Origin of the sequence: Pseudodesulfovibrio alkaliphilus (assembly GCF_009729555.1) — a bacterium.
GTDB lineage: Bacteria > Desulfobacterota > Desulfovibrionia > Desulfovibrionales > Desulfovibrionaceae > Pseudodesulfovibrio > Pseudodesulfovibrio alkaliphilus.
Genome location: NZ_WODC01000002.1, coordinates 1 through 360,961, shown reverse-complemented (window position 1 = coordinate 360,961; position 360,961 = coordinate 1). Strand labels below are relative to the sequence as shown.

Annotated in this window: 346 protein-coding genes, 10 tRNA genes, 1 other RNA gene and 1 riboswitch; of the genes, 179 read left to right on the top strand and 178 right to left on the bottom strand. The window is 60.8% G+C overall.

The window, feature by feature from the left end; genetic code table 11:
- The first annotated feature begins 244 nt into the window (after positions 1 to 244).
- From GKC30_RS05520 to GKC30_RS05510, 3 genes are all read left to right on the top strand, one after another.
- Positions 245 to 1,900: a Na/Pi cotransporter family protein gene (locus GKC30_RS05520; RefSeq protein ID WP_155932844.1), complete on the top strand. Its 1,656-nt coding sequence runs from the start codon at positions 245 to 247 to the stop codon at positions 1,898 to 1,900.
- 53 nt (positions 1,901 to 1,953) lie between these two features.
- A complete protein-coding gene (locus tag GKC30_RS05515) occupies positions 1,954 to 2,988 on the top strand; it encodes a hypothetical protein (RefSeq protein ID WP_155932842.1) in 1,035 nt (344 codons plus the stop codon).
- A 105-nt stretch (positions 2,989 to 3,093) separates the two neighbouring features.
- Positions 3,094 to 4,476 carry an MBL fold metallo-hydrolase gene (locus GKC30_RS05510; protein WP_155932840.1) on the top strand — a complete coding sequence of 461 codons (1,383 nt, stop codon included), beginning with the start codon at positions 3,094 to 3,096 and terminating at the stop codon, positions 4,474 to 4,476.
- Between the two features lie 74 nt (positions 4,477 to 4,550).
- Here the strand turns inward: GKC30_RS05510 and GKC30_RS05505 are convergent, their stop codons facing one another.
- The gene (locus GKC30_RS05505; RefSeq protein ID WP_155932838.1) at positions 4,551 to 6,731 is read right to left on the bottom strand and encodes an MFS transporter; all 2,181 of its coding nucleotides are present in this window, start codon (positions 6,729 to 6,731) and stop codon (positions 4,551 to 4,553) included.
- Between the two features lie 273 nt (positions 6,732 to 7,004).
- On the opposite strand from GKC30_RS05505, the gene nifJ reads away from it, so the two are divergent.
- Together nifJ and GKC30_RS05495 are read left to right on the top strand one after the other, a co-directional pair.
- Positions 7,005 to 10,511 carry a pyruvate:ferredoxin (flavodoxin) oxidoreductase gene (nifJ, locus tag GKC30_RS05500; protein ID WP_155932836.1) on the top strand — a complete coding sequence of 1,169 codons (3,507 nt, stop codon included), beginning with the start codon at positions 7,005 to 7,007 and terminating at the stop codon, positions 10,509 to 10,511.
- 189 nt (positions 10,512 to 10,700) lie between these two features.
- Positions 10,701 to 11,063, top strand: coding sequence for a hypothetical protein (locus GKC30_RS05495; RefSeq protein WP_155932834.1), 363 nt, complete (start codon positions 10,701 to 10,703; stop codon positions 11,061 to 11,063).
- Positions 11,064 to 11,295: 232 nt separating this feature from the next.
- Here the strand turns inward: GKC30_RS05495 and GKC30_RS05490 are convergent.
- Positions 11,296 to 11,371, bottom strand: a tRNA-Lys gene (locus tag GKC30_RS05490).
- A 100-nt stretch (positions 11,372 to 11,471) separates the two neighbouring features.
- On the opposite strand from GKC30_RS05490, the gene GKC30_RS05485 reads away from it, so the two are divergent.
- Together GKC30_RS05485 and GKC30_RS05480 are read left to right on the top strand one after the other, a co-directional pair.
- A complete protein-coding gene (locus tag GKC30_RS05485; protein ID WP_155932832.1) occupies positions 11,472 to 13,319 on the top strand; it encodes a protein-disulfide reductase DsbD family protein in 1,848 nt (615 codons plus the stop codon).
- 26 nt (positions 13,320 to 13,345) lie between these two features.
- The gene (locus GKC30_RS05480) at positions 13,346 to 14,542 is read left to right on the top strand and encodes an iron-containing alcohol dehydrogenase (RefSeq protein ID WP_155932830.1); all 1,197 of its coding nucleotides are present in this window, start codon (positions 13,346 to 13,348) and stop codon (positions 14,540 to 14,542) included.
- Between the two features lie 100 nt (positions 14,543 to 14,642).
- Here the strand turns inward: GKC30_RS05480 and GKC30_RS05475 are convergent, their stop codons facing one another.
- Positions 14,643 to 15,866 carry a M24 family metallopeptidase gene (locus GKC30_RS05475; protein ID WP_155932828.1) on the bottom strand — a complete coding sequence of 408 codons (1,224 nt, stop codon included), beginning with the start codon at positions 15,864 to 15,866 and terminating at the stop codon, positions 14,643 to 14,645.
- Positions 15,867 to 15,943: 77 nt separating this feature from the next.
- Between GKC30_RS05475 and GKC30_RS05470 the strand changes: the two genes are divergently transcribed.
- The 5 genes from GKC30_RS05470 (at position 15,944) to hisF (GKC30_RS05450) (ending at position 19,253) form a co-directional block, all read left to right on the top strand.
- A complete protein-coding gene (locus GKC30_RS05470) occupies positions 15,944 to 16,363 on the top strand; it encodes a CoA-binding protein (protein WP_155932826.1) in 420 nt (139 codons plus the stop codon).
- Positions 16,360 to 16,797 (top strand): YkgJ family cysteine cluster protein, encoded by a 438-nt coding sequence (locus GKC30_RS05465; protein WP_367613992.1) that lies wholly within the window; start codon positions 16,360 to 16,362, stop codon positions 16,795 to 16,797. The genes GKC30_RS05470 and GKC30_RS05465 overlap by 4 nt, the downstream gene beginning before the upstream one ends.
- Before the next feature lie 16 nt (positions 16,798 to 16,813).
- Entirely contained in the window at positions 16,814 to 17,596 is a 783-nt protein-coding gene (locus GKC30_RS05460) for a DnaJ domain-containing protein (RefSeq protein WP_155932824.1), read from the top strand.
- Positions 17,597 to 17,842: 246 nt separating this feature from the next.
- On the top strand, positions 17,843 to 18,484 hold the full coding sequence (gene hisH, locus GKC30_RS05455) for an imidazole glycerol phosphate synthase subunit HisH (protein ID WP_155932822.1): 642 nt from the start codon (positions 17,843 to 17,845) through the stop codon (positions 18,482 to 18,484).
- Positions 18,474 to 19,253, top strand: a complete 780-nt coding sequence (gene hisF / locus GKC30_RS05450; RefSeq protein ID WP_155932820.1) for an imidazole glycerol phosphate synthase subunit HisF — start codon at positions 18,474 to 18,476, stop codon at positions 19,251 to 19,253. The genes hisH (GKC30_RS05455) and hisF (GKC30_RS05450) overlap by 11 nt, the downstream gene beginning before the upstream one ends.
- A 79-nt stretch (positions 19,254 to 19,332) precedes the next feature.
- Here hisF (GKC30_RS05450) and moaC read toward each other — a convergent pair whose 3' ends face one another.
- The 4 genes from moaC to GKC30_RS05430 are packed head-to-tail and all read right to left on the bottom strand — an operon-like array spanning position 19,333 to position 22,546.
- A complete protein-coding gene (gene moaC, locus GKC30_RS05445; protein ID WP_155932897.1) occupies positions 19,333 to 19,812 on the bottom strand; it encodes a cyclic pyranopterin monophosphate synthase MoaC in 480 nt (159 codons plus the stop codon).
- 1 nt (position 19,813) lies between these two features.
- Complete coding sequence (dnaJ, locus tag GKC30_RS05440; protein ID WP_155932818.1) at positions 19,814 to 20,932, bottom strand: molecular chaperone DnaJ; 1,119 nt, start codon at positions 20,930 to 20,932, stop codon at positions 19,814 to 19,816.
- Between the two features lie 2 nt (positions 20,933 to 20,934).
- Entirely contained in the window at positions 20,935 to 21,171 is a 237-nt protein-coding gene (gene rpoZ / locus GKC30_RS05435; RefSeq protein ID WP_155932816.1) for a DNA-directed RNA polymerase subunit omega, read from the bottom strand.
- A 34-nt stretch (positions 21,172 to 21,205) separates the two neighbouring features.
- Positions 21,206 to 22,546, bottom strand: coding sequence for a DUF4340 domain-containing protein (locus GKC30_RS05430; protein WP_155932814.1), 1,341 nt, complete (start codon positions 22,544 to 22,546; stop codon positions 21,206 to 21,208).
- Positions 22,547 to 22,723: 177 nt separating this feature from the next.
- On the opposite strand from GKC30_RS05430, the gene GKC30_RS05425 reads away from it, so the two are divergent.
- The 13 genes from GKC30_RS05425 to GKC30_RS05365 all read left to right on the top strand — a co-directional run bounded on the left by GKC30_RS05425 (position 22,724) and on the right by GKC30_RS05365 (position 34,191).
- On the top strand, positions 22,724 to 23,473 hold the full coding sequence (locus tag GKC30_RS05425) for a tRNA lysidine(34) synthetase (RefSeq protein ID WP_155932812.1): 750 nt from the start codon (positions 22,724 to 22,726) through the stop codon (positions 23,471 to 23,473).
- 63 nt (positions 23,474 to 23,536) lie between these two features.
- Positions 23,537 to 24,442 carry a M23 family metallopeptidase gene (locus tag GKC30_RS05420; protein ID WP_155932810.1) on the top strand — a complete coding sequence of 302 codons (906 nt, stop codon included), beginning with the start codon at positions 23,537 to 23,539 and terminating at the stop codon, positions 24,440 to 24,442.
- A 145-nt stretch (positions 24,443 to 24,587) separates the two neighbouring features.
- Positions 24,588 to 25,373 carry a flagellar biosynthetic protein FliR gene (gene fliR / locus GKC30_RS05415; RefSeq protein WP_155932808.1) on the top strand — a complete coding sequence of 262 codons (786 nt, stop codon included), beginning with the start codon at positions 24,588 to 24,590 and terminating at the stop codon, positions 25,371 to 25,373.
- Between the two features lie 12 nt (positions 25,374 to 25,385).
- Positions 25,386 to 26,447, top strand: coding sequence for a flagellar biosynthesis protein FlhB (gene flhB / locus GKC30_RS05410; protein ID WP_155932806.1), 1,062 nt, complete (start codon positions 25,386 to 25,388; stop codon positions 26,445 to 26,447).
- Positions 26,448 to 26,511: 64 nt separating this feature from the next.
- On the top strand, positions 26,512 to 28,614 hold the full coding sequence (flhA, locus tag GKC30_RS05405; RefSeq protein WP_155932804.1) for a flagellar biosynthesis protein FlhA: 2,103 nt from the start codon (positions 26,512 to 26,514) through the stop codon (positions 28,612 to 28,614).
- Between the two features lie 9 nt (positions 28,615 to 28,623).
- Positions 28,624 to 29,727, top strand: a complete 1,104-nt coding sequence (locus GKC30_RS05400; RefSeq protein WP_155932802.1) for a flagellar biosynthesis protein FlhF — start codon at positions 28,624 to 28,626, stop codon at positions 29,725 to 29,727.
- A gap of 17 nt (positions 29,728 to 29,744) precedes the next feature.
- Complete coding sequence (locus GKC30_RS05395) at positions 29,745 to 30,572, top strand: MinD/ParA family protein (RefSeq protein ID WP_155932801.1); 828 nt, start codon at positions 29,745 to 29,747, stop codon at positions 30,570 to 30,572.
- Entirely contained in the window at positions 30,514 to 31,299 is a 786-nt protein-coding gene (locus tag GKC30_RS05390; protein ID WP_155932800.1) for a FliA/WhiG family RNA polymerase sigma factor, read from the top strand. Before GKC30_RS05395 ends, GKC30_RS05390 begins: the two co-directional genes overlap by 59 nt.
- Positions 31,300 to 31,320: 21 nt before the next feature.
- Positions 31,321 to 31,701, top strand: a complete 381-nt coding sequence (locus GKC30_RS05385) for a chemotaxis response regulator CheY (RefSeq protein ID WP_155932799.1) — start codon at positions 31,321 to 31,323, stop codon at positions 31,699 to 31,701.
- Positions 31,702 to 31,732: 31 nt separating this feature from the next.
- Positions 31,733 to 32,425 (top strand): flagellar basal body-associated FliL family protein, encoded by a 693-nt coding sequence (locus GKC30_RS05380; RefSeq protein WP_155932798.1) that lies wholly within the window; start codon positions 31,733 to 31,735, stop codon positions 32,423 to 32,425.
- A 3-nt stretch (positions 32,426 to 32,428) separates the two neighbouring features.
- On the top strand, positions 32,429 to 32,755 hold the full coding sequence (locus tag GKC30_RS05375) for a hypothetical protein (protein WP_155932797.1): 327 nt from the start codon (positions 32,429 to 32,431) through the stop codon (positions 32,753 to 32,755).
- 60 nt (positions 32,756 to 32,815) lie between these two features.
- The gene (locus GKC30_RS05370; RefSeq protein ID WP_155932796.1) at positions 32,816 to 33,223 is read left to right on the top strand and encodes a hypothetical protein; all 408 of its coding nucleotides are present in this window, start codon (positions 32,816 to 32,818) and stop codon (positions 33,221 to 33,223) included.
- A 26-nt stretch (positions 33,224 to 33,249) separates the two neighbouring features.
- The gene (locus GKC30_RS05365; protein WP_196772818.1) at positions 33,250 to 34,191 is read left to right on the top strand and encodes a hypothetical protein; all 942 of its coding nucleotides are present in this window, start codon (positions 33,250 to 33,252) and stop codon (positions 34,189 to 34,191) included.
- Between the two features lie 69 nt (positions 34,192 to 34,260).
- On the opposite strand, the gene lpxC is transcribed toward GKC30_RS05365, so the two are convergent.
- From lpxC to GKC30_RS05315, 10 genes are all read right to left on the bottom strand, one after another.
- A complete protein-coding gene (gene lpxC, locus GKC30_RS05360; protein ID WP_155932794.1) occupies positions 34,261 to 35,184 on the bottom strand; it encodes a UDP-3-O-acyl-N-acetylglucosamine deacetylase in 924 nt (307 codons plus the stop codon).
- Between the two features lie 177 nt (positions 35,185 to 35,361).
- The gene (prmC, locus tag GKC30_RS05355; RefSeq protein ID WP_155932793.1) at positions 35,362 to 36,213 is read right to left on the bottom strand and encodes a peptide chain release factor N(5)-glutamine methyltransferase; all 852 of its coding nucleotides are present in this window, start codon (positions 36,211 to 36,213) and stop codon (positions 35,362 to 35,364) included.
- A 10-nt stretch (positions 36,214 to 36,223) separates the two neighbouring features.
- On the bottom strand, positions 36,224 to 37,291 hold the full coding sequence (gene prfA / locus GKC30_RS05350) for a peptide chain release factor 1 (protein WP_155932792.1): 1,068 nt from the start codon (positions 37,289 to 37,291) through the stop codon (positions 36,224 to 36,226).
- A 2-nt stretch (positions 37,292 to 37,293) separates the two neighbouring features.
- Complete coding sequence (locus tag GKC30_RS05345; protein WP_155932791.1) at positions 37,294 to 38,235, bottom strand: DUF1385 domain-containing protein; 942 nt, start codon at positions 38,233 to 38,235, stop codon at positions 37,294 to 37,296.
- Between the two features lie 177 nt (positions 38,236 to 38,412).
- Entirely contained in the window at positions 38,413 to 38,631 is a 219-nt protein-coding gene (gene rpmE / locus GKC30_RS05340) for a 50S ribosomal protein L31 (RefSeq protein WP_155932790.1), read from the bottom strand.
- A 181-nt stretch (positions 38,632 to 38,812) separates the two neighbouring features.
- Positions 38,813 to 39,130, bottom strand: coding sequence for a TusE/DsrC/DsvC family sulfur relay protein (locus tag GKC30_RS05335; RefSeq protein WP_155932789.1), 318 nt, complete (start codon positions 39,128 to 39,130; stop codon positions 38,813 to 38,815).
- A 207-nt stretch (positions 39,131 to 39,337) separates the two neighbouring features.
- A complete protein-coding gene (locus tag GKC30_RS05330) occupies positions 39,338 to 41,065 on the bottom strand; it encodes a YcaO-like family protein (RefSeq protein WP_367613989.1) in 1,728 nt (575 codons plus the stop codon).
- Positions 41,062 to 41,781 carry a class I SAM-dependent methyltransferase gene (locus tag GKC30_RS05325; RefSeq protein WP_155932788.1) on the bottom strand — a complete coding sequence of 240 codons (720 nt, stop codon included), beginning with the start codon at positions 41,779 to 41,781 and terminating at the stop codon, positions 41,062 to 41,064. Before GKC30_RS05325 ends, GKC30_RS05330 begins: the two co-directional genes overlap by 4 nt.
- Positions 41,782 to 41,820: 39 nt before the next feature.
- Positions 41,821 to 42,294: a TIM44-like domain-containing protein gene (locus GKC30_RS14880; protein WP_196772817.1), complete on the bottom strand. Its 474-nt coding sequence runs from the start codon at positions 42,292 to 42,294 to the stop codon at positions 41,821 to 41,823.
- 321 nt (positions 42,295 to 42,615) lie between these two features.
- Entirely contained in the window at positions 42,616 to 43,014 is a 399-nt protein-coding gene (locus GKC30_RS05315; RefSeq protein WP_155932785.1) for a response regulator, read from the bottom strand.
- Between the two features lie 218 nt (positions 43,015 to 43,232).
- Here GKC30_RS05315 and GKC30_RS05310 point away from each other — a divergent pair, with 218 nt between their 5' ends.
- The 3 genes from GKC30_RS05310 to GKC30_RS05300 all read left to right on the top strand — a co-directional run bounded on the left by GKC30_RS05310 (position 43,233) and on the right by GKC30_RS05300 (position 45,373).
- A complete protein-coding gene (locus GKC30_RS05310) occupies positions 43,233 to 43,562 on the top strand; it encodes an SHOCT domain-containing protein (protein ID WP_155932783.1) in 330 nt (109 codons plus the stop codon).
- 2 nt (positions 43,563 to 43,564) lie between these two features.
- Entirely contained in the window at positions 43,565 to 44,332 is a 768-nt protein-coding gene (locus GKC30_RS05305) for an HD domain-containing protein (protein ID WP_155932781.1), read from the top strand.
- A gap of 129 nt (positions 44,333 to 44,461) precedes the next feature.
- Positions 44,462 to 45,373 (top strand): NAD(P)/FAD-dependent oxidoreductase, encoded by a 912-nt coding sequence (locus tag GKC30_RS05300; protein ID WP_155932779.1) that lies wholly within the window; start codon positions 44,462 to 44,464, stop codon positions 45,371 to 45,373.
- A 72-nt stretch (positions 45,374 to 45,445) separates the two neighbouring features.
- Here the strand turns inward: GKC30_RS05300 and GKC30_RS05295 are convergent, their stop codons facing one another.
- Entirely contained in the window at positions 45,446 to 46,078 is a 633-nt protein-coding gene (locus tag GKC30_RS05295; protein ID WP_155932777.1) for a PilZ domain-containing protein, read from the bottom strand.
- Positions 46,079 to 46,152: 74 nt separating this feature from the next.
- On the opposite strand from GKC30_RS05295, the gene GKC30_RS05290 reads away from it, so the two are divergent.
- The 9 genes from GKC30_RS05290 (at position 46,153) to GKC30_RS05250 (ending at position 53,740) form a co-directional block, all read left to right on the top strand.
- Positions 46,153 to 46,461 (top strand): potassium:proton antiporter, encoded by a 309-nt coding sequence (locus GKC30_RS05290; RefSeq protein ID WP_367613988.1) that lies wholly within the window; start codon positions 46,153 to 46,155, stop codon positions 46,459 to 46,461.
- A gap of 156 nt (positions 46,462 to 46,617) precedes the next feature.
- The gene (locus GKC30_RS05285) at positions 46,618 to 47,379 is read left to right on the top strand and encodes a cytochrome c3 family protein (RefSeq protein ID WP_155932775.1); all 762 of its coding nucleotides are present in this window, start codon (positions 46,618 to 46,620) and stop codon (positions 47,377 to 47,379) included.
- Between the two features lie 13 nt (positions 47,380 to 47,392).
- Entirely contained in the window at positions 47,393 to 48,601 is a 1,209-nt protein-coding gene (locus GKC30_RS05280; RefSeq protein ID WP_196772816.1) for an electron transporter RnfC, read from the top strand.
- Positions 48,594 to 49,598, top strand: a complete 1,005-nt coding sequence (locus GKC30_RS05275; protein WP_155932773.1) for an RnfABCDGE type electron transport complex subunit D — start codon at positions 48,594 to 48,596, stop codon at positions 49,596 to 49,598. The genes GKC30_RS05280 and GKC30_RS05275 overlap by 8 nt, the downstream gene beginning before the upstream one ends.
- A complete protein-coding gene (gene rnfG, locus GKC30_RS05270) occupies positions 49,577 to 50,167 on the top strand; it encodes an RnfABCDGE type electron transport complex subunit G (RefSeq protein ID WP_155932771.1) in 591 nt (196 codons plus the stop codon). Before GKC30_RS05275 ends, rnfG begins: the two co-directional genes overlap by 22 nt.
- Positions 50,164 to 50,841 (top strand): electron transport complex subunit RsxE, encoded by a 678-nt coding sequence (gene rsxE / locus GKC30_RS05265; protein WP_155932769.1) that lies wholly within the window; start codon positions 50,164 to 50,166, stop codon positions 50,839 to 50,841. The genes rnfG and rsxE overlap by 4 nt, the downstream gene beginning before the upstream one ends.
- Positions 50,842 to 50,850: 9 nt before the next feature.
- Complete coding sequence (locus GKC30_RS05260; protein ID WP_155932767.1) at positions 50,851 to 51,426, top strand: electron transport complex protein RnfA; 576 nt, start codon at positions 50,851 to 50,853, stop codon at positions 51,424 to 51,426.
- 13 nt (positions 51,427 to 51,439) lie between these two features.
- Complete coding sequence (locus tag GKC30_RS05255; protein WP_155932765.1) at positions 51,440 to 53,542, top strand: FAD-dependent oxidoreductase; 2,103 nt, start codon at positions 51,440 to 51,442, stop codon at positions 53,540 to 53,542.
- A gap of 121 nt (positions 53,543 to 53,663) precedes the next feature.
- Positions 53,664 to 53,740, top strand: a tRNA-Val gene (locus GKC30_RS05250).
- A gap of 111 nt (positions 53,741 to 53,851) precedes the next feature.
- Here the strand turns inward: GKC30_RS05250 and GKC30_RS05245 are convergent.
- Positions 53,852 to 54,043, bottom strand: coding sequence for a hypothetical protein (locus GKC30_RS05245; RefSeq protein WP_155932763.1), 192 nt, complete (start codon positions 54,041 to 54,043; stop codon positions 53,852 to 53,854).
- On the opposite strand from GKC30_RS05245, the gene GKC30_RS05240 reads away from it, so the two are divergent.
- Positions 54,042 to 54,383, top strand: a complete 342-nt coding sequence (locus GKC30_RS05240; RefSeq protein WP_155932761.1) for a hypothetical protein — start codon at positions 54,042 to 54,044, stop codon at positions 54,381 to 54,383. The genes GKC30_RS05245 and GKC30_RS05240 overlap by 2 nt on opposite strands.
- Here GKC30_RS05240 and GKC30_RS05235 read toward each other — a convergent pair.
- Positions 54,380 to 54,964, bottom strand: coding sequence for a hypothetical protein (locus tag GKC30_RS05235; protein ID WP_155932759.1), 585 nt, complete (start codon positions 54,962 to 54,964; stop codon positions 54,380 to 54,382). The genes GKC30_RS05240 and GKC30_RS05235 overlap by 4 nt on opposite strands.
- Before the next feature lie 177 nt (positions 54,965 to 55,141).
- On the opposite strand from GKC30_RS05235, the gene GKC30_RS05230 reads away from it, so the two are divergent.
- From GKC30_RS05230 to rfbD, 11 genes are all read left to right on the top strand, one after another.
- On the top strand, positions 55,142 to 56,869 hold the full coding sequence (locus GKC30_RS05230) for an aldehyde ferredoxin oxidoreductase family protein (RefSeq protein WP_155932757.1): 1,728 nt from the start codon (positions 55,142 to 55,144) through the stop codon (positions 56,867 to 56,869).
- A 97-nt stretch (positions 56,870 to 56,966) separates the two neighbouring features.
- Positions 56,967 to 57,194, top strand: a complete 228-nt coding sequence (locus tag GKC30_RS05225) for a MoaD/ThiS family protein (protein ID WP_155932755.1) — start codon at positions 56,967 to 56,969, stop codon at positions 57,192 to 57,194.
- A gap of 3 nt (positions 57,195 to 57,197) precedes the next feature.
- Positions 57,198 to 58,037 carry a HesA/MoeB/ThiF family protein gene (locus GKC30_RS05220; protein ID WP_155932753.1) on the top strand — a complete coding sequence of 280 codons (840 nt, stop codon included), beginning with the start codon at positions 57,198 to 57,200 and terminating at the stop codon, positions 58,035 to 58,037.
- 131 nt (positions 58,038 to 58,168) lie between these two features.
- Entirely contained in the window at positions 58,169 to 58,555 is a 387-nt protein-coding gene (locus GKC30_RS05215; RefSeq protein ID WP_155932751.1) for a winged helix-turn-helix domain-containing protein, read from the top strand.
- Positions 58,556 to 58,592: 37 nt separating this feature from the next.
- Positions 58,593 to 59,417, top strand: coding sequence for an ABC transporter substrate-binding protein (locus GKC30_RS05210; RefSeq protein WP_367613987.1), 825 nt, complete (start codon positions 58,593 to 58,595; stop codon positions 59,415 to 59,417).
- Positions 59,418 to 59,477: 60 nt separating this feature from the next.
- Positions 59,478 to 60,173 (top strand): ABC transporter permease, encoded by a 696-nt coding sequence (locus tag GKC30_RS05205; protein ID WP_155932747.1) that lies wholly within the window; start codon positions 59,478 to 59,480, stop codon positions 60,171 to 60,173.
- The gene (locus GKC30_RS05200; protein WP_155932745.1) at positions 60,170 to 60,847 is read left to right on the top strand and encodes an ABC transporter ATP-binding protein; all 678 of its coding nucleotides are present in this window, start codon (positions 60,170 to 60,172) and stop codon (positions 60,845 to 60,847) included. Before GKC30_RS05205 ends, GKC30_RS05200 begins: the two co-directional genes overlap by 4 nt.
- Position 60,848: 1 nt before the next feature.
- Complete coding sequence (locus GKC30_RS05195) at positions 60,849 to 61,556, top strand: molybdopterin-guanine dinucleotide biosynthesis protein MobB (protein ID WP_367613986.1); 708 nt, start codon at positions 60,849 to 60,851, stop codon at positions 61,554 to 61,556.
- Positions 61,557 to 61,580: 24 nt separating this feature from the next.
- Positions 61,581 to 62,033, top strand: coding sequence for a tRNA (cytidine(34)-2'-O)-methyltransferase (locus GKC30_RS05190; protein ID WP_155932741.1), 453 nt, complete (start codon positions 61,581 to 61,583; stop codon positions 62,031 to 62,033).
- Positions 62,034 to 62,128: 95 nt separating this feature from the next.
- Positions 62,129 to 63,145 (top strand): dTDP-glucose 4,6-dehydratase, encoded by a 1,017-nt coding sequence (gene rfbB, locus GKC30_RS05185; protein ID WP_155932739.1) that lies wholly within the window; start codon positions 62,129 to 62,131, stop codon positions 63,143 to 63,145.
- The gene (gene rfbD, locus GKC30_RS05180) at positions 63,145 to 64,026 is read left to right on the top strand and encodes a dTDP-4-dehydrorhamnose reductase (RefSeq protein WP_155932737.1); all 882 of its coding nucleotides are present in this window, start codon (positions 63,145 to 63,147) and stop codon (positions 64,024 to 64,026) included. The genes rfbB and rfbD overlap by 1 nt, the downstream gene beginning before the upstream one ends.
- A gap of 84 nt (positions 64,027 to 64,110) precedes the next feature.
- On the opposite strand, the gene GKC30_RS05175 is transcribed toward rfbD, so the two are convergent.
- The gene (locus GKC30_RS05175; protein WP_367613984.1) at positions 64,111 to 66,684 is read right to left on the bottom strand and encodes a SulP family inorganic anion transporter; all 2,574 of its coding nucleotides are present in this window, start codon (positions 66,682 to 66,684) and stop codon (positions 64,111 to 64,113) included.
- Positions 66,685 to 67,050: 366 nt separating this feature from the next.
- Here GKC30_RS05175 and GKC30_RS05170 point away from each other — a divergent pair, with 366 nt between their 5' ends.
- Entirely contained in the window at positions 67,051 to 67,974 is a 924-nt protein-coding gene (locus GKC30_RS05170) for a glycosyltransferase family protein (protein ID WP_231117046.1), read from the top strand.
- Positions 67,975 to 68,039: 65 nt separating this feature from the next.
- On the opposite strand, the gene GKC30_RS05165 is transcribed toward GKC30_RS05170, so the two are convergent.
- From GKC30_RS05165 to GKC30_RS05145, 5 genes are all read right to left on the bottom strand, one after another.
- A complete protein-coding gene (locus GKC30_RS05165) occupies positions 68,040 to 68,981 on the bottom strand; it encodes an aminotransferase class IV (protein ID WP_155932735.1) in 942 nt (313 codons plus the stop codon).
- Between the two features lie 11 nt (positions 68,982 to 68,992).
- A complete protein-coding gene (locus GKC30_RS05160) occupies positions 68,993 to 70,021 on the bottom strand; it encodes an aspartate-semialdehyde dehydrogenase (protein ID WP_155932733.1) in 1,029 nt (342 codons plus the stop codon).
- A gap of 16 nt (positions 70,022 to 70,037) precedes the next feature.
- Positions 70,038 to 70,910: a methylenetetrahydrofolate reductase gene (locus GKC30_RS05155; RefSeq protein ID WP_155932731.1), complete on the bottom strand. Its 873-nt coding sequence runs from the start codon at positions 70,908 to 70,910 to the stop codon at positions 70,038 to 70,040.
- Between the two features lie 65 nt (positions 70,911 to 70,975).
- The gene (locus GKC30_RS05150; protein ID WP_367613983.1) at positions 70,976 to 71,425 is read right to left on the bottom strand and encodes a (deoxy)nucleoside triphosphate pyrophosphohydrolase; all 450 of its coding nucleotides are present in this window, start codon (positions 71,423 to 71,425) and stop codon (positions 70,976 to 70,978) included.
- Positions 71,422 to 73,401 (bottom strand): ABC-F family ATP-binding cassette domain-containing protein, encoded by a 1,980-nt coding sequence (locus GKC30_RS05145; protein WP_155932729.1) that lies wholly within the window; start codon positions 73,399 to 73,401, stop codon positions 71,422 to 71,424. Before GKC30_RS05145 ends, GKC30_RS05150 begins: the two co-directional genes overlap by 4 nt.
- A 103-nt stretch (positions 73,402 to 73,504) precedes the next feature.
- Between GKC30_RS05145 and GKC30_RS05140 the strand changes: the two genes are divergently transcribed.
- Complete coding sequence (locus GKC30_RS05140) at positions 73,505 to 73,774, top strand: GIY-YIG nuclease family protein (RefSeq protein ID WP_155932727.1); 270 nt, start codon at positions 73,505 to 73,507, stop codon at positions 73,772 to 73,774.
- A gap of 419 nt (positions 73,775 to 74,193) precedes the next feature.
- Here the strand turns inward: GKC30_RS05140 and leuB are convergent, their stop codons facing one another.
- The 6 genes from leuB to GKC30_RS05110 all read right to left on the bottom strand — a co-directional run bounded on the left by leuB (position 74,194) and on the right by GKC30_RS05110 (position 80,188).
- Entirely contained in the window at positions 74,194 to 75,264 is a 1,071-nt protein-coding gene (gene leuB, locus GKC30_RS05135; protein WP_155932725.1) for a 3-isopropylmalate dehydrogenase, read from the bottom strand.
- A gap of 42 nt (positions 75,265 to 75,306) precedes the next feature.
- On the bottom strand, positions 75,307 to 75,798 hold the full coding sequence (locus GKC30_RS05130) for a 3-isopropylmalate dehydratase small subunit (RefSeq protein ID WP_155932723.1): 492 nt from the start codon (positions 75,796 to 75,798) through the stop codon (positions 75,307 to 75,309).
- 10 nt (positions 75,799 to 75,808) lie between these two features.
- A complete protein-coding gene (gene leuC, locus GKC30_RS05125) occupies positions 75,809 to 77,068 on the bottom strand; it encodes a 3-isopropylmalate dehydratase large subunit (protein ID WP_155932721.1) in 1,260 nt (419 codons plus the stop codon).
- Between the two features lie 3 nt (positions 77,069 to 77,071).
- Positions 77,072 to 78,607, bottom strand: coding sequence for a 2-isopropylmalate synthase (locus tag GKC30_RS05120; RefSeq protein ID WP_155932719.1), 1,536 nt, complete (start codon positions 78,605 to 78,607; stop codon positions 77,072 to 77,074).
- 128 nt (positions 78,608 to 78,735) lie between these two features.
- Positions 78,736 to 79,506 carry a CDP-diacylglycerol--serine O-phosphatidyltransferase gene (pssA, locus tag GKC30_RS05115; protein ID WP_155932717.1) on the bottom strand — a complete coding sequence of 257 codons (771 nt, stop codon included), beginning with the start codon at positions 79,504 to 79,506 and terminating at the stop codon, positions 78,736 to 78,738.
- Between the two features lie 34 nt (positions 79,507 to 79,540).
- The gene (locus GKC30_RS05110) at positions 79,541 to 80,188 is read right to left on the bottom strand and encodes a phosphatidylserine decarboxylase family protein (protein ID WP_155932715.1); all 648 of its coding nucleotides are present in this window, start codon (positions 80,186 to 80,188) and stop codon (positions 79,541 to 79,543) included.
- A 99-nt stretch (positions 80,189 to 80,287) separates the two neighbouring features.
- On the opposite strand from GKC30_RS05110, the gene GKC30_RS05105 reads away from it, so the two are divergent.
- On the top strand, positions 80,288 to 81,295 hold the full coding sequence (locus GKC30_RS05105; RefSeq protein ID WP_155932713.1) for a metal-dependent hydrolase: 1,008 nt from the start codon (positions 80,288 to 80,290) through the stop codon (positions 81,293 to 81,295).
- 9 nt (positions 81,296 to 81,304) lie between these two features.
- Here GKC30_RS05105 and GKC30_RS05100 read toward each other — a convergent pair whose 3' ends face one another.
- From GKC30_RS05100 to GKC30_RS05080, 5 genes are all read right to left on the bottom strand, one after another.
- Positions 81,305 to 82,246, bottom strand: a complete 942-nt coding sequence (locus GKC30_RS05100) for a hypothetical protein (protein ID WP_231117045.1) — start codon at positions 82,244 to 82,246, stop codon at positions 81,305 to 81,307.
- 315 nt (positions 82,247 to 82,561) lie between these two features.
- Positions 82,562 to 82,636: transfer RNA gene (locus GKC30_RS05095), tRNA-Gly, on the bottom strand.
- 50 nt (positions 82,637 to 82,686) lie between these two features.
- A tRNA-Gly gene (locus GKC30_RS05090) sits at positions 82,687 to 82,761 on the bottom strand.
- 4 nt (positions 82,762 to 82,765) lie between these two features.
- Positions 82,766 to 82,840, bottom strand: a tRNA-Cys gene (locus GKC30_RS05085).
- 5 nt (positions 82,841 to 82,845) lie between these two features.
- Positions 82,846 to 82,920: transfer RNA gene (locus GKC30_RS05080), tRNA-Gly, on the bottom strand.
- A 219-nt stretch (positions 82,921 to 83,139) separates the two neighbouring features.
- On the opposite strand from GKC30_RS05080, the gene dksA reads away from it, so the two are divergent.
- Positions 83,140 to 83,502: an RNA polymerase-binding protein DksA gene (gene dksA / locus GKC30_RS05075; RefSeq protein ID WP_196772815.1), complete on the top strand. Its 363-nt coding sequence runs from the start codon at positions 83,140 to 83,142 to the stop codon at positions 83,500 to 83,502.
- A gap of 60 nt (positions 83,503 to 83,562) precedes the next feature.
- A complete protein-coding gene (locus GKC30_RS05070) occupies positions 83,563 to 85,077 on the top strand; it encodes an NFACT RNA binding domain-containing protein (RefSeq protein WP_155932707.1) in 1,515 nt (504 codons plus the stop codon).
- 66 nt (positions 85,078 to 85,143) lie between these two features.
- Here the strand turns inward: GKC30_RS05070 and GKC30_RS05065 are convergent, their stop codons facing one another.
- The 5 genes from GKC30_RS05065 to GKC30_RS05045 form a co-directional block, all read right to left on the bottom strand.
- Positions 85,144 to 86,160: a VgrG-related protein gene (locus GKC30_RS05065; protein ID WP_231117044.1), complete on the bottom strand. Its 1,017-nt coding sequence runs from the start codon at positions 86,158 to 86,160 to the stop codon at positions 85,144 to 85,146.
- 111 nt (positions 86,161 to 86,271) lie between these two features.
- A complete protein-coding gene (gene mutY, locus GKC30_RS05060; RefSeq protein WP_155932703.1) occupies positions 86,272 to 87,381 on the bottom strand; it encodes an A/G-specific adenine glycosylase in 1,110 nt (369 codons plus the stop codon).
- Positions 87,382 to 87,393: 12 nt separating this feature from the next.
- On the bottom strand, positions 87,394 to 88,140 hold the full coding sequence (gpmA, locus tag GKC30_RS05055) for a 2,3-diphosphoglycerate-dependent phosphoglycerate mutase (RefSeq protein WP_155932701.1): 747 nt from the start codon (positions 88,138 to 88,140) through the stop codon (positions 87,394 to 87,396).
- Between the two features lie 83 nt (positions 88,141 to 88,223).
- Positions 88,224 to 90,875 carry a tetratricopeptide repeat protein gene (locus tag GKC30_RS05050; protein ID WP_367613982.1) on the bottom strand — a complete coding sequence of 884 codons (2,652 nt, stop codon included), beginning with the start codon at positions 90,873 to 90,875 and terminating at the stop codon, positions 88,224 to 88,226.
- 52 nt (positions 90,876 to 90,927) lie between these two features.
- Complete coding sequence (locus tag GKC30_RS05045; RefSeq protein WP_155932699.1) at positions 90,928 to 91,782, bottom strand: glycosyltransferase family 2 protein; 855 nt, start codon at positions 91,780 to 91,782, stop codon at positions 90,928 to 90,930.
- Between the two features lie 72 nt (positions 91,783 to 91,854).
- Here GKC30_RS05045 and GKC30_RS05040 point away from each other — a divergent pair, with 72 nt between their 5' ends.
- Positions 91,855 to 92,964 (top strand): glycosyltransferase family 4 protein, encoded by a 1,110-nt coding sequence (locus tag GKC30_RS05040; protein WP_155932697.1) that lies wholly within the window; start codon positions 91,855 to 91,857, stop codon positions 92,962 to 92,964.
- Here GKC30_RS05040 and GKC30_RS05035 read toward each other — a convergent pair.
- The 5 genes from GKC30_RS05035 to GKC30_RS05015 all read right to left on the bottom strand — a co-directional run bounded on the left by GKC30_RS05035 (position 92,961) and on the right by GKC30_RS05015 (position 97,112).
- Positions 92,961 to 93,875 (bottom strand): lytic murein transglycosylase, encoded by a 915-nt coding sequence (locus tag GKC30_RS05035; RefSeq protein ID WP_231117043.1) that lies wholly within the window; start codon positions 93,873 to 93,875, stop codon positions 92,961 to 92,963. The two genes, GKC30_RS05040 and GKC30_RS05035, sit on opposite strands and share 4 nt — an antisense overlap.
- 19 nt (positions 93,876 to 93,894) lie before the next feature.
- Positions 93,895 to 94,101: a dual CXXC motif small (seleno)protein gene (locus tag GKC30_RS05030; RefSeq protein WP_155932884.1), complete on the bottom strand. Its 207-nt coding sequence runs from the start codon at positions 94,099 to 94,101 to the stop codon at positions 93,895 to 93,897.
- A 5-nt stretch (positions 94,102 to 94,106) separates the two neighbouring features.
- The gene (locus GKC30_RS05025) at positions 94,107 to 95,408 is read right to left on the bottom strand and encodes a TolC family protein (RefSeq protein WP_231117042.1); all 1,302 of its coding nucleotides are present in this window, start codon (positions 95,406 to 95,408) and stop codon (positions 94,107 to 94,109) included.
- Positions 95,409 to 95,573: 165 nt separating this feature from the next.
- A complete protein-coding gene (locus tag GKC30_RS05020) occupies positions 95,574 to 96,362 on the bottom strand; it encodes a MogA/MoaB family molybdenum cofactor biosynthesis protein (RefSeq protein WP_155932691.1) in 789 nt (262 codons plus the stop codon).
- 18 nt (positions 96,363 to 96,380) lie between these two features.
- Positions 96,381 to 97,112, bottom strand: a complete 732-nt coding sequence (locus GKC30_RS05015) for a DUF1614 domain-containing protein (RefSeq protein ID WP_155932689.1) — start codon at positions 97,110 to 97,112, stop codon at positions 96,381 to 96,383.
- 130 nt (positions 97,113 to 97,242) lie between these two features.
- On the opposite strand from GKC30_RS05015, the gene rfbA reads away from it, so the two are divergent.
- Positions 97,243 to 98,142, top strand: a complete 900-nt coding sequence (rfbA, locus tag GKC30_RS05010; RefSeq protein WP_155932687.1) for a glucose-1-phosphate thymidylyltransferase RfbA — start codon at positions 97,243 to 97,245, stop codon at positions 98,140 to 98,142.
- Positions 98,143 to 98,260: 118 nt separating this feature from the next.
- Here the strand turns inward: rfbA and GKC30_RS14875 are convergent, their stop codons facing one another.
- Complete coding sequence (locus GKC30_RS14875; protein WP_196772814.1) at positions 98,261 to 98,404, bottom strand: hypothetical protein; 144 nt, start codon at positions 98,402 to 98,404, stop codon at positions 98,261 to 98,263.
- 198 nt (positions 98,405 to 98,602) lie between these two features.
- Here GKC30_RS14875 and GKC30_RS05005 point away from each other — a divergent pair, with 198 nt between their 5' ends.
- Positions 98,603 to 99,232: a PilZ domain-containing protein gene (locus GKC30_RS05005; RefSeq protein ID WP_155932685.1), complete on the top strand. Its 630-nt coding sequence runs from the start codon at positions 98,603 to 98,605 to the stop codon at positions 99,230 to 99,232.
- A 9-nt stretch (positions 99,233 to 99,241) separates the two neighbouring features.
- On the opposite strand, the gene GKC30_RS05000 is transcribed toward GKC30_RS05005, so the two are convergent.
- The gene (locus GKC30_RS05000; RefSeq protein ID WP_155932683.1) at positions 99,242 to 99,619 is read right to left on the bottom strand and encodes a hypothetical protein; all 378 of its coding nucleotides are present in this window, start codon (positions 99,617 to 99,619) and stop codon (positions 99,242 to 99,244) included.
- Between the two features lie 158 nt (positions 99,620 to 99,777).
- Between GKC30_RS05000 and rdgC the strand changes: the two genes are divergently transcribed.
- The 14 genes from rdgC (at position 99,778) to GKC30_RS04930 (ending at position 109,329) form a co-directional block, all read left to right on the top strand.
- Positions 99,778 to 100,392 (top strand): recombination-associated protein RdgC, encoded by a 615-nt coding sequence (rdgC, locus tag GKC30_RS04995; protein ID WP_155932682.1) that lies wholly within the window; start codon positions 99,778 to 99,780, stop codon positions 100,390 to 100,392.
- A gap of 12 nt (positions 100,393 to 100,404) precedes the next feature.
- Positions 100,405 to 100,926: a hypothetical protein gene (locus tag GKC30_RS04990; protein ID WP_155932680.1), complete on the top strand. Its 522-nt coding sequence runs from the start codon at positions 100,405 to 100,407 to the stop codon at positions 100,924 to 100,926.
- A gap of 9 nt (positions 100,927 to 100,935) precedes the next feature.
- A complete protein-coding gene (locus GKC30_RS04985) occupies positions 100,936 to 101,499 on the top strand; it encodes an arylesterase (RefSeq protein ID WP_155932678.1) in 564 nt (187 codons plus the stop codon).
- Positions 101,500 to 101,758: 259 nt separating this feature from the next.
- Positions 101,759 to 103,444: a YcaO-like family protein gene (locus tag GKC30_RS04980; protein ID WP_155932676.1), complete on the top strand. Its 1,686-nt coding sequence runs from the start codon at positions 101,759 to 101,761 to the stop codon at positions 103,442 to 103,444.
- Between the two features lie 394 nt (positions 103,445 to 103,838).
- A tRNA-Leu gene (locus tag GKC30_RS04975) sits at positions 103,839 to 103,925 on the top strand.
- 214 nt (positions 103,926 to 104,139) lie between these two features.
- Positions 104,140 to 104,583 (top strand): DUF134 domain-containing protein, encoded by a 444-nt coding sequence (locus tag GKC30_RS04970; RefSeq protein WP_367613981.1) that lies wholly within the window; start codon positions 104,140 to 104,142, stop codon positions 104,581 to 104,583.
- A gap of 2 nt (positions 104,584 to 104,585) precedes the next feature.
- The gene (locus GKC30_RS04965; RefSeq protein WP_231117040.1) at positions 104,586 to 105,155 is read left to right on the top strand and encodes a NifB/NifX family molybdenum-iron cluster-binding protein; all 570 of its coding nucleotides are present in this window, start codon (positions 104,586 to 104,588) and stop codon (positions 105,153 to 105,155) included.
- Entirely contained in the window at positions 105,152 to 106,030 is an 879-nt protein-coding gene (locus GKC30_RS04960) for a nucleotide-binding protein (RefSeq protein ID WP_367613979.1), read from the top strand. The genes GKC30_RS04965 and GKC30_RS04960 overlap by 4 nt, the downstream gene beginning before the upstream one ends.
- The gene (locus GKC30_RS04955; RefSeq protein ID WP_155932672.1) at positions 106,018 to 106,908 is read left to right on the top strand and encodes an ATP-binding protein; all 891 of its coding nucleotides are present in this window, start codon (positions 106,018 to 106,020) and stop codon (positions 106,906 to 106,908) included. Before GKC30_RS04960 ends, GKC30_RS04955 begins: the two co-directional genes overlap by 13 nt.
- A gap of 87 nt (positions 106,909 to 106,995) precedes the next feature.
- Entirely contained in the window at positions 106,996 to 107,370 is a 375-nt protein-coding gene (locus GKC30_RS04950; protein WP_155932670.1) for a NifB/NifX family molybdenum-iron cluster-binding protein, read from the top strand.
- 67 nt (positions 107,371 to 107,437) lie between these two features.
- Complete coding sequence (locus GKC30_RS04945) at positions 107,438 to 107,692, top strand: FmdB family zinc ribbon protein (protein ID WP_155932669.1); 255 nt, start codon at positions 107,438 to 107,440, stop codon at positions 107,690 to 107,692.
- Positions 107,693 to 107,747: 55 nt separating this feature from the next.
- Positions 107,748 to 108,110: a DNA-binding transcriptional response regulator gene (locus GKC30_RS04940; RefSeq protein WP_155932667.1), complete on the top strand. Its 363-nt coding sequence runs from the start codon at positions 107,748 to 107,750 to the stop codon at positions 108,108 to 108,110.
- A 57-nt stretch (positions 108,111 to 108,167) separates the two neighbouring features.
- Complete coding sequence (locus GKC30_RS04935) at positions 108,168 to 108,533, top strand: CGGC domain-containing protein (RefSeq protein ID WP_155932880.1); 366 nt, start codon at positions 108,168 to 108,170, stop codon at positions 108,531 to 108,533.
- 196 nt (positions 108,534 to 108,729) lie between these two features.
- A complete protein-coding gene (locus tag GKC30_RS04930; RefSeq protein ID WP_155932665.1) occupies positions 108,730 to 109,329 on the top strand; it encodes a DUF922 domain-containing protein in 600 nt (199 codons plus the stop codon).
- Here the strand turns inward: GKC30_RS04930 and GKC30_RS04925 are convergent.
- Positions 109,326 to 109,727, bottom strand: coding sequence for a type II toxin-antitoxin system HicB family antitoxin (locus GKC30_RS04925; RefSeq protein ID WP_155932663.1), 402 nt, complete (start codon positions 109,725 to 109,727; stop codon positions 109,326 to 109,328). The two genes, GKC30_RS04930 and GKC30_RS04925, sit on opposite strands and share 4 nt — an antisense overlap.
- A gap of 163 nt (positions 109,728 to 109,890) precedes the next feature.
- Here GKC30_RS04925 and GKC30_RS04920 point away from each other — a divergent pair, with 163 nt between their 5' ends.
- Both GKC30_RS04920 and GKC30_RS04915 read left to right on the top strand, forming a co-directional pair.
- The gene (locus tag GKC30_RS04920; protein WP_155932661.1) at positions 109,891 to 110,313 is read left to right on the top strand and encodes an RrF2 family transcriptional regulator; all 423 of its coding nucleotides are present in this window, start codon (positions 109,891 to 109,893) and stop codon (positions 110,311 to 110,313) included.
- Positions 110,314 to 110,497: 184 nt separating this feature from the next.
- On the top strand, positions 110,498 to 110,677 hold the full coding sequence (locus GKC30_RS04915; RefSeq protein ID WP_155932659.1) for a hypothetical protein: 180 nt from the start codon (positions 110,498 to 110,500) through the stop codon (positions 110,675 to 110,677).
- Here GKC30_RS04915 and mltA read toward each other — a convergent pair.
- Positions 110,656 to 111,921, bottom strand: a complete 1,266-nt coding sequence (mltA, locus tag GKC30_RS04910; RefSeq protein ID WP_155932657.1) for a murein transglycosylase A — start codon at positions 111,919 to 111,921, stop codon at positions 110,656 to 110,658. The genes GKC30_RS04915 and mltA overlap by 22 nt on opposite strands.
- Positions 111,918 to 113,018, bottom strand: a complete 1,101-nt coding sequence (locus GKC30_RS04905; RefSeq protein WP_155932655.1) for an AI-2E family transporter — start codon at positions 113,016 to 113,018, stop codon at positions 111,918 to 111,920. The genes mltA and GKC30_RS04905 overlap by 4 nt, the downstream gene beginning before the upstream one ends.
- A gap of 464 nt (positions 113,019 to 113,482) precedes the next feature.
- Between GKC30_RS04905 and GKC30_RS04900 the strand changes: the two genes are divergently transcribed.
- The 18 genes from GKC30_RS04900 to GKC30_RS04815 all read left to right on the top strand — a co-directional run bounded on the left by GKC30_RS04900 (position 113,483) and on the right by GKC30_RS04815 (position 131,502).
- Positions 113,483 to 114,349, top strand: coding sequence for a transporter substrate-binding domain-containing protein (locus GKC30_RS04900; protein WP_155932653.1), 867 nt, complete (start codon positions 113,483 to 113,485; stop codon positions 114,347 to 114,349).
- Between the two features lie 82 nt (positions 114,350 to 114,431).
- Entirely contained in the window at positions 114,432 to 115,439 is a 1,008-nt protein-coding gene (locus GKC30_RS04895; protein WP_155932651.1) for an amino acid ABC transporter permease, read from the top strand.
- A gap of 1 nt (position 115,440) precedes the next feature.
- Complete coding sequence (locus GKC30_RS04890; protein ID WP_155932649.1) at positions 115,441 to 116,172, top strand: amino acid ABC transporter ATP-binding protein; 732 nt, start codon at positions 115,441 to 115,443, stop codon at positions 116,170 to 116,172.
- Between the two features lie 374 nt (positions 116,173 to 116,546).
- Positions 116,547 to 118,010, top strand: coding sequence for an ArnT family glycosyltransferase (locus GKC30_RS04885; protein WP_155932647.1), 1,464 nt, complete (start codon positions 116,547 to 116,549; stop codon positions 118,008 to 118,010).
- A 17-nt stretch (positions 118,011 to 118,027) separates the two neighbouring features.
- Positions 118,028 to 118,723: a GNAT family N-acetyltransferase gene (locus GKC30_RS04880; protein WP_155932645.1), complete on the top strand. Its 696-nt coding sequence runs from the start codon at positions 118,028 to 118,030 to the stop codon at positions 118,721 to 118,723.
- Positions 118,713 to 119,795 carry an NAD-dependent epimerase/dehydratase family protein gene (locus GKC30_RS04875; protein ID WP_196772813.1) on the top strand — a complete coding sequence of 361 codons (1,083 nt, stop codon included), beginning with the start codon at positions 118,713 to 118,715 and terminating at the stop codon, positions 119,793 to 119,795. Before GKC30_RS04880 ends, GKC30_RS04875 begins: the two co-directional genes overlap by 11 nt.
- Complete coding sequence (locus tag GKC30_RS04870; RefSeq protein ID WP_155932643.1) at positions 119,792 to 120,925, top strand: DegT/DnrJ/EryC1/StrS family aminotransferase; 1,134 nt, start codon at positions 119,792 to 119,794, stop codon at positions 120,923 to 120,925. Before GKC30_RS04875 ends, GKC30_RS04870 begins: the two co-directional genes overlap by 4 nt.
- Positions 120,926 to 120,966: 41 nt before the next feature.
- A complete protein-coding gene (locus GKC30_RS04865) occupies positions 120,967 to 122,154 on the top strand; it encodes a glycosyltransferase family 4 protein (protein WP_155932642.1) in 1,188 nt (395 codons plus the stop codon).
- 8 nt (positions 122,155 to 122,162) lie between these two features.
- A complete protein-coding gene (locus GKC30_RS04860; protein ID WP_155932641.1) occupies positions 122,163 to 123,122 on the top strand; it encodes a lysylphosphatidylglycerol synthase transmembrane domain-containing protein in 960 nt (319 codons plus the stop codon).
- A 172-nt stretch (positions 123,123 to 123,294) separates the two neighbouring features.
- Positions 123,295 to 124,281: a UDP-N-acetylglucosamine 4,6-dehydratase (inverting) gene (gene pseB, locus GKC30_RS04855; RefSeq protein WP_155932640.1), complete on the top strand. Its 987-nt coding sequence runs from the start codon at positions 123,295 to 123,297 to the stop codon at positions 124,279 to 124,281.
- A 9-nt stretch (positions 124,282 to 124,290) separates the two neighbouring features.
- Positions 124,291 to 125,406, top strand: a complete 1,116-nt coding sequence (gene pseC / locus GKC30_RS04850; protein WP_155932639.1) for a UDP-4-amino-4,6-dideoxy-N-acetyl-beta-L-altrosamine transaminase — start codon at positions 124,291 to 124,293, stop codon at positions 125,404 to 125,406.
- Positions 125,403 to 126,095, top strand: a complete 693-nt coding sequence (pseF, locus tag GKC30_RS04845) for a pseudaminic acid cytidylyltransferase (RefSeq protein WP_155932638.1) — start codon at positions 125,403 to 125,405, stop codon at positions 126,093 to 126,095. Before pseC ends, pseF begins: the two co-directional genes overlap by 4 nt.
- Positions 126,092 to 127,561, top strand: a complete 1,470-nt coding sequence (gene pseG, locus GKC30_RS04840; protein WP_155932637.1) for a UDP-2,4-diacetamido-2,4,6-trideoxy-beta-L-altropyranose hydrolase — start codon at positions 126,092 to 126,094, stop codon at positions 127,559 to 127,561. The genes pseF and pseG overlap by 4 nt, the downstream gene beginning before the upstream one ends.
- A 17-nt stretch (positions 127,562 to 127,578) precedes the next feature.
- A complete protein-coding gene (gene pseI, locus GKC30_RS04835; RefSeq protein WP_155932635.1) occupies positions 127,579 to 128,604 on the top strand; it encodes a pseudaminic acid synthase in 1,026 nt (341 codons plus the stop codon).
- A 19-nt stretch (positions 128,605 to 128,623) separates the two neighbouring features.
- The gene (locus GKC30_RS04830) at positions 128,624 to 129,796 is read left to right on the top strand and encodes an N-acetyl sugar amidotransferase (RefSeq protein ID WP_367613977.1); all 1,173 of its coding nucleotides are present in this window, start codon (positions 128,624 to 128,626) and stop codon (positions 129,794 to 129,796) included.
- Positions 129,797 to 129,827: 31 nt separating this feature from the next.
- Complete coding sequence (hisH, locus tag GKC30_RS04825; protein ID WP_196772811.1) at positions 129,828 to 130,436, top strand: imidazole glycerol phosphate synthase subunit HisH; 609 nt, start codon at positions 129,828 to 129,830, stop codon at positions 130,434 to 130,436.
- Positions 130,437 to 131,195, top strand: a complete 759-nt coding sequence (hisF, locus tag GKC30_RS04820; protein ID WP_155932629.1) for an imidazole glycerol phosphate synthase subunit HisF — start codon at positions 130,437 to 130,439, stop codon at positions 131,193 to 131,195.
- 4 nt (positions 131,196 to 131,199) lie between these two features.
- Positions 131,200 to 131,502: a TIGR04076 family protein gene (locus tag GKC30_RS04815; protein WP_155932627.1), complete on the top strand. Its 303-nt coding sequence runs from the start codon at positions 131,200 to 131,202 to the stop codon at positions 131,500 to 131,502.
- Here the strand turns inward: GKC30_RS04815 and GKC30_RS04810 are convergent.
- Complete coding sequence (locus GKC30_RS04810; RefSeq protein ID WP_196772810.1) at positions 131,499 to 132,854, bottom strand: surface carbohydrate biosynthesis protein; 1,356 nt, start codon at positions 132,852 to 132,854, stop codon at positions 131,499 to 131,501. The two genes, GKC30_RS04815 and GKC30_RS04810, sit on opposite strands and share 4 nt — an antisense overlap.
- 215 nt (positions 132,855 to 133,069) lie before the next feature.
- On the opposite strand from GKC30_RS04810, the gene GKC30_RS04805 reads away from it, so the two are divergent.
- Positions 133,070 to 134,122, top strand: a complete 1,053-nt coding sequence (locus tag GKC30_RS04805) for a glycosyltransferase family 9 protein (RefSeq protein ID WP_155932623.1) — start codon at positions 133,070 to 133,072, stop codon at positions 134,120 to 134,122.
- On the opposite strand, the gene GKC30_RS04800 is transcribed toward GKC30_RS04805, so the two are convergent.
- Together GKC30_RS04800 and GKC30_RS04795 are read right to left on the bottom strand one after the other, a co-directional pair.
- Complete coding sequence (locus GKC30_RS04800) at positions 134,119 to 134,409, bottom strand: hypothetical protein (RefSeq protein ID WP_231117039.1); 291 nt, start codon at positions 134,407 to 134,409, stop codon at positions 134,119 to 134,121. The two genes, GKC30_RS04805 and GKC30_RS04800, sit on opposite strands and share 4 nt — an antisense overlap.
- Positions 134,410 to 134,435: 26 nt before the next feature.
- A complete protein-coding gene (locus GKC30_RS04795; protein WP_155932621.1) occupies positions 134,436 to 135,107 on the bottom strand; it encodes a PilZ domain-containing protein in 672 nt (223 codons plus the stop codon).
- 249 nt (positions 135,108 to 135,356) lie between these two features.
- Here GKC30_RS04795 and GKC30_RS15130 point away from each other — a divergent pair, with 249 nt between their 5' ends.
- The 6 genes from GKC30_RS15130 (at position 135,357) to GKC30_RS04765 (ending at position 140,528) form a co-directional block, all read left to right on the top strand.
- On the top strand, positions 135,357 to 135,536 hold the full coding sequence (locus GKC30_RS15130; RefSeq protein ID WP_155932619.1) for a FeoB-associated Cys-rich membrane protein: 180 nt from the start codon (positions 135,357 to 135,359) through the stop codon (positions 135,534 to 135,536).
- 53 nt (positions 135,537 to 135,589) lie between these two features.
- Positions 135,590 to 135,832 carry a FeoA family protein gene (locus GKC30_RS04785; protein WP_155932617.1) on the top strand — a complete coding sequence of 81 codons (243 nt, stop codon included), beginning with the start codon at positions 135,590 to 135,592 and terminating at the stop codon, positions 135,830 to 135,832.
- Positions 135,833 to 135,836: 4 nt separating this feature from the next.
- Positions 135,837 to 138,023 (top strand): ferrous iron transport protein B, encoded by a 2,187-nt coding sequence (gene feoB, locus GKC30_RS04780; protein ID WP_155932615.1) that lies wholly within the window; start codon positions 135,837 to 135,839, stop codon positions 138,021 to 138,023.
- 101 nt (positions 138,024 to 138,124) lie between these two features.
- On the top strand, positions 138,125 to 139,093 hold the full coding sequence (locus GKC30_RS04775) for a hypothetical protein (RefSeq protein ID WP_196772809.1): 969 nt from the start codon (positions 138,125 to 138,127) through the stop codon (positions 139,091 to 139,093).
- Between the two features lie 26 nt (positions 139,094 to 139,119).
- Complete coding sequence (locus tag GKC30_RS04770; protein WP_155932611.1) at positions 139,120 to 139,500, top strand: Rid family detoxifying hydrolase; 381 nt, start codon at positions 139,120 to 139,122, stop codon at positions 139,498 to 139,500.
- Between the two features lie 236 nt (positions 139,501 to 139,736).
- The gene (locus GKC30_RS04765; protein WP_155932609.1) at positions 139,737 to 140,528 is read left to right on the top strand and encodes a 2-amino-3,7-dideoxy-D-threo-hept-6-ulosonate synthase; all 792 of its coding nucleotides are present in this window, start codon (positions 139,737 to 139,739) and stop codon (positions 140,526 to 140,528) included.
- A 7-nt stretch (positions 140,529 to 140,535) separates the two neighbouring features.
- Here GKC30_RS04765 and GKC30_RS04760 read toward each other — a convergent pair whose 3' ends face one another.
- The gene (locus tag GKC30_RS04760; protein ID WP_155932607.1) at positions 140,536 to 140,844 is read right to left on the bottom strand and encodes an Hpt domain-containing protein; all 309 of its coding nucleotides are present in this window, start codon (positions 140,842 to 140,844) and stop codon (positions 140,536 to 140,538) included.
- 143 nt (positions 140,845 to 140,987) lie between these two features.
- Between GKC30_RS04760 and mltC the strand changes: the two genes are divergently transcribed.
- Both mltC and GKC30_RS04750 read left to right on the top strand, forming a co-directional pair.
- Positions 140,988 to 142,157 carry a membrane-bound lytic murein transglycosylase MltC gene (gene mltC, locus GKC30_RS04755; RefSeq protein WP_155932605.1) on the top strand — a complete coding sequence of 390 codons (1,170 nt, stop codon included), beginning with the start codon at positions 140,988 to 140,990 and terminating at the stop codon, positions 142,155 to 142,157.
- 13 nt (positions 142,158 to 142,170) lie between these two features.
- Positions 142,171 to 143,085 carry a hypothetical protein gene (locus GKC30_RS04750; protein ID WP_155932603.1) on the top strand — a complete coding sequence of 305 codons (915 nt, stop codon included), beginning with the start codon at positions 142,171 to 142,173 and terminating at the stop codon, positions 143,083 to 143,085.
- 63 nt (positions 143,086 to 143,148) lie between these two features.
- Here the strand turns inward: GKC30_RS04750 and GKC30_RS04745 are convergent, their stop codons facing one another.
- The 4 genes from GKC30_RS04745 to GKC30_RS04730 all read right to left on the bottom strand — a co-directional run bounded on the left by GKC30_RS04745 (position 143,149) and on the right by GKC30_RS04730 (position 146,901).
- Positions 143,149 to 143,505, bottom strand: coding sequence for a hypothetical protein (locus tag GKC30_RS04745; RefSeq protein WP_155932601.1), 357 nt, complete (start codon positions 143,503 to 143,505; stop codon positions 143,149 to 143,151).
- 2 nt (positions 143,506 to 143,507) lie between these two features.
- Positions 143,508 to 144,110 carry a DUF8043 domain-containing protein gene (locus tag GKC30_RS04740; protein ID WP_155932599.1) on the bottom strand — a complete coding sequence of 201 codons (603 nt, stop codon included), beginning with the start codon at positions 144,108 to 144,110 and terminating at the stop codon, positions 143,508 to 143,510.
- A gap of 79 nt (positions 144,111 to 144,189) precedes the next feature.
- The gene (locus GKC30_RS04735; protein ID WP_367613976.1) at positions 144,190 to 145,746 is read right to left on the bottom strand and encodes a glycosyltransferase family 9 protein; all 1,557 of its coding nucleotides are present in this window, start codon (positions 145,744 to 145,746) and stop codon (positions 144,190 to 144,192) included.
- Positions 145,747 to 145,824: 78 nt separating this feature from the next.
- Positions 145,825 to 146,901, bottom strand: coding sequence for a DUF294 nucleotidyltransferase-like domain-containing protein (locus GKC30_RS04730; protein ID WP_367613975.1), 1,077 nt, complete (start codon positions 146,899 to 146,901; stop codon positions 145,825 to 145,827).
- 186 nt (positions 146,902 to 147,087) lie between these two features.
- On the opposite strand from GKC30_RS04730, the gene GKC30_RS04725 reads away from it, so the two are divergent.
- The 4 genes from GKC30_RS04725 to GKC30_RS04710 all read left to right on the top strand — a co-directional run bounded on the left by GKC30_RS04725 (position 147,088) and on the right by GKC30_RS04710 (position 152,069).
- Positions 147,088 to 147,354, top strand: coding sequence for a sodium/substrate symporter small subunit (locus tag GKC30_RS04725; protein WP_155932593.1), 267 nt, complete (start codon positions 147,088 to 147,090; stop codon positions 147,352 to 147,354).
- 2 nt (positions 147,355 to 147,356) lie between these two features.
- Entirely contained in the window at positions 147,357 to 148,931 is a 1,575-nt protein-coding gene (locus GKC30_RS04720; protein WP_155932592.1) for a sodium/solute symporter, read from the top strand.
- Positions 148,932 to 149,127: 196 nt separating this feature from the next.
- Positions 149,128 to 149,451, top strand: coding sequence for a hypothetical protein (locus tag GKC30_RS04715; protein ID WP_155932590.1), 324 nt, complete (start codon positions 149,128 to 149,130; stop codon positions 149,449 to 149,451).
- A 98-nt stretch (positions 149,452 to 149,549) separates the two neighbouring features.
- Complete coding sequence (locus tag GKC30_RS04710; protein WP_155932588.1) at positions 149,550 to 152,069, top strand: TIGR03960 family B12-binding radical SAM protein; 2,520 nt, start codon at positions 149,550 to 149,552, stop codon at positions 152,067 to 152,069.
- A gap of 6 nt (positions 152,070 to 152,075) precedes the next feature.
- On the opposite strand, the gene GKC30_RS04705 is transcribed toward GKC30_RS04710, so the two are convergent.
- Complete coding sequence (locus GKC30_RS04705) at positions 152,076 to 152,324, bottom strand: hypothetical protein (RefSeq protein ID WP_155932586.1); 249 nt, start codon at positions 152,322 to 152,324, stop codon at positions 152,076 to 152,078.
- A gap of 375 nt (positions 152,325 to 152,699) precedes the next feature.
- On the opposite strand from GKC30_RS04705, the gene GKC30_RS04700 reads away from it, so the two are divergent.
- The 5 genes from GKC30_RS04700 (at position 152,700) to GKC30_RS04680 (ending at position 158,354) form a co-directional block, all read left to right on the top strand.
- Positions 152,700 to 154,334: an ABC transporter substrate-binding protein gene (locus GKC30_RS04700; protein WP_155932584.1), complete on the top strand. Its 1,635-nt coding sequence runs from the start codon at positions 152,700 to 152,702 to the stop codon at positions 154,332 to 154,334.
- A gap of 140 nt (positions 154,335 to 154,474) precedes the next feature.
- Positions 154,475 to 155,452 carry an ABC transporter permease gene (locus tag GKC30_RS04695; RefSeq protein ID WP_155932582.1) on the top strand — a complete coding sequence of 326 codons (978 nt, stop codon included), beginning with the start codon at positions 154,475 to 154,477 and terminating at the stop codon, positions 155,450 to 155,452.
- Entirely contained in the window at positions 155,452 to 156,369 is a 918-nt protein-coding gene (locus GKC30_RS04690) for an ABC transporter permease (protein WP_155932580.1), read from the top strand. Before GKC30_RS04695 ends, GKC30_RS04690 begins: the two co-directional genes overlap by 1 nt.
- Positions 156,370 to 156,372: 3 nt before the next feature.
- Positions 156,373 to 157,344, top strand: a complete 972-nt coding sequence (locus GKC30_RS04685) for an ABC transporter ATP-binding protein (protein ID WP_155932578.1) — start codon at positions 156,373 to 156,375, stop codon at positions 157,342 to 157,344.
- 2 nt (positions 157,345 to 157,346) lie between these two features.
- The gene (locus GKC30_RS04680; protein ID WP_155932576.1) at positions 157,347 to 158,354 is read left to right on the top strand and encodes an ABC transporter ATP-binding protein; all 1,008 of its coding nucleotides are present in this window, start codon (positions 157,347 to 157,349) and stop codon (positions 158,352 to 158,354) included.
- 105 nt (positions 158,355 to 158,459) lie between these two features.
- On the opposite strand, the gene GKC30_RS04675 is transcribed toward GKC30_RS04680, so the two are convergent.
- From GKC30_RS04675 to GKC30_RS04640, 9 genes are all read right to left on the bottom strand, one after another.
- Entirely contained in the window at positions 158,460 to 158,855 is a 396-nt protein-coding gene (locus GKC30_RS04675) for a response regulator (protein ID WP_155932574.1), read from the bottom strand.
- 12 nt (positions 158,856 to 158,867) lie between these two features.
- On the bottom strand, positions 158,868 to 160,577 hold the full coding sequence (locus tag GKC30_RS04670) for an FAD-dependent oxidoreductase (RefSeq protein ID WP_155932572.1): 1,710 nt from the start codon (positions 160,575 to 160,577) through the stop codon (positions 158,868 to 158,870).
- 53 nt (positions 160,578 to 160,630) lie between these two features.
- Positions 160,631 to 161,809, bottom strand: a complete 1,179-nt coding sequence (locus tag GKC30_RS04665; RefSeq protein WP_155932570.1) for an aminotransferase-like domain-containing protein — start codon at positions 161,807 to 161,809, stop codon at positions 160,631 to 160,633.
- Between the two features lie 160 nt (positions 161,810 to 161,969).
- Complete coding sequence (locus GKC30_RS14870) at positions 161,970 to 162,140, bottom strand: hypothetical protein (RefSeq protein WP_196772808.1); 171 nt, start codon at positions 162,138 to 162,140, stop codon at positions 161,970 to 161,972.
- 90 nt (positions 162,141 to 162,230) lie between these two features.
- Complete coding sequence (locus GKC30_RS04660; protein ID WP_155932568.1) at positions 162,231 to 162,782, bottom strand: Fe-S-containing hydro-lyase; 552 nt, start codon at positions 162,780 to 162,782, stop codon at positions 162,231 to 162,233.
- The gene (locus tag GKC30_RS04655; RefSeq protein WP_155932566.1) at positions 162,782 to 163,621 is read right to left on the bottom strand and encodes a fumarate hydratase; all 840 of its coding nucleotides are present in this window, start codon (positions 163,619 to 163,621) and stop codon (positions 162,782 to 162,784) included. The genes GKC30_RS04660 and GKC30_RS04655 overlap by 1 nt, the downstream gene beginning before the upstream one ends.
- 302 nt (positions 163,622 to 163,923) lie before the next feature.
- Positions 163,924 to 164,661, bottom strand: coding sequence for a fumarate reductase iron-sulfur subunit (locus tag GKC30_RS04650; RefSeq protein WP_155932564.1), 738 nt, complete (start codon positions 164,659 to 164,661; stop codon positions 163,924 to 163,926).
- Between the two features lie 3 nt (positions 164,662 to 164,664).
- Entirely contained in the window at positions 164,665 to 166,500 is a 1,836-nt protein-coding gene (locus GKC30_RS04645; protein ID WP_155932563.1) for a fumarate reductase flavoprotein subunit, read from the bottom strand.
- A gap of 13 nt (positions 166,501 to 166,513) precedes the next feature.
- On the bottom strand, positions 166,514 to 167,164 hold the full coding sequence (locus GKC30_RS04640; RefSeq protein ID WP_155932561.1) for a succinate dehydrogenase/fumarate reductase transmembrane subunit: 651 nt from the start codon (positions 167,162 to 167,164) through the stop codon (positions 166,514 to 166,516).
- A 424-nt stretch (positions 167,165 to 167,588) separates the two neighbouring features.
- Between GKC30_RS04640 and GKC30_RS04635 the strand changes: the two genes are divergently transcribed.
- Both GKC30_RS04635 and GKC30_RS04630 read left to right on the top strand, forming a co-directional pair.
- Positions 167,589 to 170,273: a M16 family metallopeptidase gene (locus tag GKC30_RS04635; RefSeq protein ID WP_196772807.1), complete on the top strand. Its 2,685-nt coding sequence runs from the start codon at positions 167,589 to 167,591 to the stop codon at positions 170,271 to 170,273.
- 164 nt (positions 170,274 to 170,437) lie between these two features.
- Entirely contained in the window at positions 170,438 to 170,776 is a 339-nt protein-coding gene (locus GKC30_RS04630) for a hypothetical protein (RefSeq protein WP_155932559.1), read from the top strand.
- 80 nt (positions 170,777 to 170,856) lie between these two features.
- Here the strand turns inward: GKC30_RS04630 and aroC are convergent, their stop codons facing one another.
- Both aroC and aroL read right to left on the bottom strand, forming a co-directional pair.
- Complete coding sequence (gene aroC / locus GKC30_RS04625; RefSeq protein ID WP_155932558.1) at positions 170,857 to 171,921, bottom strand: chorismate synthase; 1,065 nt, start codon at positions 171,919 to 171,921, stop codon at positions 170,857 to 170,859.
- A gap of 90 nt (positions 171,922 to 172,011) precedes the next feature.
- On the bottom strand, positions 172,012 to 172,530 hold the full coding sequence (gene aroL, locus GKC30_RS04620; RefSeq protein WP_155932557.1) for a shikimate kinase AroL: 519 nt from the start codon (positions 172,528 to 172,530) through the stop codon (positions 172,012 to 172,014).
- A 122-nt stretch (positions 172,531 to 172,652) separates the two neighbouring features.
- On the opposite strand from aroL, the gene GKC30_RS04615 reads away from it, so the two are divergent.
- Positions 172,653 to 173,666: a DUF933 domain-containing protein gene (locus GKC30_RS04615; protein WP_155932556.1), complete on the top strand. Its 1,014-nt coding sequence runs from the start codon at positions 172,653 to 172,655 to the stop codon at positions 173,664 to 173,666.
- A 24-nt stretch (positions 173,667 to 173,690) separates the two neighbouring features.
- Here the strand turns inward: GKC30_RS04615 and GKC30_RS04610 are convergent, their stop codons facing one another.
- A complete protein-coding gene (locus GKC30_RS04610; RefSeq protein WP_155932555.1) occupies positions 173,691 to 174,563 on the bottom strand; it encodes a phosphotransferase in 873 nt (290 codons plus the stop codon).
- A gap of 77 nt (positions 174,564 to 174,640) precedes the next feature.
- Between GKC30_RS04610 and GKC30_RS04605 the strand changes: the two genes are divergently transcribed.
- Positions 174,641 to 174,865 (top strand): 4Fe-4S domain-containing protein, encoded by a 225-nt coding sequence (locus tag GKC30_RS04605; RefSeq protein WP_231117038.1) that lies wholly within the window; start codon positions 174,641 to 174,643, stop codon positions 174,863 to 174,865.
- 32 nt (positions 174,866 to 174,897) lie between these two features.
- Here GKC30_RS04605 and GKC30_RS04600 read toward each other — a convergent pair whose 3' ends face one another.
- From GKC30_RS04600 to GKC30_RS04520, 17 genes are all read right to left on the bottom strand, one after another.
- Positions 174,898 to 175,473, bottom strand: coding sequence for a type I restriction enzyme HsdR N-terminal domain-containing protein (locus GKC30_RS04600; RefSeq protein WP_155932554.1), 576 nt, complete (start codon positions 175,471 to 175,473; stop codon positions 174,898 to 174,900).
- A gap of 170 nt (positions 175,474 to 175,643) precedes the next feature.
- The gene (locus GKC30_RS04595; RefSeq protein WP_367613974.1) at positions 175,644 to 177,071 is read right to left on the bottom strand and encodes an NADH-quinone oxidoreductase subunit N; all 1,428 of its coding nucleotides are present in this window, start codon (positions 177,069 to 177,071) and stop codon (positions 175,644 to 175,646) included.
- Positions 177,072 to 177,083: 12 nt separating this feature from the next.
- Complete coding sequence (locus GKC30_RS04590; RefSeq protein WP_155932553.1) at positions 177,084 to 178,616, bottom strand: complex I subunit 4 family protein; 1,533 nt, start codon at positions 178,614 to 178,616, stop codon at positions 177,084 to 177,086.
- A 26-nt stretch (positions 178,617 to 178,642) separates the two neighbouring features.
- Positions 178,643 to 180,436 carry a Na(+)/H(+) antiporter subunit D gene (locus GKC30_RS04585; RefSeq protein ID WP_155932552.1) on the bottom strand — a complete coding sequence of 598 codons (1,794 nt, stop codon included), beginning with the start codon at positions 180,434 to 180,436 and terminating at the stop codon, positions 178,643 to 178,645.
- A complete protein-coding gene (locus GKC30_RS04580) occupies positions 180,426 to 180,686 on the bottom strand; it encodes a hypothetical protein (protein WP_155932551.1) in 261 nt (86 codons plus the stop codon). The genes GKC30_RS04585 and GKC30_RS04580 overlap by 11 nt, the downstream gene beginning before the upstream one ends.
- Before the next feature lie 9 nt (positions 180,687 to 180,695).
- Positions 180,696 to 182,246, bottom strand: coding sequence for a monovalent cation/H+ antiporter subunit D family protein (locus tag GKC30_RS04575; RefSeq protein ID WP_155932550.1), 1,551 nt, complete (start codon positions 182,244 to 182,246; stop codon positions 180,696 to 180,698).
- A gap of 2 nt (positions 182,247 to 182,248) precedes the next feature.
- A complete protein-coding gene (nuoK, locus tag GKC30_RS04570; RefSeq protein ID WP_155932549.1) occupies positions 182,249 to 182,557 on the bottom strand; it encodes an NADH-quinone oxidoreductase subunit NuoK in 309 nt (102 codons plus the stop codon).
- Positions 182,558 to 183,067: an NADH-quinone oxidoreductase subunit J family protein gene (locus tag GKC30_RS04565; protein ID WP_155932548.1), complete on the bottom strand. Its 510-nt coding sequence runs from the start codon at positions 183,065 to 183,067 to the stop codon at positions 182,558 to 182,560.
- A 1-nt stretch (position 183,068) separates the two neighbouring features.
- The gene (locus GKC30_RS04560) at positions 183,069 to 183,656 is read right to left on the bottom strand and encodes a 4Fe-4S binding protein (RefSeq protein ID WP_155932547.1); all 588 of its coding nucleotides are present in this window, start codon (positions 183,654 to 183,656) and stop codon (positions 183,069 to 183,071) included.
- A gap of 10 nt (positions 183,657 to 183,666) precedes the next feature.
- Positions 183,667 to 184,641 (bottom strand): NADH-quinone oxidoreductase subunit NuoH, encoded by a 975-nt coding sequence (gene nuoH / locus GKC30_RS04555; protein ID WP_155932546.1) that lies wholly within the window; start codon positions 184,639 to 184,641, stop codon positions 183,667 to 183,669.
- Positions 184,642 to 184,650: 9 nt separating this feature from the next.
- Positions 184,651 to 185,823, bottom strand: a complete 1,173-nt coding sequence (locus tag GKC30_RS04550) for an NADH-quinone oxidoreductase subunit D (RefSeq protein ID WP_155932545.1) — start codon at positions 185,821 to 185,823, stop codon at positions 184,651 to 184,653.
- A gap of 41 nt (positions 185,824 to 185,864) precedes the next feature.
- Positions 185,865 to 186,392, bottom strand: a complete 528-nt coding sequence (locus GKC30_RS04545) for an NADH-quinone oxidoreductase subunit C (protein WP_155932544.1) — start codon at positions 186,390 to 186,392, stop codon at positions 185,865 to 185,867.
- Positions 186,393 to 186,394: 2 nt separating this feature from the next.
- A complete protein-coding gene (locus tag GKC30_RS04540; RefSeq protein ID WP_155932543.1) occupies positions 186,395 to 186,940 on the bottom strand; it encodes an NADH-quinone oxidoreductase subunit B in 546 nt (181 codons plus the stop codon).
- Entirely contained in the window at positions 186,919 to 187,296 is a 378-nt protein-coding gene (locus GKC30_RS04535; RefSeq protein WP_155932870.1) for an NADH-quinone oxidoreductase subunit A, read from the bottom strand. The genes GKC30_RS04540 and GKC30_RS04535 overlap by 22 nt, the downstream gene beginning before the upstream one ends.
- Before the next feature lie 405 nt (positions 187,297 to 187,701).
- Entirely contained in the window at positions 187,702 to 188,406 is a 705-nt protein-coding gene (locus GKC30_RS04530) for a substrate-binding periplasmic protein (RefSeq protein WP_231117037.1), read from the bottom strand.
- A gap of 172 nt (positions 188,407 to 188,578) precedes the next feature.
- A complete protein-coding gene (locus GKC30_RS04525; protein ID WP_231117036.1) occupies positions 188,579 to 189,907 on the bottom strand; it encodes a GGDEF domain-containing response regulator in 1,329 nt (442 codons plus the stop codon).
- Between the two features lie 5 nt (positions 189,908 to 189,912).
- Entirely contained in the window at positions 189,913 to 190,647 is a 735-nt protein-coding gene (locus GKC30_RS04520; RefSeq protein WP_155932542.1) for a 2-phosphosulfolactate phosphatase, read from the bottom strand.
- A 189-nt stretch (positions 190,648 to 190,836) separates the two neighbouring features.
- Here GKC30_RS04520 and GKC30_RS04515 point away from each other — a divergent pair, with 189 nt between their 5' ends.
- Complete coding sequence (locus tag GKC30_RS04515) at positions 190,837 to 191,796, top strand: UDP-glucuronic acid decarboxylase family protein (RefSeq protein ID WP_437179100.1); 960 nt, start codon at positions 190,837 to 190,839, stop codon at positions 191,794 to 191,796.
- 184 nt (positions 191,797 to 191,980) lie between these two features.
- Here the strand turns inward: GKC30_RS04515 and GKC30_RS04510 are convergent, their stop codons facing one another.
- The 3 genes from GKC30_RS04510 to GKC30_RS04500 form a co-directional block, all read right to left on the bottom strand.
- Positions 191,981 to 192,226, bottom strand: coding sequence for a hypothetical protein (locus GKC30_RS04510; protein ID WP_155932540.1), 246 nt, complete (start codon positions 192,224 to 192,226; stop codon positions 191,981 to 191,983).
- Between the two features lie 226 nt (positions 192,227 to 192,452).
- Entirely contained in the window at positions 192,453 to 193,460 is a 1,008-nt protein-coding gene (locus GKC30_RS04505; RefSeq protein WP_155932539.1) for a glycosyltransferase family 4 protein, read from the bottom strand.
- Positions 193,461 to 193,464: 4 nt separating this feature from the next.
- Positions 193,465 to 194,595 (bottom strand): glycosyltransferase family 4 protein, encoded by a 1,131-nt coding sequence (locus GKC30_RS04500; RefSeq protein WP_155932538.1) that lies wholly within the window; start codon positions 194,593 to 194,595, stop codon positions 193,465 to 193,467.
- 105 nt (positions 194,596 to 194,700) lie between these two features.
- On the opposite strand from GKC30_RS04500, the gene GKC30_RS04495 reads away from it, so the two are divergent.
- The gene (locus GKC30_RS04495) at positions 194,701 to 195,291 is read left to right on the top strand and encodes a phosphatase PAP2 family protein (RefSeq protein ID WP_155932537.1); all 591 of its coding nucleotides are present in this window, start codon (positions 194,701 to 194,703) and stop codon (positions 195,289 to 195,291) included.
- 20 nt (positions 195,292 to 195,311) lie between these two features.
- On the opposite strand, the gene GKC30_RS04490 is transcribed toward GKC30_RS04495, so the two are convergent.
- From GKC30_RS04490 to GKC30_RS04480, 3 genes are read right to left on the bottom strand one after another with little or no spacing between them, the layout of a single operon-like run.
- The gene (locus tag GKC30_RS04490; RefSeq protein ID WP_155932536.1) at positions 195,312 to 196,022 is read right to left on the bottom strand and encodes a TVP38/TMEM64 family protein; all 711 of its coding nucleotides are present in this window, start codon (positions 196,020 to 196,022) and stop codon (positions 195,312 to 195,314) included.
- On the bottom strand, positions 196,019 to 196,312 hold the full coding sequence (locus tag GKC30_RS04485) for a lipid A biosynthesis domain-containing protein (RefSeq protein WP_155932535.1): 294 nt from the start codon (positions 196,310 to 196,312) through the stop codon (positions 196,019 to 196,021). Before GKC30_RS04485 ends, GKC30_RS04490 begins: the two co-directional genes overlap by 4 nt.
- 4 nt (positions 196,313 to 196,316) lie before the next feature.
- Positions 196,317 to 197,039 (bottom strand): glycosyltransferase family 2 protein, encoded by a 723-nt coding sequence (locus GKC30_RS04480; RefSeq protein ID WP_155932534.1) that lies wholly within the window; start codon positions 197,037 to 197,039, stop codon positions 196,317 to 196,319.
- Positions 197,040 to 197,247: 208 nt separating this feature from the next.
- Between GKC30_RS04480 and GKC30_RS04475 the strand changes: the two genes are divergently transcribed.
- The 6 genes from GKC30_RS04475 to GKC30_RS04450 all read left to right on the top strand — a co-directional run bounded on the left by GKC30_RS04475 (position 197,248) and on the right by GKC30_RS04450 (position 199,525).
- Positions 197,248 to 197,323: transfer RNA gene (locus GKC30_RS04475), tRNA-Met, on the top strand.
- 129 nt (positions 197,324 to 197,452) lie between these two features.
- The gene (locus GKC30_RS04470) at positions 197,453 to 197,758 is read left to right on the top strand and encodes an IS1/IS1595 family N-terminal zinc-binding domain-containing protein (protein WP_155932533.1); all 306 of its coding nucleotides are present in this window, start codon (positions 197,453 to 197,455) and stop codon (positions 197,756 to 197,758) included.
- Positions 197,759 to 198,229, top strand: coding sequence for an IS1595 family transposase (locus GKC30_RS04465; protein WP_155932532.1), 471 nt, complete (start codon positions 197,759 to 197,761; stop codon positions 198,227 to 198,229).
- A 69-nt stretch (positions 198,230 to 198,298) separates the two neighbouring features.
- Positions 198,299 to 198,478: a hypothetical protein gene (locus GKC30_RS04460; RefSeq protein ID WP_155932531.1), complete on the top strand. Its 180-nt coding sequence runs from the start codon at positions 198,299 to 198,301 to the stop codon at positions 198,476 to 198,478.
- Positions 198,479 to 198,494: 16 nt separating this feature from the next.
- The gene (locus GKC30_RS04455; protein ID WP_155932530.1) at positions 198,495 to 199,103 is read left to right on the top strand and encodes a hypothetical protein; all 609 of its coding nucleotides are present in this window, start codon (positions 198,495 to 198,497) and stop codon (positions 199,101 to 199,103) included.
- Positions 199,104 to 199,216: 113 nt separating this feature from the next.
- Positions 199,217 to 199,525 (top strand): hypothetical protein, encoded by a 309-nt coding sequence (locus GKC30_RS04450; protein ID WP_155932529.1) that lies wholly within the window; start codon positions 199,217 to 199,219, stop codon positions 199,523 to 199,525.
- Positions 199,526 to 199,838: 313 nt separating this feature from the next.
- Here the strand turns inward: GKC30_RS04450 and GKC30_RS04445 are convergent, their stop codons facing one another.
- From GKC30_RS04445 to thiS, 7 genes are all read right to left on the bottom strand, one after another.
- Positions 199,839 to 200,948, bottom strand: a complete 1,110-nt coding sequence (locus GKC30_RS04445; protein ID WP_155932528.1) for an ABC transporter substrate-binding protein — start codon at positions 200,946 to 200,948, stop codon at positions 199,839 to 199,841.
- Positions 200,949 to 201,094: 146 nt separating this feature from the next.
- Positions 201,095 to 202,399, bottom strand: coding sequence for a phosphomethylpyrimidine synthase ThiC (gene thiC, locus GKC30_RS04440; protein WP_155932527.1), 1,305 nt, complete (start codon positions 202,397 to 202,399; stop codon positions 201,095 to 201,097).
- The gene (thiE, locus tag GKC30_RS04435) at positions 202,399 to 203,061 is read right to left on the bottom strand and encodes a thiamine phosphate synthase (RefSeq protein WP_155932864.1); all 663 of its coding nucleotides are present in this window, start codon (positions 203,059 to 203,061) and stop codon (positions 202,399 to 202,401) included. Before thiE ends, thiC begins: the two co-directional genes overlap by 1 nt.
- Positions 203,061 to 203,690, bottom strand: a complete 630-nt coding sequence (thiF, locus tag GKC30_RS04430; RefSeq protein WP_367613973.1) for a sulfur carrier protein ThiS adenylyltransferase ThiF — start codon at positions 203,688 to 203,690, stop codon at positions 203,061 to 203,063. The genes thiE and thiF overlap by 1 nt, the downstream gene beginning before the upstream one ends.
- Positions 203,687 to 204,847: a 2-iminoacetate synthase ThiH gene (gene thiH, locus GKC30_RS04425; protein ID WP_367613972.1), complete on the bottom strand. Its 1,161-nt coding sequence runs from the start codon at positions 204,845 to 204,847 to the stop codon at positions 203,687 to 203,689. Before thiH ends, thiF begins: the two co-directional genes overlap by 4 nt.
- Positions 204,844 to 205,626 carry a thiazole synthase gene (locus GKC30_RS04420; RefSeq protein ID WP_155932525.1) on the bottom strand — a complete coding sequence of 261 codons (783 nt, stop codon included), beginning with the start codon at positions 205,624 to 205,626 and terminating at the stop codon, positions 204,844 to 204,846. Before GKC30_RS04420 ends, thiH begins: the two co-directional genes overlap by 4 nt.
- Positions 205,627 to 205,639: 13 nt before the next feature.
- Positions 205,640 to 205,840 carry a sulfur carrier protein ThiS gene (gene thiS, locus GKC30_RS04415; RefSeq protein ID WP_155932524.1) on the bottom strand — a complete coding sequence of 67 codons (201 nt, stop codon included), beginning with the start codon at positions 205,838 to 205,840 and terminating at the stop codon, positions 205,640 to 205,642.
- 94 nt (positions 205,841 to 205,934) lie between these two features.
- Positions 205,935 to 206,038: riboswitch (TPP riboswitch) on the bottom strand.
- A gap of 241 nt (positions 206,039 to 206,279) precedes the next feature.
- On the opposite strand from thiS, the gene GKC30_RS04410 reads away from it, so the two are divergent.
- Positions 206,280 to 206,717, top strand: coding sequence for a hypothetical protein (locus GKC30_RS04410; RefSeq protein WP_155932523.1), 438 nt, complete (start codon positions 206,280 to 206,282; stop codon positions 206,715 to 206,717).
- 70 nt (positions 206,718 to 206,787) lie between these two features.
- On the opposite strand, the gene GKC30_RS04405 is transcribed toward GKC30_RS04410, so the two are convergent.
- The 22 genes from GKC30_RS04405 to tpx all read right to left on the bottom strand — a co-directional run bounded on the left by GKC30_RS04405 (position 206,788) and on the right by tpx (position 230,763).
- Positions 206,788 to 208,149, bottom strand: a complete 1,362-nt coding sequence (locus tag GKC30_RS04405; RefSeq protein WP_155932522.1) for an SH3 domain-containing protein — start codon at positions 208,147 to 208,149, stop codon at positions 206,788 to 206,790.
- 10 nt (positions 208,150 to 208,159) lie between these two features.
- Complete coding sequence (locus GKC30_RS04400) at positions 208,160 to 208,663, bottom strand: OmpH/Skp family outer membrane protein (RefSeq protein ID WP_155932521.1); 504 nt, start codon at positions 208,661 to 208,663, stop codon at positions 208,160 to 208,162.
- Between the two features lie 104 nt (positions 208,664 to 208,767).
- Entirely contained in the window at positions 208,768 to 211,143 is a 2,376-nt protein-coding gene (gene priA / locus GKC30_RS04395; protein ID WP_155932520.1) for a replication restart helicase PriA, read from the bottom strand.
- A gap of 9 nt (positions 211,144 to 211,152) precedes the next feature.
- The gene (locus GKC30_RS04390; protein ID WP_155932519.1) at positions 211,153 to 211,941 is read right to left on the bottom strand and encodes a hypothetical protein; all 789 of its coding nucleotides are present in this window, start codon (positions 211,939 to 211,941) and stop codon (positions 211,153 to 211,155) included.
- Entirely contained in the window at positions 211,929 to 212,801 is an 873-nt protein-coding gene (galU, locus tag GKC30_RS04385) for a UTP--glucose-1-phosphate uridylyltransferase GalU (RefSeq protein ID WP_155932518.1), read from the bottom strand. Before galU ends, GKC30_RS04390 begins: the two co-directional genes overlap by 13 nt.
- 26 nt (positions 212,802 to 212,827) lie before the next feature.
- Positions 212,828 to 214,180 carry a phosphoglucosamine mutase gene (glmM, locus tag GKC30_RS04380; protein WP_155932517.1) on the bottom strand — a complete coding sequence of 451 codons (1,353 nt, stop codon included), beginning with the start codon at positions 214,178 to 214,180 and terminating at the stop codon, positions 212,828 to 212,830.
- A gap of 28 nt (positions 214,181 to 214,208) precedes the next feature.
- Positions 214,209 to 215,114 (bottom strand): CdaR family protein, encoded by a 906-nt coding sequence (locus tag GKC30_RS04375; RefSeq protein WP_155932516.1) that lies wholly within the window; start codon positions 215,112 to 215,114, stop codon positions 214,209 to 214,211.
- Positions 215,115 to 215,117: 3 nt separating this feature from the next.
- A complete protein-coding gene (gene cdaA / locus GKC30_RS04370) occupies positions 215,118 to 215,867 on the bottom strand; it encodes a diadenylate cyclase CdaA (protein ID WP_155932515.1) in 750 nt (249 codons plus the stop codon).
- Positions 215,868 to 215,875: 8 nt separating this feature from the next.
- Complete coding sequence (gene folP, locus GKC30_RS04365) at positions 215,876 to 216,733, bottom strand: dihydropteroate synthase (protein ID WP_437179102.1); 858 nt, start codon at positions 216,731 to 216,733, stop codon at positions 215,876 to 215,878.
- A gap of 10 nt (positions 216,734 to 216,743) precedes the next feature.
- Positions 216,744 to 218,786: an ATP-dependent zinc metalloprotease FtsH gene (gene ftsH / locus GKC30_RS04360; RefSeq protein WP_155932513.1), complete on the bottom strand. Its 2,043-nt coding sequence runs from the start codon at positions 218,784 to 218,786 to the stop codon at positions 216,744 to 216,746.
- Between the two features lie 193 nt (positions 218,787 to 218,979).
- On the bottom strand, positions 218,980 to 220,368 hold the full coding sequence (gene argH / locus GKC30_RS04355; RefSeq protein WP_155932512.1) for an argininosuccinate lyase: 1,389 nt from the start codon (positions 220,366 to 220,368) through the stop codon (positions 218,980 to 218,982).
- Positions 220,369 to 220,371: 3 nt separating this feature from the next.
- Complete coding sequence (locus GKC30_RS04350; RefSeq protein WP_155932511.1) at positions 220,372 to 221,604, bottom strand: argininosuccinate synthase; 1,233 nt, start codon at positions 221,602 to 221,604, stop codon at positions 220,372 to 220,374.
- Between the two features lie 30 nt (positions 221,605 to 221,634).
- Complete coding sequence (gene argF / locus GKC30_RS04345) at positions 221,635 to 222,537, bottom strand: ornithine carbamoyltransferase (RefSeq protein ID WP_155932510.1); 903 nt, start codon at positions 222,535 to 222,537, stop codon at positions 221,635 to 221,637.
- Positions 222,538 to 222,653: 116 nt separating this feature from the next.
- Entirely contained in the window at positions 222,654 to 224,216 is a 1,563-nt protein-coding gene (locus GKC30_RS04340; protein WP_155932509.1) for an AlbA family DNA-binding domain-containing protein, read from the bottom strand.
- Between the two features lie 16 nt (positions 224,217 to 224,232).
- Positions 224,233 to 224,697 (bottom strand): rRNA maturation RNase YbeY, encoded by a 465-nt coding sequence (gene ybeY, locus GKC30_RS04335; RefSeq protein WP_155932508.1) that lies wholly within the window; start codon positions 224,695 to 224,697, stop codon positions 224,233 to 224,235.
- Complete coding sequence (locus tag GKC30_RS04330; RefSeq protein WP_155932507.1) at positions 224,697 to 225,659, bottom strand: PhoH family protein; 963 nt, start codon at positions 225,657 to 225,659, stop codon at positions 224,697 to 224,699. The genes ybeY and GKC30_RS04330 overlap by 1 nt, the downstream gene beginning before the upstream one ends.
- A 99-nt stretch (positions 225,660 to 225,758) precedes the next feature.
- On the bottom strand, positions 225,759 to 226,481 hold the full coding sequence (locus GKC30_RS04325) for an ABC transporter permease (protein WP_155932860.1): 723 nt from the start codon (positions 226,479 to 226,481) through the stop codon (positions 225,759 to 225,761).
- A gap of 35 nt (positions 226,482 to 226,516) precedes the next feature.
- Positions 226,517 to 227,251: an ABC transporter ATP-binding protein gene (locus GKC30_RS04320; protein ID WP_155932506.1), complete on the bottom strand. Its 735-nt coding sequence runs from the start codon at positions 227,249 to 227,251 to the stop codon at positions 226,517 to 226,519.
- A 31-nt stretch (positions 227,252 to 227,282) separates the two neighbouring features.
- On the bottom strand, positions 227,283 to 228,224 hold the full coding sequence (locus GKC30_RS04315; RefSeq protein ID WP_155932505.1) for an ABC transporter substrate-binding protein: 942 nt from the start codon (positions 228,222 to 228,224) through the stop codon (positions 227,283 to 227,285).
- Between the two features lie 105 nt (positions 228,225 to 228,329).
- Positions 228,330 to 229,517: an SO_0444 family Cu/Zn efflux transporter gene (locus GKC30_RS04310; RefSeq protein ID WP_196772805.1), complete on the bottom strand. Its 1,188-nt coding sequence runs from the start codon at positions 229,515 to 229,517 to the stop codon at positions 228,330 to 228,332.
- 214 nt (positions 229,518 to 229,731) lie between these two features.
- On the bottom strand, positions 229,732 to 230,088 hold the full coding sequence (locus GKC30_RS04305; protein WP_155932504.1) for an ArsR/SmtB family transcription factor: 357 nt from the start codon (positions 230,086 to 230,088) through the stop codon (positions 229,732 to 229,734).
- 156 nt (positions 230,089 to 230,244) lie between these two features.
- A complete protein-coding gene (tpx, locus tag GKC30_RS04300) occupies positions 230,245 to 230,763 on the bottom strand; it encodes a thiol peroxidase (protein WP_155932503.1) in 519 nt (172 codons plus the stop codon).
- 311 nt (positions 230,764 to 231,074) lie between these two features.
- Here tpx and GKC30_RS04295 point away from each other — a divergent pair, with 311 nt between their 5' ends.
- Together GKC30_RS04295 and GKC30_RS04290 are read left to right on the top strand one after the other, a co-directional pair.
- Positions 231,075 to 232,019, top strand: a complete 945-nt coding sequence (locus tag GKC30_RS04295; protein WP_155932502.1) for a chemotaxis protein — start codon at positions 231,075 to 231,077, stop codon at positions 232,017 to 232,019.
- Complete coding sequence (locus GKC30_RS04290; protein ID WP_155932501.1) at positions 232,016 to 232,411, top strand: Hpt domain-containing protein; 396 nt, start codon at positions 232,016 to 232,018, stop codon at positions 232,409 to 232,411. The genes GKC30_RS04295 and GKC30_RS04290 overlap by 4 nt, the downstream gene beginning before the upstream one ends.
- A gap of 69 nt (positions 232,412 to 232,480) precedes the next feature.
- Here GKC30_RS04290 and GKC30_RS04285 read toward each other — a convergent pair whose 3' ends face one another.
- The 3 genes from GKC30_RS04285 to GKC30_RS04275 all read right to left on the bottom strand — a co-directional run bounded on the left by GKC30_RS04285 (position 232,481) and on the right by GKC30_RS04275 (position 235,331).
- Complete coding sequence (locus GKC30_RS04285) at positions 232,481 to 232,990, bottom strand: hypothetical protein (protein WP_155932500.1); 510 nt, start codon at positions 232,988 to 232,990, stop codon at positions 232,481 to 232,483.
- 106 nt (positions 232,991 to 233,096) lie between these two features.
- A complete protein-coding gene (locus GKC30_RS04280; protein ID WP_155932499.1) occupies positions 233,097 to 234,941 on the bottom strand; it encodes a UbiD family decarboxylase in 1,845 nt (614 codons plus the stop codon).
- Between the two features lie 99 nt (positions 234,942 to 235,040).
- On the bottom strand, positions 235,041 to 235,331 hold the full coding sequence (locus tag GKC30_RS04275; protein ID WP_155932498.1) for a hypothetical protein: 291 nt from the start codon (positions 235,329 to 235,331) through the stop codon (positions 235,041 to 235,043).
- A gap of 163 nt (positions 235,332 to 235,494) precedes the next feature.
- Between GKC30_RS04275 and GKC30_RS04270 the strand changes: the two genes are divergently transcribed.
- The gene (locus GKC30_RS04270) at positions 235,495 to 235,884 is read left to right on the top strand and encodes a bacteriohemerythrin (protein ID WP_155932497.1); all 390 of its coding nucleotides are present in this window, start codon (positions 235,495 to 235,497) and stop codon (positions 235,882 to 235,884) included.
- A 34-nt stretch (positions 235,885 to 235,918) separates the two neighbouring features.
- On the opposite strand, the gene GKC30_RS04265 is transcribed toward GKC30_RS04270, so the two are convergent.
- Together GKC30_RS04265 and GKC30_RS04260 are read right to left on the bottom strand one after the other, a co-directional pair.
- A complete protein-coding gene (locus GKC30_RS04265; protein WP_155932496.1) occupies positions 235,919 to 236,410 on the bottom strand; it encodes a hypothetical protein in 492 nt (163 codons plus the stop codon).
- Positions 236,411 to 236,537: 127 nt separating this feature from the next.
- Positions 236,538 to 236,614: transfer RNA gene (locus tag GKC30_RS04260), tRNA-Arg, on the bottom strand.
- A 261-nt stretch (positions 236,615 to 236,875) separates the two neighbouring features.
- Here GKC30_RS04260 and GKC30_RS04255 point away from each other — a divergent pair.
- Positions 236,876 to 237,442: a UbiX family flavin prenyltransferase gene (locus GKC30_RS04255; protein ID WP_155932495.1), complete on the top strand. Its 567-nt coding sequence runs from the start codon at positions 236,876 to 236,878 to the stop codon at positions 237,440 to 237,442.
- A gap of 104 nt (positions 237,443 to 237,546) precedes the next feature.
- Positions 237,547 to 238,224 carry a metal-dependent hydrolase gene (locus GKC30_RS04250; RefSeq protein WP_155932494.1) on the top strand — a complete coding sequence of 226 codons (678 nt, stop codon included), beginning with the start codon at positions 237,547 to 237,549 and terminating at the stop codon, positions 238,222 to 238,224.
- A 29-nt stretch (positions 238,225 to 238,253) separates the two neighbouring features.
- Here the strand turns inward: GKC30_RS04250 and uvrC are convergent, their stop codons facing one another.
- Positions 238,254 to 240,071 carry an excinuclease ABC subunit UvrC gene (gene uvrC, locus GKC30_RS04245; protein WP_155932493.1) on the bottom strand — a complete coding sequence of 606 codons (1,818 nt, stop codon included), beginning with the start codon at positions 240,069 to 240,071 and terminating at the stop codon, positions 238,254 to 238,256.
- A 275-nt stretch (positions 240,072 to 240,346) separates the two neighbouring features.
- Here uvrC and GKC30_RS04240 point away from each other — a divergent pair, with 275 nt between their 5' ends.
- The 9 genes from GKC30_RS04240 to GKC30_RS04200 all read left to right on the top strand — a co-directional run bounded on the left by GKC30_RS04240 (position 240,347) and on the right by GKC30_RS04200 (position 248,846).
- The gene (locus GKC30_RS04240; protein WP_155932492.1) at positions 240,347 to 241,771 is read left to right on the top strand and encodes an outer membrane homotrimeric porin; all 1,425 of its coding nucleotides are present in this window, start codon (positions 240,347 to 240,349) and stop codon (positions 241,769 to 241,771) included.
- 226 nt (positions 241,772 to 241,997) lie between these two features.
- Positions 241,998 to 243,302: a histidinol dehydrogenase gene (hisD, locus tag GKC30_RS04235; protein ID WP_155932491.1), complete on the top strand. Its 1,305-nt coding sequence runs from the start codon at positions 241,998 to 242,000 to the stop codon at positions 243,300 to 243,302.
- A gap of 27 nt (positions 243,303 to 243,329) precedes the next feature.
- Positions 243,330 to 244,226, top strand: a complete 897-nt coding sequence (locus GKC30_RS04230) for a phosphoribosylaminoimidazolesuccinocarboxamide synthase (protein WP_155932490.1) — start codon at positions 243,330 to 243,332, stop codon at positions 244,224 to 244,226.
- Positions 244,227 to 244,510: 284 nt separating this feature from the next.
- On the top strand, positions 244,511 to 244,801 hold the full coding sequence (gene rpsF / locus GKC30_RS04225; RefSeq protein WP_155932489.1) for a 30S ribosomal protein S6: 291 nt from the start codon (positions 244,511 to 244,513) through the stop codon (positions 244,799 to 244,801).
- A gap of 11 nt (positions 244,802 to 244,812) precedes the next feature.
- Positions 244,813 to 245,076 (top strand): 30S ribosomal protein S18, encoded by a 264-nt coding sequence (gene rpsR, locus GKC30_RS04220; RefSeq protein ID WP_155932488.1) that lies wholly within the window; start codon positions 244,813 to 244,815, stop codon positions 245,074 to 245,076.
- Between the two features lie 11 nt (positions 245,077 to 245,087).
- Positions 245,088 to 245,627 carry a 50S ribosomal protein L9 gene (gene rplI / locus GKC30_RS04215; protein WP_155932487.1) on the top strand — a complete coding sequence of 180 codons (540 nt, stop codon included), beginning with the start codon at positions 245,088 to 245,090 and terminating at the stop codon, positions 245,625 to 245,627.
- Positions 245,590 to 247,035, top strand: a complete 1,446-nt coding sequence (dnaB, locus tag GKC30_RS04210; protein ID WP_155932486.1) for a replicative DNA helicase — start codon at positions 245,590 to 245,592, stop codon at positions 247,033 to 247,035. The genes rplI and dnaB overlap by 38 nt, the downstream gene beginning before the upstream one ends.
- Positions 247,036 to 247,056: 21 nt before the next feature.
- Positions 247,057 to 248,346 (top strand): phenylacetate--CoA ligase family protein, encoded by a 1,290-nt coding sequence (locus GKC30_RS04205; RefSeq protein WP_155932485.1) that lies wholly within the window; start codon positions 247,057 to 247,059, stop codon positions 248,344 to 248,346.
- Positions 248,347 to 248,348: 2 nt separating this feature from the next.
- On the top strand, positions 248,349 to 248,846 hold the full coding sequence (locus GKC30_RS04200) for a DUF456 domain-containing protein (RefSeq protein ID WP_155932484.1): 498 nt from the start codon (positions 248,349 to 248,351) through the stop codon (positions 248,844 to 248,846).
- A 22-nt stretch (positions 248,847 to 248,868) separates the two neighbouring features.
- Here GKC30_RS04200 and GKC30_RS04195 read toward each other — a convergent pair whose 3' ends face one another.
- Positions 248,869 to 249,744 (bottom strand): patatin-like phospholipase family protein, encoded by an 876-nt coding sequence (locus tag GKC30_RS04195; protein WP_155932483.1) that lies wholly within the window; start codon positions 249,742 to 249,744, stop codon positions 248,869 to 248,871.
- A gap of 176 nt (positions 249,745 to 249,920) precedes the next feature.
- Here GKC30_RS04195 and thrC point away from each other — a divergent pair, with 176 nt between their 5' ends.
- From thrC to GKC30_RS04180, 3 genes are read left to right on the top strand one after another with little or no spacing between them, the layout of a single operon-like run.
- A complete protein-coding gene (gene thrC / locus GKC30_RS04190; RefSeq protein ID WP_155932482.1) occupies positions 249,921 to 251,369 on the top strand; it encodes a threonine synthase in 1,449 nt (482 codons plus the stop codon).
- A gap of 8 nt (positions 251,370 to 251,377) precedes the next feature.
- On the top strand, positions 251,378 to 252,127 hold the full coding sequence (locus tag GKC30_RS04185; protein ID WP_155932481.1) for a TlyA family RNA methyltransferase: 750 nt from the start codon (positions 251,378 to 251,380) through the stop codon (positions 252,125 to 252,127).
- A gap of 59 nt (positions 252,128 to 252,186) precedes the next feature.
- Positions 252,187 to 253,083, top strand: a complete 897-nt coding sequence (locus GKC30_RS04180) for a DMT family transporter (protein ID WP_155932480.1) — start codon at positions 252,187 to 252,189, stop codon at positions 253,081 to 253,083.
- On the opposite strand, the gene GKC30_RS04175 is transcribed toward GKC30_RS04180, so the two are convergent.
- The 4 genes from GKC30_RS04175 to GKC30_RS04160 form a co-directional block, all read right to left on the bottom strand.
- The gene (locus GKC30_RS04175) at positions 253,080 to 253,916 is read right to left on the bottom strand and encodes a rhodanese-like domain-containing protein (protein ID WP_155932479.1); all 837 of its coding nucleotides are present in this window, start codon (positions 253,914 to 253,916) and stop codon (positions 253,080 to 253,082) included. The genes GKC30_RS04180 and GKC30_RS04175 overlap by 4 nt on opposite strands.
- A gap of 103 nt (positions 253,917 to 254,019) precedes the next feature.
- A complete protein-coding gene (locus GKC30_RS04170; RefSeq protein ID WP_367613971.1) occupies positions 254,020 to 254,745 on the bottom strand; it encodes a cobalt transporter in 726 nt (241 codons plus the stop codon).
- Entirely contained in the window at positions 254,742 to 255,482 is a 741-nt protein-coding gene (locus tag GKC30_RS04165) for an energy-coupling factor ABC transporter ATP-binding protein (protein ID WP_155932478.1), read from the bottom strand. The genes GKC30_RS04170 and GKC30_RS04165 overlap by 4 nt, the downstream gene beginning before the upstream one ends.
- 176 nt (positions 255,483 to 255,658) lie before the next feature.
- A complete protein-coding gene (locus GKC30_RS04160; protein WP_155932477.1) occupies positions 255,659 to 256,852 on the bottom strand; it encodes an OmpP1/FadL family transporter in 1,194 nt (397 codons plus the stop codon).
- Positions 256,853 to 257,163: 311 nt separating this feature from the next.
- On the opposite strand from GKC30_RS04160, the gene GKC30_RS04155 reads away from it, so the two are divergent.
- Positions 257,164 to 257,607, top strand: a complete 444-nt coding sequence (locus GKC30_RS04155; protein WP_155932476.1) for a hypothetical protein — start codon at positions 257,164 to 257,166, stop codon at positions 257,605 to 257,607.
- Between the two features lie 74 nt (positions 257,608 to 257,681).
- Here the strand turns inward: GKC30_RS04155 and GKC30_RS04150 are convergent, their stop codons facing one another.
- Together GKC30_RS04150 and GKC30_RS04145 are read right to left on the bottom strand one after the other, a co-directional pair.
- Entirely contained in the window at positions 257,682 to 258,428 is a 747-nt protein-coding gene (locus tag GKC30_RS04150; protein ID WP_155932475.1) for a DUF4198 domain-containing protein, read from the bottom strand.
- 121 nt (positions 258,429 to 258,549) lie between these two features.
- Positions 258,550 to 259,476 (bottom strand): bile acid:sodium symporter family protein, encoded by a 927-nt coding sequence (locus GKC30_RS04145; RefSeq protein WP_155932474.1) that lies wholly within the window; start codon positions 259,474 to 259,476, stop codon positions 258,550 to 258,552.
- 9 nt (positions 259,477 to 259,485) lie between these two features.
- Between GKC30_RS04145 and GKC30_RS04140 the strand changes: the two genes are divergently transcribed.
- The 4 genes from GKC30_RS04140 (at position 259,486) to GKC30_RS04125 (ending at position 262,384) form a co-directional block, all read left to right on the top strand.
- Positions 259,486 to 259,749 carry a hypothetical protein gene (locus GKC30_RS04140; RefSeq protein WP_155932473.1) on the top strand — a complete coding sequence of 88 codons (264 nt, stop codon included), beginning with the start codon at positions 259,486 to 259,488 and terminating at the stop codon, positions 259,747 to 259,749.
- A gap of 542 nt (positions 259,750 to 260,291) precedes the next feature.
- An RNA gene (gene ffs, locus GKC30_RS04135) (signal recognition particle sRNA small type) lies at positions 260,292 to 260,385 on the top strand.
- A gap of 825 nt (positions 260,386 to 261,210) precedes the next feature.
- Entirely contained in the window at positions 261,211 to 261,522 is a 312-nt protein-coding gene (locus GKC30_RS04130; RefSeq protein WP_155932472.1) for a helix-turn-helix domain-containing protein, read from the top strand.
- Positions 261,509 to 262,384, top strand: a complete 876-nt coding sequence (locus tag GKC30_RS04125; protein WP_196772804.1) for a reverse transcriptase family protein — start codon at positions 261,509 to 261,511, stop codon at positions 262,382 to 262,384. The genes GKC30_RS04130 and GKC30_RS04125 overlap by 14 nt, the downstream gene beginning before the upstream one ends.
- 113 nt (positions 262,385 to 262,497) lie before the next feature.
- Here the strand turns inward: GKC30_RS04125 and GKC30_RS04120 are convergent.
- From GKC30_RS04120 to GKC30_RS04110, 3 genes are all read right to left on the bottom strand, one after another.
- Positions 262,498 to 262,589, bottom strand: a tRNA-Ser gene (locus GKC30_RS04120).
- A 98-nt stretch (positions 262,590 to 262,687) separates the two neighbouring features.
- Complete coding sequence (locus tag GKC30_RS04115) at positions 262,688 to 263,605, bottom strand: dihydroorotate dehydrogenase (RefSeq protein ID WP_155932470.1); 918 nt, start codon at positions 263,603 to 263,605, stop codon at positions 262,688 to 262,690.
- 22 nt (positions 263,606 to 263,627) lie between these two features.
- The gene (locus tag GKC30_RS04110) at positions 263,628 to 264,413 is read right to left on the bottom strand and encodes an iron-sulfur cluster-binding protein (RefSeq protein WP_155932469.1); all 786 of its coding nucleotides are present in this window, start codon (positions 264,411 to 264,413) and stop codon (positions 263,628 to 263,630) included.
- Positions 264,414 to 264,451: 38 nt separating this feature from the next.
- On the opposite strand from GKC30_RS04110, the gene GKC30_RS04105 reads away from it, so the two are divergent.
- A complete protein-coding gene (locus GKC30_RS04105; RefSeq protein WP_231117035.1) occupies positions 264,452 to 266,407 on the top strand; it encodes a U32 family peptidase in 1,956 nt (651 codons plus the stop codon).
- Between the two features lie 75 nt (positions 266,408 to 266,482).
- On the opposite strand, the gene GKC30_RS04100 is transcribed toward GKC30_RS04105, so the two are convergent.
- The 6 genes from GKC30_RS04100 to carB all read right to left on the bottom strand — a co-directional run bounded on the left by GKC30_RS04100 (position 266,483) and on the right by carB (position 275,905).
- Positions 266,483 to 267,265 (bottom strand): PhzF family phenazine biosynthesis protein, encoded by a 783-nt coding sequence (locus GKC30_RS04100; RefSeq protein WP_155932467.1) that lies wholly within the window; start codon positions 267,263 to 267,265, stop codon positions 266,483 to 266,485.
- A gap of 13 nt (positions 267,266 to 267,278) precedes the next feature.
- Positions 267,279 to 269,624, bottom strand: a complete 2,346-nt coding sequence (locus GKC30_RS04095; RefSeq protein WP_155932466.1) for a penicillin-binding protein 1A — start codon at positions 269,622 to 269,624, stop codon at positions 267,279 to 267,281.
- Between the two features lie 5 nt (positions 269,625 to 269,629).
- A complete protein-coding gene (locus GKC30_RS04090; protein WP_367613969.1) occupies positions 269,630 to 270,079 on the bottom strand; it encodes a YkgJ family cysteine cluster protein in 450 nt (149 codons plus the stop codon).
- Between the two features lie 110 nt (positions 270,080 to 270,189).
- A complete protein-coding gene (locus GKC30_RS04085; protein ID WP_155932464.1) occupies positions 270,190 to 271,218 on the bottom strand; it encodes a KpsF/GutQ family sugar-phosphate isomerase in 1,029 nt (342 codons plus the stop codon).
- A gap of 14 nt (positions 271,219 to 271,232) precedes the next feature.
- A complete protein-coding gene (gene purF / locus GKC30_RS04080) occupies positions 271,233 to 272,648 on the bottom strand; it encodes an amidophosphoribosyltransferase (RefSeq protein ID WP_155932463.1) in 1,416 nt (471 codons plus the stop codon).
- A gap of 20 nt (positions 272,649 to 272,668) precedes the next feature.
- The gene (carB, locus tag GKC30_RS04075; RefSeq protein ID WP_155932462.1) at positions 272,669 to 275,905 is read right to left on the bottom strand and encodes a carbamoyl-phosphate synthase large subunit; all 3,237 of its coding nucleotides are present in this window, start codon (positions 275,903 to 275,905) and stop codon (positions 272,669 to 272,671) included.
- Positions 275,906 to 276,207: 302 nt separating this feature from the next.
- Here carB and GKC30_RS04070 point away from each other — a divergent pair, with 302 nt between their 5' ends.
- Together GKC30_RS04070 and GKC30_RS04065 are read left to right on the top strand one after the other, a co-directional pair.
- Positions 276,208 to 276,489 (top strand): FeoA family protein, encoded by a 282-nt coding sequence (locus GKC30_RS04070; protein WP_155932461.1) that lies wholly within the window; start codon positions 276,208 to 276,210, stop codon positions 276,487 to 276,489.
- Positions 276,490 to 276,617: 128 nt separating this feature from the next.
- The gene (locus GKC30_RS04065; protein WP_155932460.1) at positions 276,618 to 277,568 is read left to right on the top strand and encodes a YbgA family protein; all 951 of its coding nucleotides are present in this window, start codon (positions 276,618 to 276,620) and stop codon (positions 277,566 to 277,568) included.
- Positions 277,569 to 277,639: 71 nt separating this feature from the next.
- Here GKC30_RS04065 and GKC30_RS04060 read toward each other — a convergent pair whose 3' ends face one another.
- From GKC30_RS04060 to GKC30_RS04005, 12 genes are all read right to left on the bottom strand, one after another.
- The gene (locus GKC30_RS04060) at positions 277,640 to 278,413 is read right to left on the bottom strand and encodes a hypothetical protein (protein WP_155932459.1); all 774 of its coding nucleotides are present in this window, start codon (positions 278,411 to 278,413) and stop codon (positions 277,640 to 277,642) included.
- A gap of 141 nt (positions 278,414 to 278,554) precedes the next feature.
- Positions 278,555 to 280,498, bottom strand: coding sequence for a methionine--tRNA ligase (gene metG / locus GKC30_RS04055; RefSeq protein WP_155932458.1), 1,944 nt, complete (start codon positions 280,496 to 280,498; stop codon positions 278,555 to 278,557).
- Between the two features lie 43 nt (positions 280,499 to 280,541).
- Positions 280,542 to 281,717 carry a PSP1 domain-containing protein gene (locus GKC30_RS04050; protein WP_155932457.1) on the bottom strand — a complete coding sequence of 392 codons (1,176 nt, stop codon included), beginning with the start codon at positions 281,715 to 281,717 and terminating at the stop codon, positions 280,542 to 280,544.
- 181 nt (positions 281,718 to 281,898) lie between these two features.
- On the bottom strand, positions 281,899 to 282,294 hold the full coding sequence (locus GKC30_RS04045) for a response regulator (protein WP_155932456.1): 396 nt from the start codon (positions 282,292 to 282,294) through the stop codon (positions 281,899 to 281,901).
- A 110-nt stretch (positions 282,295 to 282,404) separates the two neighbouring features.
- A complete protein-coding gene (locus GKC30_RS04040; protein WP_155932455.1) occupies positions 282,405 to 283,286 on the bottom strand; it encodes an MBL fold metallo-hydrolase in 882 nt (293 codons plus the stop codon).
- Positions 283,286 to 284,146 carry an HDOD domain-containing protein gene (locus GKC30_RS04035; RefSeq protein ID WP_155932454.1) on the bottom strand — a complete coding sequence of 287 codons (861 nt, stop codon included), beginning with the start codon at positions 284,144 to 284,146 and terminating at the stop codon, positions 283,286 to 283,288. The genes GKC30_RS04040 and GKC30_RS04035 overlap by 1 nt, the downstream gene beginning before the upstream one ends.
- Before the next feature lie 166 nt (positions 284,147 to 284,312).
- Positions 284,313 to 286,718, bottom strand: coding sequence for a DNA internalization-related competence protein ComEC/Rec2 (locus GKC30_RS04030; protein ID WP_231117034.1), 2,406 nt, complete (start codon positions 286,716 to 286,718; stop codon positions 284,313 to 284,315).
- A gap of 115 nt (positions 286,719 to 286,833) precedes the next feature.
- Positions 286,834 to 287,913, bottom strand: a complete 1,080-nt coding sequence (locus GKC30_RS04025; RefSeq protein ID WP_155932453.1) for a protein-tyrosine phosphatase family protein — start codon at positions 287,911 to 287,913, stop codon at positions 286,834 to 286,836.
- Positions 287,894 to 290,353 (bottom strand): PEP/pyruvate-binding domain-containing protein, encoded by a 2,460-nt coding sequence (locus GKC30_RS04020; protein ID WP_155932452.1) that lies wholly within the window; start codon positions 290,351 to 290,353, stop codon positions 287,894 to 287,896. The genes GKC30_RS04025 and GKC30_RS04020 overlap by 20 nt, the downstream gene beginning before the upstream one ends.
- Before the next feature lie 7 nt (positions 290,354 to 290,360).
- The gene (locus GKC30_RS04015; protein ID WP_155932451.1) at positions 290,361 to 290,720 is read right to left on the bottom strand and encodes a response regulator; all 360 of its coding nucleotides are present in this window, start codon (positions 290,718 to 290,720) and stop codon (positions 290,361 to 290,363) included.
- Positions 290,721 to 290,740: 20 nt separating this feature from the next.
- The gene (locus tag GKC30_RS04010; protein ID WP_155932450.1) at positions 290,741 to 292,828 is read right to left on the bottom strand and encodes an ATP-binding protein; all 2,088 of its coding nucleotides are present in this window, start codon (positions 292,826 to 292,828) and stop codon (positions 290,741 to 290,743) included.
- An 8-nt stretch (positions 292,829 to 292,836) separates the two neighbouring features.
- Positions 292,837 to 293,751 carry a phosphate/phosphite/phosphonate ABC transporter substrate-binding protein gene (locus GKC30_RS04005; RefSeq protein WP_437179101.1) on the bottom strand — a complete coding sequence of 305 codons (915 nt, stop codon included), beginning with the start codon at positions 293,749 to 293,751 and terminating at the stop codon, positions 292,837 to 292,839.
- A gap of 167 nt (positions 293,752 to 293,918) precedes the next feature.
- On the opposite strand from GKC30_RS04005, the gene GKC30_RS04000 reads away from it, so the two are divergent.
- The gene (locus GKC30_RS04000) at positions 293,919 to 294,428 is read left to right on the top strand and encodes a PH domain-containing protein (RefSeq protein WP_155932448.1); all 510 of its coding nucleotides are present in this window, start codon (positions 293,919 to 293,921) and stop codon (positions 294,426 to 294,428) included.
- Positions 294,429 to 294,489: 61 nt separating this feature from the next.
- Here GKC30_RS04000 and GKC30_RS03995 read toward each other — a convergent pair whose 3' ends face one another.
- From GKC30_RS03995 to GKC30_RS03985, 3 genes are all read right to left on the bottom strand, one after another.
- Positions 294,490 to 295,101, bottom strand: a complete 612-nt coding sequence (locus GKC30_RS03995) for a hypothetical protein (protein ID WP_155932447.1) — start codon at positions 295,099 to 295,101, stop codon at positions 294,490 to 294,492.
- A gap of 68 nt (positions 295,102 to 295,169) precedes the next feature.
- Entirely contained in the window at positions 295,170 to 296,294 is a 1,125-nt protein-coding gene (locus tag GKC30_RS03990) for a sulfite exporter TauE/SafE family protein (protein ID WP_367613968.1), read from the bottom strand.
- 74 nt (positions 296,295 to 296,368) lie between these two features.
- On the bottom strand, positions 296,369 to 296,818 hold the full coding sequence (locus tag GKC30_RS03985; RefSeq protein WP_155932446.1) for a 4Fe-4S dicluster domain-containing protein: 450 nt from the start codon (positions 296,816 to 296,818) through the stop codon (positions 296,369 to 296,371).
- Between the two features lie 279 nt (positions 296,819 to 297,097).
- On the opposite strand from GKC30_RS03985, the gene GKC30_RS03980 reads away from it, so the two are divergent.
- The 7 genes from GKC30_RS03980 to GKC30_RS03950 all read left to right on the top strand — a co-directional run bounded on the left by GKC30_RS03980 (position 297,098) and on the right by GKC30_RS03950 (position 306,207).
- Positions 297,098 to 299,191 (top strand): molybdopterin-dependent oxidoreductase, encoded by a 2,094-nt coding sequence (locus GKC30_RS03980; RefSeq protein ID WP_155932445.1) that lies wholly within the window; start codon positions 297,098 to 297,100, stop codon positions 299,189 to 299,191.
- Positions 299,192 to 299,553: 362 nt separating this feature from the next.
- Complete coding sequence (locus tag GKC30_RS03975) at positions 299,554 to 300,543, top strand: helix-turn-helix transcriptional regulator (protein WP_155932444.1); 990 nt, start codon at positions 299,554 to 299,556, stop codon at positions 300,541 to 300,543.
- A 123-nt stretch (positions 300,544 to 300,666) separates the two neighbouring features.
- Positions 300,667 to 302,748 (top strand): TonB-dependent receptor, encoded by a 2,082-nt coding sequence (locus GKC30_RS03970; RefSeq protein ID WP_155932443.1) that lies wholly within the window; start codon positions 300,667 to 300,669, stop codon positions 302,746 to 302,748.
- A 4-nt stretch (positions 302,749 to 302,752) separates the two neighbouring features.
- Positions 302,753 to 303,790, top strand: a complete 1,038-nt coding sequence (locus GKC30_RS03965; protein WP_155932442.1) for a class I SAM-dependent methyltransferase — start codon at positions 302,753 to 302,755, stop codon at positions 303,788 to 303,790.
- Position 303,791: 1 nt separating this feature from the next.
- Positions 303,792 to 304,754: an ABC transporter substrate-binding protein gene (locus tag GKC30_RS03960; protein ID WP_155932441.1), complete on the top strand. Its 963-nt coding sequence runs from the start codon at positions 303,792 to 303,794 to the stop codon at positions 304,752 to 304,754.
- Positions 304,751 to 305,518 (top strand): ABC transporter permease, encoded by a 768-nt coding sequence (locus GKC30_RS03955; RefSeq protein WP_155932440.1) that lies wholly within the window; start codon positions 304,751 to 304,753, stop codon positions 305,516 to 305,518. The genes GKC30_RS03960 and GKC30_RS03955 overlap by 4 nt, the downstream gene beginning before the upstream one ends.
- The gene (locus tag GKC30_RS03950) at positions 305,515 to 306,207 is read left to right on the top strand and encodes an ABC transporter ATP-binding protein (RefSeq protein WP_155932439.1); all 693 of its coding nucleotides are present in this window, start codon (positions 305,515 to 305,517) and stop codon (positions 306,205 to 306,207) included. Before GKC30_RS03955 ends, GKC30_RS03950 begins: the two co-directional genes overlap by 4 nt.
- A 38-nt stretch (positions 306,208 to 306,245) precedes the next feature.
- On the opposite strand, the gene GKC30_RS03945 is transcribed toward GKC30_RS03950, so the two are convergent.
- From GKC30_RS03945 to GKC30_RS03935, 3 genes are read right to left on the bottom strand one after another with little or no spacing between them, the layout of a single operon-like run.
- Positions 306,246 to 309,431, bottom strand: a complete 3,186-nt coding sequence (locus tag GKC30_RS03945; protein ID WP_155932438.1) for an efflux RND transporter permease subunit — start codon at positions 309,429 to 309,431, stop codon at positions 306,246 to 306,248.
- The gene (locus tag GKC30_RS03940; RefSeq protein ID WP_155932437.1) at positions 309,424 to 310,677 is read right to left on the bottom strand and encodes an efflux RND transporter periplasmic adaptor subunit; all 1,254 of its coding nucleotides are present in this window, start codon (positions 310,675 to 310,677) and stop codon (positions 309,424 to 309,426) included. The genes GKC30_RS03945 and GKC30_RS03940 overlap by 8 nt, the downstream gene beginning before the upstream one ends.
- A 4-nt stretch (positions 310,678 to 310,681) precedes the next feature.
- Positions 310,682 to 312,175 (bottom strand): efflux transporter outer membrane subunit, encoded by a 1,494-nt coding sequence (locus tag GKC30_RS03935; protein WP_155932436.1) that lies wholly within the window; start codon positions 312,173 to 312,175, stop codon positions 310,682 to 310,684.
- A 149-nt stretch (positions 312,176 to 312,324) separates the two neighbouring features.
- Here GKC30_RS03935 and GKC30_RS03930 point away from each other — a divergent pair, with 149 nt between their 5' ends.
- Both GKC30_RS03930 and GKC30_RS03925 read left to right on the top strand, forming a co-directional pair.
- The gene (locus GKC30_RS03930; protein WP_155932435.1) at positions 312,325 to 313,041 is read left to right on the top strand and encodes a response regulator; all 717 of its coding nucleotides are present in this window, start codon (positions 312,325 to 312,327) and stop codon (positions 313,039 to 313,041) included.
- Entirely contained in the window at positions 313,038 to 314,456 is a 1,419-nt protein-coding gene (locus GKC30_RS03925; protein WP_155932434.1) for an ATP-binding protein, read from the top strand. Before GKC30_RS03930 ends, GKC30_RS03925 begins: the two co-directional genes overlap by 4 nt.
- On the opposite strand, the gene fliD is transcribed toward GKC30_RS03925, so the two are convergent.
- The 7 genes from fliD to GKC30_RS03890 form a co-directional block, all read right to left on the bottom strand.
- The gene (fliD, locus tag GKC30_RS03920) at positions 314,446 to 316,161 is read right to left on the bottom strand and encodes a flagellar filament capping protein FliD (RefSeq protein WP_155932433.1); all 1,716 of its coding nucleotides are present in this window, start codon (positions 316,159 to 316,161) and stop codon (positions 314,446 to 314,448) included. The genes GKC30_RS03925 and fliD overlap by 11 nt on opposite strands.
- Positions 316,162 to 316,176: 15 nt before the next feature.
- Positions 316,177 to 317,370: a flagellin N-terminal helical domain-containing protein gene (locus GKC30_RS03915; RefSeq protein ID WP_155932432.1), complete on the bottom strand. Its 1,194-nt coding sequence runs from the start codon at positions 317,368 to 317,370 to the stop codon at positions 316,177 to 316,179.
- Positions 317,371 to 317,400: 30 nt separating this feature from the next.
- Complete coding sequence (flgK, locus tag GKC30_RS15210; protein ID WP_367613967.1) at positions 317,401 to 319,413, bottom strand: flagellar hook-associated protein FlgK; 2,013 nt, start codon at positions 319,411 to 319,413, stop codon at positions 317,401 to 317,403.
- Between the two features lie 24 nt (positions 319,414 to 319,437).
- Positions 319,438 to 320,982 (bottom strand): flagellar hook protein FlgE, encoded by a 1,545-nt coding sequence (locus GKC30_RS03905; RefSeq protein WP_155932431.1) that lies wholly within the window; start codon positions 320,980 to 320,982, stop codon positions 319,438 to 319,440.
- A 25-nt stretch (positions 320,983 to 321,007) separates the two neighbouring features.
- Positions 321,008 to 321,685, bottom strand: a complete 678-nt coding sequence (locus tag GKC30_RS03900; protein WP_155932430.1) for a flagellar hook assembly protein FlgD — start codon at positions 321,683 to 321,685, stop codon at positions 321,008 to 321,010.
- Positions 321,682 to 322,275, bottom strand: a complete 594-nt coding sequence (locus GKC30_RS03895) for an RNA polymerase sigma factor (RefSeq protein ID WP_155932429.1) — start codon at positions 322,273 to 322,275, stop codon at positions 321,682 to 321,684. Before GKC30_RS03895 ends, GKC30_RS03900 begins: the two co-directional genes overlap by 4 nt.
- Positions 322,276 to 322,591: 316 nt before the next feature.
- Complete coding sequence (locus tag GKC30_RS03890) at positions 322,592 to 323,446, bottom strand: flagellin N-terminal helical domain-containing protein (protein ID WP_155932428.1); 855 nt, start codon at positions 323,444 to 323,446, stop codon at positions 322,592 to 322,594.
- Between the two features lie 254 nt (positions 323,447 to 323,700).
- Here GKC30_RS03890 and GKC30_RS03885 point away from each other — a divergent pair, with 254 nt between their 5' ends.
- The 22 genes from GKC30_RS03885 to GKC30_RS03785 all read left to right on the top strand — a co-directional run bounded on the left by GKC30_RS03885 (position 323,701) and on the right by GKC30_RS03785 (position 351,544).
- The gene (locus GKC30_RS03885; protein WP_155932427.1) at positions 323,701 to 324,408 is read left to right on the top strand and encodes a response regulator transcription factor; all 708 of its coding nucleotides are present in this window, start codon (positions 323,701 to 323,703) and stop codon (positions 324,406 to 324,408) included.
- A gap of 43 nt (positions 324,409 to 324,451) precedes the next feature.
- Positions 324,452 to 326,314: a TonB-dependent receptor plug domain-containing protein gene (locus tag GKC30_RS03880; protein WP_231117032.1), complete on the top strand. Its 1,863-nt coding sequence runs from the start codon at positions 324,452 to 324,454 to the stop codon at positions 326,312 to 326,314.
- Positions 326,302 to 326,865 (top strand): YfiR family protein, encoded by a 564-nt coding sequence (locus GKC30_RS03875; RefSeq protein ID WP_155932425.1) that lies wholly within the window; start codon positions 326,302 to 326,304, stop codon positions 326,863 to 326,865. Before GKC30_RS03880 ends, GKC30_RS03875 begins: the two co-directional genes overlap by 13 nt.
- Positions 326,855 to 328,354: a sensor histidine kinase gene (locus GKC30_RS03870; RefSeq protein WP_155932424.1), complete on the top strand. Its 1,500-nt coding sequence runs from the start codon at positions 326,855 to 326,857 to the stop codon at positions 328,352 to 328,354. Before GKC30_RS03875 ends, GKC30_RS03870 begins: the two co-directional genes overlap by 11 nt.
- Before the next feature lie 35 nt (positions 328,355 to 328,389).
- Entirely contained in the window at positions 328,390 to 328,512 is a 123-nt protein-coding gene (locus GKC30_RS15115; protein ID WP_269203805.1) for a hypothetical protein, read from the top strand.
- A gap of 692 nt (positions 328,513 to 329,204) precedes the next feature.
- Positions 329,205 to 330,827: an NADP-dependent glyceraldehyde-3-phosphate dehydrogenase gene (locus tag GKC30_RS03865; RefSeq protein WP_155932423.1), complete on the top strand. Its 1,623-nt coding sequence runs from the start codon at positions 329,205 to 329,207 to the stop codon at positions 330,825 to 330,827.
- Positions 330,828 to 331,173: 346 nt separating this feature from the next.
- On the top strand, positions 331,174 to 332,832 hold the full coding sequence (locus GKC30_RS03860) for an FmdE family protein (protein WP_155932422.1): 1,659 nt from the start codon (positions 331,174 to 331,176) through the stop codon (positions 332,830 to 332,832).
- Positions 332,833 to 332,835: 3 nt separating this feature from the next.
- On the top strand, positions 332,836 to 333,222 hold the full coding sequence (locus GKC30_RS03855; RefSeq protein WP_155932421.1) for a winged helix-turn-helix domain-containing protein: 387 nt from the start codon (positions 332,836 to 332,838) through the stop codon (positions 333,220 to 333,222).
- A 149-nt stretch (positions 333,223 to 333,371) separates the two neighbouring features.
- Positions 333,372 to 336,413, top strand: coding sequence for a formate dehydrogenase-N subunit alpha (gene fdnG, locus GKC30_RS03850; RefSeq protein ID WP_155932420.1), 3,042 nt, complete (start codon positions 333,372 to 333,374; stop codon positions 336,411 to 336,413).
- Positions 336,414 to 336,462: 49 nt separating this feature from the next.
- Positions 336,463 to 337,194 carry a 4Fe-4S dicluster domain-containing protein gene (locus GKC30_RS03845; RefSeq protein ID WP_155932419.1) on the top strand — a complete coding sequence of 244 codons (732 nt, stop codon included), beginning with the start codon at positions 336,463 to 336,465 and terminating at the stop codon, positions 337,192 to 337,194.
- 68 nt (positions 337,195 to 337,262) lie between these two features.
- The gene (locus GKC30_RS03840; RefSeq protein ID WP_155932418.1) at positions 337,263 to 338,180 is read left to right on the top strand and encodes a formate dehydrogenase accessory protein FdhE; all 918 of its coding nucleotides are present in this window, start codon (positions 337,263 to 337,265) and stop codon (positions 338,178 to 338,180) included.
- A 12-nt stretch (positions 338,181 to 338,192) separates the two neighbouring features.
- Positions 338,193 to 338,993, top strand: a complete 801-nt coding sequence (locus GKC30_RS03835; protein ID WP_231117031.1) for a formate dehydrogenase accessory sulfurtransferase FdhD — start codon at positions 338,193 to 338,195, stop codon at positions 338,991 to 338,993.
- Positions 338,994 to 339,316: 323 nt separating this feature from the next.
- Positions 339,317 to 340,333 (top strand): molybdopterin-binding protein, encoded by a 1,017-nt coding sequence (locus GKC30_RS03830; protein WP_155932417.1) that lies wholly within the window; start codon positions 339,317 to 339,319, stop codon positions 340,331 to 340,333.
- Positions 340,334 to 340,399: 66 nt separating this feature from the next.
- A complete protein-coding gene (locus GKC30_RS03825) occupies positions 340,400 to 343,117 on the top strand; it encodes a molybdopterin-dependent aldehyde oxidoreductase (protein WP_155932416.1) in 2,718 nt (905 codons plus the stop codon).
- Positions 343,118 to 343,189: 72 nt separating this feature from the next.
- Positions 343,190 to 345,451: a pyridine nucleotide-disulfide oxidoreductase/dicluster-binding protein gene (locus GKC30_RS03820; RefSeq protein ID WP_155932415.1), complete on the top strand. Its 2,262-nt coding sequence runs from the start codon at positions 343,190 to 343,192 to the stop codon at positions 345,449 to 345,451.
- Positions 345,448 to 345,663: a DVU_1557 family redox protein gene (locus tag GKC30_RS03815; protein ID WP_155932414.1), complete on the top strand. Its 216-nt coding sequence runs from the start codon at positions 345,448 to 345,450 to the stop codon at positions 345,661 to 345,663. Before GKC30_RS03820 ends, GKC30_RS03815 begins: the two co-directional genes overlap by 4 nt.
- A complete protein-coding gene (gene trsM / locus GKC30_RS03810) occupies positions 345,663 to 346,322 on the top strand; it encodes a DVU_1556 family methyltransferase (RefSeq protein WP_367613966.1) in 660 nt (219 codons plus the stop codon). The genes GKC30_RS03815 and trsM overlap by 1 nt, the downstream gene beginning before the upstream one ends.
- The gene (locus tag GKC30_RS03805; RefSeq protein ID WP_155932413.1) at positions 346,312 to 346,767 is read left to right on the top strand and encodes a DVU_1555 family C-GCAxxG-C-C protein; all 456 of its coding nucleotides are present in this window, start codon (positions 346,312 to 346,314) and stop codon (positions 346,765 to 346,767) included. The genes trsM and GKC30_RS03805 overlap by 11 nt, the downstream gene beginning before the upstream one ends.
- Positions 346,764 to 348,155 carry a radical SAM (seleno)protein TrsS gene (gene trsS / locus GKC30_RS03800; RefSeq protein ID WP_155932412.1) on the top strand — a complete coding sequence of 464 codons (1,392 nt, stop codon included), beginning with the start codon at positions 346,764 to 346,766 and terminating at the stop codon, positions 348,153 to 348,155. Before GKC30_RS03805 ends, trsS begins: the two co-directional genes overlap by 4 nt.
- Entirely contained in the window at positions 348,136 to 349,440 is a 1,305-nt protein-coding gene (locus tag GKC30_RS03795) for a DVU_1553 family AMP-dependent CoA ligase (RefSeq protein WP_367613965.1), read from the top strand. The genes trsS and GKC30_RS03795 overlap by 20 nt, the downstream gene beginning before the upstream one ends.
- On the top strand, positions 349,437 to 350,423 hold the full coding sequence (locus GKC30_RS03790) for an XdhC family aldehyde oxidoreductase maturation factor (RefSeq protein ID WP_155932411.1): 987 nt from the start codon (positions 349,437 to 349,439) through the stop codon (positions 350,421 to 350,423). Before GKC30_RS03795 ends, GKC30_RS03790 begins: the two co-directional genes overlap by 4 nt.
- On the top strand, positions 350,420 to 351,544 hold the full coding sequence (locus GKC30_RS03785) for a DVU_1551 family NTP transferase (RefSeq protein WP_155932410.1): 1,125 nt from the start codon (positions 350,420 to 350,422) through the stop codon (positions 351,542 to 351,544). Before GKC30_RS03790 ends, GKC30_RS03785 begins: the two co-directional genes overlap by 4 nt.
- A 393-nt stretch (positions 351,545 to 351,937) precedes the next feature.
- Here GKC30_RS03785 and GKC30_RS15195 read toward each other — a convergent pair whose 3' ends face one another.
- The 6 genes from GKC30_RS15195 to GKC30_RS03760 all read right to left on the bottom strand — a co-directional run bounded on the left by GKC30_RS15195 (position 351,938) and on the right by GKC30_RS03760 (position 360,245).
- Positions 351,938 to 352,159, bottom strand: a complete 222-nt coding sequence (locus GKC30_RS15195; protein WP_367613964.1) for a DUF6538 domain-containing protein — start codon at positions 352,157 to 352,159, stop codon at positions 351,938 to 351,940.
- A gap of 440 nt (positions 352,160 to 352,599) precedes the next feature.
- Positions 352,600 to 355,779: a type I restriction endonuclease subunit R gene (locus GKC30_RS03780; RefSeq protein WP_155932409.1), complete on the bottom strand. Its 3,180-nt coding sequence runs from the start codon at positions 355,777 to 355,779 to the stop codon at positions 352,600 to 352,602.
- Between the two features lie 3 nt (positions 355,780 to 355,782).
- A complete protein-coding gene (locus GKC30_RS03775; protein WP_155932408.1) occupies positions 355,783 to 355,974 on the bottom strand; it encodes a hypothetical protein in 192 nt (63 codons plus the stop codon).
- Between the two features lies 1 nt (position 355,975).
- Complete coding sequence (locus GKC30_RS03770; protein WP_155932407.1) at positions 355,976 to 357,298, bottom strand: restriction endonuclease subunit S; 1,323 nt, start codon at positions 357,296 to 357,298, stop codon at positions 355,976 to 355,978.
- Positions 357,298 to 358,290, bottom strand: a complete 993-nt coding sequence (locus GKC30_RS03765; protein WP_155932406.1) for a virulence RhuM family protein/type II toxin-antitoxin system death-on-curing family toxin — start codon at positions 358,288 to 358,290, stop codon at positions 357,298 to 357,300. Before GKC30_RS03765 ends, GKC30_RS03770 begins: the two co-directional genes overlap by 1 nt.
- On the bottom strand, positions 358,290 to 360,245 hold the full coding sequence (locus tag GKC30_RS03760; protein WP_155932405.1) for a type I restriction-modification system subunit M: 1,956 nt from the start codon (positions 360,243 to 360,245) through the stop codon (positions 358,290 to 358,292). The genes GKC30_RS03765 and GKC30_RS03760 overlap by 1 nt, the downstream gene beginning before the upstream one ends.
- Positions 360,246 to 360,961: the final 716 nt, after the last annotated feature.

Sequence of the window (360,961 nt, the reverse complement as noted above, 5' to 3'; positions counted from 1 at the left end):
GATACTTGCAGTCCCACCGAGTGTGACATAGGCTTGAATTGCACTTCATTTAAAGCCTCTCCTGTGCTCACTCTGAGCAGCTCACCAGGGGAGGCTTTAAACTATTCCCGCAAAAGTCAAACTTTACACCCCCAGCAAAGCTGGGGGGTTTCTCATCGGACTAACTTTTGAATTTTGTTTACATTATCATTTCAAACTGTTAACATAACCAGATGCAGCAATTTCCAAGAGAGAATTCAACCCCATGACATTCCCCCTCCTGGCCAGCCTCGTGGGAGGGGTGGGCCTCTTCCTCCTCGGCATGGGGCTGATGACCCGTGGGCTGCGCAGTGCAGCCGGACCGGCCCTGCGCACCATCCTCGGCAAGTGGACGCGCACCCCCCTTCACGGCCTTGTTTCCGGGTTCATGATCACGGCCCTGGTCCAGTCCTCAAGCGCCGTGACCGTGGCCGTCATCGGTTTTGTCAACGCAGGGCTCATGACCCTGGGCCAATCGGTGGGCGTCATTTTCGGCACCAACATCGGTACCACCGTCACCGGCTGGATCGTGGCCGCCGTGGGCGTCAGCGTAGAGGTCAAGGCCATGGCCCTGCCCATGATCGGCATTGGCGTGTTCATGGGCCTTGGCAATGGCCAGACCCGTCGAAAGCACTTGGGCGAAGCGCTGACAGGCTTTGGCCTGTTCTTCCTTGGCATCCAGGTACTGCAATCCGCCTTCCTTGACGTTGGCAAGGGGCTGGATCTGACTTCCCTGCATCTGGGCTCGGGCATGGACATGCTCGTGTTCACAGCCGTGGGCTTTGGCCTGACCCTGTTGATGCAAAGTTCAAGTGCGGCCATGGCCCTGGTCCTGACAGCGGCCATGACCGGAGTGATCTCCCTTGAAAGCGCGGCTGCGGGCGTGGTGGGCACGAACATCGGCACCACCTCCACGGCCATGCTTTCTGTCATCGGCGCCACGGACAACGCCAAGAAGGTCGCGGCGGCTCACATCATCTTCAACCTCGTCACCGGGCTTGTGGCCTTGCTCCTCATCCCGCTGCTGACAAGCGCCGTGCGGGCAATCGGCGCTGCCGAGGCAATTTGGATGGGCACCATCCTCGCCCTCTTCCACACCGGCTTCAACCTGCTTGGCGTCCTCATCTTTCTCCCGCTGACCCCCCGGCTGGTGGCCCTGCTCGACACGCGCATCGGCCGGGATGACGACGAGATGTCCCGCCCCAAATACCTTGACGACAACGTGCTCAAAACCCCGACCATGGCCATGGAGGCCCTCTTCATGGAACTTGGCAGGCTGGGAGAAATGACGCGACTGATGGGACAAAAAGCGCTGGCAGCCAAATTCCGATACAAGGACTTCAACAGGGACAAGACCGCTCAGGAATCCCTGGTGGAGGCCATTCGCACCTTCTGCGCCAGACTCGGCAACGTGGACCTGCCTGCGACAGTCAACGACAAGCTACCCTGGGCATTGCGCTCGGCCCAATATTTCTCCAAGTCAGCCAATATCATGGAGACAATGTCTCACGAGCACGCCCTGCTCGACCACCAATTGCCCGGTGGCGCGTCCACGGCCGCCCGCGAAATGCGCCGCGAGGTGCGCGACATCCTCAATGCGGCTCATACCCCCTGCGCGGAAGAGTATTCGGAACTCAAACACATGCTGGGACACCTCAAGTCCACCTATGACGCCCTCAAGGAGGAACTGCTCCGCCTGGGCACTCAGGGGCGGCTGGAACTGCCCAGGATGGTGCAGCTGCTCGACTACCATTCGAGCCTGCGCTCCATGTGCGAGCAGGCGGTCAAAGGGACGCTGGCATGGTCGGGCCTGCGCGAACCCAATGTCATCTGTCAGACGGCGGACGAGTCCAACGAATACAGCTGGAAAACCCCGGCATGAACTGGTAGCCTTCGGCAACAGCCACTTTTAATGGCCAGCCAAGGAGGCCCGCCTTGCTTCAACGACACAAAGCCGTCATCCTCGTCGGCTGCGCACTGGCTTTGGCAGCAGGCGCATTCCTGCTGCTCTCTCCCGGATCGGACGGTCCCCAGGTTCGGCAGACCATAACACCCCCGGACGAGGGGCCCACCAGCGCACCCGCCTGGGTCAACACCGGCCAGACGCCCAAACCCGACTATTCGCCAAGCACTGCCGACGCCCACAACGCCACCGTAGCGGAAAGTCCCTCCCCGCCCCCCCCGGCTCCCATCAGGATTCGCGAGGACACGACGGTAACCCTCTCCTTTGTCCACGCACTGACCGATTCCCTGCTCTCCGGCTTTCATCCGCTGGGCAGGCAGGGCACTCCGGCCAGCACGGCCTCGGTCAAGGCCCTCAACATCTTCTTCGGCCGCGAGATGCGCGGGCTGTCGACAATCGGTGACGATATCGGCGAGTCGCGCAAGGCGGTGCTGGACTACGTCTTTTCGCCGGGCATGATCCGAACCCTCCACGACCTCTACGCCCCGGTCCTGGTGGCCGACCTGACCGACACCGCCCTTCATGAAGAACGGACCTACACCGTGGGCGAAGCCACGCAGGAGCGCACCCTGTCTCCCCAAGAAACAGCGACAATGCTGCGCCTCGTGGCTTCGGACGCGGAGCGGACCGCGGCAGCGCTCAGGGGGGTGGGCAACGACCCTGTCATCGTCGAGATGGCCGGAAAATACCTCGGCGCGGCGCGGGCCGTCGAACGGGCCAACCTCCGCCTCCAGGCCGCTGTGGACGGTCAAGACGACCCCGCCGAGGCAGGCCAGCGCCTCAAGCAGTCCATCCTTCAACGGGAGCAGATCAAGGCGTCCATCGTCACCCGGATGCGCGAGCACTGCCCCGGTTGCTCCGAACAGGAACTCTTCTATCTCGCCCAATGGGCATATCGCCGCGTTCTGGACGAGCCGGAAAAACATTTGCCCGCCTTTGTGGCGGCTGCCGATGCACTGGACGACCTTGCATCGCGTCTGCGCACCCGTTCAACCGAACTGGAATGACCATACTTCCGACTTGATGGCATAATACCGCCCAAAGGTTGCGCACACTGGTCCCCGTGGTTATTCTCAAAGCGGAATCGATCACCCCTGCCTCAAGGAGCCGCCATGTATTTCAAGCAGATACTCACGTCCGGCCTGGGTTGTTTCTCCTATGTAATCGGCTGTCCCGCTGCCCGCGAGATGATCGTGGTGGACCCCAAGCGCGATGTGCAGGACTACCTCGACATCTCCCGCGAAGAAGGGATGCGTATCAGCCGGGTTATCGACACCCACGTCCACGCCGATCATGTTTCGGGAGCCCATGAACTGCGCTCTCTCACAGGCTGCGAAATCCTGATGTACGATACTTCGCCCGTCACCTTCGACTTCACCCCGCTTGGCGAAGGCCAGAAGCTCAAGGTCGGCAACGCGGGCCTTGAGGTGGTCCATACCCCGGGCCACACGCCGGACGCCCTCTCTTTGCTGGTGACAGACTTCAGCCGAGGCAACGAGCCCTGGCTCATCCTGACCGGCGATGTGCTCTTCGTGGGCGATGCAGGCAGACCGGATCTCGTGGGCGGCGCCAAACTCGACGAACAGGTTGCCAACCTCTACAACTCCCTCTACGTCAAGCTGGCTGAATACCCCGATCACCTTGAGGTCTTCCCTGCCCACGGTTCGGGCTCCCTCTGCGGCCGGGGCATGAGTTCCAAACCCAGCTCCACCTTAGGATTCGAGCGGCGTCACAATCCGGTTCTCGCCTTCAAGGATTTCGAGTCCTTCCATTTTGCCATGAGCCGCGACTTTCCCTCCCGGCCCAAGAGCTTCAGCCACATCATCTCCACCAATGCAGCAGGAGCGACGCTGCTGGAGCGCTGCCCTGTGGACCTGGCCATGGAACCCGATCGCTTCGAGGGCAAGATGCTGGCTGGCGCAGTGGTCATCGACGTGCGCAACACCGCCTCTTTTGCCGGGTATCACATCCCTGGATCGGTCAACATCGGCTTTGAGCCAAGCCTGGCAAATTGGGTGGGCATGGTGGTGGAACCCCGTGCAGATCTGCTCCTGGTGGTGGACACCGTGGAAGACTATGAACGCATGCGCACCGAGCTGCATCGCATCGGCTACGACACCATCCACGGGTATCTCAAGGGGGGCATTTCGTCCTGGGTCTACAGCGGCCGCCCGGTTGATCGTCTTTCCATCGACTCGGCACAGGAGGTACAATCCCTGCTTGAGCAGCGCCAGCCCCTCAGTCTGGTGGATGTCCGTACTCCGGATGAATTCGCCCAGGGCCGGATACCGGGTGCCAAACACATTCCCCTCATTGAGATTCTTGATGGCCGGTACTCTCTGGAAGAGGACGAGCACCACATCATCTATTGCGCCTCTGGCTACCGCTCCAACATCGCGGCCTCCTACCTCCAGCGCCACGGTTTCTGGGATGTGCGCGCCCTGGCCGGAGGCTTCACCGCCTGGAGCCGCGCCGGGTATGCGGTGGAGGGCTAGCTGGGCCTCCGATGGAGAGAGTGGAAGCACCGGGCGGGGACAGACGGTAGGATTGACAGAAATTGCGTCGGCCCCTACCGGGGGAATCCGGGTGTCTCGACCACGGAAAGGTCCGGGCCGAACCACAAAGCCGCCGTACCGGGGTAGCGTTCAAGGAGCGCGGCGCCCTCCTCGTGCCCCATGACAAAGAGGGCGGTGGCCAGGGCATCGGCCGTTTCGGCGTTGTCTGCCACCACTGTCACGCCGATGGACGCCCCGGCAGGCTCCATGGTCGCCGGGTCGATAATATGGTGACGCAAAACCGCACCGGCATCGTCCTCGCGCACCAAAAACTGCTCGTAATCGCCTGACCCGCAGACGGCCTGATCGCGCACCGTAAAAGTCCGGTGGATGGCCTCGGCCCGCGGATGGCGGATGCCCACGGTCCAGTCGCGGTCGCCAAAGGCACGGAAGTCGCCGCCCGCCGCCACCATGCCCGCGCTGACACCCTGAGCCTGAAGCAATCGGACCGCAGCATCAATGATGGCACCCTTGGCAATGCCGCCCAGATCAAGGGCCATGCCTTGGCGCTCCAGCCGAACTCTCCCGTTCCCCTCCTCCAGACGCACTTGGCGGAAATCCACCAGCCCCTGGCGTGATCGGGCTATGACTCCGTCCATCATATAATAGAACGGCGTCGTGGTCAGTGCGCCGATGGTCGGATCAAACGCCCCCCCGCTGGCATGGGCAAAGCCCATGGAGCGACGGATGAGGGCAAAGGCGCGAGGAGTCGGCTGAATCCAGCCCCTGCCCGCCGCGCCATTGATGCGGCCCACAGAGCCCTCGGGGTTGCGGTGGTCGTAATCCGCCTGCAGCTCCCGCATCAGAGCGATGCAGCGTCGCGCCGCAAGATCCGCATTTCTCCTGCTGTCGCTGACCAGGGTCAGGTTGACCACCGTTCCCATGGCCACGTCCGTATAGCGATGGAACCCGGCCGGATAAGATTCTGCGCCCTGGACCCGCCCCTGGATCATGGCTCCGCCCACCCCGGCCAGACCCAGGCCGCATATTCCGGCCAGACACAGGGCCGCAACACGGCTGTAGTGAAACCTGTCCATGAGCACACGCACCAGAAGCGGCAGACAGCAGATAAGACTCGCCAGGGCTGCGGCCTGAAATACCGGCCCCACCTGATGAGTGGTCTGGACGACCACCCCGCCGAGCAGAGGTCCGAGGACAAAACCGAGGCCCGAGGCCACATGAGCCGCTCCGAAAACCCGCCCCTGCCTGGGCGACAGGTCCGATGCCAGGGCCATGGACGACGGCACGGACAAGGCCGACCCCAGCCCCATGCCAATGCCGAACAAAGCCAGCCGCAACGGCTCGTCGCTCTCCCCAAGGGCGAAAAGACATAAAGCACTCACGCTCATGCCCGCCAGGGTGAGGGAAGCCCGGCACCCGCCGCCGAAGAACCTTGCGACCAAGGGAAGACCGAAGCACACGGCAAGGCTGGGCAAAACAAAGAGCCCACCCAGCACAAGCCCCTTGTGTCCGAGGGCCATCGCAAGGTGGATGGGATAAAACGTCGCGACCAGTCCCAGCCCCAAAGTTCTTCCAGCCACGGCAAGGAGCACGGCGAACCAGCTCCATGCCCCGGTGGGCGCGTCGTGCTTCGGCACGCTCTGTGCGCAGCTCGCCATCCTACCACCGGGCATGCACAGCGCCACCGCAAGCAAGGCGGCGACCATGCACACACCCAAGCCAATAAGGACAGGCTCGACACGTCTGTTCTGATAGAGCGCACTCCCGGCTAACGGGCCGATGACCATGGCTAGATTGAAAAGCAGCGCATGCACGGCGAACCAGTAAGACAACCGTTCGCGTTGGACCATACCGCCCAGAGCGGCCATGCCCACAGGACGGAACACGCCCGACACCATGCCGAGCAGAAACTGGGTCGCGTATAGCGCCGCCATGGAGGGATGCACCAGATAAATCAGCGGTGCGGACACGCCCAGAGCGGAGGCCGCGAGCAATGGCCGCCGCGCCCCCTGCCTGTCGGCCCAAAGACCGGCCAGAGGGGCGACCAGCAAACGCATGAAATAGAATCCGGCGAACCCGGTACCCAGCCAGGCGCCGCCGATGCGGGCATCCAGGCTGGCCAGCGGCAGGGCAAAGGAAAACACCCCCACCCCAAGGGTGGCGAAAAAACCGCTCAACAGCACCGAAATAAGAAGGCGTTTGCGCCGGATTCGATCATCAAAGGCCATGTTCATGTGGTCCCCGGGAATGTGCGAGTGTGATCCCAAACACGGGGTATTGGCAAGAACTCATACCGCTTGACCATGCGAACCTTCGAGGGTTTTCACACTGCCAATTGGTGAACGGTCTTGTTTGGTCGGGCAACGGCATGGAAAGGGCTTGACCCAAAAGACGGAAAGCGCGAAAAAATATACTTCGGGGCCTCGTCCCGAAGGCGCTTCCCCGGCATGCCTCGGAGTACGGCATGACCCCGATTCCGGTCCAATACAAACCCGCGGAGAATGAACATGCCCAAGAAAATGAAGACCATGGACGGCAACACCGCCGCCGCGCATGTGGCCTATGCCATGAGCGAGACGGCAGCCATCTATCCCATCACGCCCTCCACGCCCATGGGCGAGATCGCCGACGAATGGGCGGCGCAGGGGCGCAAGAACATCTTCGGCCAGACGGTCCAAATCCGTCAGATGCAGTCCGAGGCAGGCGCGGCAGGCGCAGTGCACGGGGCCCTGGCGGGAGGTGCGCTGACATGCACATTCACCGCATCCCAGGGCCTTTTGCTCATGATCCCTAACATGTACAAAATATCCGGCGAACTGCTGCCGGGCGTTTTCCATGTCTCGGCCAGGGCGGTGGCCGGACACGCCCTGTCCATCTTCGGCGACCATCAGGATGTCATGGCCACACGCCAGACCGGATTTGCCATGCTTTTCTCCAATTCGGTCCAGGAGGTCATGGATCTTTCCCTGGTGGCCCATGTGGCCTCGATGGAGGCATCGCTCCCCTTCATGAGCGTGTTCGACGGATTCCGCACCTCCCATGAAATCCAGAAGATCGCGGTCATCGACTACGAGGACATGAAGCCACTGCTGAACATGGACAAGCTGGCCGCCTTCCGCGCCCGGTCCATGAACCCCGAACACCCGGACATCCGGGGCACGGCTCAGAACCCGGACATATATTTCCAGGGTCGCGAAGCAGCCAATGCCTATTTCGACGCCATCCCCGCCATTGTCGAGACGACCATGAAAAAAGTCGGCAAACTGACCGGCCGCAAGTACAAGCTCTTCGACTATGTCGGACATCCCCAGGCGGACCGCATCATCGTGGCCACGGGTTCGGGCTGCGAGGCCATTGAGGAAGTGGTCAACCACCTCAACGCAAGCGGGAAGAAAGTCGGTCTGGTCAAGGTCCGGCTGTTCCGTCCCTTCTCGGTCAAGCACATGCTGGCGGTCATTCCCAAGACAGTCAAGAAGATCGCGGTTCTTGACCGGACCAAGGAACCGGGAGCCCTGGGCGACCCGCTCTACCTTGATGTCTGCGCCGCCTACGCTGGCAGGAAGGATGCGCCCAAGATCGTGGGAGGCCGCTATGGTCTGGGCTCCAAGGAGTTCACCCCGGCCATGGTCAAGGCGGTTTTCGACAGCCTGGCCAAGCCGAGGCACGGCTTCACCGTGGGTATCAACGACGATGTGACCGGCACCTCGCTGCCCGTCTCCGAAGTCATCGACACCACCCCCGAGGGCACGGTGCAGTGCAAGTTCTGGGGCCTGGGCGCAGACGGCACTGTAGGCGCCAACAAGCAGGCCATCAAGATCATCGGCGACAACACCAGGCTCTATGCCCAGGGCTACTTCGCCTACGACTCCAAGAAGTCGGGCGGCATCACCATCTCGCACCTGCGGTTTGGCAAAAAACCCATCCAGTCCACCTACCTGATAACCGACGCGGACTATATCGCCTGCCACAATCCGAGCTATGTCAATGTCTATGACATTCTCGAAGGCATAAGGGAGGGCGGCACGTTCGTGCTCAACTGTCCCTGGACGGCCAAGGAGATGGACGACCACCTCCCCGCCGCCATGCGCCGGACCATCGCCCAGAAAAAACTGAGATTCCACACTATCGACGCGGTCAGAATCGCGCAGGAAGTGGGCCTTGGCGGCCGCATCAACATGATCATGCAAACCGCCTTCTTCAAACTGGCCGATGTCATTCCCTTCACCAAGGCCGTGGCTCTGCTCAAGGACGGCATCAAAAAGGAATACGGCAAAAAAGGCGACAAGATCGTCAACATGAACAACGCCGCCGTGGACAACGCGGTGGACGCCATCGTCGAAATCAATGTACCCGCGTCCTGGAAGAAGCTCAAGGACGAGGCCCCTGTCAAGCGCAACGAACCGGAATACGTGACCAGGGTCATGCGTCCCGTACTCGGCCAGAAAGGCGACACCGTACCCGTTTCGGCCTTCTCCCGCGACGGCACCATGCCCGCCGCCACCAGCCGCTTCGAAAAACGCGGCGTTGCCATCAGCGTACCCGAGTGGCTCAAGGACAACTGCATCCAATGCAACCAATGCGCCTTTGTCTGCCCCCATTCTGCCATACGCGCCGTGCTCGCCGAGCCTTCGGAACTGAAGAAGGCCCCAAAGTCCTTCGAGACATTGGATGCCACGGGCAAGGAACTCAAAGGTATGCAGTTCCGCATTCAGATCAGCACCCTTGACTGCATGGGCTGCGGCAATTGCGCCGACATCTGCCCTGCCAAGGAAAAGGCCCTGGTCATGCGTCCCATCACCACCCAGACCCCTATCCAGGTGCCCAACTTCGACTTCTCCGAAACCATTCCCTTTAAAGACGCACTGGGTCGCGAAACGCTCAAGGGCAGCCAGTTCCGCCAGTCGCTGATGGAATTCTCGGGTGCCTGTGCGGGATGCGGCGAAACGCCCTATGTCAAGGTTATCACCCAGCTCTTCGGCGAGCGGATGGTCATTGCCAATGCCACGGGCTGCTCATCCATTTGGGGTGCCAGCGCACCCACCACCCCATACTGCGTCAACAAGGACGGCCACGGCCCGGCCTGGGGCAACTCCCTTTTTGAAGACGCGGCAGAATTCGGCTTCGGTATCGAAATGGCCTTTGATCAGCGCCGCAAGCACCTGACCGGATTGGTCAGCCAGGCGGCCCAGACCGAGACCGGCCCACTCAAGGCCGCCCTTACCGCATGGCTCGACGGACGCGATGATCCCGAAAAGTCCCGCGAAGCAGGCGATACCCTGAAAAATGCCCTCAAAGGCGCCCGAAAGCAGCTCTTGAAGGAAATCGCCTCCATGGCCGACCTGTTCACCAAGAAATCGGTCTGGGTCTTCGGCGGCGACGGATGGGCCTACGACATCGGCTACGGAGGGCTCGACCACGTTATCGCCTCGGGCAAGGACATCAATCTCCTGGTCATGGACACGGAGGTCTATTCCAATACCGGCGGCCAATCCTCCAAGGCCACCCCGCTGGGCTCCATCGCCAAGTTCGCGGCCGGAGGCAAGGGCACCGGCAAAAAAGACCTGGGCCGCATGGCCATGACCTACGGCTATGTCTATGTGGCCTCAGTAGCCATGGGCGCCAACAAACAGCAGTTCCTCAAGGCCATAAAAGAAGCCGAAGCCTACCCCGGCCCGTCGCTGATCATCGCCTATGCCCCGTGCATCAACCAGGGCATCAAAAAGGGTATGGGCAAGACGCAGTATGAACAGAAACTGGCCGTGGACTCCGGCTACTGGCCCCTGTATCGCTACAATCCGCTCCTGGCCGACGAGGGTAAAAATCCCTTCATCCTCGAATCCAAGGCCCCGGATGGTACGCTTCAGGAATTCCTCTCCGGTGAAAACCGCTACGCCATGCTGGAACGGTTTCATCCTGAGGTCTCCAGGCAATTCAGGGAAAAGATCGAAAAGGACTACCTCAAACGCTACGATGCCCTGAAGACCATGGCCGAGGGCGGTTGCGCGGAAAAGTAGGGCACATCAAACCCGTTATCACGAAGCGCCCGGAGATTTCTCCGGGCGCTTCCTTTGTCCTGAGTGGGCGTTTTTTGCGTCCTGGAGTATAATCCCGCCACCCGGACCTTCCTGAAGTGAGATTATACTGCTCGGAAAATGAAAATCGGATACGATCAAGGCAATGACAACCCAAACCAGGAGGAGACTATGCCCAACATGGATTACCCAGGCCCGTGCCCAAGTTGCATGGGAATAGACGGCTGCGCCGACGAGGCAGGAAAGAAAGCGGCCGTGGCCAACTACTGCAAGGGGCTCGAAATGGAACTGAACAGCTGGAAAGCCAGGCTCTACGATGTCCTCGTGGCAGAGCCGTCCGGTGATCTGACCGACACCATCAACCTCCTCAAATCCACGGTACGCGAGATCGAGGCAGTGGCCGAACAAATGCAGCAGACCTGCCCGACAAACCTTGGCGAACAGGAAAAGATGATCGGCAGCAAGCTCGAAAATATGCGGACCCACTACACAAAGGCCCTTCAGGTCATCAGCCCCGGCTGGTTCGGAGGATAGACGAACGGCCACCAAAGACGACGCCCCCGGCCAGGGGATGCGTCCACAAGGGCCGGAGCGTTCGTTCCGGCCCTTTCCCATGGCAACCAGTGAAAACAGCATCACTTCCTTGCCACGCCGCGTCGTCACGGGTACATGTGGGAAATGAAGCAAGAGAGTCACCCCGTATCGGTGCGCCGCATTGCTGCGGGCACGAAAAAGCCCGGCCTGGGCCGGGCTTTTGATTTCGAAGTGGTGGGTCACCAAGGAATCGAACCTTGAACCTCCGGATTAAGAGTCCGCTGCTCTGCCAGTTGAGCTAGTGACCCACTTCGGGCTGCGCTGTTCCCGCGCAACGGAGAGAATAACTATAAGCCGGGCCAGCATTTGTCAACAATTAAATCCCATCTTTTTTTCCATAGGAAACCGATGCAGCTAACCAAACGATTCTCAATCCTTTTTTCCCTCATTTTGCTGATTCTCGCCGCCGGGAGCCGACCCTCACTGGCTGCGCCGAGAACACTGCCCATTGAGCCGGGAATCCAGGTTTTCACCCTCTCCGATGACTCCCGCAGACAACTGGGACTCGACTTGTCCCATGTGCTGACCGTCAGCCTGGACATGGAGCCCGAATGGTACACCTACGCCAACGTACCCGGCGGCATGGGCAAGCCCACCATCCTGTCCGGGACCACGGGGGACACTCTGCCCCTGGTCTCCCTGTATCCGATCGGCAAGGCCAAGCCCGACGCCTTCGACCCTTCGGTCATTATCAACGCCTACGAAAGCGGCACCCTGCTCTTTTCGGGCGTCCCGGCCGCCAGCACAGAGCCCTTTCCAGTCGTCATGCAGCTTGAGCTGCTGCTTTGCCACCCGACCAAATGCGTGCCTTACCGGCGCAACCTCTCCCACGACGGCCCTGAAACCGGGCCCTTCCCCGCAGCCGAGGACCAGCCCTGGTGGCCGACCTTCAGGACACTGGCCGAATCCGGCAGTGCTGCCAACAGCGCCCTGCCCGCGACGCCCGAGAACGATGATGCAGAAACACTGGTGCAGTGGAGTTTCTCGCCAACCTATCTGCAACCGGCTCTTGAAGTATCAAGCCTGCTTTCTGCCATTCTCATGGGGCTTCTGGCCGGCCTGATCCTCAACATCATGCCCTGCGTCCTGCCCGTGGTCAGTCTCAAGCTCTCGGCCCTGCTCAATTCCTCAAGCATCGACACGGAAGCAGAGCGCATCCGCGCCTTTCGCGAGCACAACGCCTTCTTCGCCCTGGGAGTGATAACTTTCTTCATGGTCCTGGCCGCCGCGCTCGGGGTCACGGGACAGGCCTGGGGAGCGCTCTTCCAGAACCGATGGCTGGTGCTGACCGCAGCAGGACTGATCCTGGCCCTGTCCTTAAGCCTCTTCGGCCTCTACCATCTGCCAGTCATCGACCTGAAATTCGGCATCAAGAGCAGGAGCCCGCGCATCCAGGCTTTCTTCACCGGCAACCTGGCCACTCTCTTGGCCACCCCTTGCAGCGGCCCCTTTCTGGGTGGCGTACTCGGCTGGTCGCTGATTCAGGGGGGAGGCGTCATTTTCGCGGTCTTCGCCTCCATCGGTCTTGGCATGGCCTTTCCCTACCTCTTGCTGGTCGCCAATCCTCGCCTTTCCCGCTTCCTGCCCCGCTCCGGCCCCTGGATCGAATATGTCGAAAAGGGCATCGCCTTCTTCCTGGTGGGCACGGCCGTCTATCTGACGGGGATCGCCCTGGGCGACACTGTCCTGCGTGTGCTCGCACCGCTTTGGGCCATGGCGCTCGGAGGCTGGCTGTGGGTTCGCACACGCTTTGCCCGGCCTTCGGCCAGATGGGCCTTGCGCACGGCCAGCCTCGCCCTGGTGGCGGCCATGATCATCTGGACCGGACCGGACCGGGTCAGTGAATCCGCATGGGAACCCTTTGATCCGGTTTCGCTGCACAAACGCATCGGCCAGGAGCGCATATTCATCTCCTTCACGGCCGACTGGTGCCCCACCTGCAAGGTGCTCGAAGCCACGGTTCTCACCCCGCAAAACGTGACCAGATGGAAGCGCGGGCACGACATCGCCTTCATCAAGGTGGATCTGACCGGGCGCAACGTGGAGGGCGAGGCCCTGCTCCGCGCCCTGGGCAGCATGAGCATCCCGGCAGCCGCCCTTTTCCCGCCCGGCGAAGCCGGAATGACGCCCCTGGTGCTGCGCGATCTCTACACCCGATCCCAACTTGAAAACATAATGGGATCGTGGGAGAAGTAGCCCTTCGCAACCAACAGGAGACAATCATGCTCAACTTCCAGTATTACATGCCGACCCGACTGGTCTTCGGCCCTGACACGCTGAACACCCTGGCCGAAACCCCGCACCTCCCAAAAGGAAACAAGGCCATGGTGGTCATCGGCGAGTCCGGAGCCATGATCCGGCACGGCTATCTTTCCAGGGTCCAGTCGATGCTCTCGGCCCAGGACGTGCAAACCATCGTCTACGACAGAATCAGACCCAACCCGGAATCCGACAGCGTGGACGAGGCCGCGGCCATCTGCCGCGAACAGGGCGTGGACTTCCTGGTTGGCCTTGGCGGCGGCTCCACCATCGACGCGGCCAAGGCCATCGCGCTGATGGCCGGCAATCCTGGCAAGTTATGGGACTACATGCGCTCCGGCACCGGAGGCGGACAGACGCCCGAGCGCCCCGCTCTGCCCATCGTCGCCATACCTACCACGGCCGGTACCGGCACCGAAGCCGATCCCTGGCTCGTGGTCAGCAAATCAGGCTCGAAAACCGGAGAAAAAATCGGCTGGGGCGACGACTCCACCTTTCCGCATCTGTCCATTGTGGATCCGAAGCTGATGCTCTCCGTGCCTCCCAAACAGACTGCCTACACGGGCATGGACGCATTCTTCCACGCCTGTGAGGCGTATCTGGCCACGTGCCGTCAGCCTGCCAGCGACATGCTCGCCCTTGAGGCCGTCCATCTTATCGCCCACACCCTGCCCGAGGCCGTGGTCAACGGCGACGACCTTGAGGTGCGCACGGTCATGGCCTGGGCCAGCACGGCAGCCGGACTATGCGAATCCTATTCCAGCTGTATTTCCCAGCACTCCCTTGAACACGCCCTGTCCGCCCATCACCCGAACATGCCCCACGGAGCCGGACTGGTCATGATCTCCAAGGCGTACTTCGGCTTCCTGGCCGCCAGGGGCGTGGACAGGTTGGGCGACCTCGCCCTAGCCATGGGCGACACCCTGGCCGAAGACCTGGACGAGGACGTGCCCGGCGTGGCTTTCCTCGACGCCCTTGACGCCCTCATAGAGGCCGTGGGGCTCGGCGACGAGAAGCTCTCGGCCTACGGCGTCACCCGCGCCGAAATTCCGGCCCTGGCCGAAACGGCCCTGACCACCATGGGCGCACTCTTCGACATTACCCCGGTCTCCATGTCCATGGATGATGTGATAGCCATCTTCGAGGCGGCCTACGAATAAAGGCGTTTCGGGCACAGACCTGAATAAACGGCATAACAGAAAGCCGGGACGCGAAAACATCGCGCCCCGGCTTTTTCCTGGTCTCACTTCAAGTGCGGCATCATTCCACGCAGAGCATGCGATAGCTGTCGCCGGAGATGCAACGCGCCCCGTTTTCCGTGATTTCAAAGGTGTTCTCCACCCCGACCATGGCCACGTCGCGAATCCCCTGCTTTGGTTCCACGGCCAGGGTCATGCCGGGCTCAAGGGGCAGGTCAAAGCCCGCGGCTATGGCCGGGAACTCATCGATGGTCAGGCCGATGCCGTGGCCGATGAAGGGCACTTGGTTGTCGTCAAGCCCCATGAACCCTTCGGCGAATCCTCGCCGCCTGGCCATCTCAAGGCTGCCCGCATAGAGTTCGGCCGGGGTCGTGCCGGGTTTGGCGTTGTCGCACACCCACTCCTGGACCTCGATGCAGAAATCGTGAGACCGGCGGATGTCATCGGACATGGCCGACTCAGGTCCGGCGAAATAGGCCTGGGTCTTGTCCGTATGGTAGCCCTCAATCTGAAAACCGATGTCGAGCATCAGCGGCTGGCCCGGCCGCCAGACCTTGGCCGCGTTGCCCATGACCATTGCCGCAGGGTGCTCGCCGCGCAGCCCCAGCGGGCCGTTGAAGGCGCTGGGATAATTGCCGGAATCCCCGGCAGAGACATGACCGAGGAAGCACTCCTCGCCATGGGCCTGCATGCGCAGGATGCCCATGTGCCCTTCCTCGAAAAAGACTTCCCAGGCCTTGTGGGCGATCTCCCGCTCGGTCATGCCCGGACAGATTCTGCCGGGAAGGATGTCATACAGGCAGCGATGGTGTTTCTCGCCGCAACGGCGCATGATGTCCAACTCAAAGCCGGACTTGACCATCCTGGTCAGAGCTACGGCGTGATCGCCGGCCACCAGAGCGTGGTCCTTGAGTTTGGCCGCAAGCATGGTGCCCAACTGCCAGGTCAACCCGGCCATGACCGCGGCCACTGTCCTGGTCATGGGGCTACCCGCCTCGGCGCACAGACCGGGCAGCTCGGAGTAGGACTTGAAGGAAGCTATGCACCCGATCCCTGCCTCAATACGGGCGCGGCTCGCGCCCTTGCGCAGCATGAGGACGGGCTCGCCCTCCAGGGGGAGCCATAATACGCCCTGACCGCATGTGCCCGTGAGGTAATAGATGTTGAGACGTGAAAAAACGAGGATTCCGCCGGCAGCAGGGGCCACGCTCTGAAGATGACGCCTCAGGGAGGCATGGCGGCGGGCGAGTTCCTCGGCCGGAATGCGGGCAATGGGTTCGAACATGGAGCTCCTTGCGCGATAACGACTAGGCAATGAGGGTGGATTGCTGTAAAAGGACGTTCCCAAGCGAGGAACGCGACATGCTGATCAACGAAAAAGAACTAGCCGCCCAACTGCGAGAGGTCAAGACCATCGCAGTGATCGGCGCCGTGGACAAGCCGGGCCGCCCCGTGGACGGCGTGGGCCGCGAGATGATCGAAATGGGCTTTACCGTCATTCCCGTGCACCCGGTCCGCGACAACATCTGGGGCCTTGAAACCTACAGAAGCGTCACGGACATTCCCGTGCCCGTGGACGTGGTCGACCTCTTCCGCAATGCCCAGTTCTGTCCGGGCCATGCCCGCGAGGTGCTTGAGATGAAGACCCTGCCCCGGTTCTTCTGGATGCAGGCCGGGGTATTCAGCCCCGAGGCGCGCCAACTGCTGGCGGGATATCCCATCCAGGTGATTGAGGACCGCTGCCTCAAGGTGGAACTCTCCCGTCTCGGGGTACGGCCGTGAGCGAGACGGCTTTCGAATGCCGCATGTGCGGCCATTGCTGCCAGGGAGAGGGCGGCATCGTGCTCACCGACACTGACCGGGAGCGGCTGGCCGACCATCTGGGCATCGACCAGGACGAACTGGTACGTCGCTACACACGGGAGCGCTGCGGCAAGATCCACCTGATTTGCGGTGACGACGGCTATTGCGTCTTCTTTGACCAAGGGTGCGGGGTGCACCCCGGCAGGCCGGACATCTGCCGGGCCTGGCCCTATTTCCGCGGCAACCTCGTGGACGAAACGAGTTGGAAAATGATCCAGGAGTATTGCCCGGGGATCAACGCGGATGCGGGCCACGCCGAATTTGTGCGCCAAGGCAGACGCTATTTGCACGACAAGGGTCTTTTGCGGTATGATCCCGACACATCGCCCAACGCCTTGATCTGCGACGACTGATTCAACCGAGGCCGCCATGACCCTTCAGGAATGCTACCGGATACTCCGACTCGATACGGGCGCGGACCTTGACGCGGTCAAATCCTCCTTTCGCCGCCTTGCCTTCCAGTATCATCCGGACATCAGTTCCGAACCCGGCGCGAACGAACGCTTTCGCGAGGTCAACGAAGCGTATGTGACTGCCCGGAAGCTGCTTGAGGAGACCAACGGAAACGCTACGGCCCATAGCACCAACCAACGGGCCGAGAAACCGACTACAAGCCGCTCCCAGGGAGCTCGCGCCTATTCCAGGCAGCAGCGCCAAAAACCCAAGCCGCCGCCAGAGGCCAACTCGACCCGCTCCAGGCACCAGCAGTTTTATTACAAGGAAGAGGAAGTTCTTCGGACCATCCTGGGCGACCCCTTTGCCCGCAAGGTTTTCGAGGACATCTACAGCCAGATAAGAAAGGAGCGCCCCGGCTACAAGGGGCCGTTGGAACTGAAAAAACGCAAATTGCAACTGCACTTCGGCAACCGTACCCTGAGCCTCGACCTCGCCCGTGGATTCGGTGAAACGGTCAAATCCTGGTTCAAGGGACAGATGGATCACGAGCAGACCGTTTTTTTTCCGGCATCCACCCTCATTCCTGGCCGCAAGGTACGCATTTCCGTGGAACAGACTTTTTCGGACGGTCCCAAAACCATTGAAGTCACACTGCCCCGCGACTTCATGGTCGGCCGCCCTATCAGGCTCAAGGGCCTTGGGCGCAAGCTCGGCCCCCTCAAGGGCGACCTGTTGCTGAAAATACTCGCCCGATAGTCCAGCTCCCGGCCAGACGACGACGCCAGGCGCGTCTTCACCCCGATGATCCCCTGCATCGCTTTTGTACGGGAACCATCGCCCTGCATCGACCGCCATGGCCCGCACACCCGGCACCAGGATAACACCCTCTTTTCCCCTCTCTTTTCTGCGGCTCGATAATAATGGTCAACAAGAAAAAACCCCTTGTTATCCGATGCGTTTTTTACTAGTCGCAGTAGTGAACGAAACCCAGCGGAGGGACGAATGCTCGCCATATTTGACTACAAGGCGGGAAACCAGACCAGCGTTCACCGGGCGCTTGAACACCTGGACATTCCCAACCGGATCACCAATGACCCGGAGTTATTGAACGCTGCACAGGGAATCATCTTTCCCGGTGTAGGAGCTGCCGGTCAGGCCATGGATGAACTGCATTCGGCAGGTCTTGACGAGGTCATCAAAAGCCTCATCTGGCAAAACAAGCCCGTACTCGGCATCTGCGTCGGCTGCCAGATCCTTCTTGACTACAGTGAAGAAAACGACACTCGCGCCCTCAAGATCATTCCGGGAGAATGCCGCCTTTTCAACCCCTCCTGGACCGATTATGAAAACGTGCCCATCCGCGTTCCCCACATGGGGTGGAACCAGGTGGAGCTTAGGCAGGAGTGTGAGCTGTTCGCCGGCATTGACCCGGACGCGGACTTCTACTTCGTCCACAGCTACTACCCGGCCCCAAGGGAGGAATACGTCATCGGCACCACCCGCTACGGCATCGACTTCTGCTCTGTGCATGGCCGCCGTGGACTCTGGGCGGTGCAATTCCATCCTGAAAAAAGCGGACGCCCAGGCCTTAAGTTGCTCAGGAATTTCAACACCTTCTGCCAGGAGGCCGCCGATGCTCAGTAAACGGGTCATCCCCTGTCTGGACGTGCGCAACGGACGCCTGACCAAAGGCGTCAGGTTCGAAGGCAACGTGGATATCGGCGATCCCGTGGAGACGGCGCGGAAATACTACGAGGAAGGCGCGGACGAGATCGTCTTCTACGACATCACTGCCTCCCACGAAGCGCGTGGGATATTCCTTGATGTGGTCGAACAGGTGGCCTCGCAGATATTCATCCCCTTCTCCGTTGGCGGCGGCATCAACACCGTAGGCGACATGCGCGACGTACTCGTGGCCGGTGCCGAAAAGGTCTCGGTCAACTCCGGGGCGGTCAAAAACCCGGACATCATCAGCGAAGGCGCGGCCCGCTTCGGCTCCCAGTGCATCGTCCTTGGCATGGATGTGAAGCGGGTCGAGAAGTCCGAAACCATCCCTTCGGGTTTCGAGGTGGTCATTCACGGCGGCCGCAAGTACATGGGCATGGATGCCCTTGAATGGGCCAGGACCGGCGAGGCCCTGGGCGCAGGCGAAATCTGCCTCAACTCCATTGACGCTGACGGCACGAAGAACGGCTATGACATCGAATTGACCCGGATGGTGGCCGAAGCCGTGACCATTCCGGTCATCGCCTCGGGCGGTGCGGGCTCGCCACAGCACATGGTGGAAGCCGTGACCAGGGGCAGGGCCACGGCCGCCCTCATCGCATCCATCGTCCACTATGGCGAATACACCATCGCGGACCTCAAAAAACACATGGCTGAAGCAGGCGTACAGACCCGCTCTGTCTGGTAGGGTCAATGTTCCTGACGCGAGAAGGCCGCTGCCCCGTTCGGGACAGCGGCCTTAATTTTGCCTGATGGCTAAAACCGGATCACTCGGCGGAGAAGGTGCCGCTCTTGCCACCGCTCTTGAAGACCAGTCGGCAATTGCCGATGACGATGTCTTTCTGAACAGCCTTGCACATGTCGTAGATGGTGGCGGCGGCCATCTGGGCGCCCACCAGGGCCTCCATCTCCACGCCGGTCTTGTAGGTGGTCCGCACCTCGGACTCGACAACAATCCTCGCTCCGGCCTCGTCCACCACGAATCGAATATCCACAAGACTGATGGGCAGCGGATGACACATGGGAATCAGATCCGCAGTACGCTTGGCGGCCTGGATTCCGGCTATCTTGGCCGTGGTCAGCACGTCCCCCTTGGGCAGGGCGTTTTGCACCAGCAGGGCCATGGTCCGGGGCGCGAGCCTGACTTCGCAACGGACGATGGCCCTGCGCAGGGTATCGTTCTTGCCGGACACATCCACCATACGGGCGTTGCCGTCGCCGTCCATATGCGAGAAGCCAGGAGACATCTTACTCACCCATGACCTTGTCTTTGGTTTTCTTGAAGAAACCCTTGACCTTGGTACTCAATTTCTTGGACTCTATCTCAGAGAACTCGCGCAGCAGTTCCTCCTGGCGCTTGTTCATGTTGGTGGGGGTCTTGACCCGCACCTCCACCAGCAAATCGCCCTGGTGAGAGCTGCCCGGGTGGGGCAGTCCCAAGCCGCGCAGCCTGAAGACCTCGCCGCTCTGGGCACCCTTGGGGATTTCGAGATTGACCGGATCGTCCAGGGTCGGCACTTCCAGCCGATGTCCCAACGCCGCCTCGACAAAGGATATTTCCCGACGAATAAGCAGATTCTGCCCCTGGCGCTCGAACACCGCATCAGGCTCCACGCGAAGGACCACATAGAGATCGCCGGGAGGCCCGCCGAACATGCCTGCCTCGCCCTCGCCACGCAGACGCAGACGCGAATTGTTGTCCACGCCCGCCGGGATTCGCACCTTGAGATCCTTGTCGCGAATCACGCTGCCGCGCCCCATGCACTCGTCGCAAGGCTCAGTAATAATGGAACCGGCTCCACGGCACTGCGGGCAGGTCACGGAAATCCTGAAAAACCCCTGTGATTGTTGCATGGTGCCAGAGCCGCCGCATTGCGAGCAGGTCTGGGGACGCGACCCGGGAGCCGCACCGGAACCATCGCACCGTCCACAGACCTGTTCGACAGGAATGCGGATGTCCACCTCGGCCCCCTTGGCGGCTTGGCGGAAGGTGATGTCGAGGTTGTAGCGCAAGTCCGCACCTGGCCTGGGTCGGTTGCCTCCGCCGCGACCGGCGGCCGAGAATCCAAAAACCTCGCCGAAGATGTCGCTGAAGGCGCCGAAGATATCCTCGCTGCTGGAGAACCCCGAGAACCCATTGCCGTTCACCCCATCGTGGCCAAAACGGTCATAGGTCTGCCGCTTTTCGGCGTTTCCCAAGACTTCATAAGCCTCGGCCGCCTCCTTGAAGCGGTTTTCCGCCTCCGGGTCATCGGGATTGCGGTCGGGGTGAAACTTGAAGGCCAGCTTGCGGTAGGCGGATTTTATCTCATCCTGGGAGGCGTCGCGGGAAACCTCCAGAATCTCGTAGTAATCACGCTTGGCCATGGTTATCTGGAGGTTTCCCCGTAGGCGTCGATATCGATTTCAACGTCGGGAATTTCCTGATCGGGCAGAATTTTTCCCGCGGCGATCTCGCGCAGGGAATTGACGATTTCCTTGTTCTTGGATTCCACCAGGGGCGGATACCCTTCGCGATATTGCTTGACCCTCTTGATGCCCATCTGGGTAATGAGAAAGCGGTTGCTGACCTTCTCCAGACAATCCTCTACAGTAATGCGTGCCATGTCGTTCTCCTTGAATCGTGTTGCTGCCCTGGGCCTACCCGCTTGTTGCGGTACCGACGGGAAAAAGTCCCTGGAGGTCCTTGAGCAGCCTGCTTGAAACCGGGTAATACATGCCGCCGCCGTTCTTAAGCCAGCACTGCCCCTGAGGCAGCCTGGGATCGGCATAGAACGTCAGGGCGGTCAGTTTGTCACCTTTGCCGTCGAAAAGTCGGCAGTGCATCACTTCCGTGGCACTCTCCGGCAGAAGATTCAGAGGCAATGCCTCGAACTGCAAATCAGTAAATCGCCAAAGCGACATGTCAATGCCGCTGAGTTCGGTTTGATCGCCGGGGCGGTGCCAACCGCTCTCGCCGCGCTCCACAACATACTCCGTGCCGCCGTGATTGACCACAAGGCGGGCCACGATGCCGATGTCAAGTTTGACCACCGTACGCCCCTGCACATCAAAGGCGCTCCTGACCAGTTGGCCAACGCTCTGGGCATCAAGGGTAAAGGGAATGGTCAGCCAGGAGGAGCGCCCCATGAAAACTTCGGGCCTGTCGTTGACGGTATAAAAGTCCACGGAAGAAGGCGTTTCACTCTTGGCGTTCCATATACGGATGGTCAAAGCGGGCAACCGCTTGTCAACATCCAGCGGTTCAAGCACCAGGGTTCCGACCCTCAAGAGAGAAAGCGAGTGCAGATAGAGCTTGAGGGCCGAGTCCGAAGCAGGCTTGTCCTTAAGATAGCCGGGCAGACTAAAGAAATACCCTTCCTTTCGTTTCTCCACCAGCCAATTGGACCCGAAGGGCTGGGTCAGCTGGACCCTGGACACGGTCTCCTGGTCGAAATTGAAGACGCGTGTGTCAAAAAAGGCCGTAGCGGGCAGACCCAGCTGCTCCACAACCGAAGCATCGAACTCGTAGACCAGCCCGGGGCTGTCAGAGTTCCACCCGTAGACCGCGCCGGACTCGCCAGTTGTCAGTCTGACCGTCAGCGGGTTGCCATCCTTTTCGCCCAAGGAGACGAGAATTTTAAATTCCGGCTCATCCAACCCGTACTGCTCAAGCCCGCCCTGATCGAATCCGCCCACCGAACGGTGGGGAGCCAGTCCGCCTAATCGGGCGAGATAGTCAGCCACCTTTTCAGGCATGACCCGGGCAACGAAATTCCACGAAGCGCCGGGAACGTGCGCCTCCCAGCCTGTATCCGCGACAGTGAGCATATAGGTTCCCTTAGCGCTTTGAATATGCAGCGAGCGCACGGCATCAAAGGGACGGGAAAGCCAACGCGTCCTGTCCACTTCCTGCCTGGGTTCGGCCATGCGCCAGTGATACACGCCCAAAGCCGTTGCGGCCAGCAGTGCCAAGATCAGGCCAAGGAATAATCGCTTCAAGGGGCAAGTCCTCCAGGACGGGATGCCGGAACGGATTGCAGCGGAAGATAGCACCAAAGACCATGCCCGGCGCACAAGCCAATAAAAATGCACCAGCCGCGCTTGCAAGTCAAGCAGGAATCGTCTAACTCCCCCACCGGGTCCAGCATCATTACCAGAAACCCCGAGGGAAGAACAATGGCTTCATGGGGCAAACTCACATTCGCACAGAAAAAATGCGTCAGCGCCACAGGCAGACTGATGCAGGGAACCGGCATGGTTGAAAGCGGGGCGCGCATTGGCGTCGCCGCATCCGGCGGGGTGGACAGCTTTCTGATGCTCAAGGTATTGACCATCCGACAGGCGATAATGCCCTTTCCTGTCGAACTGATGGTCCTGCATATCAACGCAGGCTTTGACACCGCCTCCCACGCGCCGCTCACCCACTGGTGCGCCAGCCATGGCCTCTCGCTCCACGCCGAGCTTACAGACTACGGCCCCCGCGCCCATACCGAGGAAAATCGCAAGAATTCCCCTTGCTTTTATTGCAGCATGCTGCGTCGCAAGCGGCTCTTTGAATTATGCCGCGACTACGGACTGACCCATCTCGCATTTGGTCACAACGCCGACGACAACGTAGTCACTTTTTTCATGAATGTCCTGCAAAACGGGCGCACCGACGGGCTTTCGGCTCACGAGCCTTTCTTCGACGGCAGACTCCAGGTCATCCGCCCAACCATGATGCTGGACAAAGGCACCGTGATCAAGGCCGCCAGACAGTGGGAACTGCCGGTATGGGAAAACACCTGCCCTTCCAACGGCAGCACCAAGCGCGACGAGGTGCATGACTGGCTGCGCCAAGCGTGGAAAAATGATAAACGCATAAAAAACAACATCTTCAATGCCATCCTTCGTCACCAAGTCCACTTGACATGCCAAAAACTCTAGACTAATAGAATGGCAATTGATCCACCCGCGCCCTTGAACTCATAACATCCGACTGGAAAGGCAATGCTTTTCAGAAAATATCACATCGTCGTCTTCAAGGACAAACAGGGTTCCTGCAAGAAATTCCAGCTACGGGGCTGGTTCATCGCCACCCTTTTCATACTTATGGTCGGGATGGCCGCCGGAAATGTCGTTCTCTGGAATAAATACACCCACCATTCCCGCGTCGAACAGGGACTGAGCATCGCCGAAAAAACCGTTCAGGAACAGAAAACCCAACTTCTCAGCCTCTCCCAGAAAATTTCCGCTCTCCAGAAGAACCTCGACCGCATCAGCGATTTCGATTCCAAGCTCCGGGTCATGATCAATCTCGACCAGGACGGAAGCCAGGCAACTGCCCCCAAGGGCGGCCCGTCCAACGAAAATTTCGCCAAGGGCTATCTGCCTCTCTACAGGCAGGAACTGCTGGCCCGCAAGATGCACGAGTTTCTGCGCCAGCTTAACGTCGAAGCCCGGCTTGAAGAAGTCAGACAGCAGGAGATTCTGCATACCCTGCGCAACAACCAGAACATCCTTGAAGCCACCCCCTCCATCTGGCCCACATCGGGTTGGGTGACATCTGGATTTGCCTGGCGCACCTCGCCCTTCACCGGCAAGCGCGAATTTCACAAGGGTATTGATATATCCGCACCCCGCGGCACACCTGTCTATGCTCCTGCCAGGGGCACCATCACCTTCACCGGCCGCGACGGTTCCTACGGTCTGACCATCCGCCTCAAACACAACGCCAGCCTGTCTACCCGCTACGCCCATCTGCATCGCATCGCCGTCAAGAACGGCCAGGAGGTGACCCGAGGCGAGTTGATCGGCTATGTCGGCACCACGGGACGAAGCACCGGGCCGCACCTGCACTACGAAGTGCGCCTCAATGGAGTACCGGTAGACCCCAAGCGCTACATCCTGAACTGACCAGCCACGCGATGACCAAGGCAGGCCCTCTTGGAACAAGACTTTCCTGGAGGGCTTTCTTCATACGACACGCGGCCGGAACCTCCGGACACAGACGACAGCCTCAAGGGGCATCGAATGGTTCGGGTCTTGCATTGAGAGCCTGATGGATATTTTCGGTTTCAACCCAGCAGACATGTTGAGCTTTTATCTGACGCTGTTTCGAATCAGCATCGTGCTCTTCCTGCTGCCCTTTTTCGGAGGCAACTCCATCCCGGCCCCCATAAAGGCAGCCTTGCTCCTGGTGCTGACAATGGCGGTCTGGCCTCAGCTCGCTTTTCCCGGCAGCATGATGCCAGCAAGCGGCATAGACATCGTCATCATGCTCATGGGCGAGGCGCTCATGGGACTCATCCTCGGGTTGATCGTTAACTTCCTGTTTGCCGCAGTCCGCTTTGGTGGACAGATTGTCGGTTTTCAGATGGGATTCGCCATGGTCAACGTGGTCGACCCCATCTCCGGCACCAGCAATGCCGTGACAGCTCATTTCCTCTACATGTGCACCATGCTCACCTTCCTCGTTCTCAACGGCCACCTGCAACTGATCAACGCCCTGGGCATGAGCTTTCAGTACATTCCTCCGGGCGGCCTGCTTCTCACACCAGGGCTGGTCTCCCAATTCCTTGAATTTTCGGGCATCATATTCACCCTTGCCATCCGTATCGCAGCCCCGGTCATGGCCGCATTGTTCCTGGTCGATCTCTCGCTGGCGCTCATCTCGCGAGCCGCGCCCCAGATGCATGTGCTTGTCCTGGGTTTTCCGATCAAAATCACAGTGGGCTTCTTCTTCCTGGGCTTCCTGTTCATGATCATGGCCAACTACGTGCAAGACTTTCTGGACAACCTCGGCCCCATATTCCGGGGAATCCTCAAAGCCGGCTCCCCACTCTAGAAGGCTTGCGCCATGGCCCAGGATCCGAGCAAAACAGAAAAAGCCACAGAGAAACGGCGAAAAAAAACCAGAAACGAGGGAAATGTTCCCAAGAGTCAGGAGTTGACCAAGGTGATCGTCCTGCTCATGGGCGTCCTTACCTTGCGCGTCCTCATCGGCTTCTACCAGGGCCAGATGATGGAGATTTTCGACTGGACCTTTCGTGAAGGAATCAAAATCAAGATCGACCAGTCCACTGCCTACGCCCTGTTCGTCTGGGGCATGAAAAAACTGACGATTCTCGTCCTGCCCGTCCTTTTGGTACTCGCCTTCACGGCCTGGCTCATCCTGCGTCTTCAGGTTGGCTCACTGTGGACAACCAAGCCCATGCGGCCGAAATTCGGCAAGCTGTTCAATGTCATGGCTGGCCTCAAACGACTGTTCATCAGCCCGCAGGCATTAGTCCGTCTCGGCAAGAGCCTGCTCCAGGCCGTTGCCGTGGGCATTGCCCCATATATCGTTATCCAGCAGGAATACATGAATCTTCTGCCTCTCTTCTATTCCGATGTCCACGGCATCATCGCCTTTCTCCTCTCCATCGGCTACAAAATGGTCTGCTACGCTCTAATACCGATGCTGATCATCGCCTTGGCCGACCTCTGGTATACGCGTTGGCAGTACGAGGAAAAAATCAAGATGACCAAGGACGAAGTCAAGGATGAACGCAAACAGGCCGAGGGCGACCCTCGGGTCAAACAAAAACAGAAACAGAAAATGCTCCAGATGATGGCCAGCCGGATGTTCCAGGACATCCCCAAGGCAGACGTGGTCATCACCAACCCGACACACTACGCCGTTGCCCTGCAATACGATGCCCTGGTCGCACCAGCCCCCCTGGTCCTGGCCAAGGGAGTGAACCGCGTTGCCGAACGAATCAAGGAGGTTGCCCGGGAAAACAACATCCCACTGGAGGCCAACCCACCCTTGGCACGGGCTTTGTATAAGCAGGTGGAAATCGGGGAAACCATCCCGGAGGAGTTGTTCCAGGCCGTTGCGGCGATCCTCGCCAAGCTTGAGAAGTTCAAGCGACGCTAGGAGTTGAGGAACATGAAGGCACCTCCGGCAACCAGCCCAAGACCATCCGCGAGGTGTCAAAAACATGGCTCAGCCTTCCAGCAAATCCCTCGTTCCCAATATAGACTACGAAAGATTCGCCAAACAGGGCGACGTTCTTCTGGCAGGCGGTGTGGTGGTCATCCTCTTCGTCATGCTCATTCCCCTGCCGACGCCGTTTTTGGACTTCATGCTGACGGTAAGCATCTCGCTTGCCCTTGTGGTGCTCATCACCACCATGTTCATGACCTCTCCCCTCGAATTTTCCATCTTTCCATCGCTGTTGCTGGTCACCACCCTGCTGCGCCTCGCCCTCAACGTGGCCACCACGCGGGCCATCCTGCTCCACGGCGACGAGGGCACCGATGCCGCCGGTTCGGTCATTCAAAGTTTCGGTGAATTCGTTGTCGGCGGCAACTACGTCATCGGCATCGTGGTCTTTATGATCCTGTTCATTCTCAACAAGGTTGTCATCGTCACCGGCACCACCCGTATCGCCGAAGTGGCGGCCCGCTTCACCCTGGATGCCATGCCAGGCAAACAAATGGCAGTGGAGGCCGATCTTAACGCGGGCCTCATCGACGAGGAGGAAGCCACGAGGCGACGCGACAACATGCGCCGGGAGGCCGATTTCTACGGCGCCATGGACGGCGCGGGCAAATTCGTGTCCGGAGACGTGAAGGCCGGTCTGATGATCACTGCCATCAACATCATCGGCGGCTTTCTCATTGGCGTCCTCCAAAAGGACATGGCTTGGATGGACGCCGCACAGACGTATACGCTCCTGACCATCGGCGACGGCCTTGTGGCCACTATCCCCTCGCTTATCATCTCCACCTCCGCAGGCATCATCGTTTCCCGAGCTGCCGCCGAGGCCAAGATGGGCGAGGAATTCATCGGACAGCTTTCCTTCCATCATCGCGCCCTCAAGCTGGTGTCGGCAATACTGCTGGTCTTCGCCATTGTCCCGGGTATGCCAACCATCCCCTTCCTGACGCTGGCCAGCATCATCTACGCCGTGGCGCACCTCTCGGCCAAGCAGCAGCAGGCCCTGAACCCGGAGAAGGACGACTCCAAAAGCACCCGCGACAGCGCAACCCTGGATACGCCGGAAGAAGTGCAGATGCTCCTGCCTTTGGACCAACTCGAACTGGAGGTGGGCTACGGCCTCATCCCGCTGGTGGACGAGGAGCAAAGCGGCAATCTGCTTTCACGCATCCGGTCCATCCGCCGCCAGTTCGCCCTGGACATGGGTGTGGTCATCCCCTCGCTCCACCTGCGCGACAATCTCCAGCTCAAGCCCGGCGAATACAGGGTTGTCATCAAAGGCAACCCCGTCGCCCAGGCGGAGCTGCTCATCGACCACTACCTGGCCATGGATCCGGGCGACGCCAGGCAGCGCATCGAAGGCGTGGAGACCGTGGAGCCCGCCTTCAATCTGCCAGCGGTCTGGATACCCGAGGCCCAGAAGGAAGAGGCCATGCTGGCGGGCTACACCGTGGTCGATCCGTCCACGGTCATCGCCACCCACCTCACCGAAGTGTTCCGCCGCAACCTGCACGAATTTCTGGGACGGCAGGAAACCCAGGAACTGCTCGACAACCTGGCCAAACGGGCACCCAAGGCCGTGGAAAGCCTGGTGCCTTCCGTACTCAGCGTGGGCGGCGTCCAAAAGGTACTCCAAAGGATGGTGCAGGAGAACGTCTCCATACGCGACCTGCTGACCATCGTGGAAACCCTGGCCGACTACGGCGTCGCCACCCAGGAGCCAAGCCAATTGACAGAGTTCGTCCGGGCCAAGATGGGACGCACCATCGTCAACCCCTATCTCGGCGAGTCGGGCGTACTGCCCATCATCACCCTGAGCCCCAAGGTGGACGAGATTCTCGTCAACGCCATGCGCCCCGTCGAACAAGGCGGCTACCTCGCACTGGAACCCGGAATGGCCCAGCAGATCATCCAGGCCATCAACAGATCCACCGAGGAGGCAATGGTGGCCGACGGCCAGCCCGTGCTGCTGGTGGTCCCGCAAATTCGCAGCCATCTCGCCCAACTGTTGAATCGGTTCATTCCGACCCTGCCCATCCTGTCCCAGGCCGAGATTCCCGCCGACATCAAGATTCAATCCGCAGCAACCGTTGACCTGTAGGAACAGCACATGAGAATGAAGACCTTCCGCGCCGCCACCGCCACAGCGGCCTTCGCCATGGTCAAGGCCGAACTCGGGGCCGATGCCGTCATCCTCTCCAACAAGACCGTGACCGACAACGGCAGCAAATGCTGCGAAATCGTGGCCGCAGTGGATGCCATGCCAGCAGGGACGCCGGGCGCACCAGGCCCGGTCAAACACACTGGGCCATCCAGGACCAAGGAAGACACGGTGGAGGACGCGCTCCGCAGCGCCATCGGCTGGCAGCGCGAATGGAGCCAGATCAAGGGTCAGATCTTGGCCCTGATGAAACCCCAGATGGACCCCGCCACCCTGGCTCCCAAGCAGCGGCTGGCCATGGAATACCTCGAACGGGAAGAGGTGGATGCCAAGGTGCTTGCCAGCGTGTATTGCGAGTTGCGGGACGACCCGAAGCGCTCCATCATCACCGCCCTGGAATCCCTGGTGGAAGTCAAGCCGTTTCGCTCCCGGGACTGGCCCGGAGCCATCCACGCCTTTGCCGGACCAGGAGGGGCGGGCAAGACCTCAAGCCTCATCCGGCTGGCACTGCGCGAGAAGAGGTCCAACCCCAAAACGCGCATCTGCCTGGCCACGGCTGACGGAGGACGCGGCAAGGGACGGCTGGTGCTCAAACACTACGCAGAGCTTTCAGGCCTCGCCTTTCGCGAAATCGTGACCCGTGATGACTTCCTGCTCCTGCGCAAGGAAGCCGAACAGTTTGACATGATTCTCATTGACCTGCCGGGACTGACGGGCAATACAACCCTTGAGGACTTCACCGGACTCTACGGCCTCTCGACCTGCGGGGAATTGTCCATCCACCTGGTTCTCAACCCCTATTACAGCGCAGCCCAGTTCGAACGGTTCATGGAGAAATACAAAAGTGAACAACTCGCAAGCGTTATCTGGACGAAACTCGACGAAACCTGTACATTCGGGGCATTAGTGAACATGGCGTTCGCCAGTGGGCTGCCGATTTCAGCGCTCTCGTACGGTGCCGGCCTCAAGAACAGCATCGCTCCCGCCACCCTCGACATGATCTGGCGGATGGTGTTTATGCGCAAGCTGCCCGGCGGCGACATTCAACCCTAAGGAGAAAGATTGACGCCATGAGCACCCGTTTACCCCTGGTCCTTTCGGTCACGTCCGGCAAGGGCGGCGTTGGCAAGACCAACATGTCCGTCAATCTGGCCCACACCTTGAGCATGGCTGGCAAGAACGTCGTTCTGCTGGATGCCGACCTGGGTTTGGCCAATGTCGATGTCATTCTCGGCCTGACCCCGGAGCGCAACCTGTTCCATCTTTTTCACGAGGACATGACCCTCGACAAGATTCTGTTCGAGACGCCCTACGGATTCAGGATTCTCCCCGCCTCCTCTGGCGTGAGCGATATGGTCAACCTCGACAGGGGCCAGAAACTCGACCTGCTCGACGCCATGGACGTTCTGGAAGATGCCGTGGACTATCTCATCGTGGACACCGGCGCGGGCATCAACGACAACGTGCTGTATTTCAACCTCGCGGTGCAGGAGCGGCTGCTGGTCATCACGCCGGAGCCCACATCCCTCACCGATGCCTACGCACTGATCAAGGTACTCAAGCTCCAGCACGGAGTGGAACGCTTCCGTGTACTCGTGAACATGGTGGAGGACAAAAAAACGGCCAAGGAGGTTTACGTTAAGCTGCTCAAGGCCTGCGACCACTTTCTGGACGGCATCTCTCTGGATCTTGTGGGAATCGTGCCCTATGATCCCAACGTCCGCAATGCCGTCATCGCGCAGGTTCCCTTTTGTCACAAATTTCCCAAGAGCCCGGCCAGCGTGGCGATCCGGCAGGCCGCACAGACAATCAACGGTTGGCATGTGGAACCGAACACAGATGGCAATATCAAATTCTTCTGGAAAAAGCTGCTCTTCCAGGAACGATCCGTGGCGTGATCTGGAGCTGGGAGCCAGGGGCTGGGACGACTTCTCGCCAAGAGATCGGGAGGATATCGTCCGCCACTATGCGCCGAAGATTCGGATTCTCGCACTGCGCCTCAAGGCGAAGCTTCCGCAAAGCGTGGAGCTTTGTGAGCTGATCAGCGCCGGCAGCCTGGGGCTGCTTGACGCACTGGGCAAGTTCAACGCCAGCCGGGGCATCAAGTTCGACACCTATTCCGAAAACCGGATCAAGGGTGCCATGCTTGACGAGCTGCGCCGGATGGATTGGTTTTCCAGAGGACTGCGGCAAAAAGTCAAAGCGCTTGAGGACGCCCAACGCCAAGTGGAGCATGAGACAGGGGCTACCGCAACCATGGAGCAGCTGCAACGCATCACCGGCATGTCGGAAAAGGAAGTTCGCCACGGACTTGAGGCGCTGCACAACCAGATGTGTCTCAGCCTTGACAGCTTCCACGAAAACGTCATCGGCCGCAAGGCCATGACCGAGGACGAGCCCTTCCAGTCCACCGCATTTCAAGAAATTGTTGACAAAGTAGCCAGTCTCATTGAGGAATTGACGCCACGGGAAAAATTGGTCATATCTTTGTACTACGGTGAGGAACTGAATATGAAGGAAACCGCCGAAGTCATGGACATAACCGAGGGCCGGGTTTCCCAGCTTCACTCTCAGGCCCTCACAAAACTGAGAAAAACATTCAGATCTCGCTACGAAACTGAGTAACAGAGACGAAAGGAGCAACCCATGGCCTATGACACCAATATGCGCATCCTCGTTGTTGACGACTTCTCCACCATGCGCAAAATCATAAAGAACATCCTCCGCCAACTCGGCTTCACCAACATCGTCGAGGCCGACGACGGCTCCACCGCCTGGGAAGTGCTGAACAAGGACAACATCGACTTTATCGTCTCGGACTGGAACATGCCCACCATGTCGGGCATCGAGCTTTTGCGCAAAGTGCGCGCCAGCGAGGAATACTCTGACCTGCCCTTCCTGATGGTCACGGCCGAAGCGCAGCAGGAAAACATCATCGAGGCGGTGCAGGCCAAGGTTTCCAACTATATCGTCAAGCCGTTCACCCCCGAAACCCTGGGCCAGAAGATCGACAAAATCTTCAGTTAGCCTCTGGCTTTCGGCCTGATAGGCGAACATCATGGTCTTGCTTGTCCCGGATGACGCGGAAGACATAACTCAAGAGACGCAGCCAAAGGCGCAGCTCGACAACAGCGAGGCCAGCAAGGCGACGCAAAAGGTCGATCTTGATCTCGACGACGCACCCTTCCTTGAAGACGAGGAGGAAGAGGAAGAGGCACCTGTCGTCCATGATGAGACACCGCTCTTCGAACAATCGGAACCCAAGCGGCAGTTCGATTTCGGAGCGCTTCTCAAAAATCGGCTGTTCCTGCTCGCCCTTGGCGTCATTGCGCTTCTGGTGGCGGTCATCCTCTATTTGCTTTTGCGCGAGCCAGCCGCTCCGCCGCTGCCGCCACCGCCACCAAGAACGGCTCCCACGGCGGCCCCGGCCGAGACGGTCCAAGCCCAGGAGATACTGATCCGCCTTGATCCGTTCCTCATCGAGCAGCGGGACAGGGACAATGTCATCCGGTTCCTCGAAGTCCGCGTCATTGTCAGCACAGAGGACGAGGGGCTTGCAAAACAGTTCAAACAAGACACCTACACCGTACGAAACGCGCTTTTCTACTACCTCAAGAACAAGGACCTGCAATTTCTCTCAGACAAGAAGAACAGCGACAAACTCAAGCAGGAGCTGCTGGCGATCATTAACCAATACATGGGGTTTGGTCAGTTCGATACGATCTTCTTCGAACAATACCTTGTGAGGTGAGCCATGAGTTCGACTCCGCTGGACCTTCCGGTCCTCATATCGCAGATGCACCATGTTGCGAAAATCGCCCATGCGGAAAAAGCCGGACCGGAAATCAGAAAACAGCTCTTTGGCCCGCTCATCCACGAACACATTCGCAAAAACGAGAGCAAAGTCCAGCAGGTGGAAAAAAAGGAAGCCACTGCGCCCCTTGACCGCGATGGACACCAACAACATAAGGGCCAACAGCAGCTCGCCGAACGGGAGAACAAGGAGAAAGAGGATAAGGACGAAACCAAGCCCTCCAACACCTCCCCCTGGACCGGAAACATCATCAACGTCAAGATTTGAGCCCTGCGACACACTCGACCTTCCGACTCACCGCAACACACGAAACAGCGAGAAAGCCCGATGTCCGACCTGCTCATCATCCTGCTCACCATCAGCGAAGTCGTGCTGCTCGGCGTGGTCATCATGTTCTTTCTGCGCCTGAAGAAATCCGAGGCACTGCTCTCTGGCATTCAACTGAAGCAGGAGGAGTTCATCAAACGGCTTCAATTTAATACCCAACTTGAAAACGAGCTGGTGGCCACCTTCGAGCGACGGCAGCTGGAACTGGTCAACCTGAACAACGAGATAGAGGGCCGTGTGGCGGAGTTAAAAAAGCTGGTCAATCAGGCGGACACCTACTGCAAGTCCCCCCAATTCATGCGCGAGATCATTCTCAAGGGACATCGGGCTGGCAAAACGCCGGCACAACTCGCCAATGCCACCGGCTTGGGCCTTGAAGATGTGGAGCTGATCATCGATCAAGCTTGACCCCGACGGCATCCATCCTGCACGGAGTGGCCTTTTTCCGAGGCATAGCCTACACCCAAGCGACCTTCCGGCTCATATACAGACCCCGCTGGCAACAGCTCGCCGCCAGCCCTGGAGAAATGATGCGCGTAAGCGGCAACGGATCTGGTCCATTCGATTTTGGCGGCGGCAACGAACGCCGTTCGGACCAGTTTCGCCGGGGAAGGCGTCCGGGCCAGAAGGTTCGCGGCACCCTGGTCAAATGGGTTTCCGAGAGCATGGCCTGGGTACTCATCGACGGCCACCACCTCCTGGCCCATCTCCAGACGAGGCCGCCCGAAGGAGCGCAACTCCTTTTCCTCATCGTTCGCCTTGATCCCGACATTGTCCTCCGCGAGTTGTCGGGGGTTCCGGGCACGGGTAACCCGGTCGGCGACGGCATTGCCGCAGCCAAGTCCTTTGAGTCCGCACGAACCCTGTTCGAAAACAGACTTCGCCGACACGCAACCGACCTTGCAGACACGGCCATCCTGCACCGCCCGGCGCGATTCATCTCCCTGCTTACCGGCGACGACGCCTTGTTCGCCGCCTACACAGACGCCCTTGCCTGCGCCAACCAAATCAACAGGCTGCTGGCTCAAGAACAGGGCATGATCTCCTACCAGCCTTGGCTGACTCCCAGGTCCAGGCGGCAATTGACCCACCTTCGACGCAGCGGTCGCTCTTCAAACGGCCTGAGGGAAGTTGTAATGGAATGCGAAACCCTTGCGCTCGGCCTAGTCAGATTTGAGTTCCTCCAGAAAGGAACGAACATTGGGTATCGAGTCAAGCTCCAGCGTCCGGCAGTTGCAGCCCCCCTCAAAAACCTGCTGCGAAACATGGTGCCCGCAAGCTCAGGAGTGCGATCGCAATGCCTTGGCGTGACCAGACTTCCCGCCAACGAACACGGAGGACTGCTCGCCGCCCTGCTCTTCACCAACAGGACATGAAAAAACCCGCCCTTTTGGAGCGGGTTCAAGTGGTCGCAAAAGACTTCTGAGCGAGATCCGTGGACTGGATCAGACAGTGACGGAGACAGGCTCCAGACGACCGCTGCCGCGCACGGTCTCGCGCACCCCTTCGGGCACGGGAAGGGTCACCGGCTCAAGGTAGATGTCCCGGTTCTCGTCAAGATGACGCAGGAAAGCGTTGTTCATGGAATGTCCCGAGGCAAACACCTCGAAATGTCCGTGCAATGGGGCTCCGAGCACGGCCATGTCGCCGATGAAGTCGAGCAGCTTGTGCCGCACAAATTCGTCTTTGAAGCGCAGCCCTTCGGCATTGAGGACACCATACTCATCAAGCACGATGGCATTGTCGAGGGAACCGCCCAGGGCCAACCCGTTGGCGTGGAGATAATCCACTTCCTTGAGAAAACCAAAGGTGCGCGCCTTGGCGATCTCGGTGACAAAATTCTTCGGGTTGATTTCAAGCTCCAGCCGCTGGGAGCCAATGAGGGGATGGACAAACTCTATGGTGTAATCGACATGGAACCCTTTGTGGGGGCGAGCTTTGATATACTTGCCATTTTTCTCGAACTCTACCGTCTTCTTGACGGACAGAACGGTCCTTGGCTTGCCCAGCCTGCGCAACCCGGCCTGCTTGAGCAGATAAACAAATGAGGCGGCGCTGCCGTCCATGATGGGCAACTCCCTGCCAGTGACTTCGACAAGAATGTTGTCGATGCCCATTCCGCTGATGGCGGCGAGCAGATGCTCGACAGTGGCCACGGACTGATGTCCATCGCCCAGCACGGTGGCCAGTCCGGTTTCGACAACCAGGGACGGGGCGGGAGTCAGGAAGGTGGTGCCGGTCTCGTTGCGCAAGGAGAAGAGGACGCCGGTGTCCTCGGTAGCCGGGCGAAGGACCATCTCCACCTGCTTGCCGCTGTGAAGACCTATACCAGTACAGCGCACCGACTTGTGTATTGTGGTTTGAAGCATTGTCCCTCCGGTTGAATCAATGCCAATTAAGCAAGAACAATGCCACAGGCCTTTTTGTTATCAACATACTAAAAACAAAACCTTTTTTACTTGAGACACTTTCTAGAAAAGTGTGTCTTTCTCGCAACTATTTGTTTTTTTACCACAGGGGTTCGCGACCATGTTGTTTTTTTGCGATTATGCGCGACGCATGAAAACCACCCGATCATGGCCTGCGAGGTCTTTGGTCACAACGAAATCCTTGAATCCCGGACACTCGGACGACATTATAAATTTCACTCCCTCAGCCTGACTACAGCCGATCTCAAGGATCAGCACCCCGCCCTGCCGAAGGGCATTGCGGGCCTTGGGTAGCAGCCCCCGAACATGATCAAGCCCGTCAGGCCCGCTGATCAGCGCCTCTCTTGGCTCGTAGGCAGCGACTTCCCGACTCGCCTTGGCGTACTCCGCTTCGGTCACATACGGAGGGTTGGCGACGATGAGGTCGCAGCCATGACAAGGGACGGACTCGGTAAAGTCCCCCTGAACAAAGGCGATTCGCTGGTCCACCCCATGAGCACGGGCATTGCGACGGGCCACATCCAGGGCCGGGCCGCTCCGGTCCAGTGCAAATCCCACAGCAAGTGGATACAGCCGGGCCAAGGTCACGGCCAGGATGCCGGAGCCGGTACCCAGATCCGCAAAACGCAGGGATGCCTCGACGGGAAAATGAGCGAGAGCGGCCTCAACGAGATGCTCGGTTTCCGGCCGCGGTATGAGAACATCAGGCGTGACCGCGAAGTCGACTCCGTAAAACTCGCGGCGACCAAGTAAATAGGCCACGGGTTCGCCGGCCGCGCGTCGTTCCGTCAGATCGTGGATTTTCCCGGCCTGAACCGTGTCCAGGACCATGTCTCGCTCAAGGCTCAAGGCAAGGGGGCTCAAACCAAGCACCTCGCCCACCAGAAGCTGCGCACTGAGCAACGGCGAATCAACGTCCGCAAGCCGGGTCGCGCATTCCCGGACAATGGCCTGCACGGTAAGCCCCATGAAGTCTGGTCTAGTCGCCCTGCCGTTTCAGGGCTTCGGCCTGATAATGACTGATGAGGGCATCGGTCAGATCGTCGATCTCGCCTTCCATGATCTGCGGCAGTTTGTGAAGGGTCAGGTTGATGCGGTGATCGGACACCCTTCCCTGGGGAAAATTGTAGGTACGGATACGTTCAGACCTGTCTCCAGAGCCCACTTGGCTGCGACGGGTTGCGTCCTCTTCGGCCTTGGCCTTTTCCTGCTCCATCTGGAGCAGCCGGGAACGCAGAACCTTCAGCGCCTTGGCCTTGTTCTTGTGCTGTGACTTCTCGTCCTGACAGATGACCACCATGCCTGTGGGCACATGGGTAACGCGGATGGCCGAATCCGTAGTGTTGACCGACTGCCCTCCAGGACCGGACGAGCGGAACACATCCACACGGACATCCTCGGGACGCAACTCGACATCGACCTCCTCTGCCTCGGGCATGATGGCCACCGTGACCACCGAGGTGTGGATGCGCCCCTGGGATTCCGTAGCCGGAACCCGCTGCACCCGGTGGGTGCCGGATTCATATTTGAGCTTGCTGTAGACCTTGTCGCCCGCAATGCTGGCGATGACCTCCTTGAGCCCCCCGGATCCGGTGAAATGAGAACTCATCTCTTCCACTTTCCAGCGGTTCGCCTCGGCAAACCGGGTGTACATGCGATACAGGTCGGCCACGAACAGGGCCGCCTCATCGCCTCCGGTACCTGCCCGAATTTCAAGAATGATGTTCTTCTCGTCCATGGGGTCGCTCGGCAGCAACAGGATCTTGATCTTTTCCTCAAGGGACTCAATACGGTCCTCAAGCTCGCCGACTTCGGCCCTGGCCATCTCGCGGATTTCGGGATCGCTGTCATGCGCCATCTCCCGATTGTCGGCCAGGTCGCGACTGCACACCTTGTATTCGCGATACAGGGTAACCACCTCGGCCAGATCGGCGTGGGCCTTGGAAACCTTTCTGTATCGCTCCTGATTATTGAAAATGTCGGGCTGGGCCAGTTCCTGCTCCAGCTTCTCGTATTTTTCTTCGATCTCTTCAAGTTTGCCGAACATAATCAGCACTCCTCGGCGTTGACAGCGCAGCGCAGGGCGGCGATGGCCACCTCCAGCTGACTGTCATCCGGTTCCTTGGTCGTCAGCAATTGCAACATCATTCCGGGCCAGCACATCATCCTGCACAGGATATTTCCACTGTATTTCCCGGCAAATTTTATCATCTCATAAGCCACACAACTCACAGGAATCATGAGAAAAAGCTTCATTCCCACAATATACAAATGCTTGGCGAAAAAATGCTCCGGCGAGTAGAAAAGCAGAAGATAGGGCACCAGCACTGCATAAAGAAGAATGGAGACAACAAGCACGAACAACAAAAACGCCGTGCCGCACCTTGGATGCAACCGGCTGTGAAAGCGGGAGGAATCAGGAGAAAGGTCGCCCCCCTGCTCCCATGTCCAGATAACCTTGTGCTCTGCCCCGTGATACTGAAAAACGCGGCGAATATCCGGGATATAGGAAATAGCCAGAATGTAGCCAACGAAAATCAGCATCTTGATGACGCCGTCCCAGAGGTGGAAGCTCAAGGAATCGACATCGCCCGCAAGGCCAAGGAACTCCATGCCCACAGACAAAAAGTGCGGCAGGACCACAAAGAGGCCAAGGGCTGCCCCCAAGGCCAGAACCATGGTCAAAACCAGGTGCCAGGTGGTCAGCTCCCCCTCCTCGTCGTCATCGTCCGCGGCCTGTACTGCTGAATAGTTCAACGCCTTGATGCCATTGACCATTGTTTCCATGAGGACGGGGAATCCGCGCAAAAAAGGCTTCTTGAGCCAGGGATGCCGGATGAGCGTAAACCAGGGTCTCACCTCGGTGGTGATGGTTCCGTCAGATTTGCGGATGGCGATGGCTAGCGTGTTCTTGGCGCGCATCATCACCCCCTCAATCACAGCCTGACCGCCCACGGCCTGTGGCGCGGCCAAGGCCAGAAGTCCCAGCATATTCAATTGGCTACCCTCCGGTATTCGCTGCGAGAATGTTGAGTCGCCCCCGCATTCAGCCGGAATAGAATTAAGAATTCCCGGACGTTTGTAAAGCGAACTCGGCAAAGCAATATGCCTTCGCGGGATAGGCTCCCAACGAAGGCATATGGTCGCGGCTTTCGCCGGAAAAAGCAGCTAGTTGCCGGACGGGGCGAACTGGGCGTACTTCTTGCGGAAGCGATCAATGCGCCCGGCGGTGTCAACAAAGCGCTGCTTGCCGGTGTAGAAGGGATGGCAGTTGGAGCAGATTTCCACCTCGACTTCCTGTCCCTTGGTGGTCAGCAGCTCGGCCTCGTAGCCGCAGTGGCAGCGAAACTTTGCCTTGTGCGTAGTGGGATGAATATCTTTTTTCATGACGATCTCCTGTCATATTTGGTGCGGGAAACTCGGTCTTATACTCGGCACCGCCAGAATTGGCAAGTAAAAAAACTGTCCTGAAGGCGCTATACCCCCGACAGACGCCCCCCCGCATGCAGGACACAAAAAGGGGCGGGAGCTTGCGCTCCCGCCCAATGCGTTCAAGCTCGGCTTGTGGTTAGACGCAGCCAGTGGGCTTGGGCAGACCAGCCATCTTACAGGCACCCTTGCCGGGGCCGGACGGGAAAAGCTCGTAGATCTGCTTCAGCTTGAAGCCGGTCACTTTGGAGAGGATGCGAACCATCGGGGCAATGCCGTTCTTCTTGTAGTAGTCCTGAAGGAAGTCAATGACCTTCTGGTGATCCTCGGTGATCTCCTTGATGCCCTCGGACTCTTTCACGAAATCGACCCAAGCAGGGGTCCAGTCCTCGAACTTCTGCAGGAAACCGTCCTCATCAACCTCGAAAGTAGCGCCCTGAAATTCAACAACAGCCATTGTATCCTCCTAGTGGGATGTTTGTCATGCTGTAGCCCTGGGACTTCCCCGGGCAACCTTATCCGATTAAACAGCGATCCGCTGCTTGATACCTTGGCAATCCTCACAAAACCGTGACGGGACATTACGTCCAGAAACCACTGCTTGTCAAGCTCTCGAAGAATTTCCCTCAGGGGCTTTTCGGCTCCCTTGGAACCGCCTCCTCCGTCAGGGCTGGCGAAGTTCCTCGTAATGACAACGTGCATATTCCAGTCCGGGGTCCATCTTAAGCGCAGCTCCGAGATAGTCAAGCGCTTCCTCTGCGTTACCCATGAATTTATGACACAAGCCGAGATTGGCCAGATCGTGGGGGGATCCGCTGTCTATGGCCAGGGCCGCCTCGAAGTCCTTGGCAGCTACTTCGTAGCGTCCTCCCTTGAAATGGGCCACGCCACGCAGATTGAAGTACTCCCGGCATTCATCGTCCATGGCCAGTGCCCGGTCCAGCGAAACAAGGGCCTCATCCCAACGCTCCTGACGCGACAGCGCATAGGCCTCATAGAAAGCGCACAAAGCACGCTCCTCATTGGCAGGCTGAAGCGGGCCCGCCAAGGCGAACTGCTCGGCGGCAAAACCGGGATCGTCCATGCGCAGGGCCAGGAGCGCCTTGAAGAACGGGATGAAATAGGCCTCGGGATAGATACGTTCCATCACCTCAAGTCCCTCAAAGGCATCGTCGAAATCCGCCTCCTCGGCCAGGATGCGGCCTACGAAAAGGCCAATGCTGCCATTGGGCGTACGCTCCCGAAAATCAAAACCCGGAACAAAATTGTAGTTGGTGGTCACCTGGATGGCTTGATGCATGGTGCTGACGCTGTAAAGCGGAGTCTTCCGTTCCATCAGCCCCCTGGCCAGGACCATGAGCTCGGTGAGGATATTATCGTCCTCGACATCGGGAAGCGCATCGAACCCGACCCTCGGCCCTTGGGCAAGCCACTGCGTCTGGTCAATCCGGGTGAACTTTGGCAGCCCGGAAGCCTCGTAGACGCGGCTGGTCTCGAAATCTCCGGCCAGCTGGGCCACCTCGGTGATGGCCCGTATGGCGGCCTTGACCGGCGAGGCCGCCGTGCCCGCCGTGAAGACGATTTCGCTCAGGGCGGGAAACGTCCTGGCGTCCCAGGCCACGGCCCCCACCGTGGGAACCGGATAATCCATGCTGAAATCCTTGAGAATCAAAGTGACCCCGTTGTGTTCGAAACACTCCACAAGCCGAGTCAGTACCGGATCGTCCGAGGATTTCGGGTCGATGGTCGGCAGGACGGGCCGACGACGATCAATCAGGGCGCAGACATGCCGCTCCACCAACTCGCACACTCCCTGGAAAATGGACTCCTCATAGGTGTTTCCGGCGGAAGAGCCATTGAACTCGTTAAGCTTCTTGAACCAATCAAGAGGAACATAGCGAAACTCTCCACTGGCCACGTCAAGGGCGGCGTGAAACCGCCAGCGGTTGAGATCCATGAGCCGCCGCGCATCGACCTCGGAGATGCTCTCGTTCACCGAAGCGGCCACCAGGGAGATGTCCATGACCTGACCGGGCCATTTTTCCTCGGCCTCGGTCCATGTCAGGCGAGTGAAATTGGACTCGTCGGCCCAGAAATGAAAATAGGAATACCGCTCCACCAATTCCATGAGGGCCGAAGCCTCTGCCTGCTCGGCCGAGGCACCTTTGCCCATCTGCTTGCGGGTGGGCATCAGGCGTCTGGCCTCCGGGCCACACACGCCCACAAAAACCGGAATGCCGAGCCTTCCGGTATCCACCCGTTCGGTCCGGTCAAGCACCCCCTGACAGGCCTCGGCCAGACGTGCGGTCACGCGCCTGACAGTTTCCTCAGGAGAACATGCCTTGTCCTGGTCCGAGGTATATGCCTTGGGGCAATCCTCAAGCCGCATCACGACGTTTTCCTCTTGAGTCTGTATAGATTGACGGTCCGTTCCGTGCCGGTGTCCTTCTCCGTGTACTTGGAGTCAGTGCGGGCCATGGCGTAGACCTCGGCAGCACTGGTAAAGAACTTCCGCGCTTGCCGCTTTTCGTCCATGGCCAGAAAAATCTCGGCCTGACCGCCAAAGTCCAGATGACCATCAAGAAAGGCAAGCAGGGGCTCGAAGACAGCCTCGTCGTAAAGCACCTCGCAGCACACGATACAGTCATACCGCTCGCCGTGGTCAGGAACGGTGAAATCCAACCGGGAAGTGGTGGCATGCTTTTCAAGCTTGTTCTTGAGAACATTGATGCGGCTGAAAAGCAGCGCATCGGGATCATTGTCGCTGATGGTCACCGACAAACCTCGACTGGCCAGGGCCAGGCTGTTTACCGCACTTCCCGCGCCAATCTCCAGAATCCGACAGCCTTGGGTGAACGGATACCGCGAAAGCATGTAGCCAAGCACCAGACTCGACGGCCAGACCTTGGCCCACAATGGCAGGGATACCCCCTTGCCCCCCCTGGCCTTGTTGGCAAGGGTTTCAATGTACCGCTGCATGTCCTTGACCTGCAACACTTCCAGGGCAATGTCGCCCAGGGTCACCTTGCGAAACTCCACCTGCCCGAATTTGCGCACCGCCAGTTCGATGAGCCGGTCCATGGGCTGATCGAGATCATATTCCGTCATGCCAACGTCATCCTTGCCGACCAAACGGCCAAAATTTTCTTAATGTTCTATTTTATTAATTTTTTCAAGTGTCCAAAGGCCGTTCCCCGCGTCTTCGACCCGAGAGAACTCCCAAGCGGTGCGCACCGTATAGGGTTGCTCTCCCGAGATTCCCTTGCGCAACTGGGCGTCATAAAAAACGGTGACCCAGGTTCTCCCTCCTTCACTCCTACGCTCCACCAGCCGGGCGTCCACCAACATGACCTCGGTGCGGGCCAGAGCCGCGTCAGCAGGGAGCGCGGCCAAAGCCTGCTCATACACATCGTCGGAGAGAAACCCGCGCAGTTCATCAAGTTCACGACTGCTTGAGACCTGTTGGAACCGGGAGAAAAACAGCTTGGCTCCCTCCAGGAATTCAGCGGGATCGAATCCAACCGCCACCTGGCTGTCGCCGCCCGCGGCGGGGCCGGGCTGGGCAGCATCGCCCGAACCGAGCATGCTCCACATCTGCCGCGCAGCTTCATGCCGATCCATGGGCCTGCCCGAAGGTCTCTGAGAGTCGTCGCGTGAGGCTGGATCATCATAGCCGGAGCCACGATCAGGCCCGGAGCCGCCTCCGCCCTTTCGCCGAAAGGCGCGAACGAGAAAATAGGCAATCAGCCCAAGAAAAAGAATGTTGAGGACGCTTGCGCCGCCGCCTTGGGGCGGCTCAGCGGCCAGAGCCGGGGATGCCCACAACAGTAGCGCCAGAACGGAAAGGCAGGCCCCTCCGACCCTGAGAGCGCCGGAACCAGGCAATGATTGGTTTTGATTTATTGCTGTCATTTGATAAGTCGATGCTGACCGCGCACCCGTCTACTCGATGAGTCCCAGGTCGCGCAGGATTGCGTGGAGAGATTCCACCTCGATGGGCTTTGGCAGGTATGCCGCAGCGCCGCCCTTGTAGTACGCCCTGACCACTGTTTTGGGATCGTTGAGGGCCGTCACCATGATCACCTTGGTTTCTCCGGGGGGCAGGATTCCCTTCCGTTGCTCAATGGAACGGATTTCCTTGAGGGCCTGATGCCCGTCCATGTTGGGCATCATGATATCCATGCAGACGAGATCGTAAGGCTCGCCGCGATCAAGAGCACGACGAAACATGTCCACACACTCAAGCCCGTCCCGGGCCGTGTCGCACTCGCCGAAATCGGCCAGCAGGGCCCACAGGAGCTTGCGGCTGGTGAACTCGTCCTCGACAATCAAAACTCGCATCATCCCTCCGGCTGCGTCCGACCTCAAGCATTGGTCCGGGAACGCAGAATGTTCTTATAGACACTAACCTGGGCAAGCACAAGCAACGAGTGAAAATGCCGGACCACGGCCCAAATCCCTTGCCACGAAACCGTTTGCCAAGTACTAAAAAGCCCTGCGGCGGCCAATGGCGTAATCCATGCCCCCCGCAGACAGACGCCAACCCCGGAGCCCTCTTCATGCGCATCCCAGATTTTTTGATCTCCCAGTCGGGCTTTTTCGACTTCCTCGACCACCCCATGTGGCTGGCATGGCCATTCAATGCGGGCTACGGTGAGCATATCCTGCCCGCCATCGCGCGTATGGGCTTCATCGTCCTTATTTTCGCGGTCATCATCATCTTTCTTCGCGTCCTCTTCGGCCCCAAGGGCCGCTTCAGGGACCACGAGATGGACCGCGAGGCCAGGGAGCAGACCGCCGCCGAACGCGCCGCTCTGGAAGAACGCCTTGCCCGTGGCGAGATCACCGAATTCGAATACAAGATCCTTATGAAAGGGCTCAAAGACTGACCATGCTGTTCGGGCCTCATGTGGCGGTCCTACGCAGCTTCGCCGAATCCCACCTGACGGGCGGGCCGGATGACGCCCTCATCCTTCTCAAGCTTGAGCACTCCCTGCGCGTCTTTGACAACGCCGGACATATCCTTGATGCCGAAGGCGTGAAGGGACGCATGGCTGATCTGGCCCGTCTGGCCGCCCTGTACCACGACATGGGGCGCTTTCCCCAGTACGCCCGGTATCGGACCTTCAATGACCGCGATTCCGCCAACCATGCCCGCCTGGGCGTACTGGCCCTGCGAGGGATGGAGATGCCGCCCGGCCTCTCCGGGCATGACTGGCGCATAGTCCGCTTTGCCGTGGCCCAGCACAACGCCAAGAGCCTTAACCCCGCCCTTCCTGCCAGGCTTGAGCTTCCGGTCACTGTGGTGCGTGATGCAGACAAGCTCGACATCATCCGCATTCTTCTCGACCACTTCGAGGGTAACGGCGAGCCCAGCCAAGCGGTCATCCACCGCCTTGACGACGCCCCGGATCTCTACTCCGAGGAGATATACGACGCCATCATTAATGGCCGAACCGGCGACTACCGCCACATGCGATACGCCAACGATTTCAAGCTGCTCCTGATGGGCTGGCTGGACGGTCTGCGTTATCGCTCCTCTCTGGACATGGCACTGGAGCGCAACTACCCCGCCCGGCTCCTGGCCCAGCTCCCGAACGATGCACGAATCCGACGGCTGGGCGATGCCGCCCTCTCCAGAATCAGCTCCTGCGCCTGAGCCCGGCGCATCGGTGAGCAACCTGCCGTCACATTGCAATGGTCGTTTTTCTCATCGTCGGACTGTACATCCAGCAAGGAATGATTATCATCAGAGCCAGTCACCTTTACGACCGCCACGGAGGCTCTCATGACAGATAGAAAAACTTACGACGTGGTCATCCTGGGCTCTGGCCCGGCCGGCTTGCAGGCAGGGATCCACGCCTCCCGTAAAAACGCCAGCACCCTGATGCTCGGCCGCATGGACAATAGCAGCCTGTATTGGGCGCATATTGAAAATTTCTGCTGCCAGCTCGCGGTTTCGGGCGAAGACGTGCTGAACACCGGCCGGGAACAGGTGGAATCCTTTGGCGGGATCTTCCGCGATGAGGATGTGCTGGCCATTGAACCCGAGGGCACGCTGTTTTCCGTCCACCTTGAATCGGGCGAGACCATCCTGGCCAAATCAGTGGTTCTGGCCACCGGCTCCAGCCGCAACAAGCTGGGGGTGCCTGGAGAAAAGGAACTGCTGGGCAAGGGAGTAAGCTACTGCGTGGACTGCGACGCTGGTTTTTTCCGCGACCAGATAGTGGCCGTAGCCGGTAATCGCAGCGCTGCCGCGGGCGGAGCCGTGGCCCTGACACGCTTTGCCAGCGAAGTCCACCTCTACTGCGACACCCTGGATGTGGCAGACGGTCTGCGCAAACAGCTGGTCGAAACAGGCGTGACCGTCCACCAGGGTGTGAAAATCAAGGAGATCAGGGGCAAGACGGGCGTGGAGTCCGTGGTCCTTGACGACGACACCGTCAGGGAAGTCTCCGGGGTATTCATCGAGCTGGGCGCCAAAGGCGTCCTGGAGCTGACGGCCACCCTCGGAGTGGCCCTCGACGAATCCATGAAATACATTGAAACGGACAAGAAACAACACACCAATATTCATGGAATTTTCGCAGCAGGCGATATCTGCGGCCCGCCTCTTCAGATGGCCAAGGCCGTGGGCGAAGGCTGCGTGGCGGGCATCGAGGCGGCCAACCACGCTCGCAAGCTCAAGAACGAAGGCTGAGGTTGCCGCGCCGGAAGGTTGACGGGAATCATCCCGGTCGCCGTCCCGCGCACCTGCCCCGAGCCGCTCCGCTCACAGCCGCGGCTCGCCGCAGTTCAATTGCGCCTCCACAAATCTGGCTATACGCTGACGAGCGACCGTTTCGCCGGAGCGGTATTCGAGAACAAGATAAGCCACCGAATTTTTGAGGAAGGACTTCTTGACTGTGCAGGCCACCATTAGTCCTTCATCGGGGTCAAAGGGATGAAAGGTCAACCGAACCTCAGCACCCACCCCGCCCACAGAGGCCACCCCGCCCTCGCCCATCAGGCGGACGCGGGTGCAACTGGCACTCATGTCCTCAACAACTCCGCGTACCAGAACACGCCCAGCCCCGTCGGCCACCACTGCCGGAAAGCGACAACGGCACCGAGGTTCCGCACGGTCTTCTGCGTGGTACACCTTGCCTGGCCCGGCCAATTCCAGGATGACACCCGGCGGATTATCCCGATTCAGGATACGGGTTTCAAAGCCACGCAGGACACCTTCTTGAGCGAAACGGACCCTCGCACTCCGGTCGACTGCCATCCGCTCCACCACGGCCGGCGGCACCGGCGCATAGGCGGACAAACGGCCATGCTCCCCCACTTCCGTGATCACGCACAAGAATCGGTCGCCGAATGTGGAAAACTCCATGAGCACCTTGTCGCCAGCTACCAGCGGCATGCACTGCCCCTCCATTTCACCCCGCCACTACACTATGGTCAACCGTCCGGCAATGATATATACTCCATAATTCAGTGAAACGCTCAACGCCCTATACCCTCTTCAAGACCCTTGGCCTTCTCGCCTGGACCGGCTGCATCCTGCTCCTTGGATATCAGGCTGCCGCCTGGGGCCTTACCGCCCAATGGCCTTCGCTCACCCTCATGGATGTCGGCAGCCGCCTGGGGCTCGACCTCCTCACCCTGATAAGGTCGCTCCCTCTCGAGTTCGCCATCAAGGGAGCCTATGTCCTGATAACCACCCAGCTCTCCGTTGCCCTGTGGTGGGCCGGGGCGGCCTTCTTCGTGCTGGCATTTCTTTGCGCGGTCATTGTCGACAGATGACTCGGACCTGGACTCGGACGGCATCGAGCCGATTACGCCACCCCGCAAGAACTCTCGACGAAGCTTTGAGCAGTCGATCAATCGACATTGGGTGTGGACTTGGGCCGAGCAATTCCTCTATAAGAGAAAACTACGCACCAATCCGAGGTTGATTCATTGAACAGACGCTTTCTGCCCATAACCCTGCTGACGGGGACTCTCTTCGCCCTGGCCCTGGTCGGCTACCTCATTCCGGCCCGGTCTGCTGCCCAGCCCGTGCGCATCCTCCTTGAGAACAAGGGCGGCAAGGTCATCTTCGACCACAAGGTCCACACCGAGATGCAGGGCCGCGCCTGCGTCGACTGCCACCATACCTCGGGCCAGGACCCCGCTCCGCCCGCCTGCTCCGTCTGCCACGTACCCAAATTCGACCAATCCTTCGTCGTCGGGCACCTGAACACCATCGACCCGAAGCACTGTTCCGCCTGCCACCACGCAGAGGCGACCATTGACAATTTCGACCACGACGGCCACGCAGAAGACTACGCCGCCAACAACTGTCAGGCCTGCCATCACGATGCGAGCATTGAGCCCACCCCGCAGACCTGCGCCAACTGCCACGGCCAACGCCTCGACATCCCCACCCGCAAGGACGCGGCCCACGCCCGCTGCGCCAACTGCCACGATGACCTGTTCGACGCAGGCGTTTCCGGCTGCTCTGCCTGTCATGTGCGCAAGCCTGTCGTCTCGCCGCAGCCGGGGAATGAAAAGGGGGCGGCAATCTCCCCGCGTCCTTGCTCGGACTGCCACGCAGAACAGACAGACCAACTGATTCCCACCACGGCCACAGCGTTTCACGCTCAGTGCATGGGCTGCCACGAAGAGAAGACGAGCGGCCCCTACGGCGATGACGCCTGCTTCAGATGCCACATGAGATAAAGGTGTTCAAAATATGACCGATTTCAGTTTCAGCCTGCTGACCGGCGATACCGGCCCCCTGGCCAAGGGAGCGCGGCCGGACAGCCTCCGCGTTCCCCTTGAGGGGCACAGGCCGGTACTCGCCGAGGGCGATCAGGTTCTCGCGGGCACACTGCTCGCCAAGGCCAGGGACGACCGGGGAGATATGCACGCCCCCCTGGCCGGAATCATACGAGAGGTGAGCCGCTTCGCAATGCTCATTGAAGTCATGGAGGAACGCAGGGTCGATCCGCAAACCGCGCCTATGGAAGGAGGCGACATCCTGCGGCGTTGGTTGCGCTCCATGGGCATTGATGTCCGTCCCCTGCGCCGCGCACCCGTCCTCATCGTCAACGCGGTGCCGCCCGAACCGGGCATCTCCATTCACGACCCCCTGCTGCGGGACTATCGCAAGACCGTGGAACTTGGCCTTGAAACAGCCCGACGGGTGGTCGAATACGCAAGGTTGTATCTGATGGCGGCCAGGGGAAACCGGGCCAATGCCTTTGCCGACTGCACGGTCGTGCATGTGCCGCCCGTCTATCCAAACGGCCTGCCCCCCCTCGTTGCCAAAGCTGTCACCGGACGGGAGCATCTGCCGGGTCAACACCCGGAGAACGCGGCCATCCTGTCCGTAAGTGACCTGTACTTCATCGGTCGCGTCATGGAGACCGGCCGCCCTCTCACCCAGACCGTCATGACCATTGCCGGACAGAACCATCTGGTGCATGTTGGCACCCCTGTGGATTTTCTTGTGGCCGAGGCCAGAGGAACCGTGGAGGACGGCGACCATGTAATCCTGGGCGGTCTGATGCGCGGCATTCCGGCCCTGAATACCGACCAGGGAGTGGCCAAGGACACCACCGGACTGCACATCCTGCGCAAGTCCGCGGCCTTTGTGCCGGTGGACGCCCCCTGCCTTGGCTGCGGCGAATGCGAGCGCCGCTGCCCGGCCCGGATCATGCCCGGTATGATCAGCCGTTGCTCGGAATTCAAGCAGTTCGCACGGGCCGAACTGTTTCACATCCACTCCTGCATGGAGTGCGGCATCTGCGGCTACTGGTGCAAAGCCAAACGGCCGCTGCTCCAATACATCCGGCTGGCCAAGTACGAGTTGGCCCTGCTGCGCTCGGCCATCACCCCGGCCGAACGGCCTCCCCTGGACCCCACAAAGGAAGCCCTCCGGGAGAACAGCGATGCTTAGACCGCAACATCCTATCCTGACCGTTTCCATGGCCCCGCATGTCCATTGCGGCAAAAGCATCAGGGGACACATGGGCGAAACAATCATCGCACTTATGCCGGCAGTAATAATGGCCGCCATGGCGTTCGGCATGGATGCTGTGCGCGTCATGGCCCTTTCCTGCGCCGTGGCCGTGACCACCGAGGCCCTGTGCAACAGGCTCGCGGGACGCGACCCGGCCGTGGACGACCTCAGCGCCCTCCTTATCGGCCTGCTCTTCGCCTGCCTGCTCCCGGCATCGGCTCCCTGGTGGCTGGTCACGGTCGGCTCGGCATCCGCAGTCGGACTGGGCAAGGCCGTCTTTGGTGGCCTGGGAGCCAGCCCCCTGTGCCCGCCCCTGGTGGGCTGGTCCATCTGCACTCTCTCCTGGCCAAAGGCCATGGACACCAACGCCACCATGCTCGGCACTACCCTGCCCGATCCGCTGCAGCTCCTGAAATATTTCGGCGCAGACGCCGTGGCCTCACTTACCCCCATGTCCCTGTTCACAGGGCACCAGCTGGGCGGGCTCGGCGCTGTCCATGTGGCGGCACTGCTGGCAGGGGGCATCTTCCTGCTGATCCGGCGGCACATCTTCTGGGAGATTCCCGCCGCCTTCATCATCGGCCTGCTGACCACGGCCTGGATTTACCAGGTCCTCGACCCCGCGACCCATGCCGCGCCTCTGTTCCACCTGCTGACGGGAAGCACGGTCCTTGGCGCATTCTTCCTGGCCACGGACCCGGCGTCCTCGCCCATCGGGCGCATTCCAAGCCTGATATACGGCCTCTTGGCCGGGATCATGGTCATCATCATCCGGGTCTACGGCATCTACCCGGACGGCGTCCCCTTTGCCATCCTGCTGGCCAATCTCTTCACTCCGCTGCTCGACCGGATTCGGCCCAGGCCCTTTGGCGGCCCCTACATACTTGCCCAGGAAAAGGAGGACAACGCCACATGCGCGAAGCATTGCGGATGATCCTCGTCCTTTCGCTTATCTGCGGCCTCTCGGGGCTGACACTGGCCGCCGTGCGTCAGGCCACTGGTCCGCGAATCGAAGAACAGGTGCTGACCTTCGTGCAGGGTCCGGCCCTGCAACAGATATTCACGGCAGCAGACAACCATCCGGTTCAGGACCGCGTGGCCGTCGACCTTGAGGGCGAAACGGTCACGGTCTTTCCGGCCATGGTTGACGGCAGACTCACAGGGGTGGCCTTCGAGACCTTTGGCCGGGGATACGGCGGCGACATCGGCGTCATGGTCGGCTTCCTCGTTGCCGACGATTCCCTGGCAGGCATCGGCATCACCACCCACAAGGAAACGCCCGGTCTGGGCTCGCGAGTGGTTGAACCCGAGTTTCGAGAGCAGTTCGCTCGCCGTCCGGGGCATGATCTGGCCCTGCACAGCCAGGGCGGCGACATTGCAGCTGTTGCCGGGGCCACCTTCTCGTCCACCGCCACCGTGGCCGCCATCAACGAAGCTATCCGCAAATACTCAAGAATCAAGGACAGACTCCCCGAGCACTGGGGCCTCCAGGACACGCCATGAACAGATTGTCGAAGGAATTTTCCAAAGGATTGTGGAAGGACCTGCCTCCTTTCAAGATCGTACTCGGCCTGTGCCCGGTGCTGGCAGTGACCAAAACCGCATATAACGGCCTGGGAATGGGGCTGGCCGTGATCTTTGTTCTCACCCTCTCCAATCTGCTCGTCTCGCTGCTGCGCAAGATCATCCCGGCCAAGGTCCGCATCGCCTGCTTCATCGTGGTGGCCGCCTCGCTGGTGGTCTGTGTGGAGCTTCTCATGCAGGCATACGCGTATCCGCTCTATCTCCAGCTCGGCATATTCGTGCCCCTGATCGTGGTCAACTGCATCATCCTGGGCCGGGCCGAGGCTTTTGCCTCCAAAAACCCTACCCATCTGGCCGTGGCAGACGGACTGGGCATGGGTATCGGCTTTACCCTATCCTTGACCTTCCTCGGCAGCATCCGGGAGATATTCGGCTATGGCACATGGTTTGACATGACACTGACCGGCGACTGGTTTGAGCCCTTCGCCTTCATGATCGAGGCACCGGGCGCCTTCGTCTGCCTCGGGCTGGTGCTGGCGGGAATGAACGCCCTGACCAACTGGCAACGCAAGACCAGGGGACTCGAAGCCATTGAAGGCCCGGTTCACGACTGCAAGACCTGCGGCCTGTGCGCCACCAAGCCAAGGATATAGGAAGGCCGTATGGACTATTTCACCCTCGTCATCGCAGCCATCTTCGTCAACAACATCGTCCTTGCCCAATACCTGGGCAACTGCCCGTTCATCGGCACGTCCAAGGAGTCGGGAGTGGCCATCGGCATGGGCTTGGCCGTGGTTTTCGTGGCCACCATGGCCGCCGCCATCACATGGTGCGTCCAGCGCTTCCTACTTGTGCCCCTCGACCTCGCCTACCTTCAGACCATCACCTTCATCCTGGTCATCGCCTCCCTGGTCCAATTCGTGGAGATGTTCCTGAAAAAGGTCGTGCCCCCGCTCTACAAGTCGCTTGGCATCTTCCTGCCGTTGATCACCACCAACTGCGCCGTTCTCGGCATCGCCATCATCTGCCAGCGTGAAGAATACACCCTGCTTGAGACAATCGTTTTTTCCATCGCTTCGGGTGCGGGATTCCTGCTCGCCTTGGTGGTGCTGGCGAGCATCCGCGAGCGGCTCGATCTGGCGCGTGTGCCCACCTGTCTGCGCGGCACTCCCCTGGCCCTGATCATGGCCGGGTTGATGTCGCTGGCATTCTTCGCCTTCAAGGGCATGGCCTCCTAGGAGTTTTTCGATCATGATCCTGACATCGGTTCTTGTCCTGCTGGGCATAGGGTTTTCGGCGGCAGCCATTCTGGCCATGGCCTCCAGGCTCCTCTACGTCTACGAAGACCCGCGCATCGCCGAGGTGGAGAGCGTCCTGGCCGGAGCCAACTGCGGTGGCTGCGGCTTCCCTGGCTGCGCCGCCGCGGCCCAGGGCGTTGTGAGCGGCCGGGCGGGGGCCACGGTCTGCGTCATCGGCGGCGACGAGGTGGCGGCAAATGTTGCAGCCATCATGGGCCTGAGCTTCTCGTCCATGGAAAAGCAGATCGCCTTTGTGGATTGCACCGGCGGCATCCGCGCCGAGGAAATCTACGACTACGCGGGAGTAAGCGACTGCCGCGCCCAGGACCTGCTCTACGGCGGCAACAAGATGTGCCCGGAAGGGTGTCTGGGGCACGGCACCTGCGTCACGGCCTGCCAGTTCGGAGCCATCGAAATGGGCCCTCACGGCTACCCCGTGGTGGACCCGGCCCTGTGTACCGCCTGCGGAGCCTGTGCCCAGGTCTGCCCGCGGGGAGTCATCACCATCTGGGGCATGACCGCCCGACTGGCACACCTCAACGAGATCACCGACTGCCTCGCCCCGTGCCGCCAGCGCTGCCCCGGACAAATCAACATCCCCCGCTACATCGAGCAGACATCGCGGGGCGACTTCGCCGGGGCGCTCGAGACCATCCGCGAACGTATCCCCATGCCGCTGACCATCGGCCGGGTCTGCCCCTATCCCTGCGAGAGCGCCTGCCGCCGAACCCATGTGGACGCTCCGGTGGGCATCAACATGGTCAAGCGTTATGTTGCCGACTGGGAAATGAACTCGGGCCAGCATCTGCCCATCCCCTGTGCGCCTGAAACCGGCCGCAGGGTGGCCGTGGTGGGAGGCGGTCCGGCCGGGCTCTCCTGCGCCTTCTTCCTGCGTCGCCTGGGCCACAGCCCGACCATTTTCGAGTCCATGCCCAAGCTGGGCGGCCAGTTGCGCTACGGAATCCCCGAGTACCGGCTGCCCAAGGCTGTCCTTGACTGGGAGATAGAAGGCATCCTCGGTCTGGGGATCGACGTTGTCCACGGAAAGACGTTTGGCACTGACTTCGATCTCGAAAGCCTCAAGGCAGAGGGGTTCGAGGCCGTGTTTCTGGGCATTGGCGCGTGGATGAACATGACCCTGCGCATCGAGGGCGAAGACGCCAAGGGCGTGGAAACCGGCACCGAGTTTCTGACCAAGGTGGGTTTGAACATGGACCCCGGCGTGGGGCGCAAGGTCGTGGTCATCGGCGGCGGCAACACAGCCATCGACACGGCCCGCACCAGCGTCCGTCTTGGCGCGGAGGTGACTCTCATGTACCGTCGAACAAAGGGCGAGATGCCTGCCAACATCGAGGAGATCATCGGGGCCGAGGAAGAAGGCGTCAAATACCTTTTTCTGGCCGCCCCCACCCGCATCGTCAGCGACGAATCCGGCCATGTCACCCATGTGGAGTACATCCGCATGGAGCTTGGCGAGCCGGACGAATCAGGACGCCGCAGCCCTGTTCCCGTTGAAGGATCCGCGGCCCTGATCGAGGCGGACACCGTGTACACGGCCATCGGCCAGAAGCCCGAGCTTTCCTGCCTCTACGACGAGGAGGGCAACTGCCAGCTGAAACAGACCAGATGGCGCACCCTGGACGCGCACCCTGTCACGCTCCAGACCGCCCTGCCCCATGTCTTCACAGGCGGCGACATGCACACCGGGCCGGGCATCGTCATCACCGCCCTGGGCGAGGGGCGCAAGGCCGCACGCTCCATCCACCAGTACCTGACCGACGGCGCACCTCATTACTCCGCCAAGGTTCAGCGCGATCTCATCCCTTACACCATGTTCACCCATGTGCCCGACGTGGGATACCGCAAGCGCTCCACCGTGCCGCACCTCATCGGCTGCGACGAACGCGTCTGCACCTTCAAGGAAATTGAGGGCGCCCTGAGCAGCGAGGAGGCCAAACACGAAGCCTGCCGCTGCCTGCGCTGCGGCCTGACCTGCTACAACCGCGATCTGCCCGCACGGGAGTGCAGCGAGGAGGGCTGCGTCAGCCGCTCATGACTCCGTCTTGCGCAATGAATCCGGGTCTTTTTTTCCCAACCCGGAAAAAATGCTTGCCAAGCGAAACCCATGCGGCTATATGAATTCTCCTTCGGGCGGCAAGCCCGCAGACGAACTAAGTGGGCGATTAACTCAGCTGGTCAGAGTGCCATCTTCACACGGTGGAAGTCACAGGTTCAAATCCCGTATCGCCCACCACCGACCATCCAGGCGGCTCCGTGAACTCGGGGCCGCCTTTGTTTTTGCATGGTCGAAGCGCGTTGTCTTTCACTCCTGCAACGCTTCGCGAACCACTTTAATTTGAAACACTTAATCTCTGCTGGTCATCGTCTGCCCGGTCAAACTGGTCTGCTGGCTGGCCAAGGCTGTGCTGATCTTTTTCAAAACAGCTTCCTGGTCAGAACGTAATTTTTTCACGCTTTCACCTATGGAGTAAACCTTTTTATCGAATAGGTACTGTGATAGGCAGAAGGCATCACCAATCACGGAGGTTCCTGCCATGTTCAAATTCTCTGGGACGGCCGCGCTGGCCCTGGCGGTTTTGCTGATGGCGGCAACAGCGCCCGCCCAAGACATTGATGACATCTACAGATTGCGTGAGATGGCGGACTCGGAATTCCGAATCGCGGAAAAAGCCTACCGGAGTGCCAAAGAAAAGTACGGCGACTCCTTTGATGCCATGCCCGCTAATGAACGGGAAGAAGCCTGCCACAAGATAGCATGGGCATTGAACGACAACGTCTCCCGCTACGAAACCGAAGATGTGATCAACCAAAGGCGCTACGCCGAGCAGGTGGATAAACTGAAGGTCTATGCCACGGGCCTGGGCTGCCCGGACTAGCCGACAAACTCCACGGACACGACCACGCGGCCTGTCATGGTCCGGGCTTCGGCCAGTTGGTATTCAACGGATTGACCGTCAAGAGGAAGCAGGTGCGCCTGCTGGCGGGAGAGAAATTCGGCCAGATCTGCGGCGTCCAGAATGATGCCCCGAGCCAGAACTGCCTCGCCGGTATCCACGGCCAGCGTACTGAAAATCTTGACGAACACGCCGATGGGTTCACTGTTGTCCGCCACTGTTTCATCAGCCCGGACCGAAATGTCGCTGCGGAATCCCTTGTAGGGATTGTCGCGGCCCATGCAGATGCCGATGAGGCCGGGCATGGCACCGCCCAGGGCCACCCTGTCGCCGTCCCGGACATGCGCCGAATCAATGTCATCCATGGGACTGCTGTTGAGAAAGATGGTCCGAACCTGCTCCTCGATGGTCCTGTCGTCATAGCCCAGGGCTGCGGCCAGGAACTCACGCACCGTCATACCCGCCTGGCCGACAAGATAAAATCCCTTTTGAAGCAAAAAATTCCAGGCCAGTCTGCCTTGGTGGCTCATGCGCACACGCAGGCGTTTTTCGTTCTTTTTCATGCCTTTTCACACCTTACCCGGGTATTCAACCCAGCATTACATTATGCCATCTCGAGCATAATATAATGTTTTCTTTGACTTTTTATTTCTACGGTGCATAGATAATCCATATTGTCAGCGCAAGTCAAACATGCGTTTGCCCACACGTCCATCATCTTAAAAATTGCGAGGACGCATATGCCAAAGATCCTGAGAATCAACACCCGTACAAAAGAGTACACCTTTGAGGACGCCGGCAACTACGCCAATCTTGGCGGCCGGGCACTGACCTCCCGCATCATCAATACCGAGGTTCCTGCCGACTGCCATCCGCTCTCGGCCGAGAACAAGCTCGTCATCGCCACCGGCCTACTCGGCGGCTCCACCGCAGCCAACTCCGGCCGCGTCTCGGTCGGGACCAAGTCGCCCCTGACCAAGGGGATCAAGGAGTCCAATTCCGGCGGCCTCTTCGCTCACAAAATGCCGAAGATGGACCTGCTGGCCATCATCCTTGAAGATAAACCCGAAGAAGGAGCCCCCTTCTCCACCTTGTTCATCAGCGATGGCAAGGTGACTTTCAAGGATGCAACACCCATTGTGGGCATGGACAACTACCCGGCCCACGACAAGCTGCTGGCCGAATACGGCGACAAACTGGTGGCGGCCATGATCGGCCCGGCCGGCGAGACCCTGCGCCTGACCGCCACCATCCAGTTCACCGACCCCTACAAGCGGCCCGCCCGCTCGGCTGGCAGGGGTGGCACCGGCGCAGTCATGGGCTCCAAGAAAATCAAGGCGATCATCCTTGATCCTGCTGTCAGCAACAAAGTCGGCGCAGTCGACGTTGAGGCATTCAAAACCGCTCGCAAGACCTGGGTCGAAATCCTTCAGGGCCACCCTGTCACCGGCCAGGGGCTGCCCGGTTTCGGCACCTCCATCCTGGTCAACGTGGTCAATGAGGCCGGTGCCCTGCCGGGCAAGAACTTCCGCCTGGGCCAAGTTGACCATGCCGCCGACATATCAGGCGAGAAGATTGCCGAAGTCATCAACGCCCGAGGCGGCAAAACCACCGAAGGCTGCCATGCGGGCTGCATCATCCAGTGCTCCCAACAGTACAACGATGCCAAAGGCGAGTACCTGACCTCCGGTTTCGAGTACGAAACGGTCTGGGCCCTGGGTGCCAACGCCATGATCAAGGACATTGACGACATCGCTGCCATCGACCGCATCTGTGATGAAAAGGGCATGGACACCATCGAGGTGGGCAACACTTTGGCAATCGCCATGGACGGCGGCATCATCCCCTGGGGCGATGGCAAGGCATCCATCGAACTGCTCTCCAAGGTGGGCACCAAAGATCCCATGGGTATGATCATGGGCAACGGCGTGGACTTCGCCGGAGGCGCCTTCGGCGTGGACCGTCTGCCCACGGTCAAGGGCCAGTCCATGCCCGCCTACGACCCCCGTGCGGTCAAGGGGGTGGGAGTCACCTACGCCACCTCGGCCATGGGAGCGGACCACACCGCCGGTTACGGCGTGGCTCAGAACATCCTCAAGGTGGGCGGAGACATCGACGGCCACAAGAAGGAAGGCAACGTAGAACTCTCCAAGAACCTCCAGGTGGCCACCGCAGCCATCGACTCCATGGGCTTCTGCCTGTTCGTTGCTTTCGCGGTCCTTGATGCGCCAAACGGGGTCCAGGCCATGGCCGACCTGGTCCAGGCTTACACTGGCAAGCCCTTCAGCGCCGACGACTTGGTCAACCTTGGCATCAACTGCCTCAAGGACGAGCAGGCGTTCAACGAGCGTGCAGGGTTCACCAAGATGGACGACAAGCTGCCCCGTTTCTTCGAAACCGATCCCCTGCCGCCTCATGGCGTGGTATGGGATCTGGATGTTGACGAACTGCAGGGCGCCAAGGTCTAGTCCGCTTTACCGATACAAATGGCGGCAGTCGGGAAATTCTTCCTGGCTGCCGCCTCTTTTGTTGACCATCGCCATCGGCCCGCGCTAGAATCAAGCCATGGGTATCGAAATCAAGTGCTTCGCCACACTGGCCCCCAGCCTGCCCGCCAATGCGGCCGACTACCCCGCCGCGCCAGGCGAGACGGTACGTTCGCTCGTCGCCAAACTGGGCATCCCAGAGGACGATATAGCCCTCATTTTCATCAACTCCGCCAGAGCCTACCTTGACAGCGAGATCAGGGACGGAGACCGAGTCGGACTGTTCCCGCCCGTAGGGGGCGGCTAAAGCATGTTCCCCTCCCTTGATGTGGCCATCCACAGCATGATGATTCCGAATCCCATGCCCCAGGGAGGTCACGCACTGACGCTTCCCCCCGGAGCCGTGGCAGTGATCGCTCCCGATCAGGGGCTTTCCGGGTGCGGCGTCGAGGCCCGGGCCCTTGAACTCGACATCATTCCTACGCGCTACCTGCGCAACATGCACAGCATCACCCCTAAGGCCCAGATACGTCTGCTGCGCGCCAAGGTTGCCCAGGTGGGGCTGGGCGGGCTGGGCGGCACCCTCCTTGAACAGATGCTGCGCCTGGGTGTGGGCACCCTGCGCGTGGCTGACGGCGACGACTTCGAGGAAAGCAATCTCAACCGTCAAGCACTGAGCGACACCTCCAATGTCTGGCGTTCCAAGGCCGAGGCTGCCCGGATCGCGGCTGCCCGCATCAATCCTTCGGTCACGATGGACGCTCGGCACGAATTCCTTTCCCAAGACTCCCTGCCCGGCTTCCTGACAGGGGCTGATCTGGCCATCGACGCCCTGGGGGGGATGACCCACCGGCTGACCCTCCAACAATGCGCTGCTGAGGCAGACATTCCGCTGGTCACTGGCGCACTTGCGGGCTGGACGGGCTACGTGGCAGTAGTCATGCCCGGTCAGCCCGGCCCGGCGCAATTCATGGGACTCGACAACGGGGCCGAGGAAAAACTCGGCTGCCCGATCCCCACGGTCAACCTCGTGGCCACCCTCATGGCCACGGAGGTCGTACGCCTGCTCTCGGGCGAACCCTCGCCCCTTACGGGCAAGATGCTCCTCATTGATCTCAAGCAACTCTCTTTCGAAACGGTTTCCCTGTGACATGAGTGCAAAACCCTACGTAATTATGCCGAACTTGACTTAATATTCCAACATCTGCCATGACGGACCAAGGTGATCGTTCCTGATCAATCAGGACCGTCCCCTGTCCATCAAACCGCAACCCTGATGCCATGCCAAGCAAGGACAACGCCACAATTCGCCTGCGAGTCTGGATCGAGCAGGACCGCGAAACCTACCTCGGGATAGGAAGTACGCTGCTTTTACAGCACATTGAACGCCTGGGCTCGCTACGCAAGGCGGCCGAGGAACTGAACATGTCCTACCGTCGCGCCTGGGGCAAACTTAAGAAAGCCGAAGAGCGCATCGGGCATCCCCTGGTGGAAAAGGTCCGCGGCCAGGGACAGCGGTTCACCCTCTCCCCTCATGGCAGGGAGCTGATGAACAAATTCCTCCGCTTCTATCTCGATGTCGAGGCATACGCCGCCCAGCGGGCGTCGGAAGTGCTGGAAATGCAGGTGGATAAGGCAGGCGAGTTCTATCGGGAAGACACCGAATGACGCCCCTCTCCCGAACCCGCAACCCGGAGGAATACCTGTGAAACGAATTACTTTGATCGCGCTTTGTCTGATTTTTGTCCTGACCCTGGCTCTGCCCGCCCTGGCGGACAAAACCCTGATGATGTCCACCACCACAAGCACGGCCAACACCGGCCTGCTCGACGAACTCATTGTGCCCATGTATCTGAAGGATACGGGCGTGGAGATCAAGTTCGTGGCTGTAGGTACGGGCAAGGCTCTCAAGATGGCCGAGGGTTGCGACGTTGACGTGGTCCTCGTCCATGCTCCTGATGCCGAGATGGAATATGTCAATTCCGGTGCGCTTCTGGACCGCCGGGAACTGATGTACAACGACTTCATCATCATTGGCCCCGCCTCAGACCCGGCAAATGTCAAGGACAAGAACGTCACCGACGCCCTCAAGGCAATCGAAGGCGCCAAGGCCGTCTTTGCCAGCCGGGGCGACAACTCGGGCACCCACAAGATGGAGCAGTCACTGTGGACCGCTGCCGGACTGGCCATTCCCGAGAAGGAAACCTGGTACGTCCAGACCGGCCAGGGTATGATCGCCACGATCAACGTGGCAGCCGAAAAGAACGGCTACACCCTCACCGACCGTGGTACCTACATCAAATACGCCGACACCAAGGGCGGCACCCCTCCCATGGTGGTCCTGGTGGAAGGCGACACGGTTCTCTTCAACCAATATAGTGCCCTGGCCGTGAACCCGGCCAAATGCCCCAACGCCAAATACGACATGGCCAAGCAGTTCATCGACTGGATGGCCTCCCCGGCCGTGCAGCAGGCCATCGGCAACTTCACACTCCTGGGTAAGCCCCTCTTCACTCCCAACGCCAAATAAACGCGTCACGACATCAACCGGGGGAGCGGCCACCGCTCCCCCGGCCATAACGGACATCACATGGATTTTCTGCTTCAGGGCTTTCTCCAGGGCTTTCTCCTTCTGCTTTCGGGCGACCCTGAAACCTATTCCGCCATATGGGCCACGGTGGCAGCCTCCACCATGGCCATGGCCGCCAGCCTGTCCGTCGGCATCCCCCTCGGATTCTTGCTCGGACACAAGACATTCCCCGGCAAAAAGATCGTGCGCACCCTGGTGGACACCCTGCTCTCGTTTCCCACGGTGGTCATCGGCCTGCTGGTCTATGCCTTTTTGACCCATCGCGGGCCCTTTGGCGGGGCCGGGCTGCTCTTCACCCTGCCAGCCATAGCCATCGGACAGACAATCCTCGGCCTGCCGGTGATCATCGCCATGACGGCCACGGCCGTGGAGGCGCTAGACAAACGGCTGCCCATGACTCTGACCACCCTCGGGGCCAACTCCCGCCAGATCCTCTGGGCCACGGTGGTCGAGGCGCGCTTTTCCATCATGCTGGCCGCAGTTTCCGCCTATGGCCGCATCGTCTCGGAAGTAGGCATCTCCATGATGGTGGGCGGTAATATCAAGTGGCACACGCGAACCATCACCACGGCCATCTCCCTTGAGACCGGCAAAGGCGAATTTGCCATGGGCATCGCCTTGGGAATGGTCCTGCTGACTGTGGCCCTGACCGTCAACATCCTGGCCTCGGGCCTCAAGCGTAAGGCCGTACGATGACCAAGCCCCTCATCAGTCTCTTCAACGTGCGCCAGCGCTATGCAGACCGAACCGTCCTCAGCGTGGACCGCCTCGATATAAGGCCCGGGAGCATCGTCGGACTGGCCGGGCCAAACGGCTCAGGCAAATCCACCCTGCTTCGACTGCTGGCTTTTCTCGAGTCCCCGGCCTCGGGCACCATGACCTTTGAGGGTTCCCCTGCGGCCGCCTCGCCCGGTCCGGTCCACCGGCAAGTCACCCTGCTCGTCCAGGAGCCCTATCTCCTTCGCCGCAGCGTCTTCGGCAACGTGGCCTACGGCCTCAAGGTGCGCGGCCGGGAAGACCCCACAAAGCGGGTTTTCAGCGCTTTGGAATCAGTTGGCCTGAACCCGGAGCGCTTCGCCCGGCGCCAGTGGTTCGAGCTCTCCGGCGGTGAGGCCCAACGGGTGGCCCTGGCTGCCCGGCTGGTCCTGCGTCCCCGGGCGCTGCTTATGGACGAACCCACTGCCAGCCTGGACGCAAGCAGCGCGGCCCTGGTCCGCAAAGCAGCCCTGGCCGCCCGCGACACATTCGGCACGGCCCTGGTCATCGCCAGCCACGACATGGCCTGGCTGCACGCGGTCAGCGACCATGTTCTTCGCATCGAAAACGGCCGCATCATCGACACCGAAACACTCAAGCCAAACGAGGAATGACGTGAAGGCTATCTCCATCATCGGCCCGAAGAAATCCGGCAAAACCACCCTTGGACTGACTCTGGCACGATGTCTCAAGGCGCGTGGACTGACCGTGGCCGCAACCAAATTCAGCCACCACGGCCTTCACTGGCGCGACACGGACACCGCCAGATACGCCAAGATCTGCGACACTGTGGCCGGACTCGGACCGGAGGAGGCCTTTGTCCACTGGACCCGCAGCCGATTTTTACCCGACCTTCTGCCACTGCTGACTACGGACGTGCTCCTTGTGGAAGGCGGCAAGTCCATGGGCTATCTGCCCCGGGTGCTCTGTCTCGACGGCGATCTCTCCGACGGAACCGACTGGTTGGGACCGGAGCTGGCCATCGGCTCCTGGGGCAACGGCCGCATCAAAGGGCTCCCGTCCTTCGCCGATATCGACGCTTTGGCCGACGCGGTGCTTGAACGAGGTTTCTTTCTGCCCGGCATGGATTGCGCCACCTGCGGCCGGCCGGACTGTCGCACGCTGGCGGCGGACATCGTTCGCGGAGCAGCCACTCCCCGCGCCTGCCTGGCCATGCACAACTCCATCGAAGTGGACATCAACGGCGCCCCCCTTGGCATGAAACCCTTTGTGGAAGAAATCATCTCGGCCTCTATTCGGGAAATGCTGCGCACACTCAAGGGTTATTCGCCGGGCAAGGCCACCATCAAGCTGGACGTGTAGCCGCGAAAGGGGTACCTCCCGGCCATGCACATCGTCCTCTACCAGCCCGAGATACCCCCCAACACCGGCAACATCGCCCGCCTCTGCGCGGCAACACGGACCCCGCTGCACCTCATTGAGCCGCTGGGATTCACCATTGACGACAAGCATCTGCGTCGCGCCGGGCTGGATTACTGGCCCCATGTGGACGTGACCGTCCACCCGAATCTTGAGGACTTCCTGGTCAAGGTGACTCCGCCCCGGCTGGTCCCGGCCAGCACCCGAGCGGCCACAGCACACCATCGGTTCGCCTTCCGACCCGACGATGCCATCCTTATGGGACCGGAAACACGGGGCCTGCCCGCCGAACTGCTCATGCGCCACCCGGACGCGGTGCGCATCCCCATCTGCGGGGAGGTGCGCAGCCTCAATCTTTCCACAGCCACGGGCATCCTGCTTTTCGAGGCACTGCGCCAGACCGGACTCATGCCCGACTGATCCGCGCCCTGCGCCTTGTCTTTTCCTCCCTCGCCCTGTATTGATTGGCGAAACGATATTTTGATCGGAACTCAAGCCCTGCGAGCACCACAGCAATGAAACTCCTTGTTACCGGCGGATGCGGCTTCATCGGCACCAACTTCATCCGACTCATGCTCGACAAACACCCCGACTGGTCCATCGTCAATCTCGACAAACTGACCTATGCGGGCAACCGTCTCAACCTGGCCGACCTGGAACGCGGCGAACCCCGCTACAGCTTCGTCCAGGGCGACATCGGAGACCGGGCGCTGGTCATGGATATGCTGACTGACGCCACTGTGGACGCCATCGTCAATTTTGCCGCCGAATCCCATGTGGACCGTTCCATTGATGATCCCTCGCCCTTCCTGACCACCAATGTTCTCGGGACGCAAAACCTCCTTGAATGTGCCCGCCAGCGCCGGGTAAGCCGGTTCGTCCACATCTCCACCGACGAAGTGTACGGCACGCTGGGAGCCAGCGGGAAGTTCTCGGAAACCACGCCGCTGGCCCCCAACAGCCCCTATTCGGCCAGCAAGGCCGGGGCCGACCTCCTGGCTCGCGCCTACTTCGAGACATACGCTTTCCCGGTAGTCACCACACGCTGCTCCAACAATTACGGGCCATACCAGTTTCCCGAAAAGCTCATTCCCCTCATGTATCTTGCGGCCAAAGACAACAGACCTCTCCCGGTCTACGGCGACGGCCTCAACGTACGCGACTGGATATACGTTGACGACCACTGCCATGGCGTGGAACTCGCTCTGCTCAAGGGCCGCGAGGGACAGGTGTACAACTTCGGCGGCGATGCCGAAGAGACCAACCTCGCAGTGGTCAAGACCATGCTTTCCCTTCTTGGCAAGCCGGAATCGCTGATCACCTTTGTCGGTGACCGCCCGGGCCACGACAGGCGCTACGCCATGGACTATTCTCTGGCCGCACTGGAACTGGGTTTTGCCCCGAGCCTTGATTTCGCCACCGGCCTGCGCCGGACCATCGACTGGTACGAAACCAATTCCCGTTGGCTCGAACAGGTGCAAAGCGGGGAATATCGGCGGTTCATGGACTCCTGGTACGGGGCGCGAAGCTGATGCAGCTCAAAGGCAAAGGCGTCGTCATCTTCGGAGGGAGGACTGGTCTGCTGGGCCAGGCGCTGACCCGGGCCTTCCGCCTGGCCGGAGCCAGACCCGTGCCGCTGTCCAGCCAGGACTGCGACATCCTCGACCCACGGAGCGTGGAACTGCTGCTGGACAGGCGTGACCCGGACCTGATCGTCAACGCCGCGGCCTACACCCAAGTCGATCTGGCCGAAGAGCAGGAAGAGATGGCCTTTGCCCTCAATGCAACGGCCCCGCCGCTGCTCGCTTCGCTGGCGGCCAAGCGTCTGGTGCCCTTTGTTCATTTCAGTACGGATTTTGTTTTCCGGGGGACAAAACGAACCCCCTACCAACCCTATGACGAACCAGACCCCTTCTCGGTCTACGGCATCAGTAAGGCAGATGGCGAACGGGGGCTGTTGCGCTTCGGCTACGAGCGCACACTGATCATTCGGACTTCCTGGCTCTTTGGTCCCGGAAAAATGAATTTCGTGGAAAATATCCTGACCCTGTGCGAAACGCGCAACACCCTCACCGTGGTCAACGACCAGATGGGCTCACCCGCCTATACTCCCGATGTGGCCGCTTACACCCTTGCCCTTCTGGCCCGCGACGAAACGGGCATCCACCATCTTGCCAACTCGGGCGAGGCCACCTGGCATGCGTTGGCAACCCAGGCCGTGACCCTGGCCGGGCTCGACTGCCACGTCGAGCCCGTCCCCACCAGCGCTTACCCCACAAAGGCCGTGCGCCCGGCCTATTCCGTTCTTGACCTCTCTCGCTTTATCCAGGCCACAGGCGTGACCCCCAGACACTGGCAACAGGCCCTGGCCGACTACGTGCTCGGCGACCTCAAACGCGGCTCGGTCATCTGACCCGGAGCACCCAAAACACCTGCTGCAAAGCACAGGGGCCGAGGCGCGTCAAGCGCCTCGGCCCCTGTCCTATCACGCCTGTCATCATACCATCAGGTCGCGCACCTTCTTGTTGGCATCTGCCAGCCGTTCCGAAAGCATGTTGATCAAAAAGCGATTGATGGCCGTGACCAGAACCGGAGCCCGCTTCTCCACCGCGTTCAGCTTGTCCATGGTCATCATGTAGAGTACGCATTTTTCGGCAGCCCGGACAGTGGCCGATCGCGGGGCCAGTGTATAGATGCCCATCTCGCCAAAGACCGCGCCCGGGCCAACCTTCTTGAGCCTGAGCAGCTTGCCGCCCTCAAGCTCCAGCTCCACATCAAGCCGCCCGGACTCGACAAAATACATGGACTCCGACCTGTCGCCCTGACGGAACACGGCCTGTCCCTTGTCCACCACCACCCGCTTGAGCACCTTCATCAGTGCCGGGATATACCGGGGCTCGGGAAAAACCGGAGTCAGCAACTCCGGCAGGGTCAGATTCTTGATGGTCAGCATGTTCTCCGCATCAAGCACACGGTTCTCACACCATTCCAGGGCGAAATCGAGATTGAAGAAGACCTTGAAAGGCGAGTCATCCTCGCCCACATACCCCATGCTGGAGAGATGTTCCTCAAGTTCAAGGGGCGCACTGGTGATGATCAGTTCCAGATCGTACTCCTCCACCACATTGCGCAGTTTGCGGAATCCTATGCCCGCTGCAGAAGCAAGCCCGGTGACCATGCGGAAATCAAGAACCAGATACTCCACAGGCAGCATGTCCCGGGCTTCGAGACGCTCGCGAATGGACTTGAGCAGGCTCTCCATGGAACCCAGGAAGATGAACCCCTGAAGCCGCAGGATGTGGATGTGATCGCCGTACTCCTTGAGTGCCCGCTGCTGGGCCGGGGCGCGGTCCACATTGCTGCGATGATTGACGCCCGAAAGGACGTTACGGATCGCCCCGCCCTTGCTGTAGCGGCTGACAGTTGCCATCAGGGCCAGGCCGACACCGATGCCTATGCCAGCCAGAAGACCAAGGAACAGGGTGAAGGCAAAGGTGGTCCAAAGCATGACCATATCGTCGCGCCGGGTGAAGGCGGTCCTGGTTCTGAAGAGCCAGTCGCGAATGAGGTCGAGCCCGGCATAGATGAGGATGCCCTCAGGCACGAAGCGGGGAATCATGGGAATGACAACGTCCGCGTAATACAGACCTGCCGCGCAAAGCACCCCGGCCATCACACCCGCCATCGGTCCCCGTGCTCCGGTAGCCCGATTGCCCGCGCTGCGTCCGTAGGAGATGGATGCGGGCATCCCGCCCATCAGTCCGCCTGCCATATTGGTCAACCCCAACGCATGGAACTCCTGATTGAGATCCGATTCGCGCCCGTGGAGCAGCTCGAGATTGGTCACACGACTCATGGAGGTGAGCACCACCAGAATGACCAGCCCGCCGATATAGAGGCCATTGGCCTTGATCACACCCCACTGAATGGCCTCAAACCCCTCACCTAATGATTGCGCAGCCAGGGGCGCAATCGGCGCGTCAGGCAGGGGAATGGTCGCCGCCAGGGAGCTTATTGAAGAATCAGCACCCCAGACGCCTGCTGCGTATCCCGCTGCAGTGGCCGCAAGGATCATGGCCAGCATGAACAGCGAATTCTTGAGCCGGGAAAGCCCGACAAGCAGTATCAGTCCGAAGACAACGCTGGGAAGTATGGCCGCGAGGCACTGATCGGGACGGATGAGTTCAACACAATCCCCCATGGCCACGAAAAAATTGGACCAATCAAGAGAGAGCCCTCCCATCCAGTCGAAGGCGCCCAGCAGGACATAGACACCCACTCCGCCCACCACGCCGCCGATGATCTGGATCGGGATGTAACGCACGTATTCGGCAACCTTGAGCCTGCCCAGCAGCCACAGGGCAAATCCTGTGCTCAATGCAGCCAGAACGACCCCCGCAAGGATGGTTGGGATCATGGAATCCGTGGGATACAGCCCGGCCATGTCCTTGTAGAGCGAACCGACGAAAAGGAACAGCACGGCGGCTGGAACGGTCTCGGGCCCGGCCAGGGAAAACGGTATGCGCGACAAGACAGAGAAGAGGATGCAGCCAGCCACAGAGGCCACCAGCGCCATGGAGATGAACGAGGGAAGAAAAGGCTGCATGCCCGGCTGGGAGCTAGTCAGAATGGCTAGGGCCAAAGCGAAATAAAAGGCGAGAAGCCCCGAGATCAGACCGGCAAAGACATTAAGCGCGAAATTGCCTTCAAACAGTCGCCCTCCCAGGGATGACGGCCTGGCGTCCACAAAGGCGCCTTTTCCCTGGGCGGAAGGATCGGAATAGTTTTCATCCCATATCTGGGCAGAACCCTCTTCAGCCAGATCGCTGACATCAATGCCCATCTCATCAGGGTCAGGCAACGACTCCGGCCGCTTCAGGGGCATCCCGCACCCCGGGCACCTGTCCTCTCCACTGGCCACCTGGCCGCAGGCAGCGCAAACAATGTCCTCAGGACCGTCATCAACCATGCCGTCAACCATATCGTCCACGGCGATGGCATCAAGATCAAGGCTCCCGGCACTGGCTCCGCTTCGCTCAGGCACTTGGGAGGCGACCGGATCATCCGCCACTGAAACATCGTCAGCGACACGGCCGCCATGGCCGCATTCAGGGCATTTCGCTTTCTTCCCAAGCAGAGAATCCGGGACATCGCGCCTGTAATCGCAGAATCCGCATCTAAAAATCGCCACGCCACACCACCAGGATCGAGGATGAACGCCAACGGTCCGCCCGTGCGACCGGGCCGAATTCTCCGTGACTTTTGCAACACATACGTGATCGCCGCCAACGAAGCAAGGGATGGCATGAAATCATGCCATCCCGTAAGTATCAAAAAAACGCACCGCGCTCTAAAGAAATCCGCTTAACAGCCGATAGAGAGCATACGAGAAAGCCAAACTGTGTACATGAAAAATTCTTGGCTCCTCGCATGGATCATGTTTATCCCAAGGAAGGGGTCGTCCATGGGCGTCCGAACCCACATTTCGATCATCGTTTCCGACCAGGAAGCCCATACCAGCCTGCCACGCATGCTGCAATCCGTGGCCCGTCAGTCCACAGGACTTGATGCGGTCGAAATACTTGTGATAGGCACCGGCTCCCATGCCTCTGACGCCCCGCAAGCATGGGCGGCCATAGCCGACACCGGGGCGGTCAGGCTCGTGGAGTCCTTACCGGACACTCCGGCGGGTGAGGCGCTGAACCGCGCCGTGGAGTGTTCATCGGGCCGGCTGCTGCTCTTCATGCGACCCGATTACCGGATGGATGCCAAGTTCCTGACCACGGCCCTGTCAGTGTTCTCGGAATTCCCCAAGGCTGACGTGATGTACGCCGACTACATACGGATAGCACGCGACAAGGGCCAGGGAATGCGCTCAGGCCTGGTCCAGCTGCCTGATTTCGACGACACGCTGCTCCAGACCACCAATTTTCTCGGCCCGGCCGTGATGCTGCGCCGAAGGACATGGGAACGCATCCACGGCTTCCGAGACAACACCACCTACCGTTTCTGGGATCTTTGGGTCCAGGCCGCCACCGCCGGGTGTTCCTTTTTCCACGTCAACTACCCGCTGGCATCGTGCGAGGTGTCCAATATCCCGTTTCGGGAGCGCGCCGAAGACGGTCGGCGCAAGGCGATGCTGGTCATCAACAATCAGGCATACTTCCACATGCACACCTTGCGTTGGGCCATAGCCTATCTTCGGGGAGACGCCTGGGCACAGGCATTCGGTTTCATGACCATTCCAGACTCCATCGAGGTGACGCGGATGATGCACGAGCATGTCATGCGCAGCATGGGCACCGACACGCTGCTGCGCAAGGCCATCCGCCAATTCGACAGAGCCACCCGGCAGGCTTGAACGAATAGATGCAACAAAAAAGCCGCTCCGAAGAGCGGCCCGTTCGATTCCTGTTCCCAATGAAATCACAGCGGAATACCGTTCTCTCGTAAATCCTTCCTGAGCATTTCGCGAAGACGCCGGGCCACGGGGCCGGGCTTGACATCGTGGATGGGCTTGCCATTGAAGCGAACCACAGGGATGGCATCGCCGGTAGTGCCCACGATGATCACTTCCCGCGCTTCGAGAAGCTCGTCCTCACTCACCCCCTTGAAAACAATGGGCATCTCGCCCTTGATCAGATCCACGGCCCGCATCAGGGTAGTCCCGGCCAAGGCATTGGTGAACTCGGGGATAACCAGCTTGCCCTCCTGGGACACGATGCACACGTTCTCAGTGGCTCCCTCGGCCAACAGGCCGTTGCCGTCGAAGCAGAACGGAAAGTCGTAGCCCTTTTCCTCGGCCTCGTGCTTCATGAGCACGTTGGGCAGGTAGTCGATGGACTTGATGGCCGCCAAATACGACTGCTTGGCCGGAATGGACGACCGGAAGGCGGTGACTCCCTTCTCGTAGACGCTCTCGGCCTTGGGGTGCAAATCGTAGGAGACAACATACAGGCTCGCTTCGGGGCACTCGGAAGGATAAATGCCGAAACCTCCAGGCCCGCGTCCGATGAGCACCCGCACCATGCCCGTGTCGCGGCCGCCCGCCCGGGCGACCTCGAGGACCAGGGTTCGGATCTCGTCCCAGGCACAAGGCGGGGTCATAAAAATGGCCTCGCAGGAACGCTGCATGCGCTCCATATGGGGCTCAAGCTGATAGAGTCGACGGTCCACGAACTTCATGGTCTCGAAGATGCCGTCGCCACGATGGACGAGGTGGTCGTCCCAGGGCATGAGCATCAGCGCGGAGTCGGTGCAGATATGCCCTACCCGGTGCTCGTAGAAGGCATGTACCTCCTCCATCCCCGGCCTGGGAGCCGCCAGCATCGCCTCAAGATAGGTTGCCCTGTCCACAACTTGCGCCATGACAATGCCCCTTAGGCGGGAACGCGCAGTAGGTCGCGCTCAATCAGGGTCTCGGCGATCTGAATGGTGTTCAGGGCCGCACCCTTGCGGACGTTGTCCGAAACCACCCACATGTTGATGCCGTTGGGAATGGTCTCGTCCTCGCGGATGCGACCGACATAGGTGTCGTCCTCGCCAGCGGCATGGATGGGCATGGGATATGCCTTTTTCTCGGGGAAATCGACAACCGTAACGCCCGGGGCCTTGGCCAGCAAGGCGCGTACGTCGTCGGCAGTGAGTTTTTCCTCGGTCTCGATGTTCACAGACTCGCTGTGGCCATAGAAAACCGGCACGCGCACACAGGTAGCCGTGACCCTGATGGACGGATCACCCATTATCTTGATGGTCTCGTTGACCATCTTCATCTCTTCCTTGGTGTAACCGTTGTCCATGAACACATCGATCTGCGGCAGGCAGTTGAAGGCGATCTGATGCGGATACACGTCAGCCACCACAGGCTGGCCGCTCATCAGACGACGGACCTGATTCTCCAGTTCCTCCACGGCCTTGTGCCCTGTACCGGAAACAGCCTGATAGGTGGAGACCACCACGCGCCGGATGCGGGCCTCGTCATGGATGGGCTTGAGCGCCAGCATCAGCTGAATGGTCGAACAGTTGGGATTGGCAATGATGCCCTTGTGCCAATCCAGGTCGTGGGGGTTGACCTCGGGCACCACCAGCGGACAATTATCGTCCATGCGCCATGCCGAGGAATTGTCCACAACCACACAGCCCGCCTTGGCAGCGAGGGGCGAGAACTTCTCCGAGGTGGAACCGCCGGCCGAAAACAGGGCCAGATCCACCCCGGCAAAAGCGTCTTCGGTCAGTTCGACCACCTTCAACTCGCGGCCCTTGAAGGCAACTTTCTTGCCCACACTGCGGGCCGACGCCATGGGAATGATCTCGCTGTGCGGAAAATCGCGCTGCTCCAGAATCTTCAACATCTCCTGGCCGACCGCGCCGGTTGCGCCGCAGACAGCCACCACTGGATTCCTGCTCATGACAAAAATTCCCCCGTCATATCTTCAGATTCTTGCCGATTTCTAGGCATGCCTCGGCACGGTTGAGCGTATAGAGATGGACGCCGGGCGCCCCGCCGTCGATGAGCTGCTGCGCCTGCCTGACGGCGTAGTCGATGCCCAGGGCGTAGACAGCCTCGTCGCCGCCTTCCTCATTGGCCTTTTCCAAAGCACTCAGGAACTTGCCCGGAATGGCCGCGCCGCAAAGCCCGAGAATGAACTTGGCCGAACGCAGACTCATTATGGGCAGTACCCCCGGAACCACGGGCACATTCGCGCCCATGGCCCGCAGCCGGGCCACATAGTCGAAATAAAGGCGGTTGTCGAAAAAAAGTTGGGTTACGAGAAACTTGGCGCCCTTGGCCACCTTCAGTTGGACCATGTCCAGGTCGGACTGAATGGACGGTGATTCGGGATGAGGCTCAGGATACGCAGCCCCGCCCACACAAATATTGGGATAGCGTTGGCGGATGAACTCAATGACATCAGTGGCATGACGAAACTCCTGGGACTCAAAATCAAAGTCTTCCTGCCCACGAGGCGGATCGCCGCGAAGGGCCAGGACATTTTCGATGCCCGCAGCGGTCAGGCTGGCCAGGAACGCATCCAGCTTTTCAGCCGACGCGCCCACGCTGGTCAGATGAACGATGGGCTCGATGCCGTGGTCGCGCTTCATGCGGGTGGCGATCTCCAGGGTATTGTCCTGGGTGCCGCCGCCCGCACCGTAGGTGACGGAAGCGAACAGAGGGCCGAGTTCCTTGAGCTTCTCGACCACTTCGAAAAAGCCGGGCCAAGCGTCCTTCTCCTTGGGCGGAAAAAACTCAAGGGAGAGAAAGGGCGAGTGTTTCTCGATCAGGTCACAGACGTGCAAAGGCTACTCCTTCCGAGGTGAGGGTGCATACTCCCGCCTGCCTTTCCGGCGGGAAAGCAAATAAGCTACGCCTTCTTCGAAAAATCATCAACAAGGAATCCCGCCTGCGTCCTGGCAGGGGCTTCCCCGTCGTGCAGCGCCGCCACCACAGGCTCGTCTGCGGGAAGAAAACCGAGCCCGTGCGGTCTGGCCGGATCAACCCAGGCCATACGCTGGTTCTCGAGAGGCACCGTCTCGCCTCGATAGTCATGGATGTGATAAAAGTGCAGATGAACGGAAAAATCATCGTAGTGATGGACAAGATCGCGCCAGAACTCGATCTGAAGCAGGGTGATGCCAAGCTCCTCCCGCAGCTCGCGCCTGAGAGCCTGCTCGCCGCTTTCGCCGGGCTCAATTTTGCCGCCGGGAAACTCCCACCATCCGGCCATCCGGCTCCCCTCGGGCCGCTCCACGGCCAGATACCTGCCGTTTCGCCAGATGATGCCGGCCACCACCTCAAGCACAGAACGGCTCACCTGTCCTCCACCCCGGCCTCGCCCCCAATGGCCTCCATGCGCTCCTCCAGCCCGGCCATGCGGGCCATGAGGTTCTCAGTCCATTCTACGGACTCCTTGTAGGCGGCATTGACCTTGAGCGCCTCCTCGGGCTTTTCATATGTAACAGGATCGTTCATCCGATCTTCCAGCGCGGCCTGTTCATCAAGAGCCTTTTCCAGGTCCGCCTCCAGCTTGTCATATTCCTTCCTGAGGGGCTTGAGGGCCCGGTACAGGGTATTGCGCTCCTCGGCCCGCCGCCGTTTTTCCTCTTTGGACATCCTCGTCTTCTCGCGCATGGGGTCGGGCTCGCAGACCTCAGGGTCGGCCTGACACGCCTCCTGCCGCCGCTTCTCCAGATACCCTTGGTAACCGCCCAGGTACTGGACAATACCGCCGTCCTGGTCCAGCGCCCAGATTTCCTCGGCCACCTCGCCCAGCAGATGTCTGTCGTGTGCCACGAAAAACAGCGTACCCTCGTAATCCTTCAACGCCTGAATAAGCCCTTCGCGAGTCTCAATGTCCAGGTGGTTGGTCGGCTCGTCGAGAATCAGAAAATTGGCCCGCGCAAGAAACAGACTGGCCAGCAGCAACCGGCTCTTCTCGCCCCCGGAGAGACCTTTGACCTTGCGGTCAAAGAAAGGCTCGCCCAGCAGGAACAGGCCGAGCACACCCATGACCTGCTCCTCGGTCAGCTTGGGGTCCGAAAGGCGGCGAATCTCGCCAATGACCGTGTTGTCGAGGTTCAGTATCTCATGCTGGTGCTGGCTGAAGTAACCGACCTGGGTATTGGGACCGACCTTGACGTGCCCTGCCGAAGGAACGAGATCACCCATGATCAGCTTGAGCAGCGTGGACTTGCCCGCGCCGTTTGGAGCGGCCAGGGCCACTTTCCTGCCTCGGAAGAGCTGGAAATTCAACCTGGGCCAGACGGATTGGCCCGAATCATAGTGAAACTCCAGATCAACGGCGGCCACAGGAACCTTGTCGCCACGCCGGGGCTCGGGCAGTCGGAAGCTCAGGCTGCGGCCGCGATGGGACTCGGCCTGAGACTGCCTGATCTGGCTCAATTCCTCTTCAAGCCGCTCAACCTTCTTCAGCTTGCTCTGTGCCTGGGCTGCCTTTCTGGCCTTGACGCGAAACTTATTGATATACTTATATTCATTGTCAATCTTTGCCGAGAGCTTGGCCGCTTCCTTGCGGCGTTGATCGGCGTTCTCCCGGTCCCACTCCAGAAACTCGTCAAAGGAGCCCTTGCGCAGCACCGGACGGCCACCCCCCAAGAAAAGAACGTGGGTTCCGACACGGTTGAGAAACACCCGATCATGAACCACGAAGGCCAACGCCCCGCGATAGTTGAGCAGGTATTCCTCAAGCCACTGCACAGCCTCAATGTCGAGATGGTTGGTAGGCTCGTCGAGGAGAAGCACGTCAGCTCCCTGAAGCAGCACGCGGACGAGCTTGGCCCGCTCGCGCCAGCCGCCGGAAAGCTCCGCCAGCCGCTTGTCCAGATCCGCTTCGGAAAAACCCAGCCCGGTCAGAATGGCCCGCGCCTTGTGATCCGGATTGTACCCATAAAGCTCCTCAAACTCGGCCTGCCGATGGGCCAAGGTCTCTATCCGCTGGGAATCGCCCTCGGCCACGGCCCGTTCCCACTGCCCCCAGAACTCGTTCCAGGAAGGCAGGGCCGAAAGCACCCAGGTCAGCAGGTGCTGGTCCAGCACGTCCCCGGCCATTTCCTGGGCCACATAGCCCACCCGCGCCCCACGCGGAACGCTGATCTGGCCCTGGTCCGGCTCGATCTCCCCGGCCAGCACCTTGAGCAGCGTACTCTTGCCGCAGCCGTTGGGGCCGGTCAGGGCCAGGCGCATACCCGCAGTGACCTCAAAGGCGACATCCGCGAAAACGGTTTCGCCCCCGTAGGCTTTGCTGAGACTCTGGACGGTGATTCGTGACATGAAGCGGGTTCCTTTGTATCTGGGAAAATGCAAATATAATGTGCGTGCCAAACATGCAAGCAGGCTTTTGACCCCGGCTCAGAAGGCGGCTACAGTGTGCGCCATGGAACCGTGGTTCGTCTATCTTTTGCGCTGCGCCGACGGCACCCTCTACTGCGGAGCGACCAACGATGTGGACCGCCGCGTGGCCCGACACAACGCGGGCACGGCATCGCGCTACACACGGGCCAGAACCCCGGTGGCCCTGCTCGCGGCCGTGCCCACCCTGTCCAAGGGCGACGCCCTCAGGCTCGAAATGGCGGTCAAGAAGCAACCCCGGGCCCGCAAGCTCGATTTTCTCAAGGCAAGCGCTCCCCGACCGCCCGAGGCATGACGCCCGCCACCACCAGCCATGCTGGACGCCAGCACCCTGCTGGCCATGACCGGGTTTATCCTCGCGACACTGCTGATGGTCCATCACCACCACCGCTCGGATTCGGTGACCGTCAGCGCGGCGAGAAGCCTACCGTCTTTGAGCGACAGGTCGACACCCTCTCGAAAATGAACATGGCAGCGAAGGAGCAGGGCCTCCCGGCACAACAACGGGGAAGGCATACAACAAGATGAACGCCCTGCAGATGCACCCGCTGACCACATGCCTCACCCTTGGGTTCATTGGCCAAACCACGGCCAAGGGGCCGCCAGGACGAAAGAACCACCCGCAGAACCGGCCTGGAGCTTCGACATATGCCCTTGCAAAAAGGCCGCACCGCCTACGCGATGCGGCCCGTCGCAAGCGGAGCCGGAAACCGTCTAAATGCTCGCCAGCACGGCCTCGGCCATCTCCACACACCCCACGAGCCGACACCCCGGCTGCATGATGTCGCCAGTGCGGTAGCCCTGCTCCAGGGCCTGTTGCACGGCGCTCTCGATACAATCCGCTTCCACAGCCATGTCAAAGGAGTGGCGCAGCATCATGGACACCGAAAGGATGGTGGCCAGGGGGTTGGCCTTGTCCTTGCCTGCAATGTCGGGCGCTGAACCGTGAATGGGTTCGTAGAGGCCGGGATTGGCCTCGCCCAAGGACGCGGACGGCAGCATGCCGATGGAGCCGGTGATGGCAGCGGCCTCATCCGAAAGGATGTCGCCGAACAGGTTGCCAGTGACCATGACATCAAACTGGGACGGATCGCGCACCAGTTGCATGGCCGCATTGTCCACATACATATGCGTCAGCTCGATGTCCTTGTAGTTTTTGGCATGTTCGTCAATGACCACCTCGCGCCAGACTCTGGAAACATCGAGAACATTGGCCTTGTCCACGGAGCAGACCCGGCCTGAACGCTTGCGGGCGGCCTCGAAGGCGACCCTGGCGATGCGCCGGATCTCGTGTTCATGGTAGCACATGGTGTTGGAGCCGAACCGCTCGCCATCCTTCATGCCCTCAAAGCGCGGCTCACCGAAGTAGATGCCTCCGGTCAGCTCGCGCACCACCATGACATCAAGCCCGCGGGCCACAATATCAGGCCGCAGATAACAGGCATCGGCCAGTTGCTTGAAAAGCGTGGCCGGACGCAGGTTGGCGAAAAGCTTCAGTTCCTTGCGGATGCCGAGCAGTCCCTTTTCGGGCCGGACGGCCGGATCAATGGTGTCCCATTTTGGGCCGCCCACCGCGCCCAGGAGCACGGCATCGGAATCCTTGCACAAGGCGACGGTATCGGCGGGAAGAGGCACACCAACGGCATCGATGGCGCAGCCCCCGATGAGTGCCTCGGCGGTCTCGAAGGAACGGCCGTGTTTCGCCGCCACCTTGTCCAGCACACGCAGGGCCTGTGCCACGATCTCGCGGCCGATGCCGTCACCGGGCAAAACGCAGATTTTCATTGTCTTCTCCAATAATTATTGTCGATATTTCCTGGCAGGCGGTCATGCCAGCCGGTGTTTGACGTAGTCAACAAGGCCGCCCGCGTCCAGAATCTCCTGCATAAAGGGCGGCACCGGAGAGCTGACAATCTCGTCCCCGGTGGTCAGATTGCGGATCATGCCGTTGGCGGTGTCCACCTCTATCTGGTCCGAGTTCCTGATCTTCTCAATGTCCTCGCCCACTTCGAGCAGGACCAGCCCCATATTGAAGCCGTTGCGATAGAAGATGCGGGCAAAGCTCCTGGCCACAACCACCGGGATTCCCGCCCCCAAAATGGATATGGGCGCATGCTCTCGCGAGGAGCCGCAACCGAAGTTGTCCCCGGCCACGAGAATATCGTTGGGCTTGACGCGTTTGATCCAGCCCGCTTCCAGGCCCTCCATGCAGTTGGCGCCCAGTTCGGCGGAATCGGTGGTCACCAGGAAACGGGCCGGTATGATGGCGTCTGTGTCAATGTGGTCGCCCACAACGTGGGCGGTTCCGGTCACTTTCATGTTCTCTCTCCTAAAGTTCGGCCGGGTTGATGATCTCGCCTGCCACTGCGCTGGCCGCGGCCACCCAGGGATTGGACAAGAACACCTCGCTGTCGAGGGAACCCATGCGGCCCTTGAAATTGCGGTTGGTTGTGGCCACGGTGCGCTCTCCCCCGGCCAGAATACCCATGTGTCCGCCCAGGCACGGCCCGCAGGTGGGCGGCCCCACAATGCAGCCCGCGTCCATGAATATCTCCATCAGCCCTTCCTTCATGCACTGCTTCCAGATGGTCGGCGTGGCGGGCAGGACGATACAGCGCACCTTGGAATCAACCTTGCGGCCCTTGAGAATGGCCGCGGCCTCGCGCATGTCCTCGATGCGGCCGTTGGTGCAGGAACCGATGACTGACTGGTGAATGCGCAGACCCGATGTCTCGTCAACAGGCTTGACATTGTCGGGCAGATGCGGACAGGCCACCTGCGGGGCCATGCCGGTCACATCGATCTCAATGACCCGCTCATAAACCGCGTCCGCGTCAGGGGTCATGGCCACATCGCCGGTACGGCCCGCTGCCGCCGCATAGGCCAGGGTCTTGGCGTCCACCGGGAAAAGTCCGGCCTTGCCGCCCGCCTCGATGGCCATGTTGGCCATGGTCATACGCCCCTCAACGGTCAGGTCGTCCACGGCCTCGCCGGAAAACTCCAGGGCCTTGTACAGCGCCCCGGCCACCCCGATACGGCCGATAAGGTTGAGGATATAATCCTTGCCGCCGACAAACCTGCCAGGCTTGCCGCTGATGTTCACCCGGATGGTGGGCGGCACCTTGAACCAGGTCTCGCCCAGGGCCATGGCCGCGCCGATGTCCGTGGACCCCATGCCCGTGGCAAAAGCTCCCAGCCCGCCGTAGGTACAGGTGTGCGAGTCCGCGCCCACCACCACATCGCCAGGGCCGACAATGCCCTTTTCAGGCAGCAGGGCATGCTCGACGCCCACTTCGCCGCACTCGTAGTAATGGGTGATGCCCATGGCCTCGGCGAATTCGCGCACCACCTTGACCTGTTCGGCGGAATCAATGTCCTTGTTGGGGGTGAAATGATCGCAGACCAGGGCCACCTTGTCCCTGTCAAAGACCTGTTTCGCGCCCATGGCCTTGAAGGACTTGATGGCCAGCGGCGCGGTAATGTCGTTGGCCAGCACAATGGACACACGGCACTGGACGATCTCCCCGGCTCCGGTGATCTCCTGATCCGTATGCCCCTGCAGGATTTTTTCGGCTAAGGTATGGCCCATCGTCTATTTCTCCTCTTTGGCTTTCTCAAGCCTGTTCAGTGCATTGATCATGGCCAAGGCGCTCGCCCTGATGACATCGCCGTCATTGGCACGCCCCACGGCCTTGACGCCGTCGTGCTCTATGCGCACCGCCACCCCGGCCAGAGCATCGGAGCCCTCGGTCACGGCGTTGACCGAATAGTATTCGAGCTTCGGAGCAATCCCCACAAGGGAGTAGATGGACTTGAACACCGCGTCAACAGAACCCTCGCCGAATTCGCTGGTGCGCCGGAGTTCCGCATCCTCGCCCTCGCGACCGAACTCCATGACCATGGCCGCGTGAGGCGGCACATTGCCCGTGCCCGAAAACACGCTCATGTCCGCCAGACGGAAGCGGTCCCGACGGCGGTAGACCTTTTCCAGTATCAGCGCCTCCACGTCTTCGTCGTAGACCTGCTCCTTCTTGTCGGCCAGTTCCTTGACCGCCTTGAAAAGCACATGCACCTGCTCTGTCTCCAGGGCGTACCCCAGCTCCTCGGCCTTCCTGCGCACCGCGTGGGAGCCGGAATGCTTGCCTATGACGATGTCGTTGCTGGTGCGGCCGATGGAGGCCGGGGTCATGATCTCGTAGGTCAGCCTGTTCTTGAACACTCCGTCCTGATGAACACCGGATTCATGAGCAAAGGCATTGGCCCCGACAATGGCCTTGTTTGGAGGTATGGGCATGCCAATAATCTGGGAAAGGCGGCGGCAGGAGGGGAATATCTGCTCGGTCACTATGCCTGTCTCGACATCATAAAGCTCCTTGCGGGTGTTCAGCGCCATAACCACATCCTCCAACGCGGCGTTGCCAGCCCGCTCACCAATGCCGAGCACCGTGCACTCCACCTGACGCGCCCCGGCCCGGATGGCTGCCAGACTATTGGCCACGGCCGAGCCCAGGTCGTTATGGCAATGAACGCTGATGATCGCCCTGTCCACCCCGCGCACGTTGTCCATCAGGTACTTGATCAGTTCATAGTATTCAAAGGGCTGGGTGTATCCCACAGTGTCCGGGATATTGACAACCCTGGCCCCGGCGTCGATGACCGTCTCGGCGACCTTGACCAGAAAATCCCAGTCCGAACGGGAGGCATCTTCAGCAGAGAACTCGACATTGTCAGTGTACGACGCCGCATGGCGCACGGCCTTTTCAGCCATGGCCAGCACCTCGTCGGCCGTCTTGCCCAGCTTGTATTTCATATGGATATCGCTGGTGGCGAGAAAGGTGTGAATGCGGGGATTGCGGGCCTTGCTGACGGCCTCCCAGCAGCGGTCGATATCGCCGGTCACGGCGCGGCACAGACCGGCCACCTGGACTTCAGAAACGGCTTGGGCGATGGCCTGCACGGCCTCGAAATCCCCCTGGCTGGCTATGGGAAATCCGGCCTCGATGATGTCCACGCCCAGGGTCTCAAGCTGACGGGCCATGCGTATCTTCTCGTCCAGGTTCATGGTTGCGCCGGGCGACTGCTCGCCATCACGCAGAGTGGTGTCAAAGACATATACTCTTTCGGCCATTTTTTCCTCCGTGGTGTCCTCTTGCTAAGGACTTTGACATGTTTCGTGAATATAAAAAAACCCGCCGACGCGCACTGAAGCGCGGCGTTTCGGGGGCAGTACGACGTACCGATATGGGACGGAGAGAACTAGCCTAGCTCTTCCTTGGAGCTGTCCCGCAGTAGTCGCTTGCCTCGACGGGATAGTAGGAAAAGTGTGTAGACCGGGCCGGAGATGATATAGCCCAGGAAAATGATGAAACCCAGCAGCCTCGGACGCGAGGCAACCAGGGAAAAGACCAGGATTGCCGAGACCATCCAGCTGAAGGGATGGGCGGTGAAGGCGCTCAGTTCCTTGAAGGAATAGAAACGGACCGTGCTGACCATGAAAAAGGAGAGAACATACACCAGCACCAAGGTGCCGATAGGCAGCAGCCTCTCCATGGCCGACTCGGGCAGGTACACGGTGAAAAGCACCAGGGTCGCCAGGGTGCAGGCCGCAGCCGGAATGGGCAGACCCACGAAATGCTTCTTGGAGCTGGTGGCGGCCTGGATGTTGAACCGGGCCAGCCTGAGTGCGCCGCAGGCCATGAACAGGAAGGCGGCCATCAGCCCCATCCTGCCGAAATCCTCAAGCGCCCAAAGATAGACCATGATTGCGGGCACGACGCCAAAGGCCACCAGATCGGCCAGGGAATCGAGCTGAACTCCGAACTCGCTGGTGGTATTGGTCAGCCGCGCCACCTTGCCGTCAAGCCCGTCAAAGACGCAGCTGGCCAGGATGCACAGGGCACAGGCGACGAAATCGCCCTGGATGGCCCAGGTGAGTCCCAAAAAGCCGATGAACAGGCTGGCCGTGGTCAGCAGGTTCGGCAGGAGGTAAACGCTCTTGTGCCGCGCCAAATCCTTGTCTCCGTTCATTGTATCCGCGTCATTTCGCCCTGTTCGGTGCGCCCTACGCCTTGCGCCTCTCGGCCAGGGGAGTCTCGCCCGCGACAACGGCGTCGCCGACGTTCACAAGGGATACATAGCCATCAGGCATGTAAAGGTCAACTCTCGAACCAAACTTGATCAGACCGAACCGCTCACCGCGCTTGAGCTTGTCGCCCGGCTCTGCCCAGCAGACGATACGCCGGGCGATGAGCCCGGCAATCTGGACCATGGTGAAACGCTGGTTGCCCTTGCCGGTGATGACCACCACGTTGCGCTCGTTGTCCTTGCTCGCCTTATCAAAGGAGGCGTTGAAGAATTTGCCGGGAATATAGCGGATCAGTTCGATCTTGCCGGACACGGGCATACGGTTCACATGCACATTGAGGACGTTCATGAAGATGCACACCACCTGGCGCATCTCGCCGGTCACCGGATCGGCGGCCTGGCCAACCTTGATCACCCTACCGTCGGCGGGCGAGGCCACGGCCTCGGCATCCTCGGGTCCGACCCGCTCGGGATCGCGGAAGAAATGGCCGATGAAACAGGTGGCGGCCAGCCCAAGCAGAGTCAATGGCCACCAGCCCATAACCGCGAAAACCAGCGTGGCAAACGCGGCGATGACTATATAAGGGATGCCCTCAAGGGCCAGTCCGACGGACGGTTTAAGCATTGCGTCTCGCTCCTTGTCTCTTTCCGGGGTATCTACCCCCCGAAGAGGCAAACCGCAAGTTCGTTTTACAATCCGCGCCCCTTGGCATAGGGTCTTTCAATGGATCCGGTCACACACATAGCATCGGGTGTCATGGGCGCACTGGCGGCCAGAAAATGGCTGCCCAACGCGAGATATCTTGTGCCCTTCGGCATGCTTTGCTCCTGGATTCCCGACGGGGACATTTTTTTTGGCCGGGGCGACCCGGAGTTCAATCTGCTGCACCACCGTGGCGTTTCCACCTCGTTCTTCGGCGGGCTGATCATGGCCCTGGCCCTGGCCGCCCTCTACCGCCGCATATCGCGAGGTACGCCGTTCACCTCGGCTGCCATCTTCGCCTACCTCATGATCCTCACCCACATCTGGCTGGACCTGATCACCACCTACGGCACCCAGATTCTGGCCCCGTTTTCCAACCACCGCTTCGCCCTGGACGGCGCCTTCATTATCGACCCGCTCTTCACCCTCACGGCCCTTGCTCTCATCGGTCTTGCCATTGTCTGGAAAAATTCGAGACACGTCATCGCCATGGCCGGAATGACCTGGTTTTTCGCCTACCCGCTGGCCAACATGGCCCTTGGCGCATACCTGGAAACCATCTACGCCGAGCGCCTCACCCGGCGCGGCATCGCCCATGACACAATTCACGTAACGCCCGATGCCCTCTCGCCACGCTACTGGAAGGTTGTCACCACCCAGGGGGATGATTACCTGCTCGACACCATGGACCTGCTCGGCGGCGAGGTGGAACCGATGCGCCGCTTCCGCCGGGCGGACACTGGTGAACTTACGTCCCTTGGCCGCAGGGAATCCATGTTCGCCACCTATGCGTGGTTCGCCAAATGGCCGTATGTGGTGCGCGATACCCTGGAGGGAAACCCTGTGGAGGGCGTGGCAGTGACCTTCGGCGACCTGCGGTTCGTCAGCACCAACCCCGTGCTGGCCCGCCATTTCGGCTCCCGGCGCGAACCCTTCGTCCTCAAGGCTTTCCTTGACGGCTCCGGGGAATTGACCGCCTGGAGCTTCACCATGGGGGCCAGCTCCTTTGACGAATCCCTTGAACGATGACTCCCGGCTTCAGGTAAGATATCGGGCGAACCCGGCCCCAAGTTTGTGCATCGGCAGCACACGGCCCTCAATAATCAGCCCTTGGGCGATAAATTCACACTCCATGTATTCGGGCGGAGCCTGGAATCCGTTCTCCTTGGCGAAAATCAGCGAGATGCCCGCCTGCCCGCTGTGGGCGATGAGCCCCTCGGGGAAAAAAGCCGCCTGGTCCGCGCTCCTTCCCACTGCGCCGAAAAACGCCTTGTATTTGTCGAAAAAATTTACCGCGCACAGGGTTTGCTGCATGCCCGCCACCATCTCGTTGGCCACGTAGCTTAAGGGACGGCCGCGCAGGAGATTGTATGCCCCCTCCCGTGTTGGATCGGCCAGCATGACGCTGCCTGCGCCCAAGGCGCGGACCAGATCGTGGGTGCGCTCGCCGGATACAGGGTCGGCCTGAAAGCCGAGGCTCTGCACCTCGTCAAAACCGTTGCGCCGGGCCTGAATCTGCTGTGCCAGGATCATGATGCCGGTCCCCGCTCCAATGTCCGCCCCCACATAAGGGCCCTGATGCCCGACACCGACCCTGGGCGCATCCCGCTGGCCGATGACCGCACGCATGACATGGGCCGCCCTGGCCACGTCTGCCAGCACACGCAGCACTGGCGACCACTGCCGAAGCCGATTCATGACCTCGATGTCGTCGCCGGGCTCGTTGAGACTGTGATGCCTGGAAAACCGCGCATACAAGTCGGCCACTTCGCCGTATTCAACCCGCTCATCCTGGGCGCCGTCGTAGACATAGGCGAAGAAATACTTCACCGCCACGTTGAGCAGCCCTTCGTCCGTCACCGGCTGACCCGGATCGCACAGCCGCTCAATATCCCGAGCCAGACTCTCGGCCCCATAAAAATCCGGCGCAATGCCGTGACCGGCCAGCTCCGCTGCGGAGGTGAAATTCCTGGCCTGCATGCCTGCAGTGGCCAGAGGAGAAGCGTGAAGGCGATATGCAGGGTTATCGCCCGCCGCCGCTATCGGCCTGTGTTTGTGATGTGTCGTGTTCATAATGATGTGCGACGGTGGTTTCGGTTGGGGAAATGTTTGCCGTCGCACGCCACTTTGCAGAGAGCATACCGCTTCAGGAGAAAACCGGGCACAAAAAACATACTCGCCCGATTTTTTAAAAAAAATCCTGTCAATCGAATAAGATAAAAACGCGACACAGACAGGCCTGCCCGCCAGGAGGGCAAGAAAAAACCGGCCCATGGGGGGCCGGCCGGATTGCGCTGGAGCGGGAAACGGGATTTGAACCCGCGACTTCAACCTTGGCAAGGTTGCACTCTACCACTGAGTTATTCCCGCGCATTGTGTCTCGGGAAAGGGGCCGACCCAAAGGTCGGCCCCATATGATCTGGAGCGGGAAACGGGATTTGAACCCGCGACTTCAACCTTGGCAAGGTTGCACTCTACCACTGAGTTATTCCCGCGATGTGGAGGCGACATCCGGATTTGAACCGGAGAATGGAGGTTTTGCAGACCTCTGCCTTACCACTTGGCTATGTCGCCTCTTCTGGAGCGGGAAACGGGATTTGAACCCGCGACTTCAACCTTGGCAAGGTTGCACTCTACCACTGAGTTATTCCCGCTCGCAAAAGCGAAACCCTGTTTACCCACGACCCCCTGAGGTGTCAAGCCCATTTTTCCATTTCTCCCGCAAATATGGAGTACATGAACACCCCGATTTTTTTCGACTAATGGAGGGGCTTTACTTTTGGGACGATTTTGGTATACCTACGCGCTTTAATTCGTTGATTTCGGATCAATGGAACCCCACAACCGACTCGTTGCCCAGTCAGGGGAGACGTATGGACGCGAAAGATCTCCAGTACTTCAAAGATGTTCTTAGCGGTATGCTTGATGACATCCTGCGCAAGAGCGAGGAAACCATCGAGGACATGACCGAATCGGGCGAAGTCTACGCCGATCCGGCCGACCGCGCCACCGCGGAGTCGGACAGGGCCTTCACCCTGCGTCTGCGCGACCGCGAGCGCAAGCTGATCAAGAAGATACAGAAAGCCATCAACCGCATTGACGATGGCGACTTCGGCGTCTGCGTCGAGTGCGGGGAGGATATTTCCATCCCGCGCCTCAAAGCCCGGCCCATGACCACGCTTTGCATCAATTGCAAAAGCAAACAGGAAGAGGACGAAGCCGTCCGGGGCGACTAGCCGACCCTTGGCGGCGCTCGCGAGATTTCGCCTGCGCCCGGTGAGTCCTCCGGTAATTCGATGGAAGCCAATTTCTTCCGCTTCCTTGCCGCCGACTTGGGCCAGTTGCTCCAAGGACGGCGCATCGACAAGGTCTTTGCCCCGGCTCCTGACGTCTGGACGCTGAAATTTCAAAACGCGGGCGAGCCGCTGCATCTGATTTTCAGACCGGCCAAAACGGCCGGTCTGCTTTTTCTCTCGCCGATCAAACCGCAAAACCCCCAGGATGCCCCCGCTCAGGCCATGTGGTTCCGCAAACGGCTGCGCAACCGCAAGGTCATCGGCTGGACGGCTGACTGGCCCGCACTGCGGCTGGCCCTCGCGCTGACACCGCGCCACGAACCTCCCGGCGGCAACTACCTAGTGTTTGATCTGCGCGAAGGCATGACCCTGACCGATCGCCTGGACAACGGCTTTGGTACCCTCCCGGAATGGCCCGCCATTGAGGATGCCCTTGACGATCCCGACATCTGGCGCCGTTCGCCGCAGATTTCGCCTGCCCTGCGCAAGGCGCTGGCGGCCATTCCTCCGGCAGAGGCCCACCGGCTATACCTCGCCGTGGCATCCGGCGAGGAGCCCAGCTTCCACCTTCCGCCCGGATCCGGCGGAATACCCCTTGTCTGGGCCTCCGGCAAAAACGACCAATGCTTCGCCTCGGCTCTGGAGGCAGCCAACGCTTTTGGTCAACGAACTCTCTTCCCCCAACTTGAGTTGGAAGCCGAGCGTCCCGAGCAGCTGCAATTGCGAAGGGAGCGCAAGAAGATCATGCGCAACCTGGGAAGGCTGGGCCAGGAGGAAACGCGGCTTCGAGCCCTGGCCAACGAAAAAACCATGGCTGAAGCGCTCCAGGCCGAACTTTACCGCCTCAAGGATGCCCCGACGACGGAGGAGGTCATCGTCAACCACCCGGAGCTTGGTCCGGTCACGGTGCCCCTCAATCCGCATCTCTCGCCAACGGACAACATGGTTCTCTATTTCAAGCGCGCAGCCAAGGCCGAGCGGGGATTTCCCCATATCCTCAGACGCCGCGCCGAACTGATGGATCAACTCGACCGCCTGGACCGCGGGGAGTTGCCCACAGCCCCCCGGCCCGACGAATCCGCCATTCCCCTGCCGACCTCCTCTGCTCCGCCACCCAAGCGCTACCGGGGGCTGGCTGTCTCAGTCTTCCGTTCCAGCGACGGCTTCACCCTGGTGCGCGGCAAGAACAAACGCGCCAACCACGAGATGCTCGGCCGAGCCGCCAGTCCTTTTGACTATTGGTTTCATCTGGCGGACGGCCCAAGCTCCCATGTCATCCTCAAGCGCGACCATCCAGCGCAGGAAGTGCCCGAGCAGACCCTGACAGAGGCTGCCCGACTCTGCGCCATCAAGAGCCACAGCCGCAGTAACGGCAAGGCCGAGGTCATGTACGCCCTGGTAAAAGACGTGCGCAAGGTCAAAGGCCTGGCTCACGGCCAGGTTCTGGTGGATAAACGGCTGGGCACCCTGCGCGTGGAGCTCGACCCGGACATTGATGCAACCCTTTCACAATGAATAAGGCGCGGTTTCCCGCGCCTGAAATCACCCTCGGCCTGTCGGGCCTCCTGCTGAGCCACCCGGCTATACCATGCGGCTAAGCGGTGTGTGGCCGAGCATACCCAGAGCCAGCTGTTTCTCCTCGTTGAGACGGCTGACCACGCTTCGGCGTACCCTGTCCGTGGACGAGCCGAACTGCCCCTTGCGGGTATCATAGACGCCTTCAATGAGTCTTTCATTGAACCCTTCCTCCGACGCAGAAGCCACGAACCGATCGATAACCTTGCCGAATATCCGGGCAGCCCCCGTGGGGCCGTGCTGCACGGCCGTGCTCCACAGTACCTCGCGCAAGGCCGAAGGGGCGTTATCGAAGTCAAGCCCGGTCTGGTCGAGGATCATGGCCCGGGCGGGCGTGTACGTTTGCTCGGTGATAAAGTCGTGCTGCAACCGGCCAAACCGCTCCGGGTCCTCTGCCGCAATGGCCTTCCAGACCTCGGGCATGGCCCCCTTGGTGGAGCCGGTATCCGCCTCGCCCGCCTCACGCAGCCGCCCGGCCCAGGACGGATCGCGCTCGGCAAGATAGGTCAAAAAACTGTCCATGGTCCCCGGCTTGGAGGCTATCTGATAGGTTCCATACGAAGTGCCTCCCACCCGGTCGTAGCCGATGGCCTCCACTCCGGCCCCACCGGACTCGAAACGGGCCGAGAGGGTTCCCACCTGGGCAGTGGCCGATGCCTGACGAGCCGGACCTTCTGGATCCACCCTGGCACCGCCCTCCTGCGCCGGCTCGCGCAGCACCGCGCCGTTCCGTGGAGAAAATCCGGCCTCGTCGCGCATGAGTCGGTTGATGGTGGACAACGCATCGAACATCAGGGCGTCATTAACTATGGAAGCATCCATCCCAATGCCGCCGGAGTCCTGTCCGTAGCCTCCCTGCTCCCCAAAAAGGGTCCGCGCCATACGCATCTGCGTTTCAAAGGCGGCCTGCATGGCTCCCTCGCGCCGACCGCTCGGTCCCGCGCCTTCGCCTACCGGCTGCCTGTCGGTCTGCCCATTGGTCAACAGACGAGCGAGGGTGTCATACTCCGCTGTGGGGCTCATGGTCATGACAATCTCCAGAAGTCAAATTTTTGGCAAGTATCCATGTCTCCGCCACCACCAAAGCAAGGAGTGTGCCTTGTTGGACAAGATACTGGAATGCAAGGACAAGGATCAGGAGAGAGAATCGGCGGAAAACGGTTTGATCAGGCGGCTGTCCTGCTCAAGGAACTCGATGAGCCGCCTATGTCCGGCCGGAAAGGCATAATCATGTAGCCGCTCCGGAGATACAAATCCGCCCGCCACCGCCTCGTTGAAGACCGGCTGCGGCTCACGGGGCCCGACATACCGGCACAGGTAGCAATGCATGGTCACCCGGTATCGTGTATAGGCGTAGGTTATCACAGTAAGTTTTTCGAGCGGTTCCACTGCAAGCTCCACCTCCTCGCGGAACTCGCGCACAAGAGCCTGCCTCGGGGTTTCCCCCTGCTCCACGCACCCGCCGGGAAATTCCCACAACCCCGGCCAGACATCATCAGGCCGCCGTTTCTGAATAAGCACCCTGCCCTGGTGGAGAAGAACCCCGGAGGCCATCTCGATGCGCAGGACATCCCTGCGGGGTCTGATCACAGGCCGCGATTCGGCCACTCCGGCGGCCCGAGCCAGGCAGTGAGAGGCCACAGGACACTGTGTACATCCCGGACGCCGGGAACAAACCAAGGCGCCAAGTTCCATGAGAGCCTGATTGAAATCGCCAGGATTCCCGGCAGGGATGAGGGAGCGCACGGCCTGCTCCACGGTCCGTCTGACCGGGGCCTCGCTCACTGGCGAGTCCAGGTCGAGCAGACGGGCGAAGACGCGCAGCACATTGGCGTCCACCGCCGGTTCGGGCAGACCAAAGGCGATGCTGGCAACCGCTCCGGCGGTGTAGGGACCAACCCCTGGCAACGCCCTGATGACTGCGGGATCGGAAGGAAAGACACCCCCGTGCTCGCGAACCAGGATGGCCGCGCTACGCTGGATATTGCGGGCTCGGGAGTAGTAGCCGAGCCCCTCCCAGGATTTCAGCACATCCTCCTCTTTGGCACGGGCCAGGGTGATGAGATCGGGAAAACGATCCATCCAGCGCGTGAAGTAACTCACAACACGGTCCATCTGGGTCTGCTGGGCCATGATCTCGGAAATCCAGATGGCATAGGGCGAAGGGTCGCGCCGCCAGGGCAGATCGCGACCGTTGACACGGTACCAGTCGAGCAGATGCGTGGTGAAAAGTTTCCCGTCCATGACGGGCAAGGTCTACCCGCCCCGGGCCTGATTGGCAACTGCCTCCGCAGCCCTGGCCGCAGCCTCCTGGTCACCAAGGTAGTACCGATTGATGGCCTTGAGGCCGTCATCCAGTTCGTAGACCAGGGGCAGGCCTGTGGGGATGTTCAGCTTGGTGATGGCCTCATCGTCCATGGCATCGAGATATTTGACCAGGCCGCGCAGGGAATTGCCGTGGGCCACGATGATCACCCGCTGCCCGGCGCGAATCTGCGGAGCCACGATGTCAAACCAGTAGGGCATGGTCCGGGCGATGGTCTGTTCAAGACTCTCACAGCGCGGCACTTGGGCCGAAGAAATCGATGCGTAGCGCCGATCCCGGCCAGGATGGCGTTCGTCGTCCAGATCAAGGGGGGGCGGGGGCATGTCATAACTGCGTCGCCAGACAAAGACCTGTTCATCCCCATACCGTGCGGCGGTCTCTGCCTTGTTCAGCCCCTGAAGCGCCCCGTAATGCCGCTCGTTCAACCGCCAAGTCTTGAACACCGGCAACCACATCAGGTCAAGCTCCTCCTGAAGCAGCCACAGGGTACGGATGGCCCGACGCAACAACGAGGTATGCGCAACATCAAAATCAAAACCACCCTCACGCAGCAGACGGGCGCCCTCAACAGCCTCTCGTACGCCCTGGGCCGTCAGGTCCACATCGGTCCAGCCGGTGAATCGGTTTTCCAGATTCCATTCGCTTTGCCCGTGCCGAACCAAAACGAGTTTGTGCATACCACCTCCGTTTGCTGAACATCATGGCATGCTTTCATTGTTACCCGCAAATCGCGGCGAATGGAAGGAGGGTGGACGAAGAATCAGTAGCGACGCGGAGCGCTCTGGCGCATCTCCTCGTCAAGCTGTTCGAATAGCTCCCGCTTGCGCTTCTCGAAAGTGAAGGCGCTCTTGATGGCTGCCAAAGCCAGGCATAGGATGCTTAAGATGATGATCAGCCCCTTGGTGAACTCCCAACGCTGGCTGCGGATGACATCGAGAATCCAGTTTCCCTGCACATCACGCGCAAAATAGAGCAGTCCGGGAATGGATACCAGCGCAAGCCCGAGCCCAACAAGCTCGAACCAGATGAAGTTGCGGCCGAGCATGAGCACAAAAAGGGTGCCGTCGCGAATGATGCGCAGCGTCACCAACCGCCCCTGCAAGGCGTCGATGCGTTCCTCAATCTCGTCGAGGAACCGGAGGGACTTGCGAAAATTGTCGGCGTCCTTGAGGGGCTGGGTCTTGATCCAGTTGATCTTGTCCACGCAGAAGTTGAAATCCCTGTTGAACTCCAGCAACAGCTTGGGAAAGGGGAACCAGGCCGCCTCCTTCTGAATGGTCCTGACCCGGTCAGCCTGGTATTCGATGTTGGCTGTGATCCTCTTGACCTCCCGTTTGACCTCATCGTCCAGCCCGGCAGTAAATTTTTCCGCCCCCCGGATCAAAAGCCGGTAAGCCACGAAGTTGGTGGTGGCACCGAGCTTGCGCAACCTGTCCAACTCCTCGCTGGCCGTCTCGAAAAAGGGATGACTCTCGTCGAACCGCTTGCCGATGTCCTCGGTCAGCCGGGTGACGACATCGCGGGTCTCCGCAGCCTGCTTCTCCGCCTCGCTCCACCATTCCCACAGAGAACTCATGAGCTGGACACGTCCGCGATCCAGTTCAGGGTCCACAAGAATGCGGTTGAAGACAAATGGATCACGGCCGATAAGATCCGAAAACATATCCATGGCCTGGCCGGTGAACCCCATCTTGACCATGCAAACGGCCTGCCGGTAGACTGGATCAATCCAGGTGGGAGAAAAGCTGCTGGCGTGCCGGTAGGCGTTGATGGCATCCTTGAGGTTCCCCTGCACCTCCAGCAACCGGGCCTGGAGATAGGCGAAATACCCCTGCTGCAGCGGGGTGTAGCTCATCCGCTCCGCTTCCTGCCAGTGGAAGAATGCCTGATCAAGATCGCCTCCCTCCATACTCCAGAACCCCAACAACGAATGAGGCTGATAACTGCGCGGAAATTTGAGCTGCGCCTGCTTGATCAATTCCTCGGTGCGCTCCCGTTCATTGTCCACCAGTCCTTGCAGGGCATCCCAGACAAACTCGCCTTCTTGCGGGGCCAACTGCTTGAGCCCCTCCCCCCAGTCCTTGCCGCGGGTACGCCAGACCAGCTTGAGGGTTCTGATCTGTGCCGGGCAGTTGATCTCGTACACGGCCCTGGCCATCAGACTCTCAAGGGTGTTTTTGGCATGAACCACATCTTGCATGGTCCGAGCAAACTCCTTGCCCTGGACCATGGAGTCGATGCCTGCAAATCCCTTTGTAAACTCTTTTACATCGGTCTTGGCGAGCAGATGCCAGACCTGTGGCTGGGGCGTGGCCAGATGCTTGGTCGGACACTGCGCCGCAGAATGGTTCTTCTGGCCGCAGTAGAAGCATTCCTCCCCGTCCGCCGCGGTAAAGGCGACAGGTAAGACCACCTGCATGGTACCGTGTCCGAACTTTTCTCCGCCTTCGCGCAGAGTGATGGTGCACCAGGAGTCAAGAGAGACGGCATCGGTACCGTATCGGGCCTCGTTCAAGCGAAACCACTCTGAGAGCAGGAGGCCATCCATGAAGCGAACATGGGGAAAATCTGGAGCCAGACGATTCCAGTCAAGCCCCACCCGCTTGGGCAGATCGCCGGAAAACTGCAGGTTGCCCTGGGCCACGGCTGCCATGACCACGGGCCAATACTGCTTGTCCGGGTCATCCTTGACGGACTTGATCAGGGTCAGAATCTCGCCGCAAAACGATCGCAGCAGGCGGAAGTTGTCAAGGGGGAAGAAGATGAACCCATCCTTGACATCCATGATGTAACGCAGCCCGAGCCGCTTGAGCAGCTCGACGATTTCGGCGGAGAAATCACGCCAGCCGAGGATGCTGTCCTTGTCCGACATCCGCCCAAGTGGCTTGATGACAAAGAACCATTTGCGCACTGTCTCATAGTCGAGCCCCTGGTCGGCATGCAGACCTAGCCACTCCACCGGAGCCAGCCCCTCGGCAAGACCGGCCAATGGAGTGGAAAGACCCGGTAGAGAGTTCACACGCTCCTTGAGCTTGGGATGAATGAGCACCTCAAAATCATCGGGCACACGGCATTCCTGCCTATCCAGCTCCACGGACAGCGACACGGAAAATTCCATGTCGTAGCCCATCAGCAGCGTCAGCGGCACTATCTGCAAGAAGACAGGAACCGGATTGACCTTGGCCCAGATCTGGAGCCGGGCCAGGGCGCGGAAAATCTCATTGGTATTGCAGAACCACAGAGCCTGATCGCTCTCCCGGGCCACGACAAGCGCACCATACTCGCGCAAGGTGTTCTCCACCGCATTGTGCAGGGTGCCCTTCCAGGCTACCCATACGCCCACACCCGAGGCCACCAGACGCGACTGACTGATCTCCGGCAGGTCATCTATGAGTTTTGCGATGGACGGCACTGTCTTCCTCTTTGTTCGCACTGCGTCGGACGTGACCGACGCGAACGGTCGATCACGGGTTCAAGGGAACTTCTTGCCCGTCGCGGGCCATGCAAAACAGAGTCCAAGCCTGCTTTGCATCCTCTTCTTTTCCTCTTTTTTCACACCCTTGCGCGTAGATGGCAACTTTTCTCCCCAACTCGGCCAGGGCAGCTTCCCGCTGTCGGGCGTCAAGTTTCCCGCTTTGCAGAATCTTGAGCAGCGCCCGGATGCGATACCAATCGGCACAAGTCACGCTGTTGGAAAGCTGGTCCGGCCTGCCGCCATGTTTGATGGTCAGTGGCTCGGCCACCAGTCCCACAGGATAACTCAGGCAAGCGCGCAGCCACATGTCGTAATCCTCGCAGGAAGGCATGGTCTCGTCAAAGGGGCCGATACCCTGCCAAACCTCCCGAGTGAACATGGTGCACGACGGACTGATCAGACACATGTACAGCGACTTTTCGAAAAACCATCCCTCCGGCTTGGCGTACTTGGCCTTCTGATTCACACGCCGCCCGTTGCGCACCCATATTTCATCTGTCTGGCAGATTTCGTAGCCGTGCCTTTCCATGTAGGCCAATTGCCGCTCAAGCTTGCGAGGCAACCATTGATCATCGGAATCGAGCAGCGCCACCACGGGGCCGGAGCTGGCCGCTATGCCCGCATTGCGAGCGGCCGAAACGCCCCGGTTTTCCTGGCGCAGCCGGATCAGGCGCGGATCATCGTAACGGTCCAGCACCCTCCCGGTCCGGTCAGTGGAGCCATCGTCAATGACGATCAGTTCCCAATGCCGCCAACTCTGGGCAAACACCGAGTCCAGGGCCGCGCCGATGAAGTCGGCCCTGTTGTAAGTGGGGAGAATGATGGAAACGAGCGCATCCTTCATGGGTATTGGCCCTTGCTTTCGTGGTCGCGAACTGACATGGTGGCAATCGACAACTCTCGATCGGTGGAATCAATGAAAATATTTCAAATCGTCAACGTGCGCTGGTTCAACGCCACGGCATGGTACGCCCTAACCTTAAGCCGTCTGTTGGCCGATGCCGGACACCAGGTAACAGTGTTGACCCAAGGCGGCACCAAGCCTGACGAAGTGGCCAGAGACATGGGACTGACCACCGTACCCGTTGATCTCAACACCAACAACCCCCTGCGCTTCGCCGACGCCACAAGACACATCACCCGCCTGCTCAAGGAGTACCGCCCGGACATCGTCAACTGTCACCGAGGCGAAGGATTCTTCCTCTGGGGAGCGCTCAAGCTGCTGGGTTTCCAATTCAAACTGGTGCGAACCCGGGGCGACCAGCGGCCACCCCGCAGCGATTTCCTCAATCGGTTCATTCATGCCAGCGTCGCCGACGCCGTAGTGGTCACCAATCGACGCATGGCAGATTTCTTCCTGCAGACAATGCGCACCCCAGCCCAAGGGCTCTGGCTCATCCACGGCGGGGTGGACACTGCCCGCTTCGCCTTCGACCCGACCGGACGCGACCGGGTCCGCACCGAATTCGGGTTTGAACCCCACCATACGGTGGTCGGACTGGTGGGCCGTTTCGACCGGGTCAAGGGCCACAAGGAGACCATCGAGGCCGTCTCCAGGCTGCGCGATGCAGGACACGCCGATGTCCGCCTGTTCCTCATCGGATTCGACACAGCCATGACCAGCGGCCAGATTCAAGCCACCATAGATGCTCACGGCCTTGGCGACATCGCCCGCATCAGCGGCAAGCGCCAGGACATTGCCGCCTGCATATCGGCCCTGGACATCGGTGTGGTCGCCTCGCTCTGGTCCGAGGCCATCGCTCGAGCCGGACTGGAAATAATGGCCGTTGAGCGGCCCTTGGTCTCCACCAACGTCGGCGTCATGCCGGACCTGACCGCCCCGCCCATGCTCGTGGAGCCCGGCGATCCGACGGGGCTGGCCGACACCCTGTCCAGCCTGATCAGGAACGCCTCCCTGCGCACCGAGGTGCTTGAGGCGCAAAAACGGACCATGTCACAGCTGACATTGGACGAATTTCTCAAACGCAGCCTCAACCTCTACAGCAGCCTCATCGACAACCACTAATTTCCGAAAAATTCTGCCGTCTTCCGAAGCTTGTCGGCCACGGCCATGATGGTCAGGGCGTAACTCTCGGAGTGGTTGTATCGGTAGATGACCTTAAGCTGCGCCTCTCGGTCGAGGCCATCACGCCACCCGTGCCGCTTGATGAAATAGGCCATGCTGTAAAGGGCGTCGGTCATATCAAAAAGATCAACCCTGCCGTCGCCATTGCCGTCGCGGCCGTAAGCCACGGCGCTGGAGGGAATGAACTGGCACAAGCCGATGGCCCCGTACATGGAGCTTGGCATGGTCAGCGGGTCCAGCCCGTTTGTATCGGCATAGGCGATGAGCGACTTCAGCTCAACATACGCCCAGTTGCCCTTCTGCTCCGTTCGTCCGGCCAACCACGCTTCGTTCTCGGGCGAAAGGTCCGTGCGGCCGAGATGGGAACGGATCAGGGCAAAGTCACGTGCCAGAGCCATATTGGCCAGGATGGTCACGGCCTTGTACTTGCCCGTCTGCGTTCCCAGCCGGGTTTCCACAAGCATCAGCGCGGTCAGCACCTCTCCCGGAACACCGTAGCGCTCTTCAATCTTTCGAAACAACTCGTCGTGCTCACGCTGAAAGGCATAGGCTCCGGCCAGCAGGATGGGGTTGAGATATCGGTCCATGACTTTGGGCCCGGGGGCTGGCCCGGGTTTGCGCACTGCAAGACGCGCTTCAAGCAGGGCACGCATTTTCCTGGCCATTATCTCCGGTGAAAAAGCCAGATCGTCGCCCGCAAAAAGCGCTTCGACCCTGGCGCGGTCCAGCCCGTCTGACACCAGACGCTCTTTGAGCGGCTCCCAGGAAGGATCGGCGGCCAATAACGGCCCAACCCAAAACGCGAAAAAGAAAACGGCGGCCAACGAAATACCATTGGCCGCCAGTTTCATGCGCCTTTTCAGGCCGAACTCAGATCCTGTCCATGGGAACAAACCCCATCTCCTCCTCAAAGTCGTCATCCATCTCGGGCGCGTATCGTTGAAGGGTATACGCCGCGCCGCAGAAGGGACAGCGAAGGATCACCTCAAGGCAACCCCTGTGGGCCTGAAGCTCCAGTCCGCACTTCTCGCAAACCATGCCCCGAGCCTGCCACATCCTGTTGGAGCGGCCGAACATCACGGCTACTGCTCCATGTTCAGGCCGGGATTTTTCTCACCCATGGCGACATACAGAGTGGAGATGGCGGTCCCGTAGTCGGCCAGGGCCTGGGAGAGCTGGGCCTCGCTGGTGGTCAGCCGGGCCTGGGCGTTGAGTACGTCGGTATTGGTACCGACCTGCGCCTGATACCGGGCCACTGCCATCCGATATGCCTCCTCGGCAGCTTCCACCGACTTCTGGGCCACGGAAATGCGATCGGCGGCCTCGTTGATGTTGAGGAGGGATTGCTTGACCTCGAAGCCCGCGTTGAGCCGGGTGTCCTCAAGCTGGGCCTGCACCTGCTTCACGGTCTCCTCGGACTGTTTGTAGTCGTAATAGTCTGCACCCCACTCGAACAGGGACATAGTGGCCCCAACGCCCACGGACCAGTACTCCTTGGAGGAATAGGAGTAGGAATTGCTCCGGCTCAGGCCCGCGTCAACTCCCTTGTTGTAATATTTCCAGTCGGCATCCACCTGGGGATAGAAACTGCTGGCCGCAATGGTGGAGTCCTTTTCGGCGATCTCCACGCTTTTCTGGCCGATGAGCAGATCGGGCCGAGACGCGTAGGCGCGGTTCAGGCATTCCTGCAGGGTCAGGTTGAAAGGGATGTGCTCAAGCTCGCCCACATAGTCCACATCCACCTCAAGGGGAATGTTCAGGAGCGTGTTGAGCTGTGCCTGCTGGGTGGAAACATTGTTGCGGGCGATCAGTAGCTCCTGCCTGGCAGTGGCCAGATCGACCTCGGCGTCGAGAACCTCGGACCGGGGCTTGAGCCCCACTTCGTAAAAGGCGTTGATGACCGTGAGCTGGGATTCGAGCCGGGCCACGGAATCCTCACCGCTCTTGACATCCATCCGCGCTTTGAGCAGCGAAAGGAAATTGGACTGCACATTGGAGATGAGGGAGAGCTCCACATTATCCAGGGACGCCGCGTTGGATTCTTCTGTCAGCTTGGACTTCTGCCAGGTGGCGAGCAGATTGAACCCTTTGAAGATGGGCTGGTTGACGTTGACACTGGCGACCCAGTCGTTGTGCTTGCCCGAGGCTGTCTGCTCGCGGCCGTAGTAGGTGTAGCCGTATCCGGCTCCAACCGAGGGCAGGAACTTGCCAAAGGATGAACGGGTTCCGAATTGCGAACCCTTGAGCTGCGCCCTGATGGCGGTCATGCTCGGGTTGAGAGCCAGGGCGCGTTTGACGGCGCGTTCAAGGTCAAAAGCCCCGGAAAAATTCTCCGCAGCAGCCTGGGAGTCCGCCCCTGGTGCAGGGTCGGCATCCACAGCCATCGCCGGAGAGCACAGAGCCGTCAGAACCAAGGCCATAATCAATGACCGGACAAGTTGCATAGTGACATTCCTGCTGTGATTTGGTGTTTCTGTTGAATCAGCAACAATCCATTCCGATATAGTTATCAAGTCTTCCTGAGCCCTGCAACCACAAAAACGATGGATTTACTTGTGCAAAGCCGCGCAATCCGAGGGATCGCCCTGGAGCTTTTCCAGGGTGTGACGCAGGGTCGGCAGAAGCGGCTCCAGGCACTCGGAAACGGCCTTGGGACTGCCGGGCATGTTGATGATGAGGGCTTGGCCCAACATTCCGGCCACCGCTCGAGAGATTGCCCCGTGGGGCGTCTTGGTCAGGCTTGCCGAGGTCATGACCCGCTCGAATCCGGGCAATCTTTTCTCAATCACGGCCAAAGTGGCCTCGGGCGTCACATCGCGGGGGCCGACACCAGTTCCCCCGGTGGTCAGGATCAGGTCAAACCCCTGGACAAGGGCCAGATCGACCATGAGTCCCTTGAGCAACCCGGCATCGTCAGGGATGACGAACCCCTGGGTCAGAGCCAAATCAAGCTGGTCGGCCACCAGGGTTCCCAGCAACGGCCCGGACTCGTCAACGCGTTTGCCCGCTGCCCCCTTGTCGCTCAGGGTAATCCAGGCCAGGGCATATCCTGCCCTTTCGACGGTCAGGGCCATCGTGCCCGCTGGAGCATCGCCCTCTGCCCGCAACAAATACAGCGGACTGGAGGCCAACTCGGCCCCGGCGGGCAACCAGCCGACCGAGATCACCCGCAGGGTCGCGCCATCGCCCCGGAGCCGGTCCCCGGTGCGCAGGCCGACCAACGGAGATGAGCTGGTGGCCCAGCCGTCCGGTGCGCCATCCCCGGCCAGGCAAAGGTGAATATATTGGCCCGAAGCCAGAGGGGCGGCAATACGCAGGGTGACGGATCGTTCGGACATGGTGGCTCCTTGTGGCAATCAGGCGAGCAGAACGGCGAGCACCCCTGCCACCAAAACCCCGCCAAAAGTCCCTGCCCCGCCGACGGAAACCAATGGCGTGGCGACACGGTTGCGGATGCGCGGGGTCAGGAGCGGCGCCACATTGCCGCCCAGGATGGTGCCCATGGTCCCGGCCACATAGGCGGCCAAGGGCCGGATGGGCTCAGGCACGAAGAAATACACTGAAAGAAAGGTCATCAGCGCTGGCATGAACAGGGGGATGCGCAGCCCGGTCAGGGGATGGGGCCGTGCGATGGCGTAGCAGCCGCCAGCCACCACAACCAGGGCGAATCCGATCCACGCCCAACCCTCAACGGCAGCGCCCTGGGCAGTGCCCAGCAAAAAGGTCATACTGAGAAGCAGCGGAAGGAGGCAACCGCCCACATTGACGGCGAAAACCTGCTTCTTCAACTCGTTGGCGGGCTCCTCGTCCAGGCAGGAGGCCCGGCCGGTTCTGTCCAGGGCACAGGTCACGACCCTGGGGCGACGCACCATGACAAGCCGCTGGCTGGTGAAGACCGGAATGTTAACGGTCCGGCCCACCACAATGGCCATGAACATGAGCACCCCCTGAAAGGTGGTCAGCCCCAGGCGGGAAAACGCCTCGGCCACTATGCTCGCGGGCAGGAAGACCAGGAGGAAGAACAGTGCGGCCAGGAAAAGCAGGGCTCCCAGGATGCCGCCGGAAAACTGAAAATATGGTGTATTCATGACGATCGATTCGGACGGGCCTGTCCCGGGTTGATTTTTGAACTCTCCCGGACCTATAGTGCATGCGTCCGTGCAAAGGGGCTTACCCCAACTCCCGTGCGAAGTAAATCAAAGGACCAGAGAGGCATTCATGAAAGGCATCATCCTGGCCGGAGGCTCCGGCACCCGGCTGCACCCGCTGACCCGCGTGGTCAGCAAGCAACTGCTCCCGGTCTATGACAAGCCCATGATCTATTACCCACTTTCCACCTTGATGCTGGCCGGAATCAGGGACATCCTCATCATTTCGACGCCCCACGACCTGCCCCGCTTCAGCGAACTGCTGGGCGACGGCTCCCAGCTCGGCCTCGCCCTGACGTACCGCGAACAGCCAAGCCCGGACGGACTGGCTCAGGCGTTTCTCATCGGCGAGGACTTCATCGGCGACGACAGCGTCTGTCTGGTACTTGGAGACAACATTTTCTACGGCCATGGCCTGGGCTCGATTCTCAAGCAGGCGGGCTCCCTGAACCGGGGGGGCATCGTTTTCGCGTATCTGGTCAAGGACCCCGAGCGCTACGGCGTGGTGGAATTCGACGCCGCCTACCGCGCCCTGTCCATTGAGGAGAAGCCGGCCAGGCCAAAGTCCAAGTATGCGGTCACGGGCCTTTATTTCTACGACAACGATGTCATATCCATTGCCAAAAACCTCAGCCCTTCGGCGCGGGGCGAACTGGAGATCACGGACATCAACAAGGCATACCTCGTACGAGGCGACCTGGAGGTCCAGACCCTGGGCCGGGGCTACGCATGGCTCGACATGGGCACCCATGAATCGCTCCACGGCGCGGCCAGCTTCGTGCGCGCTGTGCAGGAGCGGCAGGGCTACGTCATCTCGAGCCCGGAGGAGATCGCCTACCGCATGGGGTTCATAGACGCGGACCAGCTGCATCGGCTGGCTTGCGCCATGAGCAAGAACAGCTACGGCCAGTATCTGCTCGATGTGGTTCTCGAGGGCCGGAACGCCTCCTGCGACACGCAGGGAACCTGATCACTCCGTCCTTTGAAAAAACAGATGACGCAGACAGTCCAAACGCAGGGGCCGCGTCCCATCCGGACGCGGCCCCTGGCGAAAAATCCCTCACACGGCGCAATGCCGCCTGACATGCCTAGTGATGATCCTCGTCCATGGCTTCCTTGACGCGGATAATGCCGATAGTCAGGATCCATGCGAGATAAATGAAAATCAGGGACACACCGACAAAACCGGCACCCGTGCTGTGCGCCATCCCGGAAAGCAGCTCGCCAATCATGTTCTTCCTCCTCGGTCAACCCGTCTGTGGCTTGAAAAGCTCTCTTTTCTTTGTCTCTTCATGCGAGAAATGTCAACCCCTTCCGGGGAAAAACACGCCCTGACCCATCACCTGAATCCGGCACGGGCCTTGCCAACTCCCCCTCTTTTGCATACTGTCTGACGGCGATTGCGCTTTACGTCAACACAATGGTGAATCATGGGCTTTCTCGATTTTTTCACGTCCCTCTTCTCCCGCCGGGCCAAGCCCAAGGCCAAGGGCGGGAAAAAAAATGCGAGCAAGGCGAAAGCCACGGCCCGGCCTGCTCCCAGGACCACAAGGTCACAGAGTGCAAGCGATGAGTCTATTGATCTGCAAGTAACCAAGACCAAAGAGAAGAAGCGCAAAAAGGCGGCAAAAGTCTCGGCCGCTCCCATTGATGAAAAGGCTCTGGGTTTCAGCATCTCCCTGAAAACCGAAGATGCACAATCCAAAAAACGCGAAGCCCTGCGCATCCGGGTGGACAACCTCTATGTTCACGTCTCCCGACTCAACAAGCGATACCCTGTCACCGACATCAGCGCCACCGGCCTCGGCTTTGCCTTCGAAAAGCCGCGCATCAAGGCCGGAGTAGATCTGGTCGTGGCCATCATCCTTGACGGCAAGGTGATGGCCAAGGACGTTCAATGCAAGGTCAGGCGCCATGACCGGGGCTCGGTGGGCTGCGCCTTTGTGGACCTCGACCGCGCACAGGACGACGCGGTCCACGCCATCGTCCTGCGCGGCCAGAAGGAACAGGCGGCAAGAAAAGCCGCCCAGAGGGACCGCGATTTCAAGCCCCCTGCGTGATAACCGCCTTCACCCCTCCATCTTCCGCTTCAACTCCGCGATGAACGCTTCAAGATCGTTGGGCTCCCCCGGTTTGTGGTCTTCAGGATACAACAACGCAGTCATGAAAAAGACGCTGCCGATACGCAACGCCGTGCTGGCGCTGGTGGAGAATTGTTCGAGCCGACGGGCCACCTGAACACCCTCCTCGCCATCCAACTGCCGGGTATACTTGGCGGCGTCGGCGCTGAGACTGGCGAGCAGCTCGGCTTTTTCTTCGGCCTTGGCCTGAAAGGCCAGCTGCCCTTGGGCGGCCAGGACGGCCTCGCCTTGGCGCTCCAGCTCCCGCACCTGGGCGGCCCGTTCTTCAAGGAATGTTATAAACCTCTCAACATCTTGTTTTTGCATAATGTCTCCTGTTTGACTCCAGTGTAGCGACCAGACCATGAGATGACAAGGCGGGAATGCCCACGGTCTGGCACAAACCTGAAATTCCCTTTACATCGACCCCGATTGATCATACCTCAGTGGCTCTGAAAGAACGGCCACACAGGGAGGAAAACCCATTGAGCATCTTATCCGCCAGCCTCGGGCTGACACGCTACCGGGTCATGGAGGACGTGCCTTCGGAACTGCTCCGCCAGGTGCCGGAGAAACTGCGCCAGTTCTGCTTCGTGGACATCGACGCCACGGCGGAAGAGCGCTCCTTCGGCTGGACCAGCATCGACGACATGCTGGATGTCAACTGGACGCAATCACCGCCTGAAAAGGCGGACTACTTCGCCTTTGCCCTGCGGCTCGACACCCGCCGCATCCCACCGGCCGTGCTCAAGAAACACACCACCATTGCCCTCAACAAAGAGCTGGAACACAACAAGGAGCAGGGCAAGAACTTCGTCTCGCGTGACCGCAAGCGCGAGATCAAGGAGCAGGTCACCCTGCGGCTTCGCGCACGGACTTTCCCCATTCCGGCAGTTTTCGATATTATCTGGAACCTGACCGCCAACCGCCTCCTGCTGGCCACCACCAACGCCAAGGTCCGCGCCCTATTCGAGGACTATTTCGCCCTGACATTCGATCTGCACCTTGAGCCATTGACCCCGTTTTTCATGGCCATGGACATCCTCGGCGAGGACGCGGCCCCAAAGCTCGAACACCTCGAACCCACCATCTTCGCATAAGGATCAAGCGCCATGGATCTCTCCCTCGTCGAACGCGAAAACGTCCTGCTGGGACAGGATTTCCTGACCTGGCTGTGGTTCAAGACCGACAACGACACGGTTCTCTTCTCCCTGGCCGACAAGCGCACCTTCACCGTGCATATGGAGCAACGCGTCTCAGTCCAGGGCGGCGAAGGCGAAGGAGTCGAAACGGCCACCGTATCCAGCCCGCGGGGCGAATTGACCGAAGCCAAGACCGGGCTGCGGACTGGCAAGAAGGTGAACAAGGCGCAGTTGCTTTTCACCATGGACCAGGACCAGTGGCTGGTTCAGGTCAGCGCGGCCGACTTCGGCCTCTCGGGTCTCAAGACGCCTAAAATCTCCGCCAGGGACGACGAGGGCGACGACCCGGACGCAAAGTTCTTGGAAAAGATGTTCCTGCTTGAGCGGTGCCTGGAGATGTTCGACGTGGTCTTTTCCCAGTTCCTCGCCCTGCGCATGAGCCGCGACTGGGCTGAGGAGACGAACCGGGTCGGCCGCTGGATCAACGGCTGATTCCCCGCCATGCCCCTGGTCCGCATTGCCTGCTTCGGCGACAGCCTGACCGAAGGCTATGGCCTGCATCCAGAGCAGGCGCTCCCGGCCGTGCTGGAGCGTCTGCTCTGTGAACGGGGAGCGTCCGTCCGCTGCCTCAATTTCGGCGTGTCCGGCGACACGGCCAGCGACGGGCTGGCCCGCATCCGTCAAGTGCTCGACGCGAAACCCGACGTGGCCGTGCTGGCCTTCGGTGCCAATGACTGCTTCATGGGCGAGCCGGTTGAAACGGTGCGCTCTACCCTGGCCCGGATCATCGAGACTTTTCTCCGGCACTCCGTCACGGTCCTGTTGGTAGGCATCAGCGCCACCTTGGCCCCGGACGACGCCTACCGAAACGACTTTGATGCCATCTTCGCCTCCTTGGCCCACCAGTTCGGACTCGATCTGTTCCCTGACATCCTGGCCCCCTATTTCGGCGATCCCGAGTTGACGCTGCTCGACGGGCTGCACCCCTCGGCCAGCGGAGTGGAAGCCATGGCCCGAGCCTTGCTGCCCCAAGTGGAACGGCTTGCCCGAACTGCGGCGAGCTGATCCCGCCGCCAGGCATTGGGCGTCCGCTCAGGAATGCCATGCGTCAGCCGGGCGCGGGCGATCCGCCCCCCAACTCGCCCATATTGCGCACACCGTGCCCCCATCCGTCACGCGACACCTCAATTTTGGGCTTTTGCACCTTGAACTCGGTGCGTCAATATCATAGCCTGTCACTCGGGATTTCCCTGTCCGGCCGCCGTACCCCTCCCATGTCCGGCGAATCGCCGCAAACCGAAGGGGAATCAACCAAAGGACCGCCATGCGCTATAAGCTGCAAATGATGAATACCGACTACGGGGTCGGTACCTTCGCCGCCCTGCCCGAGTCGAACCTCAGCTTCAACGAGATGATCGCCCATCTGCGGAAATATCCCTACGACGATTTCATGCACGAGTTCGTCCTTCAGGGTTTCAAGGAATTCCGACCCAAAAAACTTGAAAAACTGATCAGGGAAACCATGCGCGACAAGGGTGCATCAGACCCGATCATGACGGCCATCATGTACGAAGCATGCCTGTGCCACGATCGACTGACTCACCTGCAACCCCTGTTTGAGGGACTGGACCCCGCCTGGCTGCTGGAGTACACCCCGGCCATCCACATCCGCTCCGCCCTGCTTGACGACCAGCCGCTGCACCGGCAATGGATCGCGCTCTTCAGCGACAACATCTTCGGGCTGTCCCCACTGCCAACCCCCGAGGCATCCGGGCTGGCACCGTTATTTTCAGGCACCGACCTCCAGCGCACCCCTCCGGTCCAGGCCGCCGAGATCCGTCGCTCCCTTGAGGATAGACTGCCGCCACCCAATCCTCGCCGCCCTTTGGCCGAGACCATTGCACTCGCTCTGACCGCCCTGGAAAAGGCCGACGCTTTCCTTGGTCCGGCCATGCGGCACAAGGCGTGCCTTTCTCCCTCGGCCCGCCTGCGCCACTGGATGCCGAAAACTCGCTGCATAAGTGGCCGCATGAACAACAGCCTTGAGGGCATCCAGACCTGCTATGGGCGAGGATTGACCTCTGAATGCGCCGAAGCCTCCTATGCCATGGAAATGGTCGAGCGTTTCTCCTCCTACGCCAGCTTCGGACCCAAGGGAGTCCTTGGCTACGTCACTGACTATCCCCTGATCCACGCCACCCTTGACGAGCTTGACGCCCCTGCACTGGACCTGCGATCCATGCGGCTTGAAGTGCCTTATGCGGGTCAGAAGCTCTACTGGCTCGCGGGCCACACCCCGGACGACCACGGCGGCACACTGCCCCTGCTGGTCCCCGCTCAATTGGTATTCCTCTTCTGCAATCTCGACGAACAGTCTCTTTTCTCGGCCCTGGGTTCCACCGGCCTGGCATCGGGCAACACCCTGGCCGAGGCCAAGGTGTCCGCCCTGACCGAGGCCATCGAACGCGACAGCGACGCCACCACGCCCTTTGCCCCGTCCAATTGCTTCCGCATCACCAGCGATAACCCTGAAATTGCACGGCTGTTGGCCGCCTATGAAAGCGACGGCGTTCACCTCTGGTTCATGGATGTGACCACCGAACTCGGCGTCCCCTGTTACAAGTCCGTGGTCCTGGGGGCCAGAGGCGATGTCAACAAAGGCTCGGGCTGCTCCTTGAACGGTCGCGCCGCCCTTGTCTCGGCCATGACCGAGACACCGTACCCGCACCCAGGCCCGCCGAGCGGACCGGCTCCCGAGGGATTGCCCGTACGACGGCTTGAGGATCTGCCAGACCTTTCCACGGGCAGCGCCAAAGGCGACCTGATGGTCCTTGAGGCCATCCTTGCAGCCAATGGCCACAGGCCCGCCTATGTGGACCTGACCCGCAAGGACTTCGGCATTCCTGTTGTCAGAGCCTTGATCCCCGGCCTGGAACTCATCTCGGACTTTGACCAGTACTCGCGGGTCAGCCCCCGCCTTTTCGCCAACTACCTTGCCCTGTTTGATTGATTGTCCGATTCCCGCATTTTTGCTGAATCGGACTAGCATTGCGGTATGTTGATAGTCGCCGCAGGAAACGTGGCGTATATTCTTTTCATGGCGGCACTGATGGGTGCATACAACAAAGCAAATACGCAACGACTATCGCAATCATAGTTCAATGAGCACTGCGACCTCCTCGGACCACCATTCTCCTTAAGGAGGTTTCCATCCCCTGTGCTCATTGTTCCGAGGGCATTCCCACCTCCCCGGGGATGCCCTCTCCTTTTCCCCCGTCACCCGGAACCACGCTCATCGAGCAACATTTGCCCGGCCTGGCAAAACCATTGACGCCGCGCCGCCATGCGGGATAATGGGAAACCCTCGCCGACAGGGTGCCGCAAGGCTACCCACCGAACGACCTGCCTGGGTGGTGGAACTGGTAGACACCCGAGACTTAAAATCTCGTAATCTTCGGATTGTGCGGGTTCGATTCCCGCCCCAGGTACCAGGGCATCACTCCTCCGGCCGCAGCGACAGGCCGGAGGAGTTTTTTGCCCCTTTGGCGTACCTGTCAACACCTCATCTTATCACTTCATTTCCCTTAAATCCAAGCCGCGTCAGCAGAGTCGGCAAAACAAATTCAACCCCGACGCGGGGTTGTTTTATTTTGAACATATGTTCATTTTTCTTCTTGACAATCAAAAGCATGGTCGTATCATCATATGAACATGCGCTCACCAAGGGGGGGGGAAGGTTTGGGAAGGCGGAAAAAAAAGCGGATGGTCGAGGCGGAGCCCTGCGCGGTATTTTACAAACCCCAGGGCATTCCCATGCGCGAGCTGGAAAGCCTGATGCTCACGGTGGAAGGCCTCGAGGCGCTTAGGTTGGTGGACGGCGAAAGGATGCAGCAGATCGAAGCGGCCGAGCGGATGGGCGTATCGCGCCCGACCTTGAGCCGTATCCTGACCGAGGCCCGGACCACTGTGGCCCTGGCCCTGTCGGGCGGCAAGGCCATCCGGGTGGACGGCGGAGAATACCTGCTCGCTTCCGAGACATGCTGCAAACGAAAGCACAGACGCCGCTGCCAAATGCCAACCGCCACCGGACAAGCGGCGGATAAAGTAACCACGCCTTCACCTGTTGAAGACGACAACACGGGAGAATGATCATGCCACAGGGTAAAGGACAAACGGGCACCCCGAGATGCGCTGGCGGACGTGGCCGCGGAATGGGCGGCGGCGGTCGTGGAATGGGCGGCGGCGGTCGCGGAATGGGTGGCGGCGGTCGCGGAATGGGCGGCCAGCCCGACGCAGTGGCAAGCTCGACCAGGGGTGTTCAGCAGCAACGCAGCGCGACCCAAACCGGCATCCGCAGGCTGGCCATCACCAGCGAAGGACCATCCATGAACGACCGGGTGGACCCCCGTTTCGGCCGTGCCGCCGGATTCGTTGTGGTGGACCTTGAAACCATGGAAACCACCTACGTTGACAACGGCGCATCCCAGGTTCTGGCCCAGGGGGCGGGTATCCAGGCTGCTGAAACCCTGGCCAATGCAGGCGTCCAGGCTGTTCTCACCGGCTATGTCGGCCCCAAGGCGTTTGCCGCCCTCTCGGCAGCAGGCATCCGCATCGGCCAGGACGTGGAGAACGTAAGCGTTGGTCAGGCGGTCGAACTCTACACCTCCGGGGCGGTCGCCTTCGCCGATACGCCCAACAGCCAGTCCGGGGTCAACAAGTGATCTACGCCATAGCCAGCGGCAAGGGAGGCACCGGCAAAACCACGGTGGCCTCGTCGCTGGTCTCCCTTTGGGGCGACCCGGTGACGGCCGTGGACCTTGATGTGGAGGAACCTAATCTGCATCTCTTTCTCAAGCCGGAGATCAGCAGAATCGACCCTGCCTACATCGAAATACCGGAAGCTGACGAATCCAAGTGCACCCTGTGCCGAGAATGCTCCACCCTGTGCCAGTTCAAGGCCATCACTGTCATGGGAGACACATTGCTCATCTTCCCGGAGATGTGCCACGGCTGCGGCGGCTGCCTCGCGATCTGCCCCGAGGGGGCGCTCTCTCCGGGCCGGCGGCAGCTCGGCGAGATCTGCCACGGCCGTGCTGGCGGCACCCGGTTTGTCATGGGCCGCCTACGTGTGGGCGAGGCCATGAGTCCGCCATTGATGCGACAGGTCAAGGCCCTCTTTGCGGATATTGCCGCCGCCGACAACGGCTCCGACATCATTGTGGATGCCCCCCCCGGAGTCAGCTGCCCGGCCGTAAGTGCGGTTATCGACGCGGACTGCGTGGTTCTTGTTACCGAGCCTACCCCCTTTGGACTGCACGACTTCAAGCTCGCCTGGGAGGCGTTTTCGCCCTTTGGCAAGCCCATGGGCGCAGTCATCAACCGGGCCGGCATCGGCGACGATTCCGTAAAGCGGTTCTGCGCTGACAAAGGCATCCCGGTATGGGCGGAAATTCCCTTTGACCGGGCCGTGGCCGAGGCATACTCGCGTGGCGAGGTGGTGGCCGAGGCTGTGGCTCCCCTCAGGGGAACCTTCCGCCAACTGCGCAACAACATGCGCGAAGCGGTTCGGGAAAAGGTGGCAGCATGCGCGAGATAGTGGTCATCAGCGGTAAGGGCGGCGCAGGCAAGACCTCCATTGCCGGGGCCTTCGCCCATCTGGCCGAGGACACGGTCCTCTGCGACCTGGATGTGGACGCCCCGGATCTGCACCTCCTCCTTGATCCGCGCCATAGGGTTGAACATGAATTCCGGTCCGGCAACGAGGCCGTCATTGATCCTGAAATGTGCATCGGTTGCGGCCAATGCGCAGAGCTTTGCCGGTTCGACGCCATCGCCGGGCCGGATGACGCAAACCCGGATTCGGCTTACAGCGTCCTGCCGTTTCGCTGCGAGGGGTGCAAGGTTTGCGTTGCCCTGTGCCCGGCACAGGCCATCGCCTTTCCCGAGCGGCACTGTGGAGAATGGTATGTCTCGGACACCCGTTTCGGCACCATGGTCCACGCCCAGCTCTTTCCCGGCGAGGAGAACTCCGGCCGACTCGTTACCCTGCTCAAGCGCGAGGCCCGGGCCATCGCCGAGGAGCGCGGACTCGGGCTGGTCCTCTCGGACGGAGCTCCCGGCATCGGGTGCCCGGTGATCAGTTCGCTGGCCGGCACGGACCTGGCCGTGCTCATCACCGAGCCAACCCCTTCGGGCATGCACGATCTCATGCGCGTAGCCGAACTGTGCGAAGGATTCCGCACTCGCGTTGCGGTGATCATCAATAAATGGGACATCAATCCAACCCAAGCGGACGCCATTGAGGCCTATTGCTCGGGCAAGGGGTATCCGGTTGTCTGCCGTCTGCCCCATGACCGCGCAGTAACAGACGCAATGGTCAACCGACAGGTGGTGACCGAATATGACCGCGGCCAGCTCTCGGACACGCTCAAGACAGCCTGGACAGCCATTCTGGCCCGTCTCGAAGCGGGATAACCCCACCCCGCCAAATCAGTTTTCCGCTCCCGGTCCAATGCCGGAAACAAACCGTAAACACCAAATATCCGACAAGGAGACAAGCTCATGAATACTCTCGTAGCCCTTCCCACCGTCGCCCCCGGCGGCATGGACGCCTCTATCGACGCCCACTTCGGCCACTGCGATATTTACACCGTGGTGGAAATCGAGGACGGCAAGATCAAGGATGTACGCACCCTGCCCAATGTACCGCACCAGCAGGGCGGCTGCATGGCCCCGGTCAACCATCTGGCCCAAAACGACATCAAGGTACTCATCTCCGGCGGCATGGGCATGCGCCCGCTCATGGGGTTCAACCAGGTAGGCATCGACGTTTATCACGGCAACGGAACGGCCACTGTCGCCGCAGCCATTCGGGCCTTTATCGAAGGCTCCCTGCCCCGCTTCACCCAGGAATTCACCTGCGGCGGCGGCCAATAGAGGTTTTATCGCCGGGGACGGGCCACCAAAGGACCGTCCCCGCGCCATAACCACACGGAGGAAAGCCATGCCTATCTACGACGTTCTCTGCACGGAGTGCGGTTATGACGGCGAGGTCATCGTCCTGCACAGCGACGCCCCGGTGCTGTGCCCCCAGTGCGGCAGCAAGAGCACCCGACGGGCAATGTCCGCCACCAGTTCCCTGACCGGAAAAAGCGCACAGTCTCTCCCCGGCCCAGGCGACACGGGTTGCTGCGGCTCCACGCCCGGCCACCCGGGTTGTGCCGGACCCGGCTCATGCTGCGGCAGGAACTCGGGATAACCACCGTGCCGCCATCTCCTTCATCACCCATCCGCCACACATCGGAGAAGCACACATGCTCATCGTCATAGCATCCCCGCGCAGCCAGCAACTGGGAACATTCCTGGCCCAACTCAAACGCCTCAAGGGATGCGAACTCGTCTTCGCCCCCACAGCCTCGGCCACCTTGGAAATAGTGCGTACCGGAGCCCCCGCCTTCGCCATCATCGACGAGGGATTGCCAGACGCCGACCCATTGAAACTGGTGACAGACATCATGATGGTCAACGCCATGGTCAATACGGCCGTGGTCAGCCCGCTTACCGACGAGGAATTCCACGAGGCGAGCGAAGGGCTCGGCATCCTGGCCGCCATCCCGCCAACCCCTGACGAAGAAGACGGAAAGCGGATAGCTGAAATCTTTTCGCGCTTTGTATAACCAGTGCCACACGGGAGGGGCCAAAGCCCTCCTGTCGAATCGCGCAAGGAGGAAATGATGGAGAAGATTCTGATCATCGGCTGCCGCAACACCATGGACGATGTCTGCATCGGCTGCTCCCGCTGCATGGTCGCCTTCAATCGCCGCGAAGGATACTTCAACCGCTACAAGGACATGGACGCCGAGATCATCGGCATCCTCAATTGCGGCGGCTGCCCGGGCACGAGCATCGTCCAGCGGCTGGTCCAGGTGAAACTGTGGAATATGCCCCTTAAGGAACAGCCCACGAAAATTCACGTCGGACCGTGTCTGGTGGATCACTGTCCATACTACGACGACCTCGTGACCAAGATCCACGCCAAGGCAGGCATTGAAGTCATTGAAGGCGCACATCCGTATATGCCGCCCACCGTCTTCGCCTGACCAATCAGACTCCGGCAAACAAGACAGCCCATTCCCGACGGCTGTTCACGAGTCCCGGCAACGCAGCCCTGCGCAGCCGACTCCGTGAACAGCCGGTTGGCATCAGCTCTACTGCGTCCCGTCTACGCCGATCTGTCTTGCCGAGACCGGCCCGATATGGTCAAATGGATGTTCAAGTCGACTACATAGAGGCTCCATGAAGACGCATATGAACATGGCAACACCGGGCGCATGCTCCCTGCTGCTGGCCCTCCTGACGCTCTTTGCAGTCCCGACCCATGCCGAAGTGGTGATTACCACGGCCACCGAACACTATCCGGTGGACGGACTGACTCCCATGGAGATTGCCGAAAACCTCACACTCCAATCGCCCATCGAGCAGGACGGACGTACCTTTCAGGCCCATACCCGCTCCGACATCCGCTACGAATTCACCTGGACCCGGCGCAACGACAGCTGCACCATGGACAAGGCCACGGTCTATCTGCACATCGTCTACAAGTATCCCCGGCTGGCGCAAACCCAGGACGCCAAGACGCTGCGCTGGTGGCAGGAGCATCTGGACCGGCTCACCGAGCACGAGCTGGTCCACGGCGAAATAGCCCTGAGGGCCGCCCAGGAACTGGATGAGGCATTCAACTCCCTGACAGATCTTCACTGCGCCACAGTCCGCGACGTTGTCAAAGCGCTGGGCGACGCCGCCCTGCAGACCTTGAAGGAGCGCCAACGCGCCTACGACGCCCTGACCGACCACGGTCGGAACCAGCAAGCCTACACCAGCCATAGGCCGGACTAGTCGTTCAGGATATCGGCCCGCAAGGCATGGCGAGCGGCCACGGCCAGGAAATCGGCCGGGGAGATGCCGTGATCGCGGCAATACCGCTCAAGACGGCCCAGCAGATGGACGTGCATACCCACCTCCAATTCCACAAAATCGCCGCCCTCGGCCAGCACGTTGATGTTGATGGCCCTTTTCCCCTCTGCTCCGGGGAGCGCGAGCACGACCTTTTTGGTCATGGGCTCGGGCAAAGCGCCGCCCTGCTCCAGAAAATACTCCACATACAGGGCCAGGGCCTCGTGCGCCTGATCAATGGCTTCGTCCATGTCCGCACCAAATGTCGTACACTCGGGAAAGTCAGGAAAGGTCACGGAATAGCCGCGTTTTTCCTGCTCAAGAAGCGCTACGTACTGCATGGATTCTCCGCTCTTGCCGGGCCGTGGCCCGGGCTGGTGTACGCTGCCCCGGCGACGATGCGCCTTGACGGGCATACCCGATTGATTTACTCATAATTACTCTGGTCGATGATTTCGTTCCTCTCAAAACGGAGGCGGTGCCCAAACGCCCTGAACACACGCCATGAAACTCTCAGCCCGATCGCGCTACGCCGCAAGACTCCTGCTCGAACTCGCCGCCCGCGAGGGCGAAACGCCCATATGCACGGCTGATCTGGCCAAGAGCACCGGCATTTCCGCACCCTTCATCGAACAGATCATCCGTCCGCTGAAACAGGCGGGCATGATAGCCTCGATGCGCGGCGCTTCCGGCGGCCACATGCTGGATGGCAACCCGGCGGACATTACCCTGGGCGAGATTGTTCGCACCATGGAAGGTTCGGCCAACATCGCCACCTGCCTCGACTGCGAGACGGTCTGTAATCGCTCGGAAGACTGTTTGACCCGCACCGTCTGGGAGCGAGCCTCACGGGCCATGGAGCGAGAACTGGACGCCATCACCCTGGCCGACCTGCTCTCTGGCGATCTGCCCTGCGGCACGGACTAGCTTCCGCGCTCCCCGACGAAAACCCACCGCTCACCGACGACATGAATGGGCTGCTCTTTACCCCGCCGCTCGCCGCCCCGCTCCTGCCGTCCGCCAAATGCCGTTTTCTTCGTACGCCGCCCCTATCGTATCAGAGGACATGGACCGACAAGACAGCAGACCCGTCCAACAAAGGGAGGTCGCCATGTATCTGTACTATTGCAAGGACGACAATTGCCAGGGGCACACCAAAAGCTGGGAGCGCTGCTGCGACCTGCGGGCCTTCGCCGCCCGCCCCCGAATCGAACCATGCCTTCCTGCGGCCGAACGCCGCCGGGCCGCGCCGAGCCGTAACGCCGCCCCTTACCGGACCTCCGGGGCCTGAGCCACCGCACCGAGGACCCGGCGGCTGACGAGCATATAGACCTCGGAACGCTCCTGAAGATGCCCGGCCAGCAACTCGGCCTGATCGCTTGAGCCGCAGAAAAGGTCCATGCGCGTTCCCTGGATGGCTCCGCCCGTATCCTGGGCAAGGACGATGCCCATGAACGGCTCGGCCACACCCCGCTCGTGGTCCATCAGGGTGGTCTTGAGCGCCAGCACGGAGCCAAGCGGGGTCATGCTTCTGTCCACGGCCACACTGACCCGGGGCATGAGAATGGAGTTCATGGCTCCGTATGGTCCCTCGTCCGAGAGGTGAAAGAAGACGTAGCTAGGATTCTCGAACATCAATGCCTGGGCCTTGTCCGGGTTGGTCGCAAGAAACTCCCGGATGCGCTGCATGCTCATCTCCTCTCTGGGCACATATCCCCGGTTGATGAGCACCCTGCCCAGCGCAACGTACTCATGCCCGTTGCGACCGCCGTAGAGCACATGCCTGACAGTGCCATCGGGCAGCACCAGTCGGCCCGACCCCTGAATCTGCAAAAAGAAGATGTCCACCGGGTCCTTGACCCAGGCGATCTCGTGACCCCGGCCGGCCAGCACCCCCTTGCCGTCGATGGCCTTGCGGTCATGGTAGGGTTTGATGCCGCCCCCGTCCAGGCGATAGACCAGCGACTGTCCCTGCCAGCGCGGATGGAAGGCACCGAGATCTATTGTTTTCAGATCGTCCGGCTTGCCGTAGATGGGATAACGGTAGTCTCCCTGCCGCGTCAGCGATGCCTCGATCCAGGGTTCGTAGTAGCCGGTAAGCAGGGTGCCGGGCATGACCTTGAGCCAGACGAAACGGTCGGCCGCCAGGGTGGGGTCGATGTCAAGGGCAGAGAGCATGCCGATGAACTCGGCCACGCTGTCGCCAAGCTGGGCCCAGGTCAGCGTCAGGCCAGGCCTGCTCACGGCCACAGCTCCCTGGGGCCTTCGCAGGATGTAGCGCAGGCTGTCCTCAAGGACGGGGCGCAGAGCGGTCCAAGATTCTATGTGCTGGCTGTCCCTGGAAAGCGACGACGCCAGCGATTTTGCCTCTTCCCGAGTCACCGCCGCATAGGCCGGTGTCGGGTCCGGTTCCGGCGTCGGCGGCGGTTCCGGAGCGGGAGCCGGAACAGGCTCGGGCAAGGGCGCATCCTTGGCGCATGCCCCGAGGCAGAACGCCAGCACAATGAGAACAAAGAGCGGACGAATCAGGTTCATTCGCAACCATCCTTCAAATCTTCGGCATATTCTTCGACATAAAGTTGCAGCATGACCATGACCAGACTCAGGATAAGTGGACCGTAAAAGATGCCGAGCATCCCGAAGGTGTAGACCCCGCCGAGAATGGCCAGGAGAATATAAAATGTGGACACACGCGACGCCTCGCGCATGAAGATTGGCCGCAAGATGGTGTCAATGCCGACCACGAAGATGCCGCACCACAGGGCGAGCATGATAGCCGCCTTCCACTGCGCGGCAAGGAGCAGATACCCCACGGCGGGCACCCAGACCAAGCCCGTACCGAGCACAGGGATGAGCGAGGCCAGGGCCATCATCGCTCCCCAGAAAAAGGCCGGTATCCCGACAAAGGCAAGCCCGATGCCGCCGGCAATGCCCTGAAGCACGGCCACCAGCAGACATCCCATGAGCACCCCGCGTGCCACGCGCCGCAGACTGTCTATGATAAAATCCTCCTGGCGGGGCCGAAGGGGCGAGAGCAGCTTGAGATACGCCACCATCTTGGCCCCGTCGCGCAGAAAATAGAAAAGGATGAAGACCATCAGCAGAAAATGCAATATTCCCTTGGCGGCGTCCCGGACCAGCATGGTGCCAAGACCGAGCATGAACTGCGCGAATTCCCGCGAATACTTGACGACACTTTCCTGAATATCCAGTTGATCGATGCGCAAATACGGCAACTCGCGCCTGAGCCACTCCAAGTAGCCTTCCAGACGTTCGCCGCTGGTCAAGGCGTCAAGTCCGCCGTGCGCCACCCAGGCGTTGAGGGACACCAGGGATTCCACGCCCTGGCTGATGAGCGCCATCACCAGAAAGGTCATGGGCAAAAGCAGGCAAAAGACGATGATGCACACCGTAAGCAGCGAGGCAAGGGCGCGGCGGCCATGCACCACCTTGAGAACCCAGGTGAACACCGGGGAAAAAAGCACGGCCAGCACAGTGGAAAAGATCAATGTGTGCAGGAAGGGCTCGACAATGGAAAAGCCCAGGTACAGGGCGAAAAGCAGCAGCAGGATAAGAAACACCTTGTAGATGCCTCCCTCCAGCAGGGGAACTGATCCGTTCCTGTCACTCATGATACGCTCCGGTATTTCACCGTTTTCATCATCCGGGTTTTGATCCTCACAGTGGATTGTATGATTGCCGCCCCGGTGTCAACAGCAACCCGTTCCCACTGACGACACAGTTTCCCGGGTTCATGGGCTGCGGGTGACTCCAGCGCCATGCCAGCAATCGGCTACGGGTCCCAGGAGAATTTTCGTCGGAATCAGAAAAGCTCCGCCCGCAAAGAGCGTATTTTGTTTGCGTCAAAAACCAACAGAGCGCACAAACGCCGCGATACGCCTTATTGCTGCCAACCATTACAAACGGGCATCTTGTTTTTTTTGACATTTGCAGCTAAGGTGAAATGTCGCCCTGTGGATCAACCCGCCCAGGGCGGCCAGCACGATGGAACCAAAGACCCCGCGCCGCCGTTTCAACCCGGACGACGGCCCTGGGCGAAGGGATACCACTCAACTTTAGTTTACTGGAGGAAAGGATGAAACGCGTACTCTGTCTCCTGGCGATGCTCGCCACCCTCGTTCTTCTCGTCGCCTGCGGCCAGCAGCCCGCCAACCAGGGCCAAGCGCCCGCCAAGCAGGACATCAATGTCCGCCTTGAACTGAGCAAAGGCTCGGCCCTTGAGCGCATCATGCAGCGCGGCACCCTGCGTGTCGGTCTCGAAGCGGGCTACATGCCTTTTGAAATGACCGACAAGAGGGGCAACATCGTCGGCTTCGACGTTGACATGGTCACCGAGATGGCCAAGGCCATGGGTGTGAAGCTGGAGTTGGTCAACACCGCCTGGGATGGCATCATCCCGGCCCTGCTCTCCGACAAGTTCGACATCATTGCCTCGGGAATGACCATCAACCAGGAGCGCAACCTGAAAATCAACTTCGCCGACCCGTACATCATTGTCGGCCAGACCGTGCTGGTCAACGCCGCCGATGCCGACCGCATCAACTCCTGGAAAGACCTTAACGCCGAAGGCGTCACCGTCACCTCCAAGCTCGGCACCACTGGCGAGCAGGCCGTTCGGCGCATGATGCCCAAGGCCACCTACAAGTCCTTCGAGACCGAGTCCGAGGCCATGCTCGAAGTCCTCAACGGCAAGGCCACCGCCTCGGTCTACGACCTGCCGATGCTCGCCATCTTCTACGCCGAGCGCGGCAAGGCTGGCGGCATGAAGTTCCTGGACGAACCCTTCACCTACGAGCCGCTGGGCTGGGCCATCAACAAGGGCGACCCGGACTTCCTGAACTGGCTCAACAACTTCCTGCGCCAGACCAAGAACGACGGCCGCTATGAGGCCATCTACAACAAGTGGTTCGGCAGCAACGACTGGCTCCAGGACGTTCAGTAACCAGATATGCTTCCCTGCCGGGGATCGTGCCAACGATCCCCGGCCTTTTTTTCTATGCACTCAACTCCATAGAGTTTTTTTCATGAACGACATCACGCAAACCCTCACCAGGGTACTTCCGAGCCGGAACACCCTTTGGATGCTCGTGTTCTTCGCCGGCCTTTTCGGCCTAGCCTATGGCTTTTACGTCGCCACGCAGCAAGCCAATTATATCTGGCACTGGAACCGGATTCCCCGATATTTCTATTACACCGATACCATCAAAGTCCGCGCCGAAATAGAAGGCAGGGTCGCCAACATAACCCACAAAAGCGGCGATGCGGTGGTCATCGTCGAAGGCGACGGAACTTCCGAATTCTACACTGTTCCGGGTTCCGACCTGCGAGTGGGCGAGAACGACACCCTCTACATGGGCGACGTTATCGGCACATACGAGAAAGGCAGTCTCGGACTCATGGCCCAGGGCATGCTCATCACGATAGAGATCAGCATCATCGCCATCGCATTCGGCATTGTGCTCGGCCTGTTCACAGGGCTTGCACGAATATCGACCAACCCTTGCTTCAAATGGACGGCCATCACCTATATCGAAATCATCAGGGGTTCACCGCTGCTCGTCCAGATCCTCATCTGGTACTACGTCATCGGCACTCTGGTGAACAACCTGCTCGCCTCATCCGGCCTGCCGCAGATTCCCGAAATGTGGTTCGGCATCGCCTCGCTCTCCATCTTTGCCGGAGCCTATGTGGCAGAGATCGTCCGGGCAGGCATCCAGTCCATCCACAGGGGGCAGACCGAGGCCGCCAGATCTCTTGGCATGACCAGGGCCATGGCCATGCGCAAGATCATCCTGCCCCAGGCATTTCGACGCATCCTGCCCCCCCTTGCGGGCCAGTTCATCAGCCTTATCAAGGACTCTTCGCTGCTGGGCGTCATCGCCATCCGCGAACTGACCAAGGCCACTCGCGAGGCAGTCACCACAAGCCTCATGCCCTACGAGCTCTACTTCGTCTGCGGCGTGATGTACCTTGCGGTCACCTTCGCCCTGTCCATGTTCGTTCAGTATCTCGAAAAAAGGTCGGTGGAGTAAGATGATAGACGTTAAAAACGTATACAAGACCTTCTTCGTCCCCCACGAGGTGCAGGCCCTGCACAATGTCTCCTACCATGTGAATGCGGGCGAGGTGGTCGTGGTCATCGGACCTTCGGGCTCTGGCAAGTCCACCTTCCTGCGCTGCCTGAACAGACTGGAACGCGCCGAGCGGGGCCACATCATGATCGACGGCACCGATGTGCTCAACCCCAAAACCGACATCAACAAGGTGCGCATGGAAGTGGGCATGGTCTTCCAGTCCTTCAACCTCTTCCCGCACCTGACCGTGCTGGAAAACGTCACCGTGGGCCAAACCTCGGTACGCAAACGCGGCAAGCACGAATCCGTCGAAAAAGCCATGACCCTACTCAACAAGGTGGGCATCCACGAAAAGGCGGGCAACTACCCCTCGCAACTCTCAGGCGGCCAGCAGCAGCGCGTGGCCATCGCCCGCGCCCTGGCCATGGACCCCAAGGTCATGCTCTTTGACGAACCAACCAGCGCCCTGGACCCCGAGATGGTCGGCGAGGTGCTTGAGGTCATGAAGACCCTGGCCCGGGAAGGCATGACCATGGTTGTCGTCACTCACGAGATGGGCTTTGCCCGCGAGGTGGCTGATCACGTCGTCTTCATGGACGAAGGCAAGATCGTCGAGGTCGGCCCCCCGGAGCATTTCTTCACCAATCCGACCCACGACAGGACCAAGCTCTTTTTGAGCCAGATTCTGTAAAAACTGAAGGGAGACGAGCCGCCTTTGGAAATGAATAAAAGGAACGCATCGCCCAAATCCTGGCAGGCAAAACCCAGGCAGACGCATTGGCAGACGTGGATTGCCACAACCAAAAGGCGCAAACAACCCGCCAGATCAATATCTGCCTGAATCCATGCTAAAAACCCAAAGCCATGCCCCCTGGCGACTTTGGGCATCAATACAACGAGCACCCAGACTCCGCCCTGGCCCCTGGGGCGGAGTCTGATCAAGAGGCGCACCCCTTCCTTTTTGCGACTTGTGGAACGAATCAACCCCCTTAGCGACCTTGACGAACTGGCTAAAATTGCTGCTCAACCGTTGACTTTTCATATGAATAAGCTCACATTCCGCCCATGTTGAAGCTGAAAGAGCACCCGGTATGGAGTGCTACTCTTTTTCTTTTCGTTGCCACCATAGCTATACGTTACATCACCGCTGAATATTTAGATATTGGCGGTGACAATGCGCAACGGTGGGCTTTTGCAGACGCCTATCTTCGGGAAGGTTCGCTTTCAGGCATGAACCACCATACCTCCCGATGGGCGATAATGATTCCGTTGACCCTCCTCACAGGGGTTTTCGGCTTCAAACCCGCTGTCTACTCGGTCCTGCCCATCCTGGCTTCAGCCATAGGCACGGTGTTTATCTACCTTACAGGTACCCGACTGGGCGGACACAGACTTGGAATGGTGTCGGCGGCACTACTCATTGTTTTTCCGGTGATGACCCAGACCGGGAGCCAGCTGTGGCCAAGCGTATTTCAATTCATGTTCCTGTCCATAGTCGTCTATCTGCTTGTGCTTTGGCATGAAAAGCAACACCTTTATTTGCTCGTGGGCGCGGCTCTGTTTTGTTTTTGCATTTGGGGGTCACGGATTACCGCAGTGTATCTTTTCCCCGGCCTAGCGCTGCTTATCTGGCTGCCCTCAAGAGAATTCAAACCTGTGTTCATTTTTTTCTCCATACTTGCAGCACTCTTCGTGATGGAATGGTGGGCTTTTTGGCATATTACAGGCAGCCCCACAGGCAGGGTCGGCCTCGTGAGCGGTTCTGCAATCGTCAATCATGAAGTTCTCTCGATTCAAAAATACTTGATTCGCATTATCGAGTACAAAAAGCTCAAAGGGTTGTTGCCTATTTTCGCGTTGAGCGTCGTCGCAGCCGTCGTATTAATCAGGAGCGATGACAAACGGTGGAGCGGTATCGCCGCCATATATCTCATCTATATCTTCCTGCTCGTCTACATGGTTGGAGGCTTTTCGCCCATTCGCGCAGCCACCTGGCCCTCGGCACGATACTGGGCCACCGCCGCTCCCTTCGGCTTGCTGCTGACGGCAAAATGGTTGCTTGACATCGGACAAAGCAGGCCCAAGGTGTCGTGGTCGATATTGAGCCTGATTTTCTTGGCTTTCGTAGGCTTTTCCGTAAAGAGTATTCCCCCGACAAATTCGTTGAGTCAGATGAATGCCGACTATGCAGTCCTCAGTCCTGCCCTTGCTGCCGGTGAGCCCATTGCCCTTCACTGGTCACCATGGCGACCCAATTTCATTGAACAACGTCTTTTCGACCTGGTCGGATACAAGAGAGCCAAAGGCATTGACAGAAAAGATGTCCAGATGTTCATGATTCGTGCACGAGATCGCATGCTTGCCATGAATCTTGTTGATAAACGACTTGTCCGCGAGTATCGTGACGCACCCCTGCTGCCCGTAGGAGATTTAGAGTATATCTACTATCCGCCCGGCACCGACATCGGCACACCGCCAGCTGTTGACTTATACTTTGACCGGAAAAACGCATACGCCATTGCCCGATAAGCTGTTCGAAGGCTGAAATGACCACATTATACACCAAGGACGATTGGCTGGCGGCGCAGATTCATAAGGATGCCTACCGCATACTTCCTTCCAGCGGACTGACAACGTCGCGCCTTTCAGCGCTGCCAAGCGATCTCTCATTTTGCTACGCCAAAGTCGCAGCAGATGAAACCCTGTCCGTTGCAGGCTTGGTAGGAAGCGGATTTCGCTTCATCAACGCGCAGGCATCGTTGACTAAGGATACCACTGAGTTTGCCGGACACTCCGCAGACAACGTCCGCCAAACCCGCTCCGAGGATAGGGACGCGGTGTGGAATATCGCTTACCAATCCTTCATTTTTGACCGTTTTCACCTGGATCAGGAACTCAACCAATTCGCCGACCGCCTCAACGCCTCATGGGCTGTCAATTACTATGCGGGCAATCGGGGGACGGACATGCTGGTCTGGGAAGAAAACGGCAAAGTTGCCGGTTTCATTCTTCTTATTATTCAAAACGACCTCTTTTCCATCGACCTGATAGCGGTAGACCGTCAATTTGCACGTCAAGGGATCGCTTATCATCTGGTTGCCGCCGCTGAGGCGAAGTATTCACATTGCACCCGTTATGAGGTGGTTACTCAGCTGGAAAACAACCCGGCATTACAGCTGTACAGTCGGCTGGGATACACTGTGAATAGTATTGACTTCATTCTCCACCGGCATGGACGATGACGTATTTCATGGGCAAATTCAAACAATCGAGTACAAAATCATGAGCACTTTTCTTATCACCGGAGCTGGCGGCTATATCGGCACCACTCTTTGCGACCTCTTGCTTAAGAACGGGCACAAGGTCATAGGTCTTGATCGTTTCTTTTTTGGGGAGAATCTTCTGAAAGAGACTCTCGACAACCCCAACTATACCCTGATTAAGCAAGATATTCGTTACGTCGAACCATCTCTCTTTCAGGGAGTGGACGGCGTCTGCGACCTCGCGGCTCTCTCCAACGATCCCTGCGGCGATCTTGATCCTGCACTGACCCGATCCATCAACTTTGATGGCCGCGCTCGCATATCCAGGCTCGCCAAGGAAGCCGGCGTTCCCCGGTATGTGCTTGCAAGCTCCTGCTCGGTCTATGGCGCGGGCACTGGAAAAGCCTCCTCCGAAGAGACCACGCCCAATCCGCTCACCGTGTATGCTGAGTGCAATGTGAAAGCCGAACAGGCGGCCTTTTCTCTTTGCGATGAAAACTATTGCGTCACGGCGCTCCGCTTGGCCACAGTCTACGGCTTGTCAAAGCGCATGCGTTTCGATCTTGCCGTAAACATAATGACATACCACGCATTCTCAAATAACGAAATCCAAATCACTGGCGGTGGCGAACAGTGGCGTCCCTTTGTGCATGTCAAGGACGCGGCTCGAGCATTTGCCTCTGTGCTTGAGTCTGACACTGACCTTGTGAGTGGAGAAGTGTTCAACGTCGGTGCCACCGACCACAATTTTCAAATCGCGACACTGGCTTACCTGATCCGTGAAGAACTCCCTTTTCCAGTACAGGTCAATCATGTGCTCAGCGATCCCGACCGCCGCGACTACAATGTGAATTTCCGAAAAATATCCGAAATCCTTGGATTCGAGCTCGAAAACAGCCCCATGGATGGCGCCAAGGAAATTTACGAGGCCCTCAAGGTGAACGCCGTCAAGTTTGAACCCAAGACGGTGACCGTGAAGTGGTACAAGTATCTCGTCGACGCTGATGAGATCATCAAGTCTGTAAAACTGAACGGCAGGCTCCTGGGATGAACAAGATCGAATTTTTCCGGCATAATGTCGGCAACGAGGAGATCGACTCTGTCGTCGAAACGCTCAGAGGGATATTCCTGACCACCGGACCAAAGACCCGGCTGTTTGAGGAAAAGTTCGCCCAATATCTGGGTGCAGAATATTGCTTGGGCACCACCAGTTGCACGATTTCATTGTTTCTTGCCCTCAAAGCGTTGGGAATAGGGGAAGGCGACGAAGTTCTTGTACCGTCCATGACCTTCATCTCGACAGCAAACGCCGTGGTTCAATGCGGCGCAACACCGATTTTTGTCGATTCAGAACCGAAAACGGGCAATATTGACGCAGCAAAGGTTGCAACGGCCATTACCGGACGGACCAAGGCAATCATCCCAGTGCATCTTTACGGCCAAATGGCGGACATGAAAGCGATCAACGAAATCGCTGCACGGCACAACCTCGCCATTGTCGAAGATTGCGCCCACACCATAGAGGGTAGCCGTGACGGCATCGTTCCAGGCCAGCTCTCAGATGCCGCATGCTTCTCCTTCTATGCCACCAAGAATATCACCTCTGGCGAGGGTGGAGCCATTGTCACCAATGACAAAGATCTTGCTGAGAAGATACAAATCCTTCGCTTGCACGGCATGAGCAAATCCGCCGCTGACCGCTATACGGCCAAGTACCAACATTGGGATATGGCCGAACTTGGCTGGAAGGCAAACATGTCTGACATCCAGGCTGCCCTGCTCCTGCACCAACTAGAACGTATCGATGAAAGGCTGGCACGAAAGGAAGCAATTTGCCAGCGATACCAAGCCGCTTTTTCCGAAGCGGGCATTGAATTCCCCATTGTTCTCGACAATACCAAACACTCACGCCACCTGTTCACAATATGGGCTCCGCGTGGAAAGCGCGATGACATGCTTGGCCTGCTACAGGACAATGGAATCGGTGTCGCAGTCAACTTCCGCGCCGTTCATGGCCTGACCTACTACGCCGCCCGCCCTGAATGTTCGCCCCATCCCCTGCCCGTTGCCGAGGAAATAGGTGATCGCACCATTACCATTCCCATGTACGTGCGGCTGACGGACCAGGAAGTCGAGCAGGTCATTACAGCGGTGATTTCCGCCTATAACAGACTAAACTAACCCGCGAGGGTGACTTGAAATCCCCACTAAAGTCCATAGCCATGCTCACCAACCTGTTCCCCCCCGTGGCGACAGGTTCTTCCATTCATTCCAGCAAGCTTGCCATGAATCTGGTCAAGCGGGGCGTAGACGTAACCGTCTTTACTGCACATCTGGATAAGACATCTCCCCGCCACGAGGTTATTGAGGGCGTGGATGTCTATCGCGTTCCCTGCATCCGTCTTCCAAAACTGCCTATTGCGGTCAACTTTCCCTGGCTTAGCCTGACCATGTTGCCCGGCAACCTCGCATACATGCGCGGGGTGCTGGAAAGCAGGAATTGCCAATTGCTCCATGTTCACAACCACATGTTCGACATGGCTTTTCATGGTGCTCTTCTTTCTCGCAAGCTCAAATTGCCTATGGTTTTGACTATCCACTCCATCATCCGGCATCCGGTTCCCCTCTACAATACCGTGCTCAAAGCAGCGGATTCGACCCTGCTCAAATTCGCTGTTGTACGCCGGGCGAACGCCGTGGTGGACTTGGACAACTCATGTACCCGATACCTCGCCAGTCGCTTTGGACGCAATGACGGCGAGCTGATCCCGCTGGCTGTCGATCTTCCGGCCAAGGCAGACCCCGTCGACGTGGAAATGATCCGCGACAAATACGGACTCAAAGACAAAAAAGTGCTTCTTTCGGTTGGCCATCTGCACCATTTGCGAAACCGCCTGTCTCTCATACGCGGGTTTAAAATGGTTTTGGAAGCAATGCCGGAATGCAAAATGCTCATAGTAGGTGCACGGAACTACCAACCCACCATAGAACTGGTGCGAGAACTAGGCCTTGAATCACACGTAATATTTACCGGGAAACAGCCTCACCATCTTATCCCGGCTTTCATGGAGGCGTGCGACGTTCACTCCATGTGGTTCGACCTTGACCCGGAAGGACGAAACTCCCTGGCCAACGCCAACATTGAGGCGATGTATTATGGCAAGCCCGTCATGGGGATGCTTGACATCAATGCCTACGGTGAAGGAGTTCTCAGGGATTGGGAGAACATCGTGATTACCCCTTTCCGCGATCCTGAGCCCCACATTGCCTCCTCCCTGCTCAAACTTTTTCGCGACCCGGAACTGGCACAGAGCATCGGAAACAACGCCCGAGAGATGGCCCTTGAGACATTCAACTGGGATCGCGTCACTGAAAAGCATCAAGAGTTATACCGATCCGTGATTGGATAGGAAGAGACGTGAAGAAATGGCTCGTCCCACTGGCTCTATTCATTGCAGGAGTCACGCTTTTTATTGGAGTTGCCAGGCTTTCTGAGTATTCCTGGGGTCCTGTCTTGACGACGCTCAAATCCGTCGACCCAACCTTGGCCATACTTACCCTGGCACTGCTCTCTGGAGTTTTTCTATGTGCTGCCATGAAGTGGCGCATTGTAACCGAAGCTCAATGCGGCCCAAGTGGTTCCCTGTTCTTCTATTTTCGGTATATTTCTCTGGCAGTGCTTGTGGGACAGGTCTTCCCGCTATCGCTGACCAACTCTTCAATTCGGATTTATGCGTTAAAACGTCAAGCAAACCATGGCATCATGACTACTGCAGGTCTGTTTCTATGGGACCAACTCTTCGACTTTATCGCACTCTCCATACTTATGTGCATCGGCGTGGTCTATGTATTTGGCAACCTGCCACTCGTAATGACGTTAGGTCTCGTTCTCGGAAGTGGGTTTTGCATCATTGCCGGAATGAACCTACTGACGGCAACCATTCAGATCACAATTAAACTGTTGTGTTCATGGGAACGAATTCCAGAAAAGAAACGCATTAGGCTCGGCCAACTAACCTCTGACCTCCTAAGCGTTCAAGTGGCTCGCAAGCTCTTCTCTTTGGCGATGATCAAATACATGCTTAGCGCAGCAGTATATACCTGCCTCTTCTCCCTCTGCGGCCTGCACACCATGTTATTTGATATTTACTGGGCCGCTCCCACGGCAGAAATGGCAGGCGTACTCAGTCAGATGCCAGGCGGGCTAGGCGCACTCGACTGGACTTGGGTGGGCGCACTCAAAACCAACGGATTGGATGCCAAAGGTGCGGCTATTGCGGTTTTATCCATGCGCTTCCTTCTTTCAAGCGCCTATGTCATTGTCACTGGCACAATCTGGGGCGTTCATTTCGTTCGCAGCAAAAAATTCATATCATAAAATGACAGCCATCCGGTATAGCAAAACAATTCAAGCAACAGTTTGCCCCTCAGATCGGCTTGACACTGCCATGACATCGACTACAATCGTCGCAATCGTTCCAACACGCCTTGCAGGCGGCTCAACGAACACCCCATCCACTCCATAACGCTTTTACATCACAGGAAGTCTAATGCTTGACGGAAAAACAATTCTGATCACCGGAGGCACCGGCTCCTTCGGAAAACGCTTCGTGCAGATCGTCTTGGAACGGTACAAGCCGAAAAAACTTATCGTCTTCAGCCGCGACGAACTCAAACAGTTTGAAATGGCCCAAGACTTTCCACCGGGTAAATTTGGGGCGCTTCGCTTCTTCATCGGCGATGTGCGCGACAAGGAAAGGCTCTACCGCGCCTGCCGTGACGTGGAGATCATAGTTCATGCCGCAGCCATGAAGCAGGTTCCGGCCTCGGAATACAACCCCACCGAAGCCATCAAGACCAACATCAACGGGGCGCAGAACCTCATCAACGTGGCCGCCGACGTCGGCGTGGAAAAGATTGTGGCCCTATCGACAGATAAGGCCGTGGCTCCGTGCAACCTCTACGGTGCCACCAAGCTCGCCTCGGACAAGCTTTTCGTGGCGGCCAACGGCTTTGCCGTTGGGCCAAAATACTCGGTGGTTCGCTACGGCAATGTCCTGGGCAGCCGGGGCAGCGTGGTCCCCTTCTTTTTGAAAAAACGCCAGGAAGGCGTCCTGCCCATCACCGACCCGCGCATGACCAGGTTCTGGATCACCCTGGACGAGGGCGTCCAGATGGTTCTCGACGCCATCGAGCATGCAGCGGGCGGCGAAATATTCGTCCCACGCATCCCGAGCATGAAGATCACCGACTTGGCCGAGGCCATCGCCCCTGGCTGCAAGACCGAGGTTGTGGGCATCCGTCCGGGAGAAAAACTTCACGAATGCATGATTCCGGCCGAGGACTCGCGCAATGTGGTCATGAACGACAGGGGCTACGTCATCCTGCCCGATACCGGGGTCTTCGATTACCAAGGAAACGCTTCCAACATGCGCCGCGTCCCCGAGGGCTTCGCCTACAGCTCCGACACCAACGACATGTGGATAAGCGTCGAGGAACTGAGAGCAATCCTTGTTCAGCAGGGCTTCTCGCTGTAAAGTAACCTCATGCGCAAGATTCCATACGGCAAACAGTCCATAACTGAAGACGACATCCAGGCCGTGACCGAGGCCTTGAAGTCCGACTTCCTCACCACGGGCCCCCGGGTGCCTGAATTCGAGTCCGCTGTGGCCGCTTACTGTGGCGCACGTTATGGCGTGGCCGTGGCCAACGGCACCGCCGCCCTGCACGCCGCCATGTTCGCCTTGGGCATCGGCCCCGGCGACGAGGTCGTCCTCCCGCCCATGACCTTTGCGGCCACGGCCAACTGCGTGCTGTACATGGGGGCCACCCCGGTATTCGCCGATGTCTGCCCGGATACCCTGCTCATCAATCCCGACAGGGTCAGGGAGCGGATCACCACCAGGACCAGAGCGATAATAGGCGTGGACTACGCCGGGCAGCCCGGCGATTGGGACGCCTTGCGCAAACTTGCGGATGAGCGCGGACTCTCCCTGGTGGCTGATGGCTGCCACGCCATCGGAGCGTCCATTGACAGCCGTAAAGTGGGCACCCTGGCCGACATGACCGTCTTTTCCTTCCACCCCGTCAAGCATGTGACCACGGGCGAAGGCGGCATGATAATGACCGACCGTGACGACTTCGACCAACGCCTGCGCCTCTTTCGCAACCACGGCATCACCACGGACGCCCGCTCCCGCGAGGAGACGGGCCAGTGGTTCTACGAAATGACCGACCTTGGCTACAACTACCGCCTGACCGACATCCAGGCGGCACTGGGCACCAGCCAGATGCGCAGACTACCGGAATTTCTGGCCCGGCGGCGCGAGATCGCGGCCTTTTACGACAATCAGTTTGCGGGAACTCCGGTCCGCCCCCTCGCTGTGCGCGAGGGTGTAGAACACGCCTACCATCTCTATGTGGTCCGCATATCTGATCGCGACCGTGTCTTCACCGAAATCCGGGCGGCGGGCATCGGTGCGCAGGTGCACTACATTCCTGTTCACCTGCACCCCTACTACCGCAGCACCCTGGGAACCGGCGAGGGGTTGTGCCCGGTGGCGGAAGAAGCGTACCGGCAAATTCTTTCGATCCCCATGTTCCCAACCATGACCGCTGGCGATAAGGAACACGTTGTCAAAACCATGCTGGAGCTTGCATGATCATTGCCGTGATCCCGGCTCGTGGCGGCTCCAAGCGCATTCCCCGCAAGAACATCCGGGACTTTTGCGGCAAGCCGATCATCGCGTATTCCATCAAGACAGCACTGGCGACCGGCCTGTTTGACTCAATCATCGTTTCCACTGATGACGAAACCATTGCCGAGATTGCTCGTACCTATGGCGCTGAGACTCCATTTACCCGCCCTTCCCATCTGGCTGACAATTTTACTGGTACTACACCTGTCCTTCGTCACGCGCTTGAATGGTGCCTGGACAACGGGCGAAAGGTCGAGGCTGTTTGCGGCTTGTACGCCACCGCCCCGTTCATCCTGCCTCGCGACCTCATCCAAGGCCATGCAGCGCTGACCATGGCCCCGGCCTCATTCGCCGTGACGACTTTCCCCTACCCCATCCAACGGGGCCTGAGCCGAAACGAGAACGGCCGCATGTCTCTGCTCTGGCCCGAACACAGCCAGACCCGCTCTCAGGATCTGCCCGAGGCATTTCACGACTGCGGCCAATTCTACTGGGCGAACGCCACCTTTCTGCTCTCGGGCAAAGAATTCATGGACGGAGAGGCCATAGGCGTCCACATCCCACGCCACCGGGTACAGGACATTGACACCGAAGAGGACTGGGTGCGCGCCGAAACCATGTATCGAGTCCTCAAGGAAATCGGTGAATTATGATCGGCACACTCACCATCCGCGCCGACAGCTCGCCGAGCATGGGCACTGGCCACGTCATGCGCATGATTGCCCTGGGGCAGGCGTGGCAGGACCGTGGCGGCAGAGTCCGCCTCATCGGCTCTGTCGGCGCACTGGAAGACCGCATCCGCGCCGAGGGATTCGACTTCATTGCTCCAAACGCCCCCCATCCGGCCCCCGACGACCTCGCCCTGGTCTCTGCCCACATGCGAAAGGGCGACTGGCTGGCCATCGACGGCTACCACTTCGACTCCGCCTACCAGCAGGCGCTGATCGGGGCCGGATTCCGCACCCTGGTCATGGACGACATCTGCGACCGCGCCCCCTATTTCGCCACCGCCCTGCTCAACCAGAACCACGGGGCCGATGCCTACCAATACGAGATCAACGCGGACGCTGCCCTGCTTCTGGGCACACGCTTCACGCTGCTGCGGCGGGAATTCCGCACCACGGGACCGGTCAAATCACCGGCCCCGCAAAAGGCCTGGAACATCCTCGTCACCCTGGGCGGAGCCGATCCGGGCAACCTCACCAGCGCCGTGCTCGCGGCCATGGCCTCCCTCAAGGACGATTCGCTCCGGGTGAAGGTGGTGGCCGGTGCCGCAAACCCGCACCTGGACCGGCTCCGAGGCGACATGACCACCCTCCCCTGCCCGACGGAACTGCTGACCGATGTCCGGGACATGCCCGGGTTGATGGCCTGGGCCGACTTGGCCGTGACCGCCGCCGGCTCCACCTGCTGGGAACTCTGCCGCATGGGCGTACCCATGCTCGCCCTGCAAGCGGCCAACAATCAGGAGAGCGTCTGCACCGGGCTGAACGGGATCGGGGCCGCCATTTGCCTTGACACGAACAGGGCGTTGGAAAACATTGTCTCCAGATTGACGATGCTCATGAACGCTCCGGACAGGCGGCAGGTCATGAGCGAGGCCGGAATGCGGGCCATCGACGGCTGCGGCGCGTTGCGGGTGGCGGACCACCTCTACTGCACCGGACTCCGGCTGCGTCCCGCCACGCAGGATGACTGTCAGCGCACCCTTGACTGGCGAAACCGCCCCGACATCAGGGCGCAGTCCTTCTCCAATGATCGGATCGCCCCCAAGGACCATGCTCGGTGGTTCGCAGGCAAGCTTAACGAGCCATCCTGCCACCTGTTCATCGCCGAGGACGACCAGGGAACGCCTGTCGGGCAATTCCGCTTCGATCTCGACGGGGACGAAGCCCTTGTCAGCTTGAGCACTGCCCCGGACAGGACCGGACGCGGCATCGGCACGGCCATGACCCGGCTCGCCTGCCAGTGGCTGGCCCGCAATGTCCCATCGGCCAGGGCCGTGGCCCGGGTCAAGCCGGACAATGCCGCATCTCTCTCCATGTTCGCCAAGGTGGGATTCAGGCTCGTGAAAACGATCTGGGACGAACGCGGCGAATACCATCGCCTGGAACTGTGATCAGGAAACGATACGCCATGCCACTCTTCACGCCGGACACCCCGGTCCTCGTCATCGCCGAGATGAGCGCCAACCACGGCCAGGATTACGACCAGGCAGTAAGGATCATCCACGCGGCCCATGCCGCCGGGGCCGACGCCGTCAAGATCCAGACCTACACGCCGGACACCATCACCCTGGACTGCGACAACGAATACTTCCGCATCCAGGGAACCATCTGGGAGGGGCGCACCCTGCACGAGCTGTACGGCGAGGCATACACCCCCTGGGAATGGCAGCCGAAACTCAAGGCCGTGGCCGATTCCTTGGGATTGATGCTCTTCTCTACCCCGTTCGACTTCACCGCCGTGGACTTTCTGGAAGCGATGGACGTGGCCTGCCACAAGATAGCCTCTTTCGAAATCGTGGACCTGCCTCTCATCAGGAAGGTGGCGGCCACGGGTAAGCCGGTAATCCTATCCACAGGCATGGCCAGCGAGGCCGAGATCGAGGAAGCTGTGGCGGCCTTCAGAACCGCTGGCGGCACCGAGCTGGTCCTTCTCAAGTGTACCTCGGCCTATCCCGCGCCGCCCGAGGAGATGAACCTGAGGACCATCCCCTATCTGGCCGAGCGCTTTGGCGTGGTGGCCGGGCTGTCCGATCACACCCTGGGCATCGACATGCCTATCGCCGCCGTGGCCCTGGGCGCCCGGGTGATCGAGAAGCACCTCTGCCTCTCTCGCGATCTCGGCGGGCCGGACGCCGCTTTTTCCCTTGATCCCGAAGAGTTCGCGGCCATGGTCCGTAGCGTGCGCAACGTGGAAAAGGGCCTTGGCACCGTCTGCTTCGAACTGACCGAAAAGCAGAAGGCGAGCGCCGTGTTCCGCCGTTCCCTCTTTGCGACTCGCGACATCGGGGCTGGTGAGCGGCTGACCCCGGACAACGTCCGGTCCGTTCGCCCAGGCCACGGCCTGCACCCAAGACACTACGAAGAACTCCTGGGCAAGACGGCCCGGGCGGCCATCAGGAAGGGTACGCCCCTATCCTGGGAACTCATCGCATAATAAATATAAAACAGCCAAGATGAGAAAGACCATGTCAAACACCATCCGCTATTGCACCAAATGTGTTATGCCTGAAACCAAACCGGATCTGTGGTTTGACGAGGACGGCGTCTGTGCAGCCTGCAAATACTTCGACGAACGGGACGAAATCGACTGGGAAGCCAGAAAGAAAGAGCTGGAGACCATAGTCGAACAATACCGCTCCAAAGACGGCAGCAACTACGACTGCGTAATCCCGTGCAGTGGCGGCAAGGACTCCACCTTCCAGACCCTGACCATGCTGGACATGGGGCTCAACCCCCTGTGTGTCACAGCCACCACTGACCGCCTCTCGGACATTGGCCGCCGCAATATCGAAAATATTAAGAACCTCGGGGTCGACTACATCGAGGTGACCACCAACCCAGTGATCCGTCGCAAAATCAACAAACTCTGCCTTGAGCAGGTGGGCGACATCTCCTGGCCCGAACACCTGACCATTTTCACCATCCCGGTAAGAATCGCCGTGCAGATGAACATCCCGCTCATTGTCTGGGGTGAGAACTCGCAAAACGAGAATGGAGGGCCAGCCACAGACGCCGAGAATCCCAACCTCACTCGGAGGTGGCTCGAAGAATTTGGCGGGCTGCTCGGCCTGCGCGTGACTGACCTGGTTGATCAGGAAGGCATCGAGAAAAAGCACCTCATCCCCTATACGTACCCGTCTGATGAAGAACTGGCACGCGTGGGCGTTACGGGCATCTTCCTCGGCTACTACAAGCCCTGGGACGGCTTGGCCAACGCGCTGGTTGCTGCTGCCCATGGGTTCGAGAGCAACCCGACCATTGTCGAAGGCTCCATCGTTAACTACGAGAACCTGGACAACCAGCAAATGCGCATCCACGACTACTTCAAGTTCCTGAAGTATGGCTACAGCCGCCCCACCGACTGGGCGTGCTGGCACATCCGCCGGGGCCGTCTCTCACGCGAGCAGGGACTCAAGCTCGTCAAGAAGCACGAGGGCAAATTCCCATGGAAATACCTCGGCTGCGACCTAGCTACCATCCTGGACGAGATCGGCATGACGTTGGATGAGTTCAAGGCTGTATGCGACCGCTTCACCAACAAAAAAATATTCAAGGTCGACCGGCGCGGCAATCTCGTCAGAGACGGTCAAGGCGATCTGATTCGACTCAACGACGATAACGTCTAGAACGGCCCCGACCATGATATCAGTGGCAGTCGTGAACTATGGCGTAGGCAACATCGATTCCCTCTCCCGCGCCCTGACCGTTTGCGGAGCCAAGCCGCTACTCACCGACCGCGAGAAAGACTTCAAGGTGGTCGACGCATGCGTCCTCCCCGGCGTGGGAGCCTTCGGCGACGCCATCAAACTACTGCGTGCCAGACATCTCGACACAATCCTCGAAGACCAGATCATCGCTTACGACATACCCATTCTTGGAGTCTGTCTCGGTATGCAACTGCTGGCATCGCGCAGCTTCGAGCTCGGCGAGCACGAAGGCTTGGGCTGGATCCCCGGCACGGTGAAACCATTGAAGCCCACGGCCAAGGAACGCATCCCTCATGTAGGTTGGAACAGTGTGGAGCACGATGGCTCAGACCCTCTGTTCGACGGCATTCCTTCGGGTGAGGATTTCTACTTCGTCCACGGCTATCATTTCGACGTGGATAGCCCTTCAAACATTCTCGGAAAAACCAGCTACTGCGGCAAGTTCACATCAGCAGTTCGCCATAAAAATATTTTCGGCACGCAATTTCATCCTGAAAAAAGCCAGGGGATCGGCTTGAGATTGCTTAGGAACTTCATCCATTACTGCGAGAAGTTCTAAATGCTCAAGACCAGAATCATCCCAACGCTCCTCTATCGGGACTACGGCTTGGTCAAAGGTGTCGGCTTCGACAGTTGGCGGCACGTGGGATCGCTCATGCAATCCATCAAGGTCTACAACATGCGCAACGTGGACGAACTACTAATCGTGGACATCAGGGCCACCGACGACGGCCGCCCCCCCGACTTCGCATGGGTGGACGACTTCGCGGACGAATGCTTCATGCCCCTCACGGTGGGCGGCGGGGTTTCAAAAGTAGATCATGTCGGCAAACTACTGGACGTAGGCGCAGACAAAATTGCTATGAATACCGCCGCATTTGAAAACCCCACCCTCATTAGACAGGTAGCCCAAAAGTATGGTTCCCAATGCGCCATCGTGTCCATCGACTTCACCAGAAAAAACGGGTTCCTTGAGGTGGTCACCCACTCCGGGCGACAACCACGCGGTACAGACCTCGTGGAATTCGCAAAAATCGCCGAGGGGAACGGGGCTGGAGAAATATTGCTCACTTCGGTCGAGCTGGACGGCACGATGCAAGGCTATGACATTGATGCCTTGACACGCGTCAGCAACGCAGTCTCCATTCCGGTCATCGCGTCTGGTGGTGTCGGCAATCCGCAGCACATGCTGGAAGCCATTCGGGATGGCGGTGCCACGGCCGTAGCAGCCGCATCAATTTTTCACTTCACGGAACAAACTCCCGCCGAATGCAGAGCAATCCTTCGACGGGCAGGCATCCCGGTACGAAAGGATTGACACCATGCTCCATGATGTTAAAATCACTGTTCTCAAACGACTGTTCCATGAGGATCTGGTAAAAAATTATACCGACAATCCGAACTCCTGGACACCATGCCAGTTGTTCAAGGAGGGGCAGACCTTTACCATTCCCGCCCAAGCCCCATGGAATAAACCCGAGGATTTCTGCGGATGGGCGTGGGCAGACATGCAAAAGATGATCTGGGGCATGTCCCGCGGAGGGCCCAAACAGTTCGTCACCTGCTGCACCGACGGCTACCGGCCCGTGGTATTCCTGCTGGAAAGGCTCGACCCTGAGAGCTAATCCATGGTGGTGCGCGGCCGCATCAGGAAGGTGTTCAGGGTCAGCGACGTTACATCCACCTCGGGCAACGACGGCTCAATGACCCGCAGTTTGTCAAGGCGCAGTTGCACCGCATCCAAAGACAGACGCGGGAACTTGCTTAGGGCATAGCGAACCTTGCGCCCGTTTCTTCCAGGCTGCCTAGCCCGCAGCTGCTTGCTCAGGTGCTTTCGCCAGCACTTGACATTGCCCCAGAAACCGAGCGGTTCGGGAATCCAAGTATTGACAACGCCTCGAGCCACATCTACGGCCTGATCGGCAATCATTTCCGCTGCAACAAAACCGATATTGGCAAGACTTGGCTCTAAATTCGCCAACTGGCGCTCCCGCAGACCCACGGGCATCTCACCGTCTCGAACAATTGCCTCCGCCTCCTCAACTTTCCCTGTAGCCAAGCCGATTCCTGCCAACAGAGGGTCATTAAATCTCTCGTCATAAACAGGACGGAACTGGATAACCGGCTTGCCCATAAGTAGAGCCTCCAGGCTCGTGGTGCAGTCGTGATGAACCACGACACGTGCGCTGGCGATCCATTCGCGAACTCGACCCTCGTTGGTCACAAACACATTGGGGTATCTCTTGAGCGGCTTTGTATAGAAGTCCATACCCTCGGTAGGGTGGGGACGAATGATGACATGCCGTTTGGGAAAAGCGCGGGCAAGATGGGCCACCAGCTCAAGCATGCCGTTGGCCACTTTCTCCTGATACTCCGATTGCGTCCTGATGAACTTCAGGTAGTCTTCATCCCTGTAAATTTGCCATTCATCCATCTTCTGGATCATTTTGAGATAGTTTTCCAGCCCCATTGCGTGATTGAATATGCCGCTGTTAGCGTTGACAAGAATATAATCTTCACCATGGCATTGCAGGATGGATTCGTTTCTGTAATAGGGCACGAAACGCTCTTGCGCCATATCGAAACTCGGGTGCCCCGAAACCACAAGTCTATCCTGCATCAAGTCGGGCAGTTGCCTGCTCACCACCTCACGCTGCCGTTTTCCCCAGAGAAATATCTTCGTGACATCATCTCTGATATGTTCAAATATACTAATGAACTTCTCATCGCAAAGAAATGCAAATCCTTCAGAATTCAGGTTGAAAACCGCGCCACCATCGGCAATGACCTTTCGGTTGATAGGAACATACTGCTCAATGTCGAAATACAGCACAGGTTCATTATTATTTTTGACGTATTGCGTCACCATACGCTCGCCGAACATCACGGGCAGTCCGCGTTGAACGAGCTTCAAAGCCAGATACAACACACCGTCGAGTTCACGATTGCTAATTTCAATAGGAATGGCGCACAACATAAAAAATCCTCGGGAAATGTAAAGTTCAGCCGCATGGCAACCGAGCCAAAGGAAGAGATATCTCTCATCCTTTTTTCCACAGTTGTCTGCAGGGAGGGATCCAAAGCATCGGCTTTGACTTCGGACAAGGAGTCGGATAAACGAAACCCACCTATAAGACAAGTCTCGACCGCAAACCACTCGGCGTGGGCTTAGCCACACCATACAAGCACCACATGACCGACATATTCACAATCAATCCGAAACGCATCCTCGTTTGCCAACTCAGGCAGATTGGCGACGTGCTGCTTGCCACGCCGTCCATCCGACTGCTCGGGGAGCGTTTCCCTGAGGCCGAGATTCATGTCCTCACCGAAAAGAAATGCGTCCCCGTGCTGGTGAACAATCCCCGGGTCCACAGAATCTGGCCCATAGACCGCAAGGCGCTGGCCAACCCGCTCAAGGCGCTGGCCTACTACGCCTCGGTGGGACGCCACGGCTTTGACTTGATCGTCGATTTCCAGCAACTACCACGCTGCAAGTGGGTATTACGCTTTTCCAAGGCTCCCGTCCGGCTCTCCTTCCCACCCAGGTGGTTCAACAGAAAGCTCTACACCCACTGGGCTCCGGTAGTGTGCGGCTATGCTGCCAAGTGCAAGGCCAGCGTGCTGGCCCCGCTGGGTATACAATGGAACGGTGAAAGGCCGGAAATATGGCTGACTGAGCAGGAGAGGCAATTTGCCGACGCGCTCCTGCGAGAGCACGATCTGGCGACCGGCCCTTTCATCACGGTTGATCCTAGCCATCGCCGGGAGACGCGCCGCTGGCCCGCCCGCCATTTCGCCAGCCTGATCCGCCTGCTCGGGGAGAGCCAGCCTGACCTCAAGGCCATGATTCTCTATGGTCCGGGGGAACGGGAGTTGGCCGAGGAGGTGGCCTCGCTGGCCGGGGACAGGGCGCTGGTCACTGGGAACATGCTATCGTTGCGAGAGATGGCTGCGGTGCAGGAGCGGGCAGTGCTTCACCTGGGCAACTGCTCGGCGCCCAGGCATTTCGCGGTGGCGGTGGACACGCCCTCCCTGACCATTCAGGGGGCCACGGGCACAGGCTGGGGATTCCCTTCGGACGAGCACGTCAGCGCCACCAAGCGCCTGCCCTGCTACCCGTGCAACAAGAACACCTGCAAGACGCGGGAATGCCTCGAAACCTTCCTGCCCGAAGACCTGTTGGCCGAGGCGCTTCGCCTCATCGCCATCGGGCGCGAAAGACGAAAGACGCAGACCGCCTAGCCTCTTCCCTTCTCGCCTTTCCTTCTGTTCTTCTTGGCACCCTTCACACCGGTGTCGGCATTGACGGATTTATCGGCGTTCTCCGCTTTCTTCCTCGCCCTCATATCATCGCGGGTATTCTTGAAGGTGATGGAGGCGAGACAGCCGGCCAGACCGCCGAGGACCACGGCCTTGGCCGCAGGAATGAGCCCCGTGAGGCTGAAGAGGTAGCCCAGGGCGCATCCGGCGATGATGCCCTTGGCCAGGGCGTCGACCCACCCCATGAATTCCCTGGAATCGTCGCTCATCCGATCATCCTCCTTGCCCTCGCATGCTAGAGATACGAGTGCAGTTGCGCATATTGATGCGCGGTCATGGATTCAAAGGTGGCCCCGATGCCGGGAAGAGTCATCACCTCGCCCCAGTTCCGCCGCCAACGCACGCGCAGTTCGATGGGCGTCTTGTCCTCAAACTCGCCGACAACGAGCCAGACCGGCGCATCAATCACCCAGCGCCCGGCCGTGAAGACGAAGCAACCATGCTCGGACACGTTGATGGTCACTGTACGCTCTGCCTCTGCAGCCATGCGCTCGGGAGCACCACCCAGCAACACATTGAAGATAAGGGCCTGCCGGGTGGCTACCCGGATGGAACGCGGCGCAAAGGGCACACACTCGCTCAAAACGAACTCGGCCAGATCGCGGTTGTCCCGCATGGTTCCGCCCCGGGCCAATCCGCGAATGCCGCCAAAGTCGGCATCAAACATCAACCGTAACGAGGGAAAGCGCTCCACAATGCGGTTGACACGGTTCTTGTCCGCGCACTCGCACCGGATCATGGTCGGCACGTCGATAAGCAACCCGCTATAAGGTATTTCGATGACCGCACCGCCAATGTCGTCCGGGGAGGCAACGCAATCGACCTCGACATCAAGACGACTCAAGGCGCCAAGGTACGCGGCACGGGCCGGGCCCGCCTCTGCGATCAACAACAGTCTGGTCTTCAAACGCGCAGGCCTCCTTGGTCTGCCCTCCGGGAACAGAAATGAGGGTATATGTCAATTGAGGGACATTGACAAGGGAGGTGCACTCAACGCCACCCCTCTCCCCAAAGCGCTTTTGCATCCAGCGCAGGGCGACTGCGGCTTTCGATCGCACACTTCCTTCGATCTGCACGACAACTCTTGACACCGATTCTCAATTTCACTATTTTCCCTCTGTCGGTCCAAATCGGTTTGAACACAGCGAGGGAAGCAATGCTCGACACCTTGGTCGTAGGCGCCATCGTCTTGGTGGCCGCTGTCTATGTCGGACGCCGGATTTTCAACCAATTTTTTACCAAGACACCGTCCTGCGGCTGCTCTGGATGCTCAGGCGCAGGTTCCTGCCCGAGCGCGGGCAAAGACAAGGACAGCATGCGCTGCGACACGAAGTGACACTGTCGCCTGCTGAAATTGAATTTCAATTTAATTCGAGAGGAACACTCATCATGAACACCAGTTTTTGTCTGCGCGAGGCCCAGGTCAACCAGAGGCTGAAGATCGTGACAGTCAAGGCAGACGGGGAACTCGGCCGACGCATCCGCGATCTTGGCCTGATTCCCGGCACCGAGTGCAAGGTCATCGGCAAGGCTCCCCTCAAGGATCCTGTGGCTCTCAGGCTCAAGGACTTCACCCTTACCCTGCGCAACAGCGAGGCGGACCACATCACCGTCTCGGCTCTGGAGGGATAAGGCCATGGCCAAATACACCCTCGGCATAGCGGGCAACCCCAACTGCGGCAAGACGACCATGTTCAACGCCCTGACAGGCGCAAGACAGCATGTGGCCAACTGGCCGGGCGTCACGGTCGAAAAAAAGATCGGCATCATCAAGACAGACTCGGACACCGTGGAACTGGTGGATCTGCCAGGCACCTACTCGCTGACGGCCTACACCCAGGAGGAATTGGTCGCCAGGAACTTTCTTGTGGAAGAACGCCCCCAGGTAGTCATCGACGTGATCAACGCCGATGCCCTGGAGCGCAATCTCTACCTGGCCGTTCAGCTCATGGAGCTTGGCGTGCCGTTGGTGCTGGGCCTGAACATGATGGACGAAGTCCGCCAGAGCGGCAAGCACATCGACAGCGCCAAACTGGCCGCCCTGAGCGGGTGCAAGGTTGTGGAGACCGTGGCCAGGGATGGCAAGGGGGCGGACGAGCTGCTGCGCACCTCCCTTGATCTGGCCCGCGAGCAAGACGGCCAGTGGAAGCCGCTGAACATCTCCTACGGCCCTGACCTGGACCCGGTGCTCGCTGAGATGCAAGCCCTCATCGAGTCGGAGTCCTTTCTTACGGACAAGGTACCGCCGCGCTGGACCGGCATCAAGTATCTGGAACGCGACGAGGATGTCATCACCAGGGGGCGCACCGCCAACCCAGACCTCTCTGCCAGGCTCGAGGCCATGGCCGACGCGGTGGAGACTCATACCGAAAAGACTCTCAAGGCCGCACCGGACGCCCTCATCGCCGACTATCGCTACGGTTTCATCGCCGGAATGATCAAGGATGTCGTCACCTATCCCGTTCTCGACGAAGACCGCATCAGCCGTTCGGACGCCATGGACAAGGTGCTCACCCACACCCTGCTCGGCCCGCTGATCATGCTCGGCATCGTCTATGTCATTTACGAAATCACCTTCACGGTGGGCGAAGTGCCCATGGGTTGGCTCGAATCGTTCTTCGGCTGGCTCGGAGACACGGTCAGCGACGCCATGCCCGAAGGCCACCTGCGCTCGCTCCTCGTCTCAGGCATCATCGACGGCGTGGGCGGCGTTCTGGGCTTTGTGCCGCTGATCATGTTCATGTTCCTGATGATCTCGGCCCTTGAGGATTCGGGCTATATCGCCCGCATGGCCTACATGCTCGACAGGATCTTCAAGATATTCGGCCTGCACGGCACCTCGGTGCTGCCCTTCATCGTCTCGGGCGGCATTGCCGGGGGCTGCGCCGTTCCCGGCGTCATGGCCACCCGCACCCTCAGAAGCCCCAAGGAGAAACTGGCCACCCTCTTCGTCGCCCCATACATGACCTGCGGGGCCAAGGTGCCTGTCTTTCTGATGCTCACCGCCGCCTTCTTCCCGAATAACGCGGCCACGGTCATGCTCATGATCACCCTGGGCGCGTGGGCCATGGCCCTGATCGTCGCCCGCATCCTGCGCTCCACCATCATCCGAGGCGCCTCAACGCCCTTTGTCATGGAACTGCCGCCCTACCGCATGCCCACCCTGCGCGGCGTGCTCATCCACACCTGGGAACGAACCTGGGAATACGCCAAGAAGGCGGGCACCATCATTCTCGGCATCTCCATCCTCATCTGGGCAATGATGACCTTCCCCCAGATGCCCGAGGAACAAGCCGAGGTCTTTGAGGCCAAGCGCACCCCCATCGTTGCCCTGATCGAAGCCTTGGGAGAGGACGCGGATGAAAGCATCCTGACACCCCTTGAAGAACAGCTGGCCGACATAGACAACGCCGAAGCCGAGGCAGCAATCCGCCACACCGTGGCAGGGCGCATCGGCACCGCCCTGGAACCGATCTCGCGCTACGCCGGATTCGACTGGCGCACCAACATAGCCCTTACCGGCGGATTCGCGGCCAAGGAGGTCATCGTCTCCACGCTGGGCACCGCCTATTCCCTGGGCGAGGTGGACCCCGAGGAAACCGAGTCCCTGGCCCAGAGGCTGGTAAACGACCCCATGTTCACCCCGGCCTCGGCTGTAGCCCTGATCCTCTTCACCATGCTCTACGCCCCCTGCTTCGTCACCGTGGTGGCCATGGCCCGCGAGTCGAGCTGGACCTGGGCCGCCTCCAGCGTCGTCGGCTCCACTGTACTGGCCTTCATCATGGCCGTGGCCGGATACAACATCGCCCGGCTCGTGCTCTGACGAGCCCGGAAACACACGCAAAAAAGGGGAGCCCATCGGGGCTCCCCTTTTCATTTGACGCCAAATCCTCTATGGTGCGCCCGCAAGCCACAAGGAGAATCATGCCCGCCGTCCTCGCCCACCTGAAATCCCTGTTCAAGGACGCCACCCTGGCCAGCCTTGAGATGTTCAAGGTCATGATCCCCGTGATCATCGTGGTCAAGATCCTCCAGGAGCTGGAGCTGATAGCCTACCTTGCCTGGCCGCTCAAGCCGCTCATGGGACTGGTGGGCCTACCCGCCGAGATGGGGCTGGTCTGGGCCACGGCCATCGTCAACACGACGTATGCGGGCCTCATCGTTTTCCTCTCGCTGGCCGCGGACCATCCCCTGACAACGGCCCAGGCCACGGTACTGGCCGTACTCATCCTGGTTGCCCACGCCCTCCCCATGGAGAGCGCCATTGCCCGACGTTCCGGCGCACGCTTCCTGTTCCAGTGCGCGGTTCGGCTTGTGGGGGCCTTCACCCTGGGCTGGCTGCTCAACACCCTCTACACCGCCACGGACACCCTGCAGGAACCGGCCACAGTACTCTTCCGCATGGATCATCAGGACACAGCCGACCCAACGCTGGCCTCCTGGGCAGTGGACCAGTCCATCAACCTCGCCTCCATATTCGCGGTCATCCTCGTGCTCCTGTTGCTGATGCGACTACTCACGGCGTTGCGTATCGTGGAGCTGATGAACAGACTCCTGCGCCCGCTGCTCAAGCTCATCGGCATCGGCCCCAAGGCATCGGCCATCACGGTCATCGGACTGACCATGGGCCTGTCCTACGGCGGCGGCCTGATCATCAATGAGGCCCGCCAGGGCAACGTGGGCAAGGAGGATGTCTTCTACTCCCTGACACTTATGGGCTTGTGCCATTCGCTGATCGAGGATACCCTGCTTCTGGCCCTGATCGGCGGCCACATCTCCGGCATCTTCTGGGGACGGCTGATCTTCGCTGTGGTGGCTGTGGCGGGCATCGTCCAGATCGTCCGCCGACTGCCTCCGCATGTTCAAAACACCTACCTCTGGGTTGGTAAATGACCACCCGGAACCAATCGGGAGACACCATGACAGCAATCTCCATCATCCACACAGACAAGGCGCCCGCCGCCGTCGGCCCCTACTCGCAGGCCACCCGCTCCGGGGACATGCTCTTCGTCTCCGGCCAACTCGGCATCGTCCCCGGCCAGGGCTTGGCCGAGGGATTCAAGGCCCAGACCCGTCAGGCCCTGGACAACCTCAAGGCGATCCTTGAAGCGGGCGGATCGTCTCTGAGCAAGGTGCTGACAGTGGACGTATTCATCCTGGACATGGGCCGCTTCGCAGACCTCAATGCCATCTATGCGGAATATTTCGGCGATCACAAGCCTGCCAGGGCGGCCATCCAGGTGGCCGGGCTGCCCCTTGGCGGGCTGGTGGAGTTTAAGTGCATGGCGGTTTCCGGATAGCCGCCCCCGAAACTCCGCTTGACACCTTTGCAAGAACTCCGATAAGCGAAAAAACATGACACGCAATACCGCCGCCCGTTTCTTTTTCTTTAGCTTTTTTTACAGGAACGCCTGCGGTCTTGGTGTGCGCTAACGTCTGAAGAGAAGTATCAGCAAACAAAGAGGCCGCGGGCAGAGTCCGCGGCCTCTTTCGTTTCAGGCCGCGCCAGCGACCCAAACCGAGAAAGGAGAACGTCATGCACCTTGGAAAGGCCATCCGCATGGAACGGATCATGAACCGCAACAACGGCCGCACCATCGTGGTGCCGCTGGACCACGGCGTGACCGTCGGCCCCATCTACGGCCTGGTGGACCTGCGCGAGACCGTCGACCTGGTGGCCGAGGGCGGAGCCAACGCCATGCTCATGCACAAAGGCATTCCCCGCTGCTCGCACAGGGCGGGCGGCAAGGACATCGGGCTGATCATCCACCTGTCGGCCTCCACCTCGCTCTCGCCCTTTCCCAACGCCAAAACCATCGTGGGATCTGTCACCGACGCCATCAAGCTCGGCGCGGACGCGGTGTCGGTCCATGTCAACCTGGGCGACGAGACCGAGCCTCAGATGCTGGCCGATCTTGGCAGGCTCTGCTCCGAAGCCAATGAATGGGGGATGCCGGTGCTGGCCATGATGTACGCTCGCGGCCCCAAGATCACCGACGAGTATGACCCGAAGGTGGTCGCCCACTGCGCCCGGGTGGGCGTTGAACTGGGGGCGGACATCGTCAAGGTCAACTATACCGGCGACATCGATTCCTTCTCGCGGGTGGTCGACGGCTGCTGCGTTCCGGTGGTCATCGCAGGCGGCCCCAAGCTCGAAAGCCAGCGCGACCTTGTCCAGATGGTCCACGACTCCATCCGTGCGGGCGGCGCCGGCATGTCGGTGGGCCGCAACATTTTCCAGAATGAAGACCCGGCCCGCATCGTGGCCGCTCTGCACAAGGTCGTTCATGAGGACTGGGACGTGGATTCGGCCATGACCCTGCTGTGATGAAGAATCAATCCACGAATTCCACGCGCACGGAGGCCAGATAGTGCGCCAAACGCTCGACCTGGCTGGCGGCCCCGGTGTGGTCGTCGGCCAGGGCGGCGCTCTCGAGAGCCAGGCCGATGTCGCCCATGCCCCGGAAGCCGTAGCCATAGCCCGTTCCCTTGGCGGTGTGGCCCAGACGGGCCAGGGTGACGAAATCCTGCGCGGCCAGCGCGGCCCGCATGGCCTCCACTTCGCGCCGGGAACTGGCGAAGAATCGCTCCATGAGTTCCTCAAGATCTGCGTCTATGCGTTCGATGATGGGCGGTTCGGTCATGGATTCCTGCCTGATACCGCGGGGCGACCCCGGTGTAGCGAAAGTTGCACCGACTTGAACTTGTTGGAAAATGCCCCTAAGGTTGTTCCTGACAATCACCTCTGGAACCAACCCTGTCAAGCCTTGAGGATATGGCCCACCGCATGAAAGACCGCGCTCTGGCCCTTGTCGTCCTGATCACGATGGCCGCCCTGCTTGGCTCCTGCTCGCGCCACGACGCGGTCAGGGTGGCCCGGGCGGCGGCCACGGGCAGTCCGGCCGCTGCGGCCGAATCCCTGGCCAGAAGCAAAGCGCAGGCCTATGCCGCCAATCCGGCAGCCCTGACCGCAGACCTCAAACAGATGGCCAGGATGATCGAGAGCTTCCTCAAGGCCGTGGAGTCGGTATGGGGCAAAAAGGACACCCGAGTCCCCACCCCCAAGGAATACGTCAAGTACACCCACAACTACCTCTCGCGAGCCAGCGTGGACTTTGACAAGGGCATCATCCTGGTCGAGACCCTTGACCAGGAAAATCCCATGGAGAGCCTGCGCACAGCCATTATCACCACCCTGCTCACCCCGGCCGATCCCCGCACCGTGGACCTGTATTCATCAAGCCCGGTCAAACTCGGTGAAACGCCTTTTCTCTATGGCGAGGTCAAGGACCACGAAGGACATGACATCCGCTGGGCATGGCGGGCCGAACGGTTCGCCGACCACCTGATGGCCTCGGGCGTGGGCGTACGGACCATTGACGGCAAGACAGTACGGGCCGTGACCTTCCACATGATTCCCGACCATCTTGACGTACGCGCCCGGAAGTATCGCGGGCTTGTGGAGACGGCGGCAGTCCGCTTTGCCGTCAGCCGCAGCCTGATCTACGCCATCATGAAGGTGGAGTCGGACTTCAACCCCTTTGCCGTCAGCCACGCCAACGCCATCGGCCTGATGCAGGTGGTGGCCGCCACTGCCGGAAGCGATGTCTACCGCCTGCTCAACGGCCGGGAAGGCCAGCCCGGACAGGATGACCTCTTCCACCCGCCCACCAACATCACTTACGGTACCGCCTACCTGCACCTGCTCGACACCCGCTACCTCTCGGGAGTGGCCGACCCTGTGTCCCGTGAATACTGCGTCATCGCGGGCTACAACGGCGGGGCGGGCGGGGTGCTCAGGACGTTTCACAGTGACCGCGCCAAGGCGGCGCGACGCATCAACGGCATGCATCCCGGCGCGGTTTACGACACCCTGCGCACTAGCCTGCCCCACGCCGAAACCCGACGCTATCTCGGTAAGGTCGTGGACGCCAGACGACACTTCGTCAACTTCTAACAAGCTGACACTCATGAACATCCACGACGCCACCACCCTCCTTGGAGAGTCACTGTCGGAACTGTTGACCGGGCAGCTGTCCGGGCTGACGCCCGAGATGATCCGCCTGGGCGCGGGCGCAATCCTTGGTCTGGCCGCCCTGACACTGTTGCTGATCGCCCTGCGCCTGTTGACAAGAAACAGAGGCGGCAAGGCCAAACGTGTCAACATCGCCCGAACCCTCCAGCATCAAGGCGCGTCCATTGACCTGATAAACGACGGCGCCGTGGCGGTACGCTTCGTCATCACTGCTGCCGCGTCAGGCAAACTCACCTGCGAGATCATCGAACGCTTCGACACCATCAAGGCCACGGAGGGCGAAGATGTCACCTGCGTTTTCGCCCCGGTCCGGGTCGAGAGTGGCAGGGTCAACGCTTTCACTGCCCGCCTCGTGGAGTCTGACAGATCGGGACGCAGAGCCGACCGCATCGTCCTCTCCGCTCCGCGCAGCTACGCCATGGTCGTGCGTCGCAAACACTCGCGCAAGCGCGTGGCCGACCAGCAATTCATCCGTGTCAAACTGTGGATGGAAAGCCCCTACGCCTCGGACACGTCCTTTGAGGACGCGATGCCCCATATCGGAATCAACTCTCTTTCGACCGAAGGGGCCGCGCAGGCGGCCAACGCCGTGCTCAATATCTCAAGCGGCGGCCTGGGGTTGAGCGTACAAAACCACGTCATCCCCGAAACCTGCGCCGTGGGCGCCGCCGTGACCGTCAACCTGTTCATGTTCAATTTCCGGGAAAAGACCTTCAAGCCCTACTGGTACAGCGGCACGGTGCGCACCATGGAATCGGGCCGCCCCGGCTTCACCCGCATGGGCATCGCCTTTGATGGCGCGGCCGCCCCCCTGGCCCGCGGGGGACTCCGCTGGACCCGCTTCGACTGATGCCCCCAAAACAAAAGCCCCGACCACATCCGGCCGGGGCTCTTTGCTTCGAGTGAGGAGGAATCAGCTCTTCTTGCTGACAAAACGGTCGCGGGCAAGGCGGGAGACATTGCCCGCGCCAAAGCTGTACCCCGCGATTCTGCGGTTTTGCTGCTTCATATCCGCCAGATCGCGCTTGAGAGACGAGTGCAGCCGTCTGGCCTCACCAGAAATCTCGTCCTGGAGCGATTTCATCTCCACCAGCTTGTCGGCGAGGATCTCCAGGTGCTTGCGGTCGAGGTCTTCAATGGCCTGGTCGAGAATGCGCTCGCGGTCTCGCGAGAGCTTCTCCGCCTCGAACACGTCGCCCGCCACAAGAAAACCCAGCTCGCGGCGGCCGATGGAAAGCGCCTCGTCGATCATCCGATGTCTGGCGGTCATATCTACCTCCGGGCAGCCCTGATGTCGTCGCGAATAAGCTTGATGACCTTTTTCCATTTCTCCACCGCAGGCAGAAACTCATAGTCGAGCAAATCGGCCAGGAGAATCCAGTCCTCGTTTTCGAGCACAGAGCTCATCTCGGTGAACAGCTCGTTGAGCTCCTCGGCCGCCTTGGTGTACTCAACATTGTCCTTGAGGGAGTATTCGTCGCGCAGGACGCCAATGGTACGCAGAAAGTTCCTGATCACTTCAAGGAGGTCCTGGTAGGTGTCCAGGGCCTCGGCGTCGTCGGCCTGACGGAAGAGCTGGGCCACCCGCTTGCCCCCCTCGGACATGAGGTTGACCACCTTGTAGAGCTCAAGGGTGACTTCCACGGCCATCTCGCCGGTAGACATGGTCACGATCTCGACAGACTGGACATCGGACATGTCGATGTCCTCGGACTGGTGGGGATAGATTTCCGTAAAGGGTTCATTGTTGATCATCACGTCGGTGACAACGCGGTCCTCAAGGCGGCCATCCTCAACCACCTTGTTGAAAACCTGCTCCAGATTCTGGAAATGTCCGATGCCGATGTCGTAGGGCTTGCCGTCAATGACTATCATGCTTGTCTCCTCCTTGAGTGGGATGATACTTTTTTCCGAAAAAGTCGGTTCCGAACGATCTATTCAATAACCATGCCGACTACGCGAGTTCCGTGGCCAGCGAAATGAACAGGGCGCGGTAGCGCTCAATGAGCGCCATAAGGGAACCAAGATCGTCCCCACACTGTTGCGACTCAAACATCCAAAGCAATCCCAGTATATTAAGACGAGAATCAGCAGACAGCACATTCTGCAGCCGCTGCCAGGAGGCGAGAAATTTTGCCTTGGCCTGTGGTCTGGGATTGGCAGCCAGGACCATGGCCTGCCTCGACAGCAGAAAAAGCAGATCCGCCCCGCTTGTCAAAATATTGGACATGTCAGCCCTCATTGCAGAGCCGAGCAACTTCCCCAGGCCGGTGGCTCCCTCAAGCGGATCGCCATCAAGAAAGGGAAGATAGCAGGCCCGTTGCAAGGCGATCCACAGACTACGATCCGTCTGGTCGTGGCCAGAAAGGGAAAGAAGATCAAGGAACCCGGCGTTTCCGGTGCGGGTGAGCCAGACCCTGGCACCTGGACAAGAATCGCTCTCCCGTCCGGTCATAAGACGGTCCAGAGCCGAGAACACGGCCTCGGGCGTCACCGTCCTGCGGCAGGCGTTGTCGTGGGGGCAAACGGTGCCGAATCCGCAGGGATGACACGGCAAGTCAGGCTCAAGGCAAATGTTTCCCTGCCGGTAGGGGCCAGTATCCCAGGGCTGGGCCGTGGCCAGGAACACAGCCACCAGCGGCACGCCCAGACCGGCGGCCAGGTGCATGGTGCCGGTGTCGTTGGTGACCAGGGCACGGCAACGCGACAGCACGCTGGCCAGCCCGGTCAGCGATGTACGGCCCATGAGGTCAATGCAAGGGGACTCGTAGGCGGTTCGAAACCGCTCGCCAAGAGGGATCTCGTCCGAACTGCCAAGCAGCACGGGAACCAGCCCGAGCCGCTCCCTGGCCAGCCGGGCCAGGGCCACGAAATAAGCCACAGGCCAACGGCGGCACTCCTCGCTGGCACCCGGCTGCAGGGCCAGGAATCCCCCACCCTGCCAGGCACCATGATCCCCGGCCAACAGGTCGTCGGCCCGTTCCAGCTCCGCCGGATCGGGCCGCGCCAGAACCAGGCTGTTGCCCTCATCGCGCAGCCCGGCCACGCGCCGGAATATATCGCAAATATTAAATGGGCTGGCTCCGCGATTGGCTCCGGCCATCTGCAGGAAAGCGGCCCAGGACGACGTGTCGGCGTTGAATCCGAACTGGTCAACACCAAACCCGGCCACTCGGGCGTCCGCCGGGGTCAGGGCGCGGGTGAGCAGCCGCGAGGACACTGACGGCGTCAGGTTGATGACCACATCTGCCGGAAACAAGGCCGGGATATCCGCGGCAAAGGCGGCCATGTCGCGGACGGCCAGCCGCCAATCCTGATCAATCCGGGCCAGCAGGCCGGCGCCCGGCAGTGGAAAGACCCGGTCCACGCCGTGGAGCAGACGGGCAGCCGAGGCAAAATTCTCCAGGCACACCAGCCCGACGCGATGCCCCAGGGCCACATGCCCCGAAATGACGGGCTGGGTCTGAATAAGATCGCCGAACCGGGTCAGATTGATTATCAGCACATTCACAAAAGGGTCCTCGGATGGATCGGGCGTCAGGGAATCATCACTTTATCAAGACGAATGCAAATTTGACGCCGTCCCGTCTCAGAGTCCGGCCCCGGCCTGAACCAGACGCACCAGCTTCTCGGTGGACTGGATGGCCGCCTTGAGCCGGGCGCGTTCTCCGGCATCCAGAGCGGCGGGGTTGACGAGGCTGTGCGGCCTCACGCCCTCGGCCTCGCACGCCAGGCCGATCTCGAGCCGCTTGCGCTGGAGATACTCCCAGGCCGCCAACAGCCGTTGGCCATGGTCCGCCGAGACGTGCCCGGCCTCGGCCATGGCCCGGACGCGATCACAGGTGTTGCTGGGACCGAGGTTGTATTTGAGGGTCAGGATGCGGGCACTGTTGGTCAGGTGGGCCAGCACACTGTTTTTTATATTGAGATGCCCCTGCCACGGCCCGGATCGCTCGGTGATGAAGGCGCCGAAAATGGTCAGTGGCAGCCGGTAATCCGTCAACTCGCCGATGAGCAGGGACAGGACGATGGGCTTGGTGCGGACGTATTCCCACAGCCGCTCACGCAGCTTATCCGCCTCTTCGGGAGAGCCGAAGAGGCCGCGAAAGTCGAGGATCAATCCCGACTGCCACGCCCCCTTTTCAGCCGGATTGGAAAGCCAGCCCGTGAGCCGCAACAACCAATCGTCATAGGAACCTCGCCACTGCCCGTTGGAGACCATGACCCCACCATCGCACAGGGGAATGCCCGCGCCGTCCAAAGCCACCACTATGGACTGGGCCACGTCCTCAAGATCGTCAGGATCGACCCCCTCGGCCACGATCATCCCATTGTCCTGATCCGAACCGATGACCTGCTCGTCGCGACCGCCCGAGCCGAATTCGAGAAAAGTGCATCGGCGCAGCCAAGGGGCGTCCTGGGCGTGGGCCTCCAAGACCGCCTGAATCACCGAACGGTTGTAGGCCGAGAGCCGCTTGCAGGTCTGTTCGGCGGAGAGCCCGGTGTCGAGCCAGTCCTGCACAAGGTCGCGCCGGGTGCTACGCAGCCCGGCGAGCTTACCGTCGCGAGCCATCCTGAGCAGTTCGCGGTCTAGCCCGGCGGGTGCGCCAAAAACAGCCTCGAATTTAGGACCAGGGAAGCGGGAATGCCCGGATTCGTCGCTCACATCGCGCTCCATGGCCGCCCAGGCGACCGTTTACCGGCAAAATGGACCCGTTAACCGCAGGGATGACCAGCTCAGGACCCGCGACCGGACGAGTTTGACCGTTTACCTGAAATGCCATGCCCCGGACTATATTACTACTTTAAAAAGACCCCAACGGCAAACCTGCTAACCAAAAGGGGGCACACCATGGACCGAATCGAAAGAATCAGAAAACGACAACTCAACTTCGCACTTGGCATCGGCATTCCGTACTTCGCCTTTGTCATAGGAATCTTCCTGCTGGTCTATCTGGCAAAGGAAACCGTCACCAGTGTGAACATCCTCAATTTCCCCCTGCACTATTGGCTGGTCGCGGTGGCCGTCTATCCCGTCACCTGGGCGCTGTTCATCTGGTACGTGGGCAAGGCCAACGCCATTGAGGACGAGATAGAAACCATCGCCCAGGGGGAATAATCATGGAAACCGGATACCAGATACCTGTCACCGCCCTGGTGCTCATCGGGCTGATGCTGGCCTTCACGGTGATAACCTCCGTGATGTTCCGTAAACAGAAAACTTCGGCCGACTATTACCTGGCCGGACGCAAGGTCAACTCGTTCATCAACGCCTCGGCCATCTCCTCGGACTACCTCTCCGCCGCCTCCTTCCTGGGTGTGGCAGGCGTGGCCTTCCTCTACGGCTTTGACGGCATCATCTACGCCCTCGGGTTCTTCGTGGGCTACATCGCGCTGCTCCTGTTCCTGGCCAGCCCGCTGCGCAAGTTCGGCCGCTACACCGTACCCGACTTCGTTTCCGAACGGTTCCACTCCAAGACGGCCCGTGTCCTCGGCGTCATCGGCGTGCTCTTCGTCTCCCTCTTCTATATGGCCCCGCAGATGCTCGGCGCGGGCAAGGTCATGGGATTGCTCCTGGGCATGGAGTATGACATGGCCATCATCCTCATCACCCTGATTATCACTGTCTACGTCACCGTGGGCGGGATGAAGGGGACCACGGTCAACCAACTGGTCCAGTTCTGGATTCTCTTTGGCGCCATGTTCCTGCTCGCCTTCATCCCCTTTGTGCTCAAGGGCTATACCTACACCGACGTGGTGCAGTTCCTCGCTTCCTTCAAAGGGCCGGAGCCCGAGACGGGCAAGATGTTCGACGGAGAGGCGTACACTGCCCCGGCCTTCTGGCTGACCAGCCTCAAGGACACTCTCTCCCTGCTCCTGGCGCTGATGTTCGGTACGGCCGGGCTGCCGCACATCCTGGTGCGCTTTTACACCGCTCCCGATGGCAAGGCCGCCCGTCGCACGGTCATCTATGTGCTCTTTCTCATCGGCATGTTCTACATCCTGAGCCCGTATGTGGGCCATGTGGTCCGCTACATCTACCTCCAGGGCGACGCCCTGGGCGTCACCCAGCACCAGATGGCGTGGCTGGCCGAAAACGGCCAGAACCTGGCCGTGCCCGTGGCCGGATCGTACTTCGGCGGCCAGATCCTGCTCGGCATCGTGGTGGCCGGGGCCTTCGCGGCCATCCTCTCCACCGTGGCCGGGCTGATCATCGCCTGTGCCGGAGCCATTGGCCACGACCTGGTGGTCAACGTCTTCAACCCCAACATGCCCGAAGTCACCCGCGTCAAGGTGGCCCGCGTGGCCTCGGTCTTCGTCGGTTTTCTGGGTATCCCGCTGGGCCTGTGGGCCGAAAACATGCAGATCGCCATCCTCGTGGGCCTGGCATTCGCCATCGCGGCTTCCACCTTCTTCCCGGTACTGGTCATGGGCGTATGGTGGCCGAGGATGACCAAAAACGGCGCATGTGCCGGGCTTGTGGTCGGCATCATCGGATCGTTCGCCATGATCCTTGGCAAGGGCATGCTCCCGACCTTCCTCCAATTCAACAACCCGGGCGGATTCGTCATGATCATCAGCTTCCTCGCCATCTACGCGGCCTCCAAGATGGAAATCGCCGCCAAGGGCGAGGCTGCCCTGCCCCACGACACCAAGGAGGTCATGGCCATCCTCCATGGCCCGGAACAGGCGTAGCTCTCCTCAACTCCATACCAACGGCCGCGTCCATGCCGGGATGGACACGGACGCGGCCGGGGCGGGGGCCGTCGCGACAGCGGCGAGCCCCCGCCCGATCATGGGGGACCAGACCGGCCCGAGGAATTGGCTCCTTGACACCGCGCCGCGCCGTACATACTTAAAAGGCCACCCACAACACCAAGGAGACGCATCCATGAGCTACGACATCAGGCTGGTCAAACTCGTCAGCGGCGATATGGTCATCGGCAAGTTCAACACCGAGGCCAAGACCATTGAAGAGCCCGCGACCATTCAGGCCATGCCCACCCAGCAGGGAACACAGATGGTGCTCCTGCCCTTCGGCTACCCCTTTGACCAGGAAATGCACGGCGAGATTTCCATGGATCACGTCCTCTTCGAGTACAAGTACTGCCCCGAGGAGTTGAAGACCAAATACATCGAGGCTGCCACCAACATCTCCCTGTCCAGCGGCGGGCTCGATCTCTCGGGTGCGGGCGGCGGGCTCAATCTGGGCTGATCGCCTTCCTTTTGACACCTGAGGGGAACGGGGCCGGTTCTTGAACGGACAGGCCCCGTTTCTTGTTCATACCCGCACCAAGGACACGGCGCATACATATGAAAGAACTGCTGCCCATTCTGCCCCGCCCCTCCCGCTACATCGGAAGCGAATGGGGCGTTGTCCGCAAGGACCCGGCCCGGGTGACGGTGCGCTGTGCCCTGGCCTTTCCCGACATGTACGAAGTGGGCATGTCCTATCTCGGACAACGCATTCTTTCCGAAGCGGTCAACGCCCATCCCCGATTCTGGGCCGAGCGCGTCTACGCCCCGTGCGTCGAGACTGCGGCCATCCTGCGTGATCGCGGCGTCTTTCTGGCCACCCTGGAGTCCGACACGCCTCTGGGCGAACTGGACGCCGTCGCCTTCAGCCTGACCCACGAGCTCTGCTATACCAACGTCCTTTACATGCTCGACCTTGGCGGCATCCCGCTCCGGTCGGCCCAACGCGACGAAACCCACCCGCTGGTCATTGCGGGCGGAGGCTCCACCTTCAACGCGGAACCCATGGCCCCTTTTTTCGACGCCATGGTCCTCGGAGACGGCGAGGAAACCCTGCCCGCCATCCTGGCCTGCATCGAGAAAAGTCGGCATGTCGGCGAATCCCGGGAGCAACTGCTGCGCGGACTCATCGACATTCCCGGCATCTATGTGCCCTCCTTTTTCGCAGACCAGGGACCGGGGATGCCCCTCAAGCCGCTGGTGGAGGGATACGAGAAGGTGGAAAAGGCCGTGGTGGCAGACCTGAACGCGGCCCCGTTCCCGCGCGGTACGGCCGTGCCTTACGGAGCGGTCCACGACCGGCTGACCATGGAGATCGCCCGCGGCTGCACACGGGGCTGCCGCTTCTGCCAGGCTGGCATGATCTACCGCCCGGTGCGAGAGCGCTCTCTGGAGACCCTGGACGACATCCTCACCCGAGGCCTGGCCGAAACCGGCTACGAGGAAACCTCGATCCTCTCCCTGTCCACGGGCGATTTCTCGGCGCTGGACACTTTCTTCACCCGCAGCTTCGACAAATGCGCGGCCGAGCAGGTCTCCATCTCGCTGCCCTCCCTGCGTGTGGGCTCCCTTTCGGCCCCCATCATGGAGCGCATCTCGTCCATCCGTCGCACTGGCGCGACCCTGGCACCCGAGGCGGGCAGCCAGCGCCTGCGCGATGTCATCAACAAGGGCGTGACCGAGGAGGAACTCATCGACCACGTCCGCCTGCTGTTCGACAACGGCTGGCAAGGCGTCAAACTCTACTTCATGATCGGCTTGCCCACAGAAACCGATGCCGACCTTGACGCCATCGTCGACCTCTGTCTCAAGGTGCGCGATGCGGCCGGTCGGCACGTCAAGCGACTCCAGGTCACGGCGGCCGTATCGCCTTTCGTGCCCAAGCCCCAGACCCCGTTCCAGTGGGAGCCCCAGCTTTCCTACGATGAAATATGCCGCCGCATCGGCCGTCTGCGCGACGGATTCCGCGTCCACAAGCGGATCAACCTGAAATTCCATGAACCGGAAATGACCACCCTTGAAGGGCTTTTCTCCCGAGGCGACAGACGGCTGGCCGAGGTGGTGGAACAGGCCTACCGCGACGGAGCACTCTTCTCAAGCTGGAAGGACCACCTCTCCCTTGGGCCTTACCGCAAGGCTGTCGAGGAGCTTGGCCTGAGTTGGGATGAATTCACTGGCCCACGCGACCCCGAGTCCCCCCTGCCCTGGGACCATCTCTCCTGCGGGCTGACCCGACGCTTTCTGCTGACCGAGCGCCAACGCGCCCTGGCCGAACGCGTGACCGAGGACTGTCGCTACGCTGCCTGCCGCAACTGCGGGGTGTGCGGACACGACGACCACATCTCGACCCTGACCGCCCAGGCCCACAAGAACATCCGGCCCCGACTGGTCTTTACCGAACGAGACCAGGAGGGTGAGCAGCCAGCCTATTCGCTGGACAAGCCGGACCTGACCATCCGCGCCGCCCACTTCCGCATCTGGTACCAAAAGACCGGCCCGGCCGCCTTTTTGAGCCAGCTTGAGCTTCAAGCCGTATTTGAACGCGCCCTGCGCCGGGCCGGACTACCGCTCAGCTTTTCGGCCGGATTTCATCCCATGCCCAGGCTCTCGTTCGGCATGGCCCTGCCGGTGGGCGTGGCCAGCCGCCTGGAGTGGATCAATATCTTCTTGCGCGAAGACTTTGATCCCGACGAAGTCACCGCCCGGCTTGACCGGGTCATGCCCGAAGGGCTGTCACCCCTGCGCACCGAGCGGCTGGACATGGGCAAACGTCAGCCCCAACCTGTGATAGAGGACTTTGAGCTGCTTCTGCTGCGCGATGCGCCGCAACATCTGGCCCAATGGGCCGCATTCATGGAATCCGACAAGTTTTTGATCACCAGGAAAACAAAGCGAGGGACCAAGGACGTTGACATCCGGGCCATGGTCGCAAGCGCCGTCACATCCGACGACACCGTAACCCTGACCTGCGACTGGCGCGAGGGCTACATCAGCCCGCTGGCTCTGATCCAGACCGTGCTCAATGGCGCCACGCTCCTGGACTTCAACCTGACCAAAACAGCCCAGCGATTCGCCTGAGCCACCTCAGAACAGACCGGAACGTCCGCCCACGGTGATGCTGACGCGTTTATAAACCACGACATCCCCGCCCTCCCGGGGCTGCATCTTGATCAATACGTCGGTCATGCCGTTCTCCATACCCGTAAAGAGATACCTGGCGCTCCCGCCGTCTCGCTCCAGGTAGCGCTCCAGCCGAAGCACGGTCGGGTCAAAGGACGCTCCCACCAGCGTGTGGCCGCTCCTCAGGGGCTTTGGCAGGTCCAGGGCCAGCACCTCACCCTTTTCGATGGTCGCGACAAAGTCGAACCCGCCGTACAGATCAAGACTTTTTGCCGGCGAAAGCCCGGTTGCAGCATCATAAGATGCGCCACACGCTGCGGCGAGAAGAAGAAAAATCGTAAAACAGGTGTTTAACACAACTTTACTGAACATTATTCGCAAAACACCCCTTGCGCAAACATTGCGCCCGCTATTGTTAAAATTCCGTGAAGCGTGTATTACTGTCCCGTTTTCGTCCGCCCTTATACCGCGTTGTCCGGTCCAGGCCAACCCGCCTCCCGGGAGCAGGGCCGACTCACGGCAAGGGCATGGAATGATCAGGTGTACGCCCACTGCCGAGGCGTATCATATCACAATGGAGGAATCCCCATGAAACTGCTGCCGAAGAAATCCGCCAGCACCTTCTCTCTGTTCATTGTCGCCACCGCCCTGTGCGCCATGCTGCTGGCCGGATGCGGAAACGACCAACCCAAGGAACAGGCCCAGCAGGCCGCTCCCGAGGCACCCGCCGCCCCGCAAAAAGTGACGCTGAAACTGGCCATTGACGCCGATCCGGTGTCCCTTGACCCGCATGTCCAGCTCTCAGGCGGCATGCTCCAACTCTCGCACATGGTCTTCGATCCGCTGGTCCGCTACGACAGCAAGGACATGCACTTCGTTCCCCGGCTGGCTGAACGCTGGGAGCGTATCGACGACCTGACCATGCGCTTTTTCCTGCGCAAGGGGGTCAAATTCCACTCCGGCAATGAATTCACGGCCGAGGACGTGGCCTTCACCCTGGAGCGCCTCAAGAAAAGCGAGGACTACAAGGGTCTCTTCGAGCCCTTCGTGAGCGCCAACATCGTGGACCCATACACCATTGATCTGATCACGGCCAAGCCCTACGGCCTGGTCCTGAACATGGCCACCTACATCTTCCCCATGGACAAACAGTTCTACACCGGCACCGACGACAAGGGGCTGGAAAAGGACCGCATCGTCAAGACCGATTACTCGTTTGCCAACGAGAACGAGTCCGGCACCGGCCCGTTTGCCGTCACCTCCCGAGAACAGGGCGTGCGAACCGTGTTCACCCGCTTTGCCGACTACTGGGACAAGAGCGGCAATGTGGACGAGATCATCCTCACCCCGATCAAGAACGATGCCACCCGCGTGGCCGCCCTGCTCTCCGGCGATGTGGACTTCATCTTGCCCGTGCCGCCCCAGGATCTGGACCGCATCGGCAATACCCAGGGCCTCAAGCTGATCACCATGTCCGGCACCCGCATCATCACCATGCAGCTCAACGGCGAACGCAACCCGGCCCTGAAGGACCCCAAAGTCCGTCTGGCAATGGACTACGCCTATGACAACCACGGCGTGGTCGAAAAGATCATGAACAACTTCGCCACCGCCGCAGGCCAGATGAGCCCTGACGGATACATGGGCCACAATCCCGAGCTGACCCCCCGTTTCGACATGGAAAAGGCCCAGGCCCTGATGGCCGAGTCAAGCTTCCCGAACGGCTTTGAAGCGACCATGATCGCCCCCAACAACCGCTACGTCAACGATGCCAAGATCGCCGAGGCCTTCGTTTCCATGATGTCCCGGCTTAACATCAAGATCAGCCTGAAGACCATGCCCAAGGCCCAGTACTGGGACGAGTTCGACGCCCAGGTGGCCGACATCCAGATGATCGGCTGGCATGCAGATACCGAGGACTCCGGCAACTTCTACGAGTTCCTGTCCATGTGCCGCAACGCTGAGACCGGCTACGGCCAGTACAACTCCGGCAACTACTGCAACCCACGTGTGGACGAGCTGACCCTGGCCGCACAGACCGAGACCGATCTGGACAAGCGCGCCGCCATGCTCCAGGAAGTGGAAAAGATCCAGTACGACGAGGCCGGGTACATTCCCCTGCACTGGCAGAACCTCTCCTGGGCCTCCAAGAGCAACATGAATACCGAAGAGATCGTGAATGTCATGGACTTCCCGTACTTCGGAGACCTGATCGTCGAGTAGCCTTCGGGCCGCACTTGCCAACGACGCAAAAGACACATAAGGGGAACCCTGGCCTGACCGGGGTTCCCCTTTGACGACGCCCGGACGCGGCCAAAACGGCATCCCCCGGACCAGAAAACGCCACCATCAAACGAGAAACCATGTTCGCATTCGCCATAAAACGAATCCTTCAGGCGGTGATCGTCATGCTGATCATCAGCTTCATCGGATTCGCCATCAAGCACAATTTCGGCGACCCGGTCCGCGACCTCGTGGGCCAGCGGGTCACACCGGCCGAACGGGCGGAAATCCGTCAGAAGCTGGGCCTCAACGATCCCTTCATGATCCAGTATGTCCGTTTTCTGGGCGCAGCGGTCCAGGGCGACCTGGGGCAGAGCTATTTCTTCAAGCGCCCCGCCTCGGAAGTGATCATCAAAAAGGCCCCGGCCACGCTGGAACTTGTTTTCTGCGCCTCCCTGATCATCGTGCTGCTCTCCGTGCCCCTTGGCATCTACGCAGCCATCAGGCCAAAGACCCTCTTCAGCCGGTTCATCATGAGCGGGTCCATTGTCGGCGTATCCATGCCGGTCTTTCTCACGGCCATTCTGCTCATCTACATTTTCTCGGTGGAATTGAAATGGCTGCCCTCGTTCGGCCGGGGCGAAACCGTGCTCCTCTTCGGCTGGTGGGACACCGGCCTGCTCACCGTGGACGGCCTGCTGCACCTGATCATGCCTTCCATCGCCCTCTCGTCCATCATGCTACCGCTTTTCATCCGCCTCATCCGCTCGGAGATGATGGAGGTTCTTGAGAGCGAATATGTCAAATACGCTTGGGCAAAAGGCCTTAAACCCCGCCGCGTCTGGTGGGTCCACGCCTTCAAGAACACGCTGTTGCCGGTCATCACCGTGGGCGGTGTGCAGCTTGGCATCATGGTCGCCTTCACCATTTTGACCGAGACGGTCTTTCAGTGGCAGGGCATGGGCTCCATGTTCATCGAGTCGGTGGAGCGCTCCGACACCTCGCTGATGGTCGCCTACCTCGTCTTTGTCGGCTTCGTCTTCGTGCTGGTCAACACGGCGGTGGACATCATCTACGGTCTTGTCAATCCCACGGTGCGCGTGGCGGGGAGGAAGTAATGCAGACCAGTTGGACCCGCTTCAAGGAATCCTACATGCTCCACAGCTTCCTGCGCGACCCTGTGGCGCTGTGCAGCTTCATCATCCTGACCACGCTGGTGTTTTCCGCCTTTGCCGCGCCCGTCATCGCCCCCCACAATCCCTACGACACCCGCACCATCAACGTCATGGACGCCCGGACCCCACCCTCGTGGTCCGACAAGGGCGATGCCAAGTTCCTCCTCGGCACAGACTCCCAGGGCCGCGACATTCTCTCCACCATGCTCTACGGTATGCGCGTCTCGTTGATCATCGGCGTCGGTGCGGTCTGTCTGCAGGCGGCCATCGGCATTGTGGTAGGGCTGCTTTCCGGCTATATCCGGCGCCTCGACACCATCCTGATGCGCATAGCCGACGTGCAGCTCTCGTTCTCCACCTACATGGTCGCCATCTTCATCGGAGCCATCGTCCAGACCGTTTTCGGCGTGGCCGGGTATAACAAGGTCGCCGTGCCGTTGCTCATCGTCATCATCGGCCTTGCCGAGTGGCCTCAGTATGCCCGCACTGTACGCGCCTCGGTGCTGGCCGAGCGGCGGAAGGAATACGTTGAGGCAGCGCGGGTCATCGGTCTGCCAAAAACACGCATCATGTGGCGCCACATCCTGCCCAACACCCTTTCGCCGGTACTGGTCATCTCCACCGTGCAGGTGGCCAACGCCATCATGAGCGAGGCGGCCCTCTCCTTTCTCGGTCTTGGCATGCCGGTGACGCAGCCCTCACTCGGCTCCCTGATCACAGCGGGATTCCAATACATCTTCTCGGGTTCATGGTGGATCACCACTTTCCCCGGCATCCTGCTCGTCACCCTGATCCTGGTCATCAACCTCCTTGGCGACTGGCTCCGGGACTTCCTCAACCCCAAACTGTACAAGGGGTAGACCATGGAACCGCTCATCGAAATAAAGAACCTGCGGGTCGATTTCGCTCTGCGCTCGGGCATGGTCCGAGCCTTGCGCGACGTGACCCTGACCATAAACAAGGGCGAGCGCCTCGGTATCGTCGGTGAATCGGGCGCGGGCAAATCCGTGCTCGGATTCTCCATCATCAATCTTATCTCCAAACCGGGCCGGATCACTGGTGGCCAGATCATCTTCAACAACCAGGACATCTCCAAATATTCCTGTGAACAAATGCGCAAAATCCGGGGCGACCGCATCTCCATGATCTTCCAGGACCCGATGATGACCCTCAATCCTGTCCTGACCATCGGCACCCAGATGAAGGAGACCATCCACGCCCACCGCAACGTCTCGGACAAGGAGGCGGAGGCCATCTGCCTCGACAAGCTGCGCAAGGTCTACATCCCCTCGCCGGAAAAACGCCTGAACCAGTATCCCCACGAGTTCTCCGGGGGCATGCGTCAGCGCATCGTCATCGCCATCTCGTTGTTGACCAATCCGAACCTGATCATCGCCGACGAACCGACCACGGCACTGGACGTGACCATTCAGGCGGAGATAATGGACCTGCTTCTTGAGCTGTGCGAAACGGAAAACATGGGGCTCATCCTGATCACCCACGATCTGGCTGTGGTTTCGGAAGTCACCCAGCGCATCGCGGTACTCTACGCGGGCAAGGTGGTGGAGATCGGCCCCACCCGACAGATCATCGACAACCCCCGGCATCCTTACACCCAGGGCCTGATCCAGGCCCTGCCGCAGATGGCTGGCGGCGCCAGACGACTCAACCAGATTCCGGGCATGATGCCCTCACTGCGCGACATGCCCTCAGGCTGTCCCTTCCAGCCGCGCTGCACGGTGCGCATCGACAAATGCCTTCACGAAATCCCCCTGCTCACTGCGCCGGAAGACGGCAGTCAGGTCGCCTGTTTCGTGCGCCAGGGAGGGATGTGACCATGCAGCCGATCCTTGAAATCAAAGACATCGACAAGCACTTCGACATCTCCGGCTCCCTGCTCGACCAGTTGAAATTCCGGGGAGGCAGGCTGACGCGCCAGCGCACCGTGGTCAAGGCGGTCAATGGCGTATCCTTGAACGTCCTCCCCGGCGAAACCTTGAGCGTGGTAGGCGAATCCGGCTGCGGCAAGTCCACCCTGGCCCGCACGGTCATGGGACTGTACCGGCCCAACCGAGGCGAGATACTCTACCGAGGCGAGCGCATCGATCACCTCGACTCCTCGTCCATGCTCCCCTACCGCACCCGGATGCAGATGGTCTTTCAGGACCCCTACGCCTCGCTGAATCCGCGCATGACCGTGCGCCAGATTCTGGAAGAGCCTGTGCGGTTCCACAATCCCTCCCTCAACCGGGACGAGGTTGCCGACCGGGTGGCCGAGGTCATGCGTCAGGTGGGCGTGGACCCGGTCTGGGCCACCAACTTTCCCCATGAGTTCTCGGGAGGGCAGCGCCAGCGCATCTCCATCGCCCGCGCCCTGGTGGTGGGGCCGGAGTTCATCGTGGCCGACGAACCCATTGCCGCCCTTGATGTCTCCATCCAGGCGCAGGTTCTCAACCTGCTCATGGACGCCCAGGAAAAACTCGGCCTGACCTACCTCTTCATCAGCCACGACTTAAGCGTGGTCCAGCACATCTCCACCCGGGTTGCGGTCATGTACCTCGGTTGCGTCTGCGAGTTGGCCACAGCCAAAGAGCTGTTCACCAACCCGCGCCATCCCTATACACAGGCCCTGCTCTCGGCCATCCCGCGCCTCGGCGGGCGGGCGGGCGGCCATGTCAAACTCTCCGGCGACGTGCCCACCCCCATCAACCTTCCTCCGGGCTGCGTCTTCCACGGCCGCTGCCCTCACGCCGACAATCGTTGCCGCCGCGAAATTCCGGCCACGCACACCCTGCCCAGCGGCACGGTGGTGGCCTGCCACGCCGTGGAGGAAGGCCGCATCTGATCCTGCCCTGAAGGGCCCATTCGGCCCGGACCCACCGCAACAAAACACCAAGGGGACGGCCGAATCGGCCGTCCCCTTGTCATTGATCCAATGGGATTCGAAAACTCAGAGCACGAGGTTTTGACGCAGTTCGTCGAGTACGCTCTCCTTGTCAAATGGCTTGACCAGATAGCAGGTGGCGTGGGCCTCGAAAAAGGCCCGAGTGACGTTAGCATCGTCCACCAATGAGGTGATCATGACCAGCTTGAAGGCATCGCGGGGGGCGATGCCTCTCTGCGCCTCCCGGCTGCGCATGGCCTCGGCCGCCTCGTGGCCGTTCATGCCCGGCATCAGGATGTCCATCATGACCACGTCGTAGGGGACACCCTCGTTCTGGGCCTGGCCGAAGAGAAGCAGCCCGTCCTCGCCGCTGGCCGCGCCGTCGCACCGGGCAAAGGGCGCCAGCGCGGTCTGCAGGTAGAGCACGATGCTCTCGTCGTCGTCCACGATGAGAATCCGCATGATGACAACAGCCTAAAGCTCTATCCCGTATTTCTTGATGGCAGCCATGCCGCCCTGGACGTTAATAACATCGTCGAACCCCTGTTCATCAAGAATGATCTGGGCCTCGTAGGAACGGGCTCCGGTGTTGCAGACCAGAACCACGGTCCTGTCACGCGGCACCTCATTGATGCGTTGACGCAACTCGCCCTGAGGGATGTTGTGCCACCGGCCGGGGTTACGCTGCACATAACCATCGGCGTCTGCCTCCTCGCGGCAGTCGATGAAGTGGCAGGTGCCCTCGCCGTTACTGTTCCACAATGTAGCGAACCCGTCAGGGCCGACACCTCGATTGATGCCGTCAAGCACGTTGTCCGCCACATTGGCCAGGGAGTTAAGCACGTCCATTGCCGAGGCAAACGGCGGCGCGTAGGCCATCTCAAGGTTGGAAATGTCCTCCACCTTCGGATTGCGGGGCAGAATGGCGGCAATGGCATTGATGCGGCCGACCATGGCATCGCCCGAACTGCCAAAGCCCTGCACTCCCAGTACACGACGGGTCTTTTTGTCGACCACCATTTCCAGGGTCATCAACTCCTTGGTAGGATAAAAATGCGCCCTGTCCAACTGGACCTGAAGTACGCTTACGGCATCGTACCCGGCGGCCAGGGCCGCTTCAAGGCTCAGACCCGTCCCAGCCAGGGAGGTCTCGAAAAGCTTGACCACAAAGGAGCCGACCACGCCCGGAAATCGGGCCTCGCCCCCGGCCAGGTTGGTACCGATGACCCGGCCCTGTCGATTGGCCATGGAGCCAAGCGGCAGAAAGGCGGGCTGGCCGGTAATCAAATGCTTGACGACGGCGCAGTCACCGCCGGAGTAGATATCCGGGTCGCTGGTACGCATGTATTCGTCCACCATGACCCCGCCGCGGTCATGCACGGCAAGCCCGGCGTCACGAGCCAGCTCCGAGACCGGCACAACGCCTGCCGCAATGATCACCGCATCGGCGTCCAAGGTCCGCTTGTCCGTGACCACGCGCTTGACGCGGCCGTTCTCGCCCTCAAGAGCCCGAACCGACTCGCCGAAGTAGAAACCGACGCCCTTCTCTTCCATATGCCGCTGGGCCATGGCGGCCAGAGTCGGGCTGACCAGCCTGGGCATGAGCTGGTCCGTGATCTCCACCACGCTGGTCTCGATGCCCCACATGTCTGCAAAGGCTTCGGCCATTTCAAGGCCGATGAAACCCGCGCCGATAACAACGGCACTTCCCACCTCGCCCTTGGCGATACCGTCGCGGATGCGCGTGGCGTCGTCCGGGTTGCAGACATAGCTGACTCCGGCCAGATCCTCGCCCGGCAGGCCCAGCCTCCGTGGCGTGGCCCCCGTGGCGATGACCAGCTTGTCGTAGTCGAGCACCGTGGTCTCTCCTGTAGTCACATTCTCTACATGGACCTGCTTCCGCTCCCGGTCGATACGCGTGGCCCGGGTCAGGGTGAGCACATCCACCCCTTTGACATCCTTGAAGAACGTCACATCACGCACCATGTGAAAACTGGTGGTGGAGAGTTCTCTCGCCTCGGACACGTCGCCCGAGACAAAATAGGGAATACCGCACCCCCCATAGGAGATGAGGCCGCTCTGGTCGATCATGGTCACGGTGGAGCCGGGCTTAAGTCGCTTGAAGCGGCAGGCGGCTTTGGGCCCCAGGGCAACGCCGCCGATCACTACGATGTGCTGAGCCATATTCTGTCCTTGCATGCTTCTCGCCCCGCCCGTCCCTCGGCGGCCGGATGCGGTTATTTCAAAATGGTCTGAATGCTCCTGCCAAGACGCCTGATGCCCTCCTCGATGCGGGGGGCGTCGGAGTTGGAGAAGTTGAGGCGCAAGGTGTTATCGCCCGTACCGTCCACATGGAACGGCTGGCCCGGCACAAAGGCGACCTTGTCCTTGATGGCCGCATCGAACAGGTCCATGGACGAAGCGCCCCGGGGCATGGTCGCCCACAGGAACATGCCGCCCTCGGGCTCGATGATGGACACTTCGGGCGGGAAATACCGGCGGATCATCTCGACCATGACCTCACGCTGGGAACCGTAGCGTTCGCGAATCAGGGCCACATGCCCCTCTATATCATTGGTTTCCAGATAGCGGCGCATGATGGCCTGGGCCACGGTGCTGGTGTGCAGGTCGGCCGCCTGCTTGGCGATGACCAGTTTGTCGAGAACGGCTCTGTCCGCCACCAGCCACCCCAGACGGAAGCCCGGAGCTGCGATCTTGGAAAACGAGCCGCAAAGAATGCCGGGATTTTTACGCAGGGAAAAGATGCTCGGCAGGTCGTCGCCCATGAAGCGAAGTTCGCCGTAGGGGTCGTCCTCCACAAAAAGCACACCGTACTCGTCCAGCAGCCGGGCGACGGCCTGGCGCTTGGCCAGCGAATAGCTGACGCCCGACGGGTTCTGGAAATTGGGCACGGAATAAAAACACTTGGCCCCGGCCCTGAAGGCCGCCTCAAGCTCGGCCAGATCCGGCCCGTCCGGCTCAAGGGACACGGAGACGAACTCCGGCTCAAACAGCGAAAAAGCCTGGATCGCCCCGAGATAGCCGGGCCGCTCGATGACCACCTTGTCTCCCCTGTCGATGAAGACCTTGGCCACCATGTCCAGTATCTGCTGGGAGCCCGTGGTAATGAGAATGGAGTCCGGGTCCACATCAAGCCCCCGGTTCTCCTTGTAGCGGCGGGCGATGATGGCCCTGAGCCCGGCGTCGCCCTCGGTGGTGGAATATTGCAGGGCCGAGGCCCCGATGGTGGAAAAGACCTCGTGAGCCGCCTTGTCCATGGCTGCAACGGGAAACAACTCCGGGTTGGGCAGTCCGCCCGCAAAGGAGATTATTTCGGGATCAGCGGTGACTTTGAGGATTTCACGAATGAAAGAGCGGTGAACGGTGCCCATGCGTCGGGCAAAAATGTCGGCCATTATCTGCTTCCTCCAAATGAGGAGGGATACTCCGAAACGGCATCACTGGCAAGCATCCTAAGCGGTCAGGATCGGACAGCCTGTGAAGCAACTACAAGGGATTCAAGCCACATAGAACCCGAAACAGAAAAAGAAAAAGGGGCCTTGAGCCCCTTGGATGCTATTCCTTGTCAGGAGACCAGCTGGGGTCGCGATATTTTTCGGGGTTGTAGAGACGCCAATCGGAGCCGTCGTCATACTTCTCGTCCGCACCTGGGTACGGCGTGTAGATCTTCTCTTCCTGGTGGTCCTGGTCCCGACAGTCGAGCTGTCCAACGTACGCCTTTTCCATGACAAAAAACCTCTACGGTCTCGGAATTGCGCCCGCAATGCAGGCAAAAAGGGCCGGGCGACAGCGCCGCCCAGCCCCTTGGTGAATCAATTACCCGGCCGTGTCAAGCCTCGGTTTGACGTACAATTCGCCGCCGGAACAGTCGTTGATCACAAGCAGCGGAAAGTCCTTGACCTTCATGGCCCGGATCGCTTCCGGCCCCAGTTCGTCAAAAGCGATGACCGTGGACTCGGTGATGGAGTTGGACAGCAGCGCCCCCGCACCACCTGTGGCCCCGAAGTAAACACCCGTATGCTCGCGCATGGCCGCCTTGACCTCGTCGCTGCGCTTGCCCTTGCCTATGGTGGCCTTCAGGCCCAGGCTGTGCAGCCTTGGAGCGTAGGTGTCCATGCGGTAGCTGGTGGTGGGTCCGGCCGCGCCTATGGGACGGCCCGGAGGAGCCGGACTGGGGCCGACATAATAGATGGCCGCTCCCTTGAGGTCAAAGGGCAGATCCTTGCCTGCGTCCAGCAGCTCCATGAGTTTCTTGTGGGCCGCATCGCGGGCTGAATAAATGGTTCCGTTCAGAAAGACCACGTCTCCAGCCTTGAGTTTCTTGACATCCGCATCGGTCAGCGGGGTGTTCAGGATGTATTGGGCCATTAGAGCTCCACCTCCTCGTGACGCTGGGAATGACACTGGACATTGACCGCCAGCGGCAGACTCGCCAGATGGCAGGGTTCCATGGTGATCTTGACGCCGAGCACCGTGGTGTTGCCGCCAAGTCCCATGGGGCCGATGCCCAGGGCGTTGAGGGCGTCCTCAAGCTCCTTCTCCCTGGCCGCGATGTCCGGGTCGGGATGGGTGTCGTCCAGGCGGCGCATCAGCGACTGCTTGGCTATCTTGGCAGCGTGGTCAAAGGTGCCGCCCACGCCGATGCCGATGACCGTGGGCGGGCACGGATTCGGTCCGGCCTCGGCCACGCGCTCGACCACGAACTTCTTGATGCCCTCCCAGCCCTGGGCCGGGGAGAGCATGGTCACTCGGCTCATGTTCTCGCTGCCGCCTCCCTTGGCCATGTAGACCAGCTTGAGCCTGTCGCCCGGAACCATGTCGAAATGGATGATGGCCGGGGTGCCGTCGCCGGTATTGGCCCGTGTCAGCGGATGGCAGGCCGACTTGCGCAAAAAACCATCGGCGTAGCCCTTGCGTACGCCTTCGTTGATGGCTTCGCGCAGGTTGCCGCCCACAACGCGCACATCATCGCCCACCTCGACAAAAAACACCGCCAGTCCGCAGTCCTGACATAGCGGCAGCTTGGTGTCCCGGGCCAAATCGGCGTTCTCCAGCAACTGACGCAGGACTTCCCTGGCCGAGTCACTCGTCTCCTCGGCCATGGCCTGCTCGAACTTGGCGCGAACATCATCAGGCAGTTCGGTATTGGCCTTGATACACATGGCCGCCACCGCGTCGATCACGTTCTGAACAGGAATCTCTCTCATTATCTGCCTCCCTTTGGCGAGATGCACCGGAGGGGAATGCCTCCGGCGGCCAGAGAGCCTTTTGAAAAAGGTTCTCTGGACTCTCCAAAACTTTTTGGCGAAAACGGCGAGGACGCCGTTTTGGGGTTGTTTCTGTCATGCGGAGGGCGACGAAAATTCCTCACGCGCCCCTCCACGCCGCCGTCCGGCTCGCCCGCCTCTCCTGCCCTTCCTGGCGGTGTGGCACCAAGAAGTTCTGGAAGGGGGTCCGGGGGAAACCTCTTTCAAGAGGTTTCCCCCGGCCGCCGGAGACATTCTCTATTCTACTTCCTGAAGATACGCTTGAGGGACGTGATGCCCATCTTGCGGCGCAGGAAGCCGAGCTGGTTCTGCAACGGCAGGTGCTTGGGACAGACATCCTCGCAGGCCAGCAGGCCCATGCAGCCGAAGATGCCCATGTCGTTGCCGATGATCTCGTAGTAGTCGGCATCGGTCCGCTGGTCGCGGGGATCGATAAGGAACCGGGCCACGCGGTTGAGGGCCGCCGCGCCCAGGAAGTCCTCGCGCAGGCGGGCCGTGCCGCAGGCGGAGATGCAACAGCCGCACTCCACACACCGCTCAAGCTCGTAGATGCCCACCGCGGTCTTGTTGTCCATCCGCTCCTCAAGGGCGGCGGGATCGAACTCCTTGTCGGTATGAATCCACGATTCGGTCCTGGTGTACATCTCGCGAAACCAGCTGCCGGTGTCCACAGACAGGTCGCCCACCAGCTTGAAGACCGGGAGGGGCAGCAGGGTGATCTCGCCGGGCAGATCCTTTGTCTTGGTATGACAGGCCAGCCCGGGGCGACCGTTGATGACCATGCCGCAGGAACCGCAGATGCCCGCACGGCAGCAGAAATCGAACTGCAACGACGGGTCCTGTTCTTCGCGAATACGGTTGAGGGCGATGAACAGGGTCATGGCGTCGGTCTCTTCGAGAACAAACTCCTCCATGTGAGGCGTGGACAAGGTGTCCTCGGGGTTATAGCGGAATATATTGAATTTGAGCAGTCTGGACATGGTCTATTCCTTCTTGTCGTCGGCGCTGATGATTTCGGATTTGCCGTAGCCCCTGTCGCCCGGGGGAATCTCCACCACGGTGGTGGCCGGTTCGTATTCCAAGGTGGGCAGGGTGTCGTCCGGGCTCTTCCAAATGGCCAGGGTGCGGGTCAGCCAATCGCGGTCATTGCGGGCCGGGAAGTCCTCGCGGTTGTGGGAGCCCCGCGACTCGGTACGCATGAGCGCGCCGTAGGCGACCATCAGCGCAAGCTTGACCTGTCCTTCTAGCTTGAGGGCGGCGGCCAGCTCGGGATTAACCCCCTTGCCATCGGAACGAAGGCCCACGTTCTTGGCCCGCACCAGCGCCTCCTGCAACGCGGCAACGCACGCATCAAGCCCCTCACGGGTCCTGAAGATGTTGGCTCCCTTGTTCAGCGCCTCGTGCATGGCCGCGCGGACCCTATAGACATTTTCCGAGCCGTTGCGGCATTTGACCAGGGCATCGATGCGCGTCTGCTGGCGCTTGACGGCGTCGCTGATAAGGGCTGTCTGGAAGATGGTCTCGCATCCCTTGAGATACTCGGCGATCTTGCGGCCCACGATGCCGCCCGCCACCACGGTCTCTGCCAGGGAGTTGCCGCCCAGCCGGTTGAAGCCGTGCATGTCCCAGCAGGCGGCCTCGCCTGCCGAGAAGAGGCCCTTGAGTCCATAGGCAGCGCCATCCTTGTTGGTACGCACACCGCCCATGGAATAATGCTGGGTGGGGCGCACCGGAATGAGCTGGTGGATGGGGTTCACGCCCAGGAAGGAAGTGCAGATTTCGTAGACCTCGCGCAGCTTGCCAGTGATGTGCTCCTCGCCCAGATGGCGGATGTCGAGCCACAAATGCTCGCCGTAGGGGCTCTTGACCCCGTGCCCCTCGCGCATGTGGTGGGTCATCCAGCGGGAGACCACATCTCGGGAAGCCAGCTCGGCCTTCTCGGGCTCATAAATGTCCATGAACCGCTTTTCGTTGACATCAAGCAACGTGCCGCCGTCGCCCCGGCACCCCTCGGTGACCAGGATGTCGGTGGGCACGATGCCCGTGGGATGGAACTGGACAGCCTCCATGTTGCCCATGGGCACCACGCCGGTATCCACGCACATGGCATGAGCCCCGCCGTCGCAGATGACGGCATTGGTGGTGTTGGGGTAGATGCGACCGAATCCGCCCGAGGCAATCATCACCGCCTTGGCCAGGTAGACGCGCAATTCGCCGCTGCGAAGACAACGGGCGACAACGCCGGAGCAGGTCTCGCCGTCGTGGATCAGTGCGATGGCCTCGGTCTTGTCATGGACCTCGACGCCCATCTGGGCGCAGCGGTTGTCCATGGTACACATGACCGCGTGGCCGGTGCCGTCCGAGGTGTAGCAGGTGCGCCATTTGGCCGTGCCGCCGAAGGAGCGGGCCATGATCAGCCCCTCTTTCTCCTCCTTTTCGACTTTTTCGAACTGCTTGCCCCCCTTGAAATAAATGGACTTTCCGGGCACCACACGGTTCCAGGGTACGCCCCAGTGGGCAAGACGGCGCATTTCTATGGGAGCCGCGTCGGCAAAGAGGCGGGCCACCTCTTGGTCGCAACCCCAGTCAGAGCCCTTGACCGTATCCTCGAAATGGACATCGGGACAGTCGCCCTCGCCCATGACGCTGTTGCCAAGGGAAGCCTGCATGCCGCCCTGAGCGGCCGATGAGTGGGAACGTCTGGCGGGCACCAGACTCAGACAGATGGCGGAGAAACCAGCGTCGGCGGCCTCCACGGCCGCGCGCTCGCCAGCAAGACCCGCGCCGACAACAAGCAAATCGGTGTAGACAGTCTGCATGACGATTTCTCCGTTAGTTGACGCTGAGGAAGAGGAACCGGACCAGGGTGATCAGGCCGATGCCGATGAAGACCAGAGTGAGGATGTTCTCGCCGCGTTTGAATCTGGCGCGATCCTTGTCCTTGACGAATCCCCACTTCACGGCGATGCGGTAAAGGCCGATGCCCACATGCAACTCCACCAGAGGAAGCAGAATGAGGTAGAACACGGCCCAGAAGCCGGACTGGATTCGCTCGGCCGACTTGATGGCGGTAATAGGCAGATCGGTCAGAACCACCCACATGTGGATGGACCCCATAAGCAATATGATCATGGCCGACACGGCCTGGACCACCCACAACCAGGTGTCGCCGTGACGCAGCATCCTGGCGTGCTGCCAGATGGTCTTCTGGCCGTCGAAGCGAAAGGGAATTTTCCGCGCCGCGAGCACGAAATGGGTCAGAAAAAGCAAAAAGACGAGGGGGCCGCCGACCTGGGCCATGCCGGTGGCTTCGAAGAATTCCGCAATGGCGTCCATGACGGCCGGGCTGATGACAACGCTGGACACCAGTATCATGTGACACCACATGAACAGGATCAGACCGGCCCCGGACAGCATCTGGACCCAATCCATGGCGCCGTCCCATTTTCCGGTTCTGCCAGCAGGTGCGTAACTGATGGACATTCACTTCCTCCGTTTTGTTGAACACACAAAAAACCCTTGACAAGCAATCCAGATTCCCTATGCCGGGCCAAGGATTCTTGTCAACATTCCCACAGGGAACACAGGGTGGAATGTCCAGCAATTACGAGCAAAAATAGCCCGTAACCCCCTTTGATTGCTCGGTCAAACACCAGGTTGTCCCCTAGTGCGTTTTTTGATCGAACCGACGCCGCCGCCAGCAATCGAACTTGGGAACATGCCGAAAATTCGCACCGGAACAGGATTGTGGTTTTCATCCCGCCCCACCTCGGGTAGTGTCGTCCCCTGCCACGCAGCTCAACCGCAACACCGCTTGCCTCAAACCCATCCCGGTATTAATTCACATGAATCGATCCACGAAAATCAATCAGATGTCCCAAAGGGGCGCAACCCCCGGAGAAACAACATGTTTAGAAAATTCCTGCTGTTGGGAGCACTCATTATGGTCCTGACCGGGTGCCAGACGCACACCAGCAAGACAAGCCCGGCTGGCTCGGCAGCCACCGCGCCGCCCCTGCTGACCCAACGTAATGCGGAAGACACGCGCATCGTCCGACTGGAAAACGGCCTGACCGTGCTGATCAAACAGGACGACCGTTTTCCGCTGGTCAACGCCCGCCTCTACGTCCACGCCGGCAGCGGCTACGAGACTCCTGAAATAGCGGGCATCAGCCATCTGCTTGAGCACATGGTATTCAAGGGGACCAAAAAGCGCGGCCCCGGCCAAAGCGCCCGCGATATAGAGGCCGTGGGCGGCAGCATGAACGCGGCCACCAGCTTCGACTACACCGTCTATTACGTAGAGGTGCCTGACGAAAAATGGAAAATCGGGCTCGACGTGATCACCGACATGGCCTTCAACGCAGTCATAGATCCCGGCGAATTGGCCAGCGAACGGCTGGTGGTGCTCGAAGAATTGGAACGCGGCGAGGATACCCCGGGCAGCAGGCTCTTCAAGACGCTTCAGGGCATGGTCTGGCATGGCACCACTTACGAATGGCCCATCATCGGTTATCGCGAGACCGTTTCCGCCCTGACGGACAAGGACATCCACGCCTATGTAGCCGAACACTACCAGCCCCAGTCCATGCTCCTGGCCGTGGTCGGCAAGGTGGACCCGGACGCGGTCCTGGCCGAAGCCAGACGGCTGCTCGGCGGACTGAAAAACACCCGCCCCTTCTCTCCGCCCGAGCCCATTGCCGTGCCCGCCGAGGGCAACGGACCCCGCGTTGTCACTTTGCCGGGCAAGTGGAACAAGGTCTACCTTGGCGCCACTTTCCCCATTCCCCATGCCGCCTCGGCCAAGATTCCCGGCATTGAGCTTCTTTGTCAGTTGCTGGGGGGTGGCGATTCCTCTCGCCTGTACCGGACCTTCAAATACGACAAGCAATTAGTGGACGACATCTCCCTTTCGCCCCTGTCCATCGAACGCGGCGGCATGCTCTACCTGAGTGCCACCCTTGATGCAGACAAGCTCGAAACCTTCTGGACCGAACTCATGGCCGAGCTGGCCTCCTTTGATCCGCAAGACTTCACGGACCGCGAGATCGAACGCGCCCGGCTCAACCTTGAGGACTCCTTGTTCCTGACCAAGGAAACCCTCTCCGGGCTGGCCAGCAAACTCGGCTATTTCCATTTCTTCGAGAACGGCGAACAGGCCGAACGCAACTATCTTTACGCCCTGAGTCACACCGGCCGGGACGAGCTGAAGGCCCTTTACGGGGAATACCTGCGTCCCGACCGGCTGTCCGCCTGCGTCCTGACCCCCGAGGACGCGACCACGACAGGCGACAGACTGACCGCTATCGCCGAGGAGGGCTGGCCCCTCAAATCCCTGACCGCCTCCCAGCTGACGGCGAGCATGCCGGATCAGGCGCGGGAAATTGCCCTTCCCGGCGGGAACACCCTGGTTGTGCTGCCGGACGACACGCTGCCCTACACGGCCATGAGCATCTACTGGACCGGCGGCGACGGCGAGCTGACCCCGGAGCAGCAGGGGCTGGCCGCCCTGACGGCCAAGGCCCTCACCCGAGGCACCATGACCATGTCGGCCACAGGGATTCAGGACTTCCTGGCCGATCACGCAGCCGGTGTCGGCGCAAGCTCCGGCCGAAACGTCTTTGCCCTGGAGACCAAGTTCCCGTCCCGATTCACGGGCGAGGTGCTGCCCCTGGTCCGCGACATTCTTACGGCCCCGGCCTTTGACACCGCCGAGATCGAACGCGCCCGCCAGGACCAGATTGCCGCCATCAGGCGGCGCGAGGACCAGCCCCTGGGCCTCGCCTTCCGCCATCTCTTCCCATTCCTCTACAAAACCGGGCCATACGCCCTGCTCCACCAGGGCACCGTTGAAGAAGTGCAGGCCATGACCCGGGACGACATCGTCCGCTTCTGGGGCAGGCAATCCATGCAGCCCTTTGTCCTGGCCGTGTGCGGGCAATTTGACGGCCAGGAGATCGAAGACTTCGCCGCCGGGCTCTCGCGGACCATGACCGCTCCGGGCACCGCCTACCAGTACACCAGCCCGGAGTGGAACGACACACGCGAGATAATGCTGCATCTGCCGGATCGCAGCCAGTCGCACCTGATCATGGCCTTCCCCGCGCCGGGCCGCACCGACCGTGAAGCCTCGGCCGGGCTGGAACTGCTCAAGGCTGCTCTGTCCGGGCAGTCCGGCCTCCTCTTTCGCGATCTGCGCGACGGGCAGGGACTGGCCTACGCTGTGACCTCGCTGCTCTGGCAGAGCCGCAACACCGGCTTCATCGCCCTGTACATCGGCACCAGCCCGGACAAGGTGGACCAATCCCTTCAAGGCTTCCACCGCATCCTGGCAGACCTCTCGGCCAAACCGCTTCCAGAGGCCGAGTTGGAGCGCGCCCGCAACATCCTGACAGGGGACTACTACCAGGAACACCAGTCGCTCATCTCGCGCAGTCGCGAGGCGGCATCCCTGCTCACCCAGGGGTTCGACCGGGAGTACGACCATGAAATCATAGAACTGGCTCGCACAATCACGCCCGAACGGATTCGCCAGCTCGTCCGGGAGTACCTGGACCCGGACAAGGCGTACTTGATGCAGGTCACGCCCTGACGGGCCAAACCGTGTCCAAACCCAGGGCCGGGCCGCTTTCGGGCGCTCCGGCCCTTTTCCAGGGCAGCGAGGGCCAAACCGCTTCAAATGCTTGCCCATGTCCGCCCGGTGGGCTACAACTCGTCAGCACCGCTTCAAACACCAGCATCCGGGGGGACTGACCCATGGCGCTCATTTTCGGCTCGCCCAAGAAGCAGGGCTCCTTCAGGGAAGATGTCAAGACAGACCACCGTCTGACCCTGGCCAAAGACATGTACATGGCCGGGAAGATCAAGATCGTGACCACCGAGACCATACCGGGCCGGGAAATCCAGTCCGCCTTCGGGCTCATCGTCTGCCGCAGCTACGTCTTTGACAACGCCTTCCACGGACTCATGGCCCAGGCTGTGGATGTCAACGCCGACGCCATCATCGGCTACCGCGAAAGCGTGGCCTTCCACCCCGAGGGAGACAAGTATTACTCCTGCTACGGCACTGCCGTACGGATGAAGAAACCCAAATAGCAGCTCCCGCCCCGACGCGAAAAGCCCGCCCCGGCAGATGCCGGAGGCGGGCTTTTTGTCGTTCATCAAACAGTCCGGGGCTACTCGCGCATTCCCAGCCGCCGGTCCATGAGCAACAGATCGGCCAGGGTCAGTGCGGCCATGGCCTTGAGCACCGGGTTGATGCGCGGGATGGCCGCGATGTCGTGGCGGCCGCCCACGGTAATGATGGCGGCCTCGCCCGAGCGGGTCACAGTGCGTTGCTCGCGGGAGATGGAGGGGATGGGCTTGACGTAGGCCCGGACCACGATGTCCTGCCCCGAGGAGATGCCGCCCAGTACACCGCCCGCATTGTTGGACGCGAACCCCTCAACGGTGATGGGGTCGTTGTTCTCGCTGCCCAGCATCCTCGCAGCCCGGCATCCGGCCCCGATCTCCACGGCCTTGACCGCGCCCACAGACATGAGAGCCCCGGCCAGCCGGGCATCGAGCTTGTCGAAAACCGGCTCCCCGAGCCCGGCGGGCACCCCGACAATACGCACCTCCACCACCCCACCCAGGGTGTCGCCCGAGGACTTGACCGCCTTGACCCGCTCGTCCCAGGCGGCCGGGGCGTCGGGGTCAGGACTGAAATAGGGACGCTCCTGCGCCCCCTCCCAGTCCACCAGCCGGGCCGGAATGCCACCCAGCTCCACGGTGCAGACATACACCGCTATGCCTTCGGCACGCAGAAGGGCCTGGGCCACAGCCCCGCCCGCCACGCGGCTGACGGTCTCGCGCCCGGACGAACGGCCCCCGCCGCGATAGTCGCGCAGGCCGAATTTGGCCTCAAAGGAAAAATCCGCATGGCCGGGCCGATAGATGTCCTTGACGGCCGAGTAGTCAGCCGAACGGTGGTCAGTATTTTCCACATGAAAGGCGATGGGGGTTCCCGTGGTCATTCCTTCAAAAACGCCCGAGAGAATGCGTACCTGATCCGCCTCCTTGCGCGCCGTGGCGGCCAATCCCCCCTGCCCCGGCCTGCGACGGTCCAGCTCGCGCTGAAGCACAGCCTCGTCCAGGGGAATCCCGGCCGGGCAACCATCCACGACCCCCCCCAGGCCCGGCCCGTGGGATTCGCCGTAGGTGGTCAGCCGAAACAGTGTGCCGTAGACATTGCCACTCATACCCGCTCCCTAATGGTTGGAAATTCTCTTCGGCGCTGGCTCCCCGCCATCCGGATTAGTATACCCGCCCGCCCCGACTGTCAAAACGGGTCAGCCAAGCCGCCCCAACTCCCTCACGGCCCGGTCCGCCACGGCGTCAAGCTCCCCCTCGTCCAGGACGATGTCCGCACAGGCCTCGTAGAGCGGGGCACGAGCGGCCAGCACCTCGCGCACTTCGTCGGCCACGGATTTGCCGGTCAGGGAGGGCCGCTGGGCCTCGTTGGGGTCGCTTGCCAGTCGCGCCGCGAGGGTCTCGACCGAAGTACGCAGATACAGGACCGCGCCGCCTCCGAGGATCTGCCGGTTGCCCTCGCGCAGGACGATGCCACCGCCGCAGCCGACCACCCCGGACAGGGCCGCGGCCCGCTCCAGGGCCTCGGTCTCGCGGTCGCGGAAGGCGTCCCAGCCACGGGCAGCCACGTAGTCGGCGATCTCGCAGCCCACGGCCTCCACCACCAGATGATCTGTATCCACGAACCCGCAGTTCAGGCGGCGGGCCAGGGCACGGCCCACAGTGGTCTTGCCGCAGGCCCGCGGCCCTATGAGAAATATGGTCTTTTGTGCGTCCATGGCCGGACAGTAGAGCAAAACACCGGCCTGTTCAATGGTGGGCTGGTGTTCCGTCTTTGCAATCGGGAGGAATGCTGCTAAATTCACCCGGCCATCGCAACATCGAGCACGGGGAGTCACCCATGAAGACCGCCATTTTCGGATTTTCCGGTTCAGGCAAGACCGATCTTTTCGCCGCCCTGGCAGGCCCTTCGGCCGCGTCAGCGGGCAACCGGGCCATGGTCAAGGTGCCCGACAGCCGCCTGGACCCGCTCATCGAGCTCTTTGATCCCAAGAAAGTCACCTACAGCGAGATCGAGTATCTCGACATCCCTGGCGGCGGGGGCAAGGGAACCGGCCTGGGCGAGCGGGTGCTCAACGAGGTGCGGCCCTACGACTGCTTCATCGGCGTGCTCGACGCCTTCTCCGGCATGAATGATCCCAAGGTCCAGTGGCAGGCCATCGAGGCGGACATGATGGTCACGGACATGGCCGTCATCGAAAAACGGCTCGAGAAACTCGCTCTGGACAAGAAGAAGAACAAGGCCCTGGTGGACCCCAAGGAAGAAGACGCCCTGGCGCGGGCCATGACCATGCTTGAGGAGGAACGGCCCCTGCGCACCGATCCGGCCGTGGCCGCGCTGCCGGAGCTCAAGGGCTACAAGTTTCTCTCGGCCCGGCCCATCCTCTATGTCTGGAACTGCCCGGAAGGCGAAGAGGCGTCCATCTCCCTGCCCGAGGAAACGCCGGGCATGGCCCATATGGCTGCCTCGGCCAAGCTGGAGCGCGAGCTGGCAGAGGTGGACGATCCCGACGAAAAACGCATGTTCCTCGACGATCTGGGTATCGCCTGCTCGGCGCTTGAAACAGTCATCGCCAAGACCTACCACCTGCTCGGACTCATCTCCTTCCTTACTGCCGGCGAGGATGAATGCCGCACATGGCCGCTGCGCCGTGGCTCCACCGCCCCTCAGGCGGCCGGAGTCATCCACTCCGACTTCGAAAAAGGCTTCATCCGGGCCGAGGTCATCGGCTACGAGGACTTCCTGCGGGCAGGCACCTTCAAAAAGGCCAAGGAACTGGGCCTGGCCCGGCTCGAAGGCAAGGAATACGTGGTTCGCGACGGCGACATCATCGAATTCCGCTTCAACGTCTGATCCATGCTGACGAGTAGCCTCGGGCTACACCCGTCTGGCGTCAAATCCGTATTGACCCTGCGCGGCTTGGTCACGCAACTCGCAAACGCGTTCAAACACTGCCGCCCGCTTGAGCATGTCGTCCATCGGCATGAACAACCCCGCGGTCAAAGCGTAGGTTTCCAGGAACTCCCGCCGCTCGTCGTCGGTCCGGCAGAATGGACCCGTCGCTGCGGCCGAGGCCATGAACAGCCCCACATCCACCCAGCGGCTGGAAACGCCCCCGTTCTCCCAGTCCACGAGCCACGCCCTGCCCCTGTCCTCGTCCACCACAAAATCCGACAGCTGGGTAGAACCGTGGGTCACCACCCTCTCCTCCCCAGCCAACAGCCGTGCGGCCTCATCCGTAAGGCGTTGCAGTTCCTTGCGATGTGATGGTGGAATCGTGACTGCGCTTCCGCCACACATACCGTACACGTCCATGACCGGGTCGTCGCGCTCCACAAGGGCCTCGACCTTGGGAAGGACATGAATCAGCCCCAGGGTATGAGCGGCCAAGCGCCAGTGGATTACGCTGACAAGCGGCTGCCCGGACAGAAATTCCATAAGCAAGGCACCCGTCGGCCGACCGTCCACCACAGCCGCCTCGTCGCAATAAAATGGCCGGGGCGTGACCCCGGAAGAACGAACCGCCATCAGTACGCCAAACTCGTAGGCGATTCGGGCCATGACCCCGAAACCGCCGCCCCGCGTCAACCGAAGTAGATACCGGGACTCCCCGTATAATTCCTGTATCTTGACCATGAAGTTGTCGTTGTTCCAACGCGACCCGAGAGGCACGATCTGCTCCTTGGGATTATCGGGAAACAACCACCTCTTTTCCTTCAGGAATGTGGCAACAGCCTGTATCGAATTCATATTTCCGCTCATTCATACCCTGCTGGCATCTACCAGCGCACCAAAAGACTTGCCAAAACAAGAACGGTAACTAATATATGACTATGAACACACATGACACGGATACCACAATGCGCGAAGTCGCCATCGAATTGGGCGATTGCCGCAACTGCCGGGGCTGCATCGACCTCAATCCCGACATTTTTGGCTGGGACGAGGTACTGGATATGCCTTTTGTCACCCGTTCCCAGGTAAGCGAGGACGAGGTGCAAGACATAATGAACTGCTGCCCCGAAGGGTGCATTGTTTTTGTAAACGAATAACGCCGTGTCAAAAGCCCGCTTGTGATCCGACCTCACTCGCCCTCCCCGCCACCATGCGGCAGGGAGCAGGACTCGCTGCAACAGGTGCCAAAGAGGAACCCGCAGTAGGTGTGGAACACACGGGTCTGCCGTTCGCGCTGCTCGTCGGTAAGCGGCGTGACCGTCGCCCGCGACACCATGTTCAGCAAGGAATCCCAGTCAGGCAACGCGGCCATGCCCGTGGCCTTCACCTCTCCTGTAGATACATCCAGAAGCGAAGCGGTCATGGTATCCGTAACCAGGGCGTAGGGCACGGGTCCACCCTCCATAAGCCGCCCGGCGCACACGGTCTCCCGCTCGAAACTGCCCACATTGCCGGCACAAAAGAGGATCAGGAAAATCGGTCTGCCCTGCTCGTCGTAAACCACGAAGTCAAGGGGGCGCTCGTACTCCTCGCCATCGACACGGTACGTCAATCCCACCTTGGCGCGAATACGTTGGCGCGGGTAGCCCTTCTCCTCCACCAACAACCGGGCCAATGCCTGCCGGAACTCTTCAAAGGTGGTCTCGTCGATCTCCTCGCCGCTCAGGTAGTCTCGCAGCGTGCCTCCAAGGCTGGTTTCATGCATGGCTCCTCCTCCCACTCCCACAGGTTGGTCCGCAGAGATATATCCCAGTCTACGGCACGGTTCAGGCCGCGTCCACCCTTCCAACCCAATGGATATGACCTTCGCCCATGCAAAGGGGGAGCCTTCAGTGGAAGACTCCCCCTTGGTTTTGTCGTGAAAGCAGGACTGGACTATGGCATCAGGCTTTTGCCCGCCTCAACCGCCAGATTAAAGAGCGGAGCCGGAACCATGCCAGCCAGCAACACCGCACCCGCCAACAGCCCGGCACCGGCCGAAGCAAACCAGCTGTTGTCCGGGGCCGGGGTCAGGTCCGGGGTCTTGTCCTCGGTGAAGGCGTGGCGGAACAGGCTCAAGTAGTAGTAGATGGCAATGGCCGAGTTGAGCACCAGGGTGATGACCAACCAATTGTAGCCATGGTCCCAGGCCGAGGTGATCAGGAAGAACTTGCCCATGAAGCCCATGGTGGGCGGCAGACCGACCAGGGCAAAGGCTCCGGCGGCCAACGAAAAGGCCAACACCGGGGCTTTCTTGTACAAGCCATTGAGATCACTCAGCTTGAGATTGCGGCCATCCACGGCCACCCGGCAGACAACCCAGAATACCAGCAGATTCATGACCAGATAGGCCAGGGCGTAGAAGGCGGCTGCAGCCAACCCCTCGGGGGTGCCGCTGACAAGGCCGACCATGATGTAGCCCGCGTGGGCCACGGACGAGAACCCGAGCAGCCGCTTGATGTCCGTCTGGGCCAGGGCCGCCAGGTTGCCATAGGTCATGGAGAGTGCGCCGAGAACCGCCAGCAGGGTGGTGATCTCAAGGCCCGGCTTGAGGAACACGGCCAACCGCGCCAGGATGACGATGGCACCCATCTTGGGCAGCGTGGCCACAAAGGCGGCGGTTTCGTTGCTGGCCCCCTGGTACACGTCCGGGCACCAGAAGTGGAACGGGAACAGGGCCAGCTTGAAGAACATGCCGCCCAGGAACAGGCACAGGCCAATCACGGCCATGGGCTGATCCGCAAAGGTCCACGACTTGCTCATCAGTTCGGCGATGTAGGTGGTATGCTGACTGGCCATGATGTAGGACAACCCATACAAGGCCAGGGCAGTGGCCACCGCCCCGAAGAGGATGTACTTGACTCCCGCCTCTGCCGCACCCTTGTTCCTGGCTCGCAGGGGGATGACTGCATAAAGGCTGTAGGAGGCCAGCTCCAGTGCCAGATAGATGGTGATCAGCTCCACCGCCGAGGAGAGTATCATCAGCCCAAGGGCCGAGAAGCCGAGCATCATGTAGTAGTCGCTGCGCTTCCCCTCGGCCAGCGTGGGTTGCCGCGCAGCGTTGATGACCGTGACGAAGAAACCGAAAGCGATGGCTATCTTGAAGAACTGGGACATCATGTCTACCCTGTAGACATCCCAGAGCATCAGGCCCTCATGGCCGTAGTTGACTATGGCCACAAAGAACCCGAGTCCCGCCCCAAAGGGCAGCCATTTTTCCACCACGGGTTTCCATTCCCTGTCGCCCAGGCTCTGAATGGTCAAAACCAGGACCAGACACAGGAAGTACAGTTCCGGAACAACCAGAGTGATATCGAAGTTCACGTCTGCCACTCCCTATTGCTTGTCCGCAACTGTGCCGAAGATGGCAGTTGCGGCGGTTTGCATTGGCTGCTCGGTCTCCAGATGGGCGACCTTGCGCCTGTCGAAGTCCTCAAGCAGCTTTTCGATGGACGGGTCGATAACCTTGAAGAACAGGGCGGGGTTAAGCCCGATCCAGAGCACGAACACCGCGGGAATGGTCAGATAGACCCACTCCCTGGCGTTGAGATCCTTCCACGATCTGGCGGTGGAAGGCTTGCCCCAGGCCATCTTAAGCGACACGCGGAACATGTAGGCCGCAGCCAGAAGCGCACCGGGCACGCAGAGCAGACCTATCCAGAGCGACTTCTGGAAGGCGCCCACAAAGACCAGTATCTCGCCCACGAATCCGTTGGTCCCAGGGAAGCCGAACGAGGCCAGCGCCATGAGACCCCAAAAGAACATGAAGGCGGGCATGTACTTCCCAAGCCCCAGGTTCTTCTCAATGTCGCGGCTGTGGCTGCGTTCGTAGACCGCGCCGATCATCATGAAGAGTGCGCCAGTGACGATGCCGTGGTTGAGCATCTGGAAGAGCGCCCCCTCCACCCCGCGCAGATTGAACAGGAAGATGCCCAAGGTGACAAAGCCCATGTGGCCCACCGAGGAGTAGGCCACCAGCTTCTTGATGTCCGACTGGCCCAGGGCAATGGCTCCGCCATAGATGATGGAGACAATGGAGATGGCAATCATCATCGGAGCGAAGTATTCGCTGGCCGCAGGTGTCAGCGGCAGGCAGAAGCGCAGGAACCCGTAGGTGCCCATCTTCAGCAGAACGGCCGCCAGAATGACTGAACCGGCCGAAGGCGCCTGCACATGGGCCGCCGGAAGCCAGGTGTGGAACGGGAACATGGGCACCTTGATGGCAAAGGCAAGGGCCATGGCCAGGAATGCCCAGAACTGGAAGCGGAAACTGAAGGCATGCTCCATCAGTTCGGGAATGGCAAAGGTGCCGCCCGTGATCCTGAAGGCCACGATGGCCGCCAGGAGCAGGGTCGAACCGGCCAGGGTGTACAGGAAGAACTTGAGGGATGCGTATTTCCTGTCGTCGCCACCCCAGACTGCAATGAGCAGGTACATGGGGATGAGCATCGCCTCCCAGAAGACATAGAACAGGACGAAGTCAAGCGCACAGAACACGCCCAGCACCGCCGAGGTCATGAACAGCAGGCAGAAGTGAAACTCCTTGACCCGCTTGCCGATGTAGGTCCAGGAGCACATGACGCAAAGCGGCAGCACCGCCAGCGTCAGCCAGACCATGAGTATGCTGATTCCATCCACGCCAAGGTAGTATTCCAGGCCCCATTGACGGACCCAGTCAAGGCGTTCGACGAACTGGAAGTCTGCGTTTGGTGTATAGCCGAGCAGCGGCACGGCCAGCAAAAGCTCGATGACGGACACCACGAAGGTGTACATCCGCACAACCTGGGGAGCCCGCAGGAAGAAGAGTCCGCAGGCCGCCACGAGCGGGAAAAGGATCAACAATGTGAGTACCGGATATCCGAAGTCCAAAGCTAGCTCTCCTTAGATTGTCCGGCTTAGCCGAAGTACCAAACAAGGGCGAAGATGCCCAGGCCAAGAACGGCGGCGTACGCCAGGTAGTCCTGCAGGCGGGCGTTCTGGACCTTGGCCCCCGCCCTGCCGATATTCCTGACGGTGTACGCGCTTCCGTCCACCACAGTGTCGATGCCCTTCTTGTCGAACCAGGAGGTGCCGTCACCCATACCGATGAGCGAACGCAGACCGATGGTGCGATAAACCTCGGTCCAGATGTCGTCGATCTTCGAGACCGGCCAGCACAAGGCCCGCATCACCACGCGGCCGAACAGCCGATAGAACCAGTCGAAATCGAGGTTCAACTTGGAATGCGGAGTAATGATCTCGCGGGTCAGGTAGAAGGCCAGGCCCGAGAAGCCAAGCAGCAGACCGGAGTTGATGACCTTGTCGATGGTCCAGGGATGGAAAGCGTGTTCAGAAACGAACGGCAGGTAGCGGTAGAGCATGTCGGGGTAAACGCCCTGAGCGATGCACAACAGGCCGGTCAGGGCCATGCCCACGTACATGTTCACCGGAATGGGCTTGATCTCGCCCGCGTAGTCGTGCTTGCCGCCCCAGAAGGCGAAGTACGGCAGCTTAATGCCCACCGAGATGAACGTGCCCACCGCCGCGATCTCCATGCCAAGGGCCAGCAGCGTATGATGGGCCTCGGCAGCCCCGGCGATGGTCATGGTCTTCGAGATGAAACCGTTGAAGAGGGGCATGCCCGAGATGGACAGGGCCGCCACCATGTACCAGACCATGACCCACGGCAGCCGGTAGGCCAGCCCGCCCAGCTTGTCGAGCTTTGCCGTACCCACGGCATAGAGCAGGCAGCCGGTGCCCATGAAGAGCAGTCCCTTGTAGAGGATATGGGCGTAGGCGTGGGCGATGGCGCCGTTGAGCGTCATGGCCGTGCCGATGCCGATGCCCGCCACCATGTACCCCACCTGGGAGACGATGTGGTAGGAGAGGATGCGCCGGGCGTTGTTCTCGATGCACGCGTACAGCACGCCGAAAACCGCCATGCAGGTACCGGCCACGGCCAGGACCTCCCAGCCCGCGAAGCCTCGGCAGAGCACATAGACCGCGGTCTTGGTGGTGAAGGCGCACATATACACTGCACCGCCGATGGAGGCGCGGGGATAGGCGTCGGGCAGCCAGGCGTGCAGGGGCACCACCGCGGCGTTGACGCAGAAGCCGATCAGAATCAGCCAGTCATAGAGCTGGGCCGCGCCGGGCTCGACGCCGATGAAAGCGAAGGAGCCGGTGGCCTTGAACTTGAGCAGCAGACCGGCCAGCAGGAACAGGCCGCCCACGGTGTGATACATGAAGTAGCGGAAGCCGGCGCCCACAGATTCCTTGGTCCGGGCCTGCCAGATGAGGAAGGTGGAACCGATGCTCATCAACTCCCAGAACAGAAAGACCGTAAGCAGGTCGCCCGCGAACACGCAGCCGAATCCGCCCGCCACATAGAGGGAGCCGCAGACGTAGTGCCCCCGGTCCTCCACATGCATGCCGTAGATGGCGCCAGCCACAGCGATGACGGCGAAGACCTGGCCAAAGACGATGGACAGCTTGTCCACCCGGCCAAGAACCAAGACCTGATCAAGATAGCCGATGGCGCCGTACATGCCCGGCTCGATGGTCATGATGCTGGCCAGGGCGATGAGCGGCGGCAGCAGGGCCAATGCGCCTCGGTAGGCCTTGTTCATCCATTGTTCTTTTGGGATGAACGGCACCAGAAGCGCCAGGGCCAGGAACGCCACGGAAGGATGGTAGAAACTAATCTCCATAATAGTCCTCCTTCCTGGCGATAAAGGGTTGAATGATCTTTTTCATGACAATGACCATCCCAAGGCCGACCACGAGACCGAATCCGGCGAAGAATCCTGGATACTTGTCAAGGCCGAAGTGCGGATGATGGGTGACAAAGGGGACGTTGAGCACCAGCAGCACGGCCAGCACCGCGAAGAAGATGATCTTCCACGTCTTCCTGTTGTCCCTGAATTTGGCGAGCAGCTCGCCCAGTCCGTTCTGACTCATTATTTCCCCCTAGAACTTGCCGAAGACGTTGACGAAGTTCAGGAACGTCTGCGGGTACAGACCCAGCAACACGGAGATGATCGCGGTGATGAACAGCGGCACGACCATGGTTTTCGACGCCTCGCTGTACTGCGCGATGTTCGCCTCGGGCGCGGCCGTCTTGAAGAAGGCGCGGTAGAGGATGGGCACGAAGTACCCCGCGTTGAGCGCGGTACTGGCCAGCAGCGCCAGCAAGAGCGGCATCTGCTCGGCCTGCAACGTGCCGTTGACCAGATACCATTTGGAGGCGAACCCGCAAACCGGCGGCATGCCGATCATTGAAAGCGAGGCCAGGCCGAAGGCGGCAAAGGTCCAGGGCATCCTGCGGCCAAGTCCGTCCATGAGGCTGATCTTCTTCAGATGCGTGGCCACGTAGATGGCCCCGGCAGCCATAAACAGCGTGATCTTGGAGAAGGCGTGGTGGGCGATGTGCATCACCCCGCCCTGCACCGCCGAGTCCGTCAGCATGGTCACGCCGATGACCACGTAGGAGAGCTGGGACACGGTGGAGTATGCCAGTCTCGCCTTGATGTCGTCCTTGGTCAGGGCGATGAGGGAGGCCGCCACGATGGTGAAGGCCGCGATGTAGGCTGTGGCTATGCCCAGGGTCGTGTCGCCGAGCATCGTGCCCGGCATGCCGACGAAAACGTCGCTTAAGGTCAGGGTGCCCGCCGTCTTGGTGCCAAAGCCCGAGAGGACGATGCGGCTGACGCAGAACACGCCCGCCTTGACCACCGCCACCGCATGCAGCAGGGCCGAAACAGGCGTGGGCGCGACCATGGCCGAGGGCAGCCAGTTATGGAAGGGCATGAGCGCCGCTTTGCCGATGCCGAAGATGAACAGCCAGTAGGTCAGCGCCACCAGCCTGGGATGCTCTGCCACCACTTCGGCGGAGAACATGCCGTTGACGATGTCGGTCAAATGGAAGTCCAGGTTGCCCACCAGCACATAGGTCAGAACCATGGCGGGCAGCAGGAAAAGCTTGGACGTTCCCATCAGGTAGACGATGTACTTGCGCGCACCCGACTTGGCCTCATCGTCCTCATGGTGGTAGACCAGAGGATACGTGAACACCGTAATGACCTCGTAGAAGAGGTAGAGGGTGAACACGTTGGCCGCGAAGGCCACGCCCACGGCGCCGAAGATGGCCACCGCAAAGCAGATGTAGTAGCGGGTCTGGGCGTGTTCCTTGAGTCCGCGCATGTAGCCGATGTTGTAGCTGGTGGCGAAAAACCACAGGAGCGACGCGATCAAGGCAAAGATCATGCCCAGGCCGTCTGCGGCAAAGGCTATGGTGATGCCCGGCATAATCGTCGTAACATGGAAGAACCACACCTCGCCGCTGAGTACGGCGGGAGCCATGGACAACACACACAGGAACGTGGCGGCGGCTGCGACAAAACTGACCGCCTCCCGTTTGTTTTCATCTTTCCGGTTCAGCCAGATAAAGAGCGGCGCGATCAGTGTGATCACCACCGGCAGGAGTATCCGGGAACTTTCTATGGTAACCCCGTCCATCATAGCTATTCCTTCAAGGTAGTGATGTCACTGGTTTGGGCGGAACCGAACCGCCGGGCAACGACCACGACTATGGCCAGCACGAGTGTGGCCTCGGCCGCTGCGAGTCCCATGACGAACAGGGTGCCGAGCTGGCCGAGGGTCGCGCTGAAGTCCGTGAGCTGGGCGGCTGCCACGATGGACAACCCCGCGCCATTGAGCATCAGCTCCACGCAGATCAGCATGCCGACAAGGCTTCTCCGCTGGGTCAGGCCATAAAGACCCGCACAAAGCAGGATCAGCGCAACGATTTGGTATAGGGTCAGGGCGCTCATCTATTTTCCCTCCCTCTTTTCCCAGGTCAGGAGCACGGCCCCGGCCATGGCCACCATGAGGACCACGGAGATCAGCTCAAAGGGCAGAAAGTATGAGCCGAGCAACCCTTCGCCCAACTGTTTGATGCTCACCTCAGCGGGCACCGCAATGGATTCCACCGGCCGGGTCATTATGAGCCAGCCAAGCACAGCGGCGGGTGCGATGGTGGCAGCCAGCCCGAGAACGCGGGTCTTCATGGGCACACGGCCGGATTCGTCGCCGCCGCTTTCCGCCCGGGTGAGCATCACCGCGAAGAAGATCAGCACACTCACCGCTCCGACGTATATGAGCAACTGCATGAAGGCCATGAAGGGGGATGCCAGCAACAGGTACATGCCCGCCACGCCGATCAGGGTGATGATCAGTCCGACCAGAGCGCGTACCAGACTGCTGCTCGAAACGGCGAGAATAGACCCGCCCAGAATGACAGCCGTGTAGACACAGAATGCCACTTTAGCCATTACTTCCATATTATGCCTCCTTTTGCGCCGCTGCCGGCCTGGCTTCGGGCTTGGGAGCCGGGGCAGACACCTCTGCCGCCTGCTCGCGCAGCCGGGCAAGAAGATCGATGTGCATCTCCTTGCGGGAGGTGGCCACCCAATAGATGTTGCTGGAAAACCGCAGCGTGTTGGCCGGGCAGTTGTCGATGCAGGTGCCGCAGAGGCTGCAAAGTGTATAGTCGTACATGAACTTGGCCGGGAACTTGGGGGCCTTGGGTTTGACGACCTTCTCCCCCCGCTCCTCGGCCTCCTTCCAGGCCTGTTCCTGCTCGGGAGTGGGCGTGGGCGCCTTGCTCTTGACGACCTTGAGGCAGTTAGACGGGCAGTTGGTCACGCACATCATGCAGGAGATGCACTTGGGCGTGGCCGGGTCCTTGGGCATGCCGATCAGCTCCACGTGCCCCCCGTAGGTGGACAGGTTTTCGCTGTCGATGACCTGGCGCGGATAGTGGACGGTAATCAGGGGCTTGCAGAAGTACTTGCCCGTGATCTTGAGCCCCACCAGCAGACTCCAGCAGTCGAGTATCGGCTGTATGACGTGTTTTCTCAGTGCGTTCATGATGACACCCCTACAGCTTCATGATCAGCGCCGTGGCCAGCAGATTGAACGTCGCCAGCGGCAGCAGCCATTTCCAGTTGATGTTCAGAAGCTGGTCGAACCGCACGCGAGGGAAGGTCCAGCGGGCCCATATCATGAGGAACAGCAGGGCATAGGTCTTGATAAGCATCCACCACCAACCCTCGATGCCCGGAATGGGGCCATGGAAGCCGCCCAGGAACAGCACCGAGCAGATGGAGCAGATGACGACCATGTACCCGTACTCGGCCATGAAGAAGAGACCGAAGCCCATGGACGAATACTCGGTGTGGAATCCGGCGGTCAGTTCCGACTCGGCCTCGGCCAGGTCGAAGGGGGCGCGGTTGGTCTCGCCGAACATGGCCACCAGGAAGACAAGGAAGGCCAGCGGCTGCTTCCAGATGAACCAGTTGCCGATGTGTCCGGCCTGCTGGGCCGTGATCTCGGTCAGGTTCAGAGTGCCGGTCATGAAGGCGATGGCCAGCACGGTCAGCAGCAGCGGAATCTCGTAGGCCACGGTCTGGGCCACGGCGCGGGCTGCGCCCAGAACGCCCCATTTGTTGTTGGAGCCCCAGCCGGCCAGGATCAGGGCCAGGCCGTTGAAACTGGAAAAGGCCAGGATCAGCAGCAGGCCGAGATCGACCTCCATGCCGGTAAGCACCGGGCCGTAGGGAATGGGCATGAAGAGCAGCAGGACCGGGATCATGGACAGGATCGGAGCCAGCCAATAAAGGAAGCGGTCCGCGTTGTCCGGGGTCAAAAGCTGCTTGCCCATGAGCTTGAGGCCGTCGATGAGGGTCTGCAATACGCCGTGGGGACCGACTTCAAAGGGGCCGGGCCTGCGCTGGATATGGCCCGCGAACTTGCGCTCGCAGTAAACCAGCACCAGGGCGTTGACGGCCAGCCAGGCCATGGAGCCGACCACGGCAATGACCAGCGGTATCAGGTTCTGTATGAATTCGTTCATTACTCCACCCTACCTGTCGAGTTCGGGAATAATCAGATCGAGGCTGCCGAGGATGGCCACGGCATCGGCCAGGATGGTGCCCGTGGCCGCCTCAGCAAAGGCGTTCATGTTGGAGAAGCCCGGAGCCCGCAGCTTGACGCGATACGGCGTCTTGGTGCCGTCGGATGCGACATAGACACAGATCTTTCCACGCGCTCCCTCCACCGCGAAGTAGGCCTCGCCTGCCGGGGGTTTCATGGCCGGTTTGGGGGCCTTGTCCACGATGTGTCCTCCCTCGGCGCCGGACAGCTGCTCGAGAGCCTGCTCGATGATCCGCAGACTCTGCTCCATCTCCGCAAGACGGACATGGTATCGCCCGGCCGAACAGGCGGATTCCTGGGTCGGGATATCGAAGTCGAACCGATCATAGACCGAGTACGGCTCGCTGCGGCGCACGTCGTAGGCCACGCCCGCTCCGCGCAACACCGGGCCGGTGCAGCCGTAACGACGGCACATGTCCTGGTCGATGATGCCGATGTCCTCGATGCGGCGGCGCAAGATGAGGTTTTCCGTGACCAGATCGTGATACATTGGCAGACGACCCCGGAAATGGGGAATGAACGCCTTGATTAGCTCAATGCACTTGTCGTCCAAGTCCATCTGCACACCACCGACGCGGAAGTTGCTGTAGGTCAGCCTGGAGGCCGAGGGGCGCTGCAGGATGTCCAGAAGCATTTCGCGATCATCAAAGGCGTACATGATGGGCGTGAAGGCGCCCAGGTCGAGAATGTAGGCCCCCCACCACAGCAGGTGCGAGGTGAGGCGGTTCAGCTCGGTCATGATGACCCGCAGATACTGCGCACGCTCGGGCACTTCGATACCCATGAGTTTTTCCACGGCGCCCACATAGGCCCAGTTCCAGGCCATGGCGTGGCCGTAGTCCACGCGCCCCATGTTGGGGATGAAACCTCCCCAGGTTTGGACTTCGCCCATTTTTTCGTGCATGCGGTGCAGGTAGCCCAGCACGGGCTCGGCGCGGACGATGTATTCGCCGTCAACCTCGATCACGATCCGAAGCACACCATGGGTGGAGGGATGCTGCGGACCCATATTGATGATCAGGGTTCCGTCCTGCTTTCCGGCCTCAAACTTACGGGTGTAGAAGTCACCCGTCATCTGATCCATGTTTTGGTAAGCCGACATAAACTCTCAGTCCGGTTTGTATACCGACCGGTTGCCCCGGCCTACGCGTCGGAGGCCTCCCCGGCCTCCGCTTCCGCAAACAACGCCTCGATCTCCCCGTTGGAGGAAACGATCTCTCCAAGGCTTAGGACCTCCTTGATGGAGAGCCTTGCCTTGTCGGACTTGACCAGCGGATGCACGTCCGCGTCCTCGGCCGGCATAAGCAGCGGCACGAAGTTGGGATTGCCCTCAAAGATGATGCCGTGGAAGTCGCGGGTCTCCCGCTCATGCCACTCCGCGCCGTGAAAAATCCCGGCGATGGACGGCACCACCGGGTTCTCTCGTGAAACGAGAACGCGAAGCGTCACCCTCTCGTCAATGTCCCAGCGATTGAAGTGATAGAGCACCAAAAATCCCTCGGCGAAATCCAGGGCAAGGATGTCTTCAAGGGAGTATTCGGCCCCCATGAGCTTACGGGCCGCCTTGAGAACCTGCCCGGGAGCCAGGAACACGGACCAGAAGTGCCCGGTCGCGCCCCTGTCCTGCCGGGCCACCAGTTGTGTGGGTATGCCTTCCAGTGCCTGGAGCATGTTCAGCCCTCCACCTTGGCGGCCACCGGCCACCAGCGTTTGCCAGTAATCATCCGCTGCAGCTGGAAAAAGCCCTCAAGCAGCCCTTCCGGCCGGGGCGGACAGCCCGGTACGTAGACATCCACGGGAATGAGCGTGTCCACGCCCTCGACGACGTTGTAATTGTCCTTGATCTTGAAAGGACCGCCGGAGATGGCGCAGTTGCCCATGGCGATGACCCACTTGGGGCCGGGCATCTGCTCGTAGAGTCTGACCACGGCAGGGGCCATTTTCTTCGTCACCGTTCCGGCCACGATCATGACATCCGACTGACGCGGCGATGGGCGGAATACCTCGGCCCCGAATCGGGCCATGTCGAACCGGGCCATGCCTGTAGCCATCATCTCGATGGCGCAGCATGCCAGACCAAAGGTCATGGGCCACAGCGACATGGAGCGGCAGACATCCAGAATATCCTGCGCCAGCTTCATGTTGACGATAGGCGGGTCCATGTGGTGACCGCCCGCCGTCAGGAACTCCTTGTGCCCTACCGAATCCTGCGCGGCCATGTGAACACCCCTTTCGCCCAGAAGTAGACGATGGAAAGTATGAGAAAGAACAGGAAGATGAACACCTTCACAAAGGAAACCCAGCCCTCGGCGTCCGCATACGCCGTGGCGACCGGGAAGAGGTAAAGGACATCCACGTCGAAGGCGAGGAAGATCAGGGCGTACACATAATACGACACCCCCCACCTCGACCACGAACTCCCGTAGGGGACCATGCCGCACTCGTACGGCATGCCGGTGTCCCCGCCTTTTGCCCTCGGGGCGAGCAGACCCGCAAGTATCAGCGGCCCGCAAGCGAACAACAACCCCGCAAGCAAGAACAACACGATGGAAAAATGCAGCCAGTCAAAAACCATACTCAGTCCTTTGGCGGTAAATAGTGCATGGAACCTCGGGCAAATGCTTATCTTCCGAGGATACGGTTTCCCATGCCTAGAAAAAAGAGTTTCGTCAAGTAGGCCGCTCATTTTTTAGCAAAGCTCAAATTGCGCAACATACTGATTTTATTAGCCGCGACTAAAGTCTCAAGATAGTCATGAAAATCCTGCATTCCTGACAATCTTGTCTCCGAAACATGCACACACATTGGTGATATTGAAAAATATGCGGCAGGTAGCATTAATTTAAAATTGGTAACACGAAACGCCCACTCCTGCAAGAGCCAACCTCGGCAACGGTCATTTCGCAAAGCCTTGCGGAAGATTTGGAAAAGATTGGTCGGAAGTGGCAGGTATGGCTAGCGTGCTGCGTCTGCGCTGCCGTCAATACTGGTCCAGGCGGAGCTGGTCGAGGTAGGTATCCAGAATGCTGTCAATGGTCCCGTCGTGACGCATTTCAAGAATGGTTTCGTTGAACCGGGGCAGGAGATCGACATGAGGCGAATCCCGACCCACGAGCAGATGAAAAGGCATGGACTCAAGCACCACCCCGGTCTGGACGATCTCCTGTGCCAGCCCCTGAGCCTTGATGTCCGGCCATGCTCCGCCCGGCCACTCAATGACGATATCGGCCCGGCCCTGGGCCAGCATGAGCCAGACGTTCTTCAGGTAAGGCACCTCGTATGTCCTGATGCCACGGCTGCGGATGTTGACCTCGTTCCACCCATTGCCAACATAGGTGACAACCGAGAAACCGGCCGCGAGAATGTCGTCGATGGATGCAAGGGCCTCCACCTCGAACCGGCTTGGGTGATCGGCTCGGGTGAAGACCACCAACTCCTTGAGATGAAAGGGGGCGTCGTGGGTCCGTGAATATTCCAGACGCTCCGCGGTGGGTACGGTGATCATGGCGTCTGCCTCGCCGGAGCGGACATTCTCCTGGCAGCGCCCCCAGGGGAAGGAGTGCCAGGTGGCCCGCATCCCCAGACGCGCCAGAGCCTCGGTGACCACGTCGTGAAAGAATCCGGTCATCTCCCCCGCCTCGTCGCGGGTGAAAAAAGGCCAGAAATCAGGATAATCAATGCGCAATGGAGCTTGAGCGACGGCCACAGAAGGCAGGGACAGTGCAAGGCAGAACGCGACGACAACTCGCGCCAAAGCCTGACGAAAAAAATTCGGCAACACCAAGTCCATCATGCCCTGTCATAGCACATGACGGGCAGGGGTCAACACGTTTCCCTGTCATAAATGGCTCGCCCGACTATCTGGGCACCCCGCATTCCCGGAAGGTGCCGTACTTGGGTCCGCTGCGCCGTTTGGCCCCATACATGGCCGAATCGGCCCGGCTGATGAGGGAGACGCCGTCCTTGCCGTCGTCCGGGAAGAAGCTGATGCCCACCGTGGCCCCCACACGGATGGGCTCGCCCGTAACTATATAAGGGGTGTCCATCATTTCGAGCAGACTGCGAGCCACGGTCAGCGCCCCCTCCTGATCCTCAATGCACTCCAGAAGCACCCCGAACTCGTCGCCGCCGAGGCGAGCCAGAGTGTCGGATTCGCGGATGCGGTTCCTGAGCCTCCCTGCCACCAAACGCAGCAGTTCGTCACCCGCCTGATGCCCGTAGGTGTCGTTGACACGTTTGAAGTCATCGAGATCGACAAACAGGACAGCCACCAGCGACTCGGTCCGCTTGGCCGTCACCAGCGCATGTTCAAGACGGTCAAAAAACAAGTGCCGGTTGAAAACCCCGGTCAGGCTGTCGATGGACGCCAGGTGCTTGAGTTCAAGCTCGGCCTGTTTGCGGCCTGTGATGTCTTCAAGCACCCCCTCCACCATCTCGCTGCCGTCATCGAACATCACCAGACGGGCGCTCTCTGAGCACCAGAAGGATTCTCCGCTCTGACGGCGGCCGCGAAACTCGAAATTGGCGACATAACCATCGCGCCGCAGCAGTCCCATGTAACGCGACAAATCACCCGGTTCGACCATGAGCTGCTGGCGAAGCCCGGCAACACCGACCATCCCGGCCGGATTCTCGTAGCCGAAAATCCTGGCCATGGCCGGATTGGCCTCGCAAAACTCCCCGTCCGGCGTGCACTGGAATATCCCCTCCACCGCCCGCTCGAAAATGGCGCGGTACTTGGCCTCGGCCTGGCGCAACGCAGCCTCGGCCTTGAGCCGGGTTTCGATCTCCCGTTCCAACCGGATCTTTTGGCGGTTCATTTCCAAAAACACCTGCACCTTGCTGGTCAGTGTCTGCACATTGACCGGCCGGAACAGGTAGTCCACGGCCCCTGTCTCGTAACCAAGGCGGACGTTGTCCTCGTCCTGGTAGATGGCGGTGATGAAGATGATGGGAACATGGCGCCCCCGCGGCAGTTCCTTGATGCGCATGGCCGCCTCGTAGCCGTTCATACCCGGCATCTGAATGTCGAGCAGGATCAAGGCGAAGTCGTCGTCGGCCACCAAAGCCACGGCCTCGATGCCGGTCGAGGCCTGGACGACCACACAGCCGGTTCGCCGCAGGACGTGGTCGAGCAGGGCCAGGTTGGTCGGCGAATCGTCTACGATGAGCACCTTCTGCAGCATGATGTTCATCCCTGCGAAACCGGCCCCAAGGCGGCTCCTGCCGCCGAGAATCCCGTCGGCACCCGATCCAACCTGACCACCCCATCCCGGACGGGAGCCGCCTTGAGTACAAAATCGAAACGGTCAAGGGCCATGCACAGCTCAAAATCCCGTTCCGGCGCATATTTTTTTTCGGGATCGAAGAATTTTTGCGCACTGTCCACCTGGGCAAGGAACGTCTTGATCGTCTCAAAACTGTTGGGATACCCCTCCAGGGCATTTTTAAGATAAATGGCGCACATCATGTCCTCCTGGGCGCGCATGGTGCCGCCCGTCCCCATGGCCACCAGAGTCACAAGCTCGGGATTTCTTGCGCGAAGGTACTCCTCCACCGCCCTCGCATTGACAAAGGCCCCGGTGATCACCTCGTCAGCCCCGGAGCAGGCCAGCAGCCCCTGAGTGCCCGCGCTGGTGGTATGCACCAGCGTTCTTCCGGCGAAGTCCACCGCCTCAATCTCGGTGGGCGAGTTTCCGTAGTCAAATCCCTTGACCATGATGCAGTCCCGCTCACCCATGAGGATACCGCCGCTCTCGGCGGCCAGCCGCCTGGCCATGTCCACATCGGCCGTGGCATAGTATTCCCCGGCCCCGTTCTCCACAGCATGACAGGCCACTGAAAAGGCCCGGAACACGTCAATGACCACGGCCACCCCCCGGGCACGCCGCGCACCGTCAACGCATTCAACAATGTTTACAATCATTTACATCCTTCCAAATCATAGAGCTTTATGTATTTGAATGTCACGCCGCCATGGGCGCGTCAACCTTTTACACAGTTTTCTTTTCAACACCGCCGACAAAAAAATGAAAATTCGCCAAATACAGCCGATATTCGCCTATATCGGCCACTTTTCGCCTGTTATATTGACAAATGTGGACTATTTTGAAAGATGTGCGCTATGAAGAAAAAACGTGTTCTCGTCACAGGCGGCTCGGGCTTCCTCGGATCACACCTCTGCGAACGGCTGCTGGAAGAGGGGCACGAGGTGCTCTGCGTGGACAATTTCTATACCGGACGCAAGGACAGCATCCTGCACCTGATGGACAATCCCCACTTCGAGATAATCCGGCACGATGTAACCTTCCCCCTCTATGTCGAGGCCGACGAGATATACAACCTCGCCTGCCCGGCCTCGCCCATCCACTACCAGTTCGACCCGGTGCAGACCACCAAGACCTCGGTGCACGGGGCCATCAACATGCTGGGGCTGGCCAAGCGCATCAAGGCCAAGATATTCCAGGCGTCCACCAGCGAGGTCTACGGCGATCCGGCCGTGCATCCCCAGACCGAGGACTACTGGGGCAACGTCAACCCCATCGGCATCCGCGCCTGCTACGACGAAGGCAAGCGGTGCGCCGAAACCCTGTTTTTCGACTACCACCGCCAGCATGGTCTGCGCATCAAGGTGGGCCGCATCTTCAACACCTACGGCCCGCGCATGGCCATGGAAGACGGCCGGGTGGTCTCAAACTTCGTGGTGCAGGCGCTCCGCGGCGAAGACATCACGGTCTACGGCAAGGGAGAGCAGACCCGCAGCTTCTGCTACGTGGACGACCTGGTGGAGGGCATTTTTCGCCTCATGGAACATACGCCAGACGAATTCACCGGCCCGGTGAACCTCGGCAATCCCTTGGAGTTTTCCATTCTTGAGCTGGCTCAGGAAGTCATCGACCTGACCGGCTCGGTCTCGCGCATCGTCTTCAAGCCCCTGCCCTCGGACGACCCGATGCAACGCAAGCCGGACATTTCCCTGGCCAAACGGGCTCTGGGATGGGAACCCCGCACCCCCCTGCGCGAGGGGCTGGTCAAGACGGTGGAGTATTTCCAACGGGTTCTCAAAACCGCATAAACAAAAAACCGGGCAAATCCCGAGCCGTTCAGCAAAGGTGTGGACTTTTGCTTTTCAAAATCGAAATCCCCCTACTGTACCAACAGCTAGGGGGATTTTTGTGTCCAGCAAGAAATCTTGCCCAGCACAGAGGTCGCTTATTCCAGCCCCTGTTGACGGAATGCGAGACAGCGCCTGCAAAAAGTCATCCAATCAGAGCGCTTATTCCCCAACCTACTCCAAAAAGAATAGCCAGAAAAACAGCTTGTAATGGCATAGATCCGAAGACGCCTTTCCAATAAAGACCACGTTCTCTTGCCGCCGCAGCTTTTCCGGGGGGGTAGTGCATACCAAGGAATCCGGCGACGACAGCACCAGGAATCAATATCCAAGGAGTGACATTAAGGAAGCCACAGACAAGCATTCCAATCAACAACAGCGTTCCCAACATATTTACACCGAATGTTTGATGTTCTCAGATATAGAGAGCAAAGCATATTTCGTTGGCTGTGTCTACAGGTCGGAGAAAATCAAAGCGCCCCGTATCGCATGATTCACAAATGCGCTCAAGCCAAATGCCCCCGATAATCGGGGGCATTATTTTCTAGGTCCACACCTATGCTGAACGCCTTGGGCAAATCCCGGCTTTTTCATTTACTCGCTCCGGGCCACGCAGCCTAACGCAGACTCTCCAGCGCGTCCCAGAGCTGGGCCGACACCGTTTCCAGACCGTACTTGCCAACGACCTTGTCCCGGGCCGCCCTGGCCATGTCGCGCCGCAAGGCCGCATCCTCGGCCAGACGGAGGACATGACGGGCCCAGTCCTCGGTGTCGCGAACCAGAAAACCGTCAATGCCGTGATCCACCAAGTCGACCGCCCCGCCTCTGTCCGAGGCGACCACCACCGCCCCGCAGGCCATGTAGCGCAGCGCGTCCAGCCCGCTGCCGGCCTGCGAATACTCGTCGTCTGGATACGGTGCCAGGCCGATCTCCATGTCCTGAAGCGCCGCCACCTCGCGCCCGGGCTCGGGGCGCGACCAAAAGACGAAGTCCTTTCCCGGCCCCTCATAGGGTTCGTCCGAAACAATGAAAAACTGAATGCAACCGCCCCGCCCGGAAAGTCCTCCCACGATCTCGGCCAGACATTGCCTGTCACCGCCCGAGACCATCCAGCCCACGCGCACCGGGCCGCAGCCGGGGACATCTCCGTCCAGCGCCGAGCCAGGGGTATACACATCGGTATCAAGCGGTGTCGGAAGGATGCTCACCCGCTCCTGAAACCGGGCCGCTGCCTTGGCCTGGGCCATATTCTCCACCAGGCACAGGTCAGCCTCGGCACAGACACGGGCAAAGCTGCGAGCCGACCGACCGACGCTCCGGCGGGCCATCATGCCGTCCAACCGACTCTGGGGGAGGGTCCAGGCGGCGTCCGCCACGTCGTAGACGATCCTCGACGCGAGTCGTCGCAGGATGCGCAGTTCTGATTCACTGGGCAGCTCGCGATGGATCACTATCACGTCCGCCCTGCCCAGCCGCCTGAAAAAGACGAAACGCGCCAGGGGCGCGGCGGGCACGGTCAACGCCGACACATCCCGGCCCAAAGCACGGCCCGCCGCCACATGGGCGTCAACCCGAAAGGCGGCATGGCCCCGTTCTCCCTGCGGGACGAGAAAGACTGTTTTCATATATTCATCGCGCAATGGCCTGTTCGATCATTTCAACATAGGGGTCCATCCCGCACGGCACTTCCGGGGGCCAGACAAAAGGCCCCGGACGCTCTTCCTTCGACACGCGCAAAAGCACGGCCGCCAGCTCCGGCACATCGGCGGGATCAGAGAAAACCCAACGCTTCGGCAGAAACCGGGCGCTGCCGTTCCGCGCACTCGAAACGGACCGGCAGCCGCAGGCCAGGGCCTCCAAGACCGCATTGGAGCAAGCGTCATAGAAGGTGGCCAGCACAAAAACATCCAGCCGACGGTAGAAGGACGCCATGTCCTCCACCCTGCCCAGGAATCGGACCCGGTCGGACACCCCGAGTCGGCGGGCAAGGCGCAGATACTTTCCGGGGCCACGCCCCCCGGCCACATGCAGCACGAAATGCTCCGGCAGCCGGGCCAGGGCCATAAGCAGCGAGCGCACACCCTTGAGGGTAAAATTAGTGGCCGCAGTTCCGATGACCATCTGCCCGTCCTCTATGTCCGCTTCGGCCCGCAGGGCGCGGCGCTGCGCCTCGTCCACTGGCGAAAACCGCCCAAGGTCGGGCTTGTTGTAGATCACCTCGATGGCCGAGGGGTCGAGATCGGGATATGCGGCCACGGTCCAGTCGCGCACCATATGCGAAACCGCAACCAAGTGCGGTGTGCGGCGGTAACGCAGGGAATCTATCCAGTGAATGGCCCAGCCTGATGGCGAAAGCCGCCGCCGAGCCATCTTGAACCAGCGGGGGAATCCGGCTGGCCAGGCGTGAGCGGAGAGCTTCCAGAAGGTGGAGATAGGCCCGCCGCCAATGCGCAGGATGTCCTGCCCGAGGGTCTTGCCCATACCAAAGACGAGATCATAGCCGCCCCGGCGTCGAGCCCGCCCGGCCATCAATGCGAACCAAAGCACCTTGACCGCCCGCACTCCGCCGAAACGCCCCACCACCACAGGAGTGACGCCCGGAGGCGGCTCGGTTTCACAACGGGCGCAGATGAAATCCACCTCATGCCCGCGCCGGGCCAGGACCTCGGCCAGTCTCCAGGCAAAGGACTCGGCCCCGCCGTACCGGCTTAAACGCGGCATGACCAGGGCAATGCGGCCTTTTCTCTCGGCATTCGGCATAGGGAACCCTTGTGAACGATATTTCGTGCTTTGACAAGACGGAGATTGTTGCCGGGCGCGGGAAATGACGGTATTGGACCGGGACATTCACACCCGAGGAGATTCATGTTCTTCCTGACACCCGGTCTTGACCTCAAGCTTTTCCTGCTTGTCAACCAGCAGTGGCGCAACCCGCTGTTCGATGCGATCATGCCTGTGCTTTCATCCATGACAGCCCTTTTCGTCTGCCTGGGACTGGCCATGCTCTATGCTGCATACCGTTTCGGACGGCAGCAGGTCATTCTTTTTCTGGTTCTCCTCGCGGCAATGGGCATTGCCAACTCGGCCACAGACTTGGTCAAGAATGAGTTCGGCCGGGTGCGCCCCCTCAATGCCGTGGCCGGCACATTCCATCAGGCCCACGGCTATTGGGACCAGCGGCCGCAGGATTTCAAGCAGACCAAGGAACGGGGCACTTCCTACCCTTCGGCCCACGCGGCCAACACCATGTGTCTGGCCGTGCTCGTCTGCCTGCTCTGGCCAGCAGTGGGCAAATGGCCCCTGCTGCTGCCGCTTTTGGTGGGATACTCGCGCCTCTACCTGGGCAAGCACTACCCGACGGATGTCATGGGCGGATGGCTGCTGGGGCTGACGGTGGCGCTGATGGTCTGGCTGGCCTGGCGTTACGGACTGAGGCGATACTCCCGCCGACCCTGATGAAGCGGGCCGATGGCTGGCTAATGGTCTCCGTTGGCCGCCAGCTCGTCCCGGTAGCTGCGGTACACTGCGGTCCCCATCCAGATGGAGCCCACGAAAAGAACCACTCCCATGCCGATGGACAAGGCCATTCCCGTGGCCGAATCCTTGTTCATGCCTGCCCCGAACAAGGCGAAAATGAAGCTCTGAGGAATGTAACCAAGGGTTGACCCGAGAATGAACGGCCCCAGAGGAATAGCGCTGACCCCGGCGGCCAAGTTGGTCAGCCCGTTGCTGCCGAAGGGAAAAAAACGGATGGCCAGGGCCGTGCGAAAAGGCCGGTGACGGAGGAACCCGTCCACCCGGCGGATACGCTCGCCCAATCTGCTGGTCACGAACTCGCGGCCGCCCCAACGGGCGTATCCGGCGGCCAGGGCGCACCCCAGGCCCGCCCCCAGCGTGGACAGCAGCGTACCCCCCACCGCGCCAAAGGCGAATCCGCCAAGGAACGCGATGACCTGACGCGGCAGCCCAACGGCGGTGAACACCCCGCCCACTGCCAGAAAGATGACCACCGACATGGGACCTGTGCCCAGCACATGATCATTGAACCACCGTGTGTTGCGAAGCATGTCGTCCAGCCCCAGACTACGGCCCAGGTACACGGCCAGCGCCAAGCCGGCCAGCATGACCAACCCCTTGACCACGGCCCCCAGGCTCCTTCTCTTCTCGCACCGCGGCGTATCGCTCATTCCTTGTCTTCCGTCCCCGGCTCGCCGGTCTTCCCGGCCCGCTCCCCGGGATTTCGCATCCTGTAAAACACCATCAGCAGACACCCCTGACCGACAACAAAGAGCGGGTCGCGCTGAACAACGCCATACGCCATCCCGGCCGCCACCGACGCATAAAGCGCCAGAGCCGTGCGCCCCGACAGGGGTTGTAACGCCTTGCCGCCAAGTCGCACAATGGCAAATCGCACGAAAAAGGCCCCCTGAATGACCACAGGAAGGGCCAGCAGCCACCAGTAGGCGGGCAGGGGCATGGTTTTATTTTTTTTCCTTCACCGCGTAGTCGATGTGGCGCTTGATGAGCCACTGCACGCCGATTAGATCGTATATCCCGGCCAGGGCGCGGTCCAGGGTGCCGTACTTGGACACCCCGCTGAACCGCTCGCGGTGGTTGACCTTGACCTCGCTGATTCGCGCACCCTGCATCTTCATGAGGATGGGAAAATAACGGTGCATGTTCCGAAAGCGCGGCAGACGCCGGAGCATGTCGGCACGCATGACCTTGAGGGAGCATCCGGTGTCGTGGACGCCGTCGTCGGTGAACCAGTCGCGGATGGTGTTGGCTATTCTGGACGAAATCCGCTTGACCAGCGTATCCTTGCGCCTGGCCCGCCAGCCAACGACCATCTCGCAGTCCTGGCCAAAGGCGGCGAGCATCCTCGGGATGTCGGCCGGGTCATTCTGCAGGTCCGAATCCATGGTCACGATGACCTGCGAGTCGGCAACGTCGAACCCTGCGCAGAATGCGGCGGACTGCCCGCGGTTCTCGGCAAAGGCCACATAGCGCACCTCGGGATGACTCCCGGCCAGCGCCCGGATAATCTCCAGACTGCGATCCGTGCTGCAATCGTCCACGAACACGGCCTCCCAGGGCCGCCCCGTGGAGTCCGCCGCCCGCCGGATCTCGGCGAACAGTGTCTCAAGGTTGTCCTGTTCATTGAAGACAGGCAGCACCACGGAAAACTTCTCTTGATTGCTCATAGGCGAATTGGATTACGGAATTTGCCGGACAATGTAAACACGCAACCCACCCCGCCCACGAACCACTGATAAGAACCTTTGCGCACAACGACACAGCATCATGCTGATATTATTTATTTTCACTCCGCAGACAAAACAAATTTACACTTTGCCGCCATAAGAGGTTGACAAAACCCGGCCCACCACCTAGAACCACTATCTCACGTGACGCGGGGTGGAGCAGTTGGTAGCTCGTCGGGCTCATAACCCGAAGGTCAGAGGTTCAAGTCCTCTCCCCGCTACCAGAGAAAGCAAAGCGGTTATGACACCATGTCATAACCGCTTTTCCTTTGGCGCATTTTCAGAATTCTGTTGCCATTCGAAAAATTCAGCTTAATATAGAAGGTTCCCACTTGTAGCTGGAGGGTGGAGCCATGCGGGAAAACAAGCTGGAATGGATGCTCAGGACGTTCAACGGCCTGGACGGCGAAGAGAAAAAGACTTTCTACAACCATGTCAGACGGATATTGGGTGAGCTGCTCCCCATTTCCGACCATCTCGACGACATCCGGGAAGCCCGGTTCGCTGACGGGCCGGTATGTCCCCGATGCGGCAGCGACAAGATCAAGCGCAACGGCACCTACGACGGGCGGCAACGCTACCTGTGTCATTCGTGCAAGCGGACGTTCAACGATTGGACCGCGACACCCATGGCCGGGACGCATTTCCCTGACAGGTAGATGGAATACATCCAGCTCATGCTTGAGGGGAAAACCCTGAAAAAGTGTGCCGAGGCCTTGGATATCAGCATCACCACCGCATTCTACTGGCGGCATAAGGTGCTACACGCCCTCTTCAAGCTGGGGGACGGGCAAAAACTGACCGGAGTCCTCGAAACGGACGAGACGTACTTCCTTGAATCCTACAAGGGCAAGCGCGACTTGACGTTCAGGAAAGCCCGCAAACGGGGCGGCAAGGCCGCGAAGCGCGGTATCTCCAAGGAACAGGTGGCGGTCATGGCGGTGATCTCCAGGGACGGCAGCATCGTCTGCAAGACATCCGGGCGCGGCGGCACCACGCCGAAAAAGATACACGACACCGTGGGCGACATCCTCGATCCGAAAGCGATCCTGGTGACGGACGCGGCGGCGGCTTTCCGCAAGTATGCGGAGCAAAACGGGATGCAGCACGTCTGGGTCAATCCCAACTAGGGCATACGCAAGCAGGGCATTTACCACATCCAGCGAGCCAACGGATACCATTCCCGTTTGAAGAAATGGATGCGCCGTTTCAACGGGGTCGCCACCAAGTATCTCAACCACTACCTGTACTGGTTCAGGCTGCTTGAACAGACCAAGGATCTTGGCGAGCGCAGTAGGCGCAAGAAGTTGTTGCTGACGGCATGCCGCAAGATGGATAGGCTGACCACGGAATCATTCCCCATGCCGGATGCGGCGTGACCAAGGAGGACGACCGATGGCAACTGCCTATGTATTGGCCATAGATGTCGGCAAGGCCGAAAATCTCGGATGGGCCGACAGCGAAGGCAACAGAGGCGGGTACACCACCCTTGAGGAGCAACTTGCTTATGCGGGTGCGAAGCTGGCCGATGGACAACCCGTCGCCTTGGGTTTCGAAGCTCCCATCTGGGTGCCGCTACGTGACGACCTGACCACCTTCAACAAAAGCCGTGGCGATCTCGAATCATCCTTGAACCGTCCTTGGTCGGCCAGCGCCGGTTGCACGGTGACGGCCCAGGCCCTCGCCCTGATGCCGCTGTGCCTGAACGTCTTGAAATCGGCCTTGAACGGCGACATTCCGGCCACGACGGTCCCGGCGACCTGGTTCCGCGATGGCGGCTTGCTGGTATGGGAAGCGTTCGTCTCCGGGAAGCACAAGGGGAACGATCATGCCGACGATGCGGACTTGGCCGTGAAAGCCTTTATGGACCGGGGAGATCGGTTGGATTCCGATATTCCTGACCAGCCTGCGTTCTCGATGGCCGCCGCAGCCCTGCTGGCAACAAAATGGGCCGTGCGCTCCGAAGAACTCACGGCCCCATCCATTGTCATTTCGCCCGAATAGTCGGCGCATTTTTCTCAATCGTTATGAGCGGTTGCCAGATTTAGCAACAATATTTTCAAAATGCGCCTTTCCTTTTGCCATGCCCTCCTCGGGCTCAGTCGCACCGATCAGTCGTGGCTGTGGTCATGGCCTCCGGCGTCCTTGTGGGCATGCTCGTTGTCGTGGCTGTGCGCCCCGTGCCAGTGTTCATGCTCCCCCTCGACACCAAGCCCGTGACCATGACTGTGGCTGTGGCTGTGTACATGAGAATGCTCATGGGCATGCGTGGTGCCGTCAGCATGGGTATGCTCATGCACATGGGCATGCTGATGCTCATGCTCGTGATCGTGAGCATTCTTGCCGCTGTGGGCGTGTTCATGCACTCTTCGAGAACTTCCAGGATTGCAACCGCATGTCTTGCACATAATAGAACTCCTTTCTGATGTATTGATATGGCTTGAAAATACATCACCAATTACACCAGAACAAGCCCGGCAAAAAAATAATTATCGTATATCGAAAGGAGACGACCAATACGCATCGTTCCGCCCAAAGAGGATCAAACATCTTTTTTCGAAGCCATTGTCCGCATCACAACATGGCTGACACACACATGACAGAACAGCCAATTGTTGAATCGTGAACCAGCATGACGCATGGCTTGGAGACACCTGCCAACGCGGCTTCGCCACTTCGGACTGGCAAGTGTCAAATGCGGATCAAACTGCCCCTGCGCCTCTCTGGCCGGGCGTGTCATCAACGAAAAATGGCCTGATTTCGGACCTCTTCCGTCAGAATCAGCCCGAAGCGATCCAGCTGCTTTTTATTGAAGTAAAACAATCCCTTCTGGTCCGCAGCCACTGACAGCTCCAACATGTCCACGCCTTCGAGGATTCCCTTGACCATCAATGCGGCCATGCGGCCATGCTCCTCGCCAAAAATGGTATAGGCCCCGACCACTCCATCATCGCCGACAGCATAATCCTGAGTCGCAAAAACGGGCACGGAACTGTTTTTGGAGGTCCAGCGGATAACTTCCTCATAAGGAACATGGGTTCCCCCGGCATCTTTCACCGAGTGAAAGACGGGAACGAGGATCAAATCGTGTCTTTCAGGGGCCAGAACAAGGCGTTGCCACTGATCCCAACTGTTTGTGGTTTCATAGCTCACGGTGCAGCCGTCAAACTCCACCTGCCTGCGGGCACCGAACGTGACCTCGACAAGCCCTGCCGAAGTCGGGCTTTCATCCATGAGCACAAGAACCCTGCGCGTATCCGGCACGATCCCACAAAGATAGCGAATCCATGGGAACAGGGGGATGCGCTCCAGGATGCCGATGACATTTCTGGGCATCGGATTCAGGTAGTTGCGCGGATTGCCGTTGATGCCGAAATAGACGACCGGCGTTCCGGTCTCACTGATTGCAGGCCCGAGCAGACGCAGGGCGTTGTCGTCGCCGAGCATGACAACGTCTGGATCGAGTCGGCGAAAAGTCTGCAATGCCTCTGCGGACCGGCGCTGAAACTCGGACTCTGGAATTCGCTTGGTATCGAGATAGACATGGTCCAGGAGGAACTTGTCGGCCAGAACGCTGGATATTCCCCGGTTGCACTGGTTGGTCCATTCAAGATCAAGATCATAACTGTGGATGACAAGAACCCTCTCCTGCCCTTGGCAGTCAGCACTTCCCAGCGACAATCCGAGCACCACCATCAAAAGGATCAGAAACTTCCTCATACGCCTCCCCGGAGCCGGGCATAATGCCGTTGTTTGGCGGAAAAACCCCATTCGCCGATCCGGCTCCACGCCACTTCCATATCCCACCCGCGGAATCCCAACAAGCGGCAGATGCCCTTTCTCCAGCAAACTGCCCCTCCGCTGCTTCAGGCGTCTCCTCCCCCGAGGAGAAAGAACACTTGGCCATGGTCCGGCGCATGTCCGATCATGCCCATGGCACAAAAAAAGGGGCGACTGCCGCCACCCCTTTTCTCAAAACAGCCGTTGCGATTCCATCAGTCGTCCAGCTGAATATCCTTGCCATCCAGGACGCGATTCATATTGCGCACGGCGCACATCTTGCCGCACATGGTGCAGGAGTCCTCGTGTTCGGGCTTGGAGGATTCCCGATACTGGCGGGGCCTGACCGGGTCCATGGCCAGATCGAACATGCCGGGCCAGTCCAGTGCGGCACGGGCCTTGCTCATGGCGTCGTCCCAGGCGCGGGAGCCGGGGTACCCCTTGGCCACATCGGCTGCGTGGGCCGCGATGCGGGTGGCGATGATGCCCTCCTTCATATCCTCAAGGGTGGGCAGGCGCAGGTGCTCGGCCGGGGTGACGTAGCACAGGAAGTCCGCGCCGGACATGCCCGCAATGGCCCCGCCAATGGCCGCGGTGATGTGGTCGTAGCCAGGGGCCACATCCGTGACCAGCGGGCCGAGGACATAGAAGGGAGCGCCGTGGCACAGCCGTTTTTCCATCATCATGTTGCCGGGTATCTCGTTCATGGCCATGTGGCCCGGTCCCTCGATCATCACCTGGACGTTTCGCTCCCAGGCACGCTTGGTCAACTCGCCCAGGGTGATCAGCTCCTCCACCTGACAGGCATCAGTGGCGTCGTGCAGGCAGCCGGGGCGGCAGCCGTCGCCCAGGCTCAAGGTCACATCGTATTCCTCGCAGATGTCGAGCAGCCGATCAAAATGCTCGTAAAACGGGTTTTCAGCCTGATTGATCTCCATCCAGGTAAAGAGCAGCGAGCCGCCTCGCGAGACGATGTTGGTCAAGCGCTTGGACTGTTTGACCTTCTCCGCGGTATGCCGGTTCAAGCCGCAGTGGATGGTCAGGAAGTCCACACCGTCCTCCACATGCCGCTCGACAACGTCGAAGAACTCATCCACGGTAATATCCTGAAGATTCTTGTCGTAGAAGCCCACGGCGTCGTAGATGGGTACGGTGCCGATCATGGCAGGCGACATCTCCACCAGTCTGCGGCGAAACTCCCGGGTCTTGCCATAGCAACTCAGGTCCATGATGGCCTCGGCCTTGAGATCCAACGCGGCACGAACCTTGTCCAACTCTGACTCAATGGCGCTGCAATCCTTGGAGATGCCGAGGTTGACGTTGATCTTGATACGCATTCCCTCGCCCACGCCCTCGGGATCGAGATTGACGTGGTTGCGGTTGGCAGGGATGATCACCGCACCGCGGGCCATGCGCTCCATCAGGTCTTCCGTACGCATGTTTTCCTTGCGGGCCACGGTCTTGATCTGGGGGGTGACGATGCCCTTGCGGGCGGCGTCCATTTGTGTCGTATACTTCATTATTTCTCCTTGCCGGACTGCATGGCCTCGCGCAGTCCGATGATTGCTTCGCCGATGTCGTCGGCCTGGACGACTTCCGTGACCACGGCCACACAGTGTGCGCCCCGGCGCACCACCTCGGCCACGTTATGGCGCTTGATGCCGCCGATGGCCACAAAGGGGATATCTATTTCGCGGGCCACATACTCCAGATAGTCAAACCCCACGGGGTCGCAGACATCTTCCTTGGTAAAGGTGCGGAAAATGGGCCCCACGCCGATGTAGTCCGCCCCGCGCCGCACGGCGGCCTGAGCCTCCTCGGGCGAGTGGGTGGACAGACCTATTGCCATCCCCTCGCCCACCAGACGCCGCACCGCCTCAAGAGGCAGATCCTCCTGGCCGATGTGGACGCCGTCCGCCCCCACCAGCACGGCGAGATCGATATCGTCATTGACGATAAAGGCGGCCCCGGCCTCGCGGGTCATGCGACGAATTTCTAGGCATTCCTCATACTTGGCACCCATTTTCTTGTTCTTCTCGCGGTACTGGACGAGCCGGATGCCGCACTCGAGCATAGCCCGCACCACCTCAATGTTGCTCCTGCCGCGAGAAAACTTCTCGGCGGTAAGGCAGTAGATATCCGTGTCCAGAACCGATTGGCGGGTGATCTCTCGTGCGCCCATCATGCTCCTCCTTGTTCCTGGAATGTCTTGAGAAAATAATCCAGCACCGCATCGGCCTGCTTGGCAGCGGCCAGGGCCACTCGAGGCCCGAGCGGGGGGTGCTCCATGGAGCATTCGGTCTCCATGTCGCCTACGAGGATGAAGTTGTCCCGCACCCGACGAGTGACCAGCATATCCGCATTGCCATGGCCCCCGATGCCAGAGGCAGCCACCACCAGGACGCCGACGGGCAGCAGACTCTCCACCAGCGCCCGCTTGCACAGGGGGTCGTCAAAGGCTTCGACCACGGCATCGCAACCGGAGAACACCGCCGCCACATTGTCGGAAGTGATGCGCTCGGTGCACAGATCAAGGCCAAGGTCCGGGTTCACGGCACGCATGTTCTGAGAAAGAGCCGTCACCTTGAGCTGGCCGATCTGGTCGGCCTCATACGCCTGCCGGTTGAGATTCGAGGCGTCCACCCGGTCAAAATCAGCAAGCACGAAGCGTTTGAACCCGCTGCGCACAAGAAGCATGGCGCAATTGCTGCCCAGCCCCCCGGCCCCTGCGATGCCCACGGTCACCCCCTGAAGATGGCGCAACCGTTCCTCGCCCAGATAGACGGCAATGCCTCGCTCAACGGTGTTCACACCAGACCTCCGGCTCGTGGGGCGGGAATGGCCGCCCCGTTCACCGGGGGGTGCCAATCGGCGAAAACAGGCTGGAAGCCGTGGGCCCGAAGCATGGCGCACATCTCCTCCACGCTGCGATCGTCGCTGATCTCGAACTGGCCCACTGCGCCGCCCTCCGTCTCGCTCTCCTGCGAGTGCCCGCCCACGGCCGTGGACACCCCGGCCGACATGCGCGTGACGCCCAAAGGCAACAGGTTGTCGCGCAGCCGGGCCGTTTCGCGGGTGGAGATGGTGATGCCCAGACGAGGCAGGAACAGGCGTAAGGCGAGCATGATCTGCACCAGATCGGCGTCGGAAACGATGCTTGCCGGTTGGAATCCGCCCGCATGGGGCCGCATGCGCGGCAGGGACACGGCGATGTCCGCCTGGGGATACCTGCGCTGCAGATAGGCGGCGTGCAAGCCGGTGAGCAGGGCGTCCTTGCGCCAATCGCCAAGGCCGAGCAACGCACCGATGTTGACCACGCGCATCCCGGCCCGGCAGGCCCGCTCGGGCGCATCCAGGCGGAAGCGATAGTCGCGCTTTGGTCCGTGCGGATGGAGCCGGGCATACAAGGATTCGTCGTAGGTCTCCTGAAACAGGGTCAGTCCGTCGATCCCAGCCCGGATCATACGCCCGTACTCGTCCTGCTCCATGGCGTATATCTCCATGAACACAGAGGGAAAATGACGGCGCAACACGCCAAGACAGGCTTCCAGGTACTCTGGCGATGCCTTGGTCCTGGATTCTCCCGTGAGGATAAGCAGTTGACGCAGGCCCGTGGCCGCGATGGCCCGCGCCTCGGCCTCCACCTGCTCCAGGGAGAGGTGGGAGCGGGGAATGGCGTTGGCGGCGTTGAACCCGCAATAGACGCAGTGGTTGGCGCAGTGGTTGGAAAGATAGAGCGGAGTGAAAAGCTGGATGGTCCGGCCGAAATGCTGCAATGTCAACCGGCTGGCCCGCCCGGCCATCTCCTCCAGATACAGTGCCGCAGCCGGACTGAGCAGAGCCAGCAGATCGCCGGGCGAGCGGCACTCTCCGGCCAGGGCGCGTCGGACATCGCCCCCGGTGACGGCAGCGCTCATCGCGTCCAAAGGCATGGCCCCGTATTCTGCGCATTGAGGATAAAAACTCACGCTCCCTCCCCGCCCAGAAATCCGGTCAGCGGCGACGAGGCCGAAGCAAGACCGCGTGAAACGCCCGGACCGGCCAGATACGCCTCCCGCCCGGCCCGTACCGCCCGGCCAAAGGCCCTGGCCATGACCACGGGATCGCCCGCCGTGGCAATGGCCGTGTTCACAAGGCAAGCGGCCGCGCCCATCTCCATGGCCTCGCAGGCTTCAGAGGGACGGCCAATACCTGCGTCCACAATGACGGGCAAGTCCATCTCCTCAATGAGTATACGGATCATCTCCCGGGTCTTTAGCCCCCGATTGGTGCCGATGGGCGCCCCAAGGGGCATGATGGCCGCGGCCCCGGCATCCGCCAGGGAACGGGCCACGTACAGGTCGGCATTGACGTAGGGAAGAACCACAAATCCCTCGGCGGCGAGAATCTCCGTGGCCTTGCACGTCGCGTAGCCGTCCGGCAACAAATAACGGTTGTCGGAGATGACCTCGATCTTGATCCAGTCGCCGCAGCCCATGGCCCTGGCCAAGCGGGCTATGCGTACCGCCTCGTCGGCGGTCCTGGCCCCGGAAGTGTTGGGCAGCAATTTCATGTGCTTGGGGATATGGTCCATGACGTTGCCGGTGGCTGAACCGAGATCCACCCGGCGCAGGGCCACGGTGACCACCTGCGATCCCGAGGCCGCGCAGACCTCGGGGATAACCGCATCGTCGGCGTATTTTCCGGTTCCGGTGAACAACCGGCTCTCAAGGACCACGCCCCCTATTTCAAATCCGTCGCCTGTCATCGTCTTCTCCTGTCTAACCGCCGCCAACAAAACGGAGCACCTCGAGATGGTCGCCCTCGTTCAGGACAACCGCGGCAAAGGCGACCGAGGGAACTATCTCCTGATTGCGCTCCACCACCACCGTATCCGGGTTGATGCCAAGCCCTTCAAGCAGACCGAGCAGCGTGGCTCCCCGATCGATTTCCCGCCGTGTTCCGTTTACCACCACGATCATGCCCTTCTCCCTTGCACAGTTGGCCTCTCAAGACCGCACAGCCAAAAAAAACGCGCCTGCCATGAAGAGGCAAGCGCATACTGCAAAACAAAAATACAGACGTATGCAGCTTCCCTACGGCAGGATTACCCGCATCAGGTTCAAAGGGTCAGGCCAACGGCCCATCTCAGCCTCCATGAGGCACCCCTAGCTGCCAAGACCCTATGCCAAAGAGGACGCCATGTAAAGGCGGTGCCATCAATCAACGCCACCGAGAAAAAACTCATACATACTTGAATGTTAAACGCCATCGCGCACCACCCCCGCCTGCCAGCAACAACTGGCCGCCCGGACCGGATCATCCATCCCGTTGGATTGATGTTCCAAAAATTCCTAAAGTGAGCTTGAAATCATGCCGATAAGGATCGCGTAACCCACTCCAAAACAGGAGAAACGCTCCATGTCTTCGACTCTGTTACAGGCCACGGGATTCAAGCGTGCCCTGCTGTTGTGCCGCGAGGGCAAACACAGCGAGGCCGAAGCCATTCTGAAAAGCCTCCAAGACGAATTCCTTGCCGTGTGCGAGGAAAACGAGGCGCTCAAGGCCCAGCTCCACGAAGTGGCGGCTGTCCTTGATCTGGCCGACAACGTGCGCTTCGACGGCCAGAAATACTGGCTGACTGACGGAGGAGAGCAAAAAGGCCCCTACTGCCAGGTGTGCTATGATCGCGACGGGCTGCTGATCAACCTCCAGCGACGCGAAAACAACTGGGAATGCAGAAACTGCCAAAGTCGCTTCATGGTCCCCTCCAAGACTGCGGTTCCAGCCAGACGGCCCACACAGCGCGGCGGCCTCAAAAAGGCTGTTCCCCTTTTTTTCGAAAACGACATGGTCTAGAAGCAAACAGGCGCGGCCCTCAACGGGGCCGCGCCTGTTTGCTTGCAGAACTTTCAGGCCGTTACAGACCCTAGAGGAACTTGGTCCCGAACAGGGTTACCTGTCTGACCCAGAGTTCGAGCATGGCTTTGTCGTCGAAGCTGACCACCCCATAGGCAAGATCGTCAATATCCATGCCCGGCAGATAGATATGGACCACAAGATTGCGCATGGCCCGCCTGTGCTCGTTCCAAAGGGTAGTGGAAAAGTCCTTGAGCTGGTTCGCGTCGGGCAGCTTGGTGGTGCCCAGGAACACCTTGATAGATATCCAGGTCACACCATATTTCTTGGTTTCGGATTTCTCCAGCAGCCGGTACTGATAACCGTGGGCGTTCTTGTCGGGTGTCGGGTCCGGCCGCCGGGCCCCGGAGAACCGGCTCCGGTCAATGGTTACGGTCTGTCTTGGCGCACCCTCTGCAATGGCCGGAGGTTGAGGCTGTGCCGGAGCCGGACCGGCCGGAGGGGCCGCGGCGTCACTGCCGTCGCCGTCCACAAGAGCCCGCAACGCATAGCCCAGGGCGCGGTTTTCGCTACGCAGCACCTCGTTCTCCTCAAACACAGCGTACCAGCCGCTCTTGAGGAAATCCACGCGCACCCTATCCCCCGCCTTCAGGGCGCGAACCTCGGTCGAACCCGAAGTCCGCTCGCGCCAGAGGCTTATGTCGCGTTGCAGGGTGACGACCTTGCCCCAGTCGCCGGAAGCGTCTTTGACCGCCACGACATCCTCTGTCGGAGCGGGTGCCGCAACAGCGGGTTGAGCCACGGGCGGAGGCTGCACGGCGGGAGGGGTGACGGCCATTGCGCGGACCTCAGCCACACCGCTTGTCCCGGCTTCATCAGCGGGCGCTGCGGCCTGGGGATCGGACACCTGGGTCGTGACCGGCTCGAAATACTTGGCCGCACTGTAGCCGAGGGCATTCATCTGCGAACGAATGGTGGCGTTTTCCCGAAAGACCATGACCCAGTCCCCTTCGGGAAAATCCACCTTGACGCGCTGCATGGCCTCCAACGAACCCACGACCTTGCCGCTGATGGACGAAGAGTCGCGGATGTTGAGCTTGCGCGGAGTATAGACCAGCTCACCCCAGGTATCCGGCTCCACCCGAGTGGCTTTGGGCAGCAGGTACCTGGCATTGGAAAACCCCACGGCCGCGGACTCGTCGGCACGGGTTTCGCCCGGCTCGAACACCGCGACCCAGCCATCCTTCATGAAGGCCACCCGGACCTTCTGGCCCGGATGCAGACTGCCCACCCAGCGGGCCTGGGCCGAACGATCGGCGCGCAGGTTCAGAGGCCGATCAGGATACCGTATCTCGCCAAAGGCGGCGGCGGTGATCGCGCCAAGAAGTGTCAAGCACAGGGCCGCCAGAATGATTACGGATGTCTTTCGCATCGGATACCGCCTATATCATGGCGTCGAGTTCTTTGATGACGCGGTCGGTGATGTCCATGGAATTGGCCACATAGCCGATGATCTCGGGATCGGTGAGAATCATGGTGAATCCGGCCTCCTCTGCGATACGGCGAAGAATGGAATCCGCCCGGCGCATGACGAACTGGATGAGCTGCCGCTCCTCGGTCTGAATGTCCGCGTTGCTTTCCTCCACCAGGATCTCGTATTCCCGTGCGGCCAGCCTTAGCGCCCGCTCGCGGGTCTGCTCCTCTGACACGGTCAGGGTTCCCTGCCCGATTTCGGCCTTGATGGCTTCGACCCGCTCCAAGGATTCGCGCACGCGTCGATCCTTCTCCCGACCCAACCGGGCCAAGTCCTCCTGGGCGATCCGGCCGATGCGCGACTCGTTGATTATACGCTGGGGATTGACGAACCCCACCTTGGAAACCTGGGCCGAGACGGGCAAGGCCAGGAAAAGGCACAGAATGAACAGACTGACTTTCAGCATTTTCATGCGGATATTTTCCTCTTCTCCAAAAAAAACCCTGGGAGCGGACCAACGCATATCGCCGCAATCGAGGCACTGTAGCCGCAAAGCCCCCGGGTTGTCGAGGCGGGTCACAGGGTTGTCAAAGGGTCCAGGTCCAAACCGAGACGCACCTTGGTCGGACAGGGATTGGCCTGCACAAGATGTGCGAACAGGACGCGGATTCTGCCCCAGTCGTCGCCCTTGAACAAACAGTTGAACCGCCTGCGCCCGCGCAGCATGGCCAACGGGGCCGGAGCCGGCCCCAGAGCGGTGATGCCTAGCTCCCTGGCCCTTTCGGCCAGCACCCGGCCCAAAAGATCAAGGGCGGCCGCCCCGGCAAAGTCCGCCGGATGGCTGATACGCACCAGTGCGAGCCGGGTGAAGGGCGGGTAGCCAAAGAGTCTGCGCCGCCCGATTTCACGCTCGTAAAAGGCCGCGTAATCAGCGGAGAGTACATCTCGCCAGATGGGATGGCCGGGGTTGCGCGTCTGAATCAGAACCCGCCCCGGCTCAAGGCCGCGTCCGGCGCGGCCAGCCACCTGGACCAGCAACTGGAAAGTCCGCTCCGTGGCCCGGTAGTCAGGCAAACTCAGTCCCAGGTCGCCGTCGGCCACAGCCACCAGGGTCACATCAGGAAAGTGGTGTCCCTTGGAAATCATCTGCGTCCCGACCAACACCTGCGCCTCTCCCCGCCCAAAGGCACCCAGGATATCTTCCAGCCGCTCCTGACGCCGGGTGGCGTCGCGGTCCAGGCGCAGCACCTTGGCCCCCTCGGGCAACAACTCTTCCAGATGCTCCTTGATCCGCTCGGTGCCCTCGCCCATGGGAACGAAATTGCCCCCCCCGCAACGGGCGCAGAGCAGCGGATAGGACCTGGACTGGCCGCAGTAGTGGCAGAGAAGCCGCTCTCGGCCCTTGTGATAGGTCATGCCCACCTCGCACTCGGAGCAACGCACGGTCTCACCGCAGTCGAGACAGTACATGAGTGGCGCGTACCCCCGCCGGTTGAGCATGACGATGGCCTGACGCCCCTGCTCCACGGTCTGGCGAATTGCCGCCTCGGTGGCCGGGGCAAAGGGAGCGGCCGAGCCGGCCAGGGATGAGATGTCCACCAGCTCCACGCCGGGCAACACGCTTTCCCCCACCCGGCGGGTCAGACTGGACATGGCGATGGTCCCGCTGCGGGCGGCGTGGAAGGTCTTCACGTCCGGCGTGGCCGAGCCGAGCACCAACAGACCGCCTCCGCGCTCGGCGCGGAACCAGGCCACCTCCTTGGCATGATAGGCCAACCGTTCGTCCTGCTTGAACGACTCGTCGTGCTCCTCGTCAAGCACCACAAGCCCGAGATCGGACACAGGCAGGAACAGGGCCGAGCGCGTACCCACGACCACGAAAGGCTCCCCTTCCCGAGCGGCGTCAACAAAGGCGGTCTCGCGTTTCAGAGGGCTCTGATAGCCATGATAAAAGAGAATGCGCCGCCCAGGAAAATGCTCGGCCGCAACCCTGTGTACCCGGTAAGCCAGGGCCACCTCCGGCGCAAGGAGCATGGCCGAACGACCCCGCTCAAGACAAGCGCGAACCAGTTCGAGGTAGAGTATGGTCTTGCCGCTGCCGGTGACGCCGTGGACAAGGTGCGCCCCGCCCGCCCCGTCCATGGTCGCCCGCAGAGCCTCGAGGGCGGTACGCTGCTCGTCGGTGAGGACAAATGCAGGAGGTTCGCGCCCGACGCAAGGACCGGGCCCGGCGTCCACCTCGGCCAGACGGTCTGCGGTCAACTCGCCCAGCGAGACCAAGCCCGCCCCTTCCATCTTCGCGGCGGTTTCCACGGCCCATTCGCCAAGAGCATGGCGCAAGGAAAAGAGGCTTTGCGGCCCATTGTCCAAAAGGTGTTCGAGGATTCGTATCTGCCGCTTGGCATTGGGTCGAACGGCCCAGGGCGGGTCCGAGACAAGGGAAACGAAACGCTCTTCCTCCTCGCGCTTGGCATTGATCCGCACCCGCATCCGCCCGGCAAGCCACAACTCCATGAGCGCCTGCCTGTCGGCCCCGGTCAGTCTGGCAAGCTCGGCGGGCCGAATCGAGCCCGGCAAAGGCCGATCCGCCACATGCCGGTCCACGCGGAAGGTGACGGCAGCAGTGCGCAGACCCCGCGGCAGGAGGGTTTCGAGAATGCGCCCAGGACTGGCCATCTGCCGGGTGGCAAGGTTGGCGGCCAGATCAAGATACGCCGAGTCCAGCAGCGGGGACGTTTCCAGAGGCCAGATCATGGCTTTGAAAACCATGCCTTCCGGCCGATCCTGGCCCTCCTTGTCGGCAGGACCGACGACCACGCCCATGCGATGGGACCGGCCCAAGGGGACAATGACGCGCAGCCCCGGAACCAGCTGGGGAAAATGCGGCGGACGCTCGTAAGTCAGCGTGTGATAGGGAGGACTGACAAGAGTGACCTGCCAGAGATCGGCCATGGCGGCCACCTATTCCGGGGAAGGATGGCGAACGGCGTCGCGCAGAAGGTCAAAAGGCGGCGGAGGCACCGCGCAAGGCCGGGAACCGAGATTGTCCCGCGCATACAGCGCCTCGCCGTCGGCTCGATTGATCGCGATCCAGCGTACAGTGGCGGTCGTCGCAGCATCGCCGACCCGGATATTCACCTGCCCCGGCAACCGGAATCCCGACAGGGTCAGATACCCGGCAAATTGGATTTCCACCATCCGTCTTCCGTCCCTGTAGCGCACCATGAGCGGTGCCATATCCTCGTTATGCAGCCAAACGGCAGGACCGACAGCGTCCCCCGGTTCTGCCCCGAGCATGAGGCAGGGCGCATCCCCGCAAAACCCATAACTGCGTTCGGCGATGTCCACACCCCATGCCTTCCATCGGTCCACGGGACCGGCAGGCATCCAGAGCATAAGCGGGGACAGGGCAAAATCGCCCTCAAGACAGGAAGCCACCACCCGGCCATCCATGCCCACGGCCACGGCAAAGGCTTCGCCCGAGTCGGCAACGGACCCGTTATGCGATGCACCTGACGGTTCCGCGGGAAAGGTCCACTCCTGCCGCCAGCGACCGCGGGACTGCCAGACATGGACAGATACGCCGGGAGAGTCGGCAAAGGTCATGACCGCCTCCCAGGAAGTCAACCCGCCATACTGTCTGCGCAACGCCCGGGCGAGTTCCTCCTCGTCAGCCGAAACAGCGCCGACAGGCGGCACCATGAACGCCACAAGGGCCACAAGGCACAGGGCGGGGATCAGCTTGGACAAGACAGCAACTCCTGGAGGCGTTTGACTAGTTCGTCGCGAAGCTCCTCGTCCTGAAGGGCGAAATAGATGTTGGCCGTCAGGTACTCCACCCAGTCTCCGGCATCGAACCGCTGCCCCTGGAGCTTGACGGCGATGAGCTTGTCACGGTCGGCCAGTCCCTGCAGGGCGTCCGTCAGCTGGATTTCACCGCCCACACCCGCTTTTTGCCCGGCGAGAATGTCGAAAATCTCGGGCAACAGAACATAGCGGCCAATGATGGCAAGGTTCGAAGGGGCCTCCTCCACCGAAGGCTTTTCCACGAGGCTCGAAACCGTGTACATGCCCTTGGCGAATTCCGTGCCCTTGATCACCCCGTACTTGCTGACCTTGTGCCTCGGGACTTCGATGACGCCCACCACGGCCTTGTTCTCGGTCCTGGCGGCTTTGATCAGCTCGCCTATCCCGGTGTCGCGGCCGAACATAAGATCGTCGCCAAGCATGACCGCAAAGGGTTCGTTGCGGCAGACCTCGCGGGCCGTGAGGACGGCATGGCCCAGGCCGAGCTGTTCCTTCTGGCGCACGGCAATGACGTTGACCATGTCGGCCACGCGACGGACCTCTTCGAGCATGTCCACCTTGGCTGCCCTGGCCAGGAGCTGTTCAAGCAGAAAGTTGCGGTCAAAGTGGTCCTCAATGATGGTCTTGTTCTGGTTGGTGACAAAGACCACATCGGTTATACCCGCGCCGATGCCCTCCTCCACGATGTACTGGACGATGGGCTTGCGGAAGATGGGCAGCATCTCCTTGGGGACGTTCTTGGTGGCGGGGAGCGAACGGGTGCCCCATCCGGCGACGGGAATGACTGCCTTGGTGATCTCCATGAGAATCCTCCGTGTATTTGCTGGCCTTAGCGCAGGAATTTTTCACAGGCCTGGACCAGGGTCTCGACATGACGGCGCACGACCTCGTCATCCGGGCCTTCGACCATGACCCGGCAGACCGCCTCGGTACCCGAGTAGCGCAGAAGGACGCGTCCCTTGCCGCGCAGATCCCGCTCCACCCTGTCCACTTCGGCCTGGAGCCCGGGAGCCTGCTCAAAGGGAATCTTGCGCTCCACATGGACGTTGCGCAGTTCCTGGGGAAAGGGTTCGAGCAGCCCGGCCAGCTCCGAGAGCGGGCGTTGTTTTTCCAGCATTATACGCAATAATTGGAGAGCTGCAAGGAGACCGTCCCCGGTGGTGGAATGGTCCATGAAAACCAGATGGCCCGACTGCTCCCCGCCAAGGCTCGCGCCCTCGCGGCGCATGGCCTCGACCACGTAGCGGTCGCCCACCGCGGTACGCAGCAGCCTGCCGCCATGCTCAAGCATGAAAAGCTCAAGGGCCATGTTGCTCATGACCGTAGCCACCAGCATGTTGCCGGGAAGCCTGCCCTTTTCCATCATCTCCAGGGCGCATAAGGCCATGATTTGATCGCCATCAAGGATACGACCCTTTTCATCGCAGACGATGAGCCTGTCCGCGTCGCCGTCCAGGGCGATGCCCATATCCGCATCCTCGTCCACCACGATGTGCGAGATGACCTCGGGATAGAGGGAGCCGCACTTGTGGTTGATATTCAGCCCGTCAGGCTTGGTGCCCACCCGGACCACCGTGGCGCCCAGCTCCTCAAGTACGCTTGGAGCCACGCCGTAGGCCGCCCCGTTGGCACAGTCGAGCACGATCTTGAGGCCGTCCAGGGTCAGCTTGGGAGAAAAACTGTTCTTGAGGTAGACGATGTAACGCCCCTGTGCGTCCACGATGCGGTGCGCCTTGCCGATCTGCTCGGGCGCAGGGTATTCCCAGCGGGAGTCCGCGGTCAGCACCAGTTCGCTGATCTCGTCTTCCACTGCATCGGGCAGTTTGAAGCCCTCGCGGTCGAAGAACTTGATGCCGTTGTCCATGAACGGATTATGACTGGCCGAAATGACCACCCCAAGGTCGGCGCGCATGTTGCGCGTCAAGAATGAAATGGCCGGAGTGGGCAGCGGGCCGACGAGAAAGACATCCATGCCGTTGGCGCACAGCCCGGAAGTCAGGGCTGTCTCGAAAACATATCCCGACAGGCGCGTGTCCTTGCCAATGACCACCCGGTTGCGACCCGAGCCACTGCGAAAATACTGCCCGGCGGCCAGGCCGAGCCGCAGGGCGATCTCCGGGGTCATGGGAAAGATGTTGCCCTGGCCGCGCAGGCCATCGGTTCCGAAAAGCCTCTGCTTCATGCAATGCTCCATGGCCGCGATGCGGCGTCTATCTTTTGGTCAACGTGGTCGTGATCGTTTCCGGGTTCTTCCGCACCAGCGAGCACCCTTCGGGCAATGTCACCGAAAAATCAAGATCGAACCTCCCCTCGGCGGGTTTGTCGGGAAAGGTCAGGGTGGCGGTCATGTCGGTCCGGTATTCGTTGTTTCGGAACAGGGCGATGGGCCCTTCAATGAGCAGACGCACATAATCCTGGGCCACCGCAGCCCGAAGCCCTTTGGGATCGTCAAAGGAAAGAGGCAGTTTGACCCATATTTCACGGGTTTTTGGGCCGAATAACGCCTCCACCCGCACCCGGCCGGGCGATGGCCTGACCTCGTCGGGAACCTCGACGCCCACATCTTCGGCCCAGCGCTCGGGCACGGTGTCGGGGAAGTCCTCGTGCATGACCACCTTGATGGTGGAAAGTTTCCGCAGCTTGGTTTCCGGGCCGCGAACCTCCACCGTTTGCGGAGTGACGCGCACCTCGCGCAGGACGTAATCCGGGTTGAGCTGGCCCGACCAGGCGGCCTCAAGGGCAATGGATTTGGTCATCCGACGGTCTACCACCAGACGAAGCCGATTGGGCCGAACCTCAATGATCTCGTAGGCCGAGGAAAGGGGCAGGCGCGAGGCGTCTATCTCCACCACCTGCTGCCCAACGCCGAGTCGGCTCACGTCAAGGGGATAATTGAGGGTCTGGGACGAAAGGTTGCCCACCAGCCCCTTGGGGCCGCGCAATCGGACCTGGATCTTCTCGACCATGCCCTCCTCGATGATCAGTCCTTCGGGAGGATTCGTCATGATCACGGGCATTTCCACCCAGGTTTCAATGACCTCGCGGCCGGTCACAAGAAACCAGGTAAAGATGGCCAGCCCCAGGGCCAGCAACATGGTCTGCCAATTCTTCTTCATGGCTTACCGTCCCAAAGCGTTGCGCAGCACGCGGCGCAGACGCACTTCGTCCAGGCTGGTGGTCAACCGCCCGTTCATGGCCACCGAGACCTCGCCACGCTCTTCGGAAATGACGATGATCACCGCGTCAGACTCCTCGCTGATGCCGAGGGCGGCGCGATGCCGGGTTCCGTACATGGGCTGGCCGCGCAGTTTAGACGACAGAGGCAGGATGCAGGCCGCAGCCACAATCCGGTCTCGCCGGATGATGACCGCGCCATCGTGCAGCGGCGTGTCGGTGACAAAAATGGTCTCCAGCAATTCCTTGTTGACCTTGGCGTCCAGTTCGATGCCCCGTTCCACAATGTCGCCAAGGGGCATGTTCTTCTCGATGACCATGATGGCGCCGGTGCTGGTGTGGGCCATGTTCATGGCAGCCTGGATCAGGCTGTCCAAAGTGTCGTCGCGCACCTGGGACTTGGTCCAGAAACGCTTGGTGCCCACGCTGGCCAACGCCTTGCGGATGTCGGTACGAAAGAGGATGACCACCACAAGGAACAAGGAGCTGAGGAACTCGCCCAGCAGGGTGCTCAAGGTGTACAGATTGAACTGCTCGGAAAAGTAGTAGATAATCAACACCACCACCATGCCGTAGAGCACTGCGGCCGCCCGCGTCCCCCGCACCAGGAGAATGATGTTGTAATAGATGACGCCAACGAGCACGATGTCGAGCACGACGCGCCAGGTTATCTCCATTCCAAACAGCTCAAACATGATCTTTGCTACGCTATTTCCTGAACGATAGTCAATGTTTGTCGAGTTGATTCCACCTCATGGACCCGGTGGATGGCCACGCCCCTGGCGGCCATGAGCGCAGTGGCCGCCTGAGTGGCGTTATGCCGTTTGTCCACGGGCAGACCGAGCAGGCCCTGCCACAGGGATTTGTTGGACAGCCCGAGATACAACGGCAGGCCAAAAGTCAGAAACCGCTCGATATTGCGCAGTATGGCGAGGTTGTGCTCAAGCGTCTTGCCAAACCCTATTCCCGGATCAAGAACCACCCTGTTCAGGGGCAATCCGAGGAGGTCAAGCCGCTCAAGCCGCTTTTCGAAAAAAGCCATAATATCCTCGACCACATCCGCGTATCGGGGCGTGTCCTGCATGGTACCGGGGCGACCGAGGCTGTGCATGAGCACATAGCCGGGACGGTACTGGGCAATGACATCGCCAAGGCCGGGATCAAAGGAAAAAGCGGACACGTCGTTGAGGATGACCGCACCCGCCTCCAAAGCCCGGGCCGCGACCTCGGCCTTGTAGGTGTCCACGGACACGACCGGCCCGGTCCCGCCGGACAGGCCCTTTGACGCCACCAGCGTCTCAATGACCGGCAGCACCCGTCCAAGCTCGTCGAGCACGCTAACATGATCGGCATAGGGGCGTGTGGATTCACCGCCCACATCCAGGATATGCGCCCCCTCGGCGGCCAGTTTCAATCCATGGGCCACGGCGCGATCGGCGTCAAAGTGCGCCCCACCATCATAAAAGGAATCCGGGGTCGCATTGACGATTCCGGCGATAAAAAAGGGGGCCGGGCCCAAGACCCTGCCCCCTTTCACTGTCCATGTGGTGTCACGCATGATGGCCTAGAGCCTATTGCCGCTTGGGACCGGAATCGTCCGGCTCCGGGTCCTGACCGTCCCTGCCTTCGTCCTCTTCAAGGATGAAGTCGTCGCCGGAATCGCCCTCGCTGACCGGCTTGTAGCCGGGACCGGGTACGACCTTTCCCTCGGCGTTGTAGCCGGACGAAGGAGCGGAAGGAGCCGGGCCCGACGAGGAAGAACCGGACGGCGGGGAGCCGGGTCGGCCTCCGTTGGCAGGCTCCATGGGCGGCAGCGGCTTGCGCTGCATGAGCAGGTTGATCTCGTCGCTGTTGAGGGTCTCGCGCTCCAGCAGGGCCTGGGCCATGGCCTCCAGAATATCCCGATTCTCGGAGATCAGCCGATGCGCCGTGTTGTGGGCCTCATCAACAAAGCGGCGCACCTCGGCGTCGATGGCCTTGGCGGTCTCCTCGCCGTAGTTGCGATTGTGGACAATCTCCCTGCCAAGGAAGAGCGAATCCTGATTGTCGCCCAGGTCCAGGGGGCCGAGCGTCTCGCTCATGCCCCAGGCGCAGACCATGTTCCGGGCGATCTTGGTGGTCTGCTTGATGTCGTTGGCAGCCCCGGTGGTCAGATGGCCGAAGACGATCAGCTCCGCAACCCGGCCACCCATGCCGCAGACCATGCGGGCCTCAAGGTATTCCTTGGAGATGGTCAGCCGCTCCTCCTCGGGAAGATACAGCGTCACACCAAGGGCCCTTCCCCGAGGAATGATGGAGACCTTGTGCACCGGGTCCGCCTTGGGCAGCAGCTTGCCCACCAGCGCGTGCCCGGCCTCGTGGTATGCGGTGGTGCGCTTCTCCTCCTCGCTCATGAGCAGGCTGCGGCGCTCGCGCCCGCCCATCATGACCTTGTCCTTGGCCTCCTCGAAATCACTCATGTTGACGTGGTCCTTGCCCAGCTTGGCGGCATGGAGCGCGGCTTCGTTGACAAGGTTCTCCAGGTCTGCGCCGGAAAAGCCCGGAGTTCCCCTGGCGATGACCTCCAGATTGACCTCCGGGGCCAGGGGGGTTCTGCGGCTATGCACCTTGAGAATGCGCTCGCGTCCACGCAGGTCGGGGTTGGGCACCACCACCTGACGATCGAAACGTCCGGGCCGCAGCAGCGCCGGATCAAGCACATCGGGACGGTTGGTGGCGGCCACGAGAATGACGCCCTCGTTGGACTCGAAGCCATCCATCTCCACCAGCAGCTGGTTCAGGGTCTGCTCGCGCTCGTCATGTCCGCCGCCCAGCCCTGCACCGCGCTGGCGGCCCACGGCGTCGATCTCGTCGATAAAAATGAGACACGGCGCGTTCTTCTTGCCCTGGGCAAAGAGGTCGCGCACCCTGGAGGCGCCCACGCCCACGAACATCTCCACAAAGTCAGAACCGGAAATGGAGTAAAAGGGAACCCCGGCCTCGCCGGCCACTGCGCGGGCCAACAGGGTCTTGCCTGTGCCCGGTCCGCCCACCAGCAGCACGCCCTTGGGGATGCGGCCGCCAAGACGGGTGAACTTGCGCGGCTCGCGCAGAAAATCGACGATCTCGGAAAGTTCCTCCTTGGCCTCGTCCACGCCAGCCACGTCCTCAAAGGTGACTTTCGCCGTCTCCTCGTTAATCAGACGCGCCTTGGACCTGCCAAAACTCATGGCGCCCCGCCCCCCGCTGCCGCCGCCCTGCATCTGGCGCATGAAGAAAATCCACACGCCGATGAGCAGGAGCATGGGGAACCAGGAGAGCAGCAGCGTCATGTACCAGGGCGACTCGTCCGGCGGTTCCGCCTTGACCTGTACGCCCTTCCTGATCAACGTGTTGATGAGGTTGGGGTCGTCGGGGGTGTAGACGCTGAAGCGTTCGCCCGAAGACTTAAGCCCGCTGACCCGCTGACCCTGGATCTTCACTTCAACCACGCTGCCGTTGTCAACCATGGACAGAAACTCGCTGTACGAGGGCTGGTCCTGGGGCATGGGCGGCTGGTTGAACAGATTGAAGAGCACGACCATCAAGACAAAAATGATGGCCCATACAGCAAGATTTTTCATGTGGTTGTTCAAAGAGACTTCCTCCGAACGACACGGCGGCTGGCCGGATCGCCCTCTTGAGCGGACCGCAACAGGAATGCGCGGCCGGTGGTTTGGTCTGTCAGTTACCTAAAGTAATGTCCCCGGGTGAAAAATCAAGGGGAAACAAAGCAAAAAATACACCCGGCCCATCCTCCGCGTGACGACGGAGTAACGGAATTCCGGCTCACCTAACTGAGCCAAGCCATGCGGAAAGCGCATTGATCTGCGCTTGCACGGAATCCGGCCCGGTTCCGCCAGGCGATGTCCGCCGCCGGACCGCAGCCCGGTAGTCCAGCACCGCGTAAACGTCGTCGCCAATGAGGTCGGAAAAACGCCTGAACTCGTCAAGACTCAGGGCTTCAAGGCCCACCCCCCGCCCTTCGGCATAAGCCACGGCCGCCCCGGTGATGTGGTGCGCCTCGCGAAACGGCACCCCCCGCGCCGCCAGATAGTCGGCCAGTTCCGTGGCGTTGAGAAAACCGCGCTCCACCGTGGCAAGCATCTTCTCCGGCACGAACTCGAGCTTTGCCAGCAACCCGGTCATGATCTCAAGGGACGAGGTCACGGTCCGGTCGGTGTCAAAGAAAGGCTCCTTGTCCTCCTGCATGTCACGGTTGTAGGTCATGGGCAGCCCCTTGACCAGCACCAGCAGGCCGGTCAGCGCACCCACAACCCGTCCGGTCTTGCCGCGCATGATCTCGCAGGAATCCGGGTTCTTCTTCTGCGGCATGATGGAAGAGCCGGTGGAATAATCGTCGGGCAGCCGGACATAGCCGAAATTGGGATTGGCCCAGATGATGACCTCCTCGCACATGCGCGAGAGGTGGGTCATGATCAAACTGCCCGCGAACACGGCCTCAATGGCGAAATCGCGGTCGGCCACGGCGTCCATGGAGTTGGCGAAGATCACGTCCATGCCGAGGTCTTCGGCCACCATGACCGGATCGACGGGATGGGTGGTCCCGGCCAGGGCCGCCGCCCCCAGGGGCATGACGCGCACCCGCTTGAGACAGTCGGCCAAGCGTTCGTGGTCGCGCCGGAACATCTGGCAGTAAGCCAGAAGATGATGGGCGAGGCTCACGGGCTGGGCGGGCTGAAAATGGGTGCAGCCGGGCAGCAGGGTGTCGCCATGCTCCTTGGCCCGGTCCAGATAGACCCTGACCAGCTCGGCCAGACGCTCCTGCCAGACAGCGATCCGGGCGGCGACATGGAGACGAAAGTCAAGGGCCACCTGATCGTTGCGGCTGCGCGCGGTATGCAGCTTGCCGCCAAGGGGGCCGATGATCTCGGTCAGCCGCGACTCGATGTTCATGTGCACGTCTTCAAGCCCGGTCTTCCATGTAAACCGCCCGGCCTCGATCTCGCCCCTGACCGCGTCCAGGCCCTCGCAGATGCGCCCCGCCTCGTCATCGGTCAGGAAACCTCGACGCGCAAGCATCCGCGCATGGGCCTGGGAGCCCCGAATGTCTTCGGCATAGAGCCGCCAGTCGAACGAAACCGACTCTGAATACGCCTCCATCGACGCAGCGGTTGTGCCGGCGAACCGACCGCCCCACATCTTTTTGTCTGCCATACGCTACTCGCAGCTTTCTTCCTGGTCCTTGCCGCCCCACTTGCTCTGCTGCATGCGTCCCTTGAGCCGCAGCCCCACCAGCTTGATGAAGCCCGCGGCGTCCGCTTGGTCGTAAATCACATCTTCCTCAAAGGTGGCCAGATCGGCGTTGTAGAGGGAGAACGGCGATTTGCGCCCAAGGGGCACGCAGTTGCCCTTGTAAAGCTTCAGACGCACGGTTCCCGTGACCCTTTCCTGCGTCTTGTCGATCATTGCCTGGAGCGCCTCGCGCTCGGGAGAAAACCAGTAGCCATAGTAAACCATTTCGGCATAGCGCGGAACAAGGCTGTCCCGCAGGTGCATCACCTCGCGATCCAGGGTCAGCCCTTCCAGGTCGCGCCGGGCCATGGCCAGGACCGTGCCGCCCGGAGTTTCGTACACCCCCCGCGACTTCATGCCAACGAATCGGTTCTCAACCATGTCCACCCGGCCGATGCCGTGTCTGCCGCCCAACTCGTTGAGCTTTGCCAGCAGGGCCGCCGGGGAGTATTTGACACTGTTCACCGCGATGGGGTCGCCCGCCTCGAAATCGATGGTGATCTCCTCGGGCGCGTCCGGGCACTTCTCCGGCGGGGTGATATTCCGGTAGCAGTCCGGTCCCGGCGCGTTCCAGGGGTCTTCCAGCTCGCCGCCCTCAAAGGATGTGTGCAGCAGGTTGGCATCGATGGACCAGGGCTTGGCCCGGCTCACCGGCACGGGAATGGCGTTTTCCTGGGCATAGTTGATGAGATCGGTCCGGGACTTCAGGTCCCACTCGCGCCAGGGGGCGATAGTCTTCAGGCGCGGGTTGAGGGCCATGGTGGCCAGCTCGAAGCGGACCTGGTCATTGCCCTTGCCCGTGGCACCATGGGCCACGGCCTGGGCGCCCTCGATCTCGGCGATCTCCACCATGCGCTTGGAAATCAGCGGCCGGGCAATGGCCGTGCCGAGCAGGTAGCGCCCCTCGTAAAGCGCGTTGGCCCGAAACATGGGAAAGACATAGTCGCGCACGAACTCCTCGCGCAAATCCTCCACATAGGCCTTGACGGCGCCCGTCGCCAGCGCCTTTTCCTCAATGCCGTCCATCTCCTCGCCCTGGCCGAGGTCCGCGGTCATGCAGACCACGTCGCAGCCGTAGTTGTTCTTGATCCACTTGAGGATGATCGACGTATCCAGCCCGCCGGAATAGGCGAGAACAACTTTATCCAACTTGCTCATCTGATTATTTCCTCACTGTCCTATCGCTCTTCAATTGCTGTAAACCCATTCGATGATGGCTTTTTGCATGTGCAGCCTGTTTTCGGCCTGATCCCAGACGATGGAGGCAGGCCCCTCGAACACGCCCTCGCTGACCTCCTCGCCCCGGTGGGCGGGCAGGCAGTGCATGAAGCAGGCGCCGGGGGCGGCCTTGGCCATGAGCTTCTCGTCCACGGCGTATCCGGCAAAGGCGGCCTCGCGCTTCTTCTGCTCCTCTTCCTGGCCCATGGACGCCCAGACATCGGTATTCACATAGTGCGCCCCAGCCACGGCCTCGGCCGGATCGTCGGTCAGGGTGATCTCCGCGCCAAGGCTCCGCGCCTTCTCCATGATGCCCGGGTCCGGCCGGTACCCTGCCGGACAGGCCAGGGCGAGGGAAAAGCCGAAGGTGGCGGCCGCGTTGATAAAGGAATGAGCCATGTTGTTGCCATCGCCCACCCAGGCCACCTTGAGGCTCTCAAGATCCGGGGTGCGTTCGTACATGGTCAGCACGTCGGACATGATCTGGCAGGGATGGTATTCGTCGGTCAGGGCGTTGATGACCGGGATGGTACCGAACTGGACCAGGGTTTCAAGCTTCTCCTGGCCAAAGGTACGCACAATGAGCCCGTCCGCGTAGCGCGAGAGGACTCGGGCGGTGTCCTTGAGAGGCTCGTCGCGACCCAGCTGGGAGTCGCGGGAAGTGATGAAAACAGGATCGCCGCCCAGATGGCGGACACCCACCTCGAAAGAAACACGTGTACGCGTGGACGCCTTCTCGAAAATCAGAAGCAGGGTCTTTCCGGCCAGAAGATCGGTACGGATGTCGCCGTCTTTCATCGCCTTGGCACGCAGCAACACGCTGTGCGCCTCGTCCCGGGACATATCCAGAATGGTCAGAAAATGCTTGGGCATCGTGAGTTCACTCCATCATCAATTGCCGGTCATTACGAAAGGGATGAAGTGTGGCCGATCTTGACATGGATGTAAAGGCTTTTGAGCCCGGCCCGCCTTGATGAAAAGGCCCACGGTCAGTGGTTCCGGAGCCATTCGTGAAACTGACTGAACGAGAGTTGGCGACTGGCCGGACCACTGCGCACGTAGAACTCCTCGCTCTGGCCGTTTTTGAGGATGGCCGGAACACGGGCGGGCATGCACAGAGCGCGGATGACCGTCGCCCCGCCAACCTGTATGGCCATGGTCTCGACATAGCGGGAAAACTCGGCGCCAAGGTACTGGTTAACAAGATTATTAAAATGTAACAACGCCTTGTCGTCATTGGCGAAGCTGTCCTCGGCAAAGCCCGTTACCGTGCCGTCGTCAGCCACCCCCACCAGCAATGTGCCACCCTCGGAATTGATGAAAGCCGACACGCTTTTGACAATGGCGTGTTCGATCTCCTTTCCGTTTTTGCCCGCCTTGAGATTAAAACGCATGGTCTGCTTGAACTCGAGCCCCCGGCTCTCCCCCTCGGCAATGAGTCGCAATACATCGTCGGCATTGCGGGCAGCGCCGTGGCGCATACCCAGGGTCTCTATCCTGGAGCGGTTGCGGCGCAGGAGATATAGGGCCGCAACGCCCAAGAGGGCCAGGGCGGAGCCAAAAACCTGTAGGAAGGTATCGCTGCCAAGGGAGGGAATGACACCGGCCATGGGCACGACCACCCCCAGGGACAGGGTGTCGCCAAAGACGGACAGGGGCGCAAGATATGCCCACCAGACCTCCCCACGCACCCGCAAGGGGACGGGAACACCACGCAATGAGGCATCCCGGGCCATGCGCTCGGCCGCTGCGGCGATGACCGGATCGGGAATCTCCTGGGCCGGTCCCGGTTGCCGAGCCGCCCCGGGGTTTCGGTCCGCATCGCCGACCGGCAGCACTGAACCGTTGTCCCAGAAAAGAAAGACTTTTTCCGCCCTGCCCTTTTCCGCGCCATCAAGTTGATTGACCACGACCCCCACCGGAAAGACGAAGGAGAGCATGACCCGACCGGCCCCGCCTTGCACCAGCGACGCGGCCGCCAACCACGATTCGCCCGCGTCGACATAGCGCCCGGCGCTGCGCCAGTTGACCTGACCGGGCTCAAGATGGCGGAATTCCTCGGCCAGGGCCTTGTCCACGGCCGCGCCGTCGAACCGCTCCGGGGCGACGGCGGCCGAGGAGGAACCATCGGGCCTCCAAAGGGTCCAGCCCCCGTCCTGTCCGGGAACTGCTTCGAGCAGGCCGTCGGCCCCCCGGAGAAGCAGATAACGCAGGCCCTCGCCATCCGAGACCATGATTGAGGCCATGTCGGGATGTCTGCCAAGAATATCGGTAAAGGTGCGCCGCAGATCGGACGGACCAAGGCTGTCGAGACGACTCACCACCATGTCGCCGCCCGAGGTGGTCACGGCGTTGACCAGCACAGTCACCGCTCCGGCGAGACCTTTTGCGGAACTTTCCACGGCCACTGCAGCCGCGTCGTGGCGCACCTCGCGCACCCCCCAGAAGACCAGTGCGCCCAGCACTGCCCAGGCCAGGAGCACTCCGGCCTGAAGTATCCGGTAGAGATTCTTGCCTCGAATGATGCTCTGCGCCGGTCTTTGATCGAACATGCAACTCCTGGTGTTGTCAGTCAGCCTGGGCGAGCAGAACCCGGTCCACGGCAAGTTCGGTCAGGTCGTCCATCTCCGGGCCATGGTCGTAACCGGCCAGGTGCAGGACGCCGTGGGCCAACAGCCGGGCCAGATGGACCTGTTCCGGCTGCCCGTAGAGATGCGCCTCGCGAACAAGGGTGTCAACGCTCAGAGCCAGTTCGCCGAGGTATGCCGACTCTCCTGCGGAGCCCACCTCGCCCCGGAAGACATCCCCGTGCCCGGTCGGAAAACTGAGGACATTGGTAGGACCGGGGCAGCCCATGAATCCGGCGTTGAGCCGGGCCATCTCGCTGTCGTCAACCAGGGTGATCTCAAGAGACGCCCCCTCACGGCCCAGGGCCTCCAAAATGGTGGCCACCACCCCGGCAAGCTCCCGCCGAGACAGGGGAAATGCGGGATCGAGCCGGGTTTGACGCACGATTCTGATCTGCTCACCCATCATTCGGTCCTGTTGGTATCGTGCTGCTCGTAGGCGCGGACAATGCGGCCCACCAGCGGGTGGCGGATAACATCATGTTCGTCGAAGAAAATGAATTTCACGCCCTTGACGCGTTCGAGGATGGCCCTTGCATTGAGCAGGCCGGAACGGGCGTGGGTGGGCAGATCGATCTGTGTCACGTCGCCTGTGACAACGGCCCGCGAACCGAAGCCAAGCCGCGTCAGAAACATCTTCATCTGCTCGGGCGTTGTGTTCTGCGCCTCGTCGAGGATGATGAAGGCGTCGTTGAGAGTGCGACCGCGCATGAAGGCCAGCGGGGCAACCTCGATGACGCCGCTCTCCTGATACTCCTGCACCCTGGGAAAATCGAGCATGTCGTGCAGGGCGTCGTAAAGCGGACGCAGATAGGGATTGATCTTCTCGGCCAGATCGCCAGGCAGGAAGCCGAGCTTTTCGCCCGCCTCCACCGCCGGGCGGGTAAGTACGATGCGTTTGACCTCGCGGCGCAGCAGTGCTCCCACAGCCATGGCCACAGCCAGATAGGTCTTGCCCGTGCCCGCCGGGCCGATGCCAAACGTCAGGTCATGCTGGCGGATGGCATCAAGGTATTCCCTCTGGTTGAGGGATTTGGGCGAGACCGTCCGCTTGCCCGAGGTAGCGTAGACATCGCCCTTGAACACCTCGCCCACATCGGCCGAGGGCTGGCGCATGAGGATCCGGCAGGCGTAGTCCACATCCTGTGGGTACAGGCTCTTGCCCGCCTTGAGCATGGCGTAGAGCTGGGTCAGCACCTGGGCGGCCAACCCCTCTGCCGCCTCCTCCCCAGCTGGGGCGATGATGGTCACGGCGTTGCCCCTGCTCTCCAGACGAACACCCATGCGCTCGCCAATGAGCCTCAGGTGTTGATTGTGGGGGCCGAAAAGCTGCCCGGCCAGCCTGCTGTCGTCGAATTCGAGTTTCATCGCGGTCCCTGGCCCTCCCTTGGGGTTGACGGATGGCGGCGCCAACCGCCGTGAGACCTTCGCACCCTAACGGCCATCAGGCGCAAGGGCAATGACCGATCACGCCTTGCGGCGCAGAAACATCCAGCGACAGGCGCGGCGCTCCAGGAAGTTGGCCGCCTCGTAAAGGGCCGCACCCATCATCGACATGCCGAGTATGCCTGTGAACATGCCCAAGTAGTTCATTGCCCCCCAGGCGTCCATGATCATATAGCCCAGGCCCCGTGTGGTGGCAAAGGATTCGACGAAGAAAAGCACCGCCACGGACACCCCGGTGCCCAGACGGAGGGCCGTGAACCCATGAGGCAGCGCAGCCGGGATGAGCACCTCGCGCAGCACGTCCCAGCGCGAACCACCCAACGAGCGAACGGAATCGAAATATTTTGGATGGATGGAACGCACTCCGTCGCGGGTGGTGACCAGAATCTGGTAGCCGAGAATAAGCGCGATCATGGCGATCTTGGAGGCATCGCCCAGGCCGAGCAGAAGCAGGAACACGGGCAGGAGCACGATCTTGGGCACCGGATAGGTCAGGAAGACGAACGGGGCCAGCAGGGCATCCGCCCGCCTGACGCTGCCCATGAACAATCCCAAAGGAAAAGCAACGCCCCAGGCCAGGACCATGGCCGTGACCGCCCTGTAGGCGCTGACGCCGAAATGCTCCCAGAAGATTCGCGTGGTCAGAGCCGTGGCAAAGGCGGCCAGGGCGTCCTCTGGGTGGGGCAGAATAACCCCGCCCAGGGCCATGGCCGCCAACTTCCAGAGCAGGCCGAGAACGACCATGACCAGCCCGTAGCGCACCACCGGGGATTCATGATTCACCACAACGCCTCCACGGTGTGCCGCAGCTCACGAAGCAGACGAAAACACGCCTCGGTGTCGCGGATGGACGCATCGCCGAAGCCGGGATTGTCGAACATGGCAACCTGTCTGCCCGGACGGCCCGACAAGACCATGATCCGCCGCCCGAGCACCACGGCCTCCTCCAGGGAGTGGGTCACGAGCACATAGGGAACCCTGCGCCGCTTCCAAACATCAAGCAGGGTATGCTGCAGCCGCTCGCGGGTCAGGGCGTCCAGCGACGAGAACGGTTCGTCAAGCAGCATCAACCGGGGCCGCGAGACAAAGGCCCGGGCAATGGCCACCCGCTGCTGCTCGCCGCCGCTCAGGGTGGCGGGATACTCCTGCCCGCGTTCGGCCATGCCCAACTCGGCCAACTGCGCCAGGGCCGACTTAAGCCGCTTGGCACGGGGCACGCCCTGCACCTTGAGGCCCAGGGCCACGTTGTCGGCCACGGTCCGCCAGGGCAAGAGACCATAATCCTGAAGGATGATGGAGATGTCAGGGGTCGGCCCGGTGACGGGAACGGCGTCGAGAAAGACCGCGCCGCTGTCCGGCCGGGAAAGACCGCTCAAGAGATAAAGCAACGAGGTCTTGCCGCAGCCCGAAGGCCCGACCACGGCCAAGGTCTCGCCCACCTGGAGATCAAAGGACACGTCGTCGAGAACGCGCACGGCACCAAAGGATTTTCCGAGATTTTCGGCTTTGAGCATGGTTGAAACGATCTGGTTGCAAGCCGAGGCGTCAGGGAATGATTGGCGAAAGGACGATCTCCCTGGGAATGGGCTCGCGCAAGAGCCCCCTGGCGATCATCCAGTCCTGCACCTCGTCCAGTTCGCTGTCCGAAGGCAGCGCTGGCAACGGATATCTGTAGACCGGAAAGGCTTCCGCAAGGGGCTGCGGAATCCGACAGGTCTCGGCCATGAGAGCGCGATAGCGCTCGGGATCAGCGGCCAGTCGCTCCACCGCCTCCCGATAGGCGGTGACAAAGCGGACATAGACATCCGCGCCGTCGGAGAAATACCGGCGATGCAGGCAAAGCACTGTCAGGGGCACATCCAAATTGTCCGCCGTTGCCAGCACTCCGCCCCCCTTGAGCCGGGCCAGGGAGAGCAGCGGCTCGGGCAGAAATGCCGCATCGATCTGGCTGGCCATGAGCATCTGAAGGCGGATGGGAATCTTCTTGACCTCCATGCGCTTGAAATACTCGGCGCCTATGCCGAGGCGCGCCTCCATCTTGTCGGCCAGAAACTCCATGATGGTGGACCTGGAGATGCCCAGGCTGGCACCCTTCAATTCGTCCAGCCGCCTGTCGCGAGCCGCCGGAGAAAGCGCAATGCCGAACATGGGGTAGCCGGGCGAGGTGCGCCAGGAGGTCAGGGCGATGTACATGGGCACGTCCTGATTGATGAGCAGGTACGTGGCGATGAGATCGCCGAAGTAACCGTCGAGCTGCCCTGTCTGCATGGCCGTGTCGCGTTCCAGGGCCGAGGCAAAGGAGATCAGCTCCACATCGAGCCCCTGTCCCGCGAAAAGTCCGTCGCCAACAGCCACCTGGAGCGGCAACGTGTCGAGAACGGGCAGAATGCCGAAGCGGATGGTCATCCCCTGCGCCCGTGCCGGGGAAGCCGTTGCGGCAAGAAAAAGGACAAGTACAAGGCTCGTGACGGACAAGGTTCTTTTCATGCCAAAACTCCATGGTCAAGGTGGCGGCTTATACCATGCCCGACCGGGAATGAAAAGTCGGCCCGGGTGAAGTGACCACGCGCCGCAAGTGGACGCTGAACGCCGCTAATGTCCGGCATGGCTCCCGGCGCAGTGACCGGCGCCGCAGCCGCATTCCCGGCGCATCAGACTGCGGCCCACAAGCAGGAGCAGAACCAGGGCAGAAGCCACGCCGACCCACTCGGGCAGGGTCTCGTCCACCTGGACCACCACAGCCCTGATGTCAAGACCGAGGGCGATATAAAGCCGGTCCACCAGCCAGGCCAGGGTCAGGGAACAACCGACAATGGCCGCCACATAGATAACCGCCGTCCGTCTGCCCATGGCCTTGAGCATCACCGTAATGGTGGCGCCGTTGGTGGCAGGCCCGGCCAGCAAAAAGACCAGGGCCGCGCCCGGAGAGAGCCCCTTGAGCAGCAGGGAGGCGGCAATGGGCGTTGAGGCCGTGGCGCAGACATACAGGGGCAGGGCCACCACGAGCATGATGAGATAGGAAGGAAAGCCGGTACCAATGTATTCTGACAGTGCGTCCTCAGGAACGGCCACGGCAATGGCCCCGGCCACGACAATACCGACCATCAGCCACTTGCCGATGTCGGCCAGCATCTCGCCAAAGGCGTGGCGCATCCCCAGAATGAACCGGGTCCAGATACCAATGCGTTCCGGCTGGGCTTCGCCCCCGTGGCACCCGCATTGACCCTCCGAAGAATGGGCATAAGGGAGATCAAGGGGACGTGCCGCCGGTTCGGTGTCTATACTGGCTTCAGCCGACGGGACAGGCCGGAATGCGGGGCCGTTGTCACGCCGCAAAGAGTGGTCCGATTCCGCCTCCCGCTCCTCGCGCCCTGGGAAGAGATTGACCAATATCCCGGCGGAAACGGCCGTGACCGTAGCCGCTACCGGCCGAACCACGGTCATGATCGGATCGATCAGGGCGTAAGTTACGGCCATGGAGTCCACCCCGGTTTCCGGCGTGGAGATCATGAAGGCCGTGGTCGCACCCTTGCTCGCGCCCTGCCGCCGAAGACCCAGGGCCGCGGGCAGCACCCCGCACGAGCACAAAGGCAGCGGGACGCCGATGACCGCCGCCTTGACCACCGAACCGAAGGAGCGACCCCCGAGATGCCGGGCCATGAACGCATCGGGCACGAAGGCCTTGAGCAGCCCTGCCACGAAAAAACCCAGCAGCACATAGGGCGCTGACTCCTCCAGCACATGCCACGACGCGACGACTATCTCGACAAGCATATCCATGACTGCCTCATTTCTCATATAAGAACAGGTTCATAATTGAACAGGTGTTCACTTAACAAGTCAAAAAAAAGAGCTTCACTCTCCGTTCGCCTTTGCCGCAGGGGGGAAGGCGTGACCATCGCAACCCGGTTGCTGGCCATATCGGCCGTAGCCCTTGCTACAGGTACCGCGACAGAGTCCGGGAATCCCCTGCATCAGCCGCCATAGCGCCCCGCTATCCCTGCTCCAAAACGTGGTCAAGCCCCTGGCCGATGAGGTTGCGCACATGTTCATCATCAAGGGTGTAATACACGTTCTTGCCTTCCTTGCGGTAGCGGACCAAACGGGCTGCTCGCAACAGCCGGAGCTGGTGCGAAATGGCCGAGGGGGACATGTCGAGCACCTCTGCCAGGGCGCAGACGCACAATTCGTGGATGGACAGGGCGTAGAGCATACGCACCCGCGTATAGTCGCCAAGGGCCTTGAACAGCTCTGCCAGGAACAAAAAGTCCCTCTCGGAGAGCATCCCGGCCCTGACCTGGGAGACGTTGGCCTCGTGCTGCTCGGTATTTCCGCAGGCGATGTTGGACATGCCACCTCACATGATCAGTTACTCATTTATAGCGTCTGTACCCATGTAGGCAGCCGGTGTCAAGACCTGACAGCGGGCTGTCCCCCAGACAAGGAGGCCAGCCCGCCATGGTGCCTTTAACGCAATTTCCTTGTTGCGGAATGAGAATATCACCCCTTAAGCTGCCAGCTTTCTGGCTGCTTCCAAGACGGCGGCGTAGTCGGGTTCGTCCGTTATCTCCTTGAGGTACTGGGCATGGGCCACTGCGCCGTCCCTGCCCACCACGAAGACCGCCCGGCTCAAAAGGCGCAATTCCTTTATCAATACGCCAAAAGCCGCTCCAAAGGAGGCATCGCGATGATCCGAAAGGGTCTGAACCGCTTCCACTCCGGCCGCGCCGCACCATCGGGCCTGGGCAAAAGGAAGATCCATGCTCACGGTGAGGATGACAACATCGTCTCCCAACCCGGCGGCCTCGGTATTGAAACGACGGGTTTCCATATCGCAGACCGGAGTGTCCAGCGAGGGCACCGCCGCGAGGATCAACACCTTGCCCGCATAATCGGCCAGAGTGCGCCCGGTCAGATCATTGGCCACCAGTGAGAAGTCCGGGGCCTTGTCCCCGGCTTTGATCTCCGGGCCAAGAAGCGTCACCGGGTTGCCTTTTAGCGTCGAAACACCTTTTCTTTCCTGCATTGTCGCTCCTTATGCGTTTTAGTAACCATTGCCATAACACCGCGCTGCAATGGATGTAAAGGAGGAACAGGACTGCTCACTCCATGGGGAACCGCCTTCCCACCGCCGCCTGAAGCCCGTCCCACCGTTTTTCTTTTGTGCATGGGCCGGACACGACCGTCAAGGGAACGAAAAATCATTTCCGGCCCGTCCAACACATTATAATGGTTCAACTGACGATCTTATATCATGGACATGCGCAGTGGGGCGAGGTATAAACAGACAAGCCGGGCCATGGTGGACCGGCAGGAGTTCCCCGATGAGGTACCGCTATGAGCAAGCTTGCGATTGACACCGGCATCCTGCTGGAAACCGGGACGAACGAGCTCGAAATTCTGGAATTTTATATCAACGAAACGCTCAAGGAGGGCCAGCCTCCGGTCAAGAACTATTTCGGCATCAATGTGGCCAAAGTCATGCAGGTCATCGAAACGCCGAACCTCGAACCGCCGGAGTCCGCGCCCCACCCGTCCTTCATGGGCACCATCCCCCTGCGCGACCTGATCCTTCCCGTGCTCGACCTTTCGGTTTGGCTTGATCTGAATATGCCCAAAACCGAGCGCGACATCGTCATCGTCACCGAGTTCAGCAAGTCCGTGACCGGCTTCCTCGTTTCCGGCGTGATCGAGATCCACCGCGTGGGCTGGGGCGAGGTCATCCCGCCCTCAAGCGTCATCTCCCAGAGTACGGATTCCATCATCGGCCTGGTGGACAAGGGAGACCACTTCATCCAGTTGCTCGATCTCGAAACCATCCTGACCCAGTTCGAGCCCGACGACGGACTGGAACTCAAGCGTGCGGACAAAGAGTACAAAGTACTGGTGGCGGACGACTCGGCCACCATCCGCACCATGCTCGAAAACAATCTGAGCAAGGCCAACTTCCGCCCCACCATCACCACCAACGGAAGCGAGGCCCTGAAAACCCTCACGGAATACAAGCAGTTGGCTGAGGAATCGGGCAAGGACATCAACGAGTTCGTGGACATCGTGGTCTCTGACATCGAAATGCCGCTCATGGATGGCTTCAGCCTGACCAAGAACATCAAGCATGATCCAATCCTGAAAAAACTGCCGGTGATCCTGTACTCCTCGATCATCACCAAGGAACTGCGTCACAAGGGGGACTCCGTAGGTGCGGACATGCAGATCACCAAGCCCGACCTGCACACCATCCCCGACAAGGCCATCGAACTCATTGAAGGAATATCCGCTTGACCAGACCTGCCGACCACGTCCTCGAGGTCTTCCTCGAAGAAACCTCAGAACGGCTCGATTCCATCGAATCCGGCCTGCTGCGCCTTGAAAAGGCGGCTGAACCCGAACCAGGACTGATCAACTCCATCTTCCGCGACGCCCACTCGGTCAAGGCCGGGGCCAACCTGCTCAAACTGGGAACCATCGAGGAGCTGGCCCACAAGCTGGAAAACGTGCTGGAACAGATTCGCAAGGAGCGGATTCCCGTCACCGAAATGATCATCACCGCCAGCCTCGAGGCCGTGGACAAATTGCGCGAACTGGCGCGGGATGTGGAAAAAAGCGACTCCGTCAGCATCCGACTGCACACGGCCATGCTCGAAATGTCGGTCAAGAAATCCCTGGAAGGGTGATGCCGCCGAGTATGCCAGAAGAACACAGGGACGCCCATAAGGGTGTCCCTGCATCCACTGAAAAACCAGCTAATTCTCTAGCGCCTTGAGCAACTCGCTGGCCTCGTGCATCTTGGAAAACGAGGTGTTCTTGAAAACCTCCCCTTCCACAGCCCGAAGAAACTGATCGTGGGTCATGCGCGTGAAGTCCATCATGATGCCCCTCACCTCGAAATACATCCGCAGGAACGCCGTAAACGGCTCGTCGATGAGGATTTTTACAATCCCCCTGGGGTCGGTCAACGAGGTGAAAGGCTTGTTCATCCCCCCAAGATGAAACAGGTCGAGCCCGCTCTTGCCGTCCGTGACCACGCCGACGAGGTTGAAAGTCTTGAGCCCGGCCGCAAACCCTTCGTCAAGGTTCGGAAATTCGAGAATATCCTTCCTGGGAAACGCCCCCACGAAAACCATGGTTCCATTGCTCTCAACCATGGTGTGGCGGAACATGCTTTCGCCGTGCAGCTTGCGGGCGGCCTTGACGGTCTCGTAAAGGTCGCAGGCAAAGGCCAGTTTGAGATCCCCGATGACTTTGGCGTCCATGCGCTCCCTCCGGTTTATTGTCTTTGGCAGCGCAGCAAATAGCGCATTTCAGGACACGGCACAATGATCCGCCGACCGGAATCGCGTGGAAGAGGCGAGGGCCAACCTATATTATGCCATGCAGCGGCCCGCCGGGACCCCCCAGGGCGTCCACTCGCCGCTCCACTTCGGGGTCCGGCTCCAGCGGCGGGGCGTGGTAGGTCTTCAGCCGCGCATCAATGATCACCGCCAGCTTGGCGCCCCAATGCTTGGCATGGGTGAAGGCTCCCGCGCCGTAGATGTCCGTGGCCGGGTCCGAACGGGTGAAAGCCACCCACAGGAAATTGTCCCAGTCCCGGGCCGTGAAGGCGGCGTCGTCGGCCACCACGATGAGGGGGAACCCCTCAATGCCCCTGACCTGAGACAGGGCCTCGCCCAGGGCGTCCAGGGCCGGGTCCTGCTGGTCCCGCTTGCGCCGGTGGGCCGGTCCCTTGAGAACCATGATCCCGGGCGCGAAGACCCGGGCATCGCGGAAGCCGCGCGGCAGGTCGAGGTCGGCGGGCAGTTCGGCGGCCAGGGACCGCTTGACCTTCCCGGCCGCAGCCAGCACCAGCTTGGAGCCCTGATTGAGACTGATGCCCGAGTAGTCCAGCGTGTCCATGGTGGTCCGGGTGATGAAGTGCAGATCGCGGGCAAGGTCCACCCGCCGCAACAGGTGGTCGAGAAAAGCGGGAATGTCGTGGCAGGACATGCCCGGAGCCAGATCCTCCCTGGCCGCGATGAGAACATACTTGGAGAGCGAGGTCTGGGTGTTGCCGAGCAGGGCCATGGCGTTGGTCAGCAGTTCCTGGGGCTGCCTGTCCTCGGCATAGGGCACATAGCGCTCGCTGCCCACGGCCAGAAGCAGCGGATGCACACCGGCCGCATCCACGGCGTGGACCTCGTGAACTCCTGAAAAGACCGAGGGCACCAGCTCGGCGGTCAACTCGTGGATGAACTCGCCGAACACCGTGTCCTCCTGGGGCGGCCGCCCCACGGTGGTGAAGGGCCAGACCGCGTCGGGACGATGATACACCCTGTCCACACGCATGACCGGAAAATCGTGCGTCAGACTGTAGTAGCCCAGATGATCGCCAAACGGCCCCTCGGGCTTCTGCTCGCCGGGCATGATCCGGCCGCAAAGGCAGAAATCCGCCTGGGCAGGAATGGGCAAGCCGCCTTCGTGGCGGACCATGGGAATACGGTGCCCGGCCATGGCCCCGGCAAAGAACACCTCGGCCAGTCCCTCCGGCAATGGCATGACGGCTGCCAGGGTCATGGCAGGCGGTCCGCCCACGAAGACGTTGACCCGCAGCGGCTCACTCCGGGCAATGGCCTGGGCGTGGTGGTGACCGATGCCCCGGTGGATCTGGTAGTGTAGACCCACCTCGCGCTCCGGCAGGAACTCGCCCCCGGAGAGCTGGACCCGGTACATGCCGAGGTTGGAGCCCGCGAAACCGGGATTATCCGGGCTCTCTGTGTAGACCTGAGGCAGGGTCACATAGGCACCGCCGTCCATGGGCCAGGACACCAATCCGGGCAGGGCCGAGAGTGCAGCCTCGCACTCCATGACCGGCCCGGTTTCCACGGTCCGCGGCATGGTGTGCCAGGCGGTGCGCGGTGCGCCGAGATACTGCCAGGGCTTTTTGAGCGCTTCCATGGGATTGAGCTTGAGCTTCATCAAGCGCTGCACGGTCGCGATGGTATCGCGAAAAATGAAGCGCATCCGCTCGCGTGTGCCGTAAATGTTGGCGGCCATGGGAAAACGACAGCCCTTGACCTTGGTGAAAAGCAGCGCAGGACCGCCCGCACGAAAGACCCGTCGCTGAATGGCACCCGCCTCGATAAAGGCGTCCACGGGCGTGTCGATGCGAACCAGTTCGCCCCGTTCCTCAAGGGCGTCGAGGCATTCTCTTGTATTGATGTATCCCATTGCGATTCCCGTTTTCGATGTTGCTGCCGGGGGCACAATCTAATCGGAAAGGGCGAAAAAGTTAAGCGGGAATCGACAGCAGGCCGGAACGCCTGGACTTCAGTGCCCTGCCCCTGCGGACCGGCCCGGCGAACGCCAGACGCAGTCGAACCGGATGGCGCCATGCCGGGCATAGGCGCTCCGCAGGTCCAACTCGTGGGGCTTCATCCCCTTGGACGCAAGGTTGCGGCAGGTGTTGCAAAATACGCGAGGGTAGCCGCATACGAGGCAGTAGGGGCGATAGTCGTCGCAGGTCTGCGCGTTCCAGGGCCGCCGATGCCCAAGCACACACCCTTTTCTGTAGAAGACACAATTCGGACAATTGTTTGACATGGTTGACAATGTACGCATCTCGACCCTCCGAACAAGCTGATGGCTCAGCTTAGGATACAAACACAGGGACAGGCGCGGGGGTATTATAATTCCACTGCCGGCCATCGTGCAGTGCCTTGGTGCGCTTTCCCCCCGGACAAGAATGTGCTACCCGGCTGGAAACCTGCGCGGGAGGAACGCCATGGCGCTGATGCAGTGGGACGAGGCCATGTCCGTAGGGGTCGAGGAACTCGACGCCCAGCACAAAACACTCATTGACCTTATCAACCAGACATACGAAGCCATCGAGCGCCAGGACGAAAGCCAACTGCCCCGGCTGGTGGAGAAGATGGCCGCCTACGGCGAAACCCACTTCGCATCCGAGGAGCGGTTCATGCGAGAGAGCGGGTTTGCCGACCTTGAAGAGCACAAATTCCACCACGCCAGATTCAGGAGCACGGTGGACGACTTTCGACGCTCAGTGAAGAGCCGGACCGACCTGACCAGGATATTCGTTTTCCTGAGCCGTTGGCTCGCGGCGCACATCATGGAAGAGGACATGCGCTACGCCCCCCATGCCCGTGGCCGGTGAGGGAGCGTCACATCAAGCCTGTCGCGGCGTGGAGTCATTCCCCCCTGGCGGTATAGAAGGCTGCGGCAAAGGTCTCCATGACCTCGTCGATATCTTCCAGAACCTCCTTGCGCAGATCCAGATGGGTGGGGGCAACACCCATGGTCGCCGTGTCCCAGTAAACCTGACGCGGCGGGATGCCAAACTCGAAATCCAGATGATAGACATTGAGCCCGCTCTCGGTGTGCATGCTCATTATTTTCATGATGATATAGCCGACGTTGGCTGGCTCATATCCCGCAGCCGGATAGTTTTCCACCACGGCTCCGTCGTTCACCACCATGCCACGCATGTTTCTGACAAAGGCATTGACGGCGTAGGAACGCAGTTCCGCAGGCTCCAGGCCTCCGCCGGCCACGTCCACCAGAACCGTAATGTCGTCGAGAATGCGGATGGCCGCGAATTTCGCACCCATGTCCGCCCGCGCCGGAACCGCTGTCGCGGCCAGCAGGATTGCAAGAATTGTTACCGTCAATGTCCGACGCATATGCACCTCGCAGGATAATGGGGGGGGGTTGATGACATCCTCAACCATATGCACGAACCGGACACCACTGTAAAGGCCGCCAAACACGAAAGGCCCGGAACTTTCATTCCGGGCCTGAACATCGCGGTGGTGGGCTATGCAGGATTCGAACCTGCGACCTCTTGCTCCGGAGGCAAGCACTCTATCCATCTGAGCTAATAGCCCACGGGAACGAAGTAGCTATACCCCGCGCCGTCCTTTGTCAAGAACACTTGTCGACGCCGCGCAAACCGGCTGCCAACTGGCGGAGAGAAGCGTGGCATCACTGCTATCGCCTTTCCCCTTGCGCAAATGTCTAAAAAAAGTCTATATGGAGTGAAATGATGACGGGATTGCGCCCGCCTGTCCTTTGGAGCGCCCTTGGATACAAGCGGAGCACAACGGGCAGCGACAGGAATGCTTCCAACAAATGCACCTATGGAAACAATGGATAAAAAACGAATCATCCTCGCCGTGACCGGCGCCAGCGGCGCTCCCTACGCCGCCGAACTGGCAGGCGAGCTCGGCCACCGTGACGACATTGAGCTGCACCTCGTCATCTCCGCGGCCGCCCGACGGGTCATGGCCCTTGAGTCCGACGATGCTCCCGGGACCCTCGAAGCCATGGCCCACGCCGTGCATCACCCGGATGACATAGCAGCCCCCCCGGCCAGCGGCTCGTGGAGGCACCAGGGCATGATCATCTGCCCCTGCTCCATGGCCACCCTGGCCGCTGTGGCCACCGGGGTGGGCGACTCACTCATCCACCGGGCGGCGGATGTCACCCTCAAGGAACGCCGCAGGCTCGTACTCGTCACCCGCGAGACGCCCCTGAGCGCCATCCACCTGCAAAACATGCTCGCCGCAGACCGGGCCGGAGCCGTGGTCATGCCCGCCAGTCCGGGATTCTACCACCGACCGCAAACCATCAAGGATCTGACCGCCCATCTGGCTGGCCGGGTGCTTGATCAATTGGACATTCCCCATGCGCTCCATGCCCGCTGGGGCGAATGAGCGGGGGCAAAGAGCAACCACAGGCCGATACGCAGCCGCCAATGACGGACGCCGCGCGTATGCGCCCGCCCGCGACTGCCCGGTCGGCCCCGAGGAGGGAAAGTATGGAGATCACCTGGTTCGGCCATGCGAATTTCAGGATCAGGACCAAAGACGCCACGGCCCTGATCGATCCGTTCTTCGTGGGAAATCCGGCCTCGCCCGCCACCTACAAGGACATCGAACGCTGCGACCTCATTCTCGTCACCCACGACCATAACGATCATGTGGGACAGACCCTGGAACTGGCCGTGCGCCACGATGCCGAGGTGGTGGCCATCTTCGACGTGATCCAGAGCCTCATTGCCCAGGGACTGCCCGAGCACCTCGGGGTGGGCATGAACATCGGCGGCACCGTCAGCCGGCTCGGGTGGTCCATAAAGATGGTCCAGGCCATGCACTCGTCCAGCCACGGGGCGGCCGCTGGATTCATCATCACCCTGCCCGACTCCACCTGCCTCTACAACTCGGGCGATACCGGCCTCTTCGGCGACATGGAGTTGTTCGGCAAGCTCCACGACATCGACATAGCCATGCTGCCCGTGGGCGGGCGCTTCACCATGGACGCAACCCAGGCGGCCTACGCCTGTTCCCTGCTCCGCTGCCGCCGGGTCATCCCCCAGCACTGGGGCACCTGGCCCATCCTGGCCCAGAACACCACGGCCCTGGCCGAGCAACTCATGCTGCTCTCGCCCGAGACCCGGCTTGTGGAGCTTGAGATAGGCACGCCCACCGAGATTTGAGGCGGCAAACGCCCCGGCCGCTGCCCGGCCTACCGGCGCGATACGGCCATCTTTTGCAGGGCCGCATGGATAAGCGCCGCCTTTTTCCCCCCAATGCCCGGCAGCGAGCGGATCTCCTGCGGGTCCGCGGCCAGCATGGCTTCCAGCGACTCGAATCGGTCCCAGAGAATCCGCGCCGTCCTGGGTCCGATACCCGGCAGCGAGGTCAACTCGCTCTCAAGCACCGCCTTCTTACGCGCCCGGCGCTGTCTGCCCAGTACGAAACGGTGGGCCGTGTCCCGCACTTTTTGCAGGAAAAGCAGCTCGACGCTGCCCGGGGCAAGGGGCATGGGGTTTTTCCGACCCGGCCGGAAGACCACATCCTCCAGCTCCCCTGCCCGACGCGACGGCCCCTTGGCAATGGCCGCCAGCTGCCAACACACGTCCTCCACGCACTCGCCCAAGGCGCGTTCCACGGCCGCCAGCTGCCCCCGGCCGCCGTCGATAAGCACCAGGTCTGGCCACGGCGGGCCGGACTCCACCCGCCTGCGCGTCCAGGCGGCCAGGGCCGCATAGTCGTCACCGGAACCGTCCAGCTCAGGGAAGGCATAGAGACGCGAGGCGTCCCGGTTCCGCTGGCCCGACTCGAAGACCACCTGCCCCACGCGCATGTCGCGCCCGCCCAGGTGCGAGGCATCCACACATTCGATGCGCTCCGGCTCGGTTGGCAGGTTGAGCACCCGGGCCAGCCGTGCCGAGATGGTGTCGCGCCGCGCCCGGGCCTGACGGGCAACATCGCGGGCCAGCTCGACCAGCCTCTTCTCCTGGATCGTCCTTGGCGCGGCCAGTCGCACCGCACCGCCCCGCCGCTCGGCCAGCACCTCGGCCACCAGTGCGTCGTCCAGCTCGCGGGGCAGGACGATCAACGGCGGGATGAACCGCATCGCGCCGTAAAACTGCGTCAGAAAACTGCGGACCACCTCGTCCCCCTCGTCCAGGGTCAATCCGGGCCAATGGAAATGCTTCTCGTCCAGAAGCCGGCCCTGCCGCACGAAAAGCAGCCCGAGCCCGAGCCCTCCCTCCACTTCGGCCAGACCGAGCACGTCGCGGTCACGATTGTCCTGGCACACGGCCACCTGCCCTTCCACGGTCTGGCGCACCGCCCTGATCTGGTCGCGCAGTCGGGCCGCCCGCTCATACTCCATGGCCGTGGCGGCCTCGGCCATGCGCCGCTCCAGGGAGACGATCAATTCTCCCGACTTGCCCGAAAGCAGCATCTCCACCCGGCGGACCATGTCCATATAGACATCCCGGTCCACGTCAAGGACACACGGCCCAAGACACTGATGCAGATGATGATACAGACACGGCCTGACCCGGTTGCGGAAGACATGGTCAGAACACTTGCGCAGGGGGAAAACCTTGCCCAGCAGCTTCCAGGTGGCCTTTGCCGCCGCGCCCGAGGTGAACGGACCAAAATAGACCGAGCCGTCTCGCACCACCTTGCGGGTGATGGCCAGCCGGGGATACTCGGACCGCCTGTCGAGGCGGAAGAGGACATACTGCTTGTCGTCCTTGAGGACCACGTTGTAACGAGGCCGGTGCTTCTTGATCAGCCCCTCTTCCAGCAGAAGCGCCTCCTTCTCCGTTCCCGTCAGCAGCACGTCCACTGAGCGCACCCGGCCCAACAGCGCCCGGGTCTTGGGCGTCAACCCGGTGCTTTTCTGAAAATACGAGGCCAGCCTGCGCCTGAGCCGCTTGGCCTTGCCCACATATATGATCCGGCCGCCCGCGTTCTTCATCAGATACACGCCCGGCGAATCAGGATAGTCGGCGGCAAAAAATTTGAACCCTTCAGACTCGGACATGTGGTTTTTTTTCGACTCCCATTGAACTTTTGGCCACCTTACCCCAGGCAACCCCACAGGTCAGCACAATTTGTGAAATCTAAATAAGCTAACAACAACAAATACTTGCGACAAAAAGGAAACAACAACAAAGTCCGTCGGAACAGCAGGTAAAAAAATTTTTACCCAAGTGGTGTTTTTTGCTCGAAACCCCTTGCCAAAACCCTCCCGGATGCGCTAGAAGGAGTGCCAGTTACGGTGTTCACTTGGGTTAACCGCAAAAAAGGAAGAAAACAATGAAACGTCTTATCATCCTCGCCGTGCTGTGCGCCTTCGTGCTCAGCGCTGCCGTGGCCTCCGCCGCCGACATCAAGGCGTCCGGCGCCTGGGTCGTTGAGGCCAACTGGAATTCCAACTGGGACTTCAAGACCAAAAGCGGCGCTAACAGCGAAGACCGCGAAAAATCCGCCTTCGGTGTCCACCAGCGCCTCACCAACACCTTCCAGTTCATCGCCAACGAGAACCTGAAGGGTGTCCTCCAGACCCGTTACGGCACCCAGAACTGGGGCGCCAGAAGCTTTGCCGTTGGCGCTGGCGATTCCCGCTCCAACAGCGCGACCAGCAACCGCATCACCGTGCGTCAGGCCTACATCGACTTCAACTGGCCCGACACCACCGTGCATGTCCGCGCCGGTTACCACGGCGTGTCCATGCCCGCGGCCTTTGGCGGCGGCTCCATGATCCTGGACGAAGAGATCGGCGCTGTCGTCGTCTCCGGCGCCTTCACCGACAACGTCGGCTACCTGGTCGGTTACGCCCGTGCTGCTGACGGTTATGACTTCAACGGCGTTGCTGCTCCTGCTGTTAACAACGACACCAAGAATTACATCGACGCCTACGTCGCCGCCCTGCCGCTGAGCTTCGAAGGCTTCTCCTTCGCTCCCTTCGGCGTGTACGCCCCGATCGGAAAAGGCGTCACTGCAGCGACTGCGACCGGCGGTCTGAACCACGCTGGCCTCAGCGGGCGGAACGCAACAAACCAAGCTGGCAAGGACTTTGACAACGCTTACTGGCTCGGCGCTGCCTTCACCATGGACCTGTTCGATCCCTTCGTCCTGAAGGCCGACGTGAACTATGGTAAGGTTTCCTCCAAGGAAGAGCAGAACAGGCGTTCCGGTTGGCTGTTCGACGCCGCCCTGGAATACAAGGGTTTTGACTTCATGACCCCCGAACTGTTCTTCGTCTACACCTCTGGTGACAAGAGGAACGGCAACGCTTCCGAAGCTGGCAAGTCCAACCGCATGCCCATGCTGGCCGCCTCCAACTGGGCCATCGGCTCCTTCTTCTTCGGCGGCGACCGTCTCCTGGCCGGTTCCATCGAGGAAAGGAACAACTACCTGGGCTTCTGGGCCCTGGGCCTCTCCCTGAAGGACATCCAGTCCTTTGCCGAGGGTCTGACCCACGACGCGCACATCATCTACGCCAAGGGTACCAACAGGACTGGCTACGACTATTACACCTACGGTCGCACCCTGACCGATAAGGACTCCCTGTTCGAAGTGGACTTCAACACCGCCTACAAGCTGTACGACGAGCTGACCCTGTCCCTGGATCTCGGTTACCTCAACCTGAGCACCAAGGAAAGCCGCTTTAATAACACCGCGGGCTACAAGGGCGGCGATGCCTGGAAGATCAGCACCGGCATCCTCTACAGCTTCTAGTCTGAAGCGCTTGGCATAACGCCAAACCAACCCAAGTGACACCTGGGGCCGGGGAGTGCAAACCCCGGCCCCTTTTTTGTTGCCCGGCTTCCGTCGCCATCAGTGCGCCCCTCCCCTGACTTCTTGCGCTCGACTTTTCAGGCCCGGTCGGCTATATCCTTGTCCCTTGACAGACAAAGCCGCCCCCGGTGCGGGCCGCTGCCCAAAGCCATCACATGAGGTCTTCATGCCGTGCAGAACCATTGAATACGCCAGCCCGCAGGACTGGGCCGACATCGCCGACTGGCTCGACCGGCGCAAGGACCCGGACACGAAAGTGGACACCCTTGTCCGGGACATCCTCGCTGAGGTGAAGAAGCGGGGTGACGACGCCCTGGTTGACTTCACCCGCAAGTTCGACTGCCCGGATTTCGCCCCCTCCCGCCTGCGCGTCCCGCCAGAAGCCATTACCGCGGCCCTGGATCGGCTGCCCGAAAGCGATGTGGCCATCCTGAAGGAATCCATCGCCCGGGTGCGCGACTTCCACGCCAACCAGAAGGAAAAATCCTGGTGGACCGCCAGCCCGGACGGCACGGTGCTGGGCCAGATGGTGCGCCCGGTGGACCGGGTGGGCCTCTATGTGCCCGGCGGCCAGGGCGGCGAAACCCCGCTCATCTCCAGCCTGATCATGAACGCGGTCCCGGCCCAGGTGGCCGGGGTGGCATCCATCGCCGTGACCTCTCCGCCCCGCGCCGACGCCACGCTCAATCCCTACATTCTGGGCACCGCCGCCCTGCTGGGCATTGATGAAATCCATCTGGCCGGTTCGGCCTGGGCCATCGGGGCCCTGGCATACGGAACCCGGACCATCGCCCCGTGCGACGTGCTGGCCGGGCCGGGCAACATCTTCGTGGCCACGGCCAAATCCCAGCTCATTGGACAGGTGGGCATCGACATGGTGGCCGGCCCCAGCGAGATCGTCATCCTGGCCGATGCCACCGCCAACCCCGCATGGCTGGCGGCCGACATGCTCTCCCAGGCCGAACACGACCCCCTGGCCGCCTCCATCCTGGTCACGCAGGACACGGCTCTGGCCGCGGCGGTGGGCCGGGAGCTTGTAACCCAGTGCGCCGACCTGCCACGCGGCGACATCGCGGCCAAGTCCCTGGAAGCCTGGGGCGCAGTGATCACCGTGCCTGACCTCGACACCGGCATTGATCTGGTCAACAGGCTGGCGGCCGAACACCTGGAGCTGGCCCTGGCCGATCCCTGGGCCGTGCTCGGCGCCATCCGACACGCCGGAGCCATCTTCATGGGCCACACCTCGCCCGAGCCGGTGGGCGACTACTTTGCCGGGCCAAACCACGTCCTGCCCACCCTGCGCACCGTGCGCTTTTCCTCAGCCCTGTCCGTGCAGAACTTCTGCAAAAAATCGAGCATCATCGCCACCACTCCGGGTTATGTGGCCGAACACGGGCACAAGATTGCCCGGCTGGCCCGCCTGGAAGGGCTCGAAGCCCACGCACGCAGCGTGGAATGCCGCACCAAGTAGTCATTACATTTAAGAGAGGGAGGAGCCATGCCCGCCGTTATGAAAACAGACTTCAAGGAATTTCCGTGCATCTCCCGGGGCAAGGTCCGTGACATCTACGAAATCGACGAAAAGACCCTGCTCATCGTGACCACGGACCGCATCTCGGCCTTCGACGTGGTCATGCCCGACCCCATCGAGGACAAGGGCAAGGTGCTCAACCAGATCACCCTGTTCTGGATGGACATGATGCGCGACCTGATGCCAAACCACATCATTGCCACGGACGTGAAGGAATTTCCCGAGCCCCTGCTCGCCCATGCAGAGGCCCTGCGCGGCCGCAGCGTGCTGGCCCGCCGGGCCAAACCCCTGCCCATTGAGTGCATCGTGCGCGGCTTCATCACCGGCTCGGGCTGGAAGGACTACCAGAAGACCGGACAGGTTTGCGGCCACGCCCTGCCCGCCGGGCTCAAGGAATCCGAGATGCTCGAAACCCCGCTCTTTACTCCGTCCACCAAGGCGGAACTGGGCGACCACGACGAGAACATCACCCTTGAACAGGCCGCAGGGCTCATCGGCGAAGAAATGATGCGCAAGGTCGAGGGGCTGGCCATCGCCATCTATTCCCGGGCCCGCGACTACGCACGCCAGCGCGGCATCCTCATCGCGGACACCAAGTTCGAATTTGGCATGGTCGATGATCAGCTCATTCTCATCGACGAGGTGCTGACCCCGGACTCGTCGCGGTTCTGGCCGATGGAGGGCTATGCGCCGGGCCGCTCCCAGCCCAGTTTCGACAAGCAGTATTTTCGCGACTGGCTGGAGGAAATCGGCTTCAACAAACAGCCGCCAGCCCCCTCCGTGCCGCCTCTCATCGCGTCGCGCACCCGGGAGAAATACATGGAAGCCTATGCCCTGCTCACTGGCGGCAGACTCGAACTCTAGGAGACGACCATGCCCGAATGGCTCCAACTCGTCGGTCTGGTCATCGTCGGCCTGGCCCTGGGACGCTTCCTGCGCGGAAAGTTCGGCGGCGGCTGAGGCCCCGGCACAAGCTGCGGCTGGAAGCCGCCTGCCAAGGACGCCAAGTCTGACACGGATGACCCCGACGCCAGGAAGTGATAGCCGGGGCGCCAAGCTTGACAGCGCCCGTGAATGCAACTATACATCCCCTCTTGCCTTGCTCTCCCCGCCGTTGGGGAGGGCCAACGACCAAAAGGAGTAACACAATGGCTACCAACTACGAGACGCTCGTGCTTCTCTCTCCCGAGTTGGCCGAGGAAAACAGGAAGGAAATCCTGGACCTCCTCACCACCGTCGTGGAGCGCGAAGGCGGCACCATGGTCGAAACCGACGACTGGGGTCTGCGCACCCTTGCCTATCCGGTCCAGAAACAGACTCGCGGTTATTACGTGCGTCTGGTCTACGACGCTTCCGGCAACCTGGTGGCGGAACTGGAACGCAACATCCGCATCACCGACGGCATCTTCAAGTTCATGACCGTCAAACTGGCTGCCTAGGAGGCTTCACCATGTCATTTCGCAAGAAATTCACTCCGAGGAAGAAGTTCTGCCGCTTCTGCGCGGATCAGGAGCTGCCTCTGGACTACAAGCGCCCCGACATTCTTCGTGATTTCGTGACCGAACGCGGCAAGATCATTGCCCGCCGCATCACAGGCACCTGCGCCAAACACCAGCGCCGGTTGACCAACGAAATCAAGCGCGCCCGTCAGATGGCCCTTCTGTTCTACACCACGGTTCACAGCTCCGATGTGAAGAAGCGGAGCTCCCTGTAGGAGGAGGACTGATGAAACTCATTTTACGCGCTGATGTCGACACCCTGGGTCGGCTCGGAGAAATTGTTACCGTCAAGGACGGCTATGGCCGCAACTACCTGATTCCGCAGGGACTTGCCAAGCCCGCCACCCCCGCCAACCTCAAGGCTTTCGAGCTTGAGCGCCGCAAACTTCAGGAAAACGCCGACTCCCTCCGGGCCCAGGCCCAGGGTCTGGCCGATCGCATCGCAGCCACCCCCATCTCCATCGAGGTGCGTGTGGGTGAGGGCGACAAGCTTTACGGCTCCGTCACCTCGGCCAATATCGGCGACGCCATGGAGGCCGCGGGCATCGACATCGACCGCCGCAAGATCATCCTGCCCGAGCCCATCCGCTCCCTGGGAGAATACGAGGTCGAGATCAAGCTCCACCCTGACGTGCGCGGCGAACTGAAGCTCTCCGTGGTCCGTCACGGCGCATCCTTCGTCGATGAACTGGAAGAGACCGCCCCTGTAGAGGCGGCCCAGGAACCCGATGCCGTCGCCGAAGACGTCGAAACAGCAGAGGCCTAAATCGGGCCAGCACGACACTCATTCGGAAGAGGCCCTTTCAAGGGCCTCTTCCGATCTCCTACGCAAACTCCCCCCGCAGAACCTCGAAGCTGAACAGGCCGTTATCGGCGGCGTGTTCCAGTCCAACACCATGTTCCACGAACTGGTGGATATTATCGACGCCGACGACTTCTACTCCCCGGCGCACCGGACCATCTTCCAGAGCTTCATCGAGCTGTACAACCGGCAAAAGCCCATTGATCTGGTCACGGTCAAGGACCAGCTGGAGTCCTCAGGCCACCTCGACACCGTGGGCGGCCCGGTCTATCTTTTCGAACTGGCGGACTCGGTGTTCAGCGCTGCCAATGCCCTGCACCACGCCAAGATTGTCCGGGACAAGGCGATCCTGCGCCGCCTCATCGACGCCTCAAGCTCCATCATCACCGACTGCTACGAGGCAGGCGACGTGGACGAACTGCTGGGCGAATCCGAAAAGCGCATCTTCCACATCGCCCAGGCCAAGGCCAACGCCAACCAGATTGACAGCAAGCGTCTGCTTGACCGCGTCTTTGAGGATCTGACCCGGAAATACGAGAACAAGTCGGCCATCACGGGCATCGCCACCCATTACCACACTTTTGACGCCATGACTGCCGGGCTCCAGAAGTCGGACCTGATCATCATGGCCGGACGGCCCTCCATGGGCAAGACCGCCTTTGCCCTCAACGTGGCCCTGCGCGCCGCGGCCCGTTCCGAGACCCCCACCGTCATCTTTTCCCTTGAAATGAGTATGGAGCAGCTCATGACCCGCCTACTGGCCGTCCAGGCCAAGGTGGGGCTCCAAAACCTGCGCACCGGCTATCTTGACGACCAGGACTGGCAGAAACTCTACGCCGCAGCCGACATCCTCTCCCAGGCGCCCATCTTCATTGACGACACGCCCGCCCTCTCGACCCTTGAGCTTCAGGCCCGTTGCCGCCGCCTCAAGGCCGAGCACAACCTGGGGCTGGTTATCGTGGACTACCTCCAGCTCATGCGGGCCAGCAACCGGACCGACTCACGCGAGCAGGAAATCTCCGAGATCTCGCGGAGCATGAAGGCCCTGGCCAAGGAGCTGAACCTGCCGGTCATCGCGCTTTCCCAGCTCAACCGCAAGGTGGAGGAACGCACGGACAAGCGGCCCATGATGGCCGACCTGCGCGAATCCGGCGCCATTGAGCAGGACGCGGACATCATCGTCTTCCTCTACCGCGATGCAGCCTACAACAAGAGCGAAGACAACCCGCTGAAAAACCACGCGGAAATCATCATCGCCAAGCAGCGCAACGGCCCGGTGGGCAAATGCGAACTCTTCTTCCAAAAGGAGTTCACCCTGTTCGAGAACATGGACGCCACTCCGTACCCCTCGGAACTCCCGGAAGGGATCTAACTCCAACCCAACTGAACGCGCATGTATTTCGATCCCGTTGAAGCCCTCGACCGCCCCGCTTTGGAACGCCTTCAGACCGAACGTCTGCGCCGGACCCTGGCAATCGCCGCCCGGTCCCCTTTCTATGGAGAGCGCCTGGCAGGGCTGAACATCGACGACATCAGGACCCCGGACGACATCACCTCGCTCCCCTTCACCACCAAGGACGACCTGCGCAGCCAGTATCCCTATGGCATGCTCACCCGCCCGCAGGAGGAGTTCGTCCGGCTGCACGCCTCGTCCGGCACAACCGGCACCCCCACCGCCATCTTCTACACCCAAGGCGATCTAGATGCCTGGGCAGACCTCATGGCCCGCTCCATGTACGCCTGCGGCTGCCGCAAGACAGATGTGCTCCAGAACATGTCCGGCTACGGTCTGTTCACCGGAGGCCTTGGTATTCACTACGGTTCCGAGCGCCTGGGAATGCTGACCATCCCCGCGGGTGCGGGCAACACCAAACGGCAGATCAAGCTCATCCGCGACTTCAAGGTCACGGTCATGCACATCATCCCCTCCTTCGCCCTCTACTTCGCCCAGAAGGTCCGCGAGGAAGGTTTCGATACGGCGGACATGCCCTGGCGCATCGCGCTCATCGGGGCCGAGCCCCATACCGAGGAGGCCCGGCGCAAAATCGAGGAGATGATGCACATCAAGGCCTACAACTCCTACGGCCTGTCAGAGATGAACGGCCCTGGCGTGGCTTTCGAGTGCGAACACCAGACGGGCATGCACCTGTGGGAAGACGCTTACATCGCCGAAATCATCAACCCCGAGACCGGCGAGCACGTTGCCGAGGGCGAGGTGGGCGAGTTGGTCATGACCACCCTGACCCGCGAGGGCATGCCCATCATCCGCTACCGCACCCGCGACCTGACCCGTTTCCTCCCCGGCCAGTGCGCCTGCGGGCGCACCCATCGCCGCATCGACCGCATTGCGGGCCGGGCCGACGACATGATCATCCTCAAGGGCGTCAATATCTATCCCATGCAGATCGAGCACTGCCTGATGGCCATGCCCGAAGTGGGCCAGAACTACCTCATTGAGCTGGTGACCGAAGGCGTGTCCGACCAGATGAAGGTCAAGGTGGAGATCAAGGACGAATTCTTCGTGGAAGACATGCGCTCCCTGCAGGCCCTGCAAAAACGCATCGCCAAGAATCTGTGCAACGAAATCCTGCTCACCCCGCGTGTGGAGCTGGTGCAGCACGACTCCATTCCCAAGACCGAAGGCAAGGCCGTGCGAGTGGTGGACAACCGCAGCAAGGAGTAACCTTGGCATACCTCTGGGCCACGCTGACCATCCTCCTGCTTCTGCTTTCCCAGATACTGCAACTCTTCAGCATGCCCGCCAACTGGGTGGCGCTGGGATTGGTGGCACTGTGGAAATGGGTCTACCCCGCTTCCATGGACTGGAGCTTCGTCATTGCCCTGGCCTTGGCCGCCGCCCTGGCCGAGGTGCTGGAATTCGGCCTCCAGGCATGGGGAGCGGGTCGCTACGGCGCCACAGGACGCGGCAACCTCGGCGGCATCGTCGGAGCCGTGGCCGGGGCGATCCTGGGGGCCCCCTTCCTCCTTGGTCTGGGCGCACTGGCCGGCGCTCTGGGTGGCGCCTATCTCGGCTGTCTGGTCATGGAAATGCCCGGCCGCAGCCGCCAGGAGGCCATGCACGCTGCAAAGGGCGCCTTTGTGGGAAAGGCCCTCGGCTTTACGGCCAAGACCGCTGTGGGCGCAGTCATCGTGGTCCTGTCCATCCCCCGCATCTGGCCCTGACGGCCTCTCTCACCCCTTTCTCTCAACGCAGCGGCAGGACGCCCGACAGCCGCTGCCGTGCCGCTTCATAGCCGTGATTGATGAGTTCTTCGGCCCGGTCAAAATCGATCAGCCGGCAAAGATTTCTGGGGATTTCAATAAGATGGTCAGGCGGATAGACCGCGATTTTCTGGCGGGCAATGGTTCCCTGCATGGCGTCAAAGGACTGGGAGAGCACGTCGTAGGCACCTATGTTGATGCCGCCCCCAACGCCGTTCCTGAACTTGTCAACCAGATCGGAAACCATGCCGGGGAGCAGAGAATGCCTGTCGTCGTCCCGGTCTGGCAGCCGCGCTCCCTTGACCGGCCTGCCGCAGAGGTTGACCGCAATGGTCACGTCCGTATTGTCGCTGAAGGTGGGGGCGATGGGTACCGGGTTGAGGATGCCGCCGTCGATCAGATCCGCGCCTTCATGCCGAAAAGGGGTGAAGATGAGCGGCAGGGAGATGGACGCCCGGATGGCGTCAAAAATGGGCCCCTTGCGGAACCACACTTCCTTGGCCTGGGAGATGTTGGAGGCCACGGCGGTATAGGAGACGGACAACTGCTCGATGCGGACGTTGCCCACCAAGGACTTCAGCGTCTCAATGAGCTTGGCCCCCTTAAAAAGCCCGGCCGTGCCCATGGAAAAGTCAAGCAGGGAAAGCATGGACGCCTTGGTGATCTTTCGCGCCCAGACCTCATACTCGTCGAGTTTGCCGATGGCATGGATGCCGCCCACCAGGGCCCCCATGGAGCTGCCGGAGATGGACCGGATATCGCAACCGTTGGCTTGGAGCCAGCGTATGACGCCGATGTGGGCCAACCCCCTGGCACCGCCACTGCCAAGGACCAGCGAAACCGTGGTCTTCTTCGTCATGTGTTCTTCTCCTTTGCTGACGCCGGGCCAGTATTCGCTCTCGGCCCCTGCCCGTCAAGTCATGCCCGCCGCGCCTTGCCTGAAATCATTTTTGACTTGCGCCACGTCCCCTTTTGGGCGACCTTGTGGGCCGTTCTCATGCTATCCATGAACCTCAAGCCCAACCGGGTGACGCAATGAACGCCGACCTTTTCCCCACCTATCGCGGCCGCATGGAGTACTTCTGCCTCGGCTGCGGCAAGCGGTATCCTGCCGACGAGCTGTACTACACCTGTCCCCGGTGCGGGGGCGTCTTCCTGCTCGACAACCTCGACTTCGCCGAGTTGAAGAAGACCTCGGGCAAAGAGTGGCGCAAAATATTCGACGCTCGGGCCGCGTCCAAGCGCACGGCGCTTCGCGGCGTGTTCCGCTTCTACGAGTTGATGGCCCCGGTGCTGGACGAGGAGGACGTTGTCTATCTGGGCGAGGGCAACACCCCAGTGGTCGAGTCGTCTCCGGCCCTCAACGCAGCCACCGGACTGCGTACAGCCTACAAGAACGATGGCCAGAACCCCTCGGCATCCTTCAAGGACCGGGGCATGGCCTGCGGTTTTTCCTACCTGCGCTCCCTGGTGCGCAAGCATGGCTGGGATTCCATCCTCACGGTTTGCGCCTCCACGGGCGACACCTCGGCGGCGGCGGCTCTCTATGCTTCCTACGTTGGTGGGGCCATCACCTCGGTGGTCATCCTGCCCCAGGGCAAGGTCACTGCGGCCCAACTGGCCCAGCCGTTGGGCTCCGGCGCGGTGGTGCTGGAGGTGCCCGGAGTCTTCGACGACTGCATGAAGGTGGTCGAGCATCTGGCCGACAACTACCGAGTTGCCCTGCTCAACTCCAAAAACGCCTGGCGCATCCTGGGCCAGGAGTCCTACGCCTTCGAGCTTGCCCAATGGTTCGACTGGGACCTGCGCGGCAAGTGCGTCTTCGTGCCCATCGGCAATGCGGGCAATATTACGGCCATCATGGCCGGTTTCCTCAAACTCCTGGAACTTGGCGTCATCGACACCCTGCCGCGCATCTTTGGTGTCCAATCGCACCACGCGGACCCGGTCTATCGCTATTACGCCGTTGACGATCCCGCCAAACGGCAGTTCACGCCAGTGACCGTGACCCCGTCCGTGGCCCAGGCGGCCATGATCGGCAATCCGGTCTCCTTCCCCCGGGTCAGGCATTTTGCGGAAAAATTCGAAGCTTCCGGCGGCAAGGATGCCTTCCAGGTCATCCAGGTGACCGAACAGCAAATCATGGACTCCATGATCCAGGCCAACCGCAACGGACACATCGCCTGCACCCAGGGCGGCGAATGTCTGGCCGGAGCCAAGCGCGCCCTTGAGCTGGGGCTGGTCTCGCCCGACGAGTTGTGCATACTCGACTCCACGGCCCACCAACTCAAGTTCGTGGATTTCCAGAACATGTATTTTGAAAACACCTTCCCTGCCGAGTTCGGGGTAACGCCAGACACAACCCTGTCCAACCGCCCAGCGCTGGTCGCCTCGCCCGAGGACAAGGCCCGGCTCTCTCCCGAGGATTTCACCCGGACCACGGCAGACGCCATTGTCAAACGCCTGGGGTTGGAAAAGAAATAGGCCCGGTCATGCCCAAGAAATTCCGCGCCGATCATCTGCTGGCTGCGTCGGGGCTGGTGGAAAGCCGCGAGAAGGCCAAGCGGTTGATCATGGCTGGTTCGGTCCACCATCTGGATCGTGGGCAGAAGGTGCCCGTAACCAAGCCCGGCCAGCAATTCCACGAAGACGCGGAATTTGTGGTGCCCGGCGACGAGCGTTTTGTATCCCGAGGAGCGCACAAGCTGCTCTCGGCCATTGAGGCGTTTGCCATCGACTTCACGGGCAAGGTGGCCCTGGACGCGGGTGCTTCCACTGGCGGCTTTACCGACTGCATGTTGCAGCACGGAGCGACACGGGTATATGCGGCCGACGTGGGCTACGGCCAGCTTCACGAAAAGCTGCGCCGGGACGAACGGGTGATCAACCTGGAACGAACGAACCTGCGCCACGCAGGGCCTGACCTGATCCCGGAGCCAGTGGATGTGGTGGTGGCCGATGTCTCCTTCATATCTCTGACCAAGGTACTGCCCGCGTGTATGCAGTTTCTGCGGACAGGCGGCGAAGTGGTGGCGCTGATCAAGCCCCAGTTCGAGGTAGGGCCGGGCCAGACCGACAAGGGCGTGGTGCGCGACCAGTCGCTCCGGCAGCAGACCGTGGACATGGTCACCGGATTCTGCCGCGACGAACTGGAGCTTGAGCTGATCGGCGTCACCCCGTCGCGCCTCCTCGGCCCCAAGGGCAACCAGGAGTACCTCGCCTACCTGAAAAGGCTTGCCTGACCTTTTTACCCGGCGTAAACCTCACCTGTCCCTACTCTTTCAATCCATCGGGGAAGACAATGCTCCAGGGGCTCATCTATGCGGTCATCTCGGCCGCCGCCTTCGGTTCACTGGCAGTGCTGGTCAAGCTCGGCTACGACGCAGGCCTTTCAGGCGCCGAGATGATGCAGTACCGCTTCACCATCGCCGCCCTCATTCTGGGTCTGATCCTGCTTGTGCGCGACAGGTCGCTGCTGGCCATCTCCCGGACCGGGCTGGCCTGGTGCGCCCTGATCGGCATGGTCATCTACTGGCTCCAGACATCCTGCTTTGTCCGGGCGCTGGAGACCATTCCCGCCTCCACCGCAGCCCTGATCCTCTACTTCTACCCGGTGACCGTAACCCTCCTCTCGGCCCTGATTTTCCGAACAAAACTCGCCCGGGTGGTGTTTGGCTCCCTGGCTCTGGTGGTTGCCGGATGCTGCCTTGTCTTTTACGACGCCTTCCTCAAGGAAGCGGACCCCACCGGACTGCTCTACGCCGTGGGGGCCATGTGTTTTTTCACCTGCTATCTCATGGTGGTGCAGCGGGCGCTGCGCAATATCAAACCCCTCACGGCGACCTTTTACGTCATGCTGTTTGCCGGGGTTTCCTTCACTCTGTCGGGCGATCCCGGAGCATGGCTCACACCCACCTGGGAACGGATGGCCTTTGGCCTTTCCCTGGGCGTGGTGCCCGGCGTGGTGGCCGTGGCTTTCCTCTACATGGCAGTGGAAAAGGTGGGCAGCGCCTACGCCTCGATCTTCTCATCCATCGAACCAGTGGTCACTCTGGCCGGAGCCGCACTCCTGCTCGACGAGAACGTGGTCCTGCTCCAGATCGGCGGCACGGTCCTGATCATCGCGGGCGTGGTCATCCCCAATCTGCGGGCACTGGCGCTTCGGCGACAGGTCAATGCTCCGGCGAGACGCCCCTAACCCTCTTGGGCCCGGATGTCCATGAACCGGGCCAGCAACTTGAGGTGCGCCCGCTCCTCCCGTGCCAGGGTTCCGAAAACCTCCCTGGCCTCTGGGTTTTCGGCCCGCCTGGAACAACGCAGGTAGTAGTCCAGCGCCTGGGCCTCAACCATGGAGGCGAACTGGAGCACTCCCTGGTCCTCGTCAAAGGTGTCGCCCAGGGCGTCAAGGTAATGCTGGATGGAGACGCCGCCTTCGCTGACGCCGCCAGGATCGGCCAGGGCCACCTCCTCAAACAGGCGGCGATCCATGGGTTCGCCCATGATCTCCCGATAGTGGCCAAACAGGACATCCATATGCTGATCCTCGAATCCGGCCAGTTCCATGAACAGCTCGATGCGCTCCAGGGTCTCGGCCAGATCGGCGCGCAATAAATAGAATTCCTGGAGCCTGTGCTCCATGGCATATGCCTTGAGAACCACCTCCTGCGGGGTTTCCCGCCCCGAAAACTCGATCACTCCGAACTCCACAGGACCAAACGCCGTATCCCCGCGCCAGGCCATGACCCCTCCGTGCATGGAAAACACCTCGGCAAATCCCTCGCCATCCAGAAGCGAAGCCGCTGCGGCGCTCCGGCCACCGGCCAGACAGTAGGTGATGACAGGCTTGTCGCGATCAAGTTCCCCCAACCTGTCGAGGAGCTCGGAAAGAGGGATATGCAGCGCACCGGGCAAATGGAATTCCCCGTATTCCCAGGCCTGCCGGACATCAAGCAGGGTGTAGGCATCAGGCGGGCGGCTCTCGGTAAACGTCCTGGCCTCGTCAACACTCATCAGCTTCATGGCTCTGGTCATGGCTCCCCCGGTGGTGGATGTCGAGCGGGTCAAAACCCTTATTCGGCTGGAAAAGTGTAAGGCACAAGACGATCCGCCGTCAATCGCGCCGAGGTCGGGCGAATCAGGAAGGATAAAATATGGAGCAACCGACCCAGAGTACAGCGCAACCCGCCAGCAGGGCGCAACACGTGTCCCGGCCCGACCAGGAAAAATCAGGCTCCCAGGCATGGGGGCAGTCCAGGCCGCGGCCAGCCACGGCCAGGGTTTGATTCCATGTCTTCTGGCCCAGGGCGCGGATAACGGCCTGGGGAATGACGATCATGCGCTGAAAAAATCCGCAGCCGGGACAGCGACGGGCCACGGTCTGTCTGACTTCAGACACCGTGACCAGGCACATGGGCAGGAAATGAACCATCAACGCCAGGGACAGGGCCAGCTTCCAGGCGTACTCGCGGCCCACAACGGGCCGCACCGCCCAGGCCACGGCCAATCCCAGGGCACGGGCCGAGGCCGACAAGGCAAGACTCAAGCCAAGCAGCAGCAACGCGGCCAGCCTCACGGCGAGATCGACCGCGCCGGTAGCCACCTCGGGCCACGGCACCCCTGACACGGCGTCAAGCCCGGCCTTGGCCGCCACCCAAAAAAACACAAAAAGCAGCAGGCCGCGCACCATCCGCGCACCCAGGGTCTGTCCTGAAGCAAGTGCCGCCACGATGCAAAGCAAAACCACGGCGCACACTCCGGCCTGCGCCGCTCCCATCAACCAAATGGCAGGACCGAGAACCAGGGCCGTACCCAGCTTGAGCCTCGGATCAAGCCCGCGCAGCAGGATGGCAAAGCGGATCACGAGGATTCTCCGTCCCAGCACCGCACCCCCAGCCCCGCGCTCCACGAGCAGGGCGGCCGCACCCCATGGCCGCTTACCCGATCAAGCACCGCGACCGGCGGGCCATCCAGGGCCAGTCTGCCCGCGTCAAGAACCACCAGCTGATCCACGAGATCTATGAAACATTCGAGATCATGGGACGACACCACCTGTGTCAGGCCCGCCGCACGGTTCTCGCGAAGCAGGCCGCGCATCTCGCGCATGCCCGGGTAGTCGAGCCCGCTGAAAGGTTCGTCAAGGAGCAAAACCAGCGGATCGTCCAGCAAGGCCGCAGCCAGGCAGACCTTGCGCTTCATGCCCCAGGAGAGTGTCTGCACCGGCCGCTCCCAGGCTGTCAGCAGTGAGAAGCGCCGAGCAAGCTCCCTGGCCCGCGCAACTGTCGCCTCCGTGCGCCCCCGGCCGAGCAGCAGGTCTTCCTCCACCGTGGCGCCGAGCATCTGCAAATCCGCATCCTGCATGACCAGACGGCACTTGGCCCGCACTGCCCGCCCCTGGCCCGGACTCGAACAGCCGTCCACCGTCACCGATCCCGAGACAGGAGAGTACAGTCCGGCCATGAGCGCCATCAGAGTGGACTTGCCGCTGCCGTTGGCACCCACAAGGCCGACCAGCATCCCCGGGGCAATGGACAGGGACACACCGCGAAGCGCCTCCTGCCCTCCCGGATAGGCATAATCGAGATCGGTCACGGTTATCATCGCAGCTCCTGGAAATGGAATCGATCATGTCCTGCATACAGCCAAAATCACACTTCACCACCGGAAACCCCCTGTCAACCGTTGCCCCACAGGGACAGACGCATCCCGACCATCCGGGGCAGCATAAAAAAAGCCCCCGACCTGCGGGGGCTTTCGATGGAAAACGTCGGGGCAAGCTAAAAGGCGTAGCCCACGGAAAGGCCGGTGATCCAGGTCTTGCCGTCCTTGAAATCGACATTGTAGTAAGTACCTGGGACAGCTGCATTCGCAATCCTGAGATTCTTGCGCTCCTTGGCTTTCACATACATGAAGGCCCAGTCCACGGTCCACGCGTCGTGCCTGAAGCCGAGACCCGTGGAGTAGAGCTGGCGGTCGTTGCACGGCAGCATGAAGGACGAATAGCCCGACCGGGTCGGCGTCTGATCGTACACATAGCCGAACCGAACGGCCAGCCAGTCGGTGGCCCAGTATTCGGTACCGAGCTGGAACCGCCAGGTATTCTTGTAGTCGTAGGTCTTCACCGTATTGATGGGGGCGCTGTAGCTCATGGTGTCAAAAGCCTCCCAGCGGGTGTGGACAATGTCGAACTCCCAGGACCAGTTCTCCGCGGGCTGATAGCCGATGCCAACCACATAACTGGCGGGGAGATTGGCCCAGATGCTCTGCCCTGTGGAAGTCGTCCCCCCAAGCGGGTGCTCCCCTTTTCCCTCGGTCTGCATATCCATGGACGAACGCCAGGCAAGCCCCACGGACCACTGGTCGTCCACCTGATAGTGGACGCCGAGGTTGCCGCCTATCGCATAACCGATGGTGTCGGCGCTAACGACGCTGGCCCCGGGTTCGCTTTTCTGCTTGATGCCGCCCCTGAGGATCTCGATGCCGCCAGCGACGGAAAGCTGGTCAGTAAACTTGAAGGCAACGGTGGGGTTGAGCGATACGGACTCAAGGTCCACATATTGAAGCGTGTCCTTGCCGGACCAGTTGCTCTTATAGTGAGTGCCCAGCCCGAAACGGGTGAACATGCCGACCCCGAGCCAGACTCTCTCGTTGGATTCCGACTGGCGAGTGTAATAGGCATGGGGAACGGTGTAGATATTGGCCTTGGTCTTGTTCTTCTGGCCGTCCACCATCACGGTGGACTGGGGCGAGATGAGCACCGCACCGGCCAATGCGTGGGAGCCCTCAAGCTTGGTCATCAGCGCCGGGTTGGTGGCGATGACCGAGGCATCCCCGGCGATGGCGTACCCGGTGGTGCCCATGGCCACGCCCCGGTTGCTCCACTCGTACAAGGCAAAACCACCGGCATGAACGCTGGTGGCCAAAAGACACAACACGAGATTACAGCAGACAGCAACGACTGCACGTTTCATCCTTCCCCCTTGGCTTGACCGCCATGAACGGCGGCTGTCTGTCGCCGGAAAGTCGGCACCCTCCCAGATGCGGCGGGTAACCCCGCCCCGACTGACCTTGGACTGTTAGTATTTGCACAAACCGAAGTTTTATAACCAAAGCGTCACGCAAAGACAACAAAAAGTGTGCTCTGCCATGATTTGCTTGAAGAATCGCCGCTCACCGCGACAGCCATTCAGGCCGGACAAACAAAGCCCTGTCGCGACTTTCGGGCATGATTCTGGCAGAGAACGCCAAGGGGAAAATACTGCCGACATGATCAGGAGGCCTCATGCTCCCGAAGCTGGACATCAAGGAAAAGAACTTCCACGGCCTGCTGGCCATGGGCGCCCTGGCGGGTATCGGCGAAGGGTCGCTGCGCTACGGGTTCACCCTGCATACCGGATTTCCGGGCATGGCCCTGACCCTGGCGGCCGCCCTCTTCGGCGGCGTCTGCGGCTTTGTGCTCAAGGACTTCGTACGCAGCCTTCGCGGTCTGCCCCCTTATCGCGGAATCAACAACGACGGCTGGGTCATGGGCGCATTCATGGGCGCTTTTTTCGGAACGCTGTTTCAGATGATCAACAGCGCAGGCGGGGCGAATCTCGTGCTCGGGTCCATGGCCGGGGCCAGCCTCGGAGCCGCACTGGGCGCCTTTCCCGACGAATTCATCACCCCCATCCTCGAGTTGATGCACAAACGCGAAAGCACATCCCGTCCAGCTCCCGGACAATGAAAGGCCCCGGCAATTTTGGTAGCCGGGGCTCTGCACATAAGCGGTGATTCCTTACACCATATCAAAAACAACGCTTACTGCATCAGCACCCAGATGACCGCCCCAAGCTCCAGGTCGCGGCCCTTGTAAGGCTCGGCGTCATCATTGAGCCCGGCAAATCCCCACCACCCCTTCCAGGGGCAGACAAAGGTGAACACACCGTTGCCGTCGGCAATCACTTCCTGGGTGATCATCCGCTCGCTCGGCGCGGTGCGCTTGCCGTCGGCGTTGAAGTATTCAACCTCCACGCGGGTGTAGGGCGCGGGCTCGCCATCAAGCATGACCACGCCCTGGAAGACGTTGCCCGCGTAGTTGCCAAAGGGCCGGGTCAGGGGCACGATCTCGGTCTTCAGGCCCAGGGGCATGTGCCAGTCCTCGCCCTCGCCGTAGGCATCGATAACCACCTTGGTGATATGGCGGATGTAGTTGTTCTCCGCGTCCTCCTTGTAGGGGAGCGGATCAAAGACAAAGGCGTACAGCCCCGGCTCACGCGGGGTGTAGGACGCGGTCCAGGCCGAGTGGCCCATGACCTTGGCTGGCTTGAGGGTGCCGAGCAGATCGGTCTTCTCCTCGCCGTTGGCCACCACGAAGAAGGCTGCGGGCTTCTCAAGCTCCATGCCCTCCATCTCGAAGGGATGGGAGAAGGACAGGGTCAGGTTGACCGTTTTCTTCTCCTGGTTCACCTCGTCGCTATCGGGAATGAGCATCCCGAAATGGGCAAAAGCCGCGCTGGCCATGAATACAATAAGAGTCGTAGCAGCAAGAATCAGCCGTGTCTTCATTGGTCGGACCTCCATCGTGTTACAGGACATGAGATTGTGTCTCAAGAACACACTCCATGCACTAATAGCAAAAAAGTAACACAAGTCAAGCCGTAGAGAGATTCCATGCCTTTGCCAAAGGTCAGGAAAGGTCGGAGGTGCGCCACCGTTTGGCCATGAACACGCCGCTGACATTGTGCCACAGGGAGAAGAGCGCCCCCGGCAGCGCACTGAGCGGCGTGAAGTGGGCCACAGCCAGGGCCACGCCCAGGCCGGAGTTCTGCATGCCCACCTCAATGGCCAGGGTCCGGGCGTCGCGCCGGGAGCAGCGGGCCAGCCGGGCCAGGGAGTATCCGGCGGCCAGTCCCATGCCGTTGTGCAGGACCACGGCCAGGAAGACAAGGAGCGGCAGAGCCAGCAGTGTCGCCTGGTTGAGCCCCATGATGCAGGCGATGAGCATGGCGATGACCACGATGGACAGGGAGGGAAAATAGCGCAGCCACGGCTCCAGCCGCTTGCGAAAGATGCGGCGCAGGATCAGGCCGTCCAGCAGCGGAAAGACCACGATCCAGAACACGGAGCCGACCATGCCCCAGAAATCCATCTCCACCCGCTGCTCCAGGATAAGATAGACGATGGCCGGGGTCAGGATCGGGGCCAGACAGGTGGAGGCCAGGGTCAGAGTCACCGAGAGCGGTACATTGGCGCGGGCCAGATAGGCCACCACGTTGGAGGCTGTGCCGCCCGGACACGATCCGACCAGGACCATGCCCACCGTGGCTTCGGGCGAGAGCCCGAGAACGCGGGAAATGATTACGGCCAGCACGGGCATGACCGCATACTGCATGCCCACCCCAAACCCCACCAGCCGCCACTTGCCAAGTATGGCACGAAAATCGCCGAACTCCAGGGTCAGGCCCATGCCGAACATGATCACGCCGAGAAAGAGCGGGATATGCGGCTTGATCCAGGTGAAGGATGGCGGATGGATGAGAGCCACGGCGCAGAGCGTGGCGGTGATGGGGATGAAGAAGCGCTCGATGAAGGCGGGAATGGCTTCCGGTTTCATGCGGGATGGGTGGATGAAATTTCGCTGTTTGTCAACGCGCTGCGTAAAACTGATTCCTGCGTGTTGCTTTGGGAGCAAGTAAGGAAGAAAGAGCCGTCGCTGCCGCTCCTCCAAGTTTGGAATTGCCCTCCCGGCGGGGTTCTTTTTTGGCTGGGCCGCCCCAAAAAAGAACCAAAAAAGCTCGGCTTAGGAGCTTGGCCGCCTGCACTCCACGGCCAAGAAGCTGATCAAATCGCGCTGCTCCCGAATCAAGTCGCCGAAGCGGCTCCGTGATTCGAAAGAGCCGCAGCCTGCGATTTGTCAGCTTCTAAGCCTTAGGAGGCTTAAGGGCTGGGGCGTTCGAGAGGCGGGAAAACTGCGGTAGCGGGAGGCGGGAAGGAACTGTGATCTCGAAATCTCTTCCTATCCACGCTGGTCACATCATTTTCGACTTCACTTACGACAGATAGACAATGGGCGGAGCGTCGCAGCGCCAGTTCGTCGGCCCGCGTCTCGGGCGAAACCCGGCGGAGGCGGAGTCTTCGACGCCGACAACTGTTTCGCCAGCGGGCCGACGTTACTGGAGCGCGGCGCGGGAGACCCGATCACAGCGTAAAAGCGCACTTTTTGGGTACTTTTTGGGGCGCCAGCCAAAAAGTACCTCGGCCCGAAGGGGCGAAACTCTTTTCATCAAACCCATCGATTGCACGGCAACGGCCTTGAAGGAAAACAGATTGTCTCATTTCACGATTCTTGTTGCGCCTGCCTTCCCCGCTTCCCCACACGCGATGGTTGACGAACCCGGCCCGACCCTGTAGGAAGTCCTTTCCCGATCAGAGGGAAGCCGGGCGGCGGCGGTGTTGAAAACCCCGTCAGGTCCGAAAGGAAGCAGCGGTATCGATTGCCACCGGGTGTCCGGCTTCCACTCAAAGGCGCGTTCTCAAGAACGCGCTTTTTTTTGGGGCTGTCTAACAACTCATCAAAGTTATCTGGCACAGCCACGAATTGACTAGAAGTAACTTTTTTATAAAAAAAAGATTGAAAAGCATTGACCATTGGAACAAACCATGTAATTGACAAAAGAACAGCTGGCGCTTCTGCCAGTCAATTGCTCTTTGAAATCCGTCTTAAGTGACATTGGTTTTCCATTGTACGTAAGCCCCGTTCCGGCTTTTATGGCCGCCCTAACTCCGGTTAGGTTTGTGACCAAACGGTCGCCACCTGTTTTCAGGTGGAACTGTCGCCCCCGAGCGAACAGTGATATCAACACAACTCGCAATAACTGCGAAGGCGTGTAGGTTCATTGACGCTAGGCGTCTACACTTCATGGTGGCAGCAGTCTTAGAGCAAAGAGTAAATGTTAACGGGCAGTACAACTGCCATAACCCTGCGAGAATTACTCGTGGAAAGGAATAAGTAGTATATGAGAAAACCAATTCATGAACAAAAGCGACACCTCGAATTGATTGAGGAGTCTCACGAGTTGCTATATGGACTTGTGAAAAAGCGAAGATTCAAACTTAAGATTACGGATGAACTCGTTTCATCTGACGTAGTTACGCAACGGGCCTTATCTGACCTAAAAAGGAAGACGATGCGTGCGAAAGCAGCATTATTTTGGTCCATGTATGTGCTACGTTGGTGGCCTCGTCTCTTGGAAAGAATCCAAGAGCTTGTTGGCCTGATGCTCTAAGAAACAAGAGTCAGATGATGAAAGACTGCCAAGCCCTGAAATCAACCAAATAGGATTATATAATGACCATTGGAAAACTGATTAGAACAATACGAGCAAGCCAAGGCCTTTCGCAGGGCGACATGGCTCAGTGCTTAGGCATTTCTCAAAATTATTTATCTCTTGTTGAAAGTGGTAAGAAAACAATGAGTGTTAAACTTGTTGAGACGCTTGCTGATCGATTAGGAGTTTCTAAAGAGCTACTCTACTTGGTTGCAAGCGAGGTCCCTTCCGAACTCATAGGCAGCGACAGAGAAGACTTTATCAAACTACAAAAAAATCTCTTTGCCATCATCACTTACGAAATGGACACCATCTCTTGTGACGCCGCCTGATCCCTTGTGTCCCATTGTTGGAATAAAGAGTCCAAAATCTCTAGCCAGAATCCTTGGCTACCCTCTTAGTCAACTTGAAGAACTGTGCGGCAACATCGAATCTAACTATCACAAGAAAGAAATCACAAAAAAAAACGGTGCAGTTCGTGTACTATCAGTACCTTCAGGTGCTCTCAGAAAAGTCCAAACTGCAATCCTTAGACAGCTTCAAAAACACCCTTTGCATCCTGCTGCTTACGGCGCAGTCCAAAGGCGATGCCACATCGATAACGCTAAGCGTCATGCAGCCGCTCCCTATGTTTACTGCTTAGATTTCAGTTCATTCTTCCCGTCGATCTCCTCAAACAGAATATACAAATTGCTTGCAGAACAATTAGGCTGCTCCCCTCCAGTCTCTAACATTTTAACCAAATTAACAACATACAAATACAAACTCCCCACAGGCTCTCCAACAAGCCCCGTTCTAACTAATATTTTGTGCTTTCCCTTGGATAATAGACTTAACAGCCTTGCATGTGACTATGGTCTTACATACACACGCTTCATCGATGACCTGACTTTTTCGGGGCGGAGAATTCCAGAAGGCTTTATAAGGAAGACCAAAGAAATTATCACTTCCTTCGGACTTCTCCTCAACGACGAAAAAGAAGAACTTTTTACCCCATATAAAGGTAAACTTGTTACAGGGATAAATGTAAACACCAATAAAGTGCGTGTATCTAGATATTATAAAAAGTCAGTCAGGGCACAAAAGCACCAATTTGGACTTTTTAAGGACTACATGACAGATAGTGAAAAATCGAAAGAAGAAAGCCGCATAGACGGAAAAGAGCAATACATAAGGCTAGTCCAACGCCGATAATTCCTTGCAGGAAGATATTACAGGCTTCACCAAGCATAGCAAACCATTTGAAAAGAAATGAATAAAACCTTGAATCTCAGCTCATTGCCAAGATTCAAGGTTCTATTATCAAGTGGCGGAGAGGAGAGGATTTGAACCTCCGTTGGAGTTCCCCCCAAACACGCTTTCCAGGCGTGCTCCTTAAGCCGGACTCGGACACCTCTCCGCGTTTGAGAGGCTGTAACTAACCAAAATGGCGCGGCATGGCAAGGGAAAAATTCCCCAGGGGCACGGCGCGGGTTTTGCCTCGGCTGGCCGGGCGGATCACAGGGGCAGGCGCAGGCTGCCGCGGAACTCGTCGAGGCTCGATGCGCCTATCCCGGCCAGCAGGGCCTCCATCTCGTCTGCCAGGCCAAAGGCGAAGTCCGGGCGCAGGAAATTGGCCGTGCCCACCTGCACCGCGTGGGCACCCACCAGAATGAACTCCAGGGCGTCCTCGGCGCTGGCAATGCCGCCGATGCCCACCACAGGAATGTCCACGGCCCGCACCGCCTGATGCACGCAGCGCAGGGCCACGGGCTTGATGGCCGGGCCGGACAGGCCGGCCACCACGTTGGCGACTCGCGGCCGCCGGTTGCGGATGTCCACCGCCATGCCCGCGAGGGTGTTGATGAGCGAAAGGATGTGCGCCCCGCCGTCGGCCGCGGCTCTGGCGCAGACCGCGATGTCCGTGACATTGGGCGAGAGCTTGACCATAACCGGCTTGCCCCCGGCCCGCTTGCGGACCGCCTCGGTCACGCGGGCTATCTGGGCCGGGTCCTGGCCAAAGGCGATGCCGCCCTCGCGGACGTTGGGGCAGGAGACGTTGACCTCAAGGGCCGCGATGCCCTCCTCGGCCGCCAGCACCCCGGCCAGCTCGCCGAACTCGGCGGCGTCGCAGGCATAGAGATTGGCGACGATGGCCACGTCGCGCCAGGGCAGCGAGGGCAGTGTCCGCCTGACGAAATCCTCCACCCCGGGATTCTGGATGCCGATGGCGTTGAGCATGCCGCACGGCGTCTCGGCGATGCGCGGCATGGGGTTGCCCTCGCGAGGAGCAAGGGAGATGCCCTTGGCCACAATGCCTCCCAACCGCCTGAGATCGCCGTAGGGCGCGAATTCGAGCCCGGAGCCAAAGGTGCCCGAGGCGGTCATGACCGGATTCTTGAGGCTTAAGCCTCCGAAGCTCACGTGCATATCCATGGATGAAACCCCCTCGAAATGACTACAGACGAACCTTGTCGGCCCAGAAGATCGGCCCGCGTGTACAGACCTGGACATGATGCCCCTCGGCGTCGGGCGCGACGCAGCCCAGGCAGGCGCCCACCCCGCAGGCCATGCGGTTTTCCAGCGAAACCTGGGCTCGCGCCCCCAGCTCGGCGGCAAACGTCTGGACCGTACGCATGAACGGGGTCGGGCCGCAGGCGAGGATCAGGCCGTCCTTGGCCGCGTATTCGGCGATCTGCTCGCGCAGGGCGGCGATGATCAGGTCGAGGTCGGCGGGACAGGCTTCGAGCAGGCAGCGGCAGTCCACCCGGTTCGAGAGCAGGTCATAGGGGTAGCATTCCAGGGGCAGCCGATGGGCCAGGAAAAGCCGCAGGTTCTCCGGGTGCGGATGACGCTCGACATAACCGCGAAAAGGTGCGATGCCGATGCCCCCGGCAAGCAGCAGGGTCGGCGTGTCGGGCTCCACGGCGAACGAGTTGCCAAGCGGCCCCCACAGGGCTACCTGATCGCCCGGCGCGAGGCGAGCCATGCGGGCCGTGCCGCGCCCCACCTTCTGAACGAAGAGGGTCAGGCCGTCCGCATCCGCCGAAGAGATGGAAAAGGGCCGCGCCCAGAGCATATCCAGCTCCCAGGAAGCGGGCCGGACCATGACGAACTGGCCGGGCTTCCACCCATCCCAGTCTGGCAGGGAGAGGCGTATCTCGTAAAATTCGTCGGGCCTTTTCCGTTGACCGACCGGGGACACTTCCAATACCGTAACATTCCGGCAGACCCTCAAGGACATGCGACACCCTTATGAGTATGAAACATTTACCTGAAATCATGGCGCCCGCTGGGGATGCGCCGTCCTTCCTCGCTGCGGTGGCGGCCGGGGCGGACGCCGTGTACGTGGGGCTCAAGCACTTTTCGGCCCGCATGCAGGCCACCAACTTCTCTATCAGCGAGCTGGCGCAACTGGCAAGCCTGGGCCGCGACCGCGGAACCCGCACATACGTCGCCATGAACACCCTGGTCAAGCCCGGCGATCCCGAGGCTGCAGGAAGGCTCGTGGAGCGGCTTGAGAAATACGTCAAGCCCTACGCCCTCATCGTCCAGGATCTGGGCATGATCACCCTGGCCCGCCAGGCCGGATTCTCGGGCGAGCTGCACCTCTCGACCCTGGCGAACCTGAGCCATCCGGCCGGGCTCGAAGTGGCGAAAAAGCTCGGCGTCAACCGCGTGGTGGTTCCCCGAGAGCTGAACCTCGACGAGGTCAAGCTCATGGCCGAGGCGTGTCCCAAGGGCCTGGACCTTGAAATCTTCGTCCACGGCGCATTGTGCCACTGCGTTTCCGGCCGCTGCTACTGGAGCAGCTACCTTGGCGGCAAGTCCGGCCTGCGCGGCCGTTGCGTCCAGCCCTGCCGCCGCCTCTACAAGCAAGGCAAGCAGGACGCCGAGCGCCTCTTCTCCTGCACCGATCTCTCCCTTGACGTGCTGACCAAGCCGCTGCTGGACATGCCCAGGGTGACGGCATGGAAGATCGAGGGCCGCAAGAAAGGCCCCCACTACGTCTACTACACGGTGCGCGCCTACCAGATGCTGCGCGACAATCCGGGAGATGCCCAGGCCAAGAAGGCGGCCGCGGACCTGCTCGACCAGGCCCTGGGCCGACCCACCAGCCACTCCACCTTCCTGCCCCAGCGTCCCTTCATGCCCATCCAGCCCGGCGGGGAGACCAGCTCGGGCAGGCTCGTGGGCGAGGTCAAGCGCGACCAGAAAAAGCTCTATTTCCAGCCCCGAGAGGACCTGCATCCCGGCGATCTCCTGCGCGTGGGCTATGAGGACCAGCCCGGACACCGGACCCTGTCCATCCGCCGCCGCGTGCCCAAACGCGGCCGCATGGACATCCCGACCTCGGCCAAGCACCAGGGACCACCCCTGCCATCCGGCACCAAGGTCTTCCTGGTGGATCGGCGCGAACCGGAGCTGGTCAAACTGATCAAGGGGCTGGAGGCCGAATTGGCCCTGTTCCCAGCCCCTGAGACCAGCGAGCCGAAGTTTGTGCCCAAGTGGCCGAAAAACGCAGTGCGGGCCAAGGTCAAGCCGGAGAACGTCTCCCTCTATCGGCTGCCTCCTCGAAGCCGCATCAACGGCCGGGCAGCCTACTGGCTCGAGCGCGCCTCTCTGGGCAAGGTGGCCCGAGGCCTGACCGGCCGCGTCCAGTGGTGGCTGCCTCCGGTCATCTGGCCCGACGAGGACAAGAAATACCGTGCCCTGATCAAGGAAGCGGTCAAGAACGGTGCCCGCGAGTTCGTCATCAACGCGCCCTGGCAGGCTGCCTACTTCACGGACCGCAAGAGAGTCGCCCTGGTGGCCGGTCCCTTCTGCAACGCAGCCAACCGCTTCGCCCTCCAGACCCTCAAGGACTTGGGCTGCTCCTCGGCCATAGTCAGCCCGGAACTCTCGGGCGAGGACATGCTCGAACTGGCGCGGAACACTCCGCTCCCCCTGGGCGCGGTCATCAGGGGCATGTGGCCCTTTGGCCTGTCGCGTTTCCTGGCCAATTCGGTCCGGTTCGATTCGCCCGTCAAAAGCCCCATGCACGAAGTGCTCTTCGTACGCAAATACGGGCAGACCAACTGGCTCTTCCCGGCCTGGGAGCTGGACCTGGGCGATGAATACCGCACCCTGGACAGGGCGGGCTTCAAGACCTTCGTCACCATGCTTGAGGACTGGCCCAAGGATGTCCCCAAACCGCGACGCACCAGCACCTTCAACTGGAAACTGCAACTGCTGTAACGGTTCATGCGCAAGACAAGAGGCCGGGTAATCTCTCCCCGGCCTCTCTCCTGCTCGGCATCAAATACCGGAAAATCAGAGTATGATGGTCCCGCGCATGAAGGTCACGGCGTGGCCCGCGATCTTGACGCGGTCCCCCATGTCCTCGCAGACGAGCACTCCGCCGCGAGCGGACACCTGCCGGGCTCGCAGGGACGAGCGACCCAACCGCTTGGCCCAGAAAGGCACCAGGGTGCAGTGGGCCGAGCCGGTAACTGGATCTTCAGGCACCCCGGTGAGCGGAACAAAGGTGCGGGAAACGAAATCGTAGTCCAGGCCGGGCGCGGTGCAGATCATGCACAGGCCGTCCAGCTTGGAGACAAGGCGGAAGTCCGGCTCAAGGGCACGTATCTCCTCCTCGGACTCGAACACGGCCATCATGTCGCGCTCGCCCATGAAGAGCTCGGCGGGACGGGCACCCAGGGCCTTGGCGACCCTCTCTGTCACCTGAATGGGCCGGACGCTCCAGGCCGGGAAATCCATGGAATACAGACCCGCCTCCCGGTCCACAAAAAGCCGTCCGCTCTTGGTCTCGAAAACCACCACCGGATCGGCGTAGTCAAGGAACTCGTAAAGCACATGGGCGCTGGCCAGGGTGGCGTGGCCGCACAGGTCTATTTCATATTCCGGGGTGAACCAGCGAAGCTCGAAGTATTCGCCCCGGCGCACGAAGAAGGCGGTCTCGGACTGGCCGCATTCCTGGGCGATCTTCTGCATCAACCCATCGCTCAGCCACTCGAAGAGCGGCACCACCGCCGCCGGATTGCCGCTGAAGACCTCTTCGGCAAAGGCGTCCACCTGATAGATATCGAGTTCCATGGTGCCATCCTTGTCAGAACATCTGCTTGAAGAGATCGTCGGCCGAGCCGCCCGCGTCCTCGGCCGCTCCGCCGGACGCGGCGGCCTGGGTTGGCTCGGTGCCCACCTTGAACGGCAGGAAATACTGCGTTCCCGAGCCGGATGAGGCAAGCCGCCCAGTGGCCCCGTCCACCCGGACCATAACAACTCCCGGCGGTTCCGGGAAGTCCTGATAGGGATAATCCTCCTCCACCTGTTTGCGATAGTCCACCCACAGGGGACTGGCCGCCCGCGCTCCCGTCTCCCACTTGCCCATGGGACGCATCTCGTCAAAGCCGACGTACACGCCCGTGAGCAAATAGGGAGTGAAGCCCATGAACCAGGCGTCGTTTTCGTCGTTGGAGGTGCCGGTCTTGGCCGCCACGGGACGGTTGAGCACTCGTGCCCGCCAGCCTGTACCGTCGCGCACGACTTCCTTCATCAGGCTGGTCATGATGTAGGCTGTTTGCGGGCTGATGGCATCCACTACCTCGGGCACCGAAGTGAACAATTCCTCGCCCCAGGCCGAACGGACCGAGAGCACGGTGCGCGGCTTGACGTACGAGCCGCCTCGAGCAAAGGCGCTGTACGCCTCGCACAGATTCATCAACGTGACCACGGACGAACCCAACGACACCGAGAGGTCCGGGGGGAAGTCGCTCTCAAGGCCCATGGCCCGCGCCCGCTCAATGATGGCCCGGAGGCCGATACGCTGGGCCACGCGAATGGTGACTAGGTTCTTGGACTTGACCAGGGCGGTACGCAACAGGGTCGGCCCCTCGTAGGTGCCCTCGAAGTTTTCGGGCCGCCACAGCTTGCCCAGGGCATCGTCGGCATAGACGATAGGGGCGTCGAGGACCATGGAAGCGGGTGTGAACCCGGCGTCCATGGCCGCCGAATAAACGACGGGCTTAAAGGCCGAGCCGGGCTGGCGTCTGGCCTGGGTGGCGCGGTTGAACTGGCTGCGGCCAAAGGAATAACCACCCACCAGGGCCAGCACCTCGCCGCTCTCAGGCGTCATGGAGACCAGGGCGCCCTCCACAACGGGTTCGCGCTCCAGGTCAAGTGTCCACACGCCCTGGGGCGATTCGGGCGCCTTGGCCACGGTGACCCAGACCACGTCGCCCTCCTTGAGCACCCGGCGGGCATCGCTCGGGGCGGGTACGTCCTCATGGCTCTTGCGCACGTCGGGCTCGCGCACCCACCACATGGCCTTGAGCGGAATAACGCCATGGAATCTGCCGAAGCGAACAGAAGCCCTGTCCTTGTCCACCTGGGCCACCCAGGCCTTGAAGGGCGAGGACTTGTCCCCGATGGGGTCCACCGTCTGCGGCCCTTCGTCAAGCACCCGGCCCACATCGCCCGGGCTGATGGTCTCGACAGGCCCTGTCCATCCGCGCCGCTGAGCCGAATCCAGCAGCCCCCGCCGTAGCGCCTTTTCGGCAGCGGCCTGATGCTTGAGATTGCAGGGGGTGGTTACGGTCAGACCAGCGGTGTAGGTCTCGTCTTCACCGTAGCGGTCCACCAGCCAGCGACGCACCTCCTCAAGATAGTACGCCCCGACCCGCCAGGACGGATCATCCATGCTGACCAGCTCGATTTCCTCGGCCATGGCCTCGTCGAACTGCTCGCGGGTGATCCAGCGAAGCGAGAGGAGCTGATCAAGGACGTAGCGCTGGCGCTGCTTGGCCAGCTCGAAGTTCTGATAGGGGTTGTAACGACTCGGAGCCTGGGGCAGGCCGGCCAGCATGGCTGCCTGGGCCAGGGTCAGGTCCGTGGCGTGACGGGCGAAATAGGTGCGCGAGGCGGCCTCAACGCCGTAGGAATTGGCTCCGAGAAATATCTGGTTGAGATAAATGGTCAGTATCTCTTCCTTGGTCAGGTAGTTTTCCAGCCGGAAGGCAAGGATCGCCTCCTTGAGCTTGCGCGTGTAGCTTCGCTCCGGGGTCAGGAGCAGCCGTTTAATGATCTGCTGGGTGATGGTGGAGCCGCCCTGCTTGGTGCGCCCCGCCTTGACGTTGGCCAGGAAAGCCCGCAGGATGGCCGTCATGTCCACGCCGTCGTGCTGATAGAAGCTCGAATCCTCGGCGGCCAGAAACGCCTTGGGCAGCCACGGAGTCATCTGGTCCAGGGTTATCAGGAACCGCTTCTCCCTATAGAAATACCCGAGAACCTCGTCGTTAGCGCCGTAAACCGTGGTCACCAGCGGCGGTTTGTAGTCGGCGATGTTCCTGAAGCCGGGCAAATCCCTGGACGCCCAGTGGTACAGGCCAAAGGCAGCTCCCACCCCGGCGAGCAGGCAGACCAAAAGAAATACGAGAAAAATCTTGAGCACTTTCATGGGTATCAAAAACCTTTGTTGACCTTGTGTGCACCACGCGCAGGCGGCAGGCCCCAGGCCAGACGAAGCCTTCCGTAAAGGTCCGTGACCGAAGCCTTGTTGGTATCAAAGCATTTGAGCATTCGCGACAGCGTCCGCTCCTCTCGCCGTGCGAGGCAGGTGGCGGAGTCGAAGAAGGTCACTTCGCGCCCCACCACCCAAAAAGGATACAGGCGGCAGTAGTATGGCCGGGCCTCATAGGGGATCTCGCACCCTTCGGGACCCAGAAAGCGGCAAGCGCCCATGGTGTCCACCGTCAGGCGATAGTGCTCTCCTGCAGGCGGAAAGAGTGCCAGGATCAAGGCGTCCTCCCCCGGAAACAGTCGGCGGACATTGTCGATGAAGGCCGCCGAATTCGGGGCGAGAACAAAGCCTCCGGTAAAGGGCGCATGGTCGCGGACCCGGTCTTTCTCCATCTGGGAAACCGGGAAACAGAACTCCTCCTGGCCCGCCGTCATACGGCAACATGTGGGGCCTTGCAGCGAACAGCGGCGGCAGGTATCGGAAGCGTCGGACCGTATTCGGGTCATGACCTTCCCGCAGGCTCCGCAATGCGACCGGCCGTTCCCGAGAACCGCAGCGCCCCTTTGCCCAGCAGATCGTGAAGGTGGACCATGCCCGCCAGCCGACCGTCCTCGCTGACCACAGGGAGCACGGTAATCTGGTGCTGCTCCATGACATCAAGGACATGGGCCGAAGACTCGCCCGCCACTGCCCGGCGCGGCGAGGCGGTCATGACACGGGCCACGGGCCGGTCCATGTCCAGGCCGCCCGCGCAGACCAGCCGACGCACATCGCCGTCAGTGAACACGCCCAGCAGCCTTTCGCCGCCGTCAATGATGGCCACGAGGCCGAGACCGCCCGAATTGAGCACATCCACGGCCCGCCCCACTGTCGCTCCATCGTCCACCACGGGAAGGGAGTCGGTGTGCATGAGCTGGTCCACGCACATGGCCAGCCGTTGCCCCAAGGAACCGCCCGGATGATACTTTCGGAAATCCTCCTTGCCAAAGGACTTCCACTCCATGAGGCAGACGGCCAGGGCATCGCCCACGGCAAGGTGCGCCGTGGTGCTTGATGTGGGGGCAAGCCCCATGCGACACGCCTCTCTCGGCACATGGACTTCAATGGTGATGTCCGCCAGCTGGGCCATGGCCGAGGCGGTGTTCCCGGTCATGGCGATGACCGTGGCCCCCAGGGTGCGCAAGGTGGGAATGATGGCGTTGACCTCGTCGCTGCCGCCGGAGTTGGACAGGGCAAGGACCACATCCTCCTCCCTGATCATGCCCATGTCGCCATGGGCTCCCTCCACCGGATGCAGGAAAAAGGCGGGAGTTCCCGTACTCGACAGGGTGGCGGCAATCTTGCGCCCCACCAACCCGGACTTGCCTATGCCGGTGATGACCACACGGCCCCGGCACTCGGCCATGGCCGTCAGGGCGCGCACGAATCCCCCACCCAGCTGCCCGGAAACGGCTCGCAACCCCTCGATCTCGATGTCGAGCACCTCGCGGGCCAGCGCAAGCCAATCGGTTCCGTCGGATCTTGCGGTCATGATCGCACTCCGTTTCAGCAAAATTCCTTGACGATGCCCGGGATTGCCTCCAGGCAGCCCTTGCCCATCATATCGGACAGGGGAATGGGATAGTTGCCGTCAAAACAGGCCAAACACCATGCGTCGTCATCTGTCACCGAATCGAGCAGGCCCGGAATCGTCAGGTAGTGCAGGGAGTCGAGCCCCATGAACCGGGCGATGTCCTCCACCGAATGGTTGGCCGCGATCAGTTCGCCCTTGGACGAAAAGTCGATGCCGTAGAAACAGGGAAACCGGATGGCCGGGCAGCTCACACGCAGATGAATCTCGCGGGCGCCCAGTTCGCGCAGCTTGCGGACTCTGGCCCGGATGGTGGTCCCGCGGACGATGGAATCCTCAATGATGATGATCCGCTTGCCCTGGACCATGCTCTTGACCGGGTTGAGCTTCACCCGCACCGAGAAATCGCGCATGTCCTGCGAGGGCTGGATGAAGGTGCGCCCCACATAATGGTTGCGGATCATGGCCAGTTCCAACGGCAGACCCGACTCCTGGGAATAGCCCACGGCCGCGTAGTTGCCCGAATCAGGGAACGGCATGACAAAGTCCGCGTCCACCGGGGCCTCTCTGGCCAGCATCACCCCCATGGCCTTGCGCCGCTCGTAGACCACATCGCCGAAGATGTGGGAATCGGGCCGGGCAAAATAGATCAGCTCGAAGATGCACTGACGCCTGGGCTCGGTGTCGTTGAAGCGGCAGGAGGTCAGCTTGTTCTTGTGAATGGTCACCATTTCGCCCGGTTCGATGGGGCGCAGGTACTCGGCCTCGATCAGGTCAAAGGCGCAGGTCTCTGTCGCAATGACGTAGCGATCACCCACCCGGCCCAGACCGAGGGGCCGGACGCCGTTGGGGTCCTTGAGGGCGATGAGCTTGTCGTTGGCCAGGATGAGCATGGAGTATGCGCCGCGCACCCTGGCGCAGGCCATGACGATGGCCTGCTCAATGGTGTCGGTCTCGCGCAGATACTTGATGATCAGGTGCGCGAAGACCTCGGTATCCATGGTGGTCTGAAAAATGGACCCGTTACGCTCAAGCTCAGTGCGCAGCTCATAGGTGTTGACCAAGTTGCCGTTGTGGGCCACGGCCAGACGCAGGTCGCCATGGCGGACAATGAAGGGCTGGGCGTTACGGATCAGCGAGGCCCCGGTGGTGGAATAGCGGATATGCCCCATGGCGATGTCGCCCTTGAGCTCCTTGCCCAGGTGCCGCTCGTTGAAGACCTCGGCCACCAGCCCCATGCCCTTCTGCTCGCGGATCTTTTCGCCGTCCCAGGTGACGATGCCTGCCGACTCCTGCCCGCGATGCTGCAAGGCATACAGGCCGAAGTAGGTCATCCTGGCGGCCTCCTTGTGGCCGTATACTCCGAAAAGCCCGCAATACTCTTTTTTCATGTGCCTTCTCTGGACGGCGGCTAGCCGCCGTAATACGTTTGCAGGCTTTCGACCTTGAGCCCGGTCTGCCGCATTTCAAGAATGGCCTGGGCGATGGCCCTGGCACCCGACACCGTAGTGGTGTAGGGAATGTTGTAGAGTAGCGTGTTCTGGCGGATGATCCGGGCGTCGCCCACGGTCTTCTTGCCCGAAGGGGTGTTGATGACCAGATCGATTTCGCCGTTCTTGATGTGATCCACCACATGTGGCCGCTGTCCTTCATGGACCTTGTTCACCTTGGTGACGGGCACGCCCTTCTCCGCGAAATAATCGGCCGTGCCGCCGGTAGCCATGACCCGGAATCCCATGTCGGCGAAATCCCTGGCCGCCAGCACCAGTTTGGCCTTGTCCCAGTCATTGACGGAGATGAAAACCGTACCCGAGGTGGGCAACCTCTGCCCGGCTGCCAGCTGCGCCTTCATGTAGGCCAGCCCGAAGCTCGGATCAATGCCCATGACTTCTCCGGTGGAACGCATCTCCGGGCCGAGCAGCACATCCACGTTGGGGAAGCGGTTGAAGGGAAAAACAGACTCCTTGACCGAGACGTGCCCCTTCTTACGCATGTTCCAGGGCTTGAGATCCTTGAGCTTCTCTCCGAGCATGACCCGGGTGGCCAGTTTGGCAAGAGGCACGCCGGTAGCCTTGGAGACAAAGGGGACGGTGCGCGACGCGCGGGGGTTGACCTCGATGATGTATACCTCGCCGTCCTTGACGGCGAACTGGACATTCATCAGCCCGACCACGCCGAGCTCGCGGGCCATGGCCACGGTCTGCCGCTCGATGTCGCGAATGACCTCTGCGCTCAGGCTATAGGGAGGCAACACCGAGGCCGAATCCCCGGAATGGATGCCCGCCTCCTCAATATGCTCCATGACCCCCCCGATGTAGACATCCTCGCCGTCGGCCAGGGCGTCCACATCCACCTCAATGGCGTATTCAAGGAATTTGTCGATGAGGGTGGGATGCTCGGGAGAGACACGGGCCGACTCGCGGAAATACGCCTCGAATTCATCCATGGAGTAGACAATGTCCATGCCCCGGCCGCCCAGAACATAGGAGGGGCGCAGCACCAGCGGAAAACCGAGGCCTTGGGCGATTTCCTTGGCCTCGGTCATGCTCATGGCCGTGCCGTTTGGCGGCTGCTTGAGGTGCAGCTTGTTCAGGAACTGCTTGAAACGCTCGCGATCCTCGGCCCGGTCGATGGCATCCGGGCTGGTGCCGATGAGCGGTACACCGGCCTTCATCAACCGAAGCGCCAGGTTGAGCGGCGTCTGCCCGCCGAACTGGACGATGACGCCGTCGGGCTTCTCGAAGTCGATGATATTCATGACATCCTCGAAGGTCAGCGGCTCGAAGTAGAGCTTGTCCGAGGTATCATAGTCCGTGGACACGGTCTCGGGGTTGGAGTTGACCATGATGGACTGCACACCCATCTCCTTCAAGGTGAAGGAGGAATGGCAGCAGCAATAGTCGAACTCGATGCCCTGGCCGATGCGGTTTGGACCGCCGCCAAGGATGACAACCTTCTTGACCTCGTCGCGGACGTTTTCCGCCCCGGTCTCGAAGGTAGAGTAGTAGTACGGGGTGTACGCTTCGAATTCCGCGGCGCAAGTGTCCACGAGATAATAGGTCGGGACAATGCCAAGCTCCTTGCGCATGGCCCGGACGGCATCCTCGCCGGTATGCCACATGGCGGCCAGCTGCGCATCGGAATAGCCGTATTCCTTGGCAGTGCGCAGCATCTCGGCCATGCCCTCGCTGGCGGCGTCCACGCCCTGCTTCAGGCCGAACTCGATCAGGGAGCGCTCCATGATCAGGATGTCCTCGATCTGGCGCAGGAACCACGGATCGATAGCGGTGGCCTCAAAGACCTCCTCCACAGTCATGCCGCAACGCAGCGCGTTGCGCAGGGCGTAAATGCGCTGGGAATTGGGGCGGCGCAGGAGGCGCAGAAGCTCGTTCTTGTCCACGTCACAGGTTTCAAACCGCTTGCCAAGGCCGATGTGGCCGGTCTCAAGGGACCGAAGCCCCTTTTGCAGCGCCTCCTTGAAGGTGCGGCCAATGGCCATGGTCTCGCCCACCGACTTCATGGCCGTGGTCAGATAGTCTTCGGAGCCGGGAAACTTCTCGAAGGTGAAGCGCGGTATCTTGATCACGCAATAGTCGATGGCCGGTTCGAAGGAGGCCATGGTCTCGCGGGTGATGTCGTTGGGAATCTCGTCCAGAGTGTAGCCCACGGCAAGCTTGGCCGCGATCTTGGCGATGGGAAAGCCTGTGGCCTTGGAGGCCAGGGCCGAAGAACGCGACACCCTGGGGTTCATCTCGATGACGATCATCTCGCCGTTTTCAGGGTTGAGGGCGAACTGGACGTTGGAACCGCCTGTTTCCACCCCGATCTCGCGCATGATGGCCAGCGAGGCGTCGCGCATCTTCTGGTACTCGTCGTCAGTCAGGGTCTGGGCCGGAGCCACTGTCACCGAGTCGCCCGTGTGGACGCCCATGGGGTCCAGGTTCTCGATGGAACAGATGATGACGCAGTTGTCCTTCTTGTCGCGCATGACCTCAAGCTCGTACTCCTTCCAACCAAGGATGGAGCGCTCAAGCATGATCTCCCGCTTCATGGACAGAGCAAGGCCGTTGGCGCAGATATCCTCCAGCTCTTCCATGTTGTAGGCCACGCCGCCTCCCGAGCCGCCCAGGGTGTAGGCAGGCCGCACAATGATGGGGAAGGGGATGATTTGCCCCCAATGGCGTACATCTTCCATGCTCCGGCAGATACCGGACTCGGCCACCGCCAGACCGATGTTGGCCATGGCCGCCCGGAACTCCTCGCGGCTTTCGGCCTTGTTGATGGCTTCGATGTTGGCCCCGATGAGTTCGACGTTGAACTGGTCGAGCACGCCCATCTCTGCCACGGCCAGAGCGGTGTTAAGCCCCGTCTGCCCCCCCAAAGTGGGCAAAAGAGCGTCGGGACGCTCTTTTTCGATAATTCGGGCCACTGTCTCTGGCTCAATGGGCTCGATATAGGTCCTGTCGGCCAGCTCCGGGTCGGTCATGATCGAGGCCGGGTTGGAGTTGACCAGGACCACCTCGTAGCCCTCCTCCTTGAGCGCCTTGAGGGCCTGGGTGCCGGAGTAATCGAACTCGCAGGCCTGCCCGATGACAATGGGGCCGGACCCGATCAGCATGATCTTTTTGATGTCTGTGCGTTTGGGCATTCTTTGTGGAAGTAGTTGAGGTTACGGCATCTTTTCCTAGCAGAGAAGACACTTCGCGTGGAATGTCGGCAGGGCGACGCCGTCACCCGCCGGACAAGCTCATTTACTTACAGCCTTGGACCTTGAAAGGCAATGGTTTTATACGGGCGGCAAGGGACGAAACCCGGACCGGGAAAGACAGGGGAACCGATTCGGCGCACCGGCCCACTTGCCGCCGACATTTTCGTTTCCGACCGATTCCCATTGACACGACACACGGTGATACTTATTCTCACCCTCAACGCTTTTTCCAAGGAGACGGCATGGTCAGACCCCTGACCGAATACCCCGCCGGAACGGTTGTCCGGGTGGCTGACATAGACGGTGGCAGACGCGCACGCTCGCGCATGCTGGCCCTTGGGCTGACCCCCGGCTGCCCGGTGGAAGTCCTTGCCGGTGGAGCGGCCGGATGCCGCCTTCGTGTGCGCGGTGCCGAGGTGGTCCTGTGCTGCGGTCTGGCTGGAAAGATCATGGCCGCCGAGATGGACTCCGCCGATGTGGTTCCCTGCGGCTGCTGCCTCAGCTCCCGGGCCAGGATGTCTTAATCTTCCTGCCAGGGACATTCCCTCCCTTTCCCCGCATTTCAATCAACCTGTCATTCGGGTTGATTTTTTCTTGTGCATGAGGCGCACCGGGTGCTATCCATGGCCTATTCCCCGGAGGTCAGCCAAGCATGAGAGACATGATCCGAATAGGCGTCAGCGCCTGTGTTCTGGGCGAGAAGGTCCGCTTTGACGGAAGCCATGCCCGTGACGCCTTCATCACAGACACCCTCGCCAAGCATGTGGAATTCATCCCCTTGTGTCCCGAGGTCGCCTGCGGGATGGGCATCCCGCGTGAAAAAGTGCGGCAGGTGGATTGCGCAGGAGACATCCGGCTCATCGGCCATGAATCGGGAGAAGACTGGACCGACCGCATGAACGCCTGGGCCGGACGCTTGCTGAACGAACTGGAGCAGGACGGCCTGTGCGGCTTCGTGGTCAGGAACGCCTCACCTTCCTGCGCCCTGATGCAGGGCAAGATATTTTCCACCACCGGAGGTCCGGTTCGACGCGGTGCCGGTTTCTTCACGGCCCGGCTCCTGGAGCGCCACCCCCTGCTGCCCATCGAGACTGAGGAACGGCTCCAGACCCCCTTGCTGCGGGAAAACTTCATCAGACGGGTCTTTGTGCTCAAACGCTGGCGCGACCTCCTGGCCAGGGGCATGCAGATCGGCCATCTGGTGGACTTCCACACCCGGCACAAGATGCTTATCCGCGCCCACGACCTGCGCGGCTACCGCGAACTTGGCCATCTGCTGGGCGAAAGTTCAGTATTCAACACCGCCGAGGTTTTCGCCGCCTACGGGGCACTGCTCTTTCGATCCCTGTCGCTCAAGGCCACGCCCAACAAAAACGCGGATGTGCTCATGCACGCCATGGGCTTTTTCAAAAGGGATCTCGACAGCCGAGACAAGCAGGAAGTGCTCGACAAGATTGCCGAATACAAGGCGGGGCGCATCCCCCTGATCATCCCCGTGACCCTGCTCAACCATTACGCACGAAAATTCGACAAGCCGTACCTTGCCCAGCAGTTCTACCTCAACCCCGATCCGGCGGAACTCAAACTGCTCAATCATGTCTGACGCCACGGCAGCGTCGACCTCTCCCGGCTTGAGGCCATGGCTGGAAGCCCAGCATGACACAAGCTGGCGAATCACGGGTTCCCGGCTGGATCAAGGTCCAGACGCACCCCCCGCAGGTCCCCGCCGCTCTCCATCCACGACCGCAACAACCTCCGGTTGCGAAACACCACCGGATGCGGGCAACCATACCCGGCCTGGTCGAGCAGACCGGCGGCCACATCCGGGTAATGTCGGGCGGCGCTCAGGCAGGCCAGCAGATTGAGACACAGTTCGTTTATGGGAAAGCCCAGGATCATGGCTTTGCCCAAGGGGCGCATGACCTCGGAAAAACGACGGGCCCGGTAATACGCCACGGCCAGATCGAATTGGGCGGCGTGGTGGCCGGGCAACAGTTCGGCCACGGCCTCGCGCTCGGCCACGGTATATCCGGTCGGCACACCAATGCCAGCTTGCCCGGCATCACCCCACAACCGGATGTCAAAGCCGAACTCCCGCGCCCGGTCCAGGTTCGATGTCTCTTCCACCACTGGACGGGCCACAATCTCCTGGCATCCGGCCAAACGCATCACACGCAACAGGTTCCGGCCGGGCATTTCCCCGACCCGCGCACTCCACAGGACATTTATCCCGCGCCGACGTATCTCCCGGCACAGGGCCACGGCCCGTTTCGCATCGGCGAACAGCGGCTCGTCATCAAAATCAATCCAGCGCAGACGTTGGCGAAGAATCCTTTGGGCAAGTGCGGCAACATCTCCGCCCTCCCCCAGCCTGACCACGCCCCGCCATGTGCATCGGCCCCGGCTGGCGCTGCCCTGTGTCTCGGAGCGTCTATGTTCCTCAATCATGATTCACCCCCTGACCGTCGGATTGTCAGCGGCCCGACGTATCCGCAGAGTGCGCTGCAAAAACTCAGCCAGAAACGCAGCCCCATGAAAAAAGGCCGCCCCGCAGGGGACGGCCTGTCAAGACACGAATTCGGCAAAGAGCTAACTGACCCGGCTGCCCGGAGCGACCTCGCCCGAAGGCGTCAACAGTTTCAGGGAGTCCCCGGACTTGACAGCCAGGATCATGCCCTGGGAGAGCTGCTTGCGGAGCTTGCGCGGCTTGAGGTTGGCCACCACGACCACCTGTCTGCCCACCAGTTCGTCAGGCGTGAAAAACTCGGCGATGCCTGCCACCACCTGACGCGGCGCGTCCTCGCCGGTATCGACCTGCACCAGTAGCAGCCGGTCCGCGTCCGGGTGCGGCTCGACGCCGACCACGGTGCCCACGCGCAAGTCAAGCTTCTGAAAATCCTCGAACTCGATGGTGCCGTTGCTCTGGCAGCCCACGGCTGGAGTTCTTTTGCCGCCCGAGCCGCCAGTGGCCTTGCCCGCTGCGGGTGCCTGAACCTCGGGCAGATCAATGCGCGGAAAGAGATTCGACGCTTCGGCCACGGTGGAACCGGATTCGAGAACGCCCCATACTTCCAGTTCCTTGGGCAGATTGAACTTGTCCCGGACAAAGGTGATGCCAAGCTGTCCAAGCATGGCCTGGGCCGACTCGGGCATGACCGGCCACAAATGGACAGCTATCTTGCGCATATTTTCGAGGAGCACGTAGATAACCGTTGAAAGCCTGTCCGTATTGCCCGCCTTGAACAGGGTCCATGGTGCGGTGGCGTCGATATACTTGTTGAGACCGCGCACCAGCTCCCAGAGGGATTCCAGCCCGCGTGAAAAACGCAGCTCGCCAAAGTGCGCCTGATACGCCCGCATGGCGTCCTGCCCGAGCTTCTTGATCTCCGCATCCACCACGTCTTCAATGACCGGGACAGGGATCGTGCCGCCGAAATACTTGTGGGTCATGGACAGGGTGCGGTTGAAGAGATTGCCCAGGTCATTGGCCAGATCCGCGTTAAGACGCCCCACCAGAGCTTCTTCGGAAAAGCTGGAATCGCCGCCAAAGGACATCTCGCGCAGAAGGAAATAGCGGAAAGGGTCAAGGCCGTACTTGTCTTTCATGGACAGCGGCGCAATGACGTTCCCGATGGATTTGGACATCTTGGTGTCCCTGACCAGCCAATAGCCGTGGACATTGAGGGACTGATACGGCTCAATGCCCGCAGCCTTGAGCATGGTCGGCCAGAACACGGCGTGGGGTTTGAGGATGTCCTTGGCCACCAGGTGGTTGGCAGCAGGCCAGAACTTCTTGAACTTGTCTCCGTCGGGATAACCGAGGGCGGACACGTAGTTGATCAGGGCGTCAAACCAGACGTAGGTAACGAAATCCTTGTCAAAAGGTAGCTCGATGCCCCAGGTCAGTCGGCTCTTGGGCCGGGAAATACACAAATCCTCAAGGTCTCCGCCCTCAAGCAGACTCAGAACCTCGTTGCGGTATTGCTCGGGCCTGATGAAATCGGGGTTATTGAGGATGTGCTCCCGAAGCCACCCCTGGTACTTGGACATGCGGAAGAAATAATTCTTTTCGGCAATGTATTCGGGTTTGGTCTGATGGTCAGGGCACAGGCCGTCAACCAGCTCCTTCTCGGTATAGAAGCGCTCGCATCCGAAGCAGTAGTGGCCGCCGTACTCGCCGAAATAGATATCCCCTGAATCGTGGACCTTCTGGAGAATGTCCTGCACAACCTTGATGTGTCGCGGCTCGGTGGTGCGGATGAAGTCGTCATTGGCGATGTTCATGTCGGGCCACAGGGCCTTGAACTGGCCGCTGATTGTGTCCACGTATTCCATGGGGGAAAGGCCGTTGGCTTCGGCCGCCTGCACGATCTTGTCGCCGTGCTCGTCGGTGCCGGTGAGAAAGTACGTCTCCGCGCCCATCAATTGGTGGAAGCGGCTGAGGGCGTCCGCCACCGTGGTGGTGTAGGCGTGCCCCAGATGGGGCTTCGCGTTCACATAATAGATGGGCGTGGTGATATAGAAACGTTCCAAACCGAATCTCCTTGTCCCGAAAATGCGTTGCCCTCGGGAGTGACTATTTTCTGGGGGGCTTTCGTTTGCGCCGCCTGGGTCTGCGGACCCTTGTCCCGCCTTCGGCGTCGTCCCCGGCGGCCACCACGGGCCTGGACGGCTGCGTCGGCCTCGGCCCTCGTCCCGGCCGTACGCTGCTCTGCTCTGGATCATGGTCTTCCAGGACTGGAATCTCGGGCAGCGTATTGTCGTCGCCTTCGCGGCTCCCGGCAGCAGGATCACCGCCAGCCAAGCCGTCAGGCGCCTGTCCAGCCCCAGCCCCGCCGGGCCCGCCCGCTTGGTCCGCATCGGACCGAATCGGCCGTCGGCCACCACGTCGGCCCTGTGCGGCCTGGGCGCGGATTTCGGCCATGGCCTCTTCGCTGGGCGGCTTGTTAACTATTTCATTCCATTCGTCAATGGAAACTTCCCGTTCGTCAAAACTTTCCGTGAGTAACGTCACGGATTTCTTAAAGAAATTTGAACGAAGCACCTTGACGGAACCAATGGCCGTGGTGAACTTCTTGCCCACCCTCGGGCACATGCGATGAAACTCCTCATACCCCTTCTGCTCAAAGCTCAGGCAGCACAGCAGACGGCCGCAGATGCCCGAAATCTTGGTGGGATTGAGGAACAGATTCTGCTCCTTGGCCATCTTGATGGTCACGGGCACGAATTTGCGCATGAACCGGCGGCAACAACACATCTGGCCGCAGTTGCCGATGGCCCCCAGCATCTGGGTTTCGTGGCGCACTCCGATCTGACGCAACTCGATGCGGGTTCTGTATTCCCGCACCAGATCCTTGATCAGCTCGCGAAAATCGATACGCCCGGGAGCCGTGAAATAATAGACCATCTTGCTGCGGTCAAAAAAGACCTCCACATCCACCAGCTTCATGCCCAGCTTGAGCCGGGCAACGCTTTTGCGGCAGTACTGATAGGCATCCCGGGCCAGAACCTCGTTCTCGGCCACAGCTTCCAAATCCTTGTCGTTGGCCAGTCGATAGATGGCCTTGAGCGTCTCGCCGTCCGGGGTCTCGTTGTCCCTGGGAGCCTGCCGGGTGAGGATGACCTTGCCAAGGCCCATGCCCTGATCGGTCTTGACAATGACGTATTGCCCCTCACGGACCACGAAAGGCCCGGACCCGAAGTAGTACACCTGCCCGTAGTCATTGAATTTCACACCAAGTATCTGGCTCATGTGTCACTGTCCTGCAGTATGATGGACCCGGCCATGCCGGGGAGAAAGAGTCGCGCAAAGAGAACAGCATAGAGCAAAACGCCGCCGACTTCAAACACACAAACGCCCCGGAAGCCGGACAGGAGATGTCCGGCTTCAGGTGCCCCGCACGGCGCAAACGAAAGCGAGAACACAAGGAATGCTACAGCAACCCGAGGCTCTGAACCTCGGTCATGAGCTTATCCTCATCAATGGGCTTGACCAGATAGGCGGTGGCACCGCCAAGAAAGAAGGCGTCGTGAGTCTCCTTCTCGTCATCAAGCATGGTGGTGACGATGACTTTGGCCTCGTTGCGCGGAGCCACGCCACACTCCTGCTCAATGGCGCGGATTTCGCGCAGGGCCTGCTGCCCATCCAATTCGGGCATAAGCAGATCAAGACAAATGAGATCGTAAGGCTCCCCGGCCATGAGTCCACGCCGGAACGCCTCAATGGCCTCTTCGCCGTTCACCGCGATGTCGCAGCGGGCTACGGGACGAAGGATTTCGTGAATCATGTTCCTGCTGTAAAAGTCATCATCCACGATCAGCGCTCTCATCGTCTCCTCCTGCTTATCTATATTGACAACCGGCAACCACGAACACCCATCGCATTGTTTCGCTTAAAAAGCAACCATTCCGAGCCATTGTCCTTGGGACACCGGAATGTTCAAACAATGACATCCTCCCCTTCCCGCGCCATGTCAAAGGCAAGTCCACCCCACTCGCCGCATCCGCGCAGCCTTTCCAGAATGGTGTCCAGTTCATCGTCGCTCCGGGTGGTTTCATGATGGGTCAGACAGACCCGGCCGATGCCCGCGTCCCTGGCCAGGGCCAGGGTCCGCTCAAAGGTTGAGTGCCCCCAGCCGCGCCGATGCCGGTACTCGTCCTCGGTGTATTGCGCATCGGCCACCAGCACGTCCACGCCGCGCAAAAAGTCGAGAAGCGCGGCGTTGCGCTCGGCCACTATGCGGCCGTAGTCCTCATAGTCAGGGTCTCCCGGCGCGTATATATTGCCAAAGGGTTCATGGTCGCCGGTAAAAAACATGGTCTTCCCATCGCAGCGCACCTTGCAGCCGAAGTCTATGGCCGGATGGTTCATGAGCAGGGTGGAGACGGAGGCGAACCCGAGGTCCACGGTCTGGCGGTCCGCCAGGGTCCGGTACTCGATCTCCGCCCGCAGCTCGGCCACACGCACCGGGAAATGCGGATATTCCATCTGTTTGACAAGCGCTGCCTCAATGCCGGACATGGCCAGCGGATCGGGCGGGCCGTACAGGGTAATGGCATTGCCCTCGACAAACAGGGGCAGGAAAAAGGGCAACCCGTGAATGTGGTCCCAATGGGTGTGGCTGATGAAAATGTGATAGGAGGCAGCCCCTTGCCCCATCAGTTCAAGCCCCAGCGTCCTGATGCCGGTGCCTGCATCAAGGACGATCAGATCGTCGGCGTCGGAACGGACCTCGATGCAGGTCGTGTTGCCGCCGTAACGGACGGTATCCGGCCCCGGCGCGGGCACCGACCCCCTGGTACCGCGAAAGCGAAGGCGCATCAGTCCTCCTCCCCTAGCCGGATGAACACTCTCGCCTCCTCCACTTCCCCTTCAAGGGTAGGCAAACCGGCGATGAGGCCGTCGAGGTCAAACCCCAGTCGAGCCCGGACGGCTCCGGGCAACGGCTCGACAATACGGTCTCCGGCATATCCGAAATCAAGCCGCTTGACGATCTGGTCCGCGGCAAAAACGCAGTCAACCAGTTGGGAAGGCGGGCCTTGCCCGGGCGTGTGGTGCCGGGAGATGGCGTCGGTCAGTTCCGCAGGCAGATTCCACCGCGCAGCAAGCATGGCCCCCACATCGGCGTGGGTGGCTCCCAGCACGGCCTCCTCGGCACGATACAGGGGCATTCCCTCACGGGCCGCCAGGATTCCCGCGTCCTTGAACTCCCCGGCCATGTAAAGGGCCAGGACCACCTTGCCGATGTCATGCAGCAAGCCGGCCGCAAAGTAATCGGCCACTTCGTCGGATGGGACGCCGAGCATGGTCCCGAGCATCCGCGTGACCGTGGCCACGGACAAGGAATGGAGCCAGAAGGCGTCCATGTCCAGCCCGGCCGCCCCATTCCTGGGGATGGCCCCCACCGCGGCCAGCCCGAGGGCCACGTTCTTGAGGGTATTCAGGCCGAGGTAGACACTGGCGTGATTGATGGACGTGACCTCACGCGAGAGGCCGAAATAGGCGGAGTTGACCAATCGCAGTATCTTCAGGGTGAAGACCGGGTCCTTTTTGATGACCTCCACCAGACATTTCTGCGAACAGTTGATGTCCGAGGCGAGCTTGAGCACCTGATGCACGCTCTTGGGAAAGGCGGGCATCCTCTCCACGGCGTCCACGACATTGGTACGAAGATTCGGCATGTGTCCCACGATGATTGCTGGTGTCACGCCGTGCCCGGAAGCGATTCGCCGCACGGCGCGGGACTCACGTCATATCGCAGGATTGACCGATTTTGGCAAGTCCCGCCGCAGTCCGGGCTGGACAGTCAAACGCATTGGAATAATTCAAAAACCAACGATCAAGGCATCAGGGATAATGGGAATGGACAAAGAGGGAGCCATCGGACGCCCACATGGCCCGCACCAACCCGTGACTCGAGGTGGCGTACACAGGAACGCCAAGGGCCTCCACCACCTCGGGGTGCGGAAAATCAAAACGGTTCATGAACCCGTCGGAGCACAGGGCGACGCGGGCATCCACTGCCTGATAAAAGGCCGGGCTTAAGCTCGAGCGGCTGCCGTGGTGCGGCAGGACAAGCACCTGCGCCGAGAGATCAAAACCGGAATTGAGGACTGCCGCCGTGCCCGCACGTTCCATGTCGCCTGGCAGGATGGCCAGTCCCTGCCCCTCTGCCACGAGGCGCAGGACCAGGGACCGCTCGTTGCTTCCCCTGGGCCGGAATCCCCGGGCCGGATGCAGCACCTCGAAGCGTGTCCCGCCGCCCAGGTCCACCTCCTGCCCGGCCTCAAGGGCAAGCGGGGTCAGCCCGCCGACAGCCAAGGCAGCACGCATCTCCCGGCCCGATTCACCACCCGGGAGCATACCGTTGGTATGGAACACGCCCACCTCGAACCGGGAAAGAATGAAGGAAAGACCCCGGCTGTGGTCGTTGTCAGGGTGGCTCATGATCACACCGTCGAGTCGGGGAGGCCGGCCAAGGGTCAGATACGGGGCCACCACGGCCTCGCCCATGTCGAAAGAGCTCGAACCGCCCCCGCCGTCCGTCAGCCAGCGATGTCCGCCCGGAGTGGTGACGAGGGCCGCCTGCCCCAGGCCCACATCAATGAGTTCGAGGCGGACCACAGGGCGGGCATCCTCGGCCATGATCGCCGCATGGGGACCCACAAGCAGCAGAAACCCCAGCCCTGCCAACCATGTCAGGGCTGGAACAACACGACTGGCGGCCGCGACCCTCAGCGCAACCACCATGAGCAGGCCGAACCCGACCGTTTCCGGCCACAGGGGACGCAACACGGCGTACACTGGCGTCAGCCCTGCCCCGGCCGTGGCGTCGAGCAGGAAGAGCAGCAGATCCGTAATCTGGGCGGCCCCGCCAAGCAGAAGTCCTCCCAGGGAGGCAAGCGGCGGCGCGGCGGCCAGGAGCATTCCCAGGATGCCAAGGGGCATGACTGCAAATCCCAGCACAGGTATCCAGATCACATTGAGCAGTATATTGGGAGACAGTGTGCCGAAGTACCAGGACACGGCAGGCAGCAGGCTGATGGTGGCGCACAGACTGACGGCCAGAATACCCAGGGCAAATCCCCCAAGGGTCCGGGCCTTGGCCCTCCATGTTCCCTGACTCCGGCTTCCCGCACCGCCAGCGATCAGGTTTTTCAGACGCGGTCCGAATCGCGGATACATGAGCCCTATCCCGGCCACGGCCAGGGCCGACATCTGCAACCCGAGATCGAACACGGCAAGGGGTGTGACCGCGACAATGGCCGCCAGGGCGAAGAACAGGCCGTCCATGAGCACTCGTCCGCGGCCCTGGAGCAACAAGGCCCCCCAGAAGGCATACATGGTGGCCGCACGGATCAGAGACGACGACGGCTGGCCGAGCCAGGCGTAGCCGAGCACCAGGGGGGCGGCCAGAAGCACGGCCAGCTTCGGACGGGGGATGTGCAACAGCAGGGATGGCCGCACTCGCCCGGCAAGCCAGGCCAGCCCGAGACCCAGCGCGGCCACAAAGCCCACATGCAGCCCGGACAGGGCAAGGGTATGGGCCAGTCCGGCGGCCCGGACGGACCGGGCAGTAGGCTCGTCGATGCGCGAGCGGTCCCCGGTGACAAGCGCCAGGACCACGCCCCCGCCCGGCGAATCCGGCAGCCGCTCCGCCACCAATCCACGCAAGGCGGCCTTGACTGTCCCGGCCGTGCCGTCCGGCCGTCCGCTCCAGACCGGGGCCGACTTGCCGCTGACCCAGCCACGCCAGTGAACCCCCTGGCGCAACCAATACCACTCATAATCCCAACCGCCCGGATTTCCGAATCCCCGCGTCGGGACCACGCGCAGCACGGTTTCAACCCGCTGGCCCGGAACAGGCCGGTACGACGGATTGCGCCAGTTCCAGACAAGCCGCCCGGGGAACGCCGTCTCCCCCCGGTCGGTGAGGACGGTCATCTCACGCAGAATGATCCGCAGTCTGCGGCCCTCACGGGGCTCGGCCCGATCCACCACGCCCCGGACAAGCACTGGCTGCTTCGCCTCCATCCACTCCGGCGCGGGCAGCTGCGCGGGAGTTCGTACCAATGCGTACCCCAGCCCCAAAGCCGCGCACAGGAAAAGCGTCGGCAACGGCAGCCTGCCCACCCGCCCGCGCAGCAAGGCATCGGCCACGGCCACGGCGGCCAGGGCCAGCCCGCCCTCCAAGGGGGCTCGAGAGGCGAAGATGCCCGCGATCAAGGCAAGCAGACAGGTGTGCCAGGGCAAAAGTCCGCCCAGAAGCGGCGCGGAAGAAGGCGGACGGTCCCCGCTCACCTTGCAAGGCGCCCTGCGCCGAGCCGGGACACAGCGGCAGGGTCGGCACCAGTGCCAGTCGCCCCACTCATTGCGAGAGGCCCGTCTTGAGCATCAGCTTGAAAATGGTTTCCATGAACTTGCCCGAAACAACGTCGGGCAGGGAAAACAGAGGCAACCTTTCCTCCACCATGGTGCCGGTGTATGCGAACCATATCTCTCCCGAAATCTTGTCCAGGTTCGGCGTCAGCGTCTCGTTCCACAATTCGCCGTCCTCGCTCTCGTCAAGACCAAAGGCGCGGCATTGAAGCGGCCGGTACTCGAAGAGCAGACATTGCCCCCCCTTGAGCAGGGGGCACACCGCTCCGGCCTCGGAAAGACAGTATTCGAGACTCTCCTGCTCCCGCCCCAGATCAACGGCCACCAGCCGCTCGGCCCGAGCGGTCTCCACCGCCCGCTCGATGACCTCCAGCCGGTCCTCGCAGCACAGTTCAAGGTTGATGCGGTGACTCAGATGCACGGCCTCGGCCAGACTGAGCCGCACCGGGGTATGGCAACACTGGTCATGGTCGCGGCCGCAGGCCAGACCCGTCCGGCTGATCCCGGCCAGATCGTCCACCCTCCGCGCCAGTTCGTCGTAGTCGTTGAAAAAGGGTGAGAGATCCACCAGTCGCTTGAATTCAAGGCTCGGTTCTCGCACTGTCAACTGGCCGCTCTGCTTGCCGTAGCGGCGCACGGTGCGCCACTGCACAAAATTGGCGGGCTTGGACTTGAGTTTCCTCAAAGCCAGCCATGCCAGCCGATGTCCCAATCCCCGCCTGAGCAGATAGGCATTCAGCACCGTGCCGGTGCGGCCGATGCCGTGACGGCAGTGGATGAGCACCTTTTTGCCGAGATAAATGGCCTCGTCGAGCCATGCCAGGGCCTTTTCAAGCTCAAGGAGGTCCGGGGCCTCCTCGTCGGCCAGCGGCAGATAGCGAACCTCGAAACCTGCCTCCTTCTCGATGTCATGCAGATCGCAGAATTCCCCGCAAAGATTGAGAATGGCGTCCACTCCCTGATTGGCGATGGATTCAAGCTGCGCGTGACTCATGGGCGCGTTGCCCACGCCGAGGTGGTCCGTGACCCAGGTGATCTGATAAAGAGGCTTACGCCCGTGACTTGTCATCCTGCCTCTCCGAATCCTCAAGGAAACGCTGCACCTCTCGAACCACATCCTGTTCGGTCTCAAGACTCATATCCATGAGCCGCGTGACGGCCAGAAGAAACCCCAGCCGGGCCAGCAACCGCCGCGTTTCGTTCTCGTCGAGCCGGGCACACCCTGCGTCGAGCATATCGCCCCTGGCCTTGACCTCGAACCCGTAATGGCTCAACACCAGCTCAATGAACCGAAGGCGCAGCAGGCGCTGGTCGAAACCGGCTCCGCCGCCCTTGAAGCGGAAGTTGATGTAGTTTGCGCCGGGATCGTTGCCGCAAACAGAATCCACCACCGAGAAATGGTAGCCAAAACGGATCATCAGGTGCATGTAGTCGCCCGAGATGAGCCCGTAACTGGCCAGCAACTTGGAGTCGAAGCTGAATATTCCCGCCGACATGCGGTCGAACTCCTCCCAGTCCATGTGGGTAAGCGTATGGGCCCACTGCACCCGCGAATCCGACAGCCCGTACCATAGCGCCCACATGGGCCGACTCTTGATGTCGTGGGGCGTGACCAGCTCTCCCTGGGCCGCGTTGGCAAAGAGCCCCCCACCCAGGTCGAGCAGATACATGACCAGGGGCAGATGGGTTTTGAGCCGCCTGGCCGCGCCCATGCCACGCCCCTTCTTGTCCACCAGCGAAAACATCTCGCCCACGGCCTTCTCGTGGCAGAAGCGGATGATATCGTGCATGGAGCGGCAGCCCTCTGGAGAAAAATCGCTGGCCTGGGGGTCTGTCAGGTTGAGCTTGACCGTCAGGGGGATGACTTTGGCATATTGCCGGGTGACGCGCTCGGACACGGCCGCGTCCCTGTCGCCCAGGGCCACAAGATCCTCCACAAGACCATCGTAAACGGCCCCGGTGGTGCCATCCACGGTGACCACCCTCCCCGGTTCGAGCGTCACGTCCATGGAACCCACCAGTACGGGCACTCCTGTCTCGCGGGCCACGGAGGCGAAATGGCTGGCCCGGCTGCCGGTCTGGGCAATGACCGCGCTCATATGGCTGATGAAGGTCAGCAGTGAGGGTTTGAGGGTCGGGGTGATGACCACCGCGCCCTTGGGAATGCGGGCGATGGACTCGCCTGAGGACGCGTAATAGACGGCTCCGCTCCCAACCCCGGACGACGCCCGCTCAAGCCCCTTTGCAAGCGGCTCGACCGCCAGGGGCGGATGGTCGGCCACAAACTCTTCACGCTCGCGTTGCAGGGGTCGTGCCTGAAGAATGTACATCGCCCCGGTCACATCCTCGGCCCACTCAATGTCCTGCGGGCAGCCAAAGGCATCCTCAAGACGCATGATCAATCGCCCAAGCTCTGTCAGCGCTTCGGTCGAGGGCAACCCTCTCTCGTCAGGCGTGCAGTCTCCGCTGACGCGTGGCGTCTCCTCACGGGTGAGCACCGCCTTGCTCGGCGAGACACTGCCGTCAACCAACCCATCGCCCAGGCCGCGCACGCCATAGACGCCTATCTGGTCGCGGCCGCGGCAATCCGGGTCCAGTGAGTAGGCAACGCCCGCGTTTTCGGCTTCCACCATGGGAATGACCAGCACGGCCATGGCTGTTTCGGCGTCGGTCAGACCGTGGGAAATACGATAGGCCACGGCTCTGGGGCAATACTTGCCCGCCAGAACCCGCTTGTAGGCCTCAAGCACGTCGTTTGGCTGGATATTCAGTTCGCTGGCATACTGTCCGGCAAAGGATATCTCGCCGTCTTCGGCCAACGCGCTGGATCGCACTGCGATGAGATCGTCGCCGGAGATGATCTCGGACACGGCGAAACGGATGCCCCGGGCTATTTCCTCGGGAATCTCGGCCGCCAGGATCAACTCCTGCATCTCGGCAGTAAGCCGGGCCAGCATATCCCGATCGCCCACCACCATCTCCCGAAGGCGGCTCTCGATGTCGTCGCGCAGCCCGTTGAATTCGATGATATAGTGGAAGGCATTGGCCGTTACCACGAAGCCGGGGGGCACTGGGACGCCCGGCACCCGCATGACCCGGCCCAGATTGGCAGCCTTGCCCCCGGCCAGGCCCGGCAACGCGGCCGCATCCTCAAGGGAGAGAATGTAAGGCGGCCCCACTTCCGGCTGTTCCAACTCCAGGGCCATACGCACATAAAAATCAATCTTGCGGAAAAACTCCGGCAGATCCATGTAGCGGGTCGGGTTCATCTCCACAAGCTGGCCGGTCATGACCTTGACCGATTCGGAAAGGCGTGCGGCCAGCCAGTTGGCACGCTGTCTGTCGGCCAGCGTCTTGCCGTAAAACAACTCCTCGAGATCGGCCACCAGTTCGAGAGCCCTGGCATCATGCCTGAGCAGGGATTTGAACGCCTCATACTTGCGCCGAAGCAGAGTGCCCGGCGCAAAGACCTGATACGTCCAGTGCTTGAAGAGCTGTGTGACCTGCATGGCGCTCCTACTCCCCGATGACTTCCGCCACCTTGGTTTCAAGTTCGTCCTTGTTGATGGGTTTGACACAGTATTCCTGCGCCCCAAGCCGCAGCGCCTCGCGGGCGGTCTCCAACGTCGGATAGCCGGTGAGCATGATCGCCTTCATCTTCGGCCTGAGCTTTTTGAGTTCGTCCAGCACCTCAACGCCCGTCATCTTCTTCAGCTTGATGTCGAGGATGGCAAGCTCCACATCATTGGCCGCCGCATGACGCAGGGCGTCCTCCTCCTCGGTAAACACGCTTACGCTGTGGCCCTTGCGCTCCAGGATGCGCTTGACCAGCATCCCGGCGTCGGAAACGTCGTCCAGAACCATTATTTCAGCCATGGTTGATCTCCTTCATGTTATTATATGTCCTGGCCGACTTGCTCCGCGTCAGGGCCATCCGCCTTGACGGGCTCATCCTTGCCGTGGTCCAGGGGCAGATTGACCTCAAACACCGTGCCCGGCCCGCTTCGACGCCCTTGCGGCCAGGGGAAGTCAAACACCTCAGGCAACGGGCTTTGGGCCTGGATCTCGCCGTCATGGTCCTCGATGATGCCAAAGGACACGGACAGGCCGAGCCCGGTACCGCGCCCCACCGGCTTGGTGCTGTAAAAGGGGTCGAAAATCTTTTTGATCACATCCTCGGCGATGCCTTCGCCGCAATCGGCAACCCAGAGGGAGACTATGCCACGCGGGGTGTCCAACCGGGTGCGGATGACGATGACCCCACCGCCTGACATGGCGTCGCGTGCGTTGGTGAGCAGATTGATCCAGACCTGCTTGAGTTTTTCCGGGTCGCCGTAAATGATGGGAAAACGGTCATCAAGCTGGGTGACGATGTCCACATGGTCCAGCTCGAAGGTATGGCGAACCAGGGTAACGGCCTCCATGACCGAGTTGTTGAAACACATCTCCCGCTTGGAGGAGTGGGTCTGCCGGGAAAAACCAAGCAGATCGGCCACGATCTTCTTGCATACCTTGGCCTGCTTCTCGATCACCCCCAGATCCTGGTGGACCTGCGAGCCCGAAGGCACGTCCTCCTGAAGCAGCTGGGCATAACCCAGAATGATGCCCAGCGGAGTGTTGATTTCATGGGCCACGCCCCCGGCCATGAGCCCCAGGGATTCCATCTTCTGGGCCTGGATCAGTTGCTTTTCGTAGCCCTTGATGTCGGTGATGTCACGATCGGTGCGCAAGAGGCCGGTAATACGGCCGTCCTCGTCGTGCACCGGGATGCAGACCACGTGGAACCAGCGCTCCCCTGTCTCTTCCGCAACCACCACCTGGGTGTCCAGCCGCTCGCCGGACTGAAGGATTTCCCGGGCCGCCATGTGCCTGGCTTCAGCCGTCTGCTCGTCAAAGATGTCAAAATCCGTCCTACCCACGATCTGGTGCAGCTTGAGCCCCACGGACTCGGCGAAACTGCGGTTCCCTCCCTGGTAGCGCATCCGGGTATCCACCAGCGAGACGCGGTCCGGGGTCACGTCAAGGATCGTGCGCATCAGCCGCTGCTGCTCGCGCAGGTTGCGATCCGCACCGCGCAATTCATCAATATGCGTCTTGAGCGAAAGGGCCATGACATCAAAGGTCTCTGCCAGATCCTGCAGCTCGTCCCCGGCGGCCTGCTGATACACCTTGCACATCTGACAGGACTCTCGGGAGACCGCGAGCTCTTTCCCGTCTTTGCAGTCCGGGCACATGGTTCCGGCAATGTACCAGCAGCGGCGGCGACGCTCGCCAAAGGCCGGGCACGAGGAAAGATCACAATTGCGGATCTCCCAGCAGTGGGAGCCATCGGCCGGGTTCGACTGGGTGTCGAGGTTGCCCATGAGCATGGCCTCGGCATGTTCGCGCAGCACGCCGAGCCGGGCCGCCACACGGGAAGCGAACAGGGACCCCATGATGGTGGCCAGCAGGAGCGCCCCGGCAAAGAGTCCGGCCATGGTGGTGATCTGCCGGTTGACCGAGGCGTTGATGCGCGTCTTGGACAGCCCGAGACGCACGGTGCCCAGCCTCTCGTCCCCCACGGTCACGGCCGAGGCAAAATCGTAGATACGGGTCATGCCGTCGGCCAGAAGCTGGATATGCACCGTGGCGAGGTCCGGGACTTCGTTGGCCCGCAGCAGGTCCACCGGAAACCCGCCCTCAAAGGTGTGAGCCAGCACAAATCCGTGATTGTCCTGGACAAAGGCGTAAAGCATGTCGCCCACAGCCACCTGCTCCACCACCATGTTCTTCAGCCGCAGAAAGTCCCGGGCAAGCAGGGGGTCCACGGCGCGGGCCGAGAGGCTTTCTACCAGGGCCGTACCGCGCTTGCGGCTCTCCTCCAGCAGAATCTTGGCGGTCATGTTCCCCACCAGAGGCAAAAGCAGCGTGGCCATGGAGATGAGTATGGCCGAGATGCCCAGATTGAGCTTGGTGCGGAACTTAAGCCTTGAAAACAAACGCATGCGCCCGCCTACCTGCCGACCTTGTCGGCCAGCTCGCGGATGGGACCGTAATCCGCGTCGTGGGCCGGAATGATCCCGCTCATTCCGGCCACGCCGAGGATCTCGCGATGCTCGGGTATTGCCGGGTCAAGAGAGAACATGGCCTCGGCGATGGCCCCCACTGCGGCGGGGTCGAATCCGTCGCGGGCGGAATAGACCCACCCCGGATAGTTCCTGGTCTCCGCAAGGACGCGGATGTCGCTCAGGTCGATCATGCCCGCCACCACGTCCAGCGATCCCTTGCGGATGGTGCCGATATCGTAGGCCCCGGCCAGCACCGCCAGGATGACCTTCTCCTGTTTGCCCTGGGCAAACTCCACCTCGGAGAAATCCTCCAGCCGGATGCCATGATCGTAGAACAGTCCGAGGGGAAAGAGAAATCCCCCGGCCGACCCCGGGTCCACGGCGATGAGCCGCTTGCCCCGGCAATCAGCAATGGACTTGATGGTGGGGTTGTCGCTGCGGCAGATGATCTGTCCGCTGAAGGCGGGTGTGCCGCCGGGCTCGACTATCTTGGCAAAGGCCGTGGACCCGATCTCGGCCAGTTGGATGTAAATGAAGGGATTGGAATAGGATATGTCAATCTCGCCGCGCTGGACCATTTTCACATGCTCGTCAAAGGTATCGGGAAACACCTGATGCAGGGGCAGGCCGGTGGTCACGCGCAGATACTCAAGCAGGGCCCGATGGCGCTGAAAGGAGACCGTGCGCGAATACTGGGGCAGGTAGGCGTAGGTAATGGTTTTCTGCCGCTGCGGGGCAACGAGCCGCTCCCTCCGAGTGAGATCGACCTCCACCGCCGGCTCGCTGTCGCCGCATCCGGGGAGCATGAGCATGACCGCCATCAGAACAAAGGCCGAAAGACCCTTGGCCGCCCTTGTCATCATCTCGTCCGCCTCGCTTGTTCCATGGTCATGCGCCTCTGGCCCTGTGCACCGTCCCTGCCCATCCTACAACAAATCACTCCCAGGTCCAATCGCCATTACCCCTTGGCAACAGGCCGCTTGATCCGTAGTATTCCCAAAATCCGCGCCAGCCCCAAGGAGACATCATGCACAGCATCCACAAAATCCCCATCACCCCGCTGGCCCCGCTGGGCCTGCTCGCCTTTGTCGCGGCCGTGGCCGCGGCCGTGGCCTGGAGCTTTCGGTCCGGCCTGACCTGGACGGCCATCTGCCTCATAGCGGTTGTCGCCCCGCTGGCCCTGCTCTATTGGTACATGCTCTACGTCAACCCCCGGCGCGCCTCTGTCACCGTGGCCGAAGAGGGCATTCTGCTGGCCGCACCGCCCTTTGCCAGCGCGGTGATCCCCTGGGCCTCGGTACGGGAGACCTTGGAGGCCAACCTCCTCGACCCGGAATTCGCCATCGGCAAATCAAAGAAATTCATGCACTTCGCCGGATACCGTTCCGGTGTGGTCGAACTCGCCAATGGCCGCGAGGCGGTTATCGTGGCCAACCGGACAACTGTCCTGTGCGTCCGCACCGAGGAGCGCGATTACCTGCTCGGCCCCACTGACCTTGATGCGCTGGTCCGGGCCGTGGCCCAGGCCAGAAAATGAAACAAGACGGGCGGTCCCGAGCGGGACCGCCCGCCCTGCAAGCGAATCCTGGGCAGCCACCCTATGAATTTCCCGGCACCGGCCCGCCAGCGGCGGACTCATCCTCCTTTCTGACCAGATCCCCGTAGGACATGAGCACCTCACTGCCCTCGTTTTCCAGAACCTTACGCCTGATGGTCCTGAACACGGGCATCACCGGCTTGGCGCGGCAAAAAAAGACGCGGACGACGATATAGGCCGGGATGAAGAGAAAGGAAACGCCGACCTCGCCCAGATACGGGACCACGAAAGCCACCGAGCCGAACCGGAACGACAGCCAGCCGATGGCAAACGGCACCACCCAAAGCGACGAAGCAAACAGGGCGATGCGCGAAAAGAAATTTTTGCCAAAAGCGTCGTTGGCGATGGAGTTGCACGCCTTCCAGGCGGCCTTGTCCTTGGCCCCCAGAGCCTGGAGCGACAGATTGTGGTGACGGACCATATTCTGGTTGATGGCCGCGAAATGCTTTTTATTGAGGAAATACACCCCGGCCATGCACAGTTCACCGATGACGGTGGTCAGCAGGCAAAGCCAGAAAAGCCCCACGGCGAAACCCAGATACGGGTTTTCGCCGATGCGGAAGGCCCAGATGAGCCACGGATCGAGAAACTGATACACCGATAACCCGGTCATTGCATTTCCTTCTTTGTGGAGGCCGCCCTCGGGGGCGGCCTCCGTCTTTGTCAAAGCATCAAGCCGACCTAGAAGGGAGGCAGGATGCTGTAACCCAGGAACCCCTGAGAGGTGTAGCGGATACCCACGTAGAAGGCCAGGACGATGAAGATGCGCTTGAGCCAGACATCCGGGATGTACTTGGAGGTCTTGGGGCCGATAATGGAGCCGATGACAACGCCCACCAGCTCGACGCCGATGAGGCTCCACTCAATGGTGATGTTGCCAAGGAACATGTAGGAGGCGATGGAGTTGATCATGCCCACGAACACGGCCAGGGCAGAGGTTCCGGCCACCAGATACATGGGCAGCCCGGCCACGGAGGTCAGGAACGGCACGAGCAGGAAGCCGCCGCCAACACCCAGGAACGAGGCCAGGGCGGCGATGAAGAAGCCGCCGACCAGGGGGATGAGCGGGTTGAACTTGAACTCCACGCCGAAGAAGGTGAACTCGCAGGCAGAGGGGGTGAACTTCTGCACCTTGACGCCCATCTCGGCCATGTCCACCTTGCCACCGGCAGACTGCTCCTTGACGGCTTTCTGGAAGGCGTCGGCGGCCTTCTTGGCGGCCTGCTTGCTGGCCTGGCCCTTGGGGGTGGTCTCATAGAAGAGGTAGCAGCCCAGGAAGAGGACAAAGAGGCCGAAGTAGCCAAGGTACGCCTTCAGGCTGATCTTGCCCGCGGTGAGCCAGGGCACCAGCCAGGAACCGGCGATGGAACCGATGCCCAGGGCGATGGCCAGGGGCAGCACCAAACGACCGGCCTTCCAATAGTTGAAGGAAGAGAGAGCCGCCGAGCAACCGACCATCCACTGGTTGGACACGCGGATGGAGTCGGTGACCAGCTTGTTGAGCTTGGCACCCTTGCCAAAGGAACTGGCATAATCACCCAAACCAAAGATGGTGATGTGGCCGACACCGGCCATGATCCCGCCGAAGGCACCGACGGTGGAGAATATCCAGCCTACCCAGATCGCCCAGAGCAGGGCAATGATCAAGTTGATCTGCGGACCGCCGGGAATGCCAAGATACCCTGGCTCGCCCTGCGGGTTCGCCTCGGCGATGGCGTCGGCCAGGGCGTCGGCCCATGCGGGTTGGGCCATGAGGCACACGGCCAGCACAGCCAGCAACATGAGAGTTTTGTTGGAACGTAACACGGTTACCTCCTGATGATGTGTTGAACCCCAAAAATTTCCCCGTCGCCTGATGGCGGCGGGTTTGATCCTCGACACTATTCGGGCCGCACGAAACTTAAGGCCGATGCGGTGCAACCAGTGACGCAGGCGGGAGTTCCCCCTGCATCGACCCGATCCACACAGTAGTCGCACTTCATGATCTTGCCGGTCTGCCCATTGAAAACCGGCACATCCCAAGGACACGCCTCGATACACGACTGACACCCGTCACACAGGTCCATATTGACAAGCACAAGCCCGTCCTCGCGCTGGTACATGGCCCCGGTGGGACAGGCCGGCACACACTCCGGCTTCTTGCAGTGCATACAGGGCTGGTACTTGAGCTTGGCCGTGGGCTTGCCGTCCTTGTCAGCAATGGGTCCTTCGACAAAGAGCCTGTTCAAACTCAACCCGGTCGGCACCTTGTTCTTCACCTTGCAGTGAATCAGGCAGGCATCACAGGCGATGCACCTTTTCTTGTCAAACTTGATCCTGTAAATTGCCATATCCTCACCTCTGAATCAGCGTTAATCCGCGCAATTTCGACGATAGACTCCCCTTAGGGAATAAAATCGCCCCTGGTCAACGGGACCTGGGGTTGTGATTTTTTTCTCAATTCAACCCTTTTCACATCGTTGTGGTATTATATTTTTCGCCAATAGCTTGTGCGATGTTTCACATAGGGGTAGAGTGTTGCTCAAAGTCGAATACCGTTGCTAGCTTTCGCCATACGGTTGCAGGGTTATTGAAAGCATTGTCACCTTTCCGTGCCTCAGGAGGATACCATGGTTAAGGAATATGTCTACAGCATATGTGGTATGTGCTCGGTGCGCTGCCCCATTCAGGTCGAGGTGGTGGACGGCAGGGCCGAATACATTCAGGGCAACCCCCATGCCCCGGGCATTCAGGGCTCCCTGTGTCCTCGCGGCGCGGCGGGAACCGCGCTGACTTACGACAAAGAACGCCCGCAGCATCCCATGATCCGCGTGGGCGAACGCGGCGAAGGCAAATGGCGCAAGGCGTCCTGGGACGAGGCGTTGGACTATGTGGCTGACAGGCTTAAGGCCATCCAGGCCGAATACGGCAAGCAATCCGTGCTCTTCTCCGACCGGGGCGGCCCGTTTCGCGATTTCTACCGCGCCTTCCTGCGCGGCATCGGTACGCCCAACTACAACAACCACGACTCGGCCTGCGCCCGCAACGTCCAGAACGCCGCCCTCTCGGTCTTCGGCTTCGGCCGCAAGGATGTGGCTTATGACCTCAAGAACGCCAAGCATGTCGTCCTGCAGCAGCGCAACATCTTCGAGGCCGTCAATGTGGCCGAGGTCAACAACCTGCTCAACGGCATGGAAGCCGGGTGCAAGCTCTCGGTCATCGACATCCGGGCCAATGTGCCAGCCACCAAGGCGGACAACTTCTTCCTCATCCGTCCCGGAACGGACTACGCCTTCAACCTGGCGGTGATCAACGCCCTCATCGACGAGGAACTCTACGACAAGCAGTTCGTGGCCGACTGGATAAGCGACTTCGACGTTCTCAAGGACTTCGTGGCCGGATACACCCCCGAGTGGGCCGAGGACGAGACCGGCATCCCCGCCGCCTCGATCCGCGACCTGGCCCGCCAGCTCGCCGAGGCCGCGCCCTCGGTCATCTGGCATCCCGGCTGGATGACGGCCCGCTACAGCGACTCCTTCTACATGACCCGGACCATCTACATCATCAACGCCATGCTCGGAAGCATCGGGGCCAAAGGCGGAATGCCGCTCATGGTCAAGCCCGGCGATGTCGGAGCCAAGGGACTCAAGAGCTTCATGGACCTCTACCCCAAGCCCGAAGGCAAGCGCGTCGACGGAGTGGGATGGATGGAAGGACGCAAGCACTTCGATCAGGGACCTGGGCTGGTGAACCTTGCCTACGACGCCATCGCCACTGGCGAGCCCTATCCCATAAAGGCATACATAGCTCATCGGCACGACCCGCTCATGGCCTTCCCGGACAAGGACGACGTGGTCTCCATGTGGAAGAACCTCGACCTGCTGGTGGCCGTGACCTTCTCCTGGTCCGACACGGCCTGGTACGCCGACGTGGTGCTGCCCATCTCGCCCTATCTGGAGCGCGAGGACACCATCATGACCAAAAATGGCGCCAAGCCGAGCTTCATCATCCGCAAGCGGGCCATCGCACCGATTTACGACACCAAGGCCATCTGGGAGATCTACGCAGGGCTGGCCAAACGCATGGGCCTTGAGGCACTCGACTACGACAACATCGAGGACATCTGGAAATTCCAGCTTGACGGCACTGGCGTGAGCATAGAGGACTTCGACAAGACCGGCATCGTCTCTCTGGCCAAGGAGCCTCTGCTCAAGCCCGTCAAGGAAGGGACCTTCAAGACCCCGTCCGGCAAGATCCAGATCATCGACGCCAAGCTCGAGGGAGACGGCATGCCCTCGCTCCTGCCCTACGTCTCGCCCCAGCGGCCGCCCGCTGACCGCTTCCGCATCACCTTTGGCCGCTGCGCCCTGCACACGCAGGGGCACACGGTCAACAACGCCCTGCTCTTCGAGCGCATGCCGGAGAACACCCTGTGGATTCACACCGACAAGGCCAAGGCCCTGGGTATCGCCACCGACGACCACGTCACCGTGAGCAACAACGGCTACTCGTCTAAAATCCGGGCCTTTGTCACCGACTTCATCCACCCCGAGGCGGTGTTCATGATCCATGGATTCGGACACACCCTGCCCTGCGAATCCCGCGCTCTGGGCAAGGGCGCGGCCGACAATCTGCTCATGCCCAAAGGCATCAGACGCTACGACAAGTCCGGCGGCGCGATCTCCATGCAGGAACACTTCGTGCAAGTCGCCAAGGCACAATAAACTCCATCCCCACACCCCAAGACGAAAGTGGCCGACATCCCCCCGATGTCGGCCACTTTCACTTGTCGGAAAGAAGGGAATGCCCCTGCTCACTTTTCCGAACAGACTGTATGGTCAGCCAAGCTCCTCGACCTTTTGCGCACGAAGGAAGCAGGGAAGAGCGACCTAGAACGACGCTTCCTCGACCGGCCCCGCCCTCCCGGCCGAAAGTCCTGGCCCAAGATAGCTTTTCTTCCCGCACATGATTCATTTCAGAGCTTAAGCTAAGTACGCACCTAGACTTTAACAATGATATTGACTTTCATTTTCTAACAACTATATGAGTAAGCGGACTCTAATTCACAGTCCGACGGAGCCATATCATGAAGAACGTGCGCCGAACTCAAGCCCCGACACAAGATCTTCAAGTTTTGAAAGTTTCCGCCAAAACAGGCATATCGGGCTCCCAATTCATCCAATCATGCTTGTTACGCCCAGGTCTGACACTGGCAATATCCACCCCTGCTCCCAAAAGCCCGCTCCAGGCATCGTTTGATATAGACGATGCCCCCATACAATTCGGCTTTACGTATGCAGGAAAAAGCAGATGCGCCTATTCCGGCGGCAGCCTGCGCAACTCAGCTCATGAGATGCACCAAGGTTCCAACGCAATCTTTCATCTGCCGAAAACAAAAGGAACAATCAAGCAACCCCCCTTCAACCCAGCCTGCACCATAGGCATTACGGCTTCGCCAGAGTTTTTGTACGACTATTTGGCAGACGAACTGGGGCGCCTTCCTGATAAATTCTTAAGGGTCTTGGAAGGCGGTAAAGGTACGCCCTTGGCGTGGTTCGGAGCATGTCACCCCGCCAAGAACGCCCTGCTGGGCCAGATCCTGCATTGCCCCTACAGGGATGGCCTTCGCAAATTATTCCTCGAGAGCAAGGTGTTGGAACTGCTCGCAATACAAATCAACGACTACATCAAGGCCCACACCTGCCAATGCCCCGCGAAACTGGCGCTCTGCCCGTCGGATGTGGAACGCATTCGCCACGCCCGGGATATTCTGGTCAGCGACCTTGAAAACCCGCCGAACATTCCCGAACTGGCAGCACTGGTCGGTGTGAATGAAAAAAAACTCAAGATCGGGTTCAGGCAGGTCTTTGAGACATCTATCTTCGGCTACTTCCGGGAATACAGGATGCAAAAGGCTCACGAGTTCCTGCAACAGGGCAATGCCAATGTCACGGAAACAGCATATGCGGTTGGCTACCAAAGCTTGAGCCACTTCAGTCACGCCTTCAGGGAACGATTCGGAATTCTGCCCAAGGCGTTCCTGACCAGCCAACGCCACCTGCGACATTCAAAGTAAAAAGTCCCGCCACAGGCATTTTTTGCCCGGCCCGGAATAGTCGCCTCTACTCCGTCTGTGTATTGAATGTGAAAATCAAACTCACTTCACCGACTTACATTAAAATGCACAGGCGGGAACACCATGCACTTGCTCAAACCAATCGGCATCCTGTTGTCACTCACTCTCATTTTAACGACCCAAGCGCTTGCAACTGAGGGGAATCCCCAAAACGATAATCGCGAGGAGATCACCCTTGAAGCGGTTACCGTCACTGCCACAAAGCGTGAAGGGTCGGTCAAAGACTTTCCCGGAAACATCACTGTGATGGACGAGATGTTCATGGAGACTCGCGGAGTCAACAAGCTGGGAGACCTGGTCCGCTTCGCGCCGAACATCTACGTCAAGGACACCAGTTCGGGAGGTTCCATCGTTTGCCGCGGCATCTCCACCATTGATACGTCGCTGTTCAGCCCCATGGGCCTGTACATTGATGATGTGGCCTACCCTCTTGGCTACATGGTCAACCAGGATCTTTTCGACCTTGAGCGAGTCGAGATTCTGCGCGGCCCCCAGGGGACACTCTATGGCCGCAACAGCGAGTCCGGGGTGATCAACATCGTGATCAAGGAGCCGGACAACGAACATCGCAATAAAGTGCTTTTTGAGGCAAGCAACTTTCATACGGTCCGCCTGGGCAGCAGCTTTAGCGGACCCATCGTTGAGGACACGCTCTTTTATGGCCTTTCTCTCCAAGGCTATACCACCTACGGATACTACGAAAACACCTATACGAACGACGACGATGTCGCCGGGGAAAAGTCTCTGACCGGCCGCGGCACTCTGCGCTGGACACCCAACAGCGACCTGGAAGTCTCCCTGAACCTTGACGGCGCAAAGCGCAACCTCGGCATCAGCGCCCTGCGCTACGACGAAGGCCCCAACAAGACTGGCCGACACGAGGTCAGCGTCAATGAAGCGGACAGGGCCTACGAAACGGAACTGGGGCAGTCCGCACGGGTCAAGCATAGCTGGCAGTCCATGGAGTTGACCTCCATAACAAGCCACCGGACCTTTGATCGGGACCACCTCTTTGACAACGACAGGACTTCCGTGGCCTTGGGTTACTCCGAGCTGGACGTGGACATGGAGAGCTGGAGCCAGGAATTCCGGCTGGCATCAAAGGACATGGACGCATTGTCGTGGTTGCTCGGAGCTTATGGGCGCTATGAGACAATTGATGCGGGCATAGACTTCACCCACGTCAACCCGCTTCTGGCTTCCACACGCAAAGGGGACAGCAAAGACTTCGGGTATGCTGGTTTTGGTCAGACGACCTATGAAATAGTCAGCGGCCTGCGGCTTACGGGCGGCCTGCGGCTGGATGTCTCCGAAAACAGCGGCAAACAGACCTATACGCCCAACACCGGCCCGGTGTCCTACAAAGGAAACGTGAATGATACGCAATGGCTGCCCATGGCCTCGCTGTCATACGACTTCACCTCCCATGTCACTGGGTACACCACATATTCCCAGGGATTTCTGGCAGGAGGTTTCAATTTCTTCTCCGCCACAAGCGAAGACTCCTTTGCCTACAAAGCCGAGCGTTCCACCAACTACGAGGCAGGCATCAAGACCAACTGGATCGATAACACTCTGCTCCTCAATGCAACGGTCTTTTATATTAACACTTCAGACAAGCAGGTGCGGGAAGAAGTACCCGGCGCAGGCACGGGCGCATGGAAATTCACCAACGCGGCAGAAGCGCACACGCAGGGAGTCGAACTGGAAGCCAAGTACAACCCCATCCCGGAAATCCAACTAATCGCCGGGCTGGGTTATGCGGATTCCAAGGTCGATGACTGGAAAACCACGGTGGGCGGCACCGCGGTGGACTACAGCGGCAACAAGCTGCCCTGGGCTCCGAAATACACCTACAACCTCGGGGTGGCCTACACTCACCAGAGCGGATTCTTTGCCCTGGCCGACCTGTTAGGCACCGGAGAGCAATATTTTGATGCCGCCAACGAACTCAAGGACAATGGATACCGGATCGTGAACCTTCGCCTGGGCTATCAGAGCGAGGATGTCGAATGGTCCCTGTGGTGCAACAACCTGTTCGACGAGGGCTACGCAGTCAAAAAAGTCAATAGCGCCGCAGGTCTCGCAATGGTGGAAGACGGAGCACCCAGAACGTATGGATTGACCTTCAACTGGAGATTTTAAGGAAATGATGCTTCCGCAACAAGCGCCGAACCAACTTACCGATCCGGGCATCGTGTTCGAACTGATGATCGGCCCCATACGCATGGCCGTACTGGATACTGCGCTGAAAATGGAAATGGCCGATATTCTGGCCCAGAAACAGGACCTGGAATCCATCTCCCAGGCCCTGGACGTGAAAAGCGATACAACCAACCTGGCCTATTTTCTCGATGCCCTGGTCTCCATGGGCTTTGCTGCAAAGCAAAATGGACAGTATGGCAACACCCCCTTTGCGGAATCCTATCTGCGAAAGCAAAGCCCCTCCTATCTGGGCGGGCTGGTTCAAAACCTCTCGCGCATGCAGCATCGCAATCTCGGGCGCATCCCGGAGCTGATCCGCCAGGGGCCTCCCGAGGTGAACAAACGGGACCAACTGCATGAAGAAGAGTTGTGGAAACAGTCGGTGCGACATCTGGCCAGCTACCAGAAAGCGGGCATGGCTGATCGTGTGGCCGCCTTGGTGGCCTCGCTCCCGGAATTCCCCAGCATGAAACGCATGCTGGACCTCGGCTGCGGTCCGGGCATCATGTGCATGACAACCGTTTCGCGGCATTCTTCTCTGGAAGGAGTCCTGTGCGATCTGCCCTCTGTCTTGGAGGTGGCCCGCGAAGAGATAGCGGCGGCAGGTCTGGAATCCCGCGTCAGCACCATAGACGGCGATTACAACGATGTGGACTTCGGCAATGGTTACGACCTGATATGGGCCAGCCACACTCTGTATTACGCCAGAGACCTGGATGCCCTGTTCGCTCGACTGTACGAGGCGCTCAATCCGGGCGGTGTCTTCATCAGTTTTCACGAAGGACTGACCAATGAACGCACCCAGCCTTCGGGCGTGGTGCTTTCACGCCTCTCACTGGCCCTGGAGGGTCAGGATGTCTCTTTTGAGCAGGGAGAGATCGCATCCCATCTTCCCGGTGCGGGGTTCTCGCTGGTGGAAACCCGGTCCCTGATGTTGCCCATGGGGTCCATGGAACTGACCATCGCCCGCAAACGAGGCTGACATGAAAACCGCCTTTCTCTCTCTCCTGTTCCTTGGCCTTGCCTGCACGGCAGCGGCGAAAACGCCGACTGTCCTGCGCATATCCGGGCCACCCATAACAGAAAGCATCCCCCTGATGATGATGGAGGGCAAGGACCAGCCATGGGAGCAGGACTTCGAGGCCCGCTTCATCCCCTGGAATTCGCCGGACATGCTTCGGGCCATGGTGGCCGGGCAGCAGGTGGACGCGGCCATCGTGACCACGGCTGCCGCCAGCACCCTGAAGAGCAAGGGCGTCAAGTGCAAGCTGACGCTTCTGCATGAATCCCCGGTGTGGATCGTCTCCACACAGCCCGGATCGGACAGGCTGGAAGACCTCGAAGGCACGCTCTTGTTTCCATTCGGCCCCGGGGAAATGCCGGAATTGTTCTACAGGGCAATCTTGGGAGAAAAAAAGGTCAACCTCGTGACACGGCATACGGGAGGCGTGCTGGAAGCGGTCAACCTGCTTCTGGTCGGAAAAGGCGATCACGCCATGCTCAGCGAACCAACCGCATCCATAGCGATGCTCAGGGCAAAAGCGCTGCAGAGCGAGGGCGCCCCCCTGCTGGTGAAACGAATCGACATGCGGCGCGCCTGGGAGAGCTCCTTTCCGGGGCACAGGCTGGTGGCCAGCGGCATCGCGTTTTTCGGCCCAAAGGCAGACGACACTGAACAGATGCGTGCTTTCAACCGTGCCTATGCACTCGCCTGTGAGTGGGTGCGGCAGCATCCAAAAGAAACCAGGCAGTTGGTCGAGAGAAAATTCCCGGCCCTGGCCGCACAGTTGCAGCAGGGTGAAATAACCGATTTCGAATTCCGCATCATGAGCGGAGAAAAGGCTCAGGAAGACGCCATGTTCTTCCTGTGCAGAATCAGAGAGATATCCCCGGCGGCCATAGGCGGCGCCTTGCCGGGGTCGGACTTGTTCGAGGTTGCACAATGAGCGGCCGCTCCATAGGCAAACTGCCGCCATTGGGCTTTCATCTTTTCGGGGTGGTACTCCTGATCTTCGGCTGGGACATGCTGGCACGGAATTTTTCCGGTCTGGTAGTGGCAAGCCCGGGCGCAACCATGGAAGCGCTCTTCGGACTTTTTGAGAACAAGCTATTTCTGGACCTGCACTTGAAACCCACACTGGAGCGCATCGGCCTGGCTCTTTTTTTTGGCATAGGCAGCGGCGCCCTGCTGGGTATCCTGGCGGGCTTCATCGAACCTTTCAGATTCATGCTGGCCCCTGCCCGCTGGATTCTCACAAGCATACCCGGCGTGGTTCTTGTTGTGGTTTTCATGCTCTGGTTCGGTGTAGGGACCACCATGGTCGTGTGCATTACGGCCACCATGATGGCCCCCATCGTCTATGTGAACGTGGCGGACGGAATGATGGCCGTGGACCGCAATCTGCTGGAGATGGCCAAGGTCTACAAGTTCCCTCTGCATATGCGGCTTGTACGCATATACGCCATGGCCCTTGCCGGGCCGTTTCTCTCCGGGACGGTCCTCGCCACGGGCTACTGCATCCGGCTCGTCGTCTTGGCGGAGATGCTCGGGGCCAATGAGGGCATCGGCCACGCCCTGGCCATTTCCCGATCCAATCTGCAGACCGCCGAGCTGTACGCCCTGACCCTGCTCAGCATGCTCATCGTCGGCGGGGTCGAGCTGGCCCTGCTGCGACCAGCCACCAAGGCAATCCAGAGGAAACGGGCATGAGCACCATCATCACTCTTGAAAACATCCATAAAAGTTTCGGCAACCGCCCGGTCATCGCCGGATTCAACCTGACCGTGAAGCAAGGAGAGGCCATAGGCATGCTCGGCCCCAGCGGCATCGGCAAGTCCACCATCCTGCGCATGATCGCCGGTTTGGAAATGCCGGACATGGGGCACATCACCGTCAACTCGACGCATATCGGCTACGTGTTTCAGGAATCACGTCTGCTGCCATGGGATACGACCCTGAACAACGTGCTCCTGCCGCTTTGTGCGCAGGGCATGAACAAGACCGCAGCCAGGAAGCGCGCACAGCATTATTTACAGCGCATGGAACTGGCCGAATTCGAAAACGCATACCCCCACCAACTCTCCGGGGGCATGCGCCAGAGGGTTGCACTGGCCCGGGCCTTTGCCATATCGCCGGACATTCTCCTGCTGGACGAACCGTTCACCGGGCTGGACAAACCCCTCAAGGACAACATGCGCCAACTGCTGGAGGCCGGCCTTGAGAACACCTCGACCGCAGTCATCCATGTGACTCACGATCCGTCGGAACTTCTGGGCCGGACACACCGCACCGTCCACCTGGAACAACAGGGGCAAGATCGGCAGATCAGGACAAACAGCACACAACCCCGGCAGCGTCTACGAGGCGAGGACTTGCCATTATCAACATACGACTGGTGAGATATCGGTGCCTGGGAGAATGCCACATAATGAAAAACTTACTGTTTGATGGTGAGCGAAACAGCGCCTGTGCCGGACGCCGCGTCTTCCTTCGGAGAAACGGCTCGGCGCCACAGGCGACGGGCGGCATCATGAAAGTCTTCGATAATCATGTAGAGAGACGGCACCAGCACCAGGGTGATCACGGTGGCGAAGACAATACCAAAACCGAGTGAAATGGCCATGGGAACAAGAAACGATGCCTGCGAGGAGGTTTCCAGAATCATGGGGGCCAGGCCGCCAAAGGTGGTAAGGGTGGTCAACATGACGGGCCTGAAGCGGGAGGTTCCGGCGTCAAGCACGGCATCATGAGCGCAGCGGCCCTGACGGCGTTGATCGTTGGCATGACTGATAAGCACCAGGGAGTCGTTGACCACCACCCCCGAGAGGGCGACGATGCCAAGAAGGCTGTTCAGGCTGATGGGGCATCCCATGAGCATGTGACCGAGGATGGCACCCACCGCGCCAAAGGGGATGCAGATCATGATGACCACCGGCTGGGTGTAGCTCTTGAAGGGGATGGCAAGCAGGGCATAGACGGCGAGCATGGCCAGCATCAGGCCGGACATGAGGCTCGCCGTCCCCTCGCTCATGTCCTGCTGGTGTCCGTCCAGGGCGTAAGTCAGTCCGGGGTAGGCCGCCTTGAGCGCAGGCATGGTCTCGGCCAGGATTTCCGCCAGGACCTTGTTGCTGTCCTCCCGCGGAGTGATGTCCGCCGAAACGGTCAGCGCCCGACGGCCGTTGACGTGCTTGATGGAGGTATAGGCACGGCCTCGCTTGATGTCGACCACCTCGCGAAGGGGCACTTCGGTCCCGCCCGGCGTACGGACCATGAACTCCTCCAGATCGAACTCGGAGACCCTCTCGGCCTCGGGTCTGCGTACCACCACCTTGATCTCGTTGCGCCCCCGCTGTTGCCGGAGCACCTCGGTGCCGTAATAGGCGGCCCGCACCTGGGAGGCAACCTCCTGAGCGGTCAACCCCAGGCTCTGCCCCTCTGGCCTGATGGTGAAGTCGAGCTGCTGCTTGCCGGGCGAATACCCGGAATCAATGTCCTTGGCGTTGGGAAAGTAGCTCAGGGCCTCGGCCAGTTGGTCGGCTGCGGCCTCAAGAGTGGTCACATCGCTATGACTCAGTTGCAGTTCAAGAGAACTGCCTGCCCCAGGGCCGCCGCGGTCCGACTCGAAGGTGATGGACTGCAGGCCGGGGATCATCCCGCTCTCCTTGCGCCATCTGTTCACGAATTCGTCGGTGGTGATGGGCCGCTCGTCAGCTCCGGTCAGGTATATCTGCGCCTTGACCACATGGCTGCCTGAGAAATCGCGCCCCTCGCCGCCGATTTTGGAGAAACTCCCCCTGGCCAGCGCCTCCCCGCCATTTTCGGCGATGACCTTGTCCGCAGCTTGCAAAAGCCTGTCACGCACGGCCACAGAGCTATCCACGGCCGCGCCGTAAGGCAGCTCGGCCGTAACATGGGCATAGTCCGAATCGGCCTTGGGCATCAGCGTCACCCCGATACGACCGCTGGCCACATAGGCTCCGCACAACAGCAACAGGGCGGCTCCGGAAGCAATGGTCGCGTAACGCCAGGTCACACACCAATCCAGCAGAGGGCGGTAGACCTTCTGGATGAAGGAGAGCAGTCCGGCGCTGATGCGTTGCTGCCGCATGGCCACCCAGGCCATGGGTCGCGAGTGTCGCCCTGTTCCCATATGCCCCAGGTGGGCTGGCAGTATGAACAGGCTCTCAATGAGCGAAACCGCGAACACCGCGATAACCACCACCGGGATGCAGTACATGATCTTGCCCATGGTTCCGGGGATAAAGAGCAGGGGCATGAAAGCCACAATGTTGGTCAGCACGCTGAAGATCACGGGCATGGCGATGCCTCTGACTCCCTCGATGGCGGCCTTGAGCGGGGGCATGCCCTGCTGACGCATGGTATGGACGTTCTCCCCGACCACAATGGCGTCGTCCACCACGATACCAAGGGCGATGAGAAAGGCGAACATGCTGATCATGTTCACGCTGACGCCGAGGGTGGAGAGAATGAGGAACGAACCGAGGAAAGAGATGGGAATACCCATGGCCACCCAGAAGGCAAGCCTGGGCTCAAGAAACAGGGCAAGGAGAACGAAGACCAGGGCCAGCCCCAGGTAGCCGTTATTCAAAAGAAGATCCATGCGCTGACTAAAGACCTCGGAATTGTCGTCGAGCACGGCCACGGAAACCCCTCGGGGCAGGGTCTGACGAAACGCTTCAAGCCGCTCTCGGGCCGCTTCTGAAACCGTGATCGGGGTCTGGTCCCCCACCCGGTAAACATCGACTCGCACGGCGGTCATGCCATTGAATGCGGTAATAATATCCGTATCTTCGAATCCTTCGGTGACGGTGGCGATATCCTCAAGCAACATCCTCGTTCCGTCGCTGCCCGTAAGCACCGGGGTCTGGGCGAAGTCGCGTGCGTAGTCACGCCGCTCCTTCATCCTGACAAGAATCTCTCCGGATTCGGTCTTGACCCCTCCGCCGGGCATATCCACCGATGCCTCGCGCAACCTTTCGGCCACATCGCCCAACGTCAGCCCATGCGCCCGCAGCCTGGCCTGGGGCACCTCCACCGTGATCTGCAGATTGCTGACCTCCGACAACTCGGCCTGGGTAATGCGATAGTCGCTGATCAGTTCATCGCGCAGTTGATCGGCCATTTCCCGAAGCACCAGTTGGTCCTGATGCCCGTAGACCATGATCGAGAGAACGCTGTGCTTTCGCGACGACGCGGCGATGACCGGGTCCTCGGCCTCGGCGGGAAAGGACGAAACACGGTCCACCTCGCTCTTCACGTCCTGAGTGAGGCTGTGCAGATTCGCCCCCTCAAGCGCCTTGACGATGACCTGCGACGACCCTTCGCTCGAAGTGGACGTAACTTCCTTGACGCCGTTGATTCCCTGCACGGCCTGCTCAATGGCCAGAGTAACCCCCTGCTCCACCTCCTCCGGGCTCGCGCCAGGGTAGGACACGGAGATGGAGACCTGATCCTCGCTGAATTCAGGAAAAACCTCCTGCCTGATCTGCAGGGCGAGAATCAGGCCTCCCGCCAGCAGAACCATCATGAGCAGATTGGCGGCAACGGAGTTTCCCGCCATCCAGGCCAGAGGCCCGCCGTCGCGGAATTTCCGGCTACTCATGCGCCTCACCCTCTTCCGATTGCGTGTTCATGGATTCTGTGCCTCCGGTAGCACCCGAGCGAGAAAGAACACCGGCAGCACTCAACGCCATACCCTGAACTGGCGCGGAAAGGCTTGACAGGACCAGTTGCTCGCCCTCCTCAAGCCCCTGGGTCAGAATGACCGACTGGGTGTCGCGCCAGGCCGGTATCACGGTGCGGATGTCCAAGGTACCGTCTTCGGACACCACCCATATCCGCCCGTTGTCTCTAAAGGCGGACCTGGGGATGGCGATGCCGCCGTCGACCCTGCCGCCGTCCACCAGCACAGTGACATAGGAACCGAGCAGCAGCGGGTGAACGCCCGGCTCCCCAGTCAGGTTGAGCGGATCAGGAATGGAGATGAGAATGCGGGCCATGCGCCCCTCGTCCTCCAGGGCCGGAAGCAGCCGGATGACACGCCCCTCCCGCCGCGTTCGACCATCGGCGTTGATGATGGTGGCCGCAGAGCCCGGCTTGTCGCCATTTGGCAGCGTTATCCAGCCGAGCCTGTCCACCGGGATCGATGCCTGGACCCAGAATTCGTCGGTGCAGACAAGGGTGGCGAGAGCGTCCTGGGCGCTGACCATGGCCCCTGCGTCCACGGATTTGTCCTTGACCACGGCCGCAAACGGGGCAGTGATCACAGTCCGCTCCAAATCCAGCCGTGCCTGATCGAGCTTGGCCCTGGCCGCTTCCAGATCGGCTACGGCCTTTTCCAGATGCGGCTTGCGCAACGCGAGTTCGGCTTCCTCCTCGGTGCCGCCAGACGACTCCCGAAGCAGATCCCACTCGCGCCCGGCAACATTCTGATAACCTTGCTCCACCTTGAGATTGTATTCCGCCTCCGTCACTTCGGCCTTGATCTCGCGCAGCGTCAGTTCATAGTCCTTGACATCAATGCGCAATATTACCTCGCCTTTGGCGAACATGCCTCCGGGAACATAGGCATCGCTCGCGGACACGACCTCCCCCGCCACACGGGATTTCAGGTTGATCTCGCGAGCGGCCATGACCGTGCCCATCACGGAAACCGTGACTTGTTGGGAGCTTTTTTCAAAAACGTCGACAGACACGGCCGGGGCGGCCGGGGCGGGCGGCGCCTTGGCGGCGCGTGGCGATGTGGCTATCAGGGAAAAAGCTGCGGCCACAGCCAGGACGACGATGACTACGGGAATAACCGCCTTGAGGCGGAACCATTGTTTGGTTCGTGACAATTCGACATTCATGGCGCTATCCGTTGTGTTGATGTTGGTCGTTCGGGGCGGCGCCGGATTGCACGGCATCCTCTTCCCCGTCGGGGGCCGACGGCACGAGGTCATTGACCCAGGAGCCGCCCAGAGCGCGGTGCAGGGCCGCCCGATAAAGCAGCAGATCGGCCGCATCGCCTACGGCAGACACCTCCAGCTCCTGCACGGTGAAAAGCGCGGTGAGCACAGGCAGGTAATCGTCCAGCCCCTGCCTGTAGCGCGACAGGGCCTCGCTCAGATTGACGCGGGCGGCCAGGACCTGTGCCTGACGGGCCTTGATATACCGCCGCTGCCACTTTTCCTGGGCCAGAGCATCTTCCACTTCCTTGAGGGCGGTCAGCACGGTAGCCTTGTAGTCGGCCAGCCGCTCGTCCACCACGCCGCGAGCCTTCTCGACCTCGGCGGCACGGGAACCGCCGTCAAAGATCGGCCCCACCACCGAGGCGGCCAAGGAAAACATCCAATTGTTAAAAAGGGTGGCAAGCTGTGCCCCGGAATACGCCGCATCACCGCCAAGGGTAAGGGCGGGCAGACGGTCAGCCCGGGCTGCGGCCACCGTCCAGTCGGCCGACTGCAGGGCAAGCCCTGACGAGCGGATATCGGGCCGGTTGGCCAAAAGATCGACGGGCAGCCCCAGCCCCGGCAGCGACGCAGGCTCCGGGAGCGGCTCGTCCGCCACCATGACCGTCCCGACGGGTCGGCCAAGCAGCAGGGCCAACTCGTGCAGCAACAACTGTTCCTCGGATTCGACAAGAGGCAATTCCGCCTTGACACGCTCGACGTTTTCCCGCTGCTGATACACATCCAAAGCGGTTGCCAGGGAGTTTCTGAACCGAAGCTCGATGAGTTCAAGGTATGTCCGGTTGGCGGTTATCTGCGAGTGCAGTATCTGTTTCTTCTGCCGTTGGGCCTGGATACGCACCCATTTGGTCACGATTTCCGCGGCCACGGTCATGGCCACGGTGTTCAGATCCTCGCGGCTGGCCGCGCTGTCGAGTTCTCCAGCCCTGGACACGGCCTGCACACGGCCCCAGAAATCCACCTCATATCCGGCACTCAAGCCGACGGAGTGGGTTTCGCTGGTGGTCTCGCTCCTGGCGTTCCCACTGCTTCTCGTGTGGGCGTAGTCCGCCGCGCCTGTCAGAACGGGATAGGCATCCGCCCCTGACTGCACCGCCGAGGCCCGCGCCTGACGCAGCCGCCCCCAGGCCGCGCCAATGTCGAGGTTTGCGGACAGTCCCTCTTCCACCAGTGCGTCAAGCTCCTCGCTGCCAAACTCCCGCCACCATCGATCCGTGGCCCTGGGTTCTTCGGAGTACAGGGTGTAGGCAGGCGGAAGCGATAACTCCATGCCGTCACGCGGATCGGGCTGAAACGGTGTGCACCCAGCCACCAGGAGCGCGGCCACCAGGGATGCCGCCACGCTGAAGAACAAATGCGCCTGGGTCGATGGGGATATGGATGAAACGTGATGCAAGAGGTTGTCTCCGGTCGTATTTTTTGGGTCCCCCCTGTCTAGGCGCACAATGTTGGCAGAGTTTTTCCACCATGATAAAAAATGTAAATGTGTGTAAAAGAACAACCATCCCCCTTTCCTGTTCAGGCCACCAAGGCTATGGGGCTAGCATGAACGACAACGGCGACATTCTCATCATCGACGACGACGAAAAGCTGCGTGCGCTTCTGACCGAATATCTGGAGGGGTACGGCTTTGGAGTACGCACCCTGCCTTCGGGCGATGGAGCGGTGGATGTGGTCCGCTCCGCCCCGCCGGGACTTGTCATTCTCGACGTGATGATGCCCGGGCGCAACGGGCTTGACGTGCTGCGCGACATCCGTGGGCACTCCCGGGTGCCTGTGATCATGCTCACAGCCAAGGGCGAGGATACCGACCGCATCGTGGGCCTGGAGCTGGGCGCCGACGACTACCTGCCAAAGCCCTTCAATCCCCGCGAATTACTGGCCCGGATCAAGGCGGTCCTCCGCCGCCTGGACGCACCCGCTGCCGAAGGCCAGGTTCCGGCCCAGCGGCCCGTCCCCCTGCTTGAGGCGGGCGGCCTGACCCTCAACCTCGCCCGTCAGGTGCTGCTGGCCCAAGGCGCGGAGGTGGAACTTTCAGCCACCGAGTTCCGCCTGCTCCGGGTGCTTATGGAGAACCCGGACACGGCCATGACCCGGGACGAGTTGATGACTCTGGCCTGGGACAGGGATTTTTCCGCCTATGACCGAAGCATCGATGTGCACATCAGCAAGCTGCGCTCGCTGCTGCGCTCCTATCCCGCCCATGCCCGGCGCATCCGAACCGTATGGGGCACGGGCTACCTGTTCGTGGGGGCCGAGTGAGAATAACGCGACTCTACCTCAAGATATTTTTCGCCTTTGTGGCTGTGCTTCTGGCGGCCGAGGCCGTGGTCTTCGGGGTCATTCTATCCATGAAGATGCACTCGCCCTTCTTTCGCGACGCCGTCGAGCGGGCCATGCTTGTGAGTCTGCTCGTGGAGCGGGAGTTTTCGGAAAACGCGGCTTCGCCAGAGGCCCTTCGGGAGCAGGGCGCATCGCTGATCGACACGCTGGCCCGAGGATTCGGCAGCGACATTTGGCTGACCGATGCCCAGGGCCGGACCGTGGTCGCCTCCTTCGACGGCCCGGTACCGGACATTGCGGACAACCTCGTCGCCGTAAACGTGGAGCTTCCCGAAGGAGTGCGCTTCTTCCAGGTCGGAAACAGAAGGTTCCGTTCCATATACCTCGACTCTGCCATCACCCTGAAGGACGGTACCGCCATGACCGCCCACATACTTCACGCCAAACATCCGCCCCGCGAGCAGGAGTGGTTTCTCAAGGGGCTCGTCCTGCTCACCTGCCTGAGCGCGGTCTTCATCATCCCGGTGTCGCGGCGCATCACCCGGCCCATCCTCAAGCTGGCCGAAACCGTCGAACGCCTGGGCCAGGGCGATTTCTCGCGCCGGGTTGACGAAAAGGGGCACGACGAGGTGGCCGTGCTGGCGCGCAAGTTCAACCGCATGGCCGGGAGTCTGGAAAAAATGGTCTCCAGCGGCAAGGAGCTGACGGCCCACCTCTCCCATGAGCTGCGCAGTCCGCTGGCCAGACTGCGCATCTCGCTGCAGATGCTTCTGGAGCGCAACGAACAGGGCCGCACGGACGGCAACGCCACGCTGCTGGCCGGCATGCGCGACGAGATCGAGCACATGGACAACCTCATCGGCAAGATGCTCGCCCTCTCCAAGCTCGACATGCGCGAACCGCCACCGCGCACCGACAGCGTGGACCTGGCCGGGCTGATCGCCGAGCTGATCGACAATTACGGCCCCATGGCCGCCAGCCGAAACCTTCGGCTCAGCGCGGATCTGGCTGCGGTCCCCCCCCTGGCATGCCAGGGAATGTACATTCGCAGCCTCGTGGACAACGTCCTCGGAAATGCCATCAAGTATGCCGGACAAGGCGGGAAGGTCGCGGTCTCCTTGCGCCAGGAGGCTCGTGCATTGGTAATGCGCGTGGCCAACAGCCACCCGCCGCTGACAGAGGAGGAGCTGTCGGCCATGTTCATTCCCTTTCACCGGCTGAACAGGAGCGAGGAGTCCGGCACCGGACTGGGGTTGGCCACGGCCCAGCGCATAGCAGCCCTGCACGAGGGCTGCATCGAGGCGATCAACGGCACCCTGCCCGACGGGGAAAGCTGCCTGATCGTCACCGTGACCCTTTCGCAGAAACCGGACGGACGCGACATTACGAGCTGAGTGAGGCGAGCAGGGATTCCAGCGTATTCGACAGGGCCGAGTATTCGATCAGCTTCGCATCAAGAGCCGCATACTTGCGCGTCAATGAGGATTCAAGCTGATCCAACCTCTTTTCCTCGTTGTATATCTGGTTGTTGAGACTGGACACGCTCTGTTCGTAGTTGTCGATGAGTATCGTCAAAGTACCGTCTTCGGAATTGGTCATGGCGGTGATGGTATCGATCAGTTCATCAATCTTGCCCTGCCTGACCCTGGCTGTGCCGGTGTGGGTCCCCTCCTCCTGGTTGAGAATGGAGATGCTCAGTCCCCGCGAGGAGGAAGCGATGCCAAGGATGTTCCAGTCCCCTTCAATGGCTGCCGCCTCGCCGTTGATGAAGGCCGAAACCAGAACGCCGTTTTCCACGGTGTATTCCACTGTGTGCTCTCCGGCAGGGGTCAGGGCTCCGACTATCGAATCCACGGAAAAATCGTTGCTGTCGGAAGTGGCCGAACCGCTGGTCGAGAAGAGAAGCGCCACTGCTTCGGAGTTCTTTGCCAGCGCTTCCTCCAGCGCATCGGTGTCCAGAATCAACTGGCCGAAAGAGTCTGAACCCTCGTCAGTGTTGGTGGAAATACCCACCTGGGAAAGGGCGTTGAAGAGATCCCCCCCCGCTTGCGAATCGTAGCGGGCGAAGCCGATCCCGCTGGAGGAGAGAACGCTCTTGAACTGGGAGTACATGAGGTTCGTGGCGGAATTCCTCACAGTGAGAGTTTCGCTGTCCTCGTCGTCGCTCCCGGCGCGGCCGGTAAGCACCTGCATATCGTAGATGATCTGGTTGACCGAGGCGACGAGCGCCTCGGCCTTTTCGACAATAGCCTCGGTATCAAGGCGCACGGAGATGCGCAGTCCGCTGTCGCCGGTTGTCTCCATCAGCTCAAGGGTCACGCCCTTGATGACATCGTCGATGGTGTTGCTTGAGCGCTCGATCCAGCTCTGGGCACCCACCGGAAAGCCGTCCACCCTCAGACGCGCATTGCAGGCCTCCTGGGTGTTGGTGAACCCCTCGGCGCTCCAACCCGACAAAGAGCCTGTATCGGCCACGGTGATGGCGTTCTCCGCCCCGGACTCCTCGCCCCTGAGCACGAAATAATAACTGCTGCCGTCATTGATGAGGCTGGCCGAAAGCTTGCCGTCCAGGGCCGCGTTGGCGTTGATGGTGTTGATCAACCCAGCAAGGGTGGTTCCGGCCGCGATGTCGACGGCGATGCTCTCCCCAGCGTAGGTCAGTTGCAGGGTGGTGGCCTCCTGGGCGACCACCGTGTCGGAAGAGGCGTAGCCCTGGTCGGTGAATATCCAGACATCATTCTGGGCCAGCTGGTCCACGATGACCGTATGGGTGCCGGTGTCGGCGTCGGCGCTGGCCGAGGCGCTGACCTGGTCTCCGGTGCTGGTGGCGTCCATGGACAGAAAATCCCCCATGTCTTCCAGAGTCTGCTTGAGTTCCTTGAGGTTCGACTTCAATTCTTCAAGCAGGGTGATGGCCGCCTTCTTTTCGTCCCTGTCCGCCTCGTAAGCGTCCTTGCGGTAGGCTTCCGCATTGACCGTTGCCTCAATGATCTCCTGAAAATCAGTGCCGTTACCCAAGCCGGTAAAACTTATCTTGCCCGAGGTCGTAGAGCTTATGTAGCTGGTCACGTCCGATGAAAGCGATGACACATATCCCATGGCTTTGCCTCCTGCCTACACGTAGTCGAGCAGACTCATCCGCATGATGCTGGCTGAAGAATTCAGGACCGCTTGGTAGATGTAGTTCGCCTGTTCAAGCTCCACCAGAATCTGGGCCGCGTCAGCGTCCTCGACCTGGCTGATGGCGTTGGTGGTGATGGCGCGCACCCTGGCGATGGCTTCGCTGGTGTATTCGATACGTTTTTCCCTGGCCCCGATGTTGGCGTTGGCTGCTTCGAGGTGTTCCTGGGCCTGGCGCAGGGCCTCGACCTTTTCGGCTACGCCTGCGTGGTCGCCGTTGTCCAGGCAGGCGATGCAGTCGGCGACGATCTCGAAGAGGTTGGGGTCGCCGTAGGGGTTTCCGTTTCCGTCGAGCCCGCCGAAGATGTCGCTGCCCACTGTGGTCATGGCTACGCTGGAACTCTCGGAGATGGCCACGGTCATGGCCGTGTCGCTGCCCGTGTACACCACGGCCGCACGGACAATGAATCCTGTGCCGTTGCCGTCGTCGTCTGCCTGGGTGACTGCCGTACCCGCCGCCAGCTCCACTGTGCATGGGCCAAGGTCAAAGACCGTGTCGCCAGCGGCCAGGGTGGCCGAGGTCCATGTCTTACCCCCATCGGTGGAGTAGCTGTAGTCAAGCTCGTCAGTGCCCACCACGCCGTCGGAGCCCAGGCGGACGCTGACGGAAAGGGAGTCCAGCTCGCCTGAAATGGCGACAAAGCTTGCGTTGGAAAGGGTGTCGTTGGTCAGGGTCACGCCGAGCCCGGTCTTGTAGGCCGACGAGTTCAGGGCGTTTCCAGCGAACACCGAGTCTGTGCCGAGCTGGGCATTGGCCATGGTCATGAGGCTGTCCAGGTATCCGGCCATCTCTTCGGCCATCATGCCCAGTTGAGTGGCGGTGTAGGTTTCGGTGGCCCCCTGCTCGGCCAGTTCCCGGGCGGCGGTGATGATTTCGCTGGCCTCAAGCAGGATGCTGTCGGCCAGACTCAGGGCCGAGGAGGCCGCATCGCAGTTGTCGAGATACCCGCTGAGCGTCTTGTCGTAAGCGCGTAGCTCAATGACCGTGCCCATGCCAAAGGGATTGTCCGACGGGGCGTTGAGCTTCTTTTGCGAGCTGTTCATGGCGTTGAGTTTCGCCACGTCGGTCAGAGACGAGTTGATCTGGTTGAGCGACTGCGAAAAAATCTGAGAGGTGCTGATACGCATGGCTGCTCCTGCTATCCGGCCTTGTCGGCGTTAGACCATGTCCAAAACGGTATCCATCATGGAACGGGTGATGGTGATCATCTGGGCGGCGGCCTTGTAGGCCTGCTGGAATTTGATGAGATCGATCAGTTCCTCGTCCACGTTCACCTCGCTGGCCGAGGCTTGCTGCTGGTAGTAGTAGTCGGCCGAGGTGGAGGCATAGGTCGCCCGCAGGGTGGCGGACGAGGCGGCCGAGCCCACCGAGGCGACCAGGGCGGCAAAATGGGCGCTCATGCTGCGCTCCTGTCCGCCCACCTGCACCGATGTGTCTGACAGGGCCGCAATTGCCTCGGCCACGTCGTTGGCCCCGGACGCCGCCAACCCATCGGAGCCCAGAGAGCCTGCATTGATGGCCGAGATGTTGGCTGACGCATGGGCGTTGACGGCGATATCCGAGGCATCGGAACCTGTGAAAAAGGTGTTCAGCCCCAAGGCGGCCAGCAGTCCCGAGGAATCCGACGCGATCTCGAACCCCGCGGCCGACCCCGTGCTCAGGACCAGTTGCCCGTCGGCATTCACGCTGGCGGTCAATTCTCCGCCCATTGCCAGGGTGATGGAGGTGGCCAGGTCGTCGAGGGAGTCGATCTCGGGATCCACGGCGATGATGGCCGATGTCGAGACCGCGCCGTCCGCGTCGTAGGTCACGAGTTCCAGTTCCCCATCCTTGATCCTGTCGGCAAAGGGAAGTCCGCTTTGTTCGAGGGGCGCATCGGTCCTGTCGGCCGCGTAGCTGCCGGTCAGGGTCTCGTGATGCGTCAGGCCCGCCCCGGTAGAATGGATGGCGTTGACCTCCCAGGCCAGGGCCTCGGCCAAGTCGTCCAGGCCGCTGCCCGTGGGCAGGATGGCGTCGTCGCGGGCGGCGAAGAGCCCCGCCAGTGCACCGCTGGATGTGCGCCCGCCCACCGCTGTTCCGCTCGCGTCGGTCAGGGGGGTGATATTCACCAGCCTGCCGTCGCCGGATTCCCAGTACACCCCCGACTTGGGCACGATGGTGTAGGTGTCGCCCGCGGCATGGTCCGCAGTGCCGCCGTCGAACCATATGTCAACACCCGCGATGGTCACCGGGGAGTCGGCGTCGCCCGAGGTGAAGAGCATGGTATCGCCGCTATCGTCAGCGAGCCATGTCTTGCCTCCGTCAAGGGACGCCTTGAACTGGGCCGTGCCGTCCGCGCCCGAGGAGACAAACTCGATGACGATCTCCTCACTGGAAGAGCCGGAGAAGGCCAGCTCCCCGTCGTAGGCAGAGCCGCGCATCAACGATTGGGTGCTCCTGTCCGTGGCGTAAACCAGCAAGTGTGTCTCGGTGCCGTCCACCAGGTTGTACCCCTCGTCGGTGAGGATGGTGACCATGCCGTTCTCCTGTTCGATAACGTCCACGCCGATGATGGCGTTGAGTTCGCGAATCATCTGGTCGCGATCCGATATGAGCTGATTGTCGCCGGGATTGGCCGCGACGCCCGCGTTTGCCTTGGCGATGTCCACGATGAGCTGGTTGGCCGAACTCACCGCGTCCTTGATTTCCGCGTTGACGGCATCGACCATGGAATCAAGCTGGCTTGCGGTCGAATTGAGGGCGTAAACAAGGGTCTGGGCCGCGCCCAACAATGCCTCGCGACCAGCCAGGGAATCCGGGTCCGTTGTCAGCTCGTTCCAGGCATCAAAGTAGTCGCTCAAGGCCTCGCTCAAACCGCCCTCGGCCTGGTTGAAGAGCGAATCGAGCTGACCAAGGTAGGTCAAGGCGGCATTCTCGCGGCTCAGATCGGCCGAGGCGTCGAGATACTGGGCCTCCACAAACTTGTCCTTGAGAGAGACGATGGCGGCAATGTTTGCCCCGGTGCCCATCGCCAGACCGTAGATGGTGATGGAGTTGCCGGTCTCGTAGACGGTCTGGGTGCGCTGGTAGCCTGCCGTGTCCGCATTGGCGACATTGTTGGATGCGTTGTTGACCGAGGTTTGCGCATTCTTCAGGGCGTTGGACGCGATGTTGTAGAGGTTGTTGATCACGGCGGGCCTCCCCGGAGTTTTCCGCTAGCGCTTCATGTTGATGGCGGCCGAGAGCAGGGTGTCTGCCGTTGTGATGACCTTGGCGTTGGCCTGATAGACCGCCTGGAGGATGATCATGTTGGTCAGCTCGGTGGCGGTGTCCACATTGGACTGCTCCAACGAGTAGGACGCGAGGGTTCCGAACCCGGCGGACCCCGGGGTGCCGATGAACGCCTGCCCCGACTCGGTGGTGGCCGAATAGAGGTTGCTGCCCTGAGCCAGCAGCCCCTGGGTATTGGCAAAATCGGCCAGGGCTATGGTGTAGAGATTCCTGGTCTGCCCGTTGGTATAGCTACCCGAAAGCACGCCGTTTTCATTGATGGACACGCCGACGAGTACGCCAGGGGCGTAGCCGTCCTGCGACAGGCTGTAGGTGGCGTTGTTCAGCGACGTGCTGGTGGTGGCGCTTGTGCGTACGATACCGTTGTTGAAGGAAGGCAGTTCCCCGGGAGTGGTCGCCGTTGTCATGTCGGCCAGCGAGGTGATGCCGCCGGAGGTGTCCCACCCGGTTCCCGTGGTGTCGGAGTTGTACATGCCAAGGTTCATGGAGATGGTCTGGCCGCCGCCCCCGGTGAAGTCGGCGAGAAAGACGGGGTAGCCGTTCTTGTCGAACTCGGCCAGTTCCCAGTTCTCTGCGGCCAGGGGATCGCTTGGATCGCTGGGCATTTCCGAGAGGGTGAAGGCGGTCAGCGAGGTGATGTTGCCCGACGAGCTGAAGGTGATGGTCCCGGTCATGAGCATTCCCGCGCCGCTGGTGGTGCTCATTTCGGTGCCCCCGAAATCGCGCTTGTCCTCGCTTGGGTTGCTGGTGACCACATACTCCCAGACGATGGTGCCGTCGTCGGTCTCGACCGGGTCGAAGTAGACGGTCAGGTCGTGGGCCGAACCGTTCTCGTCGTACACACTGATGGTGGTCGAGTAGGCGTAGGTGGAATCCCCAAGGGGCGTTTCGGCCGTGCCGTCGTAGCGTTCGAAAAGCGCGGCATAGGGATTGGTCGCCGAGGTGGAATGGTCTGACTCGGTGGAGTCGAGGTTGAGGGAGAAGGAGACCGCAGTGGTGGCGCTGGGCGGCGACTGGGACTGGTCGATGACGATGTTGGTCAGCGACCCGGAGATGGAGCTGCCGTCCATGGCCCACCCCTGGACCCGGTTGCCATGGGAATCCACCAGATAACCCTGGTTGTTGAAAATGAAGTTGCCCGCACGGGTGTAGTAGGTGTTGCCCGTGTCCGGGTCGATGACCACATAGAACCCTTCGCCAGTGATGGCCACGTCCGTGGCCGAGTTGGTGGTGGCGTAGGCGCCCTGGGAGTAGTCAGTGTTGACAGAGGCCACGGATACGCCGTTGCCGATCTGATCCACGCTGCCTCCCGAATAGATGGTGCTGTAGAAGACATCCTGAAAGGCGATGGACGAACTTTTGTAGGCCGTGGTGCTGGCGTTGGCGAGGTTGTTGCTGACCACCGATGTGGCCTGGCTCTGGGCCTTGAGCCCGGAGATGCCGGTGTACATTGATCCTGTGATACTCATGACTGAACCTCCATGTGATGAAAGCCTAGGTGGTGACCAGGGTAACGTCGGCCATGAACACGGTGCGGCCGTCGTCGAGAATGAGCACAATGCCGTCGTCGGTGGAGCTGAGACCGGCCACCGTGCCAGTGGTGGATGTACGCACATCAACCGAGGCCCCGTTGGCGTCCTCGGCCGAGACCACCATGTAGTAGATGCCGTCGGCAGCCTCGGTTCCGTCGTAGTCAAGGCCATCCCAAACGAACGAATAGTTGCCGGAGTCGAGGGAGCCGAGGGTTTCGGTGCCCACGATGGTGCCGCTGGAGTTGTAGATGTTGATGGTGAGGGTTTCGGCGGCATCGTCCAGGGCAAGGTAAAGCGAGCTGACATTGTCGCCGGATTTGCTCACGGTGTAGCCCGACGCCTCCACCTCGCGGCCGAGATAGCTCAAGCCGCTGGTGACTGCCGAGGCGCTCAGGTTGTCGGCCAGCCCATCGAGCTTGTCGTTGATGGAAGTCAGTTGCTCAAGCTGGGAAAACTGGGCCATCTGGCTGATCATCTCGCTGTTGTCCACCGGATCGGTTGGGTCCTGGTATTGGAGCTGGGTGATGAGCAGGGTCAGGAAATCCGTCGAGTCGAGGGAAGTGGACGACGAGGATGTGCTCGTGGATTCGGAAGACGAAGCAAGCAAGGCATCATAGTAACTGGTTGTTTCGACGCTCATGAGACGGTCCTCCGTGTCTCTTCCGCGCTCCGATCATCAATGCGGGCCGCGGCGGTTGCGTGATGTCGGCGCAGTCTTTCCAGGGCCTGAGATTTGAGACTGCGAACAGTTTGGGGCGATATGCCGAGCCTGTCGGAAATCTCCCCGGCCTCCATATCTTCTCCAAAGAACAGGGAAAGGATCTCCTCCTGCCGGTCGGTAAGCACACCGGGCGGCAGGTTCAGACTGGCGCCCCTCTCCTCCGAAACAACGCAAGACTCCGACCCACCGAGCCAACTCCCCGTCCTCCAACGCATCATCTTCCTTGAGTAGTCGATGGCCGTTGTTCGGCAGATGATGTTGACCCAAGTAACAAGCGAGCTTTTCTCTTTATCGTACCTGGATATGTACTCGTATTTCATAATTTTTATCGCAACTTCTTGAAAAATATCATCTACATCTTCATTCCTGAGTGGTAAATTTTTGCATCTGATGAAAGAATGTAAAATTTTAAATATTATACCTGAGTATTGATCGAAGAAATCATCATACGACATTTCCCTTACATCATGCTCCTCATCGGAGCTTGTATGCGTGATCTCAACTCTCATGCGCTTCAATGAGCAACAGACATGCCTCAACACATCAGCTTTCCATCAAAATTAGTTTTGATTATGTTTTCAAAATTCAGACACTGCGTTGTTTGTTTGGACCATCTTCAGGGTCATGAGAAAAATTCATATGGATGACACCGCGAGCTCTTGATCTCCGGGCTGAGGACGACGGCAGCGGCTGCGGCGGCACCAGTCGCCAAGAGGCTGGGGCAGCTTTTTCCTGCCGGGTACTGCTGGCATGAGACGTGTTCGGGGCAAGGGAGCGGGCGCGGCCGGCCCCGAACCAGGGGCCGGCCGCAGGAGCGATGGAAGGTTAACCGATGAGAGACAGTGCCATCTGCGGCAACGAGTTGGCCTGGGAAAGCATGGCGACGGCCGACTGGGTGATGATCTGCTGCTTGGTGTACTCGGTCATCTCTGTGGCCACATCCACATCCGAGATGCGCGACTCCGCAGCCTGCAGATTCTCAGCCTGGATCTCCAGGTTTGAGATGGTGGCGGACAGGCGGTTCTCCATGGCACCGAGGTTGGCTCGCACCTTGTCCTTGGAGGTGATGGCGTTGTCCAGGGCCTCCAAGGCGGCCTGAGCCATGGCCTGGGTTGAAACCGTGGAGCCCGCGCCAGTGCCTGAACCGAGCCCAAGCCCCAGGGCCTCGGCCGTGCAATTGTCGATGGTCACAGCATACTTGTCCTCGGCCTCGTCGTTCCCGGTGCCAAAGTGGATGGTCAGACCTTCCCCACCCAGGTTTCCATTGAGCAGGTGAATGCCGTTGAAGTCCGTGGCATTGGCAATACGGGTGATCTCCGAGGCCATGGCCTGGTACTCGGAGTCGATGATCAGCCGCTGACCATCGGTGTAGGTGCCTGTGGCCGCCTGCTCGGCCAGCTCCTTCATCCGAATGAGCTTCTCATCCACCACCCCCAGCGCTCCATCGGCGGTCTGGATCATGGAGATGCCGTCGTTGGCGTTGCGTATTCCCTGGTTGAGGGTGGCAATGTCCGAGCGCATCAGCTCGCGCACGGCCAGCCCGGCGGCGTCGTCGGCGGACGAGTTGATGCGCAGCCCGGACGACAGACGCTCTGTGGATGTACTCAGAGCTCCGTAGGCCGTGTTCAGATTGCGGGCGGCATTTGCAGCCATCAGGTTGTTGTTGACGACTAATGACATGTGTTCCTCCTTGAATGGTAATGCATCCATGCGTTCGCACTGCTCGACATAAGCAATGCTTTTGATGCCCATTTATACGGAGGCAAAACGACACATCGTTCATGGTAGGAAAATAATTCCTACCAAGTGGTACATTGAAGTATTAACCTTCTACATTGAAAATTTACACTTAGTTACACTATTAACACTTCTTTACAATAAAAAAGTTCATTTATTGATGGTGAATGTTTACTATTGACCCAAAGGAGTAAGCCATGAAAAAGGTGTTGCTGATCGATGACGACATTGAGCTGGCCGAGATGCTGTCCGCCTATCTGGCGGGCGAAGGATTCACCGTTGACGCCGCCCTTGATGGCGATTCCGGGCTCAGGCAGGCCATGGCCGAGCCTTACTGCCTGATTCTGCTTGACATCATGCTGCCGGACACAAGCGGCTTCAATGTCCTCTCGCGACTTCGAACAGAGTGCTCGCTGCCGGTGATTATGCTCACCGGCCGAGGAGAGGAGATCGACCGAGTGGTAGGTCTTGAGATGGGAGCGGACGACTATGTGTCCAAACCGTTTCCTCTGCGTGAACTACTGGCCAGGATGCGCGCGGTGTTGCGCCGCTGGGCAGGTGGCCGCCTCGACGCACCAGGACAAAAAACCCGGCCCATGACCGACATCCGCGTAGGCGGCGTTGTCGTCAATCGCGGGGCGCAGCAGGTTACCCTGGACGATGCGCCCGTCCACCTGACAGCAACGGAGTTCGGGCTGATCGAGCTGCTTGCCCTGAGGCCGGGCACCATTGTTCAGCGAGAGGAACTCATGGAGAAAGTCCTTGGTCGTGACGCCGACCTCGACGACTATGTACTCAACGTGCACATGAGCAATCTGCGGCGCAAGCTCGGGACCCATGCCAGCATCAAAACCATTCGCGGACGAGGCTATCTGCTGGCCACTCCCGGGATCGGAGCGGCCTAGCATGTTTGTCCGGGGAGCCGGACTCGTTTTGTGGGCGCTGCTTATGGCGCTGCCCCTCCTTTCTGAGGCAGCGGACAGACGGCTTGAGGATCTTGACCTGGGCGAACTTATGGAGGTCGAGGTGGTCACTGCCTCGCGCCGGGCCGAGCCCCTCAGCCAAGTGGCCGGTGCGGTCACAGTGCTCACCGAGGACGACATCTTCCGTTCCGGGGCAACCACCATCCCCGAGGCGCTCAGACTGGCGGCTGGGGTCCATGTGGCCCAGACCGACACAGACAAATGGGCCGTGGGCATTCGCGGCTTCAATGGCCTTCTCTCAAGCAAACACCTGGTGCTTCTGGACGGACGCCCCGTGTCCTCCCCTTCTCTTGGCGGTGTATTCTGGGGGTCCAGCGGCGTTCCTCTCAGCATAGTCAAGCGCATAGAAGTGGTACGCGGGCCGTGGACCAGTCTCTGGGGGTCGGACTCCTTCACCGGAGTCATCAACGTGGTCACCAAATCCGCAGCCGAAACCCAGGGCGGCCGAAGCGTGACCACGGCCGGAACGACCGGCTTTGGCGAGACCCTGATCTTGGGCGAATCCATGGGGGAGGCAGGGCACTACCGTGTCTATGCCGACGGCTCCTACAAAACAGGCAACTGGCTTACCAGCGACACCGGCCAGCGCGGGTCGAGCAACTGGAAACAGGGGCGAACCGGCTTCCGCGTGGACTGGCCCAACGCCTTTACCGACGCCCTTTCACTCCAAGGCGAGATCTCCGGGGCGCGCATCGATGACGGGGCCGCAGGCACCCCCCATGTTCATGATCCCCGGTCAAAGAACAGCTACACCGGCTTTGGCCAATTCACATGGGACAGGGCCACCGGCCTGGATGCCGGGATCAGCCTGCGCACCTCGTATTCACGCGAGCAGGAAGCCATCGGCGACCTCACCGGCACCTTCAACACCGCCGACCTTGAGGTGCAGTACGCAGCCGGGCAGGCAGGAATTCACCTGCTCACCCTGGGAGCGGGCACGCGCTACGCCTGGGACGAATTTTCCCAAGGGCACAGGGTCTCCATCGCCAGAAACGATGCTTCTTCCTTTGAGTCAAACGCATTTATCCAGGACAAGATCACCATCCTTCCCGGAAGCCTCTTCTTCATTGCAGGGTCCAAGTTCGACCTCTTCGATTCGGGAACACTGGAGATACAGCCCACCGCCAGGCTGTTGCACACCCGGCCGGACTCGGAGATATGGATGGCCGTTTCGCGTGCCGTCCGGGCCGACACCCGCTGGCAACGGGGCGGCAGCTACACCCTGCGCGATCATGGTGTCGAATACACCGTCATCGCCCCAAACAACCTGGGCACCGAAGAAATGATCTCGTACGAAGCGGGATACCGCTGCGATATTTCTTCTGATCTCCGGCTGGACCTTTCCCTGTATGTGAATGAATACAACCGGCTGACGCGGCTCGAATTCGACCATGTGAATCGAACCGCCAGATTTGAGAACACCCTGCGCGGCACGGCATACGGCATGGAAACCCTGGCCGACTGGCGGGCCGCGCAATGGCTGACGCTTCGTCCGTCCCTATGCCTCATCAATCAGCGTATCCACAGCAGAGACGAACCGCCCAAGGGAGATTCCATGCCCGAAAAGGGCACCCAGGGCGAACTCAAGATCCAGGCCCTGACCACCCCATGGGAAGGCGTTGGCTTTGATCTGCTCGCCGCTTATACGGACAGCCCCACCGATCCCCTTGTGGACGGCTTCTTCTCCCTGGACATCCACGCTTCATGGCGTTGCACGGACACCCTGCTGCTTGAGATCATCGGCCGGAATCTGACCGGGCCGCACCAGCAGTTTTCTCCGCTTCGGGTCGGGCCGAGCCTAGACCTGAGGATGACATGGGATTTCTGAACCTCGTGCGCCCCATCCAACTGGCGGCTGCCCTGGCCCTGATAGTGTTCCTGGTCACGGTGCCGGCCTCGGTGGTCGATGCGCGGGACCAGCGGCTTACAGCCACCATCGATCAGCTCCAGGCTCTGTTCGTCCAGCGCATGGTCCGCTATGTGGTCTGGCCGGACACAGAGACTTTGCCCCCTGGCAGCCCGATCATCGTAGCCGCCATAGATGCCGAAAGCCTGCGGCCGCACTTTACCGATGGATTGGCCCACGGTCGCTTCCAACTTGTGCAATGGCCCGTGGATATGTGTCATGTGCTGATTCTGGTCGGCACCCCGGATCGCACGGCGGCCGCCATCCTCCAAACGGTCACGGACCGCCCGGTCCTGACCGTCACCCAAAGCCCTTCCGGCATGCGTATGGGTGCGGTGGTCAACTTCATCCTGAAGAATGGCCGGTTGCGGTTCGAGATCAATCCTGCCGCCGCAGAGCGGACCGGACTGTCCATCAGCTCCCGTCTACTCGGACTCGCCAGGATATATCTCGAGGCAGACGATGCGCGGTGAGGCTTTCACCCCCCTTGGCCGCAAGCTGGTGTGGGCCATTCTCGGAACCACCCTGCTGGCCCTGGCGCTGGCTCTGGCTCTCAACTTCCTCTTCGCCATCCATGCCCAACAACAGGACGCCGCCCGACGGGCCCACTCGCTGACCAGTCTGCTTGCAACCTCCCTGGCTGCAGCGGTGGATTTCGACGATCAGGCTGCGGCCCGGGAGAATCTGGATTCCCTGGCCCTTATTCCGCAAGTGAACGGAGCCGCAGTCTATGTGAACGGCAATACACTCTTTGCGGCATACGGCGAACCGCCCCCGCCGCCCCGTGGAACTTCACCTCAAAACCGGATAGAGGTGACATTTGCCCGCCTGGAAGTGACCCAGGACGTACCCTCGGCCTCCCCGGGGAGCCGACTGGTATTGACCGTATCCCTGGCTGACCAATGGGCGGCCATCGGACGGGCTCTGCTTATTGCGCTGGCGATCCTGGCCGTGGTCTTCGTCATCTGCATCCGAGTGGCGATCCGCTTCCGAAAGCAACTGACCGATCCCCTCGCCGAACTGGGCCGGACAGTGGCCGACATCGCCCGGCGGCGTGACTACTCAAGACGCGCCGAATACCGCAGCGACGACGAAATCGGCATGCTCGTTGCCGGGTTCAACGCCATGCTCGAACGCATCGAGAATCGCGACGCGGAACTCCGGCGTCACCGCGAATACCTGGAGCAGATGGTGGCGGAACGCACCCGCCAACTGGAACGCAACAATTTCAAGCTGATGGCCGAGATGCGCCGCCGGACCAAAGCGGAAATGATCCGCGAAGAGGTTGAGCGCATCAACCGGCACGACCTCAAATCAAGCCTGAGCCTGATCATCGGCTACCCCGAACTGCTCCTGGCCGAAGGCGGACTGACCGAACCGCAGGCCAGAAACATCCGACGAATCCGTGCGGCCGGGTATCGAATGCTCGATATGATCCGCAACCATCTCGACATGTTCAAGATGGAACACAATCTCTATTCCCTGCGCCGCTCCCCGGTGGACATGGTGGAGACCCTCTGCTCTCTTGAAGAGGAGTTCTCCCCCCTGCTGGGCAGCTCTGGCGTCTTGCTGAACATGAAGATTGACGGCGTCGAGGTGGTCGGCCTCGAGCGGTTCGACATCCTTGGCGAGGAACCTCTGCTGCGAGCCATGCTCCGCAACCTCATCCAAAACGCCATCGAGGCGTCCCGCAAAGGCGACACTGTCCTGGTACGGCTGGAAGACGGACCCCGCCGACAGGTCTCTGTCTACAACCCAACGCCCGTCCCACCCGAAGTACGTCACCGCATCTTCGAGAAATACGTCACCCACGGCAAAGAGAACGGCACCGGCCTGGGCACCTACTTCGCCGCCCTCATAGCCCGTACCCACGGGGCCAATATCACCATGCACACAGATAACGAGTCCGGCACCCTCATGACCGTCACCTTCCGGCACCACCCCGAAACGGGAACGGCGTAATACCAAGCTCGACTGCTTTTTGAACACTCGTCACCATGAACCATGCCTTTGATGACCAGATGCTCATTCCCCATGCGGAAGCGTTCAAGGAAATCCAGCAGAAACAGCGTCATGCGGACACGAGCATCCATGGGGAACGAGCGATTCGCGGCATGTAACGTCTCCGGCGGTAGCGCATTGAGATGCATCAGAGCCTCTAAGCCTTTTCAAGGCTAAGACGCTCTAGGCGATTCCGGGTGCTTTGACCCACCACTTTGACCCAGAGGGGTCAAATCACGCCGAAAGAAGACGATCGCGTAACTTGCCGGATAAAAAAGAAAAAGGGTTGCGGCCTGTTAGCCGCAACCCTTGATCATTCTGCTGCCGAAGGAAAGACTCGGCAGTCCTGATCTTTCGGCTATGCGGCAATGTCATGATTTTATTCGTCTATTCTGTTTCGGCGTGTCCTTTGTGCATGGGAATGACCTAGCCTTTTGACCCGGCCTCAGCAAGGGGGAGATCGCAATCCCCCGGGGAGATACGCACAGGAGTCTTGAATCGATATGATGGAGTGACTTCTTTCAAGTGGCTAGAGTCCTTGGTGATGTCCTTTGTTTAAGGTGAAAGCTGTTGAATGAGGCCGTCAATATAGGCTGTCGACGATGACACACAGGTGCAAGCGCAAAATATCCAATAGGATTGGCGTTGAGTAGAGACGGGCGAAACTGCCAAGCCGTCAAGCCTCGGCCAGTGTTCTGGGAGAGCGGGCTAATTTGCGCACACGTGGACTCCTAGAAACAGGTTGTATTGCGCCAAGATACCCGATATTATGCCGACAAAGACATAATACACCTGCCAACTTGGAGACCAGATGACCACGAATGCGGATATGCTGACACTGTTTCCCGATGCTCAGGATGTGCCAGAGGCGCACGCGCTCCCCGAACCCGTCGAACTGCGGGGATACCTTGTCGGAGGACGGATCATCGACTGGGACGGCCCCATGCAACAAATTGATTCTCCAGTAGAAATACGCCGAAACGGTTCGCTGGAGCCGGTACGCCTGGGCTCGTGCCCGCAGCTCGACGCCCAGGCCGGGCTGGCCGCTGTGGAGGCTGTCCGCCAGGCATGGGACCACGGCATGGGCCTGTGGCCGACCCTGAGCGTGGCCGATCGCATCAGCCGAGTCGAGGCGTTCACAGGCCGCATGATCGAGAAGCGGGAAGCCATCGTCAGACTGATGATGTGGGAAATTTGCAAACCCCTGGACGAATGCCGGGTCGAGTTCGACCGCACGGTGGAATACATCCGCGACACGGTGGACGCGCTCAAGGACCTCGACCGGGCGTCATCGCGCTTTGTCATCGAAAAGGGCATTTATGCCCAGATCCGGCGTGCGCCCCTTGGGCCGACCCTGTGCATGGGGCCATACAACTACCCCCTCAACGAAACCTTTGCCACCCTGATCCCGGCCCTGCTCATGGGCAACCCGGTGATACTCAAGCCCCCCCGCCTGGGCAGGCTCCTGTATGTCCCGCTCATGGAGGCCTTTCGCGATTGCTTTCCGGCCGGCGTGGTCAACGTCGTGTTCGGAGGCCGTTCCATGGTCGGGCCGATCATGGCGTCCGGCATCATCAGCGTGCTCGCCTTCATCGGCTCCAGCGACGCGGCAAGCGCACTGCGAAAGGCGCACCCCAATCCCAACCAGTTGCGCTGCATCCTGGGCATGGGAGCCAAAAACCCGGCCATTGTCATGAAATCTGCGGACATGGAACTGGCCGTGGCCGAATGCGCGGCAGGCAGCCTTTCCTTCAGCGGCCAGCGCTGCACGGCGCTGAAAATTCTCTTTGTCCACGAGGACAGGCTGGATGAATTCGTCGAGCGCTTCGTTGACGCCGTGGCAGCCATGCCCATGGGCATGCCCTGGAAGGACGGCGTACGCATCACCCCGTTGCCCGAACCGGGCAAATGCACCTACCTGGGGATGCTGGTGTCCGATGCCATCGCGCATGGGGCGAGGGTGGTCAACGCGGGAGGCGGTCAATCCGGCGGAAGCCTCTTCCACCCCGCCGTGCTCTCTCCGGTTAATGCGGACATGCTTGTTTATCACGAGGAGCAGTTCGGCCCGGTGGTTCCCATCGTGCCGTTTCGCGACATGGCCACCCCGGTGAACTACATGGTCGAATCCCCCTTTGGCCAGCAGTTGAGCATCTTCAGCGATGATCCAAAGGAAGTGGCGGGCCTGGTGGACCCCCTGGTCAACCAGGTCTGCCGGGTGAACATCAACTGCCTGTGCCAGCGCGGCCCCGACACCTTTCCCTTTACCGGCCGCAAGGACTCGGCCGAGGGCACCCTGTCGGTGGGCGACGCCCTGCGCTGCTTCTCCATCCGCACCCTTGTCGCGGCCAAGGGAACCGACCGCAACAAGGAACTGCTGGCGGCCATAACCCGCGAACACAGCTCCAACTTCCTGTCCACGGATTTCATCATGTAGCAGAGGCGGCAAAAGACATCCGCCCCAAGAGCCTGAGCCCGAGCGCCCCTCGCCTGAGGCCCGGATTCGCCGGGTCCGGCCAATGGCCCTGCCCCCGAGTCGCGTGTTCCCTCCCTTCGACACGCGGCCGGGACGGCATGGCGCCCGCCGCTGCTCTCGAAACACGGCAATCCAAGAACCACGAATCGCCCCCCAATCAGACAATAATTACTGTCTTTAAAAACAAACGGTTGCCCAGAGCTCGGTGCCAAACCTCAATCAAGTCTGGCTGTGTTGTGCATCTCGGTGATTCTCCCTAGAGGTTCATTATGCCAAATCGGGCATAACGATCCCCCTGGAGAAGATCATGCACACGCAAACCGTCAGAAAACCTTCGACAACTCCCCGGAACACTTTTTCTTTCGACGCATTCGTCGATCTGGCCACATGGTTTCACAACTATCCGGCACCAGGGCTGCTGCTGGGCGGGTACATGGTGGAGGAAGCCAAACGGCACATACCCGTGGGGGTGCTCTTTGACGCGGTAAGTGAGACCTCGTGGTGTCTGCCCGATGCGATTCAGCTGCTGACCCCGTGTACCATCGGCAACGGCTGGCTGCGTGTCTGGAACACGGGCGTGTACGCCCTGTCCCTGTTCGACAAGGGCACCGGGGAGGGCGTCCGGATCAGACTCGATCCGGCCAGACTCGCCGACTTCCCGCACACCGCGTGCTGGCTGATGAAAACCAGACCCAAGAGCCAACAGGACTCTGACGCCCTCCGCCGCGAGATTCGGGAGCACGGTCCCGAGATGCTCGCCGCGGCCCCTGTGCAGGTCAAGCCCGAGGTCGTCCACAAACGGAGCAAGGGAGCCATCGCCATCTGCCCGCTCTGCGGCGACGCCTATCCTTCTTTTCATGGCGCCATTTGCCGCGGTTGCGGCGGCGATTCGCCGTACATGGACAGAAAGACCGCCGCAATGGCAGTGCCTGTCGAGGCGGCCATCCCCTCGACCCCGGTGGACCAGAGCGTCGGCAGGCGCGTACTGCACGACATGACGCGCATCGTTCCCGGAAAATCCAAAGGCGTGGAGTTCTCCCGCGGCCATGTGGTGACGGCGGGCGACATCTGTCGCTTGCAGCAGATGGGCCGCTTCTCCGTGTATGTGGATCAGGAGGCCCCGGAAGGCTTCATCCACGAGGATGACGCGGCCAGCGCCTTTGCGCGGCTCATGTGCGGAGCGGGCGTAGCCGCCGAGGGCGCTCCCCGCGAGGGCCGCGTGAACATGGTAGCACGCAGCGACGGCATGATCGTTGTCAACGAGCCCCTGCTGGAGGCCTTCAATTCCCTGTCCGGCGTGATGGCCGCCTGCCGTCGCGGCCACAGCCTGATCCGCCAAGGCCACCGGGTGGCGGCCACCCGGGCCATTCCGCTGTTTCTCGACACCGACACCTTCCACAAGGCGCTGACCATCCTTGGCTCCGGCCCCCTGTTCTCGGTGGCACCGTTGCGCAAGGCCAGGGTCGGCCTGCTCATCACGGGCAACGAGGTATTCAAGGGGCTGGTGGAGGATCGGTTCGCCGAAGTGATTGAGGCCAAGATCGCCCACTTCGGCGGGGTCATCGCCCATACGCGGATCACGCCCGACCAGGCTGGCAAGATCGCGGCAGCCGCCAGGGAGCTGGAAACACTGGGCTGCGACCTGATCATCACCACGGCGGGTCTCTCCGTCGATCCCGACGACGTGACCCGGCAGGGACTGGTGGAAGCCGGGCTGACCGACGCCCTGCACGGCATGCCGATCCTGCCGGGGGCCATGACCCTGACCGGCCGCATCGGCCGGGCCCGAGTCCTCGGTGTGCCGGCCTGCGCATTGTTCCACAAGACCACCAGCCTTGACCTCCTGTTGCCCCGCCTCCTGGCGGACATGCCCATCACCCGGTCCCTCATCGCCAAACTGGGCAATGGCGGAATGTGCATGGAGTGTACGTCCTGCACTTTCCCCAAGTGCCCCTTCGGGAGGTAAGCCATGCAGATCGCCGAAACCAACCATTGCGCCGAGACCGTTTGCCCGACCATGCGCATGCACCTCTGGTTTGAAACCAAGGAGGGAGTGCTTTTCGGCCTGGGCCGCCTGCAACTGCTCCGCCAGGTGGAGCGGTGCGGCTCGCTCAAGGCCGCGGCCGAGGCGCTGGGCATGTCCTACCGGGGAGCCTGGGGAAAGATCAAGACCACCGAGGAGTTGATCGGCAGAAAGCTCATCGAACGGGCTGACAGCAGACGCGCCGGGTATCATCTCACCGCCTATGGAAGCGGCATCGCCAAGAGCTTTGACCAGTGGTATCGCGAGGTCGAAAGCTACGCCCTGTGCAAGAGCCGGGAAATGCTTCCCTTCTCTCTGGAAAAATACGAATGAGCCGCGCCCCTTCTCAGCCGTTGTGTTAAATATAACATATTGATATAAAAAGATTTTATGCTATGGTGGCAGTATCCGAACATCGTCTGTTCGAAACGCAACACTGCCGGGCGCCAAGGGGCGCGGCATAGACCAAGGAGGCCACAGGTATGAAAATCGACCGCCGAAGCTTCATGAAGCTCGCAGGCTCCGGAGCGGCGTGTCTCACCCTCGGGCAGCTCGGAGTCAATCTGACCCCGGTGCGGGCCTATGCGGGAGATCTCAAGATCTCCGGCGCCAAAGAGGTGGTGACAGTCTGTCCGTTCTGTTCCGTGAGCTGCCACATCATCGGGTATGTCAGGGACGGCAAGCTCGTCAGCACAGAGGGCGATCCGGACTACCCCATCAACGAGGGTTCGCTGTGCGCCAAGGGCGCGGCCATGCTGAGCATGACCACCAGCCACCACCGGCTGCAAAAGCCCCTGTACCGCGCCCCCTACAGCGACAAGTGGGAAGAGAAGAGCTGGGACTGGATGTTCGAGCGCATCGCTCGCCGCATCAAGGACACCCGCGACAAGGACCTGATCCTCAAAAACGAGAAAGGTGACACCGTCAACCGGCTCGAATCCATGTTCCTGCTGGGCACCTCCCACGCAGGCAACGAGGAATGCGCCATCGCCCATCAGGCGATGCGCGGCCTGGGCGTCGTCCACATGGACCACCAGGCGCGTATCTGACACAGCGCCACAGTTGCGGCTCTGGGAGAGTCGTTCGGACGCGGTGCGATGACCAACCACTGGATCGACATCAAGAATGCCGATGCAATCCTCATAATGGGCAGCAATGCTGCTGAACATCATCCGATCTCCTTCAAGTGGGTGCTTGAAGCCAAGGACAAGGGAGCCACCGTCATGCACGTGGACCCGAAGTTCTCGCGCACCTCGGCCAGGTCGGACTTCCATGTCCCTCTTCGGTCCGGCACGGACATCGCCTTTCTCGGGGGCATGATCAAGCACATCATCGACAACGGCGCCTATTTCAAGGAGTACGTGGTCGAATACACCAACGCCTCGCTCATTGTGGGCAAGGACTTCGGTTTCAAGGACGGCCTGTTCACGGGCTACGACGCCAAGACCCGGTCCTACGACAAAAGCAAATGGGGCTTTGAGATGGACGAAAACGGCGTACCCAGGAGGGACAAGACCCTCAAGAACCCGCGCTGTGTCTTCCAGCTCATGAAAAAGCACTACTCGCGCTACGGCATTGACGCCGTCTCCGCCACCACGGGTGTGAGCGCCGAGAACCTGCTCAAGGTTTACAAGGCCTTCTCAGCCACCGGCAAACCCGACAAGGCTGGCACCGTCATGTATGCCCTGGGCTGGACCCAGCACACCGTGGGTGTCCAGAACATCCGGTCCGCAGCCATCATCCAGCTGCTGCTGGGCAACATCGGCGTGGCCGGCGGCGGCATCAACGCCCTGCGCGGCGAGCCTAACGTCCAGGGGTCCACGGACCACGCCCTGCTGTATCACATCATTCCCGGCTACATGGACATGCCGCACAACGAGTGGCAGACCTACGCCGACTACGTCAAGGGCACCACCCCGGTGAGCAGGGACCCGCTCTCGGCCAACTGGTGGCAGAACAAGCCCAAGTACTTCACCAGTCTGCTCAAGGCGTGGTTCGGCGACAACGCCACCGCTGAAAACGGCTTCTGCTACGAACTGCTTCCCAAGATCGAGAAGGGCGGGGACTACTCCTACATGTACCTTTTCGACCGCATGTACAAAAACCAGATCCGCGGCGGCATCATCATCGGCCTCAACCCCATGAACAGCATCCCCAACACCAACAAGGTGCGCAGGGCGCTGGACAACCTGGACTGGCTGGTGGCCTCGGAACTGCATCACTCGGAAACCACGGACAACTGGCAGCGGCCAGGCGCTGATCCGAAAAAGATCAAGACCGAGGTGTTCCTGCTGCCCTCGGCCCACCGGCTGGAAAAAGAAGGGTCCGTCACCAACTCGGGCCGCTGGCTGCTCTGGCATTACCAGGTGGTTCCGCCTGCCTTTGAGGCCAAGTCCTTCGGCGACATGTTCGTGGGCATCATGCAGCGGGTCAAGGCCCTCTACGCCAAGGAGGGCGGTACGCTCCCCGAGGCCGTGCTCAAGCTCGACTACCCGGACAAGTACGATCCCGATGAACTTTGCGCCCGGATAAACGGCCGCTTCACCAGGGACACCAGGGTGGGCGACAAACTCTACAGGAAGGGGCAACTGGTGCCCTCCTTCACCGCCCTGCAGGACGACGGCTCGACCGCAAGCCTGCATTGGCTTTACACGGGCAGCTTCACCGAAGAGGACGGCAACAAGGCCAAACGGCGCGACACCACCCAGACAGAGATGCAAAAAGCCATCGGCCTGTATCCCAACTGGGCATGGTGCTGGCCGGTCAACCGCCGCGTCCTTTACAATCGCGCCTCGGTGGACCTCAACGGCAAGCCGTACAACCCGGCCAAGGCCGTCATCAAATGGAAGGACGGCAAGTGGGTGGGTGACGTGCCCGACGGCGGCTGGCCACCGCTGGCCACCGGCAACGGCAAGATGCCGTTCATCATGACCGTGCACGGAGGCGGGCAGCTGTATGGCCCGGGCCGCATGGACGGTCCTTTCTCCGAGCATTACGAGCCGGTGGAGACCCCGGTGAACAACAACCTGTTCTCCAGACAGCTCAGCAGCCCGGTCTACAAGTTCATGTCCAGCGACATGGACAAGCTGGCCAAGCCCGCGGACCCGAACTACCCCATCGTGCTGACCACCTACAACGTGACCGAGCACTGGTGCGGCGGCGGCGAAACCAGAAACATCCCCAACCTGCTCGAAGCCGAACCACAGCTCTATGTGGAGATGAGCCCGGAACTGGCACAGGAAAAGGGCATCAAGAACGGCGACGGCGTGATCGTCGAAAGCATACGCGGACGCGTGGAGGCCATAGCCATGGTCACCATCCGCATGCGTCCCCTCAAGGTACACGGTCGGACCATTCACGAAATCGGCATGCCGTTCTGCTTCGGCTGGACGACTCCGGGTACGGGCGACTCCACCAACAGGCTCACGTCCTGGGTGGGCGACCCCAACACCACCATCCCGGAATTCAAGGCGTGCTGCGTGAACATCCGCAAGGCCGACAAGCTCACCGAGCTTGCAACCTAACGACCGCACCGGGCGGCCCGCGCCGCCCGATGACCAAAAGGAGACCGTCATGCCAAAGGCGTTTTTGATCGATACATCCCGCTGCACAGCGTGCCGCGGCTGTCAGATAGCATGCAAGGAATGGCACGAGCTTCCCGCCAACCAGACCAGGCAATGGGGGAGCCACCAGAACCCGCCCGACCTCAACCCCAACAACTACAAGCTCGTCAGATTCAGCGAGCATCTCGAAAACGACGTGATCCGGTGGAACTTCTTCCCGGACCAGTGCCGACACTGCGAGGTGCCGCCCTGCAAGGAGATAGGCGACATCTACCATGAGGATACCATTGTCCACGACGAGGAGACCGGGGCGGTGATCTTCACCGACAAAACCACGGCCTTCAGTGCGGAGGAGTTCGAGCAGGTGCGCGAGTCGTGCCCGTACGACATCCCCAGACGCGACCCGAAGACCGGCCTGCTCGCCAAGTGCACCATGTGCAACGAGCGGGTGCAAAGAGGTCTGCTGCCCGTCTGCGTCAAGGTCTGCCCCACCGGGGCCATGCGCTTTGGCGAACGCGAGGACATGCTCAAGCTGGCCGAATCCCGTCTGGCCACGGTCAAAAAGACTTGGCCCAAGGCGGTGCTCACTGATCCAAGAGAAGTGAACGTCATCTACCTGCTGACCGACGCGCCCGAGAACTATCACACCCATGCCGTCGCCCAGGCGTCCATGGGCCCGCTGACCAAGAAGCAGTTCCTGGCCACCCTGGCCCGGCCCTTCAAGGCCATGGTCAAGGCGTAGACACACAACCGCGCCCCGGGACCGGAGAGCCGATGGCGGTCCGGACCCGGGGCCCACAGGGAGCACCCATGACATCAGCAACAGCAAGGCAGGCGGTCACGGCGACTTTGGAAACCATGAAGCAGCGTGTGCCTGCGTACCGGGAGCTGGTCGACAGGTTCGGCCCACTGTTCCTTGGCAGAGCCGAGCTGTACGACCAACTGACCGCCATGGCTCCCCCTCCGCCCGAGGTCGACGGGGCCAAGCTCGCTGCCGGGGCTCCTGTCCTGGCCGGGGCCGATCTCGCCCCCTGGCTGCCGCTGTTCCAAACGTCGGCCAAAACCCTGCTGCCAAGGCTGATCTCTGTGCTCCATCTTGACAAGGCAGCGGGCGAGGCCCTGGCCGCCCTCCCTGCCGATCCGCCTCTCCTCTCGGGACTCGCCCAGGCACGCATTGAAGGCAATTGGAAGTTTTTCGAGGACACCTCCGTAAAACTCGAAACGGTTTCAGCCGGCATCCTGCTGTTTGTTTCCGAAAGCATCCTCTCTCCAGCCTTGACCGTCCTTGCGGACAGCCTGGGCGAGCCCCTTGCCAGGCACTCCTGGAATCAGGGCCATTGCCCGGTATGTGGCTCGTCTCCGTCCATCGCCTTTCTTTCCTTCAAGGAGTCCACAGGGCTCGACCACCTGGTGAGCGGCGGAGGCAAGAAATATCTCCACTGCTCCCTGTGCGGGCATGAGTGGCGCGTCAAGCGCAACGCCTGCGCCGCATGCGGCAACGACGACAGCGAGACGCGGGAGATTCTGACCGTGGAAGGCGTCGGCAACGAGCGAATCGAGGCGTGTCGCAAGTGCAACACCTACTGCCTGAGCATAGACATGCGCGAGTGCGACCCGCCCCCGCAGCTTGATGTGGCCCAGATGGGCCTCATCCATCTGGACATTTTTGCACACCAGAACAAGTTGACCCCCATCACGCGCACACTGTGGAACAGCTTTGATGGGTAGGAAAGACAGAGGATGACCACCATGCCGCTGCGCGCCTTCAAATGCGTAGGAGAAGCACCACGGCCAGAAGGGATCGACGGCCAGCCCCGGCCGAGCCTCGTCTGTCCAAGGTCTCTGCAACGATACGCCGCCGGATCGCTGCGGCTTGACGAGGACATGATCGCGGTGGAAGAGGATATCCGCATCCGGGTTCAGGATCATTCCGAGATGGTTCTGGCCCGGACCCCCGGAGACGACCTGAACCTGATCGCGGGCCATCTCTTCTCGCGCTCCATGATCCGCACCCCGGAAGACATTCTCAATGTCGCCTTCCACCCCCGCAACGGCTCGCTTGCAGATGTGGTCCTCAAGTCCCCCAAGGTCATCCGCCGCATATTTCCCTCGCCGCATCCGCTGCGTCTTGCTCCCGAGCGGATATTCGAATTCAAGGCCCTGTTTGAACACCGGCAGAAGCTCTTCAAGAACACCGGGGCAACCCACGCAGCAGCGCTCATATCCGTCCACGGGGAACTGCTCTCTTATGGCGAGGATGTCGGACGGCACAACGCCTTTGACAAGGCCATCGGACGGGCACTCCTCGAAGGGTCCCTGGCAAGGGCGGCCATAGCCATGCTCTCCTCCCGGCTCGCCTTGGAGCTGACCATCAAGGCCGCGACCGCCAATATCCCCATCCTGTGCGGTTTCTCCGCCGCCACCAGCTCCGGCATCCAGTTCGCCGAGGACAACAACATCACCCTCATCGGGCGCATCCGTGAGAACACGCTGGCGGTCTACGCCCACAGCTGGCGACTGCGGGCCCCGAGAGTGGACTAGTTTTCGCGCCCTCCCCGGCGCACGACGGCCCATTGGGCCGCCGCTGATTGCCTTGGTGCCAGCAAACCCCCTTTCCTTTTTTGTAAAAAGAGTGTCTCAAATAGACACAAACAAATTCCCAAGAGCCCCTTGACACACTAATATGGCGCGGATACGTTGTGCCAAATTGGGCATAATTGTCGGCGCGCCTCACAGTGCATCGTCACAAGGGAAGTCTGGCTATATATTATGCCCAAAAAGACACAATACTAAAGAGGACACCCCCCCTCCATGTACAGAATGCCGCCACCCCCCACTCTCAATCGCTCGCGGAGTCAGCCCGAATGAAGACCGTACCAGTCCAGAATGCCGTGGGCATGGTGTTGTGCCACGACATGACGCGCATCGTCCCCGGCGAGAGCAAGGGCCCCGCCTTCAGAAAAGGACACGTCATCGCCGAGGCCGACATCCCGGCCCTCCTTGAGATCGGCAAGGAGCACATCTACGTCCTCACCCTGGAAGAAGGGAGAATCCATGAAGACGAAGCGGCAAGACGCATCGCCCGCGCCGCCGCTGGTCCCGGCATCACCTTGTCCGATGTCAGTGAGGGCCGCATCAATTTCGAGGCCGTTTCCGGCCTGCTCCAGGTGAACGTGGAGGCCCTGCGCCGCATCAACTCCATAGAGGAAGTCGTTCTGGCCACCATGCACGACGGCCAGCAGATCACCTCGCCCCGAGCCGTGGCCGGGACGCGGGTGGTGCCGCTGGTCATCGACGAGTGGAAAATCGCCCGGGTGGAGGCCATTTGCGCCGAGTATCCCTTTGTGGTGGGCGTACGCCCGTTCCGGCGGCACAATGTCGGGCTGGTGACAACGGGAAGCGAGGTGTTCCACGGCCGCATCAAGGACAAGTTCGGGCCGGTCATCCGCCGGAAATTCGAGGCGCTGGGCTCCTCAGTCATGGGCCAGCGCCTGACCTGCGACGATCCGGAAACGACCCGAGTCGCCATCCAGGCCTTCATCGCCGAAGGAGCTGACATGGTGGTGGTCACGGGGGGCATGTCCGTGGACCCCGACGACCAGACACCAACGGCCATCCGCTCCACCGGAGCCAAGGTCACAACCTACGGTTCGCCGACTTTTCCCGGCGTGATGTTCATGGCCGCCATGCTTGACGGCGTACCCATCCTCGGACTGCCCGGCTGCGTCATGTACTACAGGGCGTCGATATTTGATCTGGTGGTTCCCCGCCTGCTGGCGGGAGTGGAAATAACCCGCGAGGACATCGTGGCCCTGGCCCACGGCGGTTTTTGCGCAAGCTGTGACGTTTGCCGCTACCCTGTCTGCCCGTTCGGCAAATAAGGGGGCGTCCACCTCGTCAATTTTGCAACCACGACGCCTTGGAGTGCGTCAAGGAGGAAATGACTCATGATTAAACGGGTTCTTCAGGTCAATGGAGTTTCAAGGCAGGTTGTCTGCGAACCGGACGAGTCGCTGGCCAACGTGCTGCGCCAGAACTTGGGGCTCACGAGCGTCAAGATCGGCTGCGGCACCGGCCTGTGCGGCAGTTGCACCATCGTCAAGGACGGCAAGCTGAGCCGCTGCTGCCGGACCAAGATGAAAACCGTGGACGACTACACTGCGATCACAACGCTGGAAGGCATCGGCTTCCCCGGCAAACTGCACCCCGTCCAGCTCGCCTGGATCGCATACGGCGGTGCCCAATGCGGTTTCTGCTCCCCGGGCTTCATCGTCTCCGCCTACGCCCTGCTTCTGGAAAAACAAAGCCCGACCCGCCAGGAGATTCGAGACTGGTTCGAAAAAAACCGCAACGTCTGCCGTTGCACCGGCTACAAACCGCTGGTTGACGCGGTCATGGCCGCCGCGGAGGTCCTGCGCGGCGAGAAGACCGAGGACGACCTGCTCTTCAAGATTCCCGAGGACGGCCGCATCTGGGGCACCAAGTACCCCCGCCCCACAGCGGTGGCCAAAGTCACAGGCACCTGGGACTTCGGCGCGGACCTGGCCCTGCGGCTGCCCGCCGGTTCCCTGCACTGCGAGCTGGTGCAGGCCAAGGTTTCCCACGCCAACATCCTGTCCATCGACACGAGCGAGGCCGAGGCCGTGCCCGGCGTGTTCAAGGTCGTGACCCACAAGGACATCAAGGGCAAGAACCGGATCACCGGCCTGATCACCTTCCCCACCAACAAGGGCGACGGTTGGGACCGGCCCATCCTGTGCGATGAGAAGGTCTTCCAGTTCGGCGATGCCATTGCCATCGTCTGCGCCGAGAACCCGAAGGCGGCCAAGGAGGGCGCGGCCAAGGTCAAGGTCGAGCTTGAGCAGCTGCCCGAGTACATGAACGCCCATGCGGCCATGGCCGACGACGCCATAGAGATCCACCCCGGTACGCCCAACGTCTACTACATCCAGAAGATTGCCAAGGGCCCGGACACCAGGCCCATCTTCGACGGTGCCGACGTGGTGGTGGAAGGCGACTACTATACCCAGCGCCAACCCCACATGCCCATTGAGCCGGATGTCGGGTTCGCCTATCAAAACGAGGACGGCAAGCTGGTCATCCACTCCAAGTCCATCGGCCTGCATCTGCACATGTACATGATCGCTCCGGGCCTCGGCATCGAGCCCGAAAACATGATCATGGTTCAAAACCCCACCGGAGGCACCTTCGGCTACAAGTTCTCGCCGACCATGGAAGCCCTGGTGGGCGCGGCCACTCTGGCCACCGGGCGCCCGACCTACCTGAACTACACCTGGTACCAGCAGCAGACCTACACCGGCAAACGCTCGCCCCAATTCACCTCGGTGCGAATGGCCGCCACCAAGGACGGCAAGCTGCTTGGCATGGAGACCGACTGGACCGTGGACCACGGCCCCTATTCCGAGTTCGGCGACCTGCTGACCCTGCGCGGGGCGCAGTTCATCGGCTCGGGCTACAACATTCCGGCCATTCGCGGCGAGGGTCGCACCGTATGCACCAACCACTGCTGGGGCGCGGCCTTCCGCGGCTACGGCGGCCCCGAGGCGGAATTCCCGTCCGAGGTGCTCATGGACGAGCTGGCCGAAAAGCTGGGCATGGACCCGCTGGAGCTGCGCTACAGGAACGTCTACCGCAAGGGTTCCACAACCCCCACGGGCCAGGACCCGGAGGTATACTCCCTGCCCGAGATGATCGACAAGCTGCGTCCGAAGTACGAGGCAGCCAGGAAGAAGGCTGCCGAAGCTTCCACCGACGCGATCAAGCGCGGTGTGGGCGTGGCCGTGGCCGTGTACGGCTCCGGCCTGGACGGCCCGGACACCGCCGAGGTGGACGCCGCCCTGAACGCCGACGGCACTGTGACCATCTTCTCCACCTGGGGCGATCACGGCCAGGGCGCGGACATGGGCACTCTGGGCACGGCCCACGAAGCCTTGCGTCCAATGAAGCTGACCCCGGACCAGATCAAACTGGTCATCGGCGACACCAGCAACGCTCCGGTGGCGGGTCCGGCGGGCGGCAGCCGCTCTCAGGTCATGGTCGGCCAGGCCACCAAGAACGCCTGCGATCAACTGGTGGCGGCCATGCGCAAGCCGGACGGCTCCTTCCGCACCTATGCCGAGATGGTGGAGGAAAAGCTGGACCTGCTCTACCGCGGCAAGTTCACGGCTCCGGCCAATGATTGCGACGAAAACGGCCAGGGCAATCCCTTCTGCTGTTACATGTACGGCGTGTTCATGGCAGAGGTGGCCGTGGAGGTCGCCACCGGCAAGGCCACGGTTGAAAAGATGACCATGGTTGCCGACATCGGCGTGGTCAACAACTTCCTGGTCACCGACGGACAGATATACGGCGGCATCGCCCAGGGTATCGGCCTGGCGCTGACCGAGGACTACGAAGACATCAAGAAACACTCCAACATGGCCGGGGCCGGCATTCCGACCATCAAGGATATCCCGGACGACATTGAGATCATCTACGTGGAGACCCCGCGCCCAGATGGTCCATTCGGTGCGTCCGGCGTCGGCGAAATCCCGCTGTGCGGGCCGCACCCGGCGATCATCAACGCCATCTACAACGCCTGCGGCGTACGCATCAAGGAACTGCCCGCGTACCCCGCAAAGGTATTGGCCGGCCTCAAGGGCTAACACTATAGCTGCAACCCGTGGCGGTCCCGGCTCCGACGGGACCGCCACCGCTCTTTTTCTCCGGCGGGAAACATGGATCAAAAAGAACTCAGGGCGTGGGAAGCGCGATGCGTACAGGATGAGACGCCCCGGTGCACCGCCGCCTGCCCCCTGCATGTGGACGTTCGGACCTTCTGCGGCCTCATGGCCCAGCGCCGCTTCGACAAGGCCTGGCAAACCCTGGCCAAGGTCCTGCCCCTGCCTTCGGTGCTGGCACGGCTGTGCGACGCGCCCTGCAAGGCGGAATGCGTCAGAAAAGACGCGGGCGGCCCCATTGAGACAGGCGCACTGGAACGGTATTGCGCTCAGGTTGCCGCTCCCGCCTTGCCACCCAAGCCCCTGCCGTCGCGCCGCAAAACCGTGGCCGTGTTCGGCGGCGACCTCTGCGGGCTGTGCGCGGCATGGGAGTTGGCCCGGCGTGGATTCTCGGTGTCCCTGTACTGCGGCGTCCCCGGCGGCTCGCTGCTGAATCTCCCGGAAAGCGTCCTGCCTCAAGGTGCGCTGGAGCGGGAGCTGGAAAACCTTGACAAACTGGGCGTAGACCTGAAGCGGGATACGGACCTGACCATGGCCCTTCTGGACTCCCTGGCAGAGAGCCGGGACGCCCTCTTTGTGGACGGCGATGCCTGGCCCGCCGGGTTCGATAATTTCGGCCAGCCGGACGAGTTGACCCTGGGCACCCGGCGCTCCGGGATTTTCGCCAGCCCTGCAGGCCAGCCCTCGCCAGTGCTCAGGGCGGCGGCGGCGCGGCGAGCGGCCAATTCGGTCGAGCGCTTCGTCCAGGGAGTGTCCATGACCACCAGCCGTCAATTGGAAGGGGCGTACCCGTCCCGCCTGTTCACCAGCCTGGACAATGTGGACGCTGCGGCGCCCGTCTGCGGCGATCTCTGCCCTGACGAGAACGCGGCCCTCGCCGAAGCCAGGCGCTGCCTGCAATGTGAATGTATGGAGTGCGTCAAGGTTTGCGAATATCTCAAACACTACAAGCAATATCCCAAGGTGTACGCACGCCAGATATACAACAACGCCTCCATTGTCATGGGCACGCGCCAGGCCAACACCATGATCAACTCGTGCATGCTCTGCGGCCTGTGCGAAGTCGTGTGCCCCGAGGATTTCTCCATGGCCGAGCTCTGCCTTGAGGCCCGGAGGTCCATGGTCGAGCGGGGGAAAATGCCGCCGTCGGCCCACGAGTTCGCCCTGCGCGACATGGCCTTTGCCAACAGCGATGCCTGCGCACTGGCCCGTCATGCCCCGGCAGCGGAGTCCAGCGACTACCTGTTCTTCCCCGGCTGCCAGTTGACCGCTTCCGACCCGGACGGGGTGCAGGCGGCCTATGCCGACCTGTGCGCCAGACTCGGCAGAGTTGGGCTGATGCTTCGCTGCTGCGGAGCGCCCGCCCATTGGGCCGGGCGGCAGGCCATGGCGGATCAATCCCTTTCCACCCTGAAAGAGGAATGGAAGCACCTGAGCTCGCCGCGGATCATCGCGGCCTGTCCCACCTGTCTCAACACCCTCCGCCAGTGGCTGCCGGAGGCGGAAATCGTCTCGCACTGGTCGGTACTCCGGGCCATGGGCCTGCCCGAGGGCGCGAGATCCGACGGCATGGTCCTGGCCGTGGGCGACCCCTGCGCGGTCCGGCACGACAGGGCCATCCGCGAGGACGTACGCACCCTGCTCGACCGGCTGGGGGTGGACATGGTGGAGCCGGAGCTGACCGGCGAACTCGCCCAGTGCTGCGGTTTTGGCGGACTCCTGGCCGAAGCCAACCCGGAGCTTGGCCGGCTCGTGGCACAACGGCGGGCGGACGAGCTTGCCGAGGACTTCGTCACCTACTGCGCCATGTGCCGGGACAGGATTGCCCGGACGGGCAAGCGGGCCATGCACCTCTACGACCTGATCTATCCCGGCGGAGCCGAGCCCGGCTCCCGCCCGGCTCCCGGATACTCGGACAGGCGCGAAAACCGCACCCGGCTCCGCGAGAAGCTGCTGCGCACTCTATGGAAAACGGACCAGTCCGGGGCCGAACCCCACGAGGCCGTGCAGGTCGTCTTTACCGACGAGGCCGCACGCCTCATGGAGGAGCGGCGGATACTGAGGAGCGACGTACAAAAGGTGCTCCATTATGGGGCCAGGGCCGGGGCGCAGTTCGGCCACGATGAAACGGGCCGCCATCTGGCCTCGTGGCGTCCTTCGACAGTGACCTATTGGGTCGAGTACGAGCAGCAGGGCGAGGGGGTTCTGGTTCACCGCGCATGGTGTCACCGCATGCGGATCAAGGGAGGCCGGGCATGAGCGTCATCAAGGTACCCGAGGCCGACGCAGCAGGATGGCGGTGCGCGGCCTGCGACGAGCCCCTGGTCATGCGTCCCGTGGAGCTGGAATACCTGGATTCGCTGTTCAACGTGGAACTGCCTGCCTGCCCCAGGTGCCATCATGTGCTCATTCCCGAGGCCCTGGCCCTGGGCAAGATGCATCAAGTGGAGCAGTTGCTGGAGGACAAGTAGTGGCCGACGCCCCCCTCTGGGAAAAGCCCGGTCTACGGGCCGTTGCCGGGAACACGCTCCGCCCGGGCGGTTTTTCGCTCACCGACCGCGCCGCCGAAGGCATCGACATGCTGCCGGGATGGCGCGTCCTTGACGTAGGATGCGGCCTGGGAGCCACCATGCACCGGCTGCAAGCCCGGTTCGGGGCCAGGGCCTTTGGCGTGGAAATATCGTCGGGACAGCTCCGGCTGGCAGAGAACACCACGGGCATGGTCAGGGCGTCGGGCGAATGCCTGCCATTTCGCGATGGCATGTTCCATGCGGTTTTCTGCGAGTGCGTCCTCTCCCTGCTCAACGACCGGCCCTCGGCCCTGCGACAGGCGCATCGGGTTCTGCGGCCAGGCGGATTTTTGGTTCTGTCGGACCTCTGCACCCAAGGGGCCAGCCCACCCGGAGGCGACTCCTGCGCCGAACGCGCCTGGCCGCTGCCCGACGTGGTGCAACTGGTCGGGAACTGCGGCTTGCACATCCTGTCGGTGGAGGACCACACCCCACGGCTGCGCGAACTGGCGGCGCGGCTGGCATTTGCCGGAGAACGCCCCGATTGCCCGGGCTGCGGCGGGAGTCTCGGCTATTATTTGATGATCGCCCGCAAGCAGGAGGAGAACCATGCTGGATGACACCGGCTTCAGAATGCTGGAACTGGCCGGCAAAGGGTATTGCTGCAGCCAGATCCTGGTGCAGCTCGCCCTGGAGGGAATGGACCGCGAAAACCCGGACCTTGTGCGGGCGGCCGCCGGACTGTGCAACGGCCTGGGCGACTGTTCCGGCCCTTGCGGCGTACTCACCGGGGCCATGCTCGTCCTGGGGCTTTACGGCGGCAAAGGCGTGGACCACGAGGAAAGCGCCGACGGCCTGCCCCTGATGCTCGAATCGATGCGCGACTGGTTCGCCGCAGCCACGGAGGCATATGGCGGCACCGCCTGCCGGGACATCCTTGATGGAGGCTGCGGCAAGCCCGACGCGGCCCGTTGCGGCGGTCTCCTGACCGATGCCCATGCCCAGCTACGCGAAATCCTGGTCGAAAACGGACTGGACCCGGAACAGGGACGCCAACTGCCATGACCCGCGAACCGCGAAGCGTCTGCCCGATCTGTCTGGCTCCGATTCCGGCCTGGCACGAGACCCTGGAAAACGATACCGGGGGGAGCGATACGTATCTGATCAAGGAATGCCCGGAACACGGCTCCTTTCGCACCATGGTCTGGCGCGGGCCGCCGGATTTCGCGGACTGGTCCAGGCCCAAGATTCCGTCCCAGCCCAAGGCGCCGTCAACCCCGGTGGACAAGGGATGCCCTCTGGATTGCGGCCTGTGCGCCGCCCACCGGCAGCACACCTGCACCGCCGTGCTCGACGTGACCGCTCGGTGCAATCTCGGCTGTCCGGTCTGCTTCGCCTCGTCCGGCGCGGACGCCTTGCCGGACCTGTCGCCAACCGTCATCGGCTCCCTGCTCGACAGCATCGCCAAGGCGTCAGGATTCTGCAATATTCAGTTCTCCGGTGGCGAGCCCACCACGCGGGACGACCTGCCGGACCTGATCCGCCTCGCCCGGCGCAAGGGATTTTCCTTCATCCAGCTCAACACCAATGGCCTGCGCATCGGAAGCGAGCCGGGCTATGCCGCCGCCCTGGCCAGAGCCGGGCTGGATTCGGTTTTTTTCCAGTTCGACGGCATGGACAACGACATTTACACGGCGTTGCGGGGCAGCCCCCTGCTTGAGCGCAAGCTCGCGGCCATCGATTCCCTGGCCCAGGCCGGAATCGGCGTGGTGTTGGTGCCCACTGTGGTGCCCGGTGTCAATGACCGCGCCCTTGGGGCCATCATCCGTTTCGCGGCGGCCAACTCCCCGGCCGTGCGCGGAGTCCATTTCCAGCCGATCAGCTATTTCGGCAGGTTTCCCCGATCTCCTGCCGACGAACAACGCATCACCCTGCCCGAGGTCATGCGCCAGCTCCAAGCACAGACCGACGGCGCGTTGCAGGTCTCGGACTTTCTGGCCCCAGGCTGCGAGCACTCGCACTGCTCCTTTCACGCCAACTACATCGTGACCGGCAACGGCGGATTGGCCCGGCTTTCGGCCAAGAGCGCCTGCTGTGCGCCCCCCGAGCCGTCACGCCCCCACCCGACCTCGCCCCGGCCCGCCTCCGAGGGGGCGGACAAGGCCAAGGCATTTGTCCGGCGGCAGTGGTCCTCGCCGGACATGGGGCAGCCCTCGGCTCAGGCCGGGGACGACTTCGACCGCTTCATCGCCAGAGCATCGACCCACACCCTGGCCGTGTCGGCCATGGCCTTTCAGGACTGCTGGACCATGGACCTGGAACGGCTCAAGGGCTGCTGCATCCATGCCGTGTCGCCCGACGGTCGCCTTATTCCCTTTTGCGCCTACAACCTGACCTCCATGGACGGGACCACCCTGTACCGGGGGAAGTGCCGTGGCCCTGCAGCCCCTTGACCTGTGGCTGGCCCACCGCACAGGGCTTGACGCTCCCCCTTCACGAAGGAGGCTGGACGCATGGCTCCTCGACAGGCTGCGCGAGACAGTGGACCACGCCCAATGCGCCAGCCCCTTCTACGCCCGCCATCTTGCCGATGCAAAGTCGCGAGACATCGCCACGTTCCAGGATTTTTCCCGGCTGCCCACGATCGGACCGGAGCATCTGCGCGACGCGCCGGAAGGGCTGCTCTGCGTCTCCCGCGACGAAATTGCCCGGGTGGTGACGCTTCGGACTTCCGGCACCACCGGCCCGGCCAAGAGGGTCTTCCACACCGCCGAAGACATGGAGGCCACTGTCGATTACTTTGCCTGGGGCATGGCGGGCATTGCCGCGCCCGGAGACACGGCCCTGATCCTCATGCCCGACGAAAGGCCGGGCGGAGTGGCCCGCCTGTTGACCCAGGCCCTCGCCCGCAGCGGCGTGAACGCCGCTGTCCACGGCGTGATGGAAAACGCCGATGCCGCCCTGGACCAGTGCCTTGAGGCAGAAGCCCGCTGCGTGGTGGGCAGCCCTGCGCACCTGAACCTGCTCGCCCGCGCCGGAGAGCGACGCGGTCTGCCCCGGGGACGGGTGCGCTCCGTGCTCCTGTGCTGGGACATGATCCCCGAGGCCGTGGTCCGCAATTGCACACGCATATTCGGCTGCCGGACTTTTCGCCACTGGGGCATGATCGAGACCGGCCTCGGCGGTGCGGTGGAATGCACACCGGGGTCGGGTCTGCACCTGCGCGAGACAGATGTGTTCCTGGAGATCATTGACCCTGCCACCGGCCAAATTCTGCCGGACGGCGAGTACGGGGAGATGGTCGTGACCACGCCCCTTAGGCGCGGCATGCCCCTCATCCGCTACCGCACGGGCGACATGGGCCGCATTCTGCCAGGGCGGTGTGCCTGCCCAAGCCCTTTGCGCCGCCTTGATCCGCTGATATGGAGAGGAACGGACAGCGTGGACCTCGGCGGGCGAACCCTGACCCTGCGGGAGCTTGGGCAATGCCTCTACGCGCTGCCCGAACTGGACGATTTCGCGGCCGGATTCGGACAGGGCGTATTGCGCATCCTGGCCTGCGGCGGCCGCGGTCTGCGGGAAGCGGTGAACGGCGCCCTCGCCTCCCTGCCAGCCGTGGCTCGTGGACTGTGCTCTGGCGCCCTTGCATTGGACATCCAGACACGAAAACACGGCGCACCCGCCATCCCGGGCCTGGACAAGCGCCGCATAACGATCCTTGGAGGAAACGACCAATGAAATCCCTTGTGCGCTCCGTGTGCGAACTCCTGGCGCGGGGCGAAACCGTTGTGATGGCGACCGTTGTGGAGAGCTCAGGATCCACCCCGCGCTCCTCGGGCGCCAAGATGATCGTGCGGGGAGACGGCTCCATCCTCGGCACCGTGGGCGGCGGACTGGTGGAGGCCCTGGCCTGCCGCGACGGGCTGGCCCAGCTCGACGCAGGCGACGGCGCGGCACGGCTCCTCTTCGTGGACCTGACCAATTCCCTGGCTGCCGAATCGGACATGATCTGCGGCGGTGGCCTCTCGGTGCTCTTGGAGACCGTGGCCCCCGGCGGCTCGTGCGCCACGGCCTACGCCGCGCTGGACGAACGCATCCGCCGCGGCGTCCGCACTGTTCTTGAAACCCGGCTGGAAGAAGCCGACACCCTGCGGACCATACACCATGCGGTCCTCGACGCCCCTGCGGGAAACGGCATCGTCTTCCAGCGACAGGATCGGGCCATGCGCCTGATGGAACCCTTCACCCCCCCGCCTTCCCTCTACCTCTTCGGGGCCGGGCATGTCTCCCTGTTCACCGCCCGGGTCGGGGCCATGGCCGGATTCCGCACCGTGGTCCTCGACGACCGAGCCGATTTCGCCAATCCCGGACGCTTTCCCGAGGCGGATCAGGTGGCCGTCCTGCCCTCCTTTGACGGCTGCTGCCAGGGACTGGGCATCGGTGGCGACGACTTTGTGGTCATCGTCACCCGCGGGCACCTGCATGACCGCACCGTGCTGGCTGAGGCACTGCGCACCCCGGCCGGGTACATCGGCATGATCGGCAGCAAAAGCAAGCGCGACAAGATATACGCCTCTCTGCTCGCCGACGGATTCACCCGGCAGGACATCGACCGCTGCCACTGCCCCATCGGGCTGCCCATCGGGGCGCAAACGCCTGAGGAGATCGCGGTCAGCATCGGCGCGGAGCTTATCAGCGCCCGTGCCGGGATGGGACGATGATCCGGCTGGCCGCAGTCATCCCCGCCGCCGGGCTCTCCTCGCGCATGGGGCGGTGCAAGCCGCTGCTCCCGCTGGGCAGGGGCACGGTCCTGTCGCGTTGCGTTGATCTTTTCCGAAACAACCGCATCGACCAGATCATAGTTGTTACGGGCAACAACAGGGACGAGGTGTCGGCGGAAGCGTTCAGGGCCGGGGCAAAGCCTGTCCACAACGAACGCTTCAAGCAGGGCATGTTCTCCTCGGTGCTCACGGGAATCGGCGCACTGAAAAACGATGTTTCGGCGTTCTTTCTCCTCCCGGCCGACACCCCCCTGATCCGGCCCGAAACCATCGGCCGACTGGCGGAGACCTACCGGAATGCCAGACCGGCCCTGCTCTACCCCCGCTTCCTGGACGAGCGCGGCCATCCGCCGGTCATCGGCAGGGAACTCCTTGGCGACATTGTGGGTCACGACGGCGCAGGCGGCCTGCGGACCGTACTGCAACGGCACGAGGCCGCCGCCATGGACCTGGATACGCCCGATGCGGGCACGGTCATCGACCTGGATCATCCCGAAGACTACGGGCAAGCTCTCGCCTGCTTCGACGCCCAATACCCCAACGAGCGCGAATGCCGCCAACTCTGGGCCATGCGCGGCCTGCCGGAGCACGTCGACGAACACTGCCGGGCCGTGGCAGCCGTGACCGACGCCCTGTGCGCCCGGCTCAACGCCCGAAACGGCACTTCCGCCCTGAACCCCGCCCTGGCAAGGGGGGCCGCCCTGGTCCACGACATCGGCAAGGGGACCAGACACCATGAAGCTGCGGGCGCGGCCCTGCTACGCTCACATGGCTTCCACGCCGCGGCCGACATCGTGGCCGGGCACTTCGACCTGACCCTTGCACCGGATCAACCCATCACGGAAAAGGAAGTGGTCTTCCTGGCCGACAAGCTGGTACGCTGCCATTCGCCGGTCGCACTCGACGCTCGCTATCTCGAAAAACTGGCCGTCCACCGGCACGAGCCCGGCGCCGAGGAAGCCATCCTCGGCCGCCTGGAACGGGCCAGGAACCTTCTTGCCCGTTTTGATGGCGAGCTGGGCGAATCGGCCGAGGAAGTGGCCCGGCTGGCCCTGGCCTGAACCGCAGGAAGCGGCGTTGCACACGCTCGATGATCCTGTCCATCCCTTGAGCCGGAGCCGCCTTTGCCATCCCTCTCGCCGTCGCCTGCACGGATGACAACACAAGCAAAGTCGAGATGGCAAGGCCGTCCGGCCAGAGCCGGTCGCCCGAAGGGCCTGGCCTTGCTTTAGCCGTTGGCGAGTCTTCGAGCCTTACGGGTGAAGACAGCAGCGATGCCATCTCGGCTGCTTGCGTCACGCTCGCGAAAAATCGGAGGGAAAGGGAGAAAGCATGTCGCCGGAGCTTGCGCAAAGGTTTTGCGGCGGCGTACGGTAGTGCATATCCATTGGATAATTTCGTAATCAAAAGGAAGCATGACGCACCCAAGGCGCGTTCATAAGTTTTGACGAAGCCTAAACTGATGAACGCGTAAATTGGCAGGTCAGGACTTGTTTTACGCAGGAGGCCAGTATTCTGGCCTTCGGCCTTGCTTCGGCCAAGTATCCCGTGCGCAGGGACATCCTGATCTCGGAGCGGCCCAGCGAGTGGCGCAGGGCGCTCGGGACAACGTGACGAAAGTAGTAGGTCGTGCCTTTCAAGTAAAGGTGATTCGGGGAGCGAGCGATTCGCGGCATGTGACGTCTCCGGCGACAGACGATTCCGGGTGCTTTGACCCACCACTTTGACCCAGAGGGGTCAAATCACGCCGAAAGAAGACAATTGCGTAACTTGCCGGATAAAAAAGAAAAAGGGTTGCAGCTTGTTAGCCGCAACCCTTGATCATTCTGGTGCCGAAGAGAAGACTCGGAACGTCTCGCTTTTCGACATCGCGGCAATGCTTTGATTTTATTTGTCTATTCTGTTTCGGCGTGTCCTTTGTGCATGGGGAATGACCTAGCATTTTGACCCGGCTTCAGCAAGGGGGTGCCCCATATCTGTTCGTTGTCACCAAGTTCCGGCTTGGAGTGAGCATGTAACTTTACCAATGGCATCGTGAGTGCGTCGAGCATTGTTTTGATGAGCCGTTGGCACCTTTCGCTCACTCTCTCACCGAAAACATGGCGCACCGCAATCGCTAAGGCAGCCGTTTGACAAATTCCCTTTCTTCTGGGGCTCCGTCTGCAAAGCCCTTCAGGATCAGATCCATCACCAGCTTGGCGAAGCCTTTTCTGGTGCGCTCCCTGCCGAGGAACTGCCGGGCGAGTTCGGCGTGCGTGTCCATGCTCTCGATGACGGCGTCCTCCACTGCCTGGGGGAAGCTGCCGAGCATGGCCTGGGCCGGGCTGTTCACGCGCAGTTCGGTCATGAGCCGGTCGTTCTCGCGCAGCTTGGTGACGATGGTCCGGGCGTAGCTCAGGGCGTCGCCGCCGGTGAACTCGCCGTCGAAGAGCCTGTTCATGCGCTCCACTATTTCCGCGAGCCTTTCGGTCTCGCGCTCCCTGGGTGACGCCGTTTCGTCGGAGGGCGGCCTGAGGGTTCCGTCCTCGTTTTCCAGCTTGATCTGCTCCTCGCGCTTTTTGGCCAGGCGGTAGTGGGTCATCTCGATGTCGGAGAGGTCGATCTCGTCATCGAGGCGTTCCTCCCGGAGCAGGGGCAGCAGGTGGCGGGCATAGATGGAGAGCTTCTCAAGCTCCTGGTCGTCAAAGTCGATGATCTGTGAGGCGAACTCGTAGAACCGCGTGAACCGCTTCAGGTCGCGCTTGAAGATGTCCAGCACGTCCTTGCCCTTTCTGGCTTCGGCGACGCTGATCCGGGCATTCTTGATGACGATATCGTTGCCGGTCTTCTTCGCTTCCCGAAACGCCTCCTCCGCATCACGGACAACGGACAGGACTTCCTTGTACCGGATGCCGAAGCGTTCCCGCGCCGGGCGGCAGTGGCGCATGAGCCGGGCTTGCGACGCCTTGTCGTTGAAGAATGCCTCGACAAAGGCTTCCACTTCCTCCCAGCGGTAGATATCCTGCCCGTCGAGCTTGTCCTTGAGCTCGTAGACAAGGTTCGGGTCGGACACGTCCTGGAGCCTGGCGACCTTGTAGTAGGGCTGGAACGCGGCGAGGATGTCCTCGGGCTTGTTGGCGAAATCGAGGACAAAGGTCTGGTCCTTGCCCGGATAGGTGCGGTTGAGCCGCGACAGGGTCTGGACGCAGTCCACCCCGGCCAGCTTCTTGTCCACGTACATGGCGCAGAGCTTGGGCTGATCGAATCCGGTCTGGAACTTGTTGGCCACGATCATGACCTGATACTCGTCGGTGTCGAACGCCTTGCGCATGTCCCGTTTCTTCAGGGTCGGGTTCATGTTGGTTTCGTTGAACGGGCCGGTGCCGTTCTCGACATCCTCCACATCGCCGGAAAAGGCGACCATGGCCTGAATGCCCTGGCACTGCGGATGCTCGGCAATGTACTTGTCAAAGGCGAGCTTGTAGCGCACCGCGGCCAGCCGGGAGGACGTGACCACCATGGCCTTGGCCTGGCCGTTCAGCCGGGCCGCGATCCGGGTGCGGAAGTGCTCGATGATCACCTCCACCTTGGTGGCGATGTTGTGGGGATGGTGGCGCACCCACTTGGCGATGGTGCTGGCCCCCTTGCGGGCGTCCACTTCCCGCTCGTCTTCTGGATTGGTGTGGGCCAGCTTGTAGGCCATGGAATAGGTGGTGTAGTTCCGGAGCACGTCGAGGATGTATCCTTCCTCAATGGCCTGCCGCATGGTGTAGACGTGAAACGACTGCGGGATGTTCTCGGCCGAGGCGGGCAGGTCGGGCCTTGGGCGGCGGCCGAAGAGCTCCAGGGTCTTGGGCTTGGGCGTGGCCGTGAAGGCAAAGTAGCTGATGCGGTCCGAGTCGCGCCGGGAGGCCAGGGTGGCCTGCAACACGTCCTCGGAGCTCAGGTCCGCGCCCTCGTCGATCTGTTCGAGGTTGAGGACTTCGCGCAGCTTCTGGGCCGTGCCGCCTGTCTGGGACGAGTGGGCCTCGTCGGCGATGACCGCATAGGTGCGGCCCTTGAGCGCTGTCCGCTCCTGGAGGAGCTTGAGCACGTAGGGGAATGTCTGGATGGTGACGATGACGATGCCTGCGGCCTCTTCCAGCGCGCCCGCCAGTTGCTCGGATTTGGAGCCGTCGCCGTATTCCCGGCTGACCCGTGTGACCGCGCCCCGGCGGTGGTCGAACTGGTAGATGGTCTCCTGCAACTGGTTGTCGAGCACCGTGCGGTCGGTGATGACGATGACCGAATCAAAGACCTTGCCGTCTTCGGCATCGTGGAGCGAGGAAAGCTGGTGCGCGGTCCAGGCGATGGAGTTGGACTTGCCCGAGCCCGCGCTGTGCTGGATGAGATACTTGTGTCCCGGCCCCTCGGCCCGGGCCGTGTCGATGAGCCGGTTGACCGCGTCCCACTGGTGAAAGCGCGGGAAGATCATGGTCTCTTTCTTGCGCGTGCGGCCTTGCCAATCGGTGGTTTCCTTGACTTCGAGATGCAGGAAACGGCCGAGGATGCGCAGGAAGTTGTCTGGCCGGAGCACTTCCTGCCAGAGATACCCGGTGGCGTAGTCGTCGGGATCGGCGGGCGGCGGATTGCCCGCCCCGCCATCGTCGGTGCCCTTGTTGAAGGGCAGGAAGCGCGAGGCGTCCCCGGCCAGCCGGGTGCACATGTACACATCCTCCTGGCTCACGGCGAAATGCACCAGGGCACCGCGCTTGAAGGTGAGCAGCGGCTCACCCTTGCGGGTGTGCGGGTCTTTGGGCGGGCGGTCCTTCTTGTATTGCCGGATGGCGTTGTGCACCGACTGCTTGAACTCGCTCTTGAGCTCCAGGGTCGCCACCGGGATGCCGTTGACGAACAGGGCCAGATCGAGCCGCCCCACATAGCCGTGGGGCGAGTAGACCAGCTCCGGCACCACCCGAAGCCGGTTGCAGCCGTATTGCCGCTCGGTCTCCTCGTTGAGCCCGTGGTCGGGCTTGAACCGGCACATGTGGATGCGCGCGCCCCGGTCCGCATAGTGCTTGCGCAGGATCTGGAGTGTGCCCTTGTCGTCCAGCGCCTTGGCAAGGCTGCGCAGCATGGATGCCTCGGGATTCTCCGGGTACATCTTGCAGAACTTGGCCCACTGGTCGGGCTGCGCCTCGCTCATGAAGCCCACCACGTCCTCGGGATACAGCGCGTGCTCGCGGTCATAGCCCGCCGAGGTGCCGATCATCCAGCCCCCGGCAACCAGGGCGTTGACGATGTCCTGCTGAAAGGTGTTTTCGAGTGCGTCGGGCATGGGTCAATGCTCCTTTGCTGGCGGTGAAACGTCCATGACCGGCAATGCCTCGATCAGCATGCGCATGGTGGCTTTTCCGCTACCATGAATGACCGTGCCTGGGAAATGGTGCGGCACGGTCCCGTGCAGGTATGCGCCCATGAGGCGTTGCCAGTGGTCGAGCACATGCTTGAAGCTGCCGCGCGGCTGGCCCACCCTACACAGCCTCCCGCACGTCGATCTTGCCGGTAACAGCCGCAGAGATGAGGGCGGTGCGGCGTTCTTGGAGGAGGGCAATAGTTTTAAGTGCGCTTTCCTCAAGCTTGCCAAACGTTAACATCTTTTTGGACAGATGCCCGACAATTTCTATCTGTTCATTTTTGGGTGGAATCGGGATTGGATATTTCCGAATGTCACTGCAAGTTATCGCCGCTTTTGTTGACCCACCTCCTGCCGAATTATATCGAATCCAATCATACCGGCTCTTGAGGTACCAATGGATAAAATCTGGAAGCACGTCCACTCGTTGAATCCTGACAAACGCAAGGTGTTGGCTGATTGTAGTATCAATTTTGGTCAATGCAGCCATTCCTCGTGTTTTACCCTCACCCGTTATTGCGATCAGAATTGATCCGGGCCTAACCAAGGGAAGGTGGCATTCAACGGCGGCTTTTTTCGTTACGAACTGGTCGGCATCAACTATATAATCCTCATTGACTTTGGAACTATTCAGCCACGGGACTATTCCATCTGACCAATAACTTTCCTTGTCTCGATGCGGAGTGCATCCATTCCCTACTGTGGCGCAATAACCGATTCGAGAATGCTCCCAATGCGCCGGAATCTCCCCGAGCCATTCCACGCCGGAGTCCTTCATGGGGGCATCCGGGTCGAGACCCTTGGTCACGGCATGGGAGATGACCGCCTGCCGCTTCTCCTTGAGCAGTTCGATCAACTGCTCCTGCCTGCCGATCAGCCGGTCGATCCTGGCGGTCTCGCGGTCGAGGAAGGCGGCGATTTGGGCTTGTTCTTCTTGTGTAGCAGGCAATGGTATCGACAGTTTGCACAAAATATCGGGAGTAATTCTTTGATGGCTCCGAGTCGCCGAATCGCAATGAGCTTCAAGGAATTGGCCAACAAGATCCCCGCTCACAACATAATACAGTAATCGTCCGTGAATCGCATGAGGACGTAAAGGAATAAACTCAGAAGAGGCAATTATAGGGCATGAGCTTTTTTTTACAATTGCCGATGTCCGTTTCCTTGGATTAAGTTTGGAGATTAATATATCGTCTTTGACGACCATGTATTTCGTACTATCGACAGTATCCCCCTCTTCAATGTGGCCTTTCCCATACTCTTGAACAGCAGGAATGCTGTAATGGTCTACAAGGAGCCCTTTCAGTTGCTCGGGTGATATTGGTTCTTTGACGAAAGAGGCAACGCGTTCAATGCGGGAGTACTTCCAATGCTTCGGCACCTCCCCAAGCCACTCCACGCCCGAGTCCCGGTACTCCGGGTACGCCCGATACTTGCCCATCACTGTTCTCCCTGGGCCAGGAGGTTGAGGATGAGCCGGATCACGGTGTCCTTTTCCCTGGGCGCGGATTCGGCAACCAGCAGGGTCAGGGCGGCCAGACCGGCCTCATTGACGACCAGCTCTCCCCTGTCGTCGAAGAGCCGCCCGTTGGCGTTCAGAAAATGGACCAGCAGGAAGGCCGCGCTGCGCTTGTTGCCGTCCGTGAAGGGGTGGTTCTTGACCACGAAGTAGAGCAGGTGCGCCGCCTTGCTCTCCACCGAGGGGTAGACATCCTCGCCGAACGCGCTCTGCTGCAACGCGCCCCAGATGGCGGCAAGGCCAGCTCCCTTGTCCATGGCGAACAGGTCGGTGGCTTCCTGCCGGGCCATGAGCTGCCGCTTGAGCGTGCCGAGCGCCGCCCGCGCCTCGTCCAGGGCCATGAGCCTGCCGCCGCGCTGCCCTTCGGGCTTGGCCAGCCGCCCCTCGTCATACTGCTGGAGCCAGAGAAACGTCCGGGTGTACCGGCTGATGACATCCACCAGCCCCTGTCCCTCTTCAATATGCCGGATGCTCCCGGCGCTGCGGCGGACCAGCTCCAGAGCCTTGGTCAGCTCATCCGCATTCTCGGCCAGCCGCTTTTGGTCGACCGTATACCCCTTGACCAGATGCTCGCGCAAAATGGACGTGGCCCACTGGCGAAACCGAACGCCCTGCTGCGACTTCACCCGGTATCCAACCGAGATGACCACATCGAGGCTGTAGTGGGCGATATCGCGGGAAACCGTTCTCCCGCCTTCGTTTTGAACTGTTGCAAAATTTGCAACAGTTGCCGCTTCGTCCAGCTCCCTTTCCCCGAACACATTGCGGATGTGGCGGGAAACAACGGACTTGTCGCGCCCGAAAAGCAAGGCCATCTGGTTGGCGTTCAGCCAAACGCTCTCCCATTGGACGGGCACCCGGAGTTCGAGACTCCCTTCTTCGTTCTGGTAGACTTCCACTTCGGCAGGCTGCATCAACTGTGCACCTCCTGCAAAAGCTGCATGATCTCCGCCGACACCGTGTCGAGGTCCGCATCGATCTCCTCCAGCGGGCGCGGCGGCACATACTTGTAGAAGTGGCGGTTGAAGGGGATCTCGTAGCCCACGATGCCCACCTCGCCGTCGCTGCCGTCCCGTTTGGCCTCGTCTATCCACGCGTCCGGCACATGGGGCAGCACCTCGCGGGCAAAGTATTCGCGGATGTCCTCCTTGAGCGGCACGTTCTCGTTGTCGCGCAGGTTCGGGTCCGGCTCGGGGCTGCCCTTGACCTTGCAGACCTCGGCCTCGGGATCGTGCTCGCCAAGGTGCTTCTGGAGCAGCTTGAACTGGACCGCGCTCACATCGGCCCCGGCCTTCCTGAGCGCCTTCCTGAAGGCGGAGCGGGAGAGATAGCGTTCATCCAGCGCGGCCAGGGCGTCCAGAACGGCCCGCTGCGTCTTGGCATCCCATTTGGCCCACGGCTTGTCCGCCCTGAGCGCGGCCACGCGGGCTTCGTCTTTGGGGAAAAAGGCCAACTGGAGCGGACGCTCCACGGTGATGCGCCGGTAGCCGAAGTCCGTGGAGTCGAACACCTTGCAGTTGTCGTCCTCAAGGCAGTCGCCATAGGCGCGGACGATGTCCTCTATCTGCTCCTCGGTCATGTGCCGCCGCTTGGAGCCCAGCGACTTGCGCATGGGCGCAAAGACCTCGGTGGCGTTGAGCAGGTGCACCTTGCCCCTGCGCGAGGCGGGCTTGCGGTTGGAGAGCACCCAGACATAGGTGGCGATGCCCGTGTTGTAGAACATGTCCGTGGGCAGGGCCACGATGCCTTCAAGCAGGTCGTTCTCAAGGATATGGCGGCGAATCTCTGACTCGCCCGACCCGGCCCCGCCCGTGAAGAGCGGGGAGCCGTTGAGGATGATGCCGATGCGCGAGCCGCCCTCGCTCACCGGCCGCATCTTGCTGATGAGGTGCAGCAGGAACAGGAGCGAGCCATCGGACACGCGCGGCGTGCCGGGGCCAAACCGGCCCGCAAAGCCCCTGAGCCGGTGCTCGTCCTCCACCACGCGCTGGATTTTCTTCCAGTCCACGCCAAAGGGCGGGTTGGAGAGCATGTAGTCGAATCTCTCCGCCGGGAGCTGGTCATCGGACAGGGTGTTGCCGAACTTGATGTTGGCCACGTCCTGGCCCTTGATGAGCATGTCCGCCTTGCAGATGGCGTAGGACTCGGGGTTGAGCTCCTGCCCGTGGACGCTGATCACGGCATCCGGGTTCAGGGAGCGCATGAACTCCGTGCCCTCGGAGAGGAAGCCGCCGGTCCCGGCCGTGGGATCGTAGAGGGAGCGGACCACGCCGGGCTTGGACAGCACCTCGTCATCATCCAGGAACACCAGCGAGGTGGCGAGGTGCACGATGTCGCGCGGGGTGAAGTGCTCCCCGGCGGTTTCGTTGGACGATTCCGCGAACTTGCGGATGAGCTCCTCGAACACGAGGCCCATGGTGTGGTTGTCGATGGCCTCTGGGCTCAGATCCCAGGTCGCGAACTTTTTGGACACCATGTAGAGCAGGTCGCAGGCGTCGAGCTGCTCCAGATAGTCCGAGAAGTGGAAATATTCGAATATCTCCCGCGCATTGGCGCTGAACCCCTGCACGTATCCCTCAAGGTTGTCCAGGGTCTGCGTCGATCCGATGGACGCCATGGTCATGGGCGAGGCGTTGTAGAACTGCTGCTTGGCCGCCTTCCTGATGAGCGGCGCGGCTGCGTCGCCCATGTGCGCGTGCTTTTTTGCCGCGTCGAGAACAGCGTCCTTGGTCGGCTCCAGCACACATTCGAGGCGGCGGAGCAGGGTGAAGGGGAGAATGACGCGGCCATACTGGGACTGTTTGAAATCGCCGCGGAGCATGTCCGCAACGGCCCAGATGTTGGCCGCAGTGGCGGAGAAGTTGGTCATGTGCACTGTCCGTTGGTGGAATGTCTGCTATCAATACCGGTTGGCTGATTGTGTACCCTCCATGCGAGGTCCGGGGCAAGGGTTTATTCCCTGTCGTGAAGGGCCACCGGTTAAGTAACAAGTTCATGAACTCCATAAATCAACGAGTTAGTTTATTCGCAGCCAATGCAGATCAAGCATGCCCTTAATCCCTTGAGCCGGAGTCGACCCCGCCATCCCTCTCGCCGTCGCCTGCGTGGATGACGACGTAAGCAAAGTCGAGATGGCAAGGCCGTCCGGCGAAGACGGACGCCCGAAGGGCCTGGCCTTGCTGTCTCGGCTGCTTGCGTCACGCTCGCGGAGAAAACGGCGGGAGGAGCAAATATCCCTTCGCCGAAGCTTGCGCGTTGGTCTGGGGGCGTCATATGGTAGGCCATATCCGCTGGATAATTTCGTAACGAGAAGGAGGTATGACGCAACCAGGGCGCGTTCATAAGTTTTGACGAAGTCTAAACTGATGAACGCTTAAGTAGGCACTAACATGCCGTAACACCAAACACTTCTTCGCCGTTCATTTCCAAACGGCACGCTTTCACATCCAAACACCAGGCTGGAACACAGCACCCCCGCCGGACAAACGACAGGTATCTAGAAATCTGTCGTTGTCGCAATTCCCCCACGGCCACCGCTTATGCGCAGGACGAACGAGCCTGCGTGGTGGCACCCTTTATTGAATG

Bases quoted from the DNA above. Each gene is read 5' to 3' on its own strand.
- GKC30_RS04660 (WP_155932568.1), bottom strand. From the start codon at position 162,782: ATGGCCCAATACATCCTGAACACCCCGCTGACCGATGCGGATGTCAAG.
- GKC30_RS04330 (WP_155932507.1), bottom strand. From the start codon at position 225,659: ATGAAACTCGAATTCGACGACAGCAGGCTGGCCGGGCAGCTTTTCGGC.
- GKC30_RS05485 (WP_155932832.1), top strand. From the start codon at position 11,472: ATGCAGCTAACCAAACGATTCTCAATCCTTTTTTCCCTCATTTTGCTG.
- GKC30_RS03770 (WP_155932407.1), bottom strand. From the start codon at position 357,298: ATGGGCAAGTATCGGGCGTACCCGGAGTACCGGGACTCGGGCGTGGAG.
- GKC30_RS04575 (WP_155932550.1), bottom strand. From the start codon at position 182,246: ATGATGGACGGGGTTACCATAGAAAGTTCCCGGATACTCCTGCCGGTG.
- GKC30_RS04520 (WP_155932542.1), bottom strand. From the start codon at position 190,647: ATGATTGTAAACATTGTTGAATGCGTTGACGGTGCGCGGCGTGCCCGG.
- GKC30_RS05235 (WP_155932759.1), bottom strand. From the start codon at position 54,964: ATGAAAAAGAACGAAAAACGCCTGCGTGTGCGCATGAGCCACCAAGGC.
- GKC30_RS04005 (WP_437179101.1), bottom strand. From the start codon at position 293,751: ATGACAAGGGCGGCCAAGGGTCTTTCGGCCTTTGTTCTGATGGCGGTC.
- GKC30_RS04565 (WP_155932548.1), bottom strand. From the start codon at position 183,067: ATGGAAGTAATGGCTAAAGTGGCATTCTGTGTCTACACGGCTGTCATT.
- nuoK (WP_155932549.1), bottom strand. From the start codon at position 182,557: ATGAGCGCCCTGACCCTATACCAAATCGTTGCGCTGATCCTGCTTTGT.
- GKC30_RS05200 (WP_155932745.1), top strand. From the start codon at position 60,170: ATGACCAAGCCCCTCATCAGTCTCTTCAACGTGCGCCAGCGCTATGCA.
- GKC30_RS04040 (WP_155932455.1), bottom strand. From the start codon at position 283,286: ATGCGCCTTCGCTTTCGCGGTACCAGGGGGTCGGTGCCCGCGCCGGGG.
- GKC30_RS03820 (WP_155932415.1), top strand. From the start codon at position 343,190: ATGGATCAAAAAGAACTCAGGGCGTGGGAAGCGCGATGCGTACAGGAT.
- GKC30_RS04015 (WP_155932451.1), bottom strand. From the start codon at position 290,720: ATGGCTGAAATAATGGTTCTGGACGACGTTTCCGACGCCGGGATGCTG.
- GKC30_RS03885 (WP_155932427.1), top strand. From the start codon at position 323,701: ATGAAAAAGGTGTTGCTGATCGATGACGACATTGAGCTGGCCGAGATG.
- pssA (WP_155932717.1), bottom strand. From the start codon at position 79,506: ATGAACGGAGACAAGGATTTGGCGCGGCACAAGAGCGTTTACCTCCTG.
- priA (WP_155932520.1), bottom strand. From the start codon at position 211,143: ATGGCCGATCTCTGGCAGGTCACTCTTGTCAGTCCTCCCTATCACACG.
- GKC30_RS04920 (WP_155932661.1), top strand. From the start codon at position 109,891: ATGAAACTCTCAGCCCGATCGCGCTACGCCGCAAGACTCCTGCTCGAA.
- GKC30_RS04945 (WP_155932669.1), top strand. From the start codon at position 107,438: ATGCCTATCTACGACGTTCTCTGCACGGAGTGCGGTTATGACGGCGAG.
- GKC30_RS04550 (WP_155932545.1), bottom strand. From the start codon at position 185,823: ATGTCGGCTTACCAAAACATGGATCAGATGACGGGTGACTTCTACACC.
- mltA (WP_155932657.1), bottom strand. From the start codon at position 111,921: ATGAACCTGATTCGTCCGCTCTTTGTTCTCATTGTGCTGGCGTTCTGC.
- GKC30_RS03895 (WP_155932429.1), bottom strand. From the start codon at position 322,275: ATGAGAGTTGAGATCACGCATACAAGCTCCGATGAGGAGCATGATGTA.
- GKC30_RS04250 (WP_155932494.1), top strand. From the start codon at position 237,547: ATGGAGATCACCTGGTTCGGCCATGCGAATTTCAGGATCAGGACCAAA.
- GKC30_RS04685 (WP_155932578.1), top strand. From the start codon at position 156,373: ATGGAACCGCTCATCGAAATAAAGAACCTGCGGGTCGATTTCGCTCTG.
- GKC30_RS04715 (WP_155932590.1), top strand. From the start codon at position 149,128: ATGAGCTACGACATCAGGCTGGTCAAACTCGTCAGCGGCGATATGGTC.
- GKC30_RS04150 (WP_155932475.1), bottom strand. From the start codon at position 258,428: ATGAAGACACGGCTGATTCTTGCTGCTACGACTCTTATTGTATTCATG.
- GKC30_RS05275 (WP_155932773.1), top strand. From the start codon at position 48,594: ATGCTTAGACCGCAACATCCTATCCTGACCGTTTCCATGGCCCCGCAT.
- GKC30_RS04155 (WP_155932476.1), top strand. From the start codon at position 257,164: ATGCTCCCGAAGCTGGACATCAAGGAAAAGAACTTCCACGGCCTGCTG.
- GKC30_RS04930 (WP_155932665.1), top strand. From the start codon at position 108,730: ATGAAGACGCATATGAACATGGCAACACCGGGCGCATGCTCCCTGCTG.
- pseC (WP_155932639.1), top strand. From the start codon at position 124,291: ATGCGCAAGATTCCATACGGCAAACAGTCCATAACTGAAGACGACATC.
- leuB (WP_155932725.1), bottom strand. From the start codon at position 75,264: ATGAAAATCTGCGTTTTGCCCGGTGACGGCATCGGCCGCGAGATCGTG.
- GKC30_RS04270 (WP_155932497.1), top strand. From the start codon at position 235,495: ATGGCGCTGATGCAGTGGGACGAGGCCATGTCCGTAGGGGTCGAGGAA.
- GKC30_RS03825 (WP_155932416.1), top strand. From the start codon at position 340,400: ATGATTAAACGGGTTCTTCAGGTCAATGGAGTTTCAAGGCAGGTTGTC.
- hisH (WP_155932822.1), top strand. From the start codon at position 17,843: ATGCTCGCCATATTTGACTACAAGGCGGGAAACCAGACCAGCGTTCAC.
- fliD (WP_155932433.1), bottom strand. From the start codon at position 316,161: ATGGGATATGTGTCATCGCTTTCATCGGACGTGACCAGCTACATAAGC.
- feoB (WP_155932615.1), top strand. From the start codon at position 135,837: ATGGCCAAATACACCCTCGGCATAGCGGGCAACCCCAACTGCGGCAAG.
- GKC30_RS04725 (WP_155932593.1), top strand. From the start codon at position 147,088: ATGGACCGAATCGAAAGAATCAGAAAACGACAACTCAACTTCGCACTT.
- GKC30_RS05240 (WP_155932761.1), top strand. From the start codon at position 54,042: ATGTTCAAATTCTCTGGGACGGCCGCGCTGGCCCTGGCGGTTTTGCTG.
- GKC30_RS05400 (WP_155932802.1), top strand. From the start codon at position 28,624: ATGAGAATGAAGACCTTCCGCGCCGCCACCGCCACAGCGGCCTTCGCC.
- GKC30_RS03985 (WP_155932446.1), bottom strand. From the start codon at position 296,818: ATGGCAATTTACAGGATCAAGTTTGACAAGAAAAGGTGCATCGCCTGT.
- GKC30_RS05110 (WP_155932715.1), bottom strand. From the start codon at position 80,188: ATGCTTAAACCGTCCGTCGGACTGGCCCTTGAGGGCATCCCTTATATA.
- GKC30_RS05105 (WP_155932713.1), top strand. From the start codon at position 80,288: ATGGATCCGGTCACACACATAGCATCGGGTGTCATGGGCGCACTGGCG.
- GKC30_RS05040 (WP_155932697.1), top strand. From the start codon at position 91,855: ATGAAAATATTTCAAATCGTCAACGTGCGCTGGTTCAACGCCACGGCA.
- GKC30_RS04635 (WP_196772807.1), top strand. From the start codon at position 167,589: ATGTTTAGAAAATTCCTGCTGTTGGGAGCACTCATTATGGTCCTGACC.
- GKC30_RS04830 (WP_367613977.1), top strand. From the start codon at position 128,624: ATGAGAAAGACCATGTCAAACACCATCCGCTATTGCACCAAATGTGTT.
- cdaA (WP_155932515.1), bottom strand. From the start codon at position 215,867: ATGTTTGAGCTGTTTGGAATGGAGATAACCTGGCGCGTCGTGCTCGAC.
- GKC30_RS04865 (WP_155932642.1), top strand. From the start codon at position 120,967: ATGCTCACCAACCTGTTCCCCCCCGTGGCGACAGGTTCTTCCATTCAT.
- GKC30_RS05045 (WP_155932699.1), bottom strand. From the start codon at position 91,782: ATGAAGGATGCGCTCGTTTCCATCATTCTCCCCACTTACAACAGGGCC.
- prfA (WP_155932792.1), bottom strand. From the start codon at position 37,291: ATGTTCGGCAAACTTGAAGAGATCGAAGAAAAATACGAGAAGCTGGAG.
- GKC30_RS15115 (WP_269203805.1), top strand. From the start codon at position 328,390: ATGAACCATGCCTTTGATGACCAGATGCTCATTCCCCATGCGGAAGCG.
- rpoZ (WP_155932816.1), bottom strand. From the start codon at position 21,171: ATGGCACGCATTACTGTAGAGGATTGTCTGGAGAAGGTCAGCAACCGC.
- GKC30_RS04305 (WP_155932504.1), bottom strand. From the start codon at position 230,088: ATGTCCAACATCGCCTGCGGAAATACCGAGCAGCACGAGGCCAACGTC.
- ybeY (WP_155932508.1), bottom strand. From the start codon at position 224,697: ATGGGTGAGCAGATCAGAATCGTGCGTCAAACCCGGCTCGATCCCGCA.
- GKC30_RS04535 (WP_155932870.1), bottom strand. From the start codon at position 187,296: ATGGTTTTTGACTGGCTGCATTTTTCCATCGTGTTGTTCTTGCTTGCG.
- GKC30_RS05475 (WP_155932828.1), bottom strand. From the start codon at position 15,866: ATGTTCGAACCCATTGCCCGCATTCCGGCCGAGGAACTCGCCCGCCGC.
- GKC30_RS05300 (WP_155932779.1), top strand. From the start codon at position 44,462: ATGACAGATAGAAAAACTTACGACGTGGTCATCCTGGGCTCTGGCCCG.
- gpmA (WP_155932701.1), bottom strand. From the start codon at position 88,140: ATGCACAAACTCGTTTTGGTTCGGCACGGGCAAAGCGAATGGAATCTG.
- GKC30_RS04760 (WP_155932607.1), bottom strand. From the start codon at position 140,844: ATGACCGAACCGCCCATCATCGAACGCATAGACGCAGATCTTGAGGAA.
- GKC30_RS15130 (WP_155932619.1), top strand. From the start codon at position 135,357: ATGCTCGACACCTTGGTCGTAGGCGCCATCGTCTTGGTGGCCGCTGTC.
- GKC30_RS04940 (WP_155932667.1), top strand. From the start codon at position 107,748: ATGCTCATCGTCATAGCATCCCCGCGCAGCCAGCAACTGGGAACATTC.
- GKC30_RS03855 (WP_155932421.1), top strand. From the start codon at position 332,836: ATGCAGATCGCCGAAACCAACCATTGCGCCGAGACCGTTTGCCCGACC.
- GKC30_RS03940 (WP_155932437.1), bottom strand. From the start codon at position 310,677: ATGAATGTCGAATTGTCACGAACCAAACAATGGTTCCGCCTCAAGGCG.
- GKC30_RS04680 (WP_155932576.1), top strand. From the start codon at position 157,347: ATGCAGCCGATCCTTGAAATCAAAGACATCGACAAGCACTTCGACATC.
- GKC30_RS04645 (WP_155932563.1), bottom strand. From the start codon at position 166,500: ATGCAGACTGTCTACACCGATTTGCTTGTTGTCGGCGCGGGTCTTGCT.
- GKC30_RS04400 (WP_155932521.1), bottom strand. From the start codon at position 208,663: ATGAAAATGCTGAAAGTCAGTCTGTTCATTCTGTGCCTTTTCCTGGCC.
- GKC30_RS05230 (WP_155932757.1), top strand. From the start codon at position 55,142: ATGCCAAAGATCCTGAGAATCAACACCCGTACAAAAGAGTACACCTTT.
- rsxE (WP_155932769.1), top strand. From the start codon at position 50,164: ATGAACAGATTGTCGAAGGAATTTTCCAAAGGATTGTGGAAGGACCTG.
- pseB (WP_155932640.1), top strand. From the start codon at position 123,295: ATGCTTGACGGAAAAACAATTCTGATCACCGGAGGCACCGGCTCCTTC.
- GKC30_RS05165 (WP_155932735.1), bottom strand. From the start codon at position 68,981: ATGGCGCAAGTTGTGGACAGGGCAACCTATCTTGAGGCGATGCTGGCG.
- GKC30_RS04655 (WP_155932566.1), bottom strand. From the start codon at position 163,621: ATGAGAGAGATTCCTGTTCAGAACGTGATCGACGCGGTGGCGGCCATG.
- GKC30_RS04045 (WP_155932456.1), bottom strand. From the start codon at position 282,294: ATGAGAGCGCTGATCGTGGATGATGACTTTTACAGCAGGAACATGATT.
- GKC30_RS04950 (WP_155932670.1), top strand. From the start codon at position 106,996: ATGAATACTCTCGTAGCCCTTCCCACCGTCGCCCCCGGCGGCATGGAC.
- GKC30_RS03805 (WP_155932413.1), top strand. From the start codon at position 346,312: ATGCTGGATGACACCGGCTTCAGAATGCTGGAACTGGCCGGCAAAGGG.
- GKC30_RS14870 (WP_196772808.1), bottom strand. From the start codon at position 162,140: ATGGAAAAGGCGTACGTTGGACAGCTCGACTGTCGGGACCAGGACCAC.
- GKC30_RS04240 (WP_155932492.1), top strand. From the start codon at position 240,347: ATGAAACGTCTTATCATCCTCGCCGTGCTGTGCGCCTTCGTGCTCAGC.
- GKC30_RS04070 (WP_155932461.1), top strand. From the start codon at position 276,208: ATGGTCAGACCCCTGACCGAATACCCCGCCGGAACGGTTGTCCGGGTG.
- GKC30_RS04105 (WP_231117035.1), top strand. From the start codon at position 264,452: ATGGCGCCCGCTGGGGATGCGCCGTCCTTCCTCGCTGCGGTGGCGGCC.
- GKC30_RS04460 (WP_155932531.1), top strand. From the start codon at position 198,299: ATGCGCCGTTTCAACGGGGTCGCCACCAAGTATCTCAACCACTACCTG.
- GKC30_RS03980 (WP_155932445.1), top strand. From the start codon at position 297,098: ATGGTTAAGGAATATGTCTACAGCATATGTGGTATGTGCTCGGTGCGC.
- GKC30_RS04455 (WP_155932530.1), top strand. From the start codon at position 198,495: ATGGCAACTGCCTATGTATTGGCCATAGATGTCGGCAAGGCCGAAAAT.
- GKC30_RS04505 (WP_155932539.1), bottom strand. From the start codon at position 193,460: ATGAAAACAGTCTTTCTCGTCCCGCAGGGAGAACGGGGCCATGCCGCC.
- nifJ (WP_155932836.1), top strand. From the start codon at position 7,005: ATGCCCAAGAAAATGAAGACCATGGACGGCAACACCGCCGCCGCGCAT.
- GKC30_RS04695 (WP_155932582.1), top strand. From the start codon at position 154,475: ATGTTCGCATTCGCCATAAAACGAATCCTTCAGGCGGTGATCGTCATG.
- dnaJ (WP_155932818.1), bottom strand. From the start codon at position 20,932: ATGGCCAAGCGTGATTACTACGAGATTCTGGAGGTTTCCCGCGACGCC.
- carB (WP_155932462.1), bottom strand. From the start codon at position 275,905: ATGCCCAAACGCACAGACATCAAAAAGATCATGCTGATCGGGTCCGGC.
- argH (WP_155932512.1), bottom strand. From the start codon at position 220,368: ATGGCAGACAAAAAGATGTGGGGCGGTCGGTTCGCCGGCACAACCGCT.
- GKC30_RS05005 (WP_155932685.1), top strand. From the start codon at position 98,603: ATGGGCTTTCTCGATTTTTTCACGTCCCTCTTCTCCCGCCGGGCCAAG.
- rpmE (WP_155932790.1), bottom strand. From the start codon at position 38,631: ATGAAAAAAGATATTCATCCCACTACGCACAAGGCAAAGTTTCGCTGC.
- lpxC (WP_155932794.1), bottom strand. From the start codon at position 35,184: ATGCTTCAAACCACAATACACAAGTCGGTGCGCTGTACTGGTATAGGT.
- GKC30_RS14875 (WP_196772814.1), bottom strand. From the start codon at position 98,404: ATGATTGGCGAGCTGCTTTCCGGGATGGCGCACAGCACGGGTGCCGGT.
- GKC30_RS04470 (WP_155932533.1), top strand. From the start codon at position 197,453: ATGCGGGAAAACAAGCTGGAATGGATGCTCAGGACGTTCAACGGCCTG.
- GKC30_RS04495 (WP_155932537.1), top strand. From the start codon at position 194,701: ATGTTCTTCCTGACACCCGGTCTTGACCTCAAGCTTTTCCTGCTTGTC.
- GKC30_RS03860 (WP_155932422.1), top strand. From the start codon at position 331,174: ATGCACACGCAAACCGTCAGAAAACCTTCGACAACTCCCCGGAACACT.
- GKC30_RS05100 (WP_231117045.1), bottom strand. From the start codon at position 82,246: ATGCAGGCCAGGAATTTCACCTCCGCAGCGGAGCTGGCCGGTCACGGC.
- GKC30_RS05510 (WP_155932840.1), top strand. From the start codon at position 3,094: ATGTATTTCAAGCAGATACTCACGTCCGGCCTGGGTTGTTTCTCCTAT.
- GKC30_RS04890 (WP_155932649.1), top strand. From the start codon at position 115,441: ATGATAGACGTTAAAAACGTATACAAGACCTTCTTCGTCCCCCACGAG.
- GKC30_RS03880 (WP_231117032.1), top strand. From the start codon at position 324,452: ATGGCGCTGCCCCTCCTTTCTGAGGCAGCGGACAGACGGCTTGAGGAT.
- GKC30_RS04560 (WP_155932547.1), bottom strand. From the start codon at position 183,656: ATGAACGCACTGAGAAAACACGTCATACAGCCGATACTCGACTGCTGG.
- purF (WP_155932463.1), bottom strand. From the start codon at position 272,648: ATGAAAAAAGAGTATTGCGGGCTTTTCGGAGTATACGGCCACAAGGAG.
- GKC30_RS03865 (WP_155932423.1), top strand. From the start codon at position 329,205: ATGACCACGAATGCGGATATGCTGACACTGTTTCCCGATGCTCAGGAT.
- GKC30_RS04275 (WP_155932498.1), bottom strand. From the start codon at position 235,331: ATGCGTACATTGTCAACCATGTCAAACAATTGTCCGAATTGTGTCTTC.
- GKC30_RS03905 (WP_155932431.1), bottom strand. From the start codon at position 320,982: ATGAGTATCACAGGATCAATGTACACCGGCATCTCCGGGCTCAAGGCC.
- GKC30_RS04815 (WP_155932627.1), top strand. From the start codon at position 131,200: ATGCTCCATGATGTTAAAATCACTGTTCTCAAACGACTGTTCCATGAG.
- GKC30_RS05020 (WP_155932691.1), bottom strand. From the start codon at position 96,362: ATGTCCGAACGATCCGTCACCCTGCGTATTGCCGCCCCTCTGGCTTCG.
- GKC30_RS04510 (WP_155932540.1), bottom strand. From the start codon at position 192,226: ATGTTGGGAACGCTGTTGTTGATTGGAATGCTTGTCTGTGGCTTCCTT.
- GKC30_RS05035 (WP_231117043.1), bottom strand. From the start codon at position 93,875: ATGAAACTGGCGGCCAATGGTATTTCGTTGGCCGCCGTTTTCTTTTTC.
- uvrC (WP_155932493.1), bottom strand. From the start codon at position 240,071: ATGTCCGAGTCTGAAGGGTTCAAATTTTTTGCCGCCGACTATCCTGAT.
- GKC30_RS04490 (WP_155932536.1), bottom strand. From the start codon at position 196,022: ATGAGCGATACGCCGCGGTGCGAGAAGAGAAGGAGCCTGGGGGCCGTG.
- GKC30_RS04710 (WP_155932588.1), top strand. From the start codon at position 149,550: ATGAAAGAACTGCTGCCCATTCTGCCCCGCCCCTCCCGCTACATCGGA.
- GKC30_RS05395 (WP_155932801.1), top strand. From the start codon at position 29,745: ATGAGCACCCGTTTACCCCTGGTCCTTTCGGTCACGTCCGGCAAGGGC.
- GKC30_RS03870 (WP_155932424.1), top strand. From the start codon at position 326,855: ATGCGCGGTGAGGCTTTCACCCCCCTTGGCCGCAAGCTGGTGTGGGCC.
- GKC30_RS04185 (WP_155932481.1), top strand. From the start codon at position 251,378: ATGCCCAAGAAATTCCGCGCCGATCATCTGCTGGCTGCGTCGGGGCTG.
- GKC30_RS04935 (WP_155932880.1), top strand. From the start codon at position 108,168: ATGGAGAAGATTCTGATCATCGGCTGCCGCAACACCATGGACGATGTC.
- GKC30_RS03845 (WP_155932419.1), top strand. From the start codon at position 336,463: ATGCCAAAGGCGTTTTTGATCGATACATCCCGCTGCACAGCGTGCCGC.
- GKC30_RS04765 (WP_155932609.1), top strand. From the start codon at position 139,737: ATGCACCTTGGAAAGGCCATCCGCATGGAACGGATCATGAACCGCAAC.
- GKC30_RS04465 (WP_155932532.1), top strand. From the start codon at position 197,759: ATGGAATACATCCAGCTCATGCTTGAGGGGAAAACCCTGAAAAAGTGT.
- GKC30_RS04050 (WP_155932457.1), bottom strand. From the start codon at position 281,717: ATGAGCCAGATACTTGGTGTGAAATTCAATGACTACGGGCAGGTGTAC.
- GKC30_RS05335 (WP_155932789.1), bottom strand. From the start codon at position 39,130: ATGGCTGTTGTTGAATTTCAGGGCGCTACTTTCGAGGTTGATGAGGAC.
- GKC30_RS04580 (WP_155932551.1), bottom strand. From the start codon at position 180,686: ATGAGTCAGAACGGACTGGGCGAGCTGCTCGCCAAATTCAGGGACAAC.
- GKC30_RS04690 (WP_155932580.1), top strand. From the start codon at position 155,452: ATGCAGACCAGTTGGACCCGCTTCAAGGAATCCTACATGCTCCACAGC.
- GKC30_RS04090 (WP_367613969.1), bottom strand. From the start codon at position 270,079: ATGGAGAAAGACCGGGTCCGCGACCATGCGCCCTTTACCGGAGGCTTT.
- GKC30_RS04700 (WP_155932584.1), top strand. From the start codon at position 152,700: ATGAAACTGCTGCCGAAGAAATCCGCCAGCACCTTCTCTCTGTTCATT.
- GKC30_RS05505 (WP_155932838.1), bottom strand. From the start codon at position 6,731: ATGAACATGGCCTTTGATGATCGAATCCGGCGCAAACGCCTTCTTATT.
- tpx (WP_155932503.1), bottom strand. From the start codon at position 230,763: ATGCAGGAAAGAAAAGGTGTTTCGACGCTAAAAGGCAACCCGGTGACG.
- GKC30_RS04065 (WP_155932460.1), top strand. From the start codon at position 276,618: ATGAGAGACATGATCCGAATAGGCGTCAGCGCCTGTGTTCTGGGCGAG.
- GKC30_RS04895 (WP_155932651.1), top strand. From the start codon at position 114,432: ATGAACGACATCACGCAAACCCTCACCAGGGTACTTCCGAGCCGGAAC.
- dksA (WP_196772815.1), top strand. From the start codon at position 83,140: ATGGACGCGAAAGATCTCCAGTACTTCAAAGATGTTCTTAGCGGTATG.
- GKC30_RS04085 (WP_155932464.1), bottom strand. From the start codon at position 271,218: ATGACCGCAAGATCCGACGGAACCGATTGGCTTGCGCTGGCCCGCGAG.
- hisF (WP_155932820.1), top strand. From the start codon at position 18,474: ATGCTCAGTAAACGGGTCATCCCCTGTCTGGACGTGCGCAACGGACGC.
- aroL (WP_155932557.1), bottom strand. From the start codon at position 172,530: ATGGACGCACAAAAGACCATATTTCTCATAGGGCCGCGGGCCTGCGGC.
- GKC30_RS04195 (WP_155932483.1), bottom strand. From the start codon at position 249,744: ATGACGAAGAAGACCACGGTTTCGCTGGTCCTTGGCAGTGGCGGTGCC.
- GKC30_RS03840 (WP_155932418.1), top strand. From the start codon at position 337,263: ATGACATCAGCAACAGCAAGGCAGGCGGTCACGGCGACTTTGGAAACC.
- GKC30_RS05130 (WP_155932723.1), bottom strand. From the start codon at position 75,798: ATGAAAGTGACCGGAACCGCCCACGTTGTGGGCGACCACATTGACACA.
- GKC30_RS04255 (WP_155932495.1), top strand. From the start codon at position 236,876: ATGGATAAAAAACGAATCATCCTCGCCGTGACCGGCGCCAGCGGCGCT.
- GKC30_RS05030 (WP_155932884.1), bottom strand. From the start codon at position 94,101: ATGTTCGGCCGCTCCAACAGGATGTGGCAGGCTCGGGGCATGGTTTGC.
- GKC30_RS04320 (WP_155932506.1), bottom strand. From the start codon at position 227,251: ATGCTCAAAGCCGAAAATCTCGGAAAATCCTTTGGTGCCGTGCGCGTT.
- GKC30_RS05305 (WP_155932781.1), top strand. From the start codon at position 43,565: ATGCTGTTCGGGCCTCATGTGGCGGTCCTACGCAGCTTCGCCGAATCC.
- GKC30_RS05025 (WP_231117042.1), bottom strand. From the start codon at position 95,408: ATGGCTGTGGATGCCGACCCTGCACCAGGGGCGGACTCCCAGGCTGCT.
- rfbB (WP_155932739.1), top strand. From the start codon at position 62,129: ATGAAACTCCTTGTTACCGGCGGATGCGGCTTCATCGGCACCAACTTC.
- hisD (WP_155932491.1), top strand. From the start codon at position 241,998: ATGCCGTGCAGAACCATTGAATACGCCAGCCCGCAGGACTGGGCCGAC.
- GKC30_RS04340 (WP_155932509.1), bottom strand. From the start codon at position 224,216: ATGTTCGATCAAAGACCGGCGCAGAGCATCATTCGAGGCAAGAATCTC.
- GKC30_RS04665 (WP_155932570.1), bottom strand. From the start codon at position 161,809: ATGGCCGACATTTTTGCCCGACGCATGGGCACCGTTCACCGCTCTTTC.
- GKC30_RS03970 (WP_155932443.1), top strand. From the start codon at position 300,667: ATGCACTTGCTCAAACCAATCGGCATCCTGTTGTCACTCACTCTCATT.
- GKC30_RS03780 (WP_155932409.1), bottom strand. From the start codon at position 355,779: ATGCCCGACGCACTCGAAAACACCTTTCAGCAGGACATCGTCAACGCC.
- GKC30_RS04525 (WP_231117036.1), bottom strand. From the start codon at position 189,907: ATGCTGCAGAAGGTGCTCATCGTAGACGATTCGCCGACCAACCTGGCC.
- GKC30_RS04515 (WP_437179100.1), top strand. From the start codon at position 190,837: ATGTGCGCTATGAAGAAAAAACGTGTTCTCGTCACAGGCGGCTCGGGC.
- GKC30_RS04600 (WP_155932554.1), bottom strand. From the start codon at position 175,473: ATGCATGAAACCAGCCTTGGAGGCACGCTGCGAGACTACCTGAGCGGC.
- prmC (WP_155932793.1), bottom strand. From the start codon at position 36,213: ATGGGGCTTACCGTGCAGGCCATTGTCCGGGAATGCGCGACCCGGCTT.
- GKC30_RS05310 (WP_155932783.1), top strand. From the start codon at position 43,233: ATGCGCATCCCAGATTTTTTGATCTCCCAGTCGGGCTTTTTCGACTTC.
- GKC30_RS03950 (WP_155932439.1), top strand. From the start codon at position 305,515: ATGAGCACCATCATCACTCTTGAAAACATCCATAAAAGTTTCGGCAAC.
- GKC30_RS05280 (WP_196772816.1), top strand. From the start codon at position 47,393: ATGACCGATTTCAGTTTCAGCCTGCTGACCGGCGATACCGGCCCCCTG.
- GKC30_RS04610 (WP_155932555.1), bottom strand. From the start codon at position 174,563: ATGAATTCGATACAGGCTGTTGCCACATTCCTGAAGGAAAAGAGGTGG.
- mutY (WP_155932703.1), bottom strand. From the start codon at position 87,381: ATGGACGGGAAACTTTTCACCACGCATCTGCTCGACTGGTACCGTGTC.
- GKC30_RS04800 (WP_231117039.1), bottom strand. From the start codon at position 134,409: ATGAGCGACGATTCCAGGGAATTCATGGGGTGGGTCGACGCCCTGGCC.
- GKC30_RS05215 (WP_155932751.1), top strand. From the start codon at position 58,169: ATGCCAAGCAAGGACAACGCCACAATTCGCCTGCGAGTCTGGATCGAG.
- moaC (WP_155932897.1), bottom strand. From the start codon at position 19,812: ATGTCTCCTGGCTTCTCGCATATGGACGGCGACGGCAACGCCCGTATG.
- aroC (WP_155932558.1), bottom strand. From the start codon at position 171,921: ATGAGTGGCAATGTCTACGGCACACTGTTTCGGCTGACCACCTACGGC.
- GKC30_RS04925 (WP_155932663.1), bottom strand. From the start codon at position 109,727: ATGCAGTACGTAGCGCTTCTTGAGCAGGAAAAACGCGGCTATTCCGTG.
- GKC30_RS03815 (WP_155932414.1), top strand. From the start codon at position 345,448: ATGAGCGTCATCAAGGTACCCGAGGCCGACGCAGCAGGATGGCGGTGC.
- GKC30_RS04405 (WP_155932522.1), bottom strand. From the start codon at position 208,149: ATGCGAAAGACATCCGTAATCATTCTGGCGGCCCTGTGCTTGACACTT.
- GKC30_RS04295 (WP_155932502.1), top strand. From the start codon at position 231,075: ATGAGCAAGCTTGCGATTGACACCGGCATCCTGCTGGAAACCGGGACG.
- GKC30_RS05070 (WP_155932707.1), top strand. From the start codon at position 83,563: ATGGAAGCCAATTTCTTCCGCTTCCTTGCCGCCGACTTGGGCCAGTTG.
- GKC30_RS04165 (WP_155932478.1), bottom strand. From the start codon at position 255,482: ATGATAACCGTGACCGATCTCGATTATGCCTATCCGGGAGGGCAGGAG.
- GKC30_RS03945 (WP_155932438.1), bottom strand. From the start codon at position 309,431: ATGAGTAGCCGGAAATTCCGCGACGGCGGGCCTCTGGCCTGGATGGCG.
- GKC30_RS05065 (WP_231117044.1), bottom strand. From the start codon at position 86,160: ATGAGCCCCACAGCGGAGTATGACACCCTCGCTCGTCTGTTGACCAAT.
- rpsF (WP_155932489.1), top strand. From the start codon at position 244,511: ATGGCTACCAACTACGAGACGCTCGTGCTTCTCTCTCCCGAGTTGGCC.
- GKC30_RS04500 (WP_155932538.1), bottom strand. From the start codon at position 194,595: ATGCCGAATGCCGAGAGAAAAGGCCGCATTGCCCTGGTCATGCCGCGT.
- thiC (WP_155932527.1), bottom strand. From the start codon at position 202,399: ATGAAGTATACGACACAAATGGACGCCGCCCGCAAGGGCATCGTCACC.
- rnfG (WP_155932771.1), top strand. From the start codon at position 49,577: ATGCGCGAAGCATTGCGGATGATCCTCGTCCTTTCGCTTATCTGCGGC.
- GKC30_RS04775 (WP_196772809.1), top strand. From the start codon at position 138,125: ATGCCCGCCGTCCTCGCCCACCTGAAATCCCTGTTCAAGGACGCCACC.
- rpsR (WP_155932488.1), top strand. From the start codon at position 244,813: ATGTCATTTCGCAAGAAATTCACTCCGAGGAAGAAGTTCTGCCGCTTC.
- GKC30_RS03955 (WP_155932440.1), top strand. From the start codon at position 304,751: ATGAGCGGCCGCTCCATAGGCAAACTGCCGCCATTGGGCTTTCATCTT.
- GKC30_RS05160 (WP_155932733.1), bottom strand. From the start codon at position 70,021: ATGAGCAGGAATCCAGTGGTGGCTGTCTGCGGCGCAACCGGCGCGGTC.
- GKC30_RS03960 (WP_155932441.1), top strand. From the start codon at position 303,792: ATGAAAACCGCCTTTCTCTCTCTCCTGTTCCTTGGCCTTGCCTGCACG.
- thiE (WP_155932864.1), bottom strand. From the start codon at position 203,061: ATGGGCGCACGAGAGATCACCCGCCAATCGGTTCTGGACACGGATATC.
- rfbD (WP_155932737.1), top strand. From the start codon at position 63,145: ATGCAGCTCAAAGGCAAAGGCGTCGTCATCTTCGGAGGGAGGACTGGT.
- hisF (WP_155932629.1), top strand. From the start codon at position 130,437: ATGCTCAAGACCAGAATCATCCCAACGCTCCTCTATCGGGACTACGGC.
- GKC30_RS04915 (WP_155932659.1), top strand. From the start codon at position 110,498: ATGTATCTGTACTATTGCAAGGACGACAATTGCCAGGGGCACACCAAA.
- GKC30_RS04805 (WP_155932623.1), top strand. From the start codon at position 133,070: ATGACCGACATATTCACAATCAATCCGAAACGCATCCTCGTTTGCCAA.
- GKC30_RS04110 (WP_155932469.1), bottom strand. From the start codon at position 264,413: ATGTCCTTGAGGGTCTGCCGGAATGTTACGGTATTGGAAGTGTCCCCG.
- GKC30_RS03765 (WP_155932406.1), bottom strand. From the start codon at position 358,290: ATGCAGCCTGCCGAAGTGGAAGTCTACCAGAACGAAGAAGGGAGTCTC.
- GKC30_RS04325 (WP_155932860.1), bottom strand. From the start codon at position 226,481: ATGGTCGTTCTCGGCCTGCTCTGGAAGTTGGCGGCCATGGCCCTGGGC.
- GKC30_RS04770 (WP_155932611.1), top strand. From the start codon at position 139,120: ATGACAGCAATCTCCATCATCCACACAGACAAGGCGCCCGCCGCCGTC.
- GKC30_RS05220 (WP_155932753.1), top strand. From the start codon at position 57,198: ATGTTCCCCTCCCTTGATGTGGCCATCCACAGCATGATGATTCCGAAT.
- GKC30_RS04420 (WP_155932525.1), bottom strand. From the start codon at position 205,626: ATGACAGGCGACGGATTTGAAATAGGGGGCGTGGTCCTTGAGAGCCGG.
- GKC30_RS04545 (WP_155932544.1), bottom strand. From the start codon at position 186,392: ATGCTCCAGGCACTGGAAGGCATACCCACACAACTGGTGGCCCGGCAG.
- GKC30_RS03900 (WP_155932430.1), bottom strand. From the start codon at position 321,685: ATGAGCGTCGAAACAACCAGTTACTATGATGCCTTGCTTGCTTCGTCT.
- galU (WP_155932518.1), bottom strand. From the start codon at position 212,801: ATGGAGATCACCAAGGCAGTCATTCCCGTCGCCGGATGGGGCACCCGT.
- GKC30_RS04785 (WP_155932617.1), top strand. From the start codon at position 135,590: ATGAACACCAGTTTTTGTCTGCGCGAGGCCCAGGTCAACCAGAGGCTG.
- GKC30_RS04640 (WP_155932561.1), bottom strand. From the start codon at position 167,164: ATGTCCATCAGTTACGCACCTGCTGGCAGAACCGGAAAATGGGACGGC.
- flhB (WP_155932806.1), top strand. From the start codon at position 25,386: ATGGCCCAGGATCCGAGCAAAACAGAAAAAGCCACAGAGAAACGGCGA.
- GKC30_RS05145 (WP_155932729.1), bottom strand. From the start codon at position 73,401: ATGTCACGAATCACCGTCCAGAGTCTCAGCAAAGCCTACGGGGGCGAA.
- GKC30_RS03890 (WP_155932428.1), bottom strand. From the start codon at position 323,446: ATGTCATTAGTCGTCAACAACAACCTGATGGCTGCAAATGCCGCCCGC.
- GKC30_RS04060 (WP_155932459.1), bottom strand. From the start codon at position 278,413: ATGATTGAGGAACATAGACGCTCCGAGACACAGGGCAGCGCCAGCCGG.
- GKC30_RS05420 (WP_155932810.1), top strand. From the start codon at position 23,537: ATGCTTTTCAGAAAATATCACATCGTCGTCTTCAAGGACAAACAGGGT.
- GKC30_RS04410 (WP_155932523.1), top strand. From the start codon at position 206,280: ATGTCTTCGACTCTGTTACAGGCCACGGGATTCAAGCGTGCCCTGCTG.
- GKC30_RS05370 (WP_155932796.1), top strand. From the start codon at position 32,816: ATGTCCGACCTGCTCATCATCCTGCTCACCATCAGCGAAGTCGTGCTG.
- GKC30_RS04970 (WP_367613981.1), top strand. From the start codon at position 104,140: ATGAACATGCGCTCACCAAGGGGGGGGGAAGGTTTGGGAAGGCGGAAA.
- GKC30_RS05495 (WP_155932834.1), top strand. From the start codon at position 10,701: ATGCCCAACATGGATTACCCAGGCCCGTGCCCAAGTTGCATGGGAATA.
- mltC (WP_155932605.1), top strand. From the start codon at position 140,988: ATGAAAGACCGCGCTCTGGCCCTTGTCGTCCTGATCACGATGGCCGCC.
- GKC30_RS04720 (WP_155932592.1), top strand. From the start codon at position 147,357: ATGGAAACCGGATACCAGATACCTGTCACCGCCCTGGTGCTCATCGGG.
- flhA (WP_155932804.1), top strand. From the start codon at position 26,512: ATGGCTCAGCCTTCCAGCAAATCCCTCGTTCCCAATATAGACTACGAA.
- GKC30_RS04650 (WP_155932564.1), bottom strand. From the start codon at position 164,661: ATGTCCAGACTGCTCAAATTCAATATATTCCGCTATAACCCCGAGGAC.
- GKC30_RS05325 (WP_155932788.1), bottom strand. From the start codon at position 41,781: ATGACGGAATATGATCTCGATCAGCCCATGGACCGGCTCATCGAACTG.
- GKC30_RS04025 (WP_155932453.1), bottom strand. From the start codon at position 287,913: ATGACAAGTCACGGGCGTAAGCCTCTTTATCAGATCACCTGGGTCACG.
- GKC30_RS04870 (WP_155932643.1), top strand. From the start codon at position 119,792: ATGAACAAGATCGAATTTTTCCGGCATAATGTCGGCAACGAGGAGATC.
- thiS (WP_155932524.1), bottom strand. From the start codon at position 205,840: ATGATCGTGGTGGTAAACGGAACACGGCGGGAAATCGATCGGGGAGCC.
- GKC30_RS04810 (WP_196772810.1), bottom strand. From the start codon at position 132,854: ATGTTGTGCGCCATTCCTATTGAAATTAGCAATCGTGAACTCGACGGT.
- rfbA (WP_155932687.1), top strand. From the start codon at position 97,243: ATGAAAGGCATCATCCTGGCCGGAGGCTCCGGCACCCGGCTGCACCCG.
- leuC (WP_155932721.1), bottom strand. From the start codon at position 77,068: ATGGGCCATACCTTAGCCGAAAAAATCCTGCAGGGGCATACGGATCAG.
- GKC30_RS04985 (WP_155932678.1), top strand. From the start codon at position 100,936: ATGCCCCTGGTCCGCATTGCCTGCTTCGGCGACAGCCTGACCGAAGGC.
- GKC30_RS04900 (WP_155932653.1), top strand. From the start codon at position 113,483: ATGAAACGCGTACTCTGTCTCCTGGCGATGCTCGCCACCCTCGTTCTT.
- GKC30_RS04315 (WP_155932505.1), bottom strand. From the start codon at position 228,224: ATGAAAAGAACCTTGTCCGTCACGAGCCTTGTACTTGTCCTTTTTCTT.
- GKC30_RS04115 (WP_155932470.1), bottom strand. From the start codon at position 263,605: ATGGATATGCACGTGAGCTTCGGAGGCTTAAGCCTCAAGAATCCGGTC.
- GKC30_RS05170 (WP_231117046.1), top strand. From the start codon at position 67,051: ATGTTTATCCCAAGGAAGGGGTCGTCCATGGGCGTCCGAACCCACATT.
- GKC30_RS04180 (WP_155932480.1), top strand. From the start codon at position 252,187: ATGCTCCAGGGGCTCATCTATGCGGTCATCTCGGCCGCCGCCTTCGGT.
- GKC30_RS04160 (WP_155932477.1), bottom strand. From the start codon at position 256,852: ATGAAACGTGCAGTCGTTGCTGTCTGCTGTAATCTCGTGTTGTGTCTT.
- GKC30_RS04035 (WP_155932454.1), bottom strand. From the start codon at position 284,146: ATGCCGAATCTTCGTACCAATGTCGTGGACGCCGTGGAGAGGATGCCC.
- rplI (WP_155932487.1), top strand. From the start codon at position 245,088: ATGAAACTCATTTTACGCGCTGATGTCGACACCCTGGGTCGGCTCGGA.
- GKC30_RS05120 (WP_155932719.1), bottom strand. From the start codon at position 78,607: ATGGCCGAAAGAGTATATGTCTTTGACACCACTCTGCGTGATGGCGAG.
- GKC30_RS04095 (WP_155932466.1), bottom strand. From the start codon at position 269,624: ATGAAAGTGCTCAAGATTTTTCTCGTATTTCTTTTGGTCTGCCTGCTC.
- GKC30_RS03790 (WP_155932411.1), top strand. From the start codon at position 349,437: ATGAAATCCCTTGTGCGCTCCGTGTGCGAACTCCTGGCGCGGGGCGAA.
- GKC30_RS04280 (WP_155932499.1), bottom strand. From the start codon at position 234,941: ATGGGATACATCAATACAAGAGAATGCCTCGACGCCCTTGAGGAACGG.
- GKC30_RS04310 (WP_196772805.1), bottom strand. From the start codon at position 229,517: ATGGATATGCTTGTCGAGATAGTCGTCGCGTCGTGGCATGTGCTGGAG.
- GKC30_RS03760 (WP_155932405.1), bottom strand. From the start codon at position 360,245: ATGACCAACTTCTCCGCCACTGCGGCCAACATCTGGGCCGTTGCGGAC.
- GKC30_RS05385 (WP_155932799.1), top strand. From the start codon at position 31,321: ATGGCCTATGACACCAATATGCGCATCCTCGTTGTTGACGACTTCTCC.
- GKC30_RS03835 (WP_231117031.1), top strand. From the start codon at position 338,193: ATGACCACCATGCCGCTGCGCGCCTTCAAATGCGTAGGAGAAGCACCA.
- GKC30_RS04880 (WP_155932645.1), top strand. From the start codon at position 118,028: ATGACCACATTATACACCAAGGACGATTGGCTGGCGGCGCAGATTCAT.
- GKC30_RS04675 (WP_155932574.1), bottom strand. From the start codon at position 158,855: ATGCGGATTCTCATCGTGGACGACGACGAGAGCATCGTGCTCTACCTG.
- GKC30_RS04480 (WP_155932534.1), bottom strand. From the start codon at position 197,039: ATGAGCAATCAAGAGAAGTTTTCCGTGGTGCTGCCTGTCTTCAATGAA.
- pseG (WP_155932637.1), top strand. From the start codon at position 126,092: ATGATCGGCACACTCACCATCCGCGCCGACAGCTCGCCGAGCATGGGC.
- trsS (WP_155932412.1), top strand. From the start codon at position 346,764: ATGACCCGCGAACCGCGAAGCGTCTGCCCGATCTGTCTGGCTCCGATT.
- GKC30_RS05460 (WP_155932824.1), top strand. From the start codon at position 16,814: ATGACCCTTCAGGAATGCTACCGGATACTCCGACTCGATACGGGCGCG.
- GKC30_RS04965 (WP_231117040.1), top strand. From the start codon at position 104,586: ATGCCACAGGGTAAAGGACAAACGGGCACCCCGAGATGCGCTGGCGGA.
- GKC30_RS04750 (WP_155932603.1), top strand. From the start codon at position 142,171: ATGAACATCCACGACGCCACCACCCTCCTTGGAGAGTCACTGTCGGAA.
- GKC30_RS03785 (WP_155932410.1), top strand. From the start codon at position 350,420: ATGATCCGGCTGGCCGCAGTCATCCCCGCCGCCGGGCTCTCCTCGCGC.
- GKC30_RS04745 (WP_155932601.1), bottom strand. From the start codon at position 143,505: ATGACCGCCAGACATCGGATGATCGACGAGGCGCTTTCCATCGGCCGC.
- GKC30_RS05315 (WP_155932785.1), bottom strand. From the start codon at position 43,014: ATGCGAGTTTTGATTGTCGAGGACGAGTTCACCAGCCGCAAGCTCCTG.
- nuoH (WP_155932546.1), bottom strand. From the start codon at position 184,641: ATGAACGAATTCATACAGAACCTGATACCGCTGGTCATTGCCGTGGTC.
- GKC30_RS05480 (WP_155932830.1), top strand. From the start codon at position 13,346: ATGCTCAACTTCCAGTATTACATGCCGACCCGACTGGTCTTCGGCCCT.
- thrC (WP_155932482.1), top strand. From the start codon at position 249,921: ATGAACGCCGACCTTTTCCCCACCTATCGCGGCCGCATGGAGTACTTC.
- GKC30_RS04615 (WP_155932556.1), top strand. From the start codon at position 172,653: ATGAAGACCGCCATTTTCGGATTTTCCGGTTCAGGCAAGACCGATCTT.
- GKC30_RS05470 (WP_155932826.1), top strand. From the start codon at position 15,944: ATGCTGATCAACGAAAAAGAACTAGCCGCCCAACTGCGAGAGGTCAAG.
- GKC30_RS05380 (WP_155932798.1), top strand. From the start codon at position 31,733: ATGGTCTTGCTTGTCCCGGATGACGCGGAAGACATAACTCAAGAGACG.
- GKC30_RS04740 (WP_155932599.1), bottom strand. From the start codon at position 144,110: ATGATAGTCATTGACGGCAAGCCCTACGACATCGGCATCGGACATTTC.
- GKC30_RS05425 (WP_155932812.1), top strand. From the start codon at position 22,724: ATGGCTTCATGGGGCAAACTCACATTCGCACAGAAAAAATGCGTCAGC.
- GKC30_RS05375 (WP_155932797.1), top strand. From the start codon at position 32,429: ATGAGTTCGACTCCGCTGGACCTTCCGGTCCTCATATCGCAGATGCAC.
- GKC30_RS05390 (WP_155932800.1), top strand. From the start codon at position 30,514: ATGGCAATATCAAATTCTTCTGGAAAAAGCTGCTCTTCCAGGAACGAT.
- GKC30_RS05255 (WP_155932765.1), top strand. From the start codon at position 51,440: ATGATCCTGACATCGGTTCTTGTCCTGCTGGGCATAGGGTTTTCGGCG.
- GKC30_RS04010 (WP_155932450.1), bottom strand. From the start codon at position 292,828: ATGCGTTTGTTTTCAAGGCTTAAGTTCCGCACCAAGCTCAATCTGGGC.
- GKC30_RS05140 (WP_155932727.1), top strand. From the start codon at position 73,505: ATGGAACCGTGGTTCGTCTATCTTTTGCGCTGCGCCGACGGCACCCTC.
- GKC30_RS04350 (WP_155932511.1), bottom strand. From the start codon at position 221,604: ATGAGCAAGTTGGATAAAGTTGTTCTCGCCTATTCCGGCGGGCTGGAT.
- GKC30_RS04145 (WP_155932474.1), bottom strand. From the start codon at position 259,476: ATGAAACCGGAAGCCATTCCCGCCTTCATCGAGCGCTTCTTCATCCCC.
- GKC30_RS05345 (WP_155932791.1), bottom strand. From the start codon at position 38,235: ATGCTGGGACTTCTGGCCTTGGCCGCGCCACAGGCCGTGGGCGGTCAG.
- GKC30_RS03975 (WP_155932444.1), top strand. From the start codon at position 299,554: ATGAAGAACGTGCGCCGAACTCAAGCCCCGACACAAGATCTTCAAGTT.
- GKC30_RS04540 (WP_155932543.1), bottom strand. From the start codon at position 186,940: ATGGCCGCGCAGGATTCGGTAGGGCACAAGGAGTTCCTGACGGCGGGC.
- GKC30_RS05205 (WP_155932747.1), top strand. From the start codon at position 59,478: ATGGATTTTCTGCTTCAGGGCTTTCTCCAGGGCTTTCTCCTTCTGCTT.
- GKC30_RS05225 (WP_155932755.1), top strand. From the start codon at position 56,967: ATGGGTATCGAAATCAAGTGCTTCGCCACACTGGCCCCCAGCCTGCCC.
- GKC30_RS04265 (WP_155932496.1), bottom strand. From the start codon at position 236,410: ATGCGTCGGACATTGACGGTAACAATTCTTGCAATCCTGCTGGCCGCG.
- GKC30_RS04980 (WP_155932676.1), top strand. From the start codon at position 101,759: ATGCGCTATAAGCTGCAAATGATGAATACCGACTACGGGGTCGGTACC.
- GKC30_RS05245 (WP_155932763.1), bottom strand. From the start codon at position 54,043: ATGGCAGGAACCTCCGTGATTGGTGATGCCTTCTGCCTATCACAGTAC.
- GKC30_RS04585 (WP_155932552.1), bottom strand. From the start codon at position 180,436: ATGGAGATTAGTTTCTACCATCCTTCCGTGGCGTTCCTGGCCCTGGCG.
- GKC30_RS03965 (WP_155932442.1), top strand. From the start codon at position 302,753: ATGATGCTTCCGCAACAAGCGCCGAACCAACTTACCGATCCGGGCATC.
- GKC30_RS03875 (WP_155932425.1), top strand. From the start codon at position 326,302: ATGGGATTTCTGAACCTCGTGCGCCCCATCCAACTGGCGGCTGCCCTG.
- GKC30_RS04000 (WP_155932448.1), top strand. From the start codon at position 293,919: ATGCACAGCATCCACAAAATCCCCATCACCCCGCTGGCCCCGCTGGGC.
- pseF (WP_155932638.1), top strand. From the start codon at position 125,403: ATGATCATTGCCGTGATCCCGGCTCGTGGCGGCTCCAAGCGCATTCCC.
- argF (WP_155932510.1), bottom strand. From the start codon at position 222,537: ATGCCCAAGCATTTTCTGACCATTCTGGATATGTCCCGGGACGAGGCG.
- GKC30_RS03830 (WP_155932417.1), top strand. From the start codon at position 339,317: ATGAAGACCGTACCAGTCCAGAATGCCGTGGGCATGGTGTTGTGCCAC.
- GKC30_RS04130 (WP_155932472.1), top strand. From the start codon at position 261,211: ATGACCATTGGAAAACTGATTAGAACAATACGAGCAAGCCAAGGCCTT.
- GKC30_RS04990 (WP_155932680.1), top strand. From the start codon at position 100,405: ATGGATCTCTCCCTCGTCGAACGCGAAAACGTCCTGCTGGGACAGGAT.
- GKC30_RS04175 (WP_155932479.1), bottom strand. From the start codon at position 253,916: ATGACCAGAGCCATGAAGCTGATGAGTGTTGACGAGGCCAGGACGTTT.
- GKC30_RS03915 (WP_155932432.1), bottom strand. From the start codon at position 317,370: ATGCGTATCAGCACCTCTCAGATTTTTTCGCAGTCGCTCAACCAGATC.
- GKC30_RS04375 (WP_155932516.1), bottom strand. From the start codon at position 215,114: ATGAAGAAGAATTGGCAGACCATGTTGCTGGCCCTGGGGCTGGCCATC.
- GKC30_RS04100 (WP_155932467.1), bottom strand. From the start codon at position 267,265: ATGGAACTCGATATCTATCAGGTGGACGCCTTTGCCGAAGAGGTCTTC.
- pseI (WP_155932635.1), top strand. From the start codon at position 127,579: ATGCCACTCTTCACGCCGGACACCCCGGTCCTCGTCATCGCCGAGATG.
- GKC30_RS04905 (WP_155932655.1), bottom strand. From the start codon at position 113,018: ATGAGTGACAGGAACGGATCAGTTCCCCTGCTGGAGGGAGGCATCTAC.
- GKC30_RS05190 (WP_155932741.1), top strand. From the start codon at position 61,581: ATGCACATCGTCCTCTACCAGCCCGAGATACCCCCCAACACCGGCAAC.
- GKC30_RS05015 (WP_155932689.1), bottom strand. From the start codon at position 97,112: ATGAATACACCATATTTTCAGTTTTCCGGCGGCATCCTGGGAGCCCTG.
- GKC30_RS04955 (WP_155932672.1), top strand. From the start codon at position 106,018: ATGCGCGAGATAGTGGTCATCAGCGGTAAGGGCGGCGCAGGCAAGACC.
- GKC30_RS03930 (WP_155932435.1), top strand. From the start codon at position 312,325: ATGAACGACAACGGCGACATTCTCATCATCGACGACGACGAAAAGCTG.
- GKC30_RS04285 (WP_155932500.1), bottom strand. From the start codon at position 232,990: ATGGACGCCAAAGTCATCGGGGATCTCAAACTGGCCTTTGCCTGCGAC.
- GKC30_RS05000 (WP_155932683.1), bottom strand. From the start codon at position 99,619: ATGCAAAAACAAGATGTTGAGAGGTTTATAACATTCCTTGAAGAACGG.
- GKC30_RS04670 (WP_155932572.1), bottom strand. From the start codon at position 160,577: ATGGCTCAGCACATCGTAGTGATCGGCGGCGTTGCCCTGGGGCCCAAA.
- GKC30_RS05520 (WP_155932844.1), top strand. From the start codon at position 245: ATGACATTCCCCCTCCTGGCCAGCCTCGTGGGAGGGGTGGGCCTCTTC.
- GKC30_RS04605 (WP_231117038.1), top strand. From the start codon at position 174,641: ATGACTATGAACACACATGACACGGATACCACAATGCGCGAAGTCGCC.
- GKC30_RS04205 (WP_155932485.1), top strand. From the start codon at position 247,057: ATGTATTTCGATCCCGTTGAAGCCCTCGACCGCCCCGCTTTGGAACGC.
- GKC30_RS15195 (WP_367613964.1), bottom strand. From the start codon at position 352,159: ATGCCGCGAATCGCTCGCTCCCCGAATCACCTTTACTTGAAAGGCACG.
- GKC30_RS04020 (WP_155932452.1), bottom strand. From the start codon at position 290,353: ATGCAGGTCACACAGCTCTTCAAGCACTGGACGTATCAGGTCTTTGCG.
- GKC30_RS04630 (WP_155932559.1), top strand. From the start codon at position 170,438: ATGGCGCTCATTTTCGGCTCGCCCAAGAAGCAGGGCTCCTTCAGGGAA.
- GKC30_RS04230 (WP_155932490.1), top strand. From the start codon at position 243,330: ATGCCCGCCGTTATGAAAACAGACTTCAAGGAATTTCCGTGCATCTCC.
- GKC30_RS03995 (WP_155932447.1), bottom strand. From the start codon at position 295,101: ATGACCGGGTTATCGGTGTATCAGTTTCTCGATCCGTGGCTCATCTGG.
- glmM (WP_155932517.1), bottom strand. From the start codon at position 214,180: ATGAAGCAGAGGCTTTTCGGAACCGATGGCCTGCGCGGCCAGGGCAAC.
- GKC30_RS04875 (WP_196772813.1), top strand. From the start codon at position 118,713: ATGGACGATGACGTATTTCATGGGCAAATTCAAACAATCGAGTACAAA.
- GKC30_RS05295 (WP_155932777.1), bottom strand. From the start codon at position 46,078: ATGCCGCTGGTAGCTGGCGACAAGGTGCTCATGGAGTTTTCCACATTC.
- GKC30_RS05260 (WP_155932767.1), top strand. From the start codon at position 50,851: ATGGACTATTTCACCCTCGTCATCGCAGCCATCTTCGTCAACAACATC.
- GKC30_RS04485 (WP_155932535.1), bottom strand. From the start codon at position 196,312: ATGCCCCTGCCCGCCTACTGGTGGCTGCTGGCCCTTCCTGTGGTCATT.
- GKC30_RS04885 (WP_155932647.1), top strand. From the start codon at position 116,547: ATGTTGAAGCTGAAAGAGCACCCGGTATGGAGTGCTACTCTTTTTCTT.
- fliR (WP_155932808.1), top strand. From the start codon at position 24,588: ATGGATATTTTCGGTTTCAACCCAGCAGACATGTTGAGCTTTTATCTG.
- dnaB (WP_155932486.1), top strand. From the start codon at position 245,590: ATGCCGTCGCCGAAGACGTCGAAACAGCAGAGGCCTAAATCGGGCCAG.
- GKC30_RS14880 (WP_196772817.1), bottom strand. From the start codon at position 42,294: ATGGATCGGCATGAAGCTGCGCGGCAGATGTGGAGCATGCTCGGTTCG.